The sequence below is a fragment of the Nocardia sp. CDC160 genome (assembly GCF_035818795.1).
GTDB lineage: Bacteria > Actinomycetota > Actinomycetes > Mycobacteriales > Mycobacteriaceae > Nocardia.
In genome coordinates this window covers 399,831-861,203 of sequence record NZ_JAYKYT010000003.1, presented here as the reverse complement: position 1 = coordinate 861,203, position 461,373 = coordinate 399,831, and the positions used below count along the sequence as shown (strand labels likewise).

At 67.6% G+C, this 461,373-nt stretch carries 418 protein-coding genes, 5 tRNA genes, 1 other RNA gene, 6 pseudogenes and 3 riboswitches (2 of these 433 running past the window's edge); of the genes and pseudogenes, 224 read left to right on the top strand and 206 right to left on the bottom strand.

Annotation, left to right across the window (positions count from 1 at the left end; translation table 11 throughout):
* Positions 1 to 231: the end of an amino acid deaminase/aldolase gene (locus tag VMT40_RS18610; RefSeq protein ID WP_326359580.1), read on the top strand. Its footprint begins 948 nt before the window's first position; 231 of the gene's 1,179 nt are visible here — the last part of the coding sequence; the start codon falls outside the window, past its left edge; the stop codon is at positions 229 to 231.
* A gap of 24 nt (positions 232 to 255) precedes the next feature.
* Here VMT40_RS18610 and VMT40_RS18605 read toward each other — a convergent pair whose 3' ends face one another.
* The gene (locus VMT40_RS18605) at positions 256 to 4,164 is read right to left on the bottom strand and encodes a bifunctional RecB family nuclease/DEAD/DEAH box helicase (RefSeq protein ID WP_326359579.1); all 3,909 of its coding nucleotides are present in this window, start codon (positions 4,162 to 4,164) and stop codon (positions 256 to 258) included.
* Between the two features lie 391 nt (positions 4,165 to 4,555).
* Between VMT40_RS18605 and VMT40_RS18600 the strand changes: the two genes are divergently transcribed.
* Positions 4,556 to 5,335, top strand: a complete 780-nt coding sequence (locus tag VMT40_RS18600) for an alpha/beta hydrolase (protein WP_326359578.1) — start codon at positions 4,556 to 4,558, stop codon at positions 5,333 to 5,335.
* Between the two features lie 38 nt (positions 5,336 to 5,373).
* Here the strand turns inward: VMT40_RS18600 and VMT40_RS18595 are convergent, their stop codons facing one another.
* Together VMT40_RS18595 and VMT40_RS18590 are read right to left on the bottom strand one after the other, a co-directional pair.
* The gene (locus VMT40_RS18595; RefSeq protein ID WP_326359577.1) at positions 5,374 to 6,021 is read right to left on the bottom strand and encodes a phosphoribosyltransferase; all 648 of its coding nucleotides are present in this window, start codon (positions 6,019 to 6,021) and stop codon (positions 5,374 to 5,376) included.
* Positions 6,022 to 6,065: 44 nt separating this feature from the next.
* Positions 6,066 to 7,097, bottom strand: coding sequence for a carbon-nitrogen hydrolase family protein (locus VMT40_RS18590; protein WP_442790006.1), 1,032 nt, complete (start codon positions 7,095 to 7,097; stop codon positions 6,066 to 6,068).
* Positions 7,098 to 7,141: 44 nt separating this feature from the next.
* Between VMT40_RS18590 and VMT40_RS18585 the strand changes: the two genes are divergently transcribed.
* Positions 7,142 to 8,944, top strand: coding sequence for a DEAD/DEAH box helicase (locus VMT40_RS18585; protein WP_326359576.1), 1,803 nt, complete (start codon positions 7,142 to 7,144; stop codon positions 8,942 to 8,944).
* 101 nt (positions 8,945 to 9,045) lie between these two features.
* Here VMT40_RS18585 and VMT40_RS18580 read toward each other — a convergent pair whose 3' ends face one another.
* Complete coding sequence (locus VMT40_RS18580) at positions 9,046 to 9,834, bottom strand: hypothetical protein (protein WP_326359575.1); 789 nt, start codon at positions 9,832 to 9,834, stop codon at positions 9,046 to 9,048.
* Positions 9,835 to 9,995: 161 nt separating this feature from the next.
* On the opposite strand from VMT40_RS18580, the gene VMT40_RS18575 reads away from it, so the two are divergent.
* The 3 genes from VMT40_RS18575 (at position 9,996) to VMT40_RS18565 (ending at position 13,593) form a co-directional block, all read left to right on the top strand.
* A complete protein-coding gene (locus VMT40_RS18575; protein ID WP_326359574.1) occupies positions 9,996 to 11,165 on the top strand; it encodes an acyl-CoA dehydrogenase family protein in 1,170 nt (389 codons plus the stop codon).
* A 9-nt stretch (positions 11,166 to 11,174) separates the two neighbouring features.
* The gene (locus tag VMT40_RS18570; RefSeq protein ID WP_326359573.1) at positions 11,175 to 12,302 is read left to right on the top strand and encodes an acyl-CoA dehydrogenase family protein; all 1,128 of its coding nucleotides are present in this window, start codon (positions 11,175 to 11,177) and stop codon (positions 12,300 to 12,302) included.
* Positions 12,303 to 12,495: 193 nt separating this feature from the next.
* Positions 12,496 to 13,593 (top strand): hypothetical protein, encoded by a 1,098-nt coding sequence (locus tag VMT40_RS18565; RefSeq protein WP_326359572.1) that lies wholly within the window; start codon positions 12,496 to 12,498, stop codon positions 13,591 to 13,593.
* Between the two features lie 88 nt (positions 13,594 to 13,681).
* Here VMT40_RS18565 and VMT40_RS18560 read toward each other — a convergent pair whose 3' ends face one another.
* A complete protein-coding gene (locus VMT40_RS18560; RefSeq protein WP_326359570.1) occupies positions 13,682 to 14,185 on the bottom strand; it encodes a hypothetical protein in 504 nt (167 codons plus the stop codon).
* Positions 14,186 to 14,488: 303 nt separating this feature from the next.
* Between VMT40_RS18560 and VMT40_RS18555 the strand changes: the two genes are divergently transcribed.
* Positions 14,489 to 14,737 carry a hypothetical protein gene (locus tag VMT40_RS18555; RefSeq protein WP_326359569.1) on the top strand — a complete coding sequence of 83 codons (249 nt, stop codon included), beginning with the start codon at positions 14,489 to 14,491 and terminating at the stop codon, positions 14,735 to 14,737.
* A 12-nt stretch (positions 14,738 to 14,749) separates the two neighbouring features.
* Here the strand turns inward: VMT40_RS18555 and VMT40_RS18550 are convergent, their stop codons facing one another.
* From VMT40_RS18550 to VMT40_RS18535, 4 genes are all read right to left on the bottom strand, one after another.
* Positions 14,750 to 15,676 (bottom strand): hydroxymethylglutaryl-CoA lyase, encoded by a 927-nt coding sequence (locus tag VMT40_RS18550; protein ID WP_326359567.1) that lies wholly within the window; start codon positions 15,674 to 15,676, stop codon positions 14,750 to 14,752.
* Positions 15,673 to 16,884, bottom strand: a complete 1,212-nt coding sequence (locus VMT40_RS18545; protein ID WP_326359566.1) for a CaiB/BaiF CoA transferase family protein — start codon at positions 16,882 to 16,884, stop codon at positions 15,673 to 15,675. Before VMT40_RS18545 ends, VMT40_RS18550 begins: the two co-directional genes overlap by 4 nt.
* A 217-nt stretch (positions 16,885 to 17,101) precedes the next feature.
* The gene (locus VMT40_RS18540) at positions 17,102 to 18,067 is read right to left on the bottom strand and encodes a TauD/TfdA dioxygenase family protein (RefSeq protein ID WP_326359564.1); all 966 of its coding nucleotides are present in this window, start codon (positions 18,065 to 18,067) and stop codon (positions 17,102 to 17,104) included.
* A 131-nt stretch (positions 18,068 to 18,198) separates the two neighbouring features.
* Complete coding sequence (locus VMT40_RS18535; RefSeq protein WP_326359563.1) at positions 18,199 to 18,969, bottom strand: deoxyribonuclease IV; 771 nt, start codon at positions 18,967 to 18,969, stop codon at positions 18,199 to 18,201.
* A 259-nt stretch (positions 18,970 to 19,228) separates the two neighbouring features.
* Between VMT40_RS18535 and VMT40_RS18530 the strand changes: the two genes are divergently transcribed.
* From VMT40_RS18530 to VMT40_RS18515, 4 genes are all read left to right on the top strand, one after another.
* A complete protein-coding gene (locus VMT40_RS18530; RefSeq protein WP_326359562.1) occupies positions 19,229 to 21,085 on the top strand; it encodes a serine/threonine-protein kinase in 1,857 nt (618 codons plus the stop codon).
* Positions 21,086 to 21,163: 78 nt separating this feature from the next.
* On the top strand, positions 21,164 to 22,873 hold the full coding sequence (locus tag VMT40_RS18525) for a serine/threonine-protein kinase (RefSeq protein ID WP_326359561.1): 1,710 nt from the start codon (positions 21,164 to 21,166) through the stop codon (positions 22,871 to 22,873).
* Positions 22,874 to 22,994: 121 nt separating this feature from the next.
* Entirely contained in the window at positions 22,995 to 23,768 is a 774-nt protein-coding gene (locus VMT40_RS18520; protein ID WP_326359560.1) for an ABC transporter ATP-binding protein, read from the top strand.
* Positions 23,768 to 26,296, top strand: a complete 2,529-nt coding sequence (locus VMT40_RS18515; RefSeq protein WP_326359559.1) for an ABC transporter permease — start codon at positions 23,768 to 23,770, stop codon at positions 26,294 to 26,296. Before VMT40_RS18520 ends, VMT40_RS18515 begins: the two co-directional genes overlap by 1 nt.
* An 89-nt stretch (positions 26,297 to 26,385) precedes the next feature.
* Here VMT40_RS18515 and VMT40_RS18510 read toward each other — a convergent pair whose 3' ends face one another.
* From VMT40_RS18510 to VMT40_RS18475, 8 genes are all read right to left on the bottom strand, one after another.
* Positions 26,386 to 27,693 (bottom strand): carbohydrate-binding protein, encoded by a 1,308-nt coding sequence (locus tag VMT40_RS18510; RefSeq protein WP_326359558.1) that lies wholly within the window; start codon positions 27,691 to 27,693, stop codon positions 26,386 to 26,388.
* A gap of 294 nt (positions 27,694 to 27,987) precedes the next feature.
* Positions 27,988 to 29,163 (bottom strand): hypothetical protein, encoded by a 1,176-nt coding sequence (locus VMT40_RS18505; protein ID WP_326359557.1) that lies wholly within the window; start codon positions 29,161 to 29,163, stop codon positions 27,988 to 27,990.
* A gap of 20 nt (positions 29,164 to 29,183) precedes the next feature.
* Positions 29,184 to 30,491: a serine/threonine-protein kinase gene (locus tag VMT40_RS18500; RefSeq protein ID WP_326359556.1), complete on the bottom strand. Its 1,308-nt coding sequence runs from the start codon at positions 30,489 to 30,491 to the stop codon at positions 29,184 to 29,186.
* A gap of 98 nt (positions 30,492 to 30,589) precedes the next feature.
* The gene (locus tag VMT40_RS18495; protein WP_326359555.1) at positions 30,590 to 31,753 is read right to left on the bottom strand and encodes a VWA domain-containing protein; all 1,164 of its coding nucleotides are present in this window, start codon (positions 31,751 to 31,753) and stop codon (positions 30,590 to 30,592) included.
* On the bottom strand, positions 31,750 to 31,950 hold the full coding sequence (locus tag VMT40_RS18490) for a hypothetical protein (protein ID WP_326359553.1): 201 nt from the start codon (positions 31,948 to 31,950) through the stop codon (positions 31,750 to 31,752). Before VMT40_RS18490 ends, VMT40_RS18495 begins: the two co-directional genes overlap by 4 nt.
* Positions 31,950 to 34,235, bottom strand: a complete 2,286-nt coding sequence (locus VMT40_RS18485; RefSeq protein ID WP_326359552.1) for a DUF5682 family protein — start codon at positions 34,233 to 34,235, stop codon at positions 31,950 to 31,952. The genes VMT40_RS18490 and VMT40_RS18485 overlap by 1 nt, the downstream gene beginning before the upstream one ends.
* Positions 34,232 to 35,326 (bottom strand): ATP-binding protein, encoded by a 1,095-nt coding sequence (locus VMT40_RS18480; protein WP_326360247.1) that lies wholly within the window; start codon positions 35,324 to 35,326, stop codon positions 34,232 to 34,234. Before VMT40_RS18480 ends, VMT40_RS18485 begins: the two co-directional genes overlap by 4 nt.
* A gap of 2 nt (positions 35,327 to 35,328) precedes the next feature.
* Complete coding sequence (locus VMT40_RS18475; RefSeq protein WP_326359551.1) at positions 35,329 to 38,430, bottom strand: SWIM zinc finger family protein; 3,102 nt, start codon at positions 38,428 to 38,430, stop codon at positions 35,329 to 35,331.
* 334 nt (positions 38,431 to 38,764) lie between these two features.
* Here VMT40_RS18475 and VMT40_RS18470 point away from each other — a divergent pair, with 334 nt between their 5' ends.
* Positions 38,765 to 39,055, top strand: a complete 291-nt coding sequence (locus VMT40_RS18470; protein ID WP_326359550.1) for a SelT/SelW/SelH family protein — start codon at positions 38,765 to 38,767, stop codon at positions 39,053 to 39,055.
* Here the strand turns inward: VMT40_RS18470 and VMT40_RS18465 are convergent.
* Positions 39,052 to 39,273 (bottom strand): FmdB family zinc ribbon protein, encoded by a 222-nt coding sequence (locus VMT40_RS18465; RefSeq protein WP_326359549.1) that lies wholly within the window; start codon positions 39,271 to 39,273, stop codon positions 39,052 to 39,054. The two genes, VMT40_RS18470 and VMT40_RS18465, sit on opposite strands and share 4 nt — an antisense overlap.
* Positions 39,274 to 39,363: 90 nt before the next feature.
* Between VMT40_RS18465 and VMT40_RS18460 the strand changes: the two genes are divergently transcribed.
* Positions 39,364 to 40,923, top strand: coding sequence for a carboxylesterase/lipase family protein (locus tag VMT40_RS18460; RefSeq protein WP_442790005.1), 1,560 nt, complete (start codon positions 39,364 to 39,366; stop codon positions 40,921 to 40,923).
* On the opposite strand, the gene VMT40_RS18455 is transcribed toward VMT40_RS18460, so the two are convergent.
* The 3 genes from VMT40_RS18455 to VMT40_RS18445 form a co-directional block, all read right to left on the bottom strand.
* Positions 40,917 to 42,230 (bottom strand): cytochrome P450, encoded by a 1,314-nt coding sequence (locus VMT40_RS18455; protein ID WP_326360244.1) that lies wholly within the window; start codon positions 42,228 to 42,230, stop codon positions 40,917 to 40,919. The two genes, VMT40_RS18460 and VMT40_RS18455, sit on opposite strands and share 7 nt — an antisense overlap.
* Before the next feature lie 102 nt (positions 42,231 to 42,332).
* Positions 42,333 to 43,049: a TIGR03089 family protein gene (locus VMT40_RS18450; RefSeq protein ID WP_326359548.1), complete on the bottom strand. Its 717-nt coding sequence runs from the start codon at positions 43,047 to 43,049 to the stop codon at positions 42,333 to 42,335.
* Entirely contained in the window at positions 43,037 to 44,524 is a 1,488-nt protein-coding gene (locus VMT40_RS18445) for an LCP family protein (RefSeq protein ID WP_442790004.1), read from the bottom strand. The genes VMT40_RS18450 and VMT40_RS18445 overlap by 13 nt, the downstream gene beginning before the upstream one ends.
* Positions 44,525 to 44,642: 118 nt before the next feature.
* On the opposite strand from VMT40_RS18445, the gene rfbD reads away from it, so the two are divergent.
* From rfbD to VMT40_RS18430, 3 genes are read left to right on the top strand one after another with little or no spacing between them, the layout of a single operon-like run.
* A complete protein-coding gene (gene rfbD, locus VMT40_RS18440; RefSeq protein WP_326359547.1) occupies positions 44,643 to 45,509 on the top strand; it encodes a dTDP-4-dehydrorhamnose reductase in 867 nt (288 codons plus the stop codon).
* The gene (locus VMT40_RS18435) at positions 45,506 to 46,426 is read left to right on the top strand and encodes a glycosyltransferase family 2 protein (RefSeq protein ID WP_326359546.1); all 921 of its coding nucleotides are present in this window, start codon (positions 45,506 to 45,508) and stop codon (positions 46,424 to 46,426) included. The genes rfbD and VMT40_RS18435 overlap by 4 nt, the downstream gene beginning before the upstream one ends.
* 44 nt (positions 46,427 to 46,470) lie before the next feature.
* Positions 46,471 to 47,562: an NDP-sugar synthase gene (locus VMT40_RS18430; protein ID WP_326359544.1), complete on the top strand. Its 1,092-nt coding sequence runs from the start codon at positions 46,471 to 46,473 to the stop codon at positions 47,560 to 47,562.
* Positions 47,563 to 47,627: 65 nt separating this feature from the next.
* Here VMT40_RS18430 and VMT40_RS18425 read toward each other — a convergent pair whose 3' ends face one another.
* Together VMT40_RS18425 and VMT40_RS18420 are read right to left on the bottom strand one after the other, a co-directional pair.
* Positions 47,628 to 47,846, bottom strand: coding sequence for a DUF4287 domain-containing protein (locus tag VMT40_RS18425; RefSeq protein WP_326359542.1), 219 nt, complete (start codon positions 47,844 to 47,846; stop codon positions 47,628 to 47,630).
* A gap of 95 nt (positions 47,847 to 47,941) precedes the next feature.
* A complete protein-coding gene (locus VMT40_RS18420) occupies positions 47,942 to 48,373 on the bottom strand; it encodes a DUF4267 domain-containing protein (RefSeq protein ID WP_326359541.1) in 432 nt (143 codons plus the stop codon).
* Positions 48,374 to 48,463: 90 nt separating this feature from the next.
* On the opposite strand from VMT40_RS18420, the gene VMT40_RS18415 reads away from it, so the two are divergent.
* The 3 genes from VMT40_RS18415 (at position 48,464) to VMT40_RS18405 (ending at position 51,030) form a co-directional block, all read left to right on the top strand.
* On the top strand, positions 48,464 to 49,045 hold the full coding sequence (locus VMT40_RS18415) for a TetR/AcrR family transcriptional regulator (RefSeq protein WP_326359540.1): 582 nt from the start codon (positions 48,464 to 48,466) through the stop codon (positions 49,043 to 49,045).
* 64 nt (positions 49,046 to 49,109) lie between these two features.
* Positions 49,110 to 50,591: a phytoene desaturase family protein gene (locus tag VMT40_RS18410; RefSeq protein ID WP_326359539.1), complete on the top strand. Its 1,482-nt coding sequence runs from the start codon at positions 49,110 to 49,112 to the stop codon at positions 50,589 to 50,591.
* 37 nt (positions 50,592 to 50,628) lie between these two features.
* On the top strand, positions 50,629 to 51,030 hold the full coding sequence (locus tag VMT40_RS18405; protein ID WP_326359538.1) for a DUF3052 domain-containing protein: 402 nt from the start codon (positions 50,629 to 50,631) through the stop codon (positions 51,028 to 51,030).
* Here the strand turns inward: VMT40_RS18405 and VMT40_RS18400 are convergent.
* The 5 genes from VMT40_RS18400 to VMT40_RS18380 all read right to left on the bottom strand — a co-directional run bounded on the left by VMT40_RS18400 (position 50,992) and on the right by VMT40_RS18380 (position 56,301).
* On the bottom strand, positions 50,992 to 51,954 hold the full coding sequence (locus VMT40_RS18400) for a cation diffusion facilitator family transporter (protein WP_326359537.1): 963 nt from the start codon (positions 51,952 to 51,954) through the stop codon (positions 50,992 to 50,994). The two genes, VMT40_RS18405 and VMT40_RS18400, sit on opposite strands and share 39 nt — an antisense overlap.
* A 72-nt stretch (positions 51,955 to 52,026) precedes the next feature.
* Positions 52,027 to 53,259, bottom strand: a complete 1,233-nt coding sequence (gene manA, locus VMT40_RS18395) for a mannose-6-phosphate isomerase, class I (protein WP_326359535.1) — start codon at positions 53,257 to 53,259, stop codon at positions 52,027 to 52,029.
* Positions 53,259 to 54,437, bottom strand: coding sequence for a tobH protein (locus VMT40_RS18390; protein WP_326359534.1), 1,179 nt, complete (start codon positions 54,435 to 54,437; stop codon positions 53,259 to 53,261). Before VMT40_RS18390 ends, manA begins: the two co-directional genes overlap by 1 nt.
* Positions 54,438 to 54,510: 73 nt before the next feature.
* Positions 54,511 to 55,887, bottom strand: coding sequence for a phosphomannomutase/phosphoglucomutase (locus tag VMT40_RS18385; protein WP_326359533.1), 1,377 nt, complete (start codon positions 55,885 to 55,887; stop codon positions 54,511 to 54,513).
* Between the two features lie 21 nt (positions 55,888 to 55,908).
* Entirely contained in the window at positions 55,909 to 56,301 is a 393-nt protein-coding gene (locus tag VMT40_RS18380) for a DUF3499 domain-containing protein (RefSeq protein ID WP_442790025.1), read from the bottom strand.
* Positions 56,302 to 56,474: 173 nt separating this feature from the next.
* Here VMT40_RS18380 and VMT40_RS18375 point away from each other — a divergent pair, with 173 nt between their 5' ends.
* The gene (locus tag VMT40_RS18375; RefSeq protein ID WP_162958105.1) at positions 56,475 to 56,954 is read left to right on the top strand and encodes a metallopeptidase family protein; all 480 of its coding nucleotides are present in this window, start codon (positions 56,475 to 56,477) and stop codon (positions 56,952 to 56,954) included.
* Between the two features lie 163 nt (positions 56,955 to 57,117).
* On the opposite strand, the gene VMT40_RS18370 is transcribed toward VMT40_RS18375, so the two are convergent.
* Positions 57,118 to 57,378, bottom strand: a complete 261-nt coding sequence (locus VMT40_RS18370; RefSeq protein ID WP_326307441.1) for a WhiB family transcriptional regulator — start codon at positions 57,376 to 57,378, stop codon at positions 57,118 to 57,120.
* 560 nt (positions 57,379 to 57,938) lie between these two features.
* On the opposite strand from VMT40_RS18370, the gene cofD reads away from it, so the two are divergent.
* The 4 genes from cofD to VMT40_RS18350 all read left to right on the top strand — a co-directional run bounded on the left by cofD (position 57,939) and on the right by VMT40_RS18350 (position 61,573).
* Positions 57,939 to 58,937 (top strand): 2-phospho-L-lactate transferase, encoded by a 999-nt coding sequence (gene cofD, locus VMT40_RS18365; RefSeq protein ID WP_326360242.1) that lies wholly within the window; start codon positions 57,939 to 57,941, stop codon positions 58,935 to 58,937.
* Entirely contained in the window at positions 58,934 to 60,298 is a 1,365-nt protein-coding gene (locus VMT40_RS18360; RefSeq protein ID WP_326359531.1) for a coenzyme F420-0:L-glutamate ligase, read from the top strand. The genes cofD and VMT40_RS18360 overlap by 4 nt, the downstream gene beginning before the upstream one ends.
* Positions 60,299 to 60,311: 13 nt before the next feature.
* Positions 60,312 to 60,830 (top strand): NUDIX hydrolase, encoded by a 519-nt coding sequence (locus VMT40_RS18355; RefSeq protein WP_326359530.1) that lies wholly within the window; start codon positions 60,312 to 60,314, stop codon positions 60,828 to 60,830.
* Between the two features lie 50 nt (positions 60,831 to 60,880).
* Positions 60,881 to 61,049: riboswitch (FMN riboswitch) on the top strand.
* 77 nt (positions 61,050 to 61,126) lie between these two features.
* The gene (locus VMT40_RS18350; protein ID WP_326359529.1) at positions 61,127 to 61,573 is read left to right on the top strand and encodes a 6,7-dimethyl-8-ribityllumazine synthase; all 447 of its coding nucleotides are present in this window, start codon (positions 61,127 to 61,129) and stop codon (positions 61,571 to 61,573) included.
* A gap of 80 nt (positions 61,574 to 61,653) precedes the next feature.
* Here VMT40_RS18350 and VMT40_RS18345 read toward each other — a convergent pair whose 3' ends face one another.
* A complete protein-coding gene (locus VMT40_RS18345; protein WP_326359528.1) occupies positions 61,654 to 63,021 on the bottom strand; it encodes a cation:dicarboxylate symporter family transporter in 1,368 nt (455 codons plus the stop codon).
* A gap of 128 nt (positions 63,022 to 63,149) precedes the next feature.
* Between VMT40_RS18345 and VMT40_RS18340 the strand changes: the two genes are divergently transcribed.
* From VMT40_RS18340 to ahcY, 4 genes are all read left to right on the top strand, one after another.
* Complete coding sequence (locus VMT40_RS18340; protein ID WP_326359527.1) at positions 63,150 to 64,724, top strand: sensor histidine kinase; 1,575 nt, start codon at positions 63,150 to 63,152, stop codon at positions 64,722 to 64,724.
* The gene (locus VMT40_RS18335) at positions 64,721 to 65,434 is read left to right on the top strand and encodes a response regulator (protein WP_326359526.1); all 714 of its coding nucleotides are present in this window, start codon (positions 64,721 to 64,723) and stop codon (positions 65,432 to 65,434) included. Before VMT40_RS18340 ends, VMT40_RS18335 begins: the two co-directional genes overlap by 4 nt.
* Before the next feature lie 197 nt (positions 65,435 to 65,631).
* Complete coding sequence (locus VMT40_RS18330) at positions 65,632 to 66,795, top strand: alkane 1-monooxygenase (protein WP_326359525.1); 1,164 nt, start codon at positions 65,632 to 65,634, stop codon at positions 66,793 to 66,795.
* Positions 66,796 to 66,920: 125 nt separating this feature from the next.
* Entirely contained in the window at positions 66,921 to 68,396 is a 1,476-nt protein-coding gene (gene ahcY / locus VMT40_RS18325; protein ID WP_326359524.1) for an adenosylhomocysteinase, read from the top strand.
* Between the two features lie 76 nt (positions 68,397 to 68,472).
* Here the strand turns inward: ahcY and VMT40_RS18320 are convergent, their stop codons facing one another.
* Together VMT40_RS18320 and VMT40_RS18315 are read right to left on the bottom strand one after the other, a co-directional pair.
* Positions 68,473 to 68,760 carry a hypothetical protein gene (locus VMT40_RS18320; protein WP_326359523.1) on the bottom strand — a complete coding sequence of 96 codons (288 nt, stop codon included), beginning with the start codon at positions 68,758 to 68,760 and terminating at the stop codon, positions 68,473 to 68,475.
* A gap of 79 nt (positions 68,761 to 68,839) precedes the next feature.
* Positions 68,840 to 69,895, bottom strand: a complete 1,056-nt coding sequence (locus VMT40_RS18315) for a glycerophosphodiester phosphodiesterase family protein (protein ID WP_326359522.1) — start codon at positions 69,893 to 69,895, stop codon at positions 68,840 to 68,842.
* A gap of 37 nt (positions 69,896 to 69,932) precedes the next feature.
* On the opposite strand from VMT40_RS18315, the gene VMT40_RS18310 reads away from it, so the two are divergent.
* From VMT40_RS18310 to VMT40_RS18265, 10 genes are all read left to right on the top strand, one after another.
* Positions 69,933 to 70,580, top strand: a complete 648-nt coding sequence (locus VMT40_RS18310; RefSeq protein ID WP_326359521.1) for a dTMP kinase — start codon at positions 69,933 to 69,935, stop codon at positions 70,578 to 70,580.
* 78 nt (positions 70,581 to 70,658) lie between these two features.
* Positions 70,659 to 71,336 (top strand): MtrAB system response regulator MtrA, encoded by a 678-nt coding sequence (gene mtrA / locus VMT40_RS18305; RefSeq protein WP_033090495.1) that lies wholly within the window; start codon positions 70,659 to 70,661, stop codon positions 71,334 to 71,336.
* Positions 71,333 to 73,342: an MtrAB system histidine kinase MtrB gene (mtrB, locus tag VMT40_RS18300; RefSeq protein ID WP_442790003.1), complete on the top strand. Its 2,010-nt coding sequence runs from the start codon at positions 71,333 to 71,335 to the stop codon at positions 73,340 to 73,342. The genes mtrA and mtrB overlap by 4 nt, the downstream gene beginning before the upstream one ends.
* Positions 73,339 to 75,141: an MtrAB system accessory lipoprotein LpqB gene (gene lpqB / locus VMT40_RS18295; protein WP_326359520.1), complete on the top strand. Its 1,803-nt coding sequence runs from the start codon at positions 73,339 to 73,341 to the stop codon at positions 75,139 to 75,141. The genes mtrB and lpqB overlap by 4 nt, the downstream gene beginning before the upstream one ends.
* Before the next feature lie 16 nt (positions 75,142 to 75,157).
* Positions 75,158 to 75,823, top strand: coding sequence for a ComF family protein (locus VMT40_RS18290; RefSeq protein WP_326359519.1), 666 nt, complete (start codon positions 75,158 to 75,160; stop codon positions 75,821 to 75,823).
* A gap of 249 nt (positions 75,824 to 76,072) precedes the next feature.
* Positions 76,073 to 76,729 carry a ribosome hibernation-promoting factor, HPF/YfiA family gene (gene hpf / locus VMT40_RS18285; RefSeq protein WP_442790024.1) on the top strand — a complete coding sequence of 219 codons (657 nt, stop codon included), beginning with the start codon at positions 76,073 to 76,075 and terminating at the stop codon, positions 76,727 to 76,729.
* Between the two features lie 201 nt (positions 76,730 to 76,930).
* Entirely contained in the window at positions 76,931 to 78,223 is a 1,293-nt protein-coding gene (locus VMT40_RS18280) for an acetyl-CoA C-acyltransferase (RefSeq protein WP_326359517.1), read from the top strand.
* A 212-nt stretch (positions 78,224 to 78,435) separates the two neighbouring features.
* Positions 78,436 to 78,882: a hypothetical protein gene (locus VMT40_RS18275; RefSeq protein WP_326359515.1), complete on the top strand. Its 447-nt coding sequence runs from the start codon at positions 78,436 to 78,438 to the stop codon at positions 78,880 to 78,882.
* A gap of 74 nt (positions 78,883 to 78,956) precedes the next feature.
* Complete coding sequence (locus VMT40_RS18270; protein WP_326359514.1) at positions 78,957 to 79,250, top strand: hypothetical protein; 294 nt, start codon at positions 78,957 to 78,959, stop codon at positions 79,248 to 79,250.
* Between the two features lie 202 nt (positions 79,251 to 79,452).
* Entirely contained in the window at positions 79,453 to 80,049 is a 597-nt protein-coding gene (locus VMT40_RS18265) for a hypothetical protein (protein ID WP_326359513.1), read from the top strand.
* 74 nt (positions 80,050 to 80,123) lie between these two features.
* Here the strand turns inward: VMT40_RS18265 and bluB are convergent, their stop codons facing one another.
* The 6 genes from bluB to VMT40_RS18235 all read right to left on the bottom strand — a co-directional run bounded on the left by bluB (position 80,124) and on the right by VMT40_RS18235 (position 87,098).
* Positions 80,124 to 80,792, bottom strand: coding sequence for a 5,6-dimethylbenzimidazole synthase (bluB, locus tag VMT40_RS18260; protein ID WP_442790002.1), 669 nt, complete (start codon positions 80,790 to 80,792; stop codon positions 80,124 to 80,126).
* Positions 80,793 to 80,860: 68 nt separating this feature from the next.
* The gene (locus VMT40_RS18255; RefSeq protein WP_326359510.1) at positions 80,861 to 82,111 is read right to left on the bottom strand and encodes a fatty acid desaturase family protein; all 1,251 of its coding nucleotides are present in this window, start codon (positions 82,109 to 82,111) and stop codon (positions 80,861 to 80,863) included.
* A gap of 95 nt (positions 82,112 to 82,206) precedes the next feature.
* Positions 82,207 to 83,661 (bottom strand): fatty acid desaturase family protein, encoded by a 1,455-nt coding sequence (locus VMT40_RS18250; protein WP_326359509.1) that lies wholly within the window; start codon positions 83,659 to 83,661, stop codon positions 82,207 to 82,209.
* 133 nt (positions 83,662 to 83,794) lie between these two features.
* Positions 83,795 to 84,955 carry a ferredoxin reductase gene (locus VMT40_RS18245; protein ID WP_326359507.1) on the bottom strand — a complete coding sequence of 387 codons (1,161 nt, stop codon included), beginning with the start codon at positions 84,953 to 84,955 and terminating at the stop codon, positions 83,795 to 83,797.
* A gap of 150 nt (positions 84,956 to 85,105) precedes the next feature.
* Positions 85,106 to 85,693: a DUF6912 family protein gene (locus VMT40_RS18240; protein WP_442790001.1), complete on the bottom strand. Its 588-nt coding sequence runs from the start codon at positions 85,691 to 85,693 to the stop codon at positions 85,106 to 85,108.
* Positions 85,677 to 87,098: a WS/DGAT/MGAT family O-acyltransferase gene (locus VMT40_RS18235; RefSeq protein ID WP_326359506.1), complete on the bottom strand. Its 1,422-nt coding sequence runs from the start codon at positions 87,096 to 87,098 to the stop codon at positions 85,677 to 85,679. Before VMT40_RS18235 ends, VMT40_RS18240 begins: the two co-directional genes overlap by 17 nt.
* 460 nt (positions 87,099 to 87,558) lie before the next feature.
* Between VMT40_RS18235 and secA the strand changes: the two genes are divergently transcribed.
* Together secA and VMT40_RS18225 are read left to right on the top strand one after the other, a co-directional pair.
* The gene (gene secA / locus VMT40_RS18230) at positions 87,559 to 90,393 is read left to right on the top strand and encodes a preprotein translocase subunit SecA (RefSeq protein ID WP_326359504.1); all 2,835 of its coding nucleotides are present in this window, start codon (positions 87,559 to 87,561) and stop codon (positions 90,391 to 90,393) included.
* 164 nt (positions 90,394 to 90,557) lie between these two features.
* The gene (locus VMT40_RS18225) at positions 90,558 to 90,797 is read left to right on the top strand and encodes a hypothetical protein (protein ID WP_326306626.1); all 240 of its coding nucleotides are present in this window, start codon (positions 90,558 to 90,560) and stop codon (positions 90,795 to 90,797) included.
* 106 nt (positions 90,798 to 90,903) lie between these two features.
* Here VMT40_RS18225 and VMT40_RS18220 read toward each other — a convergent pair whose 3' ends face one another.
* On the bottom strand, positions 90,904 to 91,650 hold the full coding sequence (locus VMT40_RS18220; RefSeq protein ID WP_326359503.1) for a type 1 glutamine amidotransferase domain-containing protein: 747 nt from the start codon (positions 91,648 to 91,650) through the stop codon (positions 90,904 to 90,906).
* A gap of 365 nt (positions 91,651 to 92,015) precedes the next feature.
* Here VMT40_RS18220 and VMT40_RS18215 point away from each other — a divergent pair, with 365 nt between their 5' ends.
* The gene (locus tag VMT40_RS18215) at positions 92,016 to 94,622 is read left to right on the top strand and encodes a helix-turn-helix transcriptional regulator (RefSeq protein ID WP_326359502.1); all 2,607 of its coding nucleotides are present in this window, start codon (positions 92,016 to 92,018) and stop codon (positions 94,620 to 94,622) included.
* A gap of 14 nt (positions 94,623 to 94,636) precedes the next feature.
* On the opposite strand, the gene VMT40_RS18210 is transcribed toward VMT40_RS18215, so the two are convergent.
* Entirely contained in the window at positions 94,637 to 94,954 is a 318-nt protein-coding gene (locus VMT40_RS18210) for a hypothetical protein (protein WP_326359501.1), read from the bottom strand.
* Between the two features lie 385 nt (positions 94,955 to 95,339).
* Here VMT40_RS18210 and VMT40_RS18205 point away from each other — a divergent pair, with 385 nt between their 5' ends.
* Positions 95,340 to 97,976: a helix-turn-helix transcriptional regulator gene (locus VMT40_RS18205; protein WP_326359500.1), complete on the top strand. Its 2,637-nt coding sequence runs from the start codon at positions 95,340 to 95,342 to the stop codon at positions 97,974 to 97,976.
* Positions 97,977 to 98,032: 56 nt separating this feature from the next.
* Here the strand turns inward: VMT40_RS18205 and VMT40_RS18200 are convergent, their stop codons facing one another.
* From VMT40_RS18200 to aroA, 4 genes are read right to left on the bottom strand one after another with little or no spacing between them, the layout of a single operon-like run.
* On the bottom strand, positions 98,033 to 98,557 hold the full coding sequence (locus VMT40_RS18200; RefSeq protein WP_326359499.1) for a nitroreductase family deazaflavin-dependent oxidoreductase: 525 nt from the start codon (positions 98,555 to 98,557) through the stop codon (positions 98,033 to 98,035).
* A gap of 28 nt (positions 98,558 to 98,585) precedes the next feature.
* The gene (locus tag VMT40_RS18195) at positions 98,586 to 98,819 is read right to left on the bottom strand and encodes a hypothetical protein (protein WP_326359498.1); all 234 of its coding nucleotides are present in this window, start codon (positions 98,817 to 98,819) and stop codon (positions 98,586 to 98,588) included.
* 60 nt (positions 98,820 to 98,879) lie between these two features.
* Positions 98,880 to 99,917, bottom strand: a complete 1,038-nt coding sequence (gene rsgA / locus VMT40_RS18190; protein WP_326359497.1) for a ribosome small subunit-dependent GTPase A — start codon at positions 99,915 to 99,917, stop codon at positions 98,880 to 98,882.
* Positions 99,884 to 101,161: a 3-phosphoshikimate 1-carboxyvinyltransferase gene (aroA, locus tag VMT40_RS18185; RefSeq protein ID WP_326359496.1), complete on the bottom strand. Its 1,278-nt coding sequence runs from the start codon at positions 101,159 to 101,161 to the stop codon at positions 99,884 to 99,886. Before aroA ends, rsgA begins: the two co-directional genes overlap by 34 nt.
* Before the next feature lie 85 nt (positions 101,162 to 101,246).
* Here aroA and VMT40_RS18180 point away from each other — a divergent pair, with 85 nt between their 5' ends.
* Positions 101,247 to 101,558 (top strand): hypothetical protein, encoded by a 312-nt coding sequence (locus tag VMT40_RS18180; protein ID WP_326359495.1) that lies wholly within the window; start codon positions 101,247 to 101,249, stop codon positions 101,556 to 101,558.
* 49 nt (positions 101,559 to 101,607) lie between these two features.
* Here VMT40_RS18180 and VMT40_RS18175 read toward each other — a convergent pair whose 3' ends face one another.
* Positions 101,608 to 103,116: an aldehyde dehydrogenase family protein gene (locus tag VMT40_RS18175; RefSeq protein ID WP_326359494.1), complete on the bottom strand. Its 1,509-nt coding sequence runs from the start codon at positions 103,114 to 103,116 to the stop codon at positions 101,608 to 101,610.
* Positions 103,117 to 103,285: 169 nt separating this feature from the next.
* Here VMT40_RS18175 and VMT40_RS18170 point away from each other — a divergent pair, with 169 nt between their 5' ends.
* Positions 103,286 to 104,053 (top strand): SOS response-associated peptidase, encoded by a 768-nt coding sequence (locus VMT40_RS18170; RefSeq protein WP_326360238.1) that lies wholly within the window; start codon positions 103,286 to 103,288, stop codon positions 104,051 to 104,053.
* Positions 104,054 to 104,080: 27 nt separating this feature from the next.
* On the opposite strand, the gene VMT40_RS18165 is transcribed toward VMT40_RS18170, so the two are convergent.
* The 4 genes from VMT40_RS18165 to ybaK form a co-directional block, all read right to left on the bottom strand.
* Positions 104,081 to 104,353, bottom strand: coding sequence for a hypothetical protein (locus VMT40_RS18165; protein ID WP_326359493.1), 273 nt, complete (start codon positions 104,351 to 104,353; stop codon positions 104,081 to 104,083).
* 173 nt (positions 104,354 to 104,526) lie between these two features.
* Positions 104,527 to 106,227, bottom strand: a complete 1,701-nt coding sequence (locus VMT40_RS18160) for an MDR family MFS transporter (protein ID WP_442790000.1) — start codon at positions 106,225 to 106,227, stop codon at positions 104,527 to 104,529.
* The gene (locus VMT40_RS18155) at positions 106,224 to 106,778 is read right to left on the bottom strand and encodes a MarR family winged helix-turn-helix transcriptional regulator (protein ID WP_326359492.1); all 555 of its coding nucleotides are present in this window, start codon (positions 106,776 to 106,778) and stop codon (positions 106,224 to 106,226) included. The genes VMT40_RS18160 and VMT40_RS18155 overlap by 4 nt, the downstream gene beginning before the upstream one ends.
* Before the next feature lie 117 nt (positions 106,779 to 106,895).
* Positions 106,896 to 107,390: a Cys-tRNA(Pro) deacylase gene (gene ybaK / locus VMT40_RS18150; protein WP_326359491.1), complete on the bottom strand. Its 495-nt coding sequence runs from the start codon at positions 107,388 to 107,390 to the stop codon at positions 106,896 to 106,898.
* Positions 107,391 to 107,726: 336 nt separating this feature from the next.
* On the opposite strand from ybaK, the gene VMT40_RS18145 reads away from it, so the two are divergent.
* Positions 107,727 to 108,377: a sigma-70 family RNA polymerase sigma factor gene (locus VMT40_RS18145; protein ID WP_326360235.1), complete on the top strand. Its 651-nt coding sequence runs from the start codon at positions 107,727 to 107,729 to the stop codon at positions 108,375 to 108,377.
* Positions 108,378 to 108,385: 8 nt separating this feature from the next.
* Positions 108,386 to 108,655 carry a mycothiol system anti-sigma-R factor gene (gene rsrA / locus VMT40_RS18140; RefSeq protein ID WP_326360233.1) on the top strand — a complete coding sequence of 90 codons (270 nt, stop codon included), beginning with the start codon at positions 108,386 to 108,388 and terminating at the stop codon, positions 108,653 to 108,655.
* Positions 108,656 to 108,735: 80 nt separating this feature from the next.
* On the opposite strand, the gene VMT40_RS39390 is transcribed toward rsrA, so the two are convergent.
* Positions 108,736 to 108,810, bottom strand: a complete 75-nt coding sequence (locus tag VMT40_RS39390) for a 50S ribosomal protein bL37 (RefSeq protein WP_153805149.1) — start codon at positions 108,808 to 108,810, stop codon at positions 108,736 to 108,738.
* 90 nt (positions 108,811 to 108,900) lie between these two features.
* Between VMT40_RS39390 and VMT40_RS18135 the strand changes: the two genes are divergently transcribed.
* On the top strand, positions 108,901 to 109,116 hold the full coding sequence (locus tag VMT40_RS18135; RefSeq protein ID WP_326359490.1) for a biotin/lipoyl-binding carrier protein: 216 nt from the start codon (positions 108,901 to 108,903) through the stop codon (positions 109,114 to 109,116).
* A gap of 89 nt (positions 109,117 to 109,205) precedes the next feature.
* Positions 109,206 to 110,720: a sensor histidine kinase gene (locus VMT40_RS18130; RefSeq protein WP_326359488.1), complete on the top strand. Its 1,515-nt coding sequence runs from the start codon at positions 109,206 to 109,208 to the stop codon at positions 110,718 to 110,720.
* 220 nt (positions 110,721 to 110,940) lie between these two features.
* Here the strand turns inward: VMT40_RS18130 and VMT40_RS18125 are convergent, their stop codons facing one another.
* Together VMT40_RS18125 and VMT40_RS18120 are read right to left on the bottom strand one after the other, a co-directional pair.
* The gene (locus VMT40_RS18125; RefSeq protein ID WP_011211115.1) at positions 110,941 to 111,195 is read right to left on the bottom strand and encodes a WhiB family transcriptional regulator; all 255 of its coding nucleotides are present in this window, start codon (positions 111,193 to 111,195) and stop codon (positions 110,941 to 110,943) included.
* Positions 111,196 to 111,453: 258 nt separating this feature from the next.
* Positions 111,454 to 112,392: a diacylglycerol/lipid kinase family protein gene (locus tag VMT40_RS18120; protein WP_326359487.1), complete on the bottom strand. Its 939-nt coding sequence runs from the start codon at positions 112,390 to 112,392 to the stop codon at positions 111,454 to 111,456.
* Positions 112,393 to 112,498: 106 nt separating this feature from the next.
* Between VMT40_RS18120 and VMT40_RS18115 the strand changes: the two genes are divergently transcribed.
* Entirely contained in the window at positions 112,499 to 113,008 is a 510-nt protein-coding gene (locus VMT40_RS18115; protein ID WP_326359486.1) for a hypothetical protein, read from the top strand.
* Positions 113,009 to 113,173: 165 nt separating this feature from the next.
* Here VMT40_RS18115 and VMT40_RS18110 read toward each other — a convergent pair whose 3' ends face one another.
* The 4 genes and pseudogenes from VMT40_RS18110 to VMT40_RS18095 form a co-directional block, all read right to left on the bottom strand.
* Positions 113,174 to 113,653 (bottom strand): GNAT family N-acetyltransferase, encoded by a 480-nt coding sequence (locus tag VMT40_RS18110; protein WP_326359485.1) that lies wholly within the window; start codon positions 113,651 to 113,653, stop codon positions 113,174 to 113,176.
* Positions 113,650 to 114,267, bottom strand: coding sequence for an acid phosphatase (locus VMT40_RS18105; RefSeq protein WP_326359484.1), 618 nt, complete (start codon positions 114,265 to 114,267; stop codon positions 113,650 to 113,652). Before VMT40_RS18105 ends, VMT40_RS18110 begins: the two co-directional genes overlap by 4 nt.
* Positions 114,268 to 114,300: 33 nt before the next feature.
* Positions 114,301 to 115,530, bottom strand: a complete 1,230-nt coding sequence (locus tag VMT40_RS18100) for an Rv3212 family protein (protein ID WP_326359482.1) — start codon at positions 115,528 to 115,530, stop codon at positions 114,301 to 114,303.
* A 934-nt stretch (positions 115,531 to 116,464) separates the two neighbouring features.
* Positions 116,465 to 118,039 (bottom strand): annotated as a pseudogene (locus VMT40_RS18095) (DEAD/DEAH box helicase); the annotation flags it as partial.
* Between the two features lie 437 nt (positions 118,040 to 118,476).
* On the opposite strand from VMT40_RS18095, the gene VMT40_RS18090 reads away from it, so the two are divergent.
* On the top strand, positions 118,477 to 119,511 hold the full coding sequence (locus VMT40_RS18090; protein WP_326359481.1) for an alpha/beta fold hydrolase: 1,035 nt from the start codon (positions 118,477 to 118,479) through the stop codon (positions 119,509 to 119,511).
* A gap of 21 nt (positions 119,512 to 119,532) precedes the next feature.
* On the opposite strand, the gene VMT40_RS18085 is transcribed toward VMT40_RS18090, so the two are convergent.
* The gene (locus VMT40_RS18085) at positions 119,533 to 120,657 is read right to left on the bottom strand and encodes an SGNH/GDSL hydrolase family protein (protein ID WP_326359480.1); all 1,125 of its coding nucleotides are present in this window, start codon (positions 120,655 to 120,657) and stop codon (positions 119,533 to 119,535) included.
* 186 nt (positions 120,658 to 120,843) lie between these two features.
* Between VMT40_RS18085 and VMT40_RS18080 the strand changes: the two genes are divergently transcribed.
* Positions 120,844 to 121,524, top strand: coding sequence for a ferritin-like fold-containing protein (locus VMT40_RS18080; protein WP_326359479.1), 681 nt, complete (start codon positions 120,844 to 120,846; stop codon positions 121,522 to 121,524).
* A 142-nt stretch (positions 121,525 to 121,666) separates the two neighbouring features.
* Positions 121,667 to 121,894 carry a DUF3107 domain-containing protein gene (locus VMT40_RS18075; protein ID WP_326359478.1) on the top strand — a complete coding sequence of 76 codons (228 nt, stop codon included), beginning with the start codon at positions 121,667 to 121,669 and terminating at the stop codon, positions 121,892 to 121,894.
* 127 nt (positions 121,895 to 122,021) lie between these two features.
* Here VMT40_RS18075 and VMT40_RS18070 read toward each other — a convergent pair whose 3' ends face one another.
* Positions 122,022 to 122,681, bottom strand: coding sequence for a TetR/AcrR family transcriptional regulator (locus VMT40_RS18070; RefSeq protein ID WP_326306650.1), 660 nt, complete (start codon positions 122,679 to 122,681; stop codon positions 122,022 to 122,024).
* A 255-nt stretch (positions 122,682 to 122,936) separates the two neighbouring features.
* Here VMT40_RS18070 and VMT40_RS18065 point away from each other — a divergent pair, with 255 nt between their 5' ends.
* Positions 122,937 to 124,058 (top strand): DUF3152 domain-containing protein, encoded by a 1,122-nt coding sequence (locus VMT40_RS18065; RefSeq protein WP_442789999.1) that lies wholly within the window; start codon positions 122,937 to 122,939, stop codon positions 124,056 to 124,058.
* 157 nt (positions 124,059 to 124,215) lie between these two features.
* On the opposite strand, the gene VMT40_RS18060 is transcribed toward VMT40_RS18065, so the two are convergent.
* Positions 124,216 to 125,592 (bottom strand): DHA2 family efflux MFS transporter permease subunit, encoded by a 1,377-nt coding sequence (locus VMT40_RS18060; protein ID WP_326359477.1) that lies wholly within the window; start codon positions 125,590 to 125,592, stop codon positions 124,216 to 124,218.
* 264 nt (positions 125,593 to 125,856) lie between these two features.
* Between VMT40_RS18060 and VMT40_RS18055 the strand changes: the two genes are divergently transcribed.
* The 3 genes from VMT40_RS18055 (at position 125,857) to VMT40_RS18045 (ending at position 129,171) form a co-directional block, all read left to right on the top strand.
* Positions 125,857 to 126,813: a sigma-70 family RNA polymerase sigma factor gene (locus VMT40_RS18055; RefSeq protein WP_326359476.1), complete on the top strand. Its 957-nt coding sequence runs from the start codon at positions 125,857 to 125,859 to the stop codon at positions 126,811 to 126,813.
* Positions 126,814 to 126,979: 166 nt separating this feature from the next.
* Entirely contained in the window at positions 126,980 to 128,164 is a 1,185-nt protein-coding gene (moeZ, locus tag VMT40_RS18050) for an adenylyltransferase/sulfurtransferase MoeZ (RefSeq protein WP_326359475.1), read from the top strand.
* 155 nt (positions 128,165 to 128,319) lie between these two features.
* Positions 128,320 to 129,171, top strand: a complete 852-nt coding sequence (locus VMT40_RS18045) for a TIGR02569 family protein (protein ID WP_326360230.1) — start codon at positions 128,320 to 128,322, stop codon at positions 129,169 to 129,171.
* 98 nt (positions 129,172 to 129,269) lie between these two features.
* On the opposite strand, the gene VMT40_RS18040 is transcribed toward VMT40_RS18045, so the two are convergent.
* Both VMT40_RS18040 and VMT40_RS18035 read right to left on the bottom strand, forming a co-directional pair.
* Positions 129,270 to 130,730, bottom strand: a complete 1,461-nt coding sequence (locus VMT40_RS18040) for a nitrate/nitrite transporter (RefSeq protein WP_326359474.1) — start codon at positions 130,728 to 130,730, stop codon at positions 129,270 to 129,272.
* 174 nt (positions 130,731 to 130,904) lie between these two features.
* A complete protein-coding gene (locus VMT40_RS18035) occupies positions 130,905 to 131,588 on the bottom strand; it encodes a FadR/GntR family transcriptional regulator (RefSeq protein WP_326359473.1) in 684 nt (227 codons plus the stop codon).
* A 197-nt stretch (positions 131,589 to 131,785) separates the two neighbouring features.
* Here VMT40_RS18035 and VMT40_RS18030 point away from each other — a divergent pair, with 197 nt between their 5' ends.
* From VMT40_RS18030 to VMT40_RS18000, 7 genes and pseudogenes are all read left to right on the top strand, one after another.
* Positions 131,786 to 132,961 (top strand): MFS transporter, encoded by a 1,176-nt coding sequence (locus tag VMT40_RS18030; protein WP_442790023.1) that lies wholly within the window; start codon positions 131,786 to 131,788, stop codon positions 132,959 to 132,961.
* A gap of 291 nt (positions 132,962 to 133,252) precedes the next feature.
* Positions 133,253 to 134,746, top strand: coding sequence for a nitrate/nitrite transporter (locus VMT40_RS18025; RefSeq protein WP_326359472.1), 1,494 nt, complete (start codon positions 133,253 to 133,255; stop codon positions 134,744 to 134,746).
* Positions 134,747 to 134,771: 25 nt separating this feature from the next.
* Positions 134,772 to 137,357, top strand: a complete 2,586-nt coding sequence (nirB, locus tag VMT40_RS18020; protein WP_326359471.1) for a nitrite reductase large subunit NirB — start codon at positions 134,772 to 134,774, stop codon at positions 137,355 to 137,357.
* Between the two features lie 65 nt (positions 137,358 to 137,422).
* The gene (nirD, locus tag VMT40_RS18015; RefSeq protein ID WP_326359470.1) at positions 137,423 to 137,815 is read left to right on the top strand and encodes a nitrite reductase small subunit NirD; all 393 of its coding nucleotides are present in this window, start codon (positions 137,423 to 137,425) and stop codon (positions 137,813 to 137,815) included.
* Positions 137,812 to 138,957, top strand: a pseudogene (locus tag VMT40_RS18010) (uroporphyrinogen-III synthase); the annotation flags it as partial. The gene nirD and the pseudogene VMT40_RS18010, both read left to right, overlap by 4 nt.
* 317 nt (positions 138,958 to 139,274) lie before the next feature.
* Positions 139,275 to 140,102: a sirohydrochlorin chelatase gene (locus VMT40_RS18005; RefSeq protein WP_442789998.1), complete on the top strand. Its 828-nt coding sequence runs from the start codon at positions 139,275 to 139,277 to the stop codon at positions 140,100 to 140,102.
* A 143-nt stretch (positions 140,103 to 140,245) separates the two neighbouring features.
* A complete protein-coding gene (locus tag VMT40_RS18000; RefSeq protein WP_326359468.1) occupies positions 140,246 to 140,461 on the top strand; it encodes a hypothetical protein in 216 nt (71 codons plus the stop codon).
* Positions 140,462 to 140,592: 131 nt separating this feature from the next.
* Here the strand turns inward: VMT40_RS18000 and VMT40_RS17995 are convergent, their stop codons facing one another.
* Complete coding sequence (locus tag VMT40_RS17995; RefSeq protein ID WP_326359467.1) at positions 140,593 to 141,234, bottom strand: TetR/AcrR family transcriptional regulator; 642 nt, start codon at positions 141,232 to 141,234, stop codon at positions 140,593 to 140,595.
* A gap of 115 nt (positions 141,235 to 141,349) precedes the next feature.
* Here VMT40_RS17995 and VMT40_RS17990 point away from each other — a divergent pair, with 115 nt between their 5' ends.
* The 5 genes from VMT40_RS17990 to VMT40_RS17970 all read left to right on the top strand — a co-directional run bounded on the left by VMT40_RS17990 (position 141,350) and on the right by VMT40_RS17970 (position 148,233).
* Positions 141,350 to 142,732 carry a flavin-containing monooxygenase gene (locus VMT40_RS17990; protein ID WP_326359466.1) on the top strand — a complete coding sequence of 461 codons (1,383 nt, stop codon included), beginning with the start codon at positions 141,350 to 141,352 and terminating at the stop codon, positions 142,730 to 142,732.
* 11 nt (positions 142,733 to 142,743) lie between these two features.
* On the top strand, positions 142,744 to 143,892 hold the full coding sequence (locus VMT40_RS17985; protein ID WP_326359465.1) for a serine hydrolase domain-containing protein: 1,149 nt from the start codon (positions 142,744 to 142,746) through the stop codon (positions 143,890 to 143,892).
* A gap of 118 nt (positions 143,893 to 144,010) precedes the next feature.
* Entirely contained in the window at positions 144,011 to 145,672 is a 1,662-nt protein-coding gene (locus VMT40_RS17980) for a class I adenylate-forming enzyme family protein (RefSeq protein ID WP_326359464.1), read from the top strand.
* A gap of 6 nt (positions 145,673 to 145,678) precedes the next feature.
* A complete protein-coding gene (locus VMT40_RS17975; protein WP_326359463.1) occupies positions 145,679 to 147,457 on the top strand; it encodes an N-acyl-D-amino-acid deacylase family protein in 1,779 nt (592 codons plus the stop codon).
* Complete coding sequence (locus VMT40_RS17970) at positions 147,454 to 148,233, top strand: SDR family NAD(P)-dependent oxidoreductase (RefSeq protein ID WP_326359462.1); 780 nt, start codon at positions 147,454 to 147,456, stop codon at positions 148,231 to 148,233. Before VMT40_RS17975 ends, VMT40_RS17970 begins: the two co-directional genes overlap by 4 nt.
* Here VMT40_RS17970 and VMT40_RS17965 read toward each other — a convergent pair.
* On the bottom strand, positions 148,152 to 149,282 hold the full coding sequence (locus tag VMT40_RS17965) for an AraC family transcriptional regulator (protein WP_326359461.1): 1,131 nt from the start codon (positions 149,280 to 149,282) through the stop codon (positions 148,152 to 148,154). The genes VMT40_RS17970 and VMT40_RS17965 overlap by 82 nt on opposite strands.
* A gap of 161 nt (positions 149,283 to 149,443) precedes the next feature.
* On the opposite strand from VMT40_RS17965, the gene VMT40_RS17960 reads away from it, so the two are divergent.
* Entirely contained in the window at positions 149,444 to 151,504 is a 2,061-nt protein-coding gene (locus tag VMT40_RS17960) for a CocE/NonD family hydrolase (RefSeq protein ID WP_326359459.1), read from the top strand.
* A 14-nt stretch (positions 151,505 to 151,518) separates the two neighbouring features.
* On the opposite strand, the gene VMT40_RS17955 is transcribed toward VMT40_RS17960, so the two are convergent.
* The 3 genes from VMT40_RS17955 to VMT40_RS17945 all read right to left on the bottom strand — a co-directional run bounded on the left by VMT40_RS17955 (position 151,519) and on the right by VMT40_RS17945 (position 154,652).
* Positions 151,519 to 152,118, bottom strand: a complete 600-nt coding sequence (locus VMT40_RS17955) for a TetR/AcrR family transcriptional regulator (protein ID WP_326359458.1) — start codon at positions 152,116 to 152,118, stop codon at positions 151,519 to 151,521.
* Positions 152,115 to 153,728 carry an FAD-binding oxidoreductase gene (locus VMT40_RS17950; RefSeq protein WP_326359457.1) on the bottom strand — a complete coding sequence of 538 codons (1,614 nt, stop codon included), beginning with the start codon at positions 153,726 to 153,728 and terminating at the stop codon, positions 152,115 to 152,117. Before VMT40_RS17950 ends, VMT40_RS17955 begins: the two co-directional genes overlap by 4 nt.
* Before the next feature lie 72 nt (positions 153,729 to 153,800).
* Positions 153,801 to 154,652, bottom strand: a complete 852-nt coding sequence (locus tag VMT40_RS17945) for an aldo/keto reductase (protein WP_326359455.1) — start codon at positions 154,650 to 154,652, stop codon at positions 153,801 to 153,803.
* A gap of 85 nt (positions 154,653 to 154,737) precedes the next feature.
* Between VMT40_RS17945 and VMT40_RS17940 the strand changes: the two genes are divergently transcribed.
* Positions 154,738 to 155,304 carry a hypothetical protein gene (locus VMT40_RS17940; RefSeq protein WP_326359454.1) on the top strand — a complete coding sequence of 189 codons (567 nt, stop codon included), beginning with the start codon at positions 154,738 to 154,740 and terminating at the stop codon, positions 155,302 to 155,304.
* A gap of 76 nt (positions 155,305 to 155,380) precedes the next feature.
* On the opposite strand, the gene VMT40_RS17935 is transcribed toward VMT40_RS17940, so the two are convergent.
* From VMT40_RS17935 to VMT40_RS17910, 6 genes are all read right to left on the bottom strand, one after another.
* Entirely contained in the window at positions 155,381 to 155,746 is a 366-nt protein-coding gene (locus VMT40_RS17935; RefSeq protein WP_326359452.1) for a hypothetical protein, read from the bottom strand.
* Positions 155,747 to 155,808: 62 nt separating this feature from the next.
* On the bottom strand, positions 155,809 to 156,012 hold the full coding sequence (locus tag VMT40_RS17930; protein ID WP_326359450.1) for a DUF397 domain-containing protein: 204 nt from the start codon (positions 156,010 to 156,012) through the stop codon (positions 155,809 to 155,811).
* The gene (locus VMT40_RS17925; protein WP_326360228.1) at positions 156,009 to 156,878 is read right to left on the bottom strand and encodes a helix-turn-helix domain-containing protein; all 870 of its coding nucleotides are present in this window, start codon (positions 156,876 to 156,878) and stop codon (positions 156,009 to 156,011) included. The genes VMT40_RS17930 and VMT40_RS17925 overlap by 4 nt, the downstream gene beginning before the upstream one ends.
* Before the next feature lie 438 nt (positions 156,879 to 157,316).
* Entirely contained in the window at positions 157,317 to 157,889 is a 573-nt protein-coding gene (locus VMT40_RS17920; protein WP_326359449.1) for a histidine phosphatase family protein, read from the bottom strand.
* Positions 157,886 to 158,728: a CbtA family protein gene (locus VMT40_RS17915; protein ID WP_326359448.1), complete on the bottom strand. Its 843-nt coding sequence runs from the start codon at positions 158,726 to 158,728 to the stop codon at positions 157,886 to 157,888. Before VMT40_RS17915 ends, VMT40_RS17920 begins: the two co-directional genes overlap by 4 nt.
* A 21-nt stretch (positions 158,729 to 158,749) precedes the next feature.
* A complete protein-coding gene (locus tag VMT40_RS17910; protein WP_442790022.1) occupies positions 158,750 to 158,917 on the bottom strand; it encodes a CbtB domain-containing protein in 168 nt (55 codons plus the stop codon).
* Positions 158,918 to 159,001: 84 nt separating this feature from the next.
* Positions 159,002 to 159,140, bottom strand: a riboswitch (cobalamin riboswitch).
* A 473-nt stretch (positions 159,141 to 159,613) separates the two neighbouring features.
* Between VMT40_RS17910 and VMT40_RS17905 the strand changes: the two genes are divergently transcribed.
* From VMT40_RS17905 to VMT40_RS17870, 8 genes are all read left to right on the top strand, one after another.
* The gene (locus VMT40_RS17905; RefSeq protein WP_326306680.1) at positions 159,614 to 159,997 is read left to right on the top strand and encodes a hypothetical protein; all 384 of its coding nucleotides are present in this window, start codon (positions 159,614 to 159,616) and stop codon (positions 159,995 to 159,997) included.
* 17 nt (positions 159,998 to 160,014) lie between these two features.
* The gene (locus tag VMT40_RS17900) at positions 160,015 to 160,926 is read left to right on the top strand and encodes an SGNH/GDSL hydrolase family protein (protein WP_326359446.1); all 912 of its coding nucleotides are present in this window, start codon (positions 160,015 to 160,017) and stop codon (positions 160,924 to 160,926) included.
* Positions 160,927 to 160,990: 64 nt separating this feature from the next.
* The gene (locus tag VMT40_RS17895) at positions 160,991 to 161,923 is read left to right on the top strand and encodes an SGNH/GDSL hydrolase family protein (RefSeq protein ID WP_326359445.1); all 933 of its coding nucleotides are present in this window, start codon (positions 160,991 to 160,993) and stop codon (positions 161,921 to 161,923) included.
* Entirely contained in the window at positions 161,920 to 162,108 is a 189-nt protein-coding gene (locus VMT40_RS17890) for a hypothetical protein (protein WP_326359443.1), read from the top strand. The genes VMT40_RS17895 and VMT40_RS17890 overlap by 4 nt, the downstream gene beginning before the upstream one ends.
* Positions 162,105 to 163,442, top strand: coding sequence for an acyltransferase family protein (locus tag VMT40_RS17885; protein WP_326359442.1), 1,338 nt, complete (start codon positions 162,105 to 162,107; stop codon positions 163,440 to 163,442). Before VMT40_RS17890 ends, VMT40_RS17885 begins: the two co-directional genes overlap by 4 nt.
* A 141-nt stretch (positions 163,443 to 163,583) precedes the next feature.
* The gene (locus VMT40_RS17880; protein WP_326359441.1) at positions 163,584 to 164,906 is read left to right on the top strand and encodes a DoxX family protein; all 1,323 of its coding nucleotides are present in this window, start codon (positions 163,584 to 163,586) and stop codon (positions 164,904 to 164,906) included.
* A gap of 103 nt (positions 164,907 to 165,009) precedes the next feature.
* Entirely contained in the window at positions 165,010 to 166,551 is a 1,542-nt protein-coding gene (locus VMT40_RS17875; protein ID WP_326359439.1) for an alkaline phosphatase family protein, read from the top strand.
* A gap of 133 nt (positions 166,552 to 166,684) precedes the next feature.
* On the top strand, positions 166,685 to 167,341 hold the full coding sequence (locus VMT40_RS17870; protein ID WP_326359438.1) for a hypothetical protein: 657 nt from the start codon (positions 166,685 to 166,687) through the stop codon (positions 167,339 to 167,341).
* A 13-nt stretch (positions 167,342 to 167,354) separates the two neighbouring features.
* On the opposite strand, the gene VMT40_RS17865 is transcribed toward VMT40_RS17870, so the two are convergent.
* The 6 genes from VMT40_RS17865 to VMT40_RS17840 all read right to left on the bottom strand — a co-directional run bounded on the left by VMT40_RS17865 (position 167,355) and on the right by VMT40_RS17840 (position 174,803).
* Positions 167,355 to 167,660, bottom strand: a complete 306-nt coding sequence (locus tag VMT40_RS17865; protein ID WP_326359437.1) for a hypothetical protein — start codon at positions 167,658 to 167,660, stop codon at positions 167,355 to 167,357.
* Positions 167,661 to 167,776: 116 nt separating this feature from the next.
* Complete coding sequence (gene narI, locus VMT40_RS17860; protein WP_326359435.1) at positions 167,777 to 168,511, bottom strand: respiratory nitrate reductase subunit gamma; 735 nt, start codon at positions 168,509 to 168,511, stop codon at positions 167,777 to 167,779.
* The gene (gene narJ, locus VMT40_RS17855; RefSeq protein ID WP_326359434.1) at positions 168,508 to 169,188 is read right to left on the bottom strand and encodes a nitrate reductase molybdenum cofactor assembly chaperone; all 681 of its coding nucleotides are present in this window, start codon (positions 169,186 to 169,188) and stop codon (positions 168,508 to 168,510) included. The genes narI and narJ overlap by 4 nt, the downstream gene beginning before the upstream one ends.
* A complete protein-coding gene (locus VMT40_RS17850) occupies positions 169,185 to 169,400 on the bottom strand; it encodes a hypothetical protein (RefSeq protein WP_326359433.1) in 216 nt (71 codons plus the stop codon). The genes narJ and VMT40_RS17850 overlap by 4 nt, the downstream gene beginning before the upstream one ends.
* A complete protein-coding gene (narH, locus tag VMT40_RS17845; protein WP_326360226.1) occupies positions 169,397 to 171,106 on the bottom strand; it encodes a nitrate reductase subunit beta in 1,710 nt (569 codons plus the stop codon). Before narH ends, VMT40_RS17850 begins: the two co-directional genes overlap by 4 nt.
* Before the next feature lie 10 nt (positions 171,107 to 171,116).
* Positions 171,117 to 174,803: a nitrate reductase subunit alpha gene (locus tag VMT40_RS17840; protein WP_326359432.1), complete on the bottom strand. Its 3,687-nt coding sequence runs from the start codon at positions 174,801 to 174,803 to the stop codon at positions 171,117 to 171,119.
* Positions 174,804 to 175,128: 325 nt separating this feature from the next.
* On the opposite strand from VMT40_RS17840, the gene VMT40_RS17835 reads away from it, so the two are divergent.
* A complete protein-coding gene (locus VMT40_RS17835) occupies positions 175,129 to 175,569 on the top strand; it encodes a YdeI/OmpD-associated family protein (protein ID WP_326359430.1) in 441 nt (146 codons plus the stop codon).
* An 80-nt stretch (positions 175,570 to 175,649) separates the two neighbouring features.
* The gene (locus VMT40_RS17830) at positions 175,650 to 177,179 is read left to right on the top strand and encodes an HNH endonuclease signature motif containing protein (RefSeq protein WP_326359428.1); all 1,530 of its coding nucleotides are present in this window, start codon (positions 175,650 to 175,652) and stop codon (positions 177,177 to 177,179) included.
* Between the two features lie 362 nt (positions 177,180 to 177,541).
* On the opposite strand, the gene VMT40_RS17825 is transcribed toward VMT40_RS17830, so the two are convergent.
* On the bottom strand, positions 177,542 to 179,854 hold the full coding sequence (locus tag VMT40_RS17825) for an arylsulfatase (RefSeq protein ID WP_326359426.1): 2,313 nt from the start codon (positions 179,852 to 179,854) through the stop codon (positions 177,542 to 177,544).
* Between the two features lie 135 nt (positions 179,855 to 179,989).
* On the opposite strand from VMT40_RS17825, the gene VMT40_RS17820 reads away from it, so the two are divergent.
* From VMT40_RS17820 to VMT40_RS17800, 5 genes are all read left to right on the top strand, one after another.
* Positions 179,990 to 181,576, top strand: a complete 1,587-nt coding sequence (locus tag VMT40_RS17820; protein WP_326359424.1) for an ABC transporter substrate-binding protein — start codon at positions 179,990 to 179,992, stop codon at positions 181,574 to 181,576.
* Positions 181,573 to 182,532 carry an ABC transporter permease gene (locus tag VMT40_RS17815; protein ID WP_326359422.1) on the top strand — a complete coding sequence of 320 codons (960 nt, stop codon included), beginning with the start codon at positions 181,573 to 181,575 and terminating at the stop codon, positions 182,530 to 182,532. The genes VMT40_RS17820 and VMT40_RS17815 overlap by 4 nt, the downstream gene beginning before the upstream one ends.
* A complete protein-coding gene (locus VMT40_RS17810; protein ID WP_326359420.1) occupies positions 182,529 to 183,344 on the top strand; it encodes an ABC transporter permease in 816 nt (271 codons plus the stop codon). Before VMT40_RS17815 ends, VMT40_RS17810 begins: the two co-directional genes overlap by 4 nt.
* Positions 183,341 to 185,059, top strand: a complete 1,719-nt coding sequence (locus tag VMT40_RS17805; RefSeq protein ID WP_326359418.1) for an ABC transporter ATP-binding protein — start codon at positions 183,341 to 183,343, stop codon at positions 185,057 to 185,059. The genes VMT40_RS17810 and VMT40_RS17805 overlap by 4 nt, the downstream gene beginning before the upstream one ends.
* A 187-nt stretch (positions 185,060 to 185,246) precedes the next feature.
* On the top strand, positions 185,247 to 186,029 hold the full coding sequence (locus tag VMT40_RS17800; protein WP_326359416.1) for a helix-turn-helix domain-containing protein: 783 nt from the start codon (positions 185,247 to 185,249) through the stop codon (positions 186,027 to 186,029).
* Position 186,030: 1 nt separating this feature from the next.
* On the opposite strand, the gene VMT40_RS17795 is transcribed toward VMT40_RS17800, so the two are convergent.
* Entirely contained in the window at positions 186,031 to 187,779 is a 1,749-nt protein-coding gene (locus VMT40_RS17795; RefSeq protein WP_326359414.1) for an NTP transferase domain-containing protein, read from the bottom strand.
* A 343-nt stretch (positions 187,780 to 188,122) separates the two neighbouring features.
* Between VMT40_RS17795 and VMT40_RS17790 the strand changes: the two genes are divergently transcribed.
* Positions 188,123 to 188,935 (top strand): MmyB family transcriptional regulator, encoded by an 813-nt coding sequence (locus VMT40_RS17790; RefSeq protein WP_326359412.1) that lies wholly within the window; start codon positions 188,123 to 188,125, stop codon positions 188,933 to 188,935.
* A 29-nt stretch (positions 188,936 to 188,964) separates the two neighbouring features.
* Here the strand turns inward: VMT40_RS17790 and VMT40_RS17785 are convergent, their stop codons facing one another.
* Positions 188,965 to 189,789, bottom strand: coding sequence for an alpha/beta fold hydrolase (locus VMT40_RS17785; protein WP_326359410.1), 825 nt, complete (start codon positions 189,787 to 189,789; stop codon positions 188,965 to 188,967).
* A gap of 220 nt (positions 189,790 to 190,009) precedes the next feature.
* Between VMT40_RS17785 and VMT40_RS17780 the strand changes: the two genes are divergently transcribed.
* Together VMT40_RS17780 and VMT40_RS17775 are read left to right on the top strand one after the other, a co-directional pair.
* Positions 190,010 to 190,447, top strand: coding sequence for a hypothetical protein (locus VMT40_RS17780; protein ID WP_326359408.1), 438 nt, complete (start codon positions 190,010 to 190,012; stop codon positions 190,445 to 190,447).
* Between the two features lie 65 nt (positions 190,448 to 190,512).
* Positions 190,513 to 190,797 (top strand): WhiB family transcriptional regulator, encoded by a 285-nt coding sequence (locus tag VMT40_RS17775; protein ID WP_326306704.1) that lies wholly within the window; start codon positions 190,513 to 190,515, stop codon positions 190,795 to 190,797.
* A 56-nt stretch (positions 190,798 to 190,853) separates the two neighbouring features.
* Here VMT40_RS17775 and VMT40_RS17770 read toward each other — a convergent pair whose 3' ends face one another.
* From VMT40_RS17770 to VMT40_RS17760, 3 genes are read right to left on the bottom strand one after another with little or no spacing between them, the layout of a single operon-like run.
* Entirely contained in the window at positions 190,854 to 191,612 is a 759-nt protein-coding gene (locus tag VMT40_RS17770; RefSeq protein ID WP_326359406.1) for a VOC family protein, read from the bottom strand.
* Between the two features lie 57 nt (positions 191,613 to 191,669).
* On the bottom strand, positions 191,670 to 191,972 hold the full coding sequence (locus tag VMT40_RS17765) for an MGMT family protein (RefSeq protein ID WP_326359404.1): 303 nt from the start codon (positions 191,970 to 191,972) through the stop codon (positions 191,670 to 191,672).
* Between the two features lie 30 nt (positions 191,973 to 192,002).
* Positions 192,003 to 192,788, bottom strand: a complete 786-nt coding sequence (locus VMT40_RS17760; protein ID WP_326360225.1) for an alpha/beta fold hydrolase — start codon at positions 192,786 to 192,788, stop codon at positions 192,003 to 192,005.
* Positions 192,789 to 192,919: 131 nt separating this feature from the next.
* Here VMT40_RS17760 and VMT40_RS17755 point away from each other — a divergent pair, with 131 nt between their 5' ends.
* From VMT40_RS17755 to nudC, 4 genes are read left to right on the top strand one after another with little or no spacing between them, the layout of a single operon-like run.
* On the top strand, positions 192,920 to 196,798 hold the full coding sequence (locus VMT40_RS17755; RefSeq protein WP_326360224.1) for an ATP-dependent helicase: 3,879 nt from the start codon (positions 192,920 to 192,922) through the stop codon (positions 196,796 to 196,798).
* A gap of 56 nt (positions 196,799 to 196,854) precedes the next feature.
* The gene (locus VMT40_RS17750) at positions 196,855 to 200,712 is read left to right on the top strand and encodes an ATP-dependent helicase (RefSeq protein ID WP_326360223.1); all 3,858 of its coding nucleotides are present in this window, start codon (positions 196,855 to 196,857) and stop codon (positions 200,710 to 200,712) included.
* A gap of 27 nt (positions 200,713 to 200,739) precedes the next feature.
* Complete coding sequence (locus VMT40_RS17745; protein WP_326359402.1) at positions 200,740 to 201,801, top strand: potassium channel family protein; 1,062 nt, start codon at positions 200,740 to 200,742, stop codon at positions 201,799 to 201,801.
* Positions 201,802 to 201,824: 23 nt separating this feature from the next.
* Positions 201,825 to 202,751 carry an NAD(+) diphosphatase gene (gene nudC, locus VMT40_RS17740; RefSeq protein ID WP_326359400.1) on the top strand — a complete coding sequence of 309 codons (927 nt, stop codon included), beginning with the start codon at positions 201,825 to 201,827 and terminating at the stop codon, positions 202,749 to 202,751.
* 76 nt (positions 202,752 to 202,827) lie between these two features.
* Here nudC and VMT40_RS17735 read toward each other — a convergent pair whose 3' ends face one another.
* Positions 202,828 to 203,079, bottom strand: coding sequence for a mycoredoxin (locus tag VMT40_RS17735; RefSeq protein ID WP_326306711.1), 252 nt, complete (start codon positions 203,077 to 203,079; stop codon positions 202,828 to 202,830).
* Between the two features lie 109 nt (positions 203,080 to 203,188).
* Between VMT40_RS17735 and VMT40_RS17730 the strand changes: the two genes are divergently transcribed.
* The 3 genes from VMT40_RS17730 to VMT40_RS17720 are packed head-to-tail and all read left to right on the top strand — an operon-like array spanning position 203,189 to position 204,488.
* Complete coding sequence (locus tag VMT40_RS17730; protein WP_326359398.1) at positions 203,189 to 203,611, top strand: hypothetical protein; 423 nt, start codon at positions 203,189 to 203,191, stop codon at positions 203,609 to 203,611.
* On the top strand, positions 203,608 to 204,030 hold the full coding sequence (locus VMT40_RS17725) for an EVE domain-containing protein (RefSeq protein ID WP_326359396.1): 423 nt from the start codon (positions 203,608 to 203,610) through the stop codon (positions 204,028 to 204,030). The genes VMT40_RS17730 and VMT40_RS17725 overlap by 4 nt, the downstream gene beginning before the upstream one ends.
* On the top strand, positions 204,027 to 204,488 hold the full coding sequence (locus VMT40_RS17720; protein ID WP_326359394.1) for a MarR family winged helix-turn-helix transcriptional regulator: 462 nt from the start codon (positions 204,027 to 204,029) through the stop codon (positions 204,486 to 204,488). The genes VMT40_RS17725 and VMT40_RS17720 overlap by 4 nt, the downstream gene beginning before the upstream one ends.
* Before the next feature lie 132 nt (positions 204,489 to 204,620).
* Here the strand turns inward: VMT40_RS17720 and VMT40_RS17715 are convergent, their stop codons facing one another.
* The gene (locus VMT40_RS17715; RefSeq protein ID WP_326359392.1) at positions 204,621 to 205,907 is read right to left on the bottom strand and encodes a low temperature requirement protein A; all 1,287 of its coding nucleotides are present in this window, start codon (positions 205,905 to 205,907) and stop codon (positions 204,621 to 204,623) included.
* Positions 205,908 to 205,997: 90 nt separating this feature from the next.
* On the opposite strand from VMT40_RS17715, the gene VMT40_RS17710 reads away from it, so the two are divergent.
* From VMT40_RS17710 to VMT40_RS17700, 3 genes are all read left to right on the top strand, one after another.
* Positions 205,998 to 208,151 (top strand): ATP-dependent DNA helicase UvrD2, encoded by a 2,154-nt coding sequence (locus VMT40_RS17710; protein WP_326360222.1) that lies wholly within the window; start codon positions 205,998 to 206,000, stop codon positions 208,149 to 208,151.
* Between the two features lie 154 nt (positions 208,152 to 208,305).
* Positions 208,306 to 208,662 carry a hypothetical protein gene (locus tag VMT40_RS17705; protein ID WP_326359391.1) on the top strand — a complete coding sequence of 119 codons (357 nt, stop codon included), beginning with the start codon at positions 208,306 to 208,308 and terminating at the stop codon, positions 208,660 to 208,662.
* A gap of 140 nt (positions 208,663 to 208,802) precedes the next feature.
* Positions 208,803 to 209,123, top strand: a complete 321-nt coding sequence (locus tag VMT40_RS17700; RefSeq protein WP_442789997.1) for a WhiB family transcriptional regulator — start codon at positions 208,803 to 208,805, stop codon at positions 209,121 to 209,123.
* 431 nt (positions 209,124 to 209,554) lie between these two features.
* Here the strand turns inward: VMT40_RS17700 and VMT40_RS17695 are convergent, their stop codons facing one another.
* From VMT40_RS17695 to VMT40_RS17685, 3 genes are all read right to left on the bottom strand, one after another.
* Positions 209,555 to 210,907, bottom strand: a complete 1,353-nt coding sequence (locus tag VMT40_RS17695; protein WP_326359389.1) for an ABC1 kinase family protein — start codon at positions 210,905 to 210,907, stop codon at positions 209,555 to 209,557.
* Between the two features lie 86 nt (positions 210,908 to 210,993).
* On the bottom strand, positions 210,994 to 211,848 hold the full coding sequence (locus tag VMT40_RS17690) for a TOMM precursor leader peptide-binding protein (protein ID WP_326359387.1): 855 nt from the start codon (positions 211,846 to 211,848) through the stop codon (positions 210,994 to 210,996).
* A gap of 83 nt (positions 211,849 to 211,931) precedes the next feature.
* Positions 211,932 to 213,332, bottom strand: coding sequence for a zinc-dependent metalloprotease (locus VMT40_RS17685; RefSeq protein ID WP_326359385.1), 1,401 nt, complete (start codon positions 213,330 to 213,332; stop codon positions 211,932 to 211,934).
* Between the two features lie 85 nt (positions 213,333 to 213,417).
* Here VMT40_RS17685 and VMT40_RS17680 point away from each other — a divergent pair, with 85 nt between their 5' ends.
* Positions 213,418 to 214,443, top strand: a complete 1,026-nt coding sequence (locus VMT40_RS17680; RefSeq protein ID WP_326360221.1) for a YlbL family protein — start codon at positions 213,418 to 213,420, stop codon at positions 214,441 to 214,443.
* Positions 214,444 to 214,446: 3 nt separating this feature from the next.
* Here VMT40_RS17680 and VMT40_RS17675 read toward each other — a convergent pair whose 3' ends face one another.
* Positions 214,447 to 215,055 carry a PPA1309 family protein gene (locus VMT40_RS17675; protein WP_326306721.1) on the bottom strand — a complete coding sequence of 203 codons (609 nt, stop codon included), beginning with the start codon at positions 215,053 to 215,055 and terminating at the stop codon, positions 214,447 to 214,449.
* A gap of 499 nt (positions 215,056 to 215,554) precedes the next feature.
* On the opposite strand from VMT40_RS17675, the gene VMT40_RS17670 reads away from it, so the two are divergent.
* The gene (locus VMT40_RS17670) at positions 215,555 to 218,554 is read left to right on the top strand and encodes a UPF0182 family protein (protein WP_326359383.1); all 3,000 of its coding nucleotides are present in this window, start codon (positions 215,555 to 215,557) and stop codon (positions 218,552 to 218,554) included.
* 235 nt (positions 218,555 to 218,789) lie between these two features.
* Positions 218,790 to 219,644 carry an NmrA family NAD(P)-binding protein gene (locus VMT40_RS17665; RefSeq protein ID WP_326359382.1) on the top strand — a complete coding sequence of 285 codons (855 nt, stop codon included), beginning with the start codon at positions 218,790 to 218,792 and terminating at the stop codon, positions 219,642 to 219,644.
* A 94-nt stretch (positions 219,645 to 219,738) separates the two neighbouring features.
* On the opposite strand, the gene VMT40_RS17660 is transcribed toward VMT40_RS17665, so the two are convergent.
* Positions 219,739 to 220,275, bottom strand: a complete 537-nt coding sequence (locus tag VMT40_RS17660; protein WP_326359380.1) for a transglycosylase family protein — start codon at positions 220,273 to 220,275, stop codon at positions 219,739 to 219,741.
* A 536-nt stretch (positions 220,276 to 220,811) separates the two neighbouring features.
* Here VMT40_RS17660 and VMT40_RS17655 point away from each other — a divergent pair.
* Positions 220,812 to 220,885 (top strand) — tRNA-Met (locus VMT40_RS17655).
* 77 nt (positions 220,886 to 220,962) lie between these two features.
* On the opposite strand, the gene VMT40_RS17650 is transcribed toward VMT40_RS17655, so the two are convergent.
* Together VMT40_RS17650 and VMT40_RS17645 are read right to left on the bottom strand one after the other, a co-directional pair.
* Positions 220,963 to 222,435, bottom strand: a complete 1,473-nt coding sequence (locus VMT40_RS17650) for a chloride channel protein (RefSeq protein ID WP_326359378.1) — start codon at positions 222,433 to 222,435, stop codon at positions 220,963 to 220,965.
* Between the two features lie 51 nt (positions 222,436 to 222,486).
* Positions 222,487 to 223,449, bottom strand: a complete 963-nt coding sequence (locus VMT40_RS17645) for an alpha/beta fold hydrolase (RefSeq protein ID WP_326359377.1) — start codon at positions 223,447 to 223,449, stop codon at positions 222,487 to 222,489.
* Positions 223,450 to 223,693: 244 nt separating this feature from the next.
* Between VMT40_RS17645 and VMT40_RS17640 the strand changes: the two genes are divergently transcribed.
* A complete protein-coding gene (locus VMT40_RS17640) occupies positions 223,694 to 224,458 on the top strand; it encodes a PP2C family protein-serine/threonine phosphatase (protein WP_326359375.1) in 765 nt (254 codons plus the stop codon).
* Here VMT40_RS17640 and VMT40_RS17635 read toward each other — a convergent pair.
* Both VMT40_RS17635 and VMT40_RS17630 read right to left on the bottom strand, forming a co-directional pair.
* Complete coding sequence (locus tag VMT40_RS17635; RefSeq protein ID WP_326359373.1) at positions 224,442 to 227,732, bottom strand: hypothetical protein; 3,291 nt, start codon at positions 227,730 to 227,732, stop codon at positions 224,442 to 224,444. The genes VMT40_RS17640 and VMT40_RS17635 overlap by 17 nt on opposite strands.
* A gap of 91 nt (positions 227,733 to 227,823) precedes the next feature.
* Positions 227,824 to 228,519, bottom strand: coding sequence for an IclR family transcriptional regulator (locus VMT40_RS17630; protein ID WP_326359371.1), 696 nt, complete (start codon positions 228,517 to 228,519; stop codon positions 227,824 to 227,826).
* 159 nt (positions 228,520 to 228,678) lie between these two features.
* On the opposite strand from VMT40_RS17630, the gene VMT40_RS17625 reads away from it, so the two are divergent.
* The 3 genes from VMT40_RS17625 to VMT40_RS17615 all read left to right on the top strand — a co-directional run bounded on the left by VMT40_RS17625 (position 228,679) and on the right by VMT40_RS17615 (position 231,112).
* Positions 228,679 to 229,716, top strand: coding sequence for a TIGR03617 family F420-dependent LLM class oxidoreductase (locus tag VMT40_RS17625; RefSeq protein ID WP_326359369.1), 1,038 nt, complete (start codon positions 228,679 to 228,681; stop codon positions 229,714 to 229,716).
* Positions 229,717 to 229,724: 8 nt separating this feature from the next.
* Positions 229,725 to 230,954 (top strand): cytochrome P450, encoded by a 1,230-nt coding sequence (locus tag VMT40_RS17620; protein ID WP_326359367.1) that lies wholly within the window; start codon positions 229,725 to 229,727, stop codon positions 230,952 to 230,954.
* An 84-nt stretch (positions 230,955 to 231,038) separates the two neighbouring features.
* Positions 231,039 to 231,112 (top strand) — tRNA-Met (locus VMT40_RS17615).
* 160 nt (positions 231,113 to 231,272) lie between these two features.
* On the opposite strand, the gene VMT40_RS17610 is transcribed toward VMT40_RS17615, so the two are convergent.
* Complete coding sequence (locus VMT40_RS17610) at positions 231,273 to 231,932, bottom strand: TetR/AcrR family transcriptional regulator (RefSeq protein ID WP_326359365.1); 660 nt, start codon at positions 231,930 to 231,932, stop codon at positions 231,273 to 231,275.
* A gap of 134 nt (positions 231,933 to 232,066) precedes the next feature.
* Here VMT40_RS17610 and VMT40_RS17605 point away from each other — a divergent pair, with 134 nt between their 5' ends.
* The 5 genes from VMT40_RS17605 to mhpA are packed head-to-tail and all read left to right on the top strand — an operon-like array spanning position 232,067 to position 237,951.
* Positions 232,067 to 233,200 carry a VOC family protein gene (locus VMT40_RS17605; RefSeq protein ID WP_326359363.1) on the top strand — a complete coding sequence of 378 codons (1,134 nt, stop codon included), beginning with the start codon at positions 232,067 to 232,069 and terminating at the stop codon, positions 233,198 to 233,200.
* The gene (locus tag VMT40_RS17600; protein WP_326359361.1) at positions 233,197 to 234,135 is read left to right on the top strand and encodes a fumarylacetoacetate hydrolase family protein; all 939 of its coding nucleotides are present in this window, start codon (positions 233,197 to 233,199) and stop codon (positions 234,133 to 234,135) included. Before VMT40_RS17605 ends, VMT40_RS17600 begins: the two co-directional genes overlap by 4 nt.
* Entirely contained in the window at positions 234,132 to 236,042 is a 1,911-nt protein-coding gene (locus tag VMT40_RS17595; protein WP_326359359.1) for an acyl-CoA synthetase, read from the top strand. Before VMT40_RS17600 ends, VMT40_RS17595 begins: the two co-directional genes overlap by 4 nt.
* Positions 236,039 to 236,395 carry a DoxX family protein gene (locus VMT40_RS17590; RefSeq protein WP_326359357.1) on the top strand — a complete coding sequence of 119 codons (357 nt, stop codon included), beginning with the start codon at positions 236,039 to 236,041 and terminating at the stop codon, positions 236,393 to 236,395. Before VMT40_RS17595 ends, VMT40_RS17590 begins: the two co-directional genes overlap by 4 nt.
* Positions 236,392 to 237,951 carry a bifunctional 3-(3-hydroxy-phenyl)propionate/3-hydroxycinnamic acid hydroxylase MhpA gene (mhpA, locus tag VMT40_RS17585; RefSeq protein ID WP_326359355.1) on the top strand — a complete coding sequence of 520 codons (1,560 nt, stop codon included), beginning with the start codon at positions 236,392 to 236,394 and terminating at the stop codon, positions 237,949 to 237,951. The genes VMT40_RS17590 and mhpA overlap by 4 nt, the downstream gene beginning before the upstream one ends.
* Before the next feature lie 392 nt (positions 237,952 to 238,343).
* Here the strand turns inward: mhpA and VMT40_RS17580 are convergent.
* A pseudogene (locus tag VMT40_RS17580) lies at positions 238,344 to 239,594 on the bottom strand (hypothetical protein); the annotation flags it as partial.
* A gap of 288 nt (positions 239,595 to 239,882) precedes the next feature.
* On the opposite strand from VMT40_RS17580, the gene VMT40_RS17575 reads away from it, so the two are divergent.
* The 3 genes from VMT40_RS17575 (at position 239,883) to VMT40_RS17565 (ending at position 242,410) form a co-directional block, all read left to right on the top strand.
* Positions 239,883 to 240,560 (top strand): alpha/beta fold hydrolase, encoded by a 678-nt coding sequence (locus VMT40_RS17575; protein WP_326359353.1) that lies wholly within the window; start codon positions 239,883 to 239,885, stop codon positions 240,558 to 240,560.
* 400 nt (positions 240,561 to 240,960) lie between these two features.
* Entirely contained in the window at positions 240,961 to 241,824 is an 864-nt protein-coding gene (locus VMT40_RS17570) for a hypothetical protein (RefSeq protein ID WP_326359351.1), read from the top strand.
* Positions 241,825 to 241,957: 133 nt separating this feature from the next.
* On the top strand, positions 241,958 to 242,410 hold the full coding sequence (locus VMT40_RS17565) for a helix-turn-helix domain-containing protein (RefSeq protein WP_326359349.1): 453 nt from the start codon (positions 241,958 to 241,960) through the stop codon (positions 242,408 to 242,410).
* Here the strand turns inward: VMT40_RS17565 and VMT40_RS17560 are convergent.
* Positions 242,407 to 243,414 (bottom strand): AraC family transcriptional regulator, encoded by a 1,008-nt coding sequence (locus VMT40_RS17560; RefSeq protein WP_326359347.1) that lies wholly within the window; start codon positions 243,412 to 243,414, stop codon positions 242,407 to 242,409. The genes VMT40_RS17565 and VMT40_RS17560 overlap by 4 nt on opposite strands.
* Positions 243,415 to 243,723: 309 nt before the next feature.
* On the opposite strand from VMT40_RS17560, the gene VMT40_RS17555 reads away from it, so the two are divergent.
* The 4 genes from VMT40_RS17555 to VMT40_RS17540 all read left to right on the top strand — a co-directional run bounded on the left by VMT40_RS17555 (position 243,724) and on the right by VMT40_RS17540 (position 246,217).
* A complete protein-coding gene (locus VMT40_RS17555) occupies positions 243,724 to 244,302 on the top strand; it encodes a TetR/AcrR family transcriptional regulator (protein ID WP_326359346.1) in 579 nt (192 codons plus the stop codon).
* Between the two features lie 82 nt (positions 244,303 to 244,384).
* Positions 244,385 to 245,350: an MBL fold metallo-hydrolase gene (locus VMT40_RS17550; RefSeq protein ID WP_326359345.1), complete on the top strand. Its 966-nt coding sequence runs from the start codon at positions 244,385 to 244,387 to the stop codon at positions 245,348 to 245,350.
* Positions 245,351 to 245,411: 61 nt separating this feature from the next.
* Complete coding sequence (locus tag VMT40_RS17545; protein WP_326359344.1) at positions 245,412 to 245,744, top strand: hypothetical protein; 333 nt, start codon at positions 245,412 to 245,414, stop codon at positions 245,742 to 245,744.
* Positions 245,741 to 246,217 carry a MerR family transcriptional regulator gene (locus VMT40_RS17540; RefSeq protein ID WP_326359342.1) on the top strand — a complete coding sequence of 159 codons (477 nt, stop codon included), beginning with the start codon at positions 245,741 to 245,743 and terminating at the stop codon, positions 246,215 to 246,217. The genes VMT40_RS17545 and VMT40_RS17540 overlap by 4 nt, the downstream gene beginning before the upstream one ends.
* 68 nt (positions 246,218 to 246,285) lie before the next feature.
* Here the strand turns inward: VMT40_RS17540 and VMT40_RS17535 are convergent, their stop codons facing one another.
* The 5 genes and pseudogenes from VMT40_RS17535 to VMT40_RS17515 form a co-directional block, all read right to left on the bottom strand.
* Positions 246,286 to 247,497, bottom strand: a complete 1,212-nt coding sequence (locus VMT40_RS17535; protein ID WP_326359340.1) for an FAD-dependent oxidoreductase — start codon at positions 247,495 to 247,497, stop codon at positions 246,286 to 246,288.
* Between the two features lie 557 nt (positions 247,498 to 248,054).
* Positions 248,055 to 248,228 (bottom strand): annotated as a pseudogene (locus VMT40_RS17530) (cold-shock protein); the annotation flags it as partial.
* Between the two features lie 52 nt (positions 248,229 to 248,280).
* On the bottom strand, positions 248,281 to 248,502 hold the full coding sequence (locus VMT40_RS17525; RefSeq protein ID WP_326359339.1) for a hypothetical protein: 222 nt from the start codon (positions 248,500 to 248,502) through the stop codon (positions 248,281 to 248,283).
* A gap of 280 nt (positions 248,503 to 248,782) precedes the next feature.
* Positions 248,783 to 249,205: an Hsp20/alpha crystallin family protein gene (locus VMT40_RS17520; RefSeq protein WP_326359338.1), complete on the bottom strand. Its 423-nt coding sequence runs from the start codon at positions 249,203 to 249,205 to the stop codon at positions 248,783 to 248,785.
* A 72-nt stretch (positions 249,206 to 249,277) separates the two neighbouring features.
* A complete protein-coding gene (locus VMT40_RS17515; protein WP_326359336.1) occupies positions 249,278 to 250,300 on the bottom strand; it encodes an AraC family transcriptional regulator in 1,023 nt (340 codons plus the stop codon).
* Positions 250,301 to 250,454: 154 nt separating this feature from the next.
* On the opposite strand from VMT40_RS17515, the gene VMT40_RS17510 reads away from it, so the two are divergent.
* The 8 genes from VMT40_RS17510 (at position 250,455) to VMT40_RS17475 (ending at position 261,774) form a co-directional block, all read left to right on the top strand.
* Complete coding sequence (locus VMT40_RS17510; RefSeq protein WP_326359334.1) at positions 250,455 to 251,819, top strand: lipase family protein; 1,365 nt, start codon at positions 250,455 to 250,457, stop codon at positions 251,817 to 251,819.
* A 105-nt stretch (positions 251,820 to 251,924) separates the two neighbouring features.
* The gene (locus VMT40_RS17505; RefSeq protein ID WP_326359332.1) at positions 251,925 to 253,769 is read left to right on the top strand and encodes a hypothetical protein; all 1,845 of its coding nucleotides are present in this window, start codon (positions 251,925 to 251,927) and stop codon (positions 253,767 to 253,769) included.
* Positions 253,769 to 254,137, top strand: coding sequence for a hypothetical protein (locus VMT40_RS17500; RefSeq protein ID WP_326359330.1), 369 nt, complete (start codon positions 253,769 to 253,771; stop codon positions 254,135 to 254,137). Before VMT40_RS17505 ends, VMT40_RS17500 begins: the two co-directional genes overlap by 1 nt.
* Positions 254,138 to 254,140: 3 nt before the next feature.
* Positions 254,141 to 255,514: a hypothetical protein gene (locus VMT40_RS17495; protein ID WP_326359328.1), complete on the top strand. Its 1,374-nt coding sequence runs from the start codon at positions 254,141 to 254,143 to the stop codon at positions 255,512 to 255,514.
* Between the two features lie 18 nt (positions 255,515 to 255,532).
* Entirely contained in the window at positions 255,533 to 257,230 is a 1,698-nt protein-coding gene (locus VMT40_RS17490; RefSeq protein ID WP_326359326.1) for a hypothetical protein, read from the top strand.
* An 84-nt stretch (positions 257,231 to 257,314) separates the two neighbouring features.
* Positions 257,315 to 257,935, top strand: coding sequence for a VOC family protein (locus VMT40_RS17485; RefSeq protein WP_326359324.1), 621 nt, complete (start codon positions 257,315 to 257,317; stop codon positions 257,933 to 257,935).
* A gap of 299 nt (positions 257,936 to 258,234) precedes the next feature.
* Positions 258,235 to 260,724: an ATP-dependent helicase HrpB gene (gene hrpB, locus VMT40_RS17480; RefSeq protein WP_326359323.1), complete on the top strand. Its 2,490-nt coding sequence runs from the start codon at positions 258,235 to 258,237 to the stop codon at positions 260,722 to 260,724.
* 72 nt (positions 260,725 to 260,796) lie between these two features.
* Positions 260,797 to 261,774 carry a quinone oxidoreductase family protein gene (locus tag VMT40_RS17475; protein ID WP_326359321.1) on the top strand — a complete coding sequence of 326 codons (978 nt, stop codon included), beginning with the start codon at positions 260,797 to 260,799 and terminating at the stop codon, positions 261,772 to 261,774.
* Here the strand turns inward: VMT40_RS17475 and VMT40_RS17470 are convergent.
* The 9 genes from VMT40_RS17470 to VMT40_RS17430 all read right to left on the bottom strand — a co-directional run bounded on the left by VMT40_RS17470 (position 261,764) and on the right by VMT40_RS17430 (position 270,986).
* Positions 261,764 to 262,045 carry a FeoC-like transcriptional regulator gene (locus VMT40_RS17470; protein ID WP_326359319.1) on the bottom strand — a complete coding sequence of 94 codons (282 nt, stop codon included), beginning with the start codon at positions 262,043 to 262,045 and terminating at the stop codon, positions 261,764 to 261,766. The genes VMT40_RS17475 and VMT40_RS17470 overlap by 11 nt on opposite strands.
* The gene (gene feoB, locus VMT40_RS17465) at positions 262,042 to 264,159 is read right to left on the bottom strand and encodes a ferrous iron transport protein B (protein ID WP_326359317.1); all 2,118 of its coding nucleotides are present in this window, start codon (positions 264,157 to 264,159) and stop codon (positions 262,042 to 262,044) included. Before feoB ends, VMT40_RS17470 begins: the two co-directional genes overlap by 4 nt.
* A complete protein-coding gene (locus VMT40_RS17460) occupies positions 264,152 to 264,388 on the bottom strand; it encodes a FeoA domain-containing protein (protein WP_326359315.1) in 237 nt (78 codons plus the stop codon). The genes feoB and VMT40_RS17460 overlap by 8 nt, the downstream gene beginning before the upstream one ends.
* Before the next feature lie 155 nt (positions 264,389 to 264,543).
* Positions 264,544 to 265,926, bottom strand: coding sequence for a DUF2252 domain-containing protein (locus VMT40_RS17455; RefSeq protein WP_326359313.1), 1,383 nt, complete (start codon positions 265,924 to 265,926; stop codon positions 264,544 to 264,546).
* Positions 265,927 to 265,961: 35 nt separating this feature from the next.
* Positions 265,962 to 266,663 (bottom strand): hypothetical protein, encoded by a 702-nt coding sequence (locus VMT40_RS17450; protein ID WP_326359312.1) that lies wholly within the window; start codon positions 266,661 to 266,663, stop codon positions 265,962 to 265,964.
* 122 nt (positions 266,664 to 266,785) lie between these two features.
* Positions 266,786 to 267,685: a MerR family transcriptional regulator gene (locus tag VMT40_RS17445; RefSeq protein ID WP_326359310.1), complete on the bottom strand. Its 900-nt coding sequence runs from the start codon at positions 267,683 to 267,685 to the stop codon at positions 266,786 to 266,788.
* A gap of 62 nt (positions 267,686 to 267,747) precedes the next feature.
* Positions 267,748 to 269,325, bottom strand: a complete 1,578-nt coding sequence (locus tag VMT40_RS17440) for an FAD-dependent monooxygenase (protein WP_326359308.1) — start codon at positions 269,323 to 269,325, stop codon at positions 267,748 to 267,750.
* Positions 269,326 to 269,383: 58 nt separating this feature from the next.
* Positions 269,384 to 270,004: a TetR/AcrR family transcriptional regulator gene (locus VMT40_RS17435; protein WP_326359306.1), complete on the bottom strand. Its 621-nt coding sequence runs from the start codon at positions 270,002 to 270,004 to the stop codon at positions 269,384 to 269,386.
* Positions 270,005 to 270,062: 58 nt separating this feature from the next.
* Positions 270,063 to 270,986 carry an esterase/lipase family protein gene (locus VMT40_RS17430; protein WP_326359305.1) on the bottom strand — a complete coding sequence of 308 codons (924 nt, stop codon included), beginning with the start codon at positions 270,984 to 270,986 and terminating at the stop codon, positions 270,063 to 270,065.
* A gap of 95 nt (positions 270,987 to 271,081) precedes the next feature.
* Here VMT40_RS17430 and VMT40_RS17425 point away from each other — a divergent pair, with 95 nt between their 5' ends.
* On the top strand, positions 271,082 to 271,957 hold the full coding sequence (locus VMT40_RS17425; RefSeq protein ID WP_326359303.1) for a DMT family transporter: 876 nt from the start codon (positions 271,082 to 271,084) through the stop codon (positions 271,955 to 271,957).
* 1 nt (position 271,958) lies between these two features.
* Here VMT40_RS17425 and VMT40_RS17420 read toward each other — a convergent pair whose 3' ends face one another.
* Complete coding sequence (locus VMT40_RS17420) at positions 271,959 to 273,161, bottom strand: AI-2E family transporter (RefSeq protein ID WP_326359301.1); 1,203 nt, start codon at positions 273,159 to 273,161, stop codon at positions 271,959 to 271,961.
* Positions 273,162 to 273,290: 129 nt separating this feature from the next.
* Here VMT40_RS17420 and VMT40_RS17415 point away from each other — a divergent pair, with 129 nt between their 5' ends.
* The 3 genes from VMT40_RS17415 (at position 273,291) to VMT40_RS17405 (ending at position 277,546) form a co-directional block, all read left to right on the top strand.
* Entirely contained in the window at positions 273,291 to 273,950 is a 660-nt protein-coding gene (locus VMT40_RS17415; RefSeq protein ID WP_326359299.1) for a phosphate signaling complex PhoU family protein, read from the top strand.
* Positions 273,951 to 274,071: 121 nt separating this feature from the next.
* On the top strand, positions 274,072 to 276,540 hold the full coding sequence (locus VMT40_RS17410; protein WP_326359297.1) for an MFS transporter: 2,469 nt from the start codon (positions 274,072 to 274,074) through the stop codon (positions 276,538 to 276,540).
* Between the two features lie 121 nt (positions 276,541 to 276,661).
* Positions 276,662 to 277,546: an SGNH/GDSL hydrolase family protein gene (locus VMT40_RS17405; RefSeq protein WP_326359295.1), complete on the top strand. Its 885-nt coding sequence runs from the start codon at positions 276,662 to 276,664 to the stop codon at positions 277,544 to 277,546.
* 3 nt (positions 277,547 to 277,549) lie between these two features.
* Here the strand turns inward: VMT40_RS17405 and VMT40_RS17400 are convergent, their stop codons facing one another.
* A complete protein-coding gene (locus VMT40_RS17400) occupies positions 277,550 to 279,517 on the bottom strand; it encodes a molybdopterin-containing oxidoreductase family protein (protein WP_326359293.1) in 1,968 nt (655 codons plus the stop codon).
* Positions 279,518 to 279,699: 182 nt separating this feature from the next.
* On the opposite strand from VMT40_RS17400, the gene VMT40_RS17395 reads away from it, so the two are divergent.
* Both VMT40_RS17395 and VMT40_RS17390 read left to right on the top strand, forming a co-directional pair.
* Entirely contained in the window at positions 279,700 to 280,119 is a 420-nt protein-coding gene (locus tag VMT40_RS17395) for a hypothetical protein (protein ID WP_326359291.1), read from the top strand.
* A gap of 288 nt (positions 280,120 to 280,407) precedes the next feature.
* Complete coding sequence (locus tag VMT40_RS17390) at positions 280,408 to 281,211, top strand: DUF6319 family protein (protein ID WP_326359289.1); 804 nt, start codon at positions 280,408 to 280,410, stop codon at positions 281,209 to 281,211.
* 166 nt (positions 281,212 to 281,377) lie between these two features.
* Here the strand turns inward: VMT40_RS17390 and VMT40_RS17385 are convergent, their stop codons facing one another.
* Positions 281,378 to 282,862: a GGDEF domain-containing protein gene (locus VMT40_RS17385; protein WP_326359287.1), complete on the bottom strand. Its 1,485-nt coding sequence runs from the start codon at positions 282,860 to 282,862 to the stop codon at positions 281,378 to 281,380.
* A 323-nt stretch (positions 282,863 to 283,185) separates the two neighbouring features.
* On the opposite strand from VMT40_RS17385, the gene galK reads away from it, so the two are divergent.
* Positions 283,186 to 284,307, top strand: a complete 1,122-nt coding sequence (gene galK / locus VMT40_RS17380; protein ID WP_326359285.1) for a galactokinase — start codon at positions 283,186 to 283,188, stop codon at positions 284,305 to 284,307.
* Positions 284,308 to 284,313: 6 nt separating this feature from the next.
* Here the strand turns inward: galK and VMT40_RS17375 are convergent, their stop codons facing one another.
* Complete coding sequence (locus tag VMT40_RS17375; RefSeq protein WP_326359283.1) at positions 284,314 to 284,925, bottom strand: TetR/AcrR family transcriptional regulator; 612 nt, start codon at positions 284,923 to 284,925, stop codon at positions 284,314 to 284,316.
* A 112-nt stretch (positions 284,926 to 285,037) separates the two neighbouring features.
* Here VMT40_RS17375 and VMT40_RS17370 point away from each other — a divergent pair, with 112 nt between their 5' ends.
* Both VMT40_RS17370 and VMT40_RS17365 read left to right on the top strand, forming a co-directional pair.
* Positions 285,038 to 285,703 carry a hemerythrin domain-containing protein gene (locus VMT40_RS17370; RefSeq protein ID WP_326359281.1) on the top strand — a complete coding sequence of 222 codons (666 nt, stop codon included), beginning with the start codon at positions 285,038 to 285,040 and terminating at the stop codon, positions 285,701 to 285,703.
* Positions 285,700 to 286,002 carry a hypothetical protein gene (locus tag VMT40_RS17365; RefSeq protein ID WP_326359280.1) on the top strand — a complete coding sequence of 101 codons (303 nt, stop codon included), beginning with the start codon at positions 285,700 to 285,702 and terminating at the stop codon, positions 286,000 to 286,002. The genes VMT40_RS17370 and VMT40_RS17365 overlap by 4 nt, the downstream gene beginning before the upstream one ends.
* 33 nt (positions 286,003 to 286,035) lie before the next feature.
* On the opposite strand, the gene VMT40_RS17360 is transcribed toward VMT40_RS17365, so the two are convergent.
* From VMT40_RS17360 to VMT40_RS17335, 6 genes are all read right to left on the bottom strand, one after another.
* Positions 286,036 to 286,758, bottom strand: a complete 723-nt coding sequence (locus VMT40_RS17360; protein WP_326359279.1) for a hypothetical protein — start codon at positions 286,756 to 286,758, stop codon at positions 286,036 to 286,038.
* A gap of 153 nt (positions 286,759 to 286,911) precedes the next feature.
* Positions 286,912 to 288,387 (bottom strand): PepSY-associated TM helix domain-containing protein, encoded by a 1,476-nt coding sequence (locus VMT40_RS17355; RefSeq protein WP_442789996.1) that lies wholly within the window; start codon positions 288,385 to 288,387, stop codon positions 286,912 to 286,914.
* A gap of 118 nt (positions 288,388 to 288,505) precedes the next feature.
* Positions 288,506 to 289,081, bottom strand: coding sequence for a hypothetical protein (locus VMT40_RS17350; RefSeq protein WP_326359278.1), 576 nt, complete (start codon positions 289,079 to 289,081; stop codon positions 288,506 to 288,508).
* 77 nt (positions 289,082 to 289,158) lie between these two features.
* Positions 289,159 to 290,820, bottom strand: a complete 1,662-nt coding sequence (locus VMT40_RS17345) for an acyl-CoA synthetase (RefSeq protein WP_326359277.1) — start codon at positions 290,818 to 290,820, stop codon at positions 289,159 to 289,161.
* 254 nt (positions 290,821 to 291,074) lie between these two features.
* Positions 291,075 to 292,730, bottom strand: a complete 1,656-nt coding sequence (locus tag VMT40_RS17340) for an acyl-CoA synthetase (protein WP_326359276.1) — start codon at positions 292,728 to 292,730, stop codon at positions 291,075 to 291,077.
* Between the two features lie 357 nt (positions 292,731 to 293,087).
* Complete coding sequence (locus VMT40_RS17335; RefSeq protein ID WP_326359275.1) at positions 293,088 to 293,924, bottom strand: SDR family NAD(P)-dependent oxidoreductase; 837 nt, start codon at positions 293,922 to 293,924, stop codon at positions 293,088 to 293,090.
* Between the two features lie 242 nt (positions 293,925 to 294,166).
* On the opposite strand from VMT40_RS17335, the gene VMT40_RS17330 reads away from it, so the two are divergent.
* The 3 genes from VMT40_RS17330 (at position 294,167) to VMT40_RS17320 (ending at position 295,697) form a co-directional block, all read left to right on the top strand.
* Positions 294,167 to 294,427 carry a hypothetical protein gene (locus tag VMT40_RS17330; protein ID WP_326359274.1) on the top strand — a complete coding sequence of 87 codons (261 nt, stop codon included), beginning with the start codon at positions 294,167 to 294,169 and terminating at the stop codon, positions 294,425 to 294,427.
* Entirely contained in the window at positions 294,424 to 294,798 is a 375-nt protein-coding gene (locus VMT40_RS17325; protein WP_326359273.1) for a PIN domain-containing protein, read from the top strand. The genes VMT40_RS17330 and VMT40_RS17325 overlap by 4 nt, the downstream gene beginning before the upstream one ends.
* A 92-nt stretch (positions 294,799 to 294,890) precedes the next feature.
* Positions 294,891 to 295,697 carry an SDR family oxidoreductase gene (locus VMT40_RS17320; RefSeq protein ID WP_326359272.1) on the top strand — a complete coding sequence of 269 codons (807 nt, stop codon included), beginning with the start codon at positions 294,891 to 294,893 and terminating at the stop codon, positions 295,695 to 295,697.
* A 4-nt stretch (positions 295,698 to 295,701) separates the two neighbouring features.
* Here VMT40_RS17320 and VMT40_RS17315 read toward each other — a convergent pair whose 3' ends face one another.
* The 3 genes from VMT40_RS17315 to VMT40_RS17305 all read right to left on the bottom strand — a co-directional run bounded on the left by VMT40_RS17315 (position 295,702) and on the right by VMT40_RS17305 (position 297,933).
* Positions 295,702 to 296,505, bottom strand: a complete 804-nt coding sequence (locus VMT40_RS17315) for a serine hydrolase (RefSeq protein WP_326359271.1) — start codon at positions 296,503 to 296,505, stop codon at positions 295,702 to 295,704.
* 234 nt (positions 296,506 to 296,739) lie between these two features.
* Positions 296,740 to 297,369 (bottom strand): flavin reductase family protein, encoded by a 630-nt coding sequence (locus VMT40_RS17310; protein WP_326359270.1) that lies wholly within the window; start codon positions 297,367 to 297,369, stop codon positions 296,740 to 296,742.
* 72 nt (positions 297,370 to 297,441) lie between these two features.
* Positions 297,442 to 297,933, bottom strand: coding sequence for a winged helix-turn-helix transcriptional regulator (locus tag VMT40_RS17305; protein ID WP_326359269.1), 492 nt, complete (start codon positions 297,931 to 297,933; stop codon positions 297,442 to 297,444).
* Between the two features lie 97 nt (positions 297,934 to 298,030).
* Here VMT40_RS17305 and VMT40_RS17300 point away from each other — a divergent pair, with 97 nt between their 5' ends.
* Entirely contained in the window at positions 298,031 to 298,540 is a 510-nt protein-coding gene (locus tag VMT40_RS17300; RefSeq protein WP_326359268.1) for a hypothetical protein, read from the top strand.
* Between the two features lie 748 nt (positions 298,541 to 299,288).
* On the top strand, positions 299,289 to 299,810 hold the full coding sequence (locus VMT40_RS17295) for a hypothetical protein (protein ID WP_326359267.1): 522 nt from the start codon (positions 299,289 to 299,291) through the stop codon (positions 299,808 to 299,810).
* Positions 299,811 to 299,956: 146 nt separating this feature from the next.
* Here VMT40_RS17295 and VMT40_RS17290 read toward each other — a convergent pair whose 3' ends face one another.
* Both VMT40_RS17290 and VMT40_RS17285 read right to left on the bottom strand, forming a co-directional pair.
* Complete coding sequence (locus VMT40_RS17290) at positions 299,957 to 300,439, bottom strand: NUDIX hydrolase (RefSeq protein ID WP_326359266.1); 483 nt, start codon at positions 300,437 to 300,439, stop codon at positions 299,957 to 299,959.
* A gap of 64 nt (positions 300,440 to 300,503) precedes the next feature.
* Complete coding sequence (locus tag VMT40_RS17285) at positions 300,504 to 301,097, bottom strand: YdcF family protein (RefSeq protein ID WP_326359265.1); 594 nt, start codon at positions 301,095 to 301,097, stop codon at positions 300,504 to 300,506.
* 96 nt (positions 301,098 to 301,193) lie between these two features.
* On the opposite strand from VMT40_RS17285, the gene VMT40_RS17280 reads away from it, so the two are divergent.
* Entirely contained in the window at positions 301,194 to 302,378 is a 1,185-nt protein-coding gene (locus VMT40_RS17280) for a hypothetical protein (protein WP_326359264.1), read from the top strand.
* A gap of 65 nt (positions 302,379 to 302,443) precedes the next feature.
* Here VMT40_RS17280 and VMT40_RS17275 read toward each other — a convergent pair whose 3' ends face one another.
* Both VMT40_RS17275 and VMT40_RS17270 read right to left on the bottom strand, forming a co-directional pair.
* Positions 302,444 to 303,673: an acyl-CoA dehydrogenase family protein gene (locus tag VMT40_RS17275; RefSeq protein ID WP_326359263.1), complete on the bottom strand. Its 1,230-nt coding sequence runs from the start codon at positions 303,671 to 303,673 to the stop codon at positions 302,444 to 302,446.
* Between the two features lie 27 nt (positions 303,674 to 303,700).
* Complete coding sequence (locus VMT40_RS17270) at positions 303,701 to 305,089, bottom strand: acyl-CoA dehydrogenase family protein (RefSeq protein ID WP_442789995.1); 1,389 nt, start codon at positions 305,087 to 305,089, stop codon at positions 303,701 to 303,703.
* 233 nt (positions 305,090 to 305,322) lie between these two features.
* On the opposite strand from VMT40_RS17270, the gene VMT40_RS17265 reads away from it, so the two are divergent.
* Positions 305,323 to 305,577 (top strand): hypothetical protein, encoded by a 255-nt coding sequence (locus VMT40_RS17265; protein ID WP_326306822.1) that lies wholly within the window; start codon positions 305,323 to 305,325, stop codon positions 305,575 to 305,577.
* Between the two features lie 128 nt (positions 305,578 to 305,705).
* Positions 305,706 to 307,187, top strand: a complete 1,482-nt coding sequence (locus tag VMT40_RS17260; RefSeq protein ID WP_326359261.1) for an ArnT family glycosyltransferase — start codon at positions 305,706 to 305,708, stop codon at positions 307,185 to 307,187.
* Between the two features lie 6 nt (positions 307,188 to 307,193).
* Here the strand turns inward: VMT40_RS17260 and hisN are convergent, their stop codons facing one another.
* Positions 307,194 to 307,979, bottom strand: coding sequence for a histidinol-phosphatase (gene hisN / locus VMT40_RS17255; protein ID WP_326359259.1), 786 nt, complete (start codon positions 307,977 to 307,979; stop codon positions 307,194 to 307,196).
* A gap of 116 nt (positions 307,980 to 308,095) precedes the next feature.
* Complete coding sequence (locus VMT40_RS17250) at positions 308,096 to 308,689, bottom strand: NADPH-dependent FMN reductase (RefSeq protein ID WP_326359258.1); 594 nt, start codon at positions 308,687 to 308,689, stop codon at positions 308,096 to 308,098.
* Positions 308,690 to 308,833: 144 nt separating this feature from the next.
* Here VMT40_RS17250 and VMT40_RS17245 point away from each other — a divergent pair, with 144 nt between their 5' ends.
* From VMT40_RS17245 to ssrA, 12 genes and pseudogenes are all read left to right on the top strand, one after another.
* Positions 308,834 to 309,691: a helix-turn-helix domain-containing protein gene (locus VMT40_RS17245; protein ID WP_326359257.1), complete on the top strand. Its 858-nt coding sequence runs from the start codon at positions 308,834 to 308,836 to the stop codon at positions 309,689 to 309,691.
* 64 nt (positions 309,692 to 309,755) lie between these two features.
* Positions 309,756 to 310,880: a peptide chain release factor 2 gene (gene prfB, locus VMT40_RS17240; protein WP_326359255.1), complete on the top strand. Its 1,125-nt coding sequence runs from the start codon at positions 309,756 to 309,758 to the stop codon at positions 310,878 to 310,880.
* Positions 310,881 to 310,882: 2 nt separating this feature from the next.
* Complete coding sequence (locus VMT40_RS17235; RefSeq protein ID WP_326359253.1) at positions 310,883 to 311,743, top strand: mechanosensitive ion channel family protein; 861 nt, start codon at positions 310,883 to 310,885, stop codon at positions 311,741 to 311,743.
* Between the two features lie 52 nt (positions 311,744 to 311,795).
* Complete coding sequence (locus tag VMT40_RS17230) at positions 311,796 to 311,933, top strand: hypothetical protein (RefSeq protein ID WP_326359251.1); 138 nt, start codon at positions 311,796 to 311,798, stop codon at positions 311,931 to 311,933.
* A 57-nt stretch (positions 311,934 to 311,990) separates the two neighbouring features.
* Positions 311,991 to 312,680 (top strand): cell division ATP-binding protein FtsE, encoded by a 690-nt coding sequence (gene ftsE / locus VMT40_RS17225; RefSeq protein WP_326306829.1) that lies wholly within the window; start codon positions 311,991 to 311,993, stop codon positions 312,678 to 312,680.
* The gene (gene ftsX / locus VMT40_RS17220) at positions 312,680 to 313,585 is read left to right on the top strand and encodes a permease-like cell division protein FtsX (RefSeq protein WP_326359249.1); all 906 of its coding nucleotides are present in this window, start codon (positions 312,680 to 312,682) and stop codon (positions 313,583 to 313,585) included. The genes ftsE and ftsX overlap by 1 nt, the downstream gene beginning before the upstream one ends.
* Before the next feature lie 109 nt (positions 313,586 to 313,694).
* A pseudogene (gene recQ / locus VMT40_RS17215) lies at positions 313,695 to 315,518 on the top strand (DNA helicase RecQ); the annotation flags it as partial.
* A 378-nt stretch (positions 315,519 to 315,896) separates the two neighbouring features.
* Entirely contained in the window at positions 315,897 to 316,214 is a 318-nt protein-coding gene (locus VMT40_RS17210) for a MazG nucleotide pyrophosphohydrolase domain-containing protein (protein WP_326359248.1), read from the top strand.
* A 107-nt stretch (positions 316,215 to 316,321) separates the two neighbouring features.
* Positions 316,322 to 316,394, top strand: a tRNA-Glu gene (locus VMT40_RS17205).
* A 379-nt stretch (positions 316,395 to 316,773) separates the two neighbouring features.
* Positions 316,774 to 317,439, top strand: a complete 666-nt coding sequence (locus tag VMT40_RS17200; protein ID WP_326359247.1) for a slipin family protein — start codon at positions 316,774 to 316,776, stop codon at positions 317,437 to 317,439.
* A 32-nt stretch (positions 317,440 to 317,471) separates the two neighbouring features.
* Positions 317,472 to 317,948 (top strand): SsrA-binding protein SmpB, encoded by a 477-nt coding sequence (smpB, locus tag VMT40_RS17195; protein ID WP_326306834.1) that lies wholly within the window; start codon positions 317,472 to 317,474, stop codon positions 317,946 to 317,948.
* 115 nt (positions 317,949 to 318,063) lie between these two features.
* Positions 318,064 to 318,436: a transfer-messenger RNA gene (gene ssrA / locus VMT40_RS17190) on the top strand.
* 63 nt (positions 318,437 to 318,499) lie between these two features.
* Here ssrA and VMT40_RS17185 read toward each other — a convergent pair.
* Entirely contained in the window at positions 318,500 to 318,748 is a 249-nt protein-coding gene (locus VMT40_RS17185; protein WP_326359246.1) for a hypothetical protein, read from the bottom strand.
* Between the two features lie 33 nt (positions 318,749 to 318,781).
* Between VMT40_RS17185 and VMT40_RS17180 the strand changes: the two genes are divergently transcribed.
* Positions 318,782 to 319,054, top strand: a complete 273-nt coding sequence (locus VMT40_RS17180) for a hypothetical protein (protein WP_326359245.1) — start codon at positions 318,782 to 318,784, stop codon at positions 319,052 to 319,054.
* Between the two features lie 801 nt (positions 319,055 to 319,855).
* Here the strand turns inward: VMT40_RS17180 and VMT40_RS17175 are convergent.
* A complete protein-coding gene (locus tag VMT40_RS17175; RefSeq protein WP_326359244.1) occupies positions 319,856 to 320,383 on the bottom strand; it encodes a phenolic acid decarboxylase in 528 nt (175 codons plus the stop codon).
* 162 nt (positions 320,384 to 320,545) lie between these two features.
* Between VMT40_RS17175 and VMT40_RS17170 the strand changes: the two genes are divergently transcribed.
* Complete coding sequence (locus VMT40_RS17170; protein WP_326359243.1) at positions 320,546 to 321,271, top strand: GNAT family N-acetyltransferase; 726 nt, start codon at positions 320,546 to 320,548, stop codon at positions 321,269 to 321,271.
* Between the two features lie 5 nt (positions 321,272 to 321,276).
* Here VMT40_RS17170 and VMT40_RS17165 read toward each other — a convergent pair whose 3' ends face one another.
* Complete coding sequence (locus tag VMT40_RS17165) at positions 321,277 to 321,876, bottom strand: hypothetical protein (protein WP_326359242.1); 600 nt, start codon at positions 321,874 to 321,876, stop codon at positions 321,277 to 321,279.
* Between the two features lie 131 nt (positions 321,877 to 322,007).
* Positions 322,008 to 322,409 carry a CD225/dispanin family protein gene (locus tag VMT40_RS17160; protein WP_326359240.1) on the bottom strand — a complete coding sequence of 134 codons (402 nt, stop codon included), beginning with the start codon at positions 322,407 to 322,409 and terminating at the stop codon, positions 322,008 to 322,010.
* A gap of 126 nt (positions 322,410 to 322,535) precedes the next feature.
* Between VMT40_RS17160 and VMT40_RS17155 the strand changes: the two genes are divergently transcribed.
* Complete coding sequence (locus VMT40_RS17155) at positions 322,536 to 322,955, top strand: hypothetical protein (protein WP_326359238.1); 420 nt, start codon at positions 322,536 to 322,538, stop codon at positions 322,953 to 322,955.
* 60 nt (positions 322,956 to 323,015) lie between these two features.
* On the top strand, positions 323,016 to 324,677 hold the full coding sequence (locus VMT40_RS17150) for a hypothetical protein (RefSeq protein ID WP_326359237.1): 1,662 nt from the start codon (positions 323,016 to 323,018) through the stop codon (positions 324,675 to 324,677).
* 1 nt (position 324,678) lies between these two features.
* On the opposite strand, the gene VMT40_RS17145 is transcribed toward VMT40_RS17150, so the two are convergent.
* Positions 324,679 to 325,443, bottom strand: coding sequence for an IclR family transcriptional regulator (locus VMT40_RS17145; protein ID WP_326359236.1), 765 nt, complete (start codon positions 325,441 to 325,443; stop codon positions 324,679 to 324,681).
* Between the two features lie 50 nt (positions 325,444 to 325,493).
* On the opposite strand from VMT40_RS17145, the gene VMT40_RS17140 reads away from it, so the two are divergent.
* The 12 genes from VMT40_RS17140 (at position 325,494) to VMT40_RS17085 (ending at position 336,724) form a co-directional block, all read left to right on the top strand.
* Complete coding sequence (locus tag VMT40_RS17140) at positions 325,494 to 325,733, top strand: thiamine-binding protein (RefSeq protein WP_326306854.1); 240 nt, start codon at positions 325,494 to 325,496, stop codon at positions 325,731 to 325,733.
* On the top strand, positions 325,726 to 326,112 hold the full coding sequence (locus VMT40_RS17135) for a helix-turn-helix domain-containing protein (protein ID WP_326359234.1): 387 nt from the start codon (positions 325,726 to 325,728) through the stop codon (positions 326,110 to 326,112). Before VMT40_RS17140 ends, VMT40_RS17135 begins: the two co-directional genes overlap by 8 nt.
* A 153-nt stretch (positions 326,113 to 326,265) precedes the next feature.
* Entirely contained in the window at positions 326,266 to 327,669 is a 1,404-nt protein-coding gene (locus VMT40_RS17130; protein ID WP_326359233.1) for a nucleobase:cation symporter-2 family protein, read from the top strand.
* Positions 327,670 to 327,786: 117 nt separating this feature from the next.
* Entirely contained in the window at positions 327,787 to 328,284 is a 498-nt protein-coding gene (gene uraD, locus VMT40_RS17125) for a 2-oxo-4-hydroxy-4-carboxy-5-ureidoimidazoline decarboxylase (protein WP_326359232.1), read from the top strand.
* Positions 328,272 to 328,616: a hydroxyisourate hydrolase gene (gene uraH, locus VMT40_RS17120; protein ID WP_326307458.1), complete on the top strand. Its 345-nt coding sequence runs from the start codon at positions 328,272 to 328,274 to the stop codon at positions 328,614 to 328,616. The genes uraD and uraH overlap by 13 nt, the downstream gene beginning before the upstream one ends.
* 6 nt (positions 328,617 to 328,622) lie before the next feature.
* Positions 328,623 to 329,528, top strand: coding sequence for a factor-independent urate hydroxylase (gene pucL, locus VMT40_RS17115; protein WP_326359231.1), 906 nt, complete (start codon positions 328,623 to 328,625; stop codon positions 329,526 to 329,528).
* Between the two features lie 31 nt (positions 329,529 to 329,559).
* Complete coding sequence (locus VMT40_RS17110) at positions 329,560 to 330,963, top strand: nucleobase:cation symporter-2 family protein (RefSeq protein WP_326359229.1); 1,404 nt, start codon at positions 329,560 to 329,562, stop codon at positions 330,961 to 330,963.
* A 168-nt stretch (positions 330,964 to 331,131) separates the two neighbouring features.
* A complete protein-coding gene (locus VMT40_RS17105; protein ID WP_326359227.1) occupies positions 331,132 to 331,953 on the top strand; it encodes a hydroxypyruvate isomerase family protein in 822 nt (273 codons plus the stop codon).
* Between the two features lie 40 nt (positions 331,954 to 331,993).
* On the top strand, positions 331,994 to 332,884 hold the full coding sequence (locus VMT40_RS17100) for a 2-hydroxy-3-oxopropionate reductase (RefSeq protein ID WP_326359226.1): 891 nt from the start codon (positions 331,994 to 331,996) through the stop codon (positions 332,882 to 332,884).
* Between the two features lie 5 nt (positions 332,885 to 332,889).
* A complete protein-coding gene (gcl, locus tag VMT40_RS17095; protein ID WP_326359225.1) occupies positions 332,890 to 334,668 on the top strand; it encodes a glyoxylate carboligase in 1,779 nt (592 codons plus the stop codon).
* A gap of 14 nt (positions 334,669 to 334,682) precedes the next feature.
* Positions 334,683 to 335,870 carry a glycerate kinase gene (locus tag VMT40_RS17090; RefSeq protein WP_326359224.1) on the top strand — a complete coding sequence of 396 codons (1,188 nt, stop codon included), beginning with the start codon at positions 334,683 to 334,685 and terminating at the stop codon, positions 335,868 to 335,870.
* On the top strand, positions 335,867 to 336,724 hold the full coding sequence (locus VMT40_RS17085; RefSeq protein ID WP_326359223.1) for a fumarylacetoacetate hydrolase family protein: 858 nt from the start codon (positions 335,867 to 335,869) through the stop codon (positions 336,722 to 336,724). The genes VMT40_RS17090 and VMT40_RS17085 overlap by 4 nt, the downstream gene beginning before the upstream one ends.
* A gap of 118 nt (positions 336,725 to 336,842) precedes the next feature.
* On the opposite strand, the gene VMT40_RS17080 is transcribed toward VMT40_RS17085, so the two are convergent.
* From VMT40_RS17080 to VMT40_RS17070, 3 genes are all read right to left on the bottom strand, one after another.
* On the bottom strand, positions 336,843 to 337,637 hold the full coding sequence (locus VMT40_RS17080) for a VOC family protein (RefSeq protein WP_326359221.1): 795 nt from the start codon (positions 337,635 to 337,637) through the stop codon (positions 336,843 to 336,845).
* A gap of 62 nt (positions 337,638 to 337,699) precedes the next feature.
* A complete protein-coding gene (locus VMT40_RS17075) occupies positions 337,700 to 339,118 on the bottom strand; it encodes an alpha/beta hydrolase family protein (protein ID WP_326359219.1) in 1,419 nt (472 codons plus the stop codon).
* A gap of 23 nt (positions 339,119 to 339,141) precedes the next feature.
* Positions 339,142 to 339,702 carry an ArsR/SmtB family transcription factor gene (locus VMT40_RS17070; RefSeq protein ID WP_326359217.1) on the bottom strand — a complete coding sequence of 187 codons (561 nt, stop codon included), beginning with the start codon at positions 339,700 to 339,702 and terminating at the stop codon, positions 339,142 to 339,144.
* A 165-nt stretch (positions 339,703 to 339,867) separates the two neighbouring features.
* Between VMT40_RS17070 and VMT40_RS17065 the strand changes: the two genes are divergently transcribed.
* The 5 genes from VMT40_RS17065 to VMT40_RS17045 all read left to right on the top strand — a co-directional run bounded on the left by VMT40_RS17065 (position 339,868) and on the right by VMT40_RS17045 (position 344,682).
* Positions 339,868 to 341,241, top strand: a complete 1,374-nt coding sequence (locus VMT40_RS17065; RefSeq protein WP_326359216.1) for an MFS transporter — start codon at positions 339,868 to 339,870, stop codon at positions 341,239 to 341,241.
* 101 nt (positions 341,242 to 341,342) lie between these two features.
* Complete coding sequence (locus VMT40_RS17060) at positions 341,343 to 342,038, top strand: VC0807 family protein (RefSeq protein WP_326359215.1); 696 nt, start codon at positions 341,343 to 341,345, stop codon at positions 342,036 to 342,038.
* Entirely contained in the window at positions 342,031 to 342,690 is a 660-nt protein-coding gene (locus VMT40_RS17055; protein WP_326359213.1) for a TMEM175 family protein, read from the top strand. Before VMT40_RS17060 ends, VMT40_RS17055 begins: the two co-directional genes overlap by 8 nt.
* 46 nt (positions 342,691 to 342,736) lie before the next feature.
* Positions 342,737 to 343,228, top strand: a complete 492-nt coding sequence (locus VMT40_RS17050) for a VOC family protein (RefSeq protein WP_326359212.1) — start codon at positions 342,737 to 342,739, stop codon at positions 343,226 to 343,228.
* Positions 343,225 to 344,682 (top strand): FAD-binding protein, encoded by a 1,458-nt coding sequence (locus VMT40_RS17045; RefSeq protein WP_326359210.1) that lies wholly within the window; start codon positions 343,225 to 343,227, stop codon positions 344,680 to 344,682. Before VMT40_RS17050 ends, VMT40_RS17045 begins: the two co-directional genes overlap by 4 nt.
* On the opposite strand, the gene VMT40_RS17040 is transcribed toward VMT40_RS17045, so the two are convergent.
* The 3 genes from VMT40_RS17040 to VMT40_RS17030 form a co-directional block, all read right to left on the bottom strand.
* A complete protein-coding gene (locus VMT40_RS17040) occupies positions 344,658 to 345,833 on the bottom strand; it encodes a DUF4132 domain-containing protein (protein ID WP_326359209.1) in 1,176 nt (391 codons plus the stop codon). The genes VMT40_RS17045 and VMT40_RS17040 overlap by 25 nt on opposite strands.
* Positions 345,830 to 346,429 carry a TetR/AcrR family transcriptional regulator gene (locus VMT40_RS17035; RefSeq protein ID WP_326359208.1) on the bottom strand — a complete coding sequence of 200 codons (600 nt, stop codon included), beginning with the start codon at positions 346,427 to 346,429 and terminating at the stop codon, positions 345,830 to 345,832. The genes VMT40_RS17040 and VMT40_RS17035 overlap by 4 nt, the downstream gene beginning before the upstream one ends.
* Positions 346,430 to 346,506: 77 nt before the next feature.
* Entirely contained in the window at positions 346,507 to 347,127 is a 621-nt protein-coding gene (locus VMT40_RS17030) for a TetR/AcrR family transcriptional regulator (RefSeq protein ID WP_326359207.1), read from the bottom strand.
* Between the two features lie 76 nt (positions 347,128 to 347,203).
* Here VMT40_RS17030 and VMT40_RS17025 point away from each other — a divergent pair, with 76 nt between their 5' ends.
* The 5 genes from VMT40_RS17025 (at position 347,204) to VMT40_RS17005 (ending at position 350,872) form a co-directional block, all read left to right on the top strand.
* Positions 347,204 to 348,496: a YhgE/Pip domain-containing protein gene (locus VMT40_RS17025; protein ID WP_326359205.1), complete on the top strand. Its 1,293-nt coding sequence runs from the start codon at positions 347,204 to 347,206 to the stop codon at positions 348,494 to 348,496.
* Positions 348,497 to 348,594: 98 nt separating this feature from the next.
* Entirely contained in the window at positions 348,595 to 349,281 is a 687-nt protein-coding gene (locus tag VMT40_RS17020; RefSeq protein WP_326359203.1) for a GAF and ANTAR domain-containing protein, read from the top strand.
* 112 nt (positions 349,282 to 349,393) lie between these two features.
* Positions 349,394 to 349,732, top strand: a complete 339-nt coding sequence (locus VMT40_RS17015; protein ID WP_326359202.1) for a hypothetical protein — start codon at positions 349,394 to 349,396, stop codon at positions 349,730 to 349,732.
* 30 nt (positions 349,733 to 349,762) lie between these two features.
* Positions 349,763 to 350,104, top strand: a complete 342-nt coding sequence (locus tag VMT40_RS17010) for an ANTAR domain-containing protein (RefSeq protein WP_326359200.1) — start codon at positions 349,763 to 349,765, stop codon at positions 350,102 to 350,104.
* A gap of 168 nt (positions 350,105 to 350,272) precedes the next feature.
* Entirely contained in the window at positions 350,273 to 350,872 is a 600-nt protein-coding gene (locus VMT40_RS17005; RefSeq protein ID WP_326359199.1) for a sigma-70 family RNA polymerase sigma factor, read from the top strand.
* Between the two features lie 20 nt (positions 350,873 to 350,892).
* On the opposite strand, the gene VMT40_RS17000 is transcribed toward VMT40_RS17005, so the two are convergent.
* The 7 genes from VMT40_RS17000 to VMT40_RS16970 all read right to left on the bottom strand — a co-directional run bounded on the left by VMT40_RS17000 (position 350,893) and on the right by VMT40_RS16970 (position 357,119).
* Entirely contained in the window at positions 350,893 to 352,410 is a 1,518-nt protein-coding gene (locus VMT40_RS17000) for an MFS transporter (RefSeq protein WP_326359198.1), read from the bottom strand.
* 71 nt (positions 352,411 to 352,481) lie between these two features.
* Positions 352,482 to 352,877 carry a large conductance mechanosensitive channel protein MscL gene (gene mscL, locus VMT40_RS16995; protein WP_326359196.1) on the bottom strand — a complete coding sequence of 132 codons (396 nt, stop codon included), beginning with the start codon at positions 352,875 to 352,877 and terminating at the stop codon, positions 352,482 to 352,484.
* 50 nt (positions 352,878 to 352,927) lie between these two features.
* Positions 352,928 to 354,433 (bottom strand): BCCT family transporter, encoded by a 1,506-nt coding sequence (locus VMT40_RS16990; protein ID WP_326359195.1) that lies wholly within the window; start codon positions 354,431 to 354,433, stop codon positions 352,928 to 352,930.
* A gap of 56 nt (positions 354,434 to 354,489) precedes the next feature.
* Positions 354,490 to 354,801 carry a hypothetical protein gene (locus tag VMT40_RS16985; RefSeq protein ID WP_326359194.1) on the bottom strand — a complete coding sequence of 104 codons (312 nt, stop codon included), beginning with the start codon at positions 354,799 to 354,801 and terminating at the stop codon, positions 354,490 to 354,492.
* A 13-nt stretch (positions 354,802 to 354,814) separates the two neighbouring features.
* Positions 354,815 to 355,042, bottom strand: a complete 228-nt coding sequence (locus VMT40_RS16980; RefSeq protein ID WP_326359193.1) for a CsbD family protein — start codon at positions 355,040 to 355,042, stop codon at positions 354,815 to 354,817.
* Positions 355,043 to 355,112: 70 nt separating this feature from the next.
* Positions 355,113 to 356,411, bottom strand: a complete 1,299-nt coding sequence (locus VMT40_RS16975; RefSeq protein WP_326359192.1) for a D-arabinono-1,4-lactone oxidase — start codon at positions 356,409 to 356,411, stop codon at positions 355,113 to 355,115.
* A 33-nt stretch (positions 356,412 to 356,444) separates the two neighbouring features.
* Positions 356,445 to 357,119, bottom strand: a complete 675-nt coding sequence (locus tag VMT40_RS16970) for a TetR/AcrR family transcriptional regulator (protein ID WP_326359191.1) — start codon at positions 357,117 to 357,119, stop codon at positions 356,445 to 356,447.
* A 118-nt stretch (positions 357,120 to 357,237) separates the two neighbouring features.
* On the opposite strand from VMT40_RS16970, the gene VMT40_RS16965 reads away from it, so the two are divergent.
* Positions 357,238 to 358,734, top strand: coding sequence for an MFS transporter (locus VMT40_RS16965; protein ID WP_326359190.1), 1,497 nt, complete (start codon positions 357,238 to 357,240; stop codon positions 358,732 to 358,734).
* Between the two features lie 111 nt (positions 358,735 to 358,845).
* On the opposite strand, the gene VMT40_RS16960 is transcribed toward VMT40_RS16965, so the two are convergent.
* Positions 358,846 to 360,036 carry a lipase family protein gene (locus VMT40_RS16960; protein ID WP_326360218.1) on the bottom strand — a complete coding sequence of 397 codons (1,191 nt, stop codon included), beginning with the start codon at positions 360,034 to 360,036 and terminating at the stop codon, positions 358,846 to 358,848.
* Between the two features lie 250 nt (positions 360,037 to 360,286).
* Between VMT40_RS16960 and VMT40_RS16955 the strand changes: the two genes are divergently transcribed.
* The 3 genes from VMT40_RS16955 (at position 360,287) to VMT40_RS16945 (ending at position 364,060) form a co-directional block, all read left to right on the top strand.
* Positions 360,287 to 360,631, top strand: coding sequence for a DUF190 domain-containing protein (locus VMT40_RS16955; protein WP_326359189.1), 345 nt, complete (start codon positions 360,287 to 360,289; stop codon positions 360,629 to 360,631).
* A 208-nt stretch (positions 360,632 to 360,839) separates the two neighbouring features.
* On the top strand, positions 360,840 to 362,489 hold the full coding sequence (gene pgm, locus VMT40_RS16950; RefSeq protein WP_326359188.1) for a phosphoglucomutase (alpha-D-glucose-1,6-bisphosphate-dependent): 1,650 nt from the start codon (positions 360,840 to 360,842) through the stop codon (positions 362,487 to 362,489).
* A 350-nt stretch (positions 362,490 to 362,839) separates the two neighbouring features.
* Positions 362,840 to 364,060 (top strand): MFS transporter, encoded by a 1,221-nt coding sequence (locus VMT40_RS16945; RefSeq protein ID WP_326359186.1) that lies wholly within the window; start codon positions 362,840 to 362,842, stop codon positions 364,058 to 364,060.
* A 10-nt stretch (positions 364,061 to 364,070) separates the two neighbouring features.
* Here the strand turns inward: VMT40_RS16945 and VMT40_RS16940 are convergent, their stop codons facing one another.
* Entirely contained in the window at positions 364,071 to 364,637 is a 567-nt protein-coding gene (locus VMT40_RS16940) for a hypothetical protein (protein WP_326359185.1), read from the bottom strand.
* A 98-nt stretch (positions 364,638 to 364,735) separates the two neighbouring features.
* Here VMT40_RS16940 and VMT40_RS16935 point away from each other — a divergent pair, with 98 nt between their 5' ends.
* Positions 364,736 to 365,476: a DsbA family protein gene (locus VMT40_RS16935; RefSeq protein WP_326359184.1), complete on the top strand. Its 741-nt coding sequence runs from the start codon at positions 364,736 to 364,738 to the stop codon at positions 365,474 to 365,476.
* Positions 365,477 to 365,671: 195 nt separating this feature from the next.
* Positions 365,672 to 366,106, top strand: coding sequence for a DUF4352 domain-containing protein (locus VMT40_RS16930; RefSeq protein ID WP_326359183.1), 435 nt, complete (start codon positions 365,672 to 365,674; stop codon positions 366,104 to 366,106).
* 177 nt (positions 366,107 to 366,283) lie between these two features.
* Here the strand turns inward: VMT40_RS16930 and VMT40_RS16925 are convergent, their stop codons facing one another.
* On the bottom strand, positions 366,284 to 367,924 hold the full coding sequence (locus VMT40_RS16925; RefSeq protein WP_326359182.1) for a DUF222 domain-containing protein: 1,641 nt from the start codon (positions 367,922 to 367,924) through the stop codon (positions 366,284 to 366,286).
* Between the two features lie 129 nt (positions 367,925 to 368,053).
* On the opposite strand from VMT40_RS16925, the gene VMT40_RS16920 reads away from it, so the two are divergent.
* Positions 368,054 to 368,126, top strand: a tRNA-Ala gene (locus tag VMT40_RS16920).
* A 106-nt stretch (positions 368,127 to 368,232) separates the two neighbouring features.
* Here the strand turns inward: VMT40_RS16920 and VMT40_RS16915 are convergent.
* The 4 genes from VMT40_RS16915 to VMT40_RS16900 form a co-directional block, all read right to left on the bottom strand.
* Positions 368,233 to 370,398 carry a heavy metal translocating P-type ATPase gene (locus VMT40_RS16915; protein ID WP_326360217.1) on the bottom strand — a complete coding sequence of 722 codons (2,166 nt, stop codon included), beginning with the start codon at positions 370,396 to 370,398 and terminating at the stop codon, positions 368,233 to 368,235.
* Between the two features lie 49 nt (positions 370,399 to 370,447).
* Positions 370,448 to 370,732 (bottom strand): DUF1490 family protein, encoded by a 285-nt coding sequence (locus VMT40_RS16910; RefSeq protein ID WP_326359180.1) that lies wholly within the window; start codon positions 370,730 to 370,732, stop codon positions 370,448 to 370,450.
* A 91-nt stretch (positions 370,733 to 370,823) separates the two neighbouring features.
* Positions 370,824 to 371,750, bottom strand: a complete 927-nt coding sequence (locus tag VMT40_RS16905) for a hypothetical protein (RefSeq protein WP_326359178.1) — start codon at positions 371,748 to 371,750, stop codon at positions 370,824 to 370,826.
* A gap of 93 nt (positions 371,751 to 371,843) precedes the next feature.
* Complete coding sequence (locus VMT40_RS16900; RefSeq protein ID WP_326359177.1) at positions 371,844 to 373,145, bottom strand: DoxX family protein; 1,302 nt, start codon at positions 373,143 to 373,145, stop codon at positions 371,844 to 371,846.
* An 87-nt stretch (positions 373,146 to 373,232) separates the two neighbouring features.
* Between VMT40_RS16900 and VMT40_RS16895 the strand changes: the two genes are divergently transcribed.
* Together VMT40_RS16895 and VMT40_RS16890 are read left to right on the top strand one after the other, a co-directional pair.
* A complete protein-coding gene (locus VMT40_RS16895) occupies positions 373,233 to 373,907 on the top strand; it encodes a response regulator transcription factor (protein WP_326359175.1) in 675 nt (224 codons plus the stop codon).
* Positions 373,904 to 374,983, top strand: coding sequence for a sensor histidine kinase (locus VMT40_RS16890; RefSeq protein ID WP_326359173.1), 1,080 nt, complete (start codon positions 373,904 to 373,906; stop codon positions 374,981 to 374,983). Before VMT40_RS16895 ends, VMT40_RS16890 begins: the two co-directional genes overlap by 4 nt.
* Here the strand turns inward: VMT40_RS16890 and VMT40_RS16885 are convergent.
* On the bottom strand, positions 374,931 to 375,833 hold the full coding sequence (locus VMT40_RS16885) for a TIGR03564 family F420-dependent LLM class oxidoreductase (RefSeq protein WP_326359172.1): 903 nt from the start codon (positions 375,831 to 375,833) through the stop codon (positions 374,931 to 374,933). The genes VMT40_RS16890 and VMT40_RS16885 overlap by 53 nt on opposite strands.
* 180 nt (positions 375,834 to 376,013) lie before the next feature.
* Here VMT40_RS16885 and VMT40_RS16880 point away from each other — a divergent pair, with 180 nt between their 5' ends.
* The gene (locus tag VMT40_RS16880; RefSeq protein ID WP_326359170.1) at positions 376,014 to 377,408 is read left to right on the top strand and encodes an ammonium transporter; all 1,395 of its coding nucleotides are present in this window, start codon (positions 376,014 to 376,016) and stop codon (positions 377,406 to 377,408) included.
* Between the two features lie 39 nt (positions 377,409 to 377,447).
* Entirely contained in the window at positions 377,448 to 378,413 is a 966-nt protein-coding gene (locus tag VMT40_RS16875) for a DNA polymerase domain-containing protein (RefSeq protein ID WP_326359169.1), read from the top strand.
* A gap of 5 nt (positions 378,414 to 378,418) precedes the next feature.
* On the opposite strand, the gene VMT40_RS16870 is transcribed toward VMT40_RS16875, so the two are convergent.
* The 3 genes from VMT40_RS16870 to VMT40_RS16860 are packed head-to-tail and all read right to left on the bottom strand — an operon-like array spanning position 378,419 to position 382,309.
* A complete protein-coding gene (locus VMT40_RS16870; protein WP_326359168.1) occupies positions 378,419 to 379,705 on the bottom strand; it encodes an ABC transporter ATP-binding protein in 1,287 nt (428 codons plus the stop codon).
* A gap of 16 nt (positions 379,706 to 379,721) precedes the next feature.
* Positions 379,722 to 381,476 (bottom strand): ABC transporter permease, encoded by a 1,755-nt coding sequence (locus VMT40_RS16865; protein ID WP_326359166.1) that lies wholly within the window; start codon positions 381,474 to 381,476, stop codon positions 379,722 to 379,724.
* The gene (locus tag VMT40_RS16860; protein ID WP_326359165.1) at positions 381,473 to 382,309 is read right to left on the bottom strand and encodes a hypothetical protein; all 837 of its coding nucleotides are present in this window, start codon (positions 382,307 to 382,309) and stop codon (positions 381,473 to 381,475) included. Before VMT40_RS16860 ends, VMT40_RS16865 begins: the two co-directional genes overlap by 4 nt.
* 315 nt (positions 382,310 to 382,624) lie before the next feature.
* A riboswitch (M-box (ykoK) riboswitch) is annotated at positions 382,625 to 382,796 on the bottom strand.
* A gap of 105 nt (positions 382,797 to 382,901) precedes the next feature.
* Here VMT40_RS16860 and VMT40_RS16855 point away from each other — a divergent pair.
* Both VMT40_RS16855 and VMT40_RS16850 read left to right on the top strand, forming a co-directional pair.
* Positions 382,902 to 383,408 carry a DUF3558 domain-containing protein gene (locus VMT40_RS16855; RefSeq protein ID WP_326360216.1) on the top strand — a complete coding sequence of 169 codons (507 nt, stop codon included), beginning with the start codon at positions 382,902 to 382,904 and terminating at the stop codon, positions 383,406 to 383,408.
* Positions 383,408 to 383,920 (top strand): DUF3558 domain-containing protein, encoded by a 513-nt coding sequence (locus tag VMT40_RS16850; RefSeq protein WP_326359164.1) that lies wholly within the window; start codon positions 383,408 to 383,410, stop codon positions 383,918 to 383,920. The genes VMT40_RS16855 and VMT40_RS16850 overlap by 1 nt, the downstream gene beginning before the upstream one ends.
* Before the next feature lie 53 nt (positions 383,921 to 383,973).
* Here VMT40_RS16850 and VMT40_RS16845 read toward each other — a convergent pair whose 3' ends face one another.
* From VMT40_RS16845 to VMT40_RS16815, 7 genes are all read right to left on the bottom strand, one after another.
* Positions 383,974 to 384,165, bottom strand: coding sequence for a hypothetical protein (locus tag VMT40_RS16845; protein ID WP_326359163.1), 192 nt, complete (start codon positions 384,163 to 384,165; stop codon positions 383,974 to 383,976).
* A gap of 262 nt (positions 384,166 to 384,427) precedes the next feature.
* Positions 384,428 to 385,423, bottom strand: coding sequence for an AraC family transcriptional regulator (locus tag VMT40_RS16840; RefSeq protein ID WP_326359161.1), 996 nt, complete (start codon positions 385,421 to 385,423; stop codon positions 384,428 to 384,430).
* On the bottom strand, positions 385,420 to 386,466 hold the full coding sequence (locus VMT40_RS16835; RefSeq protein ID WP_326359160.1) for an AraC family transcriptional regulator ligand-binding domain-containing protein: 1,047 nt from the start codon (positions 386,464 to 386,466) through the stop codon (positions 385,420 to 385,422). The genes VMT40_RS16840 and VMT40_RS16835 overlap by 4 nt, the downstream gene beginning before the upstream one ends.
* 67 nt (positions 386,467 to 386,533) lie before the next feature.
* On the bottom strand, positions 386,534 to 387,454 hold the full coding sequence (locus tag VMT40_RS16830; protein ID WP_326359159.1) for an AraC family transcriptional regulator ligand-binding domain-containing protein: 921 nt from the start codon (positions 387,452 to 387,454) through the stop codon (positions 386,534 to 386,536).
* A 79-nt stretch (positions 387,455 to 387,533) separates the two neighbouring features.
* On the bottom strand, positions 387,534 to 387,725 hold the full coding sequence (locus VMT40_RS16825) for a hypothetical protein (RefSeq protein ID WP_326359158.1): 192 nt from the start codon (positions 387,723 to 387,725) through the stop codon (positions 387,534 to 387,536).
* 41 nt (positions 387,726 to 387,766) lie between these two features.
* Positions 387,767 to 389,452: an AMP-binding protein gene (locus VMT40_RS16820; RefSeq protein WP_326360215.1), complete on the bottom strand. Its 1,686-nt coding sequence runs from the start codon at positions 389,450 to 389,452 to the stop codon at positions 387,767 to 387,769.
* Positions 389,453 to 389,463: 11 nt separating this feature from the next.
* Positions 389,464 to 391,098 (bottom strand): AMP-binding protein, encoded by a 1,635-nt coding sequence (locus VMT40_RS16815; RefSeq protein ID WP_326359157.1) that lies wholly within the window; start codon positions 391,096 to 391,098, stop codon positions 389,464 to 389,466.
* 55 nt (positions 391,099 to 391,153) lie between these two features.
* Between VMT40_RS16815 and VMT40_RS16810 the strand changes: the two genes are divergently transcribed.
* Entirely contained in the window at positions 391,154 to 392,014 is an 861-nt protein-coding gene (locus tag VMT40_RS16810; RefSeq protein WP_326359155.1) for a helix-turn-helix transcriptional regulator, read from the top strand.
* A 49-nt stretch (positions 392,015 to 392,063) separates the two neighbouring features.
* On the opposite strand, the gene VMT40_RS16805 is transcribed toward VMT40_RS16810, so the two are convergent.
* Complete coding sequence (locus tag VMT40_RS16805) at positions 392,064 to 392,411, bottom strand: ribosomal subunit interface protein (protein WP_326306916.1); 348 nt, start codon at positions 392,409 to 392,411, stop codon at positions 392,064 to 392,066.
* Positions 392,412 to 392,534: 123 nt separating this feature from the next.
* Entirely contained in the window at positions 392,535 to 393,743 is a 1,209-nt protein-coding gene (locus VMT40_RS16800) for a UDP-N-acetylglucosamine--N-acetylmuramyl-(pentapeptide) pyrophosphoryl-undecaprenol N-acetylglucosamine transferase (RefSeq protein ID WP_326359154.1), read from the bottom strand.
* 216 nt (positions 393,744 to 393,959) lie between these two features.
* Between VMT40_RS16800 and VMT40_RS16795 the strand changes: the two genes are divergently transcribed.
* Positions 393,960 to 396,113 carry a terpene synthase family protein gene (locus VMT40_RS16795; RefSeq protein ID WP_326359152.1) on the top strand — a complete coding sequence of 718 codons (2,154 nt, stop codon included), beginning with the start codon at positions 393,960 to 393,962 and terminating at the stop codon, positions 396,111 to 396,113.
* Positions 396,110 to 396,910 (top strand): polyprenyl synthetase family protein, encoded by an 801-nt coding sequence (locus tag VMT40_RS16790; protein ID WP_326359151.1) that lies wholly within the window; start codon positions 396,110 to 396,112, stop codon positions 396,908 to 396,910. The genes VMT40_RS16795 and VMT40_RS16790 overlap by 4 nt, the downstream gene beginning before the upstream one ends.
* 176 nt (positions 396,911 to 397,086) lie before the next feature.
* On the opposite strand, the gene VMT40_RS16785 is transcribed toward VMT40_RS16790, so the two are convergent.
* Entirely contained in the window at positions 397,087 to 397,899 is an 813-nt protein-coding gene (locus VMT40_RS16785) for an SAM-dependent methyltransferase (protein ID WP_326359149.1), read from the bottom strand.
* Between the two features lie 35 nt (positions 397,900 to 397,934).
* On the opposite strand from VMT40_RS16785, the gene VMT40_RS16780 reads away from it, so the two are divergent.
* Positions 397,935 to 399,113 (top strand): cytochrome P450, encoded by a 1,179-nt coding sequence (locus VMT40_RS16780; protein ID WP_326359147.1) that lies wholly within the window; start codon positions 397,935 to 397,937, stop codon positions 399,111 to 399,113.
* Positions 399,114 to 399,261: 148 nt separating this feature from the next.
* On the opposite strand, the gene VMT40_RS16775 is transcribed toward VMT40_RS16780, so the two are convergent.
* Complete coding sequence (locus VMT40_RS16775; protein WP_326359145.1) at positions 399,262 to 400,002, bottom strand: phosphatase PAP2 family protein; 741 nt, start codon at positions 400,000 to 400,002, stop codon at positions 399,262 to 399,264.
* Between the two features lie 96 nt (positions 400,003 to 400,098).
* On the opposite strand from VMT40_RS16775, the gene VMT40_RS16770 reads away from it, so the two are divergent.
* On the top strand, positions 400,099 to 400,809 hold the full coding sequence (locus VMT40_RS16770) for a response regulator transcription factor (RefSeq protein WP_326359144.1): 711 nt from the start codon (positions 400,099 to 400,101) through the stop codon (positions 400,807 to 400,809).
* Here the strand turns inward: VMT40_RS16770 and VMT40_RS16765 are convergent.
* Together VMT40_RS16765 and VMT40_RS16760 are read right to left on the bottom strand one after the other, a co-directional pair.
* The gene (locus tag VMT40_RS16765) at positions 400,735 to 402,132 is read right to left on the bottom strand and encodes a sensor histidine kinase (RefSeq protein WP_326359143.1); all 1,398 of its coding nucleotides are present in this window, start codon (positions 402,130 to 402,132) and stop codon (positions 400,735 to 400,737) included. The genes VMT40_RS16770 and VMT40_RS16765 overlap by 75 nt on opposite strands.
* A 35-nt stretch (positions 402,133 to 402,167) precedes the next feature.
* Positions 402,168 to 402,767: a TetR/AcrR family transcriptional regulator gene (locus VMT40_RS16760; RefSeq protein ID WP_326359141.1), complete on the bottom strand. Its 600-nt coding sequence runs from the start codon at positions 402,765 to 402,767 to the stop codon at positions 402,168 to 402,170.
* A gap of 113 nt (positions 402,768 to 402,880) precedes the next feature.
* Between VMT40_RS16760 and VMT40_RS16755 the strand changes: the two genes are divergently transcribed.
* Positions 402,881 to 403,690, top strand: a complete 810-nt coding sequence (locus tag VMT40_RS16755) for a class I SAM-dependent methyltransferase (protein ID WP_326359140.1) — start codon at positions 402,881 to 402,883, stop codon at positions 403,688 to 403,690.
* A gap of 3 nt (positions 403,691 to 403,693) precedes the next feature.
* Here the strand turns inward: VMT40_RS16755 and VMT40_RS16750 are convergent, their stop codons facing one another.
* The 4 genes from VMT40_RS16750 to VMT40_RS16735 all read right to left on the bottom strand — a co-directional run bounded on the left by VMT40_RS16750 (position 403,694) and on the right by VMT40_RS16735 (position 409,109).
* Entirely contained in the window at positions 403,694 to 405,118 is a 1,425-nt protein-coding gene (locus VMT40_RS16750) for a condensation domain-containing protein (protein WP_326359138.1), read from the bottom strand.
* A gap of 356 nt (positions 405,119 to 405,474) precedes the next feature.
* Positions 405,475 to 406,542 (bottom strand): amidohydrolase family protein, encoded by a 1,068-nt coding sequence (locus tag VMT40_RS16745; protein WP_326359136.1) that lies wholly within the window; start codon positions 406,540 to 406,542, stop codon positions 405,475 to 405,477.
* Between the two features lie 45 nt (positions 406,543 to 406,587).
* Positions 406,588 to 407,961 (bottom strand): FtsW/RodA/SpoVE family cell cycle protein, encoded by a 1,374-nt coding sequence (locus tag VMT40_RS16740; RefSeq protein ID WP_442789994.1) that lies wholly within the window; start codon positions 407,959 to 407,961, stop codon positions 406,588 to 406,590.
* Positions 407,962 to 408,035: 74 nt separating this feature from the next.
* Complete coding sequence (locus VMT40_RS16735) at positions 408,036 to 409,109, bottom strand: hypothetical protein (RefSeq protein ID WP_326359133.1); 1,074 nt, start codon at positions 409,107 to 409,109, stop codon at positions 408,036 to 408,038.
* 100 nt (positions 409,110 to 409,209) lie between these two features.
* Here VMT40_RS16735 and VMT40_RS39385 point away from each other — a divergent pair, with 100 nt between their 5' ends.
* Entirely contained in the window at positions 409,210 to 410,157 is a 948-nt protein-coding gene (locus tag VMT40_RS39385; RefSeq protein ID WP_442789993.1) for a Rieske 2Fe-2S domain-containing protein, read from the top strand.
* Positions 410,158 to 410,266: 109 nt separating this feature from the next.
* On the opposite strand, the gene VMT40_RS16720 is transcribed toward VMT40_RS39385, so the two are convergent.
* Complete coding sequence (locus VMT40_RS16720; protein WP_326359132.1) at positions 410,267 to 411,268, bottom strand: polysaccharide deacetylase family protein; 1,002 nt, start codon at positions 411,266 to 411,268, stop codon at positions 410,267 to 410,269.
* A gap of 82 nt (positions 411,269 to 411,350) precedes the next feature.
* On the opposite strand from VMT40_RS16720, the gene VMT40_RS16715 reads away from it, so the two are divergent.
* Positions 411,351 to 412,724, top strand: coding sequence for a putative glycoside hydrolase (locus VMT40_RS16715; protein ID WP_326359130.1), 1,374 nt, complete (start codon positions 411,351 to 411,353; stop codon positions 412,722 to 412,724).
* A gap of 4 nt (positions 412,725 to 412,728) precedes the next feature.
* Here VMT40_RS16715 and VMT40_RS16710 read toward each other — a convergent pair whose 3' ends face one another.
* From VMT40_RS16710 to VMT40_RS16695, 4 genes are read right to left on the bottom strand one after another with little or no spacing between them, the layout of a single operon-like run.
* Positions 412,729 to 414,936 (bottom strand): hypothetical protein, encoded by a 2,208-nt coding sequence (locus tag VMT40_RS16710; RefSeq protein WP_326359129.1) that lies wholly within the window; start codon positions 414,934 to 414,936, stop codon positions 412,729 to 412,731.
* A complete protein-coding gene (locus tag VMT40_RS16705; RefSeq protein ID WP_326359127.1) occupies positions 414,933 to 416,162 on the bottom strand; it encodes a hypothetical protein in 1,230 nt (409 codons plus the stop codon). Before VMT40_RS16705 ends, VMT40_RS16710 begins: the two co-directional genes overlap by 4 nt.
* 10 nt (positions 416,163 to 416,172) lie before the next feature.
* Positions 416,173 to 416,319, bottom strand: a complete 147-nt coding sequence (locus VMT40_RS16700) for a hypothetical protein (protein WP_326359125.1) — start codon at positions 416,317 to 416,319, stop codon at positions 416,173 to 416,175.
* A gap of 9 nt (positions 416,320 to 416,328) precedes the next feature.
* Positions 416,329 to 417,489, bottom strand: a complete 1,161-nt coding sequence (locus tag VMT40_RS16695; RefSeq protein ID WP_326359123.1) for a serine/threonine-protein kinase — start codon at positions 417,487 to 417,489, stop codon at positions 416,329 to 416,331.
* Positions 417,490 to 417,665: 176 nt separating this feature from the next.
* Between VMT40_RS16695 and VMT40_RS16690 the strand changes: the two genes are divergently transcribed.
* A tRNA-Ala gene (locus VMT40_RS16690) sits at positions 417,666 to 417,741 on the top strand.
* Positions 417,742 to 417,817: 76 nt separating this feature from the next.
* Positions 417,818 to 418,288, top strand: coding sequence for a hypothetical protein (locus VMT40_RS16685; protein ID WP_326359122.1), 471 nt, complete (start codon positions 417,818 to 417,820; stop codon positions 418,286 to 418,288).
* A 30-nt stretch (positions 418,289 to 418,318) separates the two neighbouring features.
* Here VMT40_RS16685 and VMT40_RS39380 read toward each other — a convergent pair.
* The 5 genes and pseudogenes from VMT40_RS39380 to VMT40_RS16660 form a co-directional block, all read right to left on the bottom strand.
* Positions 418,319 to 419,329, bottom strand: a pseudogene (locus VMT40_RS39380) (recombinase family protein); the annotation flags it as partial.
* Between the two features lie 170 nt (positions 419,330 to 419,499).
* Positions 419,500 to 419,718 (bottom strand): hypothetical protein, encoded by a 219-nt coding sequence (locus VMT40_RS16675; protein WP_326359119.1) that lies wholly within the window; start codon positions 419,716 to 419,718, stop codon positions 419,500 to 419,502.
* Positions 419,719 to 420,141: 423 nt separating this feature from the next.
* Positions 420,142 to 420,387: a hypothetical protein gene (locus VMT40_RS16670; RefSeq protein ID WP_326359118.1), complete on the bottom strand. Its 246-nt coding sequence runs from the start codon at positions 420,385 to 420,387 to the stop codon at positions 420,142 to 420,144.
* A gap of 102 nt (positions 420,388 to 420,489) precedes the next feature.
* Entirely contained in the window at positions 420,490 to 420,747 is a 258-nt protein-coding gene (locus VMT40_RS16665) for a MarR family transcriptional regulator (protein WP_326359116.1), read from the bottom strand.
* Positions 420,748 to 420,750: 3 nt separating this feature from the next.
* Complete coding sequence (locus VMT40_RS16660; protein WP_326359115.1) at positions 420,751 to 420,927, bottom strand: hypothetical protein; 177 nt, start codon at positions 420,925 to 420,927, stop codon at positions 420,751 to 420,753.
* 180 nt (positions 420,928 to 421,107) lie between these two features.
* Between VMT40_RS16660 and VMT40_RS16655 the strand changes: the two genes are divergently transcribed.
* On the top strand, positions 421,108 to 422,334 hold the full coding sequence (locus tag VMT40_RS16655; protein ID WP_326359114.1) for a helix-turn-helix domain-containing protein: 1,227 nt from the start codon (positions 421,108 to 421,110) through the stop codon (positions 422,332 to 422,334).
* 67 nt (positions 422,335 to 422,401) lie between these two features.
* Here the strand turns inward: VMT40_RS16655 and VMT40_RS16650 are convergent, their stop codons facing one another.
* The 8 genes from VMT40_RS16650 to VMT40_RS16615 all read right to left on the bottom strand — a co-directional run bounded on the left by VMT40_RS16650 (position 422,402) and on the right by VMT40_RS16615 (position 429,253).
* Positions 422,402 to 422,689 (bottom strand): hypothetical protein, encoded by a 288-nt coding sequence (locus VMT40_RS16650; RefSeq protein WP_326359113.1) that lies wholly within the window; start codon positions 422,687 to 422,689, stop codon positions 422,402 to 422,404.
* A 10-nt stretch (positions 422,690 to 422,699) separates the two neighbouring features.
* Positions 422,700 to 423,260 carry a hypothetical protein gene (locus tag VMT40_RS16645; protein WP_326359111.1) on the bottom strand — a complete coding sequence of 187 codons (561 nt, stop codon included), beginning with the start codon at positions 423,258 to 423,260 and terminating at the stop codon, positions 422,700 to 422,702.
* 770 nt (positions 423,261 to 424,030) lie between these two features.
* Positions 424,031 to 424,252 carry a hypothetical protein gene (locus VMT40_RS16640; RefSeq protein WP_326359109.1) on the bottom strand — a complete coding sequence of 74 codons (222 nt, stop codon included), beginning with the start codon at positions 424,250 to 424,252 and terminating at the stop codon, positions 424,031 to 424,033.
* A gap of 242 nt (positions 424,253 to 424,494) precedes the next feature.
* Positions 424,495 to 425,178, bottom strand: coding sequence for an MspA family porin (locus tag VMT40_RS16635; RefSeq protein ID WP_326359108.1), 684 nt, complete (start codon positions 425,176 to 425,178; stop codon positions 424,495 to 424,497).
* A gap of 400 nt (positions 425,179 to 425,578) precedes the next feature.
* A complete protein-coding gene (locus VMT40_RS16630) occupies positions 425,579 to 426,658 on the bottom strand; it encodes a replication-relaxation family protein (protein ID WP_326359107.1) in 1,080 nt (359 codons plus the stop codon).
* Positions 426,659 to 427,073: 415 nt separating this feature from the next.
* A complete protein-coding gene (locus VMT40_RS16625) occupies positions 427,074 to 428,264 on the bottom strand; it encodes an ATP-binding protein (RefSeq protein ID WP_326360214.1) in 1,191 nt (396 codons plus the stop codon).
* 158 nt (positions 428,265 to 428,422) lie between these two features.
* Positions 428,423 to 428,902, bottom strand: coding sequence for a nitroreductase family protein (locus VMT40_RS16620; RefSeq protein WP_326359106.1), 480 nt, complete (start codon positions 428,900 to 428,902; stop codon positions 428,423 to 428,425).
* A 135-nt stretch (positions 428,903 to 429,037) separates the two neighbouring features.
* Positions 429,038 to 429,253, bottom strand: coding sequence for a hypothetical protein (locus VMT40_RS16615; protein WP_326359105.1), 216 nt, complete (start codon positions 429,251 to 429,253; stop codon positions 429,038 to 429,040).
* Positions 429,254 to 429,494: 241 nt separating this feature from the next.
* On the opposite strand from VMT40_RS16615, the gene VMT40_RS16610 reads away from it, so the two are divergent.
* Positions 429,495 to 429,908 (top strand): hypothetical protein, encoded by a 414-nt coding sequence (locus VMT40_RS16610; protein ID WP_326359104.1) that lies wholly within the window; start codon positions 429,495 to 429,497, stop codon positions 429,906 to 429,908.
* Here the strand turns inward: VMT40_RS16610 and VMT40_RS16605 are convergent.
* A complete protein-coding gene (locus tag VMT40_RS16605) occupies positions 429,893 to 431,062 on the bottom strand; it encodes a YhgE/Pip domain-containing protein (protein WP_326359103.1) in 1,170 nt (389 codons plus the stop codon). The genes VMT40_RS16610 and VMT40_RS16605 overlap by 16 nt on opposite strands.
* 180 nt (positions 431,063 to 431,242) lie before the next feature.
* Positions 431,243 to 432,160, bottom strand: a complete 918-nt coding sequence (locus VMT40_RS16600) for a hypothetical protein (protein WP_326359102.1) — start codon at positions 432,158 to 432,160, stop codon at positions 431,243 to 431,245.
* A 232-nt stretch (positions 432,161 to 432,392) separates the two neighbouring features.
* Between VMT40_RS16600 and VMT40_RS16595 the strand changes: the two genes are divergently transcribed.
* The 6 genes from VMT40_RS16595 to VMT40_RS16570 all read left to right on the top strand — a co-directional run bounded on the left by VMT40_RS16595 (position 432,393) and on the right by VMT40_RS16570 (position 439,757).
* Positions 432,393 to 432,617, top strand: a complete 225-nt coding sequence (locus tag VMT40_RS16595) for a hypothetical protein (protein ID WP_326359100.1) — start codon at positions 432,393 to 432,395, stop codon at positions 432,615 to 432,617.
* A gap of 188 nt (positions 432,618 to 432,805) precedes the next feature.
* Positions 432,806 to 433,147, top strand: coding sequence for a hypothetical protein (locus VMT40_RS16590; RefSeq protein ID WP_326359099.1), 342 nt, complete (start codon positions 432,806 to 432,808; stop codon positions 433,145 to 433,147).
* A 40-nt stretch (positions 433,148 to 433,187) separates the two neighbouring features.
* The gene (locus VMT40_RS16585) at positions 433,188 to 434,768 is read left to right on the top strand and encodes an AMP-binding protein (RefSeq protein ID WP_326359098.1); all 1,581 of its coding nucleotides are present in this window, start codon (positions 433,188 to 433,190) and stop codon (positions 434,766 to 434,768) included.
* An 87-nt stretch (positions 434,769 to 434,855) separates the two neighbouring features.
* Entirely contained in the window at positions 434,856 to 436,805 is a 1,950-nt protein-coding gene (locus VMT40_RS16580; RefSeq protein ID WP_326359096.1) for a serine/threonine-protein kinase, read from the top strand.
* Positions 436,806 to 436,881: 76 nt separating this feature from the next.
* A complete protein-coding gene (locus tag VMT40_RS16575) occupies positions 436,882 to 437,868 on the top strand; it encodes an AraC family transcriptional regulator ligand-binding domain-containing protein (protein ID WP_326359095.1) in 987 nt (328 codons plus the stop codon).
* Between the two features lie 215 nt (positions 437,869 to 438,083).
* A complete protein-coding gene (locus VMT40_RS16570; protein ID WP_326359093.1) occupies positions 438,084 to 439,757 on the top strand; it encodes an AfsR/SARP family transcriptional regulator in 1,674 nt (557 codons plus the stop codon).
* 20 nt (positions 439,758 to 439,777) lie between these two features.
* On the opposite strand, the gene VMT40_RS16565 is transcribed toward VMT40_RS16570, so the two are convergent.
* The 4 genes from VMT40_RS16565 to VMT40_RS16550 form a co-directional block, all read right to left on the bottom strand.
* The gene (locus tag VMT40_RS16565) at positions 439,778 to 440,743 is read right to left on the bottom strand and encodes a hypothetical protein (protein ID WP_326359092.1); all 966 of its coding nucleotides are present in this window, start codon (positions 440,741 to 440,743) and stop codon (positions 439,778 to 439,780) included.
* A 68-nt stretch (positions 440,744 to 440,811) separates the two neighbouring features.
* The gene (locus VMT40_RS16560) at positions 440,812 to 441,597 is read right to left on the bottom strand and encodes a bestrophin-like domain (protein WP_326359091.1); all 786 of its coding nucleotides are present in this window, start codon (positions 441,595 to 441,597) and stop codon (positions 440,812 to 440,814) included.
* Between the two features lie 106 nt (positions 441,598 to 441,703).
* Entirely contained in the window at positions 441,704 to 442,858 is a 1,155-nt protein-coding gene (locus VMT40_RS16555; protein ID WP_326359090.1) for a hypothetical protein, read from the bottom strand.
* Positions 442,858 to 443,793 (bottom strand): metal-dependent hydrolase, encoded by a 936-nt coding sequence (locus VMT40_RS16550; RefSeq protein WP_326359089.1) that lies wholly within the window; start codon positions 443,791 to 443,793, stop codon positions 442,858 to 442,860. Before VMT40_RS16550 ends, VMT40_RS16555 begins: the two co-directional genes overlap by 1 nt.
* 141 nt (positions 443,794 to 443,934) lie before the next feature.
* On the opposite strand from VMT40_RS16550, the gene VMT40_RS16545 reads away from it, so the two are divergent.
* From VMT40_RS16545 to VMT40_RS16520, 6 genes are all read left to right on the top strand, one after another.
* A complete protein-coding gene (locus VMT40_RS16545) occupies positions 443,935 to 444,570 on the top strand; it encodes a TetR/AcrR family transcriptional regulator (protein ID WP_326359088.1) in 636 nt (211 codons plus the stop codon).
* A 32-nt stretch (positions 444,571 to 444,602) separates the two neighbouring features.
* Positions 444,603 to 445,859: a glycosyltransferase 87 family protein gene (locus VMT40_RS16540; RefSeq protein WP_326359087.1), complete on the top strand. Its 1,257-nt coding sequence runs from the start codon at positions 444,603 to 444,605 to the stop codon at positions 445,857 to 445,859.
* A gap of 22 nt (positions 445,860 to 445,881) precedes the next feature.
* On the top strand, positions 445,882 to 446,661 hold the full coding sequence (locus VMT40_RS16535) for a helix-turn-helix domain-containing protein (protein WP_326359086.1): 780 nt from the start codon (positions 445,882 to 445,884) through the stop codon (positions 446,659 to 446,661).
* A 512-nt stretch (positions 446,662 to 447,173) separates the two neighbouring features.
* Complete coding sequence (locus tag VMT40_RS16530; protein ID WP_326359085.1) at positions 447,174 to 447,515, top strand: nitroreductase/quinone reductase family protein; 342 nt, start codon at positions 447,174 to 447,176, stop codon at positions 447,513 to 447,515.
* A gap of 33 nt (positions 447,516 to 447,548) precedes the next feature.
* Complete coding sequence (locus VMT40_RS16525; RefSeq protein ID WP_326359083.1) at positions 447,549 to 448,088, top strand: TIGR00730 family Rossman fold protein; 540 nt, start codon at positions 447,549 to 447,551, stop codon at positions 448,086 to 448,088.
* A gap of 82 nt (positions 448,089 to 448,170) precedes the next feature.
* A complete protein-coding gene (locus tag VMT40_RS16520; RefSeq protein ID WP_326359081.1) occupies positions 448,171 to 448,506 on the top strand; it encodes a hypothetical protein in 336 nt (111 codons plus the stop codon).
* Between the two features lie 10 nt (positions 448,507 to 448,516).
* On the opposite strand, the gene VMT40_RS16515 is transcribed toward VMT40_RS16520, so the two are convergent.
* The gene (locus tag VMT40_RS16515) at positions 448,517 to 449,203 is read right to left on the bottom strand and encodes a hypothetical protein (RefSeq protein ID WP_326359079.1); all 687 of its coding nucleotides are present in this window, start codon (positions 449,201 to 449,203) and stop codon (positions 448,517 to 448,519) included.
* Between the two features lie 149 nt (positions 449,204 to 449,352).
* Here VMT40_RS16515 and VMT40_RS16510 point away from each other — a divergent pair, with 149 nt between their 5' ends.
* The 4 genes from VMT40_RS16510 to VMT40_RS16495 all read left to right on the top strand — a co-directional run bounded on the left by VMT40_RS16510 (position 449,353) and on the right by VMT40_RS16495 (position 452,959).
* The gene (locus VMT40_RS16510) at positions 449,353 to 450,135 is read left to right on the top strand and encodes an MBL fold metallo-hydrolase (RefSeq protein WP_326359078.1); all 783 of its coding nucleotides are present in this window, start codon (positions 449,353 to 449,355) and stop codon (positions 450,133 to 450,135) included.
* A 58-nt stretch (positions 450,136 to 450,193) separates the two neighbouring features.
* The gene (locus tag VMT40_RS16505; RefSeq protein WP_326359077.1) at positions 450,194 to 450,574 is read left to right on the top strand and encodes a cyclophilin-like fold protein; all 381 of its coding nucleotides are present in this window, start codon (positions 450,194 to 450,196) and stop codon (positions 450,572 to 450,574) included.
* A 162-nt stretch (positions 450,575 to 450,736) separates the two neighbouring features.
* Positions 450,737 to 451,864, top strand: coding sequence for an alpha/beta hydrolase (locus VMT40_RS16500; protein ID WP_326359075.1), 1,128 nt, complete (start codon positions 450,737 to 450,739; stop codon positions 451,862 to 451,864).
* 138 nt (positions 451,865 to 452,002) lie between these two features.
* Positions 452,003 to 452,959 carry a ketopantoate reductase family protein gene (locus tag VMT40_RS16495; RefSeq protein WP_326359074.1) on the top strand — a complete coding sequence of 319 codons (957 nt, stop codon included), beginning with the start codon at positions 452,003 to 452,005 and terminating at the stop codon, positions 452,957 to 452,959.
* Here the strand turns inward: VMT40_RS16495 and VMT40_RS16490 are convergent.
* Complete coding sequence (locus tag VMT40_RS16490) at positions 452,925 to 456,671, bottom strand: arabinosyltransferase domain-containing protein (RefSeq protein ID WP_326359073.1); 3,747 nt, start codon at positions 456,669 to 456,671, stop codon at positions 452,925 to 452,927. The two genes, VMT40_RS16495 and VMT40_RS16490, sit on opposite strands and share 35 nt — an antisense overlap.
* A gap of 207 nt (positions 456,672 to 456,878) precedes the next feature.
* On the opposite strand from VMT40_RS16490, the gene VMT40_RS16485 reads away from it, so the two are divergent.
* On the top strand, positions 456,879 to 458,384 hold the full coding sequence (locus tag VMT40_RS16485; RefSeq protein WP_326359071.1) for an MFS transporter: 1,506 nt from the start codon (positions 456,879 to 456,881) through the stop codon (positions 458,382 to 458,384).
* 23 nt (positions 458,385 to 458,407) lie between these two features.
* Here the strand turns inward: VMT40_RS16485 and VMT40_RS16480 are convergent, their stop codons facing one another.
* On the bottom strand, positions 458,408 to 459,421 hold the full coding sequence (locus VMT40_RS16480; RefSeq protein WP_326359070.1) for an alpha/beta hydrolase: 1,014 nt from the start codon (positions 459,419 to 459,421) through the stop codon (positions 458,408 to 458,410).
* 1 nt (position 459,422) lies between these two features.
* Positions 459,423 to 459,776, bottom strand: a complete 354-nt coding sequence (locus VMT40_RS16475; RefSeq protein ID WP_326359069.1) for a hypothetical protein — start codon at positions 459,774 to 459,776, stop codon at positions 459,423 to 459,425.
* A gap of 123 nt (positions 459,777 to 459,899) precedes the next feature.
* Between VMT40_RS16475 and VMT40_RS16470 the strand changes: the two genes are divergently transcribed.
* A complete protein-coding gene (locus VMT40_RS16470) occupies positions 459,900 to 460,940 on the top strand; it encodes a hypothetical protein (protein WP_326359068.1) in 1,041 nt (346 codons plus the stop codon).
* Positions 460,941 to 460,973: 33 nt separating this feature from the next.
* Here the strand turns inward: VMT40_RS16470 and VMT40_RS16465 are convergent, their stop codons facing one another.
* A protein-coding gene (locus VMT40_RS16465; RefSeq protein WP_326359067.1) for an SAM-dependent methyltransferase crosses the window boundary here: on the bottom strand, positions 460,974 to 461,373 show its 3' portion. Its footprint extends 392 nt past the window's final position; 400 of the gene's 792 nt are visible here — the last part of the coding sequence; its start codon lies off the right edge, out of view; it ends in the stop codon at positions 460,974 to 460,976.

The window sequence follows — 461,373 nt, the reverse complement described above, 5'->3', positions numbered from 1 at the left end:
CCGAAGCCGGTGTGGCCGTTGGGTTTGAAGCTCCTCGGCACCGAGGGCGCGGGCGAGGTGCAGACCCCGCTCGCGGGTGCGGAGGGCCTGGCCATCGGTGATCGCGTGTGGTTCCGGCACGCCAAGGCGGGCGAACTGTGCGAGCGGTTCAACGAAGTGCATCTGGTCGACGAGGACGGCACCCGCACGACGGTGCCGACCTACCGCGGCGAAGGACACAGCTTCGGCTGACCTGTTTCGGGGTCGCTGAAGGCGCTAGACCCGATCGAGTTGCAGCACCGCGGCCAGGTCGGAGAGTTCGGCGGTGGTGGCCGGGAGGTATTCGGTCAGCAGGGGTGAGCGCACGATGATGGCCGACCACATGGCGCGGGAGATCGCGCTGGTGAGCCAGTGGCGCGAGAGCAGCGCGCCAATGCCGTGCGGGGCGTCCTCGGGGGCGGAGGTGGTCATGGAGACCAGCACCACCGCGGCCTCGCGGCCCTGGAAGTGGTCGGGGGTGCCGACCAGGACGTCCTCGATGCGCGCCCGCGACAACAGGGTTCGAATGCGCGCGACCTGGGCGTGGTAGGGCGCGACCACCAGAATGTCGTGCGGGTGCAGGCGGCGGGTGAGCGCGCCGGTGTGCCAGGGCAATCCGAGCAGCGTGCGCACCTGACGCACGATTTCGCGTGCCTCCTCGGCGGATTCGGTGCTGTTGCCGTGATGCTCCACCGGCACCGTGCGCACGCCGGGCGGGATGCCGTCGAGTTCCCTTGCCAGGGTGACGGTTTCATTGGAACGCAGCCGGTTGTCGTAGCGCAGTCGCGACACCGGGCCGCACATGCGCGGATGCATGCGCCAGGTGCGGTCCAGGAAATAGCCGTAGGCGGCGGGCAGCGTGCGGTGCGGGCCGAGCAGGCGACCCAGCACGGACTGCGCGATGGGTTCGGGATGCGCGCCGCGCCCCGAAGGGGGTGCGGGATCGCCGACCAGCAGCAGATTGCGCGCCGACACCGCCACCGCGATCGCCTCGGCCAGGGGGAATTTCCCGGCGTCCACGATGACCAGCAGGTCCAGGCTGTCGCGGGCAATGCGCTCGGGATCGGTGAAGTCGCTCGAAAGTCCGCCCACCACACAGCCGTTCACGGCATTGTCGAGGAAGCGCGGGTAGCGCGAGGCCTCGATGGGCAGCCATTCCGGTGCCACCGAGCGGGTGTCGGCCTTGGCCACCAGCTCCGGCAGCACGCCCACGGCCACCACGGCGTCGAGCACGTGCTCGACCACCTGGTGCGAGCGCGCCACCACGCCCACGCGCCATCGGTAACGAGTCACGAGTCTTTCCACCGCGCGGGCGGTGGTGTCGGTCTTGCCGGTGCCGGGCGGGCCCTGCACGGCCGCATAGGAATTGTCGAGATCCAGCACGGCCGCGGTGACGGCGGCGGCGTGATCGCCGAACACCTCGGGCAGCGCGTCGCCCGAGCGCAGTCGGGGCGGGCGGCGGCAGAGAATGTCGAAGACGGCCGTCTCCGGCACCTGGGGGAGGGTGATCAGCAGCTGATGTGCGGTGTCCTCCAACGCTTCCGACAGATGGATGTCGTGGCCGGGCGGGCAGGGCGCGATGGCGGTGGGCAGCTCGCCGTAGGGCTCGCAGCCCTCCGGCAGCTCTTCCACCACGCGCACGACGTCTTCGAAGTTGGTGTCCAGCGCGCAGCCGAGCACGGTGGCGCAGGCGGTGGCGCGCAGGCCCGGGGTGACGGCCATGCCGGGCGCGGGCCGGTCGTAGAGGGTGAGCACCGGGGTGCCCGGCGGCGGTGCGTTGCCGGTGCCGAGCCGTCCGGTGAGGGTCAGATAGCGGCGCATGGGGCGCTGTCCGGTGCTGTGCCAGTCGGTGTCCACCGATCCGGAGTCGGCGACGAGAACCCCTGCGGTGTCGGCCCATTCGGCCACCGGGTGATCGAGCCGGTCGTCGTGCGCCCACCGCAGCGGCCGCCGCTCGCGCCGGTGATAGCCCAGGGCCGCGGCGGTCAGCCCCGCCGCCTCCTGCGCCTCGCCGCGCTCGATGCCGTCGCTCTCCGCGAATTCCCGCAGCGCGGCCTCGATATCGTCCGGCCCGGTCTCGGCGTAGTCGTAGGACCAGCGTCGAGCCGGGGCCACCCGGTGCTGCGCGGCCAGTTCGAGCAGCCAATCCCGCAGTCGCAGTACGGCTTCGGCCCCGTTCTCGCACTCCTCCTGATTCGGCGGCAGCTGATGCAGGTCATAGGAGCGCTCACCCACCACCAGCGCGGCGCGCACGATCGGGTACAGATCCACGAGCGCGGGCAGCAACTCCGCTACCACGTCCTCGCCCTCGGAATCCCGCTCTCCGATGGCGTGCAGCAGCCCGCGTAAATCACCCCGATAATGATGAATTCGCAAGTCATTACACTCGCGCTGCCGCTCCTGGAGGAACCCCAACAGCTTCTCGGCATCATCGCGCCGCCGCACCGCCGCGCCGACCCCGTCCCGCTCGTCGACCCGAATCACGAAGGCCCGCTCCACCTTCGGCGCGGCGGGCTCGGCGACGAAGCCCAACGCCACCGTGCTCACCCCGGGCACCGGCCCCGGATCCACGATGGTCACCGCCGCGTGTCCGGCGTCCTCGGCGCGCTGTTCGACTGCGGCGCTGGCTGATTCGCCGATCGCACCCGGGTGAGCGGCGGCCTCGGTCGAAGAGATCGGGCGCATGTCGGCCTGGTCATCCGCGCGCGTGCCCGAGAGCTCGAGCGCACATGCTGTGGACGTGCCGACCGGATGCGCGGCCGAATGGCTGTCGGCGGCCCGCCCGGCGGCAAGGGTGTCGGGTGTGCGGGCGTGCGCCGAGTGGGCGGGGCCGACCTCGGTCGATCGAGGCGGCCCGGCCGATCGAATGGTGACGACGAGATCGCCGGTGGCGCAGGCGATTCCAGAGGGTGCGCGGGTGAAGCCGGTGGCGGGGTCGGGGGCGCAGGCCGGGGTGACGCTCACGAAGAGGTCGCCTCGGGTGGGTGCGGGGAGGGCGGCGAGGGCGGCCGGGTCGATGAGGCCGTGTACGGGGCGGTCGGTGCGTTCGCGGAGAATCTGCACCTCGGCCTGCAGTCGCAGGGTGGTCAGGGTGGCGGTGGGGATGCCGGTCACCACCGTGTCGGCGACGGCGAGGCGGTCGAGGGTGGTGATGCCCGCGTCGCGCAGGTGGGCTCGGGTGGCCGGACGCATGCCCGCCACCAGCAGCAGGTCGCGGCGGGCCTCGAGTTCGGCGGTGCAGGTGGGGCAGTGGCCGCAGGCGAGGAAGCGTCGGTCACCCCACTGCACCGGCAGCAGTTCACCGAGCTTGGTGTCCACGATGAGGTGCAACCGCGCCCGCCGCGCCTGATACACCACCGCCATATCGGCCAGCGGATGCCCGACCGCGACCCCGTCCTCCCAGATCCGCGCGTGCGGTGCGGCCCGGAAACCATTGCGCCGCAGGGCTTCCGCCATGGCCGCCAGTCCCAGCAGCGTCGCGATCCGATCCCGCCGACCGGACACCCCGGTCACCACATAGTCGTGCGTCTCCGGCGAATGTTCTCGCACCAGGAAATCGCATCGCGCCACGAAGTCGCCGTCGAACACGACGGCCCCCGCCACCGCCTCGGCGTCGGAGCTCAGCGCCGCCAACGTCTCCTCATGCCCCGCCCGCAATCCGGCCAGCGCCTCCGCCCGCAGATCCTCGGCCAGCATCGGAGTCGGCCCGCGGCGATCCGCGAACCGCCGGGCCGCTGCCGATGCGTTCGAACTTGATTCGCGCGGGTCGCCCGGTAGCGCGTCCGCGCCATCATGCGAGTGCGTCGCACCATCGTGTGGCGCACCCGCACTCGGCTGCAATGCGTGGCCCTGCGGTCGCGCCGCGAGATCGTGCGGGCGCTGGGCGGGTGCTGCCTGCCCGAGGGCGAGGTGGGCGGGTGGGGACAGGCGGATGCGGGTGACGGCGGGGCCGTGGCGGTCGCGGAGGTCGGCGAGGCGGTGTTCGACGGCCGGGTCGGGGGTGCGGGTGAGCGCGCCGGGGGACGGGGCCTCCAGCGGCGTGACCAGTCCCAGTTCGGCGTCGAGCGCGCGCAGCAGCGCGAACTCACAGCGCGCCGCCGTCACCAGGTCACCGGTGCTGCACACGACACGATCACCGAACAGCATCAATCGCGGCCCTCCTGTGCCTCTCCTCCGCCGACACCCGCACCCGGCCGAAATTGGTCCTCGCGGAAACAGTCCACGCGCGGCCGAGTCGCGCCATAGCGTAGTGACTGCGGGGCCCGTGGTGTGTCGTCAGGTGCGGCCGATTCGGGCCGGGGGCCGCGCCCGCCGCCACCGAGTTCGCGGACGGTGCGCGGGCGATGTTGGGGGACAACACGACTCGGCCGCGCCACCCCGGCGGGTGTACGCCGATCCCCCGGTCGGGGGTGAGAAACCCCACCGCCGGGTCCGGCGTGTCGCCGGTCACGCGCGGTTCGCGGACTCCTCCTCATTACTGGCCGGTCGCCTCCGCGGAGTAGCCCCGCAACCCTGCCCGGTCTGTCACAATCTGCCGATGCTCTACCTCGCGGGCGCTCGCGGCCGCCTTCACTACCGACGATGGCAGCTCGACAATGCACAGGCCGCGCTGGCCCTGTTACCCGGAATCGGCCAGCACAGCGCGCACTACCACCGGTTCGCCAGGGCGCTCGCCGCCCGGGGAATCGAACTCTGGGCCCTGGACACCTCCGGCCACGGCCTCAGCGAAGGGGATCCGGACCGGCCGGGCAATATCCACGAATTGGCGGCCGACGCCAGGCTGTTCCTGGAACAGGTGCACGCCCAGGCGAATTCCACACCCTTCCTGCTCGGCCACTCGCTGGGCGCGGCCACCGCGCTGGCGGTGCTGCGGGACGCGGAGCCGGGCGAATTCTCGGGCCTGGTGCTGTCCGGCACGCCGAAGGCGGTCCTCGAGGGCAAGTCCCCGAAGTCCGCACGCGGTGCTGATTCTCCGCAACGCGGTGCCGATTCCCCGCCTCGCGCTGCCGATTCTCCGCGTCGCGGTGTGGCCACGCCCTCCCGTGCCCACGCCGGTGCCCGGTCGCGTGCCGCGGTCGCGACTGAGCGGGATTCGGACTGGCCCGGCCCCCGCCTGCCCGAGGGCCTGCCGGTACTGATCGTGCACGGCGAGGACGACCGCCGCGCCCCACTCGACCCGGTCCGCGACTGGGCCGCCCAGGTCGGCGCGCGCTTCACCACCTACCCCCACGCCGGGCACGACCTCCTGCACGAGCCGGTGCACGCCGAGGTCACCGCGGAGATCGTCGAATTCGTCCACGCCCGTTCGCTGGTCTGACGCCTCCCCGCGGCGACACCGCAAGGGTTCGCCGACGTTCACTCACCCGGATCGTGGGAAGCGGTGGGGCGCAACAGTTCCACCACTTCCTCGTCGGTCAGCTGGTGAAAGTCCCGGTAGGCTCCGCCGACCCCGCCCAGGGCGCGGGGCACCAGCGGGCACACCACCTCGTCGGCGACCGACCGAATCCGGTGCAGCGCTTCGACACTCGACACCGGCACGGCCACCACGACCCGGCGCGGTTCATGCAGTCGCGCGATCTCGCATCCGGCGGCCACGGTCGCGCCGGTGGCCATGCCGTCGTCCACGATGATCACGGTCCGGTCCTTCAAGGGCAGCGGCGGGCTCACCCGCAGGATCTGCCGTCGGCGTTCCAGTTCGGCGCGTTCCATGTCCTCGATGGCCGCCAGCTGGCTGACGCTCACCCCGGTGTGCCGCATGACGTCGTAATTCAGCACCCGCACGTCGTCCTCGCCAATGGCGCCCATGGCCAGTTCCGGCTGCCACGGCACCCCGAGCTTGCGGACCAACAGCACATCCAGATCCCCGCCGATCACCTCCCGCACCGCCGCGGCCACCGGAACTCCGCCGCGCGGCAGTCCCAGCACCAAGGGATCCGCCGCGCGCAGGTGCTCGAGCTGTTCACCCAGCGCGCGTCCGGCGGCCCCCCGATCCGGATAGATCATTGCTGTCCAGTCTAGGCGTCCGACCTCGCGGAGGAGCTCGCTCGCTACTCGCCGCGAATGGTGTAGCGGCGCAGGGACAGGCTCGGATTGGTGGTGCGGACCTCGGCGAGGTGTGCCAGATCGATGCGGGCGGTGGCGATGCCCGGCTGGTCGCCGAGTTCGGCCAGCACCGCGCCGGTGGGGGAGACGATCATGGAGGTGCCCGCGCCGCGGGGTGCGGCCTGGTCGGCGGCGGCCACGTACATGGTGTTCTCGATGGCCCGGGCGCGCAGCAGCGTCGTCCACTGATCGACCTTGCCGGGGCCGGGAATCCACTGCGCGGGCAACAGCAGCACGTGCGTCCCGGCCGCGGCCAGGCGGCGAATGCCTTCGGGGAAGCGCAGATCGAAGCACAGCTGCATGCCGAACACCACGCCCTCCACGGTGAAGGTGGGTGACTGGTCCAGCGGGCCGGGAATGAGCAGGTCGGATTCCTTCGCGCCGAAGGCGTCGTAGAGATGCACCTTGCGGTAGACCGCCGCGAATTCGGCATCGGGCGTGGCGGCGACGAGGGTGTTGTAGACGTGCCCGGCGGGCTGATCCGGGCCCGCGGTCTCCACCATGCCCGCGACCACGTGCACGCCGAATTCGGCTGCGATGCCCCGCAATCCGGTGACGAACGGACCGGTCAGCGGTTCGGCCGCGGCGACCGCCCGCTCGTCGAGGACCTTGGTGGCGAACATCGAATACTCCGGCGCGACCACCACCTTCGCTCCGAGTTCGCTGGCGGCCTTGACCTCCGATCGCAGCGCGGTGAGATTGGCCACGGTGTCGGTGTACGGATCGAACTGCACCACCGCCACATCCACCGCGCCCGCGGGCTCGGGCGGCGCGCCCAACCCGGCCTGCGCGGCGGTCTCGTGAATGGCCGTCGCCACTGCTCCCGAGCTGGCCGCATCGTCGGTGGCCAGGGTCCCGGTGACGTAATTGCGCACGGGTGTGGGTTCGGTATTGCCGAGCCCGGAAGGGGAGCCGACGGAGGTCGAGACGGAGGGCGCGGGCGAGTTGTCCGGATGCACGACTCCCAGGGTATTCACCCGATGGTCAACCCCGCAGCTAGCAGGCAGTAAAATCCTTCGCAATGAGTACCTCACCGGCCGACAGCGTTCCCACTGACGACGAGAGGGACGTTTCCGGCCCGTCCTTCAACGATCTCGGCCTCGATGACCGCATTCTGCGGGCCATCGCGGATGTCGGCTACGAATCGCCGTCGCCCATTCAGGCGGCGACGATTCCGCCGCTGTTGGACGGCCACGACGTGGTGGGCCTGGCCCAGACCGGTACCGGTAAGACCGCCGCGTTCGCCATTCCCGTGCTGCAGGGGTTGAACGAGTCCGGCAAGGCCCCGAAGGCGCTGGTGCTGGCCCCGACTCGAGAACTGGCCATCCAGGTGGCGGAGGCGTTCGGCCGGTACGCCACCCACATGCCCGGAGTGCACGTGCTGCCCATCTACGGCGGCCAGAACTACGCGGTCCAGCTGTCGGGTCTGCGGCGCGGCGCCCAGGTGGTGGTCGGCACCCCGGGTCGCGTCATCGATCACCTCGAGCGCGGCACCCTCGACCTCACCGAGCTGCAGTACCTGGTGCTCGACGAGGCCGACGAGATGCTCAAGATGGGCTTCCAGGAGGACGTGGAACGCATCCTGCGCGACACGCCCGCGCAGAAGCAGGTCGCGCTGTTCTCGGCCACCATGCCGACCGCGATCCGCAAGATCTCCAAGCAGTACCTGAAGGAACCGGTCGAGATCACGGTCAAGACCAAGACCTCCACCAACACCAACATCACCCAGCGCTGGGTGCTGGTGTCGTATCAGCGCAAGCTGGACGCGCTGACCCGCATCCTCGAGGTCGAGCCCTTCGAGGCCATGATCATCTTCGTGCGCACCAAGCAGGCCACCGAGGAGTTGGCCGAAAAGCTGCGCGCGCGTGGGTATTCCGCGGCCGCCATCAATGGCGACATCGCGCAGGCGCAGCGTGAGCGCACCATCGGCCAGCTCAAGTCGGGCGTGCTCGACATTCTGGTCGCCACCGACGTGGCCGCGCGCGGCCTGGACGTGGAACGCATCTCGCACGTCGTGAACTACGACATTCCGCACGACACCGAGTCCTACGTGCACCGCATCGGCCGCACCGGTCGCGCGGGCCGCTCCGGTGACGCGCTGCTGTTCGTGGCCCCGCGCGAGCGCCGCCTGCTCGACGCCATCGAGCGCGCCACCCGCCAGCAGGTCACCGAGATGCAGCTACCCAGCGTCGAGGACGTGAACGCGCAGCGCGTCACCAAGTTCCACGACGCCATCACCGAGAACCTGAACTCGGCGAACCTGCCGCTGTTCCGCAAGCTCATCGAGGAATACGAGCGCGAGCACAATATCCCGCTGGTGGATATCGCGGCGGCGCTCGCGGTCGGCGGCCACGAGGGCGACACCTTCTACATGGAGCCCGATCCGGAGCCCGCTCCGCGCGAGCGCCGCGACCGGGATCGCGAGCGCACCCCGCGTGCCTTCGACGACCGTGGACCGCGCGAGCGGCGCGAACCCTCCCGCCACCGGCAGACCGGTGCGGAGCTGGCCACCTACCGGATCTCGGTGGGCAAGCGCCACAAGGTCGCTCCCGGCGCGATCGTCGGAGCCATCGCCAATGAGGGCGGCCTGCGCCGCAGCGACTTCGGGCACATCAGCATCCGGCCCGACCACTCGCTGGTCGAGCTGCCCGCCGACCTGTCCGACGAGACCCTGAACGCCTTGAGCCGCACCCGCATCAGCGGCCAGCTCATCCAGCTCCAGCTGGATCAGGGCCCGCCCGGACAGCGCTCCATGAGCCGCGCCCCGCGCCGCGAGTTCCGCGACAGCAAGCCGCGCTACGAGCGCCGCAAGCCCCGCGCCTGAGGCGGTAGGACGCAAGACAACGCCCGCATTCCAGAAGGAATGCGGGCGTTGTGCTTTCGAGAACCGCGGGGTTCGCCCCGTCGGTCGGACGGGGCCAATGCTCAGTTGGCCGGGGTGACCGAACCGGCGTCCGGAGCCTGCGCCGGAGTTGTGGGGGTGGCCGGGGTGGTGGGCGCGGCCGAGGTGGTGGGGGCCGCGGCGTCCGGTGTGGTCGTCGGGGTCGACGCGTCCGGCTTGGCGGGATCGGTTGGGGCCGGGGCGGATTGCAGGGCGGGCGGGGTGTCGGTCACGGTGAACAGGCCGACGGTGGGCAGGACCACGCAGCGGGCGTTCGGGTAGTCGATGGTGCCCCAGAGGGAGGCGATGACGGTGCCCGCGCCGGTCTCGGCGGTCTTGGACAGCGCCGGGAGGTTGTACTCGGTCTGGTCGTCCAGGGCGGTGATGCCGCTGCGGCCGTTGTTCACATTGAGCCAGGCCACCATCAGACCGGAGGCGAGCGGGAAGCCGTTCTGCTGGGCCATCGCCTGGAAGCTGACGCTGCCGGGCGGCAGCGAGGAAGCGCCGCCCGAGATGCCGGTGACCGCCATGGCATTGGTCAGGCTGAAGGGCATGTTGAAGCCGCAGCCCAGCGTGGGAGCCAGGTACGAGAAGGGCGTGAACTGAACGTTTTCCAACTTCGCGGCGGCGACCAACTGGTCGGCCCGGGCGATATTGGCGACCGCGGTCTTGCCCGCGATGTCATTGCCGACGGCCTGCGTGAGCTGGTCGATGCCCAGCTCGGCCGGGGTTTTGGGCTGGTCGGCGGTGGCCGTGGTGCTCGCGCCGAGGGTTGCCGTCGCGGTAAGGGCTGCGACCGCGAGGGCGCGCCGGGACAGGGTCCAACCGTTCACTCGTGCTGCTCCTCATCGGAAACCGGATTCCACGGCAACGTACCAGCTCTACTCGAGAGCCGCCCCGTCGAGTCGGCCGCTGGGTGTGATCCGGCCGACACCCCACTCATTACCGGGGGGTAAGTTTATTGGCGACATCACAGCGACGCTCGGGAGAAGCAATGAAGCTGGCCCTATCACCCGATGAGGTGAAATTCCGGGACGAACTGCGCGAGTTCTACCGGACCAAGATCCCGGCGGAGATCCGCGACCGCGTGAAATACGGTCTCGAACTCTCGCGCGATGACATCGTCACCACCCATCGCATCCTCAACGAGAATGGCCTGGCCGTGCCCAAATGGCCGGTGCAGTGGGGCGGCAAGGACTGGACGCCCATGCAGCGTCACCTGTGGGAAGACGAGATGCAGCTGGCCTCGGTGCCCGAGCCGCTCACCTTCAACGCCCAGATGATCGGGCCGGTGATCGCCCAATTCGGTTCCGAGGAGCTCAAGCAGCGCTTCCTGCCGCCGACCGCCAACCTCGACATCTGGTGGTGCCAGGGCTTTTCCGAGCCCGACGCGGGGTCGGACCTGGCCTCGCTGCGCACCACCGCGGTGCGCGACGGCGACTCCTACCTCGTCAACGGCCAGAAGATCTGGACCACGCTGGCCCAGTACGCCGACTGGATCTTCTGCCTGGTGCGCACCGACCCGGCCGCCAAGAAGCAGGCGGGCATCTCGATGCTGCTCTTCGACGTGAAGTCCCCCGGCGTGACGATTCGGCCGATCAAGCTCATCGACGGCCACCACGAGGTCAACGAGGTCTTCTTCGAGAACGTCCGGGTCCCCGCCGATCAGCTGGTCGGCGAGGAGAACATGGGCTGGACCTACGCCAAGTTCCTGCTCGGCAACGAGCGCACCGGCATTACCGGCGTCGGCCGCACCAAGGTGAAGCTGGGCGTCGCGAAGGAGTATGCGGCGCAGATCCGTTCGGGCAACGGCACTCTGCTGGACGATCCGGTGTTCGCGGCACGGGTCGCCGAGATCGAGAACGAGCTGCTGGCCCTGGAGCTGACCCTCATGCGCGTGGTGTCGAATTCCACCGGCGACAAGCCGAATCCGGCGTCCTCGGTGCTGAAGCTGAAGGGCTCGGAGCTCCAGCAGGCCGCCACCGAACTGCTGCTGGACATCGCCGGACCCGACGCGCTGCCGGTCGATGCCGACGAGATCGCCTCGCCCGGCTGGGCGCAGCGCAGTGGCCCCGGCTACCTCAACTACCGCAAGACCACCATCTACGGAGGCTCCAGCGAGGTGCAGCGCACCATCATCGCCTCCACCATCCTCGGATTGTGAGCCGCCGCCATGGATTTCGAACTCACCGATGAACAGGTCATGCTGCGCGAGACCGTCCGGGACCTGCTGGGCCGCGCCTACGACCCGGAGAAGTTGCTGAAGGTCACCGACACCGAACTGGGCTGGAGCCGCGACGTGTGGCGACAGCTCGCCGAACTGGGCGTGCTCGGGCTGGCGTTCGCCGAGGAGGACGGCGGGGTCGGCGCGGGGCCGGTGGAGACCATGGTGGTCATGGAGGAGATCGGGCGGCGCAATGCGCCCGAGCCGGTCCTCGACGCCGTGCTGATTCCGGGCGGACTGGTGGCGGCGGCCGGAACCGCCGAGCAGCGGCAGCGGGTGCTGCCCGCGGTGGTGGGCGGGGAGAGCCTGCTGGCCTTCGCGCACGATGAGCCCGGAAGCCGGTGGCCCGCAACCGAGCTCGCCGCCACGGCGGTGCTGGACGGGGACGTGTATCGCGTCACCGGCGTCAAGAATCCGGTTCGGCACGGGGACTGCGCCGATCAGCTCGTGGTCAGTGCGACCCTGCCGGGTGGGGGCATTGGCCTGTTCCTGATCGCCGCCGATGCCGAGGGCGTCACGCGCACCTCGTACCGCACCTTCGACGAGCGCCGGGGCGCGCAGATCGAATTCGCCTCCGCCGCGGCCGAACTGCTCGGTGCCGGTGGGGACGCGCAGCCGGTGATCGACGCGGTGACGGCGGCCGCGCAGGCCAGCCTGTGCGCGGAGTCGCTCGGTGCGATGGAAGAGGCGATGCGGCTGACGACCGAATATCTGAAGACCCGCAAGCAGTTCGGTGTCACGCTGTCGAAGTTCCAGACGCTCACCCAGCGGGCGGCGAACATGTATGTGTCGTTGGAACTGGCTCGCAGTATGAGCCTGTACCTCACCGCCGCGGTGGCGGACGGGTCGGCCGATCGGGTGGCCGCCTCCCGCGCCCGTCTCCAGGTGGGGCGCTCCGCCAGGCATATTGGGCAGGAGGCCATTCAGATGCACGGTGGCATCGGGATCACCACCGAGTATCCGGTCAGCCACTATGTGGCGCGGTTGACCGCGATCGCCCGCACCCTCGGCGGGGATCTGGAACACCTGCGCGTTCTGGCCGACCGCGTCGGCGACTACTCCCTCGTGGAGTTCTGAGCACGCGTACGCTCGGCTCGCGCCCCGCTCCGGACCGGACGGGGCGCGCGACCGCGATCTCTCTGTCGCGCGAATGCATTGTGGCAGAACGCATCTCGGCGTTTGCTTGCTGAGGCTCATGCTCGGGAGCACGTGGGGTGCAGAGTTGGGAATTGGGTGGGGCGGGGGGATTTGCGGGCGTAGGGTCGAGGGCATGGGAGGAGAATCGGTACGGCTGGACGGGAACACCCTGGTGCTTCCCGGTGGGGTGGGGGTGCGGTTCATTCGCACGCTGCGCTTGCCCGAGGAGGGCACGCATCCGCTGCCACCGGGGCTCGGGGAGTTTCCGGTGCGCCGGGTGGCGGACCACGCGGACTCGGTGCCGGAGGAGTGGGCCAGGCGCGGCGGGGTGATGTTGCCCATGTATCTGCGGGAGGCGATGTGGCTGTCGTTCTCCGCGAAAGAGCCTGCGGCACTGCAGATCGGCGTGGGCAAGGTCTGCGCCGTGTCGGGTAGGCCGTGGAGCGATCGGCTCGGGCGGGATCCGCAGAACTACGTGGTCCTCCCCAAACAGCCGTGGCTGGACGGCATCAACTCCGGCGCGGGCACCATCCGCCAATTCGTCGCCGTGCCACTGGGTTTGGGTGCGACCGTGGAGGGCCAGGTCACCGGCGAGGAGACCTGGGGCGGCATCCAACTCCAGAACTTCGCCCTCAACGACACCGAACTCGCCCGCTGGCGCAAGGCCGAGGAGGAACGCCGCCGCGCCGAGGCCGACCGCGTCCGCGCCATCACCGCCTCCGCCCCACTGGCCGCCCCACCACCGGCCTTCGGCGCTCCCGCCGGAGGCCTGCCCAAGTCCTACGCCGCCCCACCCGCACCGGGCAGCGTCCCCCGCACGGCTCCCGGTTCCGCTCCCGCCCACCAGCCCACCGCCATGGGCCTCGGCGTCGGCGGCACCATGCGCCAGGAAATCTACAAAGACGATCGCCCCCTGGCGGATTGGTCCATCCAGCCCTCCGCCCGCCTCTTCGTCCACCTGGTTACCCCACCCGACTGGCACCGCATCACCGGCGAAGCCCCACCCCCATCCCCGATCAACCGCGCCGCCTACACCGCCGCGGGCCTCCCCTGGTTCGACTACTTCGACTCCGACGCAACCGATCTCGCCCCCGCCGACCCCCTGACGAACGTAATCCCCGTCGGCGACTGGCTGGGCACCGACCACGACCCCTGGCAAAACCCCACCCCCGCCCAAATCCACCACCTAGGCGACAAGAAGGGCAAACCCGTCGAAGACGGCGACTGGTAACGCAGCCTGCCGATCGGCGGTGGTGCGCCGCTCCCGCGCCGTGCCCATGTGCCCCTTGGCGATTCGGGGCGGTCGGCGCGAGGTGTGCTCAGCCGTCGGAGTTGTCGGAGGCCGGGTGGTCGGTGGTTGGTGCGATCGTGGTTTCCGGCGGGGTGGTGGTTGCCGGGGGTTCCGTTGTGGGGCGCGGAGTTTCGGTGGTGGTGGGGCGAGTCGTGGTGGTGGGGCGGCTGAGGGTGGTGCGGGGGGTGGTGCTGGGGTCGGCGGCCGGGTCGTCGGGGGTGGCGGTGATGGTGGAGATGGGGGCGCGGCGGGAAGGCTGGTCGGCGGCCACTCGCCAGGAGGGGGAGGGCGGGATGACGACGGCGGGGGTGGTGGTGCCGGATTTGGTCGAACTCACCGGGGCCGCTTGAAGATCGGCGTTGATGGGTGGGGGTGGGACGTAGGTGTCCTGGTGGCCCAGGCCGCAGGCGCCGAGGAGGATGAGGCCCGCCGAGACGGCGCCGACCGCGGCGGCGGCGCCCTGCACGGACTTGGGCAGGTGGCGCAGCGGGGTGAGCACGCGCTCGTCCGCGCGCGCGTTGCTGCCGTCCATTGGTGGCACTCCTGATTCGTGTCGAGTGGGCTCACCCTAACGGAGGCTGCGGGGTTGGGCCAGGCGGGTGGTCGGTTCTCCGACGCGACGGCCATGGCGATTCCGTAGGCCTCGAAAATATCTCAAAGGGCCATGATTCAGATATCGAATTAGTAAAGTCAGCGCGTTTTGGCTCGGTGTCGTATGGACTTTCCGTTGCAGAGCCGTAATGTGTGTCCAAAGTTACACGTGAGACGCTCGAAATTAGCCGAGGGACGCGCCGAACAATCGCGAGACCCGGCGGGCGTCATCGAGGAGTGGATGATGGGTGCATTCTCGACCTCTCCGCTGCGCGCGTCGATGCGCACCGGGGAGCCCGCCGCCCCCGGGGCGCTGCGGATGTCGGCGATCCTGGCCCGCGTCGTCGCCTGGCTGATCTTCCTGGGAGGACTAACCGGCGCGGTGCTCGGCATTGCCGGGCTGCGGGTCGAAATCACCGTGGCGGGACTCATTCTCGCCTGTACCGCGGGCCTGGTTTTGCTCAAACTGCGCGCCGACGCACACGCTGGCTAATATTCCGCGAATTTATTCGTTTGCCGCAATTGTCCATTCGAATGCCGTGGCCTTCGACCGTGCCCCTTCGGCGGCACGCGAGCGATTGGGTTCCCCAAGTTCCGCCAGCAAATTCTCGGAAATCTTGACGAGATCCGACAATACGGGCGGCGTGAACCATTTCGGCCGGGTGGCGAAGAGCAGATCCTCGCTCGACGTATTGCCGGAGGCGCCCGGAGCGAACGGGCAGCCACCCAGCCCGCCGAGCGAGCCGTCCACCACGGCCGCGCCCGCGTCCAGCGCGGCAAGCGAATTCGCCACGCCCATGCCCCAGGTGTCGTGCCCGTGGAACACGATGCGGTGCTCCGGCGTCCCCCAGTGTCCGGTCGCCGCCACCGAACCGATCAGTGCCGCAACCTGACCCGGGTACGCCTGCCCGAGCGTATCGGCGATGACAATGTCCGCCGACCCCGCGGCCCGCGCGTCGGCGGCAATGGCCAGCACCCGCGCCGGGTCGACGGGCCCGTCGAACGGGCAGGTGAAAGCCGTTGCCAGGCACAGCTGAACGCGCCCGCCCACCGCGTCGGCGAGCCGAATGGCCTCCGGCATGGCGGCCAGACTGTCCTCGGTGGTGCGCCCGATATTGGCCCTGTTGTGCGCGTCCGACACCGAGAAGCAGTACTGAAAATTGCGCACACCCGCCTCGGCGGCCTTGGCCACGTGCCGCGGCGTGGCCACCCACACCCAGCACCGCTCGAGTTCCTCCGGCGTCAGTCGGGCGACCACCTCGAGCGTATTGGCCATGGGCGGCACCAGATCCGGTCGCGCCATGGATCCGATCTCCAGCTCCGGCACGCCCGCCGCCAGCAACTCCCGCGCGATCTGGACCTTGCGCTCGGTGGGCAGCACCTTCCCGGTGAGCTGCAGCCCGTCGCGCAGCGTGACATCCCGCAGACTCATGAGTTCGCCTCCAGCGCAGCGATTTCCGCCTCGGACATACCGAGCAATTCGGACAGGGCTTCGTGGGTGTGTTCACCCAGATCCGGGCCCACGTTGCGAATGGGCAGCGACTGCCCGCCGATCACGGGCACGATGCCCGGGAACCCGACCTCCTTCGGCTCGGCCTCGCCCACGTCCACCCGGAACGGCTGGATCATATTGCGCGCCTTGTACTGCTCGTCGGCGACGATGTCGGCGGCGGTGTAGATGGGACCGCACGGAATCGCGGCCGCCTCGAGCACCTTCAGCGCTTCCTCGCGGGTGCGGGTGCGCGTCCACTCGGCGATCGCGGCGTCGAGCCGTTCACGATGGCGCCAGCGCCCGGCATTGTCCTGGAGTTCCGGATCGGCGGCCAGGTCCGGGCGGTCGATGACCTGCATGTACCGCTGGAAGATGGCGTCCCCGTTACCGCCGATGATGATGCTGTACCCGTCGCTGGTCGGGTAGGCGTTGCTGGGCGCGATGCCCTCCATGCGCCCGCCCACGCGTTCGCGATTGATGCCGTAGGCCAGGTAGTCCGGTACCAGCGATTCCATGACCGACAGGATGGATTCATTGAGCGCCACGTCGATGATGCGCTGCTCCAAGGGAACCCGCTCCACCCGCTCACGCTGGAACAGCGCCATGACGGTGCCGAAGGCCGCGTAGATCCCCGCGATGGAATCGCCGATGGACACCCCCGTCCGCACCGGCGGGCGATCCGGATCGCCCACGAGTTCGCGCAATCCGCCGACCGCCTCGGCCACCGCCGCGAAGCCCGGCCGCTGCGCGAGCGGACCGGTCTGCCCGTAGGCGGAGATCCGCGTGATGACCAGCTTCGGATTGGCCGCGTTCAGGACCTCGGGCCCGAGCCCCCACTTCTCGAGCATGCCGGGCCGAAAGTTCTCCAACAGCACATCGCAGTGCTCGAGGAGATCCAGCACGATCTTGCGTCCCGCCTCGGTTCGCAGATCCAGCGTGATGGATTTCTTGTTGCGATTGACCGTCCGGTACAGCATCGAGGTGTCCCCGCCGTACAACCGCCAATTCCGCAGCTCATCACCGGTTTTCGGCCGCTCGACCTTGATCACCTCGGCCCCGAAGTCGCCGAGTATCCGCCCGGCCGTCGGCGCGGCGACATAATTCCCAAGCTCCAGTACCCGCACACCATCCAGCGGCCGAATCTCCATGCCCACAGTCTGCATGATCGGCCTGTACCGAAAACGACAAAGCCGGTGCGAGGCCCGAGAGAGGTGGGGCCGTCGCACCGGCTGTCGCCGTCGGTCACGGTGTGCGCAAGTGCACCGCGCTCGGCGGCATCGAGTCGGGTCGTTCCGCGGTGTTCGGTGGGGCGGGTGAGTGGCAGACACCCGGGTCCATCCGAATCGCGGTATCCCGCGCCGGGATTCAGGCGGCGCGAGGGGCGACCTCCTCGATGATCGAGTAGTGCTCGGCGTTGCCGGAGATGATGGTGCTGGCATCGCCGTTCACCCCGACCGGCACGTCGCCCGCGAGGGTGATGCGGGTCAGGCGGCGCGGCTGGCCGTCGTAGTCGTCGATGGCGTAGTGCTGGGTGGCGCGGTTGTCCCAGATCGCGACGTCGCCGAGCTGCCAGTTCCAGCGGGTGGTGTGCTCCAGGCGGGTGACCCGGTTCTGGAGGAGCTGGAACAGGGCCTGGGATTCGGCGGCGGAGAAGCCGACGAAGTTCTTCACGAAATGGCCCAGCAGCAGGGCACGTTCGCCGGTGACCGGGTGCACGCGCACCACCGGGTGTTCGGTCTCGTAGTAGGTGGACTCGAATTCCTCGCGGTACGCCTTGATGTTCGCGGTCACCTGCGAGTTCTCCCCGCGCGCCACCTCGGTGCGGTCGGCCGCGTAGTCGTAGGCGTTGGTGTGGCGGGCACGCAGGTTCTCGACCAGGGCCTTGAGCGGCGCGGGCAGCGAGTCGTAGGCCGCCACGGTGGAGGCCCAGGTGGTGGAGCCGCCGTAGGGCGGCAGGTGCACCGCGCGCAGGATCGACGCCTTCGGAATCCGGTCCACGAAGGTGACATCGGTGTGCCAGCTATTGGCGCGCCCGTACTCGGAGTCGATGGGCAGCGTCTTGACGCCCTTGGAGGTGACGGTCGGGTGCGGGGTGGTCGGCGCGCCCAGCAACTGCGCGAACTCGTACTGTCCGTCCTCGGTCAGATGCTCCTGGCCGCGGAAGAAGATCACCTTGTGCTTGTGCAGCGCGTCCTGAATGGCCTGCACGGTGACCGAGTCCAGGTCGCCGCCGAGGCGGACGCCGTCGATGCGCGCGCCGATCTTGCTGCCGAGCTGCACGACAGTGAGGTTGGAAGTTGCGTAATCGACGGCTGCGTAATCGACGGACATGCAAAGCCTTTCGCCCGAATGGAAGCGGCCCGGATTCGAGCCCCCCCTCAGGACACCAGCGTCATGCCCGCCGAAACAGGTTCAGGATCAGCCGGATCGAAACGGCCGCATCTCTCTCGGCGGCGGGAGGCCTACCCCACGTGCTCCCGCAGGTAAGCCATGTCCTCGGCGACACCCTCGGCCGGGGTCTCCAGAATCACCGGCGCGTCGGCGGTCCGGCACACCTCGGCGAGCAGCTGCGGGTCGATGGTGCCGTCGGCGAAGTTGGCGTGCCGGTCCGCGCCGGAATCGAAGGCGTCGCGCGAGGAGTTCAGATGCACCAGGTCGATGCGCCCGGTGATCGCCTTGATCCGCTCCACGATCCCGACCAGGTCCTCGCCCCCGGCCCAGGCGTGGCAGGTGTCGAGGCAGAATCCGGCCCCGAAGTCGCCGACCGCGTCCCACAGCCGCCCGATATCGTCGAAATACCGTGCCATGGCGTGGTTTCCACCGGCGGTGTTCTCGATCAGGATGGGCACCGCGAACCCGCCCTTGTCCTGCTGACGTTCGAACAGCTTGCGCCAGTTGACGAAGCCCTCCACCATCTCGGCGTCGGAGCGCACGTGTCCGCCGTGCACCACCAGCCCGAACGCGCCCAGCTCGGCGGCGGCCTTGGCCTGCTGTGCCACCGCGTTGCGCGAGGGCATGCGCAGCCGGTTGTTCAGGCTGGCCACATTGATCTGATAGGACGAGTGCACCACCACGTCGATCTCGCTGGCCTTGATCTCCTCGGCCTTGGGATGCGGGGTGGGCTTGTCCCAGCTCTGCGGATCCACCACGAACATCTGAATGACATCGGCCCCCAGCTTCTCCCCGAAGCCGATCGGGTCGCTGTCGGAACGAACGTGAGCACCAATACGCATTGGGCCAGCGTATCGCCGACCCCCGACAGCCCGTGCGCGGTCACCGCGGCGCTCGGCGATCGCAAGCAAAAGTCCGGGCCCCCGATTACAAGCAAACGTTCAGTGTTGCGTTAGCGGCCCACGCGTAGATAGTTCGGTAGGCCGCGAATCGGCTACAGTTTCGGTGTTTTCGGATCGGCCCTCACGATCACGCCGATCGTCTGTAGTACCTCGCGCGCTGGTGGGTCCCGGCACGCGGAGTGGAAAGTGGGAGATCGTCATGCTGTCCGAAGGTGACGTTTTTGCTGGGTATGTCATCGAACGGCAGCTCGGCCGGGGTGGCATGGGTTCGGTCTATCTGGCCAAGCATCCGCGGCTGCCGCGTCTGACGGCGCTCAAGCTGCTGAATCGGGACATGGTCTTCGACAAGGAGGTCCGCGCCCGCTTCGAGCGGGAGGCCGATCTGGTCTCCCAGCTGGACCACCACAATATTGTGACGGTCTACGACCGGGGGCTCGAGGACGGTCAGCTGTGGATCTCCATGCAGTACATCGACGGCATCGACGCCGCCAGCGTGAACCCGCACACCCTGCCGCCGGAGCGGGCGGTCCAGATCGTCGCCGAGATGGCCGACGCGCTGGACTACGCGCATCGCAACGAGGTGCTGCACCGGGACGTGAAGCCCGCCAATATCCTGCTGGCCCGGTCCACGGGCGGTAAGGGCGAGCGGGTGTACCTGACCGACTTCGGCATCGCGCGGCTGCGCGACGACAGCGGTCACCTCACCCAGACCGGCACCTTCACCGCGACCCTGGCCTACGCCTCGCCCGAGCAGCTGACCGGATCCGCGCTGGACGGCCGTTCCGACCAGTACTCGTTGGCCTGCACGCTGTTCTGGCTGTTCACCGGCAACGGCCCGTTCTCGGCCACCAACCCGGCCGCGGTCATCCAGGGCCATTTGCAAAGCCCGCCACCGCCTTTGAGCACCGCGCGCGCCGGGCTGCCGCCCGCGCTGGATCTGGTGATCGGCAAGGCCATGGCCAAGCGTCCCGAGGATCGCTTCGCCAGCTGCAGCGAGTTCGCGGCCGCCGCGCGCCGGGCGCTGGCCCAGCCGAGCGCGCCCGGTATGCCGCTGGTGGGTCGCACCTCGCCGCCGATGCCGGTCATGCCGCACACGAGCGGCCCGAGCCAGGTGGTCCCGCCCGTGACCGGCGGTGGGATGCCGACCGGCATGCCCATGTACACCGGTGGAGCCATGCCGACGGGCGGTCCGATGGCGACGGGGATGCCGCCGACCGGTGGCCAGCTGCCGACCGCCGGGCCGCGCCCGCAGACCGGCCCGGGCATGTCGTATCCGGTTCCGACACAGGTCAATCCGGCCCCGCCCAAGCCGGTGACCGGCAACTACACCGGGCGCGGCACCAACCAGTACACGCAGCCGCCGTCCTACACCTACCCGACCCAGGCGCAGCCGCAGCGTCCGCCGGTGGCGCCGGTCGGCGCGCATCGGTCCGCGCCGCAGAAGTCCAATACCGGTCTGATCATCGGCATCATCCTGGCCGTGGTGGTGCTGCTCATCGTGGTGGTCGCGGTGGTGGTGGCCGCGGGCAGCGGCAAGTCCAGCAGCGCCAAGGGCACGGTCGTCACCACGTCCGCGAATGCCGCACCGGCGGCCGACAAGCAGATCGACTGGTCCGCGGCGTCCAAGGAGTTCCCGAAGCTGTTGCCCGCCACCAAGACCGGCGGCAAGGGCTACAATGGCGCGACCTGCTGGGTGGCCGACTCCCCGGTCTCCTCCGACGCCACCGACGGCACCCCCGACTTCGGCGACTGGACGGTGCAGTGGCGCTGCTACGGCGGCAGCGACAACGCCGACCCGTTCTATCGCATCTTCGCCTACGCCTCGGCCAGCGATGTGCAGTCGGTGATCGGCGGCCTGAACCCGGACGCGAAATCGACCGACCCGATCGGCGGCAAGGCCTACACCAACTACCAGCTCACCGGCGACAGCCACCCGCGCCTGGTGACCGCCTTCACCGGCGACACCAATCGCGCCCAGTACCTCATGTACACCGACGGCATCACCGGCACCATGGACACGGTCCTCAAGTGGTGGAAGAACGCCCCGCTCACCTGAGCTGACCTGCGCGGATGACAGTGTCGCGCCGGGCACGTAGGGTCGCGAACCGAAGGAGAGTCGGTCGAAAGGGTCTTTGTGCTGCGCAGCGGGGAGTTGTTCGCGGGGTACGAGATCGAACGTGAGCTCGGGCGCGGCGGCATGGGCTCGGTCTATCTGGCCCGGCATCCTCGACTACCCCGGCTGATCGCCCTCAAGCTGCTCAGCCGCGACGTGTTCGGCGATATCGAGGTGCGCAAGCGGTTCGAACGCGAGGGTGATCTGATCGCGCGGCTCGAGCATCCGAATATCGTGCCGGTGTACGACCGGGGCATCGACGACGCGCAGCCGTGGATCGCCATGCGCTACATCGACGGGCCGGACGCCTCCCATTTGGAGGCGGCGAATCTGCCTCCGCGCCAGGCGATTCGGATTATCGCCGAGACCGCCCGGGCGCTGGACTTCGCGCATCGGCGCGGGGTGCTGCACCGGGATGTGAAGCCCGCCAACATCCTGCTCGAATATTCCGACGACGAGCCGCGAGTCTTCCTGGCGGACTTCGGCATTGCCCGCCTGCGCGACGATGCCACCAAGCTCACCCAGACCGGTTCGTTCACCGCGACGCTGACCTACGCCTCGCCCGAACAGCTTTCGGGCCAGCCCCTGGATCCGCGCTCGGACCAGTATTCGCTGGCCTGCACCCTGTTCCGCCTGCTCACCGGCGATGTGCCGTTCAATGCGGAGCATCCGGTGGGCATTATTCACGGCCACCTCAATCAAGTCCCGCCGCCGGTCAGCGCGCTGCGGCCGGGGCTGCCGCCGTCGCTGGACGCGGTGCTGGTGCGCGCCCTCGCGAAACATCCCGAGGGCCGGTTCGATTCGTGCACCGCGTTCGCCAATGCCGCCCAGCAGGCGCTGGAGAATCCGGCCGGTCCGACCCTGGTCATGCCGAATCACGCGGTCATGCCGAATCACGGGCCCGCGCCCCAGCATTCGAGCGGCCCGCGGCAGCTGCCGGGCACCGCGCACTACACCGCCGCCCGGCCCGGCACCGCGGCGTACACCGCGGTCGCGCCCGCCGCCGTCGCCCCGCGCGCCCGGCCGCTCCCGGTCCCGCCGCCCCGCAAGAAGCGTTCGAAGCTGCGCGGCTGCCTCCTGGGGCTCGCGGCCATCGTGGTGTTGCCGCTGATGGCGATCGGTGGCCTCGTCGCATACCTCGATGAGAACGGGACCTCGCACACCGCGACGACCACCGCACCGCTCGCCCCGACCACCCAGGACGCCGGGCCCTCGGCGGTCGAGACGACCGATGCCGCGGCCGATATCCCGGAGCACTCGGGCGCGGACGCCCAGGTGCTCAGCCAGCGCTTCCCGCAGATGCTGCCGCAGGCGGACCCGAATTCCGATTCGAATTCCGGCACCGGCTACCAGGGTGCGGCCTGCACGACCTATCAGCGTTCCTCGCCGCCGCCCGACACCGGATCCGGTGACCCGGACCTGGGCAGTTTCGCGGTGGCCTGGAATTGCGCGGGCACCGTCGGCCATCCGACCTACCGGTTCGTCATGTACCGCTCGGCCGCCGACGCCGAGGAGGCCCTGAACGGGTTGTCCGCCACCCGTTCCGACGTCAAGGCGCACGGCAATCTGTACACGAACTACCAGCTCAGCGGCAGTGCCCTGCTGCGCCCGCGGCTGGTGACCGAATTCCACTCGCAGGACGGCAAGCACGCCTTCCTCATGTACAGCACCGCCTTCCTGGCCACCGACGACCAACTGCTGGACTGGTGGCGCTCGGCCCCGATCAATTGAGATTCCGCCCCCATCAATTGAGGGCTCGCCGCGCGGGCGAATTGTGTGGAGTCTGTGAGGAGAACCCCATGGGGGACTTCCCGGATGGCACGAGCCATCGAACCTCGACACACTGGACACCATGACTTCGAACGTCTCGGATTCCGTCACCCTGGACCAGGGCGCGACCGCGGTCGCCGCGCGCGCGACCGACCTGGTGAAGACCTACGGATCGGGTGACACGCAGGTCCGGGCGCTGGCCGGGGTGACGGCCGAGTTCGCCAAGGGCGAGTTCACCGCCATCATGGGCCCTTCGGGCTCCGGCAAGTCGACGCTCATGCACTGCCTGGCCGGACTGGACGCGGCCAGCGGCGGCACCGTCCACATCGGTGATACGGATCTCACCCGCCTGTCCGACAAGCAGATCACCGCGCTGCGGCGCGACCGCATCGGCTTCGTCTTCCAGGCCTTCAACCTGGTGCCCACCCTGACGGCGTTGGAGAACATCACGCTGCCGCTGGACATCGCGGGCCGCAAGGCCGATGACGAGTGGCTGTCCACCGTGATCAAGCGCCTCGGCCTGGGCGACCGCCTCACCCACCGACCCAGCGAGCTCTCGGGCGGCCAGCAGCAGCGCGTGGCCTGCGCCCGCGCGCTGGCGGGCAAGCCGGACATCATCTTCGGCGACGAGCCGACCGGCAACCTGGACTCGCACTCCTCCGGCGAGGTGCTCAATATCCTGCGCGCGGCCGTCGACGAGTTCGGCCAGACCGTGGTCATCGTGACCCACGATCCGCGCGCCGCCTCCTACGCCGACCGCGTCGTGTTCCTCGCGGACGGCAATATCGTGGACGAATTGCGGGAGCCCACGGCGGATTCCATTCTCGACAAGATGAAGTCGCTGGAGACGCTCTGATGGCTACCAATCCGATGCGCAAGGTCGCCTTGCGCAATCTCGCCGCGCACAAGGTGCGCCTGGTGCTGACCGTCTTGTCGGTGGTGCTCGGAACCGCCTTCATCTCCGGGTCTTTCATCTTCACCGACACCCTGCAGAGCACCTTCGACGGCATCTTCGCCACCCAGGCCAAGGGTGTGGACGTGCGGGTGTCGCCGAAGGAGCAGCAGTCGCTGGGCGTCCCGAACGATGTGGTGGACAAGCTTTCCCACACCGACGGCGTGAAGACCGTCGCGCCCAGCGTGAACGGCCCGGTGGTGCTGTTGAAGGACGGGCACGCCGTGCAGACCGGCGGTGCGCCGACCATCGGCCAGTCGTATCTGCCGCCGGGCAAGTCGGTGGCCGAGCCGGACAAGTTCGTGGCGGGCAGCCCGCCGAGCCAGCCCGGTGAGATCGCCATCAATCAGAGCGGTGCGGATCGCGCCGGGCTGAAGGTCGGCGACAAGACGAAGGTGCTGATCCCGTCCAAGGGCAATATCGATGTCACGGTCTCCGGCATCTACAGCATCGACGCCTCGAACACCGGCGGGTTCATCGCACTGCAGTTCGAGGACACCCAGGCCCGGCAGCTGTTCACCGACGGACTGCACGTCGCCTATGTCGATATCGCCGCGAATCCGGGTGTGAAGGCCGATGATCTGCGCGATCAGATCAAGAAGGCGCTGCCCGACTACAAGGTGCAGGACGCCGATCAGGTGCGCGACGACTTCAAGGCGCAGCTCGGCAATGCGCTGAAGTTCATCAACTACTTCCTGCTCGCCTTCGGTTCCATCGCCTTGATCGTGGGCACGTTCATCATCTACAACACCTTCTCCATGCTGGTCGCCCAGCGGCTGCGCGAGCTGGCGCTCTTGCGCGCGGTCGGCGCGAGCCGCCAGCAGATCTCGCGGTCGGTGGTGGGTGAGTCACTGGTCGTCGGATTGATCGGCAGCGCACTGGGTCTGGCCGCGGGCGTGGGTCTGGCATTCGGATTGTCCGGGCTGCTCAATGCGTTCAAGCTGGGTCTGCCCACCGGGACCATGTCGCTGGAACCGCGCACGGTGCTGGTGGCGATCGGTGTCGGCACGCTGGTGACGGTGCTCAGCGCGTACGCCCCGGCGCGGCGGGCGGCCAAGGTGCCGCCGGTGGAAGCCATGCGCTCGGAATCGAATTCGTCCGGTGAGTCGCTGCGGGTGCGCACGATCATCGGTGCCGTGCTGGCGGTGGCCGGTGTGGTGTTGGTTGTGCTGGGTGCGCGCGGTACCGGCGGCGGGGCGGCCTCGGTGGTCGGAATCGGTGCCGCCGCACTGATTCTCGCCGTCCTGTTCGCGTCCCCGGCGCTGTCGCGGCCGGTGGTGTCCGGGCTGAGCGTGCTGGTGCGGCCGTTCGGTCCGGTCGGAAAGATGGCGCGCAACAACGCGATTCGCAATCCGCGGCGCACCGCGGCCACCGCGTTCGCGCTCACCCTGGGCCTGATGCTGGTGTCGGCCATCGGCATGCTGGGTTCCTCGGCCAAGGCGAGCGTGAGCGAGCTGGTCGACAAGGGTGTGAAGGCCGACTACATTCTGGCGGGCCCGCCCGGCGGCATCATCGGCGTTCCGCTCGCGGCCACCGACACCATCAAGCAGGTGTCGCAGGTCAAGGACGTGGTGGCCTTCCACGGCGTCGCGCTCAAGGTCGACGGCAAGCAGGTGATCGGCACCGCGCCCGAGGGGCAGATGAGCAAGGTGCTCAACTACACCATGAAGCAGGGCACCGACCAGCTCGGCGACAATGACATCATGGTCTCGGAAACCTATGCCGGAGACCATGATTGGAAGGTCGGCGACAGCGTCGACATCACCTCCATGGACTACAAGAAGTTCAAGGTGACCGTCGCGGGCATCTACAAGGACACCCAGCTGCTGCAGAACATGGTCACGCCGATGGCCCTGTATCAGAAGACCGTTCCGGTCAGCTACCAGTCCAGCTTCCTGGTGTTGGTCACCGGCCAGCCGGGCGCGAACCTGCCCGCCATGCGGACGAATCTGGAGAAGGCCACCGAGCAGTACGTGATCGTCCAGGTCCAGGACCGCAATGACTTCAAGGGCGCGCAGGGTCGGCAGATCGACACCCTGCTGGCCATCCTGTACGGCCTGCTCGCGCTCGCGGTGGTCATCGCCATTCTCGGCATCGTGAACACCCTGGCGCTGTCGGTGGTGGAACGCCGCCGCGAGATCGGCATGCTGCGTGCCGTGGGTATGCAGCGACCGCAGGTGCGCCGCAGCATCTATCTGGAATCGATGTTGATCGCGATCTTCGGCGCGGTGGTCGGTGTGCTGTTGGGTCTCGGTCTGGGCGTCGGATTCCTGCGCACCCTCAAGGATTTGGGCCTCGCGACCATCGCGGTGCCGTGGGGCCAGATCGTGCTGATGCTGCTCGCCTCCGGCGTGGTCGGCGTGCTGGCCGCGCTGTGGCCCGCGGTTCGGGCCGCCCGGACGCCACCGCTGGCCGCCATCGCCGACCTCTGACCTCGAGGTACGCGTGACCCGGCCGTCCGGCCGCTCGGGAATGCCGAGCGACCGGACGGCCGATTGCGCGGGTCATGCGTGGCCGTTCCCTACACCTTTTCCCAGAGCGCGGGCGTGGCCGCCGGGGTCCAGGTGGGGTCTTCCACGGTGTGCGCCTGCAGGCAGTGGTAGGTGGCGTTCTCGTAGGTGACGACATCGCCGACCTTGTAGGTCGCGCCCACCTTCCAGGCCTGGGCCGAGGAATTGCCCGTCGTGGTGACGACCGGCGCCGTGGTGGTCGGCTTCGTCGTCGTGGTCGGCGGGACCGTGGTCGGTTGCGTCGTCGTGGTCGGTGCGACCGTGGTGGTCGTCGGCTTCGTCGTCGGCGGCGCGGTGGTGGGTGCGCCTCCCGATCCGGATCCGCCACCCAGGGCCTGCTGGAAGGCATTGGCCTGCTGGGAAATTCCGGAGCAGGTGGGATCGGCGTAGCTGCCGCCGTTGGGGCACGGCTTGTCCCGGGTGGCCGACCACATGGATGTCCATGCCAGGCCCTTGGCGGCGGCGAAGTCGGCGAGTTTGGTGGCGTCGGCCAGGGTGAAGGTTTCGCCCTGGACGTCATTGACGCCGATCATCGGGGTGACCGCGATCTTGTTCCACGAGTTGGAGAGCCCGAGCGCCTGATCGACCTGGCCCTCGGTGGCGGTGGCCGCCTGGATGGCGTACTCGCCCATGTCGCCATTGAACGACGAGCCGTAGTCCATGGCCATGATGTTCACCGCGTTGATGTCCACACCCTTGCTCGCCGCATTGGACAGCAGGTTGATGCCGTCCTGGGTGAGACCGCTCGGCATGACCGGCAGGGTGAACGAGACCGCCAGGCCCGGATGGGCCCGCTGCAGGGCCGCGATGACCTGTGCGCGCAGGGTATTCGCCGCCGTGTTGGCGATCGCGCCGCCCTCGACGTCGAAATCGAGCTTGGTGGCCTGGTATTGGGTGATCACCTTCTCGTAGGCGGATTGCAGCGCCGACTCCGAGGAACAGGTGGTGGCCAGCTCGCTTCCGGTCTGCCCGCCGAAGGAGATCCGAACCTCACCGCCCGCCTTGCGGAAATCGCCGATCTGATTGGACGTGGGGTCCTGCCCGATCTCGGTCACCCCGCCCCACTTCGGCACGCACGATCCGCCGTCGGTGACGAAGGCGAGGTTGTACTGCTTGACGCCCGTGGCCTTACTGTTCGCGAGCAGGTCGAAGGACGGGTAGAGCGAGGTGTCCACGTAGGGCGAGACGCCGCCGCCCGATGCGGCCGCGGCGGGGCCCGCGCCTGCTCCGGACAGTCCGGCGGCGAGAGCCGAAACGGCGCACGCGCCAACGGCGATCGCCAGCCATTTCCTGGCGCGGGTATCAACTGTGCTGGTCAATCTGCTTGCCTTTGCATTCGGACAATTGGGGTCGGACCGGTCCGTTTTGCTAGCAACAAGACAGATATCACATCGTTACCTACTTGTGAAACACCTGCTAGTCAGTAGGTTTCGGGATTTGCTCCGAACTCCGTTGTCACGCAACGGAATTCAACGCAAATTTTATTCTTGTACGGCACAAGATGATTCGCCCGCCGACCGAATGCATATTCGGCAACGATTGTCGTGCTGTTCCGGCAAATATATTCGACGCAAATGCGACAGAGGTTCCTCTGAGTCGATCTATTGACCGTCTCAGCGCGCCAACTCCGGCCCGGAGGTGAGAAAGGCGAGCAGCAGCGCGTTGCCGATCACTCCGGCATTGGCGAAGCGCAGCCGAGAGCCGCTGCGTCGGGGCCATCCCACGAGGTCCGCCGTGCGAAACAGTCGGGTGAATATGTCGCGATGCCGGAAGGCGTGGGCCGGGGCGAGGGCGAAGCTGGTGGCGGACTCCGATATGCCGAGGATGACGGGGCCGCTGTCGATGTCGCCGGAGCCGTCGCCGCCACCCCCGTATTCGTGAATCCCGCTGAATCCGAGGAAGCTTCGCTCCTGCCCGAATGCCCCTTCGGCCAACGCCGCGGCCAGCGCGCGGTCGGCGAACCCGGCGAAGTACGCCGCCAGGCCGGTCCCCGACGCCCGTGGCGCATCATGCGCCCGCCCATCGGTTCCCATGCGCTGCACCACCAGTCCCGTGCCGCGATCGATCTGCACGGCGCGAACCTGCTTCGCCCAGTGGGCCAGCACGGCCGAGTGATCGGTACCGGTCGCTCGGCCGTGCACCGCGATGGCGGCGGCGACGGCGGCCACATCGGTCGGATAGGCCTCGTCGGGGAACGTTTCCAATAACGCAGTCGGGGAAGCGAGTAGCCGCCGCTCGAAGGAGGCGATCACGGTGTCGAGTTGCGCCGCCACATCGGGCGGAAATCCCGGATCCACCACTCGCGCCATCCCCAGCGCGAGCGCGGGATACGACAGATACGCGTGCCCGTGCGGGCTGTCCGGCACGGTCAGCCCGTCCTCGCCGTGCCAGCGGTCGGTGAAGACGCTCCGGAACTCGGGCCGCAGACTCTTGATCGCCGCCCGAGTCACGATGGGCGCGTAGTGATCCCGCCACTCGGGGTGTGACAGGCAGACCTGTGCCAGTCCGAGTGCGGTCATCTGGTGGGCGAGCAGGCCCCACATTCCGTCGAGTTGTCCGCTTTTTCCCTCGGCCTGTCGTTGATCGTCGTCGGCTTCGAAGGCCACCATCTCCTCGGCCAAACCGTGAACTCGCGCCGAGTCGCCGTCGAACCAGGCATTGGCGTCTCGCCCGCACCACCACCTCGGCACGGCAATGGCGAGCGCCATCGTCACCACGAGTCCGATCAGAATCGCGAGCGGTCGGCGAAATCTCCGTGATCGACGCCCCGCGTCGGTCGAACTCCCCATGATCCGACCGTACCGACTGTTCAGAGAGAACTTACGATGACCGCGATCACGATGAGGACGATCACCAGGACCGCGACGATGGCGGCGATGAGCCAGGCGGTGGTGTTCGAATTCTTTTGCGGGGGTGAGTAAGTCGGTGGGGGAGCGGTGCGGGGTGGGTAGGTGGGGGCGGTGTAGTTCGGGGTCGGGGGGACCGCGGGGTTCGAGAAGGTTTGCGGGGCTGGCTGGTTCGGGTAGGCCGGGGTCGAGATCTGCTGGTTCGGGTAGGACGGACCCGAGACGGGTGGCACCGGGTAGGTCGGGGCCGGACCGGACGCCGGGCGTTGATTCGTGTACGCGGGGCCCGGGCCGACCAAGGGGCGCGGTGCGGACGGCGTTGGGTTGGGCGGCTGCGGGATCACCGGCTGGGGGTGCACCGGCGTGGGCGGGCGGGGCGCGACGATCGGTTGTGGATGCGCCGGGGTCGGTGGACGCGGCGGGGTGACCGGGCGCGGAATCTGCAGGGCGCGTTCGGCGGCCGTGGCGAATTCGACGCAGGAGCGGAAGCGTTCGGCCGGACGCTTGGACAGTGCCTTGGTCAGGACCGCGTCGATGGCCGGGGGCAGCTGCTGGCGCAGCGGGCTCGCCGGGGGCGGCGGCTGCTGGAGGTGGCCGCGAATGACTGCGGCGGGACTGGTGCCCTCGAAGGGGACCGCGCCGGTGAGGAGTTGGAACAGCGTGCAGGCCAACGAGTACTGGTCGGAGCGGCCGTCGAGGGACGCGCCGGTGAGCTGTTCGGGGGAGGCGTAGGCGAGGGTGGCGGTCACCGTGCCGGTCTGGGTGAGATGACCGGTGTCGTCCCGCAGCCGGGCGATGCCGAAGTCGGTGAGGTAGACCCGTTCGGCCGCGCCGGTTTTGGAGGAGGAGCGGGCGAGCAGGATATTGGCGGGCTTCACATCGCGATGCAGGACGCCGAGACCGTGGGCGTAGTCGAGGGCCTTGGCGGTCTCGGCGATGATCTGGGCGGCCCGCAGCGGCGGCAGGGTGCCGGGCGGGATGGAGGAGGCGTTCACGCCGTCGATGTACTGCATGGAGATCCACAGCTGTTCGCCCTCGTCGCCGCGGTCGTAGACGGTGACGATATTCGGGTGATCCAGGCGGGCGACGAGATCCGCCTCGCGAATGAAGCGGGCGCGAATCTCGTCGTCGGCGAACATCTCCTGATTGAGCAGCTTGAGTGCCGTCATGCGCGGCAGCCGCGGATGTTTGGCCAGGTACACCGAGCCCATACCGCCGCGACCGAGCTCGCGTTCGATGACGTAACCGGCGAACACATCACCTGAGCGCAAAATCGAGCACCCGCTTCCCGAAAACCAGACCGCCACGAGACCAAATCCGCAGGCAGCCTATCAGCGTCGCATGACGCTCAATTGTCGCCGACTTGGCGTCAGCCCGCGTTCAGATGCGCCCAAGCCTGCACGTCACCGCGATCCAATGCCACCGCCAACAGGTCCGGGAACCGGTCGGGCGTGCAGGCGAAAGCCGGGACACCCAGCGCGGTCAGGGCCGCCGCATTGTCGCGATCGTAGGCGGGCGCGCCATCGTCGGACAGCGCCAAGAGCACCACCACCTGAACGCCCGCCTCCTTCATGGCGCGAATGCGACGCAGCATCTCCGCGCGCACTCCGCCCTCGTACAGGTCGGAAATCAGCACGAACAGCGAGTCCGCGGGCCGGGTGATGAGCGACTGCGAATACGCGATGGCCCGATTGATATCGGTGCCGCCGCCCAGCTGCGTCCCGAACAGGACCTCCACCGGATCGGTCAGCTTCTCGGTGAGATCCACGACGGCGGTGTCGAAGACCACCAGCGAGGTGCGCAGCGACCGCATGGACGCCAGCACCGCGCCGAACACCGAGGCGTAAACCACGCTGGACGCCATGGACCCGGACTGGTCGATGGCCAGCACCACGTCCCGCTTGACCGCCTGGGCCTTGCGGCCGTACCCGACCAGCCGTTCGGGCACCACGGTGCGATGCTCGGGGAGGTAGTTCGCCAGGTTCTTGCGAATCGTGCGGTCCCAGTCGATGTCTCGCAGCTTGGGCCGCGACACCCGCGCCGCGCGATTCAACGCGCCACCGACGGCCGCGACCGTCTGCGCGGCGATCCGCCGCTCGATCTCGCGCACCACCTTCTCCACCACCATGCGCGCGGTGGCCTTGGTGGTCTCCGGCATCACCCGATTCAGGCTCAGCAGCGTGCCCACCAGATGCACATCCGGCTCGACCGCCTCCAAAAGCTCGGGCTCCAGCAGCAATTCGGTGAGGTTGAGCCGATCCACCGCATCGCGCTGCATCACCTCCACCACCGTCGAGGGGAAGTATCGGCGAATATCGCCCAACCACCGCGACACCTGCGGCGCGGAACCCCCGAGCCCGCCGGACCGACGCCCGCCCCCGTTCTGCCCGCCCGAGTCATACAGCGCCCCCAACGCCCGATCCATGGCCTGGTCATCGGTATTCCCCAACCCGCCACCCCCGAGCCCGCCTTCCCCGGCGCTCCCCAACACCAGCCGCCACCGCCGCGCCCGCGCCTCGTCGATCTCGTTCACCGCATCCCCTTCGAGCCATGTACCCGGTCAACAGTCCCCATCGTCATTCCGGCGTGCTTCTGGCCGGAATTCACTGCGGGCAGCGAGATCCCGGCCAAGAGCACGCCGGGATGACAGGCGATGTCCCCGCCGTTCCCCTGGGCGGTGAGCCCGCGATGCCTCTGGGCGGTGAGGCCGCGATTCTTATGGGCGATCATCACGCCACTCCTAAAATCTGTGCCGCCGCTCGCATGGCCACTGCGCCGCGGGCGGTGTCGTACTCGGTGTTGTTCTGGACCGAAGCCGTTGGCGCGCCGTGGCGTACGGCCTGGCCGATAGCCTGGCGCTCGCCGGATTCGAAGGCGCCGAAGGTGCGGCGTAGGAGCGGCAGGGTGGCTACGAATTGGGGTTCGTCGAGGCCGCACAGCCAGGCGTCGATGAGCGATAACAGGTTTCGGTCGTGGACCAGCAGCAGGCCGCGGCCGCCGAGGAAGCCGTCGATCCAGGCCGCCTTGTCCGGGGCCGTTCGGCCGACGGAGAGCGCCGCCGATAGTCGGCGGCCGGACTCGCGGGAGTCGATGCGCTCGGCATCGCAGAGCAGGCGTACGGCCCGGCCCACGATCCCGCCATTGACGTCGTCGCGATCGGCGAGGGTCTCCAGCACGGAAAGCCAGGTGGCGGTGGCCCATTCGTTGTCGCGGGCCGACAGGGCCAAGTGCACCGCGTCGATCTGCGCACGCAAAGCATTGGCCGAGTCGGTGTCCAATCCGGTGACCGCACCGGGCAATCCGGCGCAGCTGCGCACCAGCAGGCTGTCCGCCACCCGGGCCAGCGCCGCGCTGTCGGTGCCGCGCACATCGCCGTAGCGGACGATGCGCAGCAGTCCGGGCAGCGCCGACATCAGGTGCGTCACATCGTGATCCAGTGCCGCAACCGATTCCAGCCGGGCGATCAACCCGTCGGTGGCCCCGCCGAGATCGGCGAGCAATGCCTCCTCCAGGGCACCCGCCACCTTGCCGACCGTGGCCTCCGAATCCGAGGCGATATCGAGGATTTTCGCCTCGGCCGCCGACCGCAGGGTGGTGCCCCAGCGCGACGCCTCGACGATCGAGATGGCCAGCTCCGGCCGCCACCGCAGCGTCCAGGTCTCCCGGAACGTGCCGGTATTGCGCACCTGCGAATCGGTCAGCCGCCCCCACTCGATGCCCAGCAGCCGAAGCCGGTGCAGCAGACGCGATCTCGCCAACCCGCCGTCGGTCCGCAGATCCAGGTCCATGGTCTTCTCCAGGGCCTGCTGCTTCAACCGCAGCGTCTTGATCTGCGCCCGCAGATCCGCCTCGAGCGGCACGGTCGGCGTCCCGTCCGGCACCGTGCCCAGCGCCTCGCCCACCACCAGTTCGGTGCTGACCAGCCGCAACATGGTCTCGTCGCCGTCGCAGAGCACCGCCCGCGTGGCCTCGGTGACCTCCGACAGTCCGGCCAGCGGCCGCTCACGCAGAATCGCCAGAGTCTCGGCCAGCCGGACGGATTCGATGATGTGCGCGCTGGACACCGGCAGATCGTGCGCCCGCAATGTGCCCGCGACCCGGGTGAGCCACCGCGCGATCGGCTGCTCGGTCTCGGTGAACAGGTGGTGGTACCAGCCCGGCGAGGTGACCCCGGCACCGTAGCCGGAGGAACTCGCCAGGCGGGAGTGCGTCCACGGCACCCAAGTCAATGTGGCCTTGACCTTCGGCATGCCCTTGAGCAGCTTGGCATCGGCCACCGCCGGACCGAGCTTGCCCTCCAGCGCGGGCGCGTGCCACGCACCGCAGACCACCGCCAGCCGCCGCGCCCCCTCCTTCACCACCTTCCGCATGACCTGCCGCATGTGCGCCTCACGCCGCAGCGTGTGCGCGTCCACGACGATCCGCATCCCGTCCGAATCGTCCCCCGCTGGCCCGAACCCCTCGACCGGGACAGCGGATTCGGATTCGGCATGCTCGCGCAGCGCACCCATGGCCTCATTAACGGCAGCGAAAATGTCGGCGTCCGAGGCGGATTCGACAATCGCGTCCCACCAGCGCTCGGCATCGTCGTACCCGGCCGCGGCGGCGAGGATGCCCAGCGGATCGGTGCGATCACCCGGCTCCTCGGTCACGGCCAGCGCGATCGCCGCGGGCAGATCGCAGAACCCCACGCGCACCGCGTGTTCCGTCGCGTACCGCAGCGCCACCCATTCGGGCGAGAAGGTCGCGAAGGGCCAGAATGCGGCCTTGGCTGGTTCGTCGGGTTGATAGGCGAGCAGCGCGACCGGCGGCGACATGCCCTCGGCCGCAAGGTATCCCACCAAGGGATCGGCATCGGCCGGTCCCTCGATCAGAATCGCGTCCGGGCGGAACCGCTCCAACGCCAAGGCCAGCGAGCGCGCCGACCCGGGGCCATGGTGGCGAATCCCGAACACCCGGGTCTCGGCCGGAGTCGCTGCCGCGAGATCCATCGACTCGGTGAGGGCGGCGGTCATCCGTTCACCTCGCGGCACGCCCGGTAGAAGTCGGCCCACTCGCCGCGCTGGCGCACCACGGCCTCCAGGTATTCGGTCCACACCACCTGATCGGCGACCGGATCCTTGATGACCGCGCCCAGCACCGCGCCCGCGATATCGGCGGGCCGCAGCACGCCGTCACCGAAATGCGCCGCCAGCGCGATGCCATTGGTGATCACCGAGATGGCCTCGGCCGTGGACAGCGTGCCCGACGGCGACTTGAGCTTGGTCCGCCCGTCCTCGGTCATGCCCGACCGCAGCTCGCGGAACACCCGCACCACGCGCCGGATCTCCTCGGCCGCCGCGGGCACGGCGGGCAATTCCAGTGCGGTGCCGAGTTGTTCGACGCGGCGGGTCACAATGGAGACCTCCTCGTCCTCCCCGGCCGGGAGCGGCAGCACCACGGTATTGAACCGCCGCCGCAGCGCGGAGGACAGCTCGTTGACACCGCGGTCGCGATCATTGGCCGTGGCGATCACATTGAAGCCCTTGGCCGCCTGCACCTCGAGCCCGAGCTCCGGCACCGGCAGCGTCTTCTCCGACAGCACCGTGATCAGCGCGTCCTGGACGTCGGAGGGAATGCGGGTGAGCTCCTCGAGCCGGGCGATCGACCCGGTGCGCATGGCGGTCATGATGGGCGAGGGCACCAGCGCGGCCTCGCTCGGACCCTCGGCCAGCAGCCGGGCATAGTTCCAGCCGTACCGGATGGCCTCCTCGGCGGTGCCGGACGTGCCCTGCACCAGCAGCGTGGAATGTCCCGCGATGGCGGCCGAAAGATGTTCGGACACCCAGGTTTTCGCGGTGCCGGGCACGCCGATCAGCAGCAGCGCGCGATCGGTGGCCAGGGTGGCGACCGCGACCTCCATGAGCCGTCGCGGGCCGACATACTTGGGCGTGATGACGGTCCCGTCGGACTGGGTCCCGCCCAGCAGATAGGTCACCACCGCCCACGGCGAGAGCTTCCAGGAGGGCGGACGCGGCCGGTCATCGGCGGCGGCGAGGGCCTTGAGTTCATCGGCGAAGGCTTGTTCGGCGTGCGGGCGCAGCAGGGCGTCCCGTTCCTGAGCCATGGTCACTGCAACTCCTCGAGCATCGTCTTGCGTTCGATAAGGTCGTGGGCGAGCTGGTCGAAGGCCTGCTCCCAGTAGGGATCCGCGCACCAGCGGGCGGCGGCGGTCACTCGTTCGGCCACTTGGACCGGGAAGTGGGCGGACGCCGCGCGGAACAGCGTCCGATAGGAGCCGGGCACCAGGCTCGGTGCGCCCGGCCGATCGGCGGCGAGCTGCGCGCGCTCCAGCAGCAGCCGCAGCACGTGCTCGGCCAAAGGTTCCGGCCACGGATGCGGCATGGCGCGCAGGAGCGATTCGATCTCGGCCAGCCAGCTCGAATCCAAGCCGCGCAGATGTCGAATCTGATCCGCCTCGGGCTGCAAGGCGAACAGCTCGCGTAGCTTCTCGCCGTCGGCATCCCGGGAACGCGCGTCGGAGAGCACCCCGAACAGGGCCGCCGCCCACGCCGAATCGCGTTGGGCGAGCGCGGCATCGGTCCAGCCCGCCAGCATGGGGCCGCGCACGCTCTCGGCCATGGAAACCCGCACGGCCTCCTCCGCCGACCCGAGCAGTCGCTCCCAATGCCGCAGCGGAGTGCCCGCCACCACGCGGTGCAGCCATTCGGTCGACAGGTCCGGCGCGCCGTCGGCGCGATAGGCGGTGTAGCCGAACGAATCTCCGACCCCGTCACGTCGGGCGGCATCGTCGAGCACACCCGGCCCCGTGGTGGTCAATTGCGGTCGGACCAGGCGTCTTTCGAAACTCAGCCAGCTCGCGGCCCGCTCCGCCATGCGCTGGGCGAAGGCCGAATCCGGCAGCTGTCCCAGCAGATCCGCGGCCAACCGCCGGACCTCCGCCCGACGATCGTCGAGCGCGGCCTCCAACAGCCGCTCGTCCTCGATGCTGAGCCCATCCGCCAGCACGGCCAGCAACTCGGCCTTGCCCGGCCCGGACTCCTTGGCCCAGGACCCCGCCAGCGCCGCCCGGGCGGCAGCGGGATCCCGCTGCCGCTGCTGGGCCAGCCAACTCCTACGCTCCGCCGCCCGGCCGTGCGACCACACACTCTCGTCGTCCGCGGCGGCCCGCACCAGCGAACGCCAGCCGGGATGCTGGGCAGCCAGCCAGCGCCCCCGCGCACCCGCCAACCGCAGCAGTGGCTCACGGTGCGGGGCAAGCGCTTTCGCCCGATCCAGCAGCGTGCTGACCAACCCGTCGGGCGCGCGGAAGTCGCGCGGCGCGACCAGCGCGAACCACTCGTCGAGAAATGGGGAGTTGTCCGCGAGTAGATCGCCGAGTCGGGCAGCGGCCGCGGCGGGCAGCAGCGGTCGCTCGTCATCGGCCGCGACCTCACCGCGTTCCGCGGAGGTGGCGGTCACGCCGCCGCGAGCGAAACAGTCCTGCAGCGCAATGGATTCCAGCAGAATCGCGGCGGCATCGCCCGTCAATCCGGCGGTCGCGTCGGCCACCGGCGCGGCCAACCCGGACACGTCGGCCTGCCGCCGCGCCGTCCCGACCAATGCCGCCGACACCAGCTCGGCACTCGCGCCGTCCTCGATACCACCGTGTAATGGCACCGGGTTCCCCTGTGCCACACCGACATCCACCACATTCCCGGCAGCGAGCGCCGCCACCGGCACCAGCCCGTCCACGGTCCACTCGCCGAGCAGTGTCACCGGATGCCCGCCCGCCAGCCCGAGCAGCCGCCAAGGCTCCCCCTCGGCGATCGAGATCGGCAGCGCATCCCCACCGGATTCCACCACATACCAACCCTTTTCACCCCGCACGGGTACCACCTCGGCCAGCAGAACGGGCCACGAGCGCAGAAAGGGATCCGCCCCCACCGCCCGCGCCTGCTCCACCAGCGCGGCCGCGATGCTGCCGGGCCGAGTCGCGATGCTGCCGGGCGGAGTGTGCGCGCCGACACCGATTTCCGCCGCCGGACCGCCATTTTCGTACGCCACACCATTCGCCGAGGTTGCGGCACTGCCCGACGGACCGGGCACGACGGCCCCATTGTCGGACTGGGCGGAGGTATCGCTCATGGGCCCGGCTGCGTCGCTGAGCGGGCCGGGTGCGGCGTCATATGCGGTGGCCGCATCGTGCGTGGCATTCGGCAGCGGGATGGTGGTGAAGGGTTCCGGGGTCTGGTGGCGCTCGCCCCAGATGGCGCGCAGGGGTGTGGCGCTCGGGTAGTAATGCACGCTGGCGTCGACCTGGAAGCCTGGGGCTGGGGTGTCGTTCGGGAAGGCGGGGCTGCCGTAGTGGTGGTCCACCAGCAGTGCCCAGCGGCCGGAACCGCGGGCGCGCAACCAGACTCGGCGCGTGTACAGCGCGTCCTCGACGGTGGTTCGGACGCCGAGGACCTGCCAGGTTTCGCGGACCGCGGGTTCGGCGCGCACGGATTCGGCGGGGGTCGGATATCCGATGTGGGTGCGGACGCTGGCCCGCAGCTCGGGTGGGAGCTCGTCGAGGCGGGTGTGGGCGGTGGCGAGCAGGTGCAGGCGGGCGTATTCGCGGAGCAGTAGCCGGGGCCAGTCGGAATGTGTGGTGGAGAGCGGCAATCGGCGCAGGGTCGCGGCAATGGCGGGCGCCTGCGCGTCGACCATGCGGGCGGCCACCGTCTCGAAGGCGCGCGGGGACCGATCGGCCTGCGCGAGCCCGGTGCGCACCTGATCGGTGAGCCAGGTGTCGAGATCGCTCAACCCCGCGCCGACCCGGGCCCGGCGCTGATCCGCCGTGGCCCCGCCGCCGCGGGAGGGCTTGGCCTCCGGCGCGGACTTCTCGGCGGCCTTGGCCGCCTTGGCGGCCCGCCCGCCCAGCCAGTCGGCGGCGAAGTCCGCGATCGAATCCGCGGCCGACACCTCGCCCGCACTCCATGTGAGCAGCAGCGACAGTGCGTGTTTGCACGGAAACTTGCGACTCGGGCAGGTGCATTTGTACGCGGGCCCCGACAGATCCACGATGGTCTGATACGGCCGACTCCCGCTGCCCTGGCACAGTCCCCAGAGCGCGGTGTCGTGAATTCCGGTGCCGCTCCACTTCCCGCGGAGCTTGCGCGCCGCGGTCAGTGACGCGGCGTCCGGTGCGAGCGAGCCGATGTGATCGGCGGTCCAAGCGGTGGTCATCCTTACCCCCCTTCCTCGGTTGAGAACAGTTGTATCGGAGGGCACCGACAGAGATCTCTAGGGTGCAGACAGGGATCGTCGCGCGGAATCGTGATGTGAAAATCGTTCTGCCGCCGTCGATTCGAGCACCGTCGAAGGCGGCTGGATCTACAGTTGCCTGTGTGTAGCTCGGACCTTTTTGCGATCGAAGGAGCCGGACGTGAACACCTCGTTGAACTTCATTCTCAACGCACTGAGCCTCGGCTCGGCGTTCGCGCAGAACATTCTCGGCCTCGGCAGCGATGTCCTCGGCCTGTTCCGCCTGTTCATGTAGCTCGACGGTAAGGTCGCGGGCATGTCCCGCGTCGCGATCGAATACTGCACGCAGTGCCGGTGGCTGCTGCGTGCCAGCTGGATGGCCCAGGAGTTGCTGAGCACCTTCGCCACCGACCTCGGTGAGGTGGCGCTGATTCCGGGCGAGGGCGGCGTCTTCCGCATCACCGTGGACGGCGAGCAGATCTGGGAACGCAAGGCGGACGGCGGTTTTCCCGATATCGCCATCCTCAAACAGCGCGTGCGCGACCGCGTGGCCCCGGGCAGATCACTGGGCCACGCGGACAAGAAGGACACCGAAGCGGCGAATTAGCCGCAGCAGCCGCCACCGCAGCAACCGCCGCCACCCGACGGCGCGGGCGCGGAGGCGGGGACAGCTCCACCGCCCTTGATCGTCCCGAAGGTGGTCAGCAGCTTGACCGTGTCCGAATGCCCGGCCGGGCAGGCGGCGGGCGCGGACGACTCCGCCATCGGACGGGTCAGTTCGAAGGTGTCGCCGCACTCGCGGCACCGAAACGCGTAACTCGGCACGCCGACAGCCTAAACGACGCTCGCGGCACGCTGACCGGGATCCCGCGGCCCACTCGGTACTCTCGATTTACGGAGTACGAGGAGGTCGGTGTGAGCACTCGGTTCTTCGACACGCTGTCGGACCAGGACGGCGCGCCGATTGCGCGAACCGGAAACGGTGAGGTTTCCGGGGTGATCGACGGTCGGGTCGCCGTCTGGCGCGGCATTCCCTATGCCGCGAGCACGGCCGGGCCCAACCGCTTCCGATTGCCCCAGCCCCCGCAGTCCTGGACCGGCGTGCGCCCCTGCGTCGAGTTCGGCGATGTCGCGCCCCAGTCCCCGGGCTTCGTCCCCGTCGACGGCAGCCTGCGCATGGGCGAGGACTGCCTCTGGCTCAATGTCTGGGCCCCGGCCACCCCCAGCGACGAACTTCGCCCGGTCATGGTCTGGCTGCACGGCGGCGCGTTCTGCTTGGGCACCGCCGCCCAGGCCATCTACGACGGCAAGCGGCTGGCCGAGGTCGGCGATGTCCTCGTGGTCGGGGTCAACTACCGGCTGGGCGCGCTGGGCTTCCTGGACCTGTCCTCCCTGGGTGACGAATTCGTGCCGAATCTGGGCCTGCACGATCAGATCACCGCTCTGAAGTGGGTGCGCGACAATATCGTGGCCTTCGGCGGTGACCCGGGCAATGTCACCGTCTTCGGCGAATCCTCCGGCGCGGGCTGTGTGACCGCCCTGCTCACCTCACCGCTGTCGGCGGGCCTGTTCCATCGCGCGATCGCCCAATCCCCGCCCGCCACCACGGTTTTCGGCCCGGAGCGGGCCGCGGTGGTGGCCAAGCGCTACCTGGAACTGCTGGACATCACCGCCGATCAGGCGGCCGAACTGCTCACCATGCCCGTGGAGCGCATGATCACCGCCGCGGGCATCCTGCTCGACGAGGTGCCCAGTCGCGAGCCCGGCCGCCTGGCCGCCGCGCCGGTGGTGGACGGCAATCTGCTGCCCGCCTATCCGAGTGAGCGCTTCCAGCAGGGCCGTTCGCACCGGGTGCCGCTCATCATCGGTACCAACAAGGACGAGGCGTCGCTGTTCCGGCTGTTCCGCTCGCCCATCATGCCGGTCACGCCCGACGCGGTGAACGCCATGCTGCGCGGGGTCGCGGCCGAGCACCCGGGCCTGTCGCCGGAGCGGCTGGCCGAGATCGCGGCGGCCTACGAATCCAGCACGCCCCGGGGCGCGCTCACCATGTCCACCGACGCCGCCTTCCGCATGCCCTCGCACTGGGTGGCCGACGCGCACTCCGCGCACTCACCGACCTGGATGTACCGCTTCGACCACGCCACCCCGATGCTCAAGGCGGCCCGGGTCGGCGCGGGGCACGCCACCGAATTGCCCTATGTCTTCGGCAATTTCGGCTCCTTCGACTACGACCCGACCTTCTGGCTGGGCGGACGCAAAGCAGCACAGGAGGTTTCGGGCCGCATGATGCGCCGGTGGCTGGCCTTCGCGGGCTACGGCGTCCCGGCCGCCATCGACGGCTCCAAGCACTGGCCGCCCTACAGCGCGGCGACGCGGCGCACCCTGGTCATCGACAATGTGGACCGGGTCGTGGACGACCCGGACCACGACCGCAACAGCATCTGGGGCGACGACGTGGTCGGGTTCTATTGAGCCGCAACCGGTTCCACGGGTGCGGTGATCCGCGGACCCAGCCGGATGGGTAGGTGCGCGTAGCCGTGCAGGTTGTAGAGCGGTCGGCGCTCGGGTTCACCGGCCAGCGCCAGATCCGGGAACTGCTCGAACAGCGAGCGCAGCGCGTACGTGCCCTCCATGCGGGCCAGGCTGGAGCCGAGGCAGGTGTGGATGCCGCTGGAGAAGGTCAGATGCTCCTTGGCGTTCGGCCGGGTGATGTCGAATCGATTGGGGTCGTCGAACTTTCGCGGATCCCGATTCGCGCCCGCCAGCGACATGACCACCACGGTGCCCGCGGGCAGTGAGATGCCGTCGATCTCGGTGTCGCACAAGGCGATTCGCCCGGTCATCATGACCGGCGGGTCGAAGCGCAGGATCTCGTCCACGGCCTGCGGCCACAGGTCGGGATCCTCCCGGAGTTTCGCCAATTCCTCTGGGTGCGAGAGTAATTGGACGATGCCGTTGCCGATGAGGTTCACGGTGGTCTCGAACCCGGCCCCCATGAGCAGGCTCGCGGTCGCCTTCAACTCCCGTTCGTCGAGTTCACCGGCGGTGACCAGGCTGCTGAGAATGTCCTCCCCGGGCTCGCGCCGCAGCCGCGCCAGGTGCTCGTCCTGATAGCGGTCCATCACGTCCATGGCCAGATAGGCGTCGCGCCAGGACCGCCACGAGATGCCGATGTCCAGCAGCGGTGTGGCGGTGTCACCCCAGGCCAGGAACTCGTCGCGCTTCTCCTGGGGAAATCCCAGCATTTCGCTGATGATGGCGATCGGCACCTGCTGCGCGAAGTCGGCGATGAGGTCGGCCGAGCCGTTCGGGGGCAGGGCGTCCAGCAGTTCGGCGGTGACCGATTCCACGCGGTCGCGCAGGCGTCCGATGGCGCGCGGGGTGAACGCCGCCGAGATCGACTTGCGAATCCGGGTGTGATCGGGCGGATCGATCATGAGCAGCGAGGGCGGCTCCACCGGATTGGGCGGGGTGATGGCGTTCTTCAGCCGATTGCGCAGCCACCGCGGCATATCGATGCCATCCGGGCCGAACGCGCCGAATCGACTGTCCCGCAGCATGGTTCGGATCAGCTCGTAATCGGCCGTGGCCCAGGTGTAGGGATTGTGCACCAGGCGCCCGCGCGCCCGCATGGCCTCGATCTGCGGGTAGGGATTGCGCAGGGCGTCCGGGCTGGTGAGCAACTGGGCGAACGCATTGCCCCGCCGTGCCTGCAGGCGCAGGGCCCAGCGCGCCGCGCCGTGCTCGACCACCCACCGCGCCCAATACCGTGGACTCATCATCGCGGGCTCCCTCCCTCGTTGGATGTTTCCACGGTACGGAAGCCGGTGTGCGGGAGGAACATGCCGCGGAGGGAACCGCGGCTCCTACCGGGGTAGGAGTCAGGAACGCTCGATGGTGACCCGTTCGGAGGCGATCCGCCGCTGCTGGGCCGCCGGATCCGGATTGGCCACCTGCACCAGCGACGCGCCCGCGGCCAGCACGGCGACGAAACCGTCGATCAGTTCGGCCGGAGTGTCCCACGCGCCGGTCGAGAGCACTCGATCCTCGCTCGTGAACCCTTGCCGCGCAGCCGATTTCCGCGCCTCCTCCAGCACCTCCGACACCGAGGACCCGTCCAGCGCGCAGCCGATGCCGCCCGGGCGGAACTGGTCCCCGTGCACCCGCACCGAGGTCGCGTAATCGGTGATACCGACCGGGAGGTCCTTCACCGGCATGCCCATGGGGTCCAGCGACAGCGCCGCCACCTCCGCGATACCGTCCGCCTCGTCGATCCGATCGGCGGTCACCAGGGCCAGCTCCGCGTCCGGATCGGCGTGCAGCACCACTTCGACACCGGCCCACCAGCACCCGAGCAGCACCGCCGCGGTCTGCCAGTGCGCGGGCAGCAGCACTGCCACCCGGGCCCCCGAGGACAGCCCGAATTCGTCGCGAATCATATTGGCGGTCTTGGCCGCCCAGTTGGCCAGCGTCAGCGCCGAGAGTTCGATGCGCGCGCCGGTGGCGTCGTCGTAGAAGGTGATACGTGGTCCCGCGGGGTCGCGGGCGAGGATGGGGTCGAGTACCGCTTCGGTGAGGGTCTCGTTCAGTTCACGCATTTCGGTCCGTTCGTACCGGCGTCGATGGGTGGGGCGGGCGGCACCGGAGTCGCCGTCGTACTGCTTCCCGAGAAGTCGAACGTGGAACCGCCGGTCGCCGAACCCGGACCAGAGTAGTCACTCGCCAACACCACGCGAACCGCGCCCGGCGGCAGACCCTGCTCACCGAACACCGGCAGCCCGCCCAGCGCCTGCGCGACCGCCCGTGCCCTGTCGTCACCGGCCGAGGCCGCCATCACCCGGCTGCTCTGCACCGGACCGCCGATCCAGTTGTCCACCGTCCCGGTCCGGAAGCCCTTGGCTGCCAGGGCCTGCGCCGCCTGCGCGGCCAGCCCGCCGGTGCCCGAGGCGTTGTAGATGTCCACGGTGACGCTGGACGGATCGACCCCGCCGTCGCCGCTGTCGTCCTCGCCGACCGCCTTGGCCACGAACTTCTGCACCGCGGGCGGATCCACCCGCACCACCGATTCGCCATTGTCGGTCCAGCCGTTGAGGTCCTTGACCGGAATGGTCTCGAACTTCACCTGGCCGCCGGTCAGGTCCTGCAACTGGTGCAGGAAGCCGAGCACGTCCCAGCCGTCGTCGAGGACCACCGTGCGGCCGACCGCGTCGCTGAGCTCCTTCAATCGGGTGGGGCTGGTGAGCACCTTGGCGCTGAGCACCTGATGCACCAGCTGCGCCATGTACACCTGCTGGCGCACGATGCGATCCAGGTCCCCGCGCGGCAGCTCGTGGCGCTGCCGCACGAAGCTCAAAGCCTGTGCGCCATTGAGCTTCTGCGGCCCGGCCGGGAAGTCCGCGCCCGAGAGCGGTTCGTCCACCGCGTTGTTCAGGCACACCTCGACCCCGCCCACCGCGTCGGTGAGCAGCACGAACCCCAGCAGCCCGACCTCGGCGTAGTGGTCGACGGTGATGCCGGTGAGATTGGCGACCGTCTTGACCAGCGCCTGCCGCCCGGCCTGCGTGGCCTGCTTCTCGGCGTCGGCCGGGGCCACGCCCTTGTCCAGCAGTTTCTGCTGGGTGAGGAACTTGGTGGAGCCGAACGCCGAATTGATCTTCCCCATGCCGAGACCCGGAATGTCCACGTAGGAGTCGCGCGGAATCGAGATGGCCGTCGCGGAACTGCCGTCATTGGGCACCCGAATGAGCACGATGGTGTCGGTATTGAGCCCGCCCTCGCCGTCGTCGCCCGCGTGCAGCATGGCCAATTCGTCCTGGGTGAGCGGGTTTCCGTGGGCGTCGGTCCGGGAGTCGATGCCGACCATCAGAATGTCGGTCGCGCCGTCGGATTTGTCGCCGCCCAGCCCCAGATTGCCGATCCGCTCGATGCTCGACACTAACTGATCCACGCTGTGCCAGCCCAGCCCGGTCGCCGCCAGCACCAGCACCGACACCACCGCCGCCAGCACCCGCCCCGGACTGGCGACGCGGCGTCGGCGCGGTAGTGGCACGGATGCCCAGGAACTCTCTGGCAACCCGACTGTCCTTTCGAAAGCGATGGAATCCCCCGATATGCAGGCTAGTGGCGGTAACCAAAATGTTGCAGTATCGCCGACTCCGTGAGTCGTGCGGGTGCGTGCCAGACTGGCAGCCGTGCTGCTGATAACTGGAGGTCGCGGACAGCTCGGCCGGGCCCTGACGACCCTGGCCCCCGAGGCGCGTGGTCTGGCACACGCCGATCTGGACATCACCGACGCCGACGCTGTGCGCAAGGTGGTGAATCCCGGCGACACCCTGATCAACTGCGCCGCCTACACCGCCGTCGACCGGGCCGAGACCGACGAGGCCGCCGCCTTCGCCGTCAATGCCACCGGGCCGCGCGTGCTGGCGCAGGTCTGCGCCGACCGTGGCGCACGCCTCATTCACGTCTCCACCGACTACGTCTTCCCTGGTACCGCGTCGCGGCCGTACGAACCGGGTGATCCGGTCGGCCCGACCACGGTCTACGGGCGCTCGAAACTCGCTGGGGAACAAGCGATTCTGGAATTCGCGCCCGACGCGCACATCGTCCGCACCGCGTGGGTCTACACCGGAACCGGCACCGATTTCGTCGCCACCATGCGCCGCCTGGAACGCGAGCGCGACACCATCACCGTGGTGAACGACCAGATCGGCTCACCCACCTACGCCCCCGATCTGGCGGCCGCGCTGCTCGAGCTCGCCGCCAAGCCCGCTGTCGCGGCACTTCCCGACGGGCGCGGCCGAATCCTGCACGCCACCAACGCCGGACAAGCCAGTTGGTTCGATCTGGCCCAGGCCGTGTTCACCGGTCTCGGCGCGGACCCCGATCGCGTACGGCCTTGCGGCACCGAGGATTTCCCGAGACCCGCTCCGCGCCCGGCATATTCGGTCCTTTCGGGCAATTCGTGGGCCGCCGCGGGCCTGTCGCCGCTGCGCCACTGGAAGCGGGCACTGAACGACGCACTGGCCGCCATCTCCGACTATCCTGGGCCCCCGTGAGCCCCTCGGATTCTGTCGGACAGCCCCCCGCCGCGGCGAAAAAACCGCAGCTGGCCGTCGTCACGGTGACCTACTCGCCCGGCGAGCACCTGGAACACTTCATCAGCACGCTGGCCACCGCGACCGGTGAGAAGCCGCAGGTCATTCTGGCCGACAACGGCTCGACCGACGGTGCGCCGGAATTGGCCGCGGAGGCCAACGCCCATGTGCGCCTGCTGCGCACCGGCGGCAATATCGGCTACGGCGGCGCCATCAACCGCGCGGTCGCCGAGATCGATCCGGACATCGAATTCATCGTCATCGCCAACCCGGACATTCGCTGGGGCACCGACTCCATCGACGAACTGCTGGCCGCCGCTCGCCGCTGGCCGCGCGCGGGCGCGCTGGGCCCGAAGGTGCTCGAGCCGGACGGCAGCCTCTACCCCTCGGCCCGCTCGGTCCCGGGCATCGCCGACGGCGCGGGTCACGCCATCCTCGGCAGCATCTGGCCCAAGAACCCGTGGACCCTGCGCTACCGCCAGGACAACGAGGCGGTCACCGAGCGCAGCGTGGGCTGGCTGTCGGGTTCCTGCCTGCTGGTGCGCCGTGCCGCCTTCGACTCCATCGACGGCTTCGACTCGCGCTACTTCATGTACATGGAAGATGTCGACTTCGGTGACCGCATGGGCAAGGCGGGCTGGCACAATGTGTTCGTGCCGTCCGCGGAGGTCACGCACGCCAAGGGGCACGCCGCGGGTCGTCACCCGGAAACGATGCTTCCGGCGCATCACGCCAGCGCCTACCGTTTCCAGGCCGACCGGCATCCGCACTGGTGGCAGGCTCCGCTGCGGGTCGCGCTCAAGGCTGGACTTGCGATTCGTTGCAGGCTTGCGGTTCGATCCGCATTGCGCGAACGCGATCAAAACAATGGTGTTTAACTTCGTGGGCGCGTATTCCTGACAACCTCACAACAGGGGAGAAAATGGCGAACAGCGGTACTACCGCCGGGTCTACGGACGCGGTGATCCTGGTCGGGGGCCAGGGCACCCGACTGCGTCCACTGACCTTGTCCGCCCCCAAGCCGATGCTGCCCACCGCCGGGCTGCCGTTCCTGCAGCATCTGCTGGCCCGCATCGCCGATGCGGGCATCACCCACGTGGTGCTCGGCACCTCGTACAAGGCGGAGGTGTTCGAGGAGCACTTCGGCGACGGCGCCGAACTGGGTCTCGAGATCGAATACGTCACCGAGACCGAGCCGCTGGGCACCGGCGGCGGTATTCGCAATGTGCTGCCCAAGCTGCGCGCCGACACCGTCATGGTGTTCAACGGCGATGTGCTCGGCGGCACCGATCTGGGCGGGGTGCTCGAGACCCATCACGCCTCGGGCGCGGACGTGACGCTGCACCTGGTCCGGGTCGGCGACCCGCGGGCCTTCGGCTGCGTGCCCACCGACGAGACCGGGCGCGTCACGGCGTTTCTGGAGAAGACCCAGGATCCGCCGACCGATCAGATCAACGCGGGCTGCTACGTCTTCCGGCGCGAGTACATCGAGAAGATCCCGGCGGGCCGTCCGGTCTCGGTCGAGCGGGAGACCTTCCCGTCGCTGCTGGCCGAGGGCGCGCACATTCAGGGCCACGTCGACACCTCCTACTGGCGCGACATGGGCACCCCCGAGGACTTCGTGCGCGGCTCCGCGGATCTGGTTCGCGGCATCGCCCCGTCCCCGGCCCTGCCGGGCCAGCGCGGCGAGTTCCTGGTCCACTCGGGCGCGGGTGTCGCGCCCGGCGCCCTGCTCATCGGCGGCACCGTCGTCGGCCGCGGGGCCGAGGTCGGTGCGGGCGCGCGCCTGGACGGCGCGGTGCTCTTCGACGGCGCGCGCGTGGAAGCCGGTGCCACCGTGGAACGTTCGATCATCGGCTTCGGCGCCCGCATCGGTCCGCGCGCCCTGGTCCGCGACGCCGTGATCGGCGACGGCGCGAATGTCGGCGCCCGCTGCGAACTACTACGCGGAGCTCGCGTCTGGCCCGGCGTGGACATCCCCGACGGCGGCATCCGCTTCTCGACGGACGTCTGAACCGGCCACACGAATCGGCCCGCTCCCGGTGGAGCGGGCCGATTTCGTTTGTGCGGCAAAGGGGTTCAGCGCTCCCACTTGCCGGGGTTGAGGTGGAACTGGACCAGCGCATTGGCATGGCCGTGCCCCATCGTGTGCTCGGTCTTCAGCCAGTTCACCAGGTCCTTGTTGGTGGTGTGGCCCGAGGCGGTCAGCAGGGAGAACCATTCGTCCACGGTCCGACCGTATTTCGCCTCGATGGAGGGAAAGTACGAGGCGGGGCCGTGCGGCTTGGTGGCGGACATGGTGGGTCTCCTTGTGCAATGCGGGTGTCGAGTCTATCGACGGCGGCACCCGGCGGAATTCATCGGTGCGTGACGGGAACCACAGCGGCGGACGGCTATTCGGCGGTGCGGCGCTCCCGCAGGAACAGGACGCCGGTGGTGGCGACCAGCGCGGCGGTGAGGCCGTGGACGCCGAAAGCCATTGCGGTGGAACCGCCGTGGCGCAGGATGGTGAGCATGTCGCCGACGGGGATGGTCGCGGTCACCAGCATGGCGGTGCCCAGGGCTCGGCGCTGGCGGGTGGCGAGCAGGGTGACGATGAGCAGGGCGGAGGCGAGGTCGCGGACGCCCTTCACATTGAGGAAGTCGGCGGCCGCGCCGGTGGGGGCGACGGGCATGCCGAAGCCGGGGGCCTCGGCCGCGGGGGCGGCCAGGTAGCGGACGCCGATGTAGGTGATGAAGGCCGCGCCGCCGAGGGCGAGGGCGTTATTGATTCGGGCGGCGAGGGTGGTGCGGGTGGCGGTGCGGGTGGAGAGGCTGGTGGTCATGGCTGCTGCTCCAGAATCTAGCGGTGCTAACTGATGAAGCAAAGCTAGATGATGCGTGGATAGTTTGTCTAGCGATGCTAGAGTTTTCGCATGAGCGCCATTCAGAACCGCAAGGAACGCGAGCGGGCCGAGCGACGGCAGCGCATTGTCGACACCGCCCGCGAGATCGCCGAGACCGAGGGCTGGGACGCGGTCACCGTCCGCAAGCTGGCCGACCGGATCGAGTACAGCCAGCCGGTGCTCTACAGCCACTTCGCGGGCAAGGACGCCATTGTCAGCGCCGTCGCGGAGGTCGGGATCGGCGAATTGGGCGTCATCGTGCGGGAACTGCGGGAATCCGCGGAGACGCCCGAGGACGCGCTGCGCGCGGTCATCCAGGGCTACCTCGACTTCGCGCGCGACAGCGCGGCGCTCTACGACGCCATGTTCCTGCTGCGCACGGATCTGAAGTTCGGTCCGGAAGCGCCGCAGGTGCTCAAGGACACCTTCCGGGAACTGCTGCTCACCTTCGCGCCGTTCGCCCCGCCGCACGATGTGGAGACCTTCACCGAGGTCGCCTGGAGCACCCTGCACGGACTCGCCACCCTGGACCGGGGTGGTCGGCTGCGGCCGGACTTTCGTGCCCAGCGATTGGAAATCCTGGTCGCCCAATGGGTTCGCGGCGACGGATAATCCACACCGGTCGGCTTCGTCACGGTTGCGCCGCGGGGTGGGCGGTCCGGCCTAGTCTGAATTCATGGCTGACGCTGTGGTGGTCGGATCGGGTCCCAACGGGCTTGCGGCGGCGGTGATCCTGGCGCGGGCGGGACTCGAGGTCGAGGTGTACGAGGCGGCCGACACCATCGGCGGCGGGTGCCGAACCGGGGAGGTGACCCTGCCCGGATTCCATCACGACCTCTGCGCGGGCGCGCATCCCATGGCGGTGGCCTCACCCTTCTTCCGGGCGTTCAACCTGAAGGCGCACGGCGTCGAACTGCTCACCCCGCAGGTGTCCTACGCGCATCCCCTCGACGGCGGCCGGGCGGGGTTGGCCTGGCACGATCTCGACCACACCGTGGACGGACTGGGCCGCGACGGCCGTGCCTGGAAGCGACTGTTCGGCCCGCTCGTCCGCAAATGGGAGGACCTGGTCGGACTCATCATGTCGGACCTGCGCCATCCCCCGATCGACCCGACCGGGCTGTTGCGCATCGATCCGGGCATCGAACTGCGGCTGGCGCGCCGCATGATCGAACAGTCGACGAGCCTGTGGAACATGCGATTTCGCGAGCAGATCGCGCCCGCCCTGCTGACCGGTGTGGCCGCGCACGCCATTCGGCCGCCGCGCAGCCTGCCGGGCGCTGGGGTCTCACTGCTGCTCGGCACCCTCGCGCACGTGCGCGGCTGGCCGGTGCCGCGCGGCGGCAGCCAGGCCATCGTGGATGCGCTGGCCGATGATCTGAAGACCCACGGGGGCCGCATCTTCACTGGGCATCGCGTCGATTCGCTCGATGAATTCGCCGAGGTGCGCGCGGTGCTGCTCGATACCGCCCCGGCCGAACTGCAGCGCATCGCCACGCTCCCGGCGCGATACAACTTCGCGCTCAACCGGTTTCACTACGGCAATGCGGCCTGCAAGGTCGACTTCGCGCTCTCGGGGCCGGTGCCGTGGCAGGCGCAGGGCTGCGATCGCGCGGGCACGGTGCACCTGGTCGGCACCCAGGAGGAGGCGGTGGCCGCCGAAAAGGCCGTCGCTGCCGGACAACTCGCGGACAAGCCGTTCGTGTTGGCCATTCAGCCGGGCGTCGTCGACCCGACGCGCGCGCCCGCGGGCAAGCACACCCTCTACACCTACGCCCACGTGCCGCACGGCTCCACCGAGGACATGACCGAGGCGATCACCGCGCAGATCGAACGCTTCGCCCCGGGTTTCCGCGACCTCGTTCTCGCCAGCCATGTCCGCACCGCCGCCACCATGCCCGCCCACAATCCCAACTACATCGGTGGCGATATCTCGGCGGGCGCGATGACGTTCCGCCAGACCGTCTTCCGGCCCGCGCCCCGCTGGAATCCGTATTCGACGCCGCTGTCCGGCGTCTACCTGTGTTCCTCGGCGACCCCGCCCGGGCCGGGCGTGCACGGCATGAACGGCTACTACGCCGCCCGGCACGCGCTGCGCCGGGAGTTCGGCGTCCTGACCGACCCGCTCGAATTGCTCACCGACCACTGGCGTATTTGATCCGGCACCGCCGTACGTGATCGGTAGGCTGCCCGCCATGGCCGGATATTCGGGCACGCCGCTGCCCCGCAAGCTCGGGATCAAGCCGGAGAGCCGGGTGCTGTTGGCCGGAGCCCCAGCCGGTTTCGAGCTCGGTGAACTTCCGGCCGGGGTGCAGCTGCATCGCCGCGCGGGCGGTGACCCCTACGACGTGATTCTCGGCTTCTGCCCCGACCAGGCCACCTTGGCGCGGCGGTTCGCCGGGTGGCGCGGGAAGTTGGCCACCACCGGTGGCCTGTGGCTGGCCTGGCCCAAGAAGGCCAGCGGCGTCCCCACCGATCTCGGTGAGAACGCCGTGCGCGCCTACGGTCTGGCGCAGGGGTTGGTGGACAACAAGGTCGCCGCCATCGACGACTCCTGGTCAGGACTGCGGTTTGTGATTCGTCTCGCCGACCGCTGATTCCCGCGCGGGCGCGGTGCGGTAGAGATCCGGCTCGATATAGATGACCCGGGCCGCGGGAATCTCGGCGCGAATGCGGGCCTCGGCCTCGTCGATGGCGGCCGCGATCTCGGCGATCTCCAGGCCGGGCACGATGGAAGCCTTTGCGGCCACCAGCATTTCGTCGGGGCCCAGGTACTGGGTGCGCAGGTGGATGACCCGGTCGATGCGGCGATCGTCGACCAGGGCCGCGCGAATCTTGGCGTCTTCCTCGGGCGTCGCGCCCTCGCCGATGAGCAGGCTCTGCATCTCGATAATGAGAATGACGGCGATGACGCCCAGCAGGATGCCGATGGCCAGCGTGCCCACGCCGTCCCAGACCGGATCGCCGGTGATCATGGTCAGCCCGATGGCCACGAAGGCGAAGACCAGACCGATCAGCGCGCCCGAGTCCTCCAGCAGCACCACCGGCAGTTCCGGATTGCGGGAGTTGCGGATGAAGCGCCACCAGCTGGCATTGCCCTTGAGCGGAGCGGACTCTCGCATGGCGGTGGTGAAGCTGTAGCCCTCGAGCGCGATCGCCAGCCCGAGGATGACGATGGCGACGATCGGGTTGGACAGTTCCTCGGGGTGCTGGATCTTGTGGATGCCCTCCCAGATCGCGTACAGCGAGCCGAGCGCGAAGATCACCAGCGCGACCACGAACGAGTAGAAGTAGCGGTTGCGGCCGTAGCCGAACGGGTGCAGCTGGTCGGCCTCCTGCTCGGCCCGGCGCTGACCCAGCAGCAGCAGACCCTGATTGGAGGTGTCGGCCACCGAGTGCACCGCCTCGGCCAGCATGGACGCCGAGCCGGTGATGGCCGCGCCGACGAACTTGGCCGCCGCGATCCCGGCATTGGCGCTGAGCGCCGCCAGGATCGCCTTCTTACCGCCGCTCGCAGACAATGAACCGCCCCTTCCCGAACCCATGTCCGTTTTGTCCTAAAACGCAGTCGATCGGGAGAGCCTACAGTTCGCCTACTGCTCCTCGCCGACCGCGGCGCAGAACAGCTGCGCCGGACCGTCCACCGCTTCCGCGCGAATCCCGCCGTCGGCGGCCGAGATCCACGCGGCGTGCCCGGCCTCGACGATCAGATCGTGATTGCCCTGCAGCAGCCGCACGCGGCCGTCGGTGACCAGCGCGATCACCGGCCCCGAGCCCACCACCGGCACCGGATCCGCGTCCTGCGCCAATTCGAAACGGGCGAGCGCGAATTCGGGCGCGGGGGTGTGGTAGCGGAAGACACCCTCGGCCACCTCCTCGGGCTCCACGATGGGCAGGTCCAAGGGCTCGAAGTCGAGCACCCGCAACAACTCCGGCACATCCACGTGCTTGGGGGTCAGCCCGCCGCGCAGCACATTGTCGGAATTGGCCATGATCTCCACGCCGACGCCGCGCAGATACGCGTGCAGGTTTCCGGCGTCCAGGAACAGGCCCTCGCCCGGTTCCAGGGTGATGCGGTTGAGCAGCAGCGCCGCCAGCACCCCGGCATCGCCGGGATAGGCCTCGGCCAACTCGAGCGCGGTGCGGATCTCGGCCACGAATTCCTTGCCGCTGCCGCCGCTTCCGGACTCGGACAGATACCGCACGCAGCCGTCGAGCACCTTGGGCAGCAGGGTGCTCAGGGTGGCCTGGGGCAGCGCGATCCAGGTGGTGAACAGGGTGCGCAGCCCGGCCGAATCGGGTTGGGCGGCCAGCAGTTCGGCGTACGAGCTCAGCTCGGGAACGTCGAGGGCCTGCAGCAGCGCGACGGTCTGGCGCGGATCGCGGAAACCGGCCAGCGCCTCGAAACGGCCGAGGGCCACCACCAGTTCGGGCTTGTGGTTCTCGTCGCGGTAGTTGCGCATGGGGGAGTCGATGGCGACCCCGGCCTGGTTCTCGCGCGCGAAGCCCGCCCGGGCCTGCTCGATGCTGGGGTGCGCCTGCAGCGACAGCGGCTCCTCGGCGGCCAGGATCTTCAGCAGGAACGGCAGCCGACCGCCGAATTCGCCCGCGACCGGGCCGAGTTCGCGCTTGGGGTCGGCGCGCAGCAGTTCCAGCAGGGATTCGCTGTGTCCATTGATCTGCACGCGCGCGGGATCGGCGGGGTGTGCGCCGAACCAGAGTTCGGCCTCCGGGTGCGCCGAGGGGACCGGTCGGCCGCACAGCTGAGCGAGCGCGGTGCGCGAACCCCAAGCGTAGGAACGCAGCGCACCAACGAGTTCGTGCACTAGTAATTGCCCCCGTCGTAGTGTCCCGGTCCGGTGGCCGGGCGGGAACCGAGTAGTCGTAGATAGGCCGCGGCCATTTCCAGCCGAAGTGTCAGCACGGCAAGCTTTTCCAGTTCGCTGCCCTGGGAGGCGGCTCCCGGCTGCTCCTCTTCCCCGGCCGCGCGGGCGGAGACCTCGCCGTCGGCGGTCACCAGTTCGGCGTCCACCAGCCCGGCGTCGGAGCCGAAGACCGCCAGGCGGCGGCGCGCGGCCACCTCGTCCAGGTCGGCGCTCACCACGAAGATCCGGATCTGTTCCACCGGCGCGGGCCCGTCCAGCTCCTCATCGTGGAAGAGCGGATCGAAACCGGGTGCGGCCACGCCCGCCGCGTCGATGAGCCGACCGTGTGCGGCAACGGCTTCCGACAGGGTGATGCCCGTGGCGATCTGCCCGGCGGTGGCCAGCAGCACCTCGGCGCCATGCTCGGCGACCACGGTCGCGGCCGGGGTATCACCGGCGAGGACGATGCGCTTGCGCTGGGCCATGCGGGTCGCCAGGGTCTTGGCCGGATTGTGGAAGACCTCGTTCTGGGGGCCGTCGCGCAGCGCCTCCTCGTCGAGTAGGTCTGCGAGAGCGCTCAATTCGGGCACCAGGGGCCCGGTGCGATTCGGGTCGAGGGTGGTGATCACCGCCAACCCGGCCGCCAGGTAGCGCAGCATGCGATTGGGGTCGAGCACTCGCACCCGCGGCGCGAGGACGGTGGCGCGGCCCGCGGCGGCCGCGCGGATGGGGCCCTCGTCCGGGGTGGCCACGACCACTTCGGCGCCCCGGCGCAGCGCGCTGTCGACCGCCTCGGCGAGCCGGGGGTCGCCCGCGTCGTCGCCCGCCACCAGCACCACGTCCAGCGGGCCGACCCACGGCGGGATCGAAGTCGCCGGTACCAGAGGCATACTCGTGTGATTTCCCAGGGCCGCGATCAGCAGGGACGCGGCGCGCGCGGCGCGGCCACTGCCGGAGACGAGGACGAGGCTACGGGGTCGCAGATCGGTCAATCGACCCAACGCGTCCTCGGTCAGTGCCGCGGCGGTCGCCCTGATCTGGGCGCCCCCCGACGCGGCGGAGCGCAAGACGCCCCCGGCGTCGGCCGCCTCCAGCGAGGCGACGTCATCGAGGTCGAATACCGGTGTCCCAGCGATCATCGGGCGTTGCCACCTCCCCTCATCGGGTCACCAGACGCTGGTGAATCCAAGCTCTGTGATTCCACTATTCCAGTCAGGCGCGGACGATGCTCAGGATCTCGGTTACGAGTGCGTCTACTTCCTCGTGCGATCGCGCCTCGACATTGAGCCGCAGCAGCGGTTCGGTATTGCTGGCGCGCAGGTTGAACCACGCGCCGTCGCTCAGCGTGACGGTCACGCCGTCGAGCCGATCGACCGATTTCGCTCGCGTGCCGAAGGCCTCCAGGACCGCCTGGGTGCGCTCCTTGGCATCCGCCACTGTTGAATTGATCTCTCCGGAGGACGCGTATGTTGCATACGCGGAAGCCAATTCCGACATCGGGCGATCCTTCTCGCCCAGCGCGGCCAAGACGTGCAGGGCCGCCAGCATGCCGGAGTCCGCGCCCCAGAAGTCGCGGAAGTAGTAGTGGGCCGAGTGCTCGCCGCCGAAGATCGCGCCGGTGGCGGCCATCTCCTGCTTGATGAACGAGTGGCCGACGCGGGTGCGCACCGGAGTGCCGCCCAGCTCGGTCACCAACTCGGGCACGGCCTTCGAGGTGATCAGGTTGTGGATGACCGTCGCGCCCGGCTCCTTGGCCAGCTCGCGCTCGGCCACCAGGCCGGTCACCGCGGACGGGGAGACCGGGTCGCCCTTCTCGTCCACCACGAAGCAGCGGTCGGCGTCGCCGTCGAAGGCCAGGCCGATGTCCGCGCCGGTCTTGCGGACGTAGTCCTGCAGATCCACCAGGTTCTTCGGATCCAGCGGATTGGCTTCGTGATTGGGGAAGGTGCCGTCGAGCTCGAAGTACAGCGGCTCGATGGTGAACTGCGGCAGCGCGCCCAGTACGGCCGGGACGGTGTAGCCGCCCATGCCGTTGCCCGCGTCCACCGCGATGCGCAGCGGCCGCGAGCCGCTCAGGTCGACCAGCTTGTGCAGGAAGTCGGCGTAGGCCTGGAGCAGATCCTCGCGGGTCTCGGTGCCGCGCGCGCCGTCGAAGGCCGGGACCCCGGCGATGACCTCTTCGGTGATCGTGGCCAGACCGGTGTCCTGGCCGACCGGCAGCGCCTTGGCCCGGCACAGCTTGATGCCGTTGTACTTGGCCGGATTGTGGCTGGCGGTGAACATCGCGCCGGGGCAGTCCAGGTGACCGGAGGCGAAGTACAGCTCGTCGGTGGAGGCCAGTCCGATGTGGACCACGTCGAGTCCCTGGGCGAGCACCCCGTCGGCGAAGGCGGCGGCCAGAGCGGGGGAGGAGTCGCGCATATCGTGACCGATGACGATGCGCCGCGCGCCTTCCGCGCGCATCAACCGCGCGAAGGATCCGGCCACATCCCGAACGAAATCCGCGTCGATCTGCTCACCGACCACCCCGCGAACGTCGTATGCCTTGATGACTGCTTGAACTGACTCGGCGGACCGGGCGACTGTCATGGAGAACACCCTAGTGGGTCTTCATTGCCCCGGGGGATCCGGTAGGACTCGTAGATGGCCTCTGCGGCCGGTGCGGCCCTGGCGGGTCGGGCGCTGCGGGGCGGGGGCGTAGTCGGCGTAGCCGCGCGGGTCGGGTTCCGGTGTGCGGCGGCGCAATCCGGCCTCGCGCACGGCCTCGGCCAGGGCGGTCAGATCGTCGTCGTCGGGGGTGGAGCTGGAAAACCCGCCCTCGTGACGGACCAACTCCCATCCCTTGGGAGCCGTGATCCGGGAGGCGTGCGTTTCGCACAGGTCCCAGGAATGCGGTTCGGCGACCGTGACCAGCGGGCCCACGACTGCCATCGAGTCGGAGTACACATAGGTCAGCGTCGCGACGGCCGGGTTCTTGCAGCCTGGACGGCAGCAACGACGCATGGGGATCACGCCATGCAGGGTAACCCCCCTCACGCCGTCGTGGACACAGACACGCTCAATGAACCCGGTCTCACTCGCGCCGGGCACCCGCTCCCCGACGGGCCGACAGGGCCTCGGGTAGCTGTGCTAACCGTGTGCACACACCCGTGATGGGCAGGGGTTAGATTCAAGGTATGACCCGTTCCCGTAAGAGGCGGCCGCCCACCGCGCGGTCGGTCATCCGCCGTGGGCGGGGTGTGCGCGGGCCGATGCTGCCGCCGACGGTCCCGGCCCGGCGGACCCGCGGCCAGGAGTTCGACCGGCTGGTGCTGGAGGCGTTCGCGCCGCTGGAGAGCCGCTGGCACGAACAGCTCACCAAGCTCGATATCGCCGTCGACGATGTGCCGAAAATCCGTCCGCTGCACCCGGATTCGGTCACCTGGCCCGACGAGGTGGTGGCCGACGGCCCGGTCCCGCTCTCCCGCCTCATCCCGGCTGGCGTGGACCGCTACGGCATGGCTACGCGCGCTCGAATCGTGTTGTTTCGCAAGCCATTGGAGCTACGCGCGCAGGACCCGGACGATCTGGTCGACCTGCTGCGCGAGGTCCTCGTGCAACAGATCGCGACCTATCTGGGCGTGGACCCGGACACCATCGACCCGGAACCGGAGTAACCTCATCGCCCCGAACTACGTTTCGTAACAACTGATTTCGTGAGTTCGGGGTAACTCACCGGGTACGCCCAAAATTGTTTCGGTTCACACCGCTGGCACGGGTTGCCAGCGGTCGACGGCTCCCAAGCCGCCCGCTGAAGGCGCGGGGAGGCGGGGGAGCATCTCAAATAATGCCGCGCTTCAGGCGGCGGCGTTCGCGCTCGGACAAGCCGCCCCAGATGCCGAAGCGTTCGTCGTTGGCGAGTGCGTATTCGAGGCACTCGTCGCGGACCTCGCAGCCCATGCAGATGCGCTTGGCCTCGCGGGTGGAGCCGCCCTTCTCCGGGAAGAACGCCTCCGGGTCGGTCTGGGCGCACAGCGCCCGTTCCTGCCATTGTTCGGCTTCGGTCATCATGCGACCGCCGCGCGAGAAAGTGTCGAACATATCCTCGGCACCGGTGACGATCAGGCTCAGCCGCGGTGGTTCGGGCTGATAGGCGGCTCGCGCCCACTGTCCGCCCCCCGGCCGCGCAGTCGTCATCGGTTCACCCCCCTCGTACCCGTTCCGTTCGTCGGCGCAGAAGCCAGGTGCTGCGCCAGCTGTGGAATCGGTTTGCGATACACCGCCCGGAATGCCCGACGGGGCCAGCTCATCGGCCATCGCTCCGCCTCCTCACTGTGTGTTAGCGCAGAATGATTAATCCGCCGGAGCCGATCCCACCGACGGCCCAACACCGCGGCGTAGTCCCGCGGCCATCCCCGAGCTTGACGTCACTCCGGTACGAACAGTTGTTCGAAAACCCGTCCGCGCCTTGCACTCTCACGCGGACCCGAAATGACATGCCTGTGATTAGACACGCCGGGAGCGGCGATGGTCAAGCTGCCGAGGCAATTCCGTTACCATCTCCGACCCCCTTCTACGCCGTTCCCGCAGATCAAACAGCAAATTTGCAGCAAATGATCTGTTATCGGGCATCCCGCCTCGAACGCATAGGCTGTGCGGATGTGACTCGAGAACAAGCGGACACCGCGCCCGGCACCGGCCTTCGGATCGCCGTTCTGGTCGGCGGAGTCGGCGGCGCGCGGTTCCTCATGGGTGTGCGCGAGCTGCTGCCGGGAGCCGACACCACGGCCATCGTCAATGTGGGCGACGACGTCTGGATGCACGGGCTGCGCATCTGCCCTGACCTGGACACCTGCATGTACACCCTGGGCGGCGGCATCGATCCCGAACGCGGCTGGGGGCACGCGAACGAGACCTGGCACGCCAAGGAGGAGCTGGCGAAATACAAGGCTCAGCCCGATTGGTTCGGACTGGGGGATCGCGATATCGCCACCCATCTCATCCGCACCGAAATGCTGCGTCAGGGATACCCGCTCTCGGCGGTCACCGAGGCGCTCTGCAATCGGTGGCAACCGGGTGTGAAACTGCTTCCGGCAACCGACGATCGGTGTGAAACGCATGTCGTTATCGGGGATCCGGAGAACCCTGGCGAACGCCGCGCGATCCATTTCCAAGAGTGGTGGGTTCGGTACCGAGCTAACGTCGAGACCCATGGATTCGTGACTATTGGGGCAGATGCTGCGAAACCGGCCCCGGGTGTGACGGAAATCATAGAGTCGGCGGATGTGATCCTGCTCGCCCCGTCGAACCCGGTGGTCAGCGTCGGAGCCATCCTCTCGGTGCCCGGCATTCGTGGAGCGATCCGCACCTCGAATGCGAAGGTTGTCGGTTTATCGCCGGTGATCGGTGGAAAACCATTGCGCGGCATGGCCGATGAGTGCCTGTCCGTGATCGGTGTGGAGACGACCGCCGAGGCCGTGGGCAACTACTATGGGGCGCGCTCGGGCACGGGCATTCTGGACGGCTGGCTGATCCACACCGGCGATACCGCCGATGTCCCGGGCGTCGAGGTGCGGGCCGTGCCGTTGCTCATGACCGACCCGGCCACCACCGCCGAGATGGTTCGAGAGGCCCTCGAGATCGCGGGAGTCAAACCGTGACAACGGATTCCACGCCGGTGCCGGGCGATCACGCCAGCGGCGGCGAACTGCGCATCCTGCCCATTGTCGGCCTCCCGGAGTTCCGGCCGGGTGACGACCTGGCCGAAGCCATTGCGGCACAGGCGCCTTGGCTGCGCGACGGCGACGTGCTGGTGGTGACCAGCAAGATCGTCTCCAAGGTCGAGGGCCGCATTGTCGAGGTACCGGCCGATCCGGACGAGCGCGACGCCGCGCGTCGGCGACTGGTGCTCGAGGAATCGGTGCGGGTGCTGGCGCGCAAGAACCGCACCCTCATCACCGAGAACAAACTCGGCATCGTGCAGGCCGCGTCGGGCGTCGACGGCTCCAATGTGGAGCAGGGCGAATTGGTGCTGCTGCCACAGGATCCGGACGCCTCCGCCAAGGCGCTGCGTACGGAACTCGCCGAGCGGCTCGGGGTGCAGGTCGCGGTGGTCATCACCGACACCATGGGCCGGGCCTGGCGCAACGGCCAGATCGACGCCGCCATCGGCTCGTCCGGGTTGCGGGTGCTGCACGACTACAACGGCGCGGTGGACGGGCAGGGCAACGAACTGCACGTCACCCTGGTCGCCGTCGCGGACGAGCTGGCGGCGGCCGCGGATCTGGTGAAGGGCAAGCTGGGCGGCGTGCCGGTCGCCGTGGTGCGCGGGCTCGAGTACACCGACGACGGTTCGACCGCCGCGGGCCTGGTGCGCCCGGGCGAAGAGGACCTGTTCTGGCTCGGCACGGAGGAAGCGGTCGAACTCGGTCGCAAACAGGCGGTGCCGCTGCGTCGTTCGGTGCGGCAATTCGCCGCCACCCCCGTCGAACCGGAGCTCATCCGGGAGGCGGTGGCCGCGGGGCTGACCGCTCCGGCCCCGCACCACACTCGCCCGGTGCGCTTCGTCTGGCTGCGCGATCGGGCGCTGCGCGAGCGACTGCTCGAGGCGATGGCCGACAAGTGGCGCGTCGATCTGACCGCCGACGGCAAGACGCCCGAGAGCATCGAGAAGCGCGTCGCGCGTGGCCGCATCCTCTTCGACGCCCCCGAGGTGATCATCCCGTTCTGCGTCCCCGACGGCGCGCACGACTATCCGGACGAAACCCGCACGGCCGCCGAGAAAACCATGTTCACCGTGGCGGTGGGCGCGGCGGTGCAGGGCCTGCTGGTGTCGCTGGCCGTGCGCGGCGTGGGCAGCTGCTGGATCGGGTCGACCATCTTCGCGCCGGAGGTCACCCGGGAGGTGCTCGGCCTCGAGGCGGACTGGAACCCCTTGGGCGCCATTGCCATCGGCTACCCACTCGAGGAGCTTGCCCCGCGTGAAGCGGGCGAGCCCGGCATCGGCCTGGTCGAGCTGTGAGGGCGGTGGAGGCATGAGCGCCGAGTCGCTGCACAAGTCGGCCACCGAGCTGCTCGAAACCTGGTCCCCGCCAACGGGTCCGGAGCAGTCCATTCGGGAGGCCATGCTGGCGTTCCTGGGGTCGGCCCCGCGCGGCTGCCTGCGCGAGCACGCGGCCGGGCACATCACCGCCTCGGCCATCGTGTTCTCCCATGACGAGCGCAAGGTGCTGCTGACCCTGCACCCGCGCGTCGGCCGCTGGATCCAATTGGGCGGGCACTGTGAGGAATCCGACGATACGGTCGCCGCGGCCGCGCTGCGCGAGGCCACCGAGGAATCCGGCATCGACGGACTGGTGATGGCCTCGGGCCTCTACGGCGCGCAGGCCCACCCGATCACCTGCTCGCTGGGCGTGCCCACCCGGCACCTGGATCTGCTGTTCAAGATCACGGCCCCGGAAGGCGCTGTGCCGGTGCGCAGTTCGGAGTCGACGGACCTGCGCTGGTGGCCGGTGGACGGGCTCCCGGCCGACTCCGATGTCTTATTGCGCTGAGTGAATCCATTTCTTCCCCGCCCCGAGGGCGCGTGTTACTGTCCGGTAGTACACGTTCTCAGGGCGGGGTGGAATTCCCCACCGGCGGTAATGGCATCCGGACCGATCCGGACGGCACGAGCCCGCGAGCGCCACGTCACCCTCACGGTGGCGTGGGTCGAGCAGATTCCGGTGTGATTCCGGAGCCGACGGTCACAGTCCGGATGAAAGAGAACGCGGCACCGGCACGTCCGCTCGCGCGGTCGGGTCTGTTCGCGTCTATGCCCTGGGTGACATCGCGAACAGGAGGAAATCCCATGTCACCCAATCAGAATCGCATCGCCCTCGTCGCCGCCCGCTGGCACGGCGAGATCGTCGACAAGGCCGTCGAGGCCGCCAAGGCCGGGCTCGTCGAGCGCGGCCACACCGAGATCGACGTGATCGAGGTGCCGGGCGCGTTCGAGATCCCGCTGCGCATCAAGCGATTGGCCACGAGCGGGAACTACGCCGCCATCGCCGGTGTGGCGCTGGTGGTCGACGGCGGCATCTACCGCCATGATTTCGTGGCCTCGACCGTGGTCGACGCCCTGATGCGAGTGCAGCTGGAGACCGATGTGCCGGTGTTCTCCGCGGTGCTGACGCCGCACCACTTCCACGAGCACGGCGAGCATCTCGCCTATTTCACGCGCCATTTCGAGGTCAAGGGCGCGGAGCTGGCCCACGCCATCGCCGCGACCCTGGCGCTGGACGCGGTCGGCGTCTAGCACCAGGGTCTGTGCGGGTTCCGCCGGAACATACGGGGGGAAAATGTTCCGGCGGTCCCGGTTCCGCCTGGGGGTTGGGGTCAGGCTGAAACCAGGTCTTTCTCGGACGCGCCCGAGTGCTTCTCGGGAGCTTCCGGGGCTTGGTGGTCGTCGACCATGCTGGTCTCGTCGAAGGGGATCTCGCGGTTGAGCACCGCGGTCACGCGATCGGGGTCAACGGTCTTGGTCCAGGTGCCGACCAGCAGGGTGGCGACCGCATTGCCCGAGAAGTTGGTCAGCGCACGGGCTTCGGACATGAACCGGTCGATGCCGACGATCAGGCCGACGCCGTCGAGCAGTTCCGGCCGGTGGCTCTGCAGCCCGCCCGCCAGGGTGGCCAGGCCCGCGCCGGTGACGCCCGCCGCGCCCTTGGAGGCCACGATCATGAACAGCAGCAGGCCGATCTGCTCGCTCCACGACAGCGGCTTGCCCATGGCGTCGGCCACGAACAGCGTCGCCATGGTCAGGTAGATGGCGGTGCCGTCGAGGTTGAACGAATAGCCGGTCGGCACAACCACACCCACGGTGGTGCGGTCCACGCCGACGTGCTCCATCTTGGCGATGAGGCGCGGCAGGGCCGACTCCGAGGACGAGGTGGCGAAGATGAGCAGGTACTCGCGGGCCAGGTAGCGAACCAGCTTGAAGATGGAAGTGCCGGTGACCACGCGGAGCAGGACGCCCAGCACGCCGAAGATGAAGACGATGCAGGTCAGGTAGAAGGCCACCATCAGCAGCGCCAACTGCTTGACCGCGTCGAGTCCGGTGCGCGCCACCACATTCGCCATCGCGCCGAACGCGCCGATCGGGGCCAGCCACAGGATCATGGTCAGAATCCGGAAGACCAGCTTCTGGATCGAGGCCACCCCGCGCAGGATCGGCTCGCCCGCCGAACCCATGGCCTGGATGCCGAATCCGACCAGCAGCGCCACGAACAACGCCTGCAGCACCTTGCCGGAGGTGAGCGAGGACAGCAGCGTGGTCGGGACGATGTCCTCGAGGAACTGCCAGGTGCCGCCCGCCGCCTTGGCGTCGGTCGCGTACTTGGTGACCTCCTTGGCGTGCGCGGCCACGTTCAGACCCGAACCCGGATGCAGCAGATTGCCCACCAGCAGACCGATGCCCAGCGCCACCGTCGACATGATCAGGAAGTAGCCGATGGCCAGGCCGCCGACCTTGCCGACCTTGGCGGCCGCGCGCACCGAGCCGATGCCGAGCACGATGGTGCAGAAGATGACCGGGGCGATCATCATCTTGATGAGGTTGACGAAGATGGTCCCGAGCTCGCCGACGCTCTTGCCGAAACCGGGGGCCAGCCAGCCCACCAGCACGCCCCCGATGACGGCCGCGATGACGGCCAGGTACAGCCAATGGGTACGGTCTCGGCGCTGTGGTGTTGTCGTCGTGCTCATCTCGTCGTGCCTCCGGGTTACTGCCCGCGCGACGGTTCTCCACACGGGTGATCGGTAAGAATCATGGTTGGCAACGTGACGACGGTCACTGTTTCGTAAATTATGTTCATGAAGTACCCGGAGGAGCCGTGACACGTCGTAGAACCCTGTTCTCCCGGACCCCGCGGGCTCGGCGCACCCTGGCCGGACAGGTGTTCGTGGTGCAGGTGCTGGTACTGGCGGTGGTGATCGCGGCGGGGGCGGTGCTCGCGGTGTTGCAGACCCGGCGCGTGCAGGACGACGCCACCCGCGCGGAGGTCATCGACACCGCGGTCGCGGTGGCGCAGTCGCCCTCGACGCTGGCGGGGGTCCGCAGCCCGAATCCGACCGAGCTGCTGCAGCCGGTGACCGAGGCGATTCGCAAGAGCACCGGCATGGACTTCATCGTGGTGATGGCCCCGGACCGCACCCGCTACACCCACACCGAACCCGACCGGATCGGAAAACCGTTCAGCGGGAACATCGATCGGGCGCTGGCGGGGGAGACCTTCACCGAGACCTTCGCCGGGACGCTGGGGCCCTCGATCCGGGCGGTGACCCCGGTGCGCGACGCGGACGGGAAGATCGTCGCGCTGGTGTCGGCGGGCGTCACCCGAACCCACATCGGCGAGCAGGTGCGTGATCAGCTGCCGCTCATTCTGGCCGCGGCGCTGGGCGGCCTGGCGCTGGCCATGCTGAGCTCGTTCCTGCTGCGGCGCAGGCTCTTACGGCAGACCCACGGCCTGGGTCCCGGCGAACTCCGGGCAATGTACGAACACCACGACGCGGTGCTGCATTCGATCCACGAGGGGCTGCTGGTCTTCGACCGCTCCGACGAGACCGCCGAGGTGGTCAACGATCAGGCGCGGCTGCTGCTGGATCTGCCCGACGGTCCGATCACCCGCGCGGATCTGCCGGTGTCGTTGCAGCGCTTGGGAACCGGCGTGGTGCGCGACGAGATGCACGTGACACCCGAGCGGGTGCTGGTGGTGAACCAGGACGTGGTCGAGCACGACGGCCGCCGCATCGGCACCGTGCTGACCCTGCGCGATCACACCGAATTGCGGGATGTGCTGGGCGAATTGGATTCCGTGCGCGGCTTCGCCGAATCCCTGCGCGCCCAGGCGCACGAGGCGGCCAACCGGCTGCACACCGTGGTCACCATGGTGGAGCTGGGCCGCCACCGCGAGGCGGTGAACTTCGCGACCGCGGAACTCGAACTCTCCCAGGTGCTCATCGACCGACTCACCGGCGCGGTGGCCGAACCGGCGGTGGTGGCGCTGCTGCTGGGCAAGGTGGAGCAGGCGGCCGAATACGGGGTGGAGCTCACGGTCACCGGTGACACGCTGCTCGACACCACCGATCCGCTCAGCCCGAACGAGATGGTGACGCTGTTGGGCAATCTCATAGACAACGCGCTCGAGGCCGTCGGGCACGACGAGGACGCGTGGGTGGAAGTGACTGTGCGACGGGACGACTCGGAGCTGTTCGTGCGGGTGGCCGACAGCGGTCCGGGCATGTCGGAGGAGCTGTTCACCCGGGCCACCGAGCGCGGATACTCCACCAAGACCGATCATCACGGCCTGGGCCTGGCGCTGGTGCGGCGGCTGGTCGCCCGGCACGGCGGGGAGCTGCGGGCGCAGCGGGAACCGGAATCCGCGGTGATCGTGAGGTTTTCGCGATGACGACCCGCCCACCGCAATCGATCCGCGTCCTCATTGTGGAGGACGAGCCGAAAATCGCTGCGGCGCACCGCTCCTACGTGGACCGGGTACCCGGCTTCGAGGTGGTCGCCGTGGCGCACACCGGGCGCGACGCGGTTTCGATAGCGAAACGGTCACAATCTTCCGGCGTCCCCGTTGATTTGGTGTTGATGGACATCGGCTTGCCGGATATGAGCGGCCTCGCGGTCGTCGCGGCCCTGGCCGGACTGCGGCCGCGGCCCGACGTCATCGCCGTCACCTCCGCCCGCGATCTGGCCATGGTGCGCGCCGCCGTCTCGCACGGCGTGGTGCTGTATCTGTTGAAGCCCTTCACCTTTGCCGCCTTCCGCGAGAAGTTGGATCGCTATCTCGAGTACCGGGCGGCGCTGCCCCCGGGCGAGGCGGCCGTCTCGCAGCACGACATCGACCGTGCCTTCGGTGTCCTGCGCACGCCCGACCAGCGTGCCACTTTGCCGAAAGGCATTGCGCCCCAGACCATGGACGAGGTGTCGCGCGCGGTGCGGGCCGCGACGGCTGGACTGTCGGCGGGCGAGGCCGGGCGCGCGGTCGGCGTTTCCCGGGTGACGGCCTGGCGCTACCTCGAGCGTCTGGCCGAAGACGGCGTGGTGGAACGGCGAACCGACTACGGTCGAACGGGACGGCCACAGGTGCGTTATGTGTGGTTGCGCTGAATCTGATACGCCACCGGTTTGCCAATGGGGTCAAGGTGACTGGTGCCACATGGGTTGTTGCCGGAGAACCGACTGCTCATGATGTAACGGTTGCCACCTTTGGGGCCGACCAGGTGCTGTAACAGGGACTAAGTTTCAAGATATGTAGTCGCGAAGTTGTATGAGGTTCGACGAGGTTTCTAATTAGCGGGGCAAAAGTGCAATTGGTCGGCAAACGGTCGGGTTCGCCGGATCCGAAACGCCGCCTGTGGGTGCTGGGGCTGGTGGCACCCGCGTCGGCGTTGTTGCCGTCGCAGCTGGTGCTCTACACCAAGCTCACGGTGTTCTGGTGGATCGGACCCATCATCGTTCTGATCGTCATTCCGGTGCTGGACTGGGTCGTCGGGGAAGACGGGACCAATCCGCGCGACGAGGATTACGAATTACTCTCCAATGACCGGTTTTACCGGTGGTGTACCTACATGTTCCTCCCGGTTCAGGTGATCGGGTTGATCATTGCCGCCTACATGTGGGCGGGTCATGACCTGTCCATTCCGAACAAGCTGGGCTTGGCGGCCACGCTCGGGTTCGTCAGCGGCATCGGCATCAATGCCGCGCACGAGCTCGGCCACCGGGTGGAGCGGCTGGAGCGCTGGCTGTCGAAAATGGCGCTGGCGCAGTCGGCTTACGGGCACTTCTTCGTCGAGCACAACAAGGGCCACCACGCCCGCGTCGCCACGCCCGAGGATCCGGCCAGCGCGCGCATGGGTGAATCCCTGTGGGAGTTCCTGCCGCGCAGCGTGATCGGCGGCTTCCGTTCGGCGATCCACCTCGAGGGCGAGCGCCTGCGGCGCAAGGGGCACCGCTGGTTCAGTGTCCACAACCACATCCTGCAGGCGTGGTCCATGACCGTCGTCCTGTTCGGTGCGCTGCTGGGCGTCTTCGGCTGGGCGATCCTGCCGTATCTGCTGCTGCAGGCGGTGATCGGCGCGGCGCTGCTCGAAACCGTCAACTACGTCGAGCATTACGGCCTGCTGCGGCGTCGGCGACCCAATGGTGCGTGGGCGCGCTGCTCCCCGCGCGACAGCTGGAACAGCGACCGACTGGTCACCAATATCTTCCTGTTCCATCTGCAGCGGCACAGCGACCACCATGCCAATCCGGGACGCCGGTACCAGACGCTGCGCACCTCCGAGGAGGCGCCGCAGCTTCCGGCGGGCTACGCCACCATGATTCTGCTGGCATTGTTCCCGCCGCTGTGGCGCTCCATCATGGATCCGCGGCTGCTCGCGCACTACGCGGGCGACGTGAGCCGGGCCAATATCCAACCCCGCAAGCGGGAGAAGATCCTGGCCGCCTACGCCTACCCGGCCGCCGCCTGACGCGAATTCGACGGATCGACAAATCCCACCGACGTGCGTACGCTGTACGCACGTCGGCCGCCGCGTGGGGGTACCAAGCCCGACCGACTAGCCTTAGCGCCAAGCAGCCGACCATGGAGAGGCAGATGACGACCGCTGTGTCCAGCATGATGACCCCCGACGTCCGCAACGGGATCGATTTCAAGGTGGCGGACCTGTCCCTGGCCGAGTTCGGCCGCAAGGAGATTCGCCTCGCCGAGCACGAGATGCCGGGCCTGATGGCACTGCGTCGCGAGTACCACGAGGTGCAGCCGCTCAAGGGCGCGCGCATCTCCGGCTCGCTGCACATGACCGTGCAGACCGCGGTGCTGATCGAGACCCTGACCTCGCTCGGTGCCGAGGTCCGTTGGGCCTCCTGCAATATCTTCTCCACCCAGGACCACGCGGCCGCCGCGGTCGTGGTCGGTCCGCACGGCACCGTCGAGGAGCCCAAGGGCACTCCGGTTTTCGCCTGGAAGGGCGAGACCCTCGAGGAGTACTGGTGGGCCGCCGAGCAGATGCTGACCTGGCCGGGCGAGCCCGCCAACATGATTCTCGACGACGGCGGTGACGCCACCATGCTGGTGCTGCGCGGCGCGCAATTCGAGAAGGCCGGTGTGGTGCCGCCCGAGGACGAGACCCACTCCACCGAGTACAAGGTGTTCCTGAACCTGCTGCGCGCCAGCCTCGAAGCCGACAAGGGCAAGTGGGGCAAGATCGCCGAGTCGGTGCAGGGTGTCACCGAGGAGACCACCACCGGTGTGCTGCGGCTGTACCAGTTCGCGGCCGCGGGTGAGCTCGCGTTCCCGGCGATCAATGTCAACGACTCGGTCACCAAGAGCAAGTTCGACAACAAGTACGGCACCCGACACTCGCTCATCGACGGCATCAACCGCGGCACCGACGTTTTGATCGGCGGCAAGAAGGTGCTGATCTGTGGTTACGGCGATGTGGGCAAGGGCTGCGCGGAGTCGATGAAGGGCCAGGGCGCGCGCGTCCAGGTCACCGAGATCGACCCGATCAACGCGCTGCAGGCGCTCATGGACGGCTTCGACGTGGTCACCGTGGAACAGGCGATCGGCGATGCCGACATCGTCATCACCTCCACGGGCAACAAGGACATCATCCTGCTCGACCATATGAAGGCCATGAAGGACCAGGCCATCCTGGGCAATATCGGCCACTTCGACAATGAGATCGACATGGCGGCGCTGGAGCGTTCGGGCGCGACCCGCTTGAACATCAAGCCGCAGGTGGATCTGTGGACGTTCAAGGAGTCCGGCAAGTCGATCATCGTGCTGTCGGAGGGCCGTCTGCTCAACCTGGGCAACGCCACCGGGCACCCGTCGTTCGTCATGTCGAACTCGTTCTCCAACCAGGTCATCGCGCAGATCGAGCTGTGGACCAAGCCGGAGGAGTACGACAACGAGGTCTACCGCCTGCCCAAGCACCTGGACGAGAAGGTCGCGCGCATTCACGTCGAGGCCCTGGGTGGCACGCTGACCAAGCTCACCAAGGACCAGGCCGAGTACATCGGCGTGGACGTGGAGGGCCCCTACAAGCCCGAGCACTACCGCTACTGAGCGGAAACCCGCTGTAGGCATTGACGATTCAGCCGGTCACCGTCGGTGACCGGCCGAATCTCGTTGTGACCGTGCCTCAGAGGCAGAGGTCCACCACCGGGAACCACTGCTTGCCCTGCAGGGTGCAGAGGGTGGCGTTGATCAGCTCGCTGGCGCTGGAACCGGTGCCGAGCACATTGCTCGAGCCGGAACCGCCCGAGCCCGAGGGCACGGACGAGCCCGACGGGATGAGCGACGAGCCGGAGTTGGCCACGGGCGCTGTGGGTTCCAGGGTGACCGGGGCCGCGGTCGCGGTGCCCGCCGTGGAAAGAGCGGCGGCGGTGACGGCGACGGCGGCGAGGGGGTAGGTGAAGCGGGACTTCATCAGGTGTGCGCTCCTTGCAGGGGGAGTGATGCCGCGACCCTACAAGAGTTGAATGGCGCGCGTTTCGGATTCGCTCAGGTTACTTGTGGAAGGACATCGGCAGCGGGTAACCCTTGTCCCGCATGACTTCTCGGGCGCGGTTCGGGTAGTCGGTGATGATGCCGTCGTAGCCCTCGTCCAGGACCGCGGCGATGTCGGACTTCTCGTTCACCGTCCACGGGACCACCGTGAGGTCGAGATCGTGGGCCTTGCGGACGTATTCGGCCGGGCTGGCCACGGTCTTGTAGTCCGGTGACGAAATGTTCGCGCCCAGAGCCTTGATCGCGCCCAGCGGATCGCCCGCGTGGTCTTCGTAGCGAACGGGCCCCAGCCACCTGCTGTTCGGCTTGAACGTGCTGTCGTCATACAGCGCGACGGTTGGCATGGCCGGGTACTTCGCCTTCACCAGCGGCAGGCTGCGCCAGTCGAAGCTCTGGATCTCGACCTTGTCGCTCGCGTCGGCCGCGGCGACGGCGTCCAGGATGACCTGGACGAATTCCTCGGGGGTGGCGGACTGTTCGGGGTGCTCGGCCTCGAGCTTGGTCTCCACGTTGTAGCGCACGGTGTCGAACGCGCCCGGGTAGGTCTTCACCAGATCGAACAATTCGGGCAGCCGGGCGATCTTGTTGGCCGGGAGTTCCTGCGCCTCCGGAAAACCCGCCAGCTTCTTGCCGCAGTCGAGGGTGTGGACCTGATCGTAAGTCAGGTCGTGGATCACCTTGCCGACGTAGGGGTATTGCGGGTCGTCGGGGAAGGCCGGTGCGGTGTCGGCGCACTTCTCGGCCTGGACGGTCGGGTCGTGCCAGATGAGCGGCACCTTGTCCTTGGTCAGGACGATATCGAGTTCCAGTGTGGAGACACCCAGTTCGATGGCCTTGGCGAAGCCGGGCAGCGACTCCTCGATCGTCATGCCGCGGCCACCGCGGTGGGCCTGCAGATCGAAGTGGCGGTGGGGGTCTGCTGTGGCGGTCGGCGTGGCCGAGGAGCCCTTGTCGCTCGAGCTGCCGCAGGCCGCCGATCCGATCGCGGCAACCATCACTCCGAAGACCGCGAAAACGCGCTTGAACTGCACCGACGTGACGCCCGTGGAAGTCATGGCCGGACTATAGCGAGGATTGGGTAGTCTGCCCTGCATGGGTGCACTGGTGGCGATCGAAGGGCTGGACGGCGCGGGCAAGCGCACGCTGACCGATGCCGTGGTCGCCGAGCTGACCGCGCGCGGCCTGCGCGTCGCCACCCTGGCCTTCCCGCGCTACGGCGTGTCGGTGCACGCCGACCTCGCCGCCGAGGCGCTGCGCGGCGGCCATGGAGATACCGCCCGGTCTGTGAACGCCATGGCGCTGCTGTTCGCCCTCGACCGCGCCGACGCGCGCGACGAGTTGTCGAAACTGCTGGCGGACAACGACATCGTGCTACTCGACCGCTATGTCGCCTCCAATGCCGCCTACAACGCCGCGCGGATGGAACAGGACGCGCACGGTGAAATCGTGGCCTGGATCGAGGAATTGGAGTTCGAACGCTTCGGTCTGCCTGCCCCGGATGTCCAGATTCTCCTGGATGTCCCGGTTGATGTGGCGGCGGAGCGCGCTCGGCTGCGCGGCGAGGCCGACAGCGCCCGGGCACTCGACGCCTACGAAAAAGACGGGGGACTACAGCGCCGCACCGGTACTGTCTATCGTGAGCTGGCCGAAATCAACTGGCACGGACCGTGGTGGGTGCATCGGACCGGTGACGATCCGGCAACATTGGCCGCACGCCTCGCGGAAATTGTTGCTGGATAGGGTTGGATGTGCGCCGACAGGTCACGAGTGTTGGCGTGGCGGCCGAATCAGAGCCGGAGAGGTGACAAACTAGACGTTATGAAGCCGAAGATTCTGGTCGTCGACGACGATATGGCTCTCGCGGAGATGCTCACGATCGTCTTGCGCGGTGAGGGTTTCGACCCCCACGTCGTCGGTGACGGCACGCAGGCGCTCACCGCGGTCCGGGAGCTGCGCCCGGATCTCGTGTTGCTCGACCTCATGCTGCCCGGCATGAACGGCATCGATGTATGCCGGGTACTGCGAGCCGATTCGGGAGTACCCATCGTGATGCTGACGGCGAAGACCGACACGGTCGACGTCGTCCTGGGTTTGGAAAGCGGTGCCGACGACTACATCGTCAAACCGTTCAAGCCGAAGGAACTCGTGGCCCGGGTGCGGGCGCGGCTGCGTCGCACCGAGGAGGAGCCGCAGGAGCTGCTGTCCATCGCCGACATCGTCATCGATGTGCCCGCGCACAAGGTGACCCGCGGCGGTGCCCAGATCTCGCTGACTCCCCTGGAGTTCGATCTGCTGGTGGCGTTGGCCCGCAAGCCGCGCCAGGTGTTCACTCGCGAGGTACTGCTCGAACAGGTCTGGGGCTACCGGCACGCCGCCGACACCCGCCTGGTCAATGTGCACGTGCAGCGGTTGCGCGCCAAGGTGGAGAAGGATCCGGAGAACCCTGAGATCGTCTTGACCGTCCGAGGTGTGGGCTACAAGGCCGGACCGCCGTGATCGCTGGCTCCAGAAACCGCGTTCAGCGGTGGCTGGCGGTAGTGGTGGCCTGGTTCCGCAATCTGGGCGAGCAACTGGGCCATGTTTGGCGGCGTTCGCTGCAGTTGCGTGTTGTCGTGTCCACGCTCACCCTGTCGCTGATCGTCATCACGATTCTGGGCGTCGTGCTCACGAGTCAGATCACCGACCGGCTGTTGGACGCGAAGATCACCGCGGCCGTCGATGAAATGGGTCGCGCCCGCAATACCGTTCAGAATCAGCTCACCGGAGTGCACGATTCGGGCACCCAGCAGAGTCGTTTGGACGATGCCCGCCGCGCGCTGTTCAACAGCGCGGGCGGGAACCAAGCAGGTGGCAGCGCGGGCACGTACGAGGCCGCGTTGGCCATGACGGGGGACAGCGGGCAGGAGATCACCTCCGGCGCCATGCAGGAGATCCCCTCGGAACTGCGGCAATTCGTGAAGCAGCGGCAGGTCTCCTATCAGTTCGCGACGGTCTCCAGTCCGGACGGGTACAAGGGCTCGGCGCTGATCATCGGCAGCCCCTCGGCCGATATCGACTCGCTGGAGATCTATCTGATCTTCCCGCTCACCAATGAGGCGCGCAGTCTGTCGCTCATGCGCGGCACCATGCTCATCGGCGGCATCGTGCTGCTGGTCCTGCTGGCCGCCATCACGGCGCTGGTGACCCGACAGGTGGTGCTGCCCATTCGATCCGCGGCGCGCATCGCGAGTCGGTTCGCCGACGGGCGGCTCAAGGAGCGCATGCTGGTGCGCGGTGAGGACGACATGGCCCGGCTGGCCATGTCGTTCAACGAGATGGCCGAAAGCCTGTCCAACCAGATCACCCAACTCGAGGAGTTCGGAAATCTGCAGCGACGCTTCACCTCCGACGTCAGCCACGAGCTCCGCACGCCATTGACCACCGTGCGCATGGCGGCCGACCTCATCCACGGATCCAGCGACGACCTGGACCCGGCGCTGGCGCGTTCGGCCGAACTACTGGTCAACGAGCTCGACCGATTCGAGGGACTGCTCAACGATCTGCTCGAGATCAGCCGCCACGACGCGGGTGTGGCCGAACTGCAGGTGGAATCGCTGGACGTGCGCATGTGCGCGCGGGCCGCGGTGTCCACCGTGCGGCACCTGGCCAAGGAATCCGGCGTCGAACTCGTGGTGGATCTGCCCGAGGAACCCCTTGTCGCCGAGGTGGATCCGCGCCGCGTGGAGCGGGTGCTGCGCAACCTGCTCGCCAATGCCATCGACCACAGCGAGGGCAAGCCGGTGCTCATGCGCATGCGCGGCGACCTGGACGCCAATGCCGTCGCCATCGTGGTGCGCGACCAGGGTGTCGGCCTGCGCCCGGGCGAGGAGAAGTTGGTGTTCAACCGCTTTTGGCGCTCGGACCCCTCCCGCATGCGCCGCTCCGGCGGCACCGGCCTGGGCCTGTCCATCAGCGTCGAGGACGCCAACCTGCACGAGGGCAAGCTCGAGGCGTGGGGCGAGATCGGCGTGGGCGCGAGCTTCCGGCTCACCCTGCCGCTGGTGCGCGGGCGCAAGCTGGGCACCAGCCCGCTGTCGTTGGAGCCGCCCAAGGTGCGCGGGGCAGTCTCGCCCGAGCAGCTGGCCCTCGACATCGCGGGCTCGGACGCCACGCCCGAGGCCATCGAATCCGCGGCCGCCCTGCTGGAATCCGGTGTCGCCACCCCGGATCCGGCCGAGGGCGTCGAACCCGGTTCCGCGCCACTGGGATTCGTCAGCGCCACCGACGGACCCGGTGCCACCGGTGGGCCCGGCGCTCTCGCGGCGCCCACCGCCAACGGCGAGGTCGTCGCGCCGAATGCCAACGGCGAGGCGGTGTCCGAGCCGTCGGAGTCGTCCGGGCCCTCGAAGTCGTCCGGGCCCTCGGAGTCGTCCGAGCCCGAGGAGGCCGGATTCGACTCCATCGCACCGGAATTCCCCTCCGCCACCACGACCGGCGACGGCGCCGCGGACGGCAAGTCATGACCCGACCCGTCTCCGCGCTGCGCCGGGCGCTGGTCGCCGTGGGCTGCCTGCTCATGCTGAGCGGCTGCGCGAGCCTGCCCGACTCCTCGGCGCCCCAGGCGCTGGGCAGCCTCGACCACCAGCCCACCAGCACCGCGCCCACCCCGCCCATCGCCGGGCGCGAACCCGAGCAACTGCTGCTGGACTTCCTGCAGGCCACCGCCGACCCGTCGAACCGGCATCAGGCCGCGCGCCAATTCCTCTCGGCCGCGGCCAATACCGGATGGGACGACGCGGCCGGGACCACCATCGTGGACTCGCAGCCGAACACCCTGCGCGAGTCCCGCACCGGGGACGCCGCCACCTATGTGATCCGGGCGCGCAAGATCGGTGAGCTGGCCTCCGACGGCGCCTACCGCGCCACCGACGGCACCCTGGAAACCAAGATCGAGATGGAGAAGACCGACGGCGAATGGCGGATCAAGGATCTGCCCGCCGGGGTGATCGTCGAACAGGCCGCCTTCGCCAAGTCGTATCACCGGTATTCGCTGTTCTTCCCCAACGTGGCGGGCATGGCGCTGGTGCCGGACCTGCGGTGGATCTCGGTGCGCAAGGACCAGGTGGCGCAGCGGCTGCTGAGCCTGCTCAACGAGGGACCGCAGGCCGCGCTCGCGCCCGCGGTGCACAACCCCATGGGTCAGCCGGTGGCCTTGCGCGGGCCCATCACCAAGGCCAATGGCGATCCCGACAATGTCGGGGTCGGCGGCGGCGGTGTGGCCGTGGACTTCTCGGGCGCGGCCGCCCTCGACGCGCCCACCCGCGATCTGATGGCCGCGCAGGTGGTGCTGACGCTCTCCAACGCCGACGTGCTCGGGCCGTACCTGCTCAATGCCGACGGCAAACCGCTCAACGACAAGTTCGCGAGCGGCTGGCAGCGCGCCGACGTGGACGCCAAGAGCCCGGACGCCATCGCCCGCAATCGCGCCGGGATGCACGCCGTGCGCGACGGGTCGCTGGTGGCGCTCGCCGACTCCGGTGCCATCACCCCCGCGCCGGGCTTCTTCGGCACCACCCACACCCTGCAGTCGGTGGGGCTGTCGCCGGATGGGCAGCTGGTGGCCGCGGTCGCCAAGTCCGGCCGCCCCGATCCCGAACCCGAACGCACGCTGATCATCGGAACCTATGACGGCCAGGGCTTTCCGGTCGCCACCGGCGGCACCTTCACCCGGCCGTCCTGGCCCGCCGACGGCAGCTCGGCCTGGTCGGTGGTGGACGGGGACCGGGTGATCCGGGCCGTGCACGACCGCACCACCGGCAATGTGTCGGTGCAGGACGTGGACATCGCGGAATTGCTGGCGGCGGCCGCGAATTCGAGTTCGCCGCGCACGCCCATCACCGAGCTGCGCATCTCCCCGTCCGGGGCGCGAGCGGCGCTGATCGCCAACGGCAAGGTGTACGTGGCGGTGGTGGTGCCGCAGCCGAACGGCAAGTTCTCGCTGACCTCGCCGCTGCCGCTGGCCGTCGGGCTCAGCACCGCCGCGGTGTCCATCGACTGGCTCACCGACGAGAAGGTCATCGTGGGTCGCGACGGCAATGTGGATCCGGTCGCCGGGGTGCTGGTGGACGGGTCCGAATTCAAGCCCCAGACCTCCCAGAACCTCACCCCGCCGGTGCGCGTGGTGAGCGCCGCGCCGGATCAGGAGTACGTGGCCGATTCGCGGGCCGTGCTGGAGCTGACCCGCAATCCCGAAGGGCGCGAGGACTACTGGCGCGAAGTTCCGGGTTTGGGGGCCAACGCGGTACCGGTGCTGCCCGGCTAGGCGCACACTGGGGTGCATGGGGGACATACCGCGGGGCCCGGGGGAGCTGCTGGATCTGCTGCTGCCGCACTCGTGCGGCGGGTGCGGGCGGGCGGGGATCGCGTGGTGCGCCGACTGTGCCGCGGCGCTGTCCGGGCCGCCGCTGCGGATCCGGCCGCGCGCCGATCCCGGGGTGCCGTGCTGGGCGTTGGCCGCCTACCGGGGTGCGCCGCGCGCGGCGGTATTGGCCGTCAAGGAGCATTTCCGGCGAGACCTGACGAAGCCGTTGGGTGTCGCGATGGCCAGGGGACTGGATCATTTGCGGGACACCGCGCGGCCCCTCGTCCTGGTCCCCGCGCCCAGTCGGCGGGCAGCGGCACGCGCCCGCGGAGGCGATCCCGTGACGCGTTCCGCGATCGTCGCGGCGAGTTGGCTGCCGGGTTGCCGACTGGTACGTATGTTGCGCATGCGGCCAGGTGTGCGTGACTCGGTGGGCCTGGGGCACAGCGATCGCCAGCACAATCTGCGCGGGCGGATCATCGTAGCCACCACCCGGCCACCCGGTGTCCTTTTTCCGGCAAATGCCGAGGTAGTACTCATCGACGACGTCTTGACCACCGGCGTCACGATGCGCGAATCGGTGCGTGCGCTCGCTGAGGCGGATGTGACGGTTCGTGCCGTGCTGGTTACTTGCGCCGCTTGATTCTTGAAAATTTGCGTGAACACTGGCGGACAGGTCGCTGGCGCATTAGGTTGGCGATCAGACACCCGAACCGCAAGTTTGGAGGTGGCGCCTCGGACATATGTGCCGAGCGAATCATTCGATCGGCACACGTTTCAATCCCGCCGCACGAGCGGCTTGTGCGGCCAGATCCGGGAGGTACGCGTGACGACTACTTCACGACTCTCAGCGAAGAACGCAGACACCGCGGTGCTGCTGGATGACGATTTCATCCCAGACGAAGCCATCCCCCCGAGGGCAACCAACGCGGATGTCGTGGTCAAGGGACGGACCCTCGGTGAGGGTGGAGTTCCCGACCATTTCCGAATTCATGTGGCGGACAAGCTCTCTCGCTTGGAGCGCTTCGACCCCACCATTTACCTCTTCGACGTGGAACTCACCCACGAACGCAATCGTCGTCAACGCAAGAACTGCCAGCGGATAGAGATCACCGCCCGCGGCAAGGGTCCGGTCGTCCGGGCCGAAGCCTGCGCGGACAGCTTCTACGCGGCCCTCGAGCTCGCGGTCGAGAAGCTGGAGAGTCGATTGCGTCGCCTCAAGGACCGCCGTCGCGTGCATCATGGGGACAAGACGCCGATCTCGGTGTCGGAAGCGACCGCCGGTCTCATCGACGAATCCCTGTTCACCCCGAACGGATCCGCCGAACATGATCATTCGGCCGCGGAGACGGATAGCGAATCCGCCGGTCCCGGCCATGTGGTGCGCACCAAACAGCACCCCGCGATCCCCATGACGGTCGATGACGCCCTCTACCAGATGGAGCTCGTCGGCCACGATTTCTTCCTGTTCCAGGACAAGGAGACCGACCGACCGTCGGTCGTCTACCGCCGCCACGCCTTCGACTACGGCCTCATCCGGCTCGCGTAGGGAAGTACAACTCTCGAAGCTCTCAGGGGGCTTCGCCCCCCGAACCCCCAAAGAACTCGGGGGCCAAGCCCCCGGACCCCCAAGAAGCATTCGAGAGTCGGTCATTCAGCCATTTCGACCGGGGTCTCGGGACAAGACCCCGGTCGCCTGTTGTCCAGCACACTCTTGCTGTGACGCTGTGTATCAGTTAAAACTGGTGCCATGGCTATCAAGGGCGCTCGCCGTGCTGTCATCGTCGCCGGGGCGCGGACCCCGTTCGTGCGGGCATTCACCGATTTCACGCGGATGGACTCCATCGACCTCGCCGATACCGCCGTGCGCGGGCTGCTGGAGCGGACGGGGCTGCCGAAGGGGGATGTGCAGGCGATCGTGTGGGGCGGGGTGATCCTGCCCAGTGCCGCGCCGAACATCGCGCGCGAAATCGCGCTCGACCTCGAAATGGACCCGGGCTGTGAGGGTTACACGGTCACGCGGGCCTGCGCGTCCGGGCTGCAGGCGGTGGTGTCGGCGGCCGCGGCCATCGAGCGGGGCGAGTACGACATCATGATCGCGGGCGGCAGCGACTCGACCAGCAATGCCGAGGTCAAGCTGCCGCAGAAGCTGGTGCACGCCGCCGCGCCGCTGGCCCTGGGCAAGCCCAAGGCCAAGGACTACCTCGCCGCCGCAACGCAATTGGCCCCATTCTTCGACCTGATGCCGCGGCGGCCGCAGATCGCCGAGCGCACCACCGGCGAGGTCATGGGCGAATCGGCCGAGAAGATGGCCCGCATCCACGGCATTTCCCGTGGGGCACAGGACAATTTCGCCGCCACCTCGCACCACCGGGCGGCCGCGGCCATCGAATCGGGCCGCTTCGACCGCGAGGTGCTCAGCGTCTCCACCCCCGACGGCGTCGCCGTCACCCGCGACGGCCTCGTCCGCCGCGACACCAGCCTCGCCAAACTGTCCAAGCTGGCACCGGTTTTCGCCGCGAACGGCACCGTCACCGCGGGCAACTCCAGCCCGCTCACCGACGGGGCGTCGGCGGTGCTGCTGATGAGCGAGGAGAAGGCCCGGGCCCTGGGCTTGCAACCGCTGGCCGCGTTCCGGTCCTGGAGTTTCGTCAGCGTCGACCCGCGCGATCAGGTGCTCATCGGCCCCGCCATCTCCATGCCGCGGGCCCTCGACAAGGCCGGAATGTCGCTGGCCGACATCGATTTCGTGGATATTCACGAGGCCTTCGCCGCCCAGACCCTCTCGGTCGTGTCCGCGCTGGCCAGCCACGAATGGGCCAAGACCCGCCTCGATCGCGATACCGCCGTCGGGGAAATCGACCCGGCCAAGCTGAACGTGCACGGCGGGTCGGTCTCACTCGGTCACCCGTTCGGCGCGACCGGCGCGCGCATGGTCACCACCATGGCCAATGAGTTGGCCCTCACCGGCAAGTCCACGGCCCTGCTCGGCATCTGCGCCGCGGGCGGCATCGGAGCCTCGGCGGTCCTCGAGCGCGTCTGAGCCCTCAAGCGCCTCCGAACAGTGGGTACCGGTACGTCGGTTACCTGAATGTGACGTGGCGATCTCGATCGGCGTGATCACGTCTCCTCGCAGGTGAAGACCCGGTTCGCGGCGGCGAACCGGGGTCTTCCGGTCCGCTCCCGGGAATTGCGCGTTAGGGACACGGTGTCGATTGGGTATACCTGGGAGAACGAGAGAGCGGAGGCGGATCAGTGTTCACCAGGACGATGATCAGTGCCGCGACGATCGTGATCGCGGCGGGACTCGGCGGCGCGGGCGGCGTCGCGATGGCGGGTGGAGCCGGTGCGCTGCCACTCCCGTCGACCGGGTCCGACAGCGGGCAGGCGGCCGACCGCGATCTGGATCTGCGCCTGCGCAATGCCGAACAGCACGCCGGGGAGCGGATTCCCGTGTACGGGCTGGTGTATTCCAATGCGGCCGTGTGGACCCTGGCCTTCGTGAGCGGCGGGCCGTCCGAGTACTACACCATCGACGGGTCGCGGGTGGAACTCACCGGCCCGGCCAGCGGAACCATTACCCAGGGCGACGTTTTCACCGGCACCATCACCATTACCGGCAAGCACGATTCCGGGGATCCGGTGGTGGCGCTCGAGAACGTGTCGGTCATCGGCCACCGCGCCACCGACCCGCTGCGCTGACGCGCGGCGTCCTTTGGTGCTGACGCGCCGCGTCCCTTGGTCCCGCACACCGGCTTTCGGTACACAATTTCCCTGTGGCATTCCGGGAATGGAAGCAGGCGGTCTCGCACGGCGACAGCGATCGCGCCATCGCCGCCCGCATGGGCACCAACCAGATGCGCGTCTCCCGCCACCTCGGTGGGGATTCACCCGTCGCGGAAACCGTCATCGCCTTCAGCCGCACCTACGGCGCGAGCCCGATCGAAGGCTTGATCGCGGCGGGCCTGCTCACCCGCACCGACCTGCGACGCGCCTCGATCCAGGAGGCATTGCGCGAGGCGACCGGAGCGGAACTGTCCGCGGAAGTGACCCGGCGGCTGGCCGACTGAGTGCTCTCTCGGTCACATGTGACGGACAGAGCAGATTCGCGCGCTCGCATGACCGTGACCGGCCTGTCCTCCGCTTGTCGAGGCCGATTTCATGACCTGCGTCACGCCATTTACTGAGTCTGCTCATTTTTGCCTGTCGACCGACAGTTATTAGCTTTGGAAGCGAATCGCACAGAACTCGCTCCGAAAGCTGGTGTTTCCGATGTTCGTTCGAAAGATCGTTCTCTCCACCGTGGTCGCCGCTCCCGTCGCCACCGCCGTCCTGCTGGCCGGAGCCGGAACCGCCTCCGCCGCCACCGTTTCCACCGATCCGTCCCCCGCCCCGGTCTCCGACGTGCAGCGTGACCCCACCACCGGAATCCCGGTCGACACCCTGAACCGCATGGGCCAGGACGCCGCCATCGGCGCCGGTGTCGGCGCGGTCGCCGGTGGCGTCGCGGGCGGTGTCGCCGGTGGCGTGGTCGGCCTGCCCCTGGGCATCGCCGGTGGGGCGCTCGGCGCGACTGTCGGCACTGTGATCGGAGGGACCGTCGGGCCGGTGATTGTCGGTGGTGCCGGAGCAGGTGCCGGTGCCGCGGCGGGTGCCGGTGTCGGCGCGGCCCCGGGTGCGGTCGCTGGCGCGGCGCTCGGTGAGGCCGGTGGACTCAGCGTCGGGACGGTAGCGGGCGGCGCGCTCGGTTTCGCTGCCGGTGAGGCCATTCCAGTTGCCGTCGGTGCCGCCGGTGGCGCACTGGTCGGTGCCGGTGTCGGTGCCGCCATTGGCGCGGGCGTCGGTTACGCCACCGCGCCGCAGCACTGAGTCGCGGGATCGTCGAACCTCTCTGACGAAGAAGCCCCGATCCGCGACTGCGGATCGGGGCTTCTTTCGTGGGTCTAGTCGTCCGAACGGGGGGTGAATTGCTCCCAGTGGATGGCGGATTCGAGGGGGCGGCGGGTGCGCCAGCCGAAGCGTTCGAGGTCGGGGACCCGCTGGAATTCGTGGACCGGGCCGACGCAGAGCCAGGCGACCGGCTTGACGTCGGTGGGGAGGTCGAGCAGGTCGGTCAGGAACGGCTCGTCGTAGAAGCTGACCCAGCCGACGCCCACACCCTCGGCGGTGGCCGCCAGCCACAGGTTCTGAATGGCCAGGATGGTCGAGTAGATGCCGGTCTCCGGGACCGTGGCGCGGCCCAGGACGTGGGTGCCGCCGCGGGCCTGATTGTGGGTCACCACAATGCCGGTGCCGCTCTCGACAATGCCCTCGATCTTGATCGGATTGAAGGTCTCGGCGCGGTCGGCGGGCAGCGAATCATGGAACTGCTGACGCTTTTCGGCCACATGGTCGGCGAATTTGGTCAGCGTCGCCGGATCCCGCAGCACCACGAAGTCCCACGGCATGGAATTGCCGACGCTGGGCGCCCGGTGCGCGGCCTCGAGAATGCGCAGCAGCGTGGCGTCGTCCACCACCTCGCCGGAGAATTCGGCGCGGACATCACGGCGCAATTTGATGGCGTCGTAGACGCTGAGACATTCGGTGGGGCTTTCGGGACCTGCGGAACACACGGCGTCCATACAACCAAACGCCCCCGCTGAAATTTCAGCGGGGGCGTCGGTGCTTTTCGACGCGTAATTCAGCGCGCCATGGCCGGTTCGCGGCGCGACAGCTTGCGGCGGCCCTCGCGCAGCGCGGTGCGCAGGCCGCGGCGGCGTCCGGTCATCGGATCGATGGTGGCCTCACCGCCGAAGGCCTTCTCCGACTTGGTCTCCGGCGCGTCGTCGGTGCCGCGGCGCAGGTACTTGTTGGGCAGCGACAGCTTCATGATGGTGCGCCACGACTTGGCGTACTGCACCGGCAGCGAGCCGGTGGTGTAGGGCAGGTCGTACTTCTCGCACAGCGCCCGCACCCGAACCGCGATGTCGGCCAGGCGGTTCGACGGAATGTCCGGGTACAGGTGGTGCTCGATCTGGTGCGAGAGATTGCCGGTCATGAAGTGCATGAGCGGGCCGCCGGAAATATTGGCCGAACCCAGCATCTGCCGCAGGTACCACTCGGCCTGGGTCTCGTTGTCGCAGTCGAACTTGGTGAACTTCTCCGCGCCATCGGGGAAGTGACCGCAGAAGATGACCGCGTTGGTCCACACATTGCGGACGATATTGGCGGCCAGGTTCGCGGTCAGCGTGCCCAGGAAGGCCGGGCCGGTGAGCAGCGGGAAGATCAGGTAGTCCTTGGCGGCCTGCCTGCCGATCTTCTTGAGCACGGTCCTGCGGTCCGCCTCGAACTGCTTGCGCTCGGGGGAATCCGGGGCCCACTTCTTCTTCGCGACCTTGCCCAGCTCCAAATGCTGAATGGCGACACCGTATTCGAAGAACATCTGCAGCAGCAGGTTGTACAGCGGCTGGCCGAGGTAGAACGGCGACCAGCGCTGATCGCGGGTGACGCGCAGCAGGCCGTAGCCGATGTCGTCGTCCATGCCCAGCACATTGGTGTACTTGTGATGCAGGAAGTTATGGGTGATCTTCCAGTGTTCGGCCGGGCCCGCGTTGTCCCATTCCCATTTGGTGGAATGGATTTCCGGGTCGTTCATCCAATCCCACTGCCCGTGCATCACATTGTGGCCGATCTCCATGTTCTCGATGATCTTGGCGGTACCCAGCAGGGCCACTCCCGCCAGCCACGCGGGCGGGAACAGACTCGCGAAAAGCACTGCGCGGCCGCTGATCTCGAGGCCGCGCTGGAGACGGATCACATTGCGGATGTAACGGGCATCCTTCTCGCCCAGGGATGATTCGACCTCGCGGCGGATGGCGTCGAGCTCCGCCCCGATCGCTTCGACATCCTCCGGGGTGAGGTGCGCGTATTCCTTGACATCCGAGATCGCCATGGTGGTTACAGTACCGTAAGTTACGGCTCCGTAGGTTGGTGAGGATCGAAACTCTGGCGTGTCTAAGAACGCATTGTTTTCGAGACCGGGATCTGCTAGCGATTCCGACGCAGGATACGCGAGATACGGCCCTCGCGTTGCGCTTTCGCCTTCAGCAATTCCCTTTCCTGCCTGGCCTTTTCCTGCAGCGTGGCCTTGGCCTCGCGCAGCACTTCCTGCTCGTGGCGCGCCTTCGCCTTCAGCGCCACCTTGGCCTCCTGCATGGCCGAGCGCAGACCCCGGCGCTCACCCGTCTCCGGGTCCAGGCCCCACGTCGGCTGATGCTCGGCCAGCCACTCGCTCGCGCTGTGCTCGGCCAGCCACTCGCTGCCGTTCCACTGCGGCAGCGACGGCAGCGAGATGCCCGCGAACTTGCGCTCCGACGAGGTCTCCGGTGCGTTGTCGGAGGTGCGCTTGAGCCACTGGTCCGGCAGCGCCAGCTTGTGAATCGTGCGGAACGCCAACAGGTATTGCTTGCTCAGCGGGCCGGTGGTGTAGGGCAGGTCGTACTTGTCGCACAGTTCGCGCACCTTGACCGAGAGCTCCGGGTACCGGTTGCTCGGCAGGTCCGGGAACAGGTGGTGTTCGATCTGGTAGCTGAGATTGCCGCTCATGAAGCCCATGACCGGGCCCGCGTCGAAATTCGCGCTGCCCAGCATCTGCCGCAGATACCACTCGCCGTGCGTCTCGTTCTCGAACTGGTCGACGGTGAACTTCTCCGCGCCGTCCGGGAAATGCCCGCAGAAAATCACCGCGTACGCCCACAGATTGCGGATCAGGTTCGCGGTGGCGTTCGCCTTGAGCGTGGACTTCCAGGCCGGGCCGGTGAGCGCCGGATAGATCACGAAATCCTTCGCGATCTGCTTTCCGGCCTTGCGCCAGAACGCCTTGTTCGGCTCGTTGAAAATATTCCGCGGCGGGAAGAGCCCCACCGGCGGAATACCCATCTGCTCCTTGGTGGCCGCCAGATCGTGCAGGGCGATGCCCCATTCGAACAGCGCGGCCAGGAACAGATTCGCCACCGGCTGCGCCAGATTGATCGGCTTCCACTCCTCGTCGCGCGTCATGCGCAGGATGCCGAAACCGAGGTCGTCATCCATGTCGAGGATGTTGGTGTACATGTGGTGCGAGTAGTTGTGGGCGGCCTTCCACTGCGCGGAGGTGCCCGTCATGTCCCACTCCCACGTGGTGGAGTGGATCTCCGGGTCGTTCATCCAGTCCCACTGCCCGTGGCTGATGTTGTGCCCGAGCTCCATGTTCTCGATGATCTTGGCGACCGAGAGCAGCGCGGTGCCGGTGAGCCAGGCCCAGCGCTTCTTGGACGCGAACAGCGTGGCGCGGCCCGCCGCCTCCAGAATGCGTTGCGCCGCAATGCTGCGACGGATGTAGCGCGCATCCTTCTCGCCCAGCGACGACTCCACATCCCGGCGAATCGTGTCGAGCTCATGCCCGAGGGATTCGATGTCGGCGGCCGTCAAATGGGCGAACGCCTTGATGTCGGTGATGGCCACCGGCAGGTCCTTCCGTGGTTGAACTGCCGCGCGCCGCTGGGCGGCGGGGCGGTCCCGAGCGGGACCGCGTTCAGGTTCGATTGCTATCGAGGGTAGCCGCTGTCAGCCGCGCCCGTCTCGCACGGTGTGCGCGTCACGCGTCGATGCTGCAGTCGCCCGCGGCGACCGAGATGCAGGTCTGGATTTTGTCGCCCGCGCGGTGTTCCTTGCCATTGCGCAGATCCCGGGTGTGGCCGTCGGTGAGAGTCACCACACAGGTCTGGCAGATGCCCATGCGGCAGCCGAACGGCATTCGCACGCCCGCGCCCTCACCGGCCTGCAGCAGCGTGGTCGCGCCGTCCACCTCGGCGGTGCGCCCGGCCTTGGCGAAGGTGACGGTGCCGCCCTCGCCGGTGGCATTGCGTTCGATCTCGAAGCGCTCCACGTGCAGCTGGTCGGCGAGACCGGCGGCGGCCCAATACTTCTCGATCTCGTCGAGCATGCCGAGCGGGCCGCAGGCCCAGACCTCGCGCTCGCGCCAGTCCGGCACCACCTCGTCCAGATCGGTCAGGGCGAACTTGCCCTGCTCGCCGGTCAGGTGCAGGTGCGCGGTGAAAGACGGGTGGTGGTCGTGCAATTCGCGCAGTTCGTCACCGAACATGACATCGTCGGGGGTGCGCGCGGAGTGCACGTGGACCACGTCCGGGACCGCGTTGCGGCGATCCATGGTGCGCAGCATGGCCATGACGGGGGTGATGCCCGAGCCCGCGGTCAGGAACAGCACCTTGCTCGGGGCCGGATCCGGGAGCACGAAACCGCCCTGCGGCGCGGCCAGGCGCACGATGGTCCCGGCCGGGACGCCGGAGACGAGGTGGCTGGACAGGAAGCCCTCCGGCATGGCCTTCACCGCGATGGAGATGAGCCGCTTGCCCTTGTGGGTGCCGTCGCCGCTCCAATCCGGCGGGCAGGTCAGCGAATACGAGCGCCAGTGCCAGCGGCCGTCGACCAGGACGCCGATGCCGATGTACTGGCCCGGCTGGAATTTGAAGTCGAAACCCCAGCCCGGCTTGATGACGAGGGTGGCCGAATCGGCGGTCTCCTTGCGGACCTCGACAATGCGGCCGCGCAGTTCGCGGGCCGACCAGAGCGGGTTGATCAGGTGCGCGTAGTCGTCGGGCAGCAGGGGAGTGGTGATGCGCGCGGCCGCGCCGCGAAGGGTGTCGAGGGGAGTCCGCCCCGCGGTGCCGCCCTCGGCCACCGGAGCCTCCAGCCACTCGCGCAGCGCTCGCACGGAGAAACCACTCTTCGAAGCCATGATCTGGAAACCGTTCCTATCGTCGTACCGCACCGGTCTCAGCAAGGTTACGGCATCGTAGGTTACGGTGCCGGAACTACCTCTCAGGGCTCTCGTGCCCCCGTTCTTCGAAACGGGGGCACGAACCGAGATTTCCTGTGGGTGCCGGGCTCAGAGGAGCTCCAGCAGGAACGGGAGTTCCTGGGCGGCGTACCAGGCGAGCTGGTGGTCCTCGGCGTCGCCGAGCACGAATTCGGCGTCGGCGTCGCCCATATCGGCGGCGTCGATGACCTCGACGGCCTTGGCGACCTCGGATTCGGCCTCGGCCAGATCCACGTGGATCGAGGCGATGCGCTCGTAGGGGACGGCCGCGGAGAGCCGGACCACGGCGTCGTCCAGATCCGGGCGCAGGGTCGCGCCGTCCACGTCGGCGGCGATGACCGCGCGGCGGAAGATCGGTCCTTTGGGGGCGGCGTCGGTCTCGTCGCCAGCGTCCTCGCCGCCCAGATCCGCGGCCGCCGATTCCTCGGCGAGCAGCCGCAGCGACGCGCGGGCGGCCTCCGCCATGGCGACCTCGGCCAGTTCGTCGTCGTCCCCGGAGGCGTAGGCCTCGCGCAGCGCGGGGGTCACCGCGAAGGCGGTGTCGTTGATCGCGCGAATCTCGCGGTCCGCGACGAGCTCTCGCAGCATCGGCACGGTGGCCGGGATGTAGACCCGTAGCTTCTTCGATACGCGGGACGACTCACTGGACGCAGGCACCGAGCATCTCCTCCATCGACTCGTGCACCGAAGCGGTCAGCACCGCGATGTCCGCCATGGCGTCGCGATCGGCGGTGAGTCCGTAGAACACCCGTCCGTCGTAGGACGTGAGCCCGATGCTCAGAGCCTGAAAGCGCAGCAGCGGCGACACCGGGTACATCTCCAGCATCCGCGCGCCGCCTATGTACATGGCCTGCTGCGGACCCGGCGCGTTGGTGATCACCAGATTGAACGTGTGCTCTGCAAAAGTACTCGCCGAGCGCACGCTCATGGCATGCAGGCTCGCCGGGGCGAATCCGGCCATGTGCACCAGCGTCCGGGCGCGCACCCCGCGTTGATGCCGGGAGTGGGCCTCGGTGGCGTGCTTGATGTGCGACATGCGGATGACCGGATTCGGTTCGCCCACCGGCAGATCCAGCAGCAGCGAGGTGACCTCGCCCGCGGGTTTCAGCTCGCCGTGCGGGCCGTCGGCGTAGACCGACATGGGCACCACTGCGCGCAGTTGATCGGCCTCGGTGAGCACCTGCCCGCGTGAGAGCAGCCAGTTGCGCAGCGCGCCGGTCACCACCGCGAGGATCACGTCGTTGATGGAGCAGTCGAACCGTTTGCGGATCTTGCGGTAGTCCTCGAGATCGGTGCGCACCACCGCGAAGCGGCGGTTGCGGGAGGTTCGCGTGTTCAGGGGACTGTCGGGCGCGCCGATGGCCGCGGCGCGCACCATGGACACCAGCTTCTGCACCGCCTTGCCGGTGGCGTCGACCATGGCGAATGCCTCCGCCATGTGATGGCGCGCCACCTCCAGGCCCTCGCGCGGCTGGGTCGCCAGGTGCAGCACCGCGCCGACCAGCAATTCGACGTCCGCGGGTTCGCGATGCGCGACCCAGGCGTCGTCGGCGACCTCGCGGGGCGCGGTGGAGGTGTCCAGGATCACATGCCCGATCTCGAGCGCGCTGTCGCCGTCGACCAGAGCGGAATGGGTCTTGGTGAAGATGGCGCAGCGGCCCTCGGACAGACCCTCGACCAGGTACATCTCCCACAGCGGCCGGGTGTGGTCCAGCGGCCGGGATGCCAAGCGCGCCACCAGATCCAGCAGCTGCTCGTCGGTGCCCGGCTCGGGCAGTGCCGAGCGCCGAATGTGATAGGTGATGTCGAAATGGCTGTCGTCCACCCACACCGGGCGGCCCAGCGCGAACGGGATCTCGCGCACCTTGCGGCGGTAGAGCGGCACCAGCGGCAGCCGCGCCTCGACCAACGACACCAGGCGCTCGTAATCGAGCGGTCCGGGGCCGGACTTGGCGGTCGGCGCCGGATTGCGCAGGATGGCCAGGGAGCCGATGTGCATCGGGTTGCTGCTGGATTCCAGCCGGTAGAACGACGCGTCCTGCGGCGTCAGTCTGGTGATCACGCTGCCCGCTACTCCCTAGTCCCTGCCTGCGCCCGCAGTTTTCCCCCTGCCGAGGCGTCGGCTGTCCACGGCATGCGCCGTCCGAGAGGCAAGCTATCGCAATCCGATCACCTGGGGGAATGGATGGGCGACACTGCCCGAGATCCCACGCCGTCGTCGGCGTCCCCTGCTCCGGACGCGTGGGCGCAGGCCTGCGCGCGCCGGACCCCCTACATCGTACGTCAGGGGTAACGAAACAGCCTCGGACGCAATGGCATTCGCTGGGAGGTCGCCAGGGCGCGAATCACGGGCCCGGCAACCGGGTTTTCACAGGTTCTCCTCAGCGGCCCGGCCATCGCCTGCGCAGTTCAGCACCTACGATGGGCTCCGGATTACCATGGCTAGTGATTGCGCGCCCGCGCGCAGGCTTCCCGCCATGGTGGGGGCTACCGACAACACCGACCAGAGGACTACAAGACCCGTGCCTGCGCTGAGTTTTTCAAGGTTGCTACGGATTGGTGAAGGTCGCACGGTCAAGCGGCTCGCGAGTCTGGCGGACGAGGTCATTGCCCTCGACGAGGAGTTCGCCGCCCTCTCCGACGCCGAGCTCCAGGCCAAGACGGCGGAGTTCAAGCAGCGCTACGAGGACGGCGAGACCCTCGACGAACTGCTGCTGGAGGCCTTCGCGACCGCGCGGGAAGCGTCCTGGCGAGTGCTCAACCAGAAGCACTACAAGGTGCAGATCATGGGCGGCGGCGCGCTGCACATCGGCAATGTGGCGGAGATGAAGACCGGTGAGGGCAAGACCCTGACCTGTGTGCTGCCCGCCTACCTCAACGCCATTTCCGGCGAGGGCGTGCACGTCGTCACCGTCAACGACTATCTGGCCAAGCGCGACGCCGAGTGGATGGGTCGCGTGCACCGCTTCCTCGGCCTCGAGGTCGGCGTGATCCTGGGCGGCATGACCCCGGCCGAGCGCCGCGAGGCCTACGCCGCCGACATCACCTACGGCACGAACAACGAGTTCGGCTTCGACTACCTGCGCGACAATATGACCCACTCGCTGGACGATCTGGTCCAGCGCGGGCACAACTTCGCCATCGTCGACGAGGTCGACTCCATCCTCATCGACGAGGCCCGCACCCCGCTGATCATCTCGGGCCCGGCCGACGCCTCCTCGAAGTGGTACGCGGAGTTCGCGCGCATCGCCCCGCTGCTGAAGAAGGACCTGCACTACGAGGTCGACATCAAGAAGCGCACCATCGGTGTGCACGAGGCCGGTGTCGAATTCGTCGAGGACCAGCTGGGCATCGACAACCTCTACGAGGCCGCCAACTCGCCGCTGGTGAGCTACCTGAACAACGCCATCAAGGCCAAGGAGCTCTACACCAAGGACAAGGACTACATCGTCCGCAACGGCGAGGTCATCATCGTCGACGAGTTCACCGGTCGAATCCTGGTGGGCCGCCGCTACAACGAGGGCATGCACCAGGCCATCGAGGCCAAGGAAGGCGTGGAGATCCAGCCGGAGAACCAGACGCTGGCCACCATCACGCTGCAGAACTACTTCCGCCTCTACGACAAGCTCTCGGGCATGACCGGTACCGCCGAGACCGAGGCGGCCGAGCTGCACCAGACCTACGGCCTGGGCGTGGTGCCGATCCCGACCAACAAGCCGATGATCCGCCAGGATCAGTCCGACCTGATCTACAAGACCGAAGAGGCCAAGTACGCCGCGGTCGCCGACGACATTCAGGAGAAGCACGAGCAGGGTCAGCCGGTCCTGGTCGGCACCACCTCGGTCGAGCGCTCGGAGTACCTGTCCAAGCTGCTGACCAAGCGCGGCATTCCGCACAACGTGCTGAACGCCAAGTTCCACGAGCAGGAAGCGCAGATCGTCGCCGAGGCCGGTCGCCCGGGCGCAGTCACCGTCGCGACCAATATGGCCGGTCGTGGTACCGACATCGTGCTCGGCGGCAACCCGGACATCATCGCCGACATCCTGCTGCGCCGTCAGGGCCTGGACCCGGTCGAGACCCCGGACGAGTACGAGGCCCAGTGGCACCCGACCCTGGAGCGGGTCAAGGAACAGGTCGAGGCGGACGCCGAGGCCGTGCGCGAGGCGGGTGGCCTCTACGTGCTCGGCACCGAGCGCCACGAGTCGCGGCGCATCGACAACCAGCTGCGCGGTCGCTCCGGCCGTCAGGGCGACCCGGGCGAGTCCCGGTTCTACCTGTCGCTGGGTGACGAGTTGATGCGGCGCTTCAATGGCGCTGCGCTGGAATCGATCATGACCCGCCTGAATCTGCCGGACGATGTGCCGATCGAGGCCAAGATGGTCTCGCGTGCCATCAAGTCCGCGCAGACCCAGGTCGAGCAGCAGAACTTCGAGATCCGCAAGAACGTCCTCAAGTACGACGAGGTCATGAACCAGCAGCGCAAGGTGATCTACGCCGAGCGCGCCCGCATCCTCAATGGCGAGGACATGGAGGGCCAGGTCCAGGAGATGATCACCGACGTGATCACCGCCTACGTCAACGCCGCCACCGCCGAGGGCTACGTCGAGGACTGGGATCTGGAGAAGCTGTGGGGCGCGCTGAAGACGCTGTACCCCATCGGCATCAACTACAAGGACCTCACCGGTGAGAGCGAGACCGGCGAGATCGGCGAGCTGTCCCGCGAGGAACTCCTGGAGGCCGTCCTCGAGGACGCGCACGCCGCCTACGAGAACCGCGAGAACGAGATCGACGGCCTCGCGGGCGAGGGCAGCATGCGCAATCTGGAACGCCAGATCCTGCTGAGCGTCCTGGACCGCAAGTGGCGCGAGCACCTCTACGAGATGGACTACCTCAAGGAGGGCATCGGTCTGCGCGCCATGGCGCAGCGCGATCCGCTGGTCGAGTACCAGCGCGAGGGCTTCGACATGTTCGCGGCCATGCTCGACGGCCTCAAGGAGGAGTCGGTCGGCTTCCTGTTCAACCTCCAGGTCGAGGTGCAGCAGCCGCAGCCGGTCGGGGTGAACGTGGCCGCGGGCCTGCAGTCCCCGGTCGGCAACCGTCCGCTGCCCACCCAGGAGGACGCCGCCCAGGCGGGCAATGGCGCTCCGGCGGCCCTGCGCGCCAAGGGCATCGACGAGTCCGGCCCCCGCGGCCTGTCCTACTCCGGTCCCGACGAGGGCGGCCACGCCGCCATCCGCAGCGACCACGACGAGTACGGCAACGAGGACGGCCAGGGCGGCACCCGCCGCGAGCGCCGCGAGGCCGCCCGCGCCCAGCAGAAGCAAGACCGCGCCCCCCGCACCAAGCGTCGGCACTAGGTCTACGGAACACGGTGAGCCCCGGGTGTTTTCACCCGGGGCTCACCGTTTTTCCGTGTCGCGCCAGCGTGTTCGGCCGGTCATGAAACAGTCATGAACCGTGGGGTGGAATGATTCCAGTCCGGTCGCCGAGGGGCGGCCGAGAAGGAAGAAGGAAACACCTCATGCGCAAGACTCTCGCTGTGACCGCTATGGCCCTGGGCATCGCCGGGTTCGGTGTCGGCGTCGCCCACGCCGAGTCCTACTACGGCGGCAACTACGCCACCATCGACGCCTGTGTCGCCGACGGCTCGAAGGGCTCGTGGGTCACCCCGGACGGCGTCGCCATCGACGGCAACCAGGGTTGGCAGTACAGCTGCGACCCGCAGGCCGACGGCACCTTCAACCTGACCCTCTTCCGCTGATCGGTCTCAGCGACAAACGCCCCCGGCGAATTCGCCGGGGGCGCTGTGTATTTCGGATGTTCCAGCATTTCGGATGTGCCAGTGTTTCGGTCGATCCGGTCGCTCATCAGACGCCGAGGGCCTCGATCACCAGGCGGGCGGCGGCCCCGCCGGAGTACTGCTGCTGCCCGGTGATCAGGTTCCCGTCCCGCACCGCGTGCGCCCGGAATCGGCCCTGCACAATGAAATTCGTGCCGTCCAGCTTGCGCGCCTCGTCCTCGATGCGGAACGGCTGGATCTGCTGCCCGACGAACTCGTCGGCGTAATCCTCCTCGCTATTGGCGAATCCGGTCCAGGTGCGCCCGGTGACCGCGAGCCGACCATCGGGCAGCGTGGCCTTCAGCAGGACGCAGGTGGCGTGGCACAGGACCGCGGTGAGCCGGTTCGCCGCGATGCGCGCGGCCACCAGCTCGTGGATCCGGTGGTCGTCGTAGAAGGTGTACATCGGCGCCTGCCCGCCGACCAGGAACACCGCGTCGTAGGCGTCGGTGTCCTCTTCCGAGAGTTTGCGTGAATTCTCCACCAGCGCATGGTGTTTCGGTGACGATTTGAATCCGAGGCTGATGAGATCGTGTGCGCTGTAGCCGGATTCGTCCAGCGGGTCGCTCCAGGCGTCGGCCTCCAGCGCACCGCCTTCGGGGCTGGCGATATTCACCTCGTACCCGTGCTCGGTGAATTCCCAATAGGGATGACTCAATTCGGACCACCAGAATCCGATCGGCCATCCGGTCTGTCGCGACACCGCGGGATTCGATGCCACGATGAGGACCCGCTTGGGTTGGTTCGGGTCCAGGATGTCCACGGTTGCGCTCACCGTCCACACCTTTCTGTTCGTGCGTGCGGCGGTTGTGTTCCACCGCACTCCGACCCCGATTGTGCGAGCCTCGCGGTGTAGGGTCAGGGAGTTCGCGCGCAGCGAAAATGATTGGCGCTCCGAATGTTTCGCCCCCTTGACGATTCCTGACGCACTCCCCGTGAATGTTATTCACATCCATTTCACTTCATGAGTCGCGTGGAAAATGGGCAAAGATATCGCCCGAACGAACCTGGGCGTTAAGTGAATTACACCCCTCAATTTTGTGATCTGCGTCATTCGAGGACATTTTGTGCCAGTTGCCGGACCCGACTTGGTTGCAGGCTATTAGCTCGTCTAAATTTCGGGGTGTGTGGGAGGAGCCAATGCTGTACGGGCGGGAACGAGAACGGATCCAATTGGATCGGGTCCTGGGCGCGGTGCGCGCGGGACAGGGGGCGGGGCTCGTGCTCTACGGCGAACCCGCGATCGGAAAGTCCACTCTGTTGCGGGCCACCGTCGACCGCGCCACGGACTTCCGGGTGCTGCGCTGCCAGGGCATTTCGACCGAATCGGAACTGCGGTACGCCGCACTGCACGAACTGCTGCTGCCGGTGGCCGACCGGCTGCGCATGCTGCCGCCGACCCAGGCGCGGGCGCTGGGCGCGGTGCTGGGGCTGGAATCGGCGACCCCCGATGTCTTCTTGGTCGGCGCGGCCCTGGTGCGACTGTTGTCCGCGCTGGCCACCCAGGGTCCGCTGCTGCTGGTGGTGGACGAAGCGCGACTGGTGGACCCGGAATCCGCGCAGGCGCTGGTCTTCGCCATCCGCCGCCTGTCCGCGGTGCCGGTGGCCTTGCTGGTGGCCCTGCGCGATGACCCGGCCGACACGCTCTGGCGCGAACTGCCCGCCCTGGCCGTCGGCGGTCTGCCCGACGCCGAGGCGCGTCGCCTGATCGCCGACCGCTACGGCCCGCTCGGCGCGCTGCGGCTGGCCCGCATCCTCGCCGTCGCCGGTGGGAACCCGCTGGCATTGCACGAATTGCCGGGCGTGGTCGGGGAACTGGCGGGCACCGCGCCCGAACCCATGGCACTGGGACCCGGTGTGCGGGCCGCCTTCCGCGAGCGCGTGGCGGCCCTGCCCGCCGATGTGCGCGTGCTGCTGACCGTGGCCGCCACCGAGACGCGCGGCGTGCTCGGCACCGTCACCGAGGCCGCCGCCGCGCTCGGGGCCGGTCCGACCGCCTGGGAGGCCGCCACCTCCGCGGGCCTGCTCGCGGTCGGCGACGGCCGGGTGGAACGCACCCACGCGCTGCTGTGCGCGGCGGTCCACGATGCCGCCACCCCGGCGCAGCGGCGGGCCGCGCAACTGGCCGTGGCGGCCGCGCTGACCGGGCCGGGCGAGGCGGATCTGCGAATCTGGCACCGCGCCATGGCCTCCGACCGACCCGACGAGCGGCTCGCGGCGATGCTGTCCGAACGCGCCGCGCGGGCCGACCACGGCTCGCTCACCGCCGCGGCCATGCTGCGCCAGGCCGCCGCGATCAGCCCCGACCCGGAGCGGGCGGGGGAGCGGCTGGCCGCGGCCGGTCGATTCGCCTGGGCCGCCGGGGATATCGCCTCGGCGCGCGGCCTGCTCGACCGCGCCACCGCCCGCCTGGGTGCCGAACGCGCCGCGACCGCGAGCCTCGGACTGGCCGGACTGCTGGAATTCGTTGCGGGAGAACCGGAACGGGCCGCCAGCCTGTTGCTGCGCGATGCCGAACTGGTGGATCCCGACACCGCGGCCAACCTGCGCCTCGACGCCGACCGGGCGCGCTGGTCCGCCGGGCACGGCATCCTCGAGCTGGATCCGGCGGAAATCACCGTGCGAGACGGTATTTCACGCTTCCACTCCATGATCCGGCCGCTACCGCCCGCACCCCTGGTGCTGCTGTGGGGCCTGGCCGACCGGGCCCTCGAGCCCTACACCCAGGCCGCCGCCCGACTGCGCGGCAGTGCCGCCCCGGCCGCGGTGTCGCTGCTGCCGCAGCTGGCCATCATCCAGTTCGCCAACGGCCGCTTTCCGGCCGCCCAGCAGACCCTGGCCGAGGCATTCGAGCTGGCCGAGGCCGGTGGCGTGGAGAATCTGCTGGCGCACTGCTGGTCGCTGCGCGCGAAAATCGAAGCGCTGCGCGGTGATTCGGATGCCGTGCGGGACGCCGCGGATCGTGCGCTGGCGCTGGCGCGCCCGCGCCGGGCGCAATCGCTGATCGCCTCCGCGCATTGGCATCTGGGCTTCCACGCGCTCAGCCTGGGCGATCCGGAGACCGCGTATCTGCGGCTGCGCACCCTCGCCCAGCCCGGCCACGACGCCCGCCACCCCACCTATTCCCGGCTGGCCGCGGTGGATCTGGTGGAAGCGGCCACCCGGGTGGGCCGCCACGCGGAGGCGGCCGAGTACTACGCGGACATTCGCGACTGGGCGCTGCGCTCCCGCGCCGACTGGGCGATCGCGGCCGCCTACACCTGCCGGGCACTGCTGAGCACCGACGAGCGCGCCGACCGCTACTTCCGGCGCGCCCTGGCCGTCCGCCGCAGCCGCCACGACCTGAATCACGTACGCGCCCAACTGCTCTACGGCAAATGGCTGCGCCGGGTGCGCCGCCGCGCCGATGCCGCCGAGCAATTGCGCGCGGCCGCCGAGGCGTTCGAGCGGATGGGCGCGAACCAGTGGGTGCTGCGCGCCCGGCAGGAGTTGGAGCTCACCGGGCGGCGCGCCGCGCCGGTCACCGCGCACGGCGAGACCTCGGTGCTGACCGCGCAGGAGCAGCGGGTGGCGCGACTGGCCGCCCAGGGGCTGACCAATCGGGAGATCGGGACCGAACTGTTCCTGAGCCCGCGCACGGTGGGCCATCACCTCTCGCGGGTGTTCGGCAAGCTGGGGCTGAGCGGGCGCGCCGATCTGGTCGACGTCGACTTCGACAACGGCATGCGAATCGTGCGCCCGCGCTGAGGATTTCGTGCTCCCTATTCCAGGTGCACCGATTCGCCCCAGTAGCGCGGATCCCAATTGATGAGGATCATGCCCGCGACGCTGCCGGTGCAACCGCCGCAGGCGTGCACCTGGATCAGGCTGTCCACATCGGTGTCACCGGCCAGCACGGCGCGGGTGGACAGCCACACGGCCCGCAGGTGCAGGGCGGCGGGTTTGCCGCAGCGCACACACTCGGGTAACCCGTCGTGCGGGTCGTTGCGCCCGATTCGCACCTCGGGCGTCACGGGCGCGCCGGGGCCGAGGGCGTCGTCGAGGAGCGGCGAGAATTCCTTGCGCTCACGGTCTTCCACCCGCGCAGGCTAACCAGTTCCGTCGGCGCCCGCATCCCCTGCGATCAGGATCGACGTCCCCCTTCGACACCGATCCTGATCGGGGGAGCCGGAATCCCGTGGGATCCGTGCGAATCAGCGGTCTTTTCCGCTGCGGTCGAATGTTTATCACGCGATCTTCTGGGAATGCAATGGGAGTGCGTATTGGCCAGCCCCCAATTCGGGTGGCGGCCACGCGCCCGCATTCTACTCGCGCACAACGCATTCAAAATCGGTCGCTGTATCGGTCACCGTATCGGTCATTGTTGAAAGATTCGGAATCGCATATCCCCCATGCGATCTCAGCCGCTGAGACGGCCCGTAAATCGAGTTTGTTCGCGCTTCCCGAACCGAGGTAACTTGCAATGTGCGCGAGATTCAGGTGCTCCGGGGGCGGGAACGAGAACAGTCCGAACTGTCTCGTGTTGTGAGCGAAGCACTCGCGGGACGCGGTGGCGGATTGGTGCTGTGGGGTGCACCGGGGATCGGGAAAACCGCACTGCTTCGCGATGCGGAACGGCACGCAGGCGAATTTCTCGTCATCACCTGTCGGGGATTTCCGGCCGAATCCGAACTGGATTTCGCGGCTCTGCACGAACTGCTGATTCCGTTGGCGGACCGACTCACCGAGCTGCCCGCCCCGCAGGCGCGGGCACTGGCCGCCGCCCTCGGTCGCGAGACCGGTCCGGCCGACCCGTTCCTGGTGGGCGCGGCATTGGTCACGATGCTGTCGACGGTGGCCGCGCAACGGCCGGTGCTGCTGGTCGTCGACGACGCCCATTGGGTGGACGCCGCCACCGCCCGCGCCCTGACCTTCGCCCTGCGCCGCCTGGCCGCCGACCGGGTCGCGCTGCTGGTGGCGGTGAGCGACTGGGCGGCCGTGCCCGCCTGGCACGCGCTGCCGGTGCTTCCGATCGGCCCGCTGGCGGACGAACCGGCGCGCGAGCTGCTGTCCCAGCGGGTGGGCGCGCTCGGCGCGCCGCGCATCGCCCGCATTCTGCGGGTCGCAGACGGGAATCCGCTGGCGCTGCGGGAACTTCCGATCGGGGCCGAGGAATTCGCGGGAATCGGTTGGGGCCCGGTGCCCTTCGGCCCGCTGCTGCGCGCGTCCTTCGCCGGGCGGCTGGCCGAACTGGCCGAACCGGTGCGCACCCTGCTCACCGTGGCGGCCGCCGAGGACCGCGGCATGCTGTCCGCCGTCACCGCCGCGGCGGGTCGGCTCGGGGTCACCGCCGCGCACTGGGAGTCGGCGTTGTCGTCCGGTCTGCTCGCGATCACCGACGGCCACGTCGAGCGCCGCCAGCGTCTGCTCTGCGGTGCGGCCTACGACGCCGCCGCCCCGGCCCTGCGTCGCGCGGTCCACCTCGCTCTGGCCGATGCCCTGCGGGGCCCCGAGCACGACGAACTGCGCACCTGGCATCTGGCCGTCGTCATCGAGGGCACGAATCCCGCACTGGCCCAGGCGCTCTCGGACGGTGCCGAACGGGTGCGGGCGCGGGCCGGAACGCTGGCCGCGGCCGCCGTGCTGCGCCGCGCGGCCGCCATCACCCCGGACCCGGTGCTGGCCGGGGTGCGCCTGGCCACCGCGGCCCGATACGCCTGGGAGGGCGGCGATCTCGAGTCCGCGCGCCGCCTGCTCGCCCTCGCGGAAACCCGCGCCCCCGTCACCGAGACCGCGGCGGCCGCCACCGGCCTGGCCGGTCTGCTCGAACTGTTCGCCGGTGAGCCCGCCGTCGCGCGCACCCTGCTACTGCGCGATGCCGCGGCCGTCGAGGAGCGGGATCCCGTCGCCGCGAACTGGTTACGACTGCTGGTCGATCGGGTGAGCTGGGTGCTGGGCACCGACGAGGACCCCGCGATCGCGCGCGAGCTCGACGATCTCGACGCCGAACCCGCGCCCGCGGCGGCCGCCCGGCTGCTGCTGCCCGCCGCGCAACTGCTGGAGTGGGGTCTGGCCCAGCGGGCGCTCGAACCGTATCTGGCGGTGGCCGCGGGCATGCGCCAGGGCGACACCCGCGCGGCCGCGGTCGGCCTGCTCCCACAGGTGGCCATCGTGCAATTCGCGTGCGGCCGTTGGGAAGCGGGGGAGCAGACGCTTACCGAGGCGTTCGAGCTGGCGCGCGGCGCGGGCGCGGACAATATCCTCGCCGCATGCTGGAACCTGCGGGCCCGGCTGGCCGCGCAACGCGGGGAGGCGAAGGTGGTGGCGCGGGCCGTCGAGCGCTCGCTGGCGGTGTCGCGCCCGCACGGCATTCCCTCGCTCATCGCGGGGGCCTACTGGCACCACGGATTCCACGCCCTGACCGCCGGTGACGCCGAGACCGCCTACCGCCGCCTGCGCGTGCTGTATCAGCCCGGGCACGAGGCCGCGCATCCCACCATCGCCCGGCTGGCCACGGTCGACCTGGTCGAATCCGCCTGCCGCGTGGGCCGTTTCGAGGAGGCCGCGGCGCGAGCCGACCTGATCGTGGCCTGGGCCCGCCATTCGCGCGCCCGCTGGGCCATCGCCGCCGCCCACACCTGCCGGGCGCTGCTCGCCGACGAGGACCGCGCCGAGCACCACTACCGCCGCGCCCTGGCGTGGAGCGACGCCCGACACACCAACTTCGGCCGCGCCCGCACCCAACTGCTCTACGGCAAGTGGCTGCGCCGCGTGCGTCGACGCCGCGACGCCGCCGAGCAATTGCGGTCCGCCGCCGATGCTTTCGAGCTCATCGGCGCGACGGCCTGGGCGGCCCGGGCCCGTGTCGAACTCGATCTCACCGGCACCGGCAGCGCCAAGCACACCGGGGGCACGACACCCTTGACCGCGCAGGAGTCCCAGGTCGCCCGGCTGGCCGCACAGGGGCTCACCAATCGCGAGATCGGCGCGGAACTGTTCCTGAGCCCCCGCACGGTCGGCCACCACATGTCCCGGATTCTCGAAAAGCTCGGCCTCACCGGCCGTTCCGAATTGCGCGGCATCGATTTCGACAACGGCATGCGCCTGATCCGCCCACGCTGAGTCGCTATCCGCGATGTAGCGGTGCGGTTCGCACGAGGCAGCGAATCCTCCGCAAGCTACAGGCGGGTGAGCTCGAAAATCCGGAATCGGCGATTGCCCGCGAGCCGCTGCTCCATGGCGTATCCCGGCCAGAATTCCAGGGCCCGCCGCCAGGCCCGATCCCGATCGTCCCCGGTCAGCTGTTTCACCGACACCGGGAACCGGTCCTGTCGAACCCGCAGTTCGGCACGATCGGTGCCGCGCAGATTGGCCGACCAGGCGGGCTGCTCGTGCTTTCCCCAATTCGACGCGACAATCAGGAACTTCTTCTCGTCGTAGAGATCGGGCACATAGAGCAGGGTGACCGTGCGCGGAATTCCGGTGCGGCGTCCCGGCACCGTCAGCTGTAGCGCGGGCAGCCCCGCCACATCCAATATCCCCTTGCGCCCCTTGGTGACTCGCCGGGTGAACCGCTCCAGCGCGAAGACCGCCGGTGCGGTGCGCATGGTCGTGCGGCGGCGGGCCAGCGTGCGGCCCAGTCGGGGCAGCGGATTCCAGCGTCCGGGCGCGTCGGGCCGCCGACGCCATTCAGCGAAAGCCATGCCCCCGATTATGTTTGCCCATTCGCCGCTAGGGAGCCCAACGTGCCCGATCCCACTCGTCCTGCCAATCGTGCGGATCCGCCGGAGAACGGTCGTCCTCGTGTGCGCGCGCCAATTCCGCGGGCCGATTCGGTGCCTCGGCGTCCTTGTTCGGCAATTCCCCGGCTGCGCCCTCCGAGCCTTTGACAGCGCCCCGCGCGGCCTTGGCGGTTCGGTGCCGCCGCTCGCTGGCGGGCGGCGGTTCGGGGATTTTCTCGCCCATGAGGTTCCCTTCGTGCCGGTTATGCACAAAAGGTATCGAATGGGCGATTTATCAGCTAACTCAGGGTTCGGTGTGTCCGCGAAACCACGGGTCGTTCGAATTCAGGGCGGTGAGCAGACGCCGAATGGCCGCCACACGCGCTTGTTTGCCCGGTAGCTCGTCCAACGCGCACTCCGGATCCGCGGGCGGACCCAGATGGGTGCAGCCGCGCGGGCAGTCCTCGATGGCGTCGGCCAGATCCGAGAACGCCTGAATGACATCGTCGGGGGTGATGTGGGCCAGCCCGAAGGACCGCACGCCCGGGGTGTCGATGACCCAGCCGCCGTCCTTCAACGGCAGCGCCACCGACTGGGTCGAGGTGTGCCGCCCCTTGCCCACGCCCGACACCTCGCCGACCGCCCGATCCGCGTCCGGGACGAGGCGGTTCACCAGGGTCGACTTGCCGACCCCGGAGTGCCCGATGAGCGCGGTGAGCTTGTCGTCGAGCAGGTCCAGCACCGGCTCCACCGGATCCTCGATGCCGCCGTAGACAATGGTCAGATCCAAATCCTCGAAGGCCGAGGCGAATTCGGAGTCGGCCGCCAGATCGTGTTTGGTCAGGCACAGAATCGGTTCCAGCCCACCGACATACGCCGCCACCATGGCCCGCTCCACGAACCCGGTGCGCGGCGGCGGATCGGCCAGCGCCACCACGATGAACAGCTGCTCGGCATTGGCGACCACCACCCGCTCGAACGGATCGGTGTCATCGGCGGTGCGGCGCAACACCGTTCGCCGATCGGCCACCCGCACGATGCGGGCCAGGGTGTCGGGCTTGCCGGACAGGTCGCCGACCAGATCCACCCGATCGCCGACCACGATCGGGGTGCGGCCCAGCTCGCGCGCCCGCATAGCCGTCACCGGCCGATCCGGATCGTCGTCCAGCACGCACCCCCAGCGCCCGCGATCCACCGAAACCACCATGGCCGCTTCGGCATCCAGATGCTGCGGCCGGGTCTTGGTGCGCGGGCGCGAGCCCTTGCCCGGGCGCACCCGGACATCGGACTCGTCGTACTCGCGCCGCCTCAGTGCTCTACTCCGGCCAGCATGCCGTCCCACAGTTGCACGAAATTCGGCAGCGTCTTGGCGGTGGTGCCGATGTCCTCGATCTCCACACCCGGCGTCACCAGGCCGATAATCGCTCCGGCCGTGGCCATTCGGTGATCGGCGTAGGAGCGCCACTGGCCGCCGCTGAGCGGGTTGGGCACGATGGTCAGCCCGTCCTCGGTCTCGGTCACCTTGCCGCCCAGGCGGTTGATCTCGGTGGCCAGGGCCGCCAGCCGGTCGGTCTCGTGCCCGCGCAGGTGCGCGATGCCGCGCAGCCGCGACGGCGAATCCGCCAGTGCCGCAAGGGCGGCCACGGTCGGGGTCAACTCGCCCACGTCGTGCAGATCGATGTCGATGCCCGCCAGCCGTTCCGGACCTCGCACGGTGAGCACGCTGTCGTAGAAGCGGGCCTCCGCGCCCATGCGCACCAGGATCTCGCGGATCACGTCGCCGGGCTGGGTGGTGTACCGGGGCCAGTGCGGAATGCTCACCTCGCCACCGGTGACGGCCGCGGCCGCCAGGAACGGGGTGGCATTGGACAGGTCCGGCTCGATCTCCCAGTCCACCGCCCGAATCGGCCCGGGCGCGACGGTCCAGGTCTGCGCCTTGCGCGGATCCGTCGGCGCGTCCACCCGCACGTCGGCGCGCCGCAGCATCTCGACGGTCATCTCGATGTGCGGCATGGAGGGCAGCTGCCCGCCGTCGTGATTGACCGTGACGCCCTGCTCGAATCGCGCCGCCGACAGCAGCAGCCCGGACACGAACTGTGAGGAGCCCGACGCGTCGATGGTCACCGGCCCGCCGCGCAGCGATCCCATCCCGTGCACCACGAAGGGCAGCTGATTGCCGTCGATATCGAGGCCCAGCGTGCGCAGCGCCTCCAGGATCGTGCCCAGCGGCCGCACCCGCGCCTGCTCGTCCCCGTCGAAGGCCACATCGCCGTGCGCCAGCGCCGCCACCGGCGGCAGGAACCGCATGATGGTGCCCGCCAGCCCGCAATCGACCACGGCACTGGTGAATTCGGTCGGCGGGGTGACGACGAGCGTCTCGGCCTCGCCCTCGATGCCCACGCCCATGGCCCGCAGCGCGTCGATCATGAGGTTGGTGTCCCGACTGCGCAGCGCGCCGGTCAGGGTGGACGGCCGATCCGCCAGCGCGGCGAGAATCAGGGCCCGATTGGTAATGGATTTGGACCCGGGCAGGGTCACGGTCGCGTGGACGGGAACTCGGACGTGGGGCGCGGGCCAGAAAGTCACGTCCCTATCCTCCCAAACGATCGGGGTGTCGCGGGCGTTGCGTCCGTTTCCGGGGCGGGTTGAATCGAGCTAGACGTATACGTATATGAGTACGTATACTGGTCCGGTGATCGATCCCATCAGCCTCGTCATCGGGGGCGCGCTCGTCGGCGGCGGCTGGCTCGCGGGCCGGGTCAGCGCTCGCCGAACCAAGTCCGAACAGCAGAGTCCGGCAGTCTGCGGCTGCGGCCACGACCTGGCCCTGCACGACCGCGAAGCGGGACACTGCCACGCCGAGACCTTCCGCAAGACCGGTGTCGGCTTCAAGGCCTGGGCGCGCTGCAACTGCCAGCGCTACACGGGCCCGACCCCGCTGGAAGAGTTCTTCGCCCCGCCGCCGCTGCCGCCCGTCTCATAATGTCGAATGCCGGTCTCCTGCAAGGAGACCGGCATTCGCGAGTGTCAACTTATTTGGCGCGCCCGTGAACCAGCGGCACGATCTTGCGCAGCAGCTTCATGGTGCGGTCGGTCCGGGTGTAGGACAGCAATGCCATGCCCGGAATCGTGAAGCGCTGCACCGCGATCGAGTGCGGCCGCGCGAATTCCAGCAGGCCGGGCGCGCCGTGAATGCGGCCGATGCCCGAGTCGCGGACGCCGCCGAAGGGCAGTCCGGAGATGGCGGCGTAGGAGAGCACCGAATTCACCGAGGTGCAGCCGACTTCCAGCCGCCGGGCGATCTCCATGCCCTGCTTCTTGGAGTAGACCGCCGAGCCCAGACCGTACTTGCTCTTGTTGGTCAGCTCCACGGCCTCGTCGATGCCGTTCACGGTGCGAATGGTGACGGTCGGCCCGAACGTCTCCTCGCACACCGCCTCCGAGGACTCGTCCACATCCACCAGCACGACCGGCTCGATGAAGGGGCCCTTGACGGATTCGGGCCCGCCCAGCACGGCCTTGCCGCCGTTCTTCAGGGCGTCCTCGATGTGGCGGCGCACGATATCGACCTGGCTGGGCATGGTCATCGGACCGTAGGCGGCCTTGGCGTCCGAACCCGGCTTGATATCGGTGAGAATGCGCTTCACCTCGGCGATGAACTCGTCGGCGATCGACTTGTCCACGTACACCCGCTCGACGCCCGCGCAGGTCTGGCCGGAGTTGGCCGTCGCACCCCAGGCGACCGCGTCCGCGGCGGCCTTGATGTCGGCGTCAGCGGCCACGATCACCGCGTCCTTGCCGCCGCACTCCAGCAGCACCGGGGTGAGGGTGTCGGCGGCCGCTGCCATGATCTTCTTGCCGGTCGCGGTGGACCCGGTGAAGGCCAGCTTGTCGACACCGGATTTGACCAGCGCCGCGCCGGTGGCGCCGTAGCCGTTGACGGTGATGAACACGCCGTCCGGCAGTTCCGGATTCGCCTCGGCGAACGCCTTGGCCACGAAATTGCCGATGCCGGTGGAGTATTCGCTCGGCTTGAAGACCACGCAGTTGCCCGCGGCCAGCGCGTAGGCGATGGAGCCGTTGGGGGTGTAGACCGGGTAATTCCACGGCCCGATCACGCCGACCACGCCCAGCGGGCGGTACTCCAGGTGGGCGGCGAAATTGGCCATGAACGCGCCCGGGGAGACCTTGCGCGGCTTGAGCACCTTCTCGGCATTGGAGGCGGCCCACTTGATGTGCTCGAGGGCCAGCATGAGCTCGAGGAACGCGTCGTCGAGCGGCTTGCCGTTCTCGGCGTGGATGAGCTCGCTGAGTTCATCGGATTTCTCGACCAACTTCGAGCCCCAGCGCAGCACATGCTTCTTGCGTTCGGCGTAGCTCAGCGCACCCCAGGTGGCGGCCGCGGTCCGGGCCTTGGCGACGGCCGCGTGTACCGCCGCCTCATCATCGATCTGGTACGTGGCGAGGGTCTCGCCGGTGGCGGGGTTGACGGACGTCAGCGTGTCGGCCTGATCGAGCGGGGCGGTTTCGGTGGCAGTCATGATTGGCGGCGATCCCTTGAGGATGAGAGTGTGATGAGACGAACGTCTCACACCACCCAAGTGATGTCAATTGCCATCACATTGTGCGCGAGTCATCGCCGACGTGGCTCGGCTGCGGGTGTCGGTGGGCGGTGGCAGCGTGTCGGTGGGTGGTGGGAGCATGGTCGGCATGTGCGGTAGGTATGCGACTACGACGAATCCCGCGAAGCTGGCCGTCGAGCTCGACGCTATCGACGAGACCGACGACAAGGGCTTCAGCCCCAATTACAACGTGGCCCCGACCAATCAGGTGCTCACGGTCGTCGAGCGGCACGACCGCGACCATCCGGAGGATCCGGCCACGCTGCGCATCCGGGCCATGCGCTGGGGCCTGATTCCGGTGTGGACCAAGGCCGCCGAGCCCGGCGTCCCGGTCAAGGGCAAGCCGCTGTTCAACGCCCGCGCCGACAAGGCCGCCACCACCGCCTCCTTCCGCGACGCCGTGAAGAAGCGCCGCTGCCTGGTGCCCATGGACGGCTGGTACGAGTGGGTGACCGAATCGGATTCGCTCGGAAAGGCCGTCAAGCGGCCGTATTTCATGTCCAAGTCCGATGGCGGGCGGCTCTACATGGCCGGTCTCTGGTCGGTCTGGCGCGACCGCAGCCTGGGTGACGACGCGAAACCGCTGCTGTCCTGCACGATCCTGACCACCGATTCGGTCGGTGAGCTGACCAAGATCCACGACCGCATGCCGCTGCCCATGCCGCGCGAGCACTGGGACGCCTGGCTGGACCCGGACCACCCGGCCCCCGAAGAGCTGCTGGAAACCCCGTCCCCCGAGGCGGTTTCGGACATCCTCATGCGCGAGGTGCCGTCGCTGGTGAACAGCGTCAAGAACAATGGCCCCGAGCTATTGGGCAAGGTAGACGAACAGGCCGGTCAGATCAGTCTGATCTGACCGGCCCGCAAGCTCATTCGTGTCCCGCTACCCGCATTTCACGGTGGGGATCGGGATATTCAGGGTGCACTTGAGGGTGTCGGCGGCCGAGTCGATGAGCTTGGTGATCAAGCCGCCGCCGAGCTTTTCGGCCTTGTCTACGTGCTCGTCCTTCTTGGGCTGCTGTCCGTTGTTGTCCGGCGCTCCCGGGTTCGGGAAGCTCGGATTGACCGGCCCGGCGGTCGCGGTGGCCATCGTCAATGGGCCTGAGCCCAGTGCCAGCACGAGTACCGCTGCGGCGACAAGTCGGGGGGCAGACATCAACCTCATCACATCCTCGGGTTCGAATCGGACCTTGCGGACAAAGGGTTCACACCAAGCTCACTGCTCGCTCCCAAGTAACTCACAGACAAGCGCCCGAAATGTGAAATGACAGTGCCCCCGTCGCGTCGTTGCGGCGGGGGCACTGCTCTATTCGGTTGTCCGCGGCTGAATCAGATTGCCGCGGCGTCTGCCGCCTCGATGGCTTCCTTGCGGGCCTGGATGCCGCCCGCGGTCCGCAGCGGCACTTCCTTCCAGAACAGCACCAGGACGAAGCCGATCAGGGACACGAGGGTGACCGAGAGGAACACCTTGTCCATGGAGTTGGCGAAGCCCTCCTTGAAGGGATGCGCCAGCGCCGGATCCAGCTTCTGGACGACCGAGCTGTCATTGAGCACCTGGCCCGCGACCCCCGGGGCGGTCTGCGGATTCGCCAGCTCCAGCACGACCTTCTTATCGGTCGAGTCGGGACCCTTCAGAGCCTGCTCGGCAGCGATCGAGAACGAGGTGCCGGGCTTGGCGGCGTTCTCCAGCGAGGTGGTGATGTTCGGGGCCAGCTGCGTGAACAGCACGGACAGGAACACCGCCACACCCAGCGTGCCGCCGATCTGCCGGAAGAAGGTCGCGGCCGCGGTGGACACGCCCATGTCCTTGGGCGGCAGGGCGTTCTGCAGCGCCAGGGTCAGCGGCTGCATCAGATTGCCCAGGCCGAAGCCGGTGATGGCCATGAAGATCATGACGACCCACAGCTTGGTGTCGGCCGAGACGAAGTGCAGCAGGAACAGGCCCGAGGTCAGCAGCGCCGCGCCCACCGGCGGGAAGTACTTGTACCGCCCGGTCTTCGAGATGAGCTGACCGGCCAGGATCGACCCGGTCATCATGCCCGCCACCAGCGGCAGCATGAGCAGACCCGCCTTGGTCGGGCTCGCGCCCTGCACCACCTGCAGGTACTGCGGCAGCAGGGTGATGCCGCCGAACATGGCCGCACCGACCACCACCGAGATGACCACGCCGAGGGCGAAGGTGGAGTTCTTGAACATTCGCAGCGGGATCAGCGCCGCGTCGCCCTGCTTGGCCTCCACGGCGATGAAGCTCAGCACGCCGATCGCGCCCAGGATGTAGCAGAAGACGGAATGTCCACTGGTCCAACCCCATTCGCGACCCTGCTCGGCCACCACCAGCAGCGGCACCAGGCCGACGATGAGCGCCGAGATGCCCATCCAGTCGATCGGCACCTTGGTGACGGGACGCTTGGGCAGGCGCAGCACCCGGGTCACCACGGCCAGCGCGATGATGCCGATCGGCACGTTCACCAGGAACACCCAGCGCCAGCCGGTGACGCCCAGGATCTCGTCGGTGCCCGACAGCACGCCGCCGATGACCGGGCCCACCACGCTGGAGGTGCCGAACACGGCCAGGAAGTAGCCCTGGTAGCGGGCGCGTTCCCGCGGCGAGACGATGTCGCCCATGATGGTCAGCGCCAGCGACATCAGACCGCCCGCGCCCAGGCCCTGGAACGCGCGGAAGGCGGCCAGCTCGTACATCGACGTCGCCATCGAGCAGGCCAGCGAGCCTGCCACGAAGATGGAGATGGCGGCCAGGTAGAACGGCTTGCGGCCGTACATGTCCGAGAGCTTGCCGTAGAGCGGCGTGGCCAGGGTCGAGGTGATCAGGTAGGCGGTGGTCACCCACGCCTGCGCCGAATAGCCTTGCAGCTCATCGGCGATGGTGCGGATGGAGGTCGACACGATGGTCTGATCGAGGGCCGCCAGCAGCATGCCCATGATCAGGCCGCTCATGATGACCAGGATCTGCTTGTGGGTGAACCCCGCCGAATTGACTTCGGGTTCCACCGCTTCCGTTTGTGTAGTCACGAATTGTTCTCCGCGGGTGCGTAATAGGACTGCAGGTCTTTGTGGGCGGCCATATCGGCGAGCATGCGCTGCCGGGTCACCTCGTAGCCGTCGACGAAGCGCCGCAACAGATTCGAGAAGACGTCCCGTTCCTCGGGGGTCCAGTCCTCGAGCATGTGGCGCAGCGAGTCGTTGCGGCGGGCCCGGATCTGGGCGGCCACCGCGCGCCCGGCCTCGGTCACGTCGAGCACGCTGACCCGACCGTCCGTGGGATCGGCGCGGCGCTCGATGAGTCCGCGCTTGACCAGACCGGCCACCTGGCGGCTGATGGTCGAGGCGTCCGAGTAGAGAGCCTCGGCCAGCGCGCCCGACCGCTTCGGGCCGCAGTGGATGAGCTGGAACAGGATGGCGAAGGCCGCCGGTTCGATCTCGCCCGAGGTGAGGGCCGCGATCTGAGCGTTGGTGCGATCGCGCAATTTGGTGAGGCGGGCGATCTCGAATGCGATGGCGTCGACGAGGCCGTCGTCGATGTCGGCTGGGGGCTGGGTAATCGCCGGGTCATCGTCGGTCACGGTCGGTCTCACCTCCTTGTATCAGGCAACTGCTTGTATGCGTCAACTAGTTGTACGACGCAAGTATTCCCCGATGGTTGCCGTATGGCAAGTTTTTTCCGGAGGTTGTGTCTCCGCTCACGCCTGGGCGATGGGAGCGGTCACCGCACTCGTGAGTTTCACCAGGTCAGCGGGGGCGAGCTCGATCTCGAGCCCGCGCTTGCCCGCACTGCACAGCACTCGATCCCAGCCCAGCGCCGACTCGTCGACGACCGTCGGCAGCCGCTTCTTCTGTCCCAGCGGCGACACCCCGCCGAGCACATAGCCGGTCGTGCGTTCGGCCTTCGCCTTGTCGGCCATGGCGGCCTTGCCGCCACCCAGTGCCGCGGCCGCCGCCTTCAGCGACAGTTTGGTCGGCACCGGCAGCACCGCCACCGCGAGCGCGCCCGAACCCAGCTCGATCACCAGCGTCTTGAAGATCTGCCCGGCGGTAACTCCCAGCTGCTCGGCCAGCGCCGCCACCGCCTCGGCCCCGTACGAATCACTGCGCGGGTCATGGGTATACGCGTGTACCCGATGCTCCACTTTCGCCTGCACCAATGCCTTGATCGCCGGGGTCGAAGCAACTGCCATGGGCTCACCCTAATCACCGAACGCAACCGGATTTCCGGTGTTGGGAACAGGGTGCGCGCCCGGCCTGTTGCAAGCGATACGCGCTTCACAGCAACCGCAGGGCCCACGGTGCCGAAGCGTGGGCAACCAATTCTGAAGGAGGAGTCGGTGACCGTTCTGGTCGAAGCGCCCCCGGCCGGTTTCCTGGCCGAATTCCTGTTCGCGGTAGATTCAAGTGCTACGGCGATCGAAGGGATTAGCGTGACGAGCGACGACGACATGGTCGATCGCCTGCGTGATGACGACTCGGACAGCGAGGGCATCGACGCCGGTGACGATCAAGCGGTCGACCTCCCTGTGGGGACTGATGGATACGACGAAGCGGACGAATCCGGTGCCAGGAGCACCGAATCCGTCGCGGAACTGGCCGCGCGGTTCGAGCGTGACGCGCTCCCGCTGCTGGACCAGCTCTACGGTGCCGCGTTGCGCATGACCCGCAACCCGGCCGATGCCGAGGATCTGGTGCAGGAGACCTTCGCCAAGGCGTACCAGGGTTTCAAGTCCTTCCGCGAGGGCACCAACCTGCGGGCCTGGCTGTACCGCATCCTCACCAACACCTACATCAACTCGTATCGGAAGAAGCAGCGCCAGCCCGCGCAGTATCCGACCGACGAGATCACCGACTGGCAGCTGGCCTCCACCGCCGAGCACACCTCCACGGGTCTGCGCTCGGCGGAGATGGAGGCGCTCGAGGCGCTGCCCGACGACGACATCAAGGCCGCTCTGCAGGAGCTTCCGGAGGAATTCCGGATGGCGGTGTACTACGCCGATGTGGAGGGCTTCCCGTACAAGGAAATCGCCGAAATCATGGGCACTCCCATTGGTACCGTCATGTCCCGACTGCACCGCGGACGCAAGCAGCTCAAGGGTCTGCTCGCGGACGTGGCGCGGGACCGAGGCTTCAACCGGTCGGGCAACGACGCGGCTCGTGAGGAGGTCACACAGTGAGCGACGAGATGGAAGATCTGGACTGCTCGGCGGTGCTGGCCGATGTCTGGCTGCTGCTGGACAACGAGTGCGACGCGGCCGTCAAGCAGCGGTTGCGCGAGCACATCGATCGCTGCTCGCCGTGCATCGAGGCCTACGGCCTGGAGGAGAAACTCAAGTCGCTGCTGAACCGCAAGTGCGGCGGCGACCGCGCACCGGATTCGCTGCGCCAGCGCCTGACCATGGAGATCCGGACCAGCTACAGCGTGGTCGAGACCAAGGCCGACAGCGCCGAATAAGATATACGCAAACGGCTGAGCGGCACCCTTCCCGATGGGAAGTGGTGCCGCTCAACGGTTTTCGAGCCTTTTATCGCAGCTCAGGCGTTCGGCCGCTTGCCGTGGTTGGCTGCGTTCTTCTTGCGGCCACGCTTCTTACGTCCACGCTTACCCATAGGTACTCTCCCTTCAGTCGGCCGCCATTCTTCCATGTGTGGTTGGCTGTACCGTCAGGGGCTACGGGTCGCTCAACGCGAGAGGTGTGCATGGCTGAGGAAGTGAAGGCCGAGATGGTGTCGACCGTCCAGGAGATCCTGGTCTCCGTCGGTGACGAGGTGAAGGTCGACGATCCGGTCGTCATGCTCGAGTCGATGAAGATGGAGATCCCCGTCATCGTCGAGACCGCGGGCACCGTCGCCTCCATCAACGTCAAGCCGGGCGATGTGCTGCAGCCCGGTGATCTCATCGCCGTCATCTCCTGAGGTCCCGAACCCCTGACCTGCCGCTGCCGCGTCGCGCCCGTCCCGCGTGGGAACATACCCTCGACGTGGGAACCGAGGAGCGTGGGTGAATGTCGACACTGAGTGATCTGCTGGCCGAGCATACCGATCTACCGGGTGCGGCCGTCGACCATTTGCAGCGGGTGGTGGGGGACTGGCAGCTGCTGGCGGATCTGTCCTTCGCGGATCTGCTGCTGTGGGTGGGTACGGGCCCGATCAGCGAGGGCGCGGAGGTGGTGTGCGTGTCCCAGTGCCGTCCCACCACCGCGCCGACCGTGCATCCGGAGGACCTGGTCGGCAGCCTGGCCACCAAGGAGGCCAATCCGCACGTCTTCGAGGCGCTGCTGAACGCCGATATCGTTCGCTTCGAGACCGATACCGTGCTGACCGGCGTCTATCACCCGCATCCCGTGCACGCCATGCGCGAGGCGATTCCGGTGCGGGTCGGCGACGACATCATTGCCGTGCTCGGCCGCGACACCGATGTCCAGCGCCGCAAGATGCGGTCCAGCCTGGAGATCGCCTACATGTCCTGCGCCGACGACCTGTGTCAGATGGTCGCCGACGGCACCTGGCCCGCGCTCGAGGACCGCACCGGCGCGCACTCCAGCCCCCGCGCGGGTGACGGTTTCATTCGCCTCGACACCGAGGGCACCGTGGTCTACGCCAGCCCCAACGCGCTCTCGGCCTATCACCGCATGGGTTTGCAGAACGATCTGGTCGGCCAGGATCTGGCCCTGACCACGCGTTCCCTGATCACCGACCCGTTCGACGCGCAGGAGGTGGTCGGCGATATCCAGGCGGCCCTGGCCGGAAAGGCCGGTCGCCGAATGGAAGTCGAGGCGCGCGGCGCGACCGTGCTGCTGCGCACCCTGGTGCTGCGCCCGCACGGTGAGCTGGCCGGGGCCGCGGTGCTGGTCCGCGATGTCACCGAGGTGAAGCGGCGCGACCGCGCGCTGCTGTCCAAGGACGCGACCATTCGCGAGATCCACCACCGGGTGAAGAACAATCTGCAGACGGTGGCCGCGCTGCTGCGACTACAGGCCCGCCGCACCGAGAACGAAGAGGCCCGCCTGGCCCTGACCGAATCGGTCCGCCGCGTCACCTCGATCGCCTCGGTACACGAAATGCTGTCGATGTCGGTTGACGAAGAGGTCGATCTGGACGAGGTGGTGGACCGCCTGCTGCCGATCATGGCCGATGTGGCGACCGTCCACACCGCCCGCATCAAGGTACGCCGCGCCGGATCGCTCGGCGTCTTCTCCGCCGAACGCGCGACGCCGCTGGTCATGGTGCTGACCGAGCTGGTGCAGAACGCCATCGAGCACGCCTTCGACGCGGGCGAGAACGGTACGGTCACAATCCGTTCCGAACGCTCGGCGCGCTGGCTCGACGTCATCATCAGCGACGACGGCCGCGGCCTCCCCGACGGTTTCAGCCTGGAAGCTTCCGACCGGTTGGGCCTGCAAATTGTCCGCACACTGGTCACGGCCGAATTGGGCGGCTCCATCGGACTTCACCCGGGAGCCGATGTCGGCACCGACGCGGTCCTACGAGTCCCCCTGGGCCGCCGCTCCGCCCGCTGACCCGAAATATGTTCCCCGACGCATAAGTTCGGGCATAGTGAAAAATCTGTGTCCGAACTTTCGTTCGAAATGATCAATCCCGTTGAGCGGGAATTGCATCGGAGAGTTCCCCCGAGTCGGCCCTTTACACACTTAAGCCCGGCACCTGTGGTGGTGCCGGGCCGAATTGCGTTGCGGCCCCGAGGCTGGGATGGGCCGTAACGCCTTGTCGTCTAGCTGGTTAGACGACGGTGCGCGTACGCGTGCGAGCGTTGCGGCGCTTGAGGGCGCGACGCTCGTCCTCGCTCATACCACCCCACACACCGGCATCCTGGCCCGACTTCAGGGCCCAGGACAGGCAGTCAGCGGTGACGGGGCAGCGAGCGCAGACCAGCTTGGCATCGGCAATCTGCGCGAGCGCCGGACCACTGTTACCCACCGGGAAGAACAGTTCGGGGTCCTCGTCGCGACAGATGGCCTTGTGGCGCCAGTCCATTCCTCTGCTCCTTTGCTAGGGCGCGCGCATGGCGCTGCCCCTTCGGGTTTGTGGTCCGTTCACTTGTGCGACTCGAATGTTTCCGCACGGTTGCTTGTGAATGCTTTCACGAACACCGTAGATGTCAATAGATACCTGGTGCACCGTGGGGAAGCTCACGCTGTAAGACCCCTACATGGGGGTCCGCCGTGTCATTTGTACTCGGTCGAGCGGGTTTTCGCAGCGCAACAGCTAGGTTTCTCAGGTGTGTCGAACCGGCTAGGGCTTCGGCGCGACCACATCGAGGATATCCGGGACGGCTGTGAAATTCACCATGTTGCGTCGGCCAATGAAGTCGCCGTCGATTTGCAAGCCGATCGGTTCCTCCGCGGTGACGGTTACCGCAGGTACATCGTCTTCTCGAAACAAATTGTGGCCCTTGGGATCCCCTCCGGGCGTCAGCAACTGCCGCGCGATCATGAGGGTGGGCAGGACGCCCATGGTCCGCATGGCAAACACCCCGAGACCCGATTCGAAGGCGGTACCGGGGTTGGTGACGACGGGCGTGTTGTCGAGAAAAGTCCAGGGACTGGCATTGGTCACGAATGCGTAATGGACATCCGTAACCGGTTCGTGACCTGGAATGTCCAGGGTCACTTGCGGGGCATGGCGTTTGGCGCGGAAGAACTGCTTGACCGTGGTGCGCAGATAGCGGGCGGGCGTGGCGGCCTTGCCGTTCGCGCGCTTGTCGTCGATGGCCTCGCAGACATCGGCGTCCAGGCCGACGCCCGCGCTGAAGCAGAACCAGCGGTCATCGGCGACGCCCAGCCCGATGCGGCGGTCCGCGTCGTCGGCGACCAGATCGATGAGCTGATTGGTGGCCGTCACCGGATCGGGCTCGATGCCCAGCGAGCGCGCGAACACATTCGCCGAACCACCCGGAATGACCCCGAGCCGCGGCACCCATTCGCGCTGCGGCCGACCGGGCAGCGGCAGGAAGCCGTTGATGGTCTCGTTCACGGTGCCGTCCCCGCCGTGCACCACGATCAGATCCATGCGGGTGTCGGCGGCCCAGCGCGCCAGCTCGGCGGCGTGCCCGCGGTGCTCGGTCTGGCGAACGGTGAGCTGGGTGCGGCTTTCCAGGGCGTGCGCGAGCAGATCGCGAGTGGACCGGGTGGTCGAGGTGGCATTCGGATTCACGATCAGCAGGGTCCGCACCCCCGCAGCCTACTTAGGTCCGTCGCGACACGGCTGCCCGAGTCCCGTCGGAAAGACGTGGGCGGGTCCAGGATTCGGCAACGACGCTCGGTCGTAGGCTGGGACCGTGGCTGAGCAGAACAAGGGCGAGCAGAAGCCGTCGGACGAGACCGAGGCGGTGCCGACGACCCCGCCCGACGCAGTGCCGACGAGCGCTCGCGATGCGGTGCCGACAACCGCGCGCGAGGCGGTGCCGACGACCGTGCGCGTGGCGGGTGCGCTGGTCGCGCTGGAGGGCGCGCTGGGCTTGGTCGCCATGGTCGTGCTGATCGTCGTCGGGGCGAACGGCTCGGCGCAGAGCCCGAAGAACAGCTATCTCACCGCCGGATACGCGGCCATTCTCGGCGGCGCGGTGCTGGCCGCGGGCATCGGGCTCATGCGCGGGAAGCGGTGGGGGCGGGCCATCGCGACGCTGACGCAGCTATTGCTGCTGGGCGTCGCGTACTACATGTTCACCTCGGACCGGCCCGAATTCGGCGCGCCGCTCGGACTGCTGGCGCTCGCGGCGTTGGGGTCGCTGTTCGCTCCGGCCTCGAACAGGTGGATGGCCGCGGGGTACGGGATCGCCGAGGACTAGTGGGGTCGGTCAGGACCGGACGGTTGGGCTCCACTGGCCATTAGGGGTGCCTCAGTGGCCCGGAGACGGATTTTTGGACGCCCGCCCACCTTGGAGAGGTGAGCGGGCGCTTGTCGATGCGCACCAGGGCGCTTGCCGAAGGGGGCGGTCGTCCGCCGCAGATCCTCAGTCGTCCGCGTGCGCGGCGAGGCGTTCCAGCGGACCTCCGCTGAGGCGGTAGCCGGTCCACTCGTGCTGGTGCTCGGCCCCGATCGACTCGTAGAAGTCGATGCTCGGGGTGTTCCAGGTGAGCACCGCCCAGTCGACGCGGGCGTAGCCTCGCTCGACCGCCTCGCGGGCCAGGGTCGCGAGCAGGCTCTTGCCCAGCCCGGCCCCGCGCGCCTCGGGTTTGACGTAGAGGTCCTCCAGGTAGATCCCGTGCACGCCCTTCCAGGTCGAGAAGTTCAGGAACCAGATCGCACAGCCCACGATGCCCCGGTCGTTCTCGGCCACGTGCGCGTACAGCGCCGGGTTCGGGCCGAAGAGCGCGGTCTCGAGCTGGGTCTCGGTGAGGGTGCACTCGTCGGGTGCCTTCTCGTACTCGGCCAGATCGTGGACGAGCTGCACCAGTGCCGGGATATCGGCGGGTGTGGCGCGGCGGATCATTGCGCGGCCCCTTCCTGCGGTTCGAGCGGCGGAACCAGGTTGTGTGTCAGCACGGTTCGCGCCTGGTGATCGTGTCCCAGCACGGTAACCGCGGCCGTGGACATGAAGAATCGGCGGCCTTCGACGACGTCGAATTCGCACCAGCGGGCGATGAGTACCCGGGAGAAGTGGCCGTGGCCGACGAGAACGACATCGCGGGTGGACAGTTCGGGGATGACCCGCGCCAGCACGTGATCGGCGCGCTTGCCGACCTGCTCGGCGGTCTCGCCCCCGGGCGTCTCGCCGGTGAAGATGGTCCAGCCCGGGGACCGCTGCTGGATCTCGGGCGTGGTCAGGCCCTCGTAGTCGCCGTAGTCCCATTCGACCAGGTCGTCGTCGACGATCGCCCCGGTGAGCCCGGCCAGTTCGGCGGTGTGGACGGCGCGCTGCCGGGGGCTGGTCAGCACCAGCGGCGACTGTAAGTCCAGATCCGACAGGGTTTTTCGAGCGGCGCGGGCCTGCGCCTCGCCGAGTTCGGTCAGGGGGCAGTCGGTGCGGCCGGTGTGGCGGCGCGCGGCCGACCACGCCGTCTCACCGTGTCGCAGCAATATCAGCCGGAATTCGCCACCGCTCATGGCTCGATCATGCCGGACGTCCGGTTCCGAGCTTCAGGAGGCAGGCGCTCCCACGCCGTAGACCTGGGTGCCGCGGCGTTCCAGGAAGACCGTGCCCGAGACCGCCAGGGAGATGGGCTCGTTGTGGTAGTCGGTGCGCTGCAGCGGGATTCGGCTGGTCTGCGCCCCCGTCTGGGGATCCAGCGCGGCCAGACCGTCGGCGACGGGGACGAACAGCTGGCCCGACATGAGCGCGGGCGTGCCGAGCACGTGCTGGGTGCCCCACAGCGGATCCAGGGTGGTGGGGTTGAGCGCGATCAGGTTCTCGCCGGTGAAGACGAAGAAACCGGTCGACAGCCGCGCCACCATGGCGGTGTCCGTCAGCGGGGCCGAAAGCTGGTGGGTGGCAAGCAGATTGCCCTGCACGTCGTAGATGGTGAGAACCGGTGGGGTGGTTTGGGTTCCGGGCAGGTACAGCGCGATCCGACTGTCGGACACCGCGATCACCCGCGCCCCGTCCACCGCGCCGCCGGGCTCGTTGAGCACGTGCGAGCTGTACTCCTCCGGGGCCGTGCCGTCCTTGGGCGCGGGATTGAGAATCGACAGCCGATCCGCGGCGTCCTTCGGGCAGCGCTCCAACACCGCGACCCGGCTCGGCGCGGAGGCGGCCGAGAGCAGCTTGCAGTCGGTGCGCGGCTGGGTGTGCGGATTCACCGGGGCGTCCACATAACCGAATTCGAGGGTGCGCACCATATCCGAGCGCCACATCTCGAGCCGGTCGTCGCCGAGCGCGAGCACATAGGTGCCGTCCGGCCACAGCGTGACCTGCTTGTCCATATAGCTCGACCGCGCCGCCACCCGAGACCCGTTCTGCGCGTTGAGCAGTGTGGTCTGGCTGCACCCGCGATCATCGCGATAGGTGGCGATGACCGTCCCGAACTGCACCTCCACCGCACACAGCGGCAGATCCCGCTCGTACTTCCAGACCTGGTCACCGGTGCGCGGATCACGGCCGGTGACGGTCCCGCCGTCGGCGGTCACGGCCACCCCGCCCACCACGAGCGACCGCATGGCCGCACCGTCGGCCTGATGCCAGAGATCCTTGACCTGAGCCGGAATCGCCCCACCCGAACTCGGTGCGGGCACATCCGTGGTGGCGGTGGTCGAGTGCGTACTCCGCACCCCACTGGTCAGCGCGACAACCGCTGTCACGATCGCCACCAGAGCGGCGATCGCGACAGCGGTGAGAATATCGGCGCGTGTCCGCCGCTCGGGTGCGAGCACGACAGCGAGACTAGCCGATCCACCCGACCACGCCGAGAGACCCCGACCCCGATCACGGTCTGGTCAGCGCCGCAACCGTTGTCGTGATCGCCACCGGAGCGGCGATCACGACGAAGCGGCGCGGTGATCGGAGGGGTTACGCGGAGGCGACGACCGGGTCGGCCACCGCGTCGGCGTCGGCCTTGCGGCGTCGGGTTCGCTTGACCGGGGCGACCTCGTCGGCGTCGGTGGAACCGTTTGCGGCGGTGGACTTGCCGCCGACGGTGGCCTTGGTCGCCTTGCGGACGCGCTTCTTCGGAGCGGGCTGCTCGGCGTCCGCCTCGCTCGCGCCGTTGACGGCCTCCGTGGTGGCGGCCGCCTTCCGGGTGCGCTTGCGGGCCGGGGCCTTCGGAGCCTCGGCGGAGTCGGCCACAACCTCGGCACCCTCGGTGGCCGCGGTCGCGGCCTTCGTGGCGCGCTTGCGGGTCGACTTCTTCGGGGCCTCCTCCACGGCGGCCTCGGTACCCGTCGTGCTGGCGGCCTTGGTGGCGCGCTTGCGCGGGGCCTTCAGCACCGGCTCGGCCGAATTGCCTTCGGCGGCAGCCGATTCCACCGGGGCGGACTCCGCGGCCACGTTCTCGGTCGCCGTAGCCTTGGCTGCCTTGGCTGCCTTGCGGGTGCGCTTGCGAGGAGCCGAGTCCGCGTCGACCGTCGCCTCCGCGGCGGCCGTGCCATTCGCGGTGGCGTCCGAGAACAGCACGCCGGGGGCGATGGTCTGCGGGGCCTGCGGAGCGTCGGTCTGCGCGGCATCGGTCCGCGGCGCGGATTCGGTGGAACCCTTGCCGCGGCGGGTGCGGTTGCGGGTGCGGCGGCCGGTGCTTCCGGTGCCCTCGGACTCCGTCGCGTCGCCGTCGTTGGTGGAAACCTCTGCGGGGGCGTCGGTTTCGACCTCGGTCGCGGTCGCGGCGGTGGCGTCGACCGGGGTGTTGCCACCCTTGCCGCGACGGCGGCGGCGACGGCGGCGGCCGGACTTCTCCGGATCACCGCTGGCCGAATCACCCTCGGCGGCAATGGTTTCGGTGCCGGTCTCCACCGTGGTGTCCGCGCCCTCGACCACCTTGCCGCCGCGGGTGCGGCGACGGTTGCGGCTGCGCGGGGAGCGGGACTCGCGCTCGACGACGACGGCGTCCTCGTCGCGCTCGGGCTTGCGCTTGCGGATGATGCCGGTGACGCCCTCCGGAATTCCGAGCTCCTCGTAGAGGTGCGGGGACCGCGAGTAGGTCTCCACCGGTTCCGGGATGCCAAGTTCGAGGGCCTTGTCGATGGAGGCCCAGCGATGCAGCTCGTCCCAGTCGACCAGGGTGACCGCGACACCGGTCTTGCCCGCGCGGCCGGTGCGGCCGATGCGGTGCACGTAGGTCTTCTCGTCCTCGGGGCACTGGTAGTTGACCACGTGGGTGACGTCGTCGATGTCGATTCCGCGGGCGGCCACGTCGGTGGCGACCAGCACGTCGATCTTGCCCTCGCGGAACTTCTTGAGCGCCTTCTCGCGCGCGATCTGCCCGAGGTCGCCGTGCACCGCGCCGACGGCGAAGCCGCGCTCGGCCAGATCGTCGGCGACCTTCTGCGCGGTCCGCTTGGTGCGCGCGAAAATCATTGTGGCGCCGCGGGTCTCGGCCTGCAGGATGCGGGCGACCAGCTCGCTCTTGTCCAGCGCGTGGGCACGGTAGACGAACTGCGCGATGCGGTCGTGCACCGCGGACTCGTGATGCTCCTCGGCGCGAATGTGCGTCGGCCGGTTCAGGAAGGTGCGGGCCAGGGTGATGATCGGCCCCGGCATGGTGGCCGAGAACAGCATGGTCTGGCGCTGCTCGGGAACCATGTTGAGGATGCGCTCGATATCGGGCAGGAAGCCCAGGTCGAGCATTTCGTCGGCCTCGTCGAGCACCAGCACCTGCACCTTGCCCAGGATCAGATGCTGCTGTTCGGCCAGATCCAGCAGGCGGCCCGGGGTACCGACGACCACGTCGACACCGGCGCGCAGCGCCGCGATCTGCGAATCGTAGGGGCGGCCGCCGTAAATGGCGGTGACCCGCACGGACTGGCCGTTCTCGTCCTTCAGATACTTGCTGGCGTTCTCCAGATCCGAGGAGACCTGGATGCACAGCTCGCGGGTCGGCACGATGATCAGCGCGCGCGGCGTGCCGTCGAGATCCTTGGTGCCCGAGTCGCGGGCGGCGATGCGGTGCAGCAGCGGCACACCGAAGCCGAAGGTCTTGCCCATACCGGTGCGGGCCTGACCGATGAGATCCTCACCGGCCAGCGCGAGCGGCAGGGTGAGTTCCTGAATGGCGAAGGTTCGTTCGATGCCGATCTCGGCGAGCGCCCGGACGATTTCGGGGTCCACGCCCAATTCGGCGAAAGTCGGAGCCAGGTGGGTGTCGTCGAGTTCCGCCGTCAACAGCGTGTCGGCCACACCGGGTTCCTGCTCTATGGTGATCTTGCTCAGGTTCTTGCCTTTCCTCGATATCGCGTCTCGCGCGCACGAGGCGTGGGGCGGACCCGGTCGGCCCGCGACGACCACTTGATCCGTTTCTCGCCGCTGCGGGATGCCTCTCCGGTGGATGGGCGTCGACCTGGCGCGGCGGGTGCAGTGCTGCGGATCGGAGTGCGCGCACATTTTCCATGGACTGCGGACATGAAGGACATGAATTTCCGCTGTCCGCGGAGATTGTAGCGTGATACGGCCTTCGCCCTGATTTCCGCCACCGCTAATGTGTGGCGTTATTGCGCTGGTAGGCGCGCTTATCGGTGGTGAAAGCGGCGCTCGCGCCGGGTTTCGCATTGCCGTTAATGATTGCGGCGCACCATAATTCGTCCGGGGGCGACCACGCGGACCGCGCGGCGGGCAGTTGAGTTGCTCACATGTGTGATACATCGTGTACCACTATCTGCGAAGGTATTCGCGTGAGCTTGGCAGACACCGTGACAACCGCCGCCCAGAACCTGTGGGCACTGACCTTCGGCGACGGCATCGAGGCACCCGAACCGACCCCGTCCACGGTGCTGTTCGACGCACCCCATCGCGAACTCCGCCGCTACGACGGCGCGGGCGCCGACGATCCGGCCGTGCTGCTGGTGCCGCCGCTGGCCGCGCCCGCCTTCTGCTTCGACCTGCGCCCCGATCAGAGTCTGGCGCGCTTCCTGCTGGAATCCGGCCGCGCGCCCTACCTGGTCGACTACGGCGACATCACCTTCGACGACCGCCACATGGGCTTCGAGACCTGGATCGACGACATCCTGCCCGAGGCGATTCGCCAGGTCTCCGCCGATCGCGACGGCCGCCCGGTGGATCTGGTGGGCTGGTCCATCGGCGGCACCCTGGCCCTGCTGACCGCCGCGGCCGACCAGACCCTGCCCATTCGCTCGGTGACCGCGGTCGGCGCGCCGCTGAGCTACGACCACATGGTCGGCGCGCGCGAATTGCGCACCCTGGCCCGCCTCGACGGCGGCCGCACCGCGACCGCCGCCATTCGCGCCGTGGGCGGCGTCTCCTCGCGGCTGACCCGCATCGCGTACCGGGCCACCGCCTGGGATCGAGAACTCAAGCGCCCCTTCTTCATTGCCAGCAACCTCACCGATACCGCGACGCTCGCTCGCATGGAGACCATCGACCGGTTCCAGAACGCGCTGCCCGGTTATCCGGGGCGGTTCTACAACCAGCTGTGGGGCCGTTTCATTCTCCACAACGACATCGGTAAAGGCGTTGTGCGCCTGGGTGATCGAGAGATCGCGCTGGCCGATCTCACCCAGCCGGTGCTGCTGGTCGGCGGCCCGAACGACGCCATCACCGCGGCCGCCGCGGTCGAGCACGGCACCAAGACCCTGACCGGGTCGGCGCAGGTGCGGTACGAGACCGCACCCGGTTCTCACCTCGGCATTCTCATCGCCCGCGACACCACGTGGACGTATCTGGACAAGTTCCTGCGCGACCTGGCCTGATCGGGTTTCGACGCTGCCTGATCACGCGTTCGGGTACGGCCGCAGCGCGGGCCACGACTGCTGATTCAGCCGTCCCACACTGTATTTCGGGATCAGGACATCGACGATCTGGCGCGCGATGAGCTCGTACACGGCCTGCGTCGGGTGCGCGAGATCGCTGGTGGTGAGCGCGCGGCGCAGGGCGCGCGGCGTCGTGTCGGTCATGCCCAGATACGGCACCGGGCCGTGTTCCTGGGCCAGCGGTGTGAGCTCGAACGCCTGCTGATGATCCGAGACGTACTGCATGAACTGGGACATCGGCACGAAGCCGATATTGGCCGGGTTCGCGCCGGGCCCGTCTTTGGGACCGGGCGCGGGCCAGTGCCCGGCCAGATACGACAGCGCGTCATTGAACTTGGCGACGTTCTTCACCACCTGTTCGACCGAGGCCTCGCCCTTGTCGATCGCCTTGTCCTGGTAGCGAACCGAGACCATCGGACTCGGCAGGTCGATGAGCAGGAAGTGTTCCAGGGCCGGATTGGTCGGCAGTGAGTTGGGGATCAGATTCACCAGCGACCGAATGTCGCGGATCATCGGCCCGATTCCGGTGCCGGGTTTCTCGGTGGTGCTGTCGGGGACCGGTCGGGCGGCGGTGACGAGGTCGTTGAGCCCGATCCAGATGATGTGCAGCGTCGGCCCGGGGTACTGGTCCTGGGCGAGTCCGCGCGCGGCGGGCGGGGGATCGGCCTGCATCGCGCGCCGCGCCGCGATGTACTTCTCGACCTGTGCGCGCAGGTGCCCGAGCGCGCCGCCCTTGTCGGCGGTGTCATCGGCCGCGACCGCGCCGCCCTCGGCGTAATTGGCGTAGCGCACGGGGAACGGCAGCGCGTTGACGGTGGTGCCCAGGACGAGGGAGTCGGTGGTGAGTTTGCGATGGGGCGCGGTGGCGTCCTCGGTCTCCTTCTTGTTGGCCCGGATCAACGGTTGGCCGCCGATCCATTCGACGAGGAAGTCGGTCCAGTTCTTGCCGTCGCTGTAGCGGCCGACCTCATTGGTGCGCATCATCCCGGCGGCGCGGGCGAACATGCCCGCGGGCGCTTCGCGTTTGATGCCGATATCGGAGAGGGAATCACCGAGGATGACGAGGTTCTGGATTGCGGTGGGCATGGGGACTCCGCGAGTGTGATACCTGACCGGACCTCCGCCGACGCGGAGCGCCGCCTGTACGCGGCGACCGGTAGGTTTGTGAATAGCCAAGGGGCACAAGGCTATTGGAACTTTCTGAGCGTACGACTGATGACATGTCCCCGACTGGCGAATGCGCGTCATTTTCTGCCGCTAGGGTGGGGTCCCATGGGAGCCCCTTTCGCAGCGTCCGCTGACGGCCGCATCTCCGCCGAACACCCCGGCGTCACCGACCTGTTCGCCGTCCTGGCCTACGGCGAAATCTCCGCCTTCTACCGGCTCGCCGAGGAGGCCAAGCTCTCGCCCACGCTGCGCGGCCGGGTGGCCGTCGCCAAGATGGCGGGCAACGAGATGGAGCATTTCCAGACCCTCGAGCGGGCGCTGGCCGATCGCGGCATGGACGTCTTCGACGCCATGGCCCCGTTCGTGCGCGCCCTGGACGCTTATCACGCCTCCACCGACCCCTCCACCTGGCTGGAGTCGATGGTGAAGTTCTATGTCGGCGACGGCATCGCCGCCGACTTCTACACCGAGATCGCCGGTGCCCTGCCTCCCGAGGTCGCCGATGTGGTGCGCGATGTGCTGGCCGAGACCAGCCACTCCGAGTTCGTGATCGAGGAGGTGCGGACCGCGGTCGCGCAGAACCGTTCCGAGCGCGACCGACTGGCGCTGTGGGGTCGCCGCCTGCTGGGCGAGGCCATCACCCAGGCGCAGTACGTCATGGCGCAGCGCGACGAGCTCACCGAGTTGGTGCTCACCGCCACCGGCGACCTGAACGGCATCGCGACCCTGTTCGAGCACATGCAGAACTCCCACGCCGAGCGGATGCGGGTCCTCGGCCTCGCGTGATCGCGGTCGGCTCCGTCGTGATCGCGGCTCGCTCCCGGTGATCACGCTGTTCGCTGACAGCGCAGGACGTAGCGGTCGGGGTCCGACGCGGCTGCATTAGCCTGATCAAGACAGCACAGGACTCTAGGTTCGGAGGTTGGCCGTGGAGGTCAAGATCGGCATTTCGGATAGCCCGCGTGAGCTCATCATCAATAGCTCGCAGACCCCCGCCGAGGTCGAAGCCCTCGTCACCGGTGCGCTGCAGGGTGAGGGTGGCGTCGTGGCGCTGACCGACGAGAAGGGGCGCAAGTTCCTGATTCAGGCGGCCAAGGTCGCCTACGTCGAGATCGGCACTCCGTCCTCGGGCCGTGTCGGCTTCGCCGCCGTCTAGATCGCCGTCCGAACTTTCGAACGAAAAAATTGCCCCGCCGAGCAACTCGGCGGGGCAATTTCTTTTGCAGTTCTTGGGGTTTCAGGGGGTACCCCTGAGAGCCTCGAGAGTTGAGGGAATTTATCTCTCAATCGATCGGGTGCAGAGGTACATGCTTCAACCCACCCCAGCAGAGGGCGACGGTCGTATCCACCGCGTCATCCTTCGGAATCGGGCGATCCGCCTCGAGCCAATACCGGGCGCTGAGCTGGCTCGCGCCGACCAGTCCGACCGCGAGCACGCGCGCCCGGTAGGGGTCGAGTCCGGAGTCGTGCGCGACCAGGTCGAAGACCGCGTCCACACACGCCTCGGTGGCCTGCTCGACCCGGCGTTGCACCTGCGGCTCATTGGTCAGATCGGATTCGAAAACCAGTCGGAAGCCCTGGGTTTCGTGATCGACGAAGTCGAAGTACGCCTGCACGGCGGCGCGCACACGCTGCTTGTTGTCGGTGGTGGAGCGCAGCGCTTGGCGCACGCTCGAGACCAGCGCGTCGACATAGTTCTGCAGCACCGCCAGATACAGCTCGAGCTTGCTCGAGAAGTGCTGGTAGAGCACGGGTTTGCTCACTCCGGCACACTGCGAGATCTCGTCCATGCCCGCGGCGTGATAGCCGCGCTGGACGAAGACCTCGCTGGCTGCGGCGAGTAGCTGCGCCCGGCGCGCCTCGCGAGGCAGGCGGGTGCCGCGCTTGCTCGTCGCCTCGGATGACATGCGGTGCGAAGTCATCCGGTCCACGAGGTCAGTCATTTCCGATCTCCCAGTTGATTCCCGGCGGGAAGGATGTCACCGGGGCGGTATCCACCGAACGATACTCGCTCGGGGGGCCGGTGCCGATCCAGGTTCCGAATATTGTGGCGTCGATTATGCGAGGCCGATCACAACTGTGTAGCACATGTTCCGATTTGTGAGATCTGCCGCATTCACGTGAGATATCTCGCAGCAATACCGGCGCCCGCGAAGGCGACCGAGTGCTCGGCGTCGCGCTGTGAGAGTCTGTCAGACGTGACCGACCATGGGGGCAGCAATTCCGGCGGGCGCGATTCACGCCGCCCCGTGGGAGCCGGTGTGCCGCGAGCAGCCGGAACCAAGCGACGGGGAAGACCCAGCGGGCCGATCTACGATCCGCTCGGTTTGTACTTCGACAACGACGCATCGCAGACCGGCTCGTCGGTATCGCCGCATCAGCCGCTGCGGGCCCGCTGGGACCCCACCGCCCCGCCCGCCGACGGACCCAATCGGCAGCGCCCCGATCGTGAGACCAAGAAGCAGAGCCGACTCGGCCGCTTCGTCAATACCTACGGCTGGCGCGCCTACGCCCTGCCCGTCCTGCTGGTGATCACCGTCGTCGTCTCCGTGGACGCGGTGCGGCACACCGGTGACAGCGCCACCGGACTCCCCGGCTTCGGCCGCCTCAGCGAGCGCGGCGACAAGCCCAGCGGCATTCTCGGCGGGCCCAAGGGGGACGGAAAGTACGCCCTGGATCTGCCTTCGGGCGCGGTGCCCGCGGGCGGCCCGTACACCGACACCGGCAAGGGCACCTGGCATGTGGTGCCGGGTACGACCGGGCAGGTGGGCACCGGCTCCGACCACGTCTTCAACTACACGGTCGAGATCGAGGACGGGGTGGACACCGCCAGCCTCGGCGGGGACGACGCGATCGGGAAGATGATCGACGCGACGCTGGCGAATCCCAAGTCCTGGACCCATGATCCGCGCTTCGCCTTCCGCCGCGTCGACACCGGCAACCCGGACTTCCGCATCTCGCTCACCTCCCGCGACACCACCCGCAAGTCCTGCGGCTTCGAGATCCCGGTCGACTCCTCCTGCTACAACGCCGATCTCGACCGCGTCGTGCTCTCGGAGGTCCGCTGGGTGCGCGGCGCGCTCTCCGACGAAGGCGACGTCGGCTCCTACCGCCAGTACCAGATCAACCACGAAGTGGGCCACGCCATCGGCTACCGCCAACACCAGCCCTGCGAAACCGACGGCGGCCTGGCCCCGGTCATGATGCAGCAGACCTTCGGGATCAAGAACAACGACATCGCGAAGCTCGACCCCGAAGGCGTAGTCCCCATGGACGGCAAGTCCTGCCGCTTCAACCCCTGGCCTTACCCGCGCGGCTGACCACCCAGCCCACCGGTATCCGGCCCATTCCTCATCCCACCGCGATCCATCCGCCAATCCGGCGCGGTATGGCCGGAACCCACCTATTGGCAGTGGATTCCGGCCACAGAGCGCCAGAGGCTGGGGTCCTACGCCGCGGCGACGGTCACCGGACCTGTCACCGGTGTGGGCGAACGCCGCTGCCGGGCAACGACTCCCAGGCCCGATGTCGCGCCCAGCGCTGCGGCCACTGCGGCGGCCAGCACCGCTGCGCGGAAGCCGTGTGCGACCGCCGCGTCGTGGTGTATCCGCCGTTGGCGGCGAAAACCGCCGAGGTGACCGCGATTCCGAAGCTGCCGCCGAGTTGGCGCATGGTGTTGTAGATGCCCGAGGCGGTGCCGACGGACTCCGGCCCGACCGAGCTGATGGCGGCGTTCTGAATGGCGGGCATGGCGGCCGAGACGCCGATTCCCGCCAGCAGCATGGGCACGATCAGCGCCGGATACCCGGCCCCGGTCCCGGCGGCCAGCGCGATCCAGGCGGCGCCCGCCGCCGTGAGCAGCAGTCCACCCACGATCAGTCGGCGTTCGCCGATCCGGGTCATGCGGGCACCCGCGATCGGCGCGACCACGAAAAGCGTTGCCGTCCACGGCAGGAGGCGCAGGCCCGAGCCGAGCGGGGTGTAGGACAGTCCGGCCTGCAGATATTGGGCGAAGAAGAACGCCATGCCGAACAGCGAGGCGGTCATGAGCAGCCCTGCCAGATTGGCGGTGCTGAAACCGCGGTGGGTGAACAGCCCCATGGGGACCATGGGGTGCCGGGTGCGCAGCTCCCAGCCGACGAAGGCCGCCAGCAGCACGCCGCCGCCGATCAGCGTGGCGAGGATCTCGGGGCTGCTCCAGCCACTCGCATTGCCCCGCACCAGACCCCACACCAGCCCGAGCACGCCCAGCCCGGACAGCACGACGCCGAGAATGTCGATCTTCGTTGCGGGCCCGGTGCTTTCGGCGGCGAACCGGGCGACCAGCGGAATGAGCACCAGTCCGATCGGCACGTTCAGCCAGAAGATCCACTCCCAGGTCAGCCCCTGCACCACCGCGCCGCCCACGACCGGTCCGCCGAGGATGGCGAGCCCGGTGATCCCGGCGAAGATCCCCATGGCCCGCCCCCGCTGTTCGGGCGGGAACGCCACGGCGACCAGGGTGAACGCGGCGGGCATGATCATGGCTCCGCCGACGCCCTGGATCGCGCGGGCGGCGATCAACACCCCGATATCGGTGGCCAGCGCGCAGGCCGCCGAGGCGAGGGTGAACAGTGCCAGCCCCGCGATCAGCAGGCGCCGCCGCCCAATGCGGTCGCCGACCGCGGAGGCGGTCAGCAGGAGCACGGCAAAGGCGAGCGTATAGGCGTTGAAAGTCCATTCGAGCGCCTCGAGCGAGGCGCCGAGCTGTTCGCGAATGGTATTGAGCGCGGTGGTGACGACGAGCGCGTCGAGCCCCACCATCAAGGACGCCACCGAAGCAAGGGCGAGCGTCCAGCGCTGATGCGTAGTCATGGGGGAGTGGCCTTTCGAGGATGATCCGACCTGTCGCAGATACGTACTCACCGCCCCCGCAAAACTCATCGCCCCACGACTCTCGGCCCCACCACCGCTGCGCTTGTACTCTCGCCGAGGCCCTGACCGTGCCGACATCAAGATCAAGGAGCTTTCACTGCGGGGAATTGTCCGGTTCGCCGCGGTGGGAGCTCCCTGATCTTGGTTTGGGGGTGGGGGATTGGAGGTGTGGCGGGTGGGGGCGGGGCGTGCTAGCAAGGTGGGATGACCGCTGCTGTGGATGATGTGGTCGCCGGTGCGGAGGCGCATCGGGCGGAGTTGCTCGCCTACTGCTATCGGATGACCGGGTCGATGCACGATGCGGAGGATCTGGTGCAGGAGGTGCAGGTGCGGGCGTGGCGGGCGGCGGAATCCTTTGATCCGCAGCGGGCCTCGCTGCGCACGTGGCTGTATCGGATCGCCACCAATGTGTGTTTGACGGCGTTGAAGACCGCCCAGCGGCGGGCGCTGCCGGTGGATCTGTCGCAGCCGAATCCGGTGTACGGGCCGGAGGCACTCGACAAGTCACCCGAATTTCCTTGGCTGGAGCCGTTTCCGGACTCGCTGCTCGGGGAGGGCGATCCGGCCGCGGTGGTCACGGTGCGCGAGAGCGTCCGCTTGGCGTTCGTGGCGGCGCTACAGCACCTGCCGCCGCTGCAGCGCTCGGTGCTGATCCTGCGGGATGTGTTGGCGCTGAAGGCGACCGAGGTGGCCGAGCTGCTCGACACCAGCACCGCGGCGGTGAACAGCGCCCTGCAGCGGGCACACGCCCAGCTGGCCGGGATCGAGTCCGGTCCCGCCGAACTCTCCGATGCCGAGCAGCGCGAGTTCCTCGAGCGCTATGTCGCCGCGTTCGAGGCCATGGATGTGGCGGCGTTGAAGCACATCCTGCGCGAGGACGTGCTGCTGCAGATGCCGCCGTTCCTGGCCTGGTTCCACGGCCGCGACGCCGTGGCGGCCTTCATGACGCGGGTCTTCGGCCGCGGCGGTGCCTTCCGGCTGGTGTCGACCCGGGCCAACGACCGCCCGACCCTGGCCGTCTACCGCCGGGCCGACGACGGCGAGGTCTTCGAGGCGGCCAACCTGCACGTCCTCACCGTGGACACCGACGGCATCGCCCGCATGGATCTGTTCCACTCGCCCGAACTGTTCCGCGTCTTCGGTCTGCCCGCCTGGCTGTGACCGCTACCCGCATGGCTGTGACCGGGCGTTGACGGGCCCCGGGCACGCTGACCGCCGGGTCTCGTAGGCTGGGGAAGAACGCCACCCGTCCCGGTGTTGCAGCTGTGGCCGCGAAGAAAGCAATGGCCGCGAGTATCCGGCGAATTCGATTGAGGAGTCCGAAGACGTGTCATCGCATCCCTCCCTGCCGCCCCTGGTGGAACCGGCGGCGGAGCTGACCCGGGACGAGGTCGCCCGCTACAGCCGCCATCTGATCATTCCGGATCTCGGGGTGGACGGTCAGAAACGCTTGAAGAACGCGCGCGTGCTGGTGATCGGCGCGGGAGGGCTCGGCTCCCCGGCGCTGCTGTACCTGGCCGCCGCCGGTGTCGGCACGCTGGGCATCGTGGAGTTCGACGAGGTCGACGCCTCCAACCTGCAGCGCCAGATCATTCACGGCGAATCCGATATCGGCCGCTCCAAGGCCGACAGCGCCCGCGACTCGATCCTGGAGATCAACTCCGGAATCACGGTGGAGCTGCACAAGATTCGCCTCGAACCCGACAATGCCATCGACCTGTTCCGTCAATACGACTTGATCGTGGACGGCACCGACAATTTCGCCACCCGCTACCTGGTGAACGACGCGGCGGTGCTGGCGGGCAAGCCCTACGTGTGGGGTTCCATCTACCGCTTCGAGGGCCAGGTCTCGGTCTTCTGGGAGGACGCCCCCGACGGGCGCGGCATCAACTACCGCGACCTCTACCCCGAGGCCCCGCCGCCGGGCATGGTTCCGTCCTGCGCCGAGGGCGGCGTGCTGGGCGTGCTGTGCGCCTCCATCGGCTCGATCATGGTGACCGAGGCGATCAAGCTCATCACCGGCATCGGCGACCCGCTGCTGGGCCGTCTCATGGTCTACGACGCACTGGACATGAGCTACCGCACCATCAAGCTGCGCCGCGACCCGGAGCGTCAGCCCATCACCGAACTCATCGACTACGACGCCTTCTGCGGCGTGGTCTCCGAGGAGGGCCAGGCCGCAGCCCTCGGCTCCACCGTCACCGCCCGCGAACTCAAGGACATGCTCGACGCGGGCAAGGACGTCGCCATCATCGACGTCCGCGAACCGGTGGAGTGGGAAATCGTCCGCATCGAGGGCGCAACCTTGATCCCCAAGGACCGCATCCTCTCCGGCGAGGCCCTGGCCGAACTCCCCCAGAACACCCCGATCGTGTTGCACTGCAAGACCGGCATCCGTTCCGCGGAGGCCCTGGCGGCGCTGAAGAACGCAGGCTTCTCGGACGCCACTCACCTCCAGGGCGGAATCATCGCCTGGGCCAACCAGGTTGACCCGTCCCTGCCGGTGTACTGAGTGAATAGGGGTCCGGGAGTGCGTCTTCCGGACCCCGCACCGGGGCTCTCACCCGCAAAATTCCGGGCAACTTATCGACTTCGTTCCAGGTGGTCGGTTATCCGGTGTGGCGTCGGATTCCCGTCTCTTTACGGCGGTACCGTACGCGCGTGACCATGACTGCTGTGGAACCTCCCGAGCATGTGCGCTCGACCTTCGGGTTGCGCGAGGAAGCGCCGGTTCCGCTGGGGAACTGGGACGGTGGCTGGCGGCTCGGGGATGTGGTGCTGAGCCCGGTGACCGATCACGCGCGGGCGGCCTGGTCGGCCAAGGTGCGGGAGACGCTCAAGGTCGACGGGTTGCGGTTGGCGCGGCCGGTGCGGGCGACCGATGGGCGGTATGTCGTCTCGGGGTGGCGCGCGGACACGTATCTCGAAGGGATTCCGGAGCCGCGCCACGATGAGGTGGTGTCGCTGTCGCTGCGATTACACCAGGTGACCGCGCGGCTGGAACGGCCCCGATTCCTGGCCGCGCAGCCGGTGGCCCCGTGGGTGGATGTGGACGTCTTCGCCGCCGCGGATCGCGCTGCGTGGGAAGCGGTTCCGCTGCGCACCCTCAAGATGGGCGGCATGCTGCCCGCGACCTCACCCGACGGCGACCGCAGCCTGACGCTGATCACCCAGCTGTCCACCCTGCGCAAGCCGATCACCACCCCCGCGCAGCTGGTGCACGGCGATTTGTTCGGAACCGTCCTGTTCTCCGGCAATTTCGCGCCCGGCCTCACCGACCTCACCCCGTATTGGCGACCCGCGCCATGGGCCGCCGCGGTGATCGTGGTGGACGCCCTGTCCTGGGGCGGCGCCGACGACGGTCTGCTGGAACGCTGGAGCGAGCTACCGGAGTGGCCGCAAATGCTGGTGCGCGCGGTCATGTTCCGCCTCGCGGTGCATGCCCTGCACCCCCGCTCGACCCCGGAAGCCTTCCCGGGCCTGTCCCGCACCGCGGACATGATCCGCCTGATGTTGTAGCTCGGTCTCGAAGCCAAAGGGCCGCACCGGGCGACGAATCCGGTGCGGCCCTTTGGGGTTTCAGGGGTTTACCCCTGAGAGCTCCCGAGAGTTGGGTCTCACACGTTGGCGTGGGCCAGCGAGGGCACCCGGCCGACGGCGAAGGAAGATCGCAGGTAGAACCACCAGCAGAGTGCGCCCATGGCGAGGTACGCCACCACGTAACCCCAGAACGCGGGATTCATGCTGTGGTAGTGGGTGTTCGACAGCCGCAGCGCCTGCTGCAGGATCCAGCCGCCCGCCGCGCCGATCGCGCCGATGACACCGATGGCTGCACCCGCCTGCCGCTTGGCGGAGACGAGCGCCGCGTTGATGTCCTGTCCGGTCTCCGAGGCGTGCCGCCGCGCTTCCGCGGTGAAGATCATCGGAATCATCCGATAGGTCGACCCGTTGCCGATGCCGCTGAACACGAACAGCAGCAGGAACGAGGCCAGGTACAGCGGAAAACTCTTGGCGGACAACGACGCCACGATGAGCGCGGTCGCGATCGCCATGCCGCCGAACACGTACAGCGTGATCTTCGCACCGCTGAACTTGTCGGCGATCCACCCGCCGAACGGTCGGCTCATGGACCCGACGAGCGCCCCGAGGAAGGCCAGATTGCCCAGCGTGCCCATCCAACCGATCTTGGCCAGGCTCGGGAAGTTGGCCTTGAGCAGCGTCGGGAAGGCGAAGGAGAAGCCGATGAAGGAGCCGAAGGTGCCGATGTAGAGGACGGCCATCACCCAGGTGTGGCGGTTGGCCAGCGCCCGCTTGTAGGACGTGCCATCGGATTTCGCGCCGGACAGCGAGTCCATGTAGCGCAGCGCGCCGAACAGGGCGATGAGGATGAACGGAATCCACACCAGCACGGCGAGGGTGATGCCGAAGCGGTAGCCGCCCGGGTTCTTGGCGAAGATGTGGGTGCCCAGGGTGATGAGCAGCGGCACGAACAACTGGGTCTGTGCCACACCGAGATTGCCGCCCGCGGCATTGATGCCCAGCGCCGCGCCCTTCTTGCCCTCGGGGAAGAAGAAGTTGATATTGGCCATCGAGGAGGAGAAGTTGCCGCCGCCGACACCGGCGAGCGCCGCCAGCACCATGAACACCCACATGGGCGTGCCCGGGTGATTGATGAAGTACGCGAGGCCCAGCGTCGGCACCAGCAGCATGGCCGCGCTGAAGGCGGTGAACGCGCGCCCGCCGAAGCGCGGGATGGCGAAGGTGTAGGGCACGCGCAGGGCCGCGCCGACCAGGGTGGGGGTGGAGGTGAGCAGCAGGGCGTTGTTCACCGCGTCGGGGTTCTTCGCGCCGAGGAAGGCGAATCCGGCCGAGCCCATGGCGGTCACGATGCTGGCCCAGATGACCCAGATGCTGAATCCGAGGTTCTCCGCGAATACCGAGAAGATCAGATTCTTCCGAGCGGTTTGTTTACCCCCGTTTTCCCAGAATTCATTGTTATCGGGTTCCCACCGGTCGATCCACCGTCCGCGTCTCTGATAGGTGAAGGCGGTGTCGGGTGCCTCTACTACGGTTGCCATGAGCAGCTGTCCTCTCGGCTGTCGCGACCGCCCTCATCGTTCGGCTCCCGTTCCAGGGGAGCCGTTTGCGGTCGCGATCAACCGTAGGAACCGAGTTTTACGCCCGAGTGTTTTTCCGTGACGGAGACGGTAATTCGGGCTCACTTTTCGATGTGCCGCGCGGTGACCTTTCGGTTACTCGCTTTTCGTATCAAGTGACCGATATTCGGCCATGAGCGAGTCGAGGAAGCAGTTCGCGGTGCGGGCCGCGCGTTCCGGATCGCCGTCGATCACCGCCTGGACCAACTCGGCGTGCTCATCGTGGTAGGTCGCGCCGTCCTGTTCGGAGCGGAAGCGGATCCCGGCCGCGATGACCGGCAGCAGCGAGTCGTAGAACTCCAGGTATACCGCATTGTGGCTGGCGACGACGATCGCGCGGTGGATTTGCACATCGGCCTCGATGGCGGCGTCGAAGTCGGTGTCCCAGAACCGGGTTCGGTCCGCGATCAGTCGCTGCAGGGTCGCTATGTCGGAGTCGTTGCGGCGGATGGCGGCCAGGCGGGCCGCGGTGGTGTCGAGGGCCTGGCGTAGTTCGAGCAGGTCACGCTGGTGGGCGTCGGCGAAGTACTCCGACAGGGTGCCGCCCAGGCTGGAGGTGCTGATCACGTAGGTGCCCGAGCCCTGTCTGCGCTCGAGCATGCCCGCGTGGACGAGCGCCTGTACGGCCTCGCGCACGGTATTCCGGCCGGTGCCGGTGAGTTCGGTGAGTTCGGGCTCGGTGGGGATGCGCGAGCCGACGGCCCAACGGCCGGAACGGATTTCGGCACGAAGCTGCTCTGTCACCTGGGCGATGAGGCTCGTGCGCCGGACTGGTTGCACGGGTGACAGCGTACCCTGCCTCACATTCGTTGCATCACATCATCGGGTCATCCTATGATTTCGTGGTGACTGCGACGATCGATGAGACATTCGCCCCGGAGAGGGGCCTGACCGATAACCCGACGACAACGACCGGCATCCGCCCCACCGCCCCGGTCCACCCCGAACTCTCCAAGCGCGCCCTGTTCGAGGGCCGCCTGCTCGTCCTCGTCGCCATCGTCTTCTCCGCTCTCACCCTCCGCGTCGCCGTCACCGCCTTCACCCCGCTCGCCAGCCGAATAGGGCACGACATCGGCTATTCCACCGCGGTGGTGGGCGTGTTCGGCATGCTGCCGACCGCCATGTTCGCCCTCGGCGGGCTGCTGACCCCGGTCCTGTCCCGCCGCCTCGGCCTGGAGCTGACCGCGCTGGTGGCCATGCTCATGACCGCCGTCGGCTCGGCGATCCGCGCGATCGTGCCCGATACCTGGGAGCTGCTGGCCTTCTCGGCGCTGGCGCTGGCCGGTATGGGCGTCGGCAATATCGTCATCCCGCCCTTGGTGAAGCGGTACTTCTCGGATCGCCTCGCGCTGTTGAGCTCCGTTTACATCGTGATGGTGCAGCTGGGCACGGTCGTGCCCGCCATGATCACGGTGCCGGTCGCCGACGCCCACGGCTGGCGGCTCTCGCTCGGCATGTGGGCGGCGCTGTCGCTGGCCGCCGCGCTGCCGTGGATCGGTGTGCTGCGGGTGCGCCGCCAGCACGCGCTGGCCGACACCACCGAAATGCCTTCGGAGCCGGTCGAATCCACCGGCAAGGTGTGGCGCTCGCCGCTGGCCTGGGGCATGGCCTTCATGTTCGGCATGACCTCGCTCATCACCTATTCGCTGTTCACCTGGATGCCGACGATCTTCGGCGACGCCGGTGCCAGTGCGTCTTTCGGCGGCAGCATGGTCGGCATCTTCGCGCTGATCGGCCTGGTGGCCGCGCTGGGCGCGCCGATTGTGGTGGGGCGCATGGACAATCCGTTCCCGGTGATCATCGGCTGCGCGGTGTTCTTCTTCATCGGTTTCGCCGGGCTGCTGTTCGCGCCGATGGCCGCGCCGCTGGTGTGGGTGCTGGCCCTGGGGCTGGGCCCCTCGACCTTCCCGATGGCCCTGACGCTGATCAATCTGCGCACCCGCACCGGTGCCGGATCGGCCGCGCTGTCCGGCTTCACCCAGGGCGTCGGCTATTCGGTGGCGTGCGTGGGCCCGCTGCTGTTCGGCGCGCTGCACACGCTGACCGGCGGGTGGGTGGCTCCCTTCGGCTTCCTCGTGGTCGCGGTGATCGTCCTGATGGTCGGCGGCTGGATGGCCTGCAAGCCGAACATGCTCGAGGACACCTGGAATTAGCTCGAGGACGTCTGGGATTAGTTCGGCGAGAATTTCACCGTTCGAGTTGCCGGGTCGTGAGGTTGGGTCCATGCTGTGTGGCAAGACTCTCACCTCACGACCCGGATTCGTGTTTCGTGGGCGTTTTCGATCGTTGGAAATCGTTGTGTCACACGGACGAAACATTCGCGCAGTTCTCACGCCGGGTGGTCTGATTTCGTGAGCAACCGTTGATTTAACGGCAATTCCGCGCAGCATCGTCGCAATACCGGTTTCCTACCTTGGGGTCCATCCAGATTTCAGGAGGGCCTCTTGTTGAAGACGCTGACCCGCAAGCGCGACATCGAGCATTGGGATGCCGAGGATGTCGAGGCGTGGGAAGCCGGTGGTAAGGACATCGCGCGCCGCAATCTGATCTGGTCGGTCTTCGCCGAGCACATCGGGTTCTCGGTGTGGTCGATCTGGTCGGTCATGGTGCTGTTCATGCCGCAGAACGTCTTCCACATCGACGCGGCCGGGAAGTTCTTCCTGGGCGCGGTACCGACCCTGGTCGGCGGCATCGCGCGGATTCCCTACACCGTGCTGACCGCGAAGTTCGGCGGCCGCAACTGGACGATCGTGAGCGCGCTGCTGCTGCTCGTCCCCACGCTGCTGACGCTGTACTTCATCAACCAGCCGGGCACCTCCTACACGACGTTCCTGATCGTGGCGGCCTTCGCGGGCCTGGGCGGCGGCAACTTCTCCTCGTCGATGTCCAACATCAACGTCTTCTACCCGCAGCGGCTCAAGGGCTGGGCGCTGGGCATCAACGCGGGCGGCGGCAATATCGGCGTGCCGGTGGTGCAGCTGATCGGGCTGGCGGTCATCGCCACCCTCGGCAACGCCTACGGCAATGCCTCGGTGGTGTGCGCGGTCTACCTGGTGCTGATCGCGATCGCGGCCATCGGCGCGGCGCTGTACATGGACAATGTCCGCAACCAGAAGGCCGACCTGTCCTACATGATCAAGGCGCTGAAGGTGCCGCAGTCGTGGGCGATCGCGTTCCTCTACATCGGCACGTTCGGTTCGTTCATCGGCTACAGCTTCGCGTTCGGCCAGGTCCTGCAGATCACCTTCAAGGCCGGTGGCGAGAGCGTTCCCGCCGCCACCCTGCACGCCGCGCAGATCGCCTTCATCGGCCCGCTGCTGGGTTCGCTGGCCCGCCCGTACGGCGGCAAGTGGGCCGATCGCCTCGGCGGCAGCAAGGTCACGCTCTACACCTTCGCGGCCATGACCGCGGCGGCCGTGCTGGTCGCGGTGTCGTCGACGATGGGCGATCACGCCGGGTACCCGAAGGGCGGCGTGCTGGTGGCCATGATCGTCGGGTTCACCGCGCTGTTCGTCATCTCCGGCATCGGCAACGGTGCGGTCACCAAGATCATCCCTTCCGTGTTCGAGGCCAAATCACGTGGCCTGGAAGGTGATTCGAAAGACAGGGCGGCCTGGGCGCGCAATACCTCGGGTGCCCTGATCGGTTTCGTCGGCGCGATCGGCGCGCTCGGCGGGGTCGGGATCAACCTGGTGCTGCGGTCCTCCTACGCCTCCACCAAGTCCGCGACCACGGCTTTCTGGGTCTTCATGGCCTTCTACGTGCTCTGCGCGGCCGTCTGCTGGGCGGTGTTCCTGCGCCGCCCGAGCGCGCACTCGGCGACCACCGACGGCACCGACGCCGACGAGGCATTCGTCATCGTCGAAGCCGAGGCCTTGGTGCTGCGGGCCGAGAGCGAAAGCCTGAATTCCGCGGACGTCTCGTCGGCGCGAGCCTGACTCGATCACTGTGAAAGGGACCGTCATGACCCACAGCATCGAACGCAAGACCGTCGTCGTGATCGGCCACGGCATGGTCGGCCACCGCTTCGTCGAGGCCCTGCGCTCCCGCGACGAGGCCGGAACCTGGCAGGTCGTCGTGCTCAGCGAGGAGAAGCTGGCCGCCTACGACCGCGTCGGCCTGTCCTCCTACGTCGGCCTCTGGGAGGCGTCGGCGCTGGCGCTGCCCGGCAACGACTACGAGGGCGACACCCTCGTCGACGTCCGCCTGGGCGTGAAGGCCGACGCCATCGACAAGACCGCCCGCAAGGTCACCACCTCCACCGGTGAGGTGATCGGTTACGACGCACTGGTTTTGGCGACCGGCTCGTACGCGTTCGTGCCGCCGGTGCCCGGTCACGACGCCGAGGGCTGCTTCGTCTACCGCACCCTCGGGGACCTGGACGGTATTCGCGCCGCGGCCGAGGCGGCCGGTCCGGGCGCGGTCGGCATCGTGGTCGGCGGCGGTCTGCTGGGTCTGGAGGCGGCCAACGCGCTGCGCCTGCTGGGCATGACCCCGCACGTGGTCGAGTTCAACAAGTGGCTGATGCCCGCCCAGGTCGACGAGGGCGGCGGCGCGATCCTGGAGAAGCTGGTCACCGAGCTGGGCCTGGCCGTGCACACCGGTGTCGGCACCTCGGCCATCGAAACCGTCGAGGGCGCACCGCTTTCCGAGAAGCTCAAGGTCAGCCTTTCCGACGGCACCGAAATCCGTTCCGCCCTGGTGATTTTCGCCGCCGGTGTGCGACCTCGCGACGAAATCGCCCGCGGCGCCGGGCTCGACGTCGGCGAGCGCGGCGGTGTCCTGACTGATCTGGGCCTGCGGACCTCGGACCCGAACATTTACGCGATCGGCGAGGTCGCCGCGATCGAGGGCGTCTGCTACGGCCTGGTCGCCCCCGGCTACAGCACCGCCGAGGTGGTCGCGGACCGGCTGCTGGGCGGCGCGGGCGAATTCCCGGGCGCGGACCTGTCGACCAAGCTGAAGCTGCTCGGCGTGGACGTGGCGTCCTTCGGTGACGCGCACGGCCGCACCGAGGGCGCGCTGTCGGTGGTGCTGCACGACGCCGCCAAGGGCACCTACGCCAAACTCGTTGTCTCCGATGACGCCCAGACCCTGCTGGGCGGCATCCTGGTCGGCGACGCCACCCAGTACTCGGCGCTGCGTCCGCTGGTCGGCCGCCCGCTGCCCGCCGATCCGGCCGCGCTGATCTCCCCGGCCGGTGCGGAACTGGGCGCGGACGCGCTGCCCGACGACGCGCAGATCTGCTCCTGCAACAACGTCTCCAAGGGTTCCATCTGCGGCGCGATCGCCGACGGTGCCTGCGACGTGCCCGCCATCAAGAGCTGCACCAACGCCGGAACCTCTTGCGGCGGTTGCGTTCCCATGCTCAAGAAGCTGCTCGAGCAGTCGGGTGTGGAGGTCTCCAAGTCGCTGTGCGAGCACTTCACGCAGTCGCGCGCCGAGCTGTTCCACATCGTGCAGTCGACCGGCATCCGCACCTTCTCGGGTCTGATCGCCAAGTACGGCAAGGGTTCCGGCTGCGATATCTGCAAGCCGACCGTGGCCTCCATCCTGGCCTCCACCTCGAGCGACCACATTCTCGACGGCGAGCAGGCCGCGCTGCAGGACACCAACGATCACTTCCTGGCGAACCTGCAGAAGAACGGCACCTACTCGGTGGTCCCGCGCATGCCCGGCGGCGAGGTGACCGCCGAGCAGCTCATCACCATCGGCGAGGTGGCCAAGGAGTTCGGCCTGTACGTGAAGGTCACCGGCGGTCAGCGCATCGACCTGTTCGGCGCGCGCGTCGAGCAACTGCCGCTGATCTGGAAGCGCCTGGTGGACGCGGGCATGGAATCCGGTCACGCCTACGGCAAGTCGCTGCGCACGGTGAAGTCCTGCGTCGGTTCCACCTGGTGCCGCTACGGCCAGCAGGATTCGGTGGGCATGGCCGTCCTGCTCGAGAAGCGTTACCGCGGTCTACGGTCCCCGCACAAGCTGAAGCTGGCGGTCTCCGGATGCGCCCGCGAGTGCGCCGAGGCGCGCGGCAAGGACGTCGGCGTGATCGCCACCGAGCACGGCTGGAACCTGTACGTGGGCGGCAATGGTGGTCTGTCGCCGAAGCACGCGGTGCTGCTGGCCGGTGACCTCGACGACGAGACCCTGATCAAGTACATCGACCGCTACCTGATGTTCTACATCCGCACCGCGGACCGCCTGCAGCGCACCGCGCCCTGGCAGGAGGCCCTCGAGGGCGGCATCGACTACCTCAAGCAGGTCGTCTGCGAGGACAGCCTGGGCATTGCCGCCGACCTGGAGGCCGCCATGGCCAAGCACGTCGAGGGCTACAAGGACGAGTGGGCCGCGGTGCTCGAGGACGAGGGCAAGCTCTCGCGCTTCGTGTCCTTCGTGAACGCCCCCGACCAGGCCGATCCGACCATCGGATTCGACGACAGCGGTGAGCGCAAGGTGCCGGTGCTGCTCGGCATTCCGGACATTCCCGTGGGCGCTCCCCAGGTCGTCCCGGTGGGTGCCCAGGTCACAGAAGCCGCCACGCACGGGAAATGACTGCTTAACCGCTTGGAAACAGGGCGCCGGTACCAATAGGTAAGGCGTTCGGAGGAGAGTTACCGATGACCGTGATCGACACACCCGGCACCGCAGTCACCACCACTGGTTGGACGCAAGCCTGCCGACTGGACTATCTGATTCCCGGCCGCGGCGTGGCGGTGCTGTTGAAGGGCGGCCGCCAGGCGGCCCTGTTCCTCACCGAGGGCGCGACCCTCTTCGCCGTCGGCAATATCGATCCGTTCGGCCGGGCGGCGGTCATGTCGCGCGGCATCGTGGGTGACCGCGGTGGCGTGCCGGTGGTGGCGTCGCCGCTGCTCAAGCAGGCGTTCTCGCTCATCGACGGCCACTGCCTCGACGACGACTCGATCTCGCTGCCGGTCTACGCGGTCCGCGTCGTGGACGGTGTGGTCTCGGTGTCCAACGATCCCGTGCAGTTCGTCGGTGGTACCGCATGACCGAGGTCGACGGCGGTACGCCGCTCGCTGGATTCACGGTCGGCATCACCGCCGCCCGCCGCGCCGATGAGCTCGGCACCCTGCTCGCCCGCCGGGGCGCGAATGTGGTTTCCGCCCCGGCCATTCGCATCATTCCGCTGGCCGACGACACCGAGCTGGAGCGCGTGACGCGCCAGCTGGTCGCCGACCCGCCGCAGATCACGGTGGCCACCACCGGAATCGGCTTCCGCGGCTGGATGGAGGCCGCGGAGGGCTGGGGCTTGGCCGAGCAGCTGCGCTCCACGCTGGCCTCGGTCCGCCTGCTGGCCCGCGGGCCCAAGGCCAAGGGCGCGATCCGCGCGGCGGAGCTGCGTGAAGAGTGGTCTCCCGCTTCGGAATCCAGTGCCGAGGTGCTGGATCATCTGCTGGCCCAAGGGGTCGAGGGCGTGCGTATCGCGGTGCAGCTGCACGGCGCGACCACCGAGTGGGAGCCGGTGCCGGACTTCTGCGAGGTGCTGCGCATGGCCGGGGCCGACGTGGTCCCGGTCCCGGTCTACCGGTGGATTCCGCCGGACGACCGCACCCCCATGGATCGCCTCATCGAGGGCATCGTCACCGCCGGACTGGACTGCGTGACCTTCACCAGCGCACCGGCCGTGGCCTCACTTCTCATGCGCGCCAAGGAAACCGGGCTGCTCGAGGCGGTGCTGCACGCCTTCCGCACCCGTGTGCTGCCCGCCTGCGTCGGCCCGATCACCGCGGCCCCGCTCGAGGAGCTCGGCGTCACCACGTCCATGCCCGGCCGCGCCCGCCTGGGCGCGCTGGCCCGCCACGTCGCCGAGGAACTGCCGCGGCGCGCCAATCGGATTCAGGCGGCCGGTCACGTGCTCAGCGTCCGCGGCGGTTGCGTCGTCGTCGACGGCCAGGTCCGCCAATTGGCCCCCGCTCCCATGGCTTTGATGCGCTCGCTGGCCCGCCAGCCCGGCCGCGTCGTCTCCCGCGAGGACCTCCTGGCGGCCCTCCCCGGCGGTGGCGACGACACCCACGCCGTCGAAACCGCCATCGCCCGCCTGCGCGCGGGCCTGGGCACCCCCAAGGCCATCCAGACCGTCGTCAAACGCGGCTACCGCCTGGCCCTGGACCCCGCCGAATGCATCGACAACCCCCACCCGGAACCGGCCCCCTTTGCGCGCCAAGGCTTTCCGCCCCACTCCCAGGGCCTGGGCGTGCGCCGTGAGGTCCCGGCCCCCCGCGTCGCCCCGAGCCGCCCGCAACCCGAGGTCCCGCCCAGCGCGGCCCGCCGCCCGGCCACCCCGCCCAATGGCGCGCCTCGCCCCTCGGGGCTTCCGGCTCAGCCGATGAGCGCGCGCCCGGTTCCGCCGATGCCGGGCGCGGCTCGTCCGGTCCCGGTCACTCCGGCGAATCCGCTGCGGCCCACCGGTGCTCCGCTCAGCGCGGTCCGTCCGGCGCGGGGTGCGTGGTGAGCGCGGCCGCTCTGGTTCTGGTGGCGCATGGCACCAGGAGTGCGCGGGGTGTGGAGATGATCGCTGAACTGGCGGGGGCCGTGCGGCGGGAGTTGAACGCGGCGGCGTTCGCGTGCGCCGCCGGGGGACAGACAGGTGCCGGTGCCGATTTCGGGGCCGCATCGGCATCGTTGCGTGAGTTGGCGGTCGCGGTGGACAGCGGCACGGCCGTGGTGGCCGCGCCGCGGGTGCGGACCGCGTTCGTGGATGTGCTGGGGCCGTCCCCGGCCGAGGTGTTGCGGGATCTGGATTCGGTTCCCGCCGTGGTGGTTCCGGCGTTCCTGGCGTCGGGATACCACGTGTATCAGGACGTGCCGCGAGAGGTGGCCGCGAGTGCGCACGATGCGGTCGCGGTCACCCAGGCCATGGGTCCGGACCCGGCGCTGGCCGAGGTCATGGCGCTGCGGTTGCGCGCCGCGGGCTGGCGGCCGGGTGACGCGGTGGTGTTCGCCGCCGCGGGCTCCTCGGATTCGCGTGCGCGCCAGGATGTTCAGCGTGCCGCGAACCTGCTCTCCGACCGCATCGGCACCCCCGCCCATCTGGCCTATATCGCGACCGGCGAGCCCAGGGTGCCGGAGGTCGTCGCGGCGGTGCGCGCCTCGGGCGCGCGCCGGGTCTTCATCGCCTCGTACCTGCTCGCGCACGGCCTGTTCCATCAGCGCCTGCACGAGGCCGGTGCGGACGGGGTGGCCGAGCCGATCGGCGTGCACCCGTCCGTGGTGCGATTGCTGATCGATCGCTATTACACCGCCATCGAGAGTCTGAGCACCGTTCGCGTCGCCTGATTAGGGGATCGATAGGGGATCGCGGGGCGTAATCGCGGATTGCGCCCCTTGACCGGAATCGCCGAATTCCCGTGCCGCTTGGCAATTTTCGTATTCGCGTGGCAACCTTTACCGCGATTCGGTCAAGACTCGGAGGATTCCACGTGAAGAAGTTTGTCGTCGCCGCACTGATCGCCGGTGGTGTCGCGGGCCCCATGGCCACCGCGGCCGCCGACTTCCCGACCATGCTCGACCCCTGGCAGGCCTGCATCCAGTCGGGTCAGACGGTCGAGCAGTGCCAGGCGCTGGTGAACAACACCCAGCCGACCGACACGGGTGCGGGCTTCGGCTACACGGGTTCGGCCGCCTCGCACTCCTGAGCACGGCACCGCCCTCTCGAGGCCGCTACGCGCGCCTGAATTAAACAATTCAATTTCAGATTTCGGGCCGACGCGAATTCGCGTCGGCCCGAGTCGTATCCGCCCGCCACGCGGCAATAGCCATCCAGTAGCTATTTGCTCTTCGGGGTCTGCAGCGCCGGAAACCAGATGTCGGTCAGCACATTCGCGGCCTCCTCGGCGGAGACGTCGATGGTGCCCTGCATGGCCCACCGCGTGAAGAACCGTTCCAGCTGCGCCACCAGCAGCTCTATCCGCAGTCGCGCTTCCTCCTGCCGATCCGCGGGCCAACGCGACAGGTACGAGCTCATGACATTGGGCAGCGCCATGATGCCTTCCCGTGCCACCTCGCGGAATTCGGGTTCGAGGGTGGTGGCCTCGTCCCACGCGGGGAGCAGGTCCTTGTGCTCCTGGAACCAGTCGATCGCCCGCCGCATCCAGGCGGCGAACTCCTCGCGCGAGCCGGTGTCGAGCACGTGGTCGAGGTCCTCGTAGAAGTGCTGGACGCTGGGCAGCGTGCCCTGTTCGGCTATGGCGCGCAAGACATCCGGCTTCCCGGTGAAGTGCAGATAGAACGTGGCGCGGCTGCAGCCGACCGCCGCGGCGATGTCGTCGACGCGGACCGGCGCGTAGCCCTGGGTGGTGAACAGGGTGGTGGCGGCCTCGATGAGCCGATTGCGGGTCTGCCGCTTCTGTTCGTCGCGCAGTGAGGTGCGGCGGGTCGCTTCGGGTTGGTCTACGTCGGATCGGGTCACGCCTGAATAATAGACGCAAGTCGACTCACTAGACACTCTGTCTAGTGAGTGTTAGCGTGTGTGGCACGTCACGTCCGGCAGGGCACTCGACCCGTCGCCGAACCAGGAGAGTGAATTGGCTGCGCTATCTGCCCAGAATCGTGAATTGCCCCGGGTCGCCATCATTGGTGCGGGCCCGTCCGGCATCACCGCCGCGAAACGGCTCGCCGAGTATGGCATTCCCTTCGACTGCTTCGAGGCCTCCGACGAGGTGGGCGGCAACTGGTACTACCGGAACCCGAACGGTATGTCGGCCTGCTATCAGAGCCTGCACATCGACACCTCGAAGTTCCGGCTCCAGTTCGAGGACTTTCCCGCGCCCGAGGAGTGGCCGGACTTCCCGCACCACACGCAGCTGCACCAGTACTTCAAGGATTACGTCGACCACTTCGGCCTGCGCGATCGAATCCTGTTGAACCACAAGGTGATCTCGGCCGAGCGCGACGCCGATGGCCTGTGGGTGATCAGTACCGACCAGGGCACCACGCAGACCTACGACGCCCTGCTGGTGTGCAACGGCCACCACTGGGATCCCCGCATGCCCGACTACCCGGGCGAGTTCAATGGCGTGCTCATGCATTCGCACGCCTACAACGACCCGTTCGACCCGATCGATATGCGGGGCAAGCGCATTGTCGTTGTGGGCATGGGCAATTCGGGCCTGGACATCGCGACCGAACTGTCGCAGCGCTTCATCGCCTCCAAGTTCTTCCTCTCCGCCCGCCGCGGCGTGTGGGTGCTGCCGAAGTACGTCAACGGCCAGGTCGGTGACAAGCGGTCCATGCCCGCGTGGATTCCGCCCAAGCTGGGGCTCAAGCTCAAGCAGCGGTTCGTGGTGAAAAACCGTGGCCACATGGAGGATTACGGCCTGCCCAAGCCCGACCACCTGCCCTTCGAGGCGCATCCCTCGGCCAGTGAGGAGTTCCTGCACCGGGCGGGCTGCGGTGACATCACCTTCAAGCCCGCCATCACCAAACTCGACGGTGACAAGGTGCATTTCGCCGACGGCAGCATCGAGGCCGTGGATGTGGTGTTGTGCGCCACCGGCTATCACATCTCCTTCCCGTTCTTCTCCGACCCGGAGCTGCTGCCCGACGAGCGCAACCGGTTCCCGCTGTATCGGCAGATGGTGAAGCCGGGCGTGGACAATCTGTTCTTCCTGGGTTTGGCCCAGCCGCTGCCGACGCTGGTGAATTTCGCCGAGCAGCAGTCGAAGCTGGTGGCCGCGTACCTGACCGGCAACTACCGGCTGCCGTCGGAAACCGAGATGGTCGAGACCATCCGGGAGGCGGAACAGCGGCGCAGCGGCCGCTACTACGACTCGCCGCGGCACACCATTCAGATCGAATTCGAGCCGTACGTGCGCGATCTCCACAAGGAGCTGGCCCGGGGCGCGAAGCGCGCCGAGGCGCACGGGTTCGCACTGCCGGTGCGGCCGCGCGCGGCGGCCAAGGTCTGAGGGGAGAGCAGATGAGCAACGTCGCTGGTTTCTGCTCTGACGAATTCGCTTCCGTCCGTGCGGCTTTCACCGAGCAGGTGGAGTCGGGTACGGAGTTGGGAGCGTCGGTCTGCGTGACCGTGGACGGCGAGCCGGTGGTCGATCTCTGGGGCGGCCACGCCGATCCCGAGCGGACCCGGCCCTGGACCGAAGACACCCTGGTGAACACCTTCTCCATCACCAAGACCATGGTCGCCCTGAGCGCCCTGCTGCTGGTCGATCGCGGTGAGCTGGACGTCCATCAGAAGGTGTCCCACTACTGGCCCGAGTTCGCCGCCAACGGCAAGGCGGATATCGAAGTGCGGCACGTGCTTTCGCACACCTCGGGCGTCTCCAGCTGGGAGGCCCCGATCGTGCTCTCGGACATCTACGACACCGAGGCCGCCGAGAACCGCCTGGCGACACAGGCTCCGTGGTGGGAGCCGGGCACCGCGTCGGCCTATCACGCGCTGAACTACGGCCACCTGATCGGCGGTGTGATCCGCCGGATCACCGGCCGCTCACTGGGCAGCTTCTTCACCGAGGAACTGGCCCGGCCCCTCGGCGCGGACTTCCACATCGGTACCGCCCCTGCGGATTTCGCTCGCATCGCCGATCTCGTGCCGCCCGAGCTGCCCGAGTTCGACCAGTCCCTGCTGCCGCGCGACAGCATCATGTTCAAGACCCTGTTCCAGCCGCTGCTGGACTTCGCCGAATGCGGCACCCCCGCCTGGCGGCAGGCGGAATTGGGCGGCATGGGCGGGCACGGCAATGCCCGATCGATCGCCCGCCTCCAGTCCTTGATCAGCACCGGCGGCGAGCTCGACGGCCGGAAGTTCCTGTCGGACAAGACCATCGAGCTCATCTTCGAGCAGCAGTCCGACAGCGTGGACCTGGCCCTCATGGTGCCGCTGCGCTTCGGCATCGGCTACGGCCTACCGCAGGCCCAGACCGCCCCGCACGTGCCGGACGGCAGGGTGTGCTGGTGGGCCGGTATCGGCGGTTCGATGGTCGTCAACGACCTGGACCACCGGGTCACCTTCGCCTACGCCATGAACCGCATGGAGCCGGGCCTGATCGGCTCCCCGCGCGCCGACGCCTACCTGAAGGCCACCTTCGACGCGGTCCGGGGGCGCGCATGACCTCGCACATCCCAGAAAGTGGTACGGCAGCACCAAACGTTTGCGGTTCGCGCCCGCGCCACCGTGCCCCTGCGGCAAGCTGCGAAGGCACGCGCATCGACACCCGAGGACTCGACTCATGACCAATGCCATTGATCTCCAGGCGCTCGCCGCGCAGGTCGCCGGGACGCTGACCGGCCCGGGCGGGCCGTTCGAGATAACGGTCGAGCACGTGCTGGGCGCACCGCTGCCGGTGTTCAAGAACCGCCACGCGAATCTGCTGGAACTCCTCGAAGCCTCCCGCGAGCTGGGTGATCGCGACTACCTGGTGTCCGAGCGCACTCGCTACACCTTCGCCGAGCACTACGCCGCCGCGGGCGCGTTGGCCGCGGCCCTCGCCCAGAAATACGGCGTCGGCAAGGGCGACCGGGTCGGCATCCTGGCCGCCAACAATCCGGAATGGGTGCTCACCTTCTGGGCGGCGCAGCGGCTGGGCGCGATCCCGGTCGGCTACAACGCCTGGTGGGCCCCGCGCGAGATCGCCTACGGGCTCGAGCACACCGCGCCGAAAGTCGTTGTCGCAGACGCCAAGCGCGCCGCGCTGGCCGCCGAGACCGGCACCGACATCCCGGTGCTCACCATGGCGGACGACCTGCCCGCGCTGATCGCGGAGTTCGCGGGCGGCCACCCGTCCGCCGAGCTGACCGAGGACGATCCGGCGATCATCCTCTACACCAGCGGCACCACCGGCCGCCCCAAGGGCGTCGTGCACACCCAGCGGAGCATGGTGGCCATCGCCGACTATCACCGCTTCATGGACGCGCTCTCCGCCGGTTTCCGGGGTCAGGCGTGGGACGGTTCCCCGGCGGGCCGCCGGTACCTGGCCACCATGCCGTTGTTCCACATCGCGAGCCTGCACAATCTGTCGATCCCGCGGCTCACCACCGGTGACGCGGTGGTGTTCCCGTCCTCGGGCGCGTTCGACGCCGAATCGCTGCTGCGGTTGGTCGAGACCGAGCGGGTCACCAACTGGGCGGCCGTGCCGACGCTGGCGAGTCGCATTCTGGGCGTGGACATTTCGCGGTTCGACCTGTCCTCGCTGACGGCATTCTCGCTGAACTCGGCCCCCGCGTCCCCGGCACTGGTGCAGCGCCTGCGTGAGCGCTTCCCGGTCGCCCTGCAGGGTCTGACGACCAGTTACGGCTGCACCGAGTCCGGCACCGCCGCGACCGTCGCCACCCCGCCGGAGCTGGCCGCCGACCACGAGACCGTGGGCCGCGCCGTCGTCGGCGTCTCGCTGGAGATCCGCGATCCCGACGGCAAGGTCGTGCCCGACGGCGAGGAGGGCGAGGTCTGCGTGCGCAGCCCCTACGTCATGCTCGGCTACTGGAACGACGAGGCCGCCACCAAGGCGGCCATCGACGAGAACCGGTGGCTGCGCACCGGCGATTTCGGCACCCTGCGCGAGGGCAAGCTCTACATCTCCGGCCGCCGCTCGGATCTGATTCTGCGCGGCGGCGAGAACGTCTACCCGCAGGAGATCGAGAACGTCCTGGACGAGCATCCGGCGGTGCGGGAGTCGGCCGTGATCGGCGTCCCGCACGAGGATCTCGGTCAGGAGGTGGCCGCCATTGTCGTTGTCGACCAACCGGATTCGGTGACCGAGGACGAGCTGCGCGATCACGTGGCCGGACAGCTGGCCTACTTCAAGGTGCCCGCCCGCTGGCTGGTCACCGCGGAACCCCTGCCGCGCAATGCCACCGGCAAGGTGCTGCGCCGCGCTATTTCACTGGGGGAGTGAATTCCTGTGTACGACACCATTATCAAGAACGGCCGCTGGTTCGACGGGACGGGCGCGCCCTCGGCCATCCGGCATCTCGGCATTCGCGACGGGCGGGTGGCGAGCGTCTCGGCCACACCGCTGGACGAAACCGGTTGCGCGCGAGTGATCGACGCGACCGGGCAGTGGGTGATGCCCGGCATGATCGACATTCACACCCACTACGACGTGGAGGTGCTGCTCGACCCGTCGCTGTCGGAGTCCTTGCGGCACGGCGTGACCACGCTGCTGCTGGGGTCCTGCTCGCTGTCCACCGTGCACGTGGACGGCTCGGACGCGGGTGACCTCTTCGGACGGGTGGAGGCGATTCCGCGCAAGCACGTGGTCTCCGCGATGGACGAGTTGAAGACCTGGAACAGCGCGCACAGCTATGTGCAGGCCCTCGAATCGCTGCCGCTGGGCCCGAATATCGCCGCCTTCATCGGCCATTCGGATATCCGCACGGCGCAGATGGGTTTGCAGCGCGCCACCGATCCCGAGGTCGCGCCGACCGAGGCGGAGCTCAGGGCCATGGAGCACAAGCTGCGCGAGGCCCTGGACGCGGGTTTCGTCGGCATGTCCTCGCAGCAGCTGCTGTTCGACAAGCTGGACGGCGAGGTATGCCGCTCGCGCACCCTGCCCTCGACGTACGCGACCACAAAGGAACGACGTCGGCTGAATCGCGTGCTGCGCGACCGCAAACGGGCATTGCAGGGTGGACCGGATGTGACGCGGCCGCAGAGCCTGGTGGCCATGGCGGTCAGCAGTCTGGGCATTCTGCGGCCGAATCTGAAGGTGAGCCTGCTCTCGGCGGCCGACATCAAGGCGAATCCCGTGGTGGTGAAGATCTTCCCGATCATCGGCAAGATCCTCAATGGGCTCGGCGGCGATTTCCGCTGGCAGCATCTGCCGGTGCCGTTCGAGGTGTACTCCGACGGCATCGACCTGCCGGTTTTCGAGGAATTCGGTTCGGGTGCAGCGGCTTTGCACCTGTCCAATCAGCTCGAGGAGCGGCGTGAGCTGTTCGCCGATCCGGAGTATCGGCGCTGGTTCCGCAAGGACTACGACAAGAAGTGGGGCACCCGGGTCTGGCACCGCGACTTCTTCGACGCCGAGATCACCGAATGCCCCGACCCGAGCGTGATCGGCAAGACCTTCGGACAGGTGGGGCTGGATCGCGGCGGCATTCACCCGGTGGACGCGTTCCTGGACCTGCTGGTCGAGCACGGGTCCGCGGTGCGGTGGCGGACCACCATCTCCAACCATCGCCCGGAGGTGCTGAACATGCTGGCCGCGGATCCCAGTGTGCAGCTGGGCTTCTCGGATGCGGGCGCGCACCTGCGGAACATGGCGTTCTACAACTTCGGGCTGCGGTTCCTCGAGCGCGTGTATCGGGCGCAGCAGGATGGGCGGCCGTTCATGACGGTCGAGCACGCCGTGCATCGCGTCACCGGAGAGCTGGCCGACTGGTACGACCTGGACGCCGGTCACCTGCGGGAGGGCGACCGGGCCGACGTGCTGATCATCGATCCGGCCCGGCTCGACGACAGCCTGGAGGCGTACGCGGAGAACCCGATTCCCGAGTTCGACAATCTGTCCCGCATGGTCAACCGCAATGACGACACCGTCACCGCTGTCCTGGTCAATGGCGAATACGTCTTCGGTCTCGGGGAGAAGGCGGCCATCCTGGGCAAGGAGCGGACGGGCGAGTTCCTGCGCGCCGGTCGCCACCACAGCCACGTCACCGAATTGAAGGGAATCCGATGAGCGCCAATCGATTCGACGGCCGCGTGGCGGTCGTCACCGGTGCTGCCTCCGGCATTGGCGCGGCCATTGCGGCGGCGCTGATCGCCGAGGGCGCGAAGGTGGTCGGCCTCGATATCGACGAGGCCGGACTCCAGAAGAAGGCCGCCGATCTCGGCGAGGCCTTCGTCCCGGTGGTCACCGACGTCACCGACGAGGCCCAGGTGGAGGCCGGAGTCGGCACGGCCGCAACGCGTTTCGGCCGCCTGGACGCCGCCTTCAACGCGGCCGGGGCCTCGCGCATCGGCGCGGTCACCGACCTGCTGGAGGCCGACTGGGATTTCACCATCGACCTGATCCAGAAGAGCGTGTTCCTGTGCACCAAACATGAAGCACGCCTGATGAAATCGACCGGCGGCGGCGCGATCGTCAATATCTCGTCGCTGGACGCCCGCGTCCCCATGCCCGGCGGCAGCCCGTACTCCACCGGCAAGGCGGGCGTGGTCATGTTCACCAAGAACGCCGCCCTGGAACTGGCCCAGCACCGCATCCGCGTGAACGCCATCCTCCCCGGCTTGGTCGACACCCCGCTGGTCGCCGCGATCATGGGCTACGACCCCGCGAAACAAATGTTCCTGGACCGCATTCCGATGGGCGCGGCCGCCACCCCAGAACAGATCGCCGCCCCCAGCCTCTTCCTAGCCTCCGACGACGCCTCCTACATCACCGGCATCGACATGGTGGTCGACGGCGGCTGGGAACTGTCCAACTTCCCCAACTTGGCGAAGCTCGCGGGCTGAGAGTTCTTCGCCAGCACCGCCATGGTCGGCGGGTTTCCGTGCTGGGCTCGCGCGGCGGTGCGGACCCGTTGTGGCGTCGTGCCGTACCAGCGCCGCACCACCCGCGTCAGCGCGGACTGTTCGCGCAGGCCGATGAGCGTCGTGATGCGGCTCATCGGCAGGTCCGTCTCGCACAGCAGCCGGTAGGTGGTGTCGCGGCGGGCGGCGTCGAGGAGGGCGGTGAATGTGGTTCCCTCCGCGGCCAAGGCGCGCTGCAGGGTGCGTTCGTGCATGGTGAGCATGCGGGCCACGGTCTCGATATCGGCCCTGGATTCCAGCAGCGCGCGATCGATGGCCAGGCGCACCCGGGCGCTCATGCCGCGGTCCGGTTCCGGGAAATTGCGTTCCAGATAGTCCATCGCGAGCGTGTGCAACATGGGATTGTGGCCGAGCACGGCGCGGTCGAGCAGGTCGGCCGGGAAGCGAAACACCGTGGTGGGCATGTCGAAACACACGTCGGCACCGAAGAATTCGGTGTAGCGGGAACTCGGTGCGCGCGCCGGGTGCGGCAGATGGACGGTGCGCAGCCCATACTCGCCCGCCGCGTGCAGCAGGTGCCGGTGAATGAGGCCCGCGGCATGGTCGAGGCCCTGGCTGAACGCGGAGACCTCGGCGATATCGCGATAGTTCAGCCCCAGGATCCCGGCGTGTCCGCAGGGATCGGGCACCAGGGCGACCGCTGCTCCGGCGTGCTGCACCGACAGGAATCGCGCGGCGCAGGCAATGCCGTCCCCGACGGTCGCGGCATTGGTGATGGCGACCGCCAGCAGGCCGAGCACCTCGATGCCCTGACGCCTCGCCAACCGCAGACCGAGATCGGGGCAATCCAGTTCGGCCGCCGCCACTTCCAGCGCCCAGCCCAGGGATTCCGCCGGTACGAGGGCATCGTCGCTGGCCACGGCCTCGGGGGAGAGGCCGAAGCGGCGCAGCATGCCCTCCCCGTCCCCACCCAGCTCGTCGACCAGTTCGCGATAGCCGCGCAGATTCGCGGCGCGCGCCATGATCGTCATCGGCCGGTCACCTCCCCACCGATTGCCAAATCCAGTCGGATTCGTAACCTAATCCGCCAATTGTCTGGGACGCAAGGGATCGCGGTCGTTGTCGCCCTCGGGTAAAACGATGTCGCCCAGGGGCGAGCGGTTATTACTCGTCGGTAGCAACAATTCGGCCCATGGGATTTCTGAAGGGGTTGGTGGCCGTCTCGGTGGCTCTCGCCTGCACTCCGTTCTTGGCGCCGACGGCTCTGTCCGACGCGGCTTTCACCGGCATCGACGGGGATGGGTACGCGGCCGGTTGGACCGCGGCGGTCGATGGGCCGCAGCCGTACAACGGCGTCGCGCCGGATCTCGCGGTGCCGATCACCATGGACGACGGCACGGTGCTGAAGGCCGACATCATCCACCCGGCGCAGAACGGCCGCATGGCCGACGGGCGGCGGCCGGTCGTGCTGCAAATGCAGGGTTACGGCAAGCTGCCCATGCTGGTCGGCCAGGCGGTATTGAGCGCGGCGGACGGGCTGGGAATCAAACAGCCGCTGGAGAATTGGGTCGGCTCGCTGAATCTGCCGGGTGTCGCGCTGGACGGGATCTTCGACATCACGCGTCAGGCCGATGCGGGTGCCATCGAGGCGGCGCTGCAGGATTGGAAGCTGGCGAACGCCGGATACACCCTGGTGCAGGTCGATATTCGCGGCACGGGCACCTCGGGCGGGGTCTGGCAGACCTTCGGTGATCGCGAGAAGCAGGACATCGCCGAGGTGATCGACTGGATCACCCAACAGCCGTGGAGCGACGGCAATGTCGGCACGATGGGCATCTCGTTCACCGCGATCAGCGCGCTCGAGGCCACCGATCGGATGCCGCCGGGATTGAAGTCCGTGTTCGCCTATGAGGGCAGTGGCGATATCTTCGGCGATATCGCGGGCACCGGCGGCGGGATCGGCGCGGGCTTTCTGGTGCCGTGGCTGCTCGGTGTCAACGCGCTCAAGATGATTCCGGACATCACCTCGATCCTTGTCGGGAAGTTCGATCCCGCACAGCAATTGCAGTGGTTGAAGGATCGAATCGCGGACCCGCTGACACTGGTCGACATGGTGGTCAACGGCTACACCGCCACCAGTGTGGACCAATTGACCGCGCGCACAAAGCAACTCGTCGATCCGAACTCACCCTTGCGCAAGGGTCTAAAGGCCGACGTCACCCACATTCGGGTGCCAACCTTCATGGTCGGCGCGTGGTTCGACATTTTCGGGACCACACCCACGGACACCTTCAATGCCATTCCGCTGCCGGAGGATCAGAAGAAGCTGATCATGGGCGACGGCTACCACCTCGGTTCGGGCGTGGCCGGTTTCGGTCATCCGGGCATGCCGCCGCGCTTGGACGTATTGCAGCGGGCCTGGTTCGACCACTGGCTGCGCGGCATCGACAACGGCATCGACCGATACACCCCGCTGGTCGTCAAACAGCAGGGCGGCGGCTGGACCGACGCACCCGAATTCCCGCGCTCCGAAGCGGTCTACCGGCGGCTCTACTTCGATGACATCCCCTCCGGCACCAGCCCCGGCTCCCGATACGACGGTGGCCTGTCGGAGAACTCGCGTCAGGCGGCGGTCAACGACCTCACCGTCGCACCCGGCCTGGCGAGCCTGTGCAGCCGCGACGCGGCCCGCATTACCGCGGGCGCGACGTCGATCATTCAAGCGTGCACGGGTGATTCGCGAATCTGGGAGACCGAGGGCCTGACGTTCACCAGCGGCCCGGTCGCCACGCCGACCACGATCTCGGGCCCGATCAATGTGCACCTCAATGTGGTCGAGGACGCCGCCGACGGCTACTGGGTGACCACGGTGAACGATGTCGCGCCCAATGGCGATTCCCAGGAGATCGCCACCGGCCAGCTGGTCGCGTCGGTGCGGCAGATCGACGAGGACGCCAGCAAGAAGTCGCCCAACGGCGACTACACCGAACCGCACTATTTCCTCGATCTGGCCAAGCGCGAGCAGACGATCCCGGGCGTCCCGGTCACCCTCGATGTCGCGGTGACTCCGATCGACGCCGTCCTGCAACCCGGCCATCGTCTGCGAATCGACGTGTACGCCAGCAACTTCCCGAAGGGCCTCCCGCCGATGATCATCCTGGCCGACTCCGGCCTGAAACCCCAGCACCTGCGCCTCGACCCGGATGCGCCCAGCTGGGCCAATGTGCCCGTGATCGGCTCGATCCCCGACTAGGGGCCGTTGAACAACTATGGACCGTTGAACGCGGTGAACAGTCGCAGGCAGCGGTCGGTCATGTCCCGCGGCGACTGGTCGGGGTGCTCGCCCCACCAGGACACCGTGGTGGAGACGATGCTGAACCACAGGGTGAGCAGCAGCGAATGATCGAGGGTCGCGGAGATTCCCGCCTGGGCGAGGATCTCCGCGACACCCTCGGATCCCATGTCATTGAGGGCGTCCTGGTATTCGCGGGCCACCGTGTGTACCGCGCTGGGGCGGGGGAGGGTGGGGTCGTAGATGATCTTCCAGTTCTGGGTGCGGCCGTCGAGAGCGGTGAAAATGGCGGACAGGGTTGCCAGGGCTCGATTTTGGGCACCCGGGGTCGCTTGGGCGGCGGCCACCGCGTCGACCAAGGTGCGACCGGCGCGGTGGACGCAGGCTTGGTGAAGTCCCTCGCGGGAGCCGAAGTAGGCGTACAGGAGTGGCTTGGAAATGCCTGCGGCCGAGGCGATCTGAGGTAGGGAAGTGTTCGCGTAGCCCTGATTACCGAACAACTCGGTGGCGATATCGAGGAGCTGTTCCTCGCGCTGTTCGCGGGGGACGCCCTTGGTTCCGGCGCGGGCGGTCATGGGCGGAGGGGGTCGAGCAGGACGCCCGGGTTCAGAATGGCGGCGGGGTCGAGGGCGGCCTTGGCGGCGCGTAGGGCGTGGGCAAAGGGATCCGGGCGTTGGCGGTCGTACCAGGGGCGGTGGTCGCGGCCGACGGCGTGGTGGTGGGTGATGGTGCCGCCGTTGGCAATCAGCGCCTCGGAGACCGCCGCCTTGATCTCGTCCCACTGCTCCACGGTGCGGCCCCACTGTCCGCCCGCGTAGATGCCGAAATACGGTGCGGGGCCGTCGGGGTAGATGTGAGTGAAGCGGCAGGTGATGACGCCGGTGACACCGGCGGCGCGGAAGGCTTCGGCCGCCGCGTCGTTGACGGCCGCGCGCAGAGTCTCGAAATGGTCCCAGGTGCAAGCGGTTTCGAAGGTCTCCACGATCATCGACTGTGCCGCGAGCGCATCGCGCTGATAGGGCATGCGCAGAAACGATGAGCGCCACTGGTCGGCGGCGCTGGTGGAGTTCCCGGCAGACCCCGACGTGTCGGACGTGCGCACGCCGTCGGGCACCTTCCCGCCGTGGTCCTCGCAGATCTCCACGGCCCGGCGCATCGATTCGTCCACCGGGTGATCGGCGGATTCGAAGGCGAGCACCAGAACGCCTCCCGCGGAAGCGGTTCCGGCATTGAGGAATGCCTCGGCCGGATCGAGCAGGCGGCAGTTCGCCGGGTACAGACCCGATTGCGCGATGGTTCGCGTCGCGGTGACCGCGCGCTCGTAGTTGTCGAACACCACCGACGCGCCCGCTCGCCGGCGTGGCCGATGCTGCACCCGCATCCAGGCTTCGGTGATGACACCGAGAATGCCCTCCGAACCGAGGAACATCCGGTCCGGCGACGGTCCCGCCCCGGAGCCGGGTAGGCGTCGCGATTCGCTTGTGCCCGTGGGTGTTACGACGCGCAGCGACTCGACCATATCGTCGATGTGGGTGTACACGGTCGCGTAGTGGCCGCCCGCGCGCGTCGCCAGCCAGCCGCCGAGGGTGGAGAACTCGAAGGACTGCGGGAAGTGGCGCAGCGTCAAATCGTGCGGCCGCAGCCCGGATTCCAGTGCGGGACCGAGGATTCCGGCCTGAATGCGGGCGGCCCGGCTGGTGTGGTCGATCTCCAGGATCCGATCGAACCGGCCCATGTCCAGGGCGATGGTCCCGGCGTAGTCGTCCGCGCATCGCGGCTCGACCCCGCCCACCACCGAGGTGCCGCCGCCGAAGGGCACCACCGCGACACCGGCGCTCGCACCCCAATCGAGCACATCCACGATGTCCTGCTCGGTGCGCGGGCGCACCACCTGATCGGGCACATGATCGATGCGCCCCAGGAGATTCCGCACCACGTCCCGGAAGGCCTGTCCGTGCCCGTGCGCGACCCGATCCTCACGGTCCTCGGAAGCCAGGTGGCGCAGCGACTCCGGCACCCGGACCCGGGGCGCGGGCATCTCCAGGTCGTCGAGATCGGGTGGCTCGTGCGCGGTGAGATCGGCGTCGGGCAGCAGGGCCGCCACCCGCTGCGTCAGGGCGGCCCGCTCGGCACCGGTGACGGCATCCTCGAGATTGCCCCAACCCCACCACGACCGAGTCCCCATCGACTGCCCTCACTGCCGGATCCACCGAATTGACCCCAGGGTAAATTACCCTGAGGTCAATGTCGATGGCCGTTATAGTCCGGCGGTGAAGGTGGCCGGGTCGGGCCCCACGCGGGTGCCGCTGTCGAGCGCGCTGATGGCCCGCATCTGGTCGTCGGAGAGCTCGAAGGAGAACACGTCGAAGTTCTCGCGAATGCGGCTGGGCGTCACCGACTTCGGGATCACCACATTCCCGAGCTGCAAATGCCAGCGAATGATGACCTGCGCGGGCGTGCGCCCGGTCTCGCCCGCGATCCGGGCGATGGTCGGATCCTTCAGCGCCGCACCGCGTCCGAGCGGGCTCCACGCTTCGGTGGCGATCCCGCGCTCGGTGTGGAACGCCCGCAGCTCGGCCTGAATCAGGTTGGGACTCAACTCGATCTGATTGATCACCGGCGTCTCCCCGGTCTCGGCGATCAGCCGCTCGAGATGATCCCGATTGAAGTTCGACACCCCGATCGAGGTCACCCGCCCCTCCGCCTTCAACTTCTGAAAGGCCCGGAACGTATCCACATACCGATCGGCCTGAGCCACCGGCCAGTGGATCAGATACAGATCCAAATGCTCGAGCCCGAGCCGCTCCATACTCGCGTCGAACGCCCGCAGCGTCGAGTCGTACCCCTGCTCGGAATTCCACAGTTTGGTGGTCACATACACGTCGTCCCGAGCCACCCCGAACTCCCTGATGGCCCGCCCCACCTCACCCTCATTGCCATAAATGGCCGCCGTATCGATACTCCGATACCCCGCCTCGAGCGCGGTCGTCACCGACGCGAACGTATCCCCCTCCTCGACCAGAAACACCCCGAACCCCAACGACGGAATCGTCGTCCCATCGTTGAGAACGGTCACCGGAACTGAGCTGCTCTCGTTTCGAAAGGTCATGTCATCCGACACTACGCCCCACCCCACTCGCGCCACCGGGCTCACGTCGGCATACTTGCCTTGCTTTGGTAAGGAGGGGGTTCCCGTGAGACTCGTGCGTGAACTGCGTTATGCGCCGCTGTGGGTGGTCGTCGTCGTAGCTGGCCTGTTCGTATCGGCATACAGCTGGGGATACATGGCGCTGACGGGAATCGACCGATTCTCGGTGGCCTTCTGGGCAGTGCTGTGCGTGATCAGCATGGCGGCGGTCGGCTTCGGCCAAGCATCGATCCGCAAGCGCTTCGGTGGCCGGGACCAGATGCGCCGCTTCGACACCGCCGTCCGCACCTCCCAGTTGCCAACTCTCACCTCACCCGACGAGATCGTTCAGTGGAACCAATGGATCGTCCACGAACGCAACCGCCGCCAGGGTGACCGCAATGTCGCCTGGATCTGGCTGGCGGCGAGCGCTGTGGTGATAGTCCTCGGCATTGCGATCCCGGCCTTGAAGGGCATTTACAGCGGCGACCTCGGCATGGCGCTCATCATCCTGACCTACCTGGGCAACTTCGCCTGGACCCGTATCTCCACCCCCCGAGTCCTCGCCGCCCTAGCTGCCCTCTCCACCCAGGGCACCACCCGCGGCTACGGCCACTCCCTCCCCACCAACTGACCCAAGCCGACGAGCATGCAATTGGGCAGGGGGCTTCTCGCGTTTTGCCTGCCCAATTGCATGCTCGTGGGGTGGGTTAGAGGCCGATGCAGGTGCTGCCGAGGTTGAGGCCGTTGGAGACGGTGGTGACGATGGTTTTGTCGGTGGGGTCGCCGTTTACGTGGGCTATGAGGGTGTGGGGGCCGGTGGTGGTGGGTTTCCAGGATTGGGTGACGGTGGAGCCGTTGACTTTTGCGTCGTCGGGGAGGGGGACGCCGTTGTCCCAGAAGCGGGTGTAGTAGGCGTACATGCCGGTCGCGGTGAGGGTGTAGGTGCAGCCGGTGCCGTAGTTGCCTACGGGGGCGGAGACGGAGACGCTGTCGAGCTGGTAGTCGGCGTAGGCGGATGGTGCGAGGGCAATCATGGTCGCGCCAATGGCGATCGGGAGCATGAGAATTCGCATGACCTCGATCATGGTGACCGCGCCGGGGGTGGCAGTAGCCCCGGATTATTGGGGGCTTGCGTTCACGCCCGATCAAACCGCCCAGTTTGCGTCGCAGCTAGGAAGACATCCCACTCCGACGGGCCGAAAACCAGTGCTGGGCCTGGGTTTTTGGAGTCCCGGACAGCGACCGAGCCGCCACCCAGATGCGCTGCTTCCACGCATTCCCCACCGGAGTGACTTCGGCTGGACTTGAACCATTCGGCGCGGGATAGGTCGATGCTCACTCGCCGTACTCCTTCGCAATCGACAGGATCAGCTGCCGGGATTCGTTGTGATCCAATGCTACTCGGCTGATCTCTGCGAACGCATCGCGATAACGCTTCACCTCGGCCTCCCGCTCCAGGTACAGATCGCCCGCGTACTCCTCGACGAAAGCGACGGGCGGTGCGATCAGGCCCGTTGCTGGAAGTTTCGGGAATTCGAGCAGCGTGAAGGATCCCGTGACGGAACCGAGGTGACGTGGGGCGTCGAAGGGCACCACCCGCACGGATATGTTGGCGAGTTGACTGATTTCGTCGATCCGCCGGAGTTGCGCAGCCATGACGGCGGGACCGCCGATCTGGTCGCGAAGTGCCATCTCCGACAGTGCGATATCGGCGGCGAAGGTGGGATCGGTGAGGCGATGCTGTCGGCGCATTGCGACCGCCACCCGCATCTCGACCTGTTCGGTTGGAAGATTGGGTGATTCGGTCCATTCGACGGCGCGCCGGTATTCGGGGGTCTGAAGCAATCCCGGGAGGATGGTGATCTTCCAGACCGAGATCTGGCGCGCGGCCTCCTCGAGGCCGAGGTAGTAATCGAAGCCTTCGCGGACGTCGTCGGCGTAGGCGCGCCACCATCCGCCGCCCTGCTTTTGCGTCGTTCGTACCTCGAGCGCCAAGTCGAGCAGTACCTGGCGCTCGTCGGTTGTGGCGTCGTACGCGTCGCACAGGGCGTTGATGTACAAGTCCGACACCTTCGTCGGCAGCCCGTCCTCCATGCGCCCGATGGTTTGCGGCGACACCCCGATCACGCGCCCACCCTCGGACTGTCGCATATTCTTCGCCTCGCGCAGTCGCCGCAATTCCCGGCCTAATGCCCTGCGCCCCATGGTCGATCCGCTTGTCATCTCGTTAGCCTCACTATCGGACGCTCCGAAATATGGAAGACCCCACCGCGGTGGACTTCGCCACGGGGGCCTCTGTAATGGAATAACCCCATCCCGCAAGCGGATTCGGGCATTTCAAGGTTCCGCCATCCGCTTATCCAGAGTGTACTCGTGGCAGGCCAGCGGCATTCGGCCTTTTCGTTTCGGTTCGCGACGAGTCAATGGAGATGAACTGTGGGACAGCCTATTTCACATGAGGTTCCAGACTATCCGGTCCAGAATTTGGAAGTTGCCAAGCGGGGGTTGGATTCCCATCGGGAGTGTGGGAAGGAGTGTGAGGCGCGGCGGTATTTCGCGGGGTTGGTGCCGTATTTGGAATTGTTGGCGAAGCGGCGGGCCGCGTCCTCGGGGTGGAATCTGTGGACCGAGCGGGGGTGAGGGTCAAGGTGCGAGGGGGTGGGCCGTGGTGCGGAGCGTCCAGGCGGGGGAGCGGTGGTGCAGGGTGGTGGCGGTCAGCGGCGGGATGTCTATGCGCCAGAAGGACTCTGCGGGGGAGTTCAGGGTGCAAAGGACTGCCGCGCGGACCACGCCGGGGTGGGTGATGGCGATGATGCGGTCGCCGGTTCCGGCCACGGTGTCGAGCCACGTACGTACGCGGGTGAGGAGGTCGGTGAGGGACTCGCCGCCGTGGGAGCGGTGTGCGGGGTCGGTGAGCCAGCCCATCAGCTGCTCCGGGGCCAGCTCATCCATGGACTTGCCCGACCACGTGCCGCAATCCAGGTCGCGCAGTGCGGGTTCCGGGGTTCCGGTGAGGCCCAATGCCTTCGCGGTCTGCGCAGTGCGGAGCTCCGGTGCGCACAGGACCTGGCCGGGTTCCAGGCCGGGCAGGCCGCCCGCCTTCGCCGCGGACCGCTCACCCAATGGGTTGAGCGGTTCGTCGGCGGGGAAGCGGGCGGCCTGTACCGCGTCGGTGATCGCGTGCGTGATCAGCGTGAGCCGGGTGACCGCGCTCATGCCGCCGCGGGAGTGGTCCGGTCGGCACGCTCGCCGAGCAAGCGCGGGGCCAGCCAGGCGAAGCCGACACCGATGACGACCCACAGGATCAGTTGGGCGGCAAAGGAGTACAACCGGAAGTGGTACAGGTCGTCGGCCGGGAAGCCCGGGTAGACGATGGTGCCCGAGGGATCCTTCAGCGGCTGTGGCGTCTCGGTGGCGAAGTCGCCGTATTCCTTATTGGCCGACAGGTGCCCCAGCGAGGGCAGGATCAGCATGACGATCGCCATGACTACGGTGAACGAGGCCGCCCCGGCGATGGTCGCAGTCCAATTGCCCAGGCGCGCGGCCAGTTTGCGCCCCACCCAGATGGCGGCCAGCAGGACGGCGGCGCTGATCACGATCATGGCCACGAACAGTCCGGTGCGTTCCTTGATGGTCTCCGGATGCCCGATGGAGGGCGGGTTGGCCGGGTACTTCAGGAACGGCACCGCGTACAGGGTCAGGAACATGCCGCCCGACACGAGCAGCGCCAGATTCCGTGCGGTGATCTTCCCGACCCGGCGCAACGCCAGGAAGTAGACGACCGCGAAGAGCGCGCCCATCGCGGCACCGAACACGATCATGCCGAAGGGCAGACCGAAGTTCTGCTGCTGGGAGCGGGTGAAGAGGTCCGGACCCATGTCGCCCATGGGTTTTCCGGCGGCCTTGTCCAAAGCCATCTGCGCGTCGTCGCGCCCAGACTCGTAGTCGATGGCCCGGTTGATGATGGGCTCGGCCATGATCCGTGCGAAGACGAACGCCAGCAATCCACCGAGCGCGCCCAGCAGGACGCCTCGGCCGATGATCCGCTTTTCCATTGTGGTGACTCGATCCCTTGGCTAGTGGCAGGGGAAACCGAGGAAGTGCCGTCCGTCGTGGACGAATTCGTGCACGTGCATGTCGTTGCCGAAGATCGACACCGCGCCCTGGTCGATACCGATGAAGTAGATCGCCAGCAGCGCCAAGAGTGTGGTGCCGATCAACCACACCGGGGTGGGGATGGAAATGGAGACGGCACCGAGGCCGGAACGGGGAGCGTAGGACGTCGCCACGGGAACTCCTAGGGTGGGAGGGGGTTACGCGCCCCTCGGCCGATATTTACCTCGGCGGCCGGGGTCTGACTCACACCCGCGCGGAGTGCTCACAGTGGCGCGACCGTCCCGGATTTCCACCGGATTCCACGAATCGCCGATCAGATGACGATACGAGACCCCGAACGAACAGGTCAAACACCCGCCCACACTATGGAACCCACAGCTCCGCTCCCATCGCCCGCCGGAGCTCGCTCTCATCGCCCGAGGGGGCACGGACCTGTTGCCCCGCGACACGGACCTGTTGCCCGCGGCGGCTCGCTCGCTTCGCCTGTGGCTCGGACCCGCTGCCTGTGGGAGCTTCTCCCTGCCGCGCTAGCTGGGGCTGGCACCCTGTCGTCCGCGGGGGTCCCGTGCCTCTCGGTGAGGGCGCTCGCGCTCGTGGCTCGTGGGGCTCGCGCCGAGCTGTCGATGGACCGGAATGGGTCCGGATCGATCTTTGGTTGAAACCTGTTCTATCGTCCGGAAGCGGCTCTGACCAGCTGTTATTCGCCCGTCTGCCCTGGAGATTTGGGGCAGTTTTCCGAATCGGGGTGGGCGGGCCGGATGGGTTGAATACACTCCCCGCTGAAGTGAACATCTGACACTTCAGTTCTGGGATTAGAGGTACACATGAAGTCTGCTACACCGGGGGTTTTCGCTGCGCGCGCCGCGGCGGCTGTGATCGGCGGGGCATTGGTGCTCGCGGGGGCTACCGGATGCGGCAGTGACAAAGCATCGGACGGGTCCCAGGGCGGGACCAGCAGCACCGTCGCGACCTCGCAGGCCGTGAGCTCCGCGCCCGCCCCGACCACGACCGCGGCCCCGGCTCCGACCACCGAAGCGCCCGCGCCCCAGCCCGCCGCCACCGAACCCGCAGCGCCGCAACCGGTCGCGCCGGAACCGGCGCAGGCCCCGCAGCCCGCCCCCAAGCCCGCGCCGCAGACCCAGCAGGCCGAGAAGCCCGCGCCCCCGACCCTGGACGCTCCGGGATTCGAGCCGCGCGCCGGGTACTGAGCGAACTGGACGAGTAGGTGTTGGGCAATGGCGGGCGGTGGGTGTGCGCCACCGTCGTAGCGCTCGCGGCATCGCTGACCGCGGCGGGCGGCGCGGGTGCCGATCCGGCTCCCGCGGGTAAAGACCTTGTGGTGCTGGGTGATTCGTTCTCCGCGAACGAGTGGGACCACTTCACCGGCCGCGACGACTGCAATCTGCACGGGCGCACGGCCTGGCCGGTGCAGCTGAGCCAGCTGATGGGCGTGTACGGGACCGATCGGGTCGACGACCCGTCGTGTCCGGGCGCGTCGATCGACAGCGGGCCCGGGTGGACGCTGGCCCAGCAGGCGCAGCGGGCGGACAAGGAGGGCGCGTTCGGGCCGGACACCAAGCTGGTGACCATCCAGTTCGGGATGAACGACAAGTGGGGCGCGTCGGATCAGACCCTGTGGAATTCCTTGCAGTCCTGTGTTTTCAACCTCGTCCTGGGCTGTGATCCCGAGGCGATCGAACAGCACCGGATACCTGATTACACCGGGGTCTCCGGTGCGGCGATGGCCAAGCGCATGAGCAATGCCGTCACCTACATCAAGTACTACGCACCCAACGCGCGCATCGTATTCGTCGGGTACCCGGAGCTTTTCGTGCCGGGCAGTAGCACGGTCTGCCTCAGCATTCTCGGGGTCGCGCCGTTCATCAATCCGCGTGGACGCGCGGTGGTCGAATACCTCGACCGGATCGACGCGGCGCAGCGGGAGGCCGCCCAGCTGCTGGGTATCGAGTTCCTCGACGCTCGAGCCCTCACCGCCGGTCACGGCCTCTGCTCGTCGCAGCCGTGGCTGAACGGGATCGCCGACCCCCGCACCGGCGTCGACGGCCTGCCCTTCCATCCATCGACACAGGGCGACAGCGTGATCGCGCACGCGATCTACGACCGCTACGGACGCTGAGCCCATCCCACACTCCGCGCAAAACTGAAAACTCATAGTTCAATTTGCGATTCGAGGGTTCGACATGAAGTTCCGTCTCCCAGGCGCATCGGCCTCCCTGTGCGCCGCCATCATGGCCATCGCAGCGGCCATGACGGGGACCGCGGGCGCGCACGCCGATACTCCGCTGGCCGCCACCGATCCGGCGGCCAGCGGCAAACCGCTTGTCATTCTGGGTGATTCGTACACGGCAAACGGGTGGGCCCCGTTCTCCAACGAGAAGAAGTGCGACCACGGCGACACCGCCTGGCCGGTGCAGCTCAGCGCCCGCATGGGGGTGTCGGGCGATCAGGTGTGGAATCAATCCTGCCCCGGCGCGACCATCGAGGGCGGGGACGGCTACACCCTGACCGTGCAGGCTGCCAATGCCGCCAAGGCGGGCGCGTTCGGGCCCGGAACCAAGTTGGTGACAATCCAATTCGGCTTCAACGACCACTGGGGCGGGGCCGACCGGTCCCCATGGAGCTCCACCGAGGCGTGCTTCTACAACCTTGCCGGAGGCTGTGGTCCCGAGGCGGTGGCCGACGGCCGCATGGTCGACCCGCGCACTATCACCGGAACCGAATACGCCGCGCGCATCAGCAAGGTCGTGACCTACATCCGCTACTACGCGCCCAATGCGCGCATAGTCATCGTCGGCTATCCGGAGCTGTTCCGCCCCGACCAGGACTCCATCTGCTTCGACGTCGTGGGCGTGCCCGTCCCCCAGCCCAACGGCCGCACCGTGGTCGAGTACTTCAACCGCATGGACCAGGCCGAACGCGAGGCCGCCGCAACCATGAACCTGGACTACCTCGACTCCCGAGCCCTCACCACCGGCCACGGCCTCTGCACCCCCCAACCGTGGATCAACGGCGTCTTCGACCCCCTGGTCAACTTCGACGGCCTCCCCTTCCACCCGTCCCCCCAGGGCGACGCCGTAATCGCCACCGCACTGTACGAGAGGTACGCACGATGACCGAGGTCATGCCCGCCACGGGCAAGGAGACGGCACCCGTCGTCACGCGGCCACCGGGATTCATTGCCGCCCAGCGCTTCCCCACGAATCCCACCCCGGGACCGACACGCGCCGCCGAATTCGCCCGGCTTTGTAGGGGCGATGCCGCGATTGCCACCGCACTGTACGAGAGGTACGCACGATGACCGAGGTCATGCCCGCCACGGGCAAGGAGACGGCGGCGGTTGTCGCGGAACCGGCGGAAGCTTTTGCCGCACAGCTGCTTCGGGAATCCAGGACCGTTGGATCGACCCGAACCGCTGAATCAGGCGGTGCCGATGAGTCGGCGATCGAGCGGGCTCGGCGGGAGCGGCCTGCGCTGCCGTCGTTGACCGGGGGGCGGTGGTGGGCGGCGTTCGCGGTGTTCGTGTTGCATGCCTTGGTGTTTTTGCCGGTGTATCCGTTTCAGAAGTCGGAGATGTTCCGGCACATTCACGAATGGGTGCCGATGCAGCTCGGGGCCGCGGGGGTGACCTTCTTCTTCGTGCTGTCCGGGTTCATCATTTACTGGTCGTATCGGCCGGGAATGACGTTGCGCGCCTTCTATCGTCGGCGCGTGTTGAAGATCTGGCCGACGCATTTGTTGGCGGCCGCCGCGTTCATCGCGGTGGCCAGTGTGCCGCTGCATCGGGCGGTGGTGTGGGTGCCCAATCTGCTGCTGGTGCACACGTGGTGGCCGAAGTGGACCACGGTGGGCGGGCTGAACGTGCCGTCCTGGTCGCTGGCCGCGGAAATCCTGTTCTACTTCAGCTTTCCGCTGGTGCTGCCGCTGGTCATGAAGATCCCGACCCGTCGCCTGCTGCTCGCCATGGGCCTGCTCATGCTGGCCATTGTCGCGCTGCACACTTCGTACTTCCTGTGGGTGGACGGCCCGAAGGGCATCGCGAATGCCTTTGCGCCGCGCCTGGTTCCGGGTAATGCCTCGCCGTACTACGAGCTGCACGCCTCCCCGGCCTGGTTCCGGCAGCCGAATATCCCGGTGTCCCCGTCATATTGGCTGAGCTACAACTTCCCGCTCTCGCGGCTGCCGGAGTTCTTCCTCGGCGTGCTCGCCGCGCGCATGGTGCTCGAAGGCCGTTGGCGCAATACGAATATGGCGTGGCCGCTTCTCGCGCTGGCCATCTCCTACGCGGCCACCTGGGTGGTGCCGGTGAACTACAAGATGTCGGTCCTCATGCTCGCGCCCATGACCGCGGTAGTGGCCACCATGGCGACACGTGATCTGCGCGGCATCCGGGGTATCACCGCGCATCCGCGCATGGTGTGGCTGGGCAATATCTCCTTCGCCTTCTATCTCATCCAGTTCCCGGTCATGGTGTTGGTCACGCGATACCTCATCGGCGGCAAGGAGTTCGGCGTGCTCGGCTGGGCAGGCTTCTCCCTGCTGTGCCTGGCGGTGTCCACCGTGCTCGCCGCGGCCCTCTACCACTGGGTCGACGACCCGATCATGCGCCGCTTCGCCCGCTCGAAACGAGCCTGACACCCCGATTCGAGGGGCACGAGATCTCGGGGCGCGGAGTATCGGGGCAAGGAATTTGCCGGGTACCCGCGCCCCGCGCGTCCCCCTAACGTTCACCGCCGCAAGGAGTTTGTTTGCGGGTCGGGGCTCGGAGGGAACGGCGTGGTCGCGGAGTTGGTCGCTGAGGTCAGGGTAGAGGAACCCGAACCGAGTGCGGTGGAGCGGTGGAATCCATTGGCGCGGATCATCTTCCGCTACGGGTTCGTGGTGCTGGGTGTGGGCATGGCCGGGGTGCTGGTGTTCCATTCGCTGCTGCGGTCCCTGCAGGTGCCGGAGTCGACCGTGGAGACGATGTCGAAGTGGACGAGCCTGCATCCGCTGACCGAATGGGTGGGCGAGCACGTCTTCGACACCAAGGTGCAGTGGCTGTTCGCGGGAAGCAGTGACACCCAAGCGAATTGGATCTCGACCTTCACCCTGCTGCTCGTGGCGGTGCCGGTCACCGTCGTGTGGTCGCTGCTGGACCGGGGCCGCCCGAACTACGCGCGACTCTACGGCTGGTTCCGGCTGACCCTGCGATTCGCGCTGGTGAGCGCGCTGCTGATGTACGGGATGATCAAGGTGCTGCCCTCGCAGATGGCCTTCAGCCTCGAACGTCTGGTGGAGCCGTTCGGCGATATGAGCCCGATGGCGGTGCTGTGGTCCTCGACCGCCGCCTCCGAGCCCTACGAAATCGCCTTGGGCACAGCTGAAATCGTGGCGGCTCTGCTGCTGATTCTGCCCATCACGGCGGGGCTCGGCGCGGTGCTGTCGGTGATCGTGTGTCTCCAGGTGTTCCTGCTGAACCTCACCTACGACGTGCCCGTGAAGCTGCTCGCGCTGCAACTGCTGGTGTACGCGCTGGTGCTGGCAGCCCCGGACATCATCCGTATCGTCCGGGCACTCACCGTCGGCGCGGTATCGCCGCGCACCCCCGAGCCGCTGGTGACCACGCCCCGCGCTCGCCGAATCCTGGTGTGGGGCCAAGTGATCGCGGGTGTCTGGTTGCTGATCACCACCGTCATGGAGGGCCACGACGCCTGGCAGCTCTACGGCAATGGCCGCCCCCACTCACCCCTCTACGGCATCTGGAATGTCACCGAGCAGACCTCGAACGGCCAGCCGGTCGCCGCGGCCGACCGTTTCCGCCGCCTCATCTTCGACCTCCCCCAGGCCGTCACCGCCCAGCGCCCGGACGATTCGCTCCAGGACCTCCCGGCGGTGATCGACACCGAGCGCGGCACCGTCACCATCACCAAGGACCTCGACCACGTCTGGAAGCTGGCGACCCTGAACTACCAACAGCCCCAGCCCGATCAGCTGATCCTCGACGGCCAGTTCTCCGGCCGCCCCGTCCGTCTGGTCCTGTCCCGCGTCGATCTCGACAGCTTCCGCCAGCTCTCGCGCGGCTTCCACTGGACCCAGCCCGCCCCGTACCTCCGCTAGCCCCGGCACATTCACCGGCTGGTCATGGTCAGACGACCAACTGGATACCTGACACCTGTTTCATTCGAGCCGCATTTCGGTGACGACTCGCAAAGGAACACGTATGCGCCACAACGGCGTTGGAAACACCCCCGGCAAGGCTCTCGCACTCGCGGCCGCCGCCTCCCTGGTCTGGCTCGGCGGCGCGGCCCTCGCGCCGACCGCCGCGCAGGCCGGGGTCACGAGCCCGAATCTCATTGTGGACGGCGATGCCGAGGCGGTGGCGCAGTGCTCACCGCGGGGTCTGGACGGCATGACCCTGCCGGGCTGGACTATCGGCAAGGGCGAGCCGAACGCGGTGTGCTACGGACAATCCGGTTGGCCGGACGCCTCCTCGCCGGGACCGTCGAACCGGGGCGCGAAGTTCTTCGCGGGCGGCGGCACCGGCAATTCCGAGATGGACCAGACCGTCAATGTCTCGGCCGCGGGCTCGGCCATCGACCAGGGGAACGTGAGCTTCGACCTGAACGGCTGGCTGGGCGGCTACGGCGCCCAGCTGGACCGGGTCAATATGACCGCGACCTTCCTCAGCGCCTCGGGAGCGCAGCTCGGTTCGGCCGAATGCGACGATGTCAGCAGCGTCGACCGCGGCCTGAAAACCGGGATGGTGCAGCGCGATACGAAGGGCACCCTGCCCAAGGGCACGCGCTCGGTGAAGATCGCGCTCAATTTCACCTGGACCGCCGGGGACACCAATGACGGCTATGCCGACAATCTGTCGTTCACCATCGGCGCGTCCCTGCCCGCGCCGAAGCTGACCGCACCGGCCGCCTCGGTGCCCGGCTACGACCACGTCTTCGTCGTCTACCTGGAGAACCAGGACTACGACGGCGTCAGCGGCATCATCGGAAATTCCCAGGCCCCCTACATCAATGGCCTGCGGTCGCAGGGCGCGACGTTGAGTCAGTCCTACGCCACCACCCACCCCAGCGATCCGAACTATGTCGCGTTGGCGGCGGGCGGTCTCTACGGGCTGGTCGACAACAGCGTGGGCACCACCACCCTCGACGCCACCCACATCGGCAATCGCGTGGACGCGGCGCACAAGACCTGGAAGGGCTACGCCGAGGACGCGAACGGCAACTGCGATCAGACCGCGCACGGCCAGTACTACCAGGACGATCTGCCGTTCCTGTACTTCAAGAACATCAAGTCCGACGCGGCCTACTGCGCGGCACATCTGCAGCCGCTGACGCAGATGACGACCGATCTGAAGTCCGCGGCGACGACCCCGAACTTCGTATGGTTCGCGGCCAATGAATGCCACAACATGGAGGGCTGCGGCGTTGCCTCCGGTGACAGCTGGCTGAGCACCACGCTGCCGACCATCTTCGATTCCCCGGCCTGGAAGCAGCAGCGCTCGCTGCTGATCCTGACCTTCGACGAGGGCGCGGTGAAGGCGTTCGGCCCGCTGTACCCGAACCGGGTGCCGACCATCATGCTGGGCTCGCAGGGCTCGGTGAGGGCCGGATTCACGAGCTCGCAGCGCACCGACCAGTACGGCCTGCTGCGGACCATCGACACCGCCCTGGGTCTGCAGCCGCTGACCAACAATGACGCGTACGCGGCCACGGTGAACGACATCTGGTCCAACCCGAAGCAGTGATCGCGGCCTCGAAACGGTAGGCACACCGGCGCGCCCACCGCGCCCGGACGCGGCGTGTCTTGCGCGACGCGCCGCGTCCTGGGCGGATGCGCAGCTCCGTCATCCTGTCGGTTCCCGCCGTTACTCTGCGGGGGTGGTCAAACCGGATTCAGCACTGCGCCGCCTCATGCGCGAGACGGGGAAGCTACTGGAGCCCTACGGGTTTGAGGGCGCCGAACCCACCTGGGTGTGCGTGACCGAGGAGGGTATCGCCCGGCTGGAGCGCACGCGCATCTTCCGGACCTTCACCGCGGGTCAGCAGGTGCTCAGCTTCGGTCTGACCGCCACGGGCACGCCGGTGGCGTGGTGGGAGTTCTGTAATTGGCGCAGGGAGCGAGCGGGCCTGTCGCCCATGGCGATCGAGGCGGCCACCGGTCCGGGTCTGCTCGCCGGTGAGGGCGTCCCGGATGATCCGGCCCAGCTGTGGACGATCCGCCTGGACCCGTACCAGCCGGGCCACGTCATCCCCCGGGACGTCACGGAGATCCGCACGGAACTACCCCGGCGCGTGCATGCCGCGGCCCGTCGCGCGCTGCGTCTGGCGGATCCGGAGACCTACCTGGAAGAGCTACTGGCCCAGCCGAACCCGCGACGCAATGCCCTGGAGGCCATCGTCGTTCTGCTCGCCGAGCGGGGACCGAGCCCCGAGCTCGACGGGGCCCTCGACAATCTCCTGCGCGACGTCGGGGACCAGCCTTGCGACGTCGTCGACTACATGAGTGCCCGCACCCTGTCGAGTCGGTCGGCGTAGCCATTACGCCGGATTATTGGCCGCCGTTGGACTTCTGGTATTCGCGCCAGGCCTTCTGGGTGTCGGTCAGCTTCGGCTTCGGGGTGCGATTGCGGAAGTAGTTGACCACCATCATGACCGGCAGGATGAAGGCCTGGAAGAAGATGAAATACGAGCCGCCGTCGAAAAGGAACGCCAGATAAAAGGCGTAGCCGATGAATCCGACGCCGAAGACGGCATTGAGCACGCGCGACAGTTCGCTCTGCCCCTGACGGACGGCCGCCAGCGCGAGCATGATGACGCCGCTGAGCGCGAGCAGACCGACATACCAATTGAACAAGGAATCCCCCGAGGACAACTCGAGCCCAACCGGTCGGTCGGGCCGCGCCGAACCTTAACACCGGTGCCCTCGGCGCGCCATTGATATACGAGCGGCCAATCGGTTTACGAGCGGTCCTATCGGCGCGGAATGGCGGGAGTTTCCCAGGCGCGGGCATAGCGGGTTTTATCGGCCGATTTGTTCGGCTTGGCGCGGTAGACGACGTACGGGCGGACGAGATAGCCGACCGGGGCCGAGAACATGTGGACCAGCCGGGTGTAGGGCCAGAAGGCGATGAGCGCCAGCACGATCAGCCCGTGCACCTGGAAGGTCCAGGGCGTGCCGACCATGAGGTCGGGCTGCGGGTGCGGGGTGAACAGGCTGCGGAACCAGGGGGAGACGGTCTCGCGGTAGTTGTAGGTGCCCCACAGCAGATTGCTGCCCCAGGTGTTGAGCAGTCCGGTGACCAGCGCCGCGGCCAGCAGGACGTACATCACCTTGTCATTGGCCGTGGTCGCCTGGCGGACGGCCGGGACGGTGAGGCGGCGGTAGAGCAGAATCGCGATTCCGGCGATGACCGCCAGTCCCGCAACCGATCCCGCCGAGACGGCGACGATGTGGTACGCCTCCTCGGAGACGCCAATGGCATCGGTCCACGACTGCGGGATGAGCACACCCAGCACGTGCCCGCCGATCACCCCGAGCATGCCGAAGTGGAACAGCGGACTACCCAGCCGCAACAGCCGGGACTCGTAGATCTGCGAAGAACGCGTGGTCCAGCCGAATTGGTCGGTGCGATAGCGCCACAGGTGGCCCAGCACGAACGAGGTGAAGGCGATGTAGGGCAGTATCAGCCAGAGCCCGGAGCTCATCGTCGGGCCTCCTGTCCGGTGAAGGCGAGCGGATCCATGGCGAAGGGGTCGAGGCCGACCTCCTCCTCGGGCGGCCCGGCGGCGGCGAGTTCGGCAATGCGCCGACGGTCGGCGGTGGTGACCGGTGGCAGAGTCGCCACCACCGACGCCAGCACCCCCGCGTACGGAGATCCACTGTCGGAAAGCGACAACCGCAGCAGTTCCAGTACCGGGACGTGTTCGCCCAGCAGCCGCTCGCCGCCGATCGGATCGACGGTGGCGGCGAATTCGAGCAGCACGGGCAGGTGGTCGGGCAGTTCCTCGTCGCCGAGTTCGACACCGGCATGGCGGTAGGCGTGCTTGAAGCGCAGGAGTGCCATGCCGCGCTTGCGGGTATCCCCGTAGGCGTAGAAGGTCAGGTGCAGGCTGGCGCGGCGGCGCATGTCGAAGGTCTCGACGTACTCCTGAGCCAGCGCTATCGGGTCGCCGGTGCGCAGGTGGGTGAGGAACCCGGCCAGCAGCGGACGCACGGTGTCCGGCAATTCCGTTGCGGCGGCGTCGAGTTCGTCCAGCATGGCCAGGGTCTGCTCGCCCGGATAGTCGAGCAGCAGCGCGCCCAGCCGCCACACCAGGCGGCGCTCGCGCTCGCTCATGGCGACGGCCGGTTCGGGCCGCCGCCGCAGTTTCAGCAGGCTCATCGCGCCGACTCCCCCGCCATTCCGGCGTGTTCTTGGCCGGAAACCACTGGGCTGTAAGGATTTCCGGTCAAGGGTGCGCCGGAACTCCGGGACGCGACGCGCGCGTTCGGGTAGTCGAGGGTCAGCGAGCCGAGCCGCCAGGCCAAGCGGTGTTCGTGCTCGCGGGTGGTGATGGCGGGCGCGGGGCGGCGTCGCAGTCTTGGCAGGTTCATCGTGCGGCTCCCGTCGGTGCCGGTTCGATCGACTCGGGTGCGCTGTCCTCGGCCGCGGCGGGGGAGTGGTGCCCATTTCCGTTGGCTCCGTTGCCATTGCCAGCGGCGCCATTGCCGTTGGTGGAAGTGGGCACCAGTCCCGCGGTGCTCTTGCCGTCCCAGTTGAGGAGGTTGACTCGGCTCGATTTCTGGTCGGGTGCGGCACCATTCGTGTCGGTGAGGTGGAATTTGTCGGCCATGTAGTCGAAGGCCGTCATGCCGGGGCCGCCGTCGGTATCGAGGGAGCAGCCGGTGGCGAGCGAATCCAGTTCGTGGGCACGGGAAGTCGCGCCCGAGGGAATGACGTAGCGGTGCTCGTACTTGGCGATGGCGAGCAGCCGGTACATGGCCTCGATTTCCTCGGGTTCGAGGCCGATGGCGTCCGGAATGGACAGGTCGGGCTCCTGGCCGAGGTTGATCGAGCGCATGAACGAGCGCATGCCCGCCAGGCGCTGCAAACAGGCGCGGACCGGACCGATCTCACCGGCGGTGAACAGTTCGGCCAAGTACTCCACCGGAATTCGCAGGGCATCGATCGCGCCGAAGAGGTTGTTGTGGTTCTCCCCGTCGTGGCCGGTCTGGGTGAGGGTGTCCACCACCGGCGACAGCGGCGGCACGTACCAGACCATCGGCATGGTGCGGTATTCCGGATGCAGCGGCAGCGCGAGCTGGTAGTCGACGATCAGTTTGTAGACCGGCGAATCCTGTGCGGCGGCAATCCATTCCGGTGAGATCCCGGCGCGTTCGGCCTCGGCGATGACGCGTTCGTCGTGCGGGTTGAGGAACACCCCCAGCTGTGCGGGGTAGAGGTCCTTGTCCTCGGTGACCGAGGCGGCCTCGAGGACCTTGTCGGCGTCGTAGAGCATGACGCCGATGTAGCGCAGGCGTCCCACGCAGGTCTCGGAGCAGACCGTGGGGATGCCGACCTCGACACGCGGGTAGCAGAAGGTGCATTTCTCGGCCTTGCCCGTCTTGTGGTTGAAGTAGATCTTCTTGTACGGGCAGCCGGTGACGCACTGCCGCCAGCCGCGGCACTTGTCCTGATCCACCAGCACGATGCCGTCCTCGGCACGCTTGTAGATCGCCCCCGACGGGCACGACGCCGCGCACGAGGGGTTGAGACAGTGCTCGCAGATGCGCGGCAGGTAGAACATGAAGGTCTCTTCGAACTCGAGCTTGACCTGCTCGGAGAGCTTGGCCAGCAACGGGTCCTTACCCACTTGGTCGGGCCCGGACCCCAGCGAGTCGTCCCAGTTCGCACCCCAGGTGACCTTGGTGTCCTCGCCGGTGATCAGCGACTTGGGCTTGGCCACCGGGGTGGTGTCCATCTGCGGGGCGGACAGCAGCGTGTCGTAGTCGTAGCTCCACGGGTCGTAGTAGTCCGACACCGTGGGCAAATCCGGATTCGCGAAGATATTGAGCAGCCGCTTCATCCGCGACCCGGACTTGAGGGTGAGTCGTCCCTTCTTGTCGAGGGTCCACCCGCCCTTCCACTTCTCCTGGTCCTCGTACCGGCGCGGATACCCCTGTCCGGGACGGGTTTCCACATTGTTGAACCACACGTACTCGGTGCCCGAGCGATTGGTCCAGGCCTGCTTGCAGGTGACCGAGCAGGTGTGGCAGCCGATGCACTTGTCCAGGTTCATCACCATGGCCAGTTGCGCCATAACACGCATATCAGTACTCAACTTCCTGCGAGCGCTTGCGGATGGTGGTGACCTCGTCGCGCTGATTTCCGGTGGGGCCGTGGTAGTTCAGGGCGAAGGACTGCTGGGCGTAGCCGCCGATGAGGTGCGAGGGCTTGATCATGATGCGGGTCAGCGCATTGTGGATGCCGCCACGTTTTCCCTTGCCCTGCTTGGTATCCGACGCACCCTCGATGCGGGGGACGTTCACCGCGCGGTCCTGGGCGTGGTACATGAACACGGTCCCCTCGGGCATGCGGTGCGACACGATCGCGCGCGCCACCACGATGCCGTTGCGGTTGATCGCCTCGATCCAGTCATTGTCGGCCACACCGATTTTCGCGGCATCCTTGTCCGACATCCAGATCGCCTGACCGCCGCGCGAGAGCGTGAGCATGTGCAGGTTGTCCTGGTAGGCGGAGTGGATCGACCACTTCGAGTGCGGCGTCAAATAGCGCACGGTCACGCCGTTTTCGTTCACATTGCCAATGCCCGGTTCGGCGAACAGCGCCGACATGTCCAGTGGCGGCCGGTAGATCGGCAGCTGCTCCCCGAGCTCGATCATCCAGTCGTGATCGAGGTAGAAGTGCTGCCGCCCGGTCAAGGTGTGCCACGGCTTCTTGCGCTCGACATTGATCGTGAACGGGGAGTACCGACGACCACCGGTCTCGCTCCCGGACCATTCCGGTGAGGTGATCACCGGAACGGGCCGGGCCTGCGTGTCGGCGAAGGTGATTCGCTTACCCTCGTGTTCGGCCGCCAAATCGGCCAGCTCGGTTCCGGTGCGCCGTTCCAGCGCGTGGAACCCTTCCACCGCGAGTCGGCCATTCGTGGTGCCGGACAGTGCCAGGATCGCCTCGGCCGCGTGGGTGTCCTTGGCCAGCGACGGACGGCCTTGCGCGACACCCGAAACCACGGTGCCGTTCACGCCGCGCAGGTAATCTACCTCGGCATCGGGCAGCGTGGTGACACCCTTGGTGGTGAGTCCCAGCGTTTCGACCAGCGGTCCGAGCGCGGCCATCTTCTCCGCGACATTCGGATAGTCACGGTCGACGACAACGAGTTTCGGCATGGTGACACCCGGAATGGGCTCACACTCGCCGTTCTTCCAATCGAGCACGCGTCCTCCGGCCTGCGCCAACGCGTCGGCCGAGTCGTGTTGCAGCGGCACCGCCACCAGATCCTTGCGCTTGCCCAGATGCTTCTCGGCCAGCCAGGAGAAGCCGCGGGCAATGCGGTGGAAGGCCTCGAAATCGGTCTTGGCCTCCCACGGCGGGGAAATGGCCGGGGAGAAGGCGTGCACGAAGGGATGCATGTCGGTGGAGGACAGATCGTGCTTCTCGTACCAGGTGGCGGCCGGGAAGACGATGTCGGAGAACAGGGTCGTGGACGTCATGCGGAAGTCCAGCGACAGCAGCAGATCCAGCTTGCCGGTCGCGGCCTCCTCCCGCCATTCCAGTTCCTGCGGGCGGACACCGGTCGCCTCGGCGGTCTGGAGGTTGGAGTCCGCGCCGAGGAGGTGCTTGTGGAAGTACTCGTTGCCCTTGCCGGAGGAGCCGAGCAGATTGGCGCGCCAGACGGTGAGCACGCGGGGAAAGTTCTCGGGGGCGTCGGGGTCCTCGCACGCGAAACGCAGATCACCCGACTTCAGGCCGTCCACAACGTAATCCGTGGGAGCCTTACCGGCCTGCTCGGCCTCGTCGACGAGGTCGAGGGGGTTGCGGTTGAGGGTCGGATACGAGGGCATCCAGCCCAAACGTGAAGCGAGAGCGATATTGTCGGCGGCCGTGCGCCCGGCGAAGCTGCCCTTGCCGAGGGGCGAGGCGAACGATTCGCTGGTGAACGGGTCGTAGCGCCATTGGTCGTTGGCCAGGTACCAGAACACGGTGCCCTGCATCTGACGTGGCGGGCGCTGCCAGTCCGAAGCGAAAGCCAATGTGGCCCAGCCTGTTACGGGTCGGCACTTCTCCTGGCCGACGTAGTGCGCCCAGCCGCCGCCGTTCACGCCCTGGCAGCCGGTGAGCAGCGTGAGGGTGAAGAAGCTGCGGTAGATCTGATCGGAATGGAACCAGTGATTGGTGCCCGCGCCCATCAAAATCATGGACCGACCCTGGGACTTCTCGGCATTGTCGGCGAATTCGCGGCCGATGCGTTCGGCCTGTTGGGCGGGGACGCCGGTGATCGATTCCTGCCAGGCGGGCGTGTACGGCTCACTCGCATCGTCGTAGCCGGTCGGCCAGCTGCCGGGCAGGCCGGGTCGGGCCACGCCGTACTGGGCCAGCAGGAGATCGAACACCGTCGTCACCCGTCGCCCCGCGACGACGGTGGTCGGCACGCCACGGGTGAGGACCTCGGAGGCGGGCCCGTCGAAGCGGGGGAACCGCACGGCCGCAACATCATCGGTGCGCCCGTGCAGGGTCAGGAGGGGATCGATGTCCCCGAGCTCGAGGTTCCAGCGACCCTTGCCCGCCTCGGTGAAGCGGTGGCCGAGAGAACCATTGGGCACCTGCGGATTACCGTCGGCATCCAGCAGAACGGTCTGGTGTTGCACGCCTTCACCGGTATGGCCGAGGTCGGCGGCGGTGAGGAACTTGCCCGGGACGGCGACGCCGTCCTTGTCCTCGAGGGTGATGAGGTAGGGCAGGTCGGTGTAGCGCTTGACGTAGTCGGTGAAGTACGGAGTCTGCTTGTCTACGAAGAACTCTCGCAATACGACGTGACCCATGGCCATGGCCAGTGCCGCATCGGTGCCGGGTCGGGCGGGCACCCACTCGTCGGCGAACTTGGTGTTGTCGGCGTAGTCCGGCGAGACCACCACGACCTTCTGGCCGCGGTAGCGGGCCTCGGTCATGTAGTGGGCGTCCGGGGTTCGGGTGACGGGGACGTTGGAGCCCCACATGATCAGGTATCCGGCGTCGAACCAGTCGGCGGATTCGGGGACGTCGGTCTGGTCGCCGAAGACCTGCGGGGAGGCGACGGGCAGGTCGGCGTACCAGTCGTAGAACGACAGCATGGAGCCGCCGATGAGCGAAATGAACCGAGCGCCGACGGCATGCGAGACCATCGACATGGCCGGAATCGGCGAGAACCCCGCGATGCGATCCGGACCGTACCGCTTGATGGTGTAAACGTGTGCGGCGGCGGCGATTTCGGCGGCCTCCCACCATTCGGCGCGAACGAATCCGCCCTTGCCGCGCGCGGATTTGTAGGCTTTGGCCTTGTCGGGGTCCTCTACGATGGATTCCCAGGCGAGCACAGGGTCTTTCAGGCGGGTCTTGGCGTCGCGGTAGAGCTCGAGCAGGGTGCCGCGCACGTAGGGGTAGCGGATGCGGGCGGGGGAGTAGGTGTACCAGGAGAACGACGCGCCACGCGGACAGCCGCGGGGTTCGTATTCGGGCTTGTCCGCGCCCACGCTCGGGTAGTCGGTCTGCTGGGACTCCCAGGTGATCACGCCGTCGGAGACATAGATCTTCCACGAGCACGAGCCCGTGCAGTTCACACCGTGGGTGGACCGCACCACCTTGTCGTGCGACCAGCGATCCCGATAGAACTCATCGGCCTCACGCCCGCCCACCTTGTGCAGGGTGCGCAGATCGCCGGAAACCTCGCCGCGGTTGAAGTACTTCCCCAGTCGAAGCAGCGCATCGGCGGACGAGTGTCCGTTCTGCGAGTTAGCCATTGACGCCCCCTTCGAGCTGGAAATACCGGGCTGCTGGGTTGACTGTAAGGACGTCGAGGGAGGCATCAAAACGTTTCTCTCACATCACGCTCGGGGTGAGTGTGAGCTGTGAGATCCAAGAAATGTTCCGGTCACCAGGGGGTAGCGGCCGAGGTCACACGCCCGGGGCGCGACCTGGGGAAACCCTCGAATCAGGTGTGAATCATGTTCCCAGAAGGGCGTTTCCGTGGGGTGGCGGTGAAGCTTCCGAAACGGTCGGTTCTCGGTTACTTAATATTTGTTAACACATCCGTGGATTGCTGAAAGATCGCTATATCGTGTTTCCATGCAGCGATTCGAAGGCGTCATCCAGTCGGTCGAGCGCGGCGGCGCGTACATCCCCGTGCCCCCGGAGATCATCGAGGCCTTGGGCGGCGGCGGCCGCATCCCCGTCCGCGCCACCTTCGACGGCATCCCCTACCAAGGATCCATCGCCAACATGGGCGCGGGCCCCTGCCTCGGCCTGTTGAAGGCCATCCAATCGGAACTGGGCAAGGGCCCAGGCGACCAAGTGACGGTCACCATCGAACGTGACTCCGCCGAACGCACCGTCACCGTCCCCGACGAGCTGGCCGACGCCCTCTCCGCAGCCGGGCTCCGCGCTGCATTCGACGCACTCTCCTATACCAATCGCAAGGAAGCGGCGGCCTCTGTCGCCGAGGCCAAGAAGCCTGAAACTCGTACGCGGCGAATTGCCAAAGTAATTGATTCTCTGGGTTCGAAATAGGAGGGTCTGTTTTCCGAAATACCAAGGGGTACTTCGTATTTCGGGTTCCATTGTGATCAATTCGGCGGTAGAATTAGAGCATGAATTCGAAGGGGGAAACACTCGACAGCACCGGCATCGGCGCGCTGATGACCGAGGTCACCAACGTCGCCGACACCGTCCTCAATGGCGGACTCAACCGCCTCACCGATACCGATGTCGTGGAATTCATGCGCCGCCTGGAAATCTGCAAGCGTCAATTGGCCGCGCTGGATTCGGCTCTGGTGATCGAGGCGTCGGAGCGAGACCTGCCGCGCAAGGCCGGAGTCAAGGACGCGGTGCCGTCCCTGCGCCAGACCCTGGGTTTGTCGCGGTACGACGCGTCGATGCGGGTGAAGATCGCCGGAGCGTGTGGAGAGTTCCTCGGTGCCGATGGCAAGCCGCGCCCGATCACCCTGGCCGCCACCGCGAACGCCTATGAGACGGGCGTGATTTCCCGCGATCATGTGCGCGGCATCGTGGACATCATGACCCACCTGCCCGCCGAGGTCCCCGCCCAGGCGCGGACCGAAACCGAGCAGCTGCTGGTCGAGCACTGCGTGACCGGCCTGCCCGATGACCTGCCCAAGATCGGACGCGAGATCCTCGCCCGCCTGGACCCCGAGGGGACGGTGATCTCCGACGCCGACCGTCGCCGCCGTCGCGGCATCACCATCAGCCGCCCTGGGGTGGATGGGATGTCGAAGATCGAAGGCTGGCTCACCCCCGAACTCCGCGCGCTGCTCGACGCGATCTTCGCCAAGCTGGCCCGCCCGGGGATGTGCAACCTCGACGACACGGATGCTGAGATCCTCGCGGCCACCGCCAAGGTCGAGTCGAAGGTGTTGGAGGCGGCCGCGCGTCGCGATCGTCGCGATGCCGCCCAGCGCACCCATGACGCGTTGTTCGCGCTCGTCGCCGCGTTGCAGCCGGGCACCGACACCCCCGCCGATACTGCTGCTGGCACCGCTGCCGATACTGCTGCCGCTGCGGCGAAGGCGGGTAAGCCGGTGAAGCTGGGCAAGCACCGTGGCCTGCCCGTCGAGGTCGTCGTGACGATGAGCCTGGCCGACCTCGAACGTGGCGCGGGGGTCGCGACCACTGCCTCGGGCGGGCACCTGTCGATCAGCGAAGCCCTCAAGCTGGCCAAGGGTTCTCGCCCGGTGTTGGCGGTGCTCGACAAGGACGAGATCCCGCTCTACCTCGCTCATGGTGAGCGCCTCGCCAGCTCCGGGCAGCGCCTGGCGCTGATCGCCCGCGATCGCGGCTGCACCCACCCCGGCTGCGATGTGCCCGCCAGCATGTGCGCGGCCCATCATGTGATCGATTGGGCCAAGGGCGGACCCACCGATGTGACCAACCTCGCCCTGGTCTGCGATCACCACCACGCCCTCGTCAACGACAGCGACAACGGTTGGCAGACGGTGATGTTGGGCAAGGACTCCCCGACACCGGGCCGGGTCGGGTGGATTGCTCCGGCGGCGTTGGACCCCTCCCACACCCCGCAAGTCAACGAGCACCATCACGTCGGCAAGCGGGTCGCCGGTCTCGTGGATTCGAGTTGCCGGAGGTGGGGTTCACGGGCAGCGTGAAACCCGAGCTGCTCGTCTCCCGCTGGCGTGCGCAGGGACGGGGAAGTGTGGTTGCGTCGCCTGCCCTACCGCACTTGGGCTGACGCCGGGTTGGGAGCCGCCCCCTCACCTCCCAGCCCACGGACTGCACGCATCACCTTCTCGAGACAACCCAACAACTCGAAACCGAATCGTTCGACAGCTCCACGGCTTCAAGCTCTTTGACAATTCCACAGAGACGAAGAACGGCCGAGCCGCGAGGGGGCTGGTAGGTGAGAGGGCCTCGCAAGCTCGACCACCCTCTCTCCCTCCTCCTGGCGTCTTTTATCTTTTGTCTTTTTATCTTTTCTTCTTGTGGCTTTTGGTCTTTCGGGTTGTGGGTTCTATTCGGCGATCAGCTCGGCTTCGGTGTCGAGAGCCTCTTGGGCGTCTTCCGGGACGCCGATTGCGCCGGGGCGGTAGGTGACTGAGCGGAGGTTGCCGGTGTAGCGGAAGACGCCGTGGCGGGAGCGGAGGTCCCAGGAGACTGGGCCTCGGGCGTCTAGGCCTACGGAGATGCCGGTCCAGGGGGACATGCCGACGAGTTGGACCTGGTTGGGGAGGGTGGCTGCGCGGACGCCGTCGATGCCGATGGAGAAGTCCCAGCGGAGGTGGGGTTGGACTGTTGCGGAGAGGGTGAGAAGTTGGCTGCCGGAAGGGATTTCGCCCGCGTCGACTGTGGTGTAGCGGCCGTAGGCGTTGTAACCGAAGATCAGGCGGCCGTTTTCGATGTAGAGGAGATAGCCGCCTAGCGGGTCGCCATGGGCGACCAGGACGCCTTCGTCGCCGGGGCGGTAGGAGTCCAGTTCGATGGTGATGGTGAAGTCGCGGTAGGCGATCAGGCGTTGGGAGCGGTAGCGCTCGAGGGTGGGGGTGCCGGGGAGGATGCGGACCTGGTCGCCGAGTCGGGCTTCCTCGGGGCGGCGTCGGGCCAGGTCTTTTCGGGTGACGAGCGGGAAAACCGTGTTGTGCCAAGCGGCTTCGTCCCAGGCCGCGGCGAGTTCGGCGACCTTGTCCGGCAGCTGCTCGGACAGATCGTGGAGTTCGGTGGGATCGGTGCGGACGTCGAAGAGTTGCCAGCGCGGGTTGTCGATGCCGCGTTCGGGTTCGTAGAGGGCGAGGAGTTTCCAGCCGTCGCGGTAGAAGCCACGGTGGCCGGTCATCTCGGAGTACTGCTCGACATGGGAGGAGATCGCAGCCGGATCGCGCAGCACATCCACCGCCGAGACGCCGTCGAAGTCTTTGGCGGGCAAGCCGTTACGGACACTCGGCCGCTGCAGCCCGGCGAGCTCGAGCAGCGTCGGAGCCAGGTCGGTGATGTAGACGTACTCCTGCCGCACCCCCTCGTCACCCTCGGTCCGCGGCAACCCCTTCGGCCACGAGAGCACGAAGGGCACGCGAACCCCACCGGCGAAGGTCTGCCCCTTGTAGAACCGGAACGGCGTATTCGAAGCCTGCCCCCACCCGCGCGGGTAGTGCACACCCAGCTTGGCGGTGCCGATCAACTCGTCGTCGTGCGGCACATCCCGCTCCCAATCGGGCTCGTCCACCTGCGCGAACTGCGCGAAGTACGTGCGGGTCCCCTCCGGCCCACCTTCCGCGGTACCGCCATTGTCCGAGGTGAACACAATAATGGTGTTGTCCAACTCGCCGAACTGCTCGAGCGTCTCCACCACCCGTCCCAGGCTCTGGTCGATGCTGTCGACCATGCCCGCGTACACCTCCATGTACCGCTCGAACCGAGACCGCTGCTCCTCGCTCAGCGAATCCCATTCCTGCGCTTCATAACCCGGCTCGGTATTCCGAGGCTTCTGCTGCGTCCCCTCCGGAAACAGCCCCTGCGCGATCTGCGCGGCAAACCGGGTCTGCCGCAACCGATCCCACCCCTCCCGATACTTCCCGCGATACTTCGCCTGATCCGCTGGCTTGGCCTGCAAGGGCCCGTGCATGGCGGTGTGCGCGAAGTACAGGAAGAACGGCTTGCTCGCATCGTGCGCGCGCAGCTCCTTGATGTACCCGATCGCCCGGTCGGTGTAATCGTCGGTGAGGTAGTAGTCCTCCGGATATTCCTCGATATCCACCGCCGAACTGTCCGAGATCAGCTGATTCGGATAGTAGAAGGAGTTCAACCCCTCCAGCGACCCGTAATACCGGTCGAATCCCCGCTGCGTGGGCCAAGAATCGCGATGCGACGCCGGATGCAGCGTGGCATCGCGGACCAGATGCCATTTTCCGACCGCGTACGTCGCATATCCATTGGCGCGCAAGATCTCCGGCAAGGTCAGCACATCGTCGGCCAACTCCAACCGCAAGCCCGGATACCCCGGATCGGCATTGGCCACGAACCCGAACCCGGCCCGATGCGAATTGATACCCGTCAACAGCGCGGCCCGGGACGGCGAGCACAGCGGTGTCGTATGAAAGTTGGTGAGCCGCAGCCCATTGGCCGCCAACCGATCCAACGTCGGCGTCTCGATCTCCGAACCGAACGGCCCGATATCGCTGAACCCCATATCGTCGACCAGCACCACGATGATATTGGGCGCGCCAGCGGGCGCGACCGGCGGATACAGCCATTCCGGGGTCGAATCGGCGGTGGTGCGGCCGATCTCACCGGTGAAATTCTCATAGCCACGGGCATGTTCGGGGACTGACATGCTCCCAGCAAAGGTCGAGCGCCCACTCCCGAACTAGGGTTTCACTCTGGCTGCGTGCAACCGGTGATCCGTCATGCACCCGCCGATAGCGTCGCCACACAATCAAGGCCCGGTCCACAGTCGAGGTTTCTTCAGATGATTTCGTCCCCCGGCGGTCTCGACCGCCGTATTTTCCTGCGCAGTTCCGCCGTCGCCGCGCTGGCGATCTTCGGGGGCGGGGCGCTGGCTGCGTGCACCTCGGCGGTGAGCCAGCAGCGCGGCGGCGACGACAATGCCCAGCCCGTGCGCGGCGGAACGCTGAAATACGGCGTGCTCGTGGACATCGTGCCCGCCAACCTGCTCACCAATACCGGCACCACGCCGTATGTGGTCGGCCTGGTCTTCGAGTCCCTGGTGCGCTACCCGCACGACAAGCTGGAACCCCAGCCGCTGCTGGCCAAGAGCTGGACCGTGGCCCCCGACGGCAAGTCCATCACCCTGGACCTGCGCGACGACGTGAAGTTCCACAGCGGCCGCCCCTTCACCTCGAAGGACGTCGAGTTCTCGCTGCGCACCTACGCCGACCCCAAATGGTCCGCGCAGCTCAAGAGCACCGCCGCCGCCGTCACCGGCTTCGACACCAGTGACCCGCACCGCATCACGCTCACCCTCGACCACCCGTTGAGCAATCTGTTCGATCTGCTGGACACCGTCCCCATCCTGGACAGCGAAACGATCGACCAGCTGGCCACCGGCGACAAGATCGTCGGCACCGGCCCGTTCCGCTTCACCCAGCGAATCCCCAACCAGCAGTTGGTGTTCGAGAAGAACCCGGCGTACTGGGTCCCGGACCGCCCCTACCTGGACCGCATCGAGTTCACCGTCATCTCCGACAACCAGGCCCAGCTCAACGCGCTCAAGACCGGCCAGATCCACCTCGCCGACGGCGTCACCTACCGCGACAACGAGAACCTGGCCAAGACCGACGGCTACCGCGTCATCGCCTTCGAAGGCGCGGAACTACAGGTGTACGTCGGGGCCAACGTCCAGGACCCGACCCTCGCCGATGTCCGTGTGCGCCAGGCCATCGCCTACGCCCTCGACCGTGAGCGCATCATCAAGGACGTCTTCCGCGGCGCGGGCTACCCGCTGAACCTGCCGTGGCCCAAGAACTCTCCCGCCTTCGACGATTCGCGCAACACCCGCTACACGCGAGATGTGGCCAAGGCCAAGCAGATTCTGGCGCAGCTGCCCAAACCGCCCAAGCTGCCCCTGGCCTACAACACCTCCTACGTGGGCGGTGAGAATGCCGCGCAGATCGTGCAGGCCAACCTGGCCGAGGTCGGCATCGAGGTCGAGCTGGTGCCCACCGAGAACGCCACCTTCATCAAACAGCTGATCGGCGCGCAGTTCCCGGGCCTGTGGCTCACCGACCACTCGTGGGCGCAGTTCGCGCCCGCCACGCTGACGGTCAGCGCCTATCCGTTCAACGCCCGTAAGAACGCCTCCCGCTACGAGTCGGCCGACTATGTGAAGGCCGCCGACGCCGCCTGGCAGCTACCCCAGGCGACCGGCACCGACGCCACGCGCGCCTACCAGGCCCTCAACGACCAACTGCTGGACAGCCTGTTCCTGATCGAGATCGGCGTGCACTACTCGCAGGACGCCGCGACCCGAAAGCTGCACGGCCTCAGCTGGACCAAGCGCCGCGAGCATCTGTTCACCGAGGCGTTCCTGGCATGACCGCGTATCTCCTGCGCCGGGTGCCCTCCGCGATCGCGGTGCTCTTCGGCGCGTCGGTGCTCATCTTCCTGCTGCTGCGTCTGGTCCCCGGCGATCCGGCGACGACCCTCGCCGGACCCGACGCCTCCCCGGAAACGATCGCCGCCATCCGGCATCAGCTCGGACTGGACCGCTCGATCCCCGCGCAGTATCTGTCCTGGCTGCACGGCGTGGCGACCGGCGACCTCGGTCGCTCCTACATCATCGGCGGCCAGATCGCCGACCTCATAGGACGCGGCCTGTCCAACACGCTGATCCTCGCCGCCGCCGCACTGCTGCTGGCGGTCGCGGTGAGCCTGGTGATCTCCGTCGCCTCGGTGCTGTGGGACCGGCGCTGGCTCAATGCCATTGTGGCCGCGGCCAATACGGTGGCCGTGGCCGTCCCGGTCTTCGTCACCGGCGTGCTCCTGGTGCTGGTGTTCGCGGTAGCCATCCCCGTCCTGCCAGCGGGCGGCATCCCGCCGGACGGCTTCCTGACCCGACCCGACATAGCCGTCCAGTACCTGCTGCTCCCCGCGATCTGCCTGGGCCTGCCGGTCGCCGCCGCGCTCACCCGCTTCCTGACCGAGGCGCTGCGCACGGAACTGTCCAAGCCCTACGTCCTCACCGCCCGCGCCCTGGGCATCCCGCACCGCCGCATCGTCACGCGTGGCGCACTGCGAAACGCCCTGCCCACCATGCTCACCACGCTCGGCATTCAAACCGGCAACCTGCTCGGCGGCGCGGTCCTGGTGGAGGCCGCCTTCGCCTGGCCGGGCATCGGACAGCTGATCGAACAGGGCATCAACCGCCGCGACTACCCGGTGGTCCAAGCGCTACTACTGTTCTCGGTGGCGGTCTTCGTGGCCATCCAGCTGACCACCGACCTGGTCCACGCGTACCTAGATCCCCGCATTCGGATCGGAGGCCGCGCATGACGAGCTTCCCGAAGGCGCTGCTGCGCGGACAGGGCCTGGCCGGACTGCTGCTCGTCGGCGTCATCGCCATCGCGGCACTGGCCGCCGGTCTGCTCACGAAATACGGTCCGCTGGAACAGATCCCGGGCGCGAATCTGCTCGGCGTGAGCGGCGAGCACTGGCTGGGCACCGACCAGGTCAATCGCGATGTCTTCACCCGCCTGCTCTACGGTATCCGCGTCGACCTGCTCATCGCCTTCGTCGCGGTCCCCATCGGCGCGGTATTGGGCTCGCTCATCGGCCTGGCCGCCACCGTCAACCCGTACGCGGATGTGGTGGCGCAGCGGATCTTCGACCTGATCCTGGCGTTCCCCGCGCTCATCTTCGCCATCGCGCTCACCGCCGTCACCGGTCCCGGCGCGCACGCGGTGATCATCGTGATCATCGCCGCCGAACTCCCCATCTTCGGCAGGCAGATCCGCACGGCGGTGCTGGCGGTGCGCGAACAGCCCTTCGTCGAGGCCGCCGACGTGATCGGTGCGAGCACCGCGTGGACGCTGCGGAAACACGTGCTGCCCAATGTGATCGAGCCGCTCGCGGTGCAATTCGCGCTGTCGCTGTCGCTGGCGGTGTTCGTGGACAGCGCCATGAGCTTCATCGGCATCGGCGTGCGGCCGCCGGACCCGTCGCTGGGCGCGATCATTGCCGAGTCCATGCGCAATCTCGACGCCAATCCCGCCATGGCGATCGGCCCGCTGGCGGTGGTGTCGGCGCTGACCCTCGGATTTCTATTGATCGCCCAGGCATTGGGCCGTGCCCGGAGGCTTGGATGAGCGGCAGTGATATGAGCGCAAACAAGAACTACCCGGCCGCCGACGAAAACCTCCTAGAAATCAGTGATTTGGTGGTTCGTTTCGGCGATCGCAAGGTAGTCGACGGCGTCAGCGTGCGAGTCGCGCGCGGCGAAACCGTCGCGCTCGTCGGCGAATCCGGCTCCGGCAAGTCCCTGACAGCCCGTGCCGTCCTCGGCCTGCTGCCCACCGGCGCGACCGCCACCGGATCGATCCGACTGACTGACACCGAGATCATCGGCGCGTCCGAAGACGACCTGCGACCACTGCGCGGCACCCGCGCCGCCATGGTCTTCCAGGAACCGCAGATCGCCCTGAACCCGGTGCAGCGCATCGGAACCCAGATCGCCGAGGCCCTGCGTGCACACGGCCGAATCGGCAAGGCGCAGGCGCGCGCCCGGGCCATCGACCTGCTCACCCAGGTGGGCATCCCCGAGCCCGGCAAGCGCGTCGACTGGTATCCGCATCAGCTCTCCGGCGGCCAGAAGCAGCGCGTCGTCATCGCCCTGGCGCTGTCCGGCGACCCGGACCTGCTCATCGCCGACGAGCCCACCACCGCCCTCGACGTCACCGTCCAGGCGGAGATCCTGCGACTGCTGCGAGACATCCAGCGCCGCAACAACACCGGCGTGCTGTTCATCACCCACAATCTGGGCGTGGTGGCCGCCATCGCCGACCGGGTCGTCGTCATGCGCGCCGGTGCGGTCGTCGAAACACAGCCGGTGCGTGAGCTGTTCGCGAATCCGCGTGCGGACTACACCCGCGAGCTACTGGCCGCGGTGCCCACACTGCCGGAGATCTCGGCGGGCGGTGCCGCGGTGGCGGCCGTCGAGTCGGTGCCGCAAACCCCGGCCGAGCCGGTGGCCGAACCCGAACCCGTTCTGCGGGTGAGCGATCTCTCGGTCGTCTACCGCCAGCGCGGCAAGCACTTTCAGGCGCTACACGAGGTCTCCCTGACCGTGGCTCCCCGCGAGGTCGTCGGTCTGGTCGGCGAATCCGGTTCCGGCAAGAGCACTCTCGGCCGCGCCGCGCTCGGCCTCGTCCCCGCGACCTCGGGTGAGGTCGTCCTGCAGGGCGTCGCCCTGAACGGGCTCTCCCGCAAGGAACTCCGCGGACTGCGCAAGCAGGTCGCCCTGGTGCACCAGGATGTCACCGCCTCCCTGGACCCGCGCCGCTCCCTCGCCGACTCGATCGGGGAACCGCTGCGCGTCCACCGAGTCGCCTCCGGCTCGCTGCTGCGCGCCAAGGTCGGCGATCTGCTCGAATCCGTGCGGCTGCCCCGCGACTACGCCACCCGCCGCCCCGGCGAACTGTCCGGCGGGCAACGGCAACGCGTGGCGCTGGCCCGCGCGCTCGCGCTCGCGCCGCGACTGCTGGTGGCCGACGAGCCCACCAGCGCCCTGGACGTCTCGGTGCAGGCGCAGGTGCTCGATCTGTTCGCCGATCTGCGTGCCGAATTCGGATTCGCCTGCCTTTTCATCAGTCACGACCTGGCCGTGGTGCACGAAGTGGCCGATCGGGTGGCGGTCCTGCGGGCGGGGCGTATTGTCGAATCCGGGCTGGTCACTTCGGTTTTCCAGGCACCCCGCGAGGAGTACACGCGCCGCCTGATCGACGCGGTCCCGGCCCCGGATCCGCTGCGGGCCAGGCGGGCGGAAATCTCGCCCACACCCGCGCCCCTGGCATTGGGGGCATGAGAGGTATTTTGTCGCGATATTCCGGGGACATATACCAACAGGAGTATCCGGTGATACAAATTGGATTTGTCGTACTGAACGGTTTGTATCCAAATCTGTGTAAGTATCCGTCCTGAAGGAGATCTCGGTGCTGCCTCCACGGGGGAGGCCGGGTGGGCCGCCGAGACTCCGTAAAGGAGGGAACCAGGTGGGCGCGAGAGCGGTATGTGGACAGGATCTTCCGGAACTCGAAGTACCCACCTTCGGAAACCTGCTGCGCCGATTGCGTGACAATCGCGGTGTTTCCCGCGAACGGCTGGCATTCAATGCCGGTGTAAGCGCAAGTTACATAACGCATTTGGAGAAGGGTGATCGCGGCAACCCGACCCGGGAAGTGGTCGAGGCCCTCACCCGATACCTGGATCGGCTCGACCCCCTCTCCACCGAGGACCGCCGCCAGCTCACCGACCTCGCGGGCCTGGGCGCGGCCGAATTGCCCAGCGCGGAGGAGCTGCGTGCCGCCATCACCCCGGAGATGATCCGGGTCCTGGAACTGCACAGCCCGAATTTGGCCGCGCTGCTGGACATGCAGGCCAATCTGCTGGCCAGCAATGAGAGCTGGGACACCGCGTTCCCGGGCGTCCGCGAGGACGGCAATATGCTGCGCTGGTTCTTCGGCAATGAGCTGGCCACCCGCGTCATGGTGAACTGGGAGCGCGACGCCCGCCAGCTCGCGCGCTGGATGCGCGGATTGATCGGGCGGTCGGGCAATGTGGACGGCTTCGCCGATCTCATTCGCGAACTCGGGGAATTCCCGAAATTCCGCCAGGCCTGGTCGGACGGCGTGGTGGAGTTCGCGCCGCACATTTGGACCCTGCACCTGCGCAATCCGGTGACCGGCCTGCGCCGCCGGATCTACGCCCAGACCGGACGACTGGACGCCGCGGCCTACCCCGGCCAGCTGCTCACCATTCTCGGACTACCCGGTTAGATCAGCCCCGCAGCGGGATGAATTCGGCGAGCGCGCCGTCCTCGGCATTCGGCGGGACGACGACCACGCCGTCGCGGTGCAGCAGGTCCGCCAGATGGGCGGTATGCAGGCGCAGGTCGCCTCGGAAGCCGCCCTCGGGCAGCGCGCGGGCCGGGACGATGCGCGAGACCGGAGCGGTCAGTTCGGAAGCGTTCACCAGCGGACCCATGATGCGAGCGGACTCGGTGGCCCCGGTCAGACCCTCGACGGTCGCGGCAATCAGACTCAGCAGCGTGGCGGTGGCCGCGAACGGATTGCCGGGCAGGCCGAGAACCACTGCGCCGGTGGCGAGTTGGGCCGCGACCGTGGAGCCGCCCGGGCGCAGGCGCAGACGGCGCAGCAGGATCGCGGCGTCGGTGCGGTCCAGGGCCGAGCGCAGCTGATCGGCCGCGCCGCCGCCGGTCGCGCCGACAATGACCAGCAGATCGCAGTCGGTGGCGGCGGCCAGCACCTCGTCGAAGGCATTCGCGGTGTCGCGCAGGTGAACTCGATCGATGGTCCGCACGCCGTACCAGGCCAGCAGGTCGGGCAGGATGGGGCCGATCGAATCGCGGGTCTGCCCGGTGTGCAGCGGGCCGTCACCGCGAATCTCGTCACCGGTCATGACGATTCGCGCCCGGACCGGACCGCGCACGGCGGCCGCGGCCACCTCGGCGCTGGCGGCCACGGAGATGAGCGCGGCCGTCACGGGCGTGCCCGCGGCCGCGACTTCGTCACCGGGAAGCCAGTATTCGCCGCGGCGGCGCACATCCTCGCGAATCGGGGTGTCGGGCAGGCGGTAGACGGTGCCGTCGTCATCGATTCGGACGAACTCGTCGCGCACCACCGAGGTGGTTCCGTCGGGCACGTGCGCGCCCGTGGCGATCCGCACCGCCTCGCCATCCAGCAGCCCGACCGGTCGCTCCCCACCCGCGAACCCGATATCGCGGCGCAACTGCCACGGTCCGTCGCCGCTCACCGCATAACCGTCCATGGCCGACACATCGAAACGCGGCAGGGCGTCCCCGGCCACCAGCGGACCGGCCAGGGCGGCTCCCCGCGCCGACCGCAGTACCGCCTGGCGCGGAGTCAGCGGGGAAACGCTGGTGCGCAGCACATTCCGGGCCTCGTCGAGCCACAGCGGCTCGGCCGAGCGCGCCGCCCCGGTCCGGGCGCGGCGCACATCCTCGGGGGTATCGCAGTCCTCCACCCCGGGCAGCGGCACCATGGCGGTGTCCACCGGCACCAGCGCCTTCATCGGCCGGTTCACCAGGGATTCCATGCCAGCCAGCGCCGCGCTCAACGCGGCCCGCCGCCACACGCCGACCAGATACTGCGGCCGCCCCGAGGCATCGGCCGCGAACACCGCGTCGCTACCCGATTCCCTTGCGTGCGACAGCAGTTCGTCCACCGCCGCCGCGGTCAGGAACGGCATGTCGGCGGCCAGCACCACGATCAGTCCCGCCGGGAATTCACACCCGGCCAGCGCGCCCAGCCCCGCCGCGATGGCCGCCACCGGACCGGCCCCGGCCGGAATCTCCTGCGCCTGAAGAATTTCCGGCGGCAGTTCGGGCCGATGCGGCCCCACCACGACCGTGCGCGCGCATCCGGCCACCGCCGCCAGCGCCGCGTCCAGCATGGACTGCCCGCCCACCACCATGGCCGGTTTGTCCACCCCGCCCATGCGGCTGGCCTTGCCCCCGGCCAGCACGATGGCATCGACGGGCGTCACGCGGCGGCTCCCGGCGCAGTGTGTGTCGCGGATAGGCAGAACATGCTTGAAGATCGTAGTGGCAGGCACCGCAAGGGTTGTCGGGCGCGCCCGAAACCTCCGCTTGCTAAGCAATTGCCGATTCGCGTTACGTTATGTGATGAGGTACGACACATAGTAGAAATGGTCTTGTTTTAACCTTCGGAACAATCTCATATGGCAGTATCCGACCTGAGAACTGGCGGAGTACGCGGGCGTTCGTCGCAGTTCACACCAGGCGTCACACCGGGTCCCACTGTCCGGTACCAGGAGGACTCAGAGCGATGAAGGTTGGTTTGCTGAATGTTTGGGGAGAGGGAACGGCGTGGGCCTGGGCGTGAAACCGGATAGGGACTCCGACGATCTGAAGCCGCCCACATTCGGACTCCTGTTGCGCCGCCTGCGTGATGCGCGAGGCATATCACGAGAAAGACTGGCCTTCAATGCCGGTGTGAGTGCCAGCTACATCAGTCATTTGGAGAAGGGCGATCGCGGACATCCGACCCGCGAAGTGGTGGACGCGCTGCTGCGATATCTGGATCGAATAACCCCGCTGTCCGCCGTCGAGCGTCGTCACCTGCTCGATCTGGCCGGACTCGGGGTCAGCGAATTCCCCTCGGTGCAGCAGTTGCGCGACGAAATCACCGGCGACATGTACCGCGCGCTCGAACTGCACGAGCCCAATCTGGCCGCCTACATCGATACCCGCTGGAATGTGCTGGCCTGCAATGCGAGCTACGCGCGGGCTTTCCCCGGGGTGGACCGCGATATAAATCTCCTGCGCTGGTTTCTGGGCAATGAGGCCGCCCGCGAGGTCATGGTCGAGTGGGAGGAGGAGGTCCGACTAACGGTGCACTGGCTGCGCGGTCTGATCGCGAGCTCGGGGGATACCGCTTGGTCTGTCGAATTCCTCTCCGAACTCGGACGTTTCGGACTATTCCGGGAAATGTGGGACGAGGGCATTGCCGCCTACGGGCGGCCTCGCGCCACCATGCGGCTGCGCGAAAAGGACAGCGGCCGCCGCTTCGATATCGCGGTGCAGCTGTTCAGCGTCTTCAATGCCGCCTACCCCAGCCAGATTCAGATCTTCCTCGGCATCCCCAGCTGGCACGAGGACGAAACGGCCCGGCGGCCGTGACCGCCATGGGCACGACCCAGCGGGTCGGTTCAGACGGCCACTTTGCGCTCGTGCGGTGCGGTGGACCGTTCCACCAGCCGAACCAGCAGGGGCGCAACCACTTCCGGATGCGTCCAGGCCGCGCCGTGCCCGGCCCCCGGAATGGTGACCACGCCGTCCGCGCCCGCGAGGCCGCTCGCCATCGCCTCGGACTTCTGCGCGGTGCTGGTGGCGTCGTGGCTGCCGCGCGTAACCAACGCCGGAACGGTGATCTCCGGTAGTCGGTGCAGCACCGAGCGCCGGTCCATCAGGCAGCGCGCGGCGGGCAGAATGGCCTGGCGATCCGAGCTGTACCAGCGGCTGGTCCACGCGCGCCACAGTCGCGGATCGGTGCCGCCGATGATCTGCGGGGCCAATTCCGCCACCAGTGGTGCCAATGGCTCCGAACTTGTCCAGCGCTCGATGAATTCGCGATAGAAGGCCAATTCGGACGGCGTGCACGCGCCCGCCTCGGTATCGATCAGCGCCAGGCCCTGCACCCGTTCCGGTGCCAGTAATGCCATGCGCAAAGCCGCATACCCACCCTGGCTCATTCCGCCGACGACGGCCCGCTCGATTCCTAGTTCATCGAGCACCGCCAATCCGTCGGCGGCCAGATCCCAATAGCTGAACGGTTCGCCATCGGGTGACTGGGTGCGTCCGTGGCAGCGCGCGTCCACCGTGACGAGATTGATGCCAGCGGCTGCCAAGGGTTCGCGCATCGGCTCGAACATGGTCTCGTCCAGGAAGAACCCGTGGGCGAGCAGCAGGGTCGGACCCGCGCTGGCGCTGGTGGTGAAATGGACTGTGGCTGAACCGGATCGCACATAAGGCATGGTCCAGACCCTAAACGGCGGGAGCGGTCGCTCCCAGATGTTTGCCCGCGTGGTGCCAGGCACCCTCTGGTGAGGTTCCCGATGGGTACCCACACTGGCCAGTGTCGGTACTGCTAGGGGTTTGCCCCAAATTGCCCCAAAACTGGACAACAAGATCACAATCCATTTTTAATCAGGCCGTGGCGCTTTTGGGACGAGCGCAATTTCAAGGGAGGAAACAATGTTCGACGTCACCACCGCAGCCCGTCGCAACGACTTCCGGATCGATCACGGCGCGGGATTGCGGGAGTCGCTCGAAGGACTGCTGCTGCACGATGGAGTCGGTCTGGATGCGCGTATGCGGCACGCGATTTCCGCGGTCGTGCACCTGGCGGTCGACGCACCGCTCGGAGTTCCGGAGGACGCCGAGGAATTTCTGGGCCGATTGGACGCCTCGTGGCTGTTCGCCGCCTGGAACGACAGCGATCAAGAGCTGTCGTTGCTGAATACTCTCGCCGGTGGCGAGGTGCCCGCATTGAGTTGGTGCGAACTCATGTTCACCACCACGCTCGCGCCCTGGTCCGGTGCGCCCGCGGCGGTGCACGCGCGCCGCATCTTCGGCACCGGTGAGCAGGCCCGGCTGGCCGCGGTGAGCGGAGATTGCTCGATCGGTCGGTAAACCTACCAAGCGTTTCTTTGTGGGACTTTCGGCAATGAACTGAACGTATTGAAGGGACAGAGGAAGTGAAGCTGCTTTTCACCAATTTCGACGCCATGTTCGAAACCCTCGCCCGCCGTGACGGATTCGAGTCCGAATCCTGGCATCAGCAGGCGCTGTGCACCCAGACCGATCCCGAGGCGTTCTTCCCCGACAAGGGCGGCTCCACCCGGGAGGCCAAGCGCATTTGCTCCTCCTGCGAGGTGCGCCAGCCGTGCCTGGAATACGCGCTCGCCCACGATCAGCGCTTCGGCATCTGGGGCGGGATGTCACCCCGGGAGCGCCGCCGCTACGAACGCGGCGCGGCCTGATCTCATGGCATCATGCTGATCCGCCGCGGGGAAGCGGGCCGGATCGGCACGGGTGTTCAATCGATTGTCGCTTGTAGCAGACAGAATTCATTGGTTTCGGGATCGGCCAGCACCACGATCGGATCGTTGGTCGGGGCTCCGGAACCGAGCGGTGCGGCCTCGGGAGTGAGCGGCACCGCGCCCGCCGCGCGCAGGCGGGCGGCCTCCTGCATCGGATCGTCGGTGGGGAAGGCGACCAGATCCAAATGGAGGCGGCCGCACTTGGCCGGTGCGTCCGGCCTCCGCAGGAATTCCAGCCACGGGCCCTGCCCGGTGGCCGAGCGCAGACCGGCGTAGGCGGGCCGCTCATGGGTGAGCGGCCAGCCCGCGGCGGTGGACCAGAATTCGGCCAGCCGCAACGGATCTCGGGTATCCATCACGATCGCGGCGACCGCGCCGGTATCGACGTACTCCTCGCGCGGTTCCAGCACGCAGAACTCATTGCCCTCGGGATCGGCCAGGACCGTCCACGGGACCGCGCCCTGGCCGATGTCCACCCGGCGCGCACCGAGCGAGAGCGCGCGGTCCACCTGCAGCCGTTGGTGATCCAGCGAGCGGCTCGACAGGTCCAGATGAATGCGGTTGAGGGCGGTCTTGGGTCGGCGGGCGGGGAGAAAGGTCAGCGCCACGTCCAGGCCGTCCGGGTCCGGTGCGGCGATCTCGACCTCGCCGGGCCGATCCACCGTCACCTCCCAGCCCAGCAACTCGGCCCAGAAACGGGCCACCGACCCGGGTTCGACCGCATCGAACACCACGCACGCCAGTCGGGTGGACATGATTCACGGTAACCGGCCGACGGGGCGGGCGATCAGCTTTCGGCGAAGCAGTGCCGATCAGCTTCCCGCGAAGCTGTGCCGGGCGCGTCGCAGATCCACCCGACCGTCCAGCAGCGGCACACCCTCGGCGGCCAGTTCCGCCAATTGCCGATGCGCCAAATGTGGTGCGGGCGTGCCGTTTGCGCGCAGCACACGATGCCAGGGCAGATCGGCGGCATCGGTGCGCATGATCCAGCCGACCGTGCGCGGGGTGGACAGGCCCGCCGCGGCCGCGATATCGCCGTAGGTGGCGACCCGGCCGGGCGGAATGGCCGCCACCAATTCCCGGACCCGTTCGATTTCGGCGTCGGTGGTCGCCATGTCAGAACCTTGTCGTCATGTCAGAGCCTTTCAGAGCACTGCGCGAACCAGGGCGGCGGTGTCGGCCGGGCGGGCCTGGGCCACCATGTGATCGCAGTCGAATTCGTGGACGGTGAGGTGCTCGCCGAGGTGCTCGGTGAGCGCGGCGCGGAAGGCCGGGGCCACCAGCGGCGGACTCACCTTCATCGCCTGCACCAGCACGGTCGGCAGATCCGGTGGCGGCAGAACGAAATCGCGGGCGATCTGACCCCAGAAGGAGATGATCGCGGGCATGGTCACGTGCCAGCCGACCCGGCCCTCGGCGGTCGGCACCAGGTGCTCGGTCAACTCCTCTTCCAGCACCGCCGGATCCACCTCGGCCCACGAGGTTTCCAGCTTGTCGAAGCGGGCCGCCTCCACACTCGGGTAATCCGGTGCCGCCAGCATGGAATTCGCGATGTGCAGCATGCGCTCGGGCTCGAGGCCGATGGCCGGATCCAGCAGCACCAGGGCGCGCACCAGCTCCGGATGCCGGTGCGCCAGGTGCACCGCGGTGGCCCCGCCGAACGAATGCCCGAGCACCACCACCGGTTCGCTGGTCTCGGTCGCCAGCAGCGCGACGAGATCATCGACCAAAGTTTCGAAATCCCACGGCGGCACGCCGGGCGACCTCCCGTGTCCCCGCAGATCCGGTGCAAGGATCCGGACATCGGGGAGATGATCGTCGGCCAATCGTCGCCAGCGCTGGCCGTGACCCGTCAAACCGTGCAATGCCAGGACGACCGGACCGGTCGAGGGACCGAAACGATGAGTATGAAGCTCCACCACCCCGCCCATTCTGCTGCCTGCGCTCGAGAAGAACACCTCGCGCATCCCCCTCGTGAACATCGTGTGCACTGTGATCGGCGGCACCGCCAACTCATGGCAAACGCGGACTGTCGGCGCGATCTGTTGAAATAGCCGACGTGATGCGATCGGATAGCTCGGTGCAGCTGGTGCGCCGGGCTCAGGCGGAGACCCCCTCGCGGGAGTGGGACGCCGAGCTCCGGCCGCTCTTCGACGACCTGGGCGCGGATCCGGGCTGGCGGCCGTGGCAGGTGCTCGGTGGGCCCGGGACCGGCAAGACCGCGCTGCTGGTGGATGTGGCCGCCGCGCGCATCCTGGCCGGGGCCGCACCGGAATCGGTGGTGGTGCTGACCTATACCAAGCGGGCCGCCACCGCCGTGCGCGCCGCCATCACCGCCCGCATCGCCGAGGCCGATCCCGACCTGGGCGGGGTGCCCGGGGCCACCCGCGGGCCGCTGGTGCGCACCATCCACTCCTACGCCTTCGGGCTGCTGCGGACCTTCGCCGCCACCCACGGGAATCCGCCGCCGCGGCTGCTCACCGGTTCCGAACAGGACATCGTGATTCGCGAGATGCTGCGGGGCGACCTCGCCGACGGCGCGCGCGACTGGCCCGAGCGCCTGCATCCGGCGCTGCCCGCCGCTGGATTTGCCGAGCAGTTGCGGGATCTCATGCTCCGGGCCACCGAACGCGGGCTCGGGCCCGAGGATCTGATCGAACTCGGCCGCACCCACCGGCACCCCGAATGGGTCGCCGCGGGCCGCTTCGCCGAACGCTACGAACAGGTCATGATGCTGCGCTGGTCGGTCGGCATGGACGTCCCCGAGGCCAGCGCGCCCGCCCTCGACGCCGCCGAACTCGTCACCGCCGCCCTCGACGCCTTCCACCTCGACCCCGAACTCCTTGCCGCCGAACGCGATCGCCTGCACTGCGTCCTCGTCGACGACGCCCAACACCTCGACCCCCACGCCGCCACCCTGATCCGCGCCCTCGGCGGCGGCGCAGCCACCACGGTCATCGCCGCCGACCCGGACCAGGCCGTCTACACCTTCCGCGGCGCGGACTCCCGCTTTGCCACCGACCCGGAAGCCCCCGCCGACCGCCGCATCACCCTCCGCCGAAACCACCGCTCCGCCACCGCTATCCAAGAATTAGCCGACCGCATCGCGGCGCGCCTGCCCGGCTCCCCATCGCACCGCACCCCGCTCCCGACCCTCCGCCGGACCTCCGCCACCGCCGACTTTCTCCACGAAATCGCCCGCGACCTGGCGAGCGGCAGCGCCACCCCCGGGAACGGTGATGCGCCCACCGCGAACGGTGATGCGCCGACCACTAATGGCGATGCGTACCCCACGAATGGCGAGCGCCGCCCCGCGAACGGCCCCGACCAACCCCGTCATTCCGGCGCGCTCTTGGCCGGAATCCACGACATGGATATGGATCCCGGCCAAAAGCACGCCGGGATGACGGATGGCGAACGCGCCGGAATGACGGATGGCGAACGCGCCGGGACGTTGGATCGCGGACGCGCCGGAATGGCGGATCGTGCCGCGCGGCCCAGGTCTGCGGATGGGGCCGAGAATCACCGGGAGAGTGCGCAATCCGCGGGGGAGGTGCGGGTGCAGGTGCTCACCACGCCTGCGAAGGAAGCTGCGTTGATCGCCGATCATCTGCGGCGGGCGCATCTCACCCACGGGGTGCCCTGGTCTCGGATGGCGGTGATCGTTCGTTCGGTGCCGCTGTCGCTCGCGCCGCTGCGGCGGGCGCTGCTGGCCGCCGGGGTGCCGGTGCGACAGCCACCGGCCGACGTGCCATTGGCTCGGCGGCGGGGTGCGATGTGGATGTTGTTGGCGCTGCGGGCGATTACGGCGGGCGACCCGACCTCGGTGCGGCACCCGCGGCCGATCGCGTTCACCGCGGACGATGCGTTGGATCTGCTCGCGGGTCCGCTCGGCGGCGCGGATCAGATCAGCCTGCGGCGGTTGCGGCGCGGCATCCGGCGCGCGGTGCTGGAACTCGGCCTCCCCGACCGAGCGCGCGAGGAGGAGACGGTCCAATCGGCTGAATCCGGTGCGGTACAAGCAGATACGGAAGCATCCGCCGACCTCGACGGCGACGGCGCGAGCGTCCGCGATCGGTCGCCCTCCGACTCTGGGCGCGATCCCGCACGAGACACCAAATCCGGCGGCGATGTTGCACGCGACACCGAATCCGTCGGCGACGCGGCGCGGTTCGCGGATCTGGACCGGTCGTCGGCCGAGATTCTGCGGGATCTGCTTGTCGGGGTGGGGAATCGGGTCGTGCTCGAGAAGCTCACCGAGGTGGAAGCCGCGCCGTTGCGGCGGGTGCTCAAGGCGCTCGGGCGGGCGCGGAAGGTGCGGCGTGACGGGGGTGGGCTCGAGGATGTGATGTGGGGGGTGTGGACCGCCTCCACGTTGGAGCGGCGGTGGGTCGGGCAGTCCGAGCGCGGGGGTGCGGTCGGGATGCAGGCGGATCGGGATTTGGACGCCGTGGTCGGGCTGTTCGAGGCAGCGGCGGCGTATGTGGATCGGCTGCCGCGCGCGACCATCGAGGGCTTCGTGGAATACCTGGAGCAGCAGGAGATCCCGCAGGACAACGCGCCGGTGACCGATCCGGGGGAGGCCGTCACCATTTGCAGCGCGCACGCGGCCGCCGGACGCGAGTGGGACACCGTGGCGGTGGCGGCGGTCCAGGAGGGCATCTGGCCCAACCTGCGGCCGCGCGGCACCCTGCTGGGCGTCGAGGAGCTGGTGGATCTGCTCGCGGGCGTCGGCGGTTCGGGCGAGAAGGTGAGCCGCGTCGCGCCCCTGCTGGCGGAGGAGCGGCGACTGCTGCTGGTGGCGTGCAGCCGGGCCCGGCGGTCGCTGCTGGTGACGGCGGTCGAATCGGTCACCGGCGACCAGGATCTGGTGCCGTCGCGATTCCTGGCGGAAATGGACGCCGACGCCGCCGACGGCCAACCCGGGCGGGTGCCGCCACCCGTGGATCCGGGCCGAGCGCTGGCCATGCACGCGCTCATCGCCGAATTGCGCTCCGCCGCTTGCGATCCCGAGACCACCCCCGAGCGTCGCATGCGTGCGGCCCGGCAGCTCGCGCGGCTGGCGCAGGCCGGGGTCCGGGGCGCGCACCCCGACGACTGGTACGGCACCGCCGAACTCTCCTCCTCGAATCCCCTGTGGGACAGCACGGATGGCGCGATCGCGTTGTCCCCGTCCACGGTGGACCAGCTCAAGACCTGCCCGCTGCGCTGGGCCCTCGAACGGCACGGCGGCGGGGACGGCGAGAACCCGCACGCCCTCAAGGGCAATCTCGTACACACACTCGTGCAGGCGCTGGCCGGACAGGTCAGTGAGGACCAGGTGAAGGCCGCCCTGGTGAAGGCCTGGAAGAAGGTCGACCCGAGCGCCCGCGACGGCGAGAACTGGCACTCCCGAGCGGAATTGCGCCGCACCGAGACCATGGTCGACACCTTCCTGGCCTGGCTGCGCAATACCCGCGACGAACTCACCGCCATCGGCGTGGAAGTACCGGTCGACTGCGTGCTCCCCGCGCGCAGTCCCGACGAACAGCCGGTCCGGATCAGCGGCCGCGTCGACCGGGTGGAACGAGATCCCTTGGGCCGCTTCGTCATCGTCGACGTGAAGACCGGCAAGACACCCATCTCCAAGCAGGCCGCCGAGGAGCACGCGCAGCTCGCCACCTATCAGGTCGCCGCCGCCGAGGGCGCGCTCGGGGAAGGTGAGCCCGGCGGCGCGCGCCTGGTCTACGTCGCCAAACCCAATGCGAAGGAAGGCGCCACCCAGCGCATGCAGCCGCCGCTGGACGCCGAGGGCATCGACACCTGGCGCGGCGTGATCCACGACGCCGCCGACGCCTCCAAGGGCCCGAGCTATTTGGCCATGCGCAATGACGGCTGCCGCCACTGCAAGGTGGCGGGCAGCTGCCCGGTCCAGGACACCGGTCGGCAGGTGACCGACTAGTGGACGTGCCGTCGCGTGGCGATCGGGTCGGGCGTGATGGCGGGGCGAGAGAAGTGATCTCGCCGCGTCAGCTCGCCGACGCGCTGGGCCTGCCGCCGCCCACCGACGAACAGGCCGCCGTCATCGCCGCACCCGCGGGCCCGACCCTGGTGGTGGCGGGCGCGGGCGCGGGCAAGACCGAGACCATGGCCGCCCGCGTGGTCTGGATGGTCGCCAACGGACTGGTCGAACCCGAGCAAGTGCTGGGCCTCACTTTCACTCGAAAAGCCGCCCAGCAGTTGACCACCCGCATCCGCACCCGCCTGGCCCGCCTGGCGGGCGCACCGGTCATTCGCGATATCGACCCCACCGGCCGCCTGCGTGGACTGCTCACCTCCTCCGAACCGGAGATCAGCACCTACCACTCCTACGCGGGCCGCCTGCTCGGCGAATACGGTCTGCTGCTGCCCGTGGAACCCACCGCCACCCTGCTCACCCAGACCCAGCTCTGGCAGCTCGCCTACCGCGTGGTGTCCACCTGGGACGGCGACCTCGACACCGACCGCAGCCCGGTCGGCGTCACCGAGGCCGTCTTGGCCCTGTCCGGCCAACTCGCCGAACACTTGGTGGAACCCCACCAATTGGCCACGGCCCATCTGGAGTTGGAACGCCTCGTCCACACCCTCCCGGCCGGACCGCGGCAGAAGGGCGGACCCAAGAAGGCCCTGCTGGATCTCCTGGAAGCCCAGCACGAACGGGTGGCCCTGCTGCCCTTGGTCGAGCGCCTCGCCGAAGAGCTCCGCCGCCGCGGCGCCCTCGACTTCGGCGCGCAGATGTCGCTCTCCGCCCGCCTCGCCGCCACCCACCCGGAAGTCGGTGCCGCCGAACGCGATCGCTTCCGCCTCGTCCTCCTCGACGAATACCAGGACACCGGCCACTCCCAGCGCATCCTCCTGTCCTCCCTCTTCGGCGCGGGCGCAACGACTTCTGAACACGCGATTGGCGGCGACGGCGACGCCCCCCGTCAATCCGGCGCGCGCTTGGCCGGAATCCCCCAACCCGGAGTGGATCCCGCCCAACAGCACGCCGGGACGGGGCAGGCGTCCGCCGACGGCGGACTCAACGAATCGGCAACCTCTACTGGAGTGGGCGGGCGGCGACAGCGGCTCGCGGTGACGGCGGTCGGCGATCCGATGCAGTCGATCTACGGTTGGCGTGGGGCCTCGGCGGCGAATCTGCCGCGGTTCGCGACCGACTTCCCCAGCGCGCCAGGGGTTCCCGCGCCGATCCTGCCCTTGCTCACGAGTTGGCGGAATCCGCCCGAGGCGTTGGATCTGGCGAATCTGGTGTCGGATCCGCTGCGGGAGCGAGCGGCCCGGGGTGGGGGAGTGACCGTCGACGCGCTGCGGCCGCGGCCGGGCGCGGGGGCGGGGACCGTTGCCTTCGCATTGTCGGAAACCGTTGTGGAGGAACGCGATTGGGTGGCGGAGCGGATCGCGGCCGAGTGGGAGGCCGCGACCGATGACGGCCTGCCGCCGCCGACCTCGGCGGTGCTGGTGCGGCGCAATGCCGATGCCGCCCCGCTGGCGGAAGCCTTGCGGGAGCGGGGATTGCCCGTGGAAATCGTGGGCCTGGGCGGGCTGCTGCACACCCCCGAGGTCGCGGATATCGTTGCCACCCTGCGGCTGATCGCCGATCCGGCGGCCGGTAGTGCTGCGGTTCGGATTCTCACCGGCGCGCGCTGGCGCATTGGCGTCTCGGATATCGCGGCCCTCTCGCGGCGAGCGCGCGAGCTGTCGATTCGACGCCCCGCCGGACAGACCGACGCCATCACCGATACCGCCACCCTCGACGAGGCGCTGCGCGAGGTCGCGCCCGAACCCGCCGAGAAGGCCGGACTCGGCGACGCCATCGCGGATCCCGGTGACCCCGAACAGTATTCGACCCAGGGTTACGCCCGCATCGTCGCCCTCGGCCGGGAGCTGTCCGCGCTGCGCGAGCGCGCCGGGCAGCCGCTGGCCGAACTCGTCGCCGACGTGGAGCGCACCATCGGCGTCGGCGTGGAGACCCAGGCCCGCCGCACCCACGCCGCCGCCGGGCGCGAACACCTCGACGCCTTCGCCGAGGTGGTGGCCGGATACTCCGCCGACCACCGCTCCTCCCTGCCCGGACTGCTCGACTTCCTCGCCGCCGCCGAAGAGGTCGAGAACGGTTTGGAGCCCGGCGAAGTCGAGGTCGCCCACGACCGCGTCCAGGTGCTCACCGTGCACGCCGCCAAGGGCCTGGAATGGGAGGTGGTCGCGGTCCCGCACGTGGTGGACGGCACCTTCCCCTCCGGCACCGGCACCGCCACCTGGATGGGCGCGCTGGCCGAACTCCCCACCAGCCTGCGCGGCGACCGTGCACAGGACGACGCCACCGACGGCGTCCCCGTTCTCGACCTCACCGACCTCTACGACCGCGCCGACCTCGAACGTGCCCTGGACGAGCACAAGAAGGCCCTCGCCGCACGCCGCCTGGACGAGGAGCGCCGCCTGTTCTACGTGGCGCTCACCCGCACCGAACGCGCCCTGTTCGTCTCCGCCCACCACTGGGCCGAGACCGGCTCGAAACCCAAGGGCCCCTCCGCTTTTCTGCTCGAACTCAAACACGAATCCGAATCCCCGGACTCGCCCCTGTCCCGCACCGTCCGCATCGACCGCTGGGACGACCCGCCCCTCCCCGACACCCCCAACCCCTTCACCGACAACCCCCCGACCGCCACCTGGCCCCGCGACCCCCTCGGCGCACGCCGCGAATTCGTCGAGGAGGGCGTGGAACTGGTCAAGGCAGCCCTGGAAACCCTCCGCGCCGAATCCCGCCCCCAACAAACCGAATTCGACTTCGGCCCCGATTTCCAGCTCCCCGCACAGAGAACCCCCGCCAGCCGCCGATCCCGTCGCGCCACGTTGAACTCGGCTGCCGGAGAGGCGGATTCGACACACGCGGCGTCATCCGAATCCGCCGCCGAGTCGCCCGCGCCCGCCGCCGAGGCGGATGGATTCGATCTCGACGCCGATCCGGAGGGTTGGGCGGAGGATGTGGATGCTCTCCTCGCCGAGCACCTCGCCGCCGAACAATCCCTCCGCGAGGTCGAACTCCCCGGCCAGCTCGCCGCCACCTCCTTGGTCGATCTGCGCGCCGACCCCGCGAAACTGGCCGCGCGCCTGCGCCGTCCGCTGCCCTACCCACCCAGCCCCTACACCCGCCGCGGCACCGCCTTCCACGCCTGGTTGCAGCGCTGGTTCGCGGGCACCCGCCTGCTCGGCTTCGAGGACCTGCCCGGTGCGGCCGACATCACCGACACCGACGCCGAACTCATGCGTCTGCAGGAAGCCTTCCTCGCCTCACCCTGGGCCGACCGCAATCCGGTCGAGGTCGAGATCTCCTTCGAAACCACGCTCGCGGGCACCGTGATCCGCGGCCGCATGGACGCCGTCTTCCGCCGCCCCGACGGCACCTGGGTGGTCGTCGACTGGAAGACCGGCGCCGAACCGCAACGCGCCGAGGAGGATTCGGTCGCCATCCAGCTAGCCGTCTACCGGCTGGCCTGGGCCCGGCTGGAAGCCGCCCGCAGCGGCCGCTCCGAGGACGAGGTGCTCGCCCGCACGGTGGCCGCCTTCCACTACGTCCGCACCGGCCGCACCATCGCCCCCGAACACCTGCCCGGCCCAACCGAACTCGCCGCCATCATCACCGAGGCGGCTCCCCGCCGCACCCCGCCGACCCCGCCCCAACTGCCCCCGCTCGAGGACCCCTACGACGACGACCCGGGTCCGCCCGAACCCACCGACGTCGAAATGCTGCGTCCCCCGTCGGAGTTCGACATCCCCTTCGACTTCGACCTCGAACCGCCGCCGGATCCGGAATCGCTGCCCCCGGATGCCGGGTGGTAGATCGTCTGCCCGGTACGCTGCGGAGCTGTGTTCGGTGACTCGTCGCGTGGTCTCGGAAATCTGACCGATCGGCCCGATTTCGCCCTGGTCGGCATCCTGCGGGTCCCCACCGCCCAGTCCAGCCCGTGGTATTCGCTCCTACGCCGCATTGCGCTGGCGCTGTTCCTGCTGGTCTTCGCCACCCTGGTGGTCTACATCGGCCGCGACGGCTACCACGACAACGCGCGCGACAAGATGGGCCTGCTCGACGCCGCCTACTACGCCACGGTGTCGCTGTCCACCACCGGCTACGGCGACATCACACCGGTCACCTCCACCGCGCGGCTGGTCAATATTCTCGTGGTGACCCCGCTGCGGATCATGTTCCTCATCGTCCTGGTCGGCACCACCCTGGCGGTGCTCACCGAACGATCCCGGCAGGCGTTCAAGATTCAGCGATGGAGGCGCACCGTGCGTAATCACACCGTGGTCGTCGGCTACGGCACCAAGGGCCGCACCGCCGTGGACGCCATGCTGGCCGACGGCGTGCAGGCCGGGGACATCGTCGTGGTCGACACCGACCCGCAGGTCCTCGAATTCGCCGCCAACGCCGGACTGGTCACCGTGCACGGCTCGGCCACCAAGTCGGATGTGTTGCGGCTGGCCGGAGTTCAGCACGCCTCGGCCGTCGTGGTCGCCACCAACCGCGACGACACCGCGGTCCTGGTCACCCTCACCGCGCGCGAAATCAACCCCAAGGCAAAGATTTCCGCCGCCGTGCGCGAGGCCGAGAACACCCATCTGCTGCGCCAGTCCGGCGCGGACTCGGTGGTCGTCTCCTCCGAGACCGCGGGCCGACTGCTCGGCATCGCCACCACCACCCCGTCCGTGGTCGACATGATCGAGGACCTGCTCACCCCCGAGGCCGGATTCGCCATCTCCGAACGCGAGGTGGAACCCGAGGAAGTCGGCGGCTCCCCGCGCCACCTGCGCGATATCGTGCTCGGCGTGGTCCGCGACGGCCAGCTCATCCGGGTCGGCGACCCCGAGACCGACGCCCTCGAGACCCGCGACAAGCTGCTCTATCTGCGCCGCGTCCAGGCGGGATGACCCGGTCCGGCTAGTCTCGAACCGTGTCAGGTTTTCAGCTGAATGCGGTTCCGGTGCTCTCCCGTACCACTCTCGACCGGGCGGAACACCTCCGCTCCGACGAGCAGGCCCTCAAAGAGGGCTGGGCCCAGGCGAAACTCCTCCGATTGAACAAGCGCGGACAGGTCCGCATGGACGGCGGCCGCCTGGTACTCGAGCCCGCCACCGACCTCGCCGCCGAACGCACCCCCGACGCCGTCTTCCTCGGCGTCGACGGCGACACCCACCTGTGGGCCGTGCGCGACAACGACATCGATGGCACCCTCGTCGATCTGCGCGCCTACGGCACCACCCTGCAACTCGACGACTTCGGCACCGGCCTGCTGTCCACCGCCATCGCCCTGCTGAACTGGCACGACAAGGCCCGCTACAGCTCCGCCGACGGCACCCCGACCGTCCCCGCCAACGGCGGCTGGTCGCGCATCAGCGAGGCCGGGCACGAGGAATTCCCGCGCACGGATCCCGCCGTCATCTGCCTCATCACCGACCCGACCGGCGACCGCGTGCTGCTCGGCCGCCAAAACGTCTGGCCGCAGGGGCTGTTCTCGCTGCTGGCCGGATTCGTGGAGGCGGGGGAGTCGCTCGAGCGCTGCGTCGAACGCGAGATCAAGGAGGAGGTCGGCGTCGACGTCCGCGAGATCCGCTACCTCGGCAGCCAGCCCTGGCCGTTCCCGCGCTCGCTCATGCTCGGCTTCACCGCGGTCGCGGATCCGGAGCAGCCCTTGGCATTCCACGACGGGGAGATTGTCGAGGCGTACTGGTTCACGCGCGAGGAGGTGCGTGAGGCCCTGGCCGCGGGCGCGTGGGGACGTGACAGCGAGGTCTTGCAGACCACCGACCGGAAACTGCTGCTGCCGGGCTCGATTTCGATCGCCCGCACGATTGTCGAATCCTGGGCCGCCGACGCGTAGTTCGAAGCCGCGCAGTCCGAAGACGACCTGAAGCCGCACACCCCTCGGTGTGCGGCTTCAGCCATATCTGCGGCGCTCAGCCGATGGCGGCGAGGGCTTCCTTGACCTGAGCCAGGCTCGGATTGGTGGCGGTCGACCCGTCGCGGTACTTGATCGTCGGCACCACGTGGTTGCCGCCGTTCACGCTGCCGACGAATTCCGCGGCCTCGGGATGCTCTTCGATGTCGATCACCTCGTAGGTGATCCCGGCCTCGTCGAGCTGGGTCTTCAGCCGACGGCAGTAGCCGCACCAAGTGGTCGAGTACATGGTCAGGTCAGTGGCAGTCACGAGTCGTGCAACATACTCCGACCCGATCATGTTCCCTGCTCCGGGGCTGTTGTGAGCCGATCGAAACTCGGGTGTTGACGAGTAGATAGTAAGCGCGCATACTAATTGCATGACGTTCATCGCAGAAGCCACCGCCACTTCGACCGCTACCCCCCCTGCCTTCTTCGCCAAGTGGGCCGACATGGGCACCTGGCACGAATGGAACACCGACACCGAATGGGCTCGGCTCGACGGCACCTTCGAGCAGGGCGCGACCGGCGTCATCAAGCCCAAGGGCGGGCCCAAGACCAAGTTCGTGGTCACCAAGCTCACCGATACCGAATTCATCGACTCGTCCAAGCTGATCGGCGCGCGGCTGATCTTCGCCCACCGGGTCATCGCCATCGACGGGGTCACCACCGTCACCGTCCGCATCACCATGGAGGGTCCGCTGCGCGGACTCTGGACCAAGATCATGGGTAAGGATCTCGCCAAGTCTTTGCAGGGCGATGTCGATGCGCTGGTCGCGGCCGCCGAGGCGGTGCTGGTATGACCAGGTACTGGCTGGGAGTCGTCTCCCGCGATCATGTCCGCCGGGGTGTGGAACTCGGCTTCGCGCAGGCCAATCACGGCAAGCGCGCGGCCGTGGAACGCATGAGCCCGGGCGACGGGCTCGTCTACTACTCGCCGCGCACCGGAATGCGCGAGGGCGAACCGATCAAATCCTTCACCGCCCTCGGCACCATTGCCGAGGGACCGGCGTGGCAGGTCGAGGAACAGGGCGGATGCTTCCGCCCCTGGCGGCGCGCGGTCGACTACGAACCCGAGGCCCGCGACGTGCCGATCGACGAACTGCGCGCCGACCTCGAGCTGACCAGCGTCCCGAATTGGGGAATCGTGCTGCGGCGCGGCCTGGTCGAACTCAGCGCCCACGATTTCGAGGTCATCTCCCGCGCTATGGTCGGCCCGTGACGAATGCAGGACTACACACCGAATTCGAGCACGCCGACGAAAGCCCCGGACTCTTGCTCTGGCAGGTGACCAACCGCTGGCAGGCCGCCCAACGCGCGGCCCTCGCCCCCTTCGACCTGACCCACGTCCAATTCGTCCTGCTCGCCGCCCTGACCTGGCTCACCGGCCGGTCCGGCGGCGACCCCGTCACCCAACGCGATATCGCCGACCAGGCCGCCACCGACCCCATGATGACCTCCCAGGTCCTGCGCACCCTGGAACAAAAGGGCCTCCTCGAACGCCGCGACCACCCCACCGACAAACGCGCCAAATCCCTCGTCCCCACCAAATCCGGCGCGGCCCTGGTCAACCGAGCCATAGCCGCGGTAGAAGCCTGCGACCGAGACTTCTTCTCCCCCCTCGGCGACCGCACCCCCCGCTTCACCGCCGCCCTCCGCCAACTCCGCGACCGCACCTGACTCGCGGCCCGGCGACGCGCCAGCCGCGACGCCCAACCACTCCGCTTGCGCGAATCTCGCGAGCATACGGGCGTATTCGGCCGCGCCGGAGCGGTTGCCGAATCCCCGCTCCTCGTAGGTGTCGATCTTCGGTCAGGTTGCGGTATCGGTCTCGGCGGCCCGCCCCGGGCGATCCGGCCCGGAGCCGGTGCGCCACTTGCCCGCTGACCAGGTCTCCCAGAGCAGGGGCCAGAGGACCAGGGCGGCGACCGCGCAGACCAGGGGGAGGGCGGTCAGGTGGGTGGCGGCGAAGCCGAGTGCGACCGCCAGTGCCGTGCAGGGGAGCGGCCAGGTCAGCAGCCAGCGCCATCCCACGTTGCCGCTGCGGATGCCACTGACGCCGACGACCGCGAAATAGGTTGCGGCACCGCCGCACAGCGCCCAGCCGACGCCCGTGCTCAGGTGGCCGTGGGCGTGATCCATGGCCAGGCCCAGGCCCGCGGCGAGGGTGGCCAGGCCGCCGGTGACGCCGCAGTGGGTGAGCATGATGCGCTGCCAGGGCTCCTTCGCCGTGGCGTCGCTCTCGGTCATCAGCCGCGGGATGAAGCCGAACAGCAGGGTCAGCGCCCACAATCCGGCCAGGATCACGAACGCGGCGAAGGCCAGGCACACCACGACGGCGGTCCACGATTGCCCGCCCAGCGCGGCGATGATGCCGATGACGCCCTCGCCGAGCACGATGATCACGAACAGCCCGAGCCGTTCGCCCAGGTGTGCCGGTTCGGCATGCACCGCTTCGAATGTCGGCACCTTGTCCGGATTCCAGCGGTCCGGATCGAAGCGCGGACTCCGTTGGATCCGCTCGATCCGGGCGCGCAGCCGCTTACGCCCTTCGGCCAGCATCTTCTCCCCGCTGATCGCGAACAGCACGTACAGATCCAGCGCCAGACCCGCGCCCCACAGCCAGAACTTCGCCGGTTCACCGACCCACAGCGAGACGATCCACGGCCACACGCCGAGGGTGAGTTGCGCCGTCGGCCAGTCGACGACGAGCTTGCCCTCGCCCCAGATGCGTTCGGCACCGAGCCGCACCAGCACGTACACCGCCGCGAAGGTGGTGGCATGCCGGTCGGGGATACCGGGCACGGCCGCGGCCATCAGGCCCAGCCCCGCCATGGCACCCAACATCAATCCGACGCGCGTGTTGTTGCCAGCAATGTTGCCGTACAGCGTCATACACGCCCATACCATCCAAAAGGCCAGGTAGAGCACCACGTACAGGCCGAAGTCGCCCAGCGATGGACCGCGATGCAGCAGATGCGTCAGCTGGCCGATGCCCGCCACCGCCACCAGGTCGAAGAACAGCTCCATCCAGCTCGCGTGCCGCTCCTGCGTGCCCGGCGTCTCGGCGCTGCCCGATTCGGGTGTTTCCTTGGCCACCATCGAACGCTAACCGGAGTTCGCGGCACGCACCCGGATTCCGAGCCGCCACGCCGAGGGCCGCCCAACCTGTCGGAGGGCTTTGCCATGATGGAGCGCGTGACTGCCGCGACCGACTCCCAGCTCCGGCTCGACGACCTCGATGCCGAGCAGGCCGCGGCCGTGCGCGCACCCCGGGGACCGGTCTGCGTGCTGGCGGGCGCGGGCACCGGCAAGACCCGCACCATCACCCATCGCATCGCCCATCTGGTCTCGGCCGGGCACGTGCGGGCCGATCAGGTGCTGTCGGTGACCTTCACCGCCCGCGCGGCCGGGGAACTGCGGAACCGGTTGCGGGCCTTGGGTTTGGGTGGGGAGGCCGGGCAGGTGCAGGCGCGCACCTTCCACGCCGCCGCGCTCCGGCAGCTCAAATACTTCTGGCCGCAGGTCGTGGGCGATGTGCCGTGGCGCTTGATCGACGGCAAGTTCCCCCTCGTGGCGCAGGCCGCCGGGCGGGCCGGACTGCCCACCGATACCGACAGCCTGCGCGATCTGATCAGCGAGATCGAATGGGCCAAGGGCTCGCTCATCGCCCCCGAGGACTACGCGGGCGAGGCGGGTCGCCGCCACCGCGACGTGCCCTTCGAGGCCAAGAAGGTCTCGGCGGTCTACACCTACTACGAGGCGCTCAAGACCACCCCCGACGGTCTGCTGCTCGACTTCGACGATCTGCTGCTGCACACCGCGGCCGCGCTCGAGGACTATTCGTCGGTGGCCGAGGAGTTCCGCGGCCGCTACCGGTGTTTCGTGGTCGACGAATATCAGGACGTCACCCCGCTACAGCAGCGGGTGCTCGACGCCTGGCTCGGCGATCGCGACGATCTGACCGTGGTCGGCGACGCCAACCAGACCATCTACTCCTTCACCGGAGCCTCGCCCACCTACCTGCTCGACTTCTCCCGCCGCTTCCCCGATGCCACCGTGGTCCGGCTGGAACGCGATTACCGCTCCACACCGCAGGTGGTCTCGCTGGCCAACCGGGTGATCGGCGCGGCGCGCGGGCGCATCGCGGGCACCCGGCTCCAACTCATCGGCCAGCGCGCGGACGGGCCGGAACCGGTCTTCGCCGAATTCGACGATGAGCCCGCCGAGGCCGCGGCCGTCGCCAAGGCGGTGGCCAAACTGCTCGGAAACGGTGTGCCCGCAGCCGAAATCGCGATCCTCTACCGCATCAACGCTCAGTCCGAGGTGTACGAGCAGGCGCTCACCGAGGCCGGAATCCCGTATCAGGTGCGCGGCGGCGAGGGCTTCTTCAACCGGCCCGAGGTGCGCCAGGCGGTGTCGGCGCTGCGGCAGGCCGCCAATCGCGACGATCTGCCCGACGCCCGTGGCGAACAGGTGGTGACGCTGGTTCGGGCCGCCCTGGCCCAGGTCGGGCTGACCAAGGAGGAGCCCATCGGTGTCCAGGCCCGGGAGCGCTGGTCCTCGCTGGTGGCGCTGGTGCAGCTCACCGAGGAACTCGCCGAACACGAGCCCGAACTGGATCTGAACGGTCTGCTGCGCGAACTCGCCGCCCGCGCCGAGGCCCGGCACGCGCCGACGGTGCAGGGCGTCACCCTGGCCTCGCTGCACGCGGCCAAGGGTCTGGAATGGGATGCGGTGTTCCTGGTCGGCCTGGCCGACGGCACACTGCCGATCCAGCACGTATTGGGCCCGGACGCAACGGTTTCCGACGAATCCGCCCTGGAGGAGGAACGCCGCCTGCTCTACGTCGGCGTCACCCGCGCCCGCGAGCACCTCCAATTGTCCTGGGCCCTGGCCCGATCCGCGGGCGGGCGCAAGGTGCGCCGCCGCTCCCGCTTCCTCATCGGCCTGGTCCCCGACGACTCCCCGGCCTCGCGCATCGCGACCCACACCACCGATCGCCGCCCCGGCCCCAAGCGCGTGCACCCCACCTGCCGCATCTGCGGCCGCCCGCTGCTCAATACCCAGGCCACCATGCTCGGCCGCTGCTCGCGCTGCCCGGCCGACGTCGACACCGAACTCCTCGCGGCGCTCCAGGAATGGCGTCGGGAGAAGGCCGATGAGCTGAAGCTGCCACATTTTGTGGTGTTCAGCGATACGACCCTGACCGCCATCGCCGAACAGCGGCCCTCCGACGACAAGGCACTGGTGGCGATCCCGGGGATCGGGGCCAAGAAGCTGCAGACTTACGGCGCGGATGTGCTGGCCATCGTCCGCTCCCGGCTTCGGGACTCTTCCTAGTCCATATACGAAGTGTGGGCAAGCCCCTAAAACCGCAGGTCAAAAATAGGTTGTGTACATCCGTATGACTACCTAGTGTGGTCTTCGTACCCGGGGCGAGAACCCCGTGTTCCAAAAAACTGATCGCATACGAGTGAAGGAGGGAGGCAGACCAATGAACGGCATCGTGAATTACAACGCAACCGGCGTGACCGCTGGCAGCTTTGCGACGTCATCTGTCATGTCCGCCTCCCGGGGGATCCTCGCGTTCCAGGGGATTCGTATGTCCGGCGTGATTGGCGATCTTGGTCTTCAGGTCTTTGCAAGCAAAGCCCAAGCGGATCAGCAGATCGTGATCGAGCAGGACAAGCCCAAGGGCGACTGGCGACCGGCAGCCGTGTATGCGGCCGTCGAAACCCTGGCAGTTCCGACCGACGCCACCGAGCGTCCGGTCCATCTGCACGCAGTCCGCCCCAACACCACCGACCCAGCGACCGTGATCAGGAGTCGACACCGAAGTCGACTCAGGTAGGGAAATACCTCCCAGACCTCCTGGCCACGGATCGCGAAAAGCGCGAATACCGTGGCCAATGTTATTTCGGCCCTCAGCCCACCGGCACCGGTCTTCGCGAACACACCGAACGACCGAAGCACGAGCTGAAGGAGCCCGACGTGTCTACCACCACGGTCATCCGTGAACGAGTGACATGCCGCAACACCGTGGCCAATACGACCGCCCGCACCCGCCGGGTCGTCGCCCTCACCCTGCCCTGCCGGGTCGGCAACCCCGACCTCTGGTTCGCCGAGTCCCCCGCCCAGCTGGAAGAGGCCAAGGCGCTGTGCGCGTCCTGCCCCATCCGCCAGGGCTGCCTGACGGCCGCCTTGGATCGCGCTGAGCCCTGGGGCGTCTGGGGTGGCGAGATCTTCGACCAGGGTGTGGTCATCGCCCGCAAGCGTCCCCGTGGACGCCCGCGCAAGGTCGCGGTGGCATGAACACCCCCGCATCCGGGGGAGTAGAACGCATACGACCCGCTTACCAGAAGGTAGGCGGGTCGTTTTGCGTAACAAGGAGTTTCGACTCTCGAAGCTCAGGGGCTTCCCCTGAAACCCCTTTCACGAGACCCCAGCTGGTTCCCCGCAATCCCTTTCGCCCGGCCTCCCAGGCGGCCTTGCCCTGGAACCCCTTTCACGCGAATGCTCGGGGGCCTTGGCTTGGAACTCTTTCACGCGAACACTCGGGCGGCCTTGCCCTGGAACTCTCTTTACGCGAACGCTCGGGCGGTCTTCTCCTGGAGTGTCTTGCCACGTCTCGGGAGACTTCTTCCCAGACCACTTGCGAGGTCTCGGGTGTCTTCCTCGAAACGTCTGTTGCCGAGGGCTCCAGTGCCTTTCGGCGCACCGATCCGCTGCGAGCTGTTGGGGTGTCAGCTTGCGGCGCGGAGGGTTTCGGCGTAGCCGGGGACCCAGTCCTTCATGAGTTTCATGAAGGGGACTTCGGCGTCTAGTTGGGCGCAGATGCCTACGGAGCCGCCGAGGACTCGGAAGATCATGACGTGTTCGGCGGGGAGTTGTAGGGAGCGGGCGGTTTTCATCATCTCGGCGTTGGAGATGTCGGTGGCCTTGCCCGCCACGCGCTGCATCCAGCGGCGGGTGAAGTGGAAGGTTTCGGTCTTGATGGGGTCGCTGAAGGGGCGCAGGTAATCCTGAATCTCCTGAATGCTCAGGGTCTTTCCGGGAATCACCCAGCCGTTGTCGTGCAGCAGCGCCGTCAACTCGTCGTAGCGGCCCTCGACCTCGAGCGCCACCATCTGCCCCAGGATCTTGGGGAACCCATTGGGCAGGGGAGCGCACGCGCCGTAGTCGATGACGGCGAGGCGCCCGTCGGGCAGCATCATGAAATTGCCCGGATGCGGATCGGCGTGCAGCAGACCGGCGATCGACGGTGAGCTGAAATGGAATTCGCCCATCAGCCCGGCGACGCGATTGCGCAACTCCCGGGTGCCCTCGGGATCCTCCATGCCCTGTTGAATGATCTTGGAGACGGGCGTGCCGCCGTCCAGCCATTCGGTGACGATCACCTTCGGGGCGCTGGCCACGACCTTGGGCACCAGAAACCGCGGATGCCCGTCGAAGGCCTTGGCGAACTGGCGTTGGTAGCCCGCCTCGATCCGGTAGTCCAGCTCCTCCTCGGTGCGCTCGCTGATCTCCGCCAGGATCGGCTTGACGTCCGCGCCCGGAATGAGCGTGCCCATCATGCCCGCGAACCGATTGAGCGTCTTCAGATCGGCGCGCAGCGCCTCGTCCGCACCCGGGTACTGCACCTTCACGGCCACGACGCGGCCGTCGGACCACACGGCCTTGTGCACCTGCCCGATGCTGGCCGAGGCGGTGGGCGCGTCGTCGAACTCCCGGAAGCGTTGCCGCCAACCGGTTCCCAGCTGCTGATCCAGCTGCCGGTGCACGGCTGCCGCGGGCATGGGCGGCGCGGCGGCCTGCAGTTTGGTGAGCGCCTCGCGATAGTGCTCGCCGAACTCCTCCGGTACGGCGGCCTCCATCACCGACAGCGCCTGCCCGAACTTCATGGCCCCGCCCTTGAGCTCACCGAGTACGGCGAACAGCTGTTCGGCGGCCTTCTGATTCAGTTCGGCATTGATTTCCCGCTTGTCTCCCCCGGCAAGTTTGCGGCCGAAACCCACGGCCGCCCGCCCTGCGATGCCGAGCGGAATCTTGGCCAGCTTGGCATTGCGGGAAGAGCGCTTGCTCACAATCTCTGACACGTTCCCATCATGCCGATGTCCCAGACGGTGCGCCACGGTAATTGGGTGTTTGTTCGGGTCGCGAACGATAGTGGTTTCCGTCACAGTCATACGCTTTCGCCACAACCGCAGCTCGGATGCGCGGGCCAGGCCCGCCGATCCAGGTGCGGAACCTCGAGATCGAACTCCAGGGTGGCGTTCAAACTCGCCGGTGGCCGCGCGGCCCGCCCGAAGCGCACGGTCTCGATCTCCTTCAGCGCCAGCGCCGCCGTCATCGCCACGCCCGCGGGGGAGGCGTACCCCACCCGACCCAGCAATTGCGCGGACAGATGCGGCCAGTCCGGCTCGTAGTCGGTCCGGTGCAGATCCGCGCAACGCAGACAACCGGTTTCGCCGGGTAGCACCAGCGGGCCGACCATGCCGTACCCCTCGCGAATCCGCACCGGCAGATGGGGAATGCGGCGGCGCATGAGCTCGGCGACCAGCCCCGGATCCGGAACCAGGGCGTCGGCCAGTATCACCAGGTCCGGACGTTCGGCGGCCGGGCCATCGGTCCGGTCCTCGCGATAGCGCCCGTGGGAATACTTGGCGCGCAACCCGATCCGCCGCACACCCGTCAGGAGGGCGTCCGCGAGCGGCCCGCGCCCGTGAATCCGCACCGTCCGCAAGCGTGCGCGCGGCTGCGCACCGGCCAATAGATCGGCGTCCGCCATCCGATCCAACAATTCCCGCGTGACCGCGGTATCGAACCCCAATTCCCGCGCCTGCCACAGGATCTCGGCCTCGGTCCGCGACCCGTCCAGCAGCCGCACCAGCGCGGGCACCGCCTCGACGGGCCCCGGCGGCCGCACGATGACCGCACTCTCCGGATGCCACCCGAGCTGGACCGCGCCATTGCGCCGCACCAGCACGCTGATTCGAGGATGGAGCATGGGCCCACGGTTCGCGATGATCGTCGTCATCCCACCAGCGTGCGCGCGCCCGAATACGCGAAAACCCGCGAAAACGCTTGTTCATCAGCGCTTTCGCGGGTTATCCACAACTTCTACTTCGAGTCTTCCCCGTGGGAATCCTCGCCCTTGCCTTCCTTCTCGGCGCGCTCCTTGGCCTCCGTCTCGGCCAACTGCGCCAGCGGATCGTCGAATGCGCTCGTCCCGCCGCCCAGCACCGAATCGATGAAGCCCGCGGGCGAATCCAGATCCGAGGAGTCCGGCAGCAGATCCGGGTGCGCCCAGACGCCGTCGCGCTTCTCCAGTCCGGCGTCGGCGGTCAGCCGCCGCCACAGCGCCGCGGCCTCGCGCACCTTGCGCGGCCGCAGCTCCAGCCCGACCAGGGTGGCGAAGGTCTGCTCGGCCGGACCGCCGGTGGCCCGGCGGCGCCGCAGTGTCTCGGCCAGCGCGCCCGCGCCGGGCAGCCGATCGCCCACCGCGTCGGTGACCACGGTCTCCACCCAGCCCTCGATCAGGGCCAGCAGCGTCTCCAGCCGCTCCAGCGCGGCCTTCTGCTCGGGCGTGGTCTGCGGCTCGAAAGTGCCCTGCGACAGCAGCTCTTCCAGCTTCGACGGATCCTGCGCGAGGGTCATCGGATCCAGGTTCTGCGCGGCCTGCTCGATGGCCGAGAAGTCCATCTTGATGCCGCGCGCGTAATCCTCCACCGCGCCCAGCACCTGCTGCCGCAGCCACGGCACGTGCACGAACAGCCGCTGATGCGCGGTCTCGCGCGCGGCCAGATAGACCAGGATCTCGCTCTCGGGCTGCTCGAGCCCGGTGCTGAATTCCGAGATGGCCGTGGGCAAGAGCGCCGCCGTGCCGTCCGGGCCCAGCGGGAGCCCGATATCGGTGGAGGTCAGCACCTCCTTGGCCAGCTGGCCCAGCGCCTGCCCCAGCTGCGAGCCGAAGGCGAGACCGCCCATCTGCCCGAGCATGCCGAACATCGGGGCCGCGAATTCCTTGGCCTCGGCGGGCAGCGTAGCGGTCCACATGCCCGAAACCTGTTCGGCCACCGGATCACACAGCCGCTTCCAGGTCGGCAGCGTCTCCTCGATCCAGTCGTTGGCGGTCCACGCGACGGTCCTGGTCGCGCCCGCGGGGAAGGTGGTGGCCGAATCCAGCCACAGTTCCGCCAGCCGCGCCGCGTCGGTGACCGCGCTCTGAGTGCCCGCGGCGATCGGCGCGATGGTCGACCCCAGCTGCTGGCGGGCCAAGCGCTTGGCGATGTCGTAATTGACCGGTCCGCCGCTCTGCCCGCCCGGCTGCCCCATGCTCGAGAACATGGCGCCCAGCTGCGTCAGCATCTGACCGAGTTGCGAGGGATCGAATCCGCCGCCGCCCGCACCCCCGAGGGGGAATCCGAACGGGTTGTTCGCACCAGAACCGCTCGACTCGTCCCCGGGCTTGCGCTCCGGGTCGTCGTCGCGATTCGAGAATCCGAACGGAAAATCACTCATGGCATCTACGGTACTGGAGCCGCGGACCACGCGAACCGCCGAGCGGAACGCGGCAATGGCCTTGATGACCAGTACCCTTGGCCGCGTGAACCGCCGCATTGTCACCCTGCTCGCCGCCCTGGTCCCGATTCTGGTGCTGGGCGTCGTGGGCAGTGTCGTCACCGTCCCGTTCGTGGCGCTCGGACCCGGTCCCACCTTCAACACGCTGGGCGTTGTCGAAGGAAAACAGGTGGTCGACGTGCAGGGCGCGGAGGTGAAATCGACCTCGGGCAACCTGAATATGACGACGGTGTCCGTTCGCGACAAGCTGAATATCTTCGAGGCCATCGGCCTGTGGATCGACGGTCAACACGGATTGGTGCCGCGCGCGGAGGTGTATCCCCCCGGACAGTCGCGTGACGAGGTAGACAAATCCAATCAGCAGCAGTTCAAGGATTCCGAGGATTCCGCCGAATTGGCGGCCCTCAACTATCTGAAACTGCCGACCGCGGTGCAGTTGGCGAATGTCTCCGAGGACGGCCCCGCCAAGGAGCTGTTGAAGAAGGGCGACGAGATCGTCAGCATCGACGGCAAGCCGGTCGCCACCACCAAGGATGTCGTCACCGCGGTCTCCTCGACCAAGCCCGGCACCCCGGTGCACCTGGTCGTGCGCCGCGACGGCGCGGAGCAGACCGTCGAGATCCCCGTCGGCGCGCGCCCCGACGACTCGAGCAAGGGCTACCTCGGCGTCACGCCCGACGAGATCAACAAGGGCCCCATCAAGGTCGACTTCAATCTCGGCGAAATCGGCGGCCCCTCCGCGGGTCTCATGTTCACCCTGGCCCTGATCGACAAGCTCACCACCGGCGACCTGTCCGGCGGCAAGTTCGTCGCGGGCACCGGCACCATCGACCCGGACGGCAAGGTCGGCCCGATCGGCGGCATTCAATACAAGATGATCGCCGCCCGCGACGCCGGTGCGGTGACCTTCATGGTCCCCGCCGCCAACTGCAACGAGGCCGCCCAGCGCACGCCCGCGGGCCTGCGCCTGGTCAAGGTCGAAAACCTGTCCGGCGCAGTGCAATCGCTCGAGGATCTCAACGCGGGCAAGGACGTCCCGAGCTGTAGCTGACGGTCAGAACTCGTCGGGGTCGTTCTCGAGGGTGTGACGCAGGGCCTCGACCAGATTGGTGGCGAGGTTCGGGGCCGTGCGCAGCTCGAGATCGCCGAACGGATCCTCCTCGTCCTCGGCGGGCCGGATCTGCAACAGCGACAGCGACGTGCCGTCGCGTAGGACACCCACGAACAGTCGGGCGTCGCGGCGCTCGGCATGGGTGAGGGCGGCGCGGCGACCGGCCTGATCGGCGGCATCGCGATCGGCCAGCAGCGGCGCGATGGCCTCGTCGAGGGTCTGCTCGGCATCGGGCGGCAACACCACGATCTGCTGCACCAGCACACAACCCTCGACCGAGGGCGGCCAACTGGTGGTGCCCAGGAATTCGTCCAGCGCCATGGCGTCGGCCTCCCCGGCGATGTCCTCCGGGAACGGTTCCTGCGCAATGGGAGTCAGCGCATCCTGCTCGTCCAGCTGATCCAGCAGCGCGGGCTCGGCGGCCACCAGATCGGCGGTCGGCACCAGCGCGAACATCTGCGGCGGCCGATCCCACCCCTCCCCGTCGACATACTCCGCGACTTCCCGAATACACCGGTACAGGGCCGACGCCGCCCACTGCTCTGGATTCACCCGGCCATCCTCGCATCGCCACACACCGCCGGGGAGCGCGGGGCGCGGCCACCTGGAGAGCGGGCGCGGCGACCAGAAGCGCGGAGCGAGCGGAAGCATGCGGGCAACCGGACGCGCGAGGTGAGCGGAAGCGCGTCGTGGGGGATTGTCTCGGGGCGGGCCCGTCTGGTGTCGGCTCGGGTGCGGTGGTGCGGGTCGATGTGTGCTCGGAAGCTTGGGGATAGGGGCATGCGGCGCTGCGCTCTCAGCGAAAGTCCGGCCGCGGGTGGCGGATCGGCGGTGGTGATCATCGGCGTGATCAGCCGGTTCGCGCCGCACCCCCGCATGCCCGACATGTCCGGATTCGGGCTGCGCGGCAGGTGTCGGGCCGCCGGACGGGCGTTTTACGTAGAGTGGGGCGCGGACGGTCCCCTGGGGACCAACTCGAATCATCGGACTGCGGTGCTCCGGGCCGGTCGACCCGGCGTGGAATGCCGCCGGACCCTGGGAGAGTGGCATCGTGGGCATGCGCCCCCCGACCGGCTTACCTTCGCTGTCCCGACGCAGCCGCATACTGCTCGTCACAGCCCTGGTGCTGGCCGCCCTGTTACTGGTCGGGCCCCGGCTCACCGACGCGTACACCAACTGGCTGTGGTTCGGCGAGGTTGGATTCCGCAACGTCTACACCACGGTGCTGTTCACGCGGATCGTGCTGTTCCTGGTGGTCACGATCGTGGTGGCGCTCATCATCTGGGCGGCCCTGCTGCTGGCCTACCGGTCGCGGCCGGTCTTCGTCCCGGTCAGCGGTCCCGGCGATCCGATCGCGCGCTACCGCACCACGGTGATGGGTCGGCTGCGCCTGTTCGGCATCGGCATTCCGCTGGTGATCGGCATTCTCTCCGGTCTGGTCGCCCAGTCCAGCTGGGTGACGGTGCAGCTGTTCCTGCACGGTGATTCGTTCGGGGTGACCGATCCCCAGTTCCACCTGGACATCGGCTTCTACGCCTTCGACCTGCCGTTCTACCGCATGGTCCTGAACTGGCTGTTCGTCGCCGTGGTGATCGCCTTCTTCGCGAACCTGGTGGCGCACTACGTGTTCGGCGGCCTGCGGCTGTCCGGGCGTGAGGGCGCGCTGTCCACCTCGGCGCGTGTCCAGCTGGCGGTGATCGCGGGAATCTTCGTGCTGCTCAAGGCCCTCGCATACTGGCTCGACCGGTACTCGCTGCTGTCGAGCAGCCGCAAGGAGCCGACCTTCACCGGCGGTTCCTACACCGACATCAACGCGGTGCTGCCCGCCAAGCTGATCCTGCTGTCCATCGCGGTCATCTGCGCCATCGCCTTCTTCGCCGGAGTCGTGCTGCGCGACTTGCGGATTCCGGCCATGGCGGCGGCCCTGCTGTTGCTGTCCTCGGTGTTGGTCGGCGCGGTGTGGCCGCTGCTGGTGGAGCAGTTCTCGGTGAAGCCGAACGCGGCCACCAAGGAGAGCGCCTACATTCAGCGCAATATCGAGGCGACCCGCGCGGCCTACGGGCTCACCCCCGACAAGGTCGAGTACGTCGACTACAAGAGCGGCGGCCAGGTCTCGCCCGCGCAGTCGCTGGCCGATCAGCAGACCATCGGCAATACCCGTCTGCTGGACCCGAACTTGTTGACGGCCACCTTCACCCAGCGCAATCAGCTGCAGAACATCTACGGCTTCCCCGAGACCCTGGCCATCGACCGTTACGCGGTCAACGGCCAGACCAGCGACTACGTGGTGGCCGCGCGCGAACTGCAGCCCGCGAATCTGGCCGACAACCAGAAGGATTGGATCAACCGGCACACCGTGTACACGCACGGCAACGGTTTCGTGGCCTCGCCCGCCAACAAGGTGAACGCCGCCCCACCCAACGACCCGAACCAGGTGGGGCAGGGCACGGGCGGCGACGCCAGCGGCGGCTACGGCTACCCGGTGTTCTCGGTGCCGGGTCCCAACGGCACCGACCTGAAGACCGTCAGCGACCTCGGCACCCCCGAGAACCAAGAGGCGATCCCGGTCTCGCAGCCGCGCATCTACTACGGTCCGCTGATCTCCAAGACGGACGCCGACTACGCCATCGTCGGTGCGAACAACCAGCCGCCGCGCGAATACGACACCAACGATTCGCAGTTCACCTACAACGGTGAGGGCGGCGTGCGCATCGGGAACTGGTTCAACCGGCTCGCCTTCGCGGCCAAGTACGCCGAGCGCAACATCCTGTTCTCGGGTGCGATCGGCTCGGATTCGAAGATCATCTTCAATCGCAATCCGCGCGACCGCGTCACCCAGGTAGCCCCGTGGCTGACCGCCGACGGCGATGTCTACCCGGCCGTGGTGAACGGCCGCATCCTGTGGATCGTCGACGCGTACACCACGCTCGACAACTACCCCTACGCGCAGAAGACCCCGCTCGACGGTGCGGTCGAGGACAGCATCGATCAGACGACGGGGCGTCTACTACCGCGCAAAGAGGTTTCCTACATCCGGAATTCGGTGAAGGCCACCGTCGACGCCTACGACGGCACCGTCACGCTGTACCAGGTCGACAAGACCGATCCGGTGCTGAAGGCGTGGAGCAAGGTCTTCCCGGGCTCGGTCAAGCCGGAGGAGTCCATCAGCCCGGAGTTGCGCCAGCACTTCCGGTATCCCGAGGACCTGTTCAAGGTGCAGCGCGAGATGCTGGCGAAGTACCACGTGGACGATCCGCGAGAGTTCTTCACCAACAACGCCTTCTGGTCGGTGCCCAACGATCCGACCCAGGAGGGCGCGGCCGCCAGCGCGCATCAGCCGCCGTACTACGTACTGATCGGCGATCCGAAGACGGGCAAGGCGCAGTTCAATCTGACCAGCGTGATGGTCGGCTACAAGCGCAACTTCCTGTCCGCCTACATCCAGGCGCATTCGGATCCCGACAACTACGGCAAGCTCACGGTGCTGAAACTGCCGGAGTCGGCGGCGCAGGGCCCGGGCACGATCCACAACCAGATGACCAGCAATGGCAATGTGGCGTCGTTCCGAACCCTGTTGACCGGAACCAATGGCAACAAGCTCAAATACGGCAACCTGTTGGCCTTGCCGGTCGGCAATGGCGGCATCATCTATGTCGAGCCGTGGTACCTGGAACGCGCGACCTCCACGAACGCACCGTCTTTCGCGCAGCTGGTGAAGGTGCTGGTCAGCTACAACGACAAGATCGGTTACGGCTCGACGGTCAAGGAGGCGCTGGCCCAGGTCGCACCCTCCGAACTCGCCAACGCCGCGCTCGATGTGCCGGGCCAGACGGTGACGCCACCGACACAGGGCGGTGCCACCACACCGCCGCCCACCCCGACACCGCCCGCAGCGACCGGTTCCAGCAATAAGGACGCGGCGGTCAAGCAGCTCGACGACGCCTTGAAGGCGGTCCAGGACGCGCAGAAGTCCGGCGATCTGGGCCAGCTGGGCAAGGCGCTGGAGCAGTTGCAGAACGCGGTGAACAACTACGAGAAGCCGGGCGGCTAGCCGCTACGTGCGAAGGAAGGCGCTGTCATCCCTTGGATGACAGCGCCTTTCGCGTATCCGGGGGCGTTGTGGACGATCTTGCGTTCCAGACTGCCCTCGATGGAGGAAATCAGCGTTCGACACGGAACTCATGGAGCTATTGCGCTGCCTTCGGCCGCCAGCTGGTCTGGATTCCTGGGCAATCGCAGTATCGAGAGGCGGAAATGATCTACCTTTCGATGAAACGGAGCAACCCATGTATCTCGTGACCGGAGCCACCGGCACCGTCGGCCGGGCCGTGGTCGACCAGCTGCTGGCCGCGGGCCTGCCGGTGCGGGCGATCACCCGCCGACCCGAAGCCGCCGACCTGCCCGCCGGTGTCGAGGTGGTGCGCGCCGATCTCGGTGACCCGGACTCACTGCCGCCCGCGCTGGTCGGTGTCCGCAAGGCCTTCCTGTCCACCACCGGCACCGAGATCCCAAGGCATGACGCGAATCTCGCCTTCGCGGCCGTCGCGGCCGGGGTCGAGCACATCGTGAAGCTGTCCTCCGGTCGCGCCGGGGATCCGGCCGCGACCGATCCGATTCCGGCCTGGCACCGCGCGGGCGAGGACGCGGTGCGCGCGAGCGGTATCGCCTGGACCATGGTGCGCCCCATGGGATTCATGTCCAATGCCCTGCACTGGGCGCGCTCGGTGCGTGAATCGTCCACCGTCCGTGCGCCTTTCGGTCACGGCCGAATCGCGGTGGTGGACCCGCACGATATCGCTGCGGTCTCGGTCGCCGCGCTCATCGAGCCCGGCCACGCCGGGCGGGTCTACGTCCTGACCGGTCCGCAGGCGCTCTCACCGGGTGAGCAGACCGCCATCATTGCCGAAATCATCGGCCGCCCACTGCGATTCGAGGAGATCTCACCGGAGGCCGCGGAGGCCGATCTGCTGCGCTTCGGCGTGGCCCCCGAGATGGCCGCGGCCATCATGGCCCTGCGCGCCACGGCGCTGGAGTCCTTCACCTCGACGGTGCATCCGACGGTCGCGGACGTCACGGGCCGGTCACCGCGAACCTTTCGGGAATGGGCGCTCGAGAATAGGGCACAATTTACTGCCGCATAATAAGAATTGTTGCCTGTGAATAGCGAAAGGTGCTGTCATCGCCATTGATGACAGCACCTTTGCATTTCTTCCGGTATGGGAAGGAGTTTTTGGGTTATTTGCCCCACGATTCGAGGAGACCGGCGTTGGCCTGGAGGATCTGGTTGTACTGATCCTGCACGCCGAACTGCGTGGCGAGCCCACCGGCGACATCCTTGGCCTGATCGATGAGGACCTGGCGATCGGTGGGGGAGACCGGGGCGGGCGCGGGCGCGGCGGGCTCCGGCGCGGCCTCCAGCTCCGGCTCGGAAGCGCCCGAGCGCAGGTACTGGCCGCACACCGGCCAGGCGCCGACACCCTGCGTGGCCAGCACGTTCTCGGCCACGCGGATCTGCTCGGCCTTGCTGGCATTGCTCGGGCTGCCGGTGCCGCCATTGGCGGTCCAGGTGCTCTGGGTGAACTGCAGACCGCCGTAGTAACCGTTGCCGGTGTTGATGCCCCAGTTGCCGCCGCTCTCGCACTGGGCGACGCCGTCCCAGTCGTGAGTCGCGGCGGAGGCGGTCGCGGTGAAGCCGAACGGGACGGCAACAAGTGCGCCGGTGACGGCGGCGAGGCCGAGGGCGCGAGTGTTGATCTTCCGGTTCTGTTTCATGGTGTTTTCCCTCCCTGCGCCTACCGACCCGGCCCGTTTGCTCGGCCGTGTCCCTGTCCCCAGGAGCTCGGGGTGCCCGACCGCGGGACAGGGTTTCCGGAGTGCAGCGGTTCGGGTCGGTGCCCATCACAGGTTTGATCCGGGCCGGAACTGACGATAACGAGTAAATCTCGGCAGATCACGTCTTGATAACTCCAGAATTGCATGAAGCGAATGACGCCGAAAACCGCGTTGATGCAGGTTGGCTATGCTGCAAATGCGAATCCCGATCGGTCTGTTATATGCCCGTGATGTGATTCAACTCACTAAGAATTTGTGATGTGAGTCACGTTTTTCGGCCATTCCGACGGCCATACGTGCGCGCGAGCCTTTCAAACGGAAGATTTTCAACCTGATCACTCCGCTTACGCCCCACCCGCCCGGCGCGCTTCGCTGTGCCCGCCCCGCCTCCCGCGGCCGTGCCCACCCCCATAAACGCCCTGTGACCAGCCGATTTGGTCCTGCTCCACGCTCGTGTGTAATGTTGTGTTCACCGACGCGGGGTGGAGCAGCTCGGTAGCTCGCTGGGCTCATAACCCAGAGGTCGCAGGTTCAAATCCTGTCCCCGCTACTAGCGAAAGTGGCCCGGAACCATCAGGTTCCGGGCCACTTTTGTATTCGCTACCGCCCTGTCTGTATTCGCTACCGCTACGACGCGAGACCCGGCGGCTCGGCCGGGGCGGTCGTGCGCGTGCGGGCGGGTAGCCGGGCGGAGTAGATGGAGTAGCCGTCCAGGCGGCGGACGACCACCGTGGCCGCGACGGTGGCGGCGATCATCGCGACGAGGATGGCGAAGCCGCCGTGGGTCAGTTCGAGGACCAGGGCCAGGCCGGTCAGCGGAGCCTGCATGGACGAGCCGATGGCCGCGGCGGCGGCGACCATGGCGAACGCGCCGACCGGTGACCCGGGCCAGAATTGGGTCCACAGGATGCCGGTGCCCGCGCCGAAGGCCGCGCCGCTGCTCAACACCGGCGTGAACAGGCCGCCGGAGACGCCGCTGCCCAGGCACAGCGCGGTGACGATCGGTTTGAGCAGGGCGAGGGTCAGCAGGAGGCCCGCGCTGCCGAGGCCGAGGAAGGCGGGGGCCGCGAGACCGTGGCCGTTGCCGAACAATTGGGGGTAGCGGATGCCGATGAGTCCGAGAACGCCGAAGGCGGCGATCGGAGCGAGCAGGGCTCCCGCGCCGGGCACGCGGTGATGGGAGAGCCAGCCGATGACGCGGATGTAGCCGGTGGCGGCCAGTCCGAGGAACGGTCCGGCCAGTAGCGCCCAGATCAGCAGTGAGGCGCTGAACGGATAGGCGGGGATGTCGAGGTATGTGGCCCGGTTGGGCAGGTAGATCCAGGCGGTCATGGTCGCCAGCGCCGAACAGGCCAGGGCCGGAAGCAGAGTCGTGAGCGAGGTGGTGCCGAGCAGGATCTCGGCGGTGAAGAACGCGCCGCCCAGTGGAACGTTGTAGACGCAGGCCAGGCCCGCGCCGCCGCCGCAGGCGATGAGCAGTCGCCGCTGCTCGGCCGTCAGCCCGAAGCGCCCCCCGAGCACGCTGCCGAACGCGCCGCCCATCAGCTTGCTGGCCGCCTCCCGCCCGAGCGACGCGCCCAGCCCGATCACCACCTCGGAGATGACCGCCGTGCCCAGGCACCGCCGAAACGAGAGCTCTCCCGAGGCGGTCCACACGATGTCATCGAGATCGGTCTTCTCGCCGGGTGTGTACCGCCGCAACAGATAGATCGCGATCCCGCCCAGCATTCCGGCGATGAGCAGGGAATTGACCCGCCGAATCCCGGACGCGTCGGCCACATTGGCGAGATAGCTGCCCGAACCGGGGAAGGCGACCGCCTCGACATGGAACAGCAGGCTCATCAAGACGACCCCGGACAGCCCGGCCGCGACCCCGGTGAGCCCGAGAACCAGCCAGAACACGGGCGTGAGCGGGCCCTCGCCGTCCTGGCGCGCGTTGGGCTGTTCCATCGCACCGCGTTTGGACGGCATCCGGCGCTTGAAAACCGGTGCGGGGGTGCGCAGCCGCTCACTGCGCACCGGCCGCCGCGCCCCGCCCATGCGCGCGGTGAACCCCGCATCGCGGGGACGTCGACGACCCGATCCAGGTTTCGGCGGCACGATCCTCACAATAGGGTCAGAAGATCGTGACCCTGCCGTTGGCGTCGCGTCCTACTTGCCGTGGGCGTCGAGGAATTCGATCAGGGCGGCGTTCACCTCGTCGGGGCGTTCCTGCTGGACCCAGTGGCCGCATCCCGGCAGCACGATCGGGTCTTCGAGGCGGGGGACCTGGTCTCGCATGGCGGCCGGATTGCCGAAGCGCACCGCGGGCTCGAGTTCGCCGCCGAGGAAGAGGGTCGGCTGTGGGAGCGAGCGGGTGCCGAGGGTGGGGTGTTCGAGCCAGTCGTGGTCGGCGGCGCGGTAGCGGTTCAGACTGCCGGTGAAGCCGGTACGTCGATACTCGGCGGCGTAGTACGCCAGGTCCGCGTCGGAGAGCCAGGGCAGTGGCCGTGGCGGGTCTGGAATTTCGGCCAGCAGGTCGGCGTCCGCCGGGAGTCCGCCGACCAGATGGATCCCCAATTCGCCCGCGTCCCCGGACAATCCGTACAGGATCCGGCGGATCGAGCGGTCGACGTCGGCCGCGAGGGCGGCATCGGCGACGCCGGGCTCCTGGAAATACAGCATCCAGTTGAATCGCCCGCCCGACCACGCCCGCAGCTGTTCGGTCGGCGGCAGCGGTGTTCTGGGCCGTCGCGAAACACTCAGTGCGACAAGGGCTGGGAAGCGGTCGGGATGCAGTTCCGCTGCGGCCCACAGGGTGTTCGCGCCCCAGTCGTGGCCGACCAGCGTGGCCGTGGACGCGCCGAGCGCGTCGAGCAGTCCGACCGTGTCGGCGACGTGTGCGCTCATGCCGTAGTCGGGGTGCTCCGTCCGCGCCCGCGTCCGCCCGTGCCCGCGCACATCCGGCGCGACCGCGTGATAACCCGCCGCCGCGAGCGCGGGCAGCTGATGCCGCCAGGAGTACCAGAGCTCGGGAAAGCCGTGGAGCAGCACCACGAGTGGTCCGGTCCCGGCCTCCGCCACGTGCATGTCCAGTCCGTTGACGTCGATCGTTCGATGGTGAATCACGTCCATGCCTCGAGTGAACGCGCCGGTGCGGCCACCGGGCATCCGTCCACGGGCGTCGTCCGGGCTACGCGCCGCGTCGTATTAATACGGGCAGACCGTGCAATTCGGGCGGACCGTCGTAACACAATCGGTGCCGACTCCACAGCAATCGCACAGGCAATTTGGGAGCGGTGCTCGGTTTTCGGCCGTTGAATCGGTAGTGCTGGTTGGCAGCACGCCCCGTGAGGCCGAGTCCCAGGAGGTCGGGCCCATGCACACCGAAGCCATTGACGTCACCGCCGTGGAGTCCGCCGCCGTGGAAAGAGAGGTGCGGCTGGGGCGGGTGGCGGGGTCGGCGGTGAGCAAGCCGGGTGGGCGCACCATCAATGCGGACGCGTTCGCCACCTTCACCGATCATCGTGTGGGGCATGCGGCCTTCGCGGTGGCCGACGGGGTCGGTGATCATCTCGCGGCGGCGCGGGCGGCCCGGCTGGTGGCTCGGACCGCGGCGCGGGTCGCGGTCTACGCGGGAGCGCGGGCGGGAATCCTTGCGGCACAGCGGGAATTGCTGCGCGAGCTACCCGAGGCGAGTGCCGACACCGTGGTGGTCGTGGCGGTCCTGCCGTCGGGTGGACAGCCGGACGCGCCGTCGGACATCGCCTGGGTGGGCGACTGTCGCCTCTATCGCTGGAACGGCCGCGTTCTGCACCGCGTCACCACCGATCACACTGTCGCCGAATACTTTCGGGCGCGCGGCCACGAGCCCATGCCGGGCATGGCCCACCTGGTCACCACCTCGGCGCGCACGGTCCGCCCCGAGGAGATCGGCCACGCGAGCACCGGCTCCAGCACCGGCCGCCTGCTGCTGTGCACCGACGGCGTCGGCAAGCGGCTCGGCATGCCCGCGATCAAAACGATTCTGGCCGAAGGGGTCTCGCCGAAGTCCACCGCCGAGACCCTGGTCGACGCCGCCCTGGCCACCGGCGGCACCGACAACACCACGGCACTGGTGATCGACGCTATTCCGGCGCGGTGAAGACGGCGTAGGCGGCGCGGCGCACGTTCACGTCGGCGTGGGTGCGCAATCCGGTCAACAGCCCCGTCCAGGGTTCGGCCCAGCCGAAGTGCTTGCCGCACTGGGCGACCAGGGCGACCGCCGCCAGTACCGTCGGGATGTCGGGGCGGGTGGCGAGGCCGGTGGCGATCGGCGACAGGGCCTCGGAGGGCACGGCGGGTAGGTCGTGCGTGAGCCTGGCCACCAGGCGCTCCGCCGGGAACCCCAGCAGGGTTCCGCTCGCCAGACCGGACAGGCCGTCGATGGCCGCGACGGTCGCCTCCGGTTCGGTCCAGCGCACCGCCGCGAGGGTGAGATCGACGATCTGGGGATGCCAGAGCGGATCGTCGGCGAGCAATGCGGCGACGGCAGCGGCGGCCGGGCGGGCGACGTCGTTGTTCCGCAACACCGGGTGCAGGAGTTGCGCGAGCGTCGAAAGACGTTGGTGCGCGGGCAGATCGCGCCCCGGCAGCGCCGGGTCGCTATCCCGCAGCGCCGATACCGCCGCCGTCAGCGCGGCGTGATCGCCGGAGACGCCGAGGCTGATCAGCAGCACCCGCAGCGCGGTGCGCCACATGCCGAGTTCGGAGAGATCGGTGAGGCGGGCGACCAGCACGTCGCCGGTATCGGGCGGCGCCCAGCGATACCAGTTGCCCAGGGCCGCCAGGGCTTGCGCGGCGACGCGCGGATCGTCGTCGGCGGCCATGTCCCGCAGCAGGGCGGCGAACCGTTCCCGGTAGGGGACCGGCAGTGTCGTCGGCGGGATATCGAGGAGCGCGCCCGCGACGTCCGGATCGGTGGCCGCGTCCGCGAGCAGCCGCCAGGCGCGCTCGTCCCGGTACAGCCCGCGAATACCGAATACGGCCGCTCGCCGGATGTCTCGGTGCAGGTCGGGGCGCTGCCAGAGCCGGTCGATGTACGTCATGGCGTCCGGGGCGGGCAGGGTGGCGAGCAGTCGCACGCCCTCCTTGACCGCGGTGACCTTCGGTGAATCCAGCAGGGGTGCCAGGGTCGCGCCGAGCCGCTCCGGGGGTATGGCGCGGGCGCAGGACGCGAGGCTGAAGACCGCGACGCGCGCCCGATCATCGGCCACGTACTTGGCGAGTTCGACCCCGGCCCGCTCCGGTTCGTCACTGCGCCCGAGCGCGGTGAGCGCCGCCTCGGCCAGCGTGAGGTCCGCGTCCTCGGCGTAGGGGAGGATGCGCGCGAAACTGCCCGGCACCCTGCCCAATTGGCGAACGGCGGCGGCACGTTCGGCGATCGACGGCTTGGGCGAGCGCGCGAAGGTGTCCAGGATTTCGGCGTACCGGTCGAGGTAGGCCGGTGTCCAACGGTCGAGTCCCTCGAGGTGTACCGGTACGAAACTCACCTTGCCGGACAGGAATCGGCCGGGTGTCTTTCCGCTCAACATGATGTCGAGCAGGTCGGTGCGCCGGTGCGACACCACGAATTGCACTGCGGGCAGCAGCATGACGGAACGGTCCTGGCGCAGTATCTCGTTCAGGTGGGTGTCGCGGGTGCGGGGATTCGCGAGCGCGAGCTCCACGGCCCGCCGCACGGTGTAGTCCGAGGACGCGGTACAGGCGCGCAGCACGAGTCGCTGGAGACCCGCGACATCGTAGGCCCGGCGGTCGAGCCCGGCGGCCAGTTCGAGAGTGAGATCCCAGTGGTCGCGCGCGGCATCGGCCTCCAGCCGCGGCCGCAGGGATTCGAACAAGCGGTGCTCGGCGCCGCGCGGCAGATTCCTGTGCAGCCCATACAGATACAGCGCGAACGACACCTCGGCCAGCAGGCTCGTCATATCGAGCGCGGCCGCGGTGAAGGCGGTGTCGCCGGTCTGCGCACCGCGCTGCAACAGCATTCGGGTAAGGGTCGAGACGGCCTGGGTGGTGTAGTACGACCGGTCGCGGGCCCGCAGCGCGTTCTCGGCGAGCCGTCGCAGCGCGGGCAGGTGTGCGGCGGTCAGGAGGCCCGGGGAGAGACGGGTGATCGCCTCCAGTGCCGCGCGCCGGACAGGATCCTGCTCATTGCGCAAGCGCGCCAACAGTTCCAGGAGCTCACCGACCGCGGTGGCGTCGCGGCTCCCGGCCGCGGCGGTCACCAGCAGGGGATAGGCGCGGGCCCGCTCGTCGGCGGTGGGGCGCCGAGTCGCCTCGGCCAGAATCGTTTTCGCTTCCGACCAGGGCAGGCGAGCCGAGAGGCGTTCGGCCACATCGGGAATATCCGCTCCGCCCGGGCGGGCCAGCAGTTCTCCGGCGAGCGCGGCGCGTTCCCGGGCGGGAAGAGCGTCGAGGACATCGGTGTCGACCTGCGCGGGAGCGAGGCCCGGCACCATCAGCAGGGGACTCGCGATGGCCGTGCGGCGGCCGTGCGGCAGGCACCGCAGCAGTCGACGGCGCTCGGTCGGCGGGCAGGTCTCGTAGATCTCGCGCAGCCGGTCATCGTCCAAGCGCAGCATGGCCCGCCACAGGGTGGTCCCGCCGAGTCCGCGACCGTGGCCGCTGGCATGCAGGATCAACGCACCCACCGCCTCGGCGTCGTGGCGGGCCAGCGCGCCGATCACGGGTGCCAGGGCGGTGACGGACAGCCACTCCACGGCCTGTCCGGCCACCGCGAGCAAGCGCGACGGATACCGGGCCGCCGCGGCCACATTCGCGGTCAGCGCATGCCAGAGCTCACGCCATTCCTCGCGGTCGGCGCTGCCGATGCGGGCCTCGACATGGTCGAAGACCACGTCGATGTGCCTGCGGCCCAGCACGGCCCAGTTCACCGCGTAGGCGGCCGACTCCAACTCCCGCGCGACCACCGCGGCCGAACAGTACGGCAGTATCCGCGCGCTTTCGGCCTCCCCGCACAGTGCGCGCACGGTCGGCTGAATCTCATCGGCCAGCACCGTGTTTCCGGATCGGGCGAGCGCACGCCAGACACTCGTGCGTTCGAGCTGCGAGAGCTGGGGGAGTCGATCCGCCACGATCTTCGGCTCGACGCCCAGGCGAATCAGGGCCGTCAGTGCGCGGGTCGCCGTCGCGCGGTCGGGTGAATCCAGTTGTCGGAGTAGATAATCCCGATCCCCGCCGATGGTCGCCATCCGGACCGCCGTGCGCCGCTCGTACCATCCACCGGCCGACAGTTCCGCCAGCACCGGTCCCAGCGCACCGGATCCCGCCAGCCGCCGCGCCTCCCGCGCGATCTCGGTCTCGCGCTCCGGCACCGAGGCCCGGGCCACCTTCGCCAACAGCTTCGCCGCTCCTGTCACGGGCGTCACGCTACTGCCGTGATCGCCGCCCGCCCATTCAATTTCCGCTCGGAACCAACCTGGCGTTTCGGGGTGTGTCACGCGACGCGTGTCAGCCGTCCAGGCGTTCGCCGATGCGGCGGGCGGCGGCGGAGATCAGCGGGGCGACGTGTGGGGGATGCAGGCCCCGGCCCGCGGCCGAGATCGCGCCGGTGATGGTGCCGTCGGGCGCGATAATGGGTGCGGCGGCGCTGGCAATGCCCATGGGGCAGCGCTCGGCGGCGCTGACGGCCACCCCGTGCGCGGTCCGGGTGCGGTGCAGTCGGGCGTGCAGCCGATTCACATCCAGGGGAGTCGAATCCGGGTCCGGGTCGGCGAAGAGGGCGTCGACGTGTTCGGGCGGCATGGCGGCCAGCACCGCCCAGCCCAGGACGGTGCGGGCGGCGGAGGCGCGGCGGCCGACGGCCGAGGGGACGCCCGCGCCCGGCCCGCCGACCTTGTCGAGATAGCGAATCTGCCTGCCCTCCAGCACACCCAGATGGGTGACCGCGCCCAGGCGTTCGTGCAGCGCGTGCAGCACCGGTCCGGCGGCGGCGCGCAGATCGGAGCAGTCGCGTTGGCGGGCCGCGAGCCCGAAGACGCGCGGGCCGAGGCGGTAGCCGGGCGGATCGTGGTCGAGCCAGCCGAGGTGAACCAACTGCCGGATGATGCGGAACACCGTGGAGCGCGGCAGGGCGGTGTGCGCGGCGACATCGTCGAGGGTGAGTCGGTCGGGGCCGGTGGCGAAGGCGTCGAGCACCTCCGTCATGCGTTCGAGCATCGACGACCGGGTCGCTGTCACGGCACTGTGCATGCGAAAGACCTCCCGGGGCAACGGTATCGACCCGGCCGCCGGTGTGGGCGGGAAGTTTCACTGGGTGGAACCGGCGGCGGATTTCGGGGGCCGCGCGGTGCTTGGGTGGCGAGCATGAAGGTTGATGTGCATCTCGACGCCCGGCCGGACCGCGTGGTCGCGCGGGCGGCGGAACTGGCCGCGCTCGGAGTGGACGGGCTGTTCACATTCGAGGGGCGACACGACGTGTTTCTGCCCTTGGCGGCGGTCGCGCCGAGCGTTCCCCTCGACCTCATGACCAATGTGGCGATCGCGTTTCCCCGCAGTCCGCTGCATGTCGCGCACGCGGCCTACGACCTGCACCTGGCGAGCGGGGGTCGGTTTCGGCTGGGGCTCGGGTCGCAGATCCGGCCGCACATCGAAAACCGTTACGGCGCAACGTGGTCGCGACCGGCGGCGCGAATGGGTGAGTTCGTGACGGCGGTGAAGGCGATCCTGACGGCCTGGCAGTCCGGGTCCCCGCTGAACTTCCGGGGCGAGTTCACGCGGCACACGCTGATGCCGCCCAACTTCGATCCCGGGCCCAGTCCGGCCGGGGTGCCGCCGATTTTGATGGGTGGGCTGGGGCCGCTCATGGTGCGGACCGCCGCGGAGGTCGCGGATGGGCTGCTGGTCATGCCCTTCCACACCGAGGAACATTTCCGACAGCACACCATGTCCGCGGTGCGGGCCGGTCTCGACCGTGCCGAACGGGAACCGGCGGATTTCGCGGTGATACCGCAGGCCATGGTCGCGGTCGGGCGGAACGCCGCCGAACAGGAGCACGCCGATGCGGCGGTGCGTCGGCTCATCGCCTTCTACGGCTCGACACCCGCGTATCTGCCGGTGCTGAAAACAGCTGGTCGGGAAGGCATTCAGCCTCGCCTCAACGAGTTGTCCAAACGCGGTGCGATCGTGGAGATGACCGAGTTGATCGACGACGAGCTGTTGTCGGAGATCGCGGTGTGCGGGACGCCGGACCAGTGCGCCGAGCAGATCGAACGGCGTTTCGGTGATGTGGCGGAACGGGTCTGCGTCTATTTCCCCGGCTACGTGCCGTCGGACCGGCACGTCATCGACCTGGTGTCGGCGCTGCACCGGATACCGAATCCCGTTGTCCCCGAGTCACTGTAGGAGCAGTCATGCCGAACCCCATACTGCCGCCCGGATTCGATTTCACCGACCCCGAACTCTGGGCGACCCGCAGCCCCGTCGAGGAATTCACCCTCCTGCGCAAGACCGCACCCGTCTGGTGGAACGCTCAAACACCCGAGCAGGCAGCACCTTTCGGTGACAACGGCTATTGGGTGGTGAGCCGTCACGAGGACATTCGCGAAATCTCCCGGCAGCCGGACCTGTTCTCCTCCAACCGCAATGGCGCGATCATCCGCATGCCCTCCGACACCACACCCGAGCAGCTGGAGCTCAATCTCGCGTCACTGGTGAACATGGATCCGCCCAAGCACACCAGAACGCGCCGCATCGTCTCCAAGGGCTTCACGCCCCGCGCCGTGGAGGGCCTGCGCGCCGCGTTGACCGAGCGCGCCGAACGAATTGTCCACGAAGCCAAGCAGACCGGCGGCGGCGACTTCGTCCAACAGGTCGCCTGCGAACTGCCCCTGCAGGCCATCGCCGAACTCCTCGGCGTCCCGCAGGAAGACCGCCACCGCCTGTTCGACTGGTCCAACCAGATGCTCAGCTACGACGACCCGGAATACGGCGACCCGCTCGTCGCCTCCGCCGAAATCCTCGGCTACGCCTGGAACATGGCCGAACAGCGCCGCGCCTGCCCCGCCGACGACATCGTCAGCCGCCTGGTCACCGCCGACCTCGACGGCGAGGCCCTGGGCTCCGACGAATTCGGCTTCTTCGTGATCCTATTGACCGTCGCGGGCAACGAGACCACCCGCAACGCCATCTCCCACGGCATGAAGGCCTTCGTCGACCACCCCGATCAATGGGAGCTCTACCGCGCCGACCGCCCCCGCACCGCGCCCGACGAAATCGTCCGCTGGGCCACCCCCGTCACCGCCTTTCAACGCACCGCCACCCGCGACACCGAACTCGCGGGCCAACCGATCGCCGCCGGTGACCGAGTCGGAATGTTCTACAGCTCAGCCAATTTCGACGAGTCCGCCTTCACCAACCCCTTCACCTTCGACATCCTCCGCAACCCCAACCCCCACCTCGGCTTCGGCGGCACCGGCACCCACTACTGCATAGGCGCCAACCTCGCCCGCCTCGAACTCGACCTCATCTTCAACGCCATCGCCGACACCATGCCCACCCTCCGCCAACTCTCCGCCCCCCAACGCCTCCGCTCCGGCTGGATCAACGGCATCAAACACTGGCACGTCTCCTACTCCGACTAACCGCACCAATCCGGCCTGAAAACCACGCCTGGCCAGCCGATTAGGTCCCAGCAACAACCTCTGCGTAAGCTGTAGTCACTCCGACGCGGGGTGGAGCAGCTCGGTAGCTCGCTGGGCTCATAACCCAGAGGTCGCAGGTTCAAATCCTGTCCCCGCTACTACAGAGGGCGGTCCTGACCAGTAGGTTCAGGACCGCCCTCAACTTTTATCGAGGTCCGTGGCAACGGATTTGGCATCGTCCCCATTTCGATCTCGAGTTCCGTTGACGTGCATGAGGTTTCGGGTTTGGGCGGCTTTCCGTAGCTGACGAGCTCGAGGCTATGGGGTCGAGTCGCCGGGCGGCGGGTCCAGTTGCGGGAGCGGGCGTCGGCAGATCGCATGGGCTTCTTCGGGGGAGAGGCCGAACATGCGCAGTAGGTCTTCGGCTACCTGGTCGGCGGCTTCGGCGTCGTCGCGGTCGGGGTGGTCGTGCAGTAGCTGTCCGAGGCACAGGGCCGCGCCGGCGACGATGGTCATCGACAGTTCCGGGTCGTGGATGTCGAAGCGTCCGGCTTTGGCCGCGGCCTCGATGTCGCGCCGGGCGCGGGGTGCGAGCCCGCGGTCCGAATTCGCCAGGCGGAGGCCGTCATTGAGCAGGACCTTGCTGAGGATTGGGTGTCGGCGGTGCAGGCGGCCGGTGAGGCGGAAGCTCTGTGCGAAGACCTGAGCTGGATCCTCGACGTCTTCGCACAGCAGGTCGAGTAGTGCGCCGTGGCGGTCGAGCGCCTCCTCGACGGCGGCCTGGAACAGTTCCTCGCGGCTCTGGAAGTGGTTGTAGAACGAGCCCATGCCGACGTCGGCCGCCTGGGTGATCTCGAGGATCGGCACATTGACCTTGCCCTCGGCCAGCAGTGATTGCGCCGCGCCGACCAGTGCGGCGCGCGTGCGGGCCTTGCGGCGTTCCAGGCGGTTGGGTCCCGACCCGTTGCTCGCGGTCATCGATTCACCTCTCCTGCTGTCCAGGCTCACCATCGTAGCCGCTCGATTCAATTTTGACGGAATCGTCAGATGGGTATTGACTGACGTCACCCTCGTAAGTGACGATATCGTCAGTACCTGGAAGGGAGTGGTCGATGAGCGGCCATCACGATGTACACACCGATTTGCACAGCGAGCAGGGGGCGCGCGCGGGTGAGCATCCGGGCCGGGCGCGCAATCCCGTGATCAAGGTGCTGGACCTGGCCTGGCTGGAGTTCGAGAAGCCCGACTTGGATCGGGCAGAGGTTTTCGCGCACGCCTTCGGGTTCGCGACCGCGATGCGGACGGCCGAGGAGTTGCAGCTGCGTGGGACCGATCCGGGCGCGCCCTGCGTGCTGATTCGGCGGGGTGAGCGCTCGCGCTTCGTCGGTCCGGCCTTTCGTGCCGCCGATTCCGCCGATCTGCTGCGCCTGGCCGCCGCGACCGAGGCGCGCGCCGTGCCGTTGCCGGAGTCGCTGGGCGGGCTGACCGTCGATCTGGTGGATCCGAGCCTGCTGCGGGTGCGGGTGGTCGCCGAGACGCACGAACTGGAGGCTTTGCCGACGCAGCGGCCGCACGTGTTCAACTTCGGTCACGAGGTGGCGCGGGTGAATGCCACGCAGCGGCCGCTGCGCGCACCGGCGCGCGTGCGCCGGCTCGGACACGTGGTGGTCCAGTCGACGAGATACCGCGAGACCCTCGACTGGTATCTGCGGAATCTGGGCCTGATCGTCAGCGACTTCCTCTATTACCCCGGCCAGCGGGAGCGCGGTCCGGTCATGAGTTTCATTCGCTGCGACCGGGGTTCGGTGCCGACCGACCATCACACGCTCGCGTTGACGCTCGGGCCGTCGAACCGGTACGTGCACTCCGCATATCAGGTCGCCGACCTGGACGCGCTCGCGGCGGGCGGAGAGTACCTGCGCGAGCAGGGTTATCACCGATCGTGGGGGATCGGCCGCCACATCCAGGGCAGCCAGATCTTCGACTACTGGCGCGATCCCGACGGGTTCATGGTCGAGCATTTCAGCGACGGCGACATGTTCGATTGCACCCTCGAGCCGGGCTGGGCCCCGATGAGCGCTTCCGGCCTGGCGCAGTGGGGTCCGCCCGTGACCAAGGACTTCCTCGGCATCAAACCCGGAACCGAATCGCTGCGCGAACTGCGCTCGATCGTCGACGCGTTGCGCGAAGACAACGAATTCGATCTCCGCCGCCTGCGCGGCCTGATGAAAGTGGCCAATTCATGAGCACATCCATCCTCCGCACCGCCGACGCCTGGTGGGTGCAGACCCCCGCGGGCGCGGCCCGCATCGATGCGGCGGCGACCACCACTCGGGAACTGCTGGCCGATCGCGCCGCGATCGCGAGTGCGGCCGCGAGTGCGGAAGTCGTTGCGGTGGAGAGCCTTTCGCTGGTCTCGCCGGTGACCGCGCCGTGCCGGGTGGTGGCGCAGATGACGAATTTCGCCTCCCACGTAAAGGACGCGGGCATGGACCCGGAGACGGTGCCGCTGACGTTCTTCCGCAAGGCATCCGGATCGATCAGCGGACCCCACGACGACATCATCCGGCCCGCGCACGTGCACCTGCTCGACTATGAGGTGGAGATCGGCCTCGTGTTCGGCCGCGAGATGCCGGTCGGGTCGGAGATCACCGCGGAGAACCTCGCCGACTACATCGCGGGCCTGGTCGTCACCAATGACGTCTCCGCCCGCGACGTCCAGCTGCCGAAAACCCAGTTCTACGAGGCGAAGTCGTATCCGACCTTCACGCCGGTCGGCCCGGCGCTGGTGCTGCTGGACGCCGATGAGCTGAAGCGGTTCGGGGATCTGCGGCTGCGGCTGTGGGTCAACGGCCAGGTGCGGCAGGACATGACGGTCGCGGACATGATCTACCGGCCGGTCGAGACGCTGCGCGCACTGACCCGATTCCAGCGCATGGACGCCGGGGATCTGCTGCTCACCGGAACCCCGATCGGCACCGCGCTCAGCGCCCCGCCCAAGCCGGTGGAGATCATCGGCTCGCTGCTGCCGCCGAAGGTCAAGTGGAAGATGTTCTTCCAGGGCCAGGCCAAGAATCCGAAGTACCTGAAGGACGGGGACGTGGTCGAGGCCGCGATCGGCACCGACGACGGTGCCCTGGATCTGGGCCGCCAGCGCAATGTCGTGAGGTACGCCCGATGACCGACTCGACGACCTTGGGCACCGAGGACCTGCTGTGGCCCCGGTACGCCGGTCCGGAGGACCTGGCCGCGATCGAAGCGGTGCCGCTCGACGCGCGCGGCCTGCCCGAATCGACCTACGCCTTGCTCGTCCGCGCGGCGGCACGGTGGCCCGAACGCACAGCGCTCACCGTGCTTCCGGAGGCATCACGTTGGCGAGACCCCTTGCAGCGCACTTACTCCCAGTTGCTGGAAGACGTCCACCGGTACGCCAACCTGCTGCACACGCTGGGCGTGCGCCGCACCGATGCGGTGGCGCTGATCGCGCCCAATTGCGCGGAGCTGGTCCCGGCGACCCTGGCCGCGCAGTTGGCGGGGATCGCCGCGCCGATCAATGGCGGCCTGTCGCCCGATCACATCGCCGAACTGCTGCGCCGCTCGGGTGCTCGGGTCCTGATCGTCGCCGGTCCCGAGCTTTCGCTCGACTCCTGGTACGGCGCACGGGAATTGGCTGAACGCGGTCTGGTCGACGCCGTGCTGGTGCTGCGTCCGACCAAGGCTCCGGAGCCCGCACCGGAATTGCCGGTGATCGCGGACATCCTGGTCGGCTACCTCGATGCCTTGGCCGCCGAGCAGGATTCGACCCGCTTTCTCGGACAGCCGCCGACGGCCTCGGACCTGGCGGCCCTGTTCCATACCGGCGGCACGACCGGCGTGCCGAAGCTGGCCGCGCACCGGCATTCCGGTGAGGTCGCCAACGCGTGGATGATCGCCGCCAACTCGCTGGTCGACGAAGAATCGGTGATCTTCGCGGCGCTGCCGTTGTTCCACGTCAACGCACTCGTCGTCACCCTGCTCGCACCGTTGTTCCGGGGCCAGCCGGTGGTGTGGGCCGGTCCGCTGGGCTACCGGGACTTCGCGCTGTACGCGGAGTTCTGGAAGATCGTGGCGCACTACCGGATTGCCGCGATGAGCGCGGTGCCGACGGTGTACGCGGTGCTGGCCCAGTGCCCGATCGATGCCGATATCGCGAGTCTGCGCTACGCGATGGTCGGCGCCTCGCCCCTGCCGCTCGCGGTGCGGGAGAACTTCCAGCGCCATACCGGGGTCACGCTGGTCGAGGGGTACGGCCTCACCGAGGCCACCTGCGCTACGGCGCGCAGTTATCCCGACGCTCCCCGGCCCGGCGCGGTCGGGCAACGCATGCCCTATCAACACGTCGCGGTCGTCCGCACGAACGAGGACGGGACCTGGGAGCCGCTGCCCGCGGGCCAGACCGGCACGCTGACCATCAGTGGCCCAACGGTTTTCGCCGGTTACGTCACCGACCGCGACCAAAACGGCCACCGCCTCGACGGCTTGGGCACCCTGGTAGACGGCTGGCTGAATACCGGCGACCTGGCCCACCTCGACGACGACGGCTTCATCCATTTACACGGTCGCGCCAAGGATCTCATCATCCGCGGCGGCCACAACATCGATCCCGCGAGCATCGAGGACGCGCTGCTGAGCCACCCGCAGGTCACTGCGGCCGGGGCGGTCGGGCGACCGGACGTGCACGCCGGTGAGGTCCCGGTCGCCTATGTCACGGTCGCACCGGGCGCCGAGGTGACCGAGGACGAACTGGTGGCATGGGCGGCCGAGCGGGTGCACGAGCGCGCCGCCGCGCCCAAGACGGTCACCATCCTCGACGCCCTGCCCGTGACCGATGTCGGCAAACCCTACAAGCTGGGCCTGCGCGCGGACGCCACCCGCCGCGAACTCCTCGACGCGCTGGCCGACATCCCCAGCGTCGCCGGTGTCAACGCCGCCGTCGAGGACGGCACGATCGCCGCCACCGTCACACTCGATTCCGATGCCGACCGCGACGGGGTCGAAGCGATCCTGGGCCGCTATGCGATCGACTCGAAAATCGAGGTGCGGCAATGAAAACCGTGTCGAAGGTGCTCACGGCAGCACTGGCGGCGGAATTCCTCGCTCTCGGGGCGGCCAAGGTCGCGGCGGTCGCGCCGATGCGCGACCGCGCGGCGCATCTCGGGTACTCCACCACCGCCTACCGCGGCATCGGCGCGATCGAACTCCTCGCGGCCGGTGGGTTACTGCTCGGATCGGCCCGCCCTGCGCTCGGCCGGGCGGCGGGGACCGGACTGGTGCTGTTGATGGCCGGTGCGATCGCCAGCCACCTCCGAAACGGTGACGGCGCAGCCGATCTCGCGCCCGCCGCTCTCACCGCGGTGTCCGTCGCGGCCTATGTCGCCACGGTGGTGGGTGAGCCCTCATGAACGCCGCCCCGATTCCGGTGGTGATCGTCGGGGCGGGCCCGTCCGGGCTCACCGCGGCCACGCTGCTGGCCCAGTACGGCATCGAATCGCTGGTCCTCGAGCGGTGGGAGGGCGTCTATCCGCAGCCGCGCGCGGTGCATCTCGACGGTGAGATCCGGCGGATCATCGAAACTCTCGGCATCGGCGCGGGATTCGACGCGATCGCCCGGCCCGCCCTGGGGTTGCGTCTGGTGGATCCGCGGCATCGGGTGCTGGCGCAATTCGACCGCGATCCGGCCGGGGGCCGCAACGGCTTCCCCGAGGCCAACCTGTTCGACCAGCCGGAGCTGGAGGCGCTGTTGCGGGCCAATCTGGCGCGGTATCCGGCAGTCTCGCTGCGCGGCGGTGTGGAAGTCACCGGGCTGACAGTCGAGAATGACTGTGTCCGAGTGGATTTCGACGACCGCGCGACCGGTGGGAACGAGTCGGTGCGCGCCCGCTACGTGCTGGGTTGCGACGGCGCGAACAGCCTGGTCCGCGCCGCGATCGGCGCACACATGCGGGACTTGCGATTCGAGCAGCGCTGGCTGGTCGTCGACCTCGCGACCACCATCGATCCCGGGCACTGGGGCGGCGTGCACCAGGTGTGCGACCCGCGTCGCGCCGCGACCTACATGCGCATCGGCGTGACCCGCCACCGGTGGGAATTCCGTTTGCGGCCAGGGGAATCCGCCGACGACTACCGTGATCCCGACCATCTGTGGCCGCTGCTGGCCCCGTGGCTGGCCGACGCCGACCGCGAGGGCTTGGAGCTGGTCCGGGTGGCGGAGTACACCTTCCGCGCCCAACTGGCCGACCGGTGGCGTGGAGGACGGGTGTTCCTGCTCGGCGACGCCGCCCATCTCACCCCGCCATTCATCGGGCAGGGCATGGGCGCGGGCATGCGCGATGCCGCCAACCTCAGCTGGAAACTGGCCGGGGTGCTGCGCGGCGAGCTACCGGAATCGGTGCTCGCCACCTACGAAACCGAGCGAAAACCGCACGCGCACATGATGATCCGGCTGGCCAAACTCATGGGCCTGACCATGACCGAGGGCGGCGAACTGGGCAATCGACTGCGCGGCCTGCTCGCTCCGCGACTGCACCGGCTGCCCGGCCTGACCGAGACGATCATCAGCGGCGAGTCACCGCCACTGCACCGCTCCGCGCTGGTTACCGCGCCGCCGCTGCAGCGAGGCTTGGCCGGACGACTCGTCCTGAACGAACGGATGGCCGACGGGCGTCGGATCGACGATCTCATCGCCGGGCGCTACGCCGTCATCACGACCACCGCGCCATCACCGGCGGACACGACCGCCGTCGAACAGCGCGGCGGTGTGCTGCTGCATGCCATGTCGGGCACCGCACTGCACCGCTGGCTCCGCGCCGGGCGCGCCGCCGCCGTGCTCGTTCGCCCCGACGGCACCGTGCAGACCTGCGGAAGAACTCCGTCGGATCTGTACTCGTCGCTGCCGAGTTTCACGCCGAGCACACGTCCGGCGCAGACCGGCTCGCCAACCCCGAAAGCCGCTGATTGATGCGAATGGCACTCATGACGATGCCGTCAGAGTCGGTGTTAAGGTAGCGGAATTATGCGTGATCGCTACCGCTAGACCCCTTGTCGAAGTCTGGGTAGGAGGAATCGAATGTCCCGCTGCGCTGACCTGTACCGATGGCCCATGGCGGTACGCGATGGAGCGTCCGGGACGGCAACTCGTTGGCTCATAACCCAGAGGTCGCAGGTTCAAATCCTGTCCCCGCTACTACAGAGGGCGGTCCTGACCAGTAGGTCCAGGACCGCCCTCAACTCTTATCCAGGTTCGTAGCAACGAATTTGGCATCCCCCCGGTTGACCTCGAAGGCTGTCAACGGCACAAGGCGGGTGTCACGCCCAGATGGAAAACACTGTCACACCAAGGGTTTCCACAGGTCACGAACGGATTGATGGCATCGAATCACCCCGGCGATCTACGGCACCGGGGTGGTTCAGGCTGACGGCGAGGGCGAGGACGAGCATGAGGATCAGGGCGGCGGCGATGACAGGTGTGACCGCCGGTGGCAGCCCTGCAACAGCGAGTGTGACGGTGTAGACCGCTATGGCGGCCAAGCCGAACGATTGGATGATCCGGTTCACGATGACGCGGTCGCGGTCGCGGCGCACGCGGCTGTCGTTGGGGGCCACGGCAGCCAGGATCAGCAGCATGGTGAAGGCGGTGAAGCCGAACTCCGAGCCCGCGACCAGGCCGTCGGCAGGCGCGTCGGTGTTGGCGAGGATGATCGCCAGCAGCGCGGAGTCCGAATGCACATTCGCCGCCAAGGCGAGCAGTCGTGATTGCGTGACGTAGTAGCCCCGAGTACTCGTGAGGAGGGCTAGGGCGATCATCGCGCCGTCGGCGATGACGTAGAGGTAGATCGAGCGGATCATCGTGATGTCGGGCGCGACGGCGTGCAGGTGGAGCAGCGGGATCAGCACCCAGATCGCGGCGGGCATCGACAGTGCGGCCACCACCGCGAGCGCTGCGGTACGCCGGACGTCGTCGGCGGCGAGCGTGCCGCGCAGTCGTAACCACAGCGCGATGATCATCAACAGGGAGAAGCCCAGGAAGCCGAGATCGGCGGGGGAGACGCCCTGCCGATCGTTGTGGCGGAGGTCCTGGGCGAGAATCTGATACAGCGTCCCAAGGCTCCAGCAGGCAGTGGCGAAGCAGGCGACGGTCAGCCAGCGGCGTTCGAGACCGCTGTCGCGGGCCGCCCGGAATCCGAACGCGAAGGTAGCGGTGGTGATGAATACCGCTTGCGCGACATCGCCGATCCACAGGTCGAGCTCCGATCGTGCGGGGATCGAACTGTGCACGGTCGCGAGGCTGAGTAGTGCGGTGGCCAGGCCGAGGCAGATCGGGATGAACCAGCGCGAGCTCTTCACGTCGGCGTCGGACACCGGTTTCCGTGCGGCCTGTTCCGGTGCGGTCGGCGGATTGCCGGTGGCGGCCCACTGCCACAGCGGCTGAACATCACTCGCCGTCCCGCCGAGCACCCGGGTGATCGCGGCGATCGACGCCCAGGAGGGCAGGTTGTCCTCGGTCGAGAAGGCGCGAGCAACGGTGGTGTGGCTGACCTGAGCACGCTGCCCGATCATCCGCAGACTGAGATCCGGATGATTGCTTCGAAGTTGCTTCAAACGCCTAGAGAGGGCCTAGCGTCCCTGCTCGCGGTGGTTCACCTTTCGCAGTCTAAGGGGTTCCGACTGTCATCGTGAGCCGGATCACGCGCGCGATCAGCCAGCCGAGATAGGCCTGTGAGCTGTGTAAATCAGCCTTGTGACAGTCGGTTACGCATGGCGTGACAACCCAGGCGATTCCGTTGACATGCTCGTTTCAGCTCCAATTGGCCCGGCCGACCCAGCGAATCCTCGGCATCGGACTGGCGGCCGCAACCGTCACATCCGACCAACTATCCGGAAGGTACGGTCATGGTGGATATCTTGCTCGTGCACGGCGCTATCGCCGATGGCTCGTCGTGGGCCGCGGTCATTCCCGCGTTGCAGGACGCCGGTCATCATGTGGTGGCAGTCCAGCAGCCGCTGTCCTCAATTCCCGACGATATCGTCAAGGTGCGTCAGGCCCTCGACCTGCTCGCCGGGCCGGTGGTGGTGGTTGGTCACTCCTTCGGCGGCTGCGTCATCACCAACGCCGCCTACGGTGCCGCCAACGTGAAATCGCTTGTCTACGTGGCTGCCTTCGCGCCCGACGAAGACGAAACAGTGGTGTCGGCGGCCGGGCGATTCCCGCCACCACCCTCGGTGCCGTTCTTCGCCGTCGATCCGCAAGGCCGACTGACGCTGCCTCAGGACAAGTTCGTCGAATTCTTCGCTCCCGACGTGGATCCCGTGCAGGCGCGACTCATGGCCTGTGTCCAAGGCCCCAGCGACGCCGCACGTTTCGAATACATCTCCGGTCCACCGGCGTGGAAGCAATTCCCGACCTGGTACGTCGTGGCGGGCAACGATCAGATCATCAACCCGCAGCACGAGCGGTGGCTCGCCGACCGAATGGGAGCCCACACCACCGTCATCGAGGCCTCCAGCCATTCGGTGATGGTCTCCCATGCCGCGGAGGTCGCCGACGTGATCCTCGCCGCCGCGGCCTGATCCAGCTCCCGAGCAGAGCCCCGAACCCCGAATCCGCCGATTCGGGGTTCGGGGCTCTTCTGGCGTGCATGGCCGATTATGCGTCGAATTCCAGATGCATTCTCGCCAGCTCACAGTTAACTGAACTGGATAACGGTTGAGCCTTATCGGTCGGAGATTCTCCTTTTGCGTCAGGAGAGGAATTCGCCTCTTCGGTCAGATGATACTCATGTTACGACACGGATATTGAATACCTCCTGGTAGGGACCTGTTTTCATAATCATTCGCATTTGTGACCAGGCGCACCGTATATGGATTTACCTCGCAATTCGCTGTTAGCTTTGAATTAGCCACAAAGTAGCCATTTGTGGTTTCGGAAATTTCCGCGAACACAAGTCCCGCACGGAAAGAGAGAAAAGCTATGAATGGCAAAAAATCCACGATCATGTCGGTTGTCGCGGCCGCGGCCGCTATCCCGGTCGCCCTGACTGTCGCCACTCCGGGAGCCAATGCCGCTCCCGTCGACCATGGGGCACAGATGGTGCGCTACCTGCCGTCCTGGGAGCAGCCGATCGCTCCGGTCGCGGCCGCGGCAAATGAGATTCACGATGGCACCGCGACGCCTCCGCCTTTCGGTCCGGCGAACATGAAGCCCAACCCGACTCCTGAAGATATGGAACACGCCTATGCCGCCCGTGGCGCGGCCATCGGTTTCGGAGTCGGCGCGGCGACCGGTGCGGTGGTGGGTGGCGCCGCGGCGACGCTGCCCGGCGCGATCGTGGGTGCCTTCACGGTGGGTAGCGCCGGTGGCCTGTACGGTGCCGTGGTCGGTACCGGCATCGGCTGTTTCGTCGGCCTGCCTTTCCTTCTTGTTGGCTGCATCCCCGGCGCTCTCATCGGTGGGGCGATCGGCGGAGCCGTTGGTTCCACCGTTGGTGCCGGGCTGGGTGCCTTGACCGGTGCCGCCGCCAGTGCGCCGGTCGCGGTGCCGCTCGGCGCGGCCGCGGGTGCGGCCGTCGGCGGCGGAATCGGTGCGGCGGTCGGCGCACTCGCGGGCATGACGCTCGGAGCTGCCGACGAGCACGCGAACGAGTGGTTGCAGCCGACCGCCGCAACATCATCCACCGACGCGGATGCCGCGCCGGTCACCACGGTCGCCGCTCAGGTACTCGATGCCGCGCCCACGGCCATCGCCGAGGCTCTGCCCTCGCAGATCGGCGACCAGGTCATGAACGGCGTGCAGATGGCCGCCGACCTGCTTGGCCTTCCGCAGCCGGTGGCCTGAGCGCGGTAACCGGGGCGAGCCGCCGAGCTCGCCCCGGGGGCGAGATGGGTTCGGCGGCAATGATGCCGCCGAACCCATCGGGTGTTTCCGCCACCGGCGGTCTCCGTGTACCCGACCACGTCAGGAGTGAGCCGTGGCGGCAACCGATCATCCGGAACAACCAGCAACCCTCGGACCGTTCGCGGCTCGGCTGAATCTGTTGTTCGACCGCTGGGCAGAGAAGCACGGCAGGGCGCTGCGGAATTCCGACCTGGCCGCCGGGCTGACATCTGCGGGCCACCGGATCTCGAAAGCCTATGTCTCGCAACTGCGCCGCGGCATTCGCACCAATCCGTCCACCGCGCTGCTCGAGGCGCTGGCCGCATTCTTCGGCGTCCCCATCGACTACTTTCTCGGCTACGACACGGTCGGCTGCGGAAGCGGAGACATCGACATCCCGGGCGGCCTGATACAACCCAGCCTGCGCCGATTGGTGTCCACAGCCAGCGGGCTATCGCCCGCCGCATTGGAGTACCTCGCGACGATCGCCGATGCGCTACGGCTTGCCGAGGATCTTCCGGGCCGCCCGGAGGTCGCCGATCTCTAGACCGTCGCCCCGCCCGCCCATCCAGTCGTGCGTGGGGCGGAGCGGCGCACAATGGCCTGCGGAGTGACACCGTGCCAGCGTTTGAACGCCCGGACGAAACTGGAAGGTTTGCTGTAGCCGAGCCGACGAGCCGCCTGCTCGGTCGATAGGCGTTCGACAGTCAGCAGTTCTTCTGCACGCGCCGCCCGTACCTCATCGACCAGACGGCGGAACGACACACCCTCGTCGTCGAGGCGGCGCGAGAGCGTGCGCACACTCATCCGCAGTGCCCCGGCCACCGCCGTGATGTCGGGGATGGCTCCAGGGTTACGCGACAGCTCGTTACGGACCGCGCCAGCAATGCCGACGCGTGCCCGACGCTGGGCCAATAGCTGCTGACCAGCCGCCTCGAAACTTGCTCGCACCAGTGGATTGGCTTGTGGCAGCGGCATATCCAGATAGCGCGCGTCGAACCGCATCGCATCCACGGACGCTCCGAACACGGGAACGACGCCGAGTACCCGGACGTATCGCGAGATATCGGCGGGTGCGGTATGCCGGAAACTGACCCCGGTCAACGGCAACGGCTGCCCCAGCAGGTCACCGGCTTGGATTTGTGCGGCGGCGATGACGCGCTCGACCAGAAACGGCCGTAGGTCGGCCGGGTGATCGCGACCGTCGATGCGCATCATCACCGAACCATCGGCTTCGTCGAAGGTCACCTGTGAATAGGTCCAGGTGAGCTCGAGATGCGGCAGCACCAGGCCGACGACCTCGCGTAGCGACTGGCTCGCGAGCATTGCTGGCGTCAGTGGCCCACGCACCGACACGTGGTAGCGCCGTCCGGCTTCGATGCCGAGCCCTGCGACATGGCCGCACTCGCGCAACAGATTACGGACCACGGTGAACTCCTGCCGCGCGGTGATCTCGGCGGTCGGCTCGATGTCGATGGGGGTTCCCGAACCTCGCAGCAACCGTTCCCTGCTGATTCCGAATTCGGCAGCGACCTGCGCCAGCAACTGCACACTCAACGCACTGGTGGGCAAATCCACGTTCATCGGCCGAAATCCCCTTCAGGTAGCCCCGAGCCGCTAGATCGCCACAACTAGACCTGGGAACCAGATGTCAACGGAACCCCAGTGCTGTCAAGCCGGACGTAAACCGCTGTCACACCAAGGGTTGCCGCAGGTCGCACCCGGGTAGCGCACCAGACGATCGTCCGGTGATCTGAGCCACTGTGACAGGGTGATGGGCAGGATTCGGTCCGTCCTGCGTGCTCGCCACCGGGGAGTGGCGAATCGGTAGACGCAACTTCTTCGCGTTAAGCTGTGCTCATGAGTGCTCGAGCGACTACGCGACCCGGTGGGCGTAGTGCCCGCGTTCAGCAGTCCGTGCATCAGGCCGTCCGGGATCTCGAGGCGGAGGTGGGGCGGGATGGGCTCAGTGTGCCTTTGATTGCCGCGCGGGCGGGGGTTACGCCGTCGACCGTCTACCGGCGCTGGGGGGACCTGCGGGAGTTGCTGTCCGATGTGGCCGTCGAGCGGTTGCGGCCCGACGTCCCCCCGGCGGACCATGGCAGCCTGCGGGCGGACCTGGCGGCGTGGGCGGTGCAGTTCGCCGAGGAGATGTCCTCGACGCCGGGCCGCACGTACATTCGCGACGCCCTGCTGGGCGACCCCGAGCAGGGCAACGGGGCTCGGTGCTCCGACTATGCCGCCGAGCAGTTGAAGGCCATCGGCGTACGCGCGGCCGGGCGTGGGGAGGCCGTGCCCGACGTGGAGACCCTGCTCGACGTCGTCGTCGCCCCCCTGATGTATCGGATCCTGTTCCGCCCCTCGGACCTGTCCGCGGCCTACACCGACCGCTTGGTCGCGGCGGCGCTCGGCCGCACCACGCTCCCTCCCATTGTCTAAACGCTAAATATTTGCGTTCGGTGGTTGTCCGAGCTTAGAGTGCTTAAAGCAAAATATTCGCCTTAAAGCTCGGGAGGTCTTCATGACCAACGCCACCGCTCTGCCGTCCCGACACCGCCGTATGCCCGCGCCCCGGCGGGCCACCCCCTTCCCGAGCGCGGGGTGGAGTCTCGGCGATATCACTGTGCGCCGGGTCGACGAGATCGAACTGCCGCGGCAGACGGGGCCCTGGCTGTTGCCGGATGCCACCAAGGAGGTGTTGGACGAGGCGTCGTGGCTGCGGCCGGACTTCGCCGATGCCGAGGTTCCCCGTCTGGCAAGCCATAGCTTCGCGGTGGAGGCTGGCGGGCTGCGGATCGTGGTCGATACCGGTATCGGCAACGCGAAGCCGCGAGCCAATCCGGCTTGGAGCGGTCTCGACACCGATTTTCTGGAGCGTCTGGTGGCAGTGGGCTTTCCGCCCGAGTCCGTGGATCTGGTGATCACCACGCACTTGCATACGGATCATGTCGGCTGGAATACCCGCCTCGTCGGTGAGGATTGGGTGCCTACCTTTCCCAACGCTCGCTATCTCACCAGTCGCGCCGAATGGGATCGCTGGGCCGGGGCCGAGCTGGACGAGGCCCGCCGCCAGATGTTTCGCGACTCCGTCACCCCGGTTAGAGACGCGGGGCAGTACGACCTCGTGGACGTGCCCGAGCAGGGGCGCGAGGTGGCGCAGGGCGTCTTCCTGATTCCGGCTCCGGGCCACACCCCGGGGCAGGTCGCGGTGGAACTGCGAGGCAGCGAGCGGCCAGCGCTGATCACCGGCGACAGCATCCATCACCCCGTGCAGCTGTCCCACCCCCACGTGCACAGTTGCGTCGACATCGACTCCGCCCAGGCGGTCCGCACCCGTGAGCGACTGCTCGACTCCCTGGCAGACACCGACGCGCTGCTCCTCGGCACGCATTTCCCGCAGCCCACGGCCGGGACCGTCCGCCGGGAGAACGGCCGCTACCGACTGCTCGCCGAGCACGGCGGCGAACTCCCGACCACCGCTGCCTGACCGCCCCCGATTCACCGCATCACTTGCATTCGGTACCTGGGTACAGGTTTACCGTGGCTTCATGACGCCCAATATCGGGTCTGGGGACTGGGTTTCGGACTCGTGCACCCTGCCGACCGCCGCGCGGCCCATGCGGGTGGCCGAGTTCGACCGGTTCTTCACCGACGCCGCCCATTTCATCAGTCGTCCGGACCGTACCCGCCTGGACGTGCTCATCGACACCGCCGCCGAACCCCTCGGACGAGATCTAGCCGCTCGCGAAACCGCCTGCTGCGCGTTCTTCACATTCACCTTCGAGCCCACCGACTCCGGCGTGGTGATGCACATCGACGTGCCCGCCACTCACATCGATGTGCTCGACGCCCTCGAAACTCGTGTCGGAGCGGTGAAATGACGGGCGCGGGCTTGCGCACCGGCGAACTCGCCAAGGCCGCCGGGGTCAACATCCAGACCCTGCGCTACTACGAACGCCGTGGACTGCTCGCCGAACCGCACAGATCCCTGGGCGGGCACCGTCTCTACCCCGAGAACGCGGTGACCACCCTGCGGATCATCAAGGCCGGTCAACGCCTCGGGTTCACTCTCGAAGAAGTCGCCGACCTGCTGGCAGCCACGCACGCCCACGGCCGCCCCGACGCGGGCCTACACGCCCGCGCGGCAACCAAACTCGCCGAAATCGACGCCAAGCTCGCAGAACTGACCGCCGTACGCGACACCCTACGAGCGGCACTGGCCGCCGGATGCAATGACCTCCTCGCGTGCAGCGAAAGCCCCTGCTGCCCTTTGCCATTCACCACCGACATCACGTCCGCGCTGGAACGGTCCAGCGACTCTTCGACGACTACGGTGGTCAGTAGGCGGGCCTGATCGCGAAGGTGACGCTCCTGGTAGCCCAACCGCGGTGGGGCTACCAGGATTTCGTCGTGCTGACCGGCCTACCGTGCGTCGGTCGGTAGCGGGGCTTGCCCCATGCGCTGCCGTCCGAACTCCGCCGAGGTTCGCACGGCCTGGAAACCGTAGTCGAGCATGGCGGTTTCGTAGTCACGGAGGGCCGGTATGAGCTCGGCGCCGCGGGCGGCCTTGCCCAGCTGTGTCGCGAGCAGCGCGGCATCCCGCAGTGCGGTGTTGGCCCCGACGCCCACGGCCGGGCTCATGGCGTGTATGGCGTCGCCCAGCAGGGTGACGGCGGTTGTCTGCCAGGGCGTGATGGGCACAGTGGATCGAATGGTGAGTGGGAATACGGTTGCCGGATCCCACATTTCGAGGATCGTGCCGATGCGAGGGCTCCAGTCGCGGGTCTGGGCCATGACCAGGTCCCGCAGCTGTTCCCCACTCGCGGAATGCAATTCGTCGTCCGAGAGGGGCAGCAGCTCGGCCGGTGCCGAGAACAAGCACATCATGTAGTCCTCGGTATCGGTGAACTCCACCGCGGCGCCGCCGAGTTCGGCCACCGCTCGGTGGACCGGCGGACGATATTGCACCGGGGCCAGCCCGAGATGCCGATGGTCCGGGCCGAGGACACCGCTGTAGAGGGTGAACAGACGCTCGGGGATTGCCGCCACGGCCGCCTCGGTGAGCGGGCACCGGCCGTAGATGGTGCGCACGCCGGTGTCCATCACCCGCGCGTGTGGCAGATACTGCTGGCGCACAGGTGAATTCACGCCGTCCGCGGCGACGAGCACATCACCGGTCGTGTGCGAGCCGTCCCGGAAACGAGCGGTCACCGTGCCGTCGGCATGGGTCTCGTACCCGGTGCACTCGCGACCGAACGAGACGATCTCGCCGAGCCCGCCCAGCAGGATCTGCCGCAACGTCAAACGATTGACCGCCACATTGCGACCACCCTCGTCCCCGCGACCCGGATCGGTGCTGGGAATCGGATCGAGCCGATCATCGAAATACGCACTCGGAGGCTGAATCGAGCAGGTCGCCGACACCAATCGGTTGAGGTGTTGCGGCAGTAGCTGTTCCAGTGCGGCGAGCCCGTCCGGGTTCATTCGCAGCCGATAGCCCTGAGCACGGGAGGTGGGAGAGGCGTCGCGCTCATATACCGCGACATCAATACCGTCGCGGTGCAGTCCCTGCGCCAACGCCAGTCCTCCCAGCCCCGCACCGATCACGATGACACGCAAAGCTGATTTGTTCACAGTTCTTCCCTTTTCTGGTTTCACAACAGAAAGGGATGTTCTGGACACAAGAACTGTGTGTACGAGCGCATCGCGCCACCCGGACTACCTACCGGGCCGTGGCTTTCGACATCCACCTCAACCATATCCCCGAACCCACACCTGTCAAGCCCGCAGTGCCCCAACGGGTTCGGTCTCCCGGTGGGGCACGTCCAGGTCAGGCGTAGGCGGCGCTTCTGGCGGGTCGGGTTCTGGGTAGGTGAGGGTTGCGGGCTCGGGGGTGGCGGGGATCGGGGGATCGGGGTGTGGCGGGGTCGGCGGGCATGGCCGGTTGCATGATCGATTCCCACCAGGGGTGGAGGTGGCTGGGCTCGGGCCAGTGCACTACTGACAGGTCCGAATCGATGTCTTCACCGGGTGTGAGGTCGGTTTCCGGGATGGCAGTGGTCACGGGTCTTTCCGTTTCGGGTGTGCGTGAAATGTCAAGCGGCGCGGGCCATGCAGCGGCGGGGCAGGCGTGGCGCGCGTTCGGTGCCGCGTCGGCGTTGGGCCGTTTTCTCGTTGGCGCGGTAGGCGATGACGCGGGTTGCCTCGGGCCCACGCGGGGTGTCGGTGGCGGTGAACACCACCGGTTGGCCCGCGCTGAGGGTCTTGAATCCGGGGGTGTCGATCACGGAGTAGTCCACGAATACCGCGGGTCCGGTTGTGGGAGTGAGGAATCCGAATCCCTTGGCGGCGTCGAACCAGGCCACGCGTGCGGCGCGCCAGCGGGGCGGTTGGGTCGCGGGTTCGGTGTGCACGGGGTCAACCTGCGAAGCAATCGTCATCATCGTCCTCACGGTGGGGGGTGATCCAGGCTTGGTCGATACGGTCGGCGAGGTCGGCGGTGTCGAGTACGGGGCGTAGCCGTTCGGTCGGTGGGTCCAGTGCGGTCGTGTCCAGGCCGATGTCGCGGTCGGCGTCGTAGACGAGGATGTCCTGGTCGGCGCGGTCGAGGTCGCTGCCGTTGGGAAAGCTGGTGATCATGGCTAATCGCCTCCTTCCTCGAACGTGACACACGCGGATGCATCGATGGGTAGCGATGAAAGGTCCGGGTGGGCCCGCAAGCCCGCCGCTGAACGGGCCCACCCGTCGCATGGAAGGGATCCAAAGCTCACTGGAAGCTGTGTTGGTCGTTTCGACAGGCACCACCTCGCTCTCTCCGACTTCCGGGTCAGGAACCGAGACGATTTCCCCCGCGCGGGCGGGCCGCGCGTGAGACCGGTCGAGTACCTCATCACAGGACCTCCCGTGACGTCGGTTCGCGTCAGGCGGTAATGGCCTGGTGTTTGCCGTTGTGGCGGGCGACCGCGATCTTGCGGGGTTTGGCCTGCTCGGCGACCGGGATGGTCAACCGCAATACCCCGTCGGTGTAGTCGGCGCGGATCTGCTCGGTATCGAGGTTCTCGCCCAGGAACAACTGGCGACTGAACTCGCCGCGGGTGCGTTCGGCGGCGATCATCGACCGGCTCTGATCCAGTTCCGGACGTGAGGCCCGCACGGTGATCACATTGCGTTCCACGTCCAGGTCGAGGGAGTCCGGGTCGATGCCGGGCAGATCGAATTCCACGAAGAACTCATCACCCTCGCGCCAGGCGTCCATCGGCATCACCACCGGACGCGCCGGTGTGCCGAACACCTGCTGAGTCAAACGATCCAGATCACGGAAGGGATCGGTGCGCATCAGCATGGTCGCCACCTCCAACTCACTCCATTCTCGATCGAAGGGGGATCAGATAACCTCTGTCATCTGACACAGATATTATTTAGCACTCTCCATAGGTGAGTGCAAGGTTCGGGGCAAGGTAATCTGCCCCCGAACCGCGCGGTAGTGGTGGGGGGTGGTGCCGGTCCAGCGGCGGAAGGCGCGGGTGAAGGCGCTGGGTTCGGAGAAGCCGAGGCGAGTGGAGAGTTCGGCGATGGTTTCGTGGTGGCGGGTCAGGCCCGTAACGGCGGCTTGACGCAGGAGATCGTCGCGGAGGGCGGAGACGGTGGTGTGGTCGGCGTGCAGTCTTCGCCGGAGGGTGGGTGTGCTGATGTGGAGGCGGCGGGCGATGTCGTCGACCGTCTGCCAGGGGTCGGTGGCGAGGAGGGCGCGGACCTGGTCACCGATCGACTGCGGGGTGTCGGTGCGGTCCAGGAAGCCGAGGGGAGCTCGGCCCAGGAGGGCGGCCAAGGCATTCTCGGTCTGGACGATCGCCATGCCGAGCAGGTGGTTGTCGATGACCAGGGCGGCGCGGGGACGGTCGAAGAGTAACGGCGACTGGAAGTTTCGCTCGTAGGCGGTGGTGTCGGCGGGGCGGGGATAGCAGAATTCGACGCGCCGCACGGGCAGGGGGCCGCCGGTCAGCCAGCCGAACAATCGATGGGCGAAGACGACGGTGGCGTCGGCCATGAGGTGCTCGGCATCGTCGACGAGACGCAGGTCGGCCGCCCACCGGGTGTGCTCGGCGCCGACCTCGACGGTGAAACGCGGCAGTCCGGGAAAGACCGCCGCCGCGTCGGCGAAACGCCACATGGCCGAACCGAGATCGGGTGCCGAGCTGACCGCCAGGCACAAGAGCTGAAAAGCGCCGCGCGGCACGGGATTCGGCCCGAGGCCGAACATCTCGTCACCGGTCAACCGCCAGAAATGGCGAAACAGCACCGTGACCCGGCCGGGGTCGAACGTCTGCGCCGACTCGGGCCCGATCGGGGTCACGCCCGGCGGCAGGGGCCAGCCGCGGCGCGCGGCGAGGGCCAGGCAGGCGGCGGCGAAGGTCGCGGGAATCGGGTTGTCGTGCACCGGGAATCTCCTTCGAACCAACTGTCCCGGACGCTAGCGCTGGAGTGATCGGTTTGGTCAAGGAATCAGATTTGTTTGGTCATCGCCTCCGAATTCCCAGGTCATTAGCGTCTTGCCTGGTATGAGCGCACAAGTCGAACCAGGAGCGCATTCGATGAGGAACCGTCACCTGGCCGCCTGCGTGGCGGCCGCGGCATTGCTGTTGTTGCCCGGCGCACCAGCTTTCAGCCAGCCGCCGATCGCCGTCGAACCGGTGCCCACGCTGACCGTGCCGCCCGAATTCGACGACTTCTACAAGCCCGCGGCGGGCGTGGTCGCCGCCGCCGAGCCCGGCCAGATTCTGCGCGCCCGCGCGATCGCACCGGCGCTGTTCGGGTTCGTGCACTTGAACATCGACGCCTGGCAGCTGCTGTATCGCACCACCGACAGCCACGGCGAACCGGTCGCGACGGTGACCACGGTGCTGGTGCCGCGCGGCCCCGCGCCGGAGGGTGGGCGAAAGTTGTTGTCGTATCAGATCGCCGAGGACAGTCTGCCGCAGTACTGCGCACCGTCCTACGTCCTGCAGTCGGGCGCGATACCGGCGAATTTCGTGGGCGGCATCGAATCGCTGATCCCGCTGGCCGCCGGTGTCGGGCAGGGGTGGACCGTCTCGATACCGGACTGGGAGGGCCCCAACCTGGCCTTCGCCGCGTCACGCCTGAACGCCCAGGCCACTCTCGACGGCATCCGCGCGGTCGAAAGCTTCTCGCCCGCACAACTTTCCGGGCCGGACACCCCGACCGCGCTGTGGGGTTACTCCGGCGGCACGGTGCCGTCGGCCTTCGCCGGAGAGATCGCCGAGAGCTATGCGCCCGAGCTGAACATCGTCGGCGTGGCCGTCGGGGGAGTGGCGGGCGGTACCCTGCCGCTTGCCTTGCGGCACAACAGCGGTGGGCTCTATTCCGGTCTCGTCACGGTGGCCATCGAGGGATTGGCGAACGAATACCCCGAGGTGCGCAAGGTCCTCGAGGACAATCTCGATACCGCGGGCAAGCTCCTCCTCGGCACGAAAAAGCTGTTCTGCCAGTCGGTGAACACCGCGATCCTGCCGTTCTTCGATTACCTCGCCCACTTTCGTGGCGATCCCCTGCAAAACCCCGACATTCAGCGTGTGCTGGCCGATATCGCACTGGGACAACGTGTTCCATCCATGCCGGTCTACTTCTATCACGCCCAATACGACGAAATCCTGCCGAACGTGGGCACCGATCAGGTCATCGACGGATACTGCCGCGGCAACGCGCCGAGCGTGACCTACGTCCGAGAGCTGCTCGCCGAACACATCTCCGGCGCCATCACCTCCCTCCCCGGCGCCTTCAACTGGTTGCGAGACCGCCTCGACGGCGTCGCCGCCACACCGGGCTGCACCACCACCAACCCGATCTCCACCCTCACCGAACCCGAGACCCTGCAGGCGATCCTGGAATTGGTGCCCCTCGACATCCGCGCCCTCCTCGGCCAGGCCATCGGAGCCTGACCGCGCGGGTCAAACTTGTGGCGATTCAGGGCAACTATCGGCCGGGTCCGGGGGAATACGGTCGGAGCGCACGGCTCCAATCGTGTTGTTGCTCTGGAGGCATCGTTGCGGAGACTCTCCACGCTGGCGTTGGCGGCGCTGCTGCTGCCGATCACCGCGGCGCACGCGCAGGCCGATCCGCCCGAGCGCATCGAGCGGGTGGTGCAGACCGGTGAGGGGCTGATCGTCAGTGAGGTGACGAGGTACGCGCCGCTGCCCGCGGGGGCGGCGCGGCATGCGGCGGCTTGCGATTACATCACCTACCTGCGATATCGGCTCGCGGACGGGCCCGAGGATCCGCAGGAGGCCGATGCGGTGATCATTGGGCAGCCCGCGGCCTTGATGGCGGGATACAGCCTGGATGGATTGGCGCGCAATCTGGAACATCAGTTGCGGGACAACGGCAAGCGGGCCGAGTTCTGGGCTGTTCATCCGCGCAATATCTGCATGTTCGATCGGACCGGGCTGCGGGCCGCCAATGCGGCGGGGGACTATCACGTGGCGTGGGATTACTACTTCGAGGGCAAGGAGATCGACGGGAAGAAGTTCGGGGGTTTCAAGGCGGACTGGGATATGCCCGAGGTGTCGGATATGGCGCTCGCGCAGACGGTGCGGGACCAGTACACGATCATGAGTCAGGACCTGCCGGATCCGGTCTTCCGGAAGAATCGGGCATTCTGCCTGGGCACCTCCGACGGCGGGTTGTGGCAGGCCGCGTTCGCCGCCTGGGACTTCGACGGAGACCCCGGCCATGCGCAGTGCCGGGCGTTGATCACTCCGGAAGCGGTACCCACGGTGGATCCGGCTGGCCTGCAACGGCTTCCGGTCGCCCGCGAGATCTTCGGCGCGGTCGCCACCGTGACCTACAGCGTCTACCTGGCGCTGTTCCATCTCGGCGTCAACCTGCCCGGCGGTGACCGGCTCGCACTGTTCCCGACGACCCCGACGCTGGGCTTCATGTTCAGTCCACGCTGGTGGACCCTGGTCTCCATCGCCGGAATCGCGGCCACCTATCAGCCGGACGAGGAAACCGACCTCAACAAGCTGGCCATGCGCGACATCTTCCTGAATATCAGTCTGCGCGTGAACTTCCCGAACAACTGGGCCGATATCCTGTTGGGCACCAATGGCATCGACACCTTCCACTTCACCAACCGCGCGTTCCTCGGTGAGCTGGTGGGCAATACAGCCGTGAACATCCCCTACCCGCCCTACAGCCTGGGTGTGCTCGACGGCGGTCCGGTCGTGCCGAAAGAAGCGCCGCTACCGGGCAACATCCTGCCCGCCATCCCTGTCCTCGGTAAGTACCTGGCCACCATTACCGGCACCACCAACCGGGTCGGCCCGACCGACCACAACGCGCTCTACACCTGGCGGCGCTTCAATGAGCTGGATGGTCTGCCGTACGCCGATCCGTCCAAACATTTCGTCGATATCGACTATTTCGCGCGGCAGGTGGGCAGCCCGCTGGGCTGGGCCAATCCGTACATGGCGCTGCAGTGGACCGTCGCGGACCAGATCATGATCTGGTTCGGCGCGCGAAATCTGGACCTGTCGGGTGTGAAGCATGTGGACGAGGCCAATGCCATGCCGTCGCTGACCATGTGGTCCAAGGACAGCCTCGAGGGCGCTCTGCTGTCCCCGCTGTTTCCGAACAACACCGAATTCGTGGAGGGCCCCGTGCATTACGACATCGGCAGTGCCGCACCGGTGCAGAACAATGGCAAGCCCGATCCGTTCAGCTCCCGGATCACCGGCTACATCACCGATCTGGTGGACGCCGCGCCGGGCCCGAACCAGGGCACGGGCACACCCCCGGCCTTCGGCAGCTCCAATCCGCCGAATCTCCTGCCGCTGGGCGTGACCGGCAGCGCCGACGACGGGCGCGGCACCGGCTCGGGCGGCCACTGATGCGTGCCGCGATCGCCCTCCTCGCCGCGACCATCACCACCGCGGCCCTGTGCACCGCCGTCGCGCACGCGGAGCCCGAAGAGTCGCCGGACCGGCAGGAGACCGTCCTGGATCGACGCGGTGACATCATCATCAGCGAAGTCACTTGGGCCGCACCGCTTCCCGCCGGAATCGGCCCGCATCCGGCGCGCTGCGACACCCTGTCGTATCTGCGGCTGCGCATGGCCGACGGCCCCACCAACCCGGCCGACGCCGACGTCATCTATTCCGGCCAGCCCGGATACGTCGGCGGCCCACGCTCTTTGGGTCCGATCGCGGAGAACACCCTGCGCGCCCTGGCTCGCACCGGCAAGCACGGCGAGTTCTAGGCCATGCAGCGCCGCCCGAGCTGCCTGGACGACCGCACCGGCATGGTCGCGGCCGTCGAGAGTCGGGATTACCGGGTCGCCATGGACTACTACTTCCACGGCGGCACCGTCGACGGACACCGGTACGGCGGCGTGGTCCCGGTCGGGCAGCAGGCGTTCCTGAAGGACCTCGGCGTCAAATCCATTGTCGAGGACTGGCAGTACATCAATGCCCGGGAGATCCCGGATCCGGCGGTGCGCAAGCGGAAGATCTATCTCGGCGGTCATTCCCTGGGTGGTCCGCTCACCGCCTACTTCGCCGCCTGGGATTTCGCCGGGCACGCCGGATACGACGAGATCGCGGGCATGTGGGTGCTGGACGCGCCGATGCGGCTCGATGTCGCCGATCTGGCGCGGGTGCCGCTGCTGAAATGGATCGTCGACCGGACCACCGGCCTGACCTACGGGGCCGTCACCGATCTCCTCGGCACCGGTTTGCTGCCGTACGCGGTCGATCTCGGCCTCGTCGATCCCTCGCTCACCGGTATCGCGCAGGCGCTGCTCGGGCTCAATGGCATCGAGACCAACACCCTGTTCCAACTGGCGAGCATCGCGGGCATCGCCACCCGGTTCGAGCCGAAGGCGGAGAGTGAACTGCCGCGGAGTCTGCCCCGCGCACCGGCCTGGGATATCGCCTTGTCCGCCTTGTACTCTCGCGATCTGTTCCAGCCCGTCGATCCCGACTTCCGCACCTGGCGGCTGACCAATGAGGCCATGCTCGCCTCGTTGATCGACAGCAATACCAATCCGACCCCGTTCTCCGCCGGGCTCGGCAGCTACGACGGACCGGTCGTGGAACGGAACCTGCCGGTGCCGATATCCCTGTTCACCGACCTGCCGATGATCGGTCCGCAGCTCAAATCGATCGTGCGTCCCCAGGTGGTTCCCGCCGACCCGGCCGGGCGGCTCAATGGCTGGCGAAATTACGACACTCTCACCGACGACCCGGCCGCGCCCGACGCCACCGGTCAGCCGTTCGCCACGCCGCAGGAAAAGGTCTGCGACATGGAGCAACTGGCCTACTACTTCGGCGGCGGCGAACTCGCCGTGGGCTCGCCCTACGACACCGTTCGCACCGCGATCGATATCGCCTACGCCATCCTCGGCACGAACACCGGCGATCTCGCCGGGCTGAAGCATCCCGAGTATCTGTCGCGGGTGCCGTATGTCCGGCTCGCCAGCGGACTGTGGCAACTCGCCTCGATCTTCGGCGTCGACGCCGAACCGACCACCTATCTCACCAACTATCGCCACCTCGACTTCCCGTTCAGCGGCGCACCGTCGAACGACGGCGGCCCCACGCCCGCCGACGCCCTTGTCGATCTGACCAATCGGTGAAAGAGACTGCACAGGACCATGACTGAGCTGATGCGGAAGTTCGCGCGCTGGGCGGTGCCCGCGGTATGCCTGTCGATACTGCCGATCCACGTGATTGCCGCATCCGCCGACGAAATGCGCACCGAGACGATCGTGGAATCCGATGGGGATCTCACCATCAGCCACGTCCGGCTGTTCGACCCATTGCCCGCGGGGACGCCACCGCATCCGGCCGCCTGCGACTGGGTCGATTACCTGCGGTACCGGCCCAGCTCCGGGGCGGCGGACCCGCAGGAATCGGACGCGGTGATCCTGTCTCAGGTCGGTGCTTGGCTGGGCGCTTCCTCGATGGATCTTTTGGCGCGCAATACGATTCATGCGCTCGAGGCCCGGGGCAAGAAGGTCGAATGGTGGTCGCAGCCGCGCCGCACCTCCTGCCTGTTCGACGACACCGGACTGCGCGCCGCCGCGGACGCCCACGATGGCCGAGTCGCCTTCGACTACTACTACGGCGACAGAATCGTCGAAGGACACCGATTCGCGGGATTCCAGTCGAACGCCGACCTGGGCTGGCTCGCCGATATGGGCCTCGCCCGCTATGTCCAGGACATGCACACCGTGCTGACCCGCGAACTACCGGACCCGAACATTCGGCGCACCAAGGCATTCTGCGGCGGTACCTCCGACGGCGGCCTGATCGCCGGAGCGTTCGCGGCCTGGGATTTCGGTGGCGGCGACGAGGGCGCGGGTTACAACCAGTGCGCCGCGTTTCTCGGCATCGACTCGCTGATCTCCACCGATCCGATTGCCTTGGAATCGATTCCGGTCGTCCGGCAGCTGGCGCAGTTCGGCAGCGGCCTACCCTATCTGGCTCAGGTCGCCGCACTTCATGCCGGGATCCTGCCGGTCAGCTTTACCGGAATCCCCTATGTGGAGCCACGTTTCTACACCTTGTTGGCCGTGCTGGGAGCCGCCGCCCACTACGCACCCGACGAGGAGACGGATCTCCACCGCAGGCTCCCCACCGACTGGATCACGGAGGCCTCCACTCGACTGGCCTTCTCCGCCACCTATGCGGACCTACTCGGCGGCGGTAATGCCTTGCGCGACTACCGCTTCACCAATACGGCCCTGCTCGGCATGCTGCTGGGCGACCACACCTTGAATGTCGGACCGATGCAGTTCAGCATCGGCGCACTCGACGGCGGCCCGGTGATCGACAAGACCGTCCCCTGGCCCGACAACCCGAACTCGCCCCTGAGCGCCGTCACCGGTCAAGGTCCGCGCGTGGCCCCTGCCGACAAGAACGCGCTCTACACCTGGCGCGACTACGACCAACTCGACGGAATCGACTACGCCCCACCCGGATCCGAGGTCGTCAGCATTCGCGACCTGGCCCGCGCCTTGGCCGCCGCACCCGGCGAATCCGTCGGCTTTCTCGACCCCTACTTCGCCCCGCGATTCCTCATCGACATCCAATCCGCCTTCACCGGAGCCCGACTCGGCGACCTGGCCCCCATCCGCTACGACGACCGCATTCGCCAACGCCCCATCCTCACCACCGTCGGCACCAAATCCTGGATCGGCGTGGCCAAACCCCTCTTCCCGGCCGACACCGTCTACCTCCCCAACTACACCCACACCGACGTCAATATGGGCGCCACCCACCAGGTCGGCGACCGCCCCGAAGCCGTCAGCGCCACCGTCGCCGACTTCCTCCTCCGCAACCTACGGTGAACGCCGGATCCATCGCCGTCGGCACCGAATCGGCTCGAGCGGAACCGTGTCGCCCCACGCGGCACGGACCCTAACGTGGTCGGGGTGAACAGACTCGATCACTTGGTTTTGGCCACGCCGGATCTGGCGGGCACGGTGGAGACGGTGGGGCGACTGGTCGGGGTGAAGCCCGTCGCGGGTGGCGCGCATCCGGGGCGGGGAACGCGAAACTACCTGTTGGGGTTGGGGAACGGGTCGTATCTGGAGATCATCGGGCCCGATCCCGAGCAGCCGGAGCCGGAGTTGCCGCGGCCCTTCGGAATCGACGACCTGAGCGAGGCCAGGCTGACCGGATGGCTGGTGCGGGTCGACGATATCGAGGCGGCCGTGGCCGCGGCGCGCGCAGCGGGATACAACCCCGGCGACCCCGCACCACTCGCGCGGGAGACACCCGACGGCCGTACCCTGCGCTGGCGCTTGACCTTTCCGCTGCCCAGCAGCGGCACCCAGGTCGTCCCCGCCCTCATCGACTGGGGCGACACCGACCACCCCGCCGACGAACTGCCGGAGGTGCCGCTGCTCGGTCTCGAAGTGGTCCACCCGGACCCGGCCCTGGTCTCGACGCGTCTCCAGGCCCTCGCCATCGACATCCCGGTCCGGCCGGGACCGCGCGCGGCATTGATCGCGCGCATCGGCACCGAAGACCAGCCGGTCACGCTCCTCTGAATTGTTCTGACTTGCTCTGAACGGAGATTTTTGGGGGCGAAAACAGCAAACGTCGCCGGGCGAAGGGGGGGAGTTGGCCCGGCGACGTCGCTATCGAGACGGCCTCGAGGGCCATCGATACGGGTTCACACTGTTCTGGGGGGAGTGAACAGGTGGCCCGGGCAAGATCATACGGATATACCCCGGCTCTTTGGCAAGTCCCTTGTGAGGAATGAAATCCGCTGAACCGCAATCGGTTGCGGAAACAAGGGCCGCCCGGGTCGGTTCTCGGGCGCGAGAACAGGCAGACTGGGGCGGACATGAAGCTGCCTGACCTTCCCGACCTGCCCGTTCGCGCCGCCCTCGACGATATCGCGGTGACGCTGGCCGATCGCGGCACCGCCGTGCTCATCGCACCGCCGGGCACCGGCAAGACGACCCTGGTACCCCTGGCCCTGGCGGCCGCCACCACGGGACGGGTCGTGGTGGCCGAGCCGCGGCGACTGGCGGCGCGGGCGGCGGCCGCGCGCATGGCGTCGCTGCTGGGCGAGCGGGTCGGGGAGACCGTCGGCTATGCGGTGCGCGGCGACCGGAAGGTCGGGCCCGGGACGCGGATCGAGGTGGTGACCTCCGGACTGCTGGTGCGGCGGTTGCAGAACGATCCGGAACTGAGCGGGGTCGATGTGGTGGTGCTCGACGAATGTCACGAGCGCCATCTCGACGCCGATCTGCTGTTGGCCCTGCTGCTGGACGCGCGGGCGGGGCTGCGGCCGGACCTGCGGGTGCTGGCGACCTCGGCAACCGTTGCGGCGGAACGTCTTTCGGTGCTGCTGGGTGGGGATGGACCGGCCGCGCCGGTGGTGGAGGTGCGCGGGCGCGCCTATCCGGTGGCCATGGATTACGTGCCACCGCTGCCCCGGGAGCGGATCGAACAGCAGGTGGCACGGGCGACCCGAATGGCGTTGGCGGACACCGCCGGTGACGTGCTGGTGTTCCTGCCGGGTGCGGGTGAGATTCGGCGCACGGCGGACCTGCTCTCGGGGCTGGACGTGGACGTGCTGTCGCTGCACGGCAGATTGTCCGCCGCCGCACAGGATCTGGCGCTGCGGCCGGGTGCCCGGCGGCGAATCGTCCTGTCCACGGCGGTGGCCGAATCCAGCCTGACCGTGCCCGGGGTGCGGGCGGTCGTGGACTCCGGGCTGGCGCGGGTGCCGCGCATCGACCATCGACGCGGACTGTCCGGCCTTGCGACCGTACGGGTTTCGGCCGCCGTCGCCGAGCAGCGGGCGGGCCGCGCGGGCCGTGAGGGGCCCGGCCACGCCTGGCGGTGCTGGCCGGAATACGAGCACGCGACTCTGCCCGCTTATCCGGAGCCGGAGATCAGAACCGCCGACCTGACCCGGCTGGCCTTGGAATTGGCGTGCTGGGGGACCGGCGACGGGCAGGGGCTGGCCTGGTGGGACGCGCCGCCACCGGGCGGATTGGCGGCGGGGCGCGCGGTGCTGCGAGCGCTCGACGCGGTGGACGACGCCGGGGGAGTGACGGAGCGTGGTCGGCGCATGGCGGGGGTGGGGCTGCATCCCCGGCTGGCCCGTGCCCTGCTCGACGGTGCGCACGCGATGGGCGCGCGAGCGGCGGCGGAGGTCGTCGCGCTGCTCGACGAGGACTCGAGCGCCGGTGGCATCGATCTGGTCGCCGCCATGCGCACGCTGCGGGCGGAACGGCCCGCGCGGTGGGCGCGGGAGGCGGAACGGCTGGCGACGCTGGTCGGCTCGAATCCTGCTGGAGTAAAGGGCAATTCGCATGGCATGGACGACCCCGCGCTGATCGCGGCGCTCGCGTACCCGGAGCGCCTGGCCCGTCGCCGCGCGCCCGGCTCGTCGAGCTATCTGATGGCGGGCGGCACCGCCGTCACCCTGCCGCCGGGCAGCGGCCTGTCGGACGCCGACTGGCTGGCCATAGCCGTCGCCTCGCGCGATCCCGGGCAGTCCGAGGGGCGAATCCGGTTGGCGGCCAAGGTCGATGAACGACTGGCGCGCGAGGCCGCCGCGACACTGCTCGACACCGTGGACGAGGTCGACTGGCGCGACGGCACCCTCGTGGCCCGCCGGGTGCAGCGGCTCGGCGCGATCACGTTGTCGGAGCGGCCTTTAGCCGATCCGGACCCGAATCTGGTGCTGGCCGCCCTGTTGCGCGGGCTGCGCGCCGAGGGGCTGAACCTGCTGCGCTGGGACGAGGACGCGCGCGGCCTGCGTCAGCGGCTGGCCTTCCTGCACCGCACCCTCGGCGCGCCCTGGCCCGCCGTCGACGACGACACCCTGATCGATCGGGCCGAAACCTGGCTGTCCCCGGAGCTTTCCACCGCCCGCCGCCGCGCCGATCTGGAACGCATCGACGCCGGAGCGGCCCTGCGTCGCCTGCTCCCGTGGCCCGAGGCCGCGCACCTGGACGACCTCGCCCCCGAACGCCTGGAAGTGCCCTCCGGCAGTCGCATCCGGTTGGACTACTCGGCCGACCCGCCGGTCCTCGCGGTCAAGGTCCAGGAGATCTTCGGCTGGACCGAGCCCCCGCGCCTGGCGGGCGGCCGGGTCGCGATCGTCCTGCACCTGCTCTCACCCGCCCAGCGCCCCGTCGCCGTCACCGCCGACCTCCCCTCGTTCTGGCGCACCGGCTGGCCACAGGTCCGCGCCGACCTGCGCGGCCGCTACCCCAAACACTCCTGGCCCGAGGATCCCACCACCGTCTCGGCCCACCGCGGCACCGCCCGCAACGCAGACCGCGGCACCGCCCGCAATGCCAACCGCGGCTGAAATCAGCATCATTGGTGAGGTGAAACGACCGGTCATCCATGACCGGTGTTCGGTGAAGAGGGAGTGTGCGGCATGCGTGCGATTCGATTCGATGAATACGGCGGGCCCGAGGTCTTGTATTCGGTGGAATTGGAGGTGCCGGAGCCGGGGGCGGGGCAGGTGGCCATCGATGTGGCCTATGTGGGCGTGAATTTCGCCGATCTCCAGGCGCGCGCGGTGGGATACCGGGTACCCGGGCTGCCGTTCGTGCCGGGCCTGGAACTGTCGGGCCGGGTGCGGGCGCTCGGCGCGGGTGTCGAGGGGTTGAGCGTGGGCCAGCCGGTGGCGGCCATTACCGACGGCGGTGCGTACGCCGATGTCGCGGTGGTCTCGGCGGCGACGGTCTTTCCGGTGCCCGACGGTGTCGACTTGCGCACCGCCGCGACACTTCCCACGGTCCTGCCGACCGCGTACGCCCTGGTGCACACCGTGGGCCGCCTGCAGCCGGGGGAGAGCCTGCTGGTGCAGGCCGCGGCGGGCGGCGTCGGCACCGTGGCGGCGCAGATCGCCAAGCTCGCGGGCGCGGGTGCGGTGTACGGCGTGGTGTCCAGCCCGGCCAAGGCCGACTACGCCCGCGAATACGGTTATGACGACGCGTTTTTGACCGAATCCTTCGACGCCGACGTGCGGGCCGCCACCGGTGGTCGGGGTGTGGATCTGGCGTTGGAGTCCATTGGCGGCGAAACCCTGCGGCGCACCATGGAATCCCTGGCCCGCTTCGGCCGCCTGGTTTCCTTTGGCAATGCGGGCGGCGAGGCGCCGTGGCAGGTCGGACCGAACGATCTCTACCCGCAGGGTCGCTCGGTGGCCGGGTTCTCCATTCTCGGGCTGAGCATCGCGGCCCCGGACGTTCTGCACGAGATCGCCTCGCACGCCTTCGAATTGGCGACCTCCGGCAAGGTGCGGCTGCCCATCACCGCCGAGTTCCCGCTCGCGGAGGCGGCCGAGGCGCACCGCCTGATGGGGGCTCGCACCTCGACCGGCAAGCTGGTGATCGCGGTCAATCCCTGATGAGTCGGGGCGTAATGGCCAGCAGGACGGGGCCTTTCGTGCTGGTGGGACACGAGGATTGGACGCAGCCGCCGCAGCCGGTGGTCGGGCAGCCCGATCCGATCTGTTCCAGCGACAGGCGTCCCTTGCGGACCCAGTAGTCGACCATGGCCCTGGCCTCGTCGGCGGAGACGCCGACGGTGCGGGCTACCTGGTCGAGATTGAAATCCCCTCGGGATTCGGTGATCTCGGTCAGGATCCGGCGCAGGGGGCTCGCTGTCGCGGTGCTCACCAGAAGATCCTGCCGATCTGGAAGACCGCCACGGCCAGCACCCACGCCACACTCAATTGCAGGACCACGCTCATGAGGGTCATGCGCAGGCCGATGGTGTTGCGCAGCACCGCGAGGGTGGTCATGCAGGGCGTGTACGCGAGCAGGAACATCATGAACGCGAGCACCGCGGGAATGGTGTGCCCGCCCGAGGAATCGCGGAAGGTGTCGCGCAGCGAATCCGAGAGCGAGGCGCTCGGTGCGCCCTCGCCGGGGCCGTCCGTGCTGCCGGGGTCGTCCATGCTGTAGGACTGCGAAATCGTCGCCACTACAGCCTCTTTGGCGACGAAGCCGCTGATGAGGGCGGCTCCCGCATGCCAGTCGTCGAATCCGGCGGGCGCGAAGGCCGGGGCCACCGCCGAGGACACCGCGCCCAGCGCGCTGTGATCCGGGGCCACCTCGCCGAAGCTGCCGCCGCCCACCGGGATCGAGGCCAGCAGCCAGATGCCGGTCACGGTGGCGACGATGATGCCGCTGGCGGTGGTCAGGAAGCCGCGCATTTTCTGCCAGGTGTGCGTGCCGAGCACCCGCAGGCTGGGGCGGCGATAGGGCGGCAGATCGAGCACCAGCGGCTCGTCGGCCATGTCGCGGAACATGCTGTTGCGCAACAGGTATCCGATGCCGACCACCAGCACGATGGAGGTCAGATACATGGCGAACACCACGGTGCCCGCCTGCGAGCCGAAGAAGACTCCGGCCAGCAGCACGTAGACCACCAGGCGCGCATTACAACTCGTGAACGGGATGAGCAGGGCGGTGAGCAGCCGGTGCCGGGGGTTGGACAGTACCTTGGTGCCCGCGATGGCGGGCACATTGCAGCCGAATCCGACGATCAGCGGCAGCACCGCGCGGCCGGGCAGGCCGACGGCGCGCATGAGTCGGTCGGCCACGAAGGCCGCGCGGGCCATGTAGCCCGAATCCTCCAACAGGGCCAGCAGCACGAACATGATCACCATGAGCGGAACGAAGCTCAGCACCTGGCCGACACCATTGATGAACCCGTCGTGCACCAGTCCGATCAGTGGCCGCGGGGCGTGCAGCGCCGTCAGGAAGTCCGCGGCGGCGTCGGCGACCGGGCCGGTGAAGAAGCCGCCCAGCGCGTCCTGCAGGGGCTTGGCCACGGTGGTGGTCAGCTCGAACACCAGCCACATGACGGCCAGGAAGATGGGCACGCCGATCCAGCGGTGGGTGACGATGCGATCCACCCGGTCGGAGAGCGTGGTGTGCGATTCCGCGTCGGTCACCACGGCCGAGCGCACGTCGTGGGCCCAGGCGTAGCGGCGTTCGGCGATGAGGATCTCGGCGTCGTCCTCGGAATCCATTGGCTCGTCGGTGGATTCGGCGAGAACGGTGTGGGCGGCGGCGGTGAGTTCGACGGGGACGCCCGGCGGTGGTTCACCCGCCATCAGGGCCAGGGCCAGGAAGCGTGCCGGATAGTCCTCGGGCAGTTGGGGTTTCAGCGCCTCGAAGGCCGTTTCCACATCCTCGCCGAGATGCGGCGCGACGGGAGTGTGTCGATTGCTCAGGGCGGCGTCGACGGCGCGGGCCAGGGCGGGCATCCCGGTGCCGCCGCGCGCGACCAGCGGCACCACGGGCACGCCGAGTGCCTTGGCGAGGCGACCGGCATCGACGGGTGTGCCACGGCCTTTGGCCACATCGGTCATGGTCACGGCCACCACCGTGGGCACACCGGTCTCCAGTACCTGCGAGAGCAGGTAGAGGCTGCGCGCCAGATTCGCGGCGTCGATCACGGTGACGACCACATCCGGCCGGTCCTTGCCGTCGGTGAGCAGGGCGTCGCGGGTGACCGCCTCATCCGGCGCGGCGGGGAGCAGGCTGTGGGTGCCGGGCAGGTCCAGCAGGCGAATCGTGTGGTCGGGGCCGAGTTTCCACGGTCCCTCGGTCACCTCGACGGTGGTGCCGGGCCAGTTTCCGACGCGCTGGCGCGCGCCGGTGGCGGCATTGAACAGCGTCGACTTGCCGACATTGGGATTGCCGACCAGCACCACGGTGGCCGCGCCGGTCAGGGTCGCGATCGGGCCCGAAGCCGAAGTGCCGCAACAGGCCTCACTCATGCGCGCACTCCCGGGCCACCTCGATGGCACGCGCGGTGGCGGCGTCCACCGCGATGCGTGCCTCGCCGACCCGCAGAATCCGGCCGCCGCAGACGCCGACCGTGGCCACGCTGGCCGGAGCGCCCGGAATCAATCCCATCTCGAGCAGTCGCCGTCGTTGTCGCCCCAGGAGTCGGATCCGCCCGATCCGAAAGTTCTCTCCTGGTTTGCTATCGATCAGCGAGCTCATGCGCCTTCTTTCCGCCGGTCAGGGGAATCATCCCGGACGATCCGCTGCGAGGTGGACCGTCAATTGCGTTAGGGAAACCTAATGACCAATTTTAAGAAGGTGCTGAGAGATAGCTATACCGTTCTCATCACGTCCGGTTTGGGACAATTGCCTCTTTACTCGGTGTCCTTGGCCGACCCGTCCTCGGCGGCGACGATCCGCCCGGAATCGATGGCGGAGAGCAGGGATTCGTGATCGCGGGCCGTCTGATCGGCGTAGGCGAGCGCGAATTCGCCCATGGCCTTGTCGAATACGTCGTTGTCGCCGAGGTAGGCCGCGATGGCCACCCGATCGCCCGAGCGCGCGTGCCCCCGTGCCAGGGTGTGCCCGCACAGCGCCGCGTACTGCCGCAACTGCACCGGGTTCATTTCGTCGATATCCAAGGAGCCCTTCATGTCTCGCAGTTGACGCCAGTAGTAGAACAGCCCGTCCGGCCCGGTGGCCCAGCCCAGGAAGATGTCACCGGCCGACTGGGTGAGCCGCTGCCCGTGCACCACCCGGTGTCCCTGATGCTTGAACTGGCTGGCCCGCAGATACGGTGTCAGCACGGACTCCTCGGCCTGCTTCACCTGCAGGAACAGGGGATCGCCGATGTTGCGCCCGGTCAACAGAGCCATGAAGCAGCGCGTTCCCACGCTGCCCACGCCGACGACTTTCGTAGCGAGATCGCGCAATTCGTAGCGATCCAGAAGGACCCGTCGCTCCTCGGGCAGCGTGGCCCGATAGTCCGAGAGCACCGAATCCAACTCCGTCTGAAGGGTTTTCGGCATCGGTATGACCAGCGGTGGATCCGCCTTGATGTGGGGCACGCCGTCGGGTCCAGGCTCGGTCAGCTTGTCGAGGGCCTGCAGGCTGGTCCGCGTCCGCGCCTTGCTGATCACCTTCTCGGCCTGCTTGCGATCCTTGGGTTTCAGCAGTTCCTGGACCTGTTCGGCATCGACCATCTGATACCAGACCTCGGTCTCCCCGAGCCCGGCGAAATTCGCCATGGACTCGCGATAGGCCTGTGCCGCCGCGACGGCCGCGGCCTGTGCCTCGGAGTCGTCGAACCCATTGGCTCGCCCCGCCACCGCCACGCTCGCCACCAGCCGCTTCACATCCCATTCGAACGGCCCGGGCAGCGTCTCGTCGAAGTCGTTGACGTCGAAGACGAGTGAGCGCTCCGGCGAGGCGAACAACCCGAAGTTCGACAGATGCGCGTCCCCGCACAACTGCACGGTCAGCCCGGTGTTCTCACTGCGCGCCAGGTCTCCCGCCATGATCGCGGGCCCGCCCCGATAGAACGGAAACTGCCCCGCCGCCATTCGCGCGTACCTGATCGTCACCAGCTCCGGCACCCGGGTGGCGGCCTGTCGCTCCAACACCGCCACCGGGTCGGCCCGATCCCCGCTCGGTTTCCATTCCCCCAATGACGACCGCGACGCCTTCTTCCGCGCGGCCCGCCCGACCTCCGCCGCCGAAGCATCGACGGCACCCACCCCCGGCTCCGATGTCGACATGTGACGACTCTAGTTCGCGAACTCGCGAATCCCGCTCAATTCTGCGGCGTGGGCTGCGGCTGCGGATCGGCCCACTTGGAGGTCCCCGGCGCGGCCTGCCACGTATTCAGCAGGTCGATCCCCGCCGCGACCAAGGTCGGCCCGCCCGCCACCAGCCCGCCGATGATCCCGCCCGCGGGCACTCCGGCGACTCCGCCGGGAATGCACCCGATCGCGATGCTGACGACACACCCCGCAATGAACCCGACTATCCCGCCGACCAGCGCGCCCACCTGCCCGGCCACCGACAACTTGCTGCTGAACTCGTTCAGCGCCTTCTGGTCTTCGGTGGGCGAGGCAATCGGTTTCACCGCACTCGTCTGATCGGGAATCCGCAGCCCCTCCGGCTTCGTCGGCGTGATCTCGAGAACGGACCCGTCGTTCTTTGTCACCGCCGTAACCGGAACCCGCACGTCCCCGACTCGATAGTCGAGCGGCATCGACACCACGGTCGCCCCACCCTCATCCTTGATCTCGGCCACCCAAACCTTCGCCCCGCCCGGCGTCATCTCGTCCTGCTCGTTCAACACGAACTTCGCCCCCCGCACCGAGGCGACAACGCTCTTGTCGACCACCTTGAGCGAGTACCTGATCCCCGGATTCGACGAGGGTGCGGGTTCGGCATGCGCGGTTCCCAACCCGGTGGTGAGCGCGCCAACCATCAGTGCGGCGGCCGCTGTAGTGCTCCTGAATTCCATTCGATCTCCCATCCGCCGTCAGCGTAGAGCGGCCGAATTCCCGAATGGAGTCCCGGTGATTCCCAATAGATCTCGCGATGATCGTCCAATGATGCCTGGACAGCACTGTCGCAGAAGGGTTTTCAACAGCCCGCAGGTGTCGAGCGAGCCAATGCGTTGTAGATCCAGTCGTGCGCCACTCCAATCGTGATGCGCGGCCCGAAAAGTCGCCCCGTCAACGCCCAGTACCGCTGAATCCGATGATCAGTGTCGGTCGCATTGTTCAGCAATCGCTCCCGAAACCGCGGCGAATCCCGCTCCCCGCGCGCCCGAGCATGAGCGGCAACAAACCGATCCAACTCACTACCGGGCCGCGGCCCCACCCCTTCCGAAACCAGCGGCACCACATCCGTCATCACACCGCCCACCTCCAGGTACAGCCTGCGAGGATCACGAATCAACTCCGGCCGATCCCGCCAGTACTGCTGTCGCACAACCTTGTTCACGCCGGGATCGGTGGCGAGAGCGGCCAGTTCGGCATAAGCCACCACGTCCTCGGCAGTGGGTTCGGCGGGTGGCTCCGGAACATTCCAACAGACCCACGCGTCGATGTGACGCCGCGGCAGCGGCGCAAGAATCCGCTGCCAAAACCGAACCAAACAATCATGCGCCGCACCCCCATCCTGCGCCGCAGCCAACAACGACAGCCGCTCCTCCCGCACCATCGGCCCCGCCAACTCGATGGCCCGCAACGACGCCCGCCGCCATGCCAACGCCCTGAATTCGATATCGAGCCGAGCGCTCTCCTCGGCAATCACCTCACCCATCGACCGTTCCCCCCGCAGCACCCCCGAAATGGCCTCCAACCCCATCCCCAGCGCCCGCAACCGCCGAATCAACAAAACCCGCTCGACAGCGGCCTCCCCCTCGAACACCCGATGCCCACCCGAACTGCGACGCGACTCCACAATCCCTTCGTCGCAGTAGAACCGAATCGTCCGCACCGAAAGTCCGGTGGAGCGTGCCAATTCGCCAATGCTCATTGGCACGCTCGTTGGCGCATTGTTTGTCACGAGCCGTAGAACCTCCACCCCATTGGAGCCGCTTACTCTACTGCGCCCTCCGATTCGGCGGGGTTCGGTGTGCCGAACCAGCGTTCGAGGGCGGTGCGGAGGGCGGTGTGAGCGGCGTCAGTGGGGTCGTCGGTTGCCCAGGCTACGTAGCCGTCGGGGCGGATGAGGAGGGCGGCGGCGGGGGGTTTGGGGCAGGTTGCGGGGATGGAGGTTACTCGGTCGCGCCAGGGTGCCGCGATGGTGGAGAGGGTGGTGGTGGGGGCGAAGGTCAGGAGGAGGGGGTGGGCTGGGCGGAGGAGTTCGGCGATTCGGGTTGGGCCGGTGGTGGTTTCGATGTCGAGGTCGGGGAAGAGGTGGCCGGAGAGGGGGTGGGGGTCGCCTACGTCGTAGCGGATGTCGGAACCGGCGAGGAGGTTGGCGATGTGGGTGGAGACTTCGGGGAGGTGGAGGAGTTCGGTGAAAAGGGTTCTGAGGGCGGTTGTTTCGGGGCCGGGGGAGACCAGGGCGGCTTGGGAGAGGGTGTACATCATGACGCGTTCGGCGACCGGGTGGCGTTCGGATTCGTAGGTGTCCAGGAGGTTTGCGGGGGCCCAGCCGTGGAGTTCGGCGGCGAGTTTCCAGCCTAGGTTGACGGTGTCTTGCAGGCCGAGGTTGAGGCCGGGGCCGCCCATGGCGGAGTGGACGTGGGCGGCGTCGCCTAGGAGGAAGATGTTGCCGCTGCGGTAGTGCTCGGCGATGCGGGTGTTCTGGCCGATGGTGCGGCGGAGGTTGTGGGGGCCGGGCCAGGTGGGGGCGGAGAGGGGGAGGTGGGTGCCGAGGACTCGGTCGGCGCTGGATTGCAGTTCGTCCAAGGTCATGGGGACGGCGTCGGAAAACTGTTCGCCGCCTTGGAATTCGATGGTTCCGATCAGCGGTCGATCCGGCTGTAGCTCGGCGTAGACGAAGATGCCGCGTTCGAGGCGGTGGTGGCCGAGGCCGAAGGTGCCGACGCCGGGGATGGTGATGCGGCCGTCGCCGATGCGGAGTTTGGCGGGCACGGTGACGTGGCCGGTGCGGGCGACATGGCCGGTGGCGGTGACGCCGGGGAAGTCGATACCGATTCGCTTGCGCACCAGGCTCTTTCCGCCGTCCGCGGCAACCAGGAAGCGCGGACGAAGAGTGTAGGTCCCATCGGAGGATGCAACGGACACCGTGACCCGATCCTCGTCGCGGGCGATATCGGTCAGCGCGTGGCCCCACCGCAGGTCGACACCGAGGTCGATCGCTCGCTTGGTCAGGATCTCCACCATCTCCGGCTGTGGTTTCAACACCAGATGCACCGGATTTGGTTGCACGGCAGTCAGATCCAGCGACATACCGCCGAATATGTACTGCGGAGCCGGAACCGGCGCACCGGAATTTCCGCTGAACGCGCCATATAGATCGCGCATGTCGAGCACCCGGGCGACCTGCCCGGCCAGCCCATTGGCCTTGGGTTCGAGACTGGGCGCGGGGAGCCGGTCCAGCACGATCGGACGGATTCCGGCGAGGGCCAGCTCGCAGGCGAGCATGAGCCCGTTCGGCCCGGCTCCGGCAATGACGACATCGGTGGTCGCGATGTTTTTGGGCATGACGAATAAACCTCTTGTCACTGAGGGTATTTCGGGATGACCGGCGTGAGCGGAAGCGCTACGCCGGTGGTTGCGGCAGCCCGGCCGCGAGGGCGGCGAGGGCCTGCCGGAGTAGATCGGTGATGGGTTCGGGCGGGTCGCTGCGCACATACGCCTCTAGGGCGGCGTGCTGGGCGGTCAGCATCGCGCCGACCACGAGTCGCGGATACATGGAGCGCTCCGGGTCGATCCCGGTGCGCGCGGCGACCGCGGCGATCAGGTCGTCTTCGACCCCGCGCGAGAGCATGGCCCGCATTTCGGGTGCGGCCAATAGTTTCTTGGACTCGTCGAGCTGTTCCCGCGTGGGAATGTGCGGTCCCGACGAATTCCTCAGTTCGGCTTCCAAGGGCTCGACCAGGGCGGCCGTCACCGCATCCCACAGCGGCTCATCGGCCGGGCGGTTGCCCAAAATCTCAATGCCCCTGCGGATTCGGTCCAACTGCCGGTAGGCGAGCGCGTCGAACTTGCCGGTGAAGTAGTTGTTGAAGGTGCGTACGGAGACCCCGGCGCGCGCGGCGATATCCTCGCGCACCACGTTCTCCAGCCCGCGTTCGAACATCAACTCGAGCGCCGCATCGCTCAAAGCCCTTCGGGTATCGGCCTTCTTGCGTTCGCGGAGTCCCAGCTGTTCCTCGGGCATGTACCCAGTATGCGCAAAACCTGCCCGGTGGGCAATCTTTCCCGGAAGGAAAATTTCGCTATTCGGTGAGGAGCTGTTCCACTACCCACCGCGCCGCGTCCGGCTGCATCGGCAGCGCGGCGTGACTGGCCAAACCCGCACGCGGATAAAGGTCTTCGAAGTAGTCGTTCATCACGCCCGGCTCGTCGATGAACGAGGCCGCGCCCGGCGGCGTCAACACCTGATCCCCGCGCGTGGCCAATACCGAGTACGTCACCCCCGGCACCGTGACCCCGCCGTCGAGCAGCGCCGTCGTCACCTTCGACCCGGCCAGACAGTCCAATGCGCCCTGCACCCCACGAAAGACGCTGTCGCGCAAGGGATTCGTCACGTCATTGAGCACACCCGCCAGCCCCTCGGGCGACCCCGGCAGATCCAGCCCGCCGATGAGTGTCGCCGCCGTGGTGCCCTTGGTCACCGGCGCGAGATACACCGCGCGAGCCACCGACGCCCCGCCGTGCAGGAACTTCAGGTAGTAGTTCGCGATCAACGCCCCCGAGGAATGCGCCACGATATCGACCCGCGCGGCCCCGGTCGTGGCGAGCACCTTGGCCACGAAATCCCGCAGCTGCCCCGCCGACTCCGCCACCGGCGCGGCGGCCTGCATGGGCCCGATGATCCCGTACCCGAAGATGAACGGACATCCCCCGATGTCCCGAATCCCGCCCGTGATCCCCGCCATCTGCTTGTCGAGCGTCGCGCGAATATCCCCGACCGCCCCGAAGCCCCCGAGAATCACCACCGGATTGGGCTGCTCGGTCTCGGGTCGACAGTCCAGCGCGGGCTCGAGCGTCCCCGACGCGGGGAGTGGATCGGCTCCCTGAGCGTCGCCGGGCGTCGCCCCCGCGGGCACCGCACCCAGCGACAGCAGCAGCGCCACCGCCACCATCCCGGCTCGAACTCCCCATCTTCGCAACTGTCTGCCCGAGGTCTTCGCATTCATCACTGAAATAGTTCGGACGCCGCGGGCGTTTGGACGACCGATTCAGCGTGTCGGCGGCGTGGCATACGCTCCGGGTGATTGGGAAGGAGCGTGTCGTGAGCAAGCGGGGCTGGTTGTTGTTCCTGGGTATGGGGGTGATCTGGGGTGTCCCGTACGCCATGATCCGGGTCGCGGTGCGGGAATTCGATCCCGTGTTCGTGGCTTTCGGCCGCACCTTCCTGGGTGCGCTGGTGTTGTTGCCGATCGCGCTGTGGATGAAGGTGCTCCTCCCCGCGCTGCGCCGCTGGCGCTGGGTGCTGGCGTACACGCTCGTCGAGATCACCGGTCCGTGGCTGCTCATCGGCCACGCCGAAACCAAGCTGACCAGTTCGACCGTCGGTCTGCTCATCGCCGCCGTGCCGCTGGTCGCCATCGTCCTGACCATCCGCATGGGCCACGAGCGCCTCGACATGCGCCGCATCCTCGGCCTGGTGATCGGCTTCGCGGGCGTGACGGCCTTGGTCGGCCTGGACATCGACGTCTCGAACCTGGGCGCGATGGCCGCCATCGGCGTGAGCGTGATCGGCTACGCCCTGGGCGCGATCATCATCGACCGCAAGCTCGCCGACCTGCCGCCGATCGGCGTGGTGACCGGCTCGCTGATCTTCGCCGCTACCATCTACCTGCCGTTCGCGTTGTCGCGCATGCCCTCCCACTACCCGGCTGCCCCGACCTGGTCGGTGGTCGGCCTGGGCCTGATCTGCACGGCGCTGGCGTTCGTGGTCTTCTTCGCGCTCATCGGCGAGGTCGGCGCGTCCCGCGCGACGGTGATCACCTACATCAACCCCGCGGTCGCGCTGCTGATCGGCGTCAGCCTGCTGGACGAGCCGCTCACCGCGGGCATGGCCATCGGCTTCCCGCTGGTGATCATCGGTTCGATCATCGGCACCGCACGGGCCAAGGCGCAGGTCAAGGAGCCCGCCCCGGCCTAGCTCACCGGGACTTCTTGCGCTGCTTGCGAGTTCGGCCGCCGCGTTCGATGCGCGGATCCTCGGCCACCTCGTAGCGTTGCACGTACTCCCCGAGGAACGCCTGCAGGGTGGCGGTGGCGGGAATGGCCAGCAGCGCGCCCACCGCACCCAGCAGCGCCCCGCCCACCATGACCGACAGCAGCGCCACCGCCGGATTCACGTCCACGGTCTTGGCGGTGATGCGCGGCTGCAGGACGTAGTCCTGAATCCACTGGTAGACCACGACGAAGATGATGATCCACACGGCGTCGAGCGGATTGATGGTGAGCGCCACCAGAATCGGCAGAATGCCCGCCAGGTAGGTGCCGATGGTCGGCACGAACGAGGCCACCACGCCGAACCAGATGCCCAGCGCCAGCGCGTTCGGCAGCCCCAGCAGCGCCAGGAACGCCCAGTGCGCGAGGGTGGAGATGACCGCCAGCAGCGCCCGCGAATACAGGTAGCCGCCGGTCTTGTCGATGGCCAGGTCCCAGGCGTGCAGGACCGCACCCTGTTTCGTGGGCGGCAGCACCGAGCACAGCGCGCGCCGCAGCTTCGGCCCGTCCGCGGTCATGTAGATGCTGAACAACGCGATGGTGACGAACTTCGCGAGCCCGCCCAGCACCGTGCTCGACAGCCCCCAGGCATTGTTGGCCATCCGCTCGGCGTAGGAGCTGATCACGTCGGAGTCCTTGAACAGCCGGTCGCGCAGCTGGTCGAGGGTGAATTTCTGATGGAACGTGTGGTTGACCCAGTCCACGCCCTCCTGGATCAGTCGGGGCAGCTCGCCGACCACATTGGCGACGGTCTCCACCAGCAGTACGCCCAGCGTCGCCACGAAGCCCGCGCTGCAGGCGAACACGATGATGAACACCAGCGCGACGGCCAGCCCGCGATTCATGCCGCGCGCGGCCAGCCCGTCCACCGCCGGTTCCATGGCCAGCGAGACGAAGAACGCCACGGTCATCATGACGGCGATGCCTATGAGCTGATGCGCGGCCCAGTTCGCGAGTTCGAACACGCCGAGCAGGGCGAACGCGAGCACCATGGCCCGCGGCAGCCAGGCGGGCATCGATGCCCGGCTCGTCGTCTCGGCGCTCGCGTCGGTGTTCTGCTCGGCGGCAGGCTTTTCGGCGGCCACCGGCCCAGTCTCGTGCACCGAGCCGGGTTTTCCCGGGCGACGCACCGTGTCCACTCCTCATACAAATTCCGGTCGGTCTGTTTTTAGCTAGCAAAAAGAACCGAGAGGCATTCGGAGAGAAAGCTTTTCCCGCGATAGTGTGCAGGTATGTCGGTGGGCGGCCAAGATATGCGAGTGCGCACGAAATTCTCCAGCGAACTGATGGCGCTGACCGATGAGCTCGCGCATATGGCGCGACTGACGCATGAGGCTTCCGAGCGGGCCGCGGTCGCGCTCGCGGGTAGCGACCTCACGGCCGCCTACGAGGTATTCGCGCTCGAGGAGAAGGTGGAGATCGAGCACGCCAAATGTGAGGACCGTTCGGTCATACTGCTGGCCCTGGAGGCCCCGGTGGCCCGCGACCTGCGCCACGTGGTGACCGCCATGCAGATCGCCGACGACCTGCTGGCCGTGAGCCGCGCGCTGAGCCGGGTCGCCGACGTGGTGGTGCGCCGCTATCCGAATCCCGCGGCCCCGCCGCAGGTGTTGGCCCTGCTGGGGGAAATGTCCAGTGCCGTCACGCATCTGGTCGACAAGGCCGTGAGAGTCATTGTGGCGCAGAACCCGCCGCGCGACCGCGCTCTGGTGCCGCGTGACGAGAATGTCGAGCGACTGCGCGTCCTGCTGGTCGAGCTGGCCGCCGACGACGCCTGGCCGCACGGCTCGGCCATGGCCATCGATATCGCGCTGCTGGCCCACCACTTCGAACGCGGGGCCGACCATTGCGTGCGCATCGGCCGTCTCATTCGCTTCTTCCACACCGGCATTCCGCTCTACGCACAAACGGAGGCGTAACCACCACCTGCTGTACGGGGTTCCGACATACGGGAGTAAGCTGCCCGAATTGCTTCATGGCGAGGTCTTTTCGAGTAGCACCGCACGCACGGACAGCCGAATTCCGACAAGGGCCCCAAACATGACCAACAGCTCTATTCCGTCACCGGCTGCTGCCCAGACGAAGGTGGCAGCACCGGTCCGGGTAGCCCCGGCCGAAAGAACCACGGCCGCAGCGACCCTGACGCACCGCCAGATCATGACCATCCTGTCCGGTCTGTTGCTGGGCGTCTTCCTGGCCGCGCTGGACCAGAACATTGTGAGCGTGGCGATCGTCCGCATCGCCAATAGCCTGCACGGCTTCGACAAACAGGCCTGGGCCACCACCGCCTATCTCATCACCGCCACCATCAGCACCCCGCTGTACGGCAAGCTGGCCGACATCTACGGCCGAAAACCCTGCTATCTCATTGCCATCGGGGTCTTCGTGCTCGGTTCGGTGGCCTGCACCTTCGCGACGTCGATGTACCAGCTCGCGGGATTCCGCGCGGTGCAGGGCGCGGGTGCGGGCGGGCTCATGTCGCTGGCGTTCACGATCATCGGCGATATCGTCCCGCCTCGGGAAAGGGTCCGATACCAGGGCTATTTCATGATGTGCTTCGGCATCGCCACGGTGCTGGGTCCGGTGCTGGGCGGCTTCTTCTCCAATGCCGATCACATTCTGGGGCTGTCGGGCTGGCGCTGGGTGTTTCTGGTGAACGTGCCCATCGGGGTGCTGGCGCTGCTGGTCGTCGGCAAGGTGCTCGATGTGCCGTTTGCGCGACACCGGCACCGCACCGACTGGTTGGGCGCGATAACCCTTGCGGCGGGCACGGTTCCGCTGCTCATTGTCGCCCAGCAGGGCCGCGAGTGGGGTTGGCAGTCCCACCGCGCTCTGCTCTGCTACGGCATTGCCGCGGCCGGGCTGGTGGCCTTCCTGATCGTCGAGTTCCTCATGAAGGACGCCGCGCTGATTCCCTTGCGGCTGTTCCGGAATCTCACCTTCAGCATCGCCATTCTCGGCGGCTTCATCGTCGGTGTGGCCATGTTCGGCGCGATCGTGCTGGTGCCGCTGTACTTCCAGGTGGTGCGCGGGTATTCGCCCACCCGCTCCGGGCTTTTCATGCTGCCGCTGGTGGTGGGCATCATGATCGGCGCGCAATTGTCCGGGCTCATCACCAAATTCACCGGCCGCTACAAGGCGCTGCCGGTGCTGGGCTCGGTGGTGATCGGCCTCGGTTCGGTGCTGTTCGGGCTGGTGCACTACGACAGCCCGCTGTGGCAGCCGCTGTTGTACTGCGGCGTCATCGGATTCGGGCTCGGCGGGTGCATGCAGACGCTGGTCATCGCCGCGCAGAACGCCGGGCCGCGCGCGGACATGGGTGTGTCCACGGCCTCGGCCACCTTCTTCCGTCAGATGGGTGGCACGCTGGGCGTCGCGATCTTCCTGACGATCCTGTTCAATCTATTGCCGCGCAAGATCCTCGACGCGTTCGGCGGGCAGCTGCCGCCCGGTTTCGACGAGGCGCAACTGGGTCGAATCCAGAGCAATACCAGCGGCATCGCGGCCCTGCCCGAGCAGGTGCGCACGCCGATCCTGACCGGCTTCACCCACGCCATGAGCGGCGTCTTCTTCGTGGCCGCCGCCGTCGCGATCGCGGCGGCTCTGGTGCTGCTGTTCATGAAAGAGATTCCGCTGCAGGATGGTCCGGCTTCCGCGCCGGTCGTCGAGGAGACCCCCGAACCCGAGCCCGAACCCGAGCCGGAATTCCATTTTGTCGAACCGACGGGCCTGTCGGTGTCCGGCTGCGTTCACCGCGAGGACGGCCAGTCCGTACCCGACGCCGTCCTGACCCTCATCGACCAGCACGGGCGCCAGGTGTCGCGGGCCATCGGCGAACCCGACGGCGGCTACCTCATCGGCGTCCCGCGCGCGGGCGTGTACGTCCTCATCGTCTCGGCCTTCGGCTACCAGCCCGCCGCGGTGACCATCACCGTCGGCGGCCGCCCCCAGCAACTCGACGTGTCCCTGCTCGGCTCCGGTGAGGTGTCGGGCACGGTGCGGGCGGTGGGACGCGGTGCGCCCCTGGGCAATGCGACGGTCACCCTCACCGACGCCTACGGGGACGTGGTGGGCTCGACCGTCACGACGGCCGACGGCGATTTCGTCTGCCGCGGCGTGCTCGCGGGCACCTACACCCTGGTCGCCGTGGCCGAACACATGCGCCCGACGGCGGTGTCGCTGACCGTCCCCGACAGCGGAATGCTGCGCCACGACATCGAATTGGCTCCGCGCGCGGTGCTGGCCGGTTCGGCCTGCAACGAGCGCGGCGACACCGTGCCCGACGCGCAGATCACCGTGCTCGACGAGGCCGGTGATCTGGTGGCCGTCACCCGCACCGACGACCGCGGCCGCTATGTCGTCCCGGATCTGACCGAGGGCCGCTACACCGTCATGGCCCGCGGCTATCCGGCGGTGTTCAGCCGGGTGACGGTCGCCGACGGCGAGGTGGCGCACGATGTGCTGCTCGGCTACGAGCGGGTGGAGTCCCTGGAGCGGGTGGAGTCGTAGTGGAACGGGGGTGGACTGAGAATGTTCCAGTTCGCCGGGCGGGGTGGCCGCGCAGCTGTTAGGTTCTCGCTCTGAAAACAGTCCAGCATTCGGTATTGGACTGATCCAGGGAAGAACAGTTATGAAAACCTCGCGCGCACTGCTGACCGCCGCCGCCTTGGCCGCCGTCCTCCCCGCCGCGGCCGCCCAGGCCGAGCCGGTGTCCTCGGACGCCGGTCCGGCGGCCATCAACGAGTATGTGGCCCTGGGTGATTCGTGGGCCGCCGACGCCACCGTCACCCAGCTCACCACCGTGTTCGCCCCGGCGATCTGCGTGCAGAGCGCCCACAACTACGCCAAGCAGGTCGCCGCGGCGCTGAACGTGGCGGTCTTCCGCGACGCCACCTGCGGCGGCGCGGTCACCGCGAACATGACCCAGCCGCAGAGCGGCAACGCGCCCCAGTTCGACCGACTGACCGAGAACACCGACCTGGTCACCCTCGAAATCGGCGGCAACGACGCGGATCTCGCGGCCACCGTCACCGACTGCATCACCCTCGACCCCGCCGTCAGCCCCTGCCTGAACAAGCTGGTCGTGAACGGGGTCGATCAGATGTCGCAGAAGATCGCCAATGCCGAACCGCGGGTGGCGGCCACCATCGCGGGCATTCGCGAACGCTCGCCGCACGCGCGCATTCTGCTGCTGGACTACTTCGAGGGCATCGGCCTGGACGGCGGCTGCTGGCCGGAGATCCCCATCTCCGACGCGGACGCGATCTGGTTGGGGCAGAAGCTGATCGAGCTGCACGACATGCTCGCGCGGGTGGCGGCCAGCACCGGCGTCGACTTCGTCGACACCTACGACGGCAGCGCGGGCCACGACGCCTGCCAGCCCGTCGGCACCCGCTGGGTCGAGGGCCTGCTGCCGTTCTCCGGCAACCCGGTGGGTCCGGCCGTGCCGTTCCACCCCAATCAGCTCGGCGCGGACTACCAGGCCCGCAAGGTTCTCGAAACGCTGGGGATGTGAGCGCTACCGGGTCCGCGGAGTGATCCGCACCCGGTTGTCGTGGAACACCGCGCCGCCGCCGAAGTCCGAATCCCGTTCGGCGACAGTGGCGTTCACCGTCGATCCACCGGTGTGCTTGGCCCAGCGGCCCTTCGGGGTCGCGGCCACGCCCGGCCGGACCATGTCGGAAACCTCGGCGATCGCCTCGAACGACCCGCGATCGTTGGCCACCGTCACCGGATCCCCGTCGGCAATGCCCCGCGCGGCCGCGTCGTCCGGATGGATGGTCACCCGCGGTTCGCCCGCGCGCCTGCGCAATTCGGGGTTCGAGCCGAAGGTGGTGTTGAGGAAGTAGTGCGAGGCGGCCGAGATGAGCACCAGGCCGTCGCCCGGGTCGGCGGGCGGGGTGTACCCGGCCAGCGGATCGTGACCGGCCGCGGCGGCGCGGTCGGAGACGAAGCGCAGCTTGTCGCGGGGCACCGGGCCGGGCTCGACCTTCAGGAAGCCCTCGGCGCGCAGCCGGTCGATGTCGTACTGCTTCAGCAGCTGATTCGCCAGCTCCTCGTCGGAGTCGTACAGCGCCGGTTCGGTCAATCCCATCCGTCGCGCCAGGCGGCGGAAGGTCTCGGTGGTGGGCAGGCATTCGCCGGGCGGGGCCACGGCCGGTTCGTTCCAGACCAGGTAGAGATTGCCGTACGCGGCAATGACATCCAGGTGCTCGGGCTGCATGGTGGCCGGAAGGACGATATCGGCGTAGTCGGCGGTATCGGTCGGAAAGTGTTCCAGGACAATGGTGAACAGGTCTTCTCGCGAGAGCCCCTCGATCACCCGGCGCTGATCCGGGTTGGAACCGACCGGATTGGCGGCGATCACGAACAACGCCTGCACCGGCGGATCATCGGTTTCCAGCAGCGCCTCGCCCAGCCGCGTCATGGACAGGGTGCGCACCGGGTGCGGCAGCAGGTCGAAGCGCGCCACCGCGGGCACGTCGAGCCGGAAGTGGCCGCTGGTCGAATAGTGCAGCCCGCCACCGGGAATCGCCCAGTCGCCGGTCACCCCGGGCAGGCAGGCCAGGGTGCGCAGCGCCATGCCGCCGCCCGCGTGCCGTTGGATGCCCTGCGAGACGCGAATGGCGGTCGGTCGGGTACCGGCGATGCGTTCGCCCAGTGCCACAATGCGTTCCACCGGCAGGCCCGTGATCTCGGCGGTGCGCTCGGGCGTGTACTCCTCGACACGCGAACGGAATTCGGGCCACCCCTCGGTATGTGCGGCCAAGAACTCGCTGTCGTGCGCGCCCAGTGACACGATGACATGCATGAGTCCCAGCGCCAGCGCCGCATCGGTGCCCGGCAGCGGAGCCAGGTGTTCGTCACAGCGTTCGGCGGTCCGGGTGCGCACCGGATCGATGGCCACCGTGTACGCGCCGCTGTCCTGGATGAACTTCCACACGTGATGACCCGAGCTGAGCGGATTGGTGCCCCACAACAGGATCAGCTTCGACTGCGCGAGATCCTCCGGATCCATGCCGCCCGCGGTGCCCAGGGTGTACTTCAGCCCGGTGCTGCCCGCGATCGAGCAGATGGTCGGATCGTGCAGGGACGCGCCGAGGGCATTGAAGAACCGCCGCCCGGAAAAGCCTTCCAGGCCTTGCAGGTAGCCGAGGCTGCCGGTGCCGTGGAACGGCCAGATCGCCTCGCCGCCGAATTCGTCGATGATTCCGGTGAGCCGGGTGGCGATCTCGTCGAGGGCCTCGCCCCAGGTGATCCGCTCGAAGCGGCCCTCGCCCTTGGGGCCGACGCGGCGCAGCGGATGGGTGATGCGCTCGGGGGAGTGGACCTGCTCGAGGTACCGGTTCACCTTCACGCACAGTGCGCCGCGGGTGACCGGATGCTCCTTGTTGCCGCGCAGACCGACCGCCTTGCCGTCCTCGACGTCGACCACCCACGAGCAGCCGTCCGGGCAATCGAGCGGGCATGCTCCCAAGACCTTCACGAACTCGATCGTAGGCAAGCGACCTGTCGGGCGCGAAAGCCGAGGTTGCGAGTGGTTTCGGTACGCGACACGCCAATCTCTCCGTGTGACGACACGCGGGTGGGCTGGGGTAGTCTCGGCGCGCGGCCAATCAGCCGCAACAGTATTGCGGGGGCGGAAGTGCGCGGTGGAAACGGAGATTCATGATCACCTCCCCCGGCCGAGGAATCGTCGGTGTCGTCACGGGTTGCGTGGCGCTGCTGACCGGCTGCGGGCATGCGAACCCGGCCGATCCCATCCATGCCAAGCAGTCCGGTTCGATGGCGGGCGATACCCAGGAGATGCAGCGCAGCGCCTTCGTCACCGGCTGCGCGGGGACCTCCGCGGGCTGGCAGGCGACCGCGGTGGTGAGCAATCGCGATGTCGTCGAGCACACCTACCTCGTGGTCATCAGTTTCATGACGCCGGAGTCCGCGGACAACGAGCGGGATCTCGAGCGCACGCGCACCGAGGTGCTGGTGGCGCCCGGCGCGACCCAGGACTTCACCACCGAGACGCGGCTGGATCCGGTGACCCGCCCGCAGACCGTCCGGTGTGTGCTGCGCGGGGTCGAACAGCTCTGAGCGATGCTCGCGCATCTGGTCTGTGCGATGCTCGCGCATCTGGTCTGAGCGATGCTCGCGAATCGGGCGGGCGAGAGGTCGGGTGCCCGCGAAACTTGCGTGGGGACAGGGGCGCACGCATAGGATTCCTGCGCCGGTCGTGTTCGCCGGGCCGCACCTCACGGAATAGCCAAACGTTCACTGACCTGCGGGGCAGTGGTATCGCGGATTCTCCGGATGTGGATTTGTCGGTGCCATGGTGCATGCTCTTGGCACGCAGATGTCCGTCCGTCCGCCCGGAGTGCCCTCATGTCGACCCGTACCAAGCCACAGCCCTTGTCGGATACCGAGATTCGGCAGATCGCCGCGGCCATCGACGCGGGTCGGCCGCCGATGGTGTGGTTCACCGCGGCGGCGGTTGGCGTACCGGAAGGTCGGTCTGGAAAGGTGATGTCCCTCGGTGATCCGTCCGAGGGGGATTTCCTGCAGGTGAAGCCCACGGGCTCGAAGGACGTGCTGTCCTTCGGTCCCACCGAGGTGACCCTGAACAAACCGGCCCGCCAGAACCCGAGCAAAACGGCCAGTGCGTCATCGGCCGCGAAACCGACTGGAACTAACCCGAAACCGGCAACCAGGAAGGAATCCACCGTGACGATGTCGTCGCCCGTGACGTCCCCGACAGCGCCGAGCGTGCCGAGCGCCCTGAACACCCCGCACACCCAGCCCGCTCCGGAGGCGAAAATCGAAGCGCCGCAGCAGCCCGCCGTGGATTCGGCGGCCGAGGCCAAGCCGAGCAAGCCCGCCTCGCGTCCGGCCCGCAATGCCGCCGGTGCCGCGGCGAAGAAGCCGAAGGCGGCCGAGGTGACGGTCACCCTGAGCGGCACCGCCGAGGGCGAGTGGACCCTCGATGTGGTGAACGGCAAGAAGCGCACCATCAAGGGCCTGCCGGTCGCGAGTTCCGCTGTCGCCCAGGCCGCCAAGATCCTGCACCCCGAATTCGCCGAGGTCGTCGACTCCATTCACGAGGCGGTCCGGCTGGCCCAGCAGGCCAAGGTGGAACAGCTGCAGGCCGAGCTCGAATCGGCCCGTCGGCTACTCGAAGATCTCTCCTGAGCGGCAGCCCCGGCCCGAGCACACCCGGCCCGAGAATGCTTAGCGCCCAACCCTTTTCCTAGGGTTGGGCCGCTCGGAGCCGTGGGGCGGCGTCCTCGGACCGCCGTAGGTCGGCGCTCTCGGACCTCGGACGGTCGCCGCCCTAGGGCCGCCCCGCGTCGTCCCCTCAGACCGCCGATTCCCGTTCCCAGGTGTGCGGTGCCGCTTCCGGGCGGCTGCGGCGCAGATCGTCGTGGAAGATGTAGCCGAGGGAGTACTCCTTGGCGTGATACATGGCCGAATCCGCCTCGCGCAGTAACTCGTACACCGTGGTCTCGGTCTCGCGCGGCCGGGTGCAGGCGATGCCGATGCTGGCGGCGATGCGCACCTCGGCCGCGCTCAGCTCGAAGGGCTCACCGAGGCTGGCCAGTAGTCGCTCGGCCAGTTGGCGGGCCTGCTGCTGGGCGAGCGGGGCCAGCACCACGAATTCGTCTCCGCCGTAGCGGGCGGCCGCGTCGTCGCGGCGAATGACGCGGCGAATGCGGGCCGCGGCATTGGCGATCAATTCGTCGCCGACGGCGTGCCCGTAATTGTCGTTGACCCGCTTGAAGCCGTCGAGATCGATGAACAGCAACGCCAAAGGCTGTCCGGCCCAACGATCCCGATTACGATGCAGCGCCCGCAGCAGGGCGGCGCGATTCAGGAGGCCGGTCAGCATGTCGTGGTCCGCCTGATATTGCGCGCGCCGTTCGCTGCGGGCGCTGCGTTCGATGGCGCGTTCGCTGCGTAGCAGCACGCCGCCGAGTAGCAGCGCGAACAGCGAGGACACCACGACCCGGTCCAGGGTATCGAGGGTGGAGCCCACCACCGGCACCAGCGAGGCCATGATCATGACAATGGCGATGATGCTGGCCCGCTGACGGGAGCGGTGCGGGTGGATATCGCGCGGCCCGCCCAGCACCACCATGCTCGGATGCAGCGCGGCCGCGCCGATCAGCGTGAAGCCCAGTTGCAGTGGCAGCAGCTGGATCTGGCGGCCGAGCACGGCCGAGCCGACGGTCTCCAGGTGATATCCCAGGTCCCCGCCCAGAATGACCAGCATGGCCAGGTGCACCAGCCGCAGTGAGGTCTCCGAGCGGGCCGAGGTGATGACCGAATGCACGATCACCGTGAGCAGCAGGGCGTCCACCACCGGATCGGCCACGCTGGTGATGGTGCCGAAGTGGACGCCGTGCGCCATGCGCAGCACCGGCGAGATGAGGAAGGTCCACGACAGCAGCAGCGCGCCCAGGCCGATGAGCCCGGAGTCCAGCAGCAGGTCGTGGTCGGTGCTGTTCTGGCGCGGGCGCAGCCACAGCACGGCGGCGACGCCGACACAGCAGTATCCGAACAGGGTGAACAGATCGTCGAACGGGTGTCGCTGTGATTCGGAGACGTGGCGCAGGGCGGTGCCGATGGCGAATTGCACGGCGGCGGCCGAGAGTAGGTACCAGGGCAGCGGATGGCGCGGCCGGTACTTGCGGACGCCGGTGCCGATCATGGTGAGGCTGATGGCCACCGAGGCGAACAGGGTGCCGAGTGTCACCGCACGGGAATCGCTCAGCAGGGGGAGACCGAGAATGAGCACGCCACCGGTGAAGAGCACGGTGCGCCAGCAGATTCTGTGGCGCAATGGAATCTGCCCAGAAGCAGACCGTTCGGCCGGTTGTGCGTCTGTTCCCACCAGCCCCCCTTGTCCGAGCAGTACTCGAAAAGACACCGCCGATCATCAACCGTGTGTGTTGCGGTACGAGCATAGGTCCCCGCGGAGCGGTGGCAGAGTGCCCGGTCGAGAAAGGCGCTGCCACTATTTGGGCAACCGAACCGATCATGACATGAAAACGCCCGCTCCGGAGCGGAGTTCGGCGAACCCGTAGGACCGCTTTCCGCGAGACTCGCTATGCTCCCTGCGAATCGAACCGGACGGCCTGCACGACTCTGTGGACAGGAGCCGACATGGCATCGAGAGCGGGACGCTGGTGGGCTCCCGGGCGGGTCAATCTCATTGGCGAGCACACCGATTACAACGAGGGTTTCGTGCTGCCGCTGGCCCTGCCGCTGGGCGTGACCTGCATCGCGGCCGCGCGCCCGGCCGGTGCGGTGCGAGTGCGCTCGCGCCAGGCCCCGCGCGGCGAACGCGACGAGATCGCCACCACGACCGCCGTACTCGCCACCGGCGGCTGGTCCGAGCTGCCCGCCTGGACGCACTATCCCCTCGGGGTGATTCGCGAATTCGAGCGCCGCGGGCACGAGATTCCGGGCGTGGACCTCGATCTGGACGCCACGGTCCCGATCGGCGCGGGCCTGTCCTCCTCGGCCGCGCTCTCGTGCGCGGTGGCCATCGCCCTGCGGGACCTGTTCGCGCCCACCGTGTCCGACACCGAGATCATCGATATCGCGCGCACCGCCGAGAATGTCTACGCAGGCGTGCCGACCGGTCTGCTCGACCAGTCCGCCGCCATTCTCTGCACGGCCGGACACCTGCTGTTCCTCGATACCCGTACCGGTCGCACCGAACAGATCCCCTTCGATCTCGACGCCTTCGGCCTGTCCCTGCTGGTCCTCGACACCGGCAGCCCGCACCAACTCGTCGACGGCGCGTACGCCACCCGCCGCGCCGAATGCGCCGCCGCCGCAGCACAACTGGGCGTCGGATCCCTGCGCGACATCGCCTTCGCCACCGAGGCCGACCGCCTCACCGACCCGATACTTCGGCGACGCGCCCACCACGTGATCACCGAAAACACCCGTGTCCTGCGAATTGCCGAACAATTGCGCACGGGTGCGGACCCCCGCAAGATCGCCCCCGACCTCACCGCGAGCCACGAATCCCTGCGCGACGATTTCGAGGTCTCCGCACCGCCTTTGGACCTCGCCGTCACCGCGTCGCTCGCCTCCGGCGCCTACGGCGCCCGCATGACCGGCGGTGGCTTCGGCGGCAGCGTCATCGCCCTGGTCGACCGCGACCGCGCATCGCAGGTTTCACAGGCGGTGCGAGAAGCGTTCGCGACCAAGGGCTTCGACCCGCCCCGCGCTTTCACCGCCACCCCGTCCGCCGGTGCGCACCGCCTCGACTGAGCGAAATCACCTGTCCCGCACCGCCGCATCGACCAGCGCGACGGCCGCCCGCGTGCACAGTTCGCGCGCGTCCTCGGGTTCGAGTCCGCGCACATCGGTGAGCACGATGAACGCCTCCCAGCCGATCACCAGCGCGACCTGTGACACCAGATCCTCGAAGGCGCTGGCGGACAGCCGATCCCGCAGCGGCTCCAGGGCCCATTCGATCCAGCCGATGCGCCGGAATCCCCGTCGCGGTTGACCCTGCTCCGGCGGTGGCGCGTCCACGGTCAGCTTCACCAATCGCCGTCCCATGGGTAGGGATTCGCGGATGTTGTCGGTCAGCGCGGTCACCAGAATGGCCAGGCGCTCGCGCGGATCGTCGGTCTCGGCCCGTTCGATCGCCGCGTCGGCATCCGCGCTCACCAGTCCGACGGTGGCGTCCAGGAGCAGTTGATCGAGCGTGGGGAAGTGCAGGTACACCGTCCGCCGCGCGACGTCGGCGGCCTCGGCGATCTCATTGATCGAGGGGTTCACGCCCTGGGCGATCAAACCCATGGCGGCATCCACGATGGCCTTGCGGGTGCGTCGACGCTGGGCGACCCGGCCCGGTCCGCTGGTCGGCGGGTTTTCGTTCACGCGCGGCGGCCCTTCCTCGATTCCTACCTTGACAGTGCCTGCGGTGCCCTTCACTATATCGGTATGCACTAAATGCACAGCAGTGCATTTAATCGAACGGGGGACCGAAACAATGAGCTGCGACACCCACGCCATGGTCGTGGTGCACCGCGTCTTCACCCGCGAATTCCGCCTGCTGGGTGAGATCGCCGCGGCCACACCGCCATCCGACGCCGACCAGATCCGCCGCGTGGTCCGCCACGGCCGCGAGATGCTCACCGCCCTGCACCACCATCACCACTCCGAGGACGAATTGGTCTGGCCCCGCCTGCGTTCCGCGGGTCTCGAGGCGGCCTTGATCGATTCGATGGAGTCCCAGCACGCCGCCATCTCCGCCGCCATGGACGCCCTCGACGCCGCCCTCACCGCGTGGGAATCCGACCCCACCGCCGCCGACCAGGTCACCCTCACGGCCGCCCGCCTGCACCCGATCCTGGCCGAACATCTCGCCGACGAGGAGAACACGGTCCTGCCCCTGGTAGCCGAAACCCTCACCGAATCCCAATGGGCCGAACTGGGCGAACGCGGCATGGCCTCCCTCCCCAAACGCCGTGCCCTCGTCTTCCTCGGCCACATCCTCGAAGACGCCGACGACCTCGAACGCCAGAACTTCCTCCGGGAGATCCCCGCGCCGGTCCGCGCCCTCTACCGCTTCCTGGGCGCGCCCGCCCACGCCCGCGAAACCCGCCTGCTCCGTCGCGATCTCGATCCGTCGCTCACGGAAAGGGCGACATCATGACCTATCTCGTCGTAGACCAGCGCGTCGAGGACGTAAACCGTTGGCGCGCCGCCTTCTCCGGAGGCACCGAACGCCGCCGCGCGGCGGGCGGCGAACTCCACATGGTCCTCACCGACCCCACCGACCCGCACCGCATTCTCGTCATCGTCGAATTCGACACCCCCGAACACGCCATTGCCTGGCGCACCCGTCCCGGCGTCGAACGCGAAATCACCTCCGGCGGAGTAATTCTCGACTCGGTGACGGTCCGAGTCCTAGACCGCCTGCCGATGCCCACCGGAGCCATCCCACCGCAATAACGGGGGGTGGGATGGCTCCGGTCGGCTACCCGCCTACTTCACCGTCGAGATGGACGGCTGGTTGATGGTGGTGAAGTACTGGACGGCGGCGGCGATGGCCACGGGGGCCGTCACGAACAGCTGTCCGGCAATGGTTCCCAGGAAGCCGACGGCGGCCGCGCCGATGAGGCAGCCGGTGCCCGCGGCGCCGAGGAGCGGGATGAACATGGCGGCCAGGACACCCGCGGAGCCGAGGGTGACCAGGCCACCGGCGCTCACGGCGCCGAGCAGGCAGCCGAGGGCCGCGCCGCCGAGGCCGCCCGCGAGGGTGCCGATGGTGGCGCCCATGGAGATGGTGCTGGTCATGCGGCTCCAGGCGGCCTGCTCACGGTCGTAGTCCGACTTCCAGGGTGCGCTGTTCTCGAAGGGGAGGGCGACCGGCTGGTATACGGCGTGCGCGGCATCGACCTGCGGGGTGAGGACGGCGACGCGGTCGTGGATGTCGGCGGCGATGGGGAAGACGAAATCGTCCACCCGCAGCGACAATTCGGTGCCCGCGACGGTGGTGCCGTCGGCGGCCTTGATCTTCAGCACACCGTTGTCGACCACCAGCGACCCGGCATCCGTGCGGATGGTCAGGTCCCGCTCGCCGGTGGTGGCGGTGTAGTTCACGACTCCGGCGTCGGTGGACGCGGGCACGGCGTGCGCGGTTCCGGCGGTAATCCCCAGGGCGGTCGTCACGAGGGCGGCGGACACGGCGAACTTGTTGAGCTTCATCAGAGATCTTTCGTCGGTGCGGGTCAGGGTCCGCACGAATGGACACGGCCGCATATATGTGCGTGAGCCGCGCGAGGATGTGACCGGCCAGCGGCACGGCCCGGAGGCCGTGTCGCTCAGCGGTTTTCGAATCAGGGGTGGATCAGGATCGGATCAGGCGGCGCGCAGGCGGGCTCCCACACCCACCAGCACGTCGATCATCAGGAATGCCAGCAGCGGAATGCCGATCATGGGCGCGAACCAGCCGATCACCACACCGGCCGCTGCCAACGGCACGAGCAGGATCTGCGGGGTCTGCGCCAGCGCCCGGCGCGGGGCCTTACCGACCGAGAGCGTGGACTCCTTGGTCGGGCGGCGACGCCACCACATGAGATAGCCGCGCACGATCACCGTGCCGAGCCCGACCATGACCGCGAGCAGCAGCAGTTGATTGGCCAGGCCGAACATCAGACCCATATGAAACTGGATGCCCCAGTTGGTGAGTTTTGCCATGAGCGGCCAGTCGGCGTACGGCAGCTTGTCGGTGACATTGCCGGTCGCGCCGTCCACCGCGATGGCATCGCGAGTGTACTGACCCGGTCGGCGCAGTTCCTGCGCGACGAAGGCCATGCCGTCCTTGGACGGAATGCTGATCTCCAGCGGCCCGGTCAGACCATTGGCCCGGGCGACGCCGTACACGGTGTCGACCAGTCCGGCCTTGTCGGCCGAGGGCATGGCCATGGCAGCTCCGCCACCGTGATGGTCGTGCTCGCCACCCGCCGACATGGCCGGACCGCCGGTGCCCGGCAGCTTGGCGCTGACCGCGGGCGTGGTCCAGCTCATGGCCTGCCGCAGCTGGGTCACGTTCTCGCCCGCGTACTTCGACCAGGTCATGCCGGTCGCCGAGAGCAAGAGCAGCACCGGCAGGATCCAGACACCCACCACCGCATGCCAATTCAGCGTGCGCGCCCGCGGCCGCGAGCGATCCGGTCGCACCAGCCAGGCGGCCGAACGCTTGTCGCGTCGCGCGCGCACCCGCCGGTACCAGAGCACCAGCCCGGCCAGCGCCACCAGCCACAGCCAGGAGGCCGCGATCTCGCTGTAGTAGCGGCCGAACGCGCCCAGGTGCAGATCCTTGTGCAGCTTGTCGATCCAGGTGCGCATGGGCAGCGCACCCGAGCTGCCGTAGACGACGCTGTCGCCCACCGGCTGCGCGGTGACCGGATCGACGAACACCGCCCGCCGCTCGGACTCGCCCAGCGACGGATCGCTGAAGATCACCCGTGTGGTGTCGCCGGTGTGCTGGCCCGGGGCCACCGCCACCAGTGCCAGCTTCGGTTCCACGGTCTGCGCCGCGGCGATCTGCTCCTTCAGCGGCTTGGCCGGTCCGGTCGAATCGGTGTGCAGCAGACCGCTGGAGGTGATGTTCTCCAGCGTCGGCGAGATCGCGTACAGCGCACCGGTGACGGCCGCGATCAGGATGAACGGTGCCACGAAGACACCGGCGTAGAAGTGCAGCCGCAGCATGAGCGCCTGAAAGGCATTGCCCAGGCCGCGTTTCGGAGCCTTGTCGGTGGGCGACGGCGGTTCCGTCTCCCGGGCAGCGGAGGGCGGCGGTGTCGAATCGACACCGCTGTCAGTGATTGTCACCAAAGGGTCTTTCGTGTTCGAGCGAACACCCGGGCACGGCAAGGGCACAGGGGATGGATGCGCACAGCGAATTCACACGGACGCGAAGGTCCGTGTGCCCGGGTGAAAGAAAAGGAATTCAGACTCGAACGAGCGCGGGTGGACCGCGCAGTTGACCGACGTCGGCCGCGAAGACCCGCAGCACGATTCGATCCCGATGCTCGATGGGCAGCAACGGCGGCCCGCTGAGCACGGGAAGTGCGATGGGCACCGGCAGTGCCCAGGACAGCACGGTGGTGCCGATCCGATACGCGGCCTCCGCGCCGAGAATGACCACGGCCGCCGCACAGGCCGCCACGGTGTGCGCGGCCAGCATGGCCGGACTCCACATGGAGGCGTGATGGTGCATGTGCATGCTGTGCCCCGGCGAGCCCCACATCATGCTGAAATGGCCCAGCATCTGGCCGCCGAACAAGGCGAGCACCAGGCCGAGCGTGGTCGTGCGCAGCGCACGCACCCCACTCACCGCCGCACCGACCGCGGCCGAGGCGGCGACCAGCAGCGTCAACGGCCCGGACTCCAGGGGCGCGGCCCCCGACACGAAGCCGTGCGCCGCGACCGCGAGCGCCCCCGAAACGGAACCGGCCGCCCCACCGCGCAAAACCGCAGCATCACTGCGGGAATGCGCTGTAGAGCGGCCGAATCCGATATTCACGCGCTGATAATAACCACGGGTAACATCGCCGCGAATTCGTACCCCGCCGTTAACCGGCGGAGCGCGAACGGTTTTGCCTAGTCCTCCGTGACTTCCATCTCGATCAGCGGCTTGCGCAGCAGCTTTCCGGTGGCATTGCGCGGCAGCTCATCGAGGAAGATCACCTCGCGCGGCACCTTGTAGCGCGCGAGATTCTCCTTCACATAGTCCTTGATTTCCTGCACGTCGCGCTTGGAATCCGGGCCCGGAACCACAATGGCGCGCAGCCGCTTTCCGAAATCGCGGTCGTCCACGCCGACCACGGCCGCCTCGAGAATGTCGGGACGGTTGGACAGCAGGTTCTCGACCTCCTGCGGGAAGACGTTCTCGCCGCCGGAGACGATCATGTCGTCGTCGCGGCCGTCGATGAACAGCAGTCCGTCGGCGTCGAAGTGACCGACGTCTCCGGAGGACATGAGCCCGTCGACATATTCCTTGGTGCGCCCGTCGGTGTACTGCTTGAACGAGTGCCCGTTCTCGATGAAGATCGTGCCGGTCACATTCGGCGCGGTGATCCTCTGCCGGTTCTCGTCGTAGAGCGAGATGCGAATGCCGACCGGCGGTTTGCCCGCGGTGGTCGGGGCCTTGCGCAGTTCGGCCGGGGTGGCCACGGTCATGACCGCGCACTCGGTGGAGCCGTACACGTTGTAGAGACTGTCGCCGAAGTAGTCGAGGGTGCGGGTGACCACGTCCGGCGGGATGGCCGAACCGGCGGCGAAGATGACCTTCAGGGTCTCGGCCGGGTTGTACTTGGCGAGGGTCTCCTCGGGCAGATCCAGGATGCGCTGCAGCATGGTCGGCACCACGGTCAGGCCCTGCGCCCGGTACTTCTGGATGTTCGCGAGGGTGCCCTCGGGATCGAAGCGCCGCTGCTGGAACACCACCCGGTTGCCCAGTGCCAGCGACAGCGTGAACTGCGACAGGCCGGTGGCGTGGAAGATCGGGGCGGCCATCACCACGGTGCTGTTGCGCGGCAATGGGATTCGATCCAGGAACTGCGCGGTAATGAACGGCGAGACCTTGTCGCGCGGCGCGCCCTTCGGGGTGCCGGTGGTGCCGGAGGTCAGGATGACCATGCCGCCCGGCTTCTCCGGCGGGGTCAGCGGCGCGGTGGACTGGCCCGTCGAGACCGACTCGATGGTCGGGATGGCCGGGTCGGCATTGTCCTTCTCGTCCACCCAGGTCAGGATGCGCGGAATCTCCGCCGGGATGGCCGACATCAGGTCGAAGAACTCGCTGTCGTGCAGCACCGCCTTGACCTTCTCGCGCTGCGCCACATCGGTGAACTGCGGCTTGGCGAAACCGGTGTTCATCAGCACCGCGCGCACACCCAGCTTGCCCGCGGCGACCAGGCTCAGCACCATGCCCCGGTGATCGCGGCAGAGCACGCCGACCACATCGCCCGGGCCCAGCCCCTGCGCCGCCAGCCCGCGCGCGAAGGCGTTCGACATCTGATCGAGCTGCTCGAAGGTCAGCTGACCGCCCTCGTCGACAATGGCCGCACCCTTGGGATTGGTATTGGCGCCGTGCACGACCGCGCCCGCGAAGGGCCCGAATTTCAGCATGCTGATCGCCGACTTGGCCGCGATATCGGGCCGCAACGGATTGAACAGTCCCCCTCGGACCATGGCGTTGACGCTCAGCGCGGCATCACCCGCCTTGCGTAGAACCGAGCCAGCCGATGGAAGGGCAAGTGACATGGGTACAACCTTCCGCGATCCCGGGCCGGACGAGTCGGCCCGACGGACCGCAACATCGAGATCCAGTGCGGTGCTAACCCTAGCAAGCACCGCCCGCCACGGTGTGGCCGAGGTCTCCGTTACCAGCAGTAACGAATAAACCCCGCAGCTCGTGGCGGGGACGACACGATTGCCGCCGTGTCGCGGAGGCTTCGCGCCCGCTCGACTAGATCGAGCGGGCGCAGAGTGAAAGGGAGCGGCGGTGGTGGGTGGAACTACTGGGCGGGGGGCTCGTACTCCACGAGGACGCGGCGGAGGAGTTTGCCGGTGGCGTTGCGGGGGAGGTCGTCGAGGAAGAAGACGTCGCGGGGGACCTTGAAGCGGGCCAGGTTGGCCTTCACGTAGGACTTGATGTCGTCCGGGGTGATCTCGGCTCCCGGCTCGGGGACGATGAAGGCGCGCAGGCGTTTGCCGAATTCGACGTCGTCCACGCCGACCACGGCGGCGTCGAAGACGTCCTTGCGTTCCAGCAGCAGGTTCTCGACTTCCTGCGGGTAGACGTTCTCGCCGCCGGAGACGATCATGTCGTCGTCGCGGCCGTCGACGAACAGCAGTCCGCGGTCGTCGAAGTGGCCGACGTCGCCGCTGGACATGTAGCCGTCGATGATCTCCTTGTGCCGCCCGTCGGTGTAGCCCTTGAGCGGGGAGCCGGAGCGAATGAAGATGCGGCCCTTCACGTTCTTGGCGCGAATGCGTCGACCGTCGTCGTCGAAGAGCGCGACCTCGCAGGTGGTCGGGGCCCGCCCGGCGGTGCCGGGGGCAATGGCCAGGTCCTCGGGCCGGGCCACGGTGGCGACCGCGCATTCGGTGGACCCGTACAGGTTGTAGAGGACCGGGCCGAACACCTCGGCGGTGCGCACCGACAGCTCCGGGGACAGCGCCGATCCGGCGATGACAATGCCTTTCAGGCTGGAGGTGTCGTACTTGTCGCGAATCGTCTTGTCCAGCTCCACCATTCGATGCAGCATGGTCGGCACCGCCACCAGCATCTCGGCGCGGTGCTCGGCGATCAGTCGCAGTGTGCCCTCGGGGTCGAAGCGGCGCGTGGTCACCACCTTGTTGCCGAAAGCCGTTCCGGCGAGCCAGGTTCCGAATCCGGTGGAGTGGAAGATCGGCGAGACGATGACCATGGTCCCGCCCTGCGGGAAGTCGATGCGATCCACCATCTGGACCGTGGCCAGCGGCCCCGTGCGTTCGCGCGGCGCGCCCTTGGGTAGGCCGGTGGTGCCGCTGGTGAGGATGATGAATCCGCCGGGCTTCTTGGGCGCGGGCAGCGGGGTCTTGGCATTGGCGGCGATCAGGGCATCCAGAGTCGTTGCGCCCGCGGGAATCTCGGTGCCCTCGTCGACCCAGGTGAGCACGCGCGTCAGTTCCGGCGGCAGCGCGTCGAGCAGTCCGATGAACTCGCTGTCGTGCAGCACCGCCTTCACGTTCTCGCGCTCACAGACCTGCGCGAACTGCGGTTTGGCGAAACCGGTGTTCATGAGCGCCAATCGGGCCCCGAGCTTGCCGAGCGCCACCATGGTGAGCAGCAGCCCGCGGTGATCGCGGGACAGCACGCCGACCACGGTTCCCGGCTTCACGCCCAGCCGCTGCAATCCGCGTGCCACCGCGTTGGACTGCTCGTCCAGCTCTCGATAGGTGAGCTCCCCGCGTTCGTCGGCCACCGCGGGCCGGTCCGGCCACATGCGCGCCGCCCGTCGCACCGCGGTCGCCGGTGGCCCGAAAACCCTGCCCTCCAACGCCGTTCGCACCGTGTCGACCGGCCTGCGGGGATCGGTCAGACCCAGCTCCCGCAGCCGCCGCAGTCCGCGCACCGCCTCCGCGGTGTGCGCCACGCGCTGCTGCGCCTTCTCCACTACCGAGGCCACGCCGACCACCTCCGAGTACCCGAGCCACCCACCGCCCGGACTCGACGGCGGGTAGCGCCACCGTAACAGCGGTGTGTGAGCCGGGTTACAGAATTTCGGTCAGATACGACATTGCTCCCGATTCGAGAGATTCCCAGGCCCTGTTAACCTCGGCGTCGCTCGTATGTCATCCGGCTCGTCCAGGCTGCGAGTTTCCAACCCCCGAAGTGATGAGGAACGTCCCCATGGAACTGCTTGCCGTGCTCGCCAACATTGTCGCCGCCATGAGCAGCGGAAGTGCCGCTCTCGCCGCGTAAGTAGGCAGACACTCGCGACAGCCCGCCGAGGGGGTTCGGCGGGCTGTTCGCGTTTTCGGGGTCAGGCCTCGTCGAAATCCGTCGTCAGACCCAGATGCGCCGTGGCGTCAAGCTCGGCGGCCACGGTGGCCAGCTTGCCGCGAATGGCATCGACCGCGTCCGCACCCAGGGCCAACCGCAGCGGCGCATTCGGCTGGCCGACGACGGCAAGCACCGCGGCCGCGGCCTTGTCCGGATCGCCGGTCTGCTGCTGGTCGGAGGCGGGCAGGCCGTCGCGCATCACGCCGACGGTGTCGACGTAGTCGGGGATGGACGAGCCGATGGTCAGGGCGGCGGGCTTGGCGAACCCGGTACGGAACGCACCGGGCTCGACGATCAGCACCTGGATGCCCAGCGGATTCACCTCGCCCGCAAGGGCTTCACTGGCCAGCTCCAACGCCCCCTTGGCCGCGCTGTAAGCACCCACCCCCGCGAAGGACATGAACCCGCCCATGCTGGTCAGCTGCACGATGGTGCCCGCGCGCCGCTCCCGCATCTGCGGCAACACCAACCGCGTCAGCCGCAACGGCCCGAAGAACATGACCTCCATGGCGTCGCGCAGATCGGCCTCCGTGGTCTCCTCGATCGCACCGACAATGCCATATCCCGCATTGTTGACCAGCACGTCGATCCGCCCGGCCTCCTTCACCGCCCGCTCGGCCGCGGCCGGATCCCGCACGTCCAGAGCCACGACCTGAACCCGATCCGGATGCGCCGCAACCACATCCGCCATACTCTCGGGTCGTCGTACGGCGGCGATCACCTCTTCGCCCGCCGCCAGCACGGCCTTGGTGAAGGCCGCGCCGAACCCACTGTTGGCCCCGGTGATCAGCCAACGACGGGTGTTCTCTGCACTCATGGTCGATCCTCCGTTCTGGACCGGACTCGCTACGGCCCGGTCGAGTGTCCATGGCCAGCATGCCCACAGACCCGTTCGTTTGCCTACCGCAGCCGAAATAGATTTCTGCAGATCGTGATTGGGCTACATCGCAGCTAGGGGAGCCCTCGACCATGTCGTCAAGCGCGTGGCTCGATGCTGGCGAAACGCCAGACGTCAACTCCAGGGTATGACTCGGTCATACCCTGGGCTATCATGGTCGCATGGCAAAGATCACGATCAGCATCCCCGACGAGATCGCAGAAAAGGCCAACCGCGCCGTTGCCGCAGGTCTGGCGGGTTCTGTGTCCTCCTACTTCGCCGCGCTCGCGCAGCGTGAACCGGATTGGGCGGCCGCTGAGCAGATTTTGGCCGAGCTATCCGCGCAGGCGGGAGTGACCGAGACGGATCTCGCCGACGCCGATGCGGCACTGGATGCCGCCGAACGTGCGGTTGCCGAAGATTCCTACGGGGGTGCTGCGTGATCGTGCTCGACTCCGGCGGGCTGATCGGCCTCGAGAAGGACAATGCCAGAGCCGTTGCGATCGTTCGGCAAGCGCTGGCTCGAAAGCTCGAAGTCGTCATTCCCGCAATCGTATTGGCGCAGTGTTGGCGCAACAGCCCCCGCCAGCACGCGGTGTCGCGATTGTTGAAGGCGGACGCGGTGCGGGTCGCCGACCTGACCCAGGCGCAGGCGCTGGCGATTGGATCGTTGTTGGCCGTCTCTGGCACGGCCGATGTGGTCGACGCGCACGTTGTCGTTCTCGCCCGTTCGCTGCATGCGACTTTGGTGGTCACCTCCGACCCCGATGATCTGACCGCGCTGGATTCGCACCTCAGGCTTCACGTGGTCTGACCGGGTCCCGCGCGAGAAGGCGCGGCATCCGGTGTGGCATCGAACCGGCCGATCCCGACATCTGCCCCGCTCGTCGGCCGCAGAATCGAATGATGAGTGATCTCTTCGATTTCTCCGGGCGTACCGTGTTCGTGGCCGGGGGTACCAGTGGCATCAATCTCGTTGTGGCGCAGGCGTTCGCGCGGGCGGGGGCGTCGGTGGCGGTGTTGTCGCGGACGCCGGACAAGGTGCGTGCGGCCGTGGACTCGCTGGGGGAGTGCGGGGTGACCGCGTTGGGGTTCGCCGCCGATGTGCGCGATTATGACGCGGTCGCGCAGGGGATCGCCGCCACCTGTCAGGAGTTGGGTGAGCTCGATGTGCTGGTGTCCGGTGCGGCCGGGAACTTCCCCGCCGCAGCGGAATCCATGTCGCCGCGGGCGTTCGCGGCGGTGGTGGACATCGATCTGAAGGGGACGTTCAATGTCCTACGCGCGGCCCGCGAGCACCTACGCACGCCGGGTGCGTCGGTCATCAATATCTCAGCGCCGCAGGCCAGTATGCCGATGAGCCTGCAGGCGCACGCCTGTTCGGCCAAGGCAGGGGTGGACATGCTCACCAAGGTCGCGGCGCTGGAGTGGGCTCCGGCCGGTATTCGCGTCAACGCGGTCGTGCCCGGCCCCATCGAGGACACCGAGGGCATGGCACGTTTGGCGCCCACTCCCGAATTGGCCGAGCTGGTAGCCAAATCCGTGCCGCTGGGTCGTTACGGCACGGCCCAGGAGATCGCCGACTGCTGCCTGTGGCTGGCCTCGGCGCAGGCCTCCTACGTCAATGGCGCGATCATCCCCGTCGATGGCGGCTGGTCCCTGGGCGGTGCGTCCGAGGTGTTCACCGCCATGCGAAACCTTTTGGTGGAGTAGGGCTTCAGTGCCCGCCCGAGGCAATCTTCTTGGGGTCGATGAACGATTGCAGCGGCGACAGGTGCGTATAGGTGTCGAGCAGGGCGCGCCCCAATGTCGCGTGCGCCTCGACAATGGGATTCGTGGCCCCGTAATTGTCGGCGTCCGGCGATTGATCGGCGAAGAACGAGAACACCACCAGCGGCGCGCCCGCCTCGTCGAACATGATCCCCGTGTCGTGCCGCTTGTCCTCGGACGCACCGTGTTTCGTGGCGAACCGGGCTCGCTCGTCCGACGACATGTTCCGCCGCACCCCGTCGGTGTAGCCCACCGCCGACCACGTCATGATCCGCAGCACGTCCTGGGTCGACTGCTTGGACAGCAGTGACCCCGAGGCCAACCGGTACAGCAGATCATTGTTCTCCCGAGGCGTCGTATACCCCAGATAGAACCGGCTGTCCCCGGCGATCGGCACCACCCGAGTCTGCTTGAACCCCAACCGATCCAGCGTGTCGTTGATCTGTTCGCCCGATACGAACCGCGACATCAACCGCACCGCCGTGTTGTCCGACACCTGCAGCATGGTGGTCAGCAGGTTCGCCACCGTGAGCTGATCCCCGAACGCCGCCTGATTCAAATACAGCCCACTGCCCTCGGCGACCATCTCGGCATCCAAGGTGGTGGTATCCGACATCCGTAGTCGCCCGGCGTCGACCTCGCTCATCACCGCCGTCATGACCGCCAGCTTCTGCACGCTGGCCCCCTCGATGACGAAGTCGGCATCCTCCTCCACCACCGGAACCGGCTTGCCCGACCCCAGATCGCTCACCAGCGAATGCCACCGCCCCCCAGCCAACTTCGTCCGAGCCCGATACTGCACATCGAACGCCGGTCCCACGACGGGCACCCCCGCCCGAGCCACCCCACCCCCACGCAGCATTCCCCCTGCCGCGATAACACTGCCCCCCAATAGCATCCGCCTACTGAATCCACGCACCGCCGAAACCTATCCGCGTGTCTCGCATTTCAGCAACCGGATCCAGAGAACTCCCAGCTAGGGTCGTCAGCGGGCGGGCGTCGCCTGCGGAATCCGCCAGGCTTTCGCCAACCGGGACGGCTGGAGTTGGTCTCCGCCGCCGAAGAATTCACAGAACTTCATGATCAGCGGATCCCAGCCCAGGGAATCGACATGATCCGTACCTCCGACGATCAGTTCCTCCTCGACGTGCGCCCGCACCACCCGAACCGTATGGGCGGTGGCGCGATTGCCCTCGTCGAACGGCCGCGCGTCGATCAGCTCGCACTCGAGTTGAATCGGGCACTCCGCAACCCTGACCGCCCCAACGACATCGGACGGCACCGGCGTGAGATCGGCCGCACCGAACTTTTCCGGCTCGTATCGATACCCCTTCTCGATCCGGTGCGGAGTCATCTCCCGCGAACCGGTCAACAACGCCAGTCGATCAACGGCCTCCACCATCGCCGAAGACGGCAAATTCAGCACACATTCGCGCTCTCGCAACAGGTTTCGCGTGGTTTGCGACGAGGTTCCCATGCCCAGCATGCACTGATCGCCCAACCACCACGCCGACGACATCGGAGCCAGATTCGCCGACCCGTCCGGATTGCGGGTGCTGATCAAAACAACCGGAGTCCCGAAGTAGAGAACCTTCAAATCAACGACTTGATGCATGTCCTCCACCCTGTAGCGCCCGGCAATCGGCTGCTGGCGGAAAACAGACACGGCGTCCCCCGTGCGGGTGATCTACTTCGCCACGATGAAGCGCGCACCCGGACCAGGCGTGCGATGGACTTCCGACGGGGACAGATGCGTATGTCCCGCGCCACATTCCAAGACGACGCGGACCGGCTCCTCGCATTCCGAGCCGTCGGTGGACTCGTGGCGAATGATCACCGACGGCCCCTCCGGGTCGGCCAGATACTTGTCTCCCCACTCAAGCAGGGCAACCAGAGTGGGCCGCAAATCAATACCTCGTTCGGTCAACCGGTACTCGTACCGCTGCCGCGCCCCCGGCTCCTGATACGGAATCCGCCGCAGCACACCGGCTTCCACCAAACTCTCGAGCCGAGTGGAAAGCAGATTGCTCGCGATTCCAAGCCGATCGCGAAACTCGGCGAACCGACTAGCCCCATCGAACGCCTCCCGCACGATCAACAGCGACCACCGTTCCCCCACCACCGACAGCGCCCGCGCCACCGAACAGTTCACCGGATCAATCCGCCGCTCGAACTCCACACCCTCACCCTACCGACCTAGGTTGACATTCTCCACCCAGCAGTCGTAGCGTCGATCCCACCTAAGTTTAAAAACGAAATCTAGAAGGCTGGCCCCCATGCCCATGCTGGACGTCTACATCCCCGAAGGCACCTTCCCCGCCGCCCGCGAAGCCGCCCTGATCAACGAACTCACCGAAATCCTCATCCGCCACGAAGGTTTCAACCCCACCAACCCCACCACCCGCTCCGTCTCCTGGACCTTCCTCCACCGCCCCGCCACCGTCTACGTAGGCGGCGTTGCCGCATCCGCCCCCTACTACAAAGTGGTCCCCTCCATCCCGGAAGGCCAACTCGACGCCCAGGCCCGCGCCGACGTCATCCGCGAAGTCACCGAGGCAATCCTCAACGCCGAATCGGGAGCCTGGCCCCGAGACCCAGGCCGAATCTGGGTCTTCCCCACCGAAATCCCCGAAGGCCACTGGGGCAGCAACGGCACCATCAGCCCCCTCCACCAAATCCTCACCCACCTCGGCGGCCACACCCCCGACAAGGCCGCCGCCCTCGCAGCCCAACGCCTAACCACCAGCCGCACCGAACACTCCACCCTCGGCCTCACCCCTCCCTAGCCGATCCAGGTGGAGAATCGCCGCCGCGACTTGGCACCGCGATATTCGAGCGATTGTCGATGTCACGATATTTGGATCGAATCCGGCCGTGCTGCCTAGCGGAAGGAATGAACAAGTTGAGCATCGCTCGAGGTCTCACGACAGCCCTGGCATTTACCGCTATCGGCCTGATCGGCGTAACGGTCCCTTCGACATCGAGCGCCGAACCGACGCCTACGACCAGCGCCCCAACGAGCACAAGTGCCCCAACGGACACATCGGACATCAAGAGCTCGTGGCAGTGCCGTACTTGCACTTTCGATAAGGTCCACGGCTACTACCTGTGCTACAACTGCCACCCCTGAAGCAGCCCAGAGGCTGGCGGCAGATACGCATGGTGCGTAAACGAGAAACCGGTGCGAACCAGGTAGGTCCGCACCGGTTTTACGTTGTGCCAGAACTTACTTCAGCTTGTCACTCGACAGCCGGAGCATGCGGCGGGCGAAGCCTATCGGCGAAGCCGACGCGAAGCGCCCTTGAGGCGCTCTCCTGGAGCGAGACAATCGGCCTATGAAGGGGCGGGTATAAGCCTTGGCGAAAAACCAGCTGCCGCAGGGTGATCGGTGCGGCATCCTGTGCGCATGAGATGGACCGATGAGGGGCGAACTTCGACCCGCTGTGCCCCGCCCTTGGCAGGCTTGTTCTCACCAGCGGTGATTTCGAGACTGAACTTCGGTCGTTGCTGTGTTGGCTGGCGCAGAGCGAAGATGTGTCTATCGTCTTCGAAGGGCAATCAGTCGAATGGATGATCGGTCAGGCCAAAGCGCTGCTGGGAGAGCTTAAGCGGTCATCGAAGTACGAGCTGTACGACGGTGATCGGATTAGCGACGCGCTCAGCACGGCAAGTGGCCAGAACCGCCTGCGAAACTTCTACGTGCACGGGCAGTGGAGCACGACGTCCATCAATCACGAAGATGAGGATGGGTTTGCTTGTCGGCGGCGAGACCTCGCCGATCCTTTGGTCTTTTATGTGACCCGCAGCAGGCTTCGCAAGGAAGCCAAAGAGCGCGAGGTCTCAGTCGCGGACGTGGATGCCCTCGTTGAAGAGATCCGCGCTTTGAGTGACGAGCTCAAAGCCGCAGTTGACTATGCCTTCGAAGTGCAGTTGGCGCTTGTCGACCATCAGCTGTTGCCGGAGCATAAGTCCATGCGCCCCGGGGAGATGGGTACGGATATCGGTGTGGTGCTTGAGGCAATGCAGCGGGCACGGCGTAGAGGAGGCACGGCTTAAATCGAGACCGGACCCGGTGCCGCCAGGCCTGGTCTGTGGGCCGGATCAGAACGGCGGTTCGTTGTCGTCGAGGCCGCCATTGCTCCGGGCGCGGCGGGTGATCTTCGCGAACTGGTATTTCAGGTCGATCGCTACCGAGTCGGCGGTCAGTGAGGCTCGGGGTCGATGTGGGGCTCGGTGTTGTTGAGTGCCCAAGCGATGCGTTTGCGTTGGCTTGGGTCCATGGTGAGGGTTGGAATCTGGTCGAGGGGGACCCATTTGACGGATGTGCTTTCGCTGCTGGTTGTTGGCTCGCCGTCGATGGGCTCGGCGCGATAGATGATTGAGAATTCCTGCCGCACTTCGTCGTTGCTTGTGTAGTGGATGACGTGTGTTGGGTCGGTGAAGATTCCGACTAGGCCGGTCAGTCGGATATTGACTCCGGTTTCCTCGGCGGTCTCGCGGGTTGCCGTGCGGCTGAGGGATTCTCCGGGATCGTGTGCGCCTCCGGGCATCGACCAGTTGCCGTTGTCGGAGCGACGGATCAGGAGTACTTCGTCACCGCGGCGGACGAAAGCTCCGGCGCTCGGGCGGACGCTATTGGCGGTGGGTGCGTTCGGATCCCGGTGGTAATCGATACGGCGGCCCATGGGTGCAGGGTACTGGGCCTGACAGTGTCGTAGCCGCTTATACGAGGGCGGATTCGTGGTCCTTCTACTCGGGGAGTAGGCGGCGCGTGAATCCGGCGTCGACCAGGCGGCGGTAGGCGTCTTGGACGATTCGGGGGACTTCTTGCTCGATGGCCCAGCCTTTCGTCGGGTAGACCCAGATCCGCTGAGTATCACCGACGAGCATTTTGATCACGCGGTCGACGTCGCCAATGCTCTCGACATAGTCGTCCAGGGCGAGGGGGAGCGAGCCGCAGATGACATCTACCTCGGGCCAGCGTTTGCGGCAGATGGCGTAGCTGCGGCGCTGCTGGTACGGGCGGGAGATTAGCATCACCGACTTGATCGAATCTAGGTAGCCGTGCTCCGTCAATAGGGCGCGGGTGAAGTCGATGTTGTCGCCGGTGTTGGTGGCGTTGGGTTCGACCAGGATTGCTTCGGTCGGCACTCCGAGTTCGATGGCTCGCTCGCGGAAATGCACTGCGTGGTAGAGGTCTGCTGTGTAGGTGGCGACTCCGAAGTCGTGGCCGCCGAGGCCGATGCCGACATCGACGGGGCGCGGCTCGTGGTGTAGTTGGTTGTAATCCCAAAGGATCTCGACCGCGGAGCGGTACTCCGCAGGCAGCTTCGTTGTCGGCATCGGAGGCTTCTCCTTACGAGTCACACCCGCGTTGGCTTGGTTACAGACTGGACGTAGGCTGTACGCGATGACGCATCGACGAGGGTTGCTGACGTAATGGTCGCCAGGGAACCGATTTTCGATGTTTTCGAACGTACCGACTCTTCGCCGGGTAGGCAGGGAGAGTCAACCTTTGCCTTCCTCAATCGTGTACTCGGGTCCTACTGGGAGCATCCACGACGCCTTGTGCAGGCGTGGGCTGAGCGCATCAGCGACGAGGTGGAGTATCGAGACCTGCGAAGCCGCCTCCGATCAAGGGAAAACGACCAGTTCCGAAGCGCATTCCTGGAGCTGTACCTCCACGAATGTCTTCTTCGGGCTGGGTATCAGGTTACCGTTCACCCAGATGTGCCAGGAACTACTCGACACCCCGATTTCTACTGTGAGCGCAACGGTTCCGGGTTCTATCTCGAAGCGATCTCGCCCAGTTCGAGCCAAGCGGCAAAGAGCGCCGCTCGTCGGCGCGCGGACCTGCTTGACATTGTGAATCGGGTCGAAAGCCCAAACTTCTTCCTGCGTGTTGTCAAACTTTACGAAGGATCCAACCCTCCACGTGCCAGCAGACTTCGCCGAGGGCTGGAGAGTTGGCTAGCTGGCTTGAACCCAGATGACGAGTTCGATTTCGAGAACTCACCGGAATTGCGCTGGGAAGACAACGGTTGGGCTGCAACCTTCGCGGTCATTCCTAAGAGTTCGAATGCGCGTCATGCCGGAGCTTCGGGCCGTGCTATCGGAATGTATCCCGTCGTCTCGTCCTGGGTTGATGATGCCCCGACGATCCGAGCGGCGCTCTCTGAGAAGCACAGCGCCTACCCTGGTCTCGGTTCCCCGTTTGTCATCGCTGTCGGCACCTACATCGTTGATTCTGATCGGTGGCACAGCACTAATGCCCTATATGGCCGTGAGGCAATCGCATTGACTGAGTCTGTCGACGGCGATCTCGTGTTCGACAGCTTTGTCCGGCAGCCTGATGGCTACTTCGGGATGGCTCCCGAGTGGAACCACAATAATGTCTCCGCCGTCTTGCTGGTAAATCAATTGACGCCCTGGCACGTTCTCAAGGCTGAAACCACGCTTTGGCGCCACCCTGCACCACTGCGTTTGCTCCCCTCTGATATCGGTCTTCCGTGGGATTCGATCGAAGTCAATGGGGCTCAGTTGGTCGAGAGACCAGCGCCTCTCACGGCTGCTGCTCTCCTCGGGCTCCCCGAAGCCTGGCTGCCCGGGCAGCCTTGGCAGTAGGTAGGCCGTGAAAGCCCGGTGTGACCAGAGCTTTCTGGCCACACCGGCGTTCGTTGTGCTGCTTGCTACTTCAGCTTGTCACTCGACAGTCCGAGGACGCGGCGGGCGACGATGAGTTGCTGGATCTGTTGGGTGCCTTCGAAGATGTCGAGGATCTTCGAGTCGCGGCCCCACTTTTCGAGGAGGGTGCGCTGGGAGTAGCCGGTGGCGCCTGCTAGTTCGACGGCCTTGAGGGTGACGTCGGTGCCCATGCGGCCTGCCTTGGCCTTGGACATGGAGGCTTCCAAGGAGTTGGGCTTCTTGTTGTCGGCCATCCAGGCGGCGCGGAGGGAGAGGAGGTAGGCCGACTCCCAGTCTGCTTCCAGGCGCAGGAATTCCGCGGCGGCGGCGTGCTGGTTGTTGGCGGGCTTGTCGTAGGAGATCTCGATGCCCGCGTCGGTCAGGACCTTGCGGAGTTCCTCCAGCGCGGCGCGGCCGACGCCGACGGCCATACCGGCGACGAGGGGGCGGGTGTTGTCGAACGTCTGCATGACGCCCGCGAAACCCTTCTCCACGTTGACTTCCGGGGAACCCAGGATGTTGTCCTTGGGGATGCGGCAGTCCTCGAAGCGGATCTCGGCGGTGTCGGAGGCCTTGATGCCGAGCTTGTGCTCGAGGCGGGACACGGTCAGGCCCTTGGCATCCCGGGGGACCACGAAGGACTTGATGGCGGCGCGGCCCTTCGAACGATCCACCGAGGCCCACACCACGATGTGGGTGGCGCGGGAACCGGCGGTCACGAAGATCTTGGTGCCATTGAGGACCCACTCGTCACCGTCGAGGGTGGCGGTGGCGGTGACCGCGGCCGAGTCGGAGCCGAACGACGGCTCGGTGATGGCCATGGCGGCCCACACCTTGCCGAAACGCTTGAGCTGCTCGTCGGTGGCGACCGCGGCGATGGCGGCATTGCCCAGACCCTGGTAGGGGATCGACAGCATCAGGCCGACGTCGCCCCACGAGGTCTCGAGCGCGTTCATCAATGCGGACATATTGCCGCCGTTGGTGTTTCCGAGCAGCTCGGTGGCGTGCGCGTCGCTCTCGCCGTCGGCGGAGCGGCCGCCGGTGGCGCCGGAGATCTGCTCGGTGCCCGAGTCGGACAGGCCCTCGACCATGGCGGCCATGGTGTCCAGCTCGACCGGGTACTCGTGCTCGGCGAGGTCGTACTTGCGCGAAACGGGACGGAAGATCTCCTGCGCGACCTGGTGGGCCTGGTTGGCGCTGGCCCGCAGCTTCTTGGGGAGTTCGAGATTGATCATGAGTGGTCTCTCCGTTGAGAAGTCGGGTCAGATGAGGACGATGCCTTCGGCGACGCCGACACCGCGTAGATCGCGGTACCAGCGCTCCACCGGGTGCTCCTTGGTGAAGCCGTGGCCACCCAGCAGCTGCACACCGTCGAGGCCGATCTGCATGCCCTTGTCGGTGGCCAGCTTCTTGGCCAGCGCGGCCTCGCGAGCGAACGACAGTCCCTGCTCCGCGCGTGACGCACCCCGCAGAGTCACGAGACGAAGACCGTCCAGCTCGATCGCCATGTTCGCGACCATGAACGCGACCGCCTGGCGGTGCGCGATCGGCTCACCGAACGCCTCGCGCTCCTTCACATACGGAATCACGTAGTCCAGCACGGCCTGACCGGTGCCGACGGCCAGCGAGGCCCAGCCCAGGCGGGCCAGCCGCACCGCATCGGCGTACTCCTCGGCGCGCTGAGCGCCCTCGGAGTCACCCAGCAGGGCGGTGGTGGGCACCGCGACATTGTTCAGCAGCAGGCGGCCCAGACCGGCGGCCCGCATGCCCATGCTCGGATCCGCCTCGACCACAACACCTTCGGTGTTCGACTCGACGATGAAGAAGGTCGGGCGGCCATCCAGCTCGGCGGCCACGATGAACAGCTCGGCGTCACCCGCGGCCGGAACCAGGGTCTTCACGCCATTGAGGCGGTACCCGCTGGGCGAGCGAGTCGCCTTCGTCTGCAACGCGAACGGATCGAACAGCGCCTGCGGCTCGGAGATGACGACCGACGCTTGCGGCACGTTCTCACCCGTGAAGGCGCCCAGGTAGGTCTTCTGCTGCGCGTCGGTGCCCCACTGTGACAGCGCGACCGCGACACCGCTGGGCGCCAGGATCGGCAGCGCCAGGCCCATGTCACCGTGCGAGAGCGCCTCGGCCACCAGCGAATTGGTGACCGCGCCGCGCTCGGAGGCCGCGCCCTCGAGCTCCTCGGGCACATTGATCAGCGTGATGCCGAGCTCGGCGGCGCGCTCGAGCAGATCGCGCGGGGCCTTGGCGGCATTGTCGGCCTCGTAGGCGGCCGGGCGCAGGATCTCGGCGGCGAACTCGCGCACCGTCTCGACGATCATCTGCTGCTCATCGGTCGGGGTGAGGTCGAAGTAGTCCTTCTTGCGAGACTCGTTGGCGGGCAGCCGCTTCGGCGCGCCGCCACCGGCGACCTTTTCGAAGACGCGGGTCGCGGCACCGAGCGTGCGGAAACCGGTCTTGGTGCCCTCGTAGGTGAGGCGCTCGATCGGCTTGCGCAGCTTGTACTTCTCGGCGAGTTCGGATCCCGTGATGGTCGTCATGACCCGCATCGCCGCGCCCATCCAGTCGCGTTTGACCGGGTTCAGGCCAACAGCGGAGGTGTCCCGCTTCGTTGCGGTGTCTCGAGTGCTCATAATCACCAGTTTTCTATCGAGGAGGTGGGTGATCCTGCCCAGCAATCTTACTCCTGAGTAAGACTATCTTACTTCAGAGTAAGAAGTGTCGTCGAGGGTTGTCGAATCGGCAGGTCAGCGCGGTGGTTCGAACTTACCCACCGGTACTCGTCGGTTCTAGTGAAACAAACCTGCTTCAGAAGGTGGCGGGCTGGGCTAGGGTGTCGGCGCATAACTCGCTCCTGATGGAGGTTCTACATATGAAAATTGCGCTCGGAACCGCGGGCCTGATTGCCGCCGGTCTCTTCCTCGCCGCCCCCAACGCCAGTGCCGACGCCCTGCAGCTGCAGCCGATCGACGTGGGCATCACCGGATCCGGCATCGGCGCTGGCTCGGCCGCGGGCGGCTGCATCAGCGGCGTCGGCACCGAACTCGGCCTGGGCTCGGTCGGCGTCGGCTCGTCCACCGGCGGACCGTTCCTGGACCTCGGCTCGGTCTGCGTCCCGCTCGGCTGACGGATCGACCGCGTGGCGACGCCCCATGAGCGGGCGTAGCGACGCGCCCGGTGGCGGGACCGCAGCCCGCACCGGGTACACGGCACAACCGGTGGCCCGGCCGCCCCGGAGATGCGACGATGCGGAGGATGGAACAGCGGCCGGTCAACGCTCCCCGGGCCAGACGTGGCGCGGGCGGCGAAATCTACTGGATAGCGGGGATTTTCGCGGCCGTGCTCACCGCGGTCTCCGGCCGATACGGCTACCACCGCGACGAGCTCTACTTCCTTGCCGCGGGACGCCGATTGGCCTGGGGATATCCCGATCAGCCGCCGCTGGTGCCGCTGCTGGCCCGCGCGATGTCGGCCATCGACCCGAATTCCGTCATGCTGCTGCGCCTTCCGGCGACGCTGGCCGCGACCGTCGTGGTCCTCTGCGCCGGACTCTACGCCCGTGAACTCGGCGGCGGGCGGGTGGCGCAAGCCGTCGCGGCCGGATCGGTTGCCTCGGCGGCGCTCCTGGCGGGAGCCGGTCACACCCTCAGCACCGCGGATCTCGACCTGGCCATCTGGTCGATGATCATCCTGGTCGTGCTGCGTTTGCTTCGAAGCTCTTTCGATCCATGCTGGTGGCTCGCGGTCGGCGTACTGGCCGGAATCGGGGTGCAGAACAAGGCCCTGATCGTGGTACCGCTTGCCGCGCTGGCACTCTCGCTGCTGGCTGTCGGGCCACGAGAAATCTTCGCCACCAAGTATTTTCCGCTCGCCCTCGTGATCGCGGCGCTGATCAGTGCTCCCTACCTGCTGTGGCAGGCACGCAACGGCTGGCCGCAGTGGACGCTGAGCCGGGCGATCGCCGGTGGGTCTTCGGGTAGCTCGAATACCCGAATCCAGTTCGTAGTCCTGCAATTCGGCCTGATCGGGGTGTTTCTGGTCCCCTTGTGGGTCTTCGGCCTGTGGTGGCTGTGGCAGCGCTATCGGGCCTTCGCGCTCACCTACGCGGTCCTGTTCCTGGCCTACCTGATCATGGTCGGCAAGGCCTACTACCTCGGCGAGATGTACCCGCTCTTGCTCGCGGCCGGTGCCGTTGGAGCCGAACCCTGGCTGGTGGCCCGCCGAATACGCCTGGCGACACTATCTTTCGCCATAGTCCTGAACGCGGCCTTCTCGGCGGTCGTCTTCCTGCCGACCCTTCCCATGTCCGTCCTGCGCAACCCGTCGCCGATCCTCGCCATCAACAAGGAAGCCGGGGAGACGGTCGGCTGGCCACACTTCGTAGCCCAAATCGCCGACGTCCGTGCCCATTCCGCCCCCGACGCCGACATCCTCACCGCCAACTACGGCGAGGCCGCCGCGATCGAGCATTACGGCGCACGCTACGACCTGCCGACACCCCACAGCGTGCACAACGCCTACTGGTGGTGGGGTCCACCCGCCGACACCCACGCGGCACTCGTCGTCGGAATCCCAGCCGACCAGGTCGCCCGCTTCTGCGCCGACCCGGAACCCTTGGCCCGCATCGACAATGGCCTGAACATCCACAACAACGAGCAGGGCCGCGCCCTCACGCTGTGCCGCACACCCCGCCACCCCTGGCGCGACATGTGGCCCGCCATGCGACGACTCGGCTGAGAAACCTCAGGCCTGCAGCGCCGCGAGCACCTGATCCTGCAGATGCCCGTTGGTGGCGACCGCGCTGCCGCCGTGCGGACCCGGCGTGCCGTCGAGCGCGGTGAAGGTGCCGCCCGCCTCGCGAATGAGGATGTCGAGGGCGGCCATGTCCCACAGGGATAGTTCGGGTTCGGTGCAGATATCGACCGCGCCCTCGGCGAGCAGGGTGTAACCGAAGAAGTCGCCGTAGCCGCGCACCCGCCAGACCTCGTCGGTCAGCGCGATGAGTTTGGCGCGGCGGCCGATCGCACGCCAGCCGGACAGGCTCGAGATGGCGAGACTGGACGCACCGAGCTCGGCCACCGCGGAGACGGAAATCGCGCGCGGCTCGCCCTGTTCGAAACTGCTCCACGCACCCGAACCGGTGGCCGCCCACCAGCGCCGGGCGAGCGCGGGCGCGCTGACCACGCCCACCACCGGCACGCCGTCCTCGAGCAGCGAGATGAGCGAGGCCCACACCGGCACCCCGCGCACGAAGTTCTTGGTGCCGTCGATCGGATCGATGACCCACTGGCGCCCGCTGAATTCGACATCGCCGCCGAACTCCTCGCCGAGCACCAGGTCACCGGGCCGTTCGGACCCGAGAATCTCGCGGACCTTCCGCTCGACCGCCAGATCGGCGTCCGAGACCGGTGTCAGATCCGGCTTGGAATCGATCTTCAGGTCGAGCGCTCCGAACCGCTCACGGGTAATGACGTCGGCCGCGTCGGCCAGCTGCAGCGCGAGTTCCAGGTCAGCGGAGTATCGGGTCACGCCCCAGCACGTTAGTCCAGTCCAGTTAACGATGGGTGTCCTCCCGGCACAACGTCGAGTGGCACACCAGTGAGGAGATTTGTCCGGATTCCCTCCGTGGTGTGCCACTCGATGACCTAGGCGGGAACCGCGACCGTGCGGGCGGCGGTGAGAGCGGTTGCCCACCAGTGGAGTTGGTCCAGGAGGCGGGTGGCGGAATCCTCGAATTCGGTGGGGTCGAGGAGGACGCCGTTCTCGTCGAACAGCAGGTAGTAGCGGGAGAAGGAGACGTAGTCCTTCACCGTGTGGGCGTTGAGTTCATTGAAGACCGCGCGCAGGCCCTCGATCGCGAGCAGCCCGCCGGACTTGCCGCTGTAGCCGACGAAACCGACGGTCTTGCGGTCCCATTCGGTGAAATGCCAGTCGATGGCGGTCTTCAGCGAGGACGGGAAGCTGCGGTTGATGTCGGGGGTGACGATGACGAACGCGTCGGCGGCGGCGAGGCGGGCGGCCAGTTCCTCGCCCCGGCCGGGGCGCTCCGGATTCGGCGCCATCACCAGCGGGGTCGCGGGCAGCTCGTGCGGCAGGTTGTAGTCGGCCAGGTCGATGACATCCACCTCGAACCCGCCGTGGGCGCGGGCCTGCCCGGCGAACCAGTTCGCCACCACCGGCCCGAAGCGTCCCTCCCGGACGCTGCCGATGATCACCGCGAGGCGCAGGGTGCTGCTCATTGTGGGTCTCCTTCGAGATTCGCTGCGGCCGGGTCGGCCGCTCGAGATCAACTCTGCGATCCGGCGAAAGCGCTAGGGAGACCACGCTGAGGGTGGTAGTGGCAGGGACACGATAAGCGTCGCGGCCATTGTTACCGTCGAATGGTGAGTGAGAACGAGCTGGGACTATTTCTGCGGCAGCGCCGAGAGGCGGTGACGCCCGCGGAGCTGGGCCTGCCGACCGGCACCCGCCGCCGCACCCCCGGCCTGCGCCGCGCCGAATTGGCCACGCTCGCCGGGGTTTCCGTGGAATACCTGACCCGACTCGAGCAGGGCCGCGACCGGCGACCCTCCTCGGAGGTGCTGATGGCGCTGGCCGACGCGCTGCGCCTGACCCCCGCCCAGCGGGTGCACCTGCTCAACTTCGCCAAGGCCGGGGATCCGAACTTCAACTGCCGCGGCGGTTCCGGACCCAATCGCCGCGTCCGCCCGGCCGTGCGGGCCATGCTCGACCAGCTCGAACCCGCGCCCGCCGCCCTCATGAACCGGCTCAGCGAAATCCTCGCCGTGACCGACGGCTACCGTGCCCTCTTCGGCCCGATCGGATTGCTCGACGGCGGACTACCCGGCAGCTATGCCCGTTTCGTCCTGTCCGACCCGCGGGCCCGGGAGGCCTACCCCGACTGGGAACACAAGGCGGACAAGGTGGTCGCCACCCTCAAACAGGGTCCCGGGCGCGCCGACCCGCACGTCAACGCCCTGATGGACGAACTCGCCGCCACGGTCGGCCCCGAATTCACCCGCCGACTCGACACCCTCCCCGGCCTCCCCGACACCAATGGCGTCGGCCGCCTCACCCACCCCGAGGCCGGACCCCTGCGCCTGGCCTATGAAACCCTCAACCTCTCGGCCGACGACGACCAATTCCTCATGGTCTACCTCCCGGCCGACGACGCCACCGCCACGGCGCTGGATCGCCTGGTCGGCCGCCGCCCGGGCGGTCTGCGCGCCGTCGCCGGTTGAGGGCGAACGCGGCTCGAGCGCCGAAGTTTCAGCGTTATGTCCCGGGGCGGTAGATTTGAACACCGTGCATCCTGACGTTTCCGCTGACTTGGCCGAACTCGACACGACTCTGAAGACCATCGAGTCTGTGCTCGATATCGACGAGCTGGCGCGCCGCATCGACGAGCTGGAACAGCAGGCGGCGGACCCGGAGTTGTGGAACAACCAGGAACACGCCCAGGCCGTGACCAGCGAGTTGTCCCACGCGCAGAGCGAATTGCGCCGCGTGCGCGAGCTGCGTCAGCGGCTCGAGGATCTGCCGGTGCTCTACGAATTGGCCGAGGCCGAGGAGGGCGCGGATCAGACCGCGGCCCTCGCCGACGCCGATGCCGAGCGGGCCAGCCTGCACGCCGATGTCGAGGCCATGGAGGTCCGCACCCTGCTCTCCGGCGAATACGACAAGCGTGAGGCGCTGGTCAATATTCGCTCCGGCGCGGGTGGCGTGGACGCCGCGGACTGGGCGCAGATGCTCATGCGCATGTACATCCGCTGGGCCGAGTCGCACAAGTACCCGGTCGAGATCTACGACACCTCGTACGCGGAGGAGGCGGGCATCAAGTCGGCCACCTTCACGGTCAAGACGCCCTACGCCTACGGCACGCTCTCGGTCGAAATGGGTACGCACCGACTGGTCCGTATCAGCCCGTTCGACAACCAGGGCCGCCGCCAGACCTCCTTCGCCGAGGTCGAGGTGCTGCCGGTGGTCGAGACCACCGACCACATCGAGATTCCGGAGAACGAGGTTCGCGTCGACGTCTACCGGTCCTCGGGCCCCGGCGGCCAGTCGGTCAACACCACCGACTCCGCGGTCCGCCTGACCCACATTCCGACCGGCATCGTCGTCACCTGCCAGAACGAGAAATCCCAGCTGCAGAACAAGATTTCGGCCATGCGCGTGCTGCAGGCCAAGCTGCTGGAACGCAAGCGACAGGAAGAGCGCGCCCAGATGGACGCGCTCAAGACCAATGAGGGCGCGTCCTGGGGCAACCAGATGCGCTCCTACGTATTGCACCCGTACCAGATGGTGAAGGATCTGCGCACCGGTTACGAGGTCAACAATCCCTCGGCCGTGCTCGACGGCGATATCGACGCCTTCATCGAGTCCGGCATCCGCTGGCGCATGCGGGAGCAGTCCACGAGCCAGGGGTAAGCATGCTTTCGATTCACGCCGCGGGCGCGGGAGCCGAAGTCGGGAACTGGGTCCGGTCCAGCGGTCTCGAGATCGTGCTGCTGATCGTCGGCGCCATGCTTTTCAGCCGCGCCGCGACCTATGTCCGCGACCGGATCACCCGCAAGATCGACGCCGGATTCCACAGCAGCGATTCGCTGGTGCGTTCCGAGGCGGCCAAGCACCGACATGCGTTGGCACAGGTCATCACCTGGGTGGTGCTGTCCGTCGTGTATTTCCTGGTGTCACTGGAAGTGTTGCGGCGCTTCGGTTTCGGGCTCGGCGGTCTGGTGGCCCCGGCCGCGGTCCTCGGTGCCGCACTGGGTTTCGGCGCGCAGCGCATCGTGCAGGATCTGCTCGCGGGATTCTTCCTGATTACCGAAAGACAGTACGGCTTCGGCGATGTCGTGCGGATCGCAGTCACTGGAAACTCGACCGAGGCCGAGGGTACGGTCGAGGACGTCACGTTGCGCATCACGACTCTGCGTAGCGCCGACGGTGAAGTGATAATCGTCCCGAACGGTCAGATCGTGAAAGTGACCAATCTGTCGAAGGATTGGGCGCGCGCCGCCATCGACGTGCCCGTTCCCGCCACCGCCGACATCAACAAGGTCAACGAGATCCTGCACGACGTGGGCGCCAAGGCCTTCGCCGATCGCAAGCTGAAGGCCCTGCTGTTGGACGAGCCCAGCGTGATGGGTGTCGAAGATCTCACCGTCAACCAGATGAACATCAAGATGGTGGCAAGGACGCTACCGGGCAAACAGTTCGAAGTAGGGCGAGAGCTGCGGGTGCGAGTGGCCGCGGCCCTGCGCCGGGAGGGTCTCAGTGACGGAGCTAGTTAAGAGAGCACGTAGGTCCACGGCGTTGAGAACACGGAAATCCACGGCGATCCTGATGGCCGTGTGGGTCGGAACGTTCGTTCTGTACATCTTCGTCAAGCCCGCAGAACACGAGCCCAAGACCAGCCCGCCGATCGTGAACACCATGCTCAGCAACTATCTGCCAAACACTTCCGAGCCGACCAAGCATTGAGTTGACCTCCGCGCGGTGTAGTCAGCCATGCCGCGGTGCTGGCTACACTGGCTCCCCGTGATAACCCTGCGCAACGTCACCAAGTCGTATCAGACCTCGACGCGGCCCGCGCTGGACAATGTCTCCGTAGATATCGGAAAAGGCGAGTTCGTCTTCGTTATCGGCCCCTCGGGGTCCGGAAAGTCCACGTTCATGCGGTTGCTGCTCAAGGACGAGAAGCCGACCACCGGTGAGGTGTGGGTCGCCGACTTCCGGGTCGACAAGCTGCCCGGGCGCAGGGTGCCCAAGCTGCGTCAGCGCATCGGCTGTGTGTTCCAGGACTTCCGGCTGCTGCAGCAGAAGACCGTCGAGCAGAATGTGGCGTTCGCGTTGGAAGTGATTGGCAAATCACGAGCATTCATCAATCGCTCGGTGCCCGAGGCGCTCGACATGGTCGGGCTCGCGGGCAAGGCCGACCGGCTGCCCGGCGAACTCTCCGGCGGTGAACAGCAGCGGGTCGCGCTCGCGCGCGCCTTCGTGAACCGGCCGCTGGTACTGCTGGCCGACGAACCGACCGGCAACCTCGACCCGGAGACCAGCGCAGACATCATGACCTTGCTCGAACGCATCAATCGCACCGGAACCACGGTGGTCATGGCCACCCACGACAACACCATCGTCGACGCCATGCGGCGGCGCGTGGTCGAACTCGATCGCGGGCGCATCGTGCGCGACGACGAGATGGGCGTCTACGGGGTGGGTCGGTAATGCGCGTCGGATTCCTGTTCAGCGAGGTCTTCACCGGCCTGCGGCGCAATGTCACCATGACCATCGCCATGATCCTGACGACCGCGGTGTCGCTGACCATGCTCGGCGGCGGTCTGCTGGCGGTGCGCATGGCCGACAAGATTCAGGACTACTACGTCCAGCGCGTCGAAATCCGGCTCTACCTCGACGATCAGGTGTCGAAGACCGATCCGGACTGCACCGGGCAGCCGTGCGCGGCGCTCATGTCGGATCTGAAGAAGCACGCGCATGTGGCGAGCGTGCAGTTCGTCAACAGCGCCGACGCGGTGAAGGAGGTCAAGGAGACCACCTTCAAGGATCAGCCGGGGCTCGCCGACGAGGTGAGCAAGGACGGGCTGCCCGCCTCGTTCCGGGTGAAGCTCGACGACGTCACCGAATACCGGTCCATCTATGACGATTTCTCCAAGCGGGCCGGGGTCATGACGGTGCTCAATGACATGGACATCGTGGACCGGCTGGTCAGCTTCTTCGTCGGATTGCGCAATGCCGCATTCGGTTTGGCGGCACTGCAGGCTCTTGCCGCCTTGCTGCTGATCGCGAATATGGTTCAGGTGGCCGCGCTCGCCCGCAAGACCGAAGTCGGCATCATGCGACTGGTCGGCGCGACGCGGTGGTACACGCAGCTGCCGTTCCTGCTGGAAGCGGTGCTGGCCGCGTTGGTCGGATCGGTGCTGGCCATTGCCGGTCTGTTCGTCGCGCAACCGCTGGTGATCAACCGGGCGCTCGGGTCGCTGTTCAATGACCAGGTGCTGCCGCGCATTACGGGCGATGACATTGCCGCCGTTGCGATGATCGTCACACCGATCGGTGTCGGATTCGCCGCGCTGACGGCATATGCCGCCTTGCGCTACTACGTCCGCGAGTGAGGGTGCGAAGTTCGGCTATTACGCGCCAACGGGGCTCGAGCTGTCGGATGGTGTCCGTAGGATTGCGGCCGTGAGCGCGCCGGAGGTCGAAACCGTAGCTGTCGGGAACCTGGGTGACGCCGGAAATGATCCGGCACACCAGGTTTTGCGAAAGACCTTCGGGTACGACAGTTTTCGCGGGCCGCAGCGGGAGATCGTCGAACAGGTGATCTCCGGCGGCGACGCGCTGGTGTTGATGCCCACCGGTGGCGGAAAGTCGCTGTGCTATCAGATTCCGGCGCTGGTGCGGCCGGGCGTGGGCGTGGTGATCTCGCCGCTCATCGCCCTGATGCAGGATCAGGTGGACGCGCTCAATGCCGTCGGCGTGCGGGCCGGATTCCTGAACTCGACGCAGTTCCCGGACGAACGGCGCACGGTCGAGGCGCAATTCGTGGCGGGGGAGCTGGATCTGCTCTATCTCGCGCCGGAGCGGTTGCGGCTGGAGTCCACGGCCGCGCTGTTGGATCGGGGCAAGATCTCCGTCTTCGCCATCGACGAGGCGCACTGTGTGTCGCAGTGGGGCCACGATTTCCGGCCCGACTACTTGGGGCTGTCGCTGCTGCACGAGCGGTGGCCGGATGTGCCGCGCATCGCTTTGACCGCGACGGCCACCGAGGCGACCCGCAAGGAGATCGCCGAGCGGCTGGATCTCACCCGCGCCAAGCACTTCGTGGCCAGCTTCGACCGGCCGAACATCCAGTACCGGATCGAGGCCAAGAATCGGCCGGAGCACCAACTGCTTTCGTTCATTCGCACCGAGCACGCCGGGGACGCGGGCATCGTGTACTGCCTGTCGCGCAATTCCGTCGAGAAGACCGCGGCGTTCCTGACCGCCAACGGTGTGGAGGCCGTGCCGTATCACGCGGGTCTGGACAACCGCACCCGCGCGACGAACCAGGCGCGCTTCCTTCGGGAGGACGGCCTGGTCGTGGTGGCCACCATCGCGTTCGGTATGGGCATCGACAAACCGGACGTGCGCTTCGTCGCGCACCTGGATCTGCCCAAATCGGTCGAGGGCTACTACCAGGAGACCGGCCGCGCGGGTCGCGACGGGCAGCCGTCCACCGCGTGGATGGTCTACGGCCTCAGCGACGTTGTGCAGCAACGGAAGATGATCGACTCCTCCGACGGCGACGCCATGCATCGCCGTCAGCTGCAACTGCACCTGGATGCCATACTCGCGCTGTGCGAGACCGTCCAATGCCGCCGCGTCCAGCTGCTCGCCTACTTCGGCCAGCAGGGCGAGCGCTGCGGCAACTGCGACACCTGCCTCAACGCCCCCGAGGCGTGGGACGGCACCGTGCCCGCCCAGAAGGTGCTTTCCACCGTGCTGCGCCTGAAACGTGAACGCGGCCAGAGCTTCGGCGCGGGCCACATCGTCGACATCCTCATCGGCAAGCGGAATCCCAAGGTGGAACAGCACGCCCACCACGAGCTCAAGGTCTTCGGCATCGGCACCGAACTCCGCGATATCGAATGGCGCGGCGTCATCCGCCAGCTCCTGGCCCAAGGCCTGCTCGCCGTGCACGGCGACTACGGCGTCCTCACCCTCACCGAGGCCAGCAACCAGGTCCTGTTCGAAAAGCGCGAAGTCATGCTCCGCCGCGAACCCGAACGCGCCAAGGCCACCCGAACCCCCAAGCCCGCCAAGGCCTCCCGCCTCGCCGCCGCCGACCTCGACCGCGCCGACACCGACCTCTTCGAAAAACTCCGCGCCTGGCGCGCCGCCACCGCCAAAGAACAAGGCGTCCCCGCCTACGTCGTCTTCCACGACGCCACCCTCCGCGAAATCGCCACCCGCAAACCCACCACCCTCTCCGACCTCGCCGGAATCTCCGGCATCGGCGAAAACAAGCGCGCCAAATACGGCGAGGGAGTCCTCGAGCTCGTCGCCAACGCGACAGGCACCACCGCACCCGGCTCGGCAGACCCTGGCGCGGGTGCCCCCGCAGGATCCGCCGACAGCGGCTTGGCCGGAGCTCTGCGCGAAACCTTGAGCTCCCCAGCGGTTTCCGCGTCCCCAACGACCGCTTCGGCTACACGGTCCACGCCGTCGGCGGGCGGGTCGAGGTTCGGCCCCGCAGCGAATGCCCGCCCGTCCTCGGCAATGCCGGATTCGCCGCGTTCATCCCGTTTTGATTCGAGCCCGGGTCGTGGCATCACCACCGCACCGCCATCGAATTTCGCTGCGGCCGATGAAATCCCGTGGCCCGACGAGGCCCCGCCCGACTTCGACGACCTTCCACCGGACTACCAGTAGGTCGGCCACCGCATGAGTATCGATATGCAGAAGGTGGCGGCTGAGATACGGGAGCGGCTGGGGGAGGCTGGGTTTTCGGAGGAGGGGGCGGCTAATCGGGCGGTGTTGGCGTTGGCGGAGGAGGCGGGGGAGTTTGTTGGGGCGTATCGGCGGTGGTCTGGGCAGGCTCGGCGGACAGGGACGTTCGAGGAGATGCGGGCCGAGTTGGCGGATGTGGTGATTGTGGCGTGGTTGGCCGCCGGGGAGCTCGGGATCGATCTCGAGGAGGCGGTGGCCGACAAGTTGGCCGTCATGTCCGAGCGTGGCTGGCGCGATCCGGTGGCGGAGTGACGGGTGCGGTGAGCTCGGGCACAGCGCTCAGCAGCGGATTTGGTTGCTGGGCGGCGGCAGGATAAGCTTTCGGAGCTGCCGCGGTCGAAGATCGCAGCAAGCGCCCTGGTCCCGTCGTCTAGCGGCCTAGGACGCCGCCCTCTCAAGGCGGTAGCGCGGGTTCAAATCCCGTCGGGACTACTGTGAAGGCCCTTCAGTGAAAACTGAAGGGCCTTTTCGCATTTCGGCCCCTGCACCGCCGATCCGGAAAATCATTGGCGCGCAGCGGGATGCGCTCGCTACCGTTGATCTCGGCCGCTACCAAGGGGCGCACCGGAATCTCCGGACCGCGTTCCCCGCGTCGGGTACGGCCTTTCCTGGTAACGCAGACCAAATCTGCCGAGGTTCGACTCCTTGACGTGATGCGCCCTGCCCGGTCGTGGGCGGTGTCACGGCTCTGCGAGCTCTCTGTCCGATGTCATGTCGATGGCAATGGACGGGGGAGGCTCCCGCCGTGCGCCGTGGCCGGGCAGGGCGTATCCGGTCGTGCCCGAAAACCAAGTACCGGAAGGAGATTGGCATGTTCAACAAGTCCACCTACACCACTGTCATGGACTGGCAGCGCACACTGCTGTTCCGTGACGGCGTTCTCCAGCAGGTGCTGGAACCGGGCCGCCACCGCTACGACACCGAGCGCTGCACCCTGGTCACCGTCGATATGCGCCCGCGCGTGCTGCAGGTCGGCGGCCAGGAGCTGCTGACCCGCGACGGCCTCTCGCTGCGCGTGAGCTTCGCCGCCGACTGGGTCGTGACCGATCCGGTCGCGTTCACCACCGGCGCGCAGTACGCCGAGACCGTCCTCTACGGTGCGGTCCAGGAGGTCGCGCGCGACCTGGTCGCCGCGCACGCCCTCGACGAGCTGGTCGCCGACCGCACCCTGCTGGGCACCGGCAAGGACGCGGTCGCCGCGCAGGTCGAGCACCTCGGCATCCGCGTCGACAGCTTGCGCGCCAAGGACCTCATGCTCCCGGGCGAGCTCCGCAAGGCCGCCCTCGAAACGGTCCTGGCCCGCGAACGTGGCCGCGCCGAGCTCGAGCGTGCCCGCGCCGAGGCCGCCGCCCTGCGCTCGCTGGCCAATACCGCCAAGCTGCTCGCCGAGAACCCGGCCCTGCTGCGCCTGCGCACCCTGCAGGTCGCCGCGGTTCCGGGCACCAAGGTCGTCCTCGACGCCACCGGCGAGGAATAAACGGCTGGCGGCGGTCATTAGAGTTGACCGTTATGAAGGAAAAGGGTCGCAAGGTGATCGCCAGCAACAAGAAGGCGCGACACAACTACTCGATCCTCGAGACCTACGAGGCCGGGGTGGCGCTGGTCGGTACCGAGGTGAAGAGCCTGCGCGAGGGCAAGGCCTCGCTGGTCGACGCCTACGCCTCCATCGACGACGGCGAGGTGTGGCTGCGCGGCCTGCACGTCCCCGAGTACGGGCACGGCACCTGGACCAATCACGCCCCCCGGCGTACCCGCAAGTTGCTGCTGCACCGTCGCGAGATCGACAAGCTGCTCGGCAAGACCAAGGAGTCGAGCCTGACCCTGGTCCCGCTGTCGATGTACTTCTCCGACGGCAAGGTCAAGGTCGAGCTCGCCCTCGCCAAGGGCAAGCAGGACTACGACAAACGCCAGGACCTGGCCCGCCGCGACGCCGAACGTGAGGTCACCCGCGAACTCGGCCGTCGCATCAAGGGCATGCGCGGCTGAGCCACGGGTTCGGCCGGTCGGCGGCGCGTTAATGGAATGAACCAAGGTTTGTTCGGTGTTAGGATAGGTAGCCCGGTGAGAGCCGGGTTGTTCATCTGAATCGTTGAACACAGACGGGGCTGAACGGTTTCGACTGCGTACGTTGATTCAGGGGAAGCGTGTCGGTGCAGGCAGGAGACCACCGTATAAGCGTCGCTGTAACCCTATAAGCGCCGATTCCAATCAGCGCGACTACGCTCTCGCTGCCTAAGCAACGAAGCGTGTCTGTCAGCCCGGGTTCGCCCTCGACCCGGTCCCTGGCATCAGCTAGAGGGCTCTACCGTCCGACCCGGTCGCGGGGCCGGACGGGACACCAAACAGCGACTGGGATCGTCATCTCGGCTTGTTCGCGTGACCGAGAGATCCAAGTAGAGGCATAGCGAACTGCACACGGAGAAGCCCTGAAAATGCGGCGGAGGACCCGGGTTCGATTCCCGGCAGCTCCACCAAAGGCCCTCTGATCTGGACCCCAGATCAGAGGGCTTTTTCATGGGCCGGTATCGGGAGCTGGCCTAGTTGCAGGCGAATTTGCCGGGTCGGGCGGCGAAGGTGGTCAGCACCAGATCTTCCACCAGGAGCACGTGCTCGGTGGGGTGGTCGGCGGTGCGGTTGTGGTTGGCGGGGCCGATGTTGTCGTGGGGGCGATCGTGGTAGTCGGTGGGACCGTGGTGGTGGCGTGGGCGCAGTTCCATTCCCAGGGCGCACACGTCGTGGTGGTCGGAGGGGGCGGTGTCGTGGTCAGGCCGCAGTTCCACTGCCATGGCTGGCACTGCGTTGTGGTCGGCGGTGCGGTAGTGGTCGTCGGGACCGTTGTGGTGGTCGTCGGGACGGTGGTGGTGGTCGTCGGGACCGTTGTGGTCGTCGGCGGGACGGTGGTGGTGGTCGTCGGGACCGTTGTGGTCGTCGGCGGGACGGTGGTCGTGGTCGGCGGGACGGTGGTGGTCGTCGTCGGGGGGACCGTAGTCGTAGGTGGAGCTACGGTCGTGGTGGGGGGCGGCACGGGATCGGCGCTGAGCACAGTCACGATGGCAGTGGTGTCACCACCCAAGCCGTTTGCGTGGAAGTAGGCCTGGCCCGGGTGGTCCGGGGTCCATTGAATGGTGGCTGTGCAACCTGAAGCGGGGGCTCGGCCCAGTTCCTCAACGTAGTTGCCCGGGGATGTCACGACGTAGAACCGAATCGTCGATCCGCAGATGATCGTGTCTGTGGCCGTCGCGGTGTAGGTTCCGCCGACATGGAAGGTGTCACCGATGACTCTGACGCTCTCACCATTGCCCGAGCCGGTGACATCCGACGAGGCGGATGGCGCCAGAGCCGTTGCGACGGCAGCAGCCGCGGCAACGCCGGCCCCCGCGATCATCAGATGGGTGCGGGTAGATCTCATGCTGTTCCTCTTCTTGCCGCACAACGCGCACGCGTGGAATGCGTCGGTCTGCGTCATTTCTCAGTGGCATATTTCGGCCGCGCGATCCGCCATACGGGATCACTCTGCGGTAAGTCGGGGCCACTGCCGTGGCGTAGCCGAGCTACAACGGAACATCCCCGGTGACCGTGCCCGGGCGGGTTCGTTTCGTGGTCAAGCGCGGTTCCCCCCACCGAAATATCCTGTGGCACTCGGTTTGTGCCGCCCATCATGAGGGCTTCCGCATGCTATCCGGACGGTGAAGTCAATTGGCTTCAATGAATAGGTCGCCGTATCGGTCAATTGCGTGGGTATGACCGTCAGTGCGGCGAGTAGGTCCGGTCGCCGCCACGCGAACGAGCCGAGCCCCGCGCCCGGGAATCACGTACTACGTGAAAGCGCCAGCAGTCAGCCGGTCTTCGGCACAGCGGCTACGGGTGCAGACGGCCGCGCGGGCGCGTGCGCCTCAGTTGGTGCGGTTGGCGTAGTTGTGGGGGAGTTTGCTTGGGGGGCGGTCGATGACGGTGTCGTCGTTGGGGTTCCGGGTTTCGAGGAAGGTGATGCGGCCGGTGGAGGCGACCAGGGTTTGGGGGTAGGTGGGGCCCTTGTCGCGTTCGGCGGTGATTTCGTCGAGGTTGTCTTCGTAGCGGGCGAGGGTGGGTTCGGGGTAGTCGAGCATCCAGTGGGGGTAGCAGATGGTGGTGTGGATGCGGCGTTCGCCGAGCCAGGCGATGAGGACGGTGACCGTGCCGGTGGGTTCGACCCAGGCGATTTTGTACATGTCGCCGCTGAGTTGGAGCATTTTGGCCGGTTGGTGGGTGGACCAGCGGCCGAACATGGGGCCCAGTAGGCAGCGGAAGGCGACGGTGTGTGAATTGCGTACGTAGAGCTCGTATTTCCAGCCGTTCTCGTACGCGTAGATCAGGTGTCGCCCGACGATGCCGGATAGGTCCCCGGCCAGGGCGGGGGCGGCAGCGGCGTCTTCGGCGCTCATCGCTAACTCCTCTCGGCCGACCTGCGTCAAGACCCGGGTGTCGCTGGCCAGCGTATCCCACGGCCGGACGGGGTCGGCGGAATCGCGGTGAGCACAACCCGTGGCGGCACTCCTGCGCTTCGCTAACGTTCTCGGGCGGACGCTGACTGTGGAGGAGTTCTGGTGACGACCGAATCGACCCTCGATACCGCACTATCCGCCCTCGAAACCCCGCTGCACCCGCTCGACGACGTGGTGCGGACCTCGCTGCGCGGCGCGCATCACCGCTTCGCCGAATGGTCGGGCCGGATCGGCCGCTACGACCCGGAGGTCGCTCGATTCGTGGGTCACCCGCCGGTGCTGGACGAGCAGGACTGGTCGGATCTGGCCAACCTGCTGGGCCCGGGCGGCATTACCGGTCTGCGCGGCGAAGGGCATGAGCCGCCGCAAGGTTGGACGGTCCTGGACCGATTCGGCTCGGTGCAGATGGACGGCACCGGCCTGCGGGTCGCCCACGACCCGGAACTCGAGGTGCTGACCGCGGCCGATGTCCCCGAGATTCTGGAACTGATCGCCCGCACCCAGCCCGGACCGTATGCGCCGCGGACCATTGAAATGGGTACGTACCTGGGCATTCGGATCGACGGTCGCCTGGTCGCGATGGCGGGGGAGCGACTGCACCCGCCCGGCTGGACCGAAATCAGCGCGGTCTGCACCGACGCCGAGTTCCGGGGCCGCGGCTTCGGCTCGCGCCTGGTGCGCGCGGTTGGGGCGAGAATCCGCGACCGCGGCGAGATTCCGTTCCTCCATGCCGTCGCCCACAACGCGACGGCGATCAGCCTGTACGAGACGCTCGGTTTCACCCTGCGCAAGCGCGGAACGCTGACCCTCGTACAGGCTCCCGCCTAGTCGAGTCAGCCGTTGGCGGGCTGGCTTACCTGATTGAGCAGACCGTCGGCGGCACCGACCGCCGCGCCCACACCCGCGCCCAGCGCGGCGAAGGGCGCCGCGACCATCGCATAGCCGAGCGCCGCGCCCACCACCGGAACGATCACCAGGCCGATGGGCGCGAACGGAAGTCCCGCGATGAGCCCGGCCACGACGCCGATCAGCGCACCCGAACTGGCGATGGGCGCGGCGGCGGTGGCCCCGACCGCCGTCCCGATGGCTGCGTCGCCGACGACCGCGCTGGCGATATGGCTGGCCCGCGCGCGATCGAGACCGGCCGCTTCGAGTGATTGGGTGAGCGCGGATTCCGCACCCGCCGCGGCGGCGTTGATCTGCTGGGTCTGCTCGACCGTCAACCACACCGGTTGCTGGAGTTGGACGGTGCCGATGCGGATCGACGAGTCGGGGATATCGGTGGCGGGCTGGGTCACCGCGGGCGGATCCTCGGCGAGGGCGGGCGGTGCGCCGAGTAAGGCGAGGGAGACGGGGAGGGCCGCGGCAAGGGCGAGCAGGGCGGCGCGGCGGCGCGCGGGGCGAAGCGGACGGGTGGGCCGGTATGTGCCCATAGGGAACCTCATTCCGAAACATCGATGCCTATCGCATCGGATTCGGAACGGACGGCGGTTCGGATATGTACCGAATCCGCCATTGTGAAAATGGTTGGGGCCCAGCCCCTTCGCCTCCGGGCCCCGACCGGTCAGCCCTGGCGCATCCGCGGACCCGGGCCGCCCCAGTTGTGATGGCCGTGATGCCCGTGGTGCACCAGCACCAGCAGCCCGACGATGTACAGAACGGCGAACAGCACGAACAGCGCCCCGCCAATCCACAGCGAAAGGATGCCCAGGTACCGGGCCCGATGGGACGCGTACCGAGCCCCCTCGACGTCCCCCTCGCTCCAGAGCGGAAAGACGTTGAGCGCGTGGGTGAATGCGGAGAACGACAGCGGCCAGAACAACAGCAGGGACGCCACGGCCCAGCCAATATTGTTGGGCGGGCGGACAGGTGTCGGTGGCTGACTGGTTGCCGGAGCCGCGGTAGCCTCGGGAAGCTGGGTTGTTCGGGGCTCTTCTGGCGTTGCGGCCGGTTCGGGGGTGGTCATGGCGTAATCCTTTTCGAATTGCCTGGTCCGCGAGTTTTCGCGAGCTGTATGGGGTCGATTACGCGCCTCGTGGCTGGTAATTGGCCGTGAACCGTCGGTGAGATTGCTGCGTAGGAGATACGGGTTATGAGATTCGCTCGCACGTTTGCTGTTGTTCTCGGCGTCCTCGGATTGGGCGGCCTGTGTGCGGCGGGCACCGCCGCGGCCGACCCGGTGACGATTCCCTTTCAGATCAATGCCGCGCCCTTCGGAAATCCGGGTGGAAGTTTCGACGCCTTCCCCGCCCGCTGCGCCGCCGTGGTCGGCGACCAACCCGGTGTGGTGGTGATCACCGGTGCGAACGCGGGCGGCTGGGGGTGTTTCAACTCTCAGCCGATCAACTGGATCAACCTGTCCACGGGCGCGACCGGAGTCGCGACCCTCTCCGATGGCTTGAACGGAATCCCTTCCGCCGCAACGCTGTACACGGGACCCGGCCAGGTGGTGGTCATGCTCGCGCCCGGCGGTACCTATACCCCGGGATTCGCGACCTTCGCCGTGCCCTGATCCGACACAGCCCCCGGAATTTCACCACCGCGACGGACCGGCGGGTACGGTCCGTTGGCTGTGGGGACTGCTATTCGACAACTACTGCGCGTTGGTCTGGCGTTGGTCGCGGCGTGTGTGGCCGCGGGACCGGCGCGGGCGGATGTCGCCGGTGTGGACGGGCCGTTGGAAAGCTGTGCCCAACTGGCCCTGCCCGGGCCGGTGGGCCCGCCGTATTCGCTCTATTCCGCGCCCAATCCGGGCGGCGGGCTGGGTGCGCTGGCGGTCGCGGACGACACGACGTCGGCGCGACTTCCGCGCAGCGTGGGCCTGCGCACCGGACGCCAAGGCTTCAATGACGAATGGGCTTACGCCCTCGACGGCGGAAACCTGTACGTCACCACGGCCACCGGCGATTCCCCCTGGCGGAAAGCTTGGCTACCGTCCTGCTTGGCCGGAAAGCTCACCACCCTCTCGGTGGACGGCAATATGCTGATGGCCACCGACGCCACGGGCCGCATCTACACCATGGGCAATGCCGCCCACGGCCCCGAAACCTGGGCCTGGACTTCACGATTCGGCGCACCGGTCTGGTTCGGTCCGTTCGGCCAGCGGGTCCGCAACGGCTCGCGCGCCTGGAGCCTGTCCTGGCTGGACAATCGGATTCCCTCGCTGATTCCGGCCAACCGCCCGGGCTTCTGGGATCAGGGCGGTTTCTGGAACGACTCGGCCGACAACCGCCAGCCGGTCGGCGGCGCGGGCGTGACCACCGTGTATGTGCTGAGCCCACAGGGGAATCGAATCACCATCCTGGATCCGTGGCTGCCCGGCGGCGATCTCACCGCGCCCGACGACTACTCCTATGAACTGTCGGGCCCGAAGAACGGCCGCTTCGAAGCGGTCAATCTGAGCGCGGCGGGCTCGACCACCTTCGTGATCAACCGCTACGGCGACATGTACACGCGCCTGTGGGATTTCGACATCTCCGGCGCGGACAATGTCTTCTTCCGCTACTCCTACCAAGACCAGCGCGGAAAACCCGTGGCCCCCAACGTGAACATGGCCGTGATCGACAATATCGTCGGCCCGCACGACTATGCCGCCTACCAGCTGCCCGCCCCGGATTGGGTGCGCCAGCCCAAGATTCCCGGCGAGATCACCTCGGCCATCAGCATCCACCAGACCGGCGGCGACACCGCCGACCGGGAGCTGCGGGTGGAGGGGCGCAGCGGCGGTCGAAATGGATACTGGCACAAGCCAATCGACCCTGCGACGAGTTGGCGGTTCGAGGCCACCGACGCGGATCTCACCGCCGACCCACTCGACAATCCGGCCGGAGACCACTCCGAGGAGACTCTCGCCCCACCCTCGGGCATCGACTACACCTACGCCGATTCGGCGCAATGGACGTTGCGCGTCAACAATTTCGACTACGCCGCCTCACCCGCACCGCTGCGCCTCTGCGCCGGAGGCGACTGCGTCGATCTACGACTGCGCCTGGTGGATTCCCTGCGGATGTTCCGCGCCGCCGACGGCCTGACCGCGACCCCGCGTGAGTATCTCGGTGCCATCGAGGTCCCTCAGGAGGTCCTCGACGCACTCCCCGGCAAGTCCCCAGCCCTCGCCGCCGCCATCCAAACCCTCACCGGCACAACCACCCTGCGCGAAATCAAGGCGAGCGCGACCCTCGGTGACCTGACCCTGCAACTGCCGACCGGCCCGCTGGTGCTGCGCCGGACCTGACCTATTGCAGGTCCGCGGACAGCGCCTCGGCGACTTCCGTCAGCAACGGGGTGGCCCGATCCACCAGATCCTCGGTCATCCGACCCACCGGACCGGACACCGAGATCGCCAGGCGCGCAGGGGCTTTGGGGACAGCGACGGCGACACACCGCACCCCGAGCTCCTGCTCGCCCTCGTCCATGGCGTACCCGCTGCGCGCGGTCTCCTCGAGCTGTCGCGCGAACTCGTCGGGATCGGTGATGGTGGAGTCGGTGTAGCGCGGCATCCCGGTGCGCTGCAATAGATTCCGCGTCAGCTCCGGCGGCGACCCGGCCAGGATGGCCTTGCCCACGGCCGTGCAGTGCGGCAGCGCCCGCCGTCCCACCTCGGTGAACATGCGCATGGAGTGCCGCGACTGGACCTGCGCCACATAGACGATCTGATCCCCGTCCAGCATGGCCATATTCGCCGATTCGCCGAGCTCGTCGACCAGCCGCTGCAGGTGCGGCCGCGCCAGCACCGCGAGCATCTGCGAGGAGCTCTCCCCGAGTTTGATCAGCTTGGGCCCCAGCACATATTTGCGCGACGGCTCCTGATGCAGATACCCCAGATCGACCAGGGTGCGGACCAGCCGGTGAATGGTGGGCAGCGGCAGCCCCGATTCCGTGGCCAGCTGGGACAGGCCCATCATGCCGCCCTCGTCGGCCATCAACTCCAGCAGTCCGAACGCGCGCTCGATGGATTGCACGCCCCCGCCACCGGCCTTGGGCCCCTTTGCTGCGGGCACTCCCGGTCCTCCTTCATTTTTCCGAATGCCGGAATAGTAGCCTGAGCCCCATGCGGCTACGCGCGGAGTTCACGACCGAACCGTTCCATGGCGAAGGGGAGGCGCCGCCCCATGCGGTGGCGGCCCTCGAGCTCGCCGAATCGGCCGGTCTGGAATGCGATTTCGGTCCGCTGGGCACCTCGGTGGCCGGATCGGACGACAAACTACTGCCGGTGCTGGGCGAGATCATGGTGGCCGCCTTCGCGCACGGCGCGACGAGAGTGACGATGCAGGTCGAACACGATGACTGAACGTTCGCCGGGCGAGCAGCACCCGGTGCTGGTGACGCTCGCCCCGATTCTCGAGAAGACCGGCGGCCGCCTGGTGCCGCCCAATAACGCGACCGCCGACGACATCCCCGTCGTCTGGGAGGGCGAGACCCTGGCCTGCGTGCGCTTCGGCGCACCCGAGCCCGACACCCACGGCGGCCTGGAGAAGCTGCTCGACGAGGTGGCGGCGGAACTGGGCGGTCCGCTGACCGGTCTACCCCGCGCCGACAAGCAGCGTGCCGTGCGACTGCTGGAGGAGCGGGGCGCGTTCACGTTCCGCAAGTCCGCCGAGACCGTCGCCGCGGCGCTCGGGGTCACCCGCTTCACGGTCTACAACTACCTCAACCGCGAGCGCGCCTGAATCGACCTGCCGCCCCGCGGCGTTCACGCCCGTCCGGGCGGCCCAATCGGCCGACAGATATATATTCAACGAACTGTTGACCCTGCTTTGTGGCGCGTGCCACTGTTCTCGTCTAGCGGAATGACCCTTCCGCTGTTCGAGAGAGGTACGCCAATGGAGACGAGCCGCGAAGCTGAATCCACGCCGGGCGAGGCAGATTCCACGCCCGGCCGACATCCCGTCGACGTCGTTCCCCCGCCGTTCCAGCTCCTCGCGGGCGGCCTGCAGCACATCGCGGCCATGGTCGCCGGAGTCGTCGCCCCGCCGCTGATCGTCGGCGCCGCAGTGGGTTTGGGCACCGGCGAGACGGTCATGCTGATTACCGCGAGCCTGTTCACCGCCGGTCTGGCGACCCTGTTGCAATCGCTGGGCTGGTGGCGGTTCGGCGCGCGCCTGCCGCTGATCAATGGCGGCTCCTTCGCCGCGGTCGGCCCGATCCTGGCCATTGCCAAGGACGCCGCCCCGGGCCGGGCGCTGCCGGTCATCTTCGGCGCGACGCTGGTGGCCGGCGCCATGGCGGTCTTCGCGGCCCCGTATTTCTCACGGCTGCACCGGTTCTTCCCGCCGATCGTCGGCGGCACGGTCATCTCGCTCATCGGTTTGTCGCTATTGCCGGTCGCGCTGGGTTGGATCAGCGGCGCGGGCGAGGGCGCGATGGGCGAGGCGCACGTGCCGATGAAGAACCTTGCGGTCGCGGGGTTCTCGCTCGTGGTCGTGCTGCTGTGTCACCGATTCCTCACCGGCATCGGCCGACAGTTGGCCCTGCTCATCGGCCTGATCGCGGGCGCACTGCTGGGATGGCCACTGGGACTGCTGGATACGGGTCCCGTGCGCAGCGCCGCGCTTGTCGGCTTCATCCCGCCCTGGCACTTCGGCGCACCGGAATTCCAGATCGGCGCGATCGTCTCGCTGTGCATCGTGATGCTCGTGGTCATGACCGAATCCACCGCCACCATGATCGCGCTCGGCGAGATCGTGGAGCGTCCCGCCGCGGAACACCACATCGCGGGCGGTCTGCGCGCCGCGGGCATCGGCACCATGCTGGCCTCGGTCATGGGCGGATTCGCCTGTGGCGCTTTCGCTCAGAACGTCGGCCTGGTCGCTCTCACCAGGATGTACAGCCGCTATGTCGTGGCCGTCAGTGGCGCGCTCCTGGTCCTGCTCGGCCTGTTCCCCGTGGCCAGCGCGGTAGTCGAACTGGTCCCCAAACCCGCCCTCGGCGGCACCGGCCTGGTCCTCTTCGGCACGGTCGCCGCCAGCGGCATCCGCACCCTCGCCAAGGCCGATCTGGGCGACCCGATCAACTCGCTGATCGTCGGCGTCTCCCTCTTCATCGGCATGACCCCGACGGTGGCCCCGTCCTTCTATCAGGGCCTACCCGGCCCCTTCTCGATCATCTTGGCCTCCGGTATCAGCGCGGGCTGCGTGACGGCCCTGGTGCTCAACCAGCTCTTCCGCAACCGCGCGGCCAACGTTCTGGCGGCAGCCCCCGCGGCTGTTGAAAAACCCGCTTGTTGAGTGCGTTGACCAGCAGTTTCGGTATATTTTCAACAAAATGTTGACGAAGTCGTGTGGCCCGTGCCACGCTCTCCTCTAGCGGAATCACCCTTCCGTTATCCGAGAGAGGTAGCGCCAATGGTGACGTTGGTCGAATTCAATTCGACAGCGAGTGAAGAACTCTTGCCGGTCCTGCTGACCTGCTGTGACGCCCCGAGCTGGGCGGACGGCGTGCTGGCGGCCCGGCCCTACGCCGATATCGACGGCGTGCTGGCCCACGCCGACAAGCTGGCCGCGAGCCTGCCCGCCTCCGAGGTGGACCGCGCACTTTCAGCACACCCCCGCATCGGCGATCGGGTCCAGGGCAGCGACACCCACTCCGCGTGGTCGCGTCAGGAACAGTCCGGCGTCAGCCAGGACGAATCCGTGGCCGCGCGGCTGCTGGAGGGCAACCTCGCCTACGAGAAGCGCTTCGGCAGGGTCTTCCTGATCTGCGCCACCGGCCTGTCGGCCGAGCAGATCCTGGCCAGCCTCACCGAACGCCTCACCAACGATGACGAGACCGAGGCGGCCGTGGTCGCCGAGGAACTCCGCAAGATCGCCGTTCTCCGCCTGCGAAAGGTATTCGACGCGTGAGCACCATTACGACGCACATCCTCGACTCCGCGCTGGGCAAGCCCGCCGCCGGTGTCGAGGTGCGGCTGGAACAGGTCACCCCGGTCGCCCGGGATGTGGCCCAGGGCAAGACCGATGACGACGGCCGGATCAAGGATCTGGGCCCCGAGGGTCTCGAGGCCGGGAACTACCGCCTCACCTTCGACATCGAAAGCTATGCCGCCGCAACGAATCAGACCTATTTCTACCCGTCGGTCTCGATCACCTTCAAGGTCGCCGGGGAAGCGGGCGAGCACTACCACGTGCCCCTGCTCATGAGCCCCTTCGCCTATTCCACCTACCGAGGAAGCTGAACTCACATGGCAATCAAGCTGGGACAGAACCAGTACGGCAAGGCCGAGAACCGCGTCGTTCGCATCTACCGCGACACCCCGCGCCACCAGATCCGCGACCTGAACGTCTCGACCTCGCTGCGCGGTGAGTTCTCCGACGCCCACATCACCGGTGACCAGGCCGACGTGCTGCCCACCGACACCCAGAAGAACACCGCCTTCGCCTTCGCCAAGGAGAAGGGCATCCACTCCATCGAGGAGTACGGCCTCACCCTGGCCGATCACTTCATCTCCCGTGCCCCCACCGCCACCGGTGCGCGCATCGAGGTCGAGGAGTACGCCTGGGATCGCATCGAGGTCGACGGCCAGCCGCACGATCACTCGTTCGTGAAGTCGGGCCAGGGCGTGCGCACCACCGTCGTGAACGTCGACGGCGTCGGCCCGGACCGCGTCGCGCACGTGGTCTCCGGTGTGAAGGATCTCGTACTCCTCAAGAGCACCGGCTCGGAGTTCCACGGCTTCTTCAAGGACAAGTACACCACCCTGCAGCCGACCACCGACCGCATCATGGCGACCTCGCTGGTGGCCAAGTGGCGCTACAACCACACCGATGTCGACTGGGACAAGACCTACGACGCCATCCTGAAGGTGCTGCTGCGTCAGTTCGCCGTGGTGCACTCCTACGCGCTGCAGCAGACCCTCTACTCGATGGGCCGTGCCGTGCTGGAGCAGTTCACCGAGGTCGCGGAGATCAAGTTCTCGGCCCCGAACAAGCACCACTTCCTGGTCGACCTGAGCCCCTTCAATGTCGAGAACCCGGGCGAGGTCTTCATCGCCGCGGATCGTCCGTACGGCCTCATCGAGGCCACCGTCGAGCGTGACGACGCCCGTGACGCGGGCAACGCCTGGACCGCCATCCCGGGTTTTTGCTGAGTCGATAGCTGAGTTTGTAGGAGGTGCGGCGATGGGCGACGACCATAGCCGCGTGGAAGTGACCGTGACTCGCCCGGAGGATCAGCGTTATTCGCTCTGGCAGTCCCTGGTCTACGGAACTCAGCACATCCTGACGATGTACGGCGGTGTGATCGCACCGCCGCTCATCGTGGGAGGCGCGGCCGGACTCTCGGTCTCGGACATGGCGCTGCTGGTGACAGCGGGCCTGTTCGTCTCGGGTCTGGCGACTCTGCTCCAAACCCTGGGCATCGGCCCGATCGGCTCCAGATTGCCGATCGTGCAGGGTATTTCGTTCGTCAGCGTCTCGACGATGGTGACCATCGCCAGTGAGGGCGGGCTGCGGCCGGTCTTCGGCGCCATCATCGTCGCGGGCGCGATCGGGTTGGTGCTCTCCAGCTTCTTCGCGAAGCTGGTGCGCTTCTTCCCCTCCGTGGTAACGGGAACGATCATCACGGTGATCGGACTCTCGTTGCTGCCCACCGCTTTCCGATGGGCGATGGGCAACAATGCCAAGGCCGCCGACTACGGCTCGATGGGCAATATCGGCTTCGCGGGACTGACCCTGGTCATCATCCTGGTGATCAGTCGCCTGTTCCAGGGCGCGATCTCGCGGCTGTCGATCCTCATCGGCCTGGTGATCGGCACGATCATCGCGGCGATGACCGGCCACACCGATTTCTCCGGAGTCCGCAAGGCCGACATCTTCGCGCTGCCGCCGATCCTGCACTTCGGCGGGCCGACCTTCCAGGTCGGGGCCATCGTGTCCATGACCATCGTGATCCTGGTGATCATGGTGGAGACCACCGCCGACGTGCTCGCCATCAGCGAAATCGTCGGTACCGAAGCCGATTCCAAGCGGGTGGCGGCCGGTCTGCGGGCCGACATGCTGTCCTCCGGCGTCGCACCGTTGTTCGGCAGCTTCCCGTGCAGCGCCTTCGCACAGAACGTGGGGCTGGTCGCGCTCACCGGCATCAAGAGCCGATTCGTGGTCGCGACGGGCGGTGTCGTGCTCGCACTGCTGGGCCTGTTCCCGGTGGTCGGCGCGGTAGTGGCCGGGATTCCGTATCCGGTTCTCGGCGGCGCGGGCATCGTGTTGTTCGGATCCGTTGCGGCGAGCGGCATTCGCACGCTGGCGCGGGTCGACTTCACCGACAACCTGAATATGGTCCTGGTGGCCGTGGCGGTCGGTGTGGGCGTGATTCCCATTGCGGCACCGACGTTCTGGGACAAGTTCCCGACCGGCATCGGAGTTGTCATGCACTCCGGCATCTCGGCGACCGCCATCGCGGCGATCGTGTTGAACCTGGTGTTCAACGAGATCCGGCGCGGAAACAAGCCCGGCGCTTCGGTGTTCGCGGCGGCGGACGACGCGAAGGACGACTTGGGTGATCGTCTGGACGACAACATCCGTTGATCGTACCGATCGTGTAGTCGCACAGTACTGGCTAGTAGCTCCCGGGACTCCTTGACGGGATTGTTTTGGGAGCACTAGCATTTTCATATCCCAGAAAAACATTTCCGCATTGCGGAAAATAGGGCAGAAGCTCGAAAGACGCTCTGCGGAAACGACTGGAGGGATTCCATGACGCACTCGCTCAACTACGCCGTGAACTGCTCGCTGCTGTTCACCGAGCTCCCGATCCTGGAGCGCGCCGCCGCTTCCAAGGAGGCGGGCTTCGACGCCATCGAGTTCTGGTGGCCCTTTGCCGAGGCCGTGCCGTCCGACAAGGACGTGGACGCCTTCGTCGCCTCCGTGCAGAACGCCGGTGTGCAGCTGATCGGCCTGAACTTCTTCGCCGGTGACATGCCGGGTGGCGACCGTGGCCTGGTGTCGTGGCCCGCGCGCGCCGCGGAGTTCAAGGACAACATCGACGTGACCGTCGGCATCGGAGAGCGCTTGGGTATCAAGGCTTTCAACGCCCTGTACGGCAACCGCGTGGATGACGCCACCCCGGAGGAGCAGGACAAGCTGGCCGTGGAGAACCTCTCCGCCGCGGCCGTGGCCGCCGCCCGCATCGGTGCCACCATCCTGGTCGAGCCGGTCTCCGGCGCGCCCCGCTACCCGCTGCTGACCGCCGCCGACTGCCTCGGCGTCATCGACAAGGTCCAGGCGCACTCGGGCGTATCCAACATCGGTCTGCTCGCGGACCTCTACCACCTCGCCGTCAACGGCGACAACGTGGACAAGGTGATCGCCGAGCACACCGCCCGCATCGCGCACGTGCAGATCGCCGACAACCCGGGTCGCAATGAGCCCGGCACCGGCGAACTTCCGATCGACGAGCAGCTGACCGCCCTCGAGGCCAACGGCTACCGCGGCTGGGCCGCGCTCGAGTACAAGCCGTCCGGCGCGACCGTCGACAGCTTCGCCTGGCTCCCGCGCGAGCGTCGCGCCGCCAAGTAATCACCAAAGACTTTCACCCCCAACGACTTAGGAACAGATCATGAGCACCATTGCTTTCATCGGCCTCGGCATCATGGGCAGCCCGATGGCCGTCCACCTGCAGAACGCGGGCCACACCGTCAAGGGCTTCGACCTCAACCCCGCCAACGCGCAGAAGCTCGTGGACGCGGGCGGCCGCGCCGTCACCTCGATCGCCGACGCCGTGCGCGGCGCCGACGTGGTCGCGGTCATGGTTCCGGACTCCCCGCACGTGCAGGCCGTACTGGCCGGTGAGAAAGGCGTTTTCGAGACCGCCGAGCCCGGCGCGCTGATCATCGACTTCTCCTCCATCCGCCCGGATGTCACCCAGGAGCTGGCCAAGCAGGCCGCCGAGCGTGGCTTCCGCCTGATCGACGCCCCGGTCTCCGGTGGCGAGCCGGGTGCGGTCAACGCCACCCTGTCGATCATGGTCGGCGGTTCGGCCGAGAACTTCGAGGCCGCCAAGCCGTACCTGGACACCGTCGGCAAGACCATCGTGCACGTGGGCACCAATGGCGCGGGCCAGACCGTGAAGGCCGCCAACCAGCTCATCGTGGCCACCAACATCCAGGCCCTGGCCGAGGCCGTGGTCTTCCTCGAGGCCTACGGCGTCGAGCTCGGCCCGGCCCTCGATGTGCTCGGCGGCGGCCTGGCCGGTTCGGCCGTGCTGAACCAGAAGCGCGACAAGATGGCCAACCGCGAGTTCGCCCCGGGCTTCCGGATCGACCTGCACCACAAGGACATGGGCATCTTCACCACCGCCGCCCGCGAGGCGGGTCTGGTGACCCCGGCCGGTTCGCTCATCGCGCAGCTGGTCGCCTCGGCCCGCGCCAATGGCGACGGCCACCTGGACCACTCTGCACTGCTGCGCGGCGTCGAGCGCCTGAGCGGCAAGCTGGACAAGGAGAACTGACCAACATGGCACGCATGCGTACCGTCGACGCGGCGGTCCTGATCCTGGAAAAGGAAGGGGCCACACAGGCTTTCGGCCTGCCCGGCGCCGCGATCAACCCGTTCTACTCCGCCATGAAGAAGCACGGTGGCATCAAGCACGTGCTGGCCCGCCACGTCGAGGCCGCTTCGCACATGGCCGAGGGCTACACCCGCGCCCAGGCCGGGAACATCGGCGTCTGCATCGGCACCTCGGGCCCCGCGGGCACCGACATGGTGACCGGGCTGTACTCCGCCTCCGCGGATTCCATTCCGATCCTGTGCATTACGGGCCAGGCCCCGGTGGCCAAGCTGCACAAGGAGGACTTCCAGGCCGTCGACATCGCGTCCATCGCGAAGCCGCTGGCCAAGTGGGCGACCACCGTGCTCGAGCCCGCCCAGGTGCCGGGCGCCTTCCAGAAGGCGTTCTGGCTCATGCGCGAAGGCCGTCCGGGCCCGGTGCTGATCGACCTGCCGATCGACGTGCAGCTGGCCGAGATCGAGTTCGACATCGACACCTACGAGCCGCTGCCGGTCACCCGTCCGGCCGCGACCCCGGCGCAGGCCGCCAAGGTGCTGCAGATGCTGAACGAGGCCAAGCGCCCGCTGATCATCGCGGGCGGCGGCATCATCAACGCCGACGCCTCCGAGCTGCTGGTGAAGTTCGCCGAGCTGACCGGCGTCCCGGTGGTCCCGACCCTGATGGGCTGGGGCACCATCGCCGACGACCACGAACTGCACGCGGGCATGGTGGGTCTGCAGACCTCCCACATCTACGGCAACGAGTCGCTGCTGGCCGCGGACTTCGTGCTGGGCATCGGCAACCGGTGGGCCAACCGCCACACCGGCGCGCTGGACGTCTACACCAAGGACCGCACCTTCGTGCACGTCGACATCGAGCCGACCCAGATCGGTCGCGTGTTCGCGCCCGACTACGGTGTCGTCTCCGATGCCGGTGCCGCGCTGGAGCAGTTCATCGCGGTCGCCGAATCCCTCGACAAGGTCGGCGGTTTGACCGACCACAGCGCGTGGGTGAAGGAGGTGCGCGCCAAGCGCGCCACCGGTCAGCGCAAGACCCACTTCGACAACGTGCCGCTCAAGCCCGCGCGTGTGTACGAGGAGATGAACAAGGCGTTCGGCCCGGAAACCCGCTACGTGACCACGATTGGTCTGTCGCAGATCCAGGCCTCGCAGATGCTGCACGTGTACAAGCCGCGGCACTGGATCAACGCCGGTCAGGCCGGTCCGCTGGGCTGGACCCTGCCCGCCGCGCTGGGTGTGGCCACCGCGGTCAAGGACGAGCCGGTCGTGGCGCTCTCGGGTGACTACGACTTCCAGTTCCTGATCGAGGAATTGGCCGTCGGCGCGCAGTTCAACATTCCGTACATCCATGTGCTGGTGAACAACTCGTACCTGGGCCTGATCCGTCAGGCGCAGCGCGCGTTCGACATGGACTACTACGTGCAGCTGGACTTCGAGAACATCAACTCGCCCGAGGTCAACGGCTACGGCGTGGACCACGTGAAGGTCGCGGAAGGCCTGGGCTGCAAGGCGATTCGCGTCTTCAACCCGGAGGACATCGGTCCGGCCTTCGAGAAGGCCAAGTCGATGATGGCCGAGTACAAGGTGCCGGTCGTGGTCGAGTGCATTCTCGAGCGCGTCACCAACGTCTCCATGGGTGCGGCCGGGATCGACGCGATCACGGAGTTCGAGGAGCTGGCCTCCGCGTTCGCCGACGCCCCCACCGCAACCGTCCCGCTGGACTAAAAGGATTCCGCCTCATGGCTCGTGTGCTGATCGCCTCCGACAAATTCAAGGGCTCGCTGACCGCGGTGCAGGTCGGAGCTGCCGTGCGAGCCGGAATCCGGCGGGCGCGACCCGATGCCGAGGTGTCGGTCGTGCCCGTGGCCGACGGCGGTGACGGCACCGTCGCCGCCGCCCTCGCGGCAGGTTTCGACGCGGTTCCCTTGACCGCGTCGGGACCGACCGGAGAACCGGTGCTGACCGCCTACGCCCGCCGAGAGGATCTCGCGGTCGTGGAGATGGCGGACGTGTCGGGCCTGGTGCGGCTGCCGGACGGCCTGCTGCGACCGATGACCGCCACCAGCCGGGGCACCGGCGAGGTGATCGCGGCCGCGGTCGCGGCGGGATGCCGCCGCATCGTGCTCGGCATCGGCGGCAGCGCCGGAACCGACGGCGGCGCAGGTCTTTTGGAGGCGCTCGGTGCCCGTCTGCTCGACGCCGATGGCCAGCCCATCGGCGACGGCGGGGCGGCTCTCACCCGGGTGCACTCCATCGACCTGACCGCCCTTCGGGAGCTGATGGACGGCGTCGAGGTCATCGTGGCCTGCGATGTCGACAATCCGCTCACCGGACCCCACGGGGCCGCTGCGGTCTACGGACCGCAGAAGGGCGCCGATCCGGCCCAGGTGGCCGAGCTGGACGCCGCGCTCGGGCAGTGGGCGCAGCGGCTGGCCGCGGAGCTCGGGGCGGATCGGCGTGCCGGGACATTCGACGAGCTGGCGGGCTCCGGCGCCGCGGGGGGCGTCGGATTCGCCGCCTTGGCGGTGCTGGGCGCGACCCTGCGGCCGGGTATCGAATTGATGCTGGAATTGGTTGGTTTCGAGGCTCAGCTGGCCGGGGCCGATCTGGTGATCACCGGTGAGGGCAAGCTCGACGAGCAGACCTTGCACGGTAAGGCACCGGCCGGGGTCGCGGCCGCCGCACGCGCTGCGGGCGTGCCGGTGGTCGCGGTCTGCGGCCGCAACACTCTGCCGGAGGATCGCTTGCGCGACACCGGATTCGCGGCGGCGTACTCGCTCATCGAGATCGAACCGGATGAGCAGCGGTGCTTGAGTGCCGGGGCGATGTTGTTGCAGCAGTTGGGCGTTCGGATCGCGTATGAGCATCTCGCCGGTGGCCCGGGCGTGGCGGCGGCGGTGGCCGACCAAGCAGGAGGTGATTCGTGAAACTGTTGCGAGTAGGTGCCAAGGGCTCCGAAAAGCCTGCGGCCATTGATGATTCGGGCGTGATCCGGGATCTTTCGGCGTTCGTGGCCGATATCGACGGTCAGCTCCTGGGTGATCCATCCACACTGGCCACCGTCCAGCGTGCCCTCGCCAGCGGCGGCCTGCCCGAGGTGGACTCCGCGCAGCGGATCGGAGCCCCGATCGCGCGGCCCGGCAAGGTGATCGGTGTCGGGCTCAACTACACCGACCACGCCGCGGCCATCGGCGCGGCCATTCCCGAACGGCCGGTGGTGTTCCTCAAGCCGGGCACCACGATCAGCGGGCCCTACGACGCCATCGAAATCCCGCGCGGCAGCCAGGCCACCGATCACGAGGTGGAATTGGGCGTGGTGATCGGGCAGCGGTTGCGCGACTGCCCGGATCCCGCGACCGCGCTGGGGGCGGTCGGCGGGTACGTCACCGCGAACGACGTCACCGAGCGCAATGGCATTGCGGGCGAACCGACCTGGGTCAAGGGCAAGTCGTACGACACCTTCACGCCCATCGGTCCCTGGCTGGTGACCCCCGACGAGGTCGCCGAGCCGCAGTCGCTGAGCCTGCAGCTGTGGGTGAACGGTGAACGGCGGCAAGAGGGTACGACCGGGAACATGGTCGCGGGGGTCGGCGAGCTGCTGGCGTACCTGAGCTCGCTGATGACCCTGGAACCCGGCGATCTGGTGTTGACCGGGACCCCGGCGGGCGTCGCGGTCAGTCGGCCGGAGCCGAAACCCTATCTGCGCGACGGGGATGTCGTCGTTGCGGAGGTCGCCGGTTTGGGGCGGCAACAGACTTTGGCCACCGGCATGCGCGGGTGAGGATTCCCGAGGGGGCGTACGACGGCGCAGCTGGGGTGCCAGTACGTCGCAGCGGGAGTATTCGAACGGCCCGGTCGCTGTGGAGACCGGGCCGTTCGTCCTGTCCGGGGGTCGGCGATCACGCGGACTTGTTGCCGCCCAGGCTGAACTGCACGCCGGTGGGGTCGGTGACCGCGGCCAGACGGCCGTAGGGGGTGTCCTCGGCGGGACGCAGGATGGTGCCGCCGAGTTCGGCCACCTTGCGCACGCTCGCGTCGACATCCTCGACACCGAAGTAGACGGTCCAGTAGCCGGGCACGCCGGGCGGCAGGAAGGTGGTCGCGTCCATCACGCCGCCGAGCATGGGGGTGGTGGAATGGATTGTGGTGTAACGGAACTCGGGGGTGTCGCCAATGGTGAACGGGTCCTGCCAGCCGAACACCTCGCGGTAGAACTTCAGCGCGTCGTCGTAGGTGCGGGTGTGCAGTTCGAACCAGGAGGGCGCGCCGACGTGGCCGTCCCAGTGGCCGTCGCCGACGATGCCGCGCAACTCGAAACCGCCCATGGTGCCGGACTCCCACGCGCCGATGCCGACGCCGCCGTTGTCGCCGAAGATGGCGAACTTGCCGAGGTCGCCGACGGCCATCGGGGGCATGACGACCATGCCGCCGGACGCGGCCACCGCCTCCGCCGTCCGCTCCACATCGGGGGTGTCCAGGTAGACCATCCACTGGCTGGGGCCGCCGCTGCCGTCATTGCGCATGCCGCCCGCCACCGCCTTCCCGTCCTTGCGGAAGGTGATGTAGTCGCCGTGCTCGGGGGCGACTTCGGCCGTCCAGCCGAACAATTCGCCGTAGAAGGCGATGGCGCCGTCGGTGTCGGTGGTGAACAGATCGGTCCAGACCGGGTCTCCCGGTCGCGTGCTGTCGGACATGAGAACTCCTCGGATCGGTGTATTACGTCCCCGGGAGTGGAGACGACCCGAGACCCGGGAACTCATCGGAAGAGCAAGCCCCATGTGGGGGCCCATGCCAACCATACGAACCCGGCGGGGATCAGGAGGGCGAGTCCGCGGCGGTGGATCGCGGTCAGGGCGGCCCGGGACCGGACGGTGTTGTACAGGGTGAGGGCCAGCGCCACGACGGTGCCGACGGCCAGCAGTTGCAGGACCAGCCAGGGGAGCGGTCGGGCGAGGACGATCGGGCCCGGTGAGTTGCCGCCGGTGGCGTAGATCCACAGCAGGTAGGCGATCGTGCCCAGGACCGAGGTCAGACCGAACAGTGCGAGCGGGCGGGTGCCGCGGATTCTCTTGCCGGTCCGCGAGATTGGCAGATAGGCGAGGAACGCGACCAGGAGCAGGATGATGACGGCCGCTTGAATACCGGGGGAGGTCCACGGATCGCGGCCGGGATCGCGGCTGGCGGTCGGCTGGGCGGGTGCCGGTGCGGCGGAGGACTCCGGCGGGGTTCCGGCCGCTACCCGATGCAGCCAATCGGTCATCGTGTCCAGGTAGCCGGGTGCGAAGTCGCCGGGTGGGATCGGGCGATCGTAGGTCGGGCCGACCCGGTCGAAACCGGTGACGGTGGAGCGGCCATTGTGCGAAGCGGCGGTGAGGAATCGCAGGGTGACGCTGGGGTCCGCGGTCAGGGAACGCTGGAAGATGGCGGCGCTTTCGACCGGCGGCTCCTGGACGTCGTGGTCGCCCCACAGGCCCAGGATGGGGACGTGCACGCGGTGCAGCACGGGGAGGGGATCGAAATCGGCGGCGGCGAACAGGCCGGTGCCCGCGAGGAGCCGGGCGGCCGGACCGGCCAGGGCGTCGATGAGCGCGCTGCGGTCACCCCGGTGCCGGAGCCGGTTGGCCAGGTACCAGGTCTGGGTGCGCAGTGGATCGTAGCCCGAAGCGCCCAGCGTGATCAGGAACGCGATGTCGTCGGACCGGGAGGCCGCGAGGGGCGCTACCCACCCGCCCTCGCTGAAACCCCACAGTCCCACCATGTCTCGGCGTACGCCGGGCTGGTCACGCAGGTATCGCACCGCGCCCAGGGCGTCGTCGGCCAGCAATCCGAAGTCTCGGTGGGTTCGCGAGTATCCGTCGGTCCGCTTGTCGTAGATCAGGACCGTAATGCCCGCCGCGGCAAAGGCTTCCGCCTCGCGGCGGTACTCCTCGCGGGGTCCGGGACCGGACCCGCCGACCAGAACTATGCCGGGTGTATCGGAATTCGTTGCGGCCGGGCTGATTACGGTGCCGTGCAGAGTGAGCCCCGCGCCCCCGGTGAAGGTGACCTCACGTCCGGTCGAGTCGGGTGCGGCGGTGGCGCGCGGTGCGCACGGCATGAACAGGGTGAGAAGTATGGCCACGAGTACGCAGGGGAGGAGAACCCGCCCGGCCCCGGCCGTCGGTGTGATTCGCATGTTCGGTTGTCTCCATGGGTGATTCAGCTCGCTGGGAAGCTGAACAGTCGCAACAGCACGGCATGCCGATCGCCGCCGTCCGCCTCCTCGGTCGCGCCGTAGCGCTGGACCAGCTGGATGTAGTCCTCGAAGAATTCCTTGAAACGCGCCGCGTCGACCCGAATGGTCGCCCGCGAGAACGCGAAGGTGTCGGCCCTGTCGCCGAGCTCACCGGCGTGCCGTTCGAAACTCTCGTACAGCTCCACCAGTTCGGCCACGTGCTGCCGGGCGAGATCCGCACCGACTTCCCGCATTTCGCCGCTCATCTCGCTGTACCGCGGGTATCGCCGGTCGCCGGGAACGGCCCGCCACCAACGCTCCTTCCCGGTCGACAGCTCCGGAACCTCTTCGACGAAGCCGTATTTCGCCATCTGCCGCAGGTGGTAGCTGGTCAAACCACTGCTCTCCCCGAGCGCCGCGGCCAGGCTCGTCGCGGTGACGGGCCCACCCCGTAACTGCTCCTCGATCCGCCTCCGCAGCGGGTGCGCGAGCAGCCGCAGCGCGGCGACATCGGAAATCCGTTCGGGAGCGGGCTGATCGGCCATGGCCCCAGGCTAGCGGTAGCAAAGGATGTTTGCAAAGAGTCTTTGCGATGTGAGTGGCCGTCAATTGCGTTGGCGTGTCAGGGCTGGGGGTGATCTGGTTCCGGGTACGTTCGAACTGTTTGCTAATTGATTGCTTGTGGGTTTTCCGGGTTGCGAGGAGGCCGCGTGAGTTCGGTAATCGACGATGCGCCGTTCACGTCGTTCCATAAGCGGTTGGCGGTCGCGTGTTCGGGTGGGCCGCTATTGGACGGGTACATCCTGAGCATTGTCGGGACCGCGCTCATCGGCATGACGGCCGAACTGAATTTGAGCACGGGGGATACCCAGTTGATCGGGGCCGCGGCGCTGGTCGGCATGTTCGTGGGTGGAGCCCTGTTCGGGGTGCTGACCGACAAGATCGGGCGCGAGGTCATGTACACGGCCGATCTGGTGGTGATGGGTGCCTGTTCGATCGCGTCGTTCTGGGCCGAATCCATTTGGCTCATTGTGGTTTTGCGCTTCATTCTGGGCATGGCGGTATCCGCCGACTACCCGATCGCCACATCGTTGCTAGGTGAGTGGTTGCCGCTAAAACAGCGCGGAAAGCTGCTCGGATTCCAGATCGTCGCCTGGTACGCGGGGTCGGTGCTCGCGTACGTGGTGGGGTATCTGATGCTGACGTTCTTCGGCAATGGCAGCTGGCGGTGGCAGTTGGCCAGCGGTGCCGTGCTGTGTGCGTTCTTCCTGATCATTCGGCAGAGCACCGCGCCGGAGTCGCCGCGCTGGCTGGCACAGCACGGGAAGGCCGACAAAGCGGCCCGGATGATCGAGAAGTATCTGCACGTGAAGGTCGACCCGGCGACGCTGGTGGAGGCGGGCGACGAGGCGCATCCGGCCAAGCACGGGTCGCTGCGGGGGCTGTTCCGGCCGACCTATCGCAAGCGGACCATCTTCTGCAGCGGGTTCTTCCTGTGCCAGGTGGCGGTGCTGTTCGCCATGCTGACCTTCGGGCCGCAGATCCTCGCGGCGTTCGGCATGCCCGCGGGAACCTGGATGGACACCCTGGGCACCGCGCTGATCAGCCTGGTGTTCCTCATCGGCTGCCTGCCCGCCATGCGGTTGATCGACACCGTGGGACGGCGGCCGACCATCGTCTGGTGTTTCGGGCTGATGATCGTTCCGGTGCTGTTCATCGGTGTCTGGCCCGCCATGCCCGCCGTGCTGGCCTTCCTCATGCTGTGCCTCTACGCGTTCTTCTGCGGCGGTCCGAACGTCCTGGACTGGACGTATCCGAACGAGTTGTTCCCCACGCACATTCGAGCCACCGCGGTCGGATTCGCCACGTCCATCAGCCGGGTGGGCGCGGCGCTCGGGACCTACCTGCTGCCCTGGTCGCTGGACCATCTCGGGATGGGGCCGACCTTCCTGTTCGCGGCGGGATTGACCGCGGTCGGCTTCCTGATCTGTCTCTGGGGTGCCCCGGAGACCAAGGGGCACAGGTTGGAATCGGCTGCGACGGTGGCGGTTCCGATCGGGGCGGCGCGGCCGGAACCGGCATGACAACTGTCATGGTCGAGAGGTGATGGTTGGCAGATTCGGGGAGGTCCGCGCGTCCGTAGCGTCATTCCTGTAGCGATCAGACCGATTACAGGAGTTCCGAAATGGCCGACCACACCACCACTGTGAACGCGCCGCAGGGGGCGGAGACTCGTCCGAATCTGCTGCGCATGCTCGCCCCGACCCTCCGCGATATCGCGGTGCCGCTCGCCGCGTACTACGGCCTGCACTGGGCGGGATACTCCGACTTCGCCGCGCTGCTGGCGGGCGGTCTGGTCTCGGGGGTCATGGTCCTGGTCGAGGTGGTCCGGGCTCGGCGGATCGACGCCATGTCCGCGCTGATTCTGGCGGGCTTCGCCTTCGGCATCGTCAGTTCGCTGATCAGCGGGGACGCCCGGATGATGATCGTGCGCGACTCGCTCACCACCGCCGTGATCGGGCTCGCCTTCGCGGTCAGCGCCCTGTTCGGCAAGCCGCTGACCTATGTGGCGGCACGCAAGGCGTTCTCGGGAAATCCGCGGAAGCTCGCCGAGATGGAGTACAAGTTCAACAACATCCCGATGGTGCGGCGCACGCACAACCGGATCGCGGCGATGTGGGGTGTGGGCATGATCGGGGAGTCCGTGGTGCGTGTGGTGCTCGCCTACCAGTTGCCGATCCACACCATGGCGTGGCTGTCCAGCGTCCTGATGATCGGTACCACCGCCACCCTGATGCTGATCACGGTGCGAACCATCAAGTGGGCCAGGCGATCCGAGGCCGCCGCCACCCAGCCGGGCTACGCTTCGGTGCATGAGTGAGGGTTCGGTTCCGGACAGCACACTGACGGGAACCGCTCGAGTAGAAGCGTTCAGCGACGGGGTGATGGCGATTGCCATCACCCTGTTGATTTTGAATATCCAAGTGCCCCCGCACGAGCCGGGGCATTTGCTGCAGGAACTGGGACACATCTGGCCGACGTATCTGGCGTATCTGGCCTCGTTCATGACGATCGGCGTGGTGTGGATGAATCACCACACCTTCTTCGGGCGGCTGCGACGCATCGACCACGTGCTCCGGTGGTGGAATCTGATGCTGCTGCTGGGTGTTTCGCTCGTCCCGTTTCCAACGATCGTGGTCGCGGACAATGTCGTGCATGGAACCCGGCGCGATGCCGTCGTCGCGGTGGCCCTCTACGGGATCGTGGGGGTGATCATGACGATTCCGTGGGCTCCCATGTGGCGCAGGCTGGAGCAGCGGCCGGAAATGTTGAAGCCTGGACTGGGACCGGATTACGCGCGGCGGGAGCGGTGGCGGGCCTGGCCGGGGATTCTGGTTTACGCGGTGACGATCGGGATCGGATTCCTGTCGCCGATCACGGCTTTGGTGTTGTATCTGCTGGTCTCGACGTTCTACGGGGTGAGCAACAAGGGGTGGTCGTCGCCGAGCGAGCCGGATCCCGATGAAGAGTAGGGCTTGCCAATTTAAGCGATTGTGATTAACTGCCGGGGTGGACAGCATGAGCGTGGCGGGCGGACCGGTTACTCAGATCGCCTGGGTCGTGGCGGACATCGCGGCCGGGGAGAAGTTCCTGACGACCGTGCTGGGCGCGCGTCGCTGGATGCGCATGCCGGACGTGCGCTTCGGGCCCGAGAACACCGTGTACCGGGGTGATCCCGCGGATTTCACCGCGCACATCTCGTTGTCCTACAGCGGTGACACCCAGCTCGAACTCATTCAGCCGGTGCGCGGGACGTCGATCTACACCGAGTTCCTCGAGCGCGGCGGGCCGGGGCTGCATCACGTCTGCCTGGAACCCGAGGACTTCGACGCGGCGCTGAAAGACGCTGCGGCGCAGGGGATCGACGTGGTGCAGCAGGGCGATATGGGTGGGCAGATGCGGTTCGCCTATCTGGACGGGGCGGCATCGGGGGTGCCGTTCATCGAACTCGCGGAGATCGGGCCGAACATGCGGCTGTTTTTCGAGCAGATCAAGAAGGATGCGCGGTGAGCACAGCGATACCGGAAATCATTGCGGCGGAGTCGATGACCGCGTGGTCCGATGAGGTCGACGTGGTCGTCGTCGGGTTCGGGATCGCGGGCGGGTGCGCGGCGGTCGAGGCGGCGGCGCACGGGGCTCGGGTATTGGTGTTGGAGCGGGCGGGGGTCGCGGGCGGCACGACCGCATTGGCGGGTGGACATTTCTACCTCGGGGGCGGGACCGCGGTGCAAAACGCTACGGGGCACCGGGATTCGGCCGAGGAGATGTACAAGTATCTGCTCGCGGTCGCGCGGGATCCGGAGCCGGAGAAGATTCGCGCCTACTGTGACGGCAGCGTCGCGCATTTCGACTGGCTGGAGAGCCTCGGCTTCGAGTTCGAGCGCAGCTACTACCCGGAGAAGGCGGTCATTCAGCCCGGCACCCAGGGGTTGATGTACACCGGCAACGAGAAGGTGTGGCCCTACCGGGAGCAGGCGACGCCCGCGCCGCGCGGGCACAAGGTGCCGGTGCCGGGGGACACCCAGGGCGCGGCCATGATCATCGATCTGCTGGTGAAGCGGGCGGCCGCGCTCGATGTCGAGGTGCGCTACGAGACGGGGGCCACCAATCTGGTCGCCGACGCGGACGGCGCGGTCGTGGGCGTGCGTTGGAAGAATCTCGGCAGAACCGGTGTGGTGCGGGCGAAATCGGTGGTGTTGGCGGCCGGTGGGTTCGTGATGAACTCTGAGATGGTGGCCGAGCATGTGCCGTGGCTGAGCGAGAAGCCGTTCGTGCTCGGGACGCCCTTCGACGACGGGCTCGGGATTCGGCTGGGGGTTTCGGCGGGGGCGGCCACGCGGATGATGGATCAGGCGTTCGTGACCGCGCCAGTGTATCCACCGTCGAAGCTGCTGACGGGAATCATTGTGAACCGCAACGGGAAACGGTTCGTGGCCGAGGACTCGTATCACGCGCGGACGTCGGCCTTCGTGCTCGAACAGCCTGGCGCGGTGGCCTATCTGATCGTGGATGCCGAACACATGGAGCGACCCATGTTTCCGCTCGCACCGTTCATCGACGGGTGGGAGACCGTCGAGGAGATGGCCGATGCGCTCGGAATACCCTATGAGGCACTGCGATCCACCCTCGATGCCTACAACGAGCACGCGTCGCGCGGGGAGGACCCCGACTTCCACAAGGCCGCCGAATGGCTGCAACCGCAGAATCAGGGGCCATGGGCGGCCTTCGATCTGACGTTGGGCAAGGCGCTCTACGCCGGATTCACCCTCGGCGGTCTGCGGACCTCCGTCGACGGAGAGGTGCTGCGGGACAACGGTTCACCGATCCCGGGGCTGTACGCGGCGGGAGCCACCTCCTCCACTCTCGCCCAAGACGGCAAGGGGTATTCGAGTGGCACCCAGCTCGGCTCCGGATCGTTCTTCGGCCGCCGCGCGGGCCGTCACGCGGCGGGACGCTCCAGCTGAAGAATCAGCTCTGACGCGGTGACGGCGTCGAGAATACCGAAGGTGCCGCCTCGCAGCTCCACCGACAGAATGCGTTGCCGCTCGGGCTCATACCGGTAGCCGCCCTCCAGACCGGGGTCCAAGGTGACGGTTACCTCGCGGGTGGGGGTGAGGCGGCGGTACAGGGCTTCCCGGGTGACCTCCCAGCCGAGTTCCTGGAGGGCGAACAGGCGATCGGTGCGCACCTGCCGATCGGTAAAGCGGTGCAGGACGGTCGACTCCGACTCCTCCGGGGTGAACCTGTAGATCGGTCGGGTCAGCTGCTCGAAGGGCTGGCGTAATCCGGTGTCGCCGAAGCTGTTACGCCACGCGTCGACCGAATCGCCCAGATGAATCGGATGGACGATACCTATCAGCGCCTCACCGGGTAGCTCGACAAGCGTGCCCCCGACATCGACGAGCGATCGATCCGCCTCGATCCGAAAGGTCCCAACCACCGCCCCGTGGCCGTCGAACCGCGCCCACACCAGACGCCGCGCCAACTGCCCCAGCGCCGGATCCTCGAGAACCAATCGCCGATGCGCCGCCACCCGCCACCGCCGCCCATCCACCATCGCCGCCTCGAACCGCCGAATCTGGTCAGTGGTAATGGATTTCGGCTCGGTGACAATGTGGGACGTGCCCTCCTCGCCCGACTCCGCCACCACGGCGAGTCGGTCCCGAACCCGTCGGATCAGGGCCTCATCGGCGGCCGACCCATCCTCGTCCGCCGCGGCCAAGCGCAGCCACGGTGTCATCCGCCCCGCCCGCGGGTCGGGCTCCTCCACCCGAACCCCACGCCGCGCCTCAGCGACCGCGGTCACGAAATCGTGCCCATGCTCGATCATCCAGCTGTCGACGAACCGATCGATGAACTCCCGCTCCCGTCGCGCCCCGGTCCGATACGCCACCGCCGCGTGCTGCGCGATGGCGAAGGCGACCGCGGCCCCCTCCGGCGTACACGGGCCCTCCGGCGCGGCGGCATATTCCGCAGCGGCGTCCGCGAGTTCGTCCAAACCGTCCAGTCGGGCCGAGGTCAGAATTGTGTCCACGGCCCGTCGATGGCGTCGCAGGAACCTCCGCACGGTGTCGGTGGCGTGTGGATCGGGCCAGCGCCGGTCGTCCTCGGTCATACCGGATCGCGCACGATGAGCGAAACCGCCATGGGGACCAGCAGATCCACAAGGTCGCTCACCGGGGGGCGGGGGTCGGAGAGGAGCCATTCGTGGGCGAGGCCGTTGACCGCGCCGATCAGCGCGCTGCCCGCCAGGTCCGGATTGCCGCGGATGGCGGCGTTCGGTCCGGCGAGGGGTTGGAGGGCCAGGCGAATGATGTCGACCCAGGCGTGGCGGCGTTCGCGGCGGTGTTGTTCCATGCGTTCGCTCACGCCGACGACCTCGACGAAGGCGACCTTGGCGCGGAACGGGTCGGAGCCCACCGAGTCCAGGAAGGCCGACAGGACCGTGGTGACCGTCTCGGTCGGGTCGGGGTCGGGGCCCATGTCGCTCAGGGCGCTGGCCAGGGCCGCGGCGGACTGGTCCTGGATCTGGTCGTATGCCGCGACCAGGACGTCCTCGCGGGTCTGGAACTCCTCGTAGAACTGGCGTTTGGATAGTCCGGCGGCGGCGCACACGTCGGCGAGCGAACAGTTGGCGTAGCCACGCTCACCGAAAATCTGGATGGCGGCGTCGAGGAATCGCTGTCGCCGCTCGGCTTTTCGTTCGGTCACGGCGCGTCCGCCGTACTGCCTGCCTTCGATCGTCACTGTCGTTTCTCGATCGTCACGCCTGAAAGGTTACGGCCGACTCAGCGACGTGGACGCAAACCGTCGAGCATGTGGGTGACCATCTCGTCGAAAAGGCTGTCGGCCTCCTCGGAATCGACCAGGCCCGAGCCCAGAATCGCGGCCAGGCCGTGCAGGGCCGCGACCGCCGACAGGCAGATGCGGCGCGGGTCGCCGGGGACCACCTCGCCGTGCTCCTGGCCGTCGGCAACCATGTCGATGGGGACGGTGAAGGCGCGGGCGGCGGCCTCGCCGATGGCGGGGGTGGGACTGTTCTTGCGCGCGAACATCAGCGCCAGCAGGGCCGGGTTGTCGATGGCGAAGTGCAGGTAGGTCTCGGCCATGGCGCGCATGCGCTCGAGGAAGGTGCCCGTAGCCGCGGCCTTCTCGAAGCCCGCGCCCAGGCGCTCGAAACCGGCGGTGGTGAGCGCGTCGAGCAGGGCCTGCTTGTCTCGGAAGTGGCGGCTGGGCGCGGCGTGGCTGACGCCGGTGTCGCGGGCGAGTTGCCGCAGCGACAGGCCGTCGACCCCGGCCTCGCTCAGGGTCTCCTCGGCGCGGCGCAGTAGTTCGGCGCGCAGGTCTCCGTGGTGGTAGGACCGCGCGCGCTCCACCACTTCGCGGGCCTTGCGCTTGGCGATGCTCATGGTGAGAGCAGGATATCGGACACACTCCCCTATGTTGGCGTTGACTACTTTGTTGTCGCTGCCTACATTCGTTCGCATGGTGAAAACGAGTGCACCGACCGGCGTTCCCCTGCGCGGTTGGATCGGCCCGATGGTGGTGCTGACCTTGCTCGCGGCGCTGATCGGCACCATGTACCTCGGGTACACCTCCGATCCGGAGAAGAACCTGCACGATTTCCCGGTCGCCCTGGTCAATCAGGACGTCGGCGATGTCATGGACGGCAAGACCGTCAATATCGGCGATCAGATCGCCGACGCGCTGAGCCAGAAGATTCCGAGCGAGAAGATCGATCTGCGGCGAGTCGGCATCAATGACGCCCGCCAGCAGTTGAGCAACGGACAGGTCTACGGGGCGATCATCATTCCCGGGGACTTCACCAAGCGACTGTCCATTCTCGCGGCCGCCTCGGTGGTGCCGGGCGATATCGAGCGGCCGACGATCACCGTGCAGACCAATCCGCGCGCGGGCACCTACGCCTCCTCGATCATGCAGCGCATCACCGATCGGGCCATGGCGCAGGTCAATTCGACCGTGGGCGCGCAGCTGACGGATCAGGTCAAGGCCAAGGTGAACACCGAGTTGACCGGTGCCGCAAGGCTGCAACTGGCCAAGCCCATCGATGTGGTGGTCAGCCCGTATCGCCCGCTGCCCGCGGGCACCGGGCAGGGGCTCTCGGCCTTCTTCTACACCCTGGTCCTGCTCTTCGCGGGATTCAGCGGCGCGATGATCATCCACTCCATGATCGACAATGTGCTGGGTTACCTTCCGGCCGAATACGGTCCGTGGTTCCGCGCCCCGGAGCCGCGGTCCATCAGCCGCTGGCGAACCCTGCTGGCCAAGTGGGCCATCGCGGCGGTCACCGCGCCGGTGCTGTCGGGCATGTTCATGGGCATCGCGACCCTGTTCGGCATGCCGATCGATCAACCGCTGCCGCTGTTCCTCTATGGCACACTGGCGATCATCGCGGTCTCGGTGACCGGTCTGTCGGTACTGGCCGCCTTCGGCACCATGGGACTGCTGGTCAATATGATCGTGTTCGTGGTGCTGGGCCTGCCGTCGTCGTCGGGTTCCATTCCGGTGGAGGCGATTCCACGCTGGATCGCCGCGCTGTCCAGCTTCGAGCCGATGCATCAGATCTATTTGTCGGTGCGCGCCATTCTGTTCTTCGACGGGCATCTGGAAGCCGGTCTGAGCACGGGCATTTGGATGACGCTGTTCGGGTTGACCGTCGGGTTGCTGCTCGGCGCGGTCGCGACGCACACCTACGATCTGCGCGGGCTGTACCGGCTCGGCGTGCCGCACGTCGCGGAACCCGGCCACCCACAGTGACTTTCGGCCCTGTTCGTTGTCGAGCTGTGACGGAGATACTGGCCCCGGGCACCGAATAACTCATCGCCGGGCGATGATTGTGGGGCGGTTCGATGGTGATGGCTTCGTCGCAGTTCGATCAGCTGACGGGACAGTTCCTGCGCGCAGTGCGCGATGCCGGTGGCGGTCTCGGGGCGGTGTGCACCGCGTGCGTGCGCGTGCTGCCGGTGACCCGGGCCGCCATCGTGCTGGAGGAACGCGACGCGGGCATGCAACCCTGGTGTGCCAGTGACGAATTCGCCGAACGGGTGGAGTTGGCGCAGGCCACCGCCGGGGAGGGGCCCGCGGTCACGGCCGTGATCGACGGTGTGCCCGTGGTGGTCACCGAGCTGAGCGTGGACTGCGAGCAGTGGCCGGGCTTCGCGGAGGCGCTCGCCGCCGCGTCACTGACCGGGTCCATGTTCGCGGTGCCCTTGCGGCTGGGCGCGATACGGCTCGGCGCGGTGGATCTGTACCGCGAGACGATCGGGCGGCCGGGGCCGCGGCTGCTGTCGGCGGCACTGCACATCGCGGATCTGGTGACCGCCAGTCTGGTGCTGGCGTCCGGCGACGAGACGCGGCAGTGGGCACAGCCGTTGTCCAGCCGCTGGATTCATCAGGCGGCGGGCATGACCAGCGCCCAACTCGGCATCGAGATCGCCGACGCGTACGCCCGCCTGCGCGGATACGCCTTCACCCACGGGCTGTCCCTCGTCGAGGTGGCGCGGCGGGTGGTGGAACGGGACGTTCGGTTCGAGGCCGAATGAGCGCAACTGTTCCGACACGCCCGGCCCGGCAAATACCATGAGCTGACGGCAAAGGCGGCACAGAAAACTTACGTGGCGGATTCCGCAGGTCCGCCGATGCGGGGTGATGGCGGTGTCCGACAGTGAGTTGCTGGTGTCGGTATTGGCGAGGTTCGCGCGGCTGCTCCCGGCCGCGCACGAGCTGTCGCACATTCTGGACGAATTGATGCGCAGTGCCATCGATGTGCTGGAACCGGGCGGCGTGACGGTGGCATTGTCACCGGGTCTGCAAGCCAACCGGTCGGATCTTTTCGGCGGAATACCGGAAAACCTGCTGGATCTCGAGGTCTGCCAACGCGACTACGCCCGCGGTCCCGGCGTGGTCGCGCACGATTGCGGTGCCGCGGTGACCGTCACGAATATCGAAGGCTACGGCGACATGTGGCCGGAGTACACGAGTCTGGCCGGGTAGCACCGCATCTCGTCGGTCGCGGCCATCCCCATGCGGCTCGACGAGACCGAAGCCGGTGTGCTGAGCCTGTATTCGCGTGATCCTCGTCACTGGACGGGCCGGGATCTGTCGGTGGCCACGCTGCTGGCGGGCATGGCGACCGGCCACATCGTCACCGCGAATCTGGTGCAGCGCCACCGGCGGGTGACCGAACAGCTCCAACACGCGCTGACCACCCGCATCGTGGTGGAACAGGCGAAGGGCGTGATCGCCCATGCCCATCGCACCACCCCGGACGCGGCATTCCAATTGATTCGAGCCCACGCCCGTAGAAATCGCGTCACCGTGCACGCCGTCGCGCACGGGATTGTCGAGCTGGGTTTGCGAATATGAGTACTTGTGAGTTTTCATTCGTGAATCAGGAGTAACCTGGACAGCTGGCGGAACCGAAAGCCCCTGTCCCCGGCCGGTTTCCGTGCGCATGACGACCGTCCCAGCACTCGACGGCCCGTCTATTTAACGGCAATTCTATGCTCGATATTCGTCGACCTGGGGGCAATCGTGAATTCCTCACGTGCACCGCATTATTCGCCTGCCCATATCTCCACTCGCCGTACTCGGCGAGGTAGTGAATTCGACCAGCTCGTCCGCCGGATCGCCGAGGGCGACCGGGCCGCCTACGAGGACCTCTACCGCCGAACCCGCGGGCTCATCTACTCCCGCGTCCTGAACATCGTGTGCGACACCGGATATGCCGAGGAGACCTGTCACGAGGTGTATCTCCAGGTCTGGCGCAGCGCGTCCGGCTTCGATCCGGCCCGCGGCAATGCGCTGACGTGGCTGACGACCCTCGCCCACCACCAGGCCGTCGATCGCGTGCGGCGCGAGTGCAGCGCCGCGGGGCACGAACACCGTTGGGGCGTCTGCGATTACCGACCCGCCACCGATGTGGTGGCCGAGGAGATCCTGCGACGACAGGACGAACGGGCCATTCGCAACGGATTGGCCGCTCTCACACCGTATCAGCGGGAATCGGTGGTGCTCGCGTTCTACGGGGGGCTCACGTACGCGCAGGTGGCGGCGCGGTTGGGCATTGGATTGCCCGCGGTCAAGGCGCGCATCCGATCCGGCCTGGCGCAGTTGAAAACGTCACTGGCGTAAGCGAATTCAATGCGGTGAAGTCAGTGCGCGGAGGTCGCCTTGAAGCCGCGCGGGACCAGGATCACGGTGAGCACCGCGACCGTGCCCACCATGGCGGTCGAGATCCAGGAGGTGGTGGTCAGCGCGGCGTCGTAGGCGTGCTGGGCGATGGACAGCACCTGATCGCCGGTCGGTCCGCCGATCTGCTGGGCCACGTGGGCCGCGCCGCCCACCGAGCCCTGCGCATCGGCGAGATCGTCGCCCTGCAGCGGCAATCCGGTCATGTGGCTGGTGAACAGGCGTCCGTGAATGCTGCCCAGCAGCGCCACGCCCAGGCCGATGCCCAGCTCGTAATTGGTCTCCTCGACCGCGCCCGCCTGGCCCGCGCGCTCGGGCGGGACCGCGGCCACCATGACCGCGGCGGCGGTGGTGATGGCGATGCCGTCACCGATGCCGAGGCAGACCAGGATCAGCGCGACGAGCGGGTAGGTGGTGTTGGGCACCGCCGCCAGCACCGCGAAACCGATGGCCAGCGCGCCCAGGGCGAAGCCCATCAGGAAGCGCACGCCCACGCGCTGCATGAGCCACGGCGTGGCCAGCGAGCCGAACAGCGTGGCGATGGCCGCGGGCAGGGTGCGCACACCGGCCTGCGAGGGCGTGTAGCCGTGAATGTATTGCAGCCACAACGAGATCAAGAACAGGGCCGCGCCGATGGCGAGCATGGCCAGCAGCGTGGCCAGGGCCGCGGCGGTGAAGGCGCGGTTCTTGAACAGCCGCACGTCCAGCAGCGGATCCGGTGATCGCAGTTGCCGGTAGGCGAACAGGCCCAGCAGCACGAACGCGGCGAGCAGGATCACCAGATCGATCAGCGCCGGATTGCCCTTGGCCACATGCTTGATGCCCCATGCCAGCGCCACGATGCCCAGCACCGACACCACGGCGCTGGCCCAATCCAGGCCGCTGCCCTGCTGGGGTGCCTTGTACTCCGGGAGCAGCCAGAGCCCGGTGGCCACGGTGACGATGACCACCGGCACGTTCAGCCAGAAGGCCGCCGACCAGCCGAACGCCTCGACCAGATGGCCACCGACCAGCGGGCCGATGGCCGCGCCCGCACCGGCCACCGAGGCCCAGATGCCAATGGCGAGGGTGCGTTCCTTGTCGTCGGTGAAGATATTGCGAATCAGGCTGAGCGTGGACGGCATGACCATGGCCCCGCCGACGCCCAGCAATGCCCGACCCGCGATCAGCTGGGCGGGCGCGGTGGCCGTGGCCGCCACGATCGAGGCGAGGCCGAAGAGCAGGAACCCGGCCAGGAACAGCCGCTTGCGTCCGTAGCGGTCGCTGATCGCGCCGCAGGTGATGAGCAGACCGCCGAGCACCAGGCCGTAGAGGTCCACGATCCAAAGCTGTTCCATGGGACTGGGTTCCATGGAGTCGATGAGTGACGGGAGCGCGACATTCAGGATGGTCGCGTCCATCGCCACCAGTAGCAGGCTCGCGCACAGGACGGCGAGCATGGCCCAGCGACTGGCGAGGGCCGGGGCCACCTGGTTCTGCACGTCATCTCCTCGAGTCGGGGACTTGATCGGCTGATGGCAACAACCTGGCTAAGCCTACTCGAGGGTGTGTCCTACTTGTCCGCGTGCTGTTTGGCGAGCAAATCACGAATCTCGGTGAGCAATTCCAACTCGGTCGGATCGGCCTTGACCTCGGTGGGCTTGGCGAAGCGCTTCTTGATGGTGTTCATCGGCACGATGAGCACGAAGTACAGGACCGCGGCGACGCACACGAAGTTGATGACGGCGCTGATGATCGGGCCGAGCGCAATGAAAGTGGCTGGCTTGTCGGCGATCAACTGGACGCCGAAACCGTATTCCTTATTGCCGCCGAGCGTCGCGAGCAGCGGCTCGATGACCCCCTTGGTCACCGAGGTGACGATGGCGGTGAAGGCCGTGCCGATCACGACGGCCACGGCCAGATCTATGACATTGCCCCTCATCAGGAAATTCTTGAAACCCTTGAGCATGACGCGCGATCAATCCAATCCGAGACGTATTCGTAATGTTCCGAACGAGTCTAAGGGGCTTCGGCACGCAGGGTTCGCACCAACGCGACGCACATGGCGAGCATGACGACACTGAACGGCAGCGCTATGAGAATGGCCACCGTCTGCAACGTGGTGAGCGCCGAGGTGCCGGTGCCACTGGCCACCAGCAATGCCACCGCTACCGCGCCCTGCGCGCAGGTCCAGAAGGCCCGACTCCAGGTCGGCGGTTCCGGATTGCCGCCCGAGGACAGCATGTTGATCACCAATGCGCCCGAGTCCGCGGATGTGACGAAGAACAACACGATCACCAGAATCGCCAGACCCGCCGTGATCGAGCCGCCGGGCAGGGTGTGCAGCAGCGCGAACAGCGCGCTGTCGCGATCGGGTCCGTCCGGGCCGACAAGCCCACCGCCGCCGAACATCTCGCGGTGCAGGCCCGCGCCGCCGAACACCGCGAACCAGACGAAGGTCAGCAGGGTCGGGACCAGCAGCACGCCCGCCACGAACTCGCGCACGGTGCGGCCACGCGAGATTCGCGCGATGAACACTCCAACGAACGGTGCCCAGGAGATCCACCAACCCCAGTAGAAGACCGTCCACTGCCGAGTCCACGCGGTGCCGTCCGCGCCCTCGGTCGCACCGGTGTACAGGCTGATCTTCGGCAGGGTCTGCAGGTACTGGCCGATGTTCTGCACCAGGTCGTTGACGATGAACAGGGTCGGCCCGGCGATCAGCACATAGAGCAGCAGCGTTCCGGCCACGCCCATGTTCGCCTGGGAGAGCAGCTTGATGCCCTTGTCCACGCCGGTCACCACCGAGACCGTGGCCAGCGCGGTGACGGCGACGATCAGCACCACCTGCGGGCCCTTGCCCGGTTCGTGCAGCCAGCCTTGGTAATTCAGTCCGGCCGAGATCTGCAGGACGCCCAGCCCCAGCGAGGTGGCCACGCCGAAGACGGTGCCGATCACCGCCACCACGTCGATCACATCCCCGCGCCAGCCCCGAATACGATCGCCCACAAGCGATTCCAGCGACCAGCGGATGGAGACCGGGCGACCCTTGCGATGGATCGAATACGCGATGGCCAGCCCGACCACCACGTAGATGGCCCACGGGTGAATGCCCCAGTGCAGAAACGTCTGCACCATGGCCGAATCCGCGCGCTGCGCCGGTGTCGGGCCGACGCCGGGCCGCGGATCCTCGTAGTGGAACAGCGGTTCGGCCACGCCCCAAAACACCAGGCCGATGCCCATGCCCGCCGCGAACAGCATGGAAAGCCAAGCGCCCAGCGAGTATTCGGCCCGCTCGCCGTCCGAGCCGAGGGTGATGCCGCCGAAACGGCCCAGTCCCAGCCAGATCGCGAACACCACGAACAGGCTCACGATCACGATGTAGTACCAGCCGAAGCCGCCGATCACATTGTCCTGCAGGGCCTTCGCCTGCCGGGCGGCCGTCTCGCGGAACACGATGGCGTACACCGTGAACGCGGCGACGACAATGGCCGCGGGCCAGAAGACCCGGGGCGCGACGGCCATTCGGGGATGGACGGAAACCGAGTCCGGGCCGCTCGACCCGGACTCGGTGCTGTGCGCTATTTTCCGCCCGCCTTGTTCTTCAGCGCGGTGACGATCTCGTTGACCGCGGCCAGCACGTCCTGTGCGGCGTGGTCGAGATTGGCCCGCACCTGTTCCAGGGTGCCCTGGAGATCCTCGGGAGTGATTTTGTCGGCGAATGCCTTCGCCATATCGGCGAGATCGGCGGCCGCGTTCTGCGCCCGGTCGGCGAGTTCGGCGGCGGCCCCGCTGGCCCGTTCGGCCAGTTGTCCGGCCGCGGCCTCCGCGGTGGCGCGGAGGTCGTCGGCCAGCCGTTCGGTGTTGTCGCCGAAATTGTCATTCGTCGGCATATCGCGGGTCCCCCTACTTCGATCCGCCGCCGAGTTTCTCCTTGACCTTGCCCAGGAGGCCGCCCACCTTCTCCTTCACGTCGTCACCGGCGTGTTCGAGGCGCTCCTTCATCTCGTCCATCGTGCCGCGCACCTCGTCACCGGCCTTGTCGGCGGCTTCGCGCGCCTTGTCGCCCATGTCCTGGGCGGCGGCTTTCGCCTGGTCACCGGCCTCGTTCATCTTGTCGCCGAAAGAAGACATCGGAACCTCCCTACGTTGGTCACGCTCGGGCAGTTACAGCGATCTTTCAGCAACCGATACTAGTCCTGTTTCAGACCACCGGTCCAAGTACGCGTTCGATATAGGCGTTCGTGAACCGGCCCTTCGGATCGAACCGGCGGCGGACCTCGGCGAACCGATCCCACTCCGGATAGCGCCCGCGCAGCGTCTCGGCGGTCTGGAAGTGTCGCTTACCCCAGTGCGGGCGGCCGTGGTAGCGGTCGAAGACCGCCTCGCAGGCGCGGAAATACGGCTCGTACTCCATTCCCTGGTACTGGTGCACGGCGATGTAGCAGGTCTCGCGCCCGCCCGCGGGGGAGAGGAAGGCGTCGTCGGGGGCGACCCAGCGCACCTCGATCGGCATCACGGTGTCGAAGTGCGCGGCCACCTCACGGATCTCGCGAATCGCGGCGGCCGAATGTTCGCGCGGCAGTGCGTATTCCATCTCGGTGAAGCGGAACAGGCGGGGACTGGCGAAGACTCGGTACGAGCGCTCGACCTGGCGGCGGTAGCTGCCCGCGTAGGCGGCGGCGCGCTGGACGGTCGGGATCAGGCGCGGGCGGCGGCGGGTCAGGCGGCACAGCGCGTCGAAGGTGTAGTTGGTCACGAGGATGTCCGAGAACCAGTCCACGGCTTTGCCGCGCGGTTGCTCGGGGAGATCGACCGTGTTGTTGCACTTGGTCATTGCCAACGGGCTGTGGGCGAACATGTAGAACTCGAAGTGCTCGTTGCCGTCGACGTAGGTGTCCAGATCGGCCAGCACGTCCTCGACCGGCACCGGGCGCTCGATGCCCTCGAGGACGAACGACGGCACCATCTGGAGGGTGACCGCGGTGACCACGCCGAGCGCGCCCACATTCACCCGTGCGGCCCGCCAGCCGTCCGGATCGGTCTGCTCATTGAGCTCGACCCGGCTGCCGTCGGCGAGCATGAGCTCCACCGATTGCAGTGCGGCCGAGAGGTTCTGGAGCTTGGACCCGGTGCCGTGGGTGCCGGTGGCGGTCGCCCCCGCGATCGACTGCACGTCGATATCGCCGAGATTGGGGAAGGCCAGGCCCAGTGGGTGCAGGGCTTCGCTGGTGGCATTGAGGGTGCGACCCGCCTCGACGCGGACCAGACCGGTCGCGCGGTCCACGTTCAGGATCTTGTCCAGCTTGTTCAACCGCAGCAGCGTGCCGTCGGTGAGCACGGTCTCGGTGAAGGAATGGCCGGATCCGGCGACCCGGACGGTGTGTCCGTTCGCCTCGGCCTGTGCGAGTACTGCCGCGACGTCCTCGGGCGAGCTCGGTTCGGCGATGGCTGCCGGGGTGCAGCGCTGATCCCCGGCCCAGTTCACCCAAGAGTTGGTCATGCGACCAACTTTAAACCGCGAGTGTGATGTCCGCTACCGTTTGCGCGGTGGGCACGCCGCGGCCTTCGCCCGTTCCACCTCGTCCTCGGTCAAGGGCGGTTGCGTGAGCGGCATGCGCGGCACACTGTCGCCACGGACGCCATTGAGAATCACGGCCATGTAGCGCTCCCAGACATCGGGATTCACCGGCCGGGCGAAGCCCGCGATGCCGTCGACCATGTTCACCATGGCGAAGAAATCGGCGGGCTCGATATCGGGCTGCAGCACCCCCGCGTCCTTGGCGCGCTGGATGACCGCCTGCATGCCGGGCCGGATGCGGTCCTTCATGCACACGAAACGGTCCATGCTGTCGTGCAATTCGAGAATGACCTCGCCGAAGCCGCGATTGACCGCGATGTGGCGGCAGGAGTACTCGAACAGATCGACCAGGCCCTGCCACGGGTCCGGATGGTGCAGCGCGGTGTCCACCGCCCCGGCCAGCTCGGTGACCATGTGGTCGAAGACCTCGGAGATGAGCTCCTGCTTGTTGGCGAAGCGGCGATAGACCGTACCGACGCCGACTCCGGCGCGTTCGGCGACATCGTCGAGCGTGACCTCCAGGCCGCGATCGGCGAACAGCTCGCGGGCGGCCGCGATGATGCGCTGCTGATTGCGGGCGGCGTCCGCGCGCAGACGCCGAGGTGGTGGCGCGGTGGTGACGTGATTCACAGGCTAATCCTAACAGGAATCGGGATTATCCGGAGACTTCATCTCCGTTTTGTCTGGTAGCTTGGACCGGTAAGCGGAGACGGTTTCTCCGTTAATCCTAGGGGACGAGGAAAACACCATGACAACAGCTCTCGAGAAAGACGTGGCGGCGTCGGCCCCCGCCGCGCGGCGTGGCTCGCACGCCATGCGCTGGTGGGTGCTCGCCGTGCTCGGTGTCGCCCAGCTCATGGTCGTGCTGGACGCGACCGTCGTGAACATCGCGCTGCCGCACGCGCAGGCCGATCTCGGATTCTCCAATGGGGATCGGCAGTGGGTGATCACGGGGTACGCGCTGGCCTTCGGCAGTCTGCTGCTGCTGGGCGGGCGGCTGTCGGACCTGTTCGGGCGGCGCACGACCTTCATTACCGGACTGGTCGGGTTCGCCGTCGCGTCCGCGGTCGGCGGTGCCGCCGGGAACTTCGAGGTGCTGGTCGGGTCTCGCGTCGCGCAGGGTGTTTTCGCGGCGCTGCTGGCACCGGCCGCGTTGTCGCTGCTGACCGTCACCTTCACCGAACCCTCCGAGCGCGCAAAGGCTTTCGGCATTTTCGGTGCGATCGCCGGTGCCGGTGGCGCCCTGGGTCTGCTGCTGGGTGGCGCGCTCACCGAGTGGGCCTCGTGGCGTTGGGTCATGTACGTCAACCTGGTCTTCGCGGCCATCGCGTTGGTCGGCGCGATGCTGTTGCTGGCCAAGCACACCGCCACCGAGCGGCCCAAGCTGGATCTGCCGGGCACGCTGACCGTGACCGCCGCGCTGTTCGCCATCGTGTACGGCTTCTCCCACGCCGAATCCGACGGTTGGACCAATGGCGTGACGCTGGCCTTCCTGATCGGCGGCGTGGTGCTGCTGGGCGTGTTCGCGTGGCTGGAACAGCGGGTCGCGCATCCGCTGCTGCCGCTGCGCGTGGTGTTGGACAAGACCCGCGGCGCTTCCTACGTCACCGTGTTCACCATTGGCATCGGCATGTTCGCCATGTTCCTGTTCCTCACCTACTACATGCAGCAGCAGCTGGGGTACTCGCCGATTCGCACCGGCGTGGCCTTCCTGCCGATGGTCGCGGGCATGGTCGCGTCCTCGACCACGGTGCCCGCGCTGCTCATGCCGCGGGTGGGTCCGAAGGTCACCGTGGTGTCCGGATTCCTGCTCGCCACACTGGGAATGGTGCTGCTGACCCGCATCGGCGTCGCCACCGGCTACGCCAGCCACATCCTGCCCAGCCTGATCCTCATGGGTCTGGGCCTGGGTATGGCGATGTCCACCGCCTTCACCGGCGCGACCTCGGGCATCGACCACGAGGACGCGGGTGTGGCCTCGGCGATGGTGAACACCAGCCAGCAGGTCGGCGGCTCGATCGGCACCGCACTGCTCTCGACGCTGGCTTCGACCGCGTTCGGTAACTATGTGTCCGACCATGTTCCGCCGTCGCCCGCGGTGCTGGCCGAGGCCGCGGTGCGCAGCTACACCACCACCTTCTGGTGGGCAGCCGCGATCTTCGTGGTCGGGGCGGTGATCACCGGGTTGATCATGCCGAACCAGGTTCCCGCGCCCGCCGAGGGCGAACCTGTTCTGGCGCACTGAGTTTCGTGAATCAACACTGAGTTTCGCCCACCGGACAAAGAGGTCCGGAATGAAAACGGCCCCGGCTCGTCGGAACGAGCCGGGGCCGTTTCTTTTTCGGCTTACCGCGATTCAGCGGCAGTTCGAGGGCGGGGCCAGACCCGCGAAACGGTCGGACAGATAGTTCATGGCGTTCATCGCGCCCGGGAAGATGGCGGTGCCGTGATCCGCGCCGGGAATGATGTCGAACTGGACCGGGGTGCCCGCGGCGCAGTACCGGCCCGCGGTGTAGAGGGCCAGATCGAGGGGTACCTGGTCGTTGCCGCCGTGCCATTCGTAGAGCGGCTGGTGGATGAGTTCGGGGATGATCTCGAGCGCGTTCTCGTGGAAGGTGCGGATCAGTACCGGGTCGTTCTCCGCGCCCGCGTGGAAGACCTCGCTGATGTGATGGTTCGCACCCACCGAGATGATGTCGTCCACACAGGAATTCGCGATGCGCTCGCGCATCCAGAAGCCGAACGGCGTGAGTGAGTTGTCGAGTCGCATTTCGGCCGGGTATTCGCGTTCCATGCCCTCGGCCACGGCGAAGCCGAGTCCGAACAGGGCCTGCGGCGAATCACCCGCCTCGATGGCCATTTTGCCGGGATTCACCGGGACGCCGCCCTGGGCGACACCGACAATGGGGAGCTCCGGCGCGTAGTCGGGGGCGATGGCGGCCGCGAAACCGGTGGCCATCGCGCCGCCGGAGTATCCGGCCAGGCCGACCGGCGAATCGGCCAATCCCGCCGGGGCGAAACGCTTCACGGCGCGAATGCCGTCCAGGGTGATCTGCCCGCCCATGCGGGCCGCGCCGTAGGCGCTGTCGGGGCCGAGGTGATCGGGCACCGCGATCGCCCAACCCCGGGCCAGCAGCAGCGGGAAGGCGGAGGCCTCCTTCATGCTGCCGTCGAACAGGCTGTGCGACGGAGCGCATTGCATGCCCAGGGAATTCACGAACGGCTGATACGACAGCAGCGGTCGCGGCCCGGGACCGGGGGAGATGAGGGTGGTCATGGCGGCGATGGGCGCGCCGACGGAATTGGTGGAACGGAACAGGATCTGCCACACCGTCGCACCGGCCCACGGGCTGGGCATCGGACGGGCGTTGAGGACGTCGCCGTTCTGGGCGCCGCCGAGATCGCCTGCGGCGTAGTAGAACCCGTCCGGGTCCGGAAAGGGGTAGATCGGCCCGGCGTGAGCCGCGGGTGCGGCGGCCATGACGGCCACCAGTACCGAGGCGATTCCGAAGCCCTGGACCAGCATCTTTCTGATCGACTGCCGCACCGCCAACTTGGCTCCTCGAGGCCGATGGGACAACACCGGGCAAGCCGCACTATCCTCGCAGTTCCGGGCTGTTGTTCGGGCTCAGCAACACGCCGAATGGCAACTATTTAGCTAACTAGTAAGGCGTGTCCACCCGCGCCAGGAAGTTCGTAGACTGCTCGAATCGGGCCGAATCGGCCGCGGACTCGGGTGCCTCGGGGGGACCGTTATGACAGGTATCGGCGAACGGCACGACGATTGGGGGCAGGCGATGAGCGAGAAGACTCGGCACTGGGTTCCGGCGTCCCGGCTGACGGTGCTGCTGGGCGAGGACGACCTGTATCGGCATCGGCCCCGCTACCACGAGATCGTGCGGCGCGCCCGGGATGCCGGACTGGCCGGGGCGAGCGTCTGGCGTGGCGTGGAGGGGTACGGGGTGTCCTCCCACATTCACACCGCGCGGCTGTTGGATCTGGCCGAGCGGATGCCGGTGCTGGTGATGATCATCGATGCCACCGATCGCCTGCGCGCCTTCGTGGAAAGCAATGCGGACCTGCTGGATTCGGTGACGGTGGCGCTGTCGCCGGTGGAGGTTTTCGACGGGGTCCGGCGGTGACGGCGGTGCCCGGTTATCTGGTGGATCGCGCGGTGGCCCCTCGATTCGATAGTGTTCTCCCCCTGGGCACACTGTTTCGATCGGACGAGGAGGGCGCTTACAGCTATGCGGTGGCGAACGTCGTGATCGGTGCTCATCTCGGGGAGCGGGTGCGGCCGTGATCCTCATGACGAGCCGGGCACAGGCGATACGGAAGGGAGGTGCGAGCATGGCCCACGATCGAGCCGGACGACCGGCGCGGGCCACGGACCTCGAGGACATCGCGCATTTGGTGACGGCCTACTACAGCCGAATTCCGGATCCGGCTGATCCCGAGCAACTCGTATCCTTCGGCACCTCCGGGCATCGCGGGTCGAGCCTGGACTGCGCGTTCAACGAGGCGCACATCCTGGCCATCACCCAGGCGATCGTGGAATACCGTGCCTCGCGGGGGATTACCGGGCCGGTGTATCTGGCGCGGGATACGCACGCGCTGTCCGAACCCGCCTGGACCACCGCGCTGGAGGTGCTGGCCGCCAATGACGTCACCGCGGTCATCGACTCGCGCGATCGGTACACGCCGACGCCCGCGCTGAGTCACGCTGTGCTGCGGCACAATCGGGGCGGGACGCGGCATCAGGCCGACGGCATCGTGGTGACGCCCTCGCACAATCCGCCGCGCGACGGCGGATTCAAATACAACCCGCCGCACGGGGGTCCGGCCGACACCATCGCCACCGATGCGATCGCCGCCCGGGCGAACGAACTATTGCGAACCGGGCTCGCCGATGTGCGGCGGACCTCGCTCGCGCACGCGCTGGCCACCAAGGTGGAGCGCTACGACTATCTGGACCGCTACATCTCGGACCTACCCAACGTGCTGAACCTGGATGCCATTCGGGGCGCCGGGATTCGGCTGGGCGCGGATCCCATGGGCGGGGCCTCGGTGGACTACTGGGAGGAGATCGGGCAGCGCTACGACCTCGAGCTCGAGGTGGTGAATCCGTTCGTGGACCCGACCTGGCGGTTCATGACCTTGGATTCCGACGGGCGGATTCGGATGGATCCGTCCTCGCGCTATGCCATGGCCTCGCTGGTGGCGATTCGCGACGATTACGACATCTCGACCGGCAACGACGCCGACGCGGACCGGCACGGGATCGTGACTCCCGATGCGGGACTGATGAATCCGAACCACTACCTGGCGGTGGCGATCGAATACCTGATCGCCAATCGGATGGGGTGGGACGCGCTGACCAAGATCGGCAAGACCGTGGTGACCTCCGGGATGATCGATCGCGTGGTCGGGGTGCTGGGGCGCGACGTGTACGAGGTGCCGGTCGGGTTCAAATGGTTCGTGCCCGGATTGTTCAGCGGCAGTCTGGCTTTCGGCGGCGAGGAGTCCGCGGGCGCGTCGTTCCTGCGCATGGACGGCACCGTGTGGACCACCGACAAGGACGGCATCCTGCTCGCCCTGCTGGCCGCGGAGATCACCGCCGTCACCGGGCAGAGCCCGTCCACCCGCTACACCGAACTCGAAAAGCGCTACGGCTCACCCGCCTACACCCGCGTCGACGCGAACGCGACCGCGGAACAGAAAGCGCGCCTCGCGGCGTTGACGCCGGACATGATCACCGCGACCGAAATCGCCGGGGAGCCCATCACCGGCATCCAGACCCGCGCGCGCGGCAATGGCGCGGCGCTGGGCGGAGTGAAGGTCACCACCGAGAACGCGTGGTTCGCCGCGCGGCCGTCGGGGACCGAGGACAAGTACAAGATCTACGCGGAATCCTTCCATGGGCCCGAGCATCTCGCGTTGGTGCAGGCGGCGGCCGAGGAAGTCGTGGGGCACGCGCTGTCCGGTACCTCCGGTGCGTGAGGGCTTGGCCGTGGGCAAGTCGTACGGCTCGCTGGAGGTCTTCGCCGGGGTGGGCCTCGCGGTGGACGGGCAGCCGGGTCGTGGTGCTCGGGCTCAACGGCGCCTCTCATCGTCGCATCGAAGCTGCCGCGGGTGGGATGTCGTCGGTGAGGACGGGTGGGTTCGACGCGGCGGCAGGAGGATTGGCGCGACCGTGGTTCGGCCGGTCACGGCGGGCCTTGTGCGGCGTGGTGGGCAGGGCGTGGTGTGGTGGTGAGCACGGCGTGGTGTGGTGGGCAGGGCGTGGTGTGGTGGTGAGCACGGCGTGGTGTGGTGGGCAGGGCGTGGTGCGGTGAGTAGGGCGTGGTGCGGTGAGTAGTGCTGAGGTCGGGGCCGGGCGGCATCGGTTGCCCGTGGAGATCTGGGTGCTGGTCGGGTCGGCGTTCACGATCGCCATTGGATTCGGGCTGGTCGCGCCCGCGCTGCCGCAGTTCGCGCGGAGTTTCCACGTCGGTGTCGCCGCCGCCTCGTTCATCGTGAGCGCGTTCGCGTTGATGCGGTTGATCTTCGCGCCGATGGCGGGACGGCTGTTGCAGAAGCTGGGGGAGCGGCCGGTGTACTTGACCGGGCTGCTGATCGTGGCGGTCTCGACCGGTGCGTGCGCGCTGGCGCAAAGCTATTGGCAGCTGCTGGTTTTGCGGTCCCTCGGCGGGATCGGATCGACCATGTTCACGGTGTCCTCGCTGGGCTTGGTGATCCGCATGTCGCCGCCCGCCGAGCGGGGCCGGGTGTCGGGCGTGTACTCCACCAGCTTCCTGATCGGCTCCATCAGCGGCCCGCTGGTCGGCGGCGCGCTGTCGTTCCTGGGCCTGCGCGCCCCCTTCGTCATCTACTGCGTGGCCCTGCTGATCGCCAGCCTGATCGTCTATGTGGCGCTACGCAATTCGCCGCTAGCGCTCTCCGAGACCACCAACGGCACCCCCGCCATGACCTTCCGCGAGGGCATCGCCCAGCCCGCCTACCGCGCCGCCCTCTGGGCCAACTTCGGCAATGGCGCGGCCGTTTTCGGCGTCCGCATGGCCCTGGTGCCATTGATCGTCGTCGAAGTCCTGAAACAGGACGCCGCCCTGGCAGGCGTCGCCCTGACCGCCTTCGCCCTCGGCAACGCCTCCGTCCTGTTCCTCTCCGGCCGCTGGTCGGACACCCTGGGCCGCAAACCCTTCCTCATCGCCGGAACCCTGATCTGCGCCCTCGGCACCGCAGGCATCGGCCTCTCCCCAACCCTCCCCTGGCTCCTGGCCGCCTCCTGCCTGGCGGGCATCGGCTCCGGCATGTTCTCCCCCGCATTGCAGGCGTCCGTAGCCGACATCATCGGCCCCGGCCGCCGCGGCGGCCCCGTCCTAGCGGGCTACCAAATGTCCGCCGACCTAGGCACCTTCCTAGGCCCCTACGCCATCGGCCTTCTGGCCGACCGCATCTCCTACGGCGTGGCCCTCGGCGTCACCGCAGCCCTCCTGGCCTCCGCCTCCGCCGTCTGGCTCCTCGCCCCGGAAACCCTGCGCCGCAAGGAAGTTGTGCCGATCCCCAGCTAGACCCCCGGTCTCACCAGTCGTCCCACGGGTTCCCGTGCTCGGGTCGAACAATGGCGGCGGCAGCCGGATCGTCGAGTTCGTAAACGAGATCGGCCTTGTCACCGAGCACCGCGCTCAGCACGGTGTCGAGCAATTCCAGATGTTGTTGGCGCAGGTCGTCGGTAGTGCGTCGCATCCGGTCGCTGTTGTCGGACACGGCATCCCAGATCCCGGCCTCCTCCATCTTCCGCACGAGCAATGTCGCTTCCAGGTAGCCCGAGAACGGCGTCTGAATCGCGTGATACGACTGGGCCGTGCTGCGCAGGAACATCAGCAGAGCCGGGCTCACCGAGCCGACAGTGGTGATCGGACCCGGTCCTGTGGGGAGTCGCAGGACCACGCCGAACAGCTCCTCCAAGCCGTGCAGGTATGCGAGCCGGGTCTTGGAGCGGGTGACGGCGCTCGCGGACCAGCTCGCGTATTCGGCTTCCGCCTCCTCGCCGGTCTTGCCGTGGAGCTTGGAGAGCTCTTCCACCGCATCCAGATACGCGTGTATGAGTGCGGAACGGTCGTAGCGGGTCGGAGCGGTGTTGATCATGGACGGAAGCATGCCGGGGTGGGCGTGGCGGCGCGAGTCGATTTTCGTCCGGTGGGGCGGGTGTTGTGGGGGTGGGGCCGTCGGGCAGAGTGGTGCGGGTGAGCAATCCGACTTCGAAGCACACGCCGCAGCCGGTTTCCAGCAAGACCACCTATGCGTTGGCCGGATTGGCCGTGGTGGTGGTTGTCGCGATCGTGGGGGCGTTGTATCTGTGGAATCGCGGGGGCGGGGAGACGGTTCGCAACGACGGATACGGACCGGTGCACGATCCCGGGGTGACGGTGGCGCTGGATTCGGATGGCGCGATCGTGCTGGGCAAGCCGAACGTGGCGAAAACCATTGATATCTACGAGGATCCGCTGTGCCCGGCCTGCGGTCAGCTGGAGAAGATCTACGGCCAGGAGATCGCCCAGCAGGTCGATCTGGGCAAGATCGCCGTACGGTATCGCCTGGTGAACTTCCTCGACTCCCGCTCGAAGAGCAAGGACTACTCGACCCGCGCGGTAGCCGCGAACGAATGCGTCGCCCAAGCAGGCAACGGCCCGGCCTACTCGAAGTTCCACTCCCTCCTCTTCACCACCGACCAGCCCTCCGAAGGCGGCCCGGACCACGACAACAAGGACCTCGCCGACATCGCCAAACAAGCAGGCGCCCCCGACGACGCAGCCAAATGCATCACCTCCGGCGACCGAGCCGACACCGCCCGAGCCCACGCCGAATCCGCCCTCAAATCCCTCACCGACAAACTCAACGGCCGAGCCGCCACCCCTGCCGTCTACATCGACGACAAAAAAGTCGACGTGAACAACGAGAACTGGGTCCTCGACGCCGCGAAATAGCGGACATGGGATACGAAACCGGGGGTCGGTTGGTGCGAATACCCACCGGCCCCCTATTCGTGCCAATATTCGAGCTTGACCAGATGTGGGTGACAATCCCCTTATCAAGTGCTTGATCGAGTTCTATCGTTAGCCATCTGATTGCCTATTAGGGGTAGTCAGAAGATTGGAAACGATGAACTCCAGGGGGATTCAATGATTCGCAAATCCGTCTCGGTGCTTGCGGTCGCTTTGGCCGCTTTCGCCGGAATGGGCGTTCTCACCGCGTGTGACCCGTCCAAGCCCGCGCCGATGTCGACCGCGAACGCGGTCGTGCAGCTGTCGGCTACCCCGACAGCGTTCACTCCCAGCGTCTTGGACAACGGGGGCGAATACACGAGTGTCCTTGTCACAGTTGTGAACAACAGCAAGGACAAGGTGGTCAGCGTCAATCCGCTGTACATCACTATCACCGACACCGGCGGGAACAAGCATGAGGCCGAGCTCGGCGTCGATCAGAACCAGATCGCGACCGTGGATCTTCAGCCCGGTGAAAAGGTAACCGGTGTGGTCGCCGCGAAGGGCACCTTCACGCCCAAGGCCGTGGTCTTCGATAACTTCAGCAACCAGGTCCGCGCCGACGTCTCGTAAGTGGCAAGTCACGAAATCAAGAATCGAGGATAGGGCGGCGCAGTCGACCGGTGTAGCCGCCTGCACGGCCCAGATTGGGTGGGGTGCGGCCCATCGGGGGAACGGTGAGTTGAGCCGCACCCCGGGGAGGGGGCCGGGCTGGGGGCCCGGTCCCTTGGATTGGGGGTGGTGGTGGGGTCAGCGGGTGGCGGCTCTGTCGGGGATGTCGTTGTCGGGGGTGGTGCGGGAGAGTTGGGGGTGGATGAGGATGTGGTCCTCCGTGGGGTATGCCAGGTCGGTGGTGAAATGGCCTCTGGCGGGTGGGATTTCGGTTATGTCGGGGACCGCGCGTAAGGGGCGCGAGAGGGTGGGGGCGTCGATGTCGGTGTGGGGGAAGAGGTAGCGGGCGCCCTCGCGGATGGTTTCGTGCGGCTCGCCGCTGGGGTCGATCCAGCGCATGCGGTCGTTGTCGGCGAGGTAGACGCGCCAGGGGTGTTTACCCTTGTCCGCCAGGGACTTCAGGCGATGGTGGTGGGTGCACAGGACGGCGCGGTAGGCGGGGTTCGGCTGTGCGGTGGTCTGGCCGGGGAGCGGATCGAATTGGACGAGTGAGGTTTCCGCGGCGGGCATGGTGCAGCCGGGGAAGCGGCACAGGCCGTCCAGGGCGCGGACCTCACGGGCGGGTGAACCCGAAAAGGGGCGCACGGCAGCGATTTTCGGAGTTCCGGGGATGGAGACGAGTCTGCCTCGATCGACACCCGGGATGGGCTCGGGGTCGTCGTGAGTGTTCGCGACGCGCTCGCGGGCGACCAGCGCGCGCTCCCAGGGTGCCGGTGCGGCGGTGTCGGGCCTCGGTGTCCGTGCCGAAGCTTGTGAGGTGGTGTCGGGTTCCGGTACTTCGCCGGACGTGTCGGCTTGCGGTGCGGTGGTCTCTGGGAAATACTCCGGAATCACCTGGAAGCGGGCATGTTCGGCGAGTGTGCGTGCGAGGGCGGCGTCGACCGGGCCGTAACCCGCGAGGAAGGCCGGGTCGTCGCGCAGGCCGAGGAGGGATTCGGCGGAGACCCCGACCTGGATGAGCGGGCGGCGCGGGGTGGCGGGTGCGGTGGCCTTGGGGCAGTCGGTTCCCTTGCCGCAACCGCAGGTCAGGCGGCCGGAACCGTCGGCGAGGGCGATGAGGGCGTCGGCGCGGCGCTGGGACATGGTGCGCAGATCGTCATCGCAGACCTGCAGACTCATCTCGCGCAGCCGCATGGCCAGCGCCTGCGCGCCCGCCGCCGGAAGCAGCCCGTCGAACACCGCCATCCCGTCTTGAACCGCGCGAATGCGAATATCGCGATCCTGCTCGCGTTCCCGCCGCCGCCTGGTCTCACCGTCCGGATCGAGCCGGGTCACCCAACGCTGCGCGGTCTGCCGTAATCGGGCGGGATCCGAGCGCAAGGCCGCGTCGATCAGCTTGGGCTCCAAGACTTCTCGCATCTCCCGCGAGAGCCCGCGCAGGCTGTCCACGATCACCTGCACCCGCGACAGATCGATGCGCCCGGCCGCGAAGGCCAGCTTGGTATCCGGTAGCGAGTCCAGCGCCAGCCCAATGTCGACGAGCGCCGCCGCCACCGCCTCGGACACGTGCACCGCCACGGCGATCTCCGCCGCGGCGAACTCCCCGGCACGCACCCCACCCGCCCCCGGCGCGGCATTCTCGGCCCGATGCCGCCGATACACCTCCCGCACCGCTGTGATTTCCGCCGCCTGTGCGAACGCCGCCGCTCCGTGTGCCCGCCGCAGCGCGTCGATCAGCTCCTCGTCGCCCATCGCCTCCACCTCTCGGCTATCGAACATGCGTTCGAGCCTAGCTCGAGAAGATCGCCTCCGCCAGCCTCTATCCAGGCGATTTGGTTTGTTCGACACCCGTCGTGTAACTTCGTTCAAGCAAGCAGGGCACCGCCCCGCTAGCACAGAACTGAACACGGGGCTATGGCGCAGCTGGTAGCGCACCACACTGGCAGTGTGGGGGTCAGGGGTTCGAGTCCCCTTAGCTCCACTTCAAGACGGAGCCGCAGGTCATTGACCTGCGGCTCCGTTGTGTATTCGATGCTCAGCGCACTCGGTCATGGCGGACGCTCAGAGGCCTTGGGTGCCATCCATTTTCACGCGGGGGCTGGGGGCTGAGGGTGGGTGGGGTCTTGGGTTAGGCGGTAGCGGATTAGGCGGGAGCTGTTGGCTACCACGATGACCGAGGAGGCGTTGTGTAGGACGGCGGCTAGTACGGGGGAGAGGGCGCCGCCTGCGCCGATGAGTAGGCCGAGGGCGTTGACGGCGATCGACATTGCGTAGTTTTGGCGGATTACGTCTACGGCGCGGGCGCCGAGGTCTGTGACGTCGAGGAGGCGGCGTAGGTCGTCGGTGGCGAGGGCGACGTCGGCGGTTTCGACGGCGACGTCGGTGCCGCCGAGGCCCATGGCTATGCCGATGTCGGCGACCGCGAGGGCGGGGGCGTCGTTGATTCCGTCGCCGACCATGGCGACGGTGTAGCCCTCGGCCTGCAGGGCCCGCACGACGCGCAGCTTGTCTTCGGGGAGCACCTCGGCCTGCCAGTCGTCGATGCCCAGTTCGGCGGCTATCGCCGCCGCGGTTTCGGGATGGTCGCCGGTGAGCATGACGATGCGCTGAACTCCGTTGCGGCGCAGGCTGTTCAGGACCTCTGCGGCCTCGGGTCGGGTTTCGTCGCGCAGGCTGATCAAACCGACCAGGGTGCCGTCGACCGCGAGCAGCAGGGGTGTCTCGGCCTGTCGTTGCAGTCGTGTCACCCAGGCCGACGCCTTCTTCGACACCTTGACCCGTTCCTGGCGCAGCAGCGGCGGACTGCCGAGCAGCAGGGTCCGGCCATCGGCGATGGTGCGCATGCCCAGACCGACCAGGACCTCGCATTCCTCGTGGGGTGGGATGGTGATCTGGCGCTCCTCGGTGGAGCGGATCACCGCTTCGGCGAGCGGATGCCGGGAATGGATCTCCGAGCTCGCGGCATAGGCGAGGACCTGCTCGGGCTCCCAATCATCGTGGAAGGACACGATGGTGGTGACGATGGGGCGGCCCCGGGTCAGTGTCCCGGTCTTGTCGAAGACGATGGCGTCGACGCGTCCGGCCTGCTCGAGATGCGACCCGCCCTTGATCAGGATGCCGCGCCGCGCGCCGTTGCCGATCGCCGCGCTGATCGCGGTCGGGGTCGCCAGACCCACCGCGCACGGGCAGGCGATGAGCAGCATGGTCATGGCCCGCCGCACGTCCCGGGTCAGCAGCAGCGTGATCGCCGAGACCAGGAAGGAGGCGGGAACGAAACGGCGAGAGAAGCTTTCGCCTATCGTCTGGATGGGCGCGCGATCGTGCTGGGCCTCCTCGACGCGGGCGATGACCCGGCCGATCGTGGTCTCCTGGCCGACGGCCTCGGCGCGCACGACCAGGCGTCCCCGGATCACGACCGAACCGGCGTGCACCCGGTCGTCGGTCCCCACGGTCACCGGGAAGGTCTCGCCGGTCAGCGCGGATTGATCGACGATGGCGTCGCCGTCGACGACGATGCCGTCGACCGGGATCGCGGAATGGTCGTGCATCACGACCTCGTCGCCGAGCTGCAGGGTCTCGATGCCGACCTGGACCTCGGTCCCGTCGGGCAGGCGCAGCCAGGCCGTGTCCTGGTTGCCGGACAGCAGATCCGAGATCGCCCGGCGGGTGCGCCGCAAGGTCAGATCCTGCAGGTACTCACCGATATTCAGCAGCCACAACACGGTCAGCGCGACGACGTTCTCCCGCAGCACCAGACTCGCGATCGTGGCGACCGACACCAGCGCGTCGGTCCCGGTGGGCTTACCGCCGCGCAGAGAGCGCAGCGCACCGCGCAGGAAGGGGTACCCGGTGACGATCGTCGCACCGGTGGCGAAGGTCCGGCTGGCCGGACCCAGCAGCGGCGGTCTGGCGAACACATAGCGCCGAAATCCCAGCAGCACCAACGCGACTCCGCCGATCACCATGCGCAACACATCGGCATTGGCGACATCCGCCGAGCGCGGAGCCCGCACGGGCACCAGGGCCGCGGGCACCTCCCGGGCGGCAGCGACCGCCTTCAGGATCTCGTCCCGATCCGCGCGCCGCGGCGAGTACCACACCACCACCGATCCGGTCCGGGGATAGGCGTGCACCGCGCGCACGCCGCCCACTCCGTCCACGGCCTCCTCGACCGCGACCGCCCGGACCGATCCGCCGCGTATCCAGGGCACCCGCAGTCGTATCCGGCCCGCCGCGTCGGACAGGATCGTCAGGTCGGCCGGGTGGTCGGTGTCCACGACCGCGGTCACGGCGATCCTCCCGCTAGTGGTCGTGATCGTGACCGCCGGAGGCGACGCTCGGCGGCGGCGCCTCCTCGCCGATCCGCTCGCGGGCCTCGGCGACCACGTCGGCGATCGTCAGCCGGGCGGATTCCGCGCGAGTTTCGGCAGTGCGGACGCCGCGCAACCCCCACTCGGCCGCGGTCACCGCGATATCCCGGGCGGGCACCTTCGCCGCCGCGCGCCGCAGCACCTCGTACGCGGCGACCCCGACCGCGCCGGTGACGACCGTCGTCGCGGCCTTGGACAGCAAACCAGGCAGGACCATCACATACTCCCTACGTCGAGATTCGGCGATACCTCAGCAACGACCGAGCTCGCTCCCGAATCTAGCTCGATCCCGGTGGTCCGTGTCGAGATCACCATGATGGCGCAGCACCGACGCCCTCGCGACCGGACGTGTCCCGAAGGGCCTCTGTTCTCGTCGGAGGGATTGCGTTGTCGCGCAGGACGACCAGGCCTCGGGTGAGTGCCGCACCGCCCGCCGTCCACCCGACGTCGGCGGGCTGCGAGGTCAGGACCACGACGGTGTAGCGCAGCGGCTGTCCGGGGGAGGTGCCGACGAGGCCGGTGGTGTTCATGGTCGTCGAGGTGTCGAGTGCCATCCAGCCCTGCTTGATTGCCCGCGGTGCGTCCGGAAAGCCGTCCGGGATCCCGAAATACTGGTCGGTGCCGTCGGCCGCGATGCGGCTGCTGTCCCGCAATCCATTCACGATCAGCTCCCGGGCCGGTTCGGGCAGGACGGTCGTGAGGTAGCGGTAGATGGCGACGACATCTTTTGGCGTGGTGCGGGTTTCGCCCCACTCGGCGGGGTCGGTCGGCGGCTGCGTGCCGGTGAGCCCGATCAAGTCGACCATTCGATTCACGATCGCGGTGCCGCCGTTCTCACACCAGAGCCGGTCGGCGATATCGTCGTCGCTGGCCGACAACATGCGGTGGATATCGGCCGCGGTATCCGAATCCGATTGCCAATCGCGCCCACGCAATTCGTCCACCGCGATCAGCAGTTTGACCACGGACGCGGTGTAGAACTGCTGATCGGAGTCGAGGTCGGCGAGCGTCGCGTCGGTGGTGTTGTCGATGACGTCGATGCCGACCCGGGTGCCGGGCGAGGCGGCCTGGATCGCGGACCGCATCTGCTGGGCGAGTTCCGCGGGTGCGATGACGGGCCGCAACGGATTCGTGGGCGCGGCCGACGCATCGAGGGGCGCCGCCTGAATGGCGGTGAGTGCGAGCAGACCGGCTGCGCCCAGCCACCCTGGTCGGGGTGCACGGGCAGGGCGCATGATCGCGCCGGTGGGAGATTTGTACAACGGTGGTGCTTTCGAGGTCGGGCAGTATTGAAAACGATTGCCGTTAACGTAGCATGGCGGAACCCTTCAGAGATTCGGGGTGTTCTGGATCCAGTGGAACCCGGTGTTTCGCTGAGGGAATCGGTTCGGGTCTATGCGGTCGAGGCTGAGTGTCACCCGATGGCCGTCCAGGTCGCCGGTCAGCACCGCGTTGTCGGGGTTGGGCTGTTGAAAGGTGAGGGTGGACCACGTGTTCGGGCTGTCGCCGATCAGGCGGATTCGGTGGGTGGCGGCGTCCACGTCCGCGGGAACGGTTATCAGGGTGTCATCCATTCGCTGGTAGGTGACCATGTTCGGATAGTCGAAGACCACTGTTTTCCAGCGGGTTTCGTCGGTGGTCAGAGGTGGCACCGGTTGGCCGTCGCGGATGTATTGGGAGACCGACCAGATGCCGTACAGGGGAGGTTTGGGTCGATCGGGTCCGACGGTGTGCCAGGCGTGTAGGCCGCCGTGTATTTGTGCCGCCGCGATCCAGATTCCGAACGCGACTTGGGTCAGTGCCGCGATATGCCGCCATCTCGTGGTGTGGAACGGGTACGGCACGGCCCCGGGCCCGGTGGCACGATTCAACAGCAGGACTCGCGTCAACCGTCGCGCCTCGGGCGCCAGCAGTATCGCCGACATCAGGAGCAGGTGTGCGGACAGGATCTTTTCCGGCACATCGAAGGTCATGTTCAGTACCAGGATCTGCAGGGTGTCGATCAGTGCCAGCAATGCGCCGAGCAATGCCGTTCGGGGAACGAACAGCAGTATCGCGGCGGCGATTTCCGCAGCGCCGAGCGCGATTTCGTACGGTCTCGACATGCCCACCTGCGACCACAGCACGGCCATCGGCGTGAAGTCGCCGTACTTGGTCAACAGCCTGGTCAGCGACGGCTGCGGCATCTGCGCCGCCAACGCCTTGGCGCAGCCGTAGCTCAATAGCTGGCCCGCCAGCGCCAGCCGAATGACGAGCAGATACCAGCCCGCGAGCGTGCGATAGTGCGCGCGTCGCCGGTCCAGCAGCGACCACACCGCCGTCCCGGCCACCGCCACGACCAGCACACAGAACAGCAGCACCCAGAAAATCGTCTGGTCGCCCACACCGTTCGGACGCAGCTGCGCGGAGACACCGAACACGTGCTGGCCCACCCAATTCAGGACAGGCTGCACGGCCCGGACAGGCCAATACGCCGCATCGTGGCCCAGCCAGAAGCCGAGCCATCCCGTCGGCACGAAGACGATCGGCGGAATGAACAGGCAGATCGCGCCGAAATACAGCAGACAGAACCGAAATGCGATGCGGGTGAGTGGTTTCCAGCTCGTTCGTCCTGCCGTCGTCAGACTCATGACGCCACCCTGGACAACGCGGTGTTGCCGGGCCGTATGAGATTTTCGATACGCCGACGATATGCGCCGGATCGTAGCCTGGGACGCATGCGGGTGTTGGTTGTCGAAGACGAGCCCTATCTGGCCGAGGCCATCCGCGCCGGACTGCGCCTGGAGGCGATCGCGGCCGACCTCGCCGGTGACGGCGACACCGCCCGAGACCTGTTGCGCGTCAACGACTATGACATCGCCGTCCTCGACCGCGACATTCCCGGGCCCTCCGGTGACGAGATCGCGGCGGGGATCGTCGCGTCGGGCAGCGGCATGCCGATCCTGATGCTCACCGCCGCCGACCGACTCGACGACAAGGCCTCCGGATTCGAACTCGGCGCCGACGACTACCTCACCAAGCCGTTCGAACTGCGCGAACTCGTGCTCCGGCTCCGAGCGCTCGATCGCAGGCGCGCGCACGCCAGACCGCCGGTCACGGAGATCGCCGGTCTGCGTCTGGACCCGTTCCGCCGTGAGGTCTACCGCGACGGCCGCTATATCGCGCTCACCCGGAAACAGTTCGCCGTGCTCGAGGTTCTCGTCGCCGCGGGCGGCGGTGTCGTCAGCGCCGAACAGCTGCTGCATCGCGCGTGGGACGAGAACGCGGACCCCTTCACCAATGCCGTGCGAATCACCGTGTCGGCCTTGCGTAAACGGCTCGGCGAGCCATGGCTGATCACCACGGTCGCGGGCGTCGGTTACCGCATCGAGGTGGGATCGGAGCCGGTGTGAGCGTTCGCCTCAAACTCACACTCAGCTACACCGGCTTCCTCATGCTGGCCGGTGCTCTGCTGCTGGCCGCCGTGTGGCTGTATCTGCTGGCGGAAGTGCCGGACGTGACCGCCTCCCCCGGGGGCGTGCTGACCCGCTTGGGGCTCGCGCGGCACTTCGCGCAGGCCGCGGGCGCGGTGCTGGGCTTTCTGTTGCTGTTCGGTCTGCTGGGCGGATGGCTGCTCGCGGGCCGCATCCTCGCACCGCTGACCAGGATCACCGCCGCCACCCGCAGGGCCGCGCGGGGGTCGCTGTCCCACCGGATCCAATTGCGCGGCCCCCGAGACGAATTCCGTGAACTCGCCGACAGTTTCGACGCCATGCTCGCCCAGCTCGAAAGCCACGTCGCCGAGCAACAGCGGTTCGCCGCCAACGCCTCCCACGAACTGCGTACCCCACTGGCGATCACCCAGGCTCTCCTCGACGTCGCCCGCGCCGATCCGAACCGAGACCCGGGTGAGCTCGAAGAGCGCTTGCGCACAGTCAATTCGCGAGCGATCGCCCTCACCGAGGCACTGCTCCTGCTCAGCCGCGCCGACCAGCGATCGTTCACCCGAGAACAGGTCGACCTGTCCCTGCTGGCCGAGGAAGTCGCCGAAACCCTGCTCCCACTGGCGGAAAAGAACGACATCACCATCCAGGCATCCGGCGAGTTCACCCCCACCCTCGGTTCGCCCACCCTCCTGCTGCAGCTGACCACGAATCTCGTACACAACGCGATCGTCCACAACCTCCCCGAACACGGCACCGTTCAGATCGCCACCGCCACCCACCCCGACTACGTCGAACTCACCGTCGAAAACACCGGCGACATCCTTACCCCCCAGGTGATCTCGACCCTCACCGAACCATTCCAGCGCGCCACCGAACGCACACCCACCGACCACGCCGGTGTCGGCCTGGGCCTCGCCCTCGTCAAAAGCATCACCCGCGCCCACGACGGAACCCTCACCATCCTCCCGCGCCCGAGCGGCGGACTCCACATCACAGTGCGGCTGCCAGCGCCCAGGTGCGGAGCTCGTCCTCCGGAGTGCTGAGATTGGTGGTGGTGAGGACTACTTCGGTGGCACCGGCTTCGCGGTAGCGGCGGATTCCGGCGGCAATGGTTTCCTCATCGCCGATCAGGGCCAGTTCGGCGGCGCGGTCTGCGCCCTCCTGGTCCAGGACACGGCGGTAGGAGGGGATCTTTTCATAGAAGGAGAGGGTTTCGAGGGCGCGGGCGCGGGTGGCTTCGACGTCGGCGGTGACCACGGCGGGGACGAAGGCGACGACGCGGGGTGTGGTGTTCGAGGAGCGGGCGAGGGTGGGAATGATGTGGGAGCTCAGGGTTTTCGGTCCTGCCAGGTAGGGGAGGATGCCGTCGGCCAGTTCGCCGGTGACGCGGAGGGCCTGGGGGCCCATGGCGGCCACCAGGACCGGGGGTCGCGGGTGTGCGCCGGGAAGGGCCGTGGGCAGGGTGGGGGTGGCGGTGAGCAGTTCGCCGTGGAAGTCGGCCGTGCCGGTGTCGAGCAATTGGCGCAGGGCGGTGAGGAATTCGCGGAGGCGGGCGATCGGGCGCTCGAAGGGGAGGCCGAAGGCGTCGCCGACGAGGGTGGAGCCGAGGGCCAGGCCCAGGGTGTAGCGGCCGTGGGTGGCGGCTTGGGCGGTTTGGGCTGCCGCGGAGACGAGCAGGGGGTGGCGGCCGAGGACGGGGATGGCGGAGGTGCCGACCTGGAGGCCGGGGACCTCGCGCCCAACGATGGCGGCCAGGGCGGGCGAGTCGTAGTCCATGCGCTGGCCGAACCAGACCGACTCGACGCCCAACTCGTGCGCGGTCCGCGCCTGGCTCACGATCGCATCGATGTAGTTGTCGGCATTCGTCGCGGCAAGCGCGATTCCGAGAGTCATGCCATGGGCAACCGATACGCGGCCGGGACTCTTTCCTCGAAATCACGGTGATCACAAGGGTTTGGCGGGCGTTCGTCCGCGGTGCGGTGAATTCATCGTTCCGAAACACCAGCGGGTGGTCGGGGGAAACAGCGGTTCTCGATGCTGTGGCGCAATTCCCGTGGGATATGAGGTACGAGTGTGAATTCGGGAGATACGGCGTGGGTGCTGGCCAGTGCCGCGCTGGTCATGTTGATGACGCCGGGGTTGGCCTTCTTTTACGGCGGCATGGTGGGCGGCAAGAGTGTGCTGAACATGCTGATGATGAACTTCGTCTGTCTCGGCGTGGTGTCGACGCTGTGGCTGTTGTACGGCTACAGCGAGGCATTCGGCAACGACGCCTTTCAGGGGCTGGTGGGCGGCATGTCGCATGCGCTGTTGCGGATGACGCAGGGGACGGTGTCCGGGCCTGCCGGGCATCAGATTCCGACGATGGCCTTCGTGATGTTCCAGTTGATGTTCGCGGTCATCACCACCGCGCTGATCTCGGGTGCGATCGCCGGGCGGACACGATTCTGGGCATGGACGGTGTTCACGGTGGTGTGGACGACCGTCGTGTACTTCCCGGTCGCGCATTGGGTCTTCAGTTCGAGCGGGTTCACCGATACCGACGCGTCGGGAAATTCGACGGATGTCGGAGGCTGGATCATCAACCGGCTCAAGGCATTCGATTTCGCGGGTGGCACCGCGGTGCACATCAATGCGGGCGCGGCGGCACTGGCGGTGGCGCTGGTGATCGGCAAGCGGCACGGCTGGCCGCGCAGCATCACACGGCCCCACAATGTGCCGTTCACACTGCTCGGCGCGGCGCTGCTGTGGTTCGGGTGGTACGGGTTCAATGCCGGATCGGCTTTGACCGCAGGTGATCTCGCCGCCGTGGCGTTCACCAATACCACCGTCGCGACGGGCGCGGCGTCGCTGGCGTGGATCGTCGTCGAGCAGTGGCGCGACGGCAACCCGACCACCATCGGCGCGTCGTCGGGCGCGGTCGCCGGGCTGGTCGCCGTCACGCCCGCCTGCGGATTCGTCGGGCCGCTGGGTGCGTTGGTCATCGGCCTCGTGGCCGGGGTGTGCTGCGCGCTCGCGGTGAGCCTGAAATTCGTCTTCGGCTATGACGATTCGCTCGACGTGGTCGGCGTGCACCTGGTCGGTGGTTTGGTGGGCACGCTGTTGATCGGGGTCTTCGCCGATGCCTCGGTGAACCCGGCGGGCGGCAACGGGCTGCTCTACGGCGGCGGGGTCACGCAGCTGCTGCGCCAGTCCATCGCCGCGCTCGCCGTGATGGGCTATTCGTTCGTGGCCACGCTGATCCTGGCGTGGATCGTCCACAAGCTGTTCGGGTTCCGCGTCGACCACGAGGTGGAAGCCAACGGCATCGACGAATCCGAGCACGCCGAATCCGCCTACGACGGTGTGTTCTCGGTGAGCGACCTGGTTGCCGCACCCGTACGCCCGCGCACCACCCTGACCTCGCAGCGTCGGCCGACCGCCCAGCCGACCCGGCCCGTGCCGCCACCGCGCGACCAGTACCGGTGAGCGGTTGACGGGGGCACCGCGGGGGCGCAAGGTGGGGCGATGGGCGATGACGCGCGGGCCGGGTTGAAATTCTCCAGTCTCGACAGTCCCTTGTTCGACGGGGCCGACGCCACCAAGGGTGATCTGATCGATTACCTGGAGGCGGTGGGGGAGCGAATGGTGCCCGTGTTGCGGGATCGACCGCTGTCGGTGGTGCGGGTCCGGCCCGGGCAGGAACCGTTCATGCAAAAGAATCTGCCCAAGTACACGCCGGAGTGGGTCGAGCGCGCGACACTCTGGGCGGGAAGTTCGCGGCGAGAGATCTCCTACGCGCTGTGCAATAACGTGCGGACCCTGCTGTGGTTCGGAAATCAGCGTGCGGTCGAGTACCACGTGACGCTGCTGTTGGCGGAGGGGCTCGCCGACTATTCCGGCAGCCCAACATATTTGGTGCTGGACATCGACCCGGCACCGGACCAGCCGTTCGAACAGGTGGTGGGTGCGGCCGAGCTGATTCGGCGGGCATTGGACAACGACGGTCTCGCCGGTGCGGTGAAAACCAGTGGCTCCAAGGGCGTTCACATCTTCGTCCCGGTGGTACCCGGCATCGACCTCGAGGATGCCGCGGCCGCCACCCGGGCCATCGCGGCCCGCGCCGAACGCCTGGACCCGGCCCTGGCCACCACGGCCTTCATTCGAGAAGACCGCGGCGGCAAGGTTTTCCTGGATTCCACCCGCGCGGGCGGCGCGACCGTGGTGGCCGCCTACAGCCCGCGGATCCGGCCGGGCACGACGGTGTCGTTTCCCATCGCGTGGGCGGACCTTCCTCGAATCCACCCGCGCGACTTCACGATTCGCACCGCGGTGAAGGAACTCGGCGACCGCGACCCGTGGCGCGAGCTCATGCCCGCCCCGCAGGAACTGCCCGCCGACCTGATCGCCGAGGGCCACACCATTCCCGTCGCCCGCGTGCAGGCCATGCACGAGGGCAAACGCCGCGCCCGCGCGGCCCGACGCGAGGACTGAAACCCTCAGCCGTGGACCGGATGGCGCAGGAACATTCGCTCGTCGGCGTCGTATTCGTAGAGTTCGCCGTAGCGTCCCCAGTCGACGGCGGTGCGGAGTTGTCGGCGTGCCGCGTCCTCGGTGAAGTTGCGGCGCAAGAGGTCCAGGAAGAATCCGTCGCGCATGCGCTGATTGTGCGCACCGGCCAGGGCGTGGTCGATAGCACCGACCAAGGGTGCCTTGGCACGGGCCACGCGCGCGAAAATCGCCTTGGCCGTGTCGATATCGGCGTCGATGAACATGCGCCCGTCGGCCGTGAGCTCCAGATCGCCGTCCGCGGCGGTGGCCAACCCCAGCAGGCGCGCGGCATCGACCAGCGGCATGATGTCGTCGAGTTCGAAGCGCAGCCCGCTGGCCAGGTCCGGCAGATCCGCGCGCCCGCCGCTCATGGCCACCAGATCGAGCATGCCCGCGATGCCGTCCACGGTGGCATCGGGCAGTGGCCGGTTGGTCGGGGTGGGCGTCACCGTCTCCCGATCGCCGTCGTAGGGCGAATCGGTGAGCATCCGGTACGCGTGATCCACCAGATTCTGGAAGTGCGCGCCCCGGGTGTCGCGCGGATGCGGCAACCCGATCTTGATCTCGCCCTTGATGCGTCCGGGATTGTTGTCCAACACCAGGATTCGATCGGCCAGCTGCACCGCCTCCTCGATATTGTGGGTCACCATCAGCATGGTCTTGGTCGGGAACGCCGCCTCCCCGAAGAGCCGAATGAGCTCGCCGCGCAGGTTTTCCGCGGTCAGCACGTCCAGCGCGGAGAACGGCTCGTCCATGAGCAGCACCTCGGGCCGCACCACCAGGGCGCGCGCGAACCCGACGCGCTGGCGCATACCGCCGGAAAGCTCCTTGGGATAGGCGTTCTCGAAGCCGTCGAGTCCGATCATGTCGATGGCGTCGGTGACCCGCTCGGCGCGCTCGTAGGCTGGAATTCCTTGTGCGCGGAGGCCGAGTTCGACATTTTGCCGCACCGTGAGCCACGGCAGCAGCGCGAAGGTCTGAAACACCATGGCGGTGCTGGCATTCGGCTCGGTGATCTCGGAGTCGCGCAGCCGCGCGGTCCCGGCCGAGGGCCGCACCAGCCCCGCGATGATCCGCATGAGCGTGGACTTGCCCGACCCGGATTTGCCCAGCAGCGCGACGATTTCGCCCTCGCGCAACTCCATGCGGACGTCGGACAGGACCGCCAGCTGCTCGCCGGAGGGATTGGTGAAGTTCTTGGTGACGCGATCAACGGTGATGACGGGAATGGACATCGCGTGGTTCTCCTCTCTAGATCAAAGCGAAGCGGGTCTCGGCCTTGCGCTGCAGGCGACGCCAGACCAGCCGGTTGATGGCGACCGTGACCACGCTCATGACGAGGGTGCCGAGCAGCACCTTGGCGAATTGGTCGTTGACGGTCGCATTGGTGATGTACGCGCCGAGCCCGAACGCCTCGAGATGCGTACTGCCGGAGTCGACGACCTCGCCGACGAGGGTGGCATTCCACGCCCCGCCGAACGCGGTGATCGCGCCGACCACGTACCCGGGCGCGATCGCGGGCAGGATCAACGACTTCCACCGCTCCCACCCGTGCACCCGCAGATCGTCCATGGCCTCGCGCAGATCGGTCGGGATCTGCCCGGCCGCCGCGATCACGTTGAACAGCACGTACCACTGCGCACCCAGTGCCATGAGCACGGTGCCGCCGATATTCAGCGAGATGCCCGTGTACGTCAGCCCCGCCACCACGAAGATGTAGAGGAACTGGGCCGGGAAGCTGGCCAGTACCTGCACCACCGGTTGCGCGAACCGGCAGATGCGCGGATTCATCCCGATCCACACCCCGACCGGCACCCACACCACGGTCGACACCACCAGCAGCACCACCACGCGGCTCAGACTGGCCAGGCCCATCAGCGAGGCGGGCCCGAATTCGGCGAAACCCACGGTCCTTTCGAAGTAGCGGGCCAGCGTCCACGCGCCCCACCCGATGGCCGCGAACAGCGCGGCGAAGAACACCGCGTCCCCGGCGCGGCTGCCGCGCCGCTCGTAGGGCGAGCGGGTGGCGCGCCCGAAGATCCGCATGCCGCGGTCGACGAGTTCGCCGACCGGTCGCAGCCGGGCCGTGACCCGACCGGGAATCGTGGTGCGCCGCAAGAGATCCAGCACCAGGCTGCGCGGTGCCAGCGCCGCCTCGGCGTTCTCCACCCGGAACCGCTCCGACCACGCCGTGAACGGCCGCCAGAACAGCACGTTCACCAGCACAATGGTGAGGACCATGACGGCCGCGCCGAGCAACAGCTTGCCCACCGCGGCCTCGGAGGTGGCGGCGGCGATGAAACTGCCCATGCCCGGCAGCGCCTGATCATTGCCGGAGACGCTGATGATCTCCGAGGACGCCAGCATGAACCACGCGCCGCCGAAGCTCATCATGCCGTTCCAGATCATGGGGACCATGGCGGCCGGAATCTCGAGCTGGGTCAGCCGCTGCCAGCGGGTCAACCGCATCATGCGGGCCGATTCGTCGAGCTCGCGCGGCATGTTTCGCAGCGCCTGGTAGTAGGCGAAGGTCATGTTCCAGGCCTGCGCGGTGAAGATGGCGAACACGCACGCCGCCTCCGCGCCCAGGTAGGAACCGGGGAACAGGGCGATGAAGGCGCTCACCGTGATCGATACCAGCGCCAGCACCGGCACCGACTGCAGAATGTCCAGCATCGGGATGAGCACCTTCTCCGCCCGCCGCGAGTGCGCGGCCCACTGGCCGACCACGAGCGTGAACAGGACCGACGCACCCAGCCCGACGAACATGCGCAGCGTGGTGCGGGCCGCGTAGTAGGGCAGATTCGACGGATCGGTGGACACGGTGTCGGGGCTGTCGCCCGGCACCCACGGCACGGAGACGTCGCGAAAGAGCTTGACCACCACCACCGTCAACACCACGCCAGCCGTCAGCAGCAGGTAGTCGACCGGGCGGAGTCCGGTGCGAGCCCGGCGCGCATCGGGAGTCGTCTTGGGGCTGTTGGGGATTGCGATTTCGAGTGTCATGCCGTTGCCCCCGGCGCGTTCACCACATTGAAGAAGTGGATGGCGGATCCGATCAGGGCGGGCACGCCGACGAGCACGTTGAACACCACGACGCCCATGCCCGCGCCGACGACCGCCCCCGCCAGACAGCCGACGACCGCGCCCACCGGCCCCGCCGCGACGGTGGTGAGCGCGCCCGCGAACACGCATCCCAGCGGTCCGCCGACGATCGCGCCGAGCAGCGTGCCCACCGCGACGGCCGCGCCGAGCTCGGTGTTGACATGGCCCATCGCGTTGTTGAACCGGTCCTCGGGACTGTCGGAGTCGCTGACGGGACGCGGGTCGAAGGTTCGCATGGGCGCGGTGGCGGCCTGCTCGCCCTCGGCCCGCTCCGCGTCGGTGAGCGGCCGGGCCTGGTCTTCGCGCGGCACGAGAACGGCTGTGTTGCCGTCGATTCGGGCGTCGATCGGGTACATGGTGCCCTGCTTGGCCAGCGCCAAGGGCAGCGAGCCCACGACGGTGCCCGCGGGATCGAGGATCTGCAGGCGGTCGTGATCCACCCGCAGTGCGCCCGCGTCGGTGTGCAGACGCACCGTGCGGTCGACGATCGAGGCCGTAGCCTCGATGGCCGCGGGTTCGGCGTGGGCGGTGGCCCGCGTGGTGTGTAGTGCGGCGCTGGCCAGTGCGCCGACGACGGTGCCGTGTGGATCGACGATCGCCAGGTGGTCGTGATTCACCCGTAGTGACCCGGCGTCGCCGGTGTGGCGCGGCGGTTCGGCCTCGGCATTCGCGTGGGTGGTGAGCAGGGCCGCGCTGGTCAGTGCGCCGAGCCAGGCGAGCATGCGAATTCTCATTGGGATTGTGTCCCCTCAACTCTCGCCGCCCGCCGGGTATTGCGGGCAGCGTCGAATTCCGTCGCGCACTATTGATGCGGACGGTCGGTCATGAATTGCGGATCGTCTGAATTGATCCGAAAATTGGCGCGCGAATACGACGGCACCGCGGTGGCGGTGTCGAATATCGGCGAATTATGCGCGTCGAGCCGACGCGGCGTCGGTGTGCTGTGTAGCGGAGGGCGTCATCTGGCTGCCCAGACCTCCTCGAACTCGTGGAACGCGATACGACAGCGCACACGGGGGAAAGTCGATCAGGTCGAAAACCTGGAGGGACGGACACCCCTCTCGTCAGAGCTTCGGCACTGTGCGACGTATTCCGCTGGGCGGGAAGCCACTTTGGATTACCCCTTAATCCGGGGAAATCTGTCCTAACCTTGGGCGTCTCTCGACGTCGTCAGATCAGTGGCCTGTGTTCGTACAGGAGCCTCGCCTATCGAGGTGCGATTCCAAACTAGAGAAGACCGGATGGAAAGTCAAAAAAGGCTATTGCGTGCGAACGGGTGCGCGCTCACGGCAGAGTTTCCCCGCGTCGCCTACGCTGGTCGGCGTGATGAGAGCGGTAGGCGCGGCGGCGGGGGCCGCCCTGATCGGAGCGATGGTCGCGGGCTGCGGCTCATCGACCCCACAGGCGGCGCCGAGCACGACCGTCGCTCCGAAGGCAGTCCTGCCGTCCCCCAATACGATCGGGCTCTGCGGCGGCGTCTCCGAGGCCGATATCGCCCAGCAGACCGGGCTGAGCGATCCGCAACGGGTGTCGGTGAATCCGGTGAGTTGCGCGTGGCAGGCGTCCGGCGGCACCGACTACGCCGTGGTGTTCCACTGGTTCCGGGGCAGCTCGCTGGACGAGCGCCGGAGCCAGGTGACCGTCGGCAAGCCCGCCACCGTCCAGGTCGCCGGGCAGCCCGGCATCGAGTGGCAGGACGCGGCGAGCTGTGAGGTGGCGGTGGCGTTCGGCGACACCGATTTCATCGACTGGACCGTGCGGCACACCGCGGTCGGCTGCAAGGGCGTCGAGCAGCTCGCGGCCGCCACCCTGAAGCAGGCGGGGCAGGGCTGATGGCACGACTACCCGCCCGAATCGCCCTGTCCGCCTTGATGGTCGTGACGCTGGCGGGCTGTTCGCACGCCGCGCGACCGTCGGACGCGCCGACCTCCGCCGATCCGAACTTCCTGGCGGGCTGCGGTCCCCTCGAGGATCAGAAGCTGGCCGCCGCCCTCGCCGTCACCGGCATGAAGCGGCAGAGCGCACCGACGGTCTGCAACTGGACCGCCACCGCGGCCGGTGGCGGTACCGTCGATCTCACCTACGCCTGGCTGCGCACCGACACCCTGTCGCGCGAAGTGCAGATCGCCGACCAATTCGGTTACCAGATCGAGCGTTTGGTCGTGAAGCACTTCGGCGGCATGTACTGGCGCGACCCGAAGGATCCGGGCAGCTGCGCGGTGACGGTGGCCGATACCGGCACCGTCACCTGGTGGGTGCAGAACCGCGACCATGCCGCGCAACCCGATCCGTGCGCGGCGGCCATGACGCTGATGACCGCGACCCTGTCGGTCGACGGCATCTGAATCGGCTCAGTGCCCCATTGAGAGCCCGGCTCGGTGCCCCTGAGAAGCCCGGCTCAGTGCTCGAGGAATGTCGCGACGATGTTCCAGAACATGTTTCGATCCACGCTGTGGAAATCCCAGCTGTCGGTGAGGCTGTGGGTGGCGCTCACGATGGCGGGGATGTCGAAGTCGTGCCGGGTGGCGGTGCCCTTGGCCTCCACGGCGGTGACGACGTAGGCGGTGGCGGTTTCAGCGGTGTGGGCCACGAGGAAGCTCCAATCGATTAACCGGTCCAGGGATGGTGCACGGATGCGTGGCCGAGGACAACGTCGGCCGCGACCACACACCCCAACGCCGTGACGAACCTCGCGGCCGGCGCGTCGTGGCGTATCCGACCAGTCTCGTTTCCGGCTACGCCCGCAGGGGAGTTCCGAAGACGCCAAACCGGTCCAAGGCACGCCAACCTAGCTGTGTGGTTGCCGGAATACCGTACGGTAGGTGCGATTTCGGCCTGCGGGCGGGGTCGGTCTACGACGAATCCGAGCGGTCCCGCCACCGATTGACGGCCCGTCGCAGGCTCGCCGGATCGGCGTATCCCAGGAATTCCGCCTGTTGGGCGCGTGGAAGGTGTTCGGCCCGTTGCAGTCTGCGCCGACGCGCGCGGTCCACCTCGCGCCGCCAGGTGGTTCCGGCGTCGGCCAGGCGGCGTTGCAATGATCTTGGTGAGGTCAGCAGCCGACGCGCTACCACCTCGAGGGTGGCCGCGCCGTCCTCCAGGGCGGTGTCGAGGACCTCGCCGAGCTGATCCAGCCAGGTCGACCCGAACTCGGGCGTGGCGGGCAGGGTGGCCGCGTAGGACAGCAGGACGGCCGTCAATTCGGGATCGGCCTGCTTCATCGGCTGCGCCAACTCGGTGGTGCGCAGGGTCAGGGTGTCCGCGGCGCACCCGAAATGGATTGCGCGGGTGCCGAACAGCTCGGTGAACGCGTCGAGCGCGGCCGGTGCGGCCTGCCGGAAGCCCACCCGTACCGGCACCACGGGGCTGCGGGTGGCGGCGCGGCCTCGACTCACGATCAACGCGAAGGTGGCCTGTACCAACAACTCCCGGCCACGGCAGTCGTCCACGGCGGAGAGAACCTCGTAGCTGACCTCGTTCTCGGTGCGCTCGGCGATGCGAAAACTGTAACTCGTTGTGAGACTGCCGCTGTGGCGGACACAGGTGTCCAGCGCCGCGCCCAGCGTCGACGCCGACAGGAACAGGTACTCGAGCAGCCCGAACTCCCCGGTGGTGCTGTCGTCCGAGACGCGCAGTGCGACATCCGGATCCCCGGTCTCCCGCTCCAGCAGTTCCCAGGCCCGCAGGCAGTAGCGCGACGACACCCGGGTGCTCTCACCGCCCTCGCGCCAGGCGGGGACGCCCGCCAGCCGCGCGATCCGGTCGGGATCCAATCCGGCCCGCGCCGCCCGCTCGAGCGGGAATCGGGCCATGAGAATGCTGTCGTGGCAATCGGATCGAGGAGTCACGAGTCCCCGTCACCCGCCGCGCGGATGCGGGCGTCGGCCAGCTCCCGGCTCCAGGTCGTCCCGGCCGCGGCGAGGCGTCGCTGCAATGTCCGTGCGCTGGTGCCCAATCGCCAGGCGACCGTCTCCAGTGACACCGTGTCCAATGACAGCCCCCGCGACTCCGATGACAGCCTCCGTGACACCGATGACATCGCCTGCGACTCCGATGACATCGCCTGCGGCGAGGCTGTTTCCGGTGAAGGCGTGGCCGACGCCAGCCCGGTGCACATCGTGTCGGCCGAGATTCGTTTCGGCGCACCGGGATCGGGTGGCAGCGAATCGAGCTCCGCCGCAAGCAGATCCACCCAGGCACGGGCGGGCGGGGTGGACAGGCTGGCCACCGTCGCGCCACGCCGCAGGACGGCCGCGAGACGGGGATCCGAGCTGTGCTGTGCGCGTTCCCGATCGGTGCGACGCAGGGTGAGAGTGTCGGCGTCGGCGCCGAACTCGATTGCCGGGGTGCCGAAGAAGGCGGTGAACGCGGTGTGGTCGCGGGGCGCGGCTTGCCGAAAGGTGACCGCTAACGGAGTGATTCGCGCCCGGGCGGCCAGGCGGACGCGGGCGGTCAGGAAGGCGAAACTCGCCTGCGCGGCGAGTTCCGCACCGCGGCCCTCGGCGGCGGTACCGGCCGCCACGGTCAAGTGATGCTCGGTGTCGGCCACCACCTCCAGCCGTCGGGTGGAGGTCAGCCGGGAGCCGAATTCCGCCGCGGCCCGGAATGCCTCACCCACGGTCGCCGCCGTGGACACCAGATAGTCCATCATCCCCAATTCCCCCATTCCATACCGATCGGCCGCTAGTAGACCGACGTGCGGCAGTTCTATCCGTCGCTCGAGGAGCTCCCACAACCTCAGATAGCACTGTCCCGGAACACTTCCCGGCGGGCCGTCCAGCGCGGCCGTCCCGATTCCGGCCGCCCGGGCCAATTCCACCGGGTCCAGGCCCGCCGATCGTGCCCGGGTCAGCACGAAGCGGGCCAGTAATGGGCTGTCCGAACCGTTCATCGCTGTCCCTCCGGCGTGCGCCGCCGTGTCCCCACGGTGCCCCAGGGTTGGCGATCCGCCGGGCGGGTCATAGGACTGTGTCCTCTCGGATTGCCGCCCGGTCGGAGTCGAGGAGCTCCACGTGGCGTTTGCGGGCGCGGTCGACCTCCAGCCGCCACGTCGTACCCGACTCGTGGAGGCGACGCTGCAGGGTCCGCGGGCTGGTGAACAGTCGCCGGGCGACCTCGTCGAGCAGCGGGTCGGATTCGGTGAGCACCTGCGCCAGGGCGTCGGCCACGCGGTCGGGCCATTCGGTGGCGCGCGGGGGCGGCGGGGGCAGGGTGGCGGCGTGCCTGCGCAGGACGGCCGCGAGCATGGGGTCGGCGGTGATGTGCGGCAGCTCGAGATCGGTCACACGGTAGGTGACGCTATTGCGGTCCGCCTCGAACTCCAGGTCGGTGGTGCCGAAGAACTCGCGGAAGGCGTCGTGGCTGCGCGGGGCCCGCTGCTGGAAGGTCATGCGGACCGGGTCGACCGCGCGACCGGTCATCTGGCGGACGCGCGAAACCACCAGGCCCAGACCGGATTGCACGCTCAGGTCCCGGCCCAGGCCCTCGGCATTGATCATGTGCAGGTCGAAGGTGGATTCGGTCTCGGTCCGCACCCCGGCCTCGAACCGGAAGTTGGTGCTCACCGCGCCGATATAGGGGTTGATCACCGTCAACCCCTCGTGCAGGGTGTCGGCGGTGGAGATCAGATAGTCGAACAGCCCGAACTCGCCGAGCCGATATTCGCCCAGCACCCGGAACGTCGTGTCCGGATCGCCGGTTTCGTGGGCGAGCAGTTCCCAGAGGCGGGGATAGATTCCGCTGTCCACCCGCGCACTGCCCTCGGCGGCCACCCAGTCGGGCAGCCCGGCTGCGTGCGCCAGCCGATGCGGATCGATCCCGGTCCCCGCCGCGTGGCGCAGGACGAACCGGGGCAGCGAGACCGTGTCGGAGGTGTGCATCACCCCATGGTGCGGGGAATTCCCGGCCGGAAACCGGGAATTCGCCGAACTGTGAGCGACCCCGCTCGGGGGCGGATTATCAGGCCCTCAGGAAGGTTGCCGCAATCCCCCAGAATCGCCGGGTGTCGACGGCTCGGAAATCCCATGTCTGCGTGAGCCCGTGGGTGGTGGTCACGATCCCCGGCACGTCGAAGTCCTCGCGGGTTGCGGTGCCCTTGGCCTCCAGGGCGGCGATGACGTAGGCGGTGGCGGTTTCCACGGTGTGGGGCACTGGAACTCCGATCTGTCGTAGTGGCATGGGGCAGTGCGGATTCAACGGGTGCTGTCGTTCAGAACGTCCTCGTAGCGGTACTCGGTGGTGATGGTCTCGCCCGCCGCGTGGGCCTGCTCCTCCCGGCGGCGCAGGTCGACGCGGCGGATCTTGCCGGAGATCGTTTTCGGTAAATCGGTGAATTCCAAGCGGCGTACACGGAGATAGGGAGCCAGGTGATCGCGTGCGTATTCCAGGATGGCGCGGGCGGTTTCGTGGTTCGGTTCCCATCCTGCCGCCAGCGCGACGTACGCCTTGGGCACCGCGAGGCGCGTGTCGTCGGGCTGCGGGACGACCGCGGCCTCCACCACCGCCGGATGCTCGATGAGCACGCTCTCCAACTCGAAGGGGGAGACCTTGTAGTCGGAGGATTTGAACACGTCATCGGTGCGCCCGATATAGGTGATATAGCCGTCCGAATCGCGCGTGGCCACGTCACCGGTGTGGTAATAGCCGCCTTCCATTACGGAGGCATTGCGCTCGGGATCGCCGAGGTAACCCGTCATCAGATTCACCGGTGCCGCAGTCAGATCCAAGCAGATCTCGCCCTCTTCGGCGGGCTTTCCGGAGATCGGATCCACCAGCACCACCGGCACGCCGGGTGCGGGCCGCCCCATCGATCCGGGCTTGAGCGGCTGGCCGGGGGTATTTCCGACCTGGAGGGTGGTCTCGGTCTGGCCGAAGCCGTCGCGGATGGTCAGGCCCCAGGCCTTCTCGACCTGGGCGATGACGTCGGGATTCAATGGCTCACCCGCGCCGAGGATTTCACGCAGACCGGCCGGTCGCTCGCCGAGGTCGGCCTGAATCAGCATGCGCCACACCGTGGGTGGCGCGCAGAACGTGTTCACCTCGGCGCGGCGCAGTTGATGCATGAGTGCCGCGGCGTCGAATCGCGCGTAGTTGTAGACGAATACGGTCGCCTCGGCCAGCCACGGCGCGAAGAAGCAACTCCAGGCGTGCTTGGCCCAGCCGGGGGCGCTGATGGCCAGGTGTACGTCGCCGGGGCGAACACCGATCCAGTACATGGTGCTCAAATGACCGACCGGATAACTGATCTGGGAGTGCTGCACCATCTTCGGCTTGCTGGTGGTGCCGGAGGTGAAGTAGACCAGCAGCGGCTCGGTCACCTCGGTGACGGCCCGGAACGGACCCGCGGATTCGACCGCCGCGGCGTCCGCGTAGTCGTGCCAGCCCGCCACCGGCGCGCCCACCACGATGCGCGTGTAGTCGCCGGGCACCTCGTCGAACTTGGTGGTGTCGGCGTGATTGGCGATGACGAAACGTGCTCCGCCGCGCTCGATCCGGTCGCTCAGGTCGGCCGGGCCGAGCGCGCCGGTGGTCGGCATGATGACCGCGCCCAGCTTGGCCACCGCCAGCATGGCCTCCCACAGCTCGACCTGATTGCCCAGCATGAGCATGACCCGATCGCCCTTGCCGACGCCCAGCCCGGCCAGCCAGGTGGCCACGCGGTCGGAGCGGGCGGCCATCTCGGCGAAGCCGATCTTGACCTCGGAGCCGTCCTCCTCGACGATCCACAGGGCGGGGCGGTCGTTGTCGCGGGCGATGACGTCGAACCAGTCGGTGGCCCAGTTGAATTGGCCGGATAGTCGGGGCCATTCGAATTCACGCAGCGCCGCGTCGTAGTCGGTGGCCCTGGCCAGCAGGCCGTCGCGCGCCGCCCGGTACATCTCCGTATTGTTCACTTGGTCTCCTCCAGCAGCCGAGCGCTGATCTCACGCATCTCGACCTTGCGGATCTTGCCGGTCACCGTCATCGGGAACTCGTCCACGAGGTGCACGTATCGGGGAATCTTGAAATGCGCGAGCTGCCCGGTGCAGTATTCACGCAGGCTCTCGGCGGTCAAAGGGGTTGCGCCCGGTCGCATTCGAATCCAGGCCATCAGCTCCTCGCCGTACTTGGCATCGGGCACGCCGATCACCTGCGCGTCGAGAATGTCCGGGTGGGTGTAGAGGAATTCCTCGATCTCGCGCGGATAGATGTTCTCGCCGCCGCGGATCACCATGTCCTTGATCCGGCCGGTGATGGCGACATATCCGTCGGCGTCCATGGTGGCCAGATCGCCGGTGTGCATCCAGCGCCCGGCATCGATGGCCTCGGCGGTCTTCTCCGGTTCGCCCCAGTAGCCGAGCATGACCGAGTAGCCGCGGGTGCACAGCTCACCGGCCCGGCCGCGCGGCACGGTCACCCCGGTCACCGGGTCCACGATCTTGATCTCGATGTGCGGTCCGGCCCGCCCGACCGTGGCGGTGCGCTGGACGAGCGAATCGTCGCGGCGGGTCTGGGTGGAGACCGGGCTGGTCTCGGTCATGCCGTAGCAGATGCTCACCTCGCGCATGCCCATGCGCTCGATGACCTGCTTCATGATCTCGGTCGGACACGGCGATCCCGCCATGATGCCGGTGCGCAGCGAGGACAGGTCGTAGGTGTCGAATTCCGGGTCGGCCAGTTCGGCGATGAACATGGTCGGCACCCCGTACAGCGAGGTACAGCGTTCCGCGGCAACGGCTTCCAGCGTGGCGCGCGGGTCGAAGGCCGGGGCCGGAATGATCATGGCGGCCCCGTGGCTGGTGGCGGCCAGATTGCCCATCACCATGCCGAAGCAGTGGTAGAAGGGCACCGGAATGCAGATGCGATCCTGCTCGGTGTAGCCGCAGAGCTCACCCACGAAGTAGCCGTTGTTGAGGATATTGTGGTGGCTGAGCGTCGCACCCTTGGGGAAACCCGTTGTGCCCGACGTGTATTGGATATTGATCGGATCGTCGGTCGACAGCAGCGACTGCGCGGTCGCCAGCAGGTCCGGATCGGCTGCCCGGCCGGTGGCGAACAGTTCGCGCCAGTGCAATCCGTCGAGCAGCACCACCTGCTCCAGCTCCGGACACTCCGGGCGCACCTCCTCGATCATGGCCGCGTAGTCGGAGGTCTTGAACGCCGGTGCCGCCACCAGCATTCGAATCCCGGCCTGCCGCAGCACATATCGCAGTTCGTGCGCCCGATAGGCGGGGTTGATGTTGACCAGGATCGCGCCGATCTTGGCGGTCGCGTACTGGGTCAGCGTCCACTGCGGGCAGTTCGGGGCCCAGATGCCGACCCGGTCGCCCTTGCCGATCCCGGCGGCCAGCAGGCCCAGCGCCAGCGCGTCCACCTCGGCGGTGAACTCGCGGTAGGTCCAGCGGATGCCGGTGGTGTAGTCGATCAGGGCCTCGCGGTCGGGATGCGCGGCCGTGGTTCGATCCAGATTTGCCCCGATGGTGTCGCCCAGCAGGGGTGCGTCCCACACCCCGTGGGCGTAACTCCGGTCCGTGCTCTCGCTCACCCCAGTAGGATCTACGTCACACTCACCCCCGACTACCCCCGAAAGGGGCTGACCGATGACCCCGGCCACCGACGGGCTGCTGCGCCCGAGCGACGGTGACGCCCTGCGCGCCGAGCTGCGGGCCCTGGCCGCCGTCTCCAACCTGCCGGTGATCTTCGGCGGCGCGGTGCACGCGGGCACGCTGGTGCTCAGCGAGTTCGTCGGCACCCGCACCAATGCCATGCGCGGGCTCGCGGTCGCGCCCAGCTCGGGGCTGGGCGGGTCGGCGGTGGCGACGGGCAAGCCGCGGTCGGTGGCCGACTACCGCTCGGCCTCGACCATCACCCACCACTACGACGGTCCGGTCCTGGGCGAGGGGTTGCGCGCCGTGGTGGCGGTACCGGTGGTGGTGAAGGGGGAAGCGCGGGCGGTCATCTACGTCGCCAATCGGGACTCGGGCGTGATCGGTGACCGGATTGCCGACGAGATGGTGCAGGCCGGGCGGCGGCTGGCCATGGAACTGGCGATTCGGGACGAGGTGGATCGACGGCTACGGCTGTCCTTGGCGCGCGAGTCCATGGCGAGCGCCAATGCCGTTGTGACCGAACAACTTCGGGACCTGCACGCGGAACTGCGAGGGATCACCCAGTCGGTGTCCGACGCGACGGCCCGAACCCGGCTGCGCGGGGTGACGGACAAGTTGGCCCGGCTGGTCTCGGGCGTGGCCGCCCCCGACGACGCGGTCACCCTCGCCCCGCGAGAACTGGACGTACTCGCGCAGGTAGCGCTCGGATGCACGAATCAGGAAGCCGCGCAGCGGCTTTCGGTCGGTGCGGAAACGGTGAAGAGCTACTTGCGCAGCGCCATGACGAAACTTGGGGCCCACAATCGCCACGAGGCGGTCGTGCGAGCACGCCGCCTCGGGCTACTGCCTTAGACCTTCTTCCGGGGTTTCAGGGGTTTACCCCTGAGAGTTACGAGAGTTGTTAATCCGCTACCAAATGGCGGATGGTCTCCCCGCCCTTGGCGTGGTGGAGTCGACCGAATTTGCTGTCGAGCAGGTGCGCCATGCTTTCGGCGGCACCGAGATAAGCCTCCTCGGCGGTCTCGGCGCGGTGGGTGACCGCGACCGGCGGCTGGCCCTTCGGTCGCGCCTCGAGGGAACACTTCTTGTCCTCGGAACCACCCTTGTGGCCGTTCACATCGGTGATGTGGGCTTCTACCCGGGTGAGGTGGTCGGCGAATCGATCCAAAATCGACGCGATGGAGTCGGTTGCTTGCTTGGCGATCGCGCCACCGCCGACATGCTTATCGGCGAAGACCTGGATTTGCATGGCATCTCCAATCTCTGTGGTATCGCAAGTCCGGGGCGATTGCCGGGGACTTGCTCACACCTCCGACCATACTCACTCAGGCTGAGAATGCCATGTGTGATTCATCCCGTGGCGGGGCGGGAATTATCGGGTGGCCAGATCCAAGACGGTGAGGGCCAGATGCTCGGCTGCGAGCGGATGCCCCAGGGCCCGGGCGGCGGCGGAAACGGCTGCGCGGGTCTCGGATTCGGTGAGCAGCTCGGTCAGGGCCGCCCGCAGATTCTCCACCGTGGCGTCCTCGCCGACGAGGGCGCGGGCGGCATTGTGGTCGGCCAGGATTCGGGCATTGCGGATCTGCTCACCGCCGACCGAATGCGGGTAGGGGATCAGCACCGAGGGCTTGCCCAAGGTGGTGAGCTCGGCGAGAGTGCCAGCGCCGGAACGGGATACGACCACATCGGTGAGAGCGAGCACATCGGGGAGTTCGGGGCCGATGAATTCGCGGACCAGATAGCGGCCGCGCACCTCCTCGGGCAGGGTGGCGGCGTGCTCGCGGACCTGCTCGTAGGACAGTCGCCCGCACTGGTGAATCACGTTGGCGGAGTGCAGCAATTCCGGCAGCAGGGCGCGGATCAGATCATTGATCTGCACCGCGCCCTGCGCGCCGCCGGTGATGTAGACGGTCGGCAGGCCGGGGGTGTAGCCGTCCCACTCGAGGGCCTTGACGGCGGCGTCCGCGGTGCCGGTCGTGAGCGCCGGTCGGATCGGGTTGCCGGTGACCAGGGCGCGGCCGCGCACCTTGGCCGGGAGCAGGTCGATCGAGGCCTCGGAGCTGAGCGCGATGCGGTCGGCCATGCGGGCCAGCAGCAGATTGGCCTTGCCGATGCCGGTGGTCTGCTCGTGAATGACCAGGGGCCGCCGACGCAGCGCGGCCGCCATGCCGATCGGCGCGCACACGTAGCCGCCCGTGCACAGCACCGCGTCCGGCGCGAACCGGCCCACCACGCCCTGGGCGGTCAGCACGCTGACCGGCACCCGCAGCGCATCGCGGGCATTGTCCTTGTTGAGCATTTTGAGCGGATTGCGGTCGCGCCGTAGCTTTCCGGCCTTGATGCCGGTGAAGTCGATGTCGTTCTCGGCCGCCACCCGCTGCTCCAGGCTGTCGGGCACGCCGACCCACAGCACCTCGGCGCTCGCTCCGGCCTCGGCCGCCAGATCGCGCAGCGCGCGCACGGCCGCCACCGCCGGATAGGTGTGCCCGCCCGTGCCGCCACCGGCGACAATGACGCGGACCCGCCCGCGCTCGCCCAGCCGCTGCAGGATCGGGGCGCGGTCGGCGGCGGGGTTCGACATGGACGATCCTCCTGGGTGGGGGCGGGTACGCGGGCAGCGCCCAGGCTATCGCGATCGGGGGCGTCGCGGCCGTTCCGGGCGGTACCGGTCGGTTCGGTGAGATTGCGAGGTGTTGGCGAGACGGCGAGCGACCTCTACCATGGTTGTGACGCTGATCACGTTGTCGCAGTGAGAGTTCTGACCGGAGTCGCCTGACCCAGCGAGAGGGCCCCCGCCTTGAAGCCCTTCACACTGCCCGATTTCTATGTCCCCCACCCCGCCCGGCTCAATCCCCACTACGACTACGCCCGTGCGCACTCCGCCGCCTGGGCGCAGCGCCTGGGGATGCTCGGCGAGCTGGGGGTGGATGGCCAACCCATCTGGGACGCCGAGAAATTGGACCGCATGGATTACGCGCTACTGTGCGCGTACACCCACCCCGACTGTGACGCCGAGGTTTTGGCGCTGCTCACCGAGTGGTACATCTGGGTCTTCTACTTCGACGACTGGTTCCTCTCGGAGTACAAGAGCACCCGCAATCACGCCGAGGCCACCACCTATCTCCAGCGTCTCGAGCTGTTCATGGCCGAACCCGGTTGCCCTGCACCGGAACCCGAGACACCCTCGGAGGCCGGGCTGGCTGACTGCTGGGCCCGCACCATTCCCGTCATGTCCCCAGGCTGGCGTGCGCGCATGCGGACCTCCACCCACAACCTCATGGTCGAATCCCTGTGGGAGCTGGACAATATCGCCCGGAACCGGGTGTCCAACCCCATCGAGTACCTCGAGATGCGGCGGCGGGTGGGCGGCGCGCCCTGGTCGGCCAATCTGGTGGAATTCGCCTGCGGCGCGGAGGTGCCCGGGCGGTTCGCCGCCGAGCGGCCCCTGCGGGTGCTGTGCGAAACATTCGCCGACGCAGTGCATTTGCGCAATGACCTGTTCTCCTACGAGCGTGAGGTCCGCGTCGAGGGCGAGAACGCGAATCTGGTGCTGGTGCTGGAACGGTTCCTCGGCCTGCCCACCCAGGCGGCCGCCGAGCTCACCAATGACATGCTCACCTCGCGGCTGAAACAGTTCGAGGACACCGCCGAGATCGATGTGCCGCAGCTGTTCCTCGAGCGCGCGGCCACCCCGGCCGAGCAGCTCGCCGTGACCCGCTACGCGATCGGCCTGCAGGATTGGCAGAGCGGCGGGCACGAGTGGCACCTGCGCTCGAGTCGCTACATGAACCGCGGCGTCGACCGCGGGCCGACCGGGCTGGGCACCGCGGCGGCGCGGCTGGTGCCCGGGTTCCGGATACAGCTGAATCAGCATGTCCCACCGCCCCGTACGCCCGGGCCGCTGGTCGTCTCCGGGCTCGCGCGGCCGTACCCGGTCGCGGTGAATCCGCATATCGAGCTCGCGCGGGCGGACGCGCCGGGCTGGGCCGCGTCGATGGGCCTGCTGGATCCGGTGGTGGGCTGGACGGCCGAATCGCTGCGGGCGGCGGACTTCGCCGCCCTCGTGGCCATGGTCGGTCCGGAGGCCGAGGCGGACGAGTTGATCCTGCGCACTCGTTGGACGGTGTGGGGGACCTATGCCGACGACCTGGCCACGCGGGTGTTCCGAGTCGATCCGGTGCCGGGGCGAGAACAGCTGCGGCGCTTGCCACTTCAGCTGTCGGACGCTGCGCCCGGACCGGTCTCGCCGCTCGAGCTGGGTCTGTCGCGGCTGTGGGGCGAGACCGTGCCGGGGCTCGACATCGATCGCCGGAATCGGTTGCGGGCGGCCCTGATCGAGCTGTTCGAGGGCTGGGAGTACGTGCTGGAGAACGAGGTTCGCCAGCGCATGCCGGATCCGGTCGACTATCTGGAGATTCGGCGGCTGACCTCCGGCGGTCCGCTGTTCCGCGCCTTGGACACCCCGTCCGCACCCGAGGCGGTCCCCGGTATCGCCGATCTCGGCGACGCCAGTATCGTTCGGCAGCTGGAGAATTCGGCGCACGACTACGCGGCGCTGGCGAACGATCTGTATTCGTATCAGAAGGAGATCGAGTACGACCGCGAACTGCACAATCTGGTGTACCTCACCCAGTCGTTCCTGGGCTGTTCCCGGGAGAATGCCGCGAACATCGTCGTCGATCTCGCCAACGAACGCGCCCGGCAATTCGAATTCATTGTGCGCGAGCAGCTTCCCGCGTTCTTCGATGACTACCACCTGTCCGAGGACATGCGCGCCGCCATGCTCGCCCATGTCGACCGGCTCCGCAATCACATGGCGGGAAACGCGTACTGGCACGCCCACACCGCCCGCTACGCCGAGCGCACCCTGCGGGCTTCGCGTCCCAAGCCGCCGATCGGCGGCCCGCTCGACCCCTTCGTCAGCGTGTTCGCCCACCGGAGGTTGTCATGAGTTCGTCGACCGCGGCCGATCACACCGTCTCCCGCGCCGCCGATCTGCTGCGCCGGGCTCGACAACTGACCATGCCGCTCATGCGGGTCGCGGTCGACACCCTGCCGAGCGAGCTACGGCTCATGGTCGGGTATCACCTCGGCTGGTACACCGCCGACGGCAGCGCCACGACCGCGCGGGCGGGCAAGGGCCTGCGCCCGGCCCTCGTCCTCGCCGCCGCGGCGGCCGCGGGCGGTCGCCCGACCGCCGCCCTGCACGCGGCCGCCGCGGTCGAAATGGTGCACAACTTCACCCTGATTCACGACGACGTCATGGACGGCGACACCGTGCGCCGCGGCCGCCCGACCGTGTGGCGACTCTGGGGTGTCGACGACGCGGTGCTGGTCGGCGACGCCCTACACAGCCTCGCCATCTGGACCCTCGCCGACGCCCCGGCGGGCGCACTGGACGCCATCGCGCGCCTCGAGGACGCCGTCATCGAGGTCTGCCTGGGCCAACATCGCGGCCACGCCGCCGATCAACACAGCGGCCATGCCGACGGACAGCACCGCGGCCATGCCGCCGGTCAGCACCGGGGCCGTGCCCCCGGTCCGGAAGCCTTGCGGCACAGGAATTCCGCGCTGCTGGGTTGCGCGTGCGCCATGGGTGCGCTGTGTGCGGGCGCACCCACAGAACTAGTCGCCGCCATGGACCAACTGGGCCGCGACCTCGGCCACCCGCGCGCCGCGGCCAGCGCCCGCGCGGGCCACGCCACCGCGGACCTGCTGGCGCTCGCGGAATGCGTCGCCCGCGCGTAAATCAATTCGACCGGGCGGTTCATACTGCGCGGAAATATCTTTCCATGATGCAACGGTCAAGCGCGCAGCACGGCCGCGGTTCGTCCGCACCGAGCGTCGGGAGGACGTGGTGATCGTGGTGCGCTGCAAGTCGAACGGGCCGGGGCGAAATGTTCGCGGCCCGCTCGTGTTCGGGGTCAGGGGATGCGGGCCACCGCGCCGAGCATGCTGACCGCTTCGGGGCGGGGGTGGGGGCGGTATTCCTCGGGTCGCCACAGGGTGACCGCGGTGATGCCCGGGGCGACCAGGGTGAATCCGTCGAAGAACTTGGCGAATTCGGCATTGGACCGGAGGCGGAACGGCACGCCGCTGCGTCGATTGGCCTCGCTGGTGCGGGCCAGATCCTCTTCGTCGAGGTAGTCGCCGGTGGCGTGCGACATGACCAGGAAGCTGCCCGGGGCCAGCGGCTCGGTCAGCTGCCGGAGTAGCTCGTAGGGGCGGTTGTCGTCGGTCATGAAGTGCATGACCGCCACCACCATGAGCGCGACCGGCTGGCTCAGGTCGAGAGTCGCGAGCAGATCCGGATGCTCGAGGATGCGCTGTGGCTCGCGCAGGTCGGCGTCGATGAAGGCGGTGCGGCCCTCCGGGGAGCTATTGAGCAGGTCGCGGGCGTGCAGCAGCACGATCGGGTCGTTGTCGACGTAGACGATGCGCGATTCCGGGGCGATGCCCTGCGCGATCTCGTGCACATTGCCCGCGGTCGGCAGGCCGCTGCCGATATCCAGGAACTGGCGCACGCCCGCCTCGGCGGTCAGGTACGCGGTGGCCCGGCGCAGGAAATTGCGGTTCTCCACCGCGGCCAGCTGGACCGTCGGAAAGGCCTCGGCGACCGCGTCGGCCGATTCGCGATCGGCGGCGAAATTGTCCTTGCCACCCAGCCAGTAGTCGTATCGGCGGGCCGGATGTGGCTTGGTGGTGTCGATCCGTTCCGCCGCTGAATCCGAGTTCACTTCGCTCCCAATTCTTTTCGGCTAGTGTCTGAAACATGGAGTTGCGCTATAGCCCATACGATTTCGATGTCCACGCCGATCCGTATCCTCACTATGCCAGGTTGCGTAGCGAGGCCCCGGTTTACCGCAATGAGGACGACGACTTCTGGGCGCTCTCACGCCACGCCGACGTGCTTGCCGCGTTGCGTGATTCCGACCGTTTCTCCAGCAAGAACGGCCTGCGCATGGAACCCGCTTTCTGGGGGCCGCAGGCCGAACGGTTCTTCTCGTTCGTCGCCATGGACCCGCCCAAGCACACCCGCCTGCGCGGTCTGGTGGCGCGCGCCTTCACCGCGCACCGGGTGCAGTCGTTGCAGCCGCGCCTGCGCGAGATCGCGGTCGGCCTGCTGGAACCGCTGCTCGCGCGCGGCAGCTTCGACCTGATGGCCGAGTTCGCCGGGCCGTTCCCGACCGAGGTCATCTCCGAGCTGGTCGGGGTCCCCGAGGGCGATCGCGAAATGCTGCGCAAGCTCGGCATGGAGATCATGTACACCGAGGAGGAGTCGACCGATCTGCGGCCCGAGGCCATGCAGGCCATCGGCGCACTGGTCGGCTACTACACCGAACTCACCATCGAGCGCAGCAAGTCCCGCCAGGAGGACCTGCTCTCCGGCCTGCTCGACGCCGCCGATGGCGACGACCGGCTGACCCCCGAGGAAATCGTCGGCGTCCTCATCCTGCTCGTCGGCGCGGGCATCGAAACCAGCATGCTCACCTTCGGCAATGCCTGGCACGCCGCCTGGCAGCACCCCGACCAGCGCCGCGCCGCCCTCGACGGCCGCATCGACGACTGGATCGCCGAAGCCATGCGCTGGGACCCCGCCACCCAAACCCAACTCCGCACCACCACCGAACCGATCGACCTGCACGGCATCTCCATCCCCACCGACGCCCGCATCCTCCTGCTCACCGGCTCCGCCAACCGCGACCCCGAAGTCTTCGACAATCCCGACGTCTTCGACCTCAACCGCGACACCTCCGCCTCCCTGGTCTTCGGCAGCGGCCGCCACCACTGCCTAGGCTCCAACCTCGCCCTCCTGGAACTCCGCACCGCGCTGGCCGAAATCGCCTCCCGCATCTCCGATTTCGACGTAGATGCGTCAGGTTTGAAGCGAATCCACGCCTCGAACAATCGAGGGTTTGCTGCGCTGCCGACGACTGTGACGTTGAGGTAGGGGTCGAATGGGCCGATCCCTGCACAATCAGCAACATTTCGACAGAAACCTGCTGCTACGCCCCGAAAAATGCAGGGATCGGCCCACCTCGGGTTGGCCAACATGTTCCGCTCGGGTTCGGATCATCGGACCAGGGTGGCAGAGTTCGCTAGTCGTCCTCGGACGGCGAACTGGGGATTTCCTTGGGCTGTGGATAAATACGGAGCTGTGGAATTCGTAGGTATGGGCGCGCGGTGAGGCAGATTGTGAGCCAGCAGAGGCCGACTAGCCATCCGGCCAGGATGTCGGTGGGCCAGTGGACACCGAGGTACAGGCGGGACAGGCCTACGGCGATGACGAAGAGGGTGGCGAGCACTAGTGCGAGGATGCGGGCCAGGCGGCCCAGGACGGGAAGGGCCACGGCCACCAGCACACCGATGACCACCGTCGAGCCGAGGGCGTGGCCGGAGGGGTAGGAGTGGTTCGTCTCGGTGACCAGGTGGTCGATCACCGGCGGCCGATCGCGGCCGATCAAGAGTTTGCCGAAGAACGTGAGCGCACCCGCGCCGATCGCCGCCACCGCGATCAGCACCGCCTGCTCCCAGTACTTCCGCCAGGCCAGCAGCACGCACGCCAGCGCCGAGTAGATCGCGACCGACGTGGTGTCACCGGCAATGCTGACCGCCTTGGCGACCGTCGTCAGCGCCGCGGTCCGATGGTCGATGAACCATTGCAGCCAGGCCGAATCCGGGCCCGCCGGGCCATTGGCGTACACCACCACACAGGTCAGAACGAGGACGGCCGCCGCCAGCGCGAGCGCGATCAGGACGCCGGGGAGAACGGAGTCCGGAGATCGATGCGGCCGGTTCGTCGTGGGCTCTGCTTCCTGTGCGGGTGGTGTGGACAGCATGTCATCGAGGTTGCCATGGCATCGCTGAGAGAACGTTGAGAGACCGGTGCCCGGGCCTGCGGCCCAGTCCGGGGAGCGATCCGGCATGCTGGTGCCGTGCGAGTGCTGGTGGTCGAGGACGAGGTGCGGCTGGCACAGACGATTCAGCGCGGGCTCGAGCTCGAGGGCTTCGTGGTGCAACTCGCCCACACCGGGACCGACGGGCTCTGGGCGGCGGGCGAGCAGCGATTCGACGTGATCGTGCTCGACATCATGCTGCCGGGCCTGAGCGGATACGAGGTGCTGCGGCGGCTGCGCGCGCGGGATGTCACCACACCGGTCCTCATGCTGACCGCCAAGGACGGCGACTACGAACAGGCCGACGCGCTCGACCTCGGTGCGGACGACTACCTGACCAAACCGTTCTCCTTCGTCGTGCTCATCGCCCGGCTGCGCGCCCTGCTGCGCCGCCGCGCCCCCCAGCAGCCCGCCTTGCTCGCCGCGGGCGACCTGGTGCTCGACCCGGCCCGCCGCCATGTCCGGCGCGGCGACACCGCCCTGACCCTCACCCCGCGCGAATTCGGACTGCTCGAATTCCTGTTGCGGCACAAGGGATTGGCGCTGACCAAGACCGAGATCCTGCACAACGTGTGGGACGCGCACTATGACGGGCCCGAGAACGTGGTCGAGGTGTACGTCGGCTATTTGCGCAGGAAGATCGATACGCCGTTCGGCCGCAACAGCATCGAGACGCTACGGGGCGTCGGCTATCGGCTGATCGACCCCGACGGGCAGGTCGACGACGAATCGAGCTCCACCCCACGGTGATTCGCCGATCGTGACCGACCCGCCGTGCGCGGCCACGATTTCCGCGACAATGGCGAGGCCGAGCCCGGATCCACCGGTGGCGCGGGCCCGATCGGCCTCCAGCCGCACGAAGCGTCCGAAGACCCGCTCCCGATCGGCCACCCGAATGCCGGGTCCGTCGTCATCGACGACCACGATGGCGCGATCCCCGTCGCGTGACACGGTAATGGCCACGGTCTCGCGTGCGTGTGCCGCCGCATTGTCGACGATATTGCGCAGTGCCCGTGCGAGTTTGGGCCGATCGCCCCGTATGCGCACGGCCGTAATGTCGGTCCGCACCGTGTACCCGTCCCGGGCCCGCAGCGCCACCGCCTGTTCGGCGGCCAGATCATCGAGATCCACATCCTCGCCGCGCACGTCGAGTCCGCTCTCGTCCGCGGTCGCCAGCGTCAACAGATCCTCGATCAGCTGGCGCATGCGTTCGGTCTCGGGAAGCAGTGTGCCACCGATCAATTCGGCGTCCAGCACTTCCGGCCGATCCCGCGCCAATTCCAGCGCCGCCGTGATCGCCGCCAGCGGACTGCGCAATTCGTGCGAGGCGTCGCCGACAAAGCGCTGTTGCGCCTCGTGCCCGGCCTCGATGCGGGCGAGCATGTCGTTCATGGTCACGGCCAGTCGCGCGATCTCATCACGCGCCACCGGTACCGGCACCCGCTCCGACAGTCCGGCCGAGCCGATGCCCGCCACCCGGCTGCGAATCGCCTCCACCGACCGCAGCGACCGCCCCACCAGCAGATAGGTGGCCAGCGCGGCCGCGGCCACCACGATCGGCCCGCCCACCGCGATCAGCGCCGCGACCCGTTTCACCGCGTTCTCGGCGGGCTCGCTGTCGCCCGCGACCAGAACCACGAACCGGCCCTCGGGCGTGGTGGCGGTGCGCGCCGACACCCGCAGGTCCTCGTCGTACTCGGAGACCGGACGACGCCCGCTCTCCGGCTGGCTCACCGTCGCCGGATTCAGCAGCGGCGCAGTCAGTTTCGGATTCGAATCCCGGGCGATCCGCCCCTGCGCGTCGACAATCTGCACCACGCCGATCTGCCCGGTCGCCTCCATCAGTGACGTCGGCAGATCGGCGAGCGAACCACGGGTCAGTTCACCGACGATAGCGTCAGCGCGCGTGCCCGCGGCCGCGTCGATCTCGCGCAACAGGGACCTGTTGAACAGCCCCAGCATGGCCCCGGCCGCCAGCAACAGGACCGCGCCGACCACCAGCGCGGCAGCGATGGCGGACCTGATCCGCAGGCCCCAGCGGGATGGACGCAGCCAGTCCGGGATTCGATGCACGCTCCCATCATGGTCATGTGCCCGGCCGATCATCATCAGCCCTCGCCGTCGAGCAGGCCGCGATTGACCAGGCCGAGCACCTGCGACACCGCGAAATCGATCTCGGCGGGACTGGCGGGGAGCGATCCGTCGAGCAGCAGATCGGCCAGACCGTGCACGGCCGACCACGCGGCGATCTCCGCGCCGGGACGCAGTGGCGGTGCCAGCAATCCGGCCGCCACCGCCTCGTCGAGCACTTGGCCGAGGACGAGATGCGGGTCGTCGTCGGGTTCGCCAGCCGTCGAATGCGCACCGAACGCACTGCGGAACAACCCCGTTCGGGTCAGGGCGAAGTCGATATAGGACGTGCCGACCGCATGCAGGCGCACCCTGGGGTCATCGGTGCGGCCGATGCGGCGGCGCATTTCGGCGGCGAGTTCGGCGCGGGCGTGCCGGGACACCTCGGCCAGCAGCGCCTCCCGGTCGGCGAAGTGACGGTAGGCGGCGGAGTGGGAGACGCCCGCGGCGCGAGCCACCTCGCGCAACACCACGCGCTCCGGTCCGCCCTGCTCGGCGAGGGCGATGGCGGCGTCTATGAGGGCCGAGCGGAGCGCGCCGTGATGGTAGGAGCTGCGGGACGACTCGGCGGGACTCATTCGGACAGGATCGCACGGAATGTTGACGGCGGTCACATCGGTGCGGATACTCGAAGATGTGACCAGTGGTTACTTTCAGGTCCGATCCGAGTCTTCGAATGAAAAGTGCTGAAATGAACGACATTTCAATCGACACACCGTATTCATCGGGCGTCTCACGGCTCGATATCGAGAAGGCCCTGATCGCGGCGGGCAAGGATCCGCAGCGGCTGGGACTCGGCGATCTCACCCTGGTGGAGGACTTCCACACCATGGGCCGGATCGCCACCGGCGGCCTGGCCGAGCTGGCCGGTCTCTCACCGGAAAGCAGGGTTCTCGACGCCGGGAGCGGGATCGGCGGTACCGCCCGCTTCGTCGCGGAGACCTACAAGTGTCGCGTGGACGCGGTTGATCTGACGGAGGACTATTGCGAGACGGCGCGCTGGCTCAATGGCGTTGTCGGGCTGGACGATCGGATCACCGTGCGGCAGGGCGATGTCACCGCATTGCCGTTCGGCGACGAGACGTTCGATGTCGTGTTCAGCCAGCACGTGCAGATGAACATCGCGGACAAGGACGCGCTGTACCGCGAGGCGTACCGGGTTCTGAATCACGGTGGCCTGCTTGCCCTGTGGGATATCGCCGCCTCGGGGACCGGCGTGCCAGAGTTCCCACTGCCCTGGGCGGACCGACCGGAACAGAGTCATCTCGCGACGCCGGACACTCTGCGCGCGGTGATCGAACGGTCGGGATTGACCCTCGAGCACTGGGACGATCTGACCGGCCAGGCCGGTCAGGTCATGCGGATGGTGCTCGCGGCACCTCCGAATCCGGTTGGCCTGCACGCCTTCGTCGCCAACTTCCCCGAGAAGGTCGAGAATCTGACGGCGGCTCTGGCCGACGGCCGATTGCGCGCCATCCGGGGCATCGCCCGGAAGCCTTGACCGTCAGCGGTTTCGGCGACGACCGCGACGACGCGGCTCGGGAAACAGCAGCGGCGCGAGCGGTCCGGTATATCCGGAGGCCACGAGTTCGACCATGGTGCCAAAGGTTTCGACGAAGCGCGCGGCCGTCGCGCGGTCGAAGCGGGCGGTCGGGTAGAGGAACGGGCCGGTAATGCCGGTGGGTGCGCCGGTGTGGTCGTAGTTCTCGGTGAGTCCGAATTCGAGGTCGTGCTTGGCTCGAACCACGCCCGTCGGGAAGTCGGTGATGGAGATCCCGGCGGGCGTCGGGGCGGGCGGGGCGGCATCGGCGCGCTGCAGAATGAGGGTGGCCTGGAACAGCGGGTGCCCCGGATCCTGCGGAAGGCTGCGCCGCAGCCGGGGATTCGGGGTGTCGGGATGGGCGAAGGCCGCCAGCGCGACGCGGCGCACCTGGGCGATGAGGTCGCTCATATCGGCGGCACGGTCCACACGAATGCGCAGCAGGACATCATCGGCGAAATTGCCGACCAGGTCCGCCAGCTGCGGATCATCGCGGCCGGAGACGGCGGTCGCCACGGTCACGTCCGGGGACTTGGCGAAGGCGGCCACGCTGAGCGCGAACGCGGTCTGCAACAGCATGAACAGGCTGGCGCCCGCCTGCCGCGCCCGCGCGAGCAGCGCCTGGTGCAGGGTGGCGTCGAAGCGCACCTGGATGATGTCTCCGGCGGCGTCGGACCGTGCGGAACGCGGTCTGTCGTAGGGCAATTCGAGGGGTGTGGGGCGGCCGACGAGATTGTTGGCCCAGTAACGCAGCTGCGTGCTGGCGCGACTGCACGGATCGTCGTACGCACCCAGGTACTCGTGCTTCCACAGCGTGTAATCGATGTAGTCGACGGGCAGCGGGGCGAACGCCGGGGCCTGGCCCGCGGTGCGCGCCAGGTAGGCGGTGACCAGATCCCGCATGAGCGGCGGAATGGACTGACCGTCCAGCGAAATATGGTGAACCACCAACGCCAGCACCACATCCCGGCTGCCGAGTCGACAAATGCGGGCCCGGATCGGCAGCTCCGACGCGAGATCGAAGGCACGGCTCGCGAATTCGGCGATCCGCTCGGTCAGCTCACCCGGAAAGCTGTCGACGACTTCGACATCCACCCGCGCCACGTCGGCGTCCATCACCATCTGGATCGGCCCGTCGGCGGTCCCCGGATAGCAGGTGCGCAGCGGCGCGTGCCGCCGCACCACATCATCGAGCGCGGCCCGCAGCGCGGCGGTATTCACGACCGCGCCACGAATTCGAAATGCTCGAGCAACATTCCAGTCAGCGGACCGCCCGGCGGCCGCGGCCGCCCACATGCGCTCCTGCGCCGGTGCCAGGGGAATCCGCGGCGACCGCGGCATACGGCGCAGTGGCTCCGGCTCCGCCACAACGTGCAAGAATTCGGCCACGTCAGCGGGTTTGCGCCGCTCCAGTGGCCCGGTCCAGACAGCAACCGGCCCGACCATCGATGCCGCCCTCTCAGCTTTCGAACGATCTCACACCGCCACCCGAGAGCCCGGCAGCACTACGAGGTGACGATCCGGCACACCGTAGCAACGCGTTGGCAATTCCGCTGGGCGAGAAGTGAGACCGGGGTCACCCAGAGCTGGAAATCGACTGCGGGACCAGGGGGAAGGCGTGTGTGGGCCATGTGGGCGGGGCAGACTGGGCCGATTCCTGCATTATTCGTGCTATGAGGGCAGGTTCCTGTCGAATATGTGCCGATAGTGCACGAATCGGCCCATTTAGCCGTTACTCGAAAGTCCTAGCGCTCGAGAGCAACACCCGCAGACCACACCTGGCGGATCGACCGGGTCGCGGTGATGTCGGCCAAGGGGTCGCCTTCGATGAGGACCAGGTCGGCGCGTAGGCCCGGGGTGATGGAGCCGCGGTCGGTGAGGGCGAAGTGGTGGGCGGGGAGGGATGTTGCGGCGTTGAGGGCTTCGGTCGTGGAGAGGCCCGAACGGACCAACAGCTCGAGTTCGTGGTGAAGGCTTTCGCCGAAGCGCGGGTTGATGGGGACGCCGGTGGAGGCGTTGGCGTCGGTGCCCGCCAGCAGGGGGATGCCAGCGGTGTGGAGGGCGCGGACATTGTCGAGGGCGGCAGGGAAGGCTTCGGGGACGCCGCGGAAGGCGGTCATGGCCTCCATCATGGTGAGGGTCGGGATCACAACCCGGGACTCGGCGGCAATGCGGGCGATATCGGCGGGCGGCAGGGGGTTTCCGGTGGGGATGTGGGTGATGAAGTCGACGCCCGCGTCGACCGCGAGGGTGTACGCGCCGACGGTCGCGGCGTGGGCGACGACCCGCAGGTTTCGGGCGTGCGCCTCGGCGACAACGGCTTTGGCGGAGGCCGGGTCGGGGCCGCCGTCGCCGGGGGCCTCGAGGACCAGTTTGATGTAGTCCGAGCCGGTGGAATGGCGTTGGGCGACCATGGGTTCGGCCCGGTCGGCCGAGCGGATGATCGCCTCCTCGCCGAGGAACTTGCTGTGCATGCCGTCGGGGCCGACGATGGCCATGCCCGCGCTGCGAATGTCGCAGGTGCCGACGGTGTTTCGCAGCGGAGCGACGGTGTCGGGCGGGCAGGCCATGTCGAGGGCCGTGGTGACGCCGAAAGCGGCGAGCTTGGCGGGGGTTTCGGCGTCGTTGACGTGCACGTGGCAGTCGATGAAGCCGGGGAGCAGGATCGCCCCGCCCGCGTCGATGCGCTGCGCGCCGTCATCGTCGGTGCCGATGACCGCGCCGTCGATGACGACGGTGGTCCGTTCGCTGAGGGTGCGGCCGTCGAAGACGCGGACATTGTCGAGGGCGGTCCGGTTGCTTGAAGAGGTCACCTGACCAGAATGCTCCGATTTGTCACGGGCGACAGGCAATCGAGGTCAGCGGCGGCGCGGCAGGAGGCGCCGGGAGACGTGTTCGGTCATGGCCTCGGCGATGGGCGGGACGGTCGGCGTGGGCCGGGTGGGCGGCGGCGGGGCGGAGCGGGCGTCGGCGGAAATCCGGATGAGCAGCGCCAGAATGATGTAGTTGGCCAGCAGCGAGGAACCGCCGTAGGACATGAACGGCGTGGTGAGACCGGTCAGCGGAATGAGTTTGGTGACGCCGCCGACGACCACGAACAGCTGCCAGCCGATCGAGAACGCCAGCCCGCCGCCGAGCAGCTTGCCGAAGGCGTCGCGGGTGGTGAGCGCCGCGCTGAAGCCGCGCACGCACAGGATCAGGAACAGCGCCAGCACCGCGCCCAGCCCGATCAGCCCGAGTTCCTCGCCGATGGTGGAGATGATGAAGTCGGTCTTGGCGAATGGCACGTCCTGCGGCCGCCCGCTGCCCAGCCCGGTCCCGGCGAGCCCGCCGGTGCCCATGCCGAACAGCCCCTGTGAGATCTGATAGCCCGTCGTGTAATACGTGGCGAACGGGTCCTTCCACACCTCGACGCGCACCCGCACGTGCCCGAACAGCTGATAGGCGATGAACGCGCCGATCACGAACATGCCCAGCCCGATCAGCAGCCATGCCGCCCGCCCGGTGGCGATGTACATCATGGCCAGCACGGTGCCGAAGACCAGCAGCGAGAAGCCCAGGTTCTTCTCGTAGACGAGCACGATCACCGCGACGAAGGTGACCAGCAGCAGCGGCGCGAGATCGCGCAGGCGCGGGAAGGTCATGCCCAGCACGCGTTTTCCGGCGCTGGTGAACAGCTCCCGATTGGCGACCAGGAAGGCCGCCACGAAGATGATGAGCAGCACCTTCGCGAATTCACCGGGCTGAATCGAGAATCCGCTCAGCAGAATCCAGCTCTTGCCGCCATTGACCTCGCTGAAGCGCGACGGCAGCAGCGCGGGGATGAGCAGGGCGACCACACCGGCCAGTCCGCAGGTGTAGCCGTAGCGTGCGGGCTTGGTGTGGTCGGGGACGAACACCAGCACCAGCACGAACAGCAGCATGCCCAGCCCGGTCCAGATCAGCTGATGCGCCGAATCCGAGGACGGTATGGCCTTGCCCGCGTTCTTGGCGGTGACCGCCTCGGCGCGGTCGAGCCGGTCGATGAGCACCAGCCCGATGCCATTGAGCAGCACCACGCACGGCAGCAGGACCGGGTCGGCCGCGGGTGCCCAGCGGCGCACGGCCAGATGCGACACCACCACGAACACCGTGAAAACCGCCAGCGCCCGAGTGGCCTGGCCGTCGATTCCATTGCCGGTGGCCGAGGTCATGGCCAGATACGCGAAGGCGGTCAGGGCCAGTGCGGCCACGCACAGAAGTAACTCGGCGTTGCGCGGAACACGCCCTCTCGACTTCGCCGGGGGAGGGCTGTGCCGAAATGCGCTCACACCGAACAGTATCGCGTCCGGTAGCGGATGAGGAGCCAAAGCAGGAGGGCTTCGGCTATGGCGGTGAACACGGTCAGGAACTGGCTGAAATAACTGGCGAGCACATTCACCAAGGTCAGCGAGATGATGCTGGACCAGATGCCCAGCCGGACACCGATATCGGCGCGGCCGCGAATCCACGCCACCGCCGCCACCGCGCAGCCGAGCCCGACCGCGACCTCGGCGGCCGCGGCGATGCCCAAGCCCACCAAGGCCTTCCACCCGTGGTTCTGGGTGACGTCGAGGAAGTGGTTGACGGCCGTCCACGGCGAATGCCAGCCCGAGATCACGATGACGGCCAGCACCAGCCGCAGCAGCGTCCAGACGGCATGGCCGATGAGGACGGTGATGAGCAGGGCCGCGAGGACCCGTCGCGGCAGCACCGCGTCCTCGAAGCGCCGAAACGCGTGCCGGATTCCGGTGAATCGGGAGGGCCGGGCGCGTTCGTGGGTGGTGCGCAGGTAGGTGCCGAGGGCATCGCAGAGCGCGACGGTGTCGGGGGTGAAGCCGCTGCGGTCTATGCGATCGAGGCTGGTCAACAGGGTATTGCGTTGCTCGACGCTGATCGGCGCGCCCACATCCATGCCGACCTGCGAGGTGACGTCGGCCAGTACCAGCGCGGGTGGGCGCACTCGGCTGCGGGCGGCATACCGGGCGACCAGCACGATGAGCAGGAAGGCCAGGTAGATGATGGGCGCGGCCAGCGGGAAGAAGTAGTCGTTGTCGGAGGTGATGAACTTGCCGACCTCGTCGATGAACAGGCCCAGACCGACCCCGGACAGCGCCGCCGCGGTAGTGAGCGCCGCGCGCCCGGCGAAAAGGAACATCACCAGGCAGGCGATGACCAGCAATAATCCGCCGAACAGCGCGTGCGCGATGTGATAGGTCTTGCCGCCGATCTTCGGATATCCCGAGGCCATCAGGTACAGCCGGGTGATCACCACGGTCAGTCCGAAACAGACGGCCATGATCGTGACCAATCGGCCGGATCCGGGCCGCCACCTCATCTTCGCCACACGCTCGCCGAACACGGCATCCACCGTGACACGAATTCGGCGACGGCGGGTATCGAACCGGACAGGCGGCTGAGTCGTTTCAACACCATCGGCGTGCCGAGCAATCGAGGTCACGATGAGTGTCGAGCACATGGGGCGCAGAGAGATCGTCGTCGCGGCGGGGGTGGTGATGGCGGCGGCCGCGTGCACGAGTCAGCGCGCGACGTCGCCGACAGCCGCCGACACCTCCGCCGCGACGGCCACCACAACCACCACGGTCGCGCCGACCACCACGAGCGCGGCAGAACCGCCGGAGACCACGGAAGCGCCCGCGGCCGAACCCGGTCCGGCACCGGTCAACGGGACTGTGCTCGCGAGTACGTCGCAGGTCCCGGTCGGCGGCGGGGTGATTCTCGGGGACACCGTGGTCACACAGCCGAATGCCGGTAATTACCTGGCCTTTTCGACGGTGTGCCCGCATCAGGGCTGTGCGGTGAACGCGATTTCGGGCGGCGTGATCTCGTGTCCATGCCACGGCAGCGCCTTCGCCCTCGACGGTTCGCTGGTGCGTGGTCCGGCCACGCGGGGTCTCGCGGAGCGGGAGATCAGTGTTCAGGACGGCCAATTGATCGCCGGTCCCGCGCCCGCGCCGCCGGTCGCGCCCGCGGCCGAACAGCCGCAGGCGACCGAGCCCGCACCGGTGACGGTCACCGAGGAGGGTGCTCCGGAGAACGCGCTCGCCCGGACCTCGGACATCCCGGTGGGCGGCGGGGTCATTGTCGGCAATACCGTTGTCACACAGCCCAACTCCGGCAACTACGTGGGTCTGTCGGTGATCTGTACCCATCTGGGCTGCGCCGTCAACGACATCTCGGGCGGCACCATCAACTGCCCCTGTCACGGCAGCAAGTTCAATCTCGACGGCTCGGTCGCGGTGGGACCTGCCAGCCGTCCCCTCGATGGCCGCGAGGTGAGTGTTCAAGGCGACTGGGTGGTTTCGGGCGCAGGCGACCCCAACGCGCCCATCCCGCCGCCGAAACCCTGGTGGTGCGAGATCATTCCGCCGGGATGCCTCGGCTGCTGACGCCGAAACCCTTGTGGTGCGAAATCGTCCCGCCGGGACGCCTCGGCTGCTGAATCGGTCGCGGCGCAGCGGGTCTCATCCTGCGAGGCGTGCGCTCACCAGTCGTCGATCAGTACGGCTGGGCCGTCGCCGACCATCGTGAAGCCAACTGGTCGGCCTGGGCTCGGGGGAAGGAGAGGTGGCCGGGGTCGCCGTCGGAGGTGTAGCGCGCGGCCGGATTGGCGGCGAAATAGTCCAGCCAGTAGGTCGAGTCGAACGGGACCGTGCTGCGGCCCGAGCGGATTCGGGGCAGGGCGGTCGGATCCATGGTCGAGGCGGCCGGAGAGGGGGCCGGATTCGCGCCGACGAGGAGCACGGCCTCGAAGGTGTAGGGGGTGCCGTCCCAACTGCCGGAGGTGGCCAGGGCGTGGTCCGCGGGGTAGACGCCGAGGGGCAAGGCCATCGAGCGGATGGGGGTGCCGGGCGCGGCGGCGGTGATGGCGCGGACGTTCTGGACCAGTTCGCGTTGGACATCCGTCGCATTGAGGCGACCCAGGTTCGGGTGGGTGGCGGTGTGCGCGCCGATGTCGTAGCCGTGACGGACCAGCCAGGGCAGGGCGCGGGGATCGTCGCCGAAGGGATCGTTGTTGACGTAGAAGGTCGCGGTGGCCGCGAAATCCGGGTGGCGGGAATGGAATTGCTCGAGCAGACCGACCGCACAGTCCGGGGTGGGGTCGCCGGAATCGGTGAGGGCGAGTTGGGTGCGGGTGGAATCGTCGAAGGTGAGGACGACCGGGTGGGTGCCCGCCGGTAGATCGATGCCGCCCGTCAGGTATTGGGCAATGGTGATCGGTCGATAGTTCTCCGTGTACAGACGGTCCAGTTCGGCGGTGAATTTCGCTGGCGTCTGGTCGTATTCGCCGCTCGGCTCGGGTTCGATCCGGTGATACATGAGGATCGGGATCTGACCCAGCTCATTGGCGGCCACCGCGGCCGGGTCCGGCGGGCGGGAGGTCGGGGCCGGTGGCGTGGTGGCCGGGGGTGGTGCGGTGGCGGTCGTCCCCCCGCACGCGGTGGCGGTCGCGCACAGCAGCGCCGCCGTGACCATTCGCAGCATGGCCCACGCCTTCATCGCCGCAACGCTACGCTGCGACAACGGTTTTGAGTTGATCTCGGCGAAAATCGGCCGACACGTGCGCGCTCGGGTAATAGTGATGCCCAACAGGCGTCAGTGGAAGTTGGTGTGTACGTTGCTCATGCGACTCCGGTCGATCCGCCGTCGGCGTTCCGCCCTGCTCGCCGTCGGCGCGGTGCTGGTCCTGATGCTCGCCGCCGCGGTCTTCGTCTTCGGGCGCAGCCGCCCGTCGGCCGCCACCGCCGTGCCCGAGCCGCCGCGGGTGGAGCTCGCGCCGTTGGCGGCCGCAGCCTCCTATCGCGATCCGGTGATGGTGCGCGGCAAGGCGGTCGGGGCGACCACGGTGACCGTGGGCGACCGATCGGTACGACCCGGGGCGGATGGCAGCTTCGAGCTCGCGCTGCCGCACGCGCCGCTCGACACCGTGCTCGTCGCGACCAACAAGGTGGGCGAGAAGGCCACCGCGCCGGTGAAGGTCGATGTGGTCCTGCCCCGGATCCGGGCCGTCCACGTCACCGCCTACGCGTGGGCCTATGACCCCATGCGCGAGGCCGTGCTGGATCTCGCGCGCGAGGGCCGCATCGACACCGTCGAGCTCGATATCAAGGACGAGGACGGCATTGTCGGCTACGACTCACAGGTGCCATTGGCGCGCGAATCCGGTGCCGCCAGTTCGATTTACGATGCCGGGGCGGCGCTGAAGCAGCTGCACGACATGGGGTTGAAGGTGGTGGGTCGGATCGTCGCCTTCCGCGACCCGACGCTGGCGAGTTGGGCCTGGCACAATGGCCACCCCGACTGGGTGATCCAGAATCCGGGTGGACAGCCGTACTCCAGCGGCTACGGGGCGATCGCCTTCACCAACTTCGCGAGCCCCGAGATCCGGTCCTACAACCGGGATCTCGCCGTGGAAGCCGCGCGCCTCGGCTTCGACGGGGTCATGTACGACTACATTCGGCGGCCGGACGGCAGCCTGTCGAGCATGCAGTTCCCGGGGCTCACGGAATCGCCGTCGGAGTCGATCGCGAACTTCCTGCGCGATATTCGGGAGCCGATTCGCGCGGCGGGCGGATCGCTCGGCGCGGCCGTGTTCGGTATCGCCGCTACTCGGCCGGACGAGATCGCGCAGGATATTCCGGCGATGGCGCGTTATGTCGACTATCTCGCGCCGATGCTCTATCCCTCGCACTGGCACGCGGGGGAATACGACGTGGCCAATCCCAACGCCCAGCCCTACGACATCGTCTTCCGGTCGTTGCAGGACTTCCGGGCGCGCACCGAAGGGACTGCCGCGCAGATCATTCCGTGGTTGCAGGACTTCAGCCTCGGGGTGGCCTACGGCGATTCGGAGGTGCGCGCGCAGATCGACGCGACCCTCGCGGCGGGGTACAACGGGTACTTCATGTGGAATCCTGCGGTGAGCTACCACGCGGGTGGGCTGCCCACGAACTGACCCGTCAGCGCCAGAACTGCCAGCGGGGCGATTCCTGTTCTCGGGGAAGGGAATTCCACGCATCGGTCCGATCCTCCGGCGGGGACAAGGCCAGCAGCGGCGCGATCGGCTGAGGGAGGTCCAGGCGGAGGCGGAGCCAGCGCCAGCCGCCGGAGAGGGCCTCGACCAGGTCGTCCGATGGGAGATCGAGGGCGGCCAGCGCGCGCAGGAGAACGGTTGGGGGCAGGTCCCATTGGCGGGCGCAGGCCGTGACGAGCGTGGGGAGCTGGTCGGGCGGGGTCGTGGCGAGGACGCGGTGCAGGACCTGCGGGCCGTCGGCGGCTCGGGTGCGGGCGATCAGTCGGTCGACGACGTAGTCGAGGTCGGAACGCAGGGCCGCGCCGAGGGTTTCGCGGGCCTCCTCGAAGGGGGCGGGTTCGTCGGCGGAGTCGAGCAGGGCGGTCAGATCGGAGTGTGACCAGTCGCGACCGTTGCGGCGTCCGAATCCTTTGCGGCGCAATCGGTTGCCTCCATTGTGCGGCGTCGGTCCGGAAGCGTCGAGAACAACGAGTTCCTCGATCGGTGCCGGGAAGCCGAGGCGACGGCGCAGGTCGGGCCAGGCCGGGTACAGGGCTTCGACCAGTTCGGCCGGGTCGGAGCGGCTCAGGGTCAGGGCCTTCATCAGGGCGATGGCGTCGAGGGCCGGGTAGCGGGCGCATTCGGCGATGAGGGCGGGCAGGCGTTCGGGGGGAGCGCAGGTCAGGATCTGGTCGAGGGCGTAGCGGTCGCGACCGTCGCAGGCCACATCCACCGCGACCTGGGCCACGATGGCGAGATGGGAATGCATGGCGGTGCGCAGCAGGTGACTGCCCCCGGTGGGGACGCCCGGATCGTCGACCTCGGCCCGTAACGCCCTGTGCAGCAGGGCGCGATCCCGTGAGCCGAGGGCGTGCTCGCGCAACGCGCGGTGTCGGTCCAGGTATCCGGCGATCGTCTGGCGGCGTGTGTGACTGCCGGTGGACCAGTCGTCGTGCAGGCGCGGCCACACCGCGGCGGCGTCCGCCGCCGACAGCTGCCCGGTCTCCAGGCGGCGGCGGGCGGCCGCCACCACCGCCGCGCTGAGATCGAAGCCGAGCTGGCGGGCGACCTCGACGGTGCGGTCGCGATCCCGGGTGTCGGCCATGACGGTGTCGGTGAGAACCTTCTCGAAGGTTTTCCGGACGCTGGGGCGGTGGTCGACTCGCGCCAGAGCCCTTGCCACACCGGGTCTTCCGAGTGCCAGGCGGATGGCGCGGGTGGCGACGGTCTTGTCCTGGAACCAGTCCGGGCTCAGGTCGGGGTCGGTGATCACCTCGGCTAGGCGATCGTCATCGAGCTCGACGGGGCTGACCGCGCGCAGGTGGCGGCGATAACACCAGGTGCCGATTTCCTCTGCGGTGGAGAGGTTTTCGGGCAGGACGACTCCCGCGCGGCGATGTCCGATGATCTGTTGACCGAGTTGAACGAACAGATCGGACTCGTCGCCGCGGTCGCCGGGCGTGACGATGCGGCGTTCGCCGGTGGATGGGCCATGGCTGTCTCGGGTCACCGCGGTGATCGCATGGTGTGAGGTCGGGGTGCTCGCCGTGCTGAAGGTCAAGTCCCGCAGGCTGTTTCGAGGTAGCATTCCGTACAGCGCACGCAGCATGGCCAGCGCGTCCGTGGCGTGTTCGACGCGCAATTCGACTGCCGGACCGCGACCGGCCAGATGCGCGAGCGTATAGCCGAGGAGCGGGGCCAGCCAGTCCAGGTCCAGGTAGGCGTCGGCTGCCGCATCGAAGCTAGAACCGTTGTGTTGCAGGGAATCCGGCAGTACGTCCCAGTGCTCGGTAGGGTAGGCAGGATCGTCCAGGGTGGTGAGGAAGCGGCCGGAGTCATAGAGCGCCACGGTCGTCGCGCCGTCCATCGCGCGACGCTCACCGGCGATCACATGCGCCACGCAGGTGCCGGGTCGCGCATTGGACGGCGTCTTCAAGACACCCACCGCCAGGCCGCGCGCCACCGTGAACTCCAGCGCGAACGCCTCCGGCGACGTCGGCGCACCGTCCCAGGTGACCAGCGCCCCGAGCTCACGCGTGGTGGATCCCAGTGCGGCAGGCCAGTTTCCGGAGCGTGCCACCACCCCGACGCCCGTCCCGGAGGACTCCAGATTCACCACGGCCCAGCCGCACAGCAGCTGCGCGAAACCCGTCATCTGGCCACCCGTAGGTGATCGATCAGATTGAGCATGTGGATGACCGGATCCACGGCGGCGAACGGCTTGAACACCGGATAGGTGTTGTCGGCCCGCTTGCCGCAGCCGACGGCCGAGACGGGGAAGTAGCGGTTGTGCGGGAAATGGATGGACAGGGTCGCGTCCACGGCCGGAAACAGCTTGCGCACAAGTGATCTCGTGGCATCGGAGCGATAGTCGATCTGGCCGGGCTGATACAGGTTGCCCGCACCATTGAGGCTGTACGGGCTGTCGGCCCAGTCGACCGGCGGCGCGACGATGCCCACCTCGGGCAGGTTGATCAGCGACAGCAGATCGGATTTGGCGATAATGGTCGAGGCGTGCAGGCGCGGCGGCTCGATCGGCAGATCCAGTGGATAGCTATTGGCGGTGCGCCACAGCTTCGCGATCTGATCGATCATCATCTTGGTGCGGCCGACCGTCTGGGAGTGCTCGACACTATTGCTCAGACTGTCCTCATTGGCCGGATTGGCGTGCTCGCGCATCATGGCCAGGTACTGCTTGTTCAGCGTCGAGGGCACCACGAACCAGATGAAATCGGCGACGGCCAGATGCGGGCTCACCTTGGCGGCGATCTCGGCGTCGGCCACGTCCTCGCCCGCCACGTCCACGAACGCCAGATTGACCGTGCGCCTGGTGGACAGCGACGTGAACTTGATGAGGATCGGCGCGCGGACCTGCCAGCCGCTCCACGCGTGCTGGGTCTGCTGCGGGGCCATGGGCGGCGCGGGCGGACGGTGCGGCTGCGGTGCGCCCAGCGGGCCGATGCCGTTCTCCTGCCGGTTCACCGGCGCGCCGACGTACCCGCGCTTCTGCGTGTAGCCGATGGCCTGCCGGTTCATCAGCGTGTTCTCCAGCGCGGCAAGCATTTTGGTGGACCGCCGCGACGGCACGATGGACCACTCCCGGGCCAGCACCGGGTCGTTCATGACCGAATAGATCATCGACACGATGAGATGCGTTTTGGACGAGGCGGATTCGCCCACGAAGCCGATCACCGTGGTCGGATAGTCGAGGATCTCCTCGTCGATCTCGCAGCCGTTGGGGCAGCGCCGGTCCAGTCGGCGCGAATAGTCGCCGACGCGGGTGGCGAAGCCGCCATTGGGTTGGCGCAGCACCCAGATCCAGGAGCGGCGGGTGGAGTCGAATTTGAACTCGGCCAGGCAGTTCAGGCAGACGATGCGCACCGCGGACACCTCAGCGCAGCACGGTGTAGGTCAGCCACAGCAGCGTGACCAGGAAACCACCCGCCCCGACCCCGGCCGCGACCCGCAGCCAATGCCAGGCCCGGGACCCGGCGTACACGTACTGCTGCCAGGCCAGGCCCGCCCGTTGATGTTTCATCGCGATTCCTCAGAGATGGTCGGCGAGGGTGACGATCACCCAGGCGAGCAGCACGAAAACCAGCCAGCCCAACACGATTCCGGTGATGGCCGCGCCGAGCAGGACGCCGCCGATGTAGCGGGGATCGTCACGGGTGAGTCCCTCGAGGACGCGTTGGCGGTATTCCAGTGCCGGGTGGACGAAGATGCCCCACAGGCCGGTCGCGGGCAAGTGGACGCCCGCGTGCTCCGCGGCGCGCAGGGCGGTGCCGTTGGTGCGCCCGGCGGAGCCGTTGGTGTGCGGGGCGGAGCCGTTGGTGTGCGGGGCCGGTCCGGTGAGGACGCTGGTCTGCGATCGCACCGGGACGGTGGTCGGGTCGGGCCTGGGGCCGTTGATCTTTCGGGTGATGTCGCGGGTCTCGGAGTGCACGGCATCGCGGAAGTAGTGCTGGAATTCCGCCGCCGATTGGAAACGCAGCGCGGGGTCGGGGGATAGTGCTTGATCCAGCACCGATTTCAGCTGCGGCGGCAGGTTCGCCGGGGCGAAGACCGTCTCCAACACCTCGGTGCAGACGACCGCGAACGAGTAGACGTCACTGAGGTGGGTGAACCGCCCGTGTTCGAGATACTCGGGCGCGGAGTAGTTCTGCGTGCCCACCACCTGATGGGCGCGCGTGAGCCGCTGCATGTTCTCGCGCATTTCGATCGCGATGCCGAAATCGGCCAGCTTCGCGGTGCCGTCGCGGCAGATCATGATGTTCTCGGGCTTGATGTCCCGATGCACCACCTGCTTGGAGTGCGCGTACACGAGCCCGCTGAGCGCATCGGTCAGGATCCGCGCGATCTGCGGCAGCGCCCAATTGTCGCGCCCGCGCATGTATTGCCGCAGGTTCTCCCCGTGGATGAACTCCATCACCAGAAACGGTGACCTGCACCCGTTCTCGTCGAACACCCCCGAGTCGTGCAGCATCACAATGTTCGAGCAGTTCATCTGCGCCGCGATCCGCGCCTCCCGCTCGAACCGCTGCCAGGCCACCTGCTCGTCCTGCGCCCGCACCGCGAGACTCCCCGCATCGAGCACCTTGACCGCAACCTGCCTGCGCAACTGCCGATCCCAGGCATCCCAGACCTCGGCCATCCCGCCCTTACCGACGAGCCCCCGCAACTCGTACCGGCCATTGATGAGCCTCACCCGCGTGCGACCTCCCCCGCGAAGCGGCCGCTCTTCCCACGGCCCACCCCGGACGACAACGAATCACCCGCGAGTCTACGCGCGCCCACCCACCCCCGCTCCAGCCGATTTGCCTCCCAGGGGGTCCCATGGTGTACCTTCTCCCAGTCGCCCGGGAAACCGATCGGCAACCACTCGGGGCTATGGCGCAGCTGGTAGCGCACCACACTGGCAGTGTGGGGGTCAGGGGTTCGAGTCCCCTTAGCTCCACCAATCGTGTCATTGCACGAACCGACTCCATTGGGGCTGGTACCGCAGAAGCGGTACCCGCCCCAATGTCGTTTCCGGATTGGGGGATGCGGAAGGTGGGGACCAAGCGGTCGGGTCCGGTGATGGCGACCTGGGCAACGAGGGTCTCGATCAGCGCCTTGGCCTGGGTACGGGTGCCATTGGTGATGATGTCGGCAATATGGTCGGCGATGCCGTCGAGCGTTGCGGGTTTCGGCGCGGTGGGTTCGTTCGCCAGCGCGGCGGTGAGTTCGTCGCGCCGGGTGATGAGTTGGCCTGTCTTGGCGCGCAATTCGCTGAGCCTTCCGGCGAGGAGCTCGGGGTCGAGGGTGCCGTTTTCGAAGGCGTTCAGGTACCGGTCGATCGCCTGCTGAGCTTTGGCGAGCTTGGCGGTGACGGCGTCCAGTTCGATGCGGGTGTCACTACTGGAATCGCGGTGGTATCGCTGCTGGGCCGTGATGGCTTGGCTGATCAGATCGTGCTGGGTGCGGTAGAACTTGCCCAAGGCTTCCAGAACGGCCGCGTCGACTGAGTCGGCGTCGAGGCGGGTGAAGTCGCACTTGTCGCTGTCGTAGCGGGCACGGTTGAAGCAGGTGTAATAGCGATAGGAACGGGAACGTCCGGTCGCGCGGGTGCCGATCATGGCCCGCCCGCAGCGCGGGCAGCGCAGGCGGCCGGTGAGGAGGTAGTCCGATAAGTTGGCGGCGCGGTGGGCGTGGGATTCCCCGCGTGCTTCGAGGACCGCCTGGGCGCGGTCGAAGGTGTCGGCTTCGATGATGGCGGGGTGACTGTCGGTGACGGTGGTGTCGCGGAAGGTCAACTCACCGAGATAGATCCGGCTGTTGAGGATCCGCAGTACATGGTGGCCGGACCATTCACGGCCGGTGCTGGCACGGTGCCCGCGCGCATTCAGCTCCGCGGCGACGGCACGGGCACCGAGGCGACGGCAGGCGTAGAGGTCGAAGATCATGCGCACGACCACGGCTTCGGCCTCGTCCACGACGAGGGTTTGCGTGGCCTTGTCGACCCGGTAGCCGTAGGGCCGTTTGCCGCCCTTCCATTTGCCTTTGGCGGCTTTGCGTTCCATGCCCGCGATGACGCGGTCGATGATGGTGTCGCGTTCGAATTGGGCGAACATGCCCAGCATCTGCACCAGCATGCGACCCATGGGAGTGGAGGTATCGAATGGTTCTGTGGCAGAGCGGAACACGACCTTGGCCCGGTCGAGTTCATCGAGCAGAGTGACCAGATCACGCAGGTTGCGGGAGAACCGGTCGACCCGGTAGACCACGAGCACGTCGATGAGTCCCGCACGCGCGGCTTGCAAGGCGCGCTGCAGGCCGGGCCGTTCGGTGCTGGCGCCGGAGGCGTCGTCGGTGAACGACGTCGTGTGTCGCCAGCCGGGTTGGGAATCAATGTAGGAGTCCAGGCGGGCGTCCTGGGCTTCGATGGAGTAGGGCTGGTTGTCTTCGGTGGTGGAGCGGCGGGTGTAAGTCCCTACCCGCACGTCCTGTTCCCATGCGGCCAGGTCGGCGGAGAACTGCCCGGCCGAAGGTTTCTTGGTACGGGCCATGCTGCCAGTCCTTCCAATCGATAAGTGCTGCTCGCCAACTTGAGTAGTCGAAATAGCCTGGGACTGCCCGGAATCCGATATCGGGATTCGGGCCGGTGTGCGATCGGTTCTATTGTCCCTCGGTTGGTTTTCAAATGTGTTGGTGTGTCGGATATTTCGGTCGCGGGCTTTCATGCGACGTTCCGTTCGCCGTTGTCGGTGTGGTGGCGGTGGGTCCATGCGGTGATGAGGTCGGCGAGGAGGGTGATGGCGTGGTCGTGTTGGGTGGTGGTGAGGGGTTCGGCGTTGATTCGGTCGATGTGCCAGCGTTGGTGGGCGCGGTCGCGGGCGGGCGGCTTGGCGGGTTCGGTGCCGGTCGGGGCGTGATTTCCGGGTTCGGGGCGTTCCATCGGGACTCCTGTGGGATGTTCGGCGTTTGGAGCGGCGTCACCCTGTACTGGCAGCGGAACCCGCGTTTATCCGCGTCTGGGACCGGAATTGATGCAATTCCGTGTTCCGCGGTCAAGGTTTGGCATCAATCACGAGATCCGTTGGGTCCGGCATTTAGGTTTGGCGCGCCTGTTAACTGCCGAGAAGGGGCCCGATTTCGACATTTCAGTGCGAAACGGTTCGATAACGATCGGTATCGCCATACGCAAGCACCTCAGGGGCGATTGTCTTGTCCCTGGGGTGCTTTGAATATGGATGGGGCGGTGGGTGGCGCTATCTGCGGTTGATCAGGCCGGTTTGGTCTTGTCCATCGTCGTCGGCGTTGACAGGCACGTTCCACAGGTCGTGGCTGCTGCCGTTCGGGCCTGGTTCCAGGGCCTTCATCAGTTCACCCCCTCTCCAAGCGTGATGGTTTTCGGCTGGTCGCTGAGGTTGTCGTTTGTGTACCTGATGCCGGTGTCCGCGCAGATCACGTCGGCGATCTTGACCAGGGCCGGGAGATCGCCGGGCTCGAAATGGTCGACGCTCGGGGCGATCACCTCGTTCGCGCATTCGGTGTAGGCGAGATTGATCAGCCGATTGATCACAGCGCCAGGGCGGTTCAGGACGCCGAAGAACACCAGTGCCACCGACCATCCGTACTCTTCGGCGAGCCTATGGGATACGTGCCTCGTCGTACTGCCACCGCTCGCCCGACACGTCGGGGCGGAGGAATCCGATCACGTAGTTGGTCATGGTCGTGTCCCCGCGTAGTCGCGATACACCGGCCGGGTGATCGCGAGACGGCCCCGATCGGTGCATCGCCAGCGGACGGGGCCTTGCAAGGTTCCCATCGCCAGCCCGGTGCGCGACAGTCGCAGCAGTGCCCGATGGACCGAGGTCTCCGGCAACAACGTCGCGCGGCAGAGTTGCCGCACGGTCAGCGCGCGTGGCGGGTCGAGGTTCGCCAGTGCGCCAAGGACTTTCGCCTCGGGTTCGGTGAACGCCATCGCTCACCACCCCCTGCTGATCGGTACAAACGGTCGTGGCGGTTCGGCTGCGAGGCGCGCTTGAATGTCGGCGACGGTCAGCCGCTTCGGCCGCTGCGTGCGTTCGGCGTCCGGCAGCGTATGAGCGGCGAGGAAAAACAGCAGTAGCGCGATGAGGGTGGCGACAACGATGATTTCCATGTCGGGTGTTCTCCATGTCCCTGGAACGGTGTTGGAGTGCACCCGACGCCGGGGACTGGTGATCGAACCGACGTCGGGGCAACGTGGAACGTATGCCCGGCCGACGCCGTGAACGGGTACGAACGTACCCCCAATGCCGTTACGCTGGCGATTGTCGTCACAGCACGAGGAGGCCGTCCCGTGAGTGGTTCAGCAACTCCCACCGAGATCGGACAGCGAGTGCGGCTGCACCGAGAACGTGTCGGCATGGCGCGGCCGGTACTCGCTGCGCAGATCGGACGCTCCGCCGAATGGCTGAAGGCCCTGGAAAACGGCAAGATTCAGCGCACACCAAGCCTCGACCTCCTGCTTCGCATTGCCCGCGTTCTTGACCTGGACGACCTTGCCACCCTCACCGGAGACGATCACGCTGTTCCGGTGACAGTGTTCGCGGGCGAACGCCACGCCGCTCTCACCGATGTGCAGGCCGCTCTGACCGACTACCGCATCTCGCCCAGCGATCGATCGATCAGCCTCGACCATCTGGCCGAAAGGTTGCGCAAGGCGTGGCGGATCCGCCATTCCAGCCCCGACCACCGTTCGCAGCTGGGTGCGCTGCTGCCGGGTCTGATCCGCGACGCCCAGACCGCCGCGCGTACCGCCGAAGACCGCCGCGCCGCGCGCCGGACCCTGGCCGGTGTGTATCAGTTGGCCGATTTCTATGTCGCCTATCAGCCTGCGCCGGAGTTGGTGTGGATGGTCGCCGACCGCGCGGTTAACGAGGGATATGAGGCCGACGACCCGTACGTGATCGCGTGCAGTGCCTGGGCGATGGTGCAAGCCTTACGCGACTCCGGACGATGGGAGGAGGCAATCGCGCTGGCCCGCAACGCGATTGACCAGATCACCCCCTACCTCGACCGCGAAGGCACTCCCGACGATTGGCACGGCATCGTCGGTGCGCTGGAGTTCGAGATCGCCTACGTCCACGGCCGACGTGGCCGCTCCGGCGATGCGTGGCGCGGCCTCGAACAGGCCGACCGCATCGCCCAGCAGCTCGGCCCGACCTATCGGCACGTGCAGACCAGCTTCTCCCAGCCGGTGATGGCCGCGCACGCAACGACTCTGGGCGTGGAACTGCGCCAGCCCGGCGAGGCTTTGCGTGCAGCCCACTCCATCGACCCCGACCACATCGTCTCCATCCCCCGCCGCGGCCGCCACCTCATCGAGGTCGCCCGCGCCCACATGCAACGCGACGAGGACACTGCAGCACTCACAATGCTGGCGAAATCCGAACAGACCGCCCCCGAAACGATCCGCTACAACGGCTTCGCCCGCGACATGCTCCACGACCTGCTGAAGAAGCCACCGACGGGCATGCGCACCGACGTCCGCGCACTGAGCCAGAGAGTGGGCATTCGCGCCTAGCGGAAAGCGATTCGCTAGCAGACGATCTCACCGACATACTTTCAGCTCTGAAATTGCCACGTCCTTCTTATCGCCGAGAGAAGACCCAATCGAGAAATATCACCGTGCCGTAAAGAGGGACGATCGCCATGCCAGCAAGAAAGCGGACAACATCATGATTGATGCTCTGACCGCGATTTCGTATCGCAGCGACCGCGATGATTGTCAAATAGACGGCAAACGCGGCGACTGGCCCGATGGCGACGGCCGATGTAAACAATAGTGGAGCTGAAGCAAAAACACAGATTACCGTGAGTGCTGCGCCGACAACCAACCCAAGAAGCAATTGACCGCAGTATCGCAGCCACGTCTTCACGGATCTGCCGCTACTTCGCCCATCGATCACCGTAGTGCTCCTCCAACCCGTAGATGACCAGGTTGTTCATGAACCGTTGCCAGGGAAAACTGCTGATGAGGTCGTAGCCCGTGCGGGCCGGACCACCTCCAAGCGAGCCCATGCCGCCAGCTATTCGCCCGATGGCCTCCAACGACAGTTCGCCGTCACTATTTTTGAAGATCCGGAAGTGGATGGTCGAGCCGACCCCGTCTGGATGACCTTCCAGGGTCGCGTACTCGATATTGATCTCTTTACCGTCGTAATCCATCTGAGTGACTTCGACCGGGAATGACTTGTTAAGTGGGGCGTGCCCGCCAGCTCCCACACTCAAGTCGAGCCGGTCGCCGACTTTGGGCATTTGTTTTGGCGCGCCGCCGATCGGAAAGACACAGTTGTAGCAGCGCTGCAACGCGGCCCATGCATCGGCGACCGTAACGATTTTCGACGCTGGGCCGACCGCCGTTGGTGCCGATTGCGCGCCAGGCTGGGAGAAGTACTTGCCAGTTGACGGATCCCAGATCACAAAGGTGTTCGCCAGGTCGCCGTCCACCGTATAAGTGTCGTCATAGGTCCAAGGTTCGGACCCGCCCGGGATATTGCTCACCTGCTGTATTCCGGGCCGAAATCGCAACGCAGGCGCCAAGAACGATGTGACGCCGACGAGTAGCAACAGAGGTATTCGCGGATCTGATCCTGATTCGTCTGAGCTGGGCGGAGCAGTCGAGTCGGTTGTGGGTGGCGGCGTAGGGGCGCTCGGCAATGGATTTTCCTGGAGCAGGCGCTGTTTAACGTCAGCGAACTCTCGATCCGACAACAAACCCTGCTCGTGCAGTTTCGCGGCACGCTCAAGCTGGCTCACAATGTCATCACCGGGCGCCAACGGGGCAGGTGCAGGCACCTCACCAGCTGTGGGCTGCTCCGGAGCTGGATTCGGTACCTCGGGGGCGACAGGTGGTGGGTTACCTGGAAGGACAGGTTCGGGTGCACCGGGGACCGGCACAATGGGAGTGCCATTGTATGGGCCAGGGGCGGGTGGAACGTATGCGCCGCCGTTGGGTCCGCCACCGCTGCCAGGCGGGGTGGAGAGCGTGGGCATTGCTGGATTCGGCACAGGGGCTGTAGTCGCCGGGCCTGGGTTCTGTGGTGGCGGCGGAGGAGGCGGTGGGCACGACACTCCGGGCGAGGGAATGCAGATCGGAGGCTGTTGGGCCAGCGTCAGGCTGGTAGTCCACCATGTTGCGGAGATGCCTCCCATGCCAGTGACGAGCGCAGCGGCGGCGATAATCCGCCGCAACGGCCACCGCACGTTTGCAGGTACCGTCATCGTGGTGTGCTGGTGGTCCGGGGAGCGCGCAGGCGTTCGATAATCCCATCGGCACCCTTCCAGAACAGACGGCCAGCGATCGACATATATGCGAAGAACCCGAGATAGATCCAGATCGCGCCGTATCGGTCCGCCCACCCCGGCATCTTGTTCAGATAGAAGAATGCTGCGATCAGCATGGCCAGCCCGACCGCCAATGCGGCAACCAGCGTTATCATCTCATTGTTCGACTGGGCAGCAGGGGTCGCTGTCGAATCTTTGTGGTGATGGGTGCTGTGGTCACAGGTCGTGCCCTTCCTGTGCTGCGTCGTAGGACTCGATGTACGGGAAACGCGAGAACAGCTTCTTGCAAAGACACGATCAAGATCAGATAAGTGATGCTATCGCGAGCATGAACATCCGCAGGCAGCGATGATGCAGGAAGATTGCGACAATACGGTTACGCTGTATGTAGGGCTCATCAAAAGGACACTGGTTCGCCGTATACGGTGACCGAGTTGTCCCGGGTGGCGGTCGAAATGGTCAGAGTTGCGATCGACCTCATCGCTACCTGTCCCATACAGGAATCGACGTGTAGAGCGACACCTTCGACCGCGAGGTCTGCTGTCGAGGCGGCCATCGATTTGGCGGCCAGCGCAACCGTGGTAATGGTTCCCGGGCGCAGCGTGACCTGAACCATCGGGGAGACGCCTGCGTTTACGCCGCCGTTGAGTCCGGCTGTGCCAGCAGGGTATTGGGTGACGGTGCCGGTTCCGAGGGCACCCAAATTCGCGCCGAGGGTACCGGTCATCCCCATTGTGAGTCCAGGTGAGACATCGGTGTTGCAGCCGATCATCAATCCCATCGAGATGATTCCGGATCGCACTGGGGTACGGCCGTGGCCGTCGATCGAGGCACTTACCGTTGCGGAGAAGAAGGCCTCGCGGGAGAATGCGGCTGCGTTGAGCGGTGGCCAGCGATCAAGGTTCTCTTCGGTTTTCGCGATGGAGATCTCCCAGCCCTCCGGAGTTTCCTTCATCCGGGACTTGTCGATCGTTGTGTCGGCGAATCCGGCACCAGCGGAGGACACGCCCACGATCAGCACTGTCACGGCCGGGAAAACTGCGCCCATGATCGGCCGGAAGCCACGCCAGCGTGGCAGCACGCTCGCCCCCTTCCACCAACTCTTTTCTTGTCAACAGATGGTCTATTACCAGAGATAACGCTCAAGCCCCGGGCCACAGTAGCGGCTGACCTGCTGTGACCAGCGTATTCAGTCATCCAACACGCCGGGTGATCGCCGAGGAAATGGAAACTCGGAGGCCGCGGCGGGCGGCCTTCGCCGTTGTTGACTTCTGCTGGGTTGCCAAAGCACCTGCCGGACAACCGGATCGACCGCCGTCAATCTTCGGGAGGCAACGGTAAGCCGATCGTCGTCAGTGCCGGACATCAGGTCGGATGCATCGTCGGCGTTTGCGTCGGTTGCTGCAAGGGGGGCGATTCGCCGGTATTGTCCGGCCAGTGGGTCGCATCGTCGAAAGGCTTGCTAAATAACCCGGGGCTGATCAAGCCCAGTCATCATCGGGTGGCGGAATTTCGATCATGGTGTCATCGAAGTGAGCCGGACCGGTCTCGTCGTTCGAGTGTCCGATCGAAGACGGCGTGGTAGACCGAGTCTTGTTGAGGTACAGCAGGTCTTGGATCGTCGGGTCGAAATGGTCGAAGGCTGCCTCGGCGTAGGGCTGAGGCGTGCTGGCGTGGTGGAGGATTCGCGGTCCGCGCTCGGGCAAGTCTGCCAGCCGCAATCGCCCCGTGTCGGCGTCGCCGATGTGGGGCGTCCACAGTGCCCATACCGATCCTGCTGGGCCGTCGGGGTGTGTCAGGTCGCGGGAGGTGGTCGCGATGACAAGGCTGGGGGCGAAGCTGCTGACCTCGCGGCGCAGTGCGGTTCGTAGCCCGGTTTCGCGGCGTGCCGAATGCAGGGAGAACAGCAGGATTCCGAAGCGGTCGGTCGGGAAGCCGTGATAGTTGGTGAGTTTGGCGGTGACGATGCTCAAGGACTCTGTGCCGGTGTCATATTCGAGGAAGAACCGTACCGTGCGGCCGTCCTGTTCCCAGCAGCCGTAGCCGTCGGGGGTGAGTTTGTCATCGCCTGAGTAGTTGGTCCAGAACACCTCGGCGCATTGCCTTTCCGACCACCATTGCGTCAGACCCTGCGCCGGGTTCGAAAGGGCATGGCGGGTTGGGTTGCGATGGGCAGCCAACGCACAGAAGAAGTCGTTGACGCCCAGGCGGTGATTGAGCATCGGTGAGCACGCCAATCGCTCCAGATCGAGTGCGTGTGCACTCGGTGCGGGCGGCTTCTGTGCTCGCTGGGCCGCGATCAGGCGGGCTCCGAGATAGCCGAGGGCATGACGTGTCTGGCTGGTGCCGCCGCCGTACAGGGATTCGCGGAAGGCGAACAGCATGCCCATTTCGCGCAGTTTGCGCAGCCGGTCCTGTGCCCGCCGTACCGAGGCGAACTCGATCGTAGCGATCTGGTCGGTGGTGAGCACCTTGTGTTCAGCAAGAAGGGCGAGCAGGCGTCGGTCGCGGTCGAGCAGACGGAACCACGGACCGGCGTCCGGGTGGCCGCCGCGATGCACACAACGGCCGCTACGCGGCCCTACGGGTGAATATGAGTGAATATTGATACTCATTCTGGATTTCGCCCCCGACCGTCGAATGTGCGTCCGACCGGCCCGGATGCTCTTCTCCTGTTCGGCGTTTGGGGTGGCGGCTATAGGACGCCGAGCACCCGCCGATCCATCCGCGCCACCAAACGCCACCCCATCCGCAGGCGCACGGTCGTCATGGCCGTTCATCGGGCATCACCGCCAACGGGTTGCCGCGTGCCTACCGCGCGGATCATAATGTCGGGCCCGTCCACCAGCACCGCGCGGTTCGTATGCTGGTCCGTCAGGTCCACTCGAAGGAAGGCTCGATGGCGACATCGGGCCTTTCGTGTTTTCTTGGCGCAGGTCGTTCGGGGTGAAACTGGTTGGCCAACTTCCGATCTGGTCAGTGTTCGGGGCTCGGCACTTCCCAGAGGGCGCTGACGGGCATGGCTAGCATCTTGGGTCCGAAGGGCAGCGTTTGTTGGCCGGTGTGGAGCACGATGCCGACGAGGAAGTCGTCGCCGAGGCGTTCGGCGAGGTGGCGGAGGTGGCGGAAGTCGTCCGGTCCTACGGTGGAGGCGGCTTTGACTTCGATGCCGACGACTTCACCGCGACGGTTCTCGAGGACGGCGTCGACTTCGACTCCGTCCTTGGTGCGGTAGTGGTACATCTGGACGTCCTCGTCGGACCATGTGCGTTGGCGTGCGAGTTCCATCAGCACGAATCCCTCCAACAGCGGACCGAATCGGCCATTGGGGCGCAACATGTTACGCACGTCGGCTCCCAGAAGGTTCGCTGCGATGCCGGAGTCGACGAATGCCACCTTTGGGATCATGGTCGCCCGATTGCTCAGGTTCCTGGACCATGCCGGTATCCGTTTGATCAGGTAAACCTCTTCGAGCAGGGTCAGATAGCGTTTGACCGTCGAGGCTCCAAGGGCGAGGTCGCTGCTGAGAGAGGTGTTCGCGAGCAGCTGTCCGGAGCGGGCCGCGACAAGCTGCAGCAGGGCGCGCATCTCGGAGGTGCGCTCGATCTCCGACAGTTGGCGGATGTCACGGGTGATCATGTCGCCGACATAGGAGTCGAAGAAGGCCCTGCGTCGCTTGTCGGTGCTTCGCGCGATAGCTTCTGGGAAACCGCCGCGGACGATCCGCTCGGCGTAGTCGGCTCGCGGCACGGTCGTGTCGTGACGCAACTTGTCTCGGTGAGTGAAGACCGCGTCGATGAAGGCATCGGGCGTGCCGTCGATCTCGCCTTGGGAGAAGGGCCACAGTTCGATGGTCTCCATCCGGCCGACCAGGGTGTCCGGCAATGCCCGCAGTCCGAGTATGCGTGCCGATCCGGTCAGCAGGTATCGGCAGGGGCGGCCGTCCGCGTCTACTTGCGCCTTGATGGCCAGCAACAGTTCGGGTGCGCGCTGGATCTCGTCGATCACCATCAGGTTGGGCGAGTCGACGAATCCGTCCGGGTCGTTGAGCGCGGCCTGTCTGGTCAGGGTGACGTCGAGGTCGCGCCATTCGGCTTCGCGTCCCTTCGCGACGAGGCGGACCAGAGTGCTCTTGCAGGATTGCCGTGCACCATTGACAAGGTTGATCTGTCGCTATTCTGCTGGTTGATTCGTCGCTCAGGTGGTGGTTGATTCGTCGGAGGGTTTCTGGTTGATTTGTCGCCCTTATCGCGGTTGATTCGTCGCAACGGGTCCGATGGAGCGACAAAGGCCGCAGGTTATTGACCTGCGGCCTTTGGGTTTGGTTACTGCACCCAGGTGAGTAGTTCGGGTACTGATTTGCGGCCTCGGGGGATTGCGGTGGGGGCGGTGGGTTTGGTGGGGGCCGGGTAGCCCATTGCGATGGCGTGGCGGGGGAGCCAGTCGGAGGGGAGGGCTAGGAGGTCGGCGGCGCGGTGGATGTTGTTGGCGGGGTGGAAGGTGGTTACGCAGGTTCCGAGGCCGTGGTGGGCGGCGGCCAAGCAGACTGATTGGGCGAGGCGGCCCATGTCGAATTCGGTGTCGGCGAATCCGTTGTCGTGGGAAGCGAGCACTAGGACGAGGGGTGCGTTCGCGAGGTGCAGGGCGTATCCGCCGAATCCGGACAGCCGCTCTCGTACCTGCGGCGCACTAACCGCGACGAAACGCCACGGCTGCCGATTTCGCGCCGACCCGGTCCACCGAGCCACCTCGATGATTTCCTCGACCACTTCCCGCGGCACCGGATCCGCTCGAAAGTGCCGCACGGACCGCAAACCCTGGATCGTCCCGCACATCGCGCCGACATTACCGCGCCGCCCAGGCCCTGCCGTGTGCCCACGGCCCGGATCGGCTGGGCGGCGACCGATCGGAGGATCGGTCGCCGGGTATGCAGCGGGGAATCAGCAGACGATGACGCCGTTGGTGGGGGTGCAGGTGGCGCCGAGTGAGCCTGTGGAGGGCAAGCCCGCGATGGGTTGAGGGGCTTGGATTTGAGGGGCCTGGATTTGGGGTGCGGGCGGGTCCAGGGGGATCTCGGCGGTGGCTGCGGTGGTGCCGAGCGTGAGCATTGCCGCGCCCGTGATGAGGGTTGCTGCCGCCAAGCGTGTGATGGACAAGTTGTGCTCCTCTGATTGGGGGATTACGAGGCGACACTAGCGAGGTGGGACGTGCGGATCGTGCCACCAATTCTGTTGTCCCCCAAGGCATGGGGTGGAGCGACCAGGTGCTTTAGGGTTTTGTAAGGTCGGTGAAATGTTGGGCGGTCACGATGACATCGTGATGGGAACAGCTGCCGCCGGTATGAGGGCGGCCACAAGGGATTCTGCTCGCGCGCTGATCTTTTGCGCCACCGTTGTCATGGCCGGTGTCACGGCCGGGGCCGGTGGTGGCACTGCGCATGCCATGCCTGCCGAACTGCTCCAATTCCGTTCGCCCTCAGGCAATATCGTTTGCCAGTTCACCACCGCGATCGGTGGGGGTGACAGTGTGGTCTGCGATATCGCCAACTACACCTACACTCCGCCGCCGCGACCCGACTGGTGCACGGGGGGCAGTTGGGGGAGTCATATCGCGCTGAATGAGGGGAGTGCGCCCGCGTTCGGCTGTGGCAGCGTTTCGGTGGCGGCCGATGGACTGCCCACCCTGTATTTCAACCATTCCACCACCGTGGGCAATCTGACCTGCCTGAGTATGCCCGAGGGCATCACCTGCACCGACGCGACCACCGGTCACAAGTTCCGGATTGCCCGGGAGTCCTACGAACTGGGCTGATTCCGGGCATGGTTGTGCAGGCGGTCGTAGCCGAGGGTGGTGAGGATGCCTACGATTACGGCGAAAATCGTTCCGGCCGTGCACATGACGAGGGCGCGGGTCAGACCGGCGTCGGTGCGGGCGTCGAAATAGAGGATCGATCGGATGCCGAGGAAGACCTGGTGCATCGGTTCGAAGGCGGCGAGGATGCCGTAGGGGCGTGGTGCCGCTTCGATGGGGACGATACCGCCCGAGGAGGGTAGGCCCAGGGCGACGAAGAGCAGCATGTTGATCGGCATGCCGAGGTTGATCAGGGTGGGGGCGCGCAGGGCGGTGGCCAGGGTGGATACGACCGTGAGGTTCGCCAGTGCGGTCATGCCGATGGCCAGGGAGGCGAAGGTGCTGAAGAAGTAGAGCAGCAGCGGATGGGTGAGGGGCATGCCGAGCCATCGCGCGATGAGTTGATACACGCCCGCCATGGTCAGTGCCACCACCGCCGCGAGTGCCCATTTGAACAGCAGTATTCGCCATTTCGACTGTGCCCCAACATTTTTCACCGAGGCGTCGACGCCGCTGTTGATCAATGTGCTGGCCGTGAATCCGGCGAACACCACCAGGAGCGTGTAGTAGAAGGCGGAGATCCCGTTGGCGGTCCCCTCGGGTAATGGCCGGAACTGGCTGGCCTGCACCCGAATTGGCTCATCGAGTCCGGCCAGGGCCGCGTCCGAGAGTGGGACGCCATTGGCTCGGGCCCGGTCGACCGTCTCGATGCCGAGGTCCCGGTTGATGCGCTCGAGAATCGGGGTGAGGAGCTCGACGGTCAGGGTGACGGCCGTCGTGCCCGCCCGCGGATTGGTCTGGATGTCGATCCGCGGTGGCGTGCCGTCCCCGGCCGCGAGCCCGTCGAGGGCGGTGAGCCGGGCGGTGAAATCCGAGGGAATCAGGATCGCGCCGTAGGCTTTTCCGGCCGACATCAGATCGTCCGCGACGGCAGCCTCGACCAGGCGGACCTGTACCTGGTCGGCAGGCAGGGCCGCGATGACCGCATCCGCGACTCGCCCGCCGTACTCGCCCCGATCGGCATTCACCACGACCAGCGGGTAGTCGTGCAGATGCCGCTGGGGGTCGAGAATGCTTCCTAGATACGACAGCGCCAACAGACTCAGCAACCCCATAGCCACAACCAGGGGAACGGCCCAGAACCTGTGATCCCAGTTCCTGGGCCCGTGATCCGCGCCCCCCTCGTCGGTCGTCGCCAGCACAGCTCGTGACGCTAACAGCTGGCCACCTTGGTCCGACGCGATGCGTCGCGGCGTGTTCGCCAACGCGCGTCGGACCAAGCTGTCCGAGTTACCTCAGGTGGCGGACCTGGTCAGGTCGCCGACGAAAAGGTAAATGTCGGTGGCCGGTGGGGTGGAGCCGGACAGGAAGGCGTTCATCTGGTGGCCGTCGGTGGCGAGACCCCAATAGCGGAGGGTGAGGTCGCCGGTCGGGGTGTGGCAGGTTTGGGTGTCGGGGGCGAGTTCGGCGGTATTGCCGCGGACTTCGAGGGACCAGTCGCAGCCGTCGGGTGTGTGGGCGGTGATCGTGCTGTCGGACTTGCGGGTGAAGTGGATGGTGCCCTGTTGCGGGTAGGCGTTTCCGGTGCTGGTGGAGACCACATTCGTGAGGGTCTGGAAGTCGGCCGGGGCGTAGGTGAAATCGCCGAGGTAATGGTCGACGAATCGCTTGTTCTCCGCGCTCTCACCGACTTTGGTGCGGGAGCCGGACGCCATTGTGCCGATGATGTCGACCCCATTGGGTTGATGGCTGATCGCCACGATCGATTCGGTCTCCTTGGTGCCGTCCACCCTGACCGACCACTTGGTGAGATTCCCGGCCGAGCCGATGTTCTTGTTGAAGCATTCCTGGGTGGTCGACGACAGTTCGAGGCCATCGGCGTGCACGGCGAAGTTCCAGGTACAGCCCTGATCGGTGTGCCCGTCGACCGTGCCGTTCGGTCCGGGCGCGAACGTCACCCACCCGACCTGCGGTACCCGCAGCGGCAGTGGCAGGTCCCGGTCGCACGCTCCGGTACCGTCGGGGCAGGCCAGCACGTCGATATTGTTCAGGGTCGCGTTGTCGGGCAGGTCGTAGTTCCAGGTGCCGAAATACTTTGCCGCATCGGTATTTTCGGCAGACGCCGGGCCCGATCCGAGCGGCGGGACCAGCGCGGTCGCGAACGACGCCGCGACGGCCACGCAGATCCCTGCGATTCGGGAAACAGCTGACATGGGGATTCCTCTTGCGAATTATTGATGGTGTAGCCAATGATGGCTACACCAACGATACTCCATATTGATGGTCACGCCAACGATCAATGAGAAACCGGGTTCTGCTGAGACGGGGCGCGGATACCGATACGACGACCGATACGGGTTGGTTGTGGGGAGTTGTTGTGGCAGTACAGAATTCCCGGGTCAAGATCACTTATGTCGCCTGCGGGCGGCAGGGGGAGGAAAACCCATGACCATCAAGAATGCTCTCGTTCGCACCGGGCTGGGCGTGTCCATTGTCGCCGCGGCCATCCTGACCACCGCGGGCACCGCGTCCGCGGAGATCACGCTCGAGCCGACCGCCGTGACCCAGCAGAATGCCGATATCAGCGGATTCGGCTCGGGCAGCGCCGCGGGCTCCGGTCACGCTCTCGGCGAGATGATCGGCCGCCTGTTGTTCCACAACGACAACTGATCCACCCCTCGGGGCCCGGCCCGCGACCGTTTACGTGGATTGCGGTCGTGTCGATAACCAGACATGCAGATTCCGCGGTCGACATCCGATGGCACGGATGGCGTTTCGTACTCGATGGACCGGGTCCCACGGGTATTCGGCTCCACGCTACGCATCCGGCGTGGTCGATAGTGCTTCCGACGGTGTGGATGGCGATCGATGGGCAGTCGGTGCCGAATGTGCGGTGGGGCAGTAGCTACATCCCGGTGGTACCAGGAGAGCACGCCGTCGCCGTGGCGCCGCAGCAGGTGGTGAGAAGACCTGTGCAAGCGGTTGTTCCGGTCGTCGCCGGGCAGGTCACCCAGGTCTACTACCGCGCCCCGACCTTCGGGCGAGCACCGGTGTCGAGGCTCACGACCGGTGTAATCGGCCCTGTTCCACCGCAACCGGATTCGACGGGACTGGGCTGGTTCATCGGCGCAGCGATTGCCGGATTCGCCACGGTGCTGATGGCGGTTATCGTATTCGGCAGTCAGCTCGGCTTCTGGTGAGGCGGGGCCGCGGGATCGTGGCGATGGCAGACTGTCGGCTGTGACCGATGCTGTGCTGAAGACTCCGACACTGATCTGCGGCGGACGCTGCCGTACCCAGCCGGAGGTGCTCGAGCGCGCGGGGCGGCTTGGGGCGGCGGTGTTGGACGCCGGGGTTGGGCGTGGGGACAAGTGTGTGATCATGGCGCGCAACGACATCGAGTTTCTCGAGGTCTCGGTTGGAGTTGCCGCTACCGGGGCGAATCCGCTGCCGGTCAATACTCGTTGGACCGCTTCCGAGGTGGCGCACGTTCTGACCGACGCGAACGTGCGAATGATCTTCGCGCACACCGAATTCGTGCCGGTGGTGGAGGCGGCCTGTGAGCTCGCCGCGAGCGATGCGCGAATCGTCGAGATCGGCATGTCGGCGGAGTTGCTCGCCGCGGGCCGATGGGATTCGCGGCTGGTCGAGCCCACCGGCCGTCACGAACTGCTCGAGGAAGTGATTGCCGCGCAACCCGATCCGGTCGGGCATATCGAGGGCGCGATCGCCGACAGCATGGGCGTCATCTATACCTCGGGCACCACCGGAAAGCCCAAAGGTGTTGCGCGAGAGAAGATGATGCCGCAGCAGCTGCTCACCATCGCCGGATCGAACGCGCAACGCGCTGGCCTCGCGCCGGGTGTGCCCATGCTGGTGGCCGGTCCGCTGTATCACACCAGTCCGAACGCATTGGCCGTGCTCGGCCTGCGCATGGGCGCGGACATCGTGATCATGCCCAAATGGGATGCGCGCGAGTTCCTCCGCCTGGTCCAAGCGCACCGCATTCGGCAGGTGAAGATCGTGCCCACCATGATCTCCCGCATCCTGAGCGTGCCCGCCGAAGAACGCGCGACCTACGATCTCTCGAGCCTGACCCACGTCATCCACTCCGCCGCCCCTTGCCCGCCCGCGCTCAAACGGGCAGCCATCGACCTGTTCGGCGATGCGCTCTGGGAGTTCTACGGCTGCAGCGAGGCGGGCACCATCACCTGGATCAGCGCCAGCGAATGGCTCACCCACCCGGGCAGCGTCGGCCGCCCCGCCGACGGTTCGGCGGTCCTCATCGCCGACGAGCACGGAAACCCGCTCCCCGCAGGCGAACTCGGACGCGTCTACGTCCGAGGCGCGGACTACTGGCCGCGTTTCGAATACCTCAATCTCGGCACCCCGCCCTCACCCGTACCGGGCATGCTCTGGGTCGGAGACCTCGGCTACCTCGACCCCGACGGCTACCTGTACCTCACCGGCCGAGACTCCGAAGTAGTGATCCGAGGCGGCGTCAACATCTACCCCGCCGAAATCGAAAACGCCCTCATCGCCCTGCAAGACGTCGAGGACGTCGCGGTCTTCGGCGTCCCCGACACCGGCGACCTAGGCGAGGCCGTCGCCGCCCACATCCAACCCCGCCCCGGCATCCACCTCACGGAATCAGCTGTCCGCAAGGCACTCTCGTCCCAGCTGGCCAGCTATAAGGTGCCGACACATATCCGCATCGTCGAGTCCCTACCCCGCGACGACAGCGGCAAGGTCCACAAGCGCCAGCTCCAGACCGACTACACCGCAGGCCATTCCATGACATCCGGTGCCGAGATGGCGTGACGCCGCGTCAGTTCTCCTCGCTCAACTGTCTGATTCGGTTACCATGTGCGCGCGTAACAGGCAGTGCAATGGGGGATGTGGACGGGCGTGGAGACGGGGACTCCTTTCGGGCACTATCGGCTGCTGCGTGTCCTGGGTGAGGGTGGCATGGGGCGGGTCTACGAGGCGTACGACACCCGCAGCGATCGGGTAGTCGCGTTGAAGGTGCTGCCCACGCATTCCGCATCGGATCCGCAGTTCCGCGAGCGCTTTCGGCGTGAATCCCGCGCTGCCGCAGGGCTGAACGACCCGCACGTGATTCCCATTCATCAGTACGGGGAGATCGAGGGTCGGCTGTATCTGGATATGCGACTGGTGCACGGCGTGAGCGTGGATGCCGTGCTCGAACAGGGAGGCCCGATGTCGCCCGCGGCGGCGGTATCGGTGGTGGCACAGGTCGCGTCGGCGCTGACGGCGGCACATGCGCAAGGGCTGGTCCATCGAGATGTGAAGCCCTCCAATATGTTGCTGTGCGCGGACGCCTTCGTCAATCTGATCGACTTCGGCCTCGCGCGCACCGCGGGGCAGGCCGGGCTGACGGGTTCCGGCGCCGCGATCGGGACCTTCGCCTACATGTCCCCCGAACGACTGGCCGGGGTGGCCGATGCCCGGTCGGATGTCTATGCGCTGACCTGCGCGCTGTACGAATGTCTCACCGCCACGAAGCCGTTTCCCGGCACCAGCCTGGAGCACCAGATCACCGCTCACCTGGTCAATAATCCGCCCAGGCCCAGTCTGATTCGGCCCGAGGTGCCCGCCGCGTTCGACGAGGTGATCGCGCGAGGCATGGCCAAGAATCCGGAGAAGCGATATCAGACACCAGCGGAACTCGCGGAGGCGGCCCGGCGCGCGCTCACCGATACCGTCGTCACGCCATCGACCGAACCACCTCCGGTCTCGGAACAACCTGTCGCCCAATCTGTTCCGGCGACGGCGCTGGCGAAGACCGAGAAGGCCACCGTAATCCCCGCCCCAACCGGCAAGAAGCCGCCGCGCCGACGGGTGCTGCTCATCCTGTCGGTCGCGCTCGCGGTAGTGGCGGCGACCACGTGGTTCGCGACCCGCGGTGAGCAATCCAGCAGTGCCGCACCGACTTCCCTCACCGCGGCACCCACCCTCCCCGAGGCTCCCTCCTTCAAAGTCGGGAACAATCCGGAGAACGTGACCCTGGATCCGGCGACGCACACCGCCTACGTCGGCAACAACGACATCGGGTCGATCTGGGTGGTCGACACGGTGTCTCACGCCGTCACCGCCACCATTCAGGTCGGCCGCTCGGCGCTGTCGGCGCTGGTGCTCGATCCCCAGACCCACACCCTCTACACGAGCGGCCTCGGGGCGGTATCGGTGATAGACACGAAGTCTCGCTCCGTCACGGCCACCATCAACGTCGGACACTCCGCCCTGCAGGGCATGGCCCTGGACCTCGATGCACACGCGCTCTATACGAGCGATGGCCTGTCGATCGCGGTGATAGACACGGTATCTCGCGCGGTGACCACCTCGTTCGCGGTCGGCAGGTACCCGCGGCAGCTGGAAGTGGACCCGGCAACCCACACCCTCTACGCCATCAACTACCACGACGGTTCGGTCTCCGAGATCGACACGGCATCCGGATCGGTCACCGCCACGGTCAAGGTCGGCAACAATCCCAAGGGACTGGTATTGGATCGGGCCCTGCACACCGCCTACGTGGCGAACTACGACGACGGCACGGTCTCGGTCATCGACACCACCTCCCACACCGTGACCGCGACCGTCGGCCTCGGTAGAACACCCATCGGCGCAATGGGAGTCGCCCTCGACCCCGGCACCCACACCGTCTACGCCACCAATGTCACCGAGGGCACCGTGTCGATCATCGACGGCACATCCCACCTGATCACCTCCACCATCACCGTCGGCGATTCCCCACTCGACCTCGCCGTCGACCCGACCACCCACACCGCCTACGTCGTCAACAACCGCAGCGGCTCGCTGTCGGTGATCGACCATTAGCGGCAGTCCGGTGGCGCGTTTGCCCAGGTGGCCAATATGCTTGGCGGCGTTCGATTCGGCTCGATGATTGGTGCGAGTGTCAGAAGCCACCGACAATGTGTTGCTACCCCAGTCCGCGCTGCGTCATGCGGTGGGGGCGGGGCTCGAACCCGGGCGGCTCGCCCGCGAATCGGGTCTGCCCCGCTGGTCGCTGAGCGGAACCGAGGAATACCGGGTGCCTAGTTCCGGCTACCTGCGCACCTGGGAAGTCATCGAGCACGGTCTCGGTGATCCGGACGCGGCCAGCCGGATCGCCGATCAGTACGTCTTGGGGCAGGTGGGCCTGTACGACTACCTGTTCTCCACCGCACCGACATTCGGCGAGGGACTCGTCCAGTGCGGTCCCTACCTCGGCGCGATCACCACGAACTTCTTCTTCGAGCCCGGGCTCGAGACCGACGAAGAGGTCAGCTGGGAGGTCACGATGATCAATGGCGACGGCCGCGGCAAGGAACTCGCCATGCAGTGGGGACTCGCGGCCATCGTCCAGCGCGGCCGACTGGTGACCACGGCGCCGGTGCGCCCGTCGCGCGTCACCTTCTGCCAGGCCGCCCCGCGCAGCCACGCCCGCATGACCGAGACCTTCGGCACCCACGCCATCGAATTCGGTGCGCCGGTGGACACCATCACCTTCCGCAAGGCCGACCTCGAGACACCGCTGCGCACCGCGGACCCGCGCCTGGCGGCGATCCTGCGGGATTACGCGACGGCCACCCAACCCGTCGCGCCGCAACGTGCCTCGCTGTGGACCGACCATCTCGCCGCCACCATTTCGGCCGCCCTGGACGACAATTCGGCCACCCTGGACCGGGTGGCCGCCCGCATGTTCATGAGTCGCCGCTCCTTGCAGCGCAGGCTCGCCGAGCACGGGACCACCTGGCGCGCCGAACTCGATCGAGTGCGGCGGGAGCGCTATCAGCGGTCGTCGGTCAATGGTCCACTGACACAACAGGATCGGACCGCCCTGCTCGGCTACAAGGATCCGCGCTCCGCCCGCCGCGCGGTGCAGCGCTGGGACAGCTGAAACGCCTCGTTGCGTCGCCTGACGTGTTCGCGCCAAAGTTGGCACGTTTTTGTCTTGCGGCTGGCACATTCCGCCCTTCCTCGCCCGCCGGAAGTCCCGTGAGACTTGCGGTACGGGGAATCGGATCGAGTGGGTTGAGTTCGAGCGAGGGTCATGTGGGACAGATAGGACTGCTTGGGGGAACGGTGATTTCGGTAGACGGTACGGCGCGGCGAGTGGGCGGACCGCGGGTGCGCACGCTGCTGGCCTTGCTCGCACTCGAGCCGGGCCGGGTGATCGGTTGCGAGGCGTTGATTCGCGGGATATGGGGTGAGCCGCTGCCCGCCAATCCGGCGAATGCCTTGCAGACCTTGGTGAAACGCGTGCGTGCGCAGCTGCCGCCGGAGGCGGCCGTGGAATCGGCGGCCGGTGGTTACCGGCTGCGAATCGACGCCGACGCCATCGATATTCATCGATTCGCGCGCTTGGTCGAGGCGGGCGTCGGTGCGACGGGCGAGCGCGCGGCCGGATTGCTGGACGCCGCGCTGGAGCTGTGGAGCGGCGAGCCATTCGCCGATCTGGTCGAGAACGCCGACCTGTACTGGCACGCGGACCGTTTGAATCAGCTGCGGCTCGACGCGGTCGAGGCTCGGGCCGACGCCTACCTCGCGCTGGGACGCGGCCGCGAGGTGATCGAAACCCTCGTTCGAGAGCTGCGGATGGAGCCATTACGGGAATCGCTGGCGGTCAGACTGATTCGCGCGTTCACCGCCACCGGTCAAGCCGCCCGGGCCCGGGAGATCTTCGACGCCACCCGCGATCAGTTGCGCACCGAACTCGGGGTCGCTCCTTCCTCGGAACTCGTGGCCGCGGTCGAGCAACTGGGCGGTGGTGCAACGGTTCTCGGGCCCGTCCTACCCGTCCGCCTCACCAGTCTGATCGGCCGCGAACCCGACCTGAAACGGCTCGGCGAGATGCTGTCCAGCACACGGCTGTTGACGCTCACCGGTCCCGGCGGCGTCGGCAAGACCAGTCTCGCCCTGGAGGCCGCGACCCGCCTGGCCGGTCGCTGGCGTGGTGGTTGCCGGTTCATGGAGCTCGCGGCACTGGCCGATGCCGCCACCGCCGCCGAGCTGATTCGCGGCGAACTCGGCCTGTCGATCGGTCCGGAATCGGTGCACGCCTGCCCCATTCACCGTCCGGTCTCGGTCGATACGGAACTCCTGCTCGTCCTGGACAACTGCGAACACGTCCTCGAGATCGCCGGACTGCTGGCGGACCTGCTCGCCCGCTGCCCGAAACTCACCGTCCTGGCCACCAGCCGCGAGCCCCTGGGCATTCACGGCGAAACCCTGTTCCCGGTCGCCCCGCTGGCCGCGCCCGCACCCGGTGCGGCACCGGCCGAGGCGCTGGGATCCGCTGCGGTGCACCTGTTCCTGGACCGCGCCCGCTCGGTCCGTTCCGGTTTCACGGTGACCGGCGAGAATTACGAGACCGTTGCCGCCATTTGCCGTCGCCTCGACGGTATTCCGCTGGCCCTGGAACTGGCCGCCGCGCGTGTGCATACCCTCACGCCCGCCCAGATTTTGGCCCGCCTCGACGACCGCTTCCGCCTGCTGGCGGGCAATCGGGCCGCCGCCGCCCGGCATCGCTCGCTGTACACGGCCATCGAATGGAGTTGGGAATCCCTGCGCGAACCGGAACGGCTCATGGCACAGCGGCTTTGGATGTTCCCCGAGGGTGCCACCCTGGAAACCCTCGAGGAGGTCTGCCCCGGCGATGCCGTCGGCCCGCTCACCCGACTCGTCAGCAAGTCGCTGATCGAATTCGACGGCCGCCGCTATCGCATGCTCGAGACAATCCACGCCTTCGTCGGCTCGACCCTCAGCTCGGAACGGCGTGTGGCATAGCGTCGCTGAGCGGCGCGGGTTCAGCTGGGGGATGGGCGGGTTCGGGAGGAGGTTGGGGCGGCGAGGATCACGGTCAGAATCAGGACGGTGATCAGTTCGAGGGTGTCCCAAGGGAGGGGTGACGCGGGGTCGGCGGCCTCGGGGAGGGCGGAGATTGGAGTGGGGAGTGGTTGGGGTGAGGGCGGAATTGCGGGGGCGGCTGGCGGGGACGACGCCGGGGCGGCGGGGGTTGCGGCGGTGGGAGACGGGATGATGAGCGGGATTCCGGGGGTGGGTGGAGTGATCGGGGCGGCCAGCAGGCATAAGAGCAGGGCGGTGCCGGTGAGGGCACTGCCTACGACGGCGCTGCCGATGCCGGGGCCGGTCAGGGCCGAGCCCGCGGCTCCGAAATAGGCGAGGGCGGCCGAGCCGGTTGTGGCCGTTGCGGCGGAGCCGAGTAGGGCGGGTAGCGCGGAGCCGGTCATGGTGGATCCGGCGGTGGCGAGGAGGGCGGTGGCCGCGGAGCCGGTCATGGCCGATCCGGCCGAGCCGAGCAGGGCGGCGGCGGCCGAGCCGGTTGCCAGGGGCGCGGCCGATCCCAGGAGCGCGGGCGTGGCGGAGCCCAATCCCCAAGCGGCGGAACCGGTAACGAGCAGGGGCGGGCCGAGCAGGGTGCTGCCCGTGGCCGCGGCGAGCGCGAGGGCGGCGCCGCCCGCCGCCGCGCCGCCACCGCACGCGGCCAGCAGGACGCCCTCGTCGAGTCCGAGTGCGATCGGGCCGTCGGTGATCGGATCGGCCGTGGATTCGACAGGCGCGGCGGTGCTTCCGGTTTCGGGCAGTAGCGCAGCGCCGAGGGCTGGACCGAGCGCGAGCGGGATGGACGCCTCGGCGCTGCCCGTGGCCCAGTCGCGCGCGGCGGCGCTTCCGGTCGCGATCTCGCCGAGGAACGGCGGATCCGGGACTGTCGGGTCGGCACGGGATTCGCCGCCGACGAGCGCCGTGCCCAAGAATACGGTCGATATCACCAAACCCGCTGTCGCGCCGCGTCTTCGAGGACCACGGCACCGAAGCGGCTTCATTGGGTGCTGCTGCCCGCGGTGCCGGGCAGGTCCCGGCATTGGGACCGGGCGTAGACGAAGGCGTCGTTCGAGACGCCGACAACGCTGGCGTACGGACGCTCCATCTCGTGCAATGCCAAGAGCGCCGATCCGACCACGATGCCGAGCAATGCGGTCATCACCACGCTGCGCCGAGTGAACGCTATGCCCGACAGCACCGGATTCAGCAGCACCAGCACCGCGCCGAAACACACTGCGACATAGAGGAATACGGGGATGTTGCGCTCCTGGTCGAGGGCGCGATCGTAGCGTGCGTGAGCGACCTGATCCAGGCCCGACAGCGCCCGCGACCGCGCATCGGTGACGACCGAATCCGGCGACCGCAGCGATACCACGGTGTCGCGCAGCGTGCGGAGGGTGGCATCGGCGGCGTCGCTGAGTCGGCCCTGATCCCGCATCAGCGGCCACTCCGAATCGATCACCTGACCGACATAGTCGCGCAGCAGGTCCTGGACTTGCTGCCGCTGCGGCGCGGGCATGACCTCGGCGGCCCGGTAGGTGTCCAGCAGGCCCTTGGTCTCGGTGACGGTGTGGTCGTGGGCGCTCTGGTGCTGTTGCCAGCAAACCACGAAGACGAAGGCGACCACCGCCGTGAAGAAGGTCTTCGCCAGGTCCAGCGGCAGTGTGCCCGAGGATTCATCGCTGATCCGCCGCCAGGATTTCGGTCGCAGCCGATCCCCGACCAGGAAGATCACCACCGCGATCAGCGCGGCACCGCAGGCAACCAACAACTCTCGGGCCATCTGGCTCCGTTCTCGGTCGGGGCGGATCGGACTGCTTCTCAGTGATGGCGTGCGTTTTTTCAGCGCGGCGTGGGCGGGACAGACGCCAGGAAAAATCTATAGCAAATCATCCGCTAACATCCCGAAATTCCGACATTTCGACCGCGCGGGTCGTGGCCGAGCCCTTCGGCAGGGTGAGAACGCCCGCGGTGCACACGATCGCGAGGGCGAAGCAGGCGAGGGTGTACCAGGGGTTGCCGATGGGATCGCCGTCGCGGGTGCGGCCGTGGGTCGCGTCGAGGAAGTCGGGCAGGGCGGTGAGCCACAGGACCGCCATGACGACCAGGTAGACCACGCTGTACCCGCGGACGAAGTCGTTCGTGTAGGCCGAACCCGAGGGGCCCTCTCGGCGCAAGCTCGCCCAGCGCCGGTACAGGGTCGGGATCGCGACGATGGTGACGGCTACCAGTTCGAGGGCGTAGATGGTGCCGCGAACCGTGGTGCTGCCCGCGCCGAGCACGGTGGCCGGAAGCGGCAGAATGAAGGTTCCCAGCGAGGCCAGCAGTCCGATAACTATTGTGCGCCAGACCAATTGAATACCGGAGAACCGATCCCCCCGATCCTCGTGACGGCCCACGAACCAGTACACGCAGAACGCCAACGACATCGGCCACAGTGCCGCGAACACCACCACGCTCGGCAGCGGCACCGAATCGAACATGGGTTGGTTGAGCGAGTTCGAGGTCGACCACTCCCACCAGCGCAGCTGCGGGCCGATCTGATCGAAGATCTCGTAGAAGGCGTGGTGGACGAATCCGACACAGGCCGCGCCGATCACCGCACCGTGCGTCCGGAAAACGCCCAGCATGCGGACGATTTCGTAGGCGAGGGTGGCCATGAACGGGTAGATCGCCACGATATAGAGCGGCAACCGGCCCCACAGGAAGTCCACCGTGAACACATTGTGGGCGAACATCGTGTCCACATGGCCCGAAATCCCGAACGCCGCAGGGAAATACAGGGGCGGCTCGATAATGAACAGGTACGCGGTCGCGCCGAACCACAGCACCAGATTGGTGGGATCGCCATGACGGCGCAGCCGGACGATGGCCAGTACCAGGGCGAGCACCGATCCGAGAATCACGGTCGTCTCCAGCACCGGAAGCGTCCAATTCTCCAGTGCGAAGGGGTTTCTCACCTCGATCAGCCCGCCCGCGCTGTCACACGAGAACCCCAGCGAATGGGCCAGCTGGTCGAAGGTGGGTGCGCAATGCTCGGCCATCAGTTCGCCTCCGCCCCGGTCGATGCCGCGGTGTACCAACGGGTTACGTCGTATCCGTCCCGATAGCGTTGGAACCACACATCCGCCAGCGCCGGGGTCTGCTCGTGCGCGGGATCGTGTTTGGGCAACTGGCTGCGGATGATTCCGCGCAGCGCGATGAGCTGTTCGCCCAGCGGCAGGGTGTCGAACGCGCGCGGCCCGGGACCGTTGTCGGGCACCGCAAAGCGCGGCAGCACCTTGCCCAGCCGCTGCTGGTAGCGGTAGGTCGCGAACATCGACAGCGCGTCGATCTTCCGATCCTCCAGTGGCACATGCTTATTGAACCCCGCACAGGCGATCCGCACCATGCGCAGCACATGCCGGAAGATCGACGGCGCGACGCGCATCCGATACAGATCGCTGCCCACGAGCGAGTCGAAGATGATCAGCGCCGAGCTGCGGTGCTCGACCTCCTCGACGAAATGCCAGATGAACAACGACGCGACGCGATCGTCGCCGGGGCGGAACAGCGTCGCCTCATTGTCGAGCATCAGCTTGAAGACCGAGGTGAAGGTCGCCTCCAGATCGGCGGTGTAGGCCAGGCGGTACTTCAACGGGGTGTTCGCGGTGAGCTTGTCGAACTCGCCGACCACCTCGTCGAGGGTCTCCTGCAGGCCCGGGTAGGCGCGAATCAGGCCCCGCACGTGCTGGCGGTGCGCGGTCGAATGCTGGCCCTCCTGCCGCATGAAGGCGTCGGCCTCCTCGGCCACCTCCGGATCGGTGAACAGCGGCTTGGCCTGCGTGATCATCTGCACGATCATCTTCTCGAATCCGATGGCCAGGAACGAGACCGCGTTGGCCATGCTCGAGAAGGCCGGGTTCTCGGGGTTCCAGAGGAACGGCACGTCGTGTTGTTCGAACGCGAAAGTCAGCTTCCGCACGATCAAATCCGTCATTTCGGAGATACCTCGTCTTCGTGAGGGTAGGTGCGGTGAACATACAAACATACATAGACGCGTTCAAGTGTATGATTTGAAAACCCTGCTCAGTGGGCCTGCCATACCGGTTGACACGCCGGTGCGTGTTACGGTCTGGCCGTGGCACGAAGGCGCGGGTGGGGCGGCAGTCCGCCGGAGAACGATGAGGAGGCGAGTCGTCGAATCGTCGCCGCCGCAGTCGAATTGATCGCGCGCACCGGCGCGGAGATCAGCATCGCCGATGTCGCGGAATCGCTGGGGGTCATTCGGCAGACCGTCTACCGGTACTTTCCCAGCGCCGACGCGCTCATGCGGGCCTCGGCCATCGCCTCGGTGGACGGGTTCCTGGATCGACTGGCCGCGCGGGTGCGCGGGCTCACCGATCCGGTCGAAGCCATGACCGAGGGTGTGGTCTACACCCTCGCGGAGGTGCGCCGCACACCGCATCTCGGGATCCTGCTCGCGGCCACCTACTCCAATGCCGACCCGGCCGGGATCACCTCCGAGGAGGCGCAGGCCTTCGGCATCACCATGATCAAACGATTCGACGTGGACTGGCGGCACTACGGCTACGACGACGAATCTCTGCGCGAGCTGGTCGAATTCCTGTTGCGGACCATGCAGTCGTTCTTCATATCGCCGGGTAGCCCGCCGCGCAGCGAGGACGAACTGCGACGGTATCTGCGGCGCTGGATGGGGTCGGCCATCATCGCCCAGGCGAGCGCTGTGACCGGCGCCCCACAACGCGGGGCATGATCGCGGGGAACCGGTAGCTAGGCTGGTCAGCCGTGCCCGGATTGCGGACTTTGGAGGTTCCTCGCTCCCGCGCAACGCTTTTCGCTCTGGCGCTGAGCGCGGCGGTGGCGTTGACCTTGGTGTTCACCACGGTCGACCCCTGGCTGGAGAAGGCTGGAATCCTGGCGGGCGGGCTGGATGTGCACATCTACCGCGAGGGCGCGTGGCGGTTGTTGCACGGGCATTCGCTGTATACGGACGAGACCGTCGGCGGGCTGCTGTACACCTACACGCCGTTCTCGGCCATCGTGTTCATGCCTGGTCTGGCGGTGTCCGCGGCCTGGATCACCGATGCGTTCTTGCTGGTGAATCTGGGTGTGCTGTATGCCTGCGTCTTGATGAGCTTCCGCATGCTCGGATATCGGCTGACCGGGCGGCTCGCGAGTGTGGCTGCGCTGCTTGCCCTCACCTGCGTTTTTCTGGAGCCGGTGCGCACCACGCTGTTCTACGGGCAGATCAATCTGGTGCTGATGCTATTGGTGCTCTGGGATTTCTCGCGTCCGGAGGGTGCGCGGTTGCGGGGGCTCGGGGTCGGGGTGGCGGCCGGGATCAAGCTGGTGCCCGCCTTTTTCCTGACGCAGTATCTGGCACTGCGCCAATGGCGTTCGGCCGCGACGGCGACCGCGGTGCTGGCGGCCACGGTCGCGCTGGCGTGGCTGGTCTCGCCGAGTGATTCGCGGCAGTACTGGTTCTCGACCTTCTTTCACTCCGATCGCATCGCACCGGATACCGAACCGGCCAACCAGTCGATTCGCGGTGTGCTCGCGCATCTCAGCGACGGTGCCTCGCCGATCTGGCTGTGGCTGCTGCTCGCGGGCATGGTCGCGGGCGCGGGTGTCGGGATCGCCGTGGCGCTCTACCGGCGTGGTGAGCATCTGCTGTCGGTGACCTTGACCGGCATGACGGCGTGCGCGGTCTCGCCGTTCTCCTGGGGACATCACTGGGTGTGGTTCGTCCCCCTGCTCGTTCACCTGGTGCACCGGGCGCAGACCCGACCCGCATGGTGGATCGCGGCAACGTTGCTGGTCATCGCCACCGGTGCCTGGACCTACCAGTGGACCCCGGATTTCGCCTCGGTCGGCGTCTTCGTCCTCCCCAAGCCCTGGCACACCGAGCCCATCCTCGAGAACGCCCATGTCCTCGTCTTCTTCCTGGCGCTCGGCTACGGCCTGCGGGTTGCGTGGAGTGCGAACCGAGCGCTGGATCACACCGCGGCGACCGCTAGAGTGCTGGACGGTAGCTGTACGTAGTTCGAGGGCTTGGAGAACGCGCATGTCTTCGGACGAGTTGAAACTTCCCCTGCCCTCCCTCGGCGACTTCGTCGAATTCCATCGCAAACGCCTCGGGCTGACCCGGGAGCAATTGGGAAAGCGCGCATTCCTTTCCGCGCGGACCATCCAGAAACTCGAGCGTGGCGAGCAGACCGGGCTGAGCCAGCCGACCCAGGAATCGCTGGGGCGTGCGCTCGGGCTCACCACGCCGGTCGAGTTCCGGCACCTCGACGACCTGACCCGCGTACACATTCCCCGGCCGTGGTTGACCGAAGGCATGCGAACCGAAGTCACCGCGGCCGAACGGGCGATGCTCGATGATCTGATGCCGCGCCCGGCCGCGTACTGCAACTGGGCCTGGGAGGTCATCGCCGCCAACGATGCGTACGAACGGCTGTTCCCCGGGCGGGTCGCCGCGGCCAATCTCGCGTACTGGTTGTTCGGCCCGATCGGCCGCGAAATCATGATGGACTGGCCGACCGAGAGCGCCAATGTCGTCGCCCGAATGCGGAGCATCATGGCGTATTTCGGCAATCCGGAGATCGGGTTGTCCCTGCTGCGTGGACTCCAGGACGATCGCGACTTCGCGCGTCTTTGGCTCACCCGATGTGTCGGCATGGATCGAGGTGTGGACGAGCCACAGTACGTCTGGACCGATGCGGGTCCTGTCGGTGTGACCATGCAGTTGCAGTCCCTCCCCGCCACACGGGAGTCCCTCCACCTCTGCGTGGCCGTGGTCCGCCCCTACACCGGCCCGATCCCGCGCGTTGACCCTATTTAGGGTCACTCGCTCAGCTTGTCTGCAGCTATCAAGTCCGCTTTACTCATTCACGGCCGGGCGCAAGTCTTGCGGGACCCGCCCTGGCCTGCGGATGTGTAGGTCTCCCTTCGTATTTCAGCGCACCGACGCCCCATTGGGGTCGAGCCGTCGTGCGGGTTGTGGCAACCACACAGTGTGATCCGGGCGGTGCCGTGGAGGGGACGGCATCGCCGGGACATCCGTCCAGTCTTTGGCTACGAATAGAGGATCAGCACCAGTGGGGGTTTGGATCGAACCGACTGGTGGGTCATTGAAATTCGTATAGTCACGAAGGAGGACAGGCACATGATTCCGCACTTCATCGGTGACGTCATCGCCATCGTGAACGGCGTTCTCGGGATGCTGCTCGTTCCGTAGCACCGCGAGGCCCGGGGCGGGAGCGCGCCGCCCCGGTGCCGCGGTATGCCACGCGGGCTGTCGGATCGCTGGCTTTGCTCTCGAGTGCTACCGTGCCTGCGAGTCAAGGAGGGCACATGGCACTGAAAAACGTTGTGGCACAGATCAACGGCGCGATCGCGGCGCTGACCGAACTCCCGGTGATCGGTCCGATCATGGGGCGCGGGTTCGTCGTCATCACCTACACGGGTCGGCGTTCGGGGAAGACCTTCAGTACCCCGGTCAACTACCGACGCAAGGGCGACGAGATCCTCATCGGCGTCGCCATGCCCGACAAGAAGAGCTGGTGGCGCAATTTCCAGGGCGAGGGCGCGCCGATCTCCTTGCGCCTCAATGGCGTCGATCGCACCGGGCACGCGGTCACCGACCGCGCCAACGGCCGGGTCACCGTGCGCGTCAAGCTCGACACGGCTGCCTGAGGCCCGCGCGAACCGCATCAATACAGTGGCCGCATGGACATCTGTGTGTTTCTGTCGGCGGCCGACCTCGACGAGCGCTACACCGGGCCCGCGCGAGAATTCGCGGAACTGCTCGGCAAGGGCGGGCACACGCTGGTGTGGGGCGGCTCCGATGTGGGGCTGATGAAGGTCGTGGCCGACGGAGTGCAGGAGTCCGGCGGTCGGCTGCTCGGGGTTTCGGTGGAGTTCCTGCGCGCCAAGGCGCGGGTGAACGCCGACGAGATGGTCATCGCCGCCGATCTGGCCGAACGCAAGGCCAAGCTGCTCGGATTGGCCGACGCGGTCGTCATCATGGTCGGCGGCACCGGGACCCTCGACGAGGCCACCGAGATCCTCGAGATGAAAAAGCATGGGCTGCACCGCAAACCGGTGGTGTTGTTGAACACCGCCGGTTTCTACGACGGGCTGCTGACCCAGTTCGAGCGCATGGAGTCCGAGGGCTTTCTCCCGGTGCCGCTCTCGGAGCTGGTGTATTTCGCCGACAATCCGGCCCACGCGCTCGAGTACCTCGAGCGCGTGGTGGGAAAGCCCTGATCGGCGGCCGATTCTCATTGCCAGCCGGGCGGGACCGTGCCAGCCTGGAGGGCAGCGGGAATGCGCGTCGAGGGAGGCAGCCGTGAGATCCGAGGCAGGACTCGAGGAGCGGTCGGCGCTGCGCGTGACCGTCGATTTCGCCGATCCGGCGCACCGATCGCTCGGCATCGGCTGGTCCCTGGACGCGGACGCGGACAGGCGATTCGAGTCCGCCCGCATCTTCCTGGTGGCCCTGCGCGACGAGCCCACCCGCACCTACCTGGGCTTGGTCGACTGGCAGGACCGCACCTCGATCCAACTCCCGGACACCCTGCCCTCCGGCGTGTACGCCATCGACATCGACGCCTACGGCAGCGCCAGCTGGGGCGACGGCCGCCTCGACGCCCGCGGCCGCAGCGCCACCTTCACCATCGACTGAGGTCGCCGAATCACCTCACCGCAGCGACCGGCCCCAGCAAGTCGGCCACCCGCAACAGCTGCGCGGCATACATCGGAATCTGACCAGGGTCGCGAATCTTGTCGTAAGTCCGTGTGTAGGTGAGCAATTCGTTTCCGACCAAACTCCACTCCGGTACCGCTCCGGCGACGTGGGCCTGAACGAGCCCGGGTGACACCATGACTTTGGCGTGCCGCGCGTCGAAGGCGTCGATCCGGAAGCGGGAATCGAACAGGGCGTTGCCCGTCGCGGTCGCCGCGTCACCGAACAGCGCCCGCCCGAACTGGGACACCAGGCCGCGCCGGTGCACCGCCAGCCAGGGGTGCGCGCGGTCCATCTGGACCGCCACCACGATGTAGTGGTGCCTGGTGGTGGTCTCGGAATCCCCTGAGCCGGACCGCGTCACGTACGAATACTCGGTGACCGTCACCCAATGGCCGCCCAGCCGCGCGGTCAAACTGACCCCGAGCGCCCGACGGTGCCGTCCGGGCAACCGTCCCAGCCATGGCACGCGCGGGTTCACCTGGTACATCCAACCGTTCGCCATCGCCCACTCCCGGATTCGTGTCCGCCGTTGCTGCTCGGTCACATTCGCGACGCAGGAGACAAGGATCACCAGGAACACCGGAAGCGCGATCACGGCGAACAAAAAGACGATCGCAAACGTGAACCGTCCCACCGGGGACTCCCTTCTGTCGGTTGCCGACAGCTTTCGTAAGCGACCTTCCAGTTCGCTTAACGGATGTTTGGGGGCGTGGTCGTAACCGGTCTGCTTACTATCGGGTGGGGCGACGAGTTCCCGTACCGATCCGAAAGCGGCTCTCCTTCATGAAGGTTCACCACCTGAACTGCGGCACGCTGCGGCTGCCCTTCGCGACCCTGGTCTGTCACGTGCTGCTCGTCGAGACGGCCAAGGATTTGGTGCTCGTCGATGCGGGATTCGGACTGCTCGATATCGCCGATCCCGCGACCCGGCTCGGTGTGCCGCGCTATGTCAATCGGCCCACGCTCGATCCCGCGCAGACCGCGGTGAACCAGATCCGCGCGCTCGGCCTGGACCCGCGCGACGTCCGGCATGTGATCGCCACTCATCTCGATTCCGACCACATCGGCGGCCTGGCCGACTTCCCCGATGCCACACTGCATCTCACCGCGGCCGAGGCGTTGGGCGCGATGCACGCCCCGACGCGTGCCGAGCGGTATCGCTACAACCCGCTGCTGTGGGCGCACGCAGCGAAGATCGTCGAGCATCAGGCCGAGGGCGAGAGCTGGCGCGGATTCACCGCCCAGGAGCTCACCGATATCGGCCCGGGCATCGTCCTGGTCCCGATGCCCGGCCATACCCGCGGCCACACCGCGGTCGCCGTGGACGCCGGGGAGCGCTGGGTGTTGCACGCCGGGGACGCCTTCATGCACCCGGGGCGGGTCGACGGGCGGACCCCGGTTCCGGTGTTGCACAGCCTGATGGAGAACATGCTGGCCCACGACCGCGCCCTGGTGCGCGACAACCATGCCCGGCTGGCGCATCTCTACCAGTCCAGCGGCCCGGATCTGCTGATCGTCTGCGGTCACGATCGGGGCATGTTCGAGCATGCCGTCGCCACCGCGTGATTCGATATATTTCAACAACTTGTTGAATCTCATGACCGGGTCTTGTTGAATGTGACCCGTGACCAACCCGACCCGGATTCGCATCACCTGGCCCGCCAACCAGCTGACCGCCACCCTCGACGACACCCCCACCACCCGGGCCCTGGTCGCGGCGCTGCCGATCTCGTCCAGCGCCAGCACCTGGGGCGAGGAGGTCTACTTCGAGACCGGCGTGAGCGTCCCGCGTGAACTGGACGCACGCCAGATCGTGGATCCGGGCACCGTCGCCTTCTGGACCGACGGCGACTCCCTCGCCCTCCCGTACGGACCCACCCCGATCTCCCACGGCAACGAATGCCGCCTGGCCAGCGCCTGCAATGTGCTCGGCGCGTTCGACGGTGACGCGCGCCTGCTCGCCACCGTCCGCCCGGGTGACCCGATCCGCGTCGAACTGGCCTGATCCCGCGCTAGCGGCCTGGGCCGCAACCCCATTCGATAAGACCCCCGCGTCCGCACCCGTTATGCTGCACGGCGAACCGCCGCGCCGGGAACAGGGGAGCGGGGGAGGATCGAGGGGAGCGGCCGGAGGTCTCGGCCGCGCAACGGAAGGGCAAAACAGGATATGCGGGGAGGATGGGCCAAGCGGGGCCTGCTGGGCGCCGCGGTGGCCGCGATGCTGCCGTTCGGGGTGGTAGCCGGACCGGCTGCGGCGGATACGAATCCGAACGCCTTCGACTTCTATGTGGATTCGTCCATGGGGTCGGTGAAGACGCGAATCGTGCGGGCCGCGGACGGCAATACCGATCGGGTGGTGTACCTGCTCGACGGTGAACGCGCGCAGAACGATTACAACGGCTGGGAGATCCACACCAGCATTCCGGCCGCACTGGCCAAGTTCAATATCAATGTGGTGATGCCGGTCGGCGGCGAATCCAGCTTCTATCAGGACTGGGACGCGCCGAGCAGCTTCGGCGGCGTCAATCCGGACGCCAACCTGTTCCCCAGCCGGGATTCCGGTTCGGCGGTGGCGGGGTGGGACGAGACCTCGGGCAAGTCCTACACCTATCAGTGGGAGACCTTCCTCACCCAGAATCTGCGCGACGCACTGCGAGATCGGCTGGGCTTCAGTGACTCTCGCAATGGCGTCTTCGGATTGTCCAGCGGCGGCAGCGCGGCGCTGCTGATGGCCGCCTACCACCCGGACCAGTTCAACTACGCCGGTTCGCTCTCGGGCTACCTCTACATGTCCGCACCCGGCATGCGGGACGCGCTGCGCCTGGCCCTGCTGGCGGCGGGCGGCTACAACATCGACTCGATGGCCCCCGCGGGCAGCGCCAAATGGGCGCGCATGGACCCGTACGGGTTCGTGGACAAGCTGATCGCCAACAACACCCGCATGTACATCGCCGCGGGCAGCGCGATTCCGGCCCAACAGGACCTGTCCTCCACCGACGCCGTCATCCAGGGCATGCCCCTGGAAGGCATTGCCCTGGCCAACACCAAGGCCTTCCAGTCGAAGTTGCAGGGCCTGGGCTACGACAACGTCAGCTACGACTTCCCGAGCATCGGCGTCCACAACTGGGGCAACTGGGAGCAGGTGGCCAACCGCATGCTCCCCGACATCGCGCAGCACATCGGCAAGCCATTGCCCCCGGGTGCACAGCCGCAGCCCCCGGCCGACGGCCCCGGCGGCGCACCGGGCGAACAACCCGCCGGAGCCCCGGCCCCCGGTGGCGCTCCGCAGAACTGAGGATTCTCGAACCGAAAGATCCGTCGCTGCCCGACATCTCGGCCAGCGGCGGATCTTTTCGCGATTAGGACCAGGGTTCGGGCCGCTCGGTGACCATCGACCCTTGGCGGTGCGATGGGGGAGTGGTGGCATTGGGGTATGCGAAGGCCGAGAAGTGGGCCGGGGGAGCGGGTTCTCGTGGTGGGGGCCGGTGTGATCGGGCGCGTTTACGCGGCCCGACTCGCGGCGGCGGGCAACGATGTGCGGTTGCTGGCGCGCGGTGCGGCTCTGCGGGAGCTGTCCGAACGGGCCGTCGTGCTCCGTAGCGGCGGTCGACTGCTACAGCAGTCGGTAGCCGTGGTGGATGTGCCCGAAGGCGGCTATGACACCGTCCTGTTGGCGGTGCGGCGGGATCAGTTGGACTCTGCCGCAGGGTGTTTGGAGTCCGTCGATTGTGAGCGGGTGGTCACGCTCGGCAATTGCCCGCTCGGTGTTCCCGAGTTGCGGGCGCGGCTCGGCGATCGGATGGTTGCCGGATTTCCCGGTGTCGGTGGCTTTTTCGACGCCGACGGGGCTGTCGAGTACGTGCCGATCCGGCAGCAGCCGACAATGCTGGAACGGGCAGGGGGACGCGAGTCCGGTGTGGTAACGGCCTTGCGCGGTGCGGGATTCACCGTGCGGACCAGTGGGCGGATGGTGGACTGGCTGGCCACCCACGCGGTGTTCGTGGTGGCCATGTGCGAGGCGTTGGATCGTGCCGCCTATTCGGCACCCGGGCTGGCCGATGATCCTGCCACGCTGTCCGCGCTGGTGAACGCGATACGCAGCGGCTTCCGAGGCCTGCGTGAGCGAGGCATCGTGGTGACACCGCCCGCCTTGGCGTTCCTGTTCACCAGAACGCCAAGGAGTTTCGCGGCGGCGTACTGGAGTCGCGTGTTGCGCGGTCCGGTCGGAACGGTGGCGCTCGCGCCGCATGCCCGTGCGGCCCGGGATACCGAGATCGCCGCATTGCGCGCCGATGTGGCGCGCCTACTGCCGCTCGGATCGGCTCCCGGGCTGGATGCGTTTCTGCGGGTGGACGCTAGCGACTCTGGGTTGGGTCCGCCTCGGCCTTGATGGGCTGGTCGTTCACCCAGCCCCACCGATCCTCCACGCGCACACCGACGGTGGCGGCGGGGGCGTCGACATACGGTGTGAGGCGCTGGAGTTCGCCCCAGTCTCGGGTCCAGTCGTGGTTCAGGTAGGCCGGGATGGGTTGGGACTTCAGGAGTAGGTTCATCCAGCCGAGCGGGCCGCCGCCGGAGTCGCCCTGCCAGGTCTCGGAGACCTGGGAGTTGAGCTTGTCGGGGAGGATTCGCCAGGTCGGGAGTTGAGCCACGCCGTCGCGGTGGTCGAGGGGGTGTTGGCAGGGGAAGGCCAGGCCGACATGGAAGTCGGTAAGGACCGGGGAGTCGTGGCCGACCACCGAATCGAGGGTGGACAGGTGGGGCAGGCGGGGCGGGGTGAGGGCCAGCCATTGCTTGCCGGTGGGGTCGTCGGATTTTGCTACGAGGCGGATGGCGTTGGTGCCATTGGGGATTCGGTCCAAGGGGATCGGGAGGTTGCGCCAGCCGGGTGCGCCGCCGACATTCGGTGGGGTCAGGTCGCCCAGAGGCTGGATGGTCCCGTCGTCGGTGCGGTGAGCGAATTCGAGACGGAGTTGGGCGCCCTCGATCTTGTGGTCGCCGTCTTGGGCGGCGATGTGTCCGGCGACCGTCAGGACCAGCACGTGGTAGGTGGAATCCTTTTGTGCCGCAGCCAGATCCATGGTGTACCACTGGGTGGTGAGGTGGGTGGGTTGCGGTTGGCCGGTGGTGTAGCTGCCCAGGATCGGGGTGCGTTTGGGGTCCAGGCCGTAGGGGAGGGCGACGGTGCTGCCGTTGATTCCGGGTTCGGGCTTGGGCTTGTCGGCGGGACCGCCGCCGGGTGGGGGAGTTGGCTTTTGGCCACCGCCACCGCCTGGGCCCGCGCCCTCGGGGGCGAGGTCGCCGACACCATTGGCGGTGAAGCCGCTGTTGTCGGCGGCGAGGCCGTCCGCGGGGGTGCCGGTGTACGGCTGGAGGAGGGAATCCTCTGGCTTGGTTTCCACGAGAACGTCGTCGGCCATGGCACAGGGATGTCCCTGTAGCGCACGGAGATTGGACAGGGCGACCGAGTACGCGGGGTACTGGGACCAGGCCGCGGAGGCCATGGTGCCCAGCTCGAACAGCACCACGATCGCCGCCGCCAACGTCAGCGGACGGATGGCGATTCGGTCGAAAGGCATGGCCGCAGAACTGTTCTGCCGGTACGGCTCGCGGTAGTACTGCCAGGCCGCGACGAGCAGGCACAGCGCACCGAGGCCGAAGATCAGCGAGGCGATGCTCACACCGCCCAGCAAGGGCGCGCGGTCGGGCCAGCGGACACCGTAGCCGGAGACGTACCACCAGCCGTTGGATCCGGTGAAGCAGAACGCCACCAGGAACAGCACCGCGGCCGCGAAGATCGAACGCAGGTAGCGGACTCGAATGCCGTTGCCGCCCACCGCGACCGCCGTCACCGCCGCCAGCGCGGCCGCCAATCCCGCGTAGACGCCGAAGTGGTGGGTCCACTTGGTCGGGGTGAATGCCATGAGCAGCGGTGACAACGCGGCGATGCCGAGCACCCGGGCCACCGGACCGCGCGCGGTATCCGGAATCCGACCGCCCTTGCGCAGCACCACGGCGAAACACACGCCCAGGCACAGCAGCATGGCCAGGACGCCGAAACGGCGCGACAGCGAGCCGTCGGGAGTCAGCGAGAGCAGTGAGATCCAGCGGGTGGGCTCATCCGGCCAGGACAGATTGGGGCCGACGAGCTTTCGCACCCGCGTGGCCTCCAGCACCGAGGCGAAGGTCTGGTCCGCGAACACGACCGTGAGCACCAGCGTGCCCGCCGTCAACACCGGCGCGATCCGCGCGAGATAGCCCAGCACGCGCCCGGATTCGGTCCGGACCTGGGTCACGAGAATCGCCAGGACCCGCCGTGAACCGGCGAAAAGCGCCGCCAGGCAGATCAATCCGGAGGGACCGGCCGCCAGCGAGAACGCCGCGATCAGCACCGCGACGGCGGCGGGCAGCAGGCGTCGGGTGGCAATGGCGCGCTCGATGGAGCACCAGGTCAGCAGTGCGCCCAGGGCGATGAGGGGTTCGGGTCGCAGGCCGTTGTTGTAGGGCAGCCACATGGCCAGGAACACCAGGGCGGCGGTCCAGCGCGCCCCGGCCCCGGTGCGCACGCGGGAACCCAAGCGCGGGAGCACTTCCCGGCTGATCACCCACCAGCACAGGATGCCCGCCAGTAGGGCGGGCACCCGCATCCACAGGCTCGCGTCGGTGAGACGGGTCATCTGCGCGAGCAGTTCGTAGGGCCACCCGAAGGGCGCTTCGGCCACCCCGTACCAGCGGTAGTAGTTCGCGGTGTATCCGGCGACCTTGGACACTCGCGCCATGGTGAGGATGTAGCCGTCGTCGGACGTGTTGGCCCCGATCACATGCCACACCCCGAGCACGATCAGCACGACCGCGTCGAGGGGTGTGATGCGCCACCAGCGCGCGGGCAGGAACCGGCGTCGGCGACGACCATCGGCCGCGTCGAGGAGGTACAGGCAGACCAGGGCGATGAGCGTGCACAACGCGGCACCCACCATGGCGGCCAGCTTCAGCGCGCTCGGACTCGAGGAGAAGCGTGAGTCGATATCGGCGTGCAGGGTGGCGTCGCTGAGCCGGGTGCGGTCGAGATCGGTGTACACACCGACGATTTCGGGCCGCACGTCTTTGTCGAGCGTGGTCCGCATCGGGGTGCCGTCCGGGCGCTTCAGCCCCGTCAACTCGGCCGTGGTGGCGGTAGCGGTCGAATGCACCACGAGCGCACCGCAACCCGAGTGCGGCGCGATGGTGGGCGTCGCGCCGGAACCCGCACCCGGGCCGATCGCCGTGCTCGCGCCGGGATTGTCGCTACTGGCGGGCGGCGCGGGCGCATCGGCCGGAGGGGTAGCGCCGGGCGGAGGAGTAGCGCCGGGCGGAGGTGTCGAGCCCGGTGGGGGTGTCGCGCCGGGTGGCGGAGTCATCACTCCCGCAGGCGGTTTCGCGCCCGCGGGTGGGGTCGCACCGGACGCGGCATCCACGCCTGCAGGAGGCGTCGCGCCAGAGGGGAGACTCGCGCCGGAGGGAGGGTTCGCGCCGGAGGGAGGATTCGCGCCGGAGGGAGGTGTTGCACCTGGCGGAGGTGTTGCGCCCGCAGCCGGGGTCGAGCCGCCCGGTGGTGTCGGTCCGGCGGAGGGATTCGTCCCCCCGGGGGCGGCGGTCGGGCTCGGTGCCGGGGTGGCGGTGGTCGTCGGCGTGAGGCTCGAGGGCGAGGTGATGGCCGGATCGGAAGCCGTGCCGACCCCGGTCATTTCGAAGACCGACGCCGTCAACAGCGGAATGCTCCGCAGCGTGACCGACAACGTGCGCCCGGATCCCGGCTTGTCCTCGATCCTCGCGATCAGCCCCTTGGCATCCGCGCCGGGTGCCTGCGTCGGAATGGTCGAGAGCACGGTCCCGCCCGCCACATCCCGCAGCACCGCGCACGGCACGCTCACATCCAGCGTCAACGGCACGTAATCGACCAGCGGCGCGGTCATCTGAACCGTCTGCGCCTGCGGCCAATCGATACTCGCCCGATCCTGCCGCACCGGCAGCAACGGCGTGAGCACCGCCAAGACAACACCGAGCACCCCCGCAATGAGGGCGATCAGTCGAATTCGGAAATCTCCCCCGGAAACTGAACGCACGAACGCCGATGCTAGCCACAACCCCGCCGAAACTCACCGCCGAACAACCGGGCCGGTACGTACGCACCCGTCGTGCAGCGGTCGAGGTCCCTTGCTCCTGGAGGGTCTCGGCGCAGTTGAGGGGCGAATTGGGAGGTGTGCTCTATCGTTTGAGCGGGCATTCGGTGGGGTAGATCCTGTACGCGGAATCGGACTTCGGGAGTCATGATGGCGGAGGTGCTCGACGGCGGAGCGGTGCGGACCCTGGTGCCCGCGCGAATAGATCGGTTGCCGTGGTCGAGATTTCATACCCGCCTGGTGGCGGCGCTCGGGGTGGCGTGGATTCTGGACGGTCTCGAGATCACGGTGGCCAGCGCGGTCGCCGACACCCTGACCAAATCCGAGACGCTGCACATGTCCTCGACCGCGGTCGGACTGATCGCGACGGTGTATCTGGCCGGTGAGGTCGTCGGCGCGCTGGTATTCGGAAATCTCTCGGACCGATTGGGGCGGCGAAAACTGTTCCTGGTCACCCTCGGCGTGTATTTGGTCGGAAGCGGGCTCACCGCCGCCACTTTGGGCAATGGCGCGGGCTGGGTGGCATTCCTGTATGTCACCCGTTTCGTCGCGGGCACCGGTATCGGTGGTGAATACGCGGCAATCAACTCCGCCATCGACGAGCTGATTCCGGCGCGATATCGCGGCCGCGTCGATATCGCGGTCAATGGAACGTATTGGGCCGGAGCGATTATCGGCACCCTGGGCACCTATATTCTGCTCAATCACATGAGCCTGTCGCTGGGCTGGCGGCTCGGCTTCCTCATCGGCCCGGTCTTGGGCCTGGTCATTCTGTTCGTTCGCAGGCATCTGCCGGAGAGCCCGCGCTGGCAGATCATGCACGGGCGGGCGCGCGAGGCCGAGGCGTCGATCGAGGAGATCGAACAGGATGTGGCGGCGACCGGGGTGAAGCTGCCACCCATCGACGAGTCCAAGGCCATCGACGTCAAACCGACGGACAAGATCGGCTACTACGCGCTGACCCGGGTGCTGTTCCGCGAGTATCCGCGCCGCGCCATCCTCGGCGCGAGTCTCATGATCAGCCAATCGTTCCTGTACAACGCCATCTTCTTCACCTACACGCTGGTGCTGGGCAAGTTCTACGGCGTGCCGTCCGGCTCTACGCCCATCTACCTCATCGCCTTCGCCATCGGGAACCTGGTCGGGCCGCTCACCATCGGGCACCTCTTCGACACCATCGGCCGCCGCCGCATGATCGCGGGCACCTACATCATTTCCGGTGTGCTGCTGGCGGTCTCGGCGGTGCTGTTCTACGCGGGCGTCCTCAACGCCATCACCCAGACCGCCTGCTGGTGCGTGATCTTCTTCTTCGCCTCGGCGGGCGCGAGCTCGGCCTATCTCACCGTGAGCGAGATCTTCCCGCTCGAGGTGCGGGCCAAGGCGATCGCCGTATTCTTCGCCATCGCACAGTGTTTCGGCGCGCTCGGGCCGGTCATCTACGGCGCGCTCATCGGCGACGGCTCGCATCCGGTGCGCCTGTTCCTGGGTTATCTGCTCGGCGCGGCCGTCATGATCGCGGGCGGGTTGATCGCCCAGTTCCTGGCGGTGGACGCGGAAGGGCGTTCGCTCGAGGACATCGCGCTACCGCTGGCCTCCACCCGACGCCGGGAAGGGCCGACCCGCGCCGAGGGTGCGGGCGCGCCGTTCTCCACCTGAGTCCGGCTCGCCCGCAGGCGATCTCAGCCCGTGACCGACTTCATCCAGTCCACGACCTGGGCGTGATAGTCGCGGGTATTGGGCGCGAGGTTGATGGCGTGACCGCTATTGGGCAGGACGTAGGTCCGCAGCTTCGCGTCGGGGGAGAAGTACGGGTGCTCCTTGCCGTACAGCGTCGCCGTGTCGGTGCAGGTGCTGAAGCCCGGTCCGCAGACCATGCGATCGCGGCTGCCGTCCACGATCATGACCGGGACGGTGATGAAGCTGGACATGCCCGGGAGGGTGGACAGCAGACCGTCGGGATACTCGGTGAGGGAGAAGGTTTCCTTGTTGGCCTCGTCGAGTGCCACCACCTGGGGATCGGGATCGATGCCGTAGAAGTCGGCGGCGCGGGTGCCCGGGCGGGTCACCAGATAGCCGGGATCGTAACCGCGACCGGCGAATTCGGGATCATTGACGGCCTGATAGTAGGTGCTGATGACGCCCAGCACGTCGGGGACGCTGAGGGTGTGCGAGTAGCCGGTGAGCAGGATGCCGTCGACATCGTGGTAGCTGGTGGCCTCCATGATGGCGGTGCCGGAGGTCAGCGAGTGGCCCGCGGTGACCACCTTCGCGAAGGGCGCGTTGCCCGCCAGGCCGCCGCGCAGGGCCTGCACCATGGTGTGCAGGGATTCCGCGGTCTCGGTGGCGGTGAGAGTGAAACTGAGCGGTCGGCTACTCGCGCCATTGCCGAGTCGATCCGCCACCAGCGTCGCGTATCCGGCGGCATTCATGGCGCGCCGGAAGTTGTAGGTCTCCGGCTGATACGGGAAATCCCAGTACAGATGGTTGTAGTTGGAGCCGGACTCCAGAATCATGACCGTGTCGGCCGGACCGTCCGGCAGGCACAGGGTGCCCGCCACGGTGCCCTGCGGCACCGGGAAGGTGACATCCTGGCAGTGGTCCGCCGGTGCCGGATCGGCATGGGCGAGACCGGGGGACAGGCACAGCAGGGTCGTAGCCGCGCAGGCGGCGAACGCCCGGAACGAGGTGCGCACGTTATGAATTCCCTTGGCTGAAGTCGACTTCCACGACATTGTCGGCGACCGCGCCCGCCACCACCTCGAGGGCACGCGCGTCGACGGGCGCGTAGCCCAGCCGCGCCAGCGTGCGGTAGCGGTGCTCACTGTCGGCGTCGCGCATGGCGTGTTCGAGGTCTTTCTCGGTGTCGTACAGCGTGATCGAGAACATGGTCCCGTCTTGCTCGTCGAGGAAGAAGAAGATTTGGCGGGCGCCCGGATCCGACATGGCGTACGGGACGACCTCACCCTGGATAATGGGAAGACTGGCCGCGAGCAACTCCGGATCGGCGGGACATGACGCCTTCATCAAACGGGCATAGAGCTTCTTCATCACCGAATCCCTTCCCAGGAGCGGTTCTGAGTTCCGGCCATCTTCTGGCGAATGACGATACCCCACACGAAGTTCGGCGACCTGCTCATTGGGGAACGTGGTTGAAGATCTAACATGCATCCCATGGGCGCGCGAAATGTGCACTTCGTCGGCAGCTTTCCGGCCGAGAGCACCGATGATGCGATGCGGGCGATGCTGGATGGCGCGGGCTCGCGGCTGCGCACCCTTCCGACCGGGGAGGTCCGCCGCTACGAGTGGTACATCCAGCCGATCCTCGACGACCTGGTGGCGCAGGGGGCGCTGGAGGTCAAGCGTGAGGGCTCGTGGATGACCAGCCACGAGCGGACCATCCACCGCGCCGCGCGGGGCGTCGAACTGACCGGCGACATGATGGAATTGGGCTACCTGGGCGAGGCGCGGGAGGCGCTGCCGATCTTCCGGACCCTGCGCGCCGAACGGGATCTGCCGGAGCTGTCGCTACAGATCGGGATGCCCACCGCCTTCACCCTGGCATTCATCGCCATGGGCGTGCGCGGGGTGCGGCGGCATCGGAAGGCCTTCCAGGACGCCAGCATTCGCGATATCGAGGCCATTCGCGACCTGGCGGGCGACGATGTGGTGGTGCAGCTCGAGGCCACCGCCGAAATGGTGCTGATGGCCCGGACGCAACCGCTGCACCGGTGGGTCGACGCCGCTGTGGGGCTGGGCCGCGGCATTGCCGAGATGGCCGCGGCGACTCCGCCGGGCACGCGCATTGGCGTGCACCTGTGCCTGGGCAGCATGAAGAACAAGGCCCGGACCACATTGCGTGATACCCGGCCACTGGTGGCACTGGCCAATTCCATTGCTCGTCAGTGGCCTTCGGGGCGGACCCTGGAATTCATCCACGGCCCGCTCGCGGCCGGAGATATCCCGCCCTCCACGCGGGCGGACTTCTACGCACCCCTCGCGGGTCTGGAACTGCCCGCCGGGACCCGCTTCTACGCCGGGATGGTCCACGAAAGCCCCACCGAGGCAGAGCAAATCGAGACGCTGCACCTCATCGAGACCGTCGTTGGGCGGCCGGTGGACGGTGTGGCCAGCGCCTGCGGGCTGGGCCGCCGCCCGCGCCCCATCGCCGACGCCCTGGTGGCCCGCGCCGATCTGCTCGCCAGCGCGGGCTGAGGCTGCGACCCGCGCGCGGGCCGCGACCGCGGGTCAGTTCTTGCGGCCGATGCCGCAGAGGACGACGAGTTTGGTTGCGCGTAGGTCGCCTTCGAGCCATTCGTTGGCGGGGGCGAGGCCGGGCGGCAGCATCTCCAGGCCCTCGAAGAAGTGAGCGACGACATCCGGTGGGCGGAAGTCGACCTGGGCCGGGCTGCCGACGGTGTCATTGCTCGAGGTGTTCTTGAAGAACGGGTGGGTGCTGGTGGAGGCGTGCTGGATGGCCAGCAGGCTGCCGGGTGCCATGACATCGCGTAGGCGGGCGACGGCCTCGAACGGCTTCTCGTCGTCCATGACGAAGTGCAGGACGCCGACGATCAGGAAGGCGACCGGCTGCGAGAAGTCGATTCCCGCTTCGCTTTGCGCCAATTCGAGAAGTTTGTCGGGTTCGCGA

Coding starts and splice junctions, on each gene's coding strand:
- VMT40_RS16665 (WP_326359116.1), bottom strand. CDS start 420,747: ATGGCGTTCACCGAACCCGAGGCGAAAGTCCTTGGCGCACTGGCGAAC.
- VMT40_RS16495 (WP_326359074.1), top strand. CDS start 452,003: ATGCGAAGGCCGAGAAGTGGGCCGGGGGAGCGGGTTCTCGTGGTGGGG.
- VMT40_RS18505 (WP_326359557.1), bottom strand. CDS start 29,163: ATGGGGAGTTCGACCGACGCGGGGCGTCGATCACGGAGATTTCGCCGA.
- VMT40_RS17660 (WP_326359380.1), bottom strand. CDS start 220,275: ATGAAACAGAACCGGAAGATCAACACTCGCGCCCTCGGCCTCGCCGCC.
- VMT40_RS17050 (WP_326359212.1), top strand. CDS start 342,737: ATGAGCGTGGCGGGCGGACCGGTTACTCAGATCGCCTGGGTCGTGGCG.
- VMT40_RS17835 (WP_326359430.1), top strand. CDS start 175,129: ATGCAGCGATTCGAAGGCGTCATCCAGTCGGTCGAGCGCGGCGGCGCG.
- VMT40_RS18125 (WP_011211115.1), bottom strand. CDS start 111,195: ATGGACTGGCGCCACAAGGCCATCTGTCGCGACGAGGACCCCGAACTG.
- VMT40_RS16470 (WP_326359068.1), top strand. CDS start 459,900: ATGGGCGCGCGAAATGTGCACTTCGTCGGCAGCTTTCCGGCCGAGAGC.
- VMT40_RS16675 (WP_326359119.1), bottom strand. CDS start 419,718: ATGGAACGCCCCGAACCCGGAAATCACGCCCCGACCGGCACCGAACCC.
- VMT40_RS17265 (WP_326306822.1), top strand. CDS start 305,323: ATGAAAATTGCGCTCGGAACCGCGGGCCTGATTGCCGCCGGTCTCTTC.
- VMT40_RS17055 (WP_326359213.1), top strand. CDS start 342,031: ATGAGTGAGGGTTCGGTTCCGGACAGCACACTGACGGGAACCGCTCGA.
- VMT40_RS17160 (WP_326359240.1), bottom strand. CDS start 322,409: ATGACCACCCCCGAACCGGCCGCAACGCCAGAAGAGCCCCGAACAACC.
- VMT40_RS18060 (WP_326359477.1), bottom strand. CDS start 125,592: ATGACTACGCATCAGCGCTGGACGCTCGCCCTTGCTTCGGTGGCGTCC.
- VMT40_RS17370 (WP_326359281.1), top strand. CDS start 285,038: ATGAGCTGCGACACCCACGCCATGGTCGTGGTGCACCGCGTCTTCACC.
- VMT40_RS18595 (WP_326359577.1), bottom strand. CDS start 6,021: ATGATCTATCCGGATCGGGGGGCCGCCGGACGCGCGCTGGGTGAACAG.
- VMT40_RS18290 (WP_326359519.1), top strand. CDS start 75,158: ATGGGGGACATACCGCGGGGCCCGGGGGAGCTGCTGGATCTGCTGCTG.
- VMT40_RS17300 (WP_326359268.1), top strand. CDS start 298,031: ATGCCCATGCTGGACGTCTACATCCCCGAAGGCACCTTCCCCGCCGCC.
- VMT40_RS17510 (WP_326359334.1), top strand. CDS start 250,455: ATGAGGAACCGTCACCTGGCCGCCTGCGTGGCGGCCGCGGCATTGCTG.
- VMT40_RS18565 (WP_326359572.1), top strand. CDS start 12,496: ATGGGAGGAGAATCGGTACGGCTGGACGGGAACACCCTGGTGCTTCCC.
- VMT40_RS39385 (WP_442789993.1), top strand. CDS start 409,210: ATGAGTGTCGAGCACATGGGGCGCAGAGAGATCGTCGTCGCGGCGGGG.
- VMT40_RS18375 (WP_162958105.1), top strand. CDS start 56,475: ATGACCCGTTCCCGTAAGAGGCGGCCGCCCACCGCGCGGTCGGTCATC.
- VMT40_RS18380 (WP_442790025.1), bottom strand. CDS start 56,301: ATGCGTCGTTGCTGCCGTCCAGGCTGCAAGAACCCGGCCGTCGCGACG.
- VMT40_RS18105 (WP_326359484.1), bottom strand. CDS start 114,267: ATGAGCGGTGGCGAATTCCGGCTGATATTGCTGCGACACGGTGAGACG.
- VMT40_RS18545 (WP_326359566.1), bottom strand. CDS start 16,884: ATGGAGATTCGGCCGCTGGATGGTGTGCGGGTACTGGAGCTTGGGAAT.
- VMT40_RS17075 (WP_326359219.1), bottom strand. CDS start 339,118: ATGCGAATCACACCGACGGCCGGGGCCGGGCGGGTTCTCCTCCCCTGC.
- VMT40_RS17540 (WP_326359342.1), top strand. CDS start 245,741: ATGACGGGCGCGGGCTTGCGCACCGGCGAACTCGCCAAGGCCGCCGGG.
- VMT40_RS17950 (WP_326359457.1), bottom strand. CDS start 153,728: ATGGGGACTCGGTCGTGGTGGGGTTGGGGCAATCTCGAGGATGCCGTC.
- VMT40_RS17905 (WP_326306680.1), top strand. CDS start 159,614: ATGAAGTCTGCTACACCGGGGGTTTTCGCTGCGCGCGCCGCGGCGGCT.
- VMT40_RS17555 (WP_326359346.1), top strand. CDS start 243,724: ATGAGTGCTCGAGCGACTACGCGACCCGGTGGGCGTAGTGCCCGCGTT.
- VMT40_RS16900 (WP_326359177.1), bottom strand. CDS start 373,145: ATGAGTCTGACGACGGCAGGACGAACGAGCTGGAAACCACTCACCCGC.
- VMT40_RS16760 (WP_326359141.1), bottom strand. CDS start 402,767: ATGAGTCCCGCCGAGTCGTCCCGCAGCTCCTACCATCACGGCGCGCTC.
- VMT40_RS17550 (WP_326359345.1), top strand. CDS start 244,385: ATGACCAACGCCACCGCTCTGCCGTCCCGACACCGCCGTATGCCCGCG.
- VMT40_RS18550 (WP_326359567.1), bottom strand. CDS start 15,676: ATGAGTCTGCGGGATGTCACGCTGCGCGACGGGCTGCAGCTCACCGGG.
- VMT40_RS17710 (WP_326360222.1), top strand. CDS start 205,998: ATGGAGCGCGTGACTGCCGCGACCGACTCCCAGCTCCGGCTCGACGAC.
- VMT40_RS17610 (WP_326359365.1), bottom strand. CDS start 231,932: ATGACCGCGAGCAACGGGTCGGGACCCAACCGCCTGGAACGCCGCAAG.
- VMT40_RS17755 (WP_326360224.1), top strand. CDS start 192,920: ATGCGATCGGATAGCTCGGTGCAGCTGGTGCGCCGGGCTCAGGCGGAG.
- VMT40_RS18450 (WP_326359548.1), bottom strand. CDS start 43,049: ATGCGTGAACTGAACGAGACCCTCACCGAAGCGGTACTCGACCCCATC.
- smpB (WP_326306834.1), top strand. CDS start 317,472: ATGAAGGAAAAGGGTCGCAAGGTGATCGCCAGCAACAAGAAGGCGCGA.
- VMT40_RS17640 (WP_326359375.1), top strand. CDS start 223,694: ATGCACACCGAAGCCATTGACGTCACCGCCGTGGAGTCCGCCGCCGTG.
- VMT40_RS16980 (WP_326359193.1), bottom strand. CDS start 355,042: ATGTCTTCTTTCGGCGACAAGATGAACGAGGCCGGTGACCAGGCGAAA.
- gcl (WP_326359225.1), top strand. CDS start 332,890: ATGGCACGCATGCGTACCGTCGACGCGGCGGTCCTGATCCTGGAAAAG.
- VMT40_RS17620 (WP_326359367.1), top strand. CDS start 229,725: ATGCCGAACCCCATACTGCCGCCCGGATTCGATTTCACCGACCCCGAA.
- VMT40_RS18055 (WP_326359476.1), top strand. CDS start 125,857: ATGACCGCTGCTGTGGATGATGTGGTCGCCGGTGCGGAGGCGCATCGG.
- VMT40_RS17825 (WP_326359426.1), bottom strand. CDS start 179,854: ATGTCAGTCCCCGAACATGCCCGTGGCTATGAGAATTTCACCGGTGAG.
- VMT40_RS17600 (WP_326359361.1), top strand. CDS start 233,197: ATGAGCACATCCATCCTCCGCACCGCCGACGCCTGGTGGGTGCAGACC.
- rsrA (WP_326360233.1), top strand. CDS start 108,386: ATGGAAGATCTGGACTGCTCGGCGGTGCTGGCCGATGTCTGGCTGCTG.
- VMT40_RS17630 (WP_326359371.1), bottom strand. CDS start 228,519: ATGACGGAGGTGCTCGACGCCTTCGCCACCGGCCCCGACCGACTCACC.
- VMT40_RS18180 (WP_326359495.1), top strand. CDS start 101,247: ATGAGTACGTATACTGGTCCGGTGATCGATCCCATCAGCCTCGTCATC.
- VMT40_RS16855 (WP_326360216.1), top strand. CDS start 382,902: ATGAGAGCGGTAGGCGCGGCGGCGGGGGCCGCCCTGATCGGAGCGATG.
- VMT40_RS18485 (WP_326359552.1), bottom strand. CDS start 34,235: ATGACCGCCGCCCTCACCGAGTCGATGGATCTCGCGGCAGCGACTCCG.
- VMT40_RS17645 (WP_326359377.1), bottom strand. CDS start 223,449: ATGGACGTGATTCACCATCGAACGATCGACGTCAACGGACTGGACATG.
- VMT40_RS18195 (WP_326359498.1), bottom strand. CDS start 98,819: ATGGGCGAGAAAATCCCCGAACCGCCGCCCGCCAGCGAGCGGCGGCAC.
- VMT40_RS17175 (WP_326359244.1), bottom strand. CDS start 320,383: ATGAGCGCCGAAGACGCCGCTGCCGCCCCCGCCCTGGCCGGGGACCTA.
- VMT40_RS18430 (WP_326359544.1), top strand. CDS start 46,471: ATGGCGAACAGCGGTACTACCGCCGGGTCTACGGACGCGGTGATCCTG.
- VMT40_RS17725 (WP_326359396.1), top strand. CDS start 203,608: ATGACCAGGTACTGGCTGGGAGTCGTCTCCCGCGATCATGTCCGCCGG.
- VMT40_RS17360 (WP_326359279.1), bottom strand. CDS start 286,758: ATGAAGCTCAACAAGTTCGCCGTGTCCGCCGCCCTCGTGACGACCGCC.
- VMT40_RS18320 (WP_326359523.1), bottom strand. CDS start 68,760: ATGAAGTCCCGCTTCACCTACCCCCTCGCCGCCGTCGCCGTCACCGCC.
- VMT40_RS17595 (WP_326359359.1), top strand. CDS start 234,132: ATGACCGACTCGACGACCTTGGGCACCGAGGACCTGCTGTGGCCCCGG.
- VMT40_RS17770 (WP_326359406.1), bottom strand. CDS start 191,612: ATGTCCACCCGACTGGCGTGCGTGGTGTTCGATGCGGTCGAACCCGGG.
- VMT40_RS18175 (WP_326359494.1), bottom strand. CDS start 103,116: ATGACTGCCACCGAAACCGCCCCGCTCGATCAGGCCGACACGCTGACG.
- VMT40_RS18335 (WP_326359526.1), top strand. CDS start 64,721: ATGACGACCCGCCCACCGCAATCGATCCGCGTCCTCATTGTGGAGGAC.
- VMT40_RS18130 (WP_326359488.1), top strand. CDS start 109,206: ATGTCGACACTGAGTGATCTGCTGGCCGAGCATACCGATCTACCGGGT.
- VMT40_RS17165 (WP_326359242.1), bottom strand. CDS start 321,876: ATGGGCACATACCGGCCCACCCGTCCGCTTCGCCCCGCGCGCCGCCGC.
- VMT40_RS18555 (WP_326359569.1), top strand. CDS start 14,489: ATGGGTGCATTCTCGACCTCTCCGCTGCGCGCGTCGATGCGCACCGGG.
- VMT40_RS17850 (WP_326359433.1), bottom strand. CDS start 169,400: ATGAACCTGCCAAGACTGCGACGCCGCCCCGCGCCCGCCATCACCACC.
- VMT40_RS18520 (WP_326359560.1), top strand. CDS start 22,995: ATGACTTCGAACGTCTCGGATTCCGTCACCCTGGACCAGGGCGCGACC.
- VMT40_RS16865 (WP_326359166.1), bottom strand. CDS start 381,476: ATGACACTCGAAATCGCAATCCCCAACAGCCCCAAGACGACTCCCGAT.
- VMT40_RS17935 (WP_326359452.1), bottom strand. CDS start 155,746: ATGCGAATTCTCATGCTCCCGATCGCCATTGGCGCGACCATGATTGCC.
- VMT40_RS16485 (WP_326359071.1), top strand. CDS start 456,879: ATGGCGGAGGTGCTCGACGGCGGAGCGGTGCGGACCCTGGTGCCCGCG.
- VMT40_RS18420 (WP_326359541.1), bottom strand. CDS start 48,373: ATGACCACCAGCCTCTCCACCCGCACCGCCACCCGCACCACCCTCGCC.
- VMT40_RS18455 (WP_326360244.1), bottom strand. CDS start 42,230: ATGAGTCCACGGTATTGGGCGCGGTGGGTGGTCGAGCACGGCGCGGCG.
- VMT40_RS16595 (WP_326359100.1), top strand. CDS start 432,393: ATGACCATCAAGAATGCTCTCGTTCGCACCGGGCTGGGCGTGTCCATT.
- VMT40_RS18600 (WP_326359578.1), top strand. CDS start 4,556: ATGCTCTACCTCGCGGGCGCTCGCGGCCGCCTTCACTACCGACGATGG.
- VMT40_RS18425 (WP_326359542.1), bottom strand. CDS start 47,846: ATGTCCGCCACCAAGCCGCACGGCCCCGCCTCGTACTTTCCCTCCATC.
- VMT40_RS18540 (WP_326359564.1), bottom strand. CDS start 18,067: ATGTCCGTCGATTACGCAGCCGTCGATTACGCAACTTCCAACCTCACT.
- VMT40_RS16965 (WP_326359190.1), top strand. CDS start 357,238: ATGACAACAGCTCTCGAGAAAGACGTGGCGGCGTCGGCCCCCGCCGCG.
- VMT40_RS16500 (WP_326359075.1), top strand. CDS start 450,737: ATGCGGGGAGGATGGGCCAAGCGGGGCCTGCTGGGCGCCGCGGTGGCC.
- VMT40_RS17945 (WP_326359455.1), bottom strand. CDS start 154,652: ATGACCTTTCGAAACGAGAGCAGCTCAGTTCCGGTGACCGTTCTCAAC.
- uraD (WP_326359232.1), top strand. CDS start 327,787: ATGGTGACGTTGGTCGAATTCAATTCGACAGCGAGTGAAGAACTCTTG.
- VMT40_RS17080 (WP_326359221.1), bottom strand. CDS start 337,637: ATGTCCGACAGCACGCGACCGGGAGACCCGGTCTGGACCGATCTGTTC.
- mhpA (WP_326359355.1), top strand. CDS start 236,392: ATGAACGCCGCCCCGATTCCGGTGGTGATCGTCGGGGCGGGCCCGTCC.
- VMT40_RS17445 (WP_326359310.1), bottom strand. CDS start 267,685: ATGAGCATTGGCGAATTGGCACGCTCCACCGGACTTTCGGTGCGGACG.
- VMT40_RS17345 (WP_326359277.1), bottom strand. CDS start 290,820: ATGTCACTTGCCCTTCCATCGGCTGGCTCGGTTCTACGCAAGGCGGGT.
- VMT40_RS18345 (WP_326359528.1), bottom strand. CDS start 63,021: ATGAGCACGACGACAACACCACAGCGCCGAGACCGTACCCATTGGCTG.
- feoB (WP_326359317.1), bottom strand. CDS start 264,159: ATGAGTGAGGCCTGTTGCGGCACTTCGGCTTCGGGCCCGATCGCGACC.
- VMT40_RS17705 (WP_326359391.1), top strand. CDS start 208,306: ATGAACGGCATCGTGAATTACAACGCAACCGGCGTGACCGCTGGCAGC.
- VMT40_RS16660 (WP_326359115.1), bottom strand. CDS start 420,927: ATGGAAATCATCGTTGTCGCCACCCTCATCGCGCTACTGCTGTTTTTC.
- VMT40_RS17605 (WP_326359363.1), top strand. CDS start 232,067: ATGAGCGGCCATCACGATGTACACACCGATTTGCACAGCGAGCAGGGG.
- VMT40_RS17135 (WP_326359234.1), top strand. CDS start 325,726: ATGACTGAACGTTCGCCGGGCGAGCAGCACCCGGTGCTGGTGACGCTC.
- ftsX (WP_326359249.1), top strand. CDS start 312,680: ATGCGCGTCGGATTCCTGTTCAGCGAGGTCTTCACCGGCCTGCGGCGC.
- VMT40_RS16875 (WP_326359169.1), top strand. CDS start 377,448: ATGGGCGATGACGCGCGGGCCGGGTTGAAATTCTCCAGTCTCGACAGT.
- nirB (WP_326359471.1), top strand. CDS start 134,772: ATGACCCACAGCATCGAACGCAAGACCGTCGTCGTGATCGGCCACGGC.
- VMT40_RS17100 (WP_326359226.1), top strand. CDS start 331,994: ATGAGCACCATTGCTTTCATCGGCCTCGGCATCATGGGCAGCCCGATG.
- VMT40_RS16860 (WP_326359165.1), bottom strand. CDS start 382,309: ATGAGAATTCGCATGCTCGCCTGGCTCGGCGCACTGACCAGCGCGGCC.
- VMT40_RS17185 (WP_326359246.1), bottom strand. CDS start 318,748: ATGGCAGTGGAACTGCGGCCTGACCACGACACCGCCCCCTCCGACCAC.
- VMT40_RS17405 (WP_326359295.1), top strand. CDS start 276,662: ATGAAAACCTCGCGCGCACTGCTGACCGCCGCCGCCTTGGCCGCCGTC.
- VMT40_RS17460 (WP_326359315.1), bottom strand. CDS start 264,388: ATGAGCTCGCTGATCGATAGCAAACCAGGAGAGAACTTTCGGATCGGG.
- VMT40_RS17690 (WP_326359387.1), bottom strand. CDS start 211,848: ATGACGACGATCATCGCGAACCGTGGGCCCATGCTCCATCCTCGAATC.
- VMT40_RS17395 (WP_326359291.1), top strand. CDS start 279,700: ATGATCACCTCCCCCGGCCGAGGAATCGTCGGTGTCGTCACGGGTTGC.
- VMT40_RS16560 (WP_326359091.1), bottom strand. CDS start 441,597: ATGGCCCGAGAGTTGTTGGTTGCCTGCGGTGCCGCGCTGATCGCGGTG.
- VMT40_RS17970 (WP_326359462.1), top strand. CDS start 147,454: ATGAGCGCCAATCGATTCGACGGCCGCGTGGCGGTCGTCACCGGTGCT.
- VMT40_RS17765 (WP_326359404.1), bottom strand. CDS start 191,972: ATGGCGACCACCGACGCCGAAATCGAACGGGTCCGGGAATTGGTGGCG.
- VMT40_RS16475 (WP_326359069.1), bottom strand. CDS start 459,776: ATGAAGAAGCTCTATGCCCGTTTGATGAAGGCGTCATGTCCCGCCGAT.
- VMT40_RS17570 (WP_326359351.1), top strand. CDS start 240,961: ATGAATGGCAAAAAATCCACGATCATGTCGGTTGTCGCGGCCGCGGCC.
- VMT40_RS17495 (WP_326359328.1), top strand. CDS start 254,141: ATGCAGCGCCGCCCGAGCTGCCTGGACGACCGCACCGGCATGGTCGCG.
- VMT40_RS16640 (WP_326359109.1), bottom strand. CDS start 424,252: ATGATAACGCTGGTTGCCGCATTGGCGGTCGGGCTGGCCATGCTGATC.
- VMT40_RS17980 (WP_326359464.1), top strand. CDS start 144,011: ATGACCAATGCCATTGATCTCCAGGCGCTCGCCGCGCAGGTCGCCGGG.
- VMT40_RS17780 (WP_326359408.1), top strand. CDS start 190,010: ATGTTCGACGTCACCACCGCAGCCCGTCGCAACGACTTCCGGATCGAT.
- VMT40_RS17105 (WP_326359227.1), top strand. CDS start 331,132: ATGACGCACTCGCTCAACTACGCCGTGAACTGCTCGCTGCTGTTCACC.
- VMT40_RS17805 (WP_326359418.1), top strand. CDS start 183,341: ATGAGCGGCAGTGATATGAGCGCAAACAAGAACTACCCGGCCGCCGAC.
- VMT40_RS16715 (WP_326359130.1), top strand. CDS start 411,351: ATGCCCAACAGGCGTCAGTGGAAGTTGGTGTGTACGTTGCTCATGCGA.
- VMT40_RS17890 (WP_326359443.1), top strand. CDS start 161,920: ATGACCGAGGTCATGCCCGCCACGGGCAAGGAGACGGCACCCGTCGTC.
- VMT40_RS16885 (WP_326359172.1), bottom strand. CDS start 375,833: ATGACTCTCGGAATCGCGCTTGCCGCGACGAATGCCGACAACTACATC.
- VMT40_RS17280 (WP_326359264.1), top strand. CDS start 301,194: ATGGTCGCCAGGGAACCGATTTTCGATGTTTTCGAACGTACCGACTCT.
- VMT40_RS17210 (WP_326359248.1), top strand. CDS start 315,897: ATGAGTATCGATATGCAGAAGGTGGCGGCTGAGATACGGGAGCGGCTG.
- VMT40_RS18245 (WP_326359507.1), bottom strand. CDS start 84,955: ATGGCTTCGAAGAGTGGTTTCTCCGTGCGAGCGCTGCGCGAGTGGCTG.
- VMT40_RS16535 (WP_326359086.1), top strand. CDS start 445,882: ATGTCTTCGGACGAGTTGAAACTTCCCCTGCCCTCCCTCGGCGACTTC.
- VMT40_RS17440 (WP_326359308.1), bottom strand. CDS start 269,325: ATGCCCAAAAACATCGCGACCACCGATGTCGTCATTGCCGGAGCCGGG.
- VMT40_RS18040 (WP_326359474.1), bottom strand. CDS start 130,730: ATGGCAACCGTAGTAGAGGCACCCGACACCGCCTTCACCTATCAGAGA.
- VMT40_RS18255 (WP_326359510.1), bottom strand. CDS start 82,111: ATGGCGATCTCGGATGTCAAGGAATACGCGCACCTCACCCCGGAGGAT.
- VMT40_RS17895 (WP_326359445.1), top strand. CDS start 160,991: ATGAAGTTCCGTCTCCCAGGCGCATCGGCCTCCCTGTGCGCCGCCATC.
- VMT40_RS18170 (WP_326360238.1), top strand. CDS start 103,286: ATGTGCGGTAGGTATGCGACTACGACGAATCCCGCGAAGCTGGCCGTC.
- VMT40_RS17500 (WP_326359330.1), top strand. CDS start 253,769: ATGCGTGCCGCGATCGCCCTCCTCGCCGCGACCATCACCACCGCGGCC.
- pucL (WP_326359231.1), top strand. CDS start 328,623: ATGGCAATCAAGCTGGGACAGAACCAGTACGGCAAGGCCGAGAACCGC.
- VMT40_RS18575 (WP_326359574.1), top strand. CDS start 9,996: ATGAAGCTGGCCCTATCACCCGATGAGGTGAAATTCCGGGACGAACTG.
- VMT40_RS18480 (WP_326360247.1), bottom strand. CDS start 35,326: ATGGCTCAGGAACGGGACGCCCTGCTGCGCCCGCACGCCGAACAAGCC.
- VMT40_RS16700 (WP_326359125.1), bottom strand. CDS start 416,319: ATGAAACATCAACGGGCGGGCCTGGCCTGGCAGCAGTACGTGTACGCC.
- VMT40_RS16990 (WP_326359195.1), bottom strand. CDS start 354,433: ATGGCCGTCGCGCCCCGGGTCTTCTGGCCCGCGGCCATTGTCGTCGCC.
- VMT40_RS18535 (WP_326359563.1), bottom strand. CDS start 18,969: ATGCGTATTGGTGCTCACGTTCGTTCCGACAGCGACCCGATCGGCTTC.
- VMT40_RS17285 (WP_326359265.1), bottom strand. CDS start 301,097: ATGCCGACAACGAAGCTGCCTGCGGAGTACCGCTCCGCGGTCGAGATC.
- VMT40_RS17230 (WP_326359251.1), top strand. CDS start 311,796: ATGGCCGTGTGGGTCGGAACGTTCGTTCTGTACATCTTCGTCAAGCCC.
- VMT40_RS16930 (WP_326359183.1), top strand. CDS start 365,672: ATGATTCGCAAATCCGTCTCGGTGCTTGCGGTCGCTTTGGCCGCTTTC.
- nirD (WP_326359470.1), top strand. CDS start 137,423: ATGACCGTGATCGACACACCCGGCACCGCAGTCACCACCACTGGTTGG.
- VMT40_RS17965 (WP_326359461.1), bottom strand. CDS start 149,282: ATGACGATCATGGCGCGCGCCGCGAATCTGCGCGGCTATCGCGAACTG.
- VMT40_RS18355 (WP_326359530.1), top strand. CDS start 60,312: ATGAGCGCCGAGTCGCTGCACAAGTCGGCCACCGAGCTGCTCGAAACC.
- VMT40_RS17815 (WP_326359422.1), top strand. CDS start 181,573: ATGACCGCGTATCTCCTGCGCCGGGTGCCCTCCGCGATCGCGGTGCTC.
- VMT40_RS17010 (WP_326359200.1), top strand. CDS start 349,763: ATGCGGCTCGACGAGACCGAAGCCGGTGTGCTGAGCCTGTATTCGCGT.
- VMT40_RS17985 (WP_326359465.1), top strand. CDS start 142,744: ATGAGCAACGTCGCTGGTTTCTGCTCTGACGAATTCGCTTCCGTCCGT.
- VMT40_RS18370 (WP_326307441.1), bottom strand. CDS start 57,378: ATGTTCGACACTTTCTCGCGCGGCGGTCGCATGATGACCGAAGCCGAA.
- VMT40_RS16510 (WP_326359078.1), top strand. CDS start 449,353: ATGAAGGTTCACCACCTGAACTGCGGCACGCTGCGGCTGCCCTTCGCG.
- VMT40_RS16870 (WP_326359168.1), bottom strand. CDS start 379,705: ATGTCCATTCCCGTCATCACCGTTGATCGCGTCACCAAGAACTTCACC.
- VMT40_RS16720 (WP_326359132.1), bottom strand. CDS start 411,268: ATGAAGGCGTGGGCCATGCTGCGAATGGTCACGGCGGCGCTGCTGTGC.
- VMT40_RS17290 (WP_326359266.1), bottom strand. CDS start 300,439: ATGGGCCGCCGTATCGATTACCACCGGGATCCGAACGCACCCACCGCC.
- VMT40_RS16850 (WP_326359164.1), top strand. CDS start 383,408: ATGGCACGACTACCCGCCCGAATCGCCCTGTCCGCCTTGATGGTCGTG.
- VMT40_RS17365 (WP_326359280.1), top strand. CDS start 285,700: ATGACCTATCTCGTCGTAGACCAGCGCGTCGAGGACGTAAACCGTTGG.
- VMT40_RS18530 (WP_326359562.1), top strand. CDS start 19,229: ATGCTGTCCGAAGGTGACGTTTTTGCTGGGTATGTCATCGAACGGCAG.
- VMT40_RS17525 (WP_326359339.1), bottom strand. CDS start 248,502: ATGATCACCAGCTTTCCCAACGGCAGCGACCTCGACCGCGCCGACCAG.
- VMT40_RS18045 (WP_326360230.1), top strand. CDS start 128,320: ATGACTGCTGTGGAACCTCCCGAGCATGTGCGCTCGACCTTCGGGTTG.
- VMT40_RS17330 (WP_326359274.1), top strand. CDS start 294,167: ATGGCAAAGATCACGATCAGCATCCCCGACGAGATCGCAGAAAAGGCC.
- mtrA (WP_033090495.1), top strand. CDS start 70,659: ATGAAGCCGAAGATTCTGGTCGTCGACGACGATATGGCTCTCGCGGAG.
- VMT40_RS16830 (WP_326359159.1), bottom strand. CDS start 387,454: ATGCACACCTCCGACACGGTCTCGCTGCCCCGGTTCGTCCTGCGCCAC.
- VMT40_RS18415 (WP_326359540.1), top strand. CDS start 48,464: ATGAGCGCCATTCAGAACCGCAAGGAACGCGAGCGGGCCGAGCGACGG.
- VMT40_RS17430 (WP_326359305.1), bottom strand. CDS start 270,986: ATGAATGCGAAGACCTCGGGCAGACAGTTGCGAAGATGGGGAGTTCGA.
- VMT40_RS16590 (WP_326359099.1), top strand. CDS start 432,806: ATGGCGATCGATGGGCAGTCGGTGCCGAATGTGCGGTGGGGCAGTAGC.
- VMT40_RS17110 (WP_326359229.1), top strand. CDS start 329,560: ATGGGCGACGACCATAGCCGCGTGGAAGTGACCGTGACTCGCCCGGAG.
- VMT40_RS17130 (WP_326359233.1), top strand. CDS start 326,266: ATGGAGACGAGCCGCGAAGCTGAATCCACGCCGGGCGAGGCAGATTCC.
- VMT40_RS16835 (WP_326359160.1), bottom strand. CDS start 386,466: ATGAACGGTTCGGACAGCCCATTACTGGCCCGCTTCGTGCTGACCCGG.
- VMT40_RS17685 (WP_326359385.1), bottom strand. CDS start 213,332: ATGAGTGATTTTCCGTTCGGATTCTCGAATCGCGACGACGACCCGGAG.
- mscL (WP_326359196.1), bottom strand. CDS start 352,877: ATGCTCAAGGGTTTCAAGAATTTCCTGATGAGGGGCAATGTCATAGAT.
- VMT40_RS17455 (WP_326359313.1), bottom strand. CDS start 265,926: ATGTCGACATCGGAGCCGGGGGTGGGTGCCGTCGATGCTTCGGCGGCG.
- VMT40_RS16775 (WP_326359145.1), bottom strand. CDS start 400,002: ATGCTGTCCACACCACCCGCACAGGAAGCAGAGCCCACGACGAACCGG.
- VMT40_RS16790 (WP_326359151.1), top strand. CDS start 396,110: ATGAGTTCGTCGACCGCGGCCGATCACACCGTCTCCCGCGCCGCCGAT.
- VMT40_RS18475 (WP_326359551.1), bottom strand. CDS start 38,430: ATGACCACCGCTTGGACCGCCGATCACATCGGCTCGCTCGCACCGGAC.
- VMT40_RS17955 (WP_326359458.1), bottom strand. CDS start 152,118: ATGACCGCCCGCGCCGGAACCAAGGGCGTCCCCCGCGAACAGCGCGAG.
- VMT40_RS18390 (WP_326359534.1), bottom strand. CDS start 54,437: ATGATCGCTGGGACACCGGTATTCGACCTCGATGACGTCGCCTCGCTG.
- narJ (WP_326359434.1), bottom strand. CDS start 169,188: ATGAGCCTGCTGAAACTGCGGCGGCGGCCCGAACCGGCCGTCGCCATG.
- VMT40_RS18470 (WP_326359550.1), top strand. CDS start 38,765: ATGTCCCGCGTCGCGATCGAATACTGCACGCAGTGCCGGTGGCTGCTG.
- VMT40_RS17915 (WP_326359448.1), bottom strand. CDS start 158,728: ATGGAAAAGCGGATCATCGGCCGAGGCGTCCTGCTGGGCGCGCTCGGT.
- VMT40_RS17545 (WP_326359344.1), top strand. CDS start 245,412: ATGACGCCCAATATCGGGTCTGGGGACTGGGTTTCGGACTCGTGCACC.
- VMT40_RS16985 (WP_326359194.1), bottom strand. CDS start 354,801: ATGCCGACGAATGACAATTTCGGCGACAACACCGAACGGCTGGCCGAC.
- VMT40_RS16910 (WP_326359180.1), bottom strand. CDS start 370,732: ATGGTCCTGCCTGGTTTGCTGTCCAAGGCCGCGACGACGGTCGTCACC.
- VMT40_RS18315 (WP_326359522.1), bottom strand. CDS start 69,895: ATGACTTCCACGGGCGTCACGTCGGTGCAGTTCAAGCGCGTTTTCGCG.
- VMT40_RS17320 (WP_326359272.1), top strand. CDS start 294,891: ATGAGTGATCTCTTCGATTTCTCCGGGCGTACCGTGTTCGTGGCCGGG.
- VMT40_RS16525 (WP_326359083.1), top strand. CDS start 447,549: ATGGACATCTGTGTGTTTCTGTCGGCGGCCGACCTCGACGAGCGCTAC.
- VMT40_RS17830 (WP_326359428.1), top strand. CDS start 175,650: ATGAATTCGAAGGGGGAAACACTCGACAGCACCGGCATCGGCGCGCTG.
- VMT40_RS16975 (WP_326359192.1), bottom strand. CDS start 356,411: ATGACCAACTCTTGGGTGAACTGGGCCGGGGATCAGCGCTGCACCCCG.
- narH (WP_326360226.1), bottom strand. CDS start 171,106: ATGGCGCAACTGGCCATGGTGATGAACCTGGACAAGTGCATCGGCTGC.
- VMT40_RS17200 (WP_326359247.1), top strand. CDS start 316,774: ATGTTCAACAAGTCCACCTACACCACTGTCATGGACTGGCAGCGCACA.
- VMT40_RS18110 (WP_326359485.1), bottom strand. CDS start 113,653: ATGATCCGCCGCGCCACACCCGCCGATATCCCGGCACTGGTGCAGCTC.
- VMT40_RS17450 (WP_326359312.1), bottom strand. CDS start 266,663: ATGGAATTCAGGAGCACTACAGCGGCCGCCGCACTGATGGTTGGCGCG.
- VMT40_RS17235 (WP_326359253.1), top strand. CDS start 310,883: ATGCTTTCGATTCACGCCGCGGGCGCGGGAGCCGAAGTCGGGAACTGG.
- VMT40_RS16810 (WP_326359155.1), top strand. CDS start 391,154: ATGACCCCGGCCACCGACGGGCTGCTGCGCCCGAGCGACGGTGACGCC.
- VMT40_RS17310 (WP_326359270.1), bottom strand. CDS start 297,369: ATGCATCAAGTCGTTGATTTGAAGGTTCTCTACTTCGGGACTCCGGTT.
- VMT40_RS17025 (WP_326359205.1), top strand. CDS start 347,204: ATGGTGAAAACGAGTGCACCGACCGGCGTTCCCCTGCGCGGTTGGATC.
- VMT40_RS17730 (WP_326359398.1), top strand. CDS start 203,189: ATGACGTTCATCGCAGAAGCCACCGCCACTTCGACCGCTACCCCCCCT.
- VMT40_RS17820 (WP_326359424.1), top strand. CDS start 179,990: ATGATTTCGTCCCCCGGCGGTCTCGACCGCCGTATTTTCCTGCGCAGT.
- VMT40_RS17625 (WP_326359369.1), top strand. CDS start 228,679: ATGAAGGTTGATGTGCATCTCGACGCCCGGCCGGACCGCGTGGTCGCG.
- VMT40_RS18410 (WP_326359539.1), top strand. CDS start 49,110: ATGGCTGACGCTGTGGTGGTCGGATCGGGTCCCAACGGGCTTGCGGCG.
- VMT40_RS18135 (WP_326359490.1), top strand. CDS start 108,901: ATGGCTGAGGAAGTGAAGGCCGAGATGGTGTCGACCGTCCAGGAGATC.
- VMT40_RS16610 (WP_326359104.1), top strand. CDS start 429,495: ATGGCCGGTGTCACGGCCGGGGCCGGTGGTGGCACTGCGCATGCCATG.
- pgm (WP_326359188.1), top strand. CDS start 360,840: ATGGCCCACGATCGAGCCGGACGACCGGCGCGGGCCACGGACCTCGAG.
- VMT40_RS18265 (WP_326359513.1), top strand. CDS start 79,453: ATGTTCGTTCGAAAGATCGTTCTCTCCACCGTGGTCGCCGCTCCCGTC.
- VMT40_RS18560 (WP_326359570.1), bottom strand. CDS start 14,185: ATGGACGGCAGCAACGCGCGCGCGGACGAGCGCGTGCTCACCCCGCTG.
- VMT40_RS17250 (WP_326359258.1), bottom strand. CDS start 308,689: ATGAGCAGCACCCTGCGCCTCGCGGTGATCATCGGCAGCGTCCGGGAG.
- VMT40_RS16905 (WP_326359178.1), bottom strand. CDS start 371,750: ATGCGCCCTGCCCGTGCACCCCGACCAGGGTGGCTGGGCGCAGCCGGT.
- VMT40_RS17760 (WP_326360225.1), bottom strand. CDS start 192,788: ATGGGCGGGGTGGTGGAGCTTCATACTCATCGTTTCGGTCCCTCGACC.
- VMT40_RS17155 (WP_326359238.1), top strand. CDS start 322,536: ATGAGATTCGCTCGCACGTTTGCTGTTGTTCTCGGCGTCCTCGGATTG.
- VMT40_RS18215 (WP_326359502.1), top strand. CDS start 92,016: ATGCTGTACGGGCGGGAACGAGAACGGATCCAATTGGATCGGGTCCTG.
- VMT40_RS18080 (WP_326359479.1), top strand. CDS start 120,844: ATGGGAGCCCCTTTCGCAGCGTCCGCTGACGGCCGCATCTCCGCCGAA.
- hrpB (WP_326359323.1), top strand. CDS start 258,235: ATGAAGCTGCCTGACCTTCCCGACCTGCCCGTTCGCGCCGCCCTCGAC.
- VMT40_RS18605 (WP_326359579.1), bottom strand. CDS start 4,164: ATGCTGTTCGGTGATCGTGTCGTGTGCAGCACCGGTGACCTGGTGACG.
- lpqB (WP_326359520.1), top strand. CDS start 73,339: ATGACCCGACCCGTCTCCGCGCTGCGCCGGGCGCTGGTCGCCGTGGGC.
- VMT40_RS16605 (WP_326359103.1), bottom strand. CDS start 431,062: ATGGGGTTGCTGAGTCTGTTGGCGCTGTCGTATCTAGGAAGCATTCTC.
- VMT40_RS16780 (WP_326359147.1), top strand. CDS start 397,935: ATGGAGTTGCGCTATAGCCCATACGATTTCGATGTCCACGCCGATCCG.
- VMT40_RS16755 (WP_326359140.1), top strand. CDS start 402,881: ATGAACGACATTTCAATCGACACACCGTATTCATCGGGCGTCTCACGG.
- VMT40_RS18585 (WP_326359576.1), top strand. CDS start 7,142: ATGAGTACCTCACCGGCCGACAGCGTTCCCACTGACGACGAGAGGGAC.
- VMT40_RS18225 (WP_326306626.1), top strand. CDS start 90,558: ATGCGCAAGACTCTCGCTGTGACCGCTATGGCCCTGGGCATCGCCGGG.
- VMT40_RS17030 (WP_326359207.1), bottom strand. CDS start 347,127: ATGAGCATCGCCAAGCGCAAGGCCCGCGAAGTGGTGGAGCGCGCGCGG.
- VMT40_RS16895 (WP_326359175.1), top strand. CDS start 373,233: ATGCGGGTGTTGGTTGTCGAAGACGAGCCCTATCTGGCCGAGGCCATC.
- VMT40_RS16710 (WP_326359129.1), bottom strand. CDS start 414,936: ATGACGGGTTTCGCGCAGCTGCTGTGCGGCTGGGCCGTGGTGAATCTG.
- VMT40_RS16955 (WP_326359189.1), top strand. CDS start 360,287: ATGAGCGAGAAGACTCGGCACTGGGTTCCGGCGTCCCGGCTGACGGTG.
- VMT40_RS17335 (WP_326359275.1), bottom strand. CDS start 293,924: ATGAGTGCAGAGAACACCCGTCGTTGGCTGATCACCGGGGCCAACAGT.
- VMT40_RS18085 (WP_326359480.1), bottom strand. CDS start 120,657: ATGCCCACCGCAATCCAGAACCTCGTCATCCTCGGTGATTCCCTCTCC.
- VMT40_RS17925 (WP_326360228.1), bottom strand. CDS start 156,878: ATGGGGCGCAGGGCATTAGGCCGGGAATTGCGGCGACTGCGCGAGGCG.
- VMT40_RS17875 (WP_326359439.1), top strand. CDS start 165,010: ATGCGCCACAACGGCGTTGGAAACACCCCCGGCAAGGCTCTCGCACTC.
- narI (WP_326359435.1), bottom strand. CDS start 168,511: ATGAGCTCCGGGCTCTGGCTGATACTGCCCTACATCGCCTTCACCTCG.
- VMT40_RS17785 (WP_326359410.1), bottom strand. CDS start 189,789: ATGCCTTATGTGCGATCCGGTTCAGCCACAGTCCATTTCACCACCAGC.
- VMT40_RS17020 (WP_326359203.1), top strand. CDS start 348,595: ATGGCTTCGTCGCAGTTCGATCAGCTGACGGGACAGTTCCTGCGCGCA.
- VMT40_RS17140 (WP_326306854.1), top strand. CDS start 325,494: ATGCGGCTACGCGCGGAGTTCACGACCGAACCGTTCCATGGCGAAGGG.
- VMT40_RS17090 (WP_326359224.1), top strand. CDS start 334,683: ATGGCTCGTGTGCTGATCGCCTCCGACAAATTCAAGGGCTCGCTGACC.
- VMT40_RS17060 (WP_326359215.1), top strand. CDS start 341,343: ATGGCCGACCACACCACCACTGTGAACGCGCCGCAGGGGGCGGAGACT.
- VMT40_RS17070 (WP_326359217.1), bottom strand. CDS start 339,702: ATGGCCGATCAGCCCGCTCCCGAACGGATTTCCGATGTCGCCGCGCTG.
- VMT40_RS17810 (WP_326359420.1), top strand. CDS start 182,529: ATGACGAGCTTCCCGAAGGCGCTGCTGCGCGGACAGGGCCTGGCCGGA.
- VMT40_RS16555 (WP_326359090.1), bottom strand. CDS start 442,858: ATGGCCGAGCATTGCGCACCCACCTTCGACCAGCTGGCCCATTCGCTG.
- VMT40_RS16820 (WP_326360215.1), bottom strand. CDS start 389,452: ATGTACCGGGCGGCGCGCGACGGCCTGCTGGCCAGGGCCACCGACTAC.
- VMT40_RS17390 (WP_326359289.1), top strand. CDS start 280,408: ATGTCGACCCGTACCAAGCCACAGCCCTTGTCGGATACCGAGATTCGG.
- VMT40_RS16805 (WP_326306916.1), bottom strand. CDS start 392,411: ATGCAAATCCAGGTCTTCGCCGATAAGCATGTCGGCGGTGGCGCGATC.
- VMT40_RS18490 (WP_326359553.1), bottom strand. CDS start 31,950: ATGATCGCCCATAAGAATCGCGGCCTCACCGCCCAGAGGCATCGCGGG.
- VMT40_RS16940 (WP_326359185.1), bottom strand. CDS start 364,637: ATGATCAACACCGCTCCGACCCGCTACGACCGTTCCGCACTCATACAC.
- VMT40_RS17260 (WP_326359261.1), top strand. CDS start 305,706: ATGGAACAGCGGCCGGTCAACGCTCCCCGGGCCAGACGTGGCGCGGGC.
- VMT40_RS18385 (WP_326359533.1), bottom strand. CDS start 55,887: ATGACAGTCGCCCGGTCCGCCGAGTCAGTTCAAGCAGTCATCAAGGCA.
- VMT40_RS17665 (WP_326359382.1), top strand. CDS start 218,790: ATGTATCTCGTGACCGGAGCCACCGGCACCGTCGGCCGGGCCGTGGTC.
- VMT40_RS17840 (WP_326359432.1), bottom strand. CDS start 174,803: ATGGCTAACTCGCAGAACGGACACTCGTCCGCCGATGCGCTGCTTCGA.
- VMT40_RS18200 (WP_326359499.1), bottom strand. CDS start 98,557: ATGGCTTTCGCTGAATGGCGTCGGCGGCCCGACGCGCCCGGACGCTGG.
- VMT40_RS17885 (WP_326359442.1), top strand. CDS start 162,105: ATGACCGAGGTCATGCCCGCCACGGGCAAGGAGACGGCGGCGGTTGTC.
- ahcY (WP_326359524.1), top strand. CDS start 66,921: ATGACGACCGCTGTGTCCAGCATGATGACCCCCGACGTCCGCAACGGG.
- VMT40_RS18515 (WP_326359559.1), top strand. CDS start 23,768: ATGGCTACCAATCCGATGCGCAAGGTCGCCTTGCGCAATCTCGCCGCG.
- VMT40_RS16600 (WP_326359102.1), bottom strand. CDS start 432,160: ATGTCAGCTGTTTCCCGAATCGCAGGGATCTGCGTGGCCGTCGCGGCG.
- VMT40_RS17275 (WP_326359263.1), bottom strand. CDS start 303,673: ATGATCAATCTCGAACTCCCCAAGAAGCTGCGGGCCAGCGCCAACCAG.
- VMT40_RS17475 (WP_326359321.1), top strand. CDS start 260,797: ATGCGTGCGATTCGATTCGATGAATACGGCGGGCCCGAGGTCTTGTAT.
- VMT40_RS17920 (WP_326359449.1), bottom strand. CDS start 157,889: ATGAGCGCGGTCACCCGGCTCACGCTGATCACGCACGCGATCACCGAC.
- VMT40_RS16550 (WP_326359089.1), bottom strand. CDS start 443,793: ATGACGGATTTGATCGTGCGGAAGCTGACTTTCGCGTTCGAACAACAC.
- galK (WP_326359285.1), top strand. CDS start 283,186: ATGGCATCGAGAGCGGGACGCTGGTGGGCTCCCGGGCGGGTCAATCTC.
- VMT40_RS17435 (WP_326359306.1), bottom strand. CDS start 270,004: ATGCCCGAGGAACAGCTGGGACTCCGCGAACGCAAGAAGGCCGATACC.
- VMT40_RS16800 (WP_326359154.1), bottom strand. CDS start 393,743: ATGTCGAACCCCGCCGCCGACCGCGCCCCGATCCTGCAGCGGCTGGGC.
- VMT40_RS17575 (WP_326359353.1), top strand. CDS start 239,883: ATGGTGGATATCTTGCTCGTGCACGGCGCTATCGCCGATGGCTCGTCG.
- VMT40_RS16925 (WP_326359182.1), bottom strand. CDS start 367,924: ATGTTCGATAGCCGAGAGGTGGAGGCGATGGGCGACGAGGAGCTGATC.
- VMT40_RS18070 (WP_326306650.1), bottom strand. CDS start 122,681: ATGACTGACCTCGTGGACCGGATGACTTCGCACCGCATGTCATCCGAG.
- VMT40_RS18165 (WP_326359493.1), bottom strand. CDS start 104,353: ATGTCTGCCCCCCGACTTGTCGCCGCAGCGGTACTCGTGCTGGCACTG.
- VMT40_RS18350 (WP_326359529.1), top strand. CDS start 61,127: ATGTCACCCAATCAGAATCGCATCGCCCTCGTCGCCGCCCGCTGGCAC.
- VMT40_RS17960 (WP_326359459.1), top strand. CDS start 149,444: ATGGGATTTCTGAAGGGGTTGGTGGCCGTCTCGGTGGCTCTCGCCTGC.
- VMT40_RS18405 (WP_326359538.1), top strand. CDS start 50,629: ATGGCCGGATATTCGGGCACGCCGCTGCCCCGCAAGCTCGGGATCAAG.
- VMT40_RS17590 (WP_326359357.1), top strand. CDS start 236,039: ATGAAAACCGTGTCGAAGGTGCTCACGGCAGCACTGGCGGCGGAATTC.
- VMT40_RS17040 (WP_326359209.1), bottom strand. CDS start 345,833: ATGACCGAGGACGACCGGCGCTGGCCCGATCCACACGCCACCGACACC.
- ybaK (WP_326359491.1), bottom strand. CDS start 107,390: ATGGCAGTTGCTTCGACCCCGGCGATCAAGGCATTGGTGCAGGCGAAA.
- VMT40_RS17520 (WP_326359338.1), bottom strand. CDS start 249,205: ATGCTGATGCGCACCGATCCCTTCCGTGATCTGGATCGTTTGACTCAG.
- VMT40_RS17410 (WP_326359297.1), top strand. CDS start 274,072: ATGACCAACAGCTCTATTCCGTCACCGGCTGCTGCCCAGACGAAGGTG.
- VMT40_RS18310 (WP_326359521.1), top strand. CDS start 69,933: ATGGGTGCACTGGTGGCGATCGAAGGGCTGGACGGCGCGGGCAAGCGC.
- VMT40_RS16530 (WP_326359085.1), top strand. CDS start 447,174: ATGGCACTGAAAAACGTTGTGGCACAGATCAACGGCGCGATCGCGGCG.
- VMT40_RS17490 (WP_326359326.1), top strand. CDS start 255,533: ATGACTGAGCTGATGCGGAAGTTCGCGCGCTGGGCGGTGCCCGCGGTA.
- VMT40_RS18570 (WP_326359573.1), top strand. CDS start 11,175: ATGGATTTCGAACTCACCGATGAACAGGTCATGCTGCGCGAGACCGTC.
- VMT40_RS18280 (WP_326359517.1), top strand. CDS start 76,931: ATGGCTATCAAGGGCGCTCGCCGTGCTGTCATCGTCGCCGGGGCGCGG.